The sequence below is a fragment of the Serratia sp. 3ACOL1 genome, from assembly GCF_003668775.1.
In the GTDB taxonomy this organism is placed as follows: Bacteria; Pseudomonadota; Gammaproteobacteria; order Enterobacterales; family Enterobacteriaceae; genus Chania; species Chania fonticola.
Genome location: NZ_CP033055.1, coordinates 1,384,117 through 1,845,489, shown reverse-complemented (window position 1 = coordinate 1,845,489; position 461,373 = coordinate 1,384,117). Strand labels below are relative to the sequence as shown.

Sequence of the window (461,373 nt, the reverse complement as noted above, 5' to 3'; positions counted from 1 at the left end):
TTGCAACATATCTATATTCTTCCATGCAGTAAGCAATTGAACCGGCAGTGTAAACCAATTCATCCTCGCTGCCAGCTATCTAACGACGATTCAGTGAAAAATATCGTCGTTTGCAGGGACGGTTATGGCGGCTAATGTGCAGCGATTGGGGCCGTCGCGTCAAGCGGTAGCGGCATTAACCACTGCCATTGGGTAAACAGGTCCGTTACCGGTGCCAGAGTATGCTGCACACACAGCAGGCCAACCAGGGTCAGCACCACCGTGTAAGGCAATGCCATCCAGACCATGCGGCCATAAGACAGACGTACCAACGGCGCCAGGGCAGAGGTCAGCAGGAACAGGAAAGCAGCCTGCCCGTTGGGTGTAGCCACCGAAGGCAGATTGGTACCGGTGTTAATCGCTACCGCCAACAGTTCGAACTGTTGCAGTGAAATTGCTCCGTCCGCCAGTGCCGCCCGCGCTTCATTAATGTAAACCGTACCGACAAAAACGTTATCAGAAACGGAAGAGAGCAGACCGTTGAACAGATAAAACAGGGAAAGCTGTGAGCTCGGCGGTGCTTGTAGCACATAGTGGATCACCGGAGTAAACAGCTGCTGTTCAATGATCACCGCCACGACGGTGAAGAACACCGTCAGCAGCGCGGTAAAGGGCAGGGCTTCTTGGAAAGCCTTACCGATCGCATGCTCATCGGTTACGCCGCACAGCGAGGTTGCCAAAATGATCACCGAGAGGCCAATCAGGCCCACTTCCGCCAGGTGGAAGGCCAAGGCAATCACCAACCAGAGGCCGATTAACGCCTGTACCACCAACTTCATTTTTTCCTGGCGGCTACGCTTGGCCGTTGCCTGGCGATCGAACTCTTTTAGTACGCTACGCACCTGGTCCGGCAGTTTGGTGCCGTAACCAAATACCGCAAAACGTTCAACCAGCAGGCATACCAACAGACCGCAAACGAACACCGGTAGTGTGACAGGGGTCATGCGCAGGAAAAATTCGCCAAAGCCCCACCCGGCGCTTTTGGCGATGATCAGGTTCTGCGGCTCGCCCACCATGGTCATCACGCCCCCGAGAGCAGTGCCGACGCCCGCATGCATCAGCAGGCTGCGCAGAAAGCCACGGAACTGTTCCAGCGTCTGTTTATGGTCGGCATCTTCCAGGTGACTATCGTCACTAATATCGATTTTCTGATTGGAGGCGACGTTATGGTAGATCGAATAAAACCCCGTGCCGACGCTGATCACCACCGCGACCACGGTCAGGGCATCCAGGAAGGCAGAGAGCAGTGCAGCGGCAACGCAGAAGGACAACGATAGCAGCATCTTTGAGCGGATGTTCAGCAGCAGTTTGGTAAACACAAACAGCAGCAATTGCTTCATAAAGTAGATGCCTGCCACCATAAACACCAGCAGCAATAACACCTCAAGATTACTGGCAATTTCCGCGCTGACGTGTGCGGGGCTGGTCATGCCGATCAACACTGCCTCAATGGCCAGTAGCCCACCGGGCTGCAACGGGTAGCATTTCAGCGCCATCGCCAGCGTAAAGATAAACTCGATAACCAGTAACCAGCCCGCTACGAAAGGGCTGACCAGGAAAAATACCAAGGGATTGATCACCAGAAAACTGATGATGGCCAGTTTGTACCAATCGGGGGACGCCCCGAGAAAGTTCTTTACCAATGCCGAGCGTATTGTCATATCCATGCTTGTTTTTGTGAAACCTTAAAGTGAGTTGGCTCGTCATACCCTAACAACGGCAGTGGGGCTGATGCAAACAACGAAGCCCTAATAGCCTGAAATTTCGGCGAAGTGGTTTTTTTCATCTTTTTGCCAGCTTATGCACACTTTCGTTTATTGTTTTTGGCTCGCGCTATGTGATGCCCCGGCGATCTGGTATGATCTGCCGATTACAATTACTGATTATCGTCGTTACGGAACATCAAACACATGGTTATAAAGGCGCAGAGTCCTGCCGGTTTCGCGGAAGAGTATATTATTGAAAGTATTTGGAATAACCGCTTCCCTCCCGGCTCTATTTTGCCCGCGGAACGTGAGCTTTCAGAACTGATTGGCGTCACGCGCACCACATTACGTGAGGTTCTACAGCGACTGGCCCGTGACGGCTGGCTGACTATTCAGCACGGCAAGCCGACCAAGGTGAATAATTTTTGGGAAACCTCCGGCCTTAATATTCTGGAAACCCTGGCCCGGCTCGATCACAACAGCGTACCGCAGTTGATCGATAATCTGCTGTCAGTGCGGACCAATATTGCCTCGATCTTTATCCGTGCGGCGGTGCGTAACCACCCGGAGCAGGCGCAGGAAGTGTTGGCGAAAGCGGCGCTGGTTGACGATCAGGCGGATGCCTTCAACCAGCTCGACTATGAAATTTTCCGTGGCTTGGCCTTTGCCTCGGGCAACCCGATTTACGGCCTGATCCTCAATGGCTTGAAAGGGCTGTATACCCGCGTTGGCCGTTATTACTTCTCCAACCCGGAAGCGCGCAAACTCGCACTGACCTTCTACAACAAGCTGTCTAGCCTGTGTCATGAGAAGATGTACGATCAGGTGATGGATTGCGTGCGTAACTACGGTAAAGAGAGTGGGGCTATTTGGCAGAGCATGCAGGGCACTATGCCAAGCGATCTGACCGAAGCGCGTCGTTAATTCGCGTTATTCCCGTAATCAGATAGTTGAAGGGGCGCTGCATGCGCCCCTTTGTCATATTGCCGCTTTATAACGCGTTGGGTCTTGGTGGGCAGCGGTCCAGCAACTCAACGCTGCCATCTTCGTTTTGCTGCTCCAGAATAATGTCGAACCCCCATAGACGATGCAGATGTTTCATCACCTCACGGCGACTTTTATCCAATGGAGCCCGGTCCTGCGGAATGTAGCGCAGCGTTAATGAACGATCGCCACGCAGATCCACATTCCAGATCTGAATATTGGGTTCGTGGTTACTCAGGTTGTACTGAGCCGACAGCTCCTGACGTATCGCCCGATAGCCCGCTTCGTTGTGGATCGCTGAAATCTCCAGGTAATTGTTGCGATCGTCATCCAGCACGGTAAACAAGCGGAAATCACGCATCACCTTCGGTGACAGGAACTGGCTGATAAAGCTCTCATCCTTGAAGTCACGCATGGCGAAGTGCAGGGTATCCAACCAGTCTTTGCCAGCGATATCCGGGAACCAGTAGCGATCTTCTTCGGTCGGCGACTGGCAGATCCGTTTGATGTCCTGGAACATGGCAAAGCCCAGCGCGTATGGGTTGATGCCGCTGTAGTATTGGCTGTTGTACGGTGGTTGGTAGACCACATTGGTATGGCTGTGCAAGAACTCGAGCATAAAGCGATCCGTCACGCGCCCTTCGTCATACAGGTGGTTAAGGATGCTGTAGTGCCAGAAGGTGGCCCAGCCCTCGTTCATCACCTGCGTCTGTTTTTGCGGGTAGAAATACTGGCTTACTTTACGCACGATGCGCAGCACTTCGCGCTGCCAGGATTCCAGCAACGGGGCGTTTTTCTCCATAAAATAGAGAATGTTTTCCTGCGGCTCCCGTGGAAAACGCACGGCCTGTTCCGGCAGGGCTTCGCGATCGACTCGCGGCAGGGTTTTCCACAGCGAGTTGACCTGGCTTTGCAGATACTCCTCACGGCTCTTTTGGCGGGCTTTTTCTTCCACCAGCGAGATTTTTTGTGGCCGTTTGTAGCGATCGACCCCGTAATTCATCAGCGCATGGCAGGAGTCCAGCAGCTTTTCTACTTCTTCCACGCCATAGCGTTCCTCACATTCACTGATGTAATGGCGGGCAAACAGCAGATAATCGACAATCGAACTGGCGTCGGTCCAACTGCGGAATAGATAGTTATTTTTGAAAAACGAGTTGTGCCCATAGCAGGCATGAGCCATAACCAGTGCTTGCATGGTGATGGTGTTTTCTTCCATCAGATAGGCAATACACGGGTTGGAGTTGATCACGATCTCATAGGCCAACCCCTGCTGACCATGCTTATAGCGCTGCTCGGTTTCGATGAATTTTTTACCGAATGACCAGTGGGTATAGTTGATCGGCATCCCGACGCTGGAATAGGCATCCATCATCTGCTCGGAGGTAATGACCTCGATCTGATGCGGATAGGTGTCGAGCCGGTAATGTTTGGCAACCCGGTCGATCTGTTCCAGATACACCTGCAACAGGTCGAATGTCCAGTCCGGTCCATCGCTCAGACGTTTATCTTCCTTAACCTTTTTCTGTGTCGAAGTAGTCATCAGCGCACCCTCGTTATGAACGGCGTCGGCTCTTTTGGCAGACCCTTTAACAATGATAGTCCAAGTCGTAATAAATCGTTTGAAATCATCCGTGCTGAGCACTGATAACCACTTGGGGTAGCTATGCTTAAACCCGCTTTGCGGCCTGTGGCGGTACTCAACCTGGCATTCGGACCGTGAGGCAGAGGAAACTGATGCGCAATGCTCGTAGTTGGAATTATTCACCTGAAATATTTAATTAAACAGATTTATATTCCAGATTGTGAAGGTTGTTATTCCATATGGCGTTGGTTGTTTTCGCTGATGTTTTTGGCGGATGAACAGCCTGATTTTTCGTCAAAATGCGCTTTAACAGCATCTTATCGTTATTTCTTGACCCGTATTGCCAAAGACTGGCGCATCAACGATAAAATAATTGTGAATATTGTCACGATTAATAAACGAGTTGTTGAGTAGTTTTTTCCACTGAGTTAATTTCCTGTTATTGGTAGATTGTGCTTTATCGATCCTTGGGCTGGAGTCAGCGATGAGAGTGGTTATTTTAGGTAGCGGAGTGGTAGGGGTTGCCAGTGCATGGTACTTGGCAAAAGCGGGCCATGAGGTGACGGTGATCGATCGTCAACCCGGGCCAGCCTTGGAAACCAGTGCGGCCAATGCCGGGCAAATATCTCCGGGTTACGCCGCACCTTGGGCAGCACCTGGGGTACCGTTGAAGGCGATTAAATGGATGTTCCAGCGTCACGCGCCGTTGGCAGTCCGCCTAGACGGCAGCAGTTTCCAACTGCGCTGGATGTGGCAGATGCTGAAAAACTGCGATACCGCCCACTATATGACCAATAAAGGCCGTATGGTGCGTCTGGCGGAATACAGCCGCGACTGCATTAAAGCTCTGCGTCAGGAAACCGGCATCCAGTACGAAGGCCGTCAAGGCGGCACGCTGCAACTGTTCCGCACCCAGCAGCAGTTTGACAGCGCGGCCAAGGACATTGCCGTGCTGGAGGACGCCGGAGTGCCTTACAAACTGCTGGAGGCCAGCCAGTTGGCGACGGTTGAACCGGCGTTGTCGCAGGTTGCCCATAAGCTGACCGGCGGTTTACAGTTGCCGAATGATGAAACCGGGGACTGCCAACTGTTCACCCAGCAGTTGGCCAAGCTGGCTCAGCAGGCCGGCGTCAACTTCCTGTTTAACCGCAACGTTGAACGCTTGCTGGTGGAAGGAGATAAAATTAGCGGCGTGCAGTGTGATGGTGAAATCATTACTGCCGATAGCTATGTTGTGGCGTTCGGCGCCTATTCTACCGCGCTACTGCGCGATCTGGTGTCCATTCCGGTTTATCCGTTGAAAGGTTATTCATTAACCATTCCGATCGCCGATGAAGCGGCCGCGCCATTCTCTACCGTGCTGGACGAAACCTATAAAATTGCCATTACTCGCTTTGATAAGCGCATCCGCGTGGGCGGTATGGCGGAGATTGTTGGCTTCAATACCCAGTTGGAGCAGAAGCGGCGTGAAACGCTGGAAATGGTGGTACGCGATCTGTATCCGAACGGTGGGCGGGTTGAAGAGGCCTCATTCTGGACGGGGCTGCGCCCGATGACGCCAGATGGCACGCCAATCGTGGGGCGCACACCGCTGAAAAATCTCTATTTAAATACCGGCCATGGCACTTTGGGTTGGACGATGGCCTGCGGCTCCGGGCAGTTGCTTGCCGACTTGATCTCTGGGGTCACTCCGGCCATTGCTTCAGACGATCTGGCGGTGGCGCGTTACCGCGCAGACTTTCGGCAGGGACCTGTTGTTCCCTTGAATGACGTGCACCCGGCACGCTGAAACCCAATCTGATAGGAGAGCCCATGCCTCGCCCGATTACCGCTATGCTGCATTTGGCCGCGTTGACCAATAACCTGCAGGTAGTTCGTCGTTTTGCTCCTACGGCTAAAATCTGGGCCGTTGTTAAGGCCAATGCCTATGGCCATGGTTTGCAGCACGTCTGGCGCAGCCTAGGCGAGAATAGTGATGGTTTTGCCTTGCTCGATCTTAACGAGGCAGTGTTACTACGCGAATCTGGCTGGCAGGGGCCGATTCTGTTGCTGGAGGGCTTTTTCCAGCCCGCAGACCTGATGCTGATCGATCGTTACCGGTTAACCACGGCGGTGAACAGCGACTGGCAACTACAGGCGATTGCCGAAGCGCGTTTACAGGCGCCGCTGGATATTTATCTCAAGTTGAACAGTGGTATGAACCGCCTAGGGTTTGCCCCGGAGCGGTTGCACAGCGCTTGGCTAGCCGCAAAGGAGCTGCGTAATATTGGTTCGATAACGCTAATGAGCCACTTCGCCACCGCCGACGGTGCTGAAGGCGTAACGGAGCAAATGGCCGTGATTGAACGCGCGACTGCTGCGATTGATCTGCCTCGTTGTCTGGCCAACTCGGCGGCCACCCTGTGGCACCCACAGACGCAGGGGAATGGGTGAGGCCGGGGGTTATACTTTATGGCGCATCACCCAGCGGCCACTGGCAGGACATCGCCGCTACCGGTTTGCAACCGGCGATGACGCTGAGCAGCAAGATCATTGGCATCCAACAGCTGCAAGCGGGAGACCGGGTAGGGTATGGCTGGCGCTATGCCGCTCGTGGGCCGCAGCGTATCGGCGTCGTAGCCTGTGGTTATGCGGACGGCTATCCTCGCCATGCGCCCACCGGGACTCCAGTCTGGGTGGACGGTGTGCTGACGCACACGGTAGGTTCGGTTTCCATGGATATGATGACGGTGGATTTGACGCCGTGCCCGCAGGCAACCATTGGTACTGATGTCGAACTGTGGGGAAGGAAACTGCCGGTCGATGATGTGGCTGCCGCAGCCGGAACCTTGGGTTACGAACTGCTGACAGCCTTGGCGGCACGGGTGCCTATTGTTGTAGAAGAATAGACTCAGCCGATCTTCTTCAACTGTCCTTTGATTTGCTTGCTGCGCTGCCGCGCGTGTAGCGCCAGCAGGCAACCTACCAGCATCACCAACGCCAGCGACATTTTCGGTTGCAGTGGTAACGCCATCGCGATCAGGCCCAGCGCGGCCCCCCCGGCCATCTGAATAAAACCTACCAGTGCTGAAGCCACACCAGCTTCGTTAGAGTAAGGCTCCAACGCATAGCTGGTTGACGGCCCCATGACAAAAGCCAATCCGGCGCAGGCGCAGGCCACGGGCAGGATATACGCCAACCAATGGCTTTGTGCAGCGTCACCCAGTAGTGCCACGCCCAACACTAACGCGAGACATCCTAACCCCATCAGTATGCCGCCGGTCGCCAGGCAGAAAGGGCGGCCAATCTTGTGAATGATACGGTTGGCGACAAAGCTGACCAGCATGATCCAGAAACCGTTGGCACCAAATACCAAAGAGAACTGCAGCGGTGATAGCCCGGCAGTGCCCATCAGCACGTTAGGTGCCAATGAAACATAAGTTAGCGCCATCCCCATCGCCCCTGCATTGACCACCGCAAAGGAGATAAAACGGCGATCGCCAAGAATGCGCAGATACTGTCGTACCGGCAGCCCTTTGACGGCCACGGTAGTAGCGGGGCGGGTTTCCGGCAGGAAGAAGATGACCAGCAATAACACCACCGCGGCATAACCGACCAGGAACCAGAATGGGGCGCGCCAGCCGAAGGCTTCTGCCAGCAAGCCACCGAGCAGCGGGGCCAGTGCAGGAATGATATTCAGCGTGCCGTTGAGAAAACCGAAAGCGCGTGCGGCGTCATCGCCATTCATCCGATCGCGCACGCCACTGAATGCTACAACGGCGGTACAGCAAACGGCCACGCCTTGCATCAGGCGCGAAGCGACAAAGATATCCGCCGTTGTCGCCAGGGCGGCCATGGCTGCGCCCACCATATAAATCAGGATCCCGGCGATAGCCACCGGCTTACGACCGTAGTTATCCACCAGCGGACCGGCGATCACCTGGCCAAGACCCAACACCAGAATAAACAGCGAAATGGTGGATTGGATCAAGGCTTCGCTGCTGTTAAGGCCCAGGGCAATGGCAGGAATGGTGGGCAGATAGAGATCGATTCCCAGAGGACCAAGCAACACCAGGCTGAGCAGGAGAAAGAGAAATTTTTGCATAACAAAAATGGCACATCCGAATGACAAAGAGGACTAGAGTAGAGATCCCAACCGCAAATGGGAAGCGATAACGTATTGATGACAGACAGGAAACCGTTTGCGCTTGATTTCCCCTGGCGCGATCATTTTACCGCGGGTTGGCGGTAATAAAGCGCTGAAATGGTATCTGCAACGTAGCGCGCCTGGTGTTTGGCATCATCCAGCGCCCGGTGTGGTGTGCCTTCAAACGGACGCTGTTTCTTGGGATTGAAACCATGCAACTCAGCCAGCGTAATGATAGTGCGGGCGTCTTGGGTATCCCAGAACTTCCAGGGGCAAGGCATTGCCAACTGGTGGTAGGCATGCTCCAGGATCGAGCAGTCAAACTCTTTGCCATTGCCCCAGACTTTCACCGTGTCGGTGCTGTGCATGTGAATAAAACGGCTCAGGTTGGTTAATACCCGCTTGAGACTTTCGCTGCCTCCGAAGGCCTGTTTACGAGCTTCGTCTGACTGTTTTGCCCACCACGCCACGGTATCCAGACTGATTGTTCGGCCCGGTTGTTCCTGCTGGCTGTTCACTGCCGCTTCAAATTCTGCCCCTAACTCACCAGTCTTGGGGTTAAAAAACACGCCGGCAACCACCAGGATCACCGCACTCGGGGTAATATCCAGCGTTTCAATATCTAGCATCAAATGGTTCATGGGGTCTCCAGGCTGAACAAGCTCGTGATGGTACTGCATACAGTCTGGCAGAATATCCAGTTACTTTGAAATAGGCGAAAACGGTCTGTTCACGGTATGATGACTTTAGTCATGTTGCAGAGTTGGTAGCTAGCGTTGAGAACACTTATTTTTATTCTATGTATGATCGGCTATCTGCTGGTATTAGGCTATTTTGGCGTTTACGTTACCGATAAAATCTGCGAAAACGCGCAAAACTTAAGTAAAATCTGCCGCATGGTGGATATCTCTGAACCTCACATCCCGCAGTCACCCGTCACCCCAGATAGTCGCGGGTGACTAATAGCGTCAATATCGCCGTTATCCCGATTAACACGGCCCATTGGCGCCAGCCAAAGCGCGCCAACCATTCCTGTTGCACCTTGTTAGTGTTGAATTGCCTAACGGTTAGAGTACCAGCCAGTAACATTGTCATGACGATCCAAACCAGGCTCAGGCTGGCGGTGGAGAACTCAGTGTGCAAAATATTGGCGTAATACAGGCGCATGGTCATAAAGTAGATTAGCAATACCCAACCGAACCCTCTTCGTTTCTTCAGGATCTGGCTGAGCAGAAAAGCGATAAACAGGCTATGAGCCATGGAGATTAACGGTGATTCAAAGGGGTGGCGAACGCAAGTGTTATATACCGCCAGATAGAGATTAAAGACCAGTAATGCATACACCGTATAAACATACCAGCCATAGACCACTTTCAGTCTTCTGGAGGGGGCTGAGATGGGATTTGCTGTTTGAGTCATGCACTCTCCTTGAGTTATCCAGATTTATAGCATTTAACAGCTAAATGAAAACTAAACGGCTCAGGAGCATAAGCTGCTGAGAAAAAGGTTTTTCCATGATGACGTACCAATCATAAGCCCATAAACGCGCCTGAAACGCCCATCAGCAGAGTGCATTTTGCTACTTGAATTCATTAATAGTAAAGATAATAATTATCATTGTTATTAGTGTTTCATGTTCAACAACATCAGAGCACCGTGACTTCTTTACGCCAAACTGGCCAGCGTTGCCAGCGCGGTAAGTTTTCGGTGCAATTTCAATGGATCCCATGGGGAATACAGGTATGCCTGCGTTTTTTCCTGCCAGTCGTTCTTATCTTTACTGCTCGTTAGCGATTTTCCTGCCACTGACCTCATTTGCTGAAGATACCCTCGTGGTAACGGCCAAACCCGCCGATACGGCGGAAACGGCAACGCATGGCTATGAGGCCAGCACCAGCCAGGGGGCCACTAAAACGGATCGGCCCCTGATACTCACTGCGCAATCCGTCTCCGTAGTAACACGCCAACAGATGAGCGACCAAGGGGCTTTGACGGTTAACGATGCGCTGAAATATACCCCAGGCGTATTCACTAACTTCTCTGGTGGCGCGACGCGTTACGATACTATCGCTCTGCGCGGTTTCCACGGTGGCGACGTCAATAACACCTTCCTGAACGGCCTACGACTGCTTAGCGACGGCGGCAGTTATAACGCTTTGCAGATCGACCCTTGGTTCCTGGAACGCATTGACGTGATTAAGGGCCCGTCCTCCGTGATGTATGGGCAAAGCATCCCTGGTGGGTTGGTGGCGATGACTAGCAAACGGCCGCAGTTTGCCAGTGAAAACCACGTCAATGTGATGGCCGGTAACAACAATACCAAAGGCGGTGCATTTGATTCGACGGGGGCGCTGAACGATCAGTGGGCATACCGTTTGACCGGCATTACCCGCACCAGTGACACCATGTATGACCATCAGCGTGAAGAGCGCTATGCGATTTCGCCTTCGTTGCTGTGGCAACCGGATGAAAATACCTCATTATTGTTGCAGGCCAATCTGCAAAAAGATCCTTCCGGTGGTTATCATAGCGCGGTGCCGTCAGACGGCAGCATTTATACCACCAGTGGGGACAAGCTGGGCCGGGTTTTTTTTGACGGCGAAAGCAGCCGCAATGTGTTCAAACGTTGGCAGCAAATCTACAGTTATGACTTCTCGCATAGTTTTAACGACGTCTGGTCATTCCGACAAAATGCCAGCTACACCCACTCCAACGTGGAGCTGGAGCAGGTTTACCAGATTGGCTGGAACGCCGATCGTAGCGAGTTGAACCGTTGGTACAGCGGCTCCAATACGTCGTTGGATGCTTATGCCGTGGATAACCAACTGGCGGCGGAGTTTGCGACTGGCGCGTTGGAACACAAGGTGATGCTGGGGCTGGATTATCAACGTTTTACCAATAACCTGTGGGAAGAGTCTGGTTCGGCCACGCCGTTGAACCCGTTCACCGGCGTTTCCGGTGGGCCAGATATCACTATTCTCAGTCACACCGACTCTAAACGGCGTTATGAGCAGACCGGCGTCTATCTGCAGGACGAAGTCAGCCTCTACAACTGGTATCTCAATCTTTCCGGGCGCGTTGACCGTTTGGAAACCAAGAATACCGTGCTGAATACCGATTCTACCGATGCCCGTACTGACGACCACTTTACGGGCCGAGCCTCTTTGCTGTACCACTTTGACAGCGGTTTCTCGCCGTATATGAGTTACAGCTCCGCGGTGACGCCCGCGGTCCTAGCCGATAAAGAGGGGCATCTGCTTAAACCAACCACCAGCGAGCAATATGAGGCCGGGCTGAAGTATCAGCCTCCAGGCAGCAGCTCGATCTACAGTATTGCCCTCTACGATTTGACGCAGAATGACGTAGCCAACCGCGTGGTGAAGGACAGCTACTATGTGCCTGCCGGTAAGGTACATTCACAAGGGATTGAACTGGAGGCCCGTAGCCAGGTGAGCGAGCGCCTGAATGTTATTGCCGGTTACAGCTACAACAAAGTGAAATTCAAAGACGCCGTTGACGGTAACGATGGCAATACGCCATACCTGGCGCCTAATCAGATGGCTTCTTTATGGGGGCAGTACAAGGCTGGGCTTGGTATCAATCTGGGGGCTGGCGTGCGTTATATTGGCAAACAGTGGGCGGATAATGAGAATACTCTGCGTATTCCTTCGGTCACGCTGCTGGATGCTTCGGTGCGCATGGATCTGGACAGCGTAAAACCGTCGTTAAAAGGGGCTTATGTGCAGCTGAACGCCAATAACCTGACGGACCGGGAATATGTTGCTGGCTGCTATGGCACTGGCTACTGCTATTGGGGAGCGGGGCGTTCAGTTATCGCTACCGTGGGGTATGACTTTTAACGGCTAAACCGTACTCATCCTGCTGAACGTGAGCGGGATGAGGCGCTAAAACAGCGAAAACAACAGTACTACGGGCAGGCTGAGTGGCCAGGTCAGGCCGATGATCAGCGCGCTAAGCAGGCGGATGGGGAGGGTATCGCGGCTGACCAGAAAAGTGACAATCATCGAAACCAACAGGCCAATAAAATAAACGTATTGAGTGACTTCCCACAGCGATAACATGAAAACCATCCCGGTAATTTTTACCGCTCATTCTAGGCGGCTCCCCACAAGTAATCAATGTGTTAATGCGGTGTAAAAGGGCGGAAAGGTCGGCTTGTCGCACGGCTGAAAGAGCGCCTTATCGAAATTAATTATAAATAGCCCTTGCTAATAACTCTGGGTTATGAGTAAATAGCGTCATCGGTTTGAAGTACAGACCTTATGAAAGCAGTTTTAGTAAAGTAGTTCTCAGTATTAGCGATATCCGACAGATACCTCTTCTTCCGCGAATTTCCTTCTAGTGCCCCCATAAGTTTCCACTGAATTGCAGACCTCATTCGCCATTATGGCGGCCTAAAAAACAATGAAGGAAGTATCTATGTCTAATAAAATGACTGGTTTAGTAAAATGGTTTGACGCTGGTAAAGGTTTTGGTTTCATTTCTCCTGCTGATGGCAGCAAAGACGTGTTCGTACACTTCTCTGCAATCCAGGGTAATGATTACAAGACGCTTGATGAAGGCCAGCAGGTTGAATTCAGCATCGAAAATGGCGCCAAAGGCCCATCAGCAGTTAACGTTACAGCAATGTAATGTGACTGGGTAGTGTGGTTGAAACTTGCAATAGCGATGATGGTGTAGACCGGAGCAGACAAGCGATATCGACACTACCAAATCAATCCCGGCCTGGTGCCGGGGTTGCATATATCCTCCTAGCCATGAGGGTAGACAGAAAAGCCAATTTCACCAAAGTTTGCTTTTCTGTTGTGAAAAGGCCGTGCTTAGGCTGTGCAATGCTGGAGTGTTCGATGGACGCTTGCACCGCATCATGACAGCCGGGAAAGCGACCGGCACTACTTTTAACCCTGGCGTTTACGCCGGGGTTTTTTACATCCATTTTCCCCGCTCGAAAAATATTTTCTGATTACTGCATCCAATATTCTCGTTCACTACGTATATGGCTATGTGAGGACATCTTCCCACATCACCCTTCGAGGATATGACCATGAAAAAGCTTCTCTGTACTGCCCTGTGTTCATCACTGTTGTTCAGTAGCGTCTCAATGGCTGCCATGATGTCCGATACGGTAATGGTAGGCGGTGCCGCCATGTACCCCAGCAAAAATATTGTCGAGAATGCCCTCAACTCCAAAGATCACACCACGCTGGTTGCTGCGGTGAAGGCCGCAGGTTTGGTTGATACTCTGCAAGGCGCTGGCCCGTTTACGGTGTTTGCTCCGACCAATGAAGCCTTTGCCAAACTGCCTGCCGGAACGGTCGATACCTTGCTCAAACCTGAAAATAAGGCGGCACTGACCGGAGTGCTGACCTACCATGTGGTTGCTGGCCGCTATGATATGAAACAGCTGGAGAAGAAAATCAAGGAAGGGCACGGCACGGCCGAGCTGAAAACGGTCAATGGCCAACCTTTGTGGATTATGAATAATGGCCCCCACAATATTCAGCTCAAAGATGGCCAAGGTCATATTGCCAACATCAGCACCTATGATGTCTATCAGAAAAATGGCGTGATCAACGTTATCGACAGCGTTCTGTTGCCAAAATAAATCCCGTCTATACTAGGTGCAGGCTGCCAAAAGGCTGCCCGCACCTTGATAGGACAGGACATGACCAAAGCACTTCCTGAACAACATGTCGAATTGATGCAAGCCGTTGCGCTTGGCGACCGCAACGCGTTTGAACAGCTTTATCGACAGACGTCGCCCCGCTTGTTTGCCGTTGCTCTGCGTTTACTGCGTCGCCAATCCTGGGCTGAAGAGGTGCTGCATGAAAGCTTTATCAGCGTGTGGAATCGCGCTGCCAGCTATGACCCCAATCTCAGCTCCCCATTGACCTGGCTGACGCACATTGTGCGCAATAAGGCTATTGATTGGCTGCGCGGTGCTGGTGGCCGGGCGGGGCAAACGGAAGAGGAGTGGCTGGATGACTTGGGGGCGAGCGCGGAAGAACCTGTCAGTCAGTTGCTGCTGGGTGAGGAGGCTGGAAAACTGGCCGAGTGCCTGAACCATCTGAACGTTGAACAACGGCAGAGCATTGTGTTGGCTTACTACCAAGGTATGTCTCATGGCGAGGTTTCGGCACATTTGCAACAACCGCTTGGCACGATCAAAAGCTGGATCCGCCGGGCACTGGATCATTTGAAAAACTGTGTGGGCCTATGAAAAGCAAAGGTGAGTATGACTCGGCTTTAGCCGCAGAATATGCCTTGGGCACGTTGCGCGGGCCTGCGCGGTTGAACTTTGAACAGCGTATCCAGCGGGATCCGACGCTGGCCGCCTTGGTTGCACGTTGGCAAACGCTGCTGGCTCCGTTGGATCTGGCATTGACCCCGGTATTGCCACCGGAACGCGTGTGGAAAAAGATCCAACTCAGTTTGCCCATTGAGGCAGTGCCACGGCGTAAACGCTGGGACTACCTTGGCTGGGTGCTAGCTGCTGGTTTGGCCGCGTTGTTGCTGGTGCCGCGCTTTATCACCCAGCCGCAGGATTTTGCTCCGGCAGTGGTGCTCAATGCGGGTCAGCAGGGCAGTGGGCAATGGATCGTCAGCATGGACAGTGGCAAACGCCATCTGAGACTGACCCCGCTTAACCCGCAAACGCTAGCCGTAGCCAATAGCCTGCAACTGTGGGCGATCTCGCCGGGTGAAAAGCCGCGCTCCTTAGGTTTGGTTGCTGCAGAGAAGCCGACCGAGCTGGCAGTGAACTCGATGACGTTGGCGCAGGGCATGACCATTGCCATCAGCCTGGAGCCAGCGGGTGGCTCACCTACAGGGCTTCCTACCGGTCCGGTGCTGTACAGCGGACAGTTAACTTCACTGTGATCTGATTGATATTCTTGTCGATGATTTTTTCCTGACGGTGAAGATAATCCTATTTACGACCATACTAAAGTTATCAACAATCGTGACAGGTGACTTTATGATATGGATCGAGCAAGGGTTGTACTTGAGAGTGGTGCAGATGGACAATGCGCCCAAGCCTTATCCGTTGGATAGCGGATTCAGCCCGCATACGGCCTATCGTGCGCTAGGAATGTACAATCCTTCGGAAACCGCCGATGCTTATTTCATCCTCTCGAACGACCGGGATGAGATCTGGTTTATCTGCAACCGCCATCTTAGGACGGTGGGCCTGTTGCCCGATATCCGCGATTTTAGATATTTGTTGTGACTCGGCAACAATCCTCGCAAGCAACCTAGCCATTAAGTGATACGCCACATCTGCCAGCAATAAGTTGAGTTATCCAATGCAAAAAATCTCGCTTAGGTGGGATTTTTTCATTGCTAATGCTCAATTCACTATCGGCAGAGAGCGAGTTGTGACATGGCTGGTACAACCCCTTCGAATATCCCGAATCCTTCCTCCTTGAGATACTGTTCATCCAAACAGGTATTTGGATTCGTTCAGGGGTATATCAAATGCAGACAAGTATACAAAGTGCTGGCAGTCGCTCTCTTCATTGGAGATTTACCAAGGATCACAAGCTGCGGGGCTTGGAGAATCGCCAGCCTGCCGAGTGTGAGGTATTTCTATCATGAGCCTGGCAGGGTTAATCCAGTTTTCCAAAGGCCATTGGCCGCTACTGATGATCTTAGGCTTCGCTGCCCTGTTGTTTGGCATGAGTCAACGTATTGATGCGTTGAATGCCGACATAGGGCAGTACCAGAAAGATAACCAGGAGTTGTACAGTGCATTGAATGGAAGAGATGAAACCATCACTGCGCTGAAAGGTGCCGCGGATGCCGATCGTCGTGCTACCGAACAACAGCTCAAGATTGAACAGCAAAAGAGAGTAAAGGCCGATGCCGAAAATAGAACGCTACGCAAAGCGCTGGAGGATAACGACTGCGCTCATCAGCGGTTGCCTGCTGATGCTCTCGATATCCTGCGCGGAGCAACCAAAACCGGTGCCACCGGCTCCGCAACTGATCTACGTATACCCGCCAGCGGTACTGCTACAAAAGTGTGAGAAGACACCGTTTATCGGGGAGACTTTCGGGGATGCCGTCATAGCTTTACAGGTTAGCCAGAGTGAGCTTGATATCTGCGCTTCAAGGATCGAAGCGTTGATCGAATGGCAGTGTTGTTGAATTTATAGCGGTTGCGGCTGGCTGGCGAGTATGTAGCACCCTATGAGCTAAAACGGCCAGCTAACTTTCGTTGCTGGCCGTTTTCTATTAAATCACGCCGTTTGCTTGTGGAAGAGTTCCCTGAACACCGGATAGATATCATCCGGCTCGCGGATATGCTGCATGGCAAAGTTTTCAAACGTCGCCTGCAGATGCTCATATTCACGCCACAGCGTCTGGTGAGCACGGCGGGTAATTTCGATATAGCTGTAGTAACGCACCATCGGCAGAATGTTTTTTGACAACAGTTCATGGCACAGTGGCGAATCATCAGCCCAGTTATCCCCGTCCGAAGCCTGAGCGGCATAGATATTCCACTGTGCAGGATCGTAACGCTCTTCGACCACTTCGTTCATCAGCTTCAGGGCGCTGGAAACGATGGTGCCGCCGGTTTCCTGTGAGTAGAAGAACTCCTGCTCATCCACTTCTTTAGCTTGGGTATGGTGACGTATATAGACCACCTCAACGTTCTTATAAGTTCTGCTGAGGAACAGATACAGCAGAATATAAAAGCGTTTGGCCATGTCTTTGGTTGCCTGATCCATTGAGCCAGAGACGTCCATCAGGCAGAACATAACCGCCTGGCTGGAGGGTTCAGGCCGACGTTCGTAGTTCTTGTAGCGCAGGTCGAAGGTGTCGATAAACGGCACGCTGTCGATTTTCTTGCGCAACTCGGCAATCTCCTTACGCATGCGTTCTTCTTCCAGCAGTTGCACCGGTTCGGTGTTTTCCAACTGGGCAAGGCTGTCTTCAAGCTCATGCAAAGCGCGCCGCTTACCAGCGGTCATGGCAGTTCGACGCGCCAGTGAGTTTTGCAGCGAACGCACCACGCTGATATTGGCCGGTACGCCATTGGCGGTGTAGCCAGCACGATGGGTTTTGTATTCGGTCAGTTGCTTGTACTGATTTTTCTTCAGGTTAGGCAGCGCCAGATCCTCGAACAACAGGTCGAGATACTCATCTTTGGAGATCTGGAAGACAAATTCATCCTGGCCATCCCCATCCTGGCTGGCATTGCCCTGGCCGCCACCACCACCGCCGCCGCCTTGTGGGCGTTCAACGCGGTCATTTTGTACGAAGTGATCGTTACCGGGATGAACGCGATGGCGTTTACCGCCGCGCCCTTGATGGAACATTGGTTCGTTGATATCGCCACCGGGGATCGACACCGATTCCCCGCTGTCCACGTCGGTGACCGAACGCTTGTTGATGGCTTCGGCAATCGACTGTTTGATTTGCGACTTATAGCGACGCAAGAAGCGCTGGCGGTTCACCATGCTCTTGTTTTTGCCATTCAGCCGTCGGTCAATGAAATACGCCATACATCCCCCAAACAACGTTGCCAACTTTCTCTACCTTGGGTCTTTCAGGCTGTAGCCGCCAGGCTACAACCCGAAATTCCCAGGTATAGGCTATCTATGACGTCAGCGGTCGTCGGTTTATGAAGATTTTCTCACCCGCAGATACCATTCGCACAGAAGGCGAACCTGCTTGCGGGTGTAGCCTTTCTCCATCATCCGGTCGACGAAGTCATCGTGTTTTTTCTGCTCATCCGTTGAGGTTTTAGCATTAAAGGAAATGACTGGCAGCAGTTCTTCAGTGTTCGAGAACATTTTCTTCTCGATAACCGTACGCAGCTTCTCGTAACTGGTCCAGTTCGGGTTCCGACCACTGTTATTGGCACGGGCACGCAGGACAAAGTTGACGATTTCGTTGCGGAAATCTTTCGGGTTGCTGATACCCGCTGGCTTCTCGATTTTCTCCAGTTCAGCATTCAATGACTCACGGTCAAACAGCTGTCCGGTATCTGGATCACGGTACTCCTGATCCTGGATCCAGAAGTCTGCATAGGTCACGTAGCGGTCAAAAATGTTCTGACCGTATTCCGAGTAGGATTCCAGATAGGCGGTCTGGATCTCTTTGCCGATAAACTCGGCGTATTTCGGGATCAGGTAGCCTTTCAGGTGCTCCAGGTATTTCTCCGCCAGATCCTGCGGGAACTGCTCACGCTCTATCTGCTGTTCCAGGATATAGAACAGGTGTACCGGGTTAGCCGCGACTTCGGCATGGTCAAAGTTGAACACCCGAGACAGAATTTTGAAGGCGAAACGGGTCGAAAGACCGTTCATACCTTCATCCACCCCGGCATAGTCACGATACTCCTGATACGACTTGGCCTTCGGATCGGTGTCTTTCAGGCTTTCACCATCGTAGACACGCATCTTCGAGTAGATGCTGGAATTGTCTGGCTCTTTCATACGCGACAGCACGGTAAAGCGAGCCAGCGTTTCCAACGTGCCAGGGGCGCAAGGCGCATGGGTCAGTTCGCTGTTATCCAGCAGTTTGTCGTAGATTTTAATCTCTTCCGACACCCGCAGGCAGTAAGGCACCTTGACGATGTAAACACGGTCGAGGAAGGCCTCGTTATTTTTGTTGTTGCGGAAGGTCACCCACTCCGATTCGTTAGAGTGCGCCAGGATAATACCGCTGAACGGCAGGGCAGAAATCCCCTCGGTACCGTTGTAGTTACCTTCCTGGGTGGCGGTCAACAGAGGATGTAACACCTTGATTGGCGCTTTGAACATCTCCACGAACTCCATGATCCCCTGGTTGGCGCGGCACAGTGCGCCGGAGTAGCCATAGGCATCCGGATCGTTCTGCGCATGGTTTTCCAACTTGCGGATATCCACTTTACCCACCAACGCAGAAATATCCTGGTTGTTCTCGTCGCCCGGTTCGGTTTTGGCGATGGCAATTTGTTCAAGTATTGAAGGACGAACCTTCACCACTTTGAATTTGGTGATGTCCCCGCCGAACTCATGCAGGCGTTTAGCGGCCCACGGCGACATAATGGTGCCAAGATAGCGCGTCGGGATGTTGTATTCTTTTTCCAGAATAGTGGCATCCTCCTGCGGGTTGAACAGGCACAGCGGATGGTCATTGACCGGGCTGCGCTCGCCGTTGGCGCTCAGGGTGTAAATCGGCACGCGCTGCATCAAGGCTTTCAGCCGTTCTGCCAGCGAGGATTTACCGCCACCCACCGGGCCCAACAGATAAAGGATTTGTTTCTTCTCTTCGAGGCCCTGGGCAGCGTGTTTCAGGTAAGAAACTATCTGTTCGATAGCTTCTTCCATGCCGTAGAACTCCTCGAATGCCGGATAGCGTGCGATCACGCGGTTGGAGAACAGGCGAGACATACGCGACTCAAGCGCGGTATCGACCATAACTGGTTCACCGATAGCCATGAGTAGGCGTTCTGCCGCATTGGCATAGGCACTGCGATCTTGCCGGCAGATGGAAAGAAATTCCTGCAGTGTGAACTCTTCGTCCTTGGCAGCTTCGTAGCGCTGGCGATAGTGGTCAAATATGTTCATGGCGATGCCCGTCCTTTCGTTATTAGCACAGGTTAAAAAAGGAGCTGGTGTTGGTATTCTGGCTCCCGAAAGCATGAAGCTATGACTGAGTACAGCAACCCGTATGCCAACTTGGTGCGCTTATTCTCGCGAGTTGCGCTGTATTGCCACTGGGCTCAGCCTAAATTCACCTTCTGATTTTAAGCTTAGTTGCATACTGGAAAATTTCCTGCAAGAGAAAGGGTCTTTTTTAAGTCATTTCAATGACTCAGTTATGGCGAGGGGCGGCAAATGCCTTGTCTGGCGCGGGTTGCGGCAAAAAACGTCATCTTTTTGCCATCAATAATTCATCTTTGGGTTCTAAGTTATTCGATCTTGGTTGTTTTCTATTGTAAAGATCCGGCAGGCTCGTCGGTTTTCACATAAACTATAGCGGTTAATTACATCTTGTTATCTATGGAAAAAGCCAGTGAAGATATCTAAACTCAAAACGCTAGCAATTATCGCTTCCGCAATGGTTTGTGCGCACAGTGCTCAGGCAGGAAGCTGGTCACTCGGTGCTTCAGCGCTGGTCAGCCCCGATCCTTATCGTGGTTATCAGGATCGTGTCTATCCCGTTCCTATCATCAATTACGATGGCGATGATTTTTACTTCCATACTCTGTTGGCCGGTTACAACCTGTGGAAAGATCAGCAAAATCAGCTGAGCCTGATCGCCTATTACTCACCGTTGCACTATAAGCCTGGCGACAGTGACGACGACCGCATGAAGCAGTTGGACAAGCGCCGTAGCACCATGATGGCCGGTGTGGCCTTTACACATAAGGCTGAGTGGGGAACGATCCGTACGGCCTTCTCTGGCGATACGCTGAACAACAGTAACGGCCTGGTGGGCGATATCGCCTATCTCTATAAGTTCCAGGTGGACTCCTGGAGCTTTGCTCCTGGTATCGGGGTAAACTGGAACAGCTCAAACCAAAACCAATACTACTATGGCATCAATGGTGATGAGTCCCGCCGTAGTACCTTCGACACCTATAAGCCAAGCGATAGCTGGTCGCCATACGTCGAATTGAGCACCAACTATAATATCAACGCTAACTGGAATGCCTTTTTCACGGGGCGTTATACGCGCCTGGACAGCGAAGTTAAAGACAGCCCAATGGTTGATAAATCTTATACCGGCATGCTGTGGACGGGTGTGACTTACACCTTCTAAACGTACGGTGCATTATCTTGGTGCAGTGAGTGCATCGAAAAGGGGCGGAAACGCTCCTTTTGCACATCTGTGGTGCGGTGGATGATCAAGAGAAGAGGGGCGAAATGTTTCGCCCCAGTTTGATCAGCTATTTTTAATGCTGCGGATTTTCATCGCCAAGCGGGCAGGTTGCTCCCCTGAGGCGATCAGCGGCTTGCTTACGCGCCCGGTTTCCACACAGACCATGGTTTTGTAACCGTCGTTTGGCATGTCGGCCATGCTGCAGGAAAGCTCGACACCTGGGTTCCAGGCGATCACATCACTCATATAGTGATGATTGACCTCGATGGTGCGTTGCAACATCGGGTCCTTGATCAGGCTGCAAGGCGTGGCCTGGGTGTAGACGCGATCGGTTTGCCCGGTAAACTCCAGCTCGCCAACCTGACGTGCCTCGATCCCCTTCGCCACCTTATCGATATAATGCTCGCCCAAACCGGCAACTTTCACCTTGTCGATGTCGCCGATCTGGAAATAGCTGTGCAGAGCAGCGGTAGCCTGGTAGTCACCGTGTGATTCCAGCTCCATCTCGCACTCTTCACCCAGCTTGAAGCGGGCGATCAGGGTGAAAGCATGTGGCCACAATTTGCGGGTTTGTTCGTTGTCTTGCAGCGTGAAGGTCAGGATCACGCCGTTTTCATCTTCATCGTGCGCGGTAAGCTGCCACGGCTGATTACGGGCAAAGCCGTGGGATGGGCTACCTGCCGGGCCAAACCACGGCCAGCAGATCGGTACGCCGCCGCGGATCGCCACGCCGTTTTTGAAAGGCGTATTGTTGCTCAGCCAAAGCACCGGTTTATCACCGCTTGGCTGCCAGGCTAGCAGATGGGCCCCTTGCAGAGCAACGGCCGCACGGACTTTCGGGTGAGAAACCACCACCACTGGCAGTTCGTCCAGTTGGCGTTGGCTGATAAAAGGGGTGATTTGTTCGCTAACGGGTAGGGTGAAGATTTTTTCGTTCATGTTGTTGCCTTCTTTTCGCCGCAAAAACAAACATACCCTATGGATTTCAAGTTACAGCTAGGCGACAAGCTTACTCATCCCCAGGAGCTTACTATTGTAAGTGACTGGGGTGTGTAAGCGCAGGTAACAACGCTGTGGCTTGAAAGACGACGGGTATAAAAAGGGCGACACTAGTGTCGCCCTTGATAATCAACTGCACATCAAGCCATTACTTGGAGATGTGAGCGATCAGGTCCAGCACTTTGTTTGAGTAGCCAGTTTCGTTATCGTACCAAGAAACCAGTTTCACAAAGGTGTCGCTCAGCGCGATACCGGCTTTAGCATCGAACACAGAAGTCAGTTTCTCGCCGTTGAAATCGGTAGAAACCACTTCGTCTTCGGTGTAGCCCAGCACGCCTTTCAGCTCGCCTTCTGAAGCGGCTTTGATAGCAGCACAGATTTCTTTGTAAGAAGCTGGTTTAGCCAGACGAGCAGTCAGGTCAACCACAGACACGTTCGGAGTAGGAACGCGGAACGCCATACCGGTCAGTTTGCCGTTCAGTTCTGGGATGACTTTACCTACTGCTTTAGCAGCACCGGTAGAAGAAGGGATGATGTTCTGGGATGCGCCGCGGCCGCCGCGCCAGTCTTTGTGAGACGGGCCATCAACGGTTTTCTGAGTTGCGGTAGTCGCATGCACGGTGGTCATCAGAGCTTCAACGATGCCGAACTTGTCGTTGATTACTTTAGCCAGTGGTGCCAGGCAGTTGGTGGTACAAGAAGCGTTGGAAACGATTTCTTGGCCAGCGTAAGACTTGTGGTTCACGCCCATAACGAACATAGGGGTGTCATCTTTAGATGGGCCAGTCAGAACAACTTTCTTAGCACCTGCAGCGATGTGTTTACGTGCAGTTTCGTCAGTCAGGAACAGGCCAGTTGCTTCAGCAACGACGTCAACGTTGACTTCGTTCCACTTCAGGTTAGCCGGATCTCTTTCTGAGGTACAACGGATGGTTTTGCCGTTAACAACCAGGTGGCCGTCTTTAACTTCTACTGTACCGTCGAAACGGCCGTGAGTAGAGTCATACTTCAGCATGTAAGCCATGTACTCTGCGTCTAACAGGTCGTTGATTGCAACGATTTCGATGTCAGAACGTTCCTGAGCAGCACGGAAAACAATGCGACCGATACGGCCAAAACCGTTGATACCTACTTTGATAGTCATATATTCCACCAGCTATTTGTTAGTGAATAAAAGGTTGGTTGTAAAATTACAAAAACCTTACCGAGCGTCAAGCGGAATCGTGTCAATTCTTGCTGCAAGTCAAACCAGAGGCCCGGTTTTGCACACAAATCGCACATTCCATTTACGTTTGTCCTCCCATCGATATGGGGGCAAACCGCCAAGTATAAAGTCAGTACGTGCAAGATATGTGATCAAAGTCACATATGGCGGCAGCGTAACCTTTATGCCGTACAGTTTAGGCTAAAAAGGCCTGCAGCGTTGTTAATTTTTTGTTATTATTACTCATTGTTTTCGTTGACATTATCCACATTGCGGGAATAGCACAAATGGCTAAAGAGACAACCCCTAAGACACCGCTCACGGAACTGAATGAAATCCAACGTTATGTGACGCAAGAGCGTGGCACCGAAGCCCCCTATAGCGGTAAATTACTGCATAACCAGCGTGAGGGCGTGTACCATTGCCTGTGCTGTAACGCGCCACTGTTCTTCTCCGCCAGCAAGTTTGATTCTGGCTGCGGCTGGCCCAGCTTCTATCAACCTGTTTCGGACGATGCTATTCGTTATCTTGATGATAATTCACATAATATGCATCGAGTCGAGATCCGCTGTGGCAGCTGCGATGCGCATTTGGGACACGTGTTTCCCGATGGTCCGCAGCCGACTGGCGAACGCTACTGTGTCAACTCCGCGTCACTGAATTTCACCGACGACGAAAATGGCGAGCAGACGGCAGGTTAAGCTGTAACTAAACCAACAAAATCGATTCAGCTAATTATTCATCCCCGGGTGAGGACATGCTCTGATGGAAGTAAAAGATCTGATTGCGGCCATGACGCCGGAAATCTACCAGCGGCTGGTGCTGGCAGTAGAACTGGGCAAGTGGCCAGATGGTGTGGCACTGACGCCAGAGCAGAAAGAACACAGCTTGCAGGCGGTGATGCTGTGGCAGTCGATGAACAATGCGGACCCACAACATATGAGCATTGGCACCGACGGGCAAATCGTGATGAAAAGCAAACAGGAGCTGAAGCAGCAGTTTATGGCCGAGCCGTTGGCCAAGCTGAAGCCGCAGTAACCTGTTGCTGGCAGGGCGATGTTGCCATCGCCCTGAAGGTTTTACTGCTTCTGCGGGCTCAAGCCTAAGCTTTCGGCTAGCTGATGGGCCAGGCGGTTGTTATCGTCCGCACCATACTCCCAGAACATCGCCCCTCCCAATCCTTTGCTCTTGATGTACTCGGTCTTGATGGCTACCGAGCGTGGGTTTTCATAGCTTATCGCGAACAGTGGTTTGCCTTCGGTTGACTTCATCATCAGATAGGGCACCTTGGCCTCGTTATCCCAATGCGCGGTGAAGCGCCGCTGTGGGTCTTTCAGCATCTTGTTCACGATATCGTTGTATTTGATGTAGCTGTCTTTATCCAAATCCACACCCAGCGATTTAAAGACGTCTTTTTCACGTGCGGTGAAATAGGGCTGGGTGACAGGGTGCTTGGCCGCATCAGCTACATCCCAATCAATACCCGGCTCGGTGGCGCGTTTAGGTACCCGGCCATAGAAACCGATCCCCAGATTGAGCTGAGCAGGCTTCAGCCCGGCGGCCAGATAGTTGTTGACCACGTAGTCGGCGCTGTACTTGTCGGCGGCGGCCACGGTTGGCCATTGTTTGGAGTCATAGAGATTGGAGTTGAAATACTGGGTACCGTACGCCATGTCGTAGGTCATCAGATTGATGTAGTCCAGATAGGGCGCGATAGCCTTAACGTCTACCCATTCCTGCGGACTTTTGACGTTGGCGCCTACGGCGATGGTCAGCAGTTTTTCTTTGCCTAGCTCCTGATGCAGTTCGCTCAGTAGGGTGGTGAAATTGGCTTTGTCGGCCGGTTGGCTTTCCACTAATCCCCAGGCACCGTTAACCGGATATTCCCAATCCAGATCGATACCATCGAGCTGATACTTGGCAATCACCTCCTGCACCGAACGGATAAACACCGCCCGGCTTTCCGGTGTGGCTGCCGCGCCGGAGAACCCACGGGCTCCCCAGCCGCCAACGGACAGCAAAACCTTCAGCGCCGGATTTTGTTGGCGCAATACGGGTAAGCGCTTTAAGTCTGCTTCGACTTTTGGGGAGAGATAGATTTGGTGCAGGCGGGAGGGATCTTTCAGTGCCGGGTTAGTTTCCTCTTTTTCAGCGTTATAAATCAGGCCAAAAGAGTAGTTGAGGTGGGTGATCTGGCTGACGTCCAACTGGTTGATATCACCGCCAGGCCCGGCGGTCACGTCGCCACCGCCGTTAAAGTAGCCGACAGAAAGATAAGGTGCGGCGTGCGCGATGCTCGCGCCAGCCATACCGAGTTGCACCGCTACCAGCAAGGGCAGCAGTTTACGGGTTAAAGCCATGTTGTCTCCTTTGGTCAGCAAGGCCGACCTGAACCGCCTATGGCGGTATCAATAAAGCCGGGCTCGGCAGGCCCCGGATGCGTATAACTTATTGATGCCAATGCATCATCAGCCATAACAGCAAAAGAGACGGGAGGGAACAAGGTGAGCGCGCAGAAGAATGGTGGGAATGTGAGCAGCGTCGAAAATAAAGCGGTTGGTGGGGAATATGGGGCGCTAAGGTCAAGCAGCCCCAAAAACCGTTAGCGCTGAATAAACTGTGACAGTGTAACTAACTGTGCGCCAGCCGACTGCATTTCTGCCAATGCCTGCTCGCTGTCATCGGGGCTTAAATTGACACCGCGGCAGCCATCGGTGATGACTTGAGTCTGATAACCCAAACGCAAGGCATCTAACACGCTGAACTTGACGCAATAATCGGTGGCCAGCCCCATCACGGCGAGATGAGTGATGCCGCGCTCCTTCAGCCAGCCATCGAGCGCCGTTTGCGCCCGATGCCCGTTATCAAAGAAAGCACTATAGCTATCGATATCCGAGTTCTCGCCCTTACGGAATATCGCCGCGATGTGCTGCTTATCAAGCTGTGGATGAAGCTCTGCGCCAGGACTGTCCTGAACGCAGTGCACTGGCCACCAAACCTGAGGCAGGCCTTCCAGTTCCCCAAGCGTACCAATCTGTGCGTTGGAGTTAATCGCAAAACTGCGATGATCCGCCGGGTGCCAGTCCTGGCTGGCGATCACCGCTTCATTACGGGCCAGGCTGGCTGCGATAGCCTGATTGGCGACGTCAATGGTGGCATCACCTTCTGCCACGCCTAAAGCGCCGCCGGGGCAAAAGTCGTTTTGTAAATCAATCAGCAACAGAGCAGTTTTCATCTGAGTTCCCACTTCGGGTTAGCCCGCAGCGCTTAATTCGCCACGCAGGTCTTGTTGCATCAGGCTGCGGATTTCTTCTGGGGTTAACGGCTGGCTCAACAGGTAATGCAGCTTGGTCAGCGCGGCCTCCACCGTCATATCAAAACCGCTGATGACGCCAGCATGAGCCAGGGCATTACCGGTCGCATAGCCTTCCATATTGACCCGGCCAGAGATACATTGTGTCAGGTTGACCACTACGATGCCACGCTCGGAAGCATCACGCAATTCATCCACCAATTCGGCCTTTTGCGGCGCGTTACCGACGCCGTAAGAGCGCAGGATCAGAGCTTTGACCGGTTGCAGCAGGAAGTTACGCACCACGGCACCGGAAATCCCCGGATAAATCGTCACCACGCCGATGGGCTGTGGCGTGATGTTATGCACGATCAATTCCCCATTGCACACTGGAGAGGCGATGCCGGTCTGGCGGCGTATGTGGATACCTGCTTCCAGTAAGGGCGGGAGATTAGGGGAGGCGAAGGCATCAAAGCCGTCGGCATGTGCCTTGGTCGTGCGGTTGCCACGAAACAGCTTGTTGTTGAAGAACAGGCTGACCTCGTTTACTGGATGATTGGCGGCCAGATAGAGGGCATTCAACAGATTGGTTTGGCCGTCGGAGCGCAATTCTGCCAGCGGGATTTGCGATCCGGTGACGATCACCGGCTTATCCAGGTTCTCCAGCATGAAGGACAGGGCTGAAGCGGTAAACGCCATGGTGTCGGTGCCGTGCAGAATAACAAAGCCGTCATAGCGGGTGTAATTCTGTTTGATGTCGTCGGCGATATGCTGCCAGTCTTCGGGGGTCATATCCGAAGAGTCGATCAACGGGGCATATTCATGAATGGTGAAATCCGGCATTTCTGGCCGATGGAACTCGGGCATCAGCGCCAACTGGCGCTGAAGGTGGCCGGAAACCGGGATGTAGCCCTGTTCGGAACGCTGCATACCGATAGTGCCGCCGGTATAGGCGACGTAAATGGATTTCTTTTGCATGGCTTTGATCTTGTGGCTGTCAGATAGGCTGAATTATAGGGAGATGGCAGGAGAAAAAAAGCCCGGCGGGTGCCGGGCTAGAGATTTATTTGTTAACGGACCTCTCCGCAAGTCAGGCATATGGCATAACGATGTTGCGGATCGTTCAGGTTATTAAACAGGCCAGGCTGTTCTTTCACCGCCAGCGCCACCGATGCCAACGGGGCTGGCAGCATTGACTGGATCGCCGCAGGCAGCATGGCGTGGATAGAGACGCCAAACTGGCTGAGCAGCATATCCGTCATGCTAGGGGCATCGATAAACCAGTTGAGTTGCCACTGTGGCAGCTTGGCCAGCTCTGCCGCTTTCTTCACGGCGTCGTCAAAGTCACCCAGTTGGTCGATCAGGCCATTTTTCTTGGCGTCGCTACCGATCCAGACATGACCCTGAGCAATGTGATCGACCTGCTCTGGCGTCATTTTCCGGGCGGTTGCCACCAGGTTGATGAAGTTCTTGTAACCGTTCTCGATGTTCAACTGCATCATCTGCGAGAACTCTGGAGGCAGTGCTTTCGTCACTGCCAGATCGGCTAGTGGTGATGTCGCGACGCCGTCGGTATGTACGCCAACGCTATCCAGCGTGTTCTCATAAGTGTTGATCACGCCGAAGATACCGATGGAGCCGGTGAGGGTGCTCGGACTGGCGATAATGTAATCTGCCGGGGTCGACACCCAGTAACCGCCAGACGCGGCCATTCCACCCATGGAAACCACCACCGGTTTACCTGCGGCGCGAACCGCGGCCAGCTCGGAGCGGATCACTTCTGAAGCGCTGACGCTACCGCCAGGGCTATTGACGCGCAGGATAACGGCTTTGATTTTCGGATCCAGACGTGCCTGACGCAGTTGTGAGGCCGTGGTATCGCCACCGACCGATCCTGGCGTCTGTGGGCCATCCATGATCGCGCCATTGACGAAGATAACGGCGATCTCACCGCCCTGATCCGGTGACGGCTGCGGCTGGTAATCGTAGATGCTGACCGCATTGAAGTCATTGCTCTGCTTGTCCCAACCGAAGGTTTTTACCAACTGTGTTTCTATCGCAGTGCGAGAGGCCAGTTCATCGACCAGTTTGCTGTTCAGGGCAAACTGTGCGGTATCACCACCCGCTGCCTTTAAGCCACTGAGAATATCTGCTGCGCCTGGGAACAACTGATCTGGCGTGAGTTGACGGTTAGCCGCCACCGTATCCAGATAGTTTTGCCACAGCCCGCCGACCCAACGGCTATCGGCTTCCCGCGCTGCCGGTGACATATCGTCACGGATCAGCGGCTCTACGGCAGATTTATAGGTGCCCACACGGAAAATATTGGTGGTGACCTTCAGCTTCTCCAACAGGGATTTGTAGTAAAGGTTGTTGGTGGCGAAACCATGCAGATCGACGGCACCCTGAGGTGACAAATAGATCTTGTTGGCATAGCTGGCCAGATAGTATTGCGTTTGGTTATAGCTGTCGCCGATGGCATAGATCGGTTTACCGCTGTCGCGGAATTCGCGCAGTGCCTTACCGATATATTGCAGGGAAGGCTGATCCGCCCCGGCAAAATCATTCAGCTGTAATACCATACCGGTGATGTTTTTATCATCTTTGGCCTTGCGAATGGTATCCACCAGGTCAAACAGTGAGTTTTCCTGTAGGCGGTTGCTAGAAGCACCCAGCAGTTCGCGGCCCCACTGACGAACCCGGTTGTTCACCGAAGGTTGATCAACCACCACGCCGCTGAGATCGACCAGCAGTGCGCCATGCGGTGCTACTGCCGAAGAATTGCCTTGGAGTGAAAGATAAATACCGACCCCAACCAGGATCAAGAAAATCAGGAACAAGTTCAGGATAAGTTCCCTGACAAAATTCAGCAGACGCCATGTCCATCTGAAAATACCTGCAATAATTCGCCCCAATGTGCGCATGTGCTCTCCAACAAGAGTCTAGAATGTTCCGCTATCCTAATGAGCGGCCGAAGAAAAGTCAGCTTTAAATCTCCCCATGCAGCTTGAATGGCAATGGGTATAGACAGTATTACAGAGGCTGTAACTCTATGTAGAGCTATGTTAACGTGATTTAAATGCAAATTGTTATCAGGAGTTAATGATGGATGCACTGGATCTTTTACTCAATCGCCGTTCTGCGTCACGCCTGACTGCCCCGGCACCTGCAGGTGAAGTGCGTCAGAATATCATCAATGCCGGGCTGCGCGCGCCGGATCACGGGACGTTACAGCCGTGGCGTTTTATCCTGATCGAGGATCAGGGTCTACAGCGTTTCAGTGAATTACTACAAGCGGCCGCCAAACACGATGAGCTGGATGAGAGTGCGGTAGAAAAGGCCAAACAGGCACCTTTTCGTGCGCCTCTGATTATCACGGTGGTTGCCCATTGCAGTGAAAATCCGAAAGTGCCGCGCTGGGAGCAGGTTGTCTCTGCCGGTTGCGCAGTGCAGGCGATGCAAATGGCCGCTTTGGCGCAAGGCTTTAATGGTATCTGGCGCAGCGGTGCCTGGACAGAGCATCCATTGGTGCGCGAAGCCTTCGCCTGCCGCGAGCAGGACGAGATCGTCGGTTTCCTCTATTTAGGCACGCCGCAGTTAAAAGGTTCCACTAAAGTGGTCGCTCCCGACAGTACGCCTTTCGTCCGCTACTTCTGATCCGCTATGCGGGAACCCGCTCGATAATGCGCGATAACCCGCATTTTTGTACTGTTTCTGAGCAGGTCGCACGCATAATGCCAACCTGCTCTTATCAATCCCCTCGGCAAGCGCTACCCTATATCCCATTGTGATATCCTTACGTTCGTTTGTTACCCAGAGGGAGTGGACTATGACATCGCCGGCCATTCGTTTGACCCAGTACAGCCACGGCGCTGGCTGCGGCTGTAAAATCTCACCCAAAGTGCTTGAAACGATCCTGCACAGCGAGCAGGAAAAGTTTATCGATCCCCATCTGCTGGTGGGCAATGAAACGCGTGATGATGCCGCGGTGTATGACATCGGTAACGGCGTGGGCATTATCAGCACCACCGATTTCTTTATGCCGATCGTCGACGATCCGTTTGATTTTGGCCGTATTGCGGCAGCCAACGCCATCAGCGACGTGTATGCCATGGGCGGTAAGCCAATCATGGCCATCGCCATTCTCGGCTGGCCGATTGCCAAACTTCCCGCAGAAGTTGCCCAGCAGGTGATTGACGGTGGCCGCTATGCTTGCCAGCAGGCGGGGATTGCATTGGCGGGTGGCCATTCTATTGATGCCCCAGAGCCGATTTTTGGCTTGGCTGTGACCGGCATCGTCAAAACCGAGCTGGTGAAGAAAAACAGTGCGGCGCAGGCAGGCACCAAGCTATTCCTGACCAAACCACTGGGCATTGGCGTGCTGACCACGGCAGAGAAGAAAAGCAAACTGCTGGCCGAACACCAAGGCTTGGCTACAGAGGTCATGTGCCAGTTGAACAAGCCTGGGGCGGACTTTGCCGAAGTGGCTGGCGTTACGGCGATGACCGATGTCACCGGCTTTGGCCTGCTTGGCCACCTTAGCGAGATGTGCCAGGGTTCCGATCTGCAGGCAACCGTATGGTTCGAATGCGTACCGAAATTGCCGGATGTTGAACGTTATATCAGCGAAGGCTGCGTACCGGGTGGTACCGGGCGTAACTTTGAAAGCTATGGTCACCTGGTTGGCGCCATGAGCGATCTGCAACGTCAATTACTGTGCGATCCGCAAACCTCCGGCGGTTTGCTGCTGGCGGTATTGCCGGAAGCCGAAGCCGAAGTGCAGGCGATAGCGGCACGTCATGGCATCACGCTGAACGCGATTGGTGAATTGCAGGCCGCACAGGCGGGCAAACCACTGATCGAGGTTGTCTAGTGTCAACGATACAGACTCGACAGGATACGCAAGACTACCAGCGCCTTTTTCTTCAGGATGTGCCGCTGATTGACGTGCGCGCGCCGATAGAGTTTACGCAGGGGGCATTCCCCTGTTCAGTTAACCTGCAGCTGATGAGCGACAGTGAACGTCAGGCGGTGGGCACCTGCTACAAGCAGCATGGTCAACAAGCTGCGATCGCTCTTGGGCACAGCCTGGTCAACGGTAAACTGCGTGAGAAGCGCACGCAGGCCTGGATCGAACAGTGTACCCGGCAGCCAGAAGGTTATATCTACTGTTTCCGCGGTGGTCTTCGTTCGCAATTGGTACAACAGTGGCTGCGAGAGGCCGGTGTTGACTATCCACGCGTGGTAGGCGGCTACAAGGCGCTGCGCAATTTTTTGCTCGGTGTGCTTGAGGACGCCGCTGCGTTGCCTATGCTGATCGTTGGCGGTAACACCGGCTGTGGCAAGACGCTACTGATTAATGAGTTGGCGGCCGGTATCGATCTGGAAGGGATCGCCCATCATCGCGGCTCCTCCTTTGGCCGTACGCTGGTAAAACAGCCTACCCAGATAGATTTCGAAAATCATCTGGCCATACGCATGCTGAAAAAGCAGCATGCTGGTTGCCGGCATTGGGTGTTGGAAGATGAAAGCCGGATTATCGGTTCTACCAATCTGCCTTTAAGCTTGTTCAATGGTATGCAGCAGGCTGCCCTGGTGGTGATTGACGATCCGTTTGATGTGCGTGTGGCACGCCTGCAAGATGAGTACATCGACCGGATGCGCATTGCCTTTGAGCAAGCCTATGGCGAACAAGACGGCTGGCGGCAATATGATGAATATCTGCACCATGGCCTGTTTGCCATCCGCCGCCGCCTGGGGCTGGAACTGTTCCAGCAATTGACGCTGCGTCTCGAATCGGCGCTGCAGGTACAACGGCTCACTGGCCAAAGCGAAGCGCATCAACAATGGCTGGTGCCGCTGCTGCAACACTATTACGACCCGATGTATCGCTACCAATTAGAGAAGAAAACCCAACGTGTGATCTTTCGCGGTAATTACGCGCAAGTCAGAGAGTTCCTGATGACGTATAGCCAGAATAACGGTGAATAATGCGACTGTTTATAGCCGAAAAACCGAGTTTGGCCCGCGCCATTGCTGATGTATTACCCAAGCCCCATCGTCGGGGTGACGGCTTTATTGCCTGTGGCAGCAACGATGTGGTGACCTGGTGCGTTGGGCACCTGTTAGAACAGGCCCAGCCGGATGCTTACGACAGCCGTTACGCGCGCTGGTCGTTGGCGGACTTACCGATAATCCCGCAGAAGTGGCTGTTGCAGCCGCGCCCTTCGGTCAGCAAGCAGTTGAACGCGATCAAAAAGCTGCTGGCAGAGGCTGACGAAGTGATCCACGCGGGTGACCCGGATCGGGAAGGGCAGTTGCTGGTGGATGAGGTGCTGGATTATCTGGCGCTGACGCAGGAAAAGCGCCAGAACGTGCGGCGTTGCCTGATTAACGATCTTAACCCACAGGCGGTGGAGCGTGCGGTACAGCGCCTGCGTGATAACCGTGACTTTATCCCGCTGTGCGTTTCCGCGTTAGCGCGTGCGCGTGCAGACTGGCTTTACGGCATCAACATGACCCGGGCCTATACGCTGCTAGGGCGTAACGCGGGCTACGACGGAGTGCTGTCTGTGGGGCGGGTACAGACGCCGGTATTGGGGCTGGTTGTGCGGCGCGATGAAGAGATCGAAAACTTCGTCTCGAAAGACTTCTTTGAGGTGAAAGCGCATATTGTCACGCCGAAGGAAGAACGCTTTGTCGCCCTGTGGCAGCCGAGTGAATCCTGCGAACCTTACCAAGATGAGGAAGGGCGTTTATTGCACCGGCCGTTGGCCGAACACGTGGTTAAACGCATCGAGGGCGCACCGGCGCTGGTCACCTCGTATAATGATAAACGGGAATCAGATACCGCTCCGCTGCCGTTCTCCCTTTCCACGCTGCAAATTGAGGCGTCGAAACGCTTTAACCTCAGCGCCCAGCAGGTGTTGGACGTTTGCCAACGGCTGTATGAAACCCACAAGCTGATCACTTATCCGCGTTCTGACTGCCGTTATCTGCCAGAGGAACACTTTGCCGGACGCCATGCGGTGTTGAACGCCATCAGCGTACATCAGCCGGATCTCTATCCACAGCCGATTATCGATAGCGAGCGCCGTAACCGCTGTTGGGACGATAAAAAGGTCGATGCTCACCACGCGATTATTCCTACGGCACGTGCCAGCAAGGCCAGCCTGAGCCAGGATGAACTGAACGTTTATGGTTTGGTGGCACGCCAGTATCTGATGCAGTTTTGCCCGGATGCGATGTTCCGCAAGTGCGTTATCGAGCTGGATATCGCCGGCGGCAAGTTTATCGCCAAGGCGCGTTTCCTGGCGGAAGCGGGCTGGCGCACCCTGCTGGGTAGTAAAGAGCGTGATGAGGAAAACGAAGGTGCACCGCTGCCCGTTGTCGCCAAAGACGATGAGTTGTTGTGCGAGCGTGGCGAAGTGGTAGAACGCCAGACTCAACCGCCGCGGCCCTTTACCGATGCCAGCCTATTGTCGGCCATGACCGGGATCGCGCGTTTTGTGCAGGATAAAGCGCTAAAGAAAATCCTGCGAGCGACCGATGGTTTAGGAACAGAGGCAACGCGCGCAGGCATTATCGAACTGCTCTTCAAGCGGGCGTTTCTCTACAAGAAAGGGCGCTATATTCATTCCAGCGAAACCGGGCGGGCACTGATCCATTCATTGCCGGACCTGGCGGCACGCCCTGATATGACGGCGCAGTGGGAGTCTACGTTGACACAAATCAGCGAAAAATCCTGCCGTTATCAGGACTTTATGCAACCGCTGGAGGGCACACTGCAACAGCTGATCTATCAGGCTAAGCAGAGCCGGGCCAGTATAGCGTTTCGTGGCTTGTCGCCTGCACCGTCAGCCGGGGCGAAAAAGCGTAAAAAAAGTGCCGGTAAGGCACGGGAGAAAAGTGAATGAGCCGCATACCCTTGTTGATTGGTTGTTTGGCACTGTTTTCCACCAGCGTATTGGCCAATCGCGGTAACGTCGATGTCGTCGTGCCGGTTTCCCCTGAAATATGGGGCACCGCACGTACCACGACAACGCCGCCGCCTTGCAACCGTTGCTGCATTTATCAGAATCAAAACTATTCTGAAGGTGCGTTGCTGAAAGTGGGCGACGAGATGATGCAGTGCGCGCGTGACCCTAACGTCACGGGCACCAATCCGTTAATCTGGATCCGCCTCAAGCGGTGATTGCAACTGCCTGACTTCTGTACTCACCGTAACCGTGCCACAAATTGATTTCACTTCCTGACAACGGCACCGCTGCAGCTCCCTCTCCCTGTGGGTTGGGATGAGAGGGGACTGAACGTGCTACATATCTACCCTTGTGCTCACCGTAGCCGTGCCACAAATTGATTTCACTTCCTGACAACGGCACTATTACAGCTCCCTCTCCCTGTGGGAGAGGGTTGGGGTGAGGGGGATAGTAAGCGGATATAGCTTTCCAGCAGTGGGATATCGGCGGGGGCTAGCGGGTAATCTCTGGCCTGCTCGGGTGTAACCCAAGCAAATGCGCTATGGCAATGTAGCCGTAACTCCCCGCTGAAGGAGTTAACTTGCCAGGCATGTAGCCGAATGATCCTCTCGCTTTGTTGCCACTGATTGCTGGCCACAAAACTCCCCACTTTAGCGATAATGCCCAACTCTTCCTTCAGTTCACGAGCGAGCGCCTGGGGCTGGCTCTCAACCATTTCGACCTTACCGCCGGGAAACTCCCATAGGCCAGCCTGATCGCTGCTGCTATCGCGTTGGGCGAGCAGGATCTTGCCATCTTGTTCGATAATGGCGGCAACGACATCAATGATTTTCATAGCATGGATTCAATGTTGCCCCGACATGCATCGGGGCAGGGAGATTACAGTGCGAACTCGGCCCAGACGGGAGCATGATCTGAAGGCTTCTCCATGGCACGGATCTGATAATCAATGCCGGTGGCGGTACAGCGCGCAGCCAATGAGGTGTTAGCCAGCAGCAGATCGATGCGTAGGCCACGGTTTTCATCAAAACCGCGTGAACGATAGTCAAACCATGAGAACTCATCGTTACGTTCAGGGTTGGCATGACGGTAAGTATCTACCAGACCCCAGTCCAGCAGGCGGCCCATCCACTCACGCTCTTCCGGCAGGAAGGAGCATTTGCCGGTGCGCAACCAACGTTTGCGGCTCTCTTCACCAATACCGATGTCCAGATCGCTTGGGCTGATGTTCATATCGCCCATGATCAACACCTGCGACTCTGCCGGCAGTTGTTGCAGATAATTTTGCAGATCTTGATAAAAGCGGGTTTTCGCTGGGAATTTGATAGGGTGGTCGCGGCTTTCTCCTTGCGGGAAGTAACCATTAATCACCGTCAACGTGCCTTGTGGCGTCGCCAGATCGGCCATGATGATACGACGCTGCGCATCTTCTTCATCAGTAGGAAAACCGCGGCGTACGGCAAGAGGTTCATCTTTAGTCAGCAACGCCACGCCGTAATGGCCTTTCTGCCCATGATAGAACACGTGATAGCCGTGTTGGCTAACCTCTTCCAACGGGAACATATCGTCGTGAACTTTGGTTTCCTGCAGGCCGATCACATCCGGCTGATGCTGCTCGATAATTGCTGCCAGTTGATGCGGACGTGCACGCAGTCCATTGATATTAAAAGAAACAAACTTCATGAGCGCTGCCGTTTTTATCCGAAAAAATGTGTTCAGATAGTAGCAGAGTTTGGCCGAAAATGTAACGCGGACCAGCGGCGGTTTGCCGCTGGTAGCCAGGGATTATTTCGCCCAGCGGTCGTAATTCTGCGGCTGATAGTCATCAAACAGCTGGATTAAGGCTGCCGGAGAGTCGCTGATATGCAGGGTCTTGAGATAATCATGTCGCATAAAACCTTGATCGGCGACGTGCTGTAAAAACTGGCTTAGCGGGTGGTAAAAACCGTTAACATCCAGCAGCCCGACCGGCTTGCTGTGGTAACCGATCTGCCCCCAGGTCCAGATTTCGAACAGCTCCTCCAGCGTACCGATGCCGCCAGGCAGGGCAATAAAACCGTCGGCCAGTTCGGCCATCCGCGCCTTACGGGTGTGCATGTCGGGGACGATTTCCAGCTCGGTCAGGCCATGGTGCGCCGTTTCGGCCTCGACCAGCCGCTGGGGAATGATGCCTACTGCTTCACCACCAGCCTCTAGTACCGCGTCTGCTACCACACCCATTAACCCTTTTTTACCACCGCCATACACCAGACGCCGCCCTTGGGTGGCAAGCAGATGACCTAGTTGGCGGGCATGTTCGACATAGGCTGGATTATTGCCCTCGCTGGCACCACAAAAGATACAAATGTTGTTACGCATGACTTTCCCTTGCTGCTTTTAACGAAGCCAGTGGTATAGCGAATTGCGGGATTTAGTTCAAGGGGAATTGGTGTTGCGATGGTGGTGAGGAGGAGGACTTCGTACAGGCGTCACTAGTTGTCTGAGTAATAGTGTTTTAGACCGCGACACCCAAGCTTGAGGCTGGTGGGAGTCATTGCAGGTTAGCCGACCGTTGAGCGCATGGATGCGCGATTGCGAGCCCCCAGGGACGGGTTTACGGCGTGTCGGCGTTCTGCATGACTCCCACCCGTAGCACAATAAGGAGCAGCTATTTCGTTCGGTGGTACATGATGATTTGACGAAAATATTTAGTCTGTGAGGGGGATACAAGGATGGTGGCGGGGAGGATGACTTCGTAAAGATGAGGCTAGTTGTCTGAGTCATAGTGTTTTATACCGCGACACCTAAGCTTGAGACAGGTGGGAGTCAATGCAGGTTAGCCGACCGTTGAGCGCATGGATGCGCGATTGCGAGCCCCCAAGGACGGGTTTACGGCGTGTCGGCGTTCTGCATGACTTCCACCTGTAGCACAATAAGGAGCAGCTATTTGGTTCGGTGGTACATGATGATTTGACGGAAATATTTAGTCTGTGAAGGGTATGCAAGGATGATGGTGGGGAGGATGACCGCGCAAGCGCGTTGTCCACTGCGTGGACTCGAACCTTGGTCGAAGTTTCTCATCCTTCCCAGCTCAATGCTGCATGGGAATGAGATGACAATTTAAAAGTTTGGGAGGTCTATAAGAAGATGGTGGTGGGGAGGATGACCGCGCAAGCGCGTTGTCCACTGCGTGGACTCGAACCTTGGTCGAAGCTTCTCATCCTTCCCTGCTCAGTATTACATGGGAATGAGATGATAATTTAAAAGTTTGGGAGGTCTATAAGAAGATGGTGGTGGGGAGGATGACCGCGCAAGCGCGTTGTCCACTGCGTGGACTCGAACCTTGGTCGAAGCTTCTCATCCTTCCCTGCTCAGTGCTGTATGGGAATGAGATGATCATTTAAAAGTTCGGGAGGTCTATAAGAAGATGGTGGTGGGGGAAGGATTCGAACCTTCGAAGTCTGTGACGGCAGATTTACAGTCTGCTCCCTTTGGCCGCTCGGGAACCCCACCATGGTATTCATGGTTGCTAATTTTGAACAGAAAGTTGGCAAAGTCTTTCTGGTAGTACTGACTTATCCATCTCTTTGGCCACAGTTACGGTGGTGGTGAGAAGGATTACCGCGCAAGCGCGTTGTCCACTGTGTGGACTCGAACCTTGGTCGAAGCTTCTCCTCCTTCCCTTCAGTGCAAAATGAAACTCTGAACAACATTTCATTACAGTGGTCGAGGAGAAGATGGTGGTGGGGGAAGGATTCGAACCTTCGAAGTCTGTGACGGCAGATTTACAGTCTGCTCCCTTTGGCCGCTCGGGAACCCCACCATGATGCTCATGGTTCACTACTATTTTACTGGGAATCGGCTAGATCCCTCGGTACTACATAATTGCTAGCGAAACGTCTGTCTCGGTAAGCGGGGCGCATCATATCAAATGAAGCGCTTGTGTAAAGCATTGAAATGCAGAAAATGAATTGTTTGTCGCTTTTTTATTCTCAGCGGTGCTTCCGTGAACGAAAGACACCGCTTTGTTAACCAATTACAGGATCACCGTGCGGTTACCGTAGACGAACACGCGTTGAGCCAGCACACGATACAGTGCGCGGCTAAGCACGTTTTTCTCCACGTCACGCCCGGCACGCATCATATCTTCTGCCGAATAGGTGTGATCGACATGAATAACGTCCTGCATAATGATTGGGCCTTCATCCAGGCTGTCGTTCACGTAGTGCGCCGTTGCCCCGATGATCTTCACGCCACGCTCATAAGCCTGGTGATAAGGGCGTGCACCGATAAAGGCTGGCAGGAACGAATGGTGAATATTGATTACCTGGTTCGGGTAATGCTGAACGAAAGCCGGGGTCAGCACGCGCATATACTTGGCCAAGACTACGTAATCAGGCTGGTATTGGTCGATCTGCGCGATCATCTGTTGATCATGCTGCTCACGCGTCAGCCCTTCGTGGCTGACCAGATGGAACGGAATGTCAAAACGTTCAACCAGCGTCTGCAACGTGGTGTGGTTGCCAATGACGGCGGCAATCTCAACATCCAAGCCGCCATAGGCGCTTTTCATCAGCAGATCGCCCAGACAGTGGGCTTCTTTGGTGACTAGCACCACAATACGGCGGCGGCCTGCGCTGTGCAGTTCGCGCTCTGAACCCTCTGGTAACGCGCCGTCCAGATCGGCCAACAGCGTCGTATCATTGAAGATCCCTTCCAGCTCGGTACGCATAAAGAAACGACCGGTGAGGTGATCGACAAACTCATTGTTCTGCACAATGTTCAATTCGTGCTTGTAACAAATGTTGGTGATCTTGGCGATCAGCCCTTTGGCATCGGGGCAGATGGTGCGTAAAATTTTTCTCTGTACGTTTTGCTGTGGCATGAGTGTGTCGATTCCGTCTGATTCTGAACCCGCAGGCTTATTGCCCGCAGCACTTTTTATATTTTTTGCCTGAACCGCAGGGGCAAACGGCATTTCTGCCCGGTTGAGGTTTGGTTCCGTCGATATAGTACCAGCGTTGTTCAAGGCGAAGGAAGCGGGAACGCTCATGCATGGCACTCTCGCTTTCTCCATCGCGCGAGCGGGCGATGAATTCCACGAACCCCTCATTGGCGCTATTGCCAGCGGTTTCCGCAACCACCGTCAGCCCAAGCCATTCGGTATTGCCAAAGCTGCTGCTGATGGCGCTGCGCCACTCTTCAGGGTTGCAGTCTGGGTGCCAGGTCGCAATAAGATAATCCACATCCCGTTTTACATAGGCGGAATATCTCGAACGCATTAAAATGCCCGGCGACATAGCGTATTGAGTACCTGTTATATAGGGCGCACAGCAAGCGCTGTAGTCCTGCCCGCTGCCGCAGGGGCATAGCTCAGTCAAAATAACGCCTCTCAGTGGTTAGCTCGCGTGATGTAAAGCCGCAGCTAAAATGAATTTAACGCATATGTTACCTAACATCATTCGTTGATGACAATGTACCCTGCGATTGGGTTGAGTGAATTCACCGAGCAAAGGATAGGCGAAGCATGCGGAAAGTTAAAATCGGGTTGGCATTAGGGGCCGGTGCCGCCAAGGGGTGGGCGCATATCGGCGTGATTAACGCACTGCGTAAGTTGGGTATCGAAGCAGATATTGTTGCAGGATGTTCCGTGGGGGCACTGGTTGGGGCGGCGTTTGCCAGCCATCGTTTGCCAGCGATGGAAAAGTGGGTGCGCTCATTCAGCTACTGGGACGTGATCAGGCTGATGGATCTCTCCTGGCAGCGCGGTGGATTATTACGCGGCGAACGCGTGTTTAACGTCGTTGGCCAAATACTGAAAATTAACGACTTTACCGACTGCTCACTGAAATTCGGTGCGGTGACCACCAACCTCAGTACCGGCCGTGAGCTGTGGATGACCAAAGGGGATATCCACCAGGCCATTCGTGCTTCTTGCAGCATGCCGGGCTTGTTGGCACCGGTCTGGTTTGACGGATATTGGTTGGTGGATGGCGCCTTGGTCAACCCGGTTCCTATTTCATTGGCCAGGGCGATGGGGGCAGACATAGTGATTGCCGTGGATTTGCAACATGATGCGCACCTGATGCAGCAGGATCTGTTTTCGGTACGCAATGACGCTGGCGAGCAGAGTGAAACAAGCATTAGCGATGCCAATAACTGGCGCGACCGCTTGCGGGAACGCATGAATAAAATGATGCTGAAGAAAACCACCTTCACCCCCACGGCGATGGAGATCATGAGCACTTCGATTCAGATGCTGGAGAATCGGGTGAAGCGAACCCGTATGGCCAGTGATCCGCCGGACGTGCTGATCCAGCCGTATTGCCCACAGATATCTACCCTGGATTTTCATCGCGCCAGCGAGGCGATAGAGGCGGGCAGGTTGGCAGTCGAAAAACAGATAGATGTTTTGGCACCATTGATAAAAAATAAATGATTACCATTTGTTAGGGTGGAATGATGCTATTGGGCGTGTTTTCGACAGGCACAAGTGCTCATTATGAGCCACTATTACAACATCAAAAGGGAAGAGGCTGGGTCGATGGCATTACCACTGATAAGCAAGCGCATCTTAATCGTTGAGGACGAACAGGTTTTCCGTTCTGTGCTTGTGGGTTATCTTGCATCCTTGGGAGCACAAACCAGCGAGGCGGCCAATGGCCTTGTGGCGTTGAGTGCGGTTGAAGAGTTCGCTCCCGATCTGATCCTGTGCGATCTCGCCATGCCGGAAATGGACGGCATCGAGTTTGTTGAGCATCTGCGCTTGCAAGGGATAAAGATCCCGGTATTGGTGATCTCGGCGACCGATAAGATGGCGGATATCGCCAAGGTGCTACGGCTCGGCGTACAGGATGTACTGCTGAAACCGTTGAGCGATCTCAATCGGCTGCGTGAAGCGGTACTGGCTTGTCTCTATCCTAATATGTTTACTTCGCAGGCGATCGAAGAGGCCGAGCTGTTCCAGGATTGGCAGGCATTAAGCCAAAACCCCTCCGAGGCCGTGAGATTACTCAAGCAGTTACAACCCCCCGTGCAGCAGTCTATTGCCGGTTGCCGTATCAATTATCGGCAATTAACCACCAGCGAAAATCCGGGGTTGGTGCTGGATATCGCGGCGCTATCGGATAAAGACCTGGCGTTTTATTGCCTGGATGTCACCCGTGCGGGAGATAATGGCGTGATGGCTGCCTTGCTATTGCGTGCGTTATTCAACGGCTTACTACAAGATCATTTAGCCAATCAACAGCATCGCTTGCCGCAAATGTCCGCATTGTTAAAACAAGTTAACCAATTATTGCGCCAAGGCAAGTTGGAAGGCCAATTTCCGCTGTTGGTGGGTTATTATCATGCCGAATATAAGAATCTGGTGCTGGCCTCTGCTGGTTTGCATGCCAATGTAAATACAGGGGATAACCTGATTCAATTAAGTAATGGCGTACCCTTGGGAACGCTTGGCACCACTTACATGAATCAAATAAGCCAACGCTGTGATGCCTGGCAGTGCCAGGTCTGGGGTAGCGGCGGCCGGTTACGTCTGATGCTGAGTGCTGAATAAATCATCAATGGAATGCCCGCCATTGCCTCTGCCTATTCTCCATTAACGTCGTTTCTATGGGGGAGTTGTCTTAATTTATTGCTATTTGAGCTTGGGGTAATACTCAGCGGATTTAAGCTGGTATACTTTGCGGGTTTTTCGTATGGCCGAGTAAGTGCGCAATTTGAGAGCGAAAATAGAGCTACTTAGGTAGATCGTCAGGACCTCTGTAGCCATTTGCGGGTGACAAGCCCGTTTGTGAGCTCATTGACCCATAGCGTGTCGAGACGAAAAGACCACCCAATACGGGTAAAGAATTGTTGGTTTGGCTGCAACCTAGGGTGGCAGACAAACAGAAGTAGCTTGATAACTTTTTGTTAAATTTGAAAATTAGGACTTCCCGATGAAAGTAACCGTTTTCGGTATTGGCTATGTTGGCCTGGTGCAGGCTGCCGTGTTGGCTGACGTGGGTCATGATGTCATGTGTATCGACATCGATGAACAGAAGGTCGAAAACCTCAAAAAAGGCAATATTCCGATCTTTGAACCGGGCCTGACTTCGTTGGTACAGCAAAACTATGAAGCCGGTCGCCTACATTTCACTACCGATGCGAAAGCCGGTGTTGCTCATGGCGCGATCCAGTTTATCGCCGTGGGAACGCCACCGGACGAAGATGGTTCTGCCGATCTGAAATATGTCACCGCCGTGGCACGTACCATCGCCGAACATATGACAGACCGCAAAGTGGTGATCGATAAGTCAACCGTACCGGTAGGTACCGCTGATAAAGTTCGTGAAGTGATGACCGAAACGCTGCGTAAGCGCGGCAGCGACTTGGCGTTTGATGTCGTCTCCAACCCGGAGTTCCTCAAGGAAGGGGCTGCTGTTGCCGACTGCATGCGCCCTGAGCGTATCGTGCTGGGCACCGATAACAAAGACGTTATCGAGCCGCTGCGTGAGCTGTATGAGCCGTTCAACCGCAATCACGACCGCATGATCCTGATGGATATCCGCAGCGCAGAGCTGACCAAATATGCCGCCAACTGCATGCTGGCAACCAAAATCAGCTTTATGAACGAAATCTCCAATCTGGCAGAGATGCTGGGTGCGGACATTGAAAAAGTGCGTCAGGGGATCGGTTCGGATTCACGTATTGGCTATCACTTCATCTATCCAGGCTGTGGCTACGGCGGCTCCTGCTTCCCGAAAGACGTTCAGGCGCTAATCCGTACCGCAGAGCATATCGGTTATCAACCGAAACTGTTGCAGGCGGTAGAGCAGGTGAACAACCAGCAGAAATATAAGCTGACCCAGTTCATCAAGCATCATTTTGCTAATGATGTAAAAGGGAAAACCTTCGCGCTGTGGGGCCTGGCGTTTAAACCTAATACCGACGATATGCGTGAAGCTTCCAGTCGCGTGTTGATGGAGACCTTGTGGGAATTAGGCGCCAGCGTGCAAGCCTATGACCCGGAAGCCATGGCAGAAGCGCAGCGTATCTATGGGCAACGTGCCGATCTGAAACTGATGGGTACCAAAGAAGCGGCGTTACAGGGAGCCGATGCGTTGGTGATCTGTACCGAGTGGCAGAATTTCCGCGCTCCGGATTTTGATGCGATTAAGGCAGCCTTGAAGCAACCCGTCATTTTTGATGGCCGTAACCTGTATGATCCAGAACGTCTGCAAGCTCGCGGCTTTACTTATTATGGTATTGGTCGTGGCGCATCGATTAAGCCGGTCATCTAAGAGGTGAGCATGAAATTCCTGGTTACAGGCGCTGCAGGGTTTATTGGTTATCACGTAGCGGAGCGTCTGCTAGCTATGGGGCATCAGGTTGTCGGTATCGACAACCTGAATGATTATTACGCTGTCAGCCTGAAACAGGCACGGCTCGACATGCTGGCTAATCAGCCAGCATTTCAGTTTATCAAACTGGATTTGGCCGATCGCAATGGAATTGCCGAGCTGTTTGCTGAACATCAGTTTGAGCGGGTCATTCACCTCGGCGCCCAGGCCGGAGTGCGTTATTCGCTGGATCACCCCTTGGCCTATGCGGATTCCAACCTGATTGGCCATTTGAACATTCTTGAAGGGTGTCGGCATAATAAGGTTGGGCATTTGCTGTACGCGTCTTCCAGCTCGGTTTATGGCCTGAATCGCAAGCTACCGTTTTCTACGGATGACTCGGTCGATCACCCAATATCCCTGTATGCTGCGACGAAGAAAGCCAATGAGCTTATGTCGCACAGTTATTCGCATTTATATGGTCTTCCAACCACCGGCCTGCGATTTTTCACCGTATATGGCCCTTGGGGGCGTCCTGACATGGCGCTGTTTAAATTCACCAAGGCGATATTGGCCGGTGAGAGCATTGATGTATATAACCACGGTGAGATGCATCGTGACTTTACTTACATTGATGATATTGCTGAGGCGGTCGTGCGCTTGCAGGCCATTGTTCCTCAACCCAATGCCAATTGGACGGTGGAACAAGGGTCTCCAGCCAGCAGTTCTGCGCCTTACCATGTCTATAATATCGGCAATAGTAGCCCTATTAAGTTAATGGAATATATTCATGCTCTGGAGGCTGCGTTAGGTATCACGGCGCACAAAAATATGCTGCCGATGCAGCCTGGTGACGTTTTGGATACCAGCGCGGATACCGAGGAGCTGTACCAGACTATCGCGTTTAAACCTGAGACCAGCGTGGATGAAGGAGTTAAACGGTTTGTTGATTGGTATCGGGCGTTTTATAACGTTCAGTAACCGAGCGATAGACAGGTAAAATAAAGGGGCTTCGGCCCCTTTTTCTTTTCCAGTACATGAGACTTTTGCTAGTCAACCGGGATAACGCGCGTGAAGGGCTGGGTGATTACCGTGGGTGCAAAGCAAAAAGGCTCCCATAGGGAGCCTTTTTAAGGTAACTAAAATGCTATTACAGCAGGAAATCGTCCAGAGATTTGCCTTGCTCTTCGATAGCTTTTTTAATCACGGCTGGAGTACGGCCCTGGCCAGTCCAGGTTTTCATTTCGCCGTTTTCGTCTTTATAGTGGTATTTAGCTGGGCGTGCAGCACGCTTTGCTTTACCAGCGGCTTTGGTAGCAGCCATAGTTTGCAGCAGTTCGTTTGGATCAATACCGTCTGCAATCAGCATTTCGCGGTATTGTTGCAGTTTACGAGTGCGCTCTTCAATTTCTGCTTGAGCCTGGCTGTCTTCTTCGCGGCGTTCGTTAACAACAACTTCCAGCTTCTCCAGCATCTCTTCCAGTGTTTCCAGGCTGCATTCTCTTGCCTGTGCACGTAGAGTACGGATGTTGTTCAAAATCTTCAATGCTTCGCTCATTGTTCTAGCTCTCAAATTATATTGGTGGGGGGGCGTGACGATAATAATAGAGTGCTCCTTTCTTTTCTGCAATAGCCAAATTGAAAGAGTGACTAAATTTATCTTTAAAAAACCGATATTGAGAACTGTCCGACTAATAACATAGGGGAATCAGGCTTTAATCCCACCCGGTTTTTATGCCAAATTGTCCAGCCGGAAGGCATAATCGCTGAGCTTAAAGTCATTTTGGCCCGCTTGACATAATTATGCCCTATAACAGTATCGGGAAGGATTTGTGTCCATAATCACTTCCCCAAAAGGACTAGTACTGTAAAGAATGGGGGTATAGCGGTAAACAGTCTGTCAAGAGCGAGTAAGTTGTTAAGCGTTCCAATTAACCGGGTAGCCATCGCTCAAAACACATTTAATTGCATTGCTGTCGGGAGGGGCGGGGCAGGCTGTTTGCTCACTGGCAGGACATATCCGTTTGAGCATTAATGAATTTAGTTAATCATTAACAATAATTAATTGTGCTTGATAAACCACAGTAATCTGTAAATAGATGTAAAAGTGTCCGCTGCGCATGTAAAATGTTTCACATGAAACTTGGCTTATGGCTATTTTCTTAGGCCAAGATAATGTCAGCCCGCTTGCTGAGTCTGGCCACGGTCTATGCTACAATGTCAACCTGCACCTTCCGACAGTATATACCCGTCGTCTCTCAGGCCGCAGCGTTGTTAACCGCAACAAACTCATCAACCGGGGCGAATATATTTGCCCTTAGTGGCAAGGGCGCAGTGTAACGCACCAGCAAGACCAGAGGATGAGTCAGCAGGGGGGCTACGCTACAACCAGAAAGTCTTAGGGTATATATTTTAAACCATTGGAGTCGCAGCCACATGGCTCAACTTTATTTTTATTATTCCGCTATGAATGCGGGGAAATCGACGGCACTGTTACAATCTTCATATAATTATCAAGAACGTGGTATGCGCACGCTGGTGTTCACCGCGGAGATCGACCACCGCTTCGGCGTGGGCAAAGTGAGTTCGCGGATTGGGTTGTCGTCGCAGGCACAGCTTTATAATAACGCCACTCAACTGTACGCCATGATTAATCAGGAGCATCAGCAGCAACCCGTACATTGCGTGCTGGTAGATGAGAGCCAGTTTCTGACCAAAGAGCAGGTTGAAGAACTCTGCGATGTGGTGGACCAACTGGATATTCCGGTGCTGTGTTATGGCTTACGCACGGATTTTCTTGGGGAACTGTTTGTTGGCAGCCATCATCTGCTGGCCTGGGCAGACAAGCTGGTCGAATTGAAGACCATTTGCCATTGCGGACGTAAAGCCAATATGGTGCTGCGCCTGGGGGATGATGGCAAGGCGATGCATATGGGGGAGCAGGTGGTGATCGGGGGTAACGAAAGCTATGTTTCTGTATGCCGCAAGCACTACAAGGAGGCGATCAAGGCTCCAGAGTGATATTGCGCCAGAAGCGCCGCAGAAGGCTTATGCGGCGTTTTTTGATGCCACCCTGTAGGTAAGCCGGTATTGCTGTGCAAATAGCGTGGTGCTCATTGGGTGCAATTTATCTCACGCATAAAAAAACCCGCCTTTCGGCGGGTTTTGACCATTCAGAGAACGGTTATTTCTTGGACTTTTTTTCCGCTTTAGCTGCAACCGGTGCTGCAACTACCGCCTCTTCTTCAGTCGCTTCGCTGAATTCGCGACCATAGAAGGTATCCATCAAGATTTGCTTGAGTTCGGCAATCAGCGGATAACGTGGGTTAGCACCGGTACATTGGTCATCAAACGCATCTTCAGACAGTTTGTCGACCTTGGCCAGGAAGTCGGCTTCTTGCACGCCAGCTTCGCGGATCGAGGTTGGGATACCCAGATCTGCCTTGATTTCATCCAGCCATTTCAGCAATTTTTCGATCTTCTGTGCAGTGCGGTCACCGGCAGCGCTCAGACCGAGGTGGTCTGCGATCTCTGCGTAGCGACGACGTGCCTGAGGACGGTCATACTGGCTGAAGGCGGTCTGCTTGGTCGGGTTGTCGTTGGCGTTATAACGGATAACGTTAGAGATCAACATGGCGTTAGCCAGACCGTGCGGGATGTGGAACTCAGAACCCAGTTTGTGGGCCATTGAGTGACAGACACCCAGGAAGGCGTTGGCAAACGCGATACCGGCGATGGTAGCGGCGTTGTGCACACGCTCACGAGCAACCGGGTTTTTCGCCCCTTCATGGTAGCTGGCTGGCAGATATTCTTTCAGTAGTTTCAGCGCTTGCAGCGCCTGGCCATCTGAATATTCGTTGGCCAGTACGGAAACGTAAGCTTCCAGGGCGTGAGTGACCGCATCCAGGCCGCCGAAGGCGCACAGGGATTTAGGCATGTTCATCACCAGGTTGGCATCGACAATCGCCATATCTGGGGTCAGAGCATAGTCAGCCAGCGGGTATTTCTGGCCGGTGGCATCATCGGTCACTACCGCAAACGGCGTGACTTCTGAACCGGTACCTGAAGTGGTGGTGACGGCGATCATTTTCGCTTTCACGCCCATTTTCGGGAACTTGTAGATACGCTTACGGATGTCCATGAAGCGCAGCGCCAGATCTTCGAAGTGGGTTTCAGGATGTTCATACAGCACCCACATGATTTTCGCGGCGTCCATCGGTGAACCACCACCCAGCGCGATGATCACGTCTGGTTTGAAGGAGTTCATCTGCTCGGCACCTTTACGTACGATGCTCAGCGTTGGGTCAGCTTCAACCTCAAAGAATACTTCAGTTTCAATACCGTGCGATTTCAGAACTTTGGTGATCTGATCGGCATAACCGTTATTGAACAGGTAGCGGTCGGTAACGATGAAGGCGCGTTTTGCCCCGTCGGTAGCCACTTCTTCCAGCGCGATTGGCAGTGAGCCACGGCGGAAGTAGATTGATTTAGGAAGTTTGTGCCACAACATGTTTTCTGCTCGCTTCGCTACAGTTTTCTTGTTGATCAAATGTTTTGGACCGACGTTTTCAGAGATGGAGTTACCACCCCAGGAACCGCAGCCCAACGTCAGTGACGGAGCGAGTTTAAAGTTGTACAGGTCACCGATACCCCCCTGAGAAGCCGGGGTGTTGATCAGAATACGTGCGGTTTTCATTTTGTCGCCAAAATACTCTACACGTGCAGTCTGGTTATCTTGATCGGTGTACAGGCAAGAGGTGTGACCGATACCGCCCATGGCGACCAGTTTCTCGGCTTTGCTGACGGCGTCTTCAAAGTCTTTGGCACGGTACATCGCCAGGGTAGGTGACAGTTTTTCGTGAGCAAACGGCTCAGACTCGTCAACCAGTTTCACTTCACCGATCAGGATTTTAGTGTTGGCTGGCACTTTGATACCGGCCATTTCAGCGATTTTTGGTGCAGACTGGCCAACGATAGCGGCGTTCAGACCACCGTTTTTCAGGATGATGTCCTGAACGGCTTTCAGCTCTTTGCCCTGCAGCATGTAGCCACCGTGGGAAGCGAAGCGTGCGCGCACTGCATCGTATGCGGAATCTACTACGATCACGGACTGTTCAGACGCACAGATCACACCGCTGTCGAAGGTTTTTGACATCAGGATAGAAGCGACTACGCGTTTGATGTCGGCAGTTTCGTCAACCACCACAGGAGTGTTACCAGCACCAACGCCGATTGCAGGTTTACCTGAGCTGTAAGCCGCTTTAACCATGCCTGGGCCACCGGTTGCCAGGATCAGGTTAATGTCTGGGTGATGCATCAACTGGTTGGACAGGTCAACCGTTGGCTGGTCGATCCAACCGATGATGTCTTTCGGTGCGCCAGCAGCAATGGCAGCCTGCAGCACGATATCTGCGGCTTTGTTGGTGGCGTTCTTGGCACGTGGGTGCGGGGAGAAAATGATGCCGTTACGGGTCTTCAGGCTGATCAGCGCTTTGAAGATTGCGGTAGAAGTCGGGTTGGTGGTTGGCACGATACCGCACAGCAGACCAATTGGCTCAGCTATAGTAATGGTACCGAAAGTTTCATCTTCAGAGAGGATCCCGCAGGTCTTTTCGTCTTTATAGGCGTTATAGATGTATTCGGAAGCGAAGTGGTTTTTGATGACTTTGTCTTCAACGATACCCATGCCTGATTCTTCAACGGCTAGTTTAGCCAGAGGAATACGGGCATCTGCGGCGGCGAGGGCAGCGGCGCGGAAGATCTTATCAACTTGCTCTTGTGAGAAGTTGGCATATTCGCGCTGGGCTTTTTTGACACGTGCAACTAGCTCGTTCAATTCAGCGACATTCGTTACAGCCATGATGCTCTCCTGATAAATGTTAAACTCTTTCAGTAAATAAGCCGTTCGAGGAACTAGTATAGACATCTGTCAGGAAGGCGTCTGTTAGATAATGAGACTTTTCCCGCAGTTAGCGACCCATACTGCTGATTTACTTAAAGAGCTTTACCAAGTGCAAGTTGGTAGTAGGCAAGCGAGACAGAAATCGGTATCCATACCTCGTACTCCCTTTTGACTACGACTAAGAGCTTAACTATTCCTGAGTAGATATTTTGTGATGTACATCATAAAAATCGCAAGCTGACACCTTTCAGCTTGCTTTTGTTGAGAGTAATTATCAACAAGGTGTTTGGCCATGCCGTGATGATACTGAATAACAGCAGGCAGCACACAAAGCATTAACAATAGCGAATTGTTTTGTAACATTCTGTTGGGGTAGGGAAAAATGCTGGTCGGGTGGATGGATTAGCTGGCGCAATTCTATTACATTAGCGCGCATCGGCAGTGTCTCTTTTTACAGCTATTTATGCGGAGTTTTTCGTGGGCCAATCTCTGTTGGATTTTTCCGGCTACATCAAGTTCTTTGTCGGCCTGTTTGCGCTGGTCAACCCGGTAGGTATTCTGCCGGTGTTTATCAGCATGACCAGCTACCAGGCCGAGGTCGGGCGTAACAAAACCAACCTGACGGCTAACCTGTCGGTGGCGATTATTTTGTGGACCTCGCTGTTCCTGGGTGAGGGCATATTGCGTATGTTTGGTATCTCTATCGATTCTTTCCGTATTGCCGGCGGCATTCTGGTGGTGACCATCGCCATGTCGATGATCAGCGGCAAGCTGGGTGAAGACAAACAGAACAAGCAGGAAAAGTCAGAGAGCGCGATCCGTGAAAGCATCGGCGTCGTTCCCTTGGCGCTGCCGCTGATGGCCGGGCCGGGTGCCATCAGTTCCACCATTGTCTGGAGCTCTCGTTACCACAGCTGGCAGAACCTGTTAGGTTTTACCGTGGCGATCGCTTTGTTCGCTTTCTGTTGTTGGCTATTGTTCCGGGCAGCTCCGCTGCTGGTGCGTCTGCTGGGGCAAACTGGCATCAACGTCATTACCCGTATCATGGGGTTATTGTTGATGGCGCTGGGGATCGAATTTATTGTCACCGGCATTAAAGCCATTTTCCCTGGATTGTTATAACCTTAATAAAGCCGCGGATAATCCTGTTTGCGGCTTAAGTTATTTTTAATTTTTCAAATTATCTCAGTTGATGCATTATTAAAGTGCATAACCTGCCTGCTTTTCATTCTATTGCCCAACCCTGTGGCACAAATCTCACTTTATCGGTTGATAAAGCACCAAGATGTTATTTTCTCCACTTTTAAAATCCGCGTGATGGGGGTTTTTGTCTCCCAATGGGTAAAATTGTTGTTAATTTAATCACATCATTCTGTAGGGCTTGTCTCCGTTTCACACAGGTGTTATTAGTGATTAACCACGCATAGGCAGGTGTTTATTCTCTGAACGGCATTTTTGTTAACTGAATGTTTCTTTTGAGTGGTTTTTTCATCTGGGATGAAAAGGTTAAAAATTAATCCTAAATTTATTCAATAAAATCATAAGATTAATCCATTTATGGGCCAGTGGGAAGGCTAGGTGTCTGTAGGGCTATGGGATAATAAAAGAGAAATGCTTAACATTTCTGTAAAAAATATTGGCTATGAATTTTTGCTTCTGCTAATTTCCGAGCAACTTGTCACAAGGAAAAATCTTATCTTTGACGCGCCAGGTAGGAATGATTTTTGCTGGTATCCGTATATTTAGCCCGCTTGATAACTATTTCACAATTATCGCTTAGCCGTGAAAAGGAGCCTGTAGTATGCCGCAAACCACGAAGCATCAACCGTTGGCCGTTATCATCGCCGCTGTGTTGGGGATGATCGCCAGCCAAAACCTGCAGGCCGTAGAGGTACCGGCCGGTGTGCAATTGGTACCACTTCAGCGCATGGTGATCAACAACGGTTCAGAAGTCGCTTCGTTGGATCCGCATAAGGTCGAAGGAACGCCTGAAAGCAATATTATCCTCAACCTGCTGGAAGGGTTGGTCAGCACCGATGCCAATGGTCATCTGGCTCCTGCGGTGGCGGAAAGCTGGGAAAATACCGATTACCAGACTTGGACCTTCCACCTGCGTCCAGGGGCGGTATGGAGTGATGGCTCTCCGGTGACCGCGCAGGATTTCGTTTACAGCTGGCAGCGGCTGGCGGATCCCAAGACCGGTTCCCCTTATGCCAGCTACTTGCAATACGCCCGAATTGAGAATATTGACGCTATTCTTGCCGGTAAAAAACCGCCTGAATCACTTGGCGTCAGCGCCATTGATGATAAAACGTTGAAGGTGACGCTCAGCGAGCCGGTGCCCTATTTTGTCAGTATGCTGTCCCATACCTCAATGAAACCGGTGAAACAGTCCGTGGTTGAGAAATTTGGCGATAAGTGGACACTGCCACAGAACTACGTGGGCAACGCGGCATATCGCTTATCCGAGTGGGTCGTCAACGAACGTATCGTGCTCGAACGCAGCCCGAGCTACTGGAATAACAGCAAGACGGTGATCGAGCAGGCCACGTTCCTGCCGTTGTCCTCCGAGGTCAGCGATATTAACCGCTACCGCAGCGGTGAAATCGATATTACCAACAGTGCCATCCCGCCGAATCTGTATGCCAAAATTAAGCGCGAGATCCCGGAACAACTGCACGTTAACCCTTACCTGTGCACCTTCTATTATGAGATCAACAATCAGCGTGCGCCGTTCACCGACGAGCGCGTACGTGCGGCAGTCAAATTGACGCTGGATCGCGATATTATTGCCAACAAGATCATGGGCCAGGGCCAAATTCCAGCCTACAGCTTTACGCCAACCTTTACCGAGGGAGGCAACTTCAGCCAGCCGGAATGGGCTGGGTGGACTCAGGAAAAACGCAACGAAGAAGCGAAGAAACTGCTGGCACAGGCCGGGTTCGCCGCTGAAAAACCGCTCAAGTTTACCCTGCTGTACAACACCTCCGATCAAAATAAGCAGCAGGCTATTGCCGCCGCCTCTATGTGGAAGAAGAACCTCGGCGCACAGGTCACATTGCAAAATCAGGAATGGAAAACCTCGCTGCAGAGCCGTCATGAAGGGCAGTTTGATGTGGCCCGTGCCACCTGGTGCGGCGATTACAATGAGCCGAGTGCGTTTCTGAATATGCTGCTTTCCAACAGCAGCAATAACACCTTCTTCTATAAAAGCCCGGCCTTCGATGCTCTTATTGCCAGCACCTTGAAAGCATCGGACGCTACTGCACGCAGTGCCATTTATCAGCAGGCAGAGACCTTGCTGGACAAAGATTCTGCGCTGATCCCGGTCTATTATCGGGTCAGTGCACGCCTGGTCAAACCTACGGTTGGCGGTTTCACCGGCAAAGACCCGCAAGACTATATCGATCTGAAAAACTTTTACATCATCAAACAGTAATCAAGGGTATTACCGGCGGTGATAGCGGCCGGTAATACACAGGAAAGGCTGCGCCGTTTCGTTCCACGGCGTCCAGCCATAGCAACCCCCGGTTAACGGGCAACGCAGCTCCCACGACGGAGTTGTGATAATAAAAACTGGAGTTTATACACATGACCAACATCACGAAGAAGTCCCTGCTGGCAGCAGGCATTATTGCGGCGCTAGGCTTGACGGCGGCAGGAACTGCTTTTGCGGCCGATGTGCCAGCGGGCGTTCAACTGGCAGACAAGCAGGAAATCGTTAAGAACAACGGTTCCGAAGTACAATCCCTTGACCCGCACAAGATCGAAGGCGTGCCTGAAAACAACGTCACTCGCGATCTGATTGAAGGTCTGGCGAATAACAGCCTGGACGGTTCTGTGGTGCCGGGTGTCGCAGAAAGCTGGGATAACAAAGATTTTAAAGTGTGGACCTTCCACCTGCGCAAAGACGCCAAATGGTCGAACGGTGAGCCGGTAACGGCACAAGATTTCGTGTATAGCTGGCAGCGTTTGGTCGATCCGAAAACCGCCTCTCCTTATGCCAGCTATCTGCAGTATGCCCACGTGGAAAACGTGGATGACATCATCGCGGGTAAAAAAGACAAATCGACGCTGGGCGTGAAGGCCATCGACGATCATACCTTCCAGGTGACGCTGACCGAACCGGTGCCGTATCTGGTAGAAATGACTCCGCACTACGCCATGAAGCCGGTGAATAAAGAAGCGGTAGAGAAGTTTGGTGAGAAGTGGACCCTGCCACAGAACTACGTCAGCAACGGCGCCTACAAGCTGAAAGACTGGGTGGTTAACGAACGTATCGTGCTGGAACGTAACCCGCAATACTGGGACAACGCCAAAACCATCATTAATAAAGTCACCTTCCTGCCGATCGCTTCAGAAGTCACTGACGTCAACCGCTACCGCACCGGTGAAATCGACATGACCTATAACAACATGCCGATCGAACTGTTCCAGAAGCTGAAAAAAGAGATCCCGAACGAAGTGCACGTCGATCCTTACCTGTGTACTTATTACTATGAAATCAACAACCAGAAAGCACCGTTCACCGATGCTCGCGTACGTGAAGCGCTGAAGCTGGGGATGGATCGCGACATTATCGTCAACAAGGTGAAGAACCAGGGCGATCTGCCAGCTTACAGCTTTACTCCTCCTTACACCGACGGTGCCAAGTTGACCCCGCCAGAGTGGTTTGGCTGGACGCAGGAAAAGCGTAACGAAGAAGCCAAGAAACTGCTGGCCGAAGCCGGTTATGGCCCAGGTAAACCGCTGACCTTCTCGCTGCTGTACAACACTTCCGATCTGCACAAGAAGTTGGCCATTGCCGCTGCGTCTATCTGGAAGAAAAACCTGGGTGTGGACGTGAAGCTGGTGAACCAGGAGTGGAAAACCTTCCTGGATACCCGCCATCAGGGCACCTATGACGTGTCACGTGCTGGTTGGTGTGCGGACTACAACGAACCAAGCTCCTTCCTGAACATGATGCTGTCTGACAGCAGCAGTAACACCCCGCACTATAAGAGTGCAGAATTCGACAAGCTGATGGGCAACGTGCTGACGGCGAAAACCAAAGAAGAGCGTGCAGATCTGTATCAGAAAGCCGAAGTCCAGCTGGATAAAGACTCTGCTATCGTTCCGCTTTATTACTATGTGAATGCTCGCCTGGTGAAACCTTACGTGGGTGGTTACTCAGGCAAAGATCCACTGGATAACGTTTACGACAAAAACCTGTACATCATCAAACATTGATGCGGCAAGGGCTGGCGGCACAGGTCGCCGGCCCATTTCAAGACAATAAGCCGTTATCAGGCTGAAGCACAGGGCTAGGGCAATGCTTAAATTTATCTTTCGTCGCCTGCTAGAGGCGATCCCGACACTATTTATACTCATCACCATCTCTTTCTTTATGATGCGCCTCGCACCCGGCAGCCCGTTTACCGGTGAGCGCGCGCTGCCACCCGAAGTGTTGGCCAACATTGAAGCCAAATATCACCTTAACGATCCGATCTGGAAACAGTACGGGCACTATTTGGTGCAGCTGTCGCAGGGCGATTTTGGCCCTTCATTCAAATACAAAGATTATTCGGTTAATGACCTGGTCAAGGCCTCGTTCCCCGTTTCAGCCAAACTGGGTTTTGCCGCTTTTGTTCTGGCGGTGGTGCTGGGAGTGAGCGCAGGGGTTATTGCCGCGTTGAATCAGAACACCAAGTGGGACTATACGGTGATGGGGTTCGCCATGACCGGTGTGGTGATCCCCAGCTTTGTTGTCGCCCCCTTACTGGTGCTGATTTTCGCCATTACCTTGAAATGGTTGCCCGGTGGAGGCTGGAACGGTGGGGCGCTGAAGTTCATGATCCTGCCGATGGTGGCGCTGTCTTTGGCCTATATCGCCAGCATCGCGCGTATTACCCGTGGCTCGATGATTGAGGTGCTGCACTCCAACTTTATCCGTACCGCCCGTGCCAAAGGTTTGCCGATGCGCCGCATCATTCTGCGCCACGCATTAAAACCTGCGTTGCTGCCGGTGCTGTCGTATATGGGGCCAGCGTTTGTTGGGATTATCACCGGTTCGATGGTGATTGAGACTATTTACGGCCTGCCAGGAATTGGCCAGCTGTTCGTTAACGGTGCATTGAACCGTGACTATTCGCTGGTGTTGAGCCTGACCATTCTGGTTGGCGGCTTGACCATCCTGTTTAACGCGATCGTCGACGTGCTGTATGCCGTGATCGATCCGAAAATCCGTTACTAAGCTGGAGCACGCAAGATGTTGACGAAAAAGAACAGCGAAGCTCTGGAAAACTTCAGCGAACAGCTGGAAGTTGAAGGGCGCAGTCTGTGGCAGGACGCTCGCCGCCGCTTTATGCACAACCGTGCGGCGGTGACCAGCCTGTTTGTATTAGCGCTGATCACCCTGTTTGTGATCTGTGCCCCCTGGCTGTCGCAGTTTGCTTATGATGACACCGATTGGGCAATGATGTCCGCCGCGCCTAACCTGGAGTCCGGGCACTATTTCGGTACCGACTCCTCAGGGCGTGACTTGCTGGTACGCGTGGCCATTGGTGGGCGAATCTCGCTGATGGTGGGGGTCGCTGCGGCGCTGGTGGCCGTGGTCTTGGGTACTTTGTACGGTTCACTTTCTGGCTATCTGGGCGGCAAGACCGACTCGGTGATGATGCGTTTGCTGGAGATTCTGAACTCCTTCCCGTTCATGTTCTTTGTGATCCTGCTGGTGACCTTCTTTGGGCAAAACATCCTGCTGATCTTTGTAGCGATCGGCATGGTGTCGTGGCTGGATATGGCACGTATTGTGCGCGGGCAGACGCTCAGCCTCAAACGTAAAGAGTTTATCGAAGCGGCGCTGGTGTGCGGCGTATCGACTCGCAATATCGTCCTGCGGCATATCGTGCCGAACGTACTGGGCGTGGTGGTGGTATACGCCTCGCTGCTGGTGCCGAGCATGATCCTGTTTGAATCCTTCCTCAGCTTCCTGGGGCTGGGCACTCAGGAGCCGCTGAGCAGTTGGGGCGCATTGTTGAGCGATGGTGCCAACTCGATGGAAGTATCACCGTGGTTGCTGCTGTTCCCAGCCTGTTTCCTGGTTATCACTCTGTTTTGTTTCAACTTTATCGGCGATGGCCTGCGTGATGCCCTCGACCCGAAAGATCGTTAAGGAGTGCAACCATGAGCATTAATTCTCAACCACAAACCGGGCTGCTGCTGGACGTCAAAGATCTGCGTGTGACGTTCGGTACGCCAGACGGCGATGTTACCGCGGTGAACGATCTCAACTTCGATCTGCGCGCGGGTGAAACCTTGGGCATCGTCGGGGAGTCAGGTTCCGGCAAGTCACAGACGGCATTTGCGTTGATGGGCCTGCTGGCCAGCAATGGCCGCATCGGTGGTTCGGCAAAATTCAACGGCCGTGAAATTCTCAACCTGCCAGAAAGCCAGCTCAACAAGCTGCGGGCCGAAGAGATCTCGATGATCTTCCAAGACCCGATGACCTCATTGAACCCTTATATGCGGGTTGGCGAGCAGTTGATGGAAGTGCTGATGCTGCATAAAAAAATGAGCAAAAGCGAAGCGTTTGAAGAGTCGGTCCGCATGCTGGATGCGGTCAAAATGCCGGAAGCCCGTAAGCGTATGCGTATGTATCCGCATGAGTTTTCCGGCGGGATGCGCCAACGCGTGATGATCGCCATGGCGTTGCTGTGTCGGCCAAAGCTGCTGATTGCCGATGAGCCAACCACCGCGCTGGACGTTACCGTGCAGGCACAGATCATGACGCTGCTTAACGAACTGAAGCGTGAGTTCAATACGGCGATCATTATGATCACCCATGATTTGGGCGTGGTTGCCGGGATCTGTAACAAGGTCTTGGTGATGTACGCAGGCCGCACCATGGAATACGGCAGCGCCCGCGATGTGTTTTATCATCCGAGCCACCCATATTCTATCGGGCTGCTCAATGCGGTGCCGCGTCTGGATGCCGAAGGTGAAGCGTTGATGACCATCCCTGGTAACCCGCCGAACCTGCTGCGTTTGCCAAAGGGCTGTCAGTTCCAACCGCGTTGTCCGTATGCGATGGAACAGTGCGCGAGTGCTCCGCCATTGGAGCAGTTTGGTGAGGGGCGCCTGCGCGCCTGTTTCAAGCCGGTGGAGGCGTTGGTATGACCGCAACCGATAAAAGAGTGCTGCTGGAAGTCGCAGACCTGAAAGTTCACTTTGATATTCATGATGACAAGCAGTGGTTCTGGCAGGCACCGAAAACGCTGAAGGCAGTGGACGGTGTCACCGTGCGCCTGTTTGAAGGCGAAACGCTAGGGGTAGTAGGGGAGTCAGGCTGCGGTAAATCCACCTTCGCACGGGCAATTATCGGCCTGGTGAAGGCGACCAGTGGCCGCGTTGCCTGGTTGGGCAAAGATCTGCTGGGCATGAGCGATGCCGATTGGCGCAAGACGCGCAGCGATATTCAGATGATTTTCCAGGATCCGCTGGCTTCGTTGAACCCGCGAATGACCATCGGTGAGATCATCGCCGAACCGCTGCGTACCTACAATCCGAAAATGCCGCGCCAGGAAGTGAAGGATAAGGTCAAAGCGATGATGTTGAAGGTGGGCCTGTTGCCGAACCTGATCAACCGTTATCCGCATGAATTCTCCGGCGGGCAGTGTCAGCGTATTGGCATCGCCCGTGCCTTGATTCTCGAGCCGAAACTGGTGATTTGTGATGAGCCGGTCTCCGCCTTGGACGTGTCTATCCAGGCGCAGGTGGTGAATCTGTTGCAGCAGTTGCAGCGTGAGATGGGGTTATCGCTAATCTTTATCGCCCACGATCTGGCGGTGGTTAAACATATTTCCGATCGGGTGCTGGTGATGTATCTGGGCCATGCGGTGGAGTTGGGAACCTATGATGAGGTCTATCATAACCCGCAGCATCCGTATACCAAGGCGCTGATGTCGGCGGTTCCGGTGCCGGATCCTGACAAGGAGAAGGAAAAGCAGATCCAACTGCTGGAAGGGGAACTGCCATCGCCGATCAATCCGCCTTCGGGCTGTGTGTTCCGCACCCGCTGCCCGATTGCCGGGCCAGAATGCGCTAAAACCCGCCCATTGCTGGAAGGCAGCTTCCGTCATGCGGTATCGTGCCTGAAAGTCGATCCGTTGTAATGGGCTGATTAATAATAAAAAACCTGCCATTAGGCAGGTTTTTTTATACCGTTAACCGGCTTATTCTTTCCACAAAATGTGGCACAGCTTGTTATCTTTCTCGCGGCAGATCAGCACGCGGGCAAAGACATCGTTGATAGGCTCGCCATCGCTGTCCGCCAGGCCGATCACCACCTCGGCAAAGAAGTCCGGATTCAGATCGTAATCCACGTGTTCCTGCCAGTCCTCTGCCGGATCGTACAGCTCGGCACCACCGCGCTCTTCAAACTGTAAATTGAACAGCAGAATATCCGCGGGATCCAGATTGTCGCCAGCCAGCTCAAGGAAGATGTCGTAGGCTTGTTCCAGCGTTTCATCTTCGGTAAGGCGATTATTCAAGTCCATATAAAAATCCTGATAACAAATGATTTGAGGTTATTAAACCATGCTCGTTGCCGCTTTTACAGCAACGGGCTGAAAAAGTAAAACAGGCGTTCGACCAGGCGGTGCCAGTACGGGCGCTTCAACCATTGCTTGGCGTCCAACAGCTGCGAGCGGGCGATGTAATCATCTTGCACACAGGCCAGATCGGCACCAAAGCCGCTGTCGTCAATCACCAGGGTGATCTCAAAGTTCAGCCACAGGCTGCGCATATCCAGATTGACCGTGCCGACCAGGCTGAGCTGGCCATCGACCAACACGCTCTTGGTGTGCAACAGTCCGCCTTCAAACTGATAAATCTTCACGCCCGCTTCCAGCAGCTCCGAGAAGAAGGCACGGCTGGCCCAGCGCACCATCATTGAGTCGTTGTCGCGCGGAACGATAATGCTGACGTCAACGCCACGCAGCGCTGCCGTGCAGATGGCGTGCAGCAGATCGTCGCTCGGCACCAGATAGGGGGTGGTCATGATCAACTGCTCACGCGCGGAATAGACCGCCGTCAACAGCGCCTGATGGATCATCTCTTCCGGGAATCCCGGGCCGGAGGCAATAACCTGGATGGTATGGCCGCTTTCCTGTTCAAACGGCATGATATTCACGTCTGGCGGCGGTGGTAGAATGCGCTTGCCGGTTTCGATCTCCCAGTCACAGGCGTAAACGATACCCATCGTGGTTGCCACTGGGCCTTCCATACGTGCCATCAGGTCGATCCATTGACCCACCCCGGCATCCTGCTTGAAGAAGCGCGGATCGACCATATTCATACTGCCGGTGTAGGCGATGTAATTGTCGATCAGCACCACTTTGCGATGTTGCCTCAGGTCCATACGCCGCAGGAATACGCGGAACAGGTTCACCTTGAGTGACTCAACCACTTCAATACCGGCGTTACGCATCATGCTGGGATAAGGGCTGCGGAAGAACTGTACGCTGCCAGCCGAGTCCAGCATCAAACGGCAATGTACGCCACGGCGTGCGGCGGCCATCAATGATTCGGCGACCTGATCGACCAACCCACCGGGCTGCCAGATATAAAACACCATCTCGATATTATGGCGTGCCAGTTCGATATCCCGCACCAGGGCATTCATCGTTGAATCGGTGGTCGTCAGCAACTGTAGCTGGTTGCCTTTGACGCCATCAATGCCCTGGCGGTGATGGCAAAGCTGGAACAGTGGGCGGGCCACTTCACTGTACTCGGTAGCAAAAATCCGGCTGCTTCCTTTAAGCTCATTCAACCAGCGAGCGGTTGAGGGCCACATGGCCTTGGCTCTCTCTGCGCGGCGTTTGCCGAGGTGCAGTTCACCAAAGGATAAATAAGCAACGATACCGACCAAGGGCAGAATATAGATCACCAGCAGCCAGGCCATGGCCGAAGGCACGGTGCGTCGTTTCATCAGAATACGCAATGTGACCCCGGCGATAAGCAGCCAGTAGCCAAACACCAAGAGCCAACTAATTACGGTATAAAAGGTTGTCATAAAGGCAAAAATTTCCGTTCGTAAGCCACCAATAATGAGTGTACGCACAGAACAACAAAGGTGAAACCTTTTCTCGGTAGTTAAGTTACATAAAAATGATTGACTAAAGGGACTTGCTGAAAATAAAAACCGTACTTTTTGTCGCCTGTGAGAGGGCGACGGCGGTGAACGCACGACTTGGATCGCGCGTTGAAAGGTCTATAATGCCCGCGGTTGGCATTGATGGGTAACGTAAAATGAGACGCAGTAGAAATGAAGTGGGCCGCTGGAGGATGTTACGGCAGAGCCAGCGGCGCAGGCACCGTTGGCTGGAGCGCCAATCGTGCAGCAATCGGCATATCATTCGTGTTCGCCGTCGTTTGGACGATCAACACCGCAGAGCCTTATTGTTCGTTGTGGCTTACGAGTGGTAAAACAAGAACAGCCCGTTATGGGCTGTTCTGCTATTTACTGGACCTGGGTTATTTACCCAGATAGGCGTTCAACATCCACACCTGTTTTTCCTGCTCTTTGATGTAATCGCTCATCAGAGAAGAGGTACCCTCATCACCGGCCTCTGCGGCCAGCGTCAGCAGTTCGCGCTGCTGTTGCAACAAAATGGCGTAACCTTCCAGCAAGCCGCGCAGGGTGCCTTTATCGTCGGTGACATTGGTGTCTTCCTTGATATCCGCCGTTTTCAGATAGTCACTGAAGGCGTGGCGAGGCTGTGAACCCAGAGTCAGAATACGCTCTGCCAGTTCATCTACCTTGGTCAGCAGGTCATTGTAGGTTTCTTCAAACTTGACGTGCAGTTCAAAGAAGTGCGGGCCGGAAATATTCCAATGGTAGCCCCGCACGTTCATATACAACACTTGGTAGTTAGCCAGTAGGGCGTTCAGTGCTTCAGAGAGTTTTGCTGATTGTTTGGTGTCCAGGCCGATATGAGTCTTGGTCGCTTTCTTTGCCGTTGCCATAATAATCTTCTCCTGATTCTTTGTTTCGATTATCTAGATTGATATCCATACAAAACAGGTTAACCGGATCTATCATAAGGTTAAAGTTGCTACTAAGCATCAATTCAATCGTTCAAACCAATTTACCCGTGCTTACATTCATCAATTGGCTAATTGGGTTGGGGCGCTGCATGTGCGCCCACTTAACTTCATCGATTAAATTACACCTGCGCCCTTTTGCGCAAGGCAAATTTTAGCACACCGGCGCTCAGGCTGGTGAGCAATGCGGCGGCGATCAGCACGGCAATAAAGGCCTGATCGAAGGCTCCTCTAGCCAACTGAATCAGCCTTTCTGCGCTGTCCGCGCCCATATTTCCGGCTAATCGTAACGCCTCATCAATGCTGTCATAAGCGAGATCGCCTACGGGCAGATTGGCAGGCAATACCAGGCTGTGGCTATAAACCGCCGTCATCAACCCCCCAGCAGCGTGACGCCTAACACGCCACCCAACTCCCATGAGACGTCTTCAATAGCGGCGACCATGCCCGCCTTGTCTTCGGGGGCGTTGAGCATAATGGCCGTTGAGGCAGCGGTGATGGCACCACCAAGGCCAAAGCCCACCACAAACAGGCAGACCAACTGCATAATGACGTTGCCTTGATACCACAGGGCGACACCCGCGATGCCTAAGGCGGTGAGAATAAATCCGCCCACCAGCATGTAGCGTTCGCCATAACGAGGTAGCAAAGCTCCGGCCAACGGGCCAGCCAGAGCAGAGGCTACCGGAATGGGTAAAATAAACAATGCGGCCAGCAGCGGCGTCATGCCGAGCACCAACTGTAAGCGCTGGCTTAACACCAGTTCGACCCCGATCAGCGCGATCATTGAAACGATCGCCACACCGACACCACTGGCAAACAGGCGATTGCGGAACAGTGAGAAATCGATCATGGGGTATTGCGCCCGCTGCTGACGGCGGACAAACAGGGTCAGGAACAGCGTACCGAGCGCCGCCGCAATGGCGAAGTCACTCAGGGAGAACGCGGGTTTGCTCAGCTCTTTCAGCGCATAGATCGACGCCACCAGGCCGAACATGATCTGTAGCGAGCTGATAAAGTCGCAGGGGCGTTGACTGTCTCCACCACAACGAGGGATCAGATAGACCGCCAGCGGCAGAACCAGCATCACCACCGGCACGTTGATCAGAAATACCGAGCCCCACCAGAAATAGGACAGCAGAACGCCGCCTACCACCGGGCCAAGCGCGGCGGCACCAGAGGCCACGGCGGCCCAGATGCCAATCGCCAGCGCACGCTCACGCTCATCGGTAAAGACGTGGCGCACGATGGATAGCGTGGCCGGCATCATCATCGCGGCCCCGATGGCCAGGAAAGCGCGTGACGCAATCAGCAGCTCGGCACTGGGGGAGAACGCGGCGCACAGTGAGGCCAAGGCAAAGACCGGCAAACCGGCGATAAACATTTTCTTGTGGCCAAGACGGTCGCTTAACATGCCAGCGCCGGGAAGTAGGCCAGCAACCACCAACGGGTAGGCGTTAACGATCCACAGTTTTTGTGAGGCTGTGGCATCCAATGCCTGGGTCAGGCGCGGCAACGCGGTGTAAAGCACCGTCATATCGGTAATGATTAAAAATAGCGCACTGGAGATCATTGCCAGGATCAGCCAGCGGTTTTGGGCGTGCATAAAGAGTATCCTAGTAAACCGATGACGCGGCTGCGTCACCTTACGGTAACCACCCGGAAGCACCGGTGGTATACTGCTATAATATAAATCCATACGTACGTATTGAAAAGGGGCTTTCTCAATGGGGCGTCAACGGAGTATCGATCGTGACAAGGTGCTGGATACCGCAGAAGAGATTGTGGCGACCCAAGGTGCGGCAGGGTTAACCATCGATTCGGTGGCCAAAGCCATGGGGATCTCCAAGGGGGGAGTGCAATATTGCTTTGGTAGCAAAGATGCGCTCATCGATGCGATGTTTGACCGTTGGGGCAAGGTTTATGAGCAGGTTTTTGACGATATCGCGGGCAGCGATCCGGACCCGTTAACCATCGTCCAGGCGCATATGCAGGCTACCCGCAGTTCCGATCAGGCTTCCAGCGCCAAGGCAGCCGGGTTGATGGCGACGTTAATTCAGACGCCAGAACACCTGGACAGTACGCGAGAATGGTATCGCAGCCGCATAGCAGGTTTGGATCTGACCACCGAGGCGGGGAGAAAGGCGCGATTGGCCTTCCTGGCCACCGAGGGAGCCTTCATGCTGCGGTTCTTCGGCTTTATGGATATCACTCAGCAGGAATGGGAAGCGATGTTTGCCGATCTGCAAAAGTGGGTTCTTACCGATACGGCTCGCAATGGTTGACCTATCACACTGATAGATGGCGATCGCTCCGCGCGGCGAGTATGTTTAGCGAATAAAGATATTCCCTCGAAGAACCCACTTTTAGCCAGCCACCTCCGTGCTGGCTTTTTTTTGCTTAAAATACCTGTTTAAACGGTTTCACCGTGACTTCGCCGTATACGCCAGCGTCCACGTACGGGTCTTGTGCTGCCCAGGATTTTGCCACCTCTAGCGAAGGGAACTCGGCGATCACGGTAGAACCGGTAAATCCAGCCTGGCCTGGATCGTTGCTATCGATAGCCGGGTTAGGGCCAGCGACCACCAACCGGCCTTCATCACGCAGTGCCTGCAGGCGAGCCAGATGGGCGGGGCGAACGGCCATGCGCTGTTCCAGCGTGCCAGGTACGTCTTGTGCGTAGATCAGATAAAGCATATTTCACCTTTAAAATCATTGCCATACAACGGTAATCACAAAGTAGCGCAAAACCTGTGACAAGGGAATGCCAATCCAGATAAAAATTCACTACCGTGCTGAGGATAGCTGCGTGAGCTGCGATTGACGAGTGAGGGAACACATTGGTTAACAATACGTATGCAAAGCTCAATAAAAGGCTAATTAAAAGTTAATATCCCTATGAGTTTGCTGGTTTTAGCGCCTAATGATGCCGATTAAAGCGATAGTTTGTCTTTCGTTATTGAATATGATTGCTATTTGCATTTAAACTTGGCGCACCAGAGGAAACAGAATCATTATGCCGCTAAACAAAATGTTCCTTATTCGCCGAATTTCCGTGCCAATTGTCCTCTCCGTTGGTTTGCACAGTGCCCTGGTGGCCGCCTTGCTCTACGCTTCCGTCAACGAAGTGTTGGAGCTGCCGAAACAGGAAGATGCCCCTATCAGCGTTATGATGGTGAATATGACCGCGCTGGCAGAACCGCCACCGCCGGCAGCGGCGGAACTGGAACCCCAGGTAGAACCTGAGCCTGAGCCAGAACCGATCCCGGAGCCCGAGCCGCCACCGCCGGTACCGGTAGCCATTCCTAAACCGGAGCCGGAGAAACCCAAGCCGAAGCCAAAACCGAAGCCGAAGGTAGAGAAGCCGGTCAAGCGTGAAGTGAAGAAAACCGAACCGCGTGAACCTTCGCCGTTCGACAATCAATCCGAAGCCAAGCCGATCGACAAGGCACCGGTTAAACAGGCACCATCAGCACCCGCGCCGGGAACTTCCCGTGAGTTGGGGCCAAAAGCCTTGAGCATCGGCAAGCCGATGTATCCACCGCGCGCCCGGGCATTGCAGATTGAAGGCAATGTCAAAGTTCAGTTCGATGTCGATAGCGATGGGCGGGTTACAAACGTGCGTATTCTGTCTGCGGAACCACGTAATATGTTCGAACGTGAAGTGAAGCAGGCAATGCGTAAATGGCGCTATGAAGCCAAAGCCGCGCAAAACCTGACGAAGACCATCGTCTTCAAAATGGAAGGCTCGACGGTTGAGTAAGCAATAAAAAAGGTCGCATTTGCGACCTTTTTGCTATCTGGCGTAGGCTTACTCGCCAACGCGGAAGTTCATCTTGCCGTCTGGCAGGGCGCGAGGGCTGCCGCCATCATCTACCGCTACATAGGTAAAGACCGCTTCCGTGGCACGGTAGCGCTGGCCAATCGGGGCAGAAGACACCTTCTTGACCCAAACTTCCACATTGATGGTAATCGAGCTGCGGCCACTACGGATACAGTTGGCATAGCAGCACACCACGTCACCCACGGCCACCGGCTTGAGAAAGGTCATGCCGTCTACCCGCACGGTCACCACGCGCCCTTCGGCTATCTCTTTGGCCAGGATCGCGCCGCCGATGTCCATTTGTGACATCAGCCAGCCGCCAAAAATATCGCCGTTGGCATTGGTATCTGCCGGCATGGCCAGCGTGCGCAGTACCAGTTCACCGCTAGGCAAAGGTCGTTGCTCGGTCATTATTTCTTCTGCTCTTCTGGCATATGACGGTAAATATAGATACCGCTCAACAGGGTGAAGACCAGCGTCAGCACGGTCAGGCCAAATACCTTGAAGTTAACCCAAACGTCCTGCGGCATCCAGAATGCCACATAGATATTGGCCAAGCCGCAGGCCAGGAAGAACAGGGCCCAGGCAATGTTAAGGTGGTTCCAGACGCTGTCCGGCAGGGTCAGCTCTTTACCCAGCATGCGTTGGATCAGCGGCTTTTTCAGTATCAGTTGGCTGATCAGCAACGCCAGAGCGAACAGGGTGTAGATGGCCGTGACCTTCCATTTGATAAACAGGTCGTTATGGAACACCAGGGTCAAGGTACCGAATACGGCGACCATGGCAAAGGTGATCAGCGTCATCTTCTCTACCTTGCGATATTTCAGCCAGGTAAAGACCAGTGCCAGGGCGGTAGCGACGATCAAGGCACCTGAGGCGACGTAGATATCGTAAAGCTTATAAAAGGCAAAAAAGACAATCAGGGGTAGAAAATCAAGAAACTGCTTCATAAATCAATCCATCATAGGTTCATCGGGCGACTATACCGGATTTGGCGCGTTCTGTGTATCGCACTAAAGGGCAGATTATCGGTGTTCGTCCGGTAGATTGCTGCTGTAAACGCCAGAATTTGCATAAACTTACGATTGTTACCCTCGGTTATTTGCAAGCGCTGGGTGTACCACGCATATTAAGCATAATAATAGCCGCATAATTTACCATGGAAAATAGCTATGCAGTGGAAGTCTCTGCGGGCGTGGACGCCCGGTTTGACGCATTTGTTAGGATATGAACGCAGTTGGTTGAAGCCGGATATTCGAGCGGGGTTATCGGTCGCAGCAGTAGCTTTGCCGGTGGCGATCGCCTATGCCGAATTGGCCGGTGTCAGCCCGGTGGTCGGGCTTTACTCCTGTATTTTGCCGATGATCGCCTATGCCATTTTTGGCTCGTCGCGGCAGTTGATTGTTGGGCCGGATGCGGCAACCTGTGCGGTTATCGCCGCCGTGGTGACTCCGCTTGCTGCAGGAAGTATGGAGCTGCACTGGCAGCTCACCATCATGATGACCGCCATGACGGGAGCTTGGTGTTTGCTGGCCAGCCGCTTCCGGCTCGGAGCCTTGGCAGACCTACTTTCCCGCCCAATCCTCAGCGGATTGCTAAATGGCGTGGCGGTGACCATCATCGTCGATCAGATCGGTAAAGTGCTGGGGTTCGGTACGCCACCGGCGCAGCTGATTGAACGTATTTATGCCTTGCCCGGCAACATTCTGCACAGCGATTGGCCGACGATGGGCATTTCATTGCTTACGCTGACAATGCTGGTGGGGGTTAAAAAGCTGCGGCCTAATTGGCCTGCGCCGTTGTTTGCCATCGTGCTGGTCGCCTTTATCACCTGGGCGGGTAATTTGCAGCAGCACGGTATTATTACCGTAGGGGGCTTCAGCGGCATGCTGCCTATCGTCCAGTGGCCGGATTTTCAGCCGGGCTTACTGCGTGACATGGTGATACCGGCGCTCAACCTGGCGGTGGTCAGCTTTGTCAGCATGATGCTTACGGCGCGCAGCTTCGCGGCGAAAAATGGCTACGAAGTTAATGCCGATGCGGAGTTCCGTGCGCTTGGGCTGGTAAATATTGTTTCCGCTCTGTCGCAAGGTTTTGCCATCAGCGGAGCCGATTCGCGTACGGCGGTAAACGATGCCAATGGCGGCAAAAGCCAGCTGGTATCAATTATTGCCGCCATCGTGATTGGCATTGTGCTGCTGTTCCTGACTTCGCCGCTGCAATTTATTCCGGTGGCCGGATTAGGCGTGGTGCTGATGTACGCCGCCTGGTCGTTGATCGACATTCGCGGCATCTGGATCCTGCGCAAGCGCAATGCCCAGGCGTTCAGGCTGGCGGCCTTCACCTTCGTCAGTGTGCTGCTGGTGGGGGTGATCAGCGGCATTGGCTTGGCGGTATTGCTTGGCCTGATGCAGTTTCTCCGCACCGTGTTCCGCCCAACGGAGCAACTGCTGGGAGTCAATGAGGAAGGCATGATCCACTCAATGGGCAACAACAACGGGGTGAAGGCGGTGCAGGGCGTGATGATGTACCGCTTTAATTCCCCGCTGACCTATTTTAACGTGGCCTACTTCAAACGGCGCATCCTCAATCTGGTCGACAGCACGCCGTTCCAGCCACGTTGGGTGGTGGTGGATGCGGTGGCCAGTTTTACCCATGCTGATATCAGCGTGCTGGCGGCCATTGATGAGCTAAAACGTGATTTGTTACAGCGTAACGTAAAGCTGGTGCTGGCCGGACGGCGCACCGAGTTAACGCGCTGGTTCCGTATCAATCAGGTGGGGCGCGATAAGGATCTGATCCTGGTACCCGACCTCTATCTGGCACTCAAGCTGATACAAAGTAAGGAACAGGCCGAACCGGGCACGGCACAGTAAATAAAAAGGGCACGCTAAAAGCGTGCCCTTAAACGTCAACTGACCCTGTTTATCTTTTATCTAAGGACACGCCAGCAGCTGGCGCGGTTTCCCGCAGTAACATATATAGACGGAACAGATAAATCAGCAGCAGGGCAGAAACCAGGTTGCTTAATGCAGTCAGCACTATGCTGGCAACGTGTGGTGTCAACACCGACAAATGGCTGACCATAAACAGCACCAGCAGTTTGGCCGCCAACCACAGCATCATCGCCGGTACGATCACCCGCGCGTTGGCAAAGGCCAGCTTGCAGCTTAGCTTCAGTGAGGCAAACATGCCTTTCCCATCGGCCACGGAAATCACCGGGGCTAGCGAGAACGAGATCGCCATGATCACACCGGGCACGACGAACAGCGTCAGGCCAAGCTGGGTCAGCAAGGTGCAGACAAACAGCAGCAACAGTAAACGCGGCAATAGCGGGGCAGATATCCCGATAGCCCGCAGTGCACTGGTACGCTGGCCTTCAGAAACCAGACGGATCAGCGTCAACATACCCCCTACCAGCAGCACGTTACCCACTAAAGCGGAAATCGTGGCGGCGGCGGAGACTTTCAACAGCACCATCTGCTGTTCAGGCGTCATTTGCTGAATGATTTCCTGGATCCCCATGCCGGCACCGGCGTTGGAGGCCAAATCACTTTCCGTCGCGGTCAGGATCTTCAACTGCTCGATATCGGGGCTAAACGCCTGATTAAGCAGCACAGAAATGAATGCGGTCAGCAATGCCAACAGCACAATGCTGGCAACCTGATTACGGAAAAAGTTAAAACTGTCACGGTACAACGTGTTGGCCGTAATTGGCATGCTTGGCATGCAGACTCCTTGGCGTCGGGAACATAGTTAAATCAGTGGGCGATTGTACCTTGTTCCGCTCCGCTGTGGCACCCCGCGAATGGCACTGTGCTGATTTCTTGGGCGATTATGGTCTCTGACAATGATAATGGCAGGGGAACCGGCAAGGGCGGCAGGCCGTAGCGCTCACGGGCCCGATCGCAGGCTTCATTGCGCAGGCCGTTTTCCCCGGATTGATCGAATTCGCGGCAGGGGCTAGGGCGATTGGGATAGATCGAACAGGATACCGCCTGACCAATTTCACCCACCAGCGAGGTGCAGCGTGGGGACTTGCTGTTGGTTCCCTGCATACAGCGCAGAAAGGGGCTCAAGGGTTCAGTTAAGGATATAGGTACCACGCCGCCGCCATCTTCCGCTTCGGCCCAATAGAATGATACTCGGAAATAACCGCAGCAGGCGCCGCAGCTGGTGCAGGGATTTTGAATTTCGCTCATCTTGATTGCCACCGACTCCTTACCGGCCCAACCAAAACCAACAGGAATGATGAAATTACGCAGAGGCATTTTTTTTAGCAACTTTTTTTGGTAACAGAAATGTAAACATGCATAAAATTTGCAACAAAAGGCGTTTATTGATTCAGATCAATTATCGATTTATTAACACCTTAGGTGGCTTTGTTTTTGGTGGGAATTTAAATTTTTACACTTAAGATGTGATCTCGATGGGATCATAAATACCTGTTAATAGGTATATTCATCGGGACTGTAAACCACACAAATGGAATGGATAATGAAAAAGACAACTCTGGTGGTGTTAGGGGCTCTGATGGCTCCTATGGTAGCAAGCGCGCATCAAGCGGGTGATTTCCTGTTCCGTGCAGGGACTGCAACAGTGCGTCCTAATGCAGGTTCGGACAACGTTTTAGGCCAAGGATCGTTCAACGCCAATAACAACACCCAGTTGGGTCTGACTTTTGGCTATATGGTGACGGACAATATCGGCGTCGAGTTACTGGCTGCAACGCCGTTCCGCCATAAAGTTTCTCTGGGTGGCCCAGCGGTCAACGGGGATATTGCAACAGTTCGTCAACTGCCACCAACGCTGATGGCGCAGTACTACTTTGGTGACAAGCAGGACAAGCTGCGTCCATACCTGGGTATTGGTGTGAACTACACCATGTTCTTCGACGAGAAATTCAACGACAACGGGAAGGATGCAGGTTTAAGCAACCTGGACCTGAAAAATTCCTGGGGTGTTGCCGGGCAGGCAGGTCTGGATTACAACCTGGATGAGCACTGGATGCTGAACATGTCGGTCTGGTGGATGAATATCGAGACCAAGGTTCGCTTTGACGCCGGTGACCAACATCAGAGCGTTGATACGCGTCTGGATCCATTTGTATTTATGTTTGGTGCGGGCTACCGCTTCTAAGCTACGCTGCAATAAGGAGGCGCTGTTCGGCGCCTCCCTCTTTAGTTATTTAATGCGCATATCATTTTCGACCGATTTAACACCCGCCACGCCGCGAGTCACCTGAACGGCGCGATTGGCATCGGCGCTAGAGCTGACGAAACCGCTTAACTGAACCTTGCCTTTAAAGGTCTCGACGCTGATTTCGGTTGATTTTATGGTTTTATCCGCCAGCAGTGCTGACTTCACCTTGGTAGTGACGACCGTATCGTCGATATAGCCGCCAGTCCCTTCTGATTTTGCCGTTGGAGCACAGGCAGAAACTGCCATAGCCAAAATAGCCGCCATGCACAGCGCCGAAAGGGTTTTAAATAGCTTCATAAATGACTCTCCTTGCATATGTTATTGTTGAAATTAAAGGCTGATTTCAATCAGCTAACGAAATCGTATGCACTGAACCACTGAATATTTAGCGGCAAATATGATTGTGGGGCAGGTTGCTGGTTTGTTCAAATTGTTTGCGAAAATATCTTTGGCAAGATTGAGGGTAAACAAAGTGTTATCACCGGATACTTTCGTAGTATCCGGTGATTGAGAGCGGGGAGATTAAACGCGGGTAGCGGCTTTCATTTCACGGACAAACTTGCCTAGCTTTGCCAACATTTCTGCTGGTTGAGCCAGATTCTGTTCGATGATTTTAACAATTGCCGAACCGGAGATTGCCCCGGTGGCCCCGGCTTGCAACGCATCCTTGACCTGTGATGGTTCAGAGATGCCAAAGCCTTGCAGCGGTGGCGCCGCATGATACTCGCGCAGCTTATTGACCAGGTGGTGCAGCGGTAACTGTGCCCGGCTTTCCGTTCCGGTTACTCCGGCGCGTGACAGCAGGTAGGTGTAACCCCGGCCGTGGGACGAGATTTCACGCAGTAAATCTTCATCCGCATTTGGCGGGCAAATATAGATTGGCGCAATACCGTGGCGAGTTGCCGCCGCGCGGAAAGGCGCGGACTCTTCGAAAGGTACGTCCGCGATCAACACGGAATCTACACCGGCCTGCGCACAGCGCTGATAAAATGCGTCAATACCGCCGTGGAACACCAAGTTGGCGTACATCAGCAGGCCAATCGGAATATCAGGGTGCTTCTGACGGATCGCCGCCAGCATTTCGAAACAGTGCGTTGGCGTAACCCCAGAAGCGAAAGCACGCAGAGCTGCACTTTGAATGGTTGGGCCATCGGCCAGCGGATCCGAGAAGGGGATCCCCAACTCCAAGGCATCTGCACCGTTCTCCACCAGCGTATCAATGATCTGTAACGATAGCGTCGGGTTTGGGTCGCCGAGGGTGACAAACGGCACAAAGGCGCCTTCTTTATTATTTTCCAACCGTTTGAACAGTTGCTGATAACGTTCCATCAGATTTCTCCCCGTGCTTTCAGAATGTCGTGAACGGTAAATATGTCTTTGTCGCCGCGGCCGGACAGGTTAACCACCAGGATCTGTTCTTTCTGCGGCTCTTCACGGATCATTTTCAACGCGTGTGCGAGGGCATGGGAAGACTCCAACGCCGGGATAATCCCTTCGTGGCGGGAAAGCTCCTTGAAAGCCTCCAGCGCTTCATCATCGGTGATCGACACGTATTCTGCACGGCCGATGCTGTTGAGATAGGCGTGCTGCGGGCCAACGGAAGGGAAGTCCAAACCGGCGGAAATCGAGTAAGACTCCTCGATCTGGCCTTCAGAGGTTTGCATCATCGGTGATTTCATACCGAAGTAGATCCCTACCTTGCCATGTTTCAGCGGCGCACCATGCTGGCCGGTTTCGATCCCCAGGCCAGCGGGTTCAACGCCGATCAGGCCAACGCTGGTATCATCGATAAAGTCGGCAAACATGCCGATGGCGTTGGAACCGCCGCCAACGCAGGCCAATACGGCATCCGGCAGACGGCCTTCACGCTCCAGCACCTGAGCTTTGGTTTCTTCGCCGATCATGCGTTGGAATTCACGCACGATGGTCGGGAACGGGTGCGGGCCTGCGGCAGTGCCCAGCATGTAGTGGGCCTTTTCGTAAGAGCCAGACCAGTCGCGCAGCGCTTCGTTACAGGCATCTTTCAGCGTGGAAGAGCCGCTGTGCACCGGGATCACTTCTGCTCCCATCAGGCGCATACGAAATACGTTAGGTGACTGGCGTTCGATGTCCTTGGCGCCCATGTAGATACGGCATTTCAGACCGAGCAGGGCGCAGGCCAGCGCAGAGGCCACACCGTGTTGGCCTGCGCCGGTTTCCGCGATGATCTCGGTTTTGCCCATGCGTTTGGCAAGCAGCGCCTGGCCCAATACCTGGTTGGTCTTATGGGCACCGCCGTGCAGCAGATCTTCACGCTTCAGGTAGAGCTTGGTTTTGCTACCGGCAGTCAGGTTTTTGCACAGCGTCAGTGCCGTCGGGCGACCCGCGTAGTTTTTCAGCAGATCGATAAACTCTGCCTGGAACTCTGGGTCACGCTGGGCGCTGACGAAGGCTTCTTCCAGTTGTTTCAGGGCTGGCATCAAAATTTGCGGCACGTACTGACCGCCAAATTCGCCGAAGTAAGGGTTAAGCAGCGTCATTATTTTTCCCGTTATTATCCGTTAAATGAGGTTCGCAATCAGTAGGCGCGCAGGGTTTGGAACACCGCCGCCAGACGCTCGGCATCTTTGATGCCGGGTTGGCTCTCTACGCCAGAGTTGAAATCGAGGCCCGCACAGCCCAGTTGGGCCGCATCTACGCAGTTGTCTGCACTCAGGCCGCCAGCCAGCATCACGTTGTCCAGCGTTTGGCCCTGCAACACTGACCAGTCAAAGCGAACTCCGGTACCGCCAGCGCCGTTATCCAGCAGGTAACGATCGACCTGTTGCAGATCGCGAGCGGGTAGGCTGTCTTTTACGCTCAAGGCTTTCCAGATCTGACAGGTGGCTGGCAGCTCGGCGCGCAGGGCGTTGATATAAGCCTGGTCTTCCGCGCCGTGCAGTTGCACCGCATGCAGACCAAGGAGCTCGGCAGTTTGCGCTACCGTAGCGATCGGCGCATCACAGAAAACACCCACATATTTCAACGGCGCTCCGGCGATCACTTCCCTGGCGTGGGCAATGTCCACGTTACGCGGGGAACGGCCAACGAAGATCAGACCGCCGTAGTTGGCACCTGCCTGATAAGCGGCTGCGGCATCTTGCGGCCGGGTCAGGCCGCAGACCTTGTTGTCGCCCAGGATCACGCGGCGTACCGCGCTGCGCAGGTTGGTTTCCGACATCAAGGCGCTGCCGATCAGAAAACCGTTGGCATAGCGACTGAGTTCACGGATCTGGCGATAGTTATTGATGCCGGACTCGCTGATCACCGTCACGCCATGTGGCACTTTAGGAGCCAGGATACGGGTGCGATCCAGATCGATAGACAGATCGCGCAGATCGCGGTTGTTGATGCCAATCACTTTGGCTTCGAGCTGTACCGCGCGCTGTAATTCCTCTTCGCTGATCACCTCGGTCAGCACGCCCATATTCAGGCTGTGTGCCACCGCGGCAAGTTGGCGGTACTGTTCGTCATCGAGCACTGACAGCATCAACAGAATGGCGTCGGCCTGGTAGTGACGTGCCAGATAGATTTGGTAAGGGTCGATCATAAAGTCCTTACACAGTACCGGCTGGCTCACGGTTTTACTCACCAGCGGCAGAAAATCGAAGCTGCCCTGGAAGTATTGCTCATCGGTCAGCACCGAGATCGCCGAGGCGAAATCCTTATACACCGAGGCGATTTCCACCGGGTCAAAATTCTCGCGGATCAGCCCCTTGGAAGGAGAGGCTTTCTTGCATTCGAGAATAAATGCTGTTCTGGCGCCTTGTAGCGCATGATAAAAGCTACGCTCGCTTGGCACGATTTCGTTTTGAAAGCTGGCTAATGGCTGTTGTTGCTTACGTGCCGCGACCCACTGCGCCTTGTCACGAACAATCTTGTTGAGCACGGTTTCCTGCATCATTTATCCTCTTGCTGCCAAAGCAGTGACACGCTGGTAAGCCTGCCCACTGTGGATCATTTCCAATGCCTGCTGCGCGTTCTGGCGCAGGTCTTCCTGTCCGAATAGTTTCAGCAACAGTGCGACGTTGGCGGCGACCGCCGCGGCGTGCGCTGGCTCGCCTTTACCTTGTAACAACCTTGCCAGAATGTCACGATTTTCTTCCGGCGACCCGCCCAGCAGAGAGCCCAGCGGGTAGCTGTCCAACCCAAAAGATTTAGGCGTCAGCTGATAACTTTCAATTTCGCCGTCATTCAGCTCGGCTACGTGAGTGGTGGTGTGGATCGCCACTTCATCCATGCCGCCACCGTGCACGACGGCGGCGCGCTGATAACCCAATACGCGCAGGGTTTTGGCGATTGGCAACACCAGCTCCGGACTATAGACCCCAATCAACGCCAACGGTGGGCGAGCCGGGTTAATCAACGGCCCGAGTACGTTGAACACCGTGCGGGTCTTCAACTGTTGGCGTACCGGCATCGCATGGCGAAAACCGGTGTGATACTGCGGTGCAAACAGGAAACACACGCCCAGTTCATCCAATGCCTTGCGAGATTCTTCCGCGGGCAGATCCAGGCGGATCCCGAAGGCGGCCAACAGATCGGATGAACCGGAACGGCTGGAGACGCTGCGGTTGCCGTGCTTAGCCACCTTGACCCCACAGGCCGCGGCGACAAAGGCGCTGGCCGTGGAGATATTGATGCTGTTGGTGCCGTCACCGCCGGTGCCGACGATATCCGCGAAGGCATAGTCCGGGCGTGGGAACGGTAAAGCATCGGCCAAGAGCGCCTTGGCTGCTCCGGCGATTTCTTCCGGGTGCTCACCGCGGATCTTCATGCTGATCAAGGCCGCCGCCAGTTGGCTAGGTTCCAGCTCACCGCGCACGATAGCGCTGAATAACTGCTGGCTTTCTTCCTGGCTCATCGACTCCGAGCGATACAGTTTTTCAAGAATAGGTTGCATAGTCGGTTCCCCTTGATTATTTCGCCAGCGCCCAGGCCAACGTCTGCTCAAGCAAACGCGCGCCTTGGGTGGTCAGAATGGATTCTGGATGGAATTGGAAACCACATACGCGGTGTTCATCGTGACGCACTGCCATCACCATGTCGCCGAAGCGAGCATTGACGGTCAGTCCTTCAGGGATATTGCTGCCGACCAGCGAGTGATAGCGGGCGACCGGCAGCGGGTTGGCCATACCGGCAAACATCCCCTGGTTATCGTGAGTAATGGAAGACGCCTTGCCGTGCAAGATCTCACCGGCCTGGCCAACGTGGCCGCCATAGGCTTCCACAATCGCCTGATGGCCGAGACAGATACCGATGATTGGCATCTGGCCGCGCAGGCGTTGCAACAGCTCGGGCATACAGCCGGCGTCGGCTGGAGTACCTGGGCCTGGGGACAGCATCAAAATAGGCTGCTCCATCTGTTGCAGACGCGCGATGATGATCTCGGCGGCAATCTGGTTACGGTAAATTACGACCTGATGGCCGCTGGCACGCAGTTGATCGACCAGGTTGTAAGTAAAGGAGTCGACGTTGTCGAGCAGTAAGATATCGGCCATTAGAAAATCTCCTTGGCCTGGTGCGCGCTGGCGATGGCACGCAGCACGGCACGTGCCTTGTTACGGGTTTCATCGGCTTCTGCCTGCGGAACGGAATCCAGCACCACACCGGCACCGGCCTGCACGGTGGCAACACCGTCCTCAACATACGCGGAACGAATGACAATACAGGTATCGAGATCGCCGTGAGCGGTAAAGTAACCCACTGCGCCGCCGTAGCTGCCACGACGGGTGCCTTCAGAGGCGGCAATCAGTTGCATGGCGCGCACTTTAGGTGCACCGCTCAACGTGCCCATATTCATACAGGCCTGATAGGCATGCAGCACGTCGAGATCGCTACGCAGCTTGCCGACCACGCGGGAAACCAGGTGCATCACGAATGAGTAACGGTCTACCTTGGTCAGGTCGGCCACATAGCGGCTGCCAGCTTCACAGATGCGGGCCAGATCGTTGCGGGCCAGATCGACCAGCATCAGGTGTTCCGCCAGCTCTTTATGGTCGGTACGCATTTCCAGTTCGATGCGGCTGTCGAGATCCAGATCCAGCGAACCGTCGGCGCGGCGTCCGCGAGGACGAGTACCGGCGATCGGATAGATTTCGATCTGGCGGCTGGTAGCTTCATATTTCAGCGCGCTTTCCGGCGAGGCACCGAACAGCGTGAACTCGTTGTCCTGCATAAAGAACATGTAAGGGCTTGGATTGTTTTCCTTCAGCGTCTGGTAAGCCGCCAGCGGGTTAGGGCAAGGCAGAGAGAAGCGACGAGAAGGCACCACCTGGAAAATCTCACCGTGGCGGATGGCTTGCTGCAACTGGCTGACTACCGCGCCGTACTCTTCATCGCTCTGATTGCAGCTTAACTGCATGTCTTCCAGTTTCTGATGAGGAATGGCGATCGGAGTTTGCTGCAATTGCACCTGAAGCTGTTCGAGACGCTGCTGCAAACGCAGGGTTTCAGCGTTGTCACCGTTAAATACGCTGGCTTGTAAACGAGCTACGCCGCGTTGGTGATCCAGCACCAGCAGCGTTTCCGCCAGATAGAAACAGAAGTCCGGGCAACGTTGGTCTTGGCGCAGCTCTGGCAGGTCTTCAAAACCAGCAACCAGGTCATAGGCAAACAGGCCGCCGAGCAACATCGCTTCACGTTCATCGGCAGGAGCATCGACCAGCGTAAGCATCGTGCGCAATGCATCAAACACCGACAGTGAACGCAGGCGGGCATCTTCGTCTTGTACCGTATCAATTGCCGGGAAGGTCAGCTCACGGCCATTAGGGCGAACCTGGATTTGTACGTCGGTAGGCAAGGCTTCATCCAACAGTGGCAGCAGGGCTGCGCCGTTAGCAGTCAGCGCCTGAAGGCTGACTTTACGGCCCAAGGCGGTAATGCGCAGGGCACTGTCGACAATCAGCAGGCTTTTCAGGTTTTGCTTGCTGTTGATTTCCGCCGAGTCCAGCAACAGGGTGGCAGGGCGAGCGCCGCACAGCTGATGAAAAATCGCCGTCGGATCGCTGCGGTAACCGGCCTGTGCCGTGAGTAGTTTGAGCTGTGGTTTGATGTTCATCTTCGGTAGTTCCAGTCAAATCTTGTCCATTAAAAAGCCCGCTGTAATGAGCGGGCCTAGGGAATCTGCAGTGTCAGATGACAGGTATGCGTGATTACTCGACCCTTGAATGGGAAGTACGCCACCAGCGAAGAAGAGAAGTGTGCTTAGTCATCATGTTGCTCTCTGTATTTTCATCCAACACGGTCATTGCCGTGAACTTGTGTACTAGTTAACTGGAACGAAGGGGCAATGTCAACTCTCTTTTTGCACAATATGTTAGCGGCTAATGTGAAATCGTTAATCTGGCGGGAGCGCCATCGGCAGAATAGATTTCCGTCCGGCCAACCATAACGGGTATGATAGAAAGCCAAGCCATAGCAGGATATCCCTTTTGACAGACAGCAGCCCACAATCCTCCGCTTTTACCCTGTACGATCTCCACAGCCACACCACCGCTTCGGACGGTTACTTAACGCCGACACAATTGGTGCGGCGAGCCGTTGAGATGCGCGTTGGCGTGCTGGCTATTACCGATCACGACACCACCAATGGATTGGCAGAGGCCGCGGCCGCGATAGCCGATCTTGCCTTGCCCTTGCAGCTGGTTAACGGCGTCGAGATTTCTACGCTGTGGGAAAACCATGAGATCCACATTGTTGGGCTGGGGCTCGGTATCACCCATCCGGCGCTGTTACAACTGCTGGTCGAACAGACCGAGCGCCGTAATCTACGTGCGCAAGAAATCGGCGTTCGGTTAGCGAAAGCACGTATTCCCGATGCCTATGCCGGAGCACAACAGTTGGCGGGGGATGGGGCGGTTACCAGAGGGCATTTTGCCCGTTTTCTGGTGCAGCAGGGCATGGCCGACAACATGGCGCAGGTGTTCAAGAAGTATCTCGCCAAAGGGAAAATCGGCTATGTTCCGCCACAGTGGTGTACAATAGAACAAGCCATTGATGTCATTCATCAATCCGGTGGCCAAGCGGTGATGGCGCATCCGGGCCGTTACGATCTGACGGCAAAATGGCTGAAACGCCTGCTGGCCTATTTTGCCGAACATGGCGGCGATGCGATGGAGGTGGCGCAGTGTCAGCAAGCCCCCCATGAGCGTACGGTGTTGGCTAAATATGCGCAGGACTATCAATTATTGGCGTCTCAGGGTTCGGATTTCCATCAGCCCTGTTCGTGGATTGAGTTGGGGCGCAAACTGTGGTTACCCGGCGGTGTTGAACCGGTGTGGCGAGATTGGCCACAGCCCCAAGAGAGCAACGTAAATTGATTTAACGCGGGCGTTGTCGTCCGCGTGCATCATTTTCAGGAGTTACAGATGAGCCAGCTATTTTATATTCACCCGGACAATCCGCAGCCGCGCCTGGTCAATCAGGCCGTAGAGGTGCTGCGCAAGGGCGGTGTGATCGTCTATCCAACAGACTCTGGCTACGCGCTGGGCTGCAAACTTGAAGAGAAGACGGCCTTGGAGCGTATCTGCCGTATTCGCCAGTTGGACGGCAACCACAACTTTACGCTGATGTGCCGCGATCTGTCCGAGCTGTCGACCTATGCCTATGTGGACAATTCGTCGTTTCGCCTGATCAAGAACAATACGCCGGGCAATTACACCTTCATCCTGAAAGCGACCAAAGAAGTCCCTCGCCGCCTGATGAATGACAAGCGTAAAACCATCGGCCTGCGTGTGCCATCCAACCCGATTGCGCTGGCATTGCTGGAAGTGCTCAATGAGCCGATGATGTCGACCACGCTGATGCTGCCAGGTAATGACTTTGCCGAATCCGATCCGGAAGAGATCAGCGAACACCTTGGTAAGCAGGTGGATCTGGTGATCCACGGCGGTTTCCTGGGCCAGCAGCCAACCACGGTTATCGACCTGACCGAATCCTCCCCGGAAGTGATCCGTGAAGGGGCGGGCGATCCAGCGCCTTTCCGCTAAACTGCCGGACGAAGTCAGTGCCAAGGAGGGATAAAGCCTGTATAATAAGCGGTTGGTTTTGACCAAGTGCTAATCTTTGCGGCCTCCTCTTCTTGGTGAGAGTGGCGGCAAAGTCCCCCGACGCCTGTGAAGGCGACATTAGAGGTTGCTCAATGAGCGAAAAGTTACAGAAAGTATTAGCGAATGCTGGCCATGGCTCGCGTCGTGAAATAGAAACCATGATTGAGGCAGGTCGCATCAGCGTCGACGGCAAGATCGCCAAACTGGGCGACCGCGTTGAAGTGGTCGCCGGGATGAAAATTCGTCTGGACGGTCATGTTGTCTCGATCAAAGAATCCGAAGAAGCGGTTTGCCGCGTGCTGGCTTATTACAAGCCGGAAGGCGAACTCTGTACCCGTAGCGATCCAGAAGGTCGCCCAACGGTCTTCGATCGCCTGCCAAAACTGCGTGGCTCTCGCTGGGTAGCGGTAGGGCGTTTGGACGTGAATACCTCAGGCTTGCTGCTGTTTACCACTGACGGTGAACTGGCTAACCGCCTGATGCACCCAAGCCGCGAAGTTGAACGCGAATACGCCGTGCGCGTGTTCGGCCAGATCGACGACGAAAAGCTCAAGCAACTGAGCAAAGGTGTCCAACTGGAAGATGGCCCAGCGGCATTCCGCACCATCACCTTCCAGGGTGGCGAAGGGATCAACCAGTGGTACAACGTCACGTTGACCGAAGGCCGTAACCGTGAGGTGCGTCGCCTGTGGGAAGCCGTTGGCGTGCAGGTAAGCCGTTTGATCCGCGTACGTTACGGCGATATCGATCTGCCAAAAGGCCTGCCTCGTGGCGGCTATACCGAGCTGGATCTCAAGGCGATCAACTATTTGCGTGAGCTGGTGGAACTGCAACCGGAAACCGTCAGCAAACTGCCGGTGGAACGCGATCGCCGCCGTGTGAAAGCCAACCAGATCCGCCGTGCGGTAAAACGTCACAGCCAGGTTGCTCCCGGCAGCCGTCGTGGCGCACCAGGCAGCAGCAAACCGGGTAAACCGGCCAAGTCTTCCAAGCGTAGCTAAATTTATCACCGTGGCCTTGCCTTCTGGCTTGGCCACGGGTTATTCAGTTACCAGTCAATGCCCTGCTGAGCCTTGATCCCCGCTTCAAACGCGTGCTTCACCGGCCGCATCTCCGTTACGGTATCCGCCAGCTCCAGCAAATCGCGATGACAGCCACGCCCCGTGATAATCACCGTCTGGTGCGCAGGACGCTGCTCAAGCGCCTCCAGCAGCTCTGCCAGCTCTAAATAGCCGTAGCTCACCATATAGGTCAACTCGTCCATCAGCACCATATCCAGGCTGCTGTCGGCCAACATCCGCTTACCGTGTTGCCAGACGGCCTGACAGGCGGCGGTATCACTTTCCCGATCCTGAGTTTCCCAGGTAAAGCCGGTTGCCATCACCTGAAATTCCACGCCGTGCTGTTGCAGCAGGTTTTTCTCGCCGTTGGGCCATTGGCCTTTGATAAACTGGATCACTCCAGCCTTCATACCGTGGCCGACGGCGCGGGTGACGGTACCAAATGCAGCGGTGGTCTTGCCTTTACCATTGCCGGTAAAGACCAGCAATAGACCACGGGTTTCCTGCGCGGCGGCAATGCGGGCATCCACCTGTTCTTTCAGCCGTTGCTGGCGTTGCTGGTGACGATCTTCAGCCATGTTAAAAGCTTCCTTATTCGGCGGCGCCGGGTTTACGGTTAGGCTGAGCATCGAAGCTCTTGCCGGTTTTACGGCGGCTGTCATCGCCCATCAAATACAGATAGAGCGGCATGATATCGGCCGGTGTTTTCAGCTTGTTTTTATCTTCCTGTGGGAATGCAGATGCACGCATTTTGGTGCGAGTTCCGCCAGGATTGATGCAATTTACCCGCAAGTTACGGTTTTTATACTCATCGGCCAATACCTGCATCATCCCTTCGGTAGCAAACTTGGAAACGGCATAGGCTCCCCAGCCGGCACGGCCGGTACGGCCAACGCTGGAACTGGTGAACACCAACGATCCTGCATTGGATTTCAGCAGCAACGGCAGCAGCGCCTGGGTAAGCATGAAGGTGGCATTCACGTTGACCTGCATCACTTCGTTCCACATGGTCATCGAAAGTTCAGCCATTGGGGCTATGTCGCCCAACAGGCCGGCGTTTTGCAATACGCCGTCCAGACGTGGCACCTTGGTGGCCAAGTCGGCCGCCAGGGTTTGGCACTGTTCTGGCGTGGTGTGTAACAAATCCAGCGTAACGATATGCGTCGGGGCGCTGGAGATGGCGGCAATTTCGGCCTGAACGGCCTGCAGTTTGCTTTCCGTGCGGCCAAGCAGCACTAGCTGTGCGCCGTAGCGAGCGTAAGTCAGCGCCGCTTCACGACCAATGCCGTCGCCCGCACCGGTCACCAGAATAATTCGTTGTTCGAGCAGATCCTGCTTAGGTTGGTAATGCACAATAGTTCCTCGCGCCTGGTTGGCGGCTCCCGCGCTATGGCTGGAAGCTTGGGTGGATTGCGGATCGCTGGCAGGAGCAGGGTTGCTCAACCACAATGGCGATCCGCTGCGAATTTTTGTCAGTCATTTAATGAATAATGTCTGTTATATGCCTGAAATGGATCGCATTTTCAATGAGTAACCTACAGAAACGGCATTCTTTTGTAACAAAAACGGTACAATAGCGGCTTGGTTACCGCTGCGGGCAACCCCATAGCACGGAGGTGCGCCGCATGCTCATTCAATCTGAATTTTCATTTAGGCGCGACAGCCGTGGTGCCATTTGCTAAAAAGTACGTAGGGGTGCTGCATGCTGCGCCCGCTCAACTAACAAACTGTAAATAAAGGCGGTATCTGTGGAGTTTATATCTGTTTATGGCCTTTTCCTGGCCAAAGTTGCCACGGTGGTGATTGCTATTGCCGCGTTGGTGTTGCTGGCGGTGAGCCTCGGGCAGCGCAAGAGCCAGCAGAAAGGGGAACTGCAGCTTACCGACCTGGGTGAGCAATATCGTGAAATGCAACGGGAAATGCGCCTTGCCCGCATGGGAGCGGCAGAGCAGAAGGCCTGGAGCAAGCAGTTTAAAAAGCAGAACAAGGCCGACGACAAGCTGAAAAAACAGCGTGCCAAGGCCGGTGCGGTTGAGGCAGTCAAACCTTGCCTGTATGTACTGGACTTCAAGGGAAGTATGGATGCCCATGAGGTCAGCTCACTGCGTGAAGAAATCTCTGCCGTGTTGGCGGTAGCGACGGCCAAAGACGAGGTGTTGCTGCGTTTGGAGAGCCCAGGTGGGGTGGTGCACGGTTATGGTCTGGCCGCCTCGCAGTTGGAGCGCCTGCGCAAGGGCGGTATCCGCCTGACGGTGGCGGTGGATAAGGTCGCGGCTAGCGGCGGTTACATGATGGCCTGCGTTGCCGACCGCATTGTGGCAGCCCCGTTTGCCATCATTGGGTCGATCGGCGTGGTTGCGCAGATCCCCAACTTCCATCGTTTGCTGCAAAAGAGCAACATCGATGTGGAATTGCACACCGCTGGCCAGTTCAAACGCACCTTGACCCTGTTTGGTGAGAATACCGAACAAGGGCGGGAAAAATTCCGTGAAGATCTGAACGAAACCCACGAGTTGTTCAAACAGTTTGTTCATCAGCAACGTCCTTCATTGGCTATCGAAGAGGTCGCGACCGGTGAGCATTGGTATGGCACTCAGGCGAAAGATAAAGGGCTGGTTGACGCGGTCGGCACCAGTGACGATCTGCTGATTGCCGAGATGGAAAATCATGAGGTGGTAGGGGTGCGCTATGCTCGCCGTAAACGCCTGATCGACCGCTTTACCGGCAGTGCGGCAGAGAGCGCCGATCGTCTGCTGTTGCGCTGGTGGCAACGCGGCGAGAAACCATTGTTGTAAGCTGTTAAACCGGTGATTACACGGGGCCAGATGGCCCCGTTTTTAATGGTTAATCCACCAGATGATATTTCTCGGAAAGCACATGGGCCAGGTGCTTAAACATATTAAATACGGCGGTGGTTTTTGCCGTTGGCAGCCCCTCGGGATCTAAAAAGAACTCGCCGCGGAAAACCAACACGCTGCCTTTCTGCTCAACGTCGGTGGCCACCATGCCGTGCATATAATCTTCGTGTTGGCGGATGATGTTATTTGCTTCAGTAAGCAGATCTGCTCGTTCGATGGGTTGAGTGTTGTTACGCATTTATTTCTCCTGCAAGCGAAAATTCTGAACGTATTCTAGCGCGGGTTCGCGTTTGTCCGCAAACCAGCTAAGGTTTAATTGCCGTCTGGACGGCCAGTGATTTGACCGTCCGAGGTGAAATGAGGTTTTCCACGCTAATTAAGTTGCGTCGCGTTTGTTATCAGGTAGAGTGTGGGATTTTGCGGCTTCCGGTGGAAGGATTTGTTTACGCTCAACGCAGGTCATAGCTGGCCTGGCCTCTGGGGTTCGGCGTGAACAGGTTAGGCTGGCTAAATGCGTTCAGGTTGACCAGTTAGGCAACCATTAGAAAAAAACAGGTTGATCTCTTGCCAGAGTACCGCAATATAAATAAGAGATACGAATTGCCGCGGTACGGCGAGACAAATGGCTTCTTTTTAGAAGTATTAAATTCAGGTAAAGGTAATTATGGGCAAAGCTCTCGTAATAGTTGAGTCCCCGGCAAAAGCCAAAACTATTAATAAATATTTAGGTAATGACTACGTGGTGAAGTCCAGCGTCGGTCATATCCGTGATTTGCCGACCAGTGGCTCAGCTAGCAAAAAGAGCGCTGAGTCAACCGAAGACAAAACCAAAGACAAAGCCAAAAAGAAAGTCAAGAAAGATGAAAAGACCGCGCTGGTCAATCGCATGGGCGTCGATCCTTACCACGGGTGGGAAGCGCAATATGAGATTTTACCCGGTAAGGAAAAAGTGGTCGCCGAGTTAAAGTCGTTAGCCGAAAATGCTGACCACATTTACCTCGCAACCGACCTTGACCGCGAAGGGGAAGCCATCGCCTGGCACCTGCGGGAAGTGATCGGTGGAGACGACAAGCGCTTTAGCCGCGTGGTGTTTAACGAAATCACCAAAAACGCGATCCAGCAGGCGTTCCAAGCGCCAGGCGAGCTGAATATCGATCGTGTCAACGCACAGCAGGCGCGTCGCTTTATGGACCGCGTGGTGGGTTACATGGTTTCGCCACTGCTGTGGAAAAAAATTGCTCGTGGCCTGTCCGCTGGCAGGGTGCAGTCCGTTGCGGTACGGCTGGTGGTGGAGCGTGAGCGCGACATCAAAGCGTTCGTACCCGAAGAGTACTGGGAACTGCATGCCGATCTGCTGGCGAAAGGCGAAATCGCGCTGCAGATGGAAGTCACCCATGCCCACGATAAGCCGTTCAAACCGGTTAACCGTGAGCAGACTCATGCCGCGCTTAACCTGCTGGAAAAAGCCCGTTATACGGTGCTGGATCGTGAAGACAAGCCAACCAGCAGCAAACCGGGTGCACCGTTCATCACCTCCACGCTGCAACAGGCTGCCAGTACCCGCCTGAGCTTCGGCGTGAAGAAAACCATGATGATGGCGCAGCGTCTGTATGAAGCCGGTCATATCACCTACATGCGTACCGACTCCACCAACCTGAGTCAGGATGCGATCAACATGGTGCGTGGTTATATCGGTGACAACTTCGGCGACAAATACCTGCCGAAGGCGCCTAACCAATACAGCAGCAAAGAAAACTCCCAGGAAGCGCACGAAGCGATCCGTCCTTCCGATGTCAGCGTATTGGCTGAACAACTGAAAGATATGGAAGCGGATGCGCAGAAACTGTATCAGCTGATCTGGCGTCAGTTTGTCGCCTGTCAGATGACACCAGCGCAATACGACTCCACCACGCTGACGGTGAAAGCCGACGACTTCCTGCTGCGTGCCAAAGGCCGTACGCTGCGTTTCGATGGCTGGACCAAGGTGATGCCTGCGCTGCGTAAGGGCGATGAAGATCGCACTCTGCCGTTTGTGGAAGTGGGCAGCGAGCTGGATCTGCAAAAGCTGATCCCGAGCCAGCACTTTACCAAGCCACCGGCACGTTACAGTGAAGCTTCACTGGTTAAAGAGTTGGAAAAACGCGGAATTGGCCGTCCATCTACCTACGCCTCGATCATCTCGACCATTCAGGATCGTGGTTATGTGCGGGTAGAGAGCCGCCGGTTCTACGCGGAAAAAATGGGTGAGATTGTCACCGATCGCCTGGAAGAAAACTTCCGTGAGCTGATGAATTACGACTTCACCGCACGCATGGAAAATGGCCTGGACCAGGTCGCCAACAATCAGGCGGAATGGAAAGCAGTGCTGGACGAATTCTTTGCCGAATTCAGCGAGCAGTTGGAAACCGCCGAGAAAGACCCTGAAGAGGGCGGTATGCGCCCGAACCAGATGGTGATGACCAGCATTGACTGCCCGACCTGTGGCCGCAAGATGGGCATCCGCACCGCCAGTACCGGCGTGTTCCTTGGTTGTTCCGGTTATGCGTTGACGCCGAAAGAGCGCTGCAAAACCACCATCAACCTGGTGCCGGAAGCGGAAGTGCTGAACATCCTGGAAGGGGATGATGCAGAAACCAACGCCCTGCGTGCCCGCAAGCGCTGCCAGAAGTGCGGCACCGCGATGGACAGCTACCTGATCGACAACCAGCGCAAGCTGCACGTGTGTGGTAACAACCCGGCCTGTGATGGCTACGAAATCGAACAGGGCGAATTCCGCCTGAAAGGTTACGACGGCCCGATCGTTGAGTGTGAGAAATGTGGTTCCGAAATGCACCTGAAAATGGGGCGCTTTGGTAAGTACATGGGCTGCACCAACGAAAACTGCAAGAACACCCGTAAGATCCTGCGCAGCGGTGAAGTTGCGCCGCCGAAAGAGGATCCGGTCCCGCTGCCTGAGTTACCGTGCGAGAAATCGGACGCCTACTTTGTGTTGCGTGATGGGGCGGCAGGCGTGTTCCTGGCGGCCAACACCTTCCCTAAATCGCGCGAAACCCGTGCGCCGTTAGTGGAAGAGTTGCTGCGCTTCAAAGATCGTTTGCCGGAGAAATTGAGCTATCTGGCCGATGCGCCGGTGGCCGATCCGGAAGGCAACAAGACGATGGTGCGCTTCAGCCGTAAAACCAAGCAGCAGTATGTCTCATCAGAGAAAGACGGTAAGGCCACCGGCTGGTCCGCATTCTTTGTTGATGGCAAATGGGTTGAAGGCAAGAAGTAACCCGGCTGCAAGGCAGCACCAAAAAAACCAGCTCACTGAGCTGGTTTTTTATTGGCGAAAATCGGCTGGCGGATCTATTCTTCTCTGCTTTTTCTTATTTTTATCGGCAAGGCTCGGCGTTGATAATCATGCGAAAAGATCGTTATCATCTTGTGAAGCGGCTCTATACTTGGTAGCGCGACATGATATAATGGTTATATAAAAATGTTTTTTATGATTAAAGCTTATTAGCAACGGCGTTTTCATCAGCATCTGGGCGAAATCACTGTGTTTAAGGCTTGTGAGAATTAAGCATACCGGGGCAACACCGAGATACCTGGCTGCGGCAGGCCGCAGTGTTTTAACCTAGGATGGTATTCAAATATGAAATTGCAGCAGCTTCGTTACATCGTAGAAGTGGTGAATCATAACCTCAACGTCTCTTCCACGGCTGAAGGTCTCTATACCTCGCAACCGGGTATCAGCAAGCAGGTGAGGATGCTGGAGGATGAGCTAGGCATCCAGATTTTCGCCCGTAGCGGCAAGCACCTTACCCAGGTGACGCCTGCTGGCCAGGAAATTATCCGCATTGCTCGCGAAGTACTGTCCAAAGTAGAGGCCATCAAGGCCGTTGCCGGGGAACATACATACCCGGACAAAGGTTCGCTGTATGTGGCAACCACCCATACCCAGGCACGCTATGCCTTGCCCAATGTGATTAAAGGCTTTATCGAGCGTTATCCGCGCGTGTCGCTGCATATGCATCAGGGCTCGCCAACGCAAATTGCCGAAGCGGTTTCCAAAGGCTCTGCAGACTTTGCCATCGCTACCGAAGCGCTGCACCTGTATGACGATTTAATCATGCTGCCGTGCTACCACTGGAACCGGGCGGTAGTAGTGAAACCCGATCATCCTTTAGCGGGCAAGAGCCACATCACCATTGAAGAACTGGCAGAGTATCCTATCGTCACCTATACCTTCGGCTTTACGGGGCGCTCGGAGCTGGATACGGCGTTTAACCGGGCGGGGTTGACGCCGCGTATCGTGTTTACCGCCACCGATGCTGACGTGATCAAGACTTATGTACGCCTGGGGCTGGGTGTTGGCGTGATCGCCAGCATGGCGGTCGATCCGGTACAGGATCCGGATTTGGTGATGGTGGATGCCCGCGATATCTTCACCTATAGCACCACCAAGATCGGTTTCCGCCGCAGTACCTTCCTGCGCAGCTATATGTACGACTTTATCCAGCGTTTCGCACCGCATCTGACGCGCGACGTGGTCGATACCGCCGTGGCTTTACGCACCAATGATGAGATCGAAGCCATGTTCAAGGACATCAAACTGCCGACCAAATAGGCCGTTACCTTGAACCGCATTAAATCATTTAAACCGCCGAAGGGCGGTTTTTCACTATCTGATACCTGCTAACTCATTGACCTACCTGTAGCTTCCCGCCTTTGATTACTCTTGCCTATCGTTATGATCAATACGTGTTGTTATCAAAACGTTACATGGCGTTTGTGTTATCTTTAAATAACACCTCAGAAATCACCCTGGTTTGACATAATAAAAAATGGAGGAGCTATGTCGTCCGATCTTCGTAAAACGAGTATGGATAAGCTGGTAGCACTGGGTAGTGAGTATCACTATTACAGTTTGCCACTGGCGGCCAGACAGTTAGGGGATATTGACCGGCTGCCGAAATCGATGAAAGTGTTACTGGAAAACCTGTTGCGCCATGTGGATGGTGATACGGTACAGGTTGACGATCTGAAGGCGATCGTAGGTTGGTTGCAAACCGGCCATGCCGATCGCGAAATTGCTTATCGCCCGGCGCGGGTGCTGATGCAGGACTTCACCGGCGTACCTGCCGTGGTGGATTTGGCGGCAATGCGTGAGGCCGTTCTGCGCCTGGGCGGGAAAGTCGATCAGGTGAATCCGCTGTCACCGGTCGATCTGGTCATTGACCACTCTGTCACTGTCGATGAGTTTGGCGACGATGACGCCTTTGGCGAAAACGTGCGTATCGAAATGGAGCGTAACCACGAACGCTACACCTTCCTGCGGTGGGGGCAAAAGGCCTTCAACCGCTTCCGCGTGGTGCCACCCGGCACCGGCATCTGCCATCAGGTAAACCTGGAGTATCTGGGGCAAACCGTTTGGCATACCGAAGAGAATGGCCAACGCATTGCTTACCCCGATACCCTGGTGGGGACCGACTCCCACACCACCATGATTAACGGCCTTGGTATCCTCGGTTGGGGCGTTGGCGGTATTGAGGCCGAAGCTGCCATGCTGGGCCAGCCGGTCTCCATGCTGATCCCGGATGTGGTGGGTTTTAAACTCAGCGGTAAGTTATCCGAGGGGATTACGGCCACCGACCTGGTGCTGACCGTCACCCAAATGCTGCGTAAGCACGGCGTCGTCGGCAAGTTTGTTGAGTTTTATGGTGATGGGCTGGCCGATTTGCCGTTGGCGGACCGGGCAACCATTGCCAACATGTCGCCAGAGTTCGGGGCAACCTGTGGTTTCTTCCCGGTGGATGACGTGACATTGGGCTACCTGCAGTTAAGTGGCCGTAGCGCTGAGCAGATCGCATTGGTGGAAGCCTATGCCAAGGTTCAGGGGATGTGGCGTAATCCAGGCGATGAACCGGTGTTTACCAGCACGCTGTCGCTGGATATGTCAACGGTTGAGGCTAGCCTGGCAGGGCCGAAACGCCCGCAGGATCGCGTCGCGCTTCCGCAGGTGCCAACCGCATTCACCGCCGCGACCGAGCTGGAAATTGGCGGTCAGAAAGATAAGCAGGAAGTGAAAAGCTTCACGCTGGGAGGCAAAAGCTTGGAGCTAAATACCGGCGCGGTGGTGATCGCAGCCATTACCTCCTGTACCAACACCTCCAACCCGAGCGTGATGATGGCCGCTGGCCTGTTGGCCAAAAAAGCCGTTGAAAAGGGCTTGAAAACCAAGCCGTGGGTGAAAACTTCACTGGCACCGGGTTCCAAAGTGGTGACCGAATACTTCGACCGCGCCAAACTGACGCCGTACCTGGAGCAATTGGGCTTTAACCTGGTTGGCTACGGCTGTACGACCTGTATTGGTAACTCTGGCCCGTTGCCCGAGCCGATTGAGCAGGCGATCAAGGAAGGGGATCTTACCGTAGGCGCTGTGCTGTCCGGTAACCGTAACTTTGAAGGGCGTATCCACCCGCTGGTAAAAACCAACTGGCTGGCTTCGCCGCCACTGGTGGTTGCCTATGCGCTGGCAGGTAACATGAAGGTTGATCTGACCAAAGATGCGTTGGGCGTAGGTCGCGACGGGAAACCGGTTTATCTGAAGGATATCTGGCCTACCAGCCAGGAGATTGCCCAAGCCGTGGCCGAGGTCAGCACCGAAATGTTCCATAAGGAATATGGTGCCGTGTTTGATGGCGACGCCAGTTGGCAAGCGATCCAGGTGACCGGTTCCGCGACCTACGAATGGCAAGCTGACTCTACCTACATTCGCCATCCGCCATTCTTCAGTACCATGAAAGCGCAACCGGATCCGGTGCAGGACATTCACGGCGCACGTATTCTGGCAATCCTGGCAGACTCGGTGACCACTGACCATATCTCGCCTGCGGGCAACATCAAGCGTGACAGCCCAGCGGGGCGCTACCTGAGTGAACGTGGTGTCGAGGTGAAAGAGTTCAACTCTTACGGTTCGCGCCGCGGTAACCACGAAGTGATGATGCGGGGCACCTTCGCCAACATCCGTATCCGTAACGAAATGGTTCCGGGTGTGGAGGGGGGCTATACCCGCCATCTGCCTTCGCAGAATCAGATGGCGATCTATGATGCTGCCATGCAGTATCAGCAGGAGCAGGTGCCACTGGCGGTAATCGCTGGTAAAGAGTATGGCTCCGGCTCCAGCCGCGACTGGGCAGCCAAAGGCCCGCGTTTATTGGGGGTGCGAGTGGTGATCGCCGAATCCTTTGAGCGCATTCACCGTTCCAACCTGATTGGTATGGGTATCTTGCCGCTGGAATTCCCGCAGGGTATAACGCGCAAAACGCTGGGTTTGACGGGGGAGGAACTGATCGACGTGAGTGGTTTGCAGGCGTTGCAACCCGGCCAGACGGTGCCGGTCAATATCACCTATGCCGATGGCCGGCAGGTGGTGGTGAACACCCGTTGCCGCATTGATACCGGCAATGAGCTGACTTATTACCAGAACGACGGCATCCTGCACTACGTTATCCGTAAAATGCTGTAGAGAGAACAAGGGCGCCAAAAGGCGCCCTTGTTGTTATTTTTTGTCCAGCAAGTGGCCCATTTTAGCGGCCTTGGTGGCCAGATAACGCTCGTTCTTCGGGTTACGGCCAACGATCAACGGTACGCGCTCGGAGATATTAATGCCCGCTTCGCTCAGGATCTCGACCTTCTTCGGGTTATTGGTCAGCAGGCGCACCGCATCTACCCCCAGCAGTTTGAACATATCGGCGCACAGGGTGAAGTCTCGCTCATCGGCGGCAAAGCCTAGCTGATGGTTGGCTTCCACCGTATCCGCCCCTTTATCCTGCAAGGCATAGGCGCGTATCTTGTTCAACAGACCGATATTACGGCCTTCCTGGCGGTGATACAGCAGAATGCCACGGCCTTCCTCGGCGATCTGTTCCAACGCGGCTTCCAGTTGAAAACCGCAGTCACAGCGCAGGCTGAACAGCGCATCACCGGTCAGACATTCGGAATGAACCCGTGAGAGGACCGGTGTTTCACCGGTAATATCGCCGAAAACCAGTGCCAGATGATCCTGCCCGGTGGCCAGTTCTTCGAACCCCACCATCAGAAAATCACCCCATGGTGTTGGCAGTTTGGCTTCCGCCACACGTTTAAGCTGCATGTCACTCTCCAAAAACACTACCTGTCAAATCGCTGCGTGCATCCTACGACTGGAACAGGGGACTGACCAGCATTAAAACAGACGGCGACGATCGCTATTTCATTCTTTACCGGCTATTTTGCCATAACTTGTGGCCGAGCGGTGCTCAGCAAAGCAGCATACGGCGTTTTACCGCTCCTATTGTTGCAATAGGTCATTTATCTATCTAATTTCTCTTGTTTTGCTGAGTTCGCAAGATTGTTACACTGCGGGTTAACCACAGCGGAAGGATAATGGGATGTTAAAGATAGCAAAACGCACGGTGGGCGGAGCGATAGTGCTGATGTTGTTGCCGCTGGCGGTCTGGCTTTTTGGCTGGCACTGGCAACCCGGCGGTAATGACGGCCTGTTAAAAGCGCTGTTCTGGGTGACGGAAACTGTCACTGCGCCCTGGGGTATTTTCACCAGCCTGATCCTGTCGGCCTGGTTTCTGTGGTGTCTGCGTTTTCGGCTGAAACCGGCGGTGGGGCTGTTCATCCTGTTGTCTGCGGCAGTCGGAATTGGTCAGGCGGTCAAATCCGCCATCAAAGAGCAGGTGCAGGCACCTCGACCGTTTGTCATATGGCTGGAGTCGACCCATCAGATTGATGAAAAATACTTCTACTCGTTGGACAGAAAGCAGCGTAGCGCCTTGGTCAAAGAGCAGTTGCAGGGCCAGGCGCTGGTGCCTGAATGGTTGAGCAAACACTGGCAGTTTGAGACCGGCTTTTCGTTCCCTTCAGGCCACACGATGTTTGCCGCTACGTGGGCATTGCTGGGGGTCGGGTTACTGTGGCCACGGAGGCACTTTAAAACCGTAGCGGTACTGATGGTTTGGGCATTTGGCGTGATGGCGAGCCGCCTGATGCTCGGCATGCATTGGCCGCGGGATCTGGCGATGGCGATTGTCATAAGCTGGCTGCTGGTTACCCTGGCCAGTTGGCTGACTCAGCGTTGGTTTGGGCCACTCACCATTCCGCCGCAGGAGCAGCAGGAAATCGGCGAGCGGGAACGCGATAAGTGATTTCGCACGGAAGGTGATGAAAATTTTTCGTGACGTTGTCACATTTTAGCGGCTCCAACCCGGGGCCGCATCAACGCTGGTTTTTACCCTGCATTGCAATCTGTTCTTTCGCCCCCATATCTTATCAAACCCGTGATTTTGAGAAGCTTTCTCATTAATTTGCTCGGGCGCTGCATTTCTTGCTGAATATCCCAGCAGATCTACGGTTTTATCGTCTGCCAGGGTTTCCCTGCTACGATGGGAAATGCTAACTTAAGTCATAGGGACGCCACTTAGCGGCAATTACCCGTGGGCGGCAAACCCTGTATTGGGTTCCGGTTTGTGGCCTTGGGGGTAGAGTTCATCCGATTCACTCGGCATTGCGGGAAAGAATGTGAAATATTTACTGATTTTTTTACTGGTTCTGGTGATTTTCGTGGCTTCAGTCACGCTGGGCGCGCATAACGACCAGGTGGTGACGTTTAACTATTTGGTTGCTCAGGGCGAATATCCTGTATCTACCCTGTTGGCCACCCTGTTTGGTGCTGGCTTTGTGTTGGGGTGGATTATTTGTGGGTTATTTTATCTGCGCACACGTATCGCTCTTGGGCGTGCAGAGCGGAAAATCAAAAGGCTGGAACTGCAGCTCGAAGCACCTGTCGAGCCGGCACCGTTGCCCGCAGTCAGCAAGGAATAATCTGTTATGTTAGAGCTGCTGTTTCTGTTGCTGCCTGTAGCTGCCGCGTACGGTTGGTACATGGGGCGCAGAAGTGCTCAGCAGGATAAACAACAGGAAGCCAACCGCCTGTCGCGTGAATACGTGGCTGGGGTTAACTTCCTGCTTTCCAACCAACAGGATAAAGCGGTCGATCTGTTTCTCGACATGTTGAAAGAGGACAGCAATACCGTTGAAGCCCATCTGACGTTGGGCAATCTGTTCCGTTCTCGTGGTGAGGTCGATCGCGCCATCCGCATCCATCAGGCCTTGATGGAAAGCGCTTCTCTAACCTTCGAACAGCGTCTGCTGGCGATACAGCAACTGGGGCGTGACTATATGGCCGCCGGGTTGTATGACCGCGCCGAGGACATGTTCAGCCAGTTAATCAATGAAGAAGACTTCCGTGTTTCCGCGCTGCAGCAATTACTGGTGATCCACCAGGCCACCAGCGACTGGCAGAAAGCCATCGAAGTGGCAGAAAAGCTGGTCAAACTGGGTAAGGAAAAGCAGCGCGTCGAGATCGCGCATTTTTACTGTGAGCTGGCCCTGCAGGCGATGGGCAGCGACGATCTGGACAAGGCGATGGGTCTGCTCAAGCGCGCGGCCTCGGCGGATAAACAGTGCGCTCGCGTGTCGATCATGGTTGGGCGTATCTTCATGGCGCAAGAGGAGTATGCCAAGGCGGTAGAAACCCTGACGCGGGTATTGGATCAAGATAAAGAGCTGGTCAGCGAAGCGTTACCGATGCTGCAGGAATGCTACCAGCATTTGCCTCAACAACAGCAAGACTGGGCAGACTTCCTCAAACGTTGTGTGGCGGAGAATACCGGTGCCACGGCGGAATTGATGCTGGCGGAAGTGATCGAGCAGCGGGAAGGGAGCGATGTGGTGCAGGTGTACATCAATCGCCAGTTGCAGCGCCATCCGACCATGCGCGTGTTTTATCGCCTGATGGATTATCATCTGGCAGATGCAGAAGACGGGCGCGCCAAAGAAAGCCTGCTGTTGCTACGGGATATGGTGGGCGAGCAGATCCGTACCAAACCGCGCTACCGCTGCCACAAATGCGGTTTTACCGCCCATTCACTTTACTGGCATTGTCCTTCGTGCCGGGCCTGGTCTTCGGTTAAACCGATACGCGGGCTGGACGGGCAATAAAAGAGCTTGTTAACTAGGGGCGCTGCAAATGCGGCGCCCGCTTAGATTGTCCGGGGTTACTTTTTCTTGCCGCTTTTCGCGCCGCCTTTCAGCAGTTGGCGCAGCTTCTTCAGCTCTTTCTGGCTAAGAGGTTGTTCAACCTCCTCTTCGGTACCCTGATTATCGATATCGTCATGATGCAGCGGAGCCGCTTTCTTGCTGGCTTTGGCCGGGACTTCGAAGCTATGCTCCAGCCGTTGGCACACCTCTGCACTCAATGAAAGCTGGTTCTCCAAGGCCATTGCCTTGATTTGCTCTTTCAGTGCCAGAGGGATCTTGATGGTAAGTGTCGATATCTCGCTCATTTTGCTGCCTTTTACGCGGGAGGTTACCATCAAGCTAAGTCAGCCATGCAGATCTGTCTAGTGTGTAATAAAAATTTAATAATTTTGTAACATAAGTAGGCTACATAAACGCGCCACGCTTTCCTCATTTTTCTGGTCGAGCTACTATGAGCCATGACTGAACCCGATCTCAATTTACTTATCGCCCTTGATGCGCTGCTTGCTGAAGTTAGCGTGGCTGGTGCTGCGCGTCGTCTTGGCCTCAGCGCTTCGGCCATGAGCCGCACGCTCACCCGGTTACGCACCGTTACCGAAGATCCCTTGTTGGTGCGCGCCGGCCGCCACATGGTGCTGACGCCTTATGCCGAAGAGCTCCGGGAACGTACGCAAAATGCCGTATTTGCGGCGCGTTCGGTGCTGCGCCCTTCGGCCACAGAATTGAACCTCGCCACGCTGGAACGAACCTTTATCATTCGTGCCAATGAGGGGTTTGTGGAGGCATTTGGAGCTTCACTGATTGCGGCAGCGGCGAAGGCAGCGCCTTTGGTGCGCCTGCGCTTTTCACCCAAACCAGAGAAAACCTCAAAGCATCTGCGTGAAGGTCTGGTCGATCTTGAGATTGGCGTCTTGGGGACCATGGGGCCGGAAATACGCTTGCAGGCGCTGTTCAGGGATCGCTTCGTTGGGGTGGTAAGAGCGGGGCATCTGCTGACGCGGGAACCAGAGGTGACTGCCAGCCAGTATGCCGCGTTGGGCCATGTTGTCGCTTCCCGGCGGGAGCGCACCGACGGGCCGGTAGACGAAGCATTGGCTGAACTAGGTTTGCGGCGCAACATTGCCGCCGTGGTGCCGAGTTTCCCGGCAGCCTTGGCCGTAGCTCAGGAGTCCGATCTGGTGGCGTTGGTGCCTGCCTCATTCTTGATCAATCAACCGGTGGCCAATATTGATGGGGGCGTAGGGACACTCTGGGCTTTTGAACTGCCGGTAACCACCAGGGCGATTACGATATCGCAGCTGTGGCATCCCCGCTCAGAGGCGGATCCGGCTCATCGCTGGTTGCGGCAATTGGTACTGAATGTCTGCCGCAAGTTGGTACCAGAATAAAAACATGTGGGCTGTGGTGCAGTAGGGGATGGGCGCCGAATGCAGCGCCCGTTCAGATAATCTAGAGGGGGGTTCGAACTTATTTATAGATGACCGCGTTGCCGTGCAGCATGTTGTTGCCACCGGCGGCGACAATGCGGTAGCTGCTAGCGCCTTGGGCTTCGGCTTTGGCCGCCAGCTTGGCTTCCAGGCTGCTCAGGGTGGTAACGCCACCGGCAGAAACTACGCCAACTTCGGTCAGGCTCTGTGCCTGTTGCTGGCTGACCGGCTCAGCGGCAACGCTGGCAAATGAGGTTAGGGCCAGAACGGTAGCTGCTGCAAAATATTTGATGCCTTTCATGAGTATCTCCAATTTGGTTTTCAGGGTGAAAGTGTTTCCGCTTTCGATGTGTTGAATGATAAAGCATTTATAAACCGATGAAATCGGATAGGCTTGAGCATGTTAATCAAATTATTTGATTAAGAATTTACGCTTCTTTACCGCGTTTTACTCACCCTGGGTTAAGGGCGCAGGGTGTTATTGACAGTCGATGACCAACGCTGCGTTAACATTACGTAACGGCAACGGGTTGCGTGACTGGGATTTCCTCTGTCTGGCATGTAGAATGCGGCGGTCAGTTTTGCTGGCGGCTCACTCATCATGTCCATTTCACACAAGGTAGAAGCTATGAAGTCTGAAAATAACTCAAATAACAATGACTTAAAATCATCGCCCATCATCGTGGCATTGGATTACGCCGACCGTTCCGCCGCATTGGCCTTTGCTGACCGCATCGATCCGCAAGATTGCCGGCTAAAAGTGGGTAAAGAGATGTTCACCCTGTTCGGGCCTGAGATTGTGCGCGATCTGCATCAGCGTGGATTTGAGGTGTTTCTCGATTTGAAATTCCACGATATTCCTAACACCACGGCGCATGCCGTAGCCGCTGCGGCGGAGTTGGGCGTATGGATGGTGAACGTACATGCCAGCGGTGGTGCTCGCATGATGAACGCTGCCAAAGAGGCGCTGCTACCTTATGGCGCGGATGCACCGCTATTGATTGCCGTCACCGTTCTCACCAGCATGGAGGCGGAAGATCTGCGCGCCATTGGTATCGAACTCAGCCCGGCAGAACAGGCGGAAAGATTGGCTCGCCTGACGCGCGACTGTGGCCTGGACGGCGTGGTCTGTTCTGCACAGGAAGCTTCACGCCTGAAAGCTGCCTGTGGCAACCAATTCCAACTGGTTACCCCAGGTATTCGCCCGGAAGGCAGTGCTGCAGGCGATCAGCGCCGCGTGATGACGCCGGTGCAGGCTTTGGCCGCCGGAGTTGATTATATGGTGATCGGCCGCCCAATTACGCAATCCGCCGATCCAGCGGCAGCGCTCAGCGCTATTCGAGCCTCACTGGTTTAAGGAGCCCAACATGAATGATGATAATAGCCGCCTGGTGTACTCCACCGACAGCGGGCGTATCAAGCAGGAAGAAGCCAAGCCAGAGCGCGCCAAAGGCGATGGCATCGTGCGTATTCAACGCCAGACCAGCGGCAGAAAAGGCAAGGGGGTTTGCCTGATCACCGGTGTCGATCTGGATGATGCGGCACTGGATAAACTGGCTGCCGAACTGAAAAAGAAATGCGGCTGTGGTGGTTCGGTGAAGGATGGTGTGATCGAGATCCAGGGCGACAAACGCGACCTGCTAAAGCAATTGCTGGAAGCCAAGGGCATGAAGGTTAAGCTGGCAGGCGGTTGAGCAGCTGAATGAAATATGCCGCAGTGTGTCACTGCGGCTGCATTCATCGAAATGATAATCGTAAAAATAGACCTGAAAGATTTTTTTCAATTAGACGTCAAAGCGTGAACGCTTTTGTCAGCCTATCGGCAGAGGTATCAGCAAGCCGTGGCTTATTTACTCACCTGGTGACCGATGATGCCACCAACGGCGGCACCGCCGACGGTCCCCAACGCGCTGCCGTTAGTCAGCACCGCACCGCCTACCGCACCTGCACCAGCACCAATCGCCGTGTTGCGGTCACGTTTAGACATATTCGAACAGGCACTCAGCGACAGAGCCAGGGTAATCACCACTGCGGCAGTGGCCAAACGTTGATTAATGATCATAATGAGTTCTCCTTAGCATCGGCTATATGGAACTACTTTGCTGGCATAGTACAGCTTAAGTATAGGCAGTAATCAGCAAACTGGCCTGAGACTGTCTTCCAGACAACCTTGAAATAAAAAATGGCATTTATTGCACAAAACAGGGCAATTAAAAAATCAGGGCGGTTTTTTCGCCTTGTTTCAGTATAAATCTCTGACGAGGGATAAATAGGGAAATAGTCTTAATTTAGCCCGGGTCGGCAGGCGATTATTCCGAATCAGCCGCCACACATCTTGGTATATCCAGCAGAACTCTACGTGGTCTTTAGCGATCTATCCCATACCGGCTTGTAGCTCACCTGCTGACAATAGTCGCAGACCAAGCCACAAGGACAAGATCATGCTCAACGAACTAAAACAACAGGTGCTGGAAGCCAACCTTCAACTTCCGCGCCATCATCTGGTGACCTTTACCTGGGGCAATGTCAGCGCCGTAGACCGCCAGCAGGGGCTGATGGTGATCAAACCTTCCGGCGTTGAGTATGATGCCATGACCTGTGAGGATATGGTGGTGGTGGAACTGGAGAGCGGCAAGGTGGTGGAGGGGAGTAAAAAGCCTTCTTCCGATACGGATACCCACCGGGTGCTGTACCTGAACTTTGCTGCCGCGGGTGGGATCGTTCACACCCACTCGCGCCATGCCACCATTTGGGCACAGGCCGGATTAGCCATCCCCGCCTGGGGAACGACACATGCAGACTACTTCTATGGCGATATTCCCTGTACTAGGCTAATGCGGGACGAAGAGATCAACGGCCGTTATGAATGGGAAACCGGGCAGGTGATCGTCGAAACCTTCAGAGAGCGCGGGTTGGATGCTGCCCAGATACCTGCGGTGCTGGTGCATTCCCACGGTCCATTTGCCTGGGGCAAAGATGCTGACAGCGCGGTGCATAATGCCGTCGTGTTGGAAGAGTTGGCTTATATGGGGATCTTCTCGCGCCAGTTAGCGCCTGGGTTGGGCAATATGCAGCAGACCCTGCTGGACAAGCACTATCTACGCAAGCACGGTGCGCATGCCTATTACGGGCAGTAACCTCACCACGGGGCCGAACGGCCCCGCAGCCGTTATTCGTTAACCAGATCCAACTTGATACCTTGGCGTTTGAGCAATTGCTGGTAGTCGTTGGCGATGCGTGAATCGGTGATCACCCGCCCAATCTGGCTCATTGGCTCCAATGGATTAGGTTGGATCTGGCCAAATTTTGACGAGTCGGTCAGCACAATGTTCTCTACGCCTTTAGCTAACACCGCATTGACCACGTCGGCACGCATCATATCGCGGCCGGTGAAGCCAGTTTCCGCGTGATAGCCATCCACCCCGATAAACGCCTTGCTGAAGTGCACCTGCTGGATACACATGCGGGTTAACGGGCCAACCACGGTTTCACTCTTCTTCTGATACATGCCGCCGAGTACGATCACATCGCAGTCGGTCTCTTTAAGCAGATGGGCGATGTAATGGCTGACGGTGATCAGCGTGACGCGCTTGCGCTCGGCCAGATAGCGGGCCAGTAAGGCGTTGGCACTACCGCTCTCGATAAAGATGGTTTCGCCATCGTTGACCAACGATGCAGCATATTGTGCCAGCTTCTGCTTAAGCGTGAAGTTGGACATCATGCGGGCATCAACGTCGTCGCTTTCCAGCGCAACGGCAGAACCGTGAACGCGTTTCAGATAGCTGCGCTTTTCCAACAGATTGAGATCCTGGCGGATCGTCACCTCAGAAACACCAGAGGCGCGCGCCAACTCGCCAACGCTGATGCGCCTGCGGTCATTCACCAACTGCAAAATGGTTTGTTGTCTTGAATTCATAGCGGCCTGATAGGCGGCCACCAAAGGGTGACCGCAACGATTCACTGATTAAAGAGTATGTTCGGTACGCGCGATAATGTCATCCTGCGCATCTGGGGATAATGCGGTAAAGAAGGCAGAATATCCAGCTACGCGTACCACTAAATCGCGATATTGGTCAGGATGTTGCTTCGCGGCCAGCAGCGTTTCCCGTGACACAATATTATACTGCACGTGCCAGCCATGGTAAGCCTCGAAGAAAGTGCGCAGCATCAGCATCAGTTTTTCGCGATCACGCGGGTTCTCCAGCGTTGACGGGTTCAGCTTCTGGTTCAGCAACACGCCACCCAGAATCGATTCGGTGGGCAGTTTGCTCAGCGAGTTGAACACCGCCGTTGGGCCAAGATGGTCGGTGCCGGAGGCCGGGCTAGCCCCTTCCGCCAATGGCGTATGTGCTTTACGGCCGTCTGGAGTAGCCATGGTGGCAGCACCAAACGGGACGTTGGCCGAAATGGAGGAAGTGCCCGCATAGTAGGTACCACCGATCGGGCCACGGCCAAAGCGGGTGTTGTGATACTGCTTCAGTTCGTCGATATAGGTCTGGTAGGCACGTACCAGCAGTTGATCGACATCATCCACATCGTTGCCGTATTTTGGCGCCGCGTTGATCAAGCGTTGGCGCAGCTGCTCGCCGTCCAGCCCAGCAAAGTCGTTAGCAAGAGCCTGAGCCAGCTGTTGCTGACCAATAATCCCCTGATCGAACACCAGCTTGCGTACCGCTTCCAGGCTGTTACCCAGGTTGGCGATCCCAACCTGCAGGCCGGACACCCAGTCATATTTCGCACCGCCTTGTTTGACGCTCTTTCCGTGCTCGATGCAATCATCTACCAAGGCCGAGCAAACAATGTCGTGGGCATTTTCTTCCAGTACGGTATCGACTACGCACTCAATCTCAATCGATTTGCGGGTGTAATAGCGGATCTGCGTATCCCAGGCCTCCAGCACCTGGTCAAACTGACTAAAGTTGCCCTGAGACAGCCCCAGCTCCTGCGGTAGGAAAATCTTGCCGGAGGTGGCGTCGCGCCCTTGCTCCAGTGCTGCCAACATCACGCGGGCAAAGTTGATAAAGCTCATCCCGGTACAGCGATAGCCCCATTTGCCACCAACGGCGGTTTCGATACAGCCGATAGCGGCATAATCGTAGGCATCCTGCGGTTCGACACCCAGCTTGATAAACTCGGGGATCACGATCTCATCGTTGTTAAACGCCGGCATGCCAAAACCGCAGCGGATCACCTGCACGCAGGCGTCAAGGAAATCATTACTGATCCCGGCGTGATAGCGCACGCTGAGGTTGGGCTGCGTAGAACGCAGACGGCCACAGGATTCCAGAATGGTGTAAGAGAGTGGGTTGACGGCGTCACAAGGTTGGCCATTGACCAGCTTCTGGCCGCCGATGGTAACGTTCTGATACAGCGGGCTACCGGCGGAAGCTTTGGAGTGCGAGCCGGAACGGATCTTGTTCACTTCCAGCAGTTTCAACCAGCAGCTGTGCAGCATTTCGATGGCTTTTTCGCGTGGCAGGCTTTGCTCCAACTCCACATCACGGCGATACCAAGGATACAGATATTGGTCGAGGCGGCCAAAGGATACGGAGTGGCCGTTGGACTCGATCTGCAGGAACAGCTGAATGAAGTAACACAGTTGCAGCGCCTGCCAGAAGGTCTGTGGTGGTTGATGAGCGATCAGTTCGCAGTTGGCTGCCATGGTTAACAGCTCTTCACGCCGCCAGATGCGTTGCTCTTCCTGGGCCATTTCACGGGCCAACTGGGCAAAGCGCAGGATATGCTCGCTGAGAGCGTCTAGCGAGATGTCGATAGCCTTGAGGAACTGTTCCTTATGCAGGTCGTCCCAGTCCGTCAGGTGCAAGCGTTCACGGCGCTCAGACACTTTCTCACGCAGGCCATCCAGACCTTTTTCCAGCAACAGCGGGAAGTTGACCGCCAGGTGCGCATCGCCAGACGTCATGTTGCCTTCCGCCTTGATGATACCGGTAGCCAGCAGGGCTTTTTGCTCATCGGTGAACATGCCGTAGCAGCGATCCTGCACGGTCTGACCACGCCACCATGGGCACAGGGTATGCAATACCTTTTTATCCTGTTCGCTGACGGAGAAGCCAGCGCCGGGGCGATCGGCCAACTCGTCAATTTCGCTTTCGATCCAACTGACGGTGTATTCCGGGAAGATTGGCGCGGCACGTAGCTGGCTAGCCTGGTTACCGATAATCAGCTCATCATTCTTGATCCAGATGCTCCGTTTGGCCAGATGGTTGGCCAACGCCATGGCACGCCTTACCGGCAGCGGTTTATCCTGATGCTGCTGGTAAGTTTCGGTGTAGTGCTGGGCGCGTTCGGTACAGACCGGTGGCTTGACGATATGGATCAGCGCGTTCTTGTGCGCTAGCGTGCGTTCGGTCAGGGTAGTCAGATCCAGCGTTGTCATGGTGTTATCCTCGCAAAATGGCGGTCAGACCTTTGACGCTGGCGTAATCTTCGGCATAGGCCAGCAGTTCGGGGTCGTCTAGTGGGGTACGGGAAGCGTAATAAGGTGCGCCGAGCAGATGGTATTTATTCATCCCCAGCGTGTGGTACGGTAAAAAATGGATCTCTTTGACGCCGATCTCATCGGCGGCAAAGTCGGTAATGGCGCGGATCGAGTCACGATCGGCGTTAAATTCGGGGATTAACGGCACCCGCACGGTGATCTGAGTGCCAGCGGCGGCCAAGCGGCGGAAGTTATCCATCACCCGTTTGGCGGAGCCTTCGGTCCATTCCTTGAAGCGAACTGGGTCGACGTGTTTCAGATCCGCCAGCATCAGGTCTAGCCAGGGCAGAGATGGCTCGATATGGGACCAAGGCGTATGCAGGCAAGATTCTACGGCGGTATGGATACCGGCCTCGCGCCCGCGTTTGAGCAGTTCAGCCGCAACCTCTGGCTGCATGAACGGTTCACCGCCGGACAGCGTCAGGCCTCCGCCGGTACGCAGATAGTAAGGCTTATCGCGCATCACTTCGGCCATTACCGCATCAAGGTCGAGCGCCGTGCCGCAGACGCTCAGCGCGCCGGTTGGGCAACAGCCGTTTAATGCGTCATAATCGGCGGCAGTCAGTAACGAACGTTGCAGGGTTAGGGTGTTGTCGTCAACGCGGGTTATAGCGTGCGGGCAACTCTCACTGCACAGGGTACAGGCCGCCAGACACAGGCGCTCATCAAATAGCAGCTCCTGCTGACGCGAACGGCTTTCCGGGTTCTGACACCAGCGGCAGCCAAGTGAGCAGCCCTTAAGGAACACCACGCTGCGGATGCCTGGGCCGTCATGTGTTGAGTAGCGCTGTAGATTGAAAAGCATTCGTCACCTGTGAAGTCTAAAATCTTCTTACGTAAATTAAATAGGTTTCGAATGAAAGTTGATTTGATTTTAATCAAATGATGGCGGCTTTTTTCGCTTATTATGTTTAGAGTTTGAATCTGCCCACAAAAGAATCAGGAGAAGGTTATGGAACTGTATCTCGATACTGCCGACGTCAGCGCAGTGAAACGTTTGGCGCGCGTCTTGCCGCTGCACGGCGTGACCACCAACCCAAGCATTGTTGCCAAAGAAGGCAAGCCGATCTGGGAGGTTCTGCCGGCCTTGCGTGATGCGTTAGGCGGTACCGGCAAGCTGTTTGCTCAGGTGATGGCCAACGACGCGGAACGTATGGTTGCCGAAGCCGTCCTGCTGAGTCAACGGGTGCCGGGCCTGGTAGTGAAGATCCCCACCACTGCAGAAGGGCTGGCGGCAATCAAGAAGCTGAAATCCATGTCGATCCCTACCTTGGGTACTGCCGTTTACGGCGCTGGTCAGGGGCTGCTGGCGGCGTTGGCCGGGGCAGAGTATGTGGCACCTTACGTTAACCGTCTGGACGCGCAGGGCGGCGACGGCGTTGAAATGGTGCACGAGTTACAACAGCTGTTATCGCTGCATGCTCCTCACGCCAAGGTGCTGGCGGCCAGCTTCAAAACGCCACGTCAGGCGTTGGAGTGTCTGTTGGCAGGCTGTCAGTCGATTACTTTACCGGTGGATGTGGCAGAGCAGTTTATTTCTACCCCGGCGGTTCAGGCGGCGGTAGAGAAGTTTGAACAGGATTGGCAGGGAGCTTTCGGCACGACGCTGATAAGCTAAAATGCATTGAAAAGGGCGGCACCTGTCCGCCCTTGTAGGTATTCGATGAGCCAGTTTCACCGGCTAATCCTGTAGAGTGCCCGTTCAGTTAGATACGCCCGGTTTCCTCACGCAGTACAATCGTGCTTTCACGTACCGTAGGCGTTTTGGAACTCAACGCGCGGCGCACCACGAAGAAGGCCGAAACCAGCATCGTCACCGCAACCAGCATAAAGAAGGCGCACAAGGCGGCGTTAATCTGATTGGCAAACACGATGGTCTGCATATCCGCAATGGATTTGGCCGGGGCGATAACCGTGTTCGATTCAATCCCGGCAGAGAATTTCTTCGCCTGAGCCAGGAAGCCGATGCTCGGTTTCTCATGGAAAATCTTCTGCCAGCCCGCCGTCATTGAGGTGATAAACAGCCAGATGGTCGGCAGAATGGTCACCCATGCGTAACGCTGTTTCTTCATTTTGAACAGCACCACGGTGCCCAGGATCAGCGCCATTGAGGCCAGCATTTGGTTACCAATACCGAACAGCGGCCACAGCGTATTGATCCCACCTAACGGATCCACTACGCCTTGATAAACGAAGAAGCCCCAACCGGCCACGGCCACGGTGGTGCCAGCCAGGTTGCCGAACCAGGAGCGGTTGTTCGCCAGCCGTGGAATGGCTACGCCAACCAGATCCTGCACCATAAAGCGACAGGCGCGGGTGCCCGCATCCACCGCAGTGAGGATAAACAGGGCTTCAAACAGGATGGCAAAGTGATACCAGAAGGCCATCATCGCCCGGCTGTTAAACACCTCGCTGATGATATGAGCCATGCCAACGGCAAAGGTTGGCGCGCCACCGGCTCTGGACAGCACCGACTTCTCGCCTACATCATGGGCAATCTGCGTCAGCGTTTCCGGGGTGACCATAAAGCCCCAGCTGTTAATTGCCTGTGAAGCACTTTCCACCGTGGTGCCGATCAGCGCCGCCGGTGAGTTCATGGCAAAGTAGACGCCTGGGTCGATCACCGAAGCGCAAATCAGCGCCATGATGGCCACGAAGGATTCCATCAGCATGCCGCCGTAGCCGATAAAGCGGATATGGCTCTCACGCTCAACCAGTTTCGGCGTGGTGCCACTGGAGACCAGGGCGTGGAACCCGGAGATTGCGCCACAGGCAATGGTAATAAACAGGAACGGGAACAGTGAACCGGCAAATACTGGGCCGCTGCCATCGATAAAGCGTGACACCGCCGGCATTCTCATTTCCGGCATCGCGAACACAATGCCCACCGCCAGCCCCACGATCACACCGATTTTCAGGAAGGTAGAAAGATAGTCACGCGGAGCCAGCAGCAACCACACCGGCAACACCGAGGCGACAAAACCATAAATCACCAGCACCCAGGTCAGGGTGGTGCCGTGCAGGGTAAAGAACGGCCCCCAGTATGGGTGCATGGCGATGTTGCCACCGTAGATGATCGCCATCATCATCAGCACAAAGCCGATCAGCGAAACCTCGGCAATCTTGCCCGGGCGGATAAAACGCATGTAAACGCCCATAAACAGCGCAATCGGGATGGTGGCAGCAATGGTGAACAGACCCCAAGGGCTGTCTGCCAGTGCTTTAACGACTACCAACGCCAGCGCCGAGAGGATGATGATCATCACCCCAAGTGCACCCAGCATGGTTACCACACCGGCAAAGGCGCCCAACTCCTGCTTGGCCATTTCCCCCAGCGAACGCCCGTCGCGGCGGGTGGAGATAAACAGGATCAGGAAATCTTGCACCGCACCGGCCAGCATCACCCCAACCAATATCCAGATGGTGCCAGGCAGGAAGCCCATCTGCGCCGCCAGGATCGGCCCTACCAGCGGGCCAGCACCGGCAATGGCGGCAAAGTGGTGACCAAACAGCACCCATTTGTTGGTGGGAACATAGTCCAGGCCATCGTTATGGCGCTCCGCTGGCGTTAACCGACGGTCATCGAGTTCAAAGACGTTCTTGGCAATAAACCGGCTATAGAAGCGGTAAGCAATGCTGTAGCAGGCGACGGAAGCCACCACCAGCCAGACAGCGTTGACGTGCTCCCCACGGCTCAAAGCCAGCATGCCGAAAGCGAAGGCACCGACCAGCGCCACCGCGAGCCAGATTATGGCTGACTTGACGTTTTTCATGTTCCGCAACTCCTTGTTGTGCAGAGGTAGAAAGGTGATTTTTTTAGTTTGTGAGTACTTCAAAAAGTTAACGACTCATTAAACGTAGGAGGTTTAAACGCGGACGGTGGCTGGTCGGATCAGAAATGTGAGCTCAGTTGGAGTTTGCTGAGAGAAGCGTGCCATGCGGGCGCAGAATAGGTTGGTGCGGGCATAAAAAAAGGCGATACCGAAGTATCGCCTTGATCGAACACGGATAACGTTAGGCCACCGGTCTGGCGATTACGCTGCGGGTTTCCATACGCACTTCGGCAATGTTCACCTGCAAACTATCGCTCTGGCGATAAATGACCTCGCCTTTCACCTGTACGGTGCCGGTCTCTTGGCTACACACCATCTCGTCGCGAACCGCGTGGATGAACGGGGCAGGGATAAAGGCCATCGCGCCGTTGTTCAGCAGGCGTACGCGCAGGCCACCACGGGTTACGTCGATGATCTCGGCGTTGAAGCGCTCATCGGTTCCGGCCTTATCCTTGAGGAAACGGGCATACAACCAGTCACCAACGTCGCGCTCAGCCATGCGGTTCAAACGGCGACGTTCGGCCAACTGTACGGTGACGTCGTCCTGCGGTTTTTCCGCCGACTGCTCGCTAATAATGGCTTTCAGCAGACGATGGTTGACCATATCGCCATACTTACGGATCGGAGAGGTCCAGGTGGCGTACGCCTCCAGCCCCAGACCGAAGTGCGGGCCAGGCGTGGTGCTGATCTCGGCAAAGGTCTGGAAGCGGCGGATACGGCTGTCCAGGAACTGGGTTGGCTGCGAGTCGAGGTGACGGCGCAGTTCGCAGAATCCTTCCAGGGTCAGCAGCTTTTCGGCATCGGCTTCAACGCCGTTGGCCTGCAATACGGTGACCGCTTGCTCAACCAGGGCCGGATCAAAGCCGTTATGTACGTTATAGATGCCAAAGCCCAGACGATCGCGCAGCACCAGGGCGGCGCAGACGTTGGCGGCGATCATGCATTCTTCAACAATACGGTTGGCGGTGCGACGCTGTTCGGTAACGATGTCCAGCACTTCGCCTTTTTCGCCGAGGACAAAGCGGTAGTCCGGGCGATCCTTGAATACCAGCGCATGCTGATGGCGCCAGGCGCTGCGTGCATCGCAAACCTGTTTAAGCAATGTGATCTGCTGTGCGATGCTCTCGCTCGGTGGCTGCCAGCCAGCGACGCCGTCCAGCCAGTCAGATACCTCGTCATAAACCAGTTTGGCTTTGGACTCGATTTCGGCGGCGAAGAAATGGATATCGTTGCCCAGCGCACCGTCTGCGGCGATAGTCACGCGGCAAGCCAGTACCGAGCGGCGTTCATTCGGGCGCAGCGAGCACAGGTTGTCGGACAGATCGCGCGGCAACATCGGAATATTGAAGCCCGGCAGGTAGTTGGTGAACGCGCGCTTGCGGGCGATTTCATCCAGATTGCTGCCTTGCTCGACGTAGGCGGTAGGATCGGCAATGGCGATGGTCAACAACAGCGAGCCGTCACCGTTGTCTTGCACGTGCAGCGCATCGTCCATATCTTCGGTGCTGGCGCTATCGATGGTGACGAAGTCCAGCGCGGTCAGGTCCTCACGGATCAGAGCGGTCTCTTGTTCGGAGATCGCGACCATGTCTGGCGCTTCTTTTTCAAGATTATGACGAGCCAGCGTGACCCACCACGGCGCGAAGTGATCTTCACCGTCGGTGATGAACTGAGTCAGATCGGCATTGAAAGTGCGATCGCCTTTCAGCGGATGACGGCGCATTTCTGCGACGGCCCAGTCACCGGTCTGGAAGTTATGGGTGACTTCACGCGCCGGACGGCATGGGATCGCGTCTTTCAGCAACGGATGATCGGGGATAATCGACAGGCGATCGTCTTTTTTCTGCACCCGGCCAACAAAGCGCGACAGGAAAGGCTCAACCAGGGTTTCCGGTTCAGCGATTTCGCGCTCTTTTTCGGTATGCAGGGTGGCGACGATACGATCCCCATGCATGACTTTTTTCATGTACGGCGGCGGAATGAAGTAACTTTTCTGCCCGTCGACTTCTAAAAAGCCAAAACCTTTCTCAGTCCCTTTTACTACGCCTTCAACACGCGGGGTTTGAGAGTGAAGTTGCTGTTTAAGCTGCGCCAGCAGCGGGTTATCTTGAAACATATCGTCCAGTGAATGGGTTGTGAGTGGCAAGATTTGCGGCTGACAGTTTTACGCGAATCACTCCTTGCGGGCAAGCCAAACGTCACGCTTTTCCGACGATGGCTCGCGATAATTATGCAGTCCGCAAGAAAAAGCCGTAGTGCAAAGGCCCTGGGTGTTACCTTCATCAGACTACTAAGGGTAAGGGGGGAGCATGAGAGTACAAGAATCAATCCAATCAGGGCTCGGTAAGTTAACCACCGCTGTTGATGTTCTTTCCGGTCTTAATCTCAAGGGTAAGACGGCGCTAATTACAGGCGGGCACTCAGGCTTGGGTTTGGAAGCGACAAAAGCACTTTCTTCCGCAGGTGTGCACGTTTTTGTAGCTGCTCGCAACATCGAGAACGCAGCAAAAGCGCTAAATGAGCTTGCCAATATTACACTATTGCCACTCGAGCTTTCAGACCTTCTATCGGTTAGAAATCTGGCCTCTATCATTGCTGCTAACGGCTATGCCTTTGACTATGTCATTTGCAATGCAGGTATTATGGCCTGTCCAGAACGTCGAGTCGGCCCGGGGTGGGAATGCCAGTTTGCAACCAACCACGTTGGACACTATGTTCTGGTAAATCTCATTTGGAATAACATACGTCCCGGCGGCAGGGTGGTTTGCGTTTCATCCGCTGGCCATCATAATTCACCCATCCGATGGGACGATATTCAGTTTACTAAAGGTTACGACAAATGGCTCGCATATGGTCAGTCAAAAACGGCCAATATTCTATTTGCGCTTCAACTGAATAATTATGGTAAAAGTAGGGATATTCACGCTTTCTCACTGCACCCAGGTAAAATATTCACTCCACTGCAGCGTCACCTGACAAATGAGGAAATGATCGGGGAAGGTTGGCTAGATTTGGAGGGTAACCCCATCGATCCCAGTTTTAAGTCCCCAGCCCAAGGGGCTGCCACTGAGGTATGGGCTGCCACAAGTCCTTTGCTGGACGGTCTCGGAGGACTTTACTGTGAGGATTGTGATGTAGCCGGTATGGCATCTGATTATGATGAGCCATTTGTGGGCGTTTGCGAATATGCGATTGATCCTGCAGAGGCATTAAAATTATGGTCCTTCACGGCCAAGCTTACCGGCGTGAATGCATTCCCTGAGCGTTAGCTATTGTTTCATTTAAAAGTGAACATTTTCAGTCTCAACCATCTGATGAAGTAGGGTTGAGACTGAGTATCTAGAGCTTTTCTTAGTAGACTAAACAATACGCAATGTAGGTGTCTGAGCGCAGCGGCGGATGGCGACGGGAACCGATTTGGAAGTCGGCGTGCCAGTGCCATCACCAAAACTGGCCAGCGGCACCAGCGGGTTGGTTTCTGGATAGTAGGCCGCCAGATTACCGCGTGGGATATCGTAGCTAACCAGCTTGAAGCCGTTGACCTTTCTGGTTATGCCATCGTTCCATAAGGTTTCGATTTCCACCAACTCCCCATCCTGCAGGCCAAGATCGGCCAAATCTTCCGGATGAATAAACAGCACCTCTCGCTGGCCGTAAACGCCACGATAGCGATCGTCCAGTCCATAGATGGTGGTGTTGTACTGATCGTGTGAACGCAGGGTTTGCAGCACGAACGGCGCTTTTTGTGCCCCGATTTGCGGGAACAACGTATCGGGTAGCGGAGCGGCACTGAACTCGGCTTTGCCGCTCTGAGTGGCAAAGCGCAATTCGGCAGCGGCGTTGCCTAGATAGAATCCTCCAGGTTGCTCACAGCGCTGGTTAAAATCATCAAAGCCGGGAATGGTGGCCTGAATATGCTGGCGGATCAGTGAATAATCGTCGGCCAGCTCCAACCAGTCCAACTGTTGGTTGCCCAGTACCGCGTCGGCAATGTCGCAGACAATCGCGGTTTCAGAACGCTGGGTATCTGCCAGCGGTTTGCCGATGCCTTCGGAGGCGTGCACCATGCTGAAGGAATCTTCCACCGTGATGTATTGCGGGCCGCTGGCCTGCATATCCAGTTCGGTACGCCCCAGCGTCGGCAGGATCAGTGCGTCTTTGCCGGTGATCAGATGGCTGCGGTTCAGCTTGGTGCTGATATGCACCGTCAAGTCACAGCGGCGCAGGGCTTGAGCGGTACGCTCGGTATCCGGAGCTGCTGCTGCCAGATTACCTCCCAGCGCAATCAGCACCTTGACCTCACCGCGCAGCATCGCTTCAATGGCTTCGACCGTATTGTGGCCCATCTCGCGACGGGGGCTAAAGCCAAAGTGTTGCTCCAGGCTATCCAGCAGCGCCTTGGGCGCTTTCTCATCAATGCCCATGGTGCGGTTGCCTTGCACGTTGCTGTGGCCGCGTACCGGGCACAGGCCCGCGCCTGGCTTGCCTAACTGGCCGAACAACAGCTGCAGGTTGGTGATCTCGCGCACCGTCGGTACGGAATGCTTATGCTGCGTGACGCCCATCGCCCAGGTGCAGATAACACGCTCTGCGCCTTGGTAAATCGTAGCCGCAAGGCGCAGTTGGGTTTCACTCAACCCGGATCGCGTGGTGATCTGTTGCCATGAGGTGGCATCCACCTGAGCCAGATAATCTTCGATGCCAACACAATGCCGATCGATAAACGGCTGGTCGAACAACCCAGGCTCGTTGGCGGCTAACCGCTGGCGGTGGGTTTCCAGTAGCGCCTTCACCATGCCGCGCACCGCCGCCATATCGCCACCCAGGTTGGGCTGGAAGTAGGCCGAGCTGATGGGGGAGGACTTGGGTGTCAGCATCTGGATCGGGTTTTGCGGATCGGCAAACCGTTCCAACCCGCGTTCGCGTAGGGTATTGAAACTGACGATGCGCGCGCCGCGGCTGGCCGCGTGTTTCAGGCTGTGCAGCATGCGTGGATGGTTGGTGCCGGGGTTCTGGCCAAACACAAAAATCGCATCGGCATGCTCGAAGTCATCCATACGGATGGTGCCTTTGCCGACGCCGATGCTCTGCTTGAGGCCAACGCCACTGGCTTCGTGGCACATATTGGAACAATCCGGGAAGTTGCTGGTGCCCAGCATCCGACCAAACAGCTGATAAAGGTAGGAGGCTTCATTGCTGGCACGCCCTGAGGTGTACAGCTCAATCTGGTTGGGGTTATCCATTGCCTGGATATGGCTGGCGATCAGTTTTAGGGCATCCGGCCAGGTGATGGGCTGATAGCGATCGGTCTTGGCGTCGTAGCGCATCGGGTGCGTCAACCGGCCTTGATACTCCAGAAAGTAGTCGCTCTGCTCGCGCAGGGTGCTGACGCTGTGGGCAGCAAAGAATGCCGGTTCAACCGCATTGCGTGTCGCCTCCCAACTGACCGCTTTGGCCCCATTCTCGCAGAAGCTGAAGGTGCTGTGGTTGTCATCGCCCCAGGCACAGCCGGGGCAGTCAAAACCGCGCGCTTTGTTAACGCGCATCAGGTTGCGCAGATTTTTCAGCGCCTGTTTGCTGTCGAACACATAGCGGGTGGTGGCTTCCAATGAGCCCCAGCCGCCCGCCGCGCCGCGATAAGGCTTGATTGACGGTTTAAATTTCATGATTTTCTTCGCAGGTGATCAATGTAGCTAAAAGGTAAATGCCTTTTTAAGCATTTTGAGTATTTATGTGGCAAGTCTAGGGGCGTGAGGCCTTGGCGTCTAATCGAATAGAGCAATGATGGGATAGACGACACTTATCGCAACTGCCAGCAAGGCCGTAGCAAATGATATACTTCACGCAGAAATCATTTTCCGGGCCAATACATGGATATTAAGCAACTGATCTACCTGTGTAATCTTGAGCGGGAACGCCACTTTGGCCGTGCCGCTGAGGCCAGCTTTGTCAGCCAGCCGACCCTATCCATGCGGCTGAAAAACCTGGAAAAAGAGCTCGGGGTCTCGTTGATCAACCGTGGCAACAACTTTGAAGGCTTCACTGCCGAAGGCGAGAGGGTCTTGGCTTGGGCGCGGGAAATTGTTTCCGTTTACCAGGGGCTGAAGCTGGAAGTGGAGTCGCTTAAACACGGGCTGAACGGGACGTTGCGTATCGGCACCGTGCCCCAGTGCAGCATTTCGTTAGCGCAGATGTTAAAGGCGGTCAGCGAGCGTTACCCGCAGTTAGACTATCGCGTAGCGGTATTGAGCGCCGATCAGTTGCTGGAAGCGCTAACTGCGCACACGGTGGATATCGGCATTGGTTTCTTTGAGCTGCCAACGCTGAAGGAGCTGCATTTTCAGTCGCAGTCTTTGGCTGACAGCGGTATCGACCTGGTATTTCATCCGCAGCATTTCCCCGAGCTGGTGGGGGAAAGTCCACTAACGCTGGCAACCGTGGCGGAGTTGCCATTATGCCTGGCAGAGCCGACGCGTTACTTCCGTCGTTATCTGGATCAACAGTTTCGTGAGGCGGGCTTGACGCTGCATACCCGGATGGAAACCACCTCGATCTTCCAACTGTTACAGGGGATTTTTGTCGGCTTGGGATGCGGGTTGTTCCCCGGCGGTAACTTGCAGATGGAAATGATGCCGCAACTGCAACGGCGCAGCGTTGCCATTGCGCCGATGTCTCGTCATGCCGCCTTGGTAATTGCTGAGCCAGCAAGGGCCACGCCGCTGGCACAGCACTTTTTTGATGCGGCTCAGGCATGGTTATTGCGCTAAATCGGCTGCCACCGTATCGCCAAGACTGTAACGCAGCCGGTTTTCCCAGGCGTACAGCGCGCTGGTTAAAATCACGTCCAATGCCTGCGACCGATCCAGCCCGCTGTTGAGCAGCGGTTGCACGCTTTGTGCCGTAAATTTCTCAGGCGTTCGCGTCAGTTCGGCCGTCACGCCTATCACGGCAGCGGTTACCGGATCGTCGGCCACCTCAAGCGCGTTATCAATCCCAGCCACTAATGCCAGTGCCAACTCCCGATCGGCAATGTTATGGGCTAGCGTGGCGGCACAGTAATGGCTGCCATTAATGCGTGATGTCACCAGGGCAACCAAAGCCTTCAGGCGCGGAGATAGCCCATCAGCGTGGTGGGTAATGCTGTTAAATACCGCATTGCGCTCATGTAGAGCTGGCGCGTCGTGGGCCAACAGCAGGTAATAAGACTCGCTGCGGGCGTCCGGGTGGCTTTGGTCCAGAATGTCGAGCTGCCGAGCTTGGGCCTGCTCGACAACGATCTCCGGCAGGCGAGTTTGCCATGACCGTTCCGTACAGGAAAATCCCGCCGGTTCGGCATCTTCGATTTGGGGAAAACCGGGTAACACCACGGCGGGTCTGCCTGCCAGCGCGGCAATACCGGCTACCACCCGTGCCTGATAGCTAACGAAACCGATGATTTGCGAAAAGGTCACAATATCTTGCGTGCTCAGGCCAACTTCGCCGAGCTGTTGTACGGCCTTAGAGCAAATCAGAGTAGGTTGGCTGGCTAGTTGGCGGGCGTATTGGGTGATTTGTGCCAGGCGGACATTACTTTCCCGTGAAGCATCTGGGCTGTCCAGAGGGGCGAGGCGAGCGGCGTAATGGCTACAAAGCGATTGCACGCCAGTGACCTGTGCCACCGTCAAGGCCGTCGACAGGCGATCGTAAGGTGACAATGTCACTTCACGCGAAACGTTGACTCGATCGGGGAACAGTATCGGATAGCAGGCCGAAGATGCAGTAAAAACGTCAATGCGATGGCTGAGGGCGGCATTCAATCCCTCGTCGCTAAACGTGCCCAGGCCTAACAGAAAACGCTCTCGCAAGCTTGCAGCGGCAGGCTCGAGTGGCGAACTGTCGCCAGAACTACGCTGGGTTTCGTGGTACCACTGGAAAGGGGTTAGGCGATGTTCCATCGGATAAAATCCTTCATCAATACAACAAGCCACCGTTACAGTTGGCAACGGCGGCAGGGTAAAAAACCACGGAGCAGGCGTCAGTCATGGCTGCATAGACCATGACCATAAATAGCGAAACCGGCGGCAAGGATAAGCATCAGTTGCGAGAAGCGTTTGTGGTGGGCGTTGTTCATCAGCGCGATATCCTGTTGTTTGTAAGGCTCAACGTAGGGGATATCCTCACCGATTCGATTGGCGAGATAAAATAATGTTAAGTGCTAATTAATAACTGGATGGAATAAAATATGCTTTCATATTGCAAGAATGTGATATGCATTTGCTGCTAGTGGGGAAGAAGCCACTAGCAGCTTACAAGCAAGTGGCTATAGTCTTAATTACCGAAGATGGGATTGTTACTCGTATTATTTGAGCTGCCACCATTGGGGAACATGGTTGATGAATTTGTCCCAGGTGCCCAACAAGTACCGTTAGCATCAATATAAGAACCTTTGTCTGAGCCTCTTTGATCGATGACGTTAGTAGATTCGCGCATGCCGTCTAATTTCATGCTGCCGCAGATTAAAGTGATTTCTTCTGTACTGAGGTTTCTCATTACTGTCTCCTTATCAATTTAACATCCATCAATTTTGATTGAATCATATACTTCGCTAAATTTCACCTTTCTTAAGATGTCTCCTTTTAGCATGGTGATATCTTGGTTTAAAATCTTGCTAAGCTCCGCTGAAGACGGAGGTTCCCGACCCAGCTTTTTCAAACCGCAGATTGCGTAGAGCTTACTTTCTGGGGTTGACGTGCTGGATATTGCTAGACGCATAAAGATATCACCGCCATTATCTTGTTGTAATATAGCAAGATATAGCTTTTCAGCTTCGCTGATAGAGCCAATGAACCCATTGTTGCCGAGAGAGAACGTACTTTGCATACTTAGTTCACTCTCTGTGTGGGGTGGCGCTTTGGCGAATGATGTTCCGCTAAAAAATAGCGACAATATAATTAGGATACCGCCTAGTCTTACTTTATCTGCAATCATATAGCGTCCAACACGAATTGTTTGGATTTATTAAGAATTAAAAACCGGAGTTACATTGATATTATGAATGGATAATCCCGGCATGTGGTTAAAGATAAAGCCCAATCCTTTGGCTGTTTTATGCACCTTATCATTGCTTAAAAAGACTGTCAATTATCCTCATGGAAGTGTCAGGTTATTTATTGGGCATTGAGCACTAATTAGTAACTGGATGGAACATCAGTTATCGCTATCTCCCTTCACTCTGAGCCTTCTCCTTTAAAAAGAGAGGGCCCAGAGTGGTGATTAGATATAGGTGCAAATATGAAGCACGTTAGGTCCCTTTTTCTTACGGGGAAGGGGCGTAATCTAGCCCGCAAAGATAGTTATCTAAAACCTGCCGCCGTCACGTCGCCAGGCATCGGCAGTGAGCGCTTCGCCAAAGTGGCTGGCGATCAGCCGCTTGGTGAGGTCGTGCAGCGGTGCGGCCAGCACTTCGGCGGTGCTGCCGCGCTCCACGATTTCCCCTTCATGCATCACCATCACCTGGTCGCTGATATGCTTCATCATCCCCAGATGCTGAGTCACATAAATGTAGGCGATGCCGTGCTTTTCCTGGAGCTCCAGCATCAGGTTGATGATCTGCGAACGCATCGACATATCCAGCGAAGCCAGCGCCTCGTCGGCAACAATCACCTTGGGTTGCAGGATCAACGCCCGTGCCAGCGCGACACGTTGTTTCTGCCCAGAGGCCAGCATATGCGGGTAATAATAAGCGTGGTCTGGCAACATCCCCACCTGGCGAAGGGTCTGGTTGATGCGCACCTCGCGCTCTGCGGCTTCCAGATCGGTATTCAAACGTAGCGGTGCATCAAGCAACTGACCGATGCGCTGACGTGGGTTGAGCGAGGTGCTCGGATCCTGGAAAATCATGCGGATACGCTGGCTACGGTAGCGGTAATCGCCATAGACCAGCGGATGGTCGTCAATCAGTACTTCACCCGAGGAGGGTTCCACCATACCGGAAAGCATTTTCGCCAAGGTTGACTTACCCGAGCCGTTTTCACCGATGATCGCCAGCGTCTGGCCCTCACGCAGGGTAAAACTGACTGACTTGACCGCCTCCACATGCTGGCGGCGGAACAGCCCGGTGCGATAGCGGTAGGTTTTGGTCAGGTTGCGCACTTCCAACAGCGTTTCCATGTTATTGCTCCTCCATGTTCAGCGGGAAGTGGCAGGCGAACAGGTGATTCTTCACCGGGCGCAGGCGTGGGGTTTCAATACATTGCTTTTGCGCATACGGGCAGCGCGGCCCCAGGCGACAGCCGATTGGCAGATGCTCCAATGAGGGGATCGCTCCCGGCAGCGTATTCAGACGGCTCTTATGCGGCAGTGAACGGCCAAAGTCCGGCATAGCGCGGATCAGCGCCTGGGTATAAGGATGATGAGGGGCGGCAAGCAGGTCTTCACATTGCGCACTCTCCACCGTCTGGCCGCAGTACAGCACGTTAACCCGGTCGGCCCACTTGCTCATCATCTGCAAATCGTGGCTGATCAGCAGGATGGTGGTGTTATTGTTTTGGTTCAGACGCGCCAGCAGACGGAAGATCTGCGCCTGCGTGGTGGGTTCCATGGCGTTGGTTGGCTCATCGGCGATCAGCAATCTTGGCTGATTGGCCAACGCAATGGCGATCATCACTTTCTGGCATTCCCCTTCGGTGAGTTCGTAAGGGAAGCTGCCCATGATATCGAGATGGTCCTTGATACCGACGCGGTGCAACAGCTCAATCGCCCGCCGTTTGCGCCAGTTAAAGCGCTGCCACCAACGGCCCTTGTAAGTCCAGCCGGGAATGGCCTGAGCCAACTGGCGGCCAATGCTTTCGGAAGGATCAAGGCAGGACTGCGGCTCCTGGAAGATCATCGAAACGTTGTGGCCCACCAGTTTGCGCCGTTCACGCGGGCTGAGCTGCAACAGGTCGATATCGTCAAAGCGGAAGCGGTCGGCGGTGACGCGCCAGTTATCTTTGGTCACGCCGCATATGGCTTTGGCGATCAGGCTTTTTCCTGAGCCGGATTCGCCTACCAGGCCGCGCACTTCACCTTCTGTCAGCGTCATACTGACGCGATCGACGGCCTTCACCGGCCCTTCGGCGGTCATAAATTCAATCGTCAGATTGCGGATATCGAGTAACGGCATTATTCCACTCCCGCATTGATCGCGCGGCGTATTCCGTCGCCCAACAGGTTAACCAGCAATACGCTGATCAGAATAGCGGCACCGGGCAGCATCACGGTCCAAGGTGCGACATACACCAACTCCAACGAGTCGCCTAACATGGCTCCCCATTCCGGGGAAGGCAACTGCGCCCCCAGATCGAGGAAGCCCAACGCCGCGATGTCGAGAATGGCCATCGACAACGCGCGGGTGAATTCGGTGATCAGTACGGCGGCAATGTTCGGCACCACGGCGTACCACAGGATCTGCATCGTCGAAGCTCCATCCAGACGGGCTGCGACCACATACTCTTTTTCCAGCTCATCGTGCACTGCGCTGTAGATGGTACGCACCATCCGTGGCAACAGTGCCAGCCAAACGGCCAGCATGGCGTGTTCCAGTTTCGGCCCAAGGAAGGCCACCACGATAATCGCCAGCAGCAGTGACGGGATGGAGAGCAGGGTATCGAGAATATGGTTGAGCATCGCAGACAGCAGACCATGGGTGACCCCGGCAAATACCCCCAGGATCACGCCACATAGGGCGGCGGCGATGGTCACAATCAGTGCCGAACCATAGGTGGCGGCGGTGCCGGTCAGCAAACGGCTAAGGATATCGCGGCCCAGATCGTCGGTGCCCAGGAAGAACGACACGTTGCCGTAGCGTGACCAGGACGGTGGTAGCAACTGATATCCCAGGAATTGCTGATCGAGGGCGTAAGGTGCCAGCAGGCTGCCGAACAGGGAAAGCAGCAGCAGGCCGATCACCCCATAAAAACCAATCATCGCCAAAGTGTCGCCATAGAAAATCCGCCAGGTATAGAGCAGCGGGCTAGGCATTTTCTTTTCGCGGTATACGTTATCGAAGGGCATACCATTCCTTATGTTTCAGCGGGTTGGTCGCCGCGCCCAGAATGTCGGCCAGCACGTTAATAGTGATCACCAGCGTGCCGATCACCATCACGCCTGCGGAGATGGCCGCGTAGTCCTGTTGGCGGATGGCATTGATCAGCCAGCGCCCCAACCCTGGCCAACTGAACACCACCTCGGTGATCATGGCCAGCGTGAGCATGGTTGAAAATTGCAGACCGAGTTTTGGAATGATCGGCGGTAACGCGTTGTGCAACACGTGACGGCGGATAATGGTGAAGCGTGACAGGCCGCGTGTAGCGGCAGCCTTGATGTAGTTCTGGCTGAGGACATCGTCGGTGCTGATGCGCATCAAGCGGATCACCTCGGTGATTGGGGCCACCGCCAGAGCGGTAATCGGCAGCACCATATGGCGCAGCGCACTGGCAATCATCTCATTGCGATAAGGCGAATCAGACAGCCAGGCGTCAACCAGCGCCAGACCGGTGACCTGCTTGACCTGATACAGCAGATCGAAACGGCCTGACACCGGCAACCAGCCAAGATGCAGTGAAAAATAGAGCATCAGCAGCAGCGCCAGCCAGAACACCGGAATGGAAAAGCCCAGCAGGGCAAAGGTACTGATGGCGGTATCCTGCCACTTGCCGCGCATCACACCGGCAATAATGCCCAGCGGAATGCCGATAAACAGGGCCAGCGTGAAGGCTAAAATGCACAGTTCCATGGTGGCCGGGAACACTTCGCGCAGCTGTTCGCTGATCGCCTGGCCGTTGATGCTGGAAACGCCAAAGTCCCAGTGCAGCAGGCTGACGAAATAGAACTGGTAGGCATCCAGCAAGGCGGCACCGTTTAACGGCGCGCGCGGGGTAAAGTAGCTCAGGCTGAAGCTGACCAGCGTCAGGAAGAACAGCGTGATCAGCAGCAACAGAATGCGGCGTAAGGTAAAGATAATCACTTTTTCGCGGCCTCCGCCGGTTCACGGTACACCCCGGCAAATGATGAGTTGCCGAACGGGCTCAACACCAGTCCTTTAATATCATAACGGTAGGCCTGCAAACGCAAAGAGGAGGCCAGCGGCAATACCGGCAACTGCTGTTCGAGGATCTTCTGCGCCTGCTGATAATGCTCGATACGCTGTGATAACTGCTGTGACAACAAGGCATCCTGCAACTGTTCATCAAAAGCGGGATCACACCAGTGAGCATAGTTGGTTTGCGAACGGATTGCCGCACAGCTCAGCAGCGGGCGGAAGAAGCTATCCGGATCGTTACTGTCGGTTGACCAACCGGTGAGCGTCAGATCGTGGTTCATCTCCATCAGCCGGGCTTCCTGGAAGCGGCCCTCTACCGGCACGATGGTGACATTAATGCCGACCTGAGCCAAATCTGCCTGTAACAGCTCCGCCGTTTTCAACGGGCTAGGGTTATAGGATTGTGATGCGGTAGGCACCCACAGTTTCAGATCCAGTGGTCCCACACCAGCTTCGCGTAGCATCTCTCTCGCCTTGGCCGGATCGTATTCGGTAACGTGGGCATCATTATCATAGGCCCAGGAGGCGCGCGGTAGGATCGAGGCGGCGGTCTCTGCGGTGCCGTAATAGATCGACTGCATCAGGCGTTGGTTGTTAATAGCTAACGCAATGGCCTGGCGCACCTTCAGGTTATCCAGCGGCGGCTTGCGGGTGTTGAAGGCCAGATAGGCGATATTCATCCCAGGGCGCAGCGTCAGGCGTAAACGCGGATCGTCACGCAGGATCGAAAGCTGGCTGGCAGCGGGGTAGGCCAATACGTCGCACTCGCCGGTCAGCAATTTGGACAAGCGGCCCGTACCCCCGGCCCCCATGTCGATCACCACCTGCGGCATGCGTGGTTTCCCTTTCCAGTAAACGTCATTGCGTGCCAGACGGATATATTGTCCGGAACGGTATTCGTTCAACAAGAATGGGCCGGTGCCGACCGGTTCACGATCGATCATTTCCTGGGTGCCATCCAGCGTCAGATTGTCGGCATATTCTGCCGATAGCACCGGCGCATAATGGGTTGCCAGATGCCATAGGAAGGACGCATCCGGTGCCTGCAAGCGGAACTCGACGGTGTATTGGTCCAGCTTTTTCACGCTTTGCACAGAGTCGGCAAACTGCAAACTATCGAAGTACGGATATTCACCGCCGTTGACATTGTGGAACGGATGCTTCTGGTCAAACACCCGCTGAAAGCTGAACACCACATCGTCGGCGTTCATTTTGCGGGTGGGTTGGAACCAGGCGGTGGTCTGGAAAGGCACATCCCGGCGCAGGTGGAAACGGTAGGTAGCGCCGTTGTCCAGCACTTCCCAGCTTTCCGCCAGTTCCGGGATCAGGCGGTAAGTGTAGGGGTCGACATCCAGTAGCCGATCGTAAAGCTGGGCGGCGAGGGTATCGACCGTCAGACCGCTGCTGGCCATCTGCGGATTGAAGGTGTTCAGTATGCCGCTGACGCAATAGACAAAGCCGCTCTGGCGGATGTCTGCTGGCGGTGGTGCTGCGCTGGGCACAGCCGGTGTCGCGGCCAGGGCAGACGTTGCCAGGCAGCCGAGCGACATTATCCAAAGAGGTAAACCACGCATAGACGCTTCATGGGTTATTAAGCAATAACGTTAGTGTATCGCACTCTGACCAACAGCCCAATTCCTTGAGCAAAATGACTGAAATTTCGGCGGTTTGGTTAAGCTTGCCGCTGTTTTTTGGCGTGTCGGCCTCAGCCCGAAATCCGTGCCGGTGGATAATTACCCAAGCTTAGTGTGGTAATGAGAAAAATTCTCAACAAAGTGCTTTACAGATGATACTGAGAACCATTATCATCATTTGGCAGTTCACGGAAGGCCACACCTTGTGGCCCTTTGTGGAAGGCACGACATTGCTCACATTGCTTCCAGTGTTTACTTAGCCAGCTCGGGTGCTGGCTTTTTTTTTGCCTCTATTTCAGGTGAACGGCAAAACCGGAGCGGCCAGGGGCAATGTCTTCTCGCAGCGTTAACTGTGGGATCGCATAATCGCCAAAGTTTTGCTGACGGAATGGCAAAGGCTCGGTACTGGCCAGCGTATCCAGTCGTTCCCCCAGCGCCGCACAAAGCTCTGGGAATTTCGCCTCGTCGAAGCGATCGGTGCGGTACGCCACAAACGGTGGCAGTACGTCAAAGCCGGGGTAATACAGAATGCCATGGTGGATAGGGAAGAGAATATCCGCTATCGGGCCGTTGATACCGCGCGGGCTGTAATGAGACTCCCAACCGCCAGCGGTAACCAGCAACATAGCCCGTTTCCCTGCCAGCGTACCTTCGCCATAACGATCCCCCAATGCGTATCGGAATGCTCGCCAACGCCGTACGCGAAGCCATAGGCATACACGCGTTCTACCCAACCTTTGAGGATGGCTGGCATGGAGAACCACCACAGTGGAAACTGGAGGATCACGGTATCCGCCCAGAGTAACTTCTCTTGTTCCAGCGCAATATCTGCACTTTGCGTTCCTCGTTCCAGAGCGATCCGGGAATCCAGTACCGGGTTGAAGCGGTTGGCTCGATCCCGATCCATACGGTCTTCGCCATCCAAAGAGGCTTTCCATTTCATGGCGTACAGATCGGAAACCTGTACCTGATGCCCAGCGTCCTGCAGATGTTTGACCGCAAAGTTTTTTAGTGAGCCATTAAGCGATTGGGCTTCCGGGTGAGCGTAGACCAGCAAAATATTCATCATTAAGTTCCATTGCTGTAAAGAGAGCAACAGAGTAGGTTAGCGCCAGGTATAGTTAAAATTGATTTAGATGATTACAGGTATTTGCATGAGTAATTTCGGCAGGCTGGATCTCAATCTCCTGGTGACGTTGGATGTGTTACTGATGGAATTGAACGTTACGCGCGCGGCGGAGCGGTTGTCGCTGTCGCAACCTTCGGTAAGCGCTCATCTGGCCAAGCTGAGAGCGTTTTTCGACGATCCGCTGCTGCTGCCGGGCCCTAGAGGTATGCGGCCAACGGCCAGAGCAGAGGCTTTACGTGAACCTTTGCGGCAGGCGCTGGAAGTGCTGGAACACACCGTTTCACCCATCAGCCCGTTTGAGGCGGCCAGTGCGAATATCACCTGGCGCGTTGCCGCATCCGATTATGGCGAATCCACGGTGCTGTTGCCCGCATTGGCACGGCTTCGTCAGGCCGCTCCCAACAGCCGGTTGGCAGTATTGGAACTGGCACCAACTAGGATTGCCCGGCAGGCGGAGATGGGGGAGATCGATCTGGCCTTTCACACTCAGGACTGCGCACCATCAGGGATGCGTCAACGCGTGTTATTCAAGGAGAAGTATGTGTTGGTGGGCCGCATTGGTCACCCCGCGTTGACGGCTCGCCCGACGCTGGCGCAATTTAGCCAACTGGAGCACGTGGTGGTTTCGCCAAACGGCGGGGGATTTAGCGGCATCACAGATCACACGCTGGAGCAGGTTGGGCTTTCGCGGCGGGTAGTCCTTTCCGTCCCGCATTTTCTGTTTGTGAAATCGGTGATCGCTAAGACGGATCTGGTGGCGATGCTACCCGAACGCTTGGTACGCGACAGCCCTGAAGTACAGATTGCCGAGCCACCAGTGGAGATCCCGGGTTATGAGCTGGCAATGCTGTGGGATGAGCGTTCGCATCGCGATCCCGCCCATCAATGGTTACGTGAATTCATCGCCCAGTCGGTTTAACTTCCCTCTGGGTCGCTACCTTGCAGCAACGCATGCTTTTTCAACATGCCGCGTAGCTGATGATAGGTCAGCCCCAGCAAATCGGCAGCTTTGCGCTGATTGAAGCGGCCCTGTTTCAATGCCATCTCCAGCAGGGTTTTCTCCTGCTGATGCTGCCAGCTTTTAAAATCCAGCGGCAACGCAGGTAAATTACTGGCCGGCGCGGTTACCTCATCATCAAGCGGCTCTGAACGCTTGGCAAAGGGGTTAATGATGATCTCATCCAGCTCATCCTGGTCTGAACCATGGCGGTAAACGGAGCGCTCCACCACGTTTTTCAGCTCACGTACGTTACCCGGCCAGGAGTAGCCGAGCAGCGTCGCTCGCGCATGTTCACTGAAGCCGGGGAACAACGGCAGTGACAGCTCGCGGCACATCTGAATGGCGAAATGCTCGGCCAATAGCATGATGTCTTGCTGGCGTTGGCGCAGCGGCGGCAGTTGCACCACGTCGAAGGCCAGGCGGTCCAGCAGATCGGCGCGGAATTTACCGGCGGCCGCTAGCGCGGGCAGATCGTCATTGGTGGCGCACACCAGCCGGACATCCACCCGCAGCGGTTGGCTGCCACCCACGCGCTCCAGATGGCCATATTCAATCACCCGCAGCAGCTTTTCTTGCACCAGCATTGGCGCGGTTGCCAATTCATCCAGAAACAGGGTGCCGCCATCGGCACGTTCAAAGCGGCCAAGGTGGCGTTTTTGTGCGCCGGTAAACGCGCCAGCCTCATGGCCAAACAGCTCCGAGTCCAGCAGGTTCTCATTCAGTGCCGCACAGTTGAGGGAGATAAACGGCCCTTGCCAACGGTTGGAAAGATAGTGCAACCGGTGGGCAATCAGCTCCTTACCGGTGCCGCGCTCACCGATCACCAGCACCGGTTTATTGAGCTTGGCCAACTGTGAAACTTGCTCCAGCACCTCCACAAAGGCGTTGGCCTCGCCCAACAGGTTCTCTAACGGTTCGCTCATGATGAAATTCGCCAATGTTTGGTGAAAACACTCACTCTACAGCAAGCGTGGCGAGAGTCAAAAACAAATAATCTTTGTATTTCAATGAAATAAAAGTTGGCACGCTTCTTGATTAACTCTTGGGGCAAGTTGTATAACTTAACTCGGCGCTTCAGACGCCTTCAGAACCAAGAGGAAGTAAATTATGGGTATCTTTTCTCGTTTTGCCGACATCGTGAACGCCAACATCAATACTCTGCTCGATAAAGCAGAAGACCCGCAAAAGCTGGTGCGTTTGATGATCCAGGAAATGGAAGACACGCTGGTTGAAGTGCGCTCCACCTCAGCGCGTGCCCTGGCGGAGAAAAAACAGCTGCTGCGCCGCATTGAGCAGGGTGAAAACCAGATCAATGACTGGCAGGACAAAGCCGAACTGGCGCTGCGTAAAGATAAAGAAGACCTGGCCCGTGCGGCGTTGATCGAAAAACAGAAAGTGGCCGACCTACTAGCTACGCTGAGCCAGGAAGTGGCTACAGTAGAAGAGACGCTGGCCCGCATGAAGAGTGAAATTGGCGAGCTGGAAAACAAGCTGACCGAAACCCGTGCACGCCAGCAGGCATTAACCCTGCGCCATCAGGCGGCTTCTTCTTCACGGGATGTGCGTCGCCAGCTGGACAGCGGTAAACTGGATGAGGCGATGGCGCGTTTTGAACAGTTTGAGCGCCGTATCGACCATATGGAAGCCGAAGCGGAAAGCGTCAGCATTGGCAAAAAGAAAAGCCTGCATCAGGAGTTTGCCGAACTGCAGGCGGACGATGCCATCAGTGAGCAACTGGCGGCAATGAAAGCCAAGATGAACCGCCCGGAATAATGCTTAAGCGGCCACCCAGCGTGGCCGCCACACTACGGCCAATAAGAAGGAATTGAAATGAGTGCTCTATTACTTGCCATCCCGTTGACAATCTTTGTGTTGTTTGTCGCACCGATTTGGCTTTGGTTGCATTACAGCAATCGGCAACAGAGCGGCGTTCAACTGAGTCATCAGGAGATGCAACGTCTGACGCAGCTGGCGGAGCAGGCCTCACGCATGCGCGATCGTATTCAGGCGTTGGAAGACATTCTTGATGCGGAACACCCGAATTGGAGGCAGTCGTAATGCGTAGAGACCAGGACAGAGGAAAGTTTGGCGATCGTCGCGATCGTTCTTACTACACCGACGACAGCGGTTCATACAAGGGCAACACGTTAGGCAGTAAAAAACTGTACCGTGTACCTGAAGAAGGCATGCTGAAGGGCGTTTGCGCTGGCCTTGCCCACTATTTTGACGTGCCCGTGCGTTTGATCCGGGTGATTGCCGTGCTGTCGCTGTTCTTCGGGCTGTTTTTCATTACGGTGGTCGCCTATATCGCCTTGGTCTTCGTGCTTGAGGAGGCTCCAGCCAGCCGTTATCAGGATGAACATCAGGCCACACCGCGCCAGTTGCTTGATAAGCTGGAATACGAATTGAGCAGCGGGGAGCAGCAGTTGCGCAAGGTTGAGCGCTACGTCACGTCTGACACCTTTGGCGTGCAGAGCCGCTTTCGCCAACTGTAACCTCTCTTAACGATGCACGGGCCTGCGTACGCCGCAGGTCAGGCATTGCACCGACTTTTTCCCCAACATTTGCCGGAGGGCAGCAACCATGAGTAAAACCTATGCGATTAATGCCCCAAAAACCGCTTCACCAAAATGGGGAGTAGGTGCATTGTTGAAGACCTTGTCGAAAGTCATCATCATAGCGCTAATGAGTTATGGCCCGGCGGGGGCAACCGCGTGGTTGCTGAAAACCGTCAGCCGCAAACCGCTGCGTTACATGTTGGCCCTGTTGCTGGAACCGCTGTTTCGCAAAGGGCTGAACAAGGCGTTCGGGCGCTATGCCAAGGAGAACAATGAAACGACTGCAAAATGAGTTAACTTCGCTGGTCAATCGCGGGATGGATCGTCATCTGCGGCTGGCAGTCACCGGCTTGAGCCGCAGCGGTAAGACGGCGTTTATCACCGGATTGGTCAATCAATTACTCCATGTTCACAGCGGCGCGCGTATGCCGCTGTTTTCCCCTGTGCGGGAAGAAAGGCTGTTGGGGGTGAAACGCATTCCTCAACGCGACCTCGGTATCCAACGTTTCACCTACGACGAAGGCCTGGCGCAGCTGTATGGCAATCCGCCAAGCTGGCCAACGCCAACCCGTGGCGTCAGCGAAATCCGCTTGGCGCTGCGCTACCGTTCCAATGATTCACTGCTACGCCATTTTAAAGAAACCTCCACGCTGTATCTGGAGATCGTCGACTATCCGGGCGAATGGCTGCTGGATTTGCCGATGCTGGAACAGGACTACCTGGCCTGGTCACGTCAGATGGCTGGGTTGTTGCAGGGCGACCGCGCGCGCTGGGCTGAGCCTTGGCTAGCATTGTGCAAAGATCTCGATCCGTTGGCCCCGGCGGATGAAAACAAGCTGGCGGCGATCGCCCAGGCTTATACCGACTACCTGCTGCGCTGTAAGGCTGAAGGGCTGCACTTTATCCAACCTGGGCGCTTTGTGCTGCCTGGCGATATGGCCGGAGCGCCTGCGCTGCAGTTCTTCCCGTGGCCGAACGTCGATGCGGCAGGGGAATCGCGCCTGGCTCAGGCGGACAAACATACCAATGCAGGCATGTTGCGCGCCCGTTTTAACTATTACTGCCAGTCGATCGTCAAGGCGTTTTATAAAGAGCACTTTGTGCGTTTCGATCGCCAGATCGTGCTGGTGGACTGCCTGCAACCGCTCAACAGCGGGCCGCAGGCGTTTAATGATATGCGTTTGGCGCTGACCCAGTTAATGCAAAGCTTCCACTACGGCAAGCGCACGCTGTTCCGCCGCCTGTTTTCGCCGACCATCGACAAACTGATGTTTGCGGCAACCAAGGCGGACCATATCACCGCCGATCAGCACGCCAATCTGGTTTCGCTGTTACAGCAACTGGTGCAGGAAGCCTGGCAGAACGCCGCGTTTGAAGGCATCAGCATGGACTGCGTCGGCCTGGCTTCGGTACAGGCGACCGAAAGCGGCATTGTCGATCATCATGGGCAGCCGATACCGGCATTGAAAGGCCACCGTCTGGACGATGGCGCACCGCTGACGGTCTTCCCTGGCGAAGTGCCTGCGCGCCTGCCAGGCCCGGCGTTCTGGCAGCAACAAGGGTTCCATTTTGACCAGTTCCGCCCACGCATGATGAGCGTTGACAGTCCGCTGCCGCATATCCGTCTGGACGCGGTGATGGAGTTTTTATTGGGAGATAAATTACGATGAGCGAGCCGTTAAAACCGCGTATCGATTTTGCCGAGCCGTTGCAGCCGCCACAGGAACCGGTGTTGCGCGCAGGCTTGGAATTTGACGAACAGCAAGCCGAGAAATTCTATCCGGCAGCGCCAGAGATGGAACAGGAAGAAGAGGAAGGGCGCGCGGAAGGTATCGTTAACGCCGCGTTGAAACCCAAGCGCAGCCTGTGGCGTAAAATGGTTAACGCCGGGCTGATGCTGTTTGGCGTCAGCGTGGTGGCTCAAGGTGTCCAGTGGGTACATACCTCCTGGGTGCAACAGGATTGGATCGCGCTGGGTGGCGGGATCGCCGGTGGGCTGATCGTCTTCGCCGGTATTGGTTCGGTGGTGGGGGAATGGCGCAGGCTATACCGCCTACGCCAACGTGCAGAAGAGCGTGACGAAGCTCGGGAACTGCTGCACAGTCACGGCCTGGGGAGAGGGCGCGAGTTTTGTGAAAAGCTGGCGCGTCAGGCCGGGTTGGATCAAGGGCACCCCGCATTACAACGCTGGCAGGCTTCATTACATGAAACCCAGAACGACCGCGAAGTGGTTGCGCTGTATGCCAAGCTGGTGCAGCCGGTGCTGGATAATCAGGCGCGGCGCGAAATCAGCCGCTCGGCGGCAGAGTCGACGCTGATGATCGCCGTCAGTCCGTTGGCCTTGGTGGACATGGCCTTTATCGCCTGGCGCAATATCCGCCTGATTAACCGCATTGCGACCCTATATGGCATCGAACTGGGCTATTTCAGCCGCATCCGTCTGTTCCGCCTGGTGTTGCTGAATATCGCCTTTGCCGGCGCTTCCGAACTGGTGCGGGAAGTGGGCATGGATTGGATGTCGCAGGATATTGCGGCGCGGTTGTCTGCGCGGGCCGCGCAGGGGATAGGGGCGGGTTTGTTGACGGCGCGATTGGGCATCAAGGCGATGGAACTGTGCCGCCCGTTACCTTGGTTAGAAGGTGATAAGCCGAAACTGGGTGATTTCCGTGGTCAATTGATTAACCAGTTGAAAGACACCATGAAAAAAGGTCAAAGCAAAGTCTGACTTCTCCAGGCTGCGTCAATCAGACGCAGCCTTATGGCTGCACCGCCAAAAACCCCCTTCTTTTTGTACACCTCTGCAATACCCATTAATTGTTAATGATAAGTTAATAAAGTGTTTGTTTTGCGGTCTTGGTCACGAAAAATCCCACGGACAGCGGCAAAGAAGACGGTATATTTGACCAACAATTAATCTGAATATCTGACTGCGCCAGCGGAAGATCCGCGATATTAGCTCGCCGCTTTAGCACCAAGACATCAATCCCAAGGACAGGAGGTAATGAACATGCCGCACCGTGAGCCGAACTTAGAGACCTTACAACCCTATGCCGACGAAAGCCAAACCCTCCGTCGACATATTCATCAGTACCCTGAACTGGGATTCGAGGAACGACAAACCGCCGATCTGGTAGCGAGAAAGCTTGAGGAGTGGGGGTATCAGGTGACAAGAGGGCTCGGTATCACCGGCCTGGTTGGGACGTTGAAAAGAGGCAACAGCCCCCGCACGTTAGGTATTCGGGCAGATATGGATGCCTTGCCGATCCTGGAAAATACGCAACTCCCTTACAGCAGCCAGCACGAAGGCATCATGCATGCCTGCGGGCATGACGGCCACACCGCGATGCTGCTTGGCGCGGCACATTATCTGGCCGACCACGCCTGTTTCGATGGCACCTTGCACCTCATTTTTCAACCCGCAGAAGAGGGGTTGGCCGGTGCCCAGAAGATGATCGACGACGGCCTGTTTAAACGCTTCCCCTGTGATGCCGTTTTTGCCATGCACAACATGCCGGGCTTCCCGCAGGGGCAATTTGTTTTTGGCGAGGGGGCGTTTATGGCCTCCAGTGATACGGTCACCATCACCATTCACGGCAAAGGGGGTCATGGTGCGATGCCGAAGGGCACCGTTGATGCCGTGGTCGTCGGGGCCAGTATTGTGATGGCATTGCAGACGATCGTCGCGCGTAATCTGGGCGCGCAAGAGCCGGGTGTGATCACCGTAGGTTCATTCCAGTCCGGTATGGCCAGTAATGTTATCGCCGACTCAGCGGTATTAAAGTTAAGCGTGCGCGCGTTGGATCCGCAAATCAGGGAGTTGTTGGAAGAGCGCATCAAGACGTTAGTGGCGGCCCAGGCGGCCTCATACGGTGCCAGGATCGATATTGATTATGATCACACCTATCCCGTGTTGGTCAACCAACCGGAGATGACCCGCTTTGCCAAGCAGGTGGCGCAAAATTTAATGGGTGATAGCCATCCCCAGCAGGTGATTGATATCCCGGAACCGTTGATGGGCAGCGAAGACTTTGCCTTTATGCTGAACCAGTGCCCGGGCAGTTATTTATTATTAGGTAACGGCCAGGGTGAAAATAGCTGCATGGTACACAACCCCGGCTATGATTTTAATGATGAAATCATACTCAGAGGGATCGCCTATTGGTCTGCGTTGACGCAGGAATTCCTGAAGGAATAAACCTCGGTCTTTAATAAGTTAGTGATACTCCTGAATTTGTCAGGGTCGAAAATGTTCGATCCTGGCATAACATCGATTATCTGTACGGGCGAAGCATGCGGCGCCCCTACAAATGAAATTAAGGACAGGCCATGGATAGCGTCAAGGAAAGAAAGTCCCCGGCTAGGGCCATTGTGGCTACCACGTTAGGCAATGGCTTAGAGTTTTTTGATCTGGTGCTTTACGCATTTTTTGCGACCTATATAGCAAAAGCTTATTTCCCCGCGACAGACCCTTTGGTGAGCATGACGATGACCTTCCTGATCTTTGGGATGGGTTATCTTGCCAGGCCGCTGGGGGCACTGGTCATCGGCCATTATGCCGATAAAAAAGGGCGCAAGCCCGCCATGACGCTGACGTTCCTGCTGATGGGGCTCAGTACCCTGACGATTGGTATCACCCCGTCATATGAAAGCATCGGGACTGCGGCCCCGATCATTATTACCCTGGCCAGGTTGATGCAAGGCTTCTCCGCCGGCGGTGAGTTAGGCGCATCAACGACCCTGCTGGTGGAGTATGCTAAACCCCATAATCGCGGGTTTTACGGGGGATGGCAGGTAGCGAGCCAAGGTGCGGGCAACGTATTTGCCGCCATGACGTTGGTGATCCTGGTAAATTGCATGCCAGAGGCGAGTGTGGAAGCCTGGGGCTGGCGTATCCCGTTCCTGTTTGGCATCGTGATTGTTCCGGTGGGGCTGTATATTCGCTTTAAGCTGGAAGAAACCGCCACTCACACCTTACCAACGGCCACCGAAAGCGTTAGCAAAATACCCTTGCTGGAAGTGATAACTACCTATTATAAAGAAACCTTGGCGGGAATTTTGCTGACGATGGGGGGAACCATCCCACATATGATCATCATGTTTTATATTCCCAACTACGCCATCAGTATATTAAAACTGGATACCAGCTATAGCATGTTAATCGGTGCCATCGCCGGTTTGATTACGCTGATTGGTGGGCCGCTAGCGGGAATGTGGTCAGATAAAGTGGGCAGGGTCCGGTTGATTGCCTGGGCGAGAATAGCAATAGTTGTGCTGATTTATCCGGCCTTTTATTTACTCAGCACCCACCCCAGTATTGAAATGTTGTTTGCGGTTATGATTGTGCTGAGCATTATCAATATTATCGGTGCTTCGCCGTCCATCACCATTTTGCCGGAAATATTCCCAAGGCGGGTAAGAACCACCGGGTTATCGCTGGTTTATAGCGTTGCCGTGGGGATCTTTGGCGGTTTCTCATTATCGGTGGCTTCCTATCTGATCAAGCTAACCGGTAATACCACGGCCCCGGCGTTTTACGTGATTGCCGGTTGTGTTTTATCGCTGTTCGCCTTCCTGTACATCAAGGAAACCAGCCAGGCACCGCTCAATTAATTACCCCTCACTCCAACCCTCTCATATAGTGAGAGGGCTTGCTCTTTTGGGTAATTCTGGTCGCTTCGTCACCCATGAGCTTGCGGCTAAGCACGTCTTCTATCAGAGATTCTTAAGCGTCATTACCACTTATAACCCATGTTCACGCTGTAATCGGGATCCTGATTGGTGGAGTAGGGATCGGACTGGCGCAGGCGATCGGTTTTTTTCACAGGGCGATTAAGCGTCGAATACGATTTGTCGCGTGGGCGGCTGCAGCTGGGATGGTCGCATTCAAGATTGGCACTGAAGCCGGTTTTATCTTCTGATTCTGACCAGACCACTGGCGCCTTGGCGGTTTTTTCCGCGGGCCCAGGTACGGCTTTGGGGGCGGGGGCGGCTTTAATGCTGGGCTCCGGCGCCTTATAGGATAGGTCCAGCGCTTGAGTTGGGGCGCTCAACAACAGCGTGGTGCAGCAAAATGCTGCCAGTGAATGCTTTCTAAGCATGGTCATCTCTCTTTCTTTATAGTTACGCAGCGCAACTATAAAATACTCAGACGAGAATTACTATCATTTGTAACCGGAGAGGGCTCTTTTCTCAGTTTGTAACCACAGATTGACGAAAGAACATCCCCCTGTGACCGCATGATAATCCGCTGCCAAAATAATGCTGAATATGATAACTCTCTAGAAATAAGCTAAAATTACGCCGATGGTGTTATTGGCTGGCGTTTAAAACCGCTAATAGCAGTGATAAACTGGAGCTCTGTCAACTTTTGCTGACAGATCGCTTCTTCCTTCCGGGGGAGAGGTTATCATCATCACCAGACATCCCCGCACCTGCAGAGATAAGGCCAATACTGATGCGTTTGGAAGTATTTTGCGAAGACCGTCTCGGTCTCACTCGAGAATTACTCGATCTTTTGGTATCGCGCGGTATCGACCTGCGCGGCATCGAAATTGATCCTATCGGCCGTATTTACCTCAATTTTTCCCAGCTGGATTTTGATACCTTCCGCGCGCTGATGGCGGAGATCCGGCGCATCAGCGGTGTGACCGATGTGCGCACCGTTAACTTTATGCCTTCCGAACGTGAACACCGTGCGTTACGTGCGTTGCTGGAGTCGATGCCGGAACCGGTGTTTTCCATCGATATGAAAGGCAAGGTGGAACTGACTAACCCGGCGGCTCAGACGCTGTTCAACTTCAGCGAAGACAAGATCCGCAATCAAACGGCGAGCCAACTGATTGGCGGCTATAACTTCAGCCGCTGGCTGGAGAGTGAAGACACTAAGCCGCATTCCGAGCGGGTGGTGATCCGCAGCCAGGATTTCCTGATGGATATCACCCCGATCTATCTGGAAGATGAGCAACAGCAGAATGCTCCCGTGGGCGCCGTGGTAATGCTCAAATCCACTGCCCGCATGGGCCGCCAGCTGCAGAACCTGTCGGTGAATGACGATACCGAGTTTGACCATATTGTCGCCGTCAGCCCGAAAATGCGCCACGTGCTGGAGCAGGCGCGTAAACTGGCCATGCTGGATGCCCCATTGCTGATTGTGGGCGATACCGGCACGGGGAAAGATATTCTGGCGCGGGCCTGCCACCTGCGCAGCCCACGTGGCAAACAGCCGTTCCTGGCGCTGAACTGTGCCGCCTTGCCGGACGATGTGGTAGAGAGCGAACTGTTTGGCCATGCGCCGGGTGCTTATCCGAATGCGTTGGAAGGTAAGAAGGGCTTCTTTGAGCAGGCCAACGGTGGCTCGGTATTGCTGGATGAGATTGGCGAGATGTCGCCACGCATGCAAACCAAACTGCTGCGTTTCCTCAACGACGGTACGTTCCGCCGGGTAGGGGAAGAGCATGAGGTGCATGTGGACGTGCGGGTGATCTGCGCCACGCAGAAAAACCTGACCGAACTGGTGCAGCGCGGTGAATTCCGTGAAGATCTCTATTACCGTTTGAACGTGCTGACCATCACCATCCCGCCGCTGCGCGAACGCCCGCAGGATATCATGCCACTCACCGAGCTGTTTGTGGCGCGCTTTGCCGATGAACAAGGGGTCGCCAGGCCGAAACTGGCCAACGATCTCAGTAGCTTCCTGTGCAAGTACGGCTGGCCTGGCAACGTGCGACAGCTGAAGAACGCCATCTATCGTGCCCTGACCCAAACGGACGGCTACGAGCTGCGCCCGCAAGATATCATTCTGCCGGATTTTGAGGTGGAGATAGCGTTAGGGGATGAAGTGATGGAAGGCTCGCTGGATGATATCAGCAAGCGTTTTGAACGCTCGGTACTGACTCGTCTTTATCGCACTTATCCCAGCACCCGCAAACTGGCCAAGCGTTTGGGCGTCTCGCATACGGCAATTGCCAATAAGCTGCGGGAATACGGGCTGAGCAATCGCAAGCTCACCGACGACAGCGAAGAATAACAGTCCCTCATTTTCAGGCATAAAAAAGCCCGGCTTAAAAACCGGGCTTTTTGCTATCTACGGGCTTATTTCAGCGCGGCAAGCGCTGCATCATAGTCTGGCTCGGTGGTAATTTCGTTTACCAGCTCGCTATACAGCACGTTGTCCTGGCCATCCAGCACCACCACGGCGCGCGCGGTCAGACCGGCCAATGGACCTTCGGCGATCTCTACACCATACGCCTGCTTGAAATCACCGCCGCGCAGGGTAGACAGGGTAACCACGTTGTTCAGGCCTTCTGCACCGCAGAAGCGTGACTGGGCGAACGGCAGGTCGGAAGAAATGCACAGGACCATGGTGTTATCCAGGCCACTCGCCAACTGGTTGAATTTACGCACCGATGCGGCACAGACGCCGGTATCAATGCTTGGGAAGATGTTCAGGACTTTGCGTTTACCCACGAAGCTGCTCAGTGCAACGTCTGACAGGTCTTTGGCAACCAGGGTAAAGCTTTTTGCCTGCTCGCCCTGCTGTGGCAGTTTGCCTGCTACAGTGACAGGGTTGCCTTGAAAATGTACGGTCTGAGTCATTGCTCGGTTCCTTTCAACGATGTTTATACAAAGATGTGAAGCCGATTAACACCGGGTTCACAATCTCGAAGCAGTTTAAGGCAACAATCGCACCTTGGATAGATAAAGTTTATAAACTGCAGGTATAGTGGACTGACTTTATGTGCTTTTTTCGCTCGGGAGCCGTTATGAGAAGCATGCGTTTTTACCCTGAAGCCTGGCCATTGCACACCGCCTTTGTGATCGCACGCGGTAGCCGGACCGAAGCCAAAGTCGTGGTGGTAGAGATTGAACAGCAGGGGATGCGCGGTGTCGGTGAATGCACCCCTTATCCGCGCTACGGCGAGAGCGAAACCTCAGTGATGGAGCAGTTGGCCGAAGTGTCCACGGCCATCGCGCAAGGGGTGACTCGGCAGGAGTTGCAACACCTGATGCCCGCGGGGGCGGCTCGTAACGCGGTCGATTCGGCACTGTGGGATTTGGAATGCCGCCTTGCAGGCAAAGATCTGTGGCAATTGAGCGGCGTTACCGCACCGGAACGGGTAGTGATGGCGCAAACGCTCAGCATCGGCTCGCCGGAAGCGATGGCGTTTGCCGCTAAAGAGCTGGAACAACAGGGCGCGACGCTGCTGAAAATCAAGCTCGACGATCACCTGATCAGCGAAAGGCTGGTGGCGATCCGCACGGCGGTGCCGCAGATGACGTTGATCGTCGATGCCAATGAATCCTGGCAGGCGGAAGGCTTGGCATCGCGTTGCCAACTGCTGGCGGATTTAGGCGTGGCGATGCTGGAGCAACCTTTACCGGCCAGCGACGACAGCGCCCTGGAAAACTTCATCCATCCATTACCGATTTGCGCCGACGAGAGTTGCCACACCAGCGGCGATCTGCCTCGGTTGGCGGGGCGCTATCAGATGGTCAACATTAAACTGGATAAAACCGGCGGGCTTACCGAAGGGTTACAGCTTGCCGCACAGGCACGCGCGCAGGGCTTCGAGATCATGCTCGGCTGTATGCTCTGCACCTCAAGAGCCATTACTGCAGCGCTGCCGTTGGTGCCTGGCGCACGTTTTGTGGATCTGGATGGCCCAACCTGGCTGGCAAAAGACGTAGTGCCAGGTTTGGCCTTTGAGTGCGGTGCTATTGAGCTTTCACGCTAGTCGGCGTAGGTCAGCAACTCGACCATGGCGGCAAGGTAGTTTTCGCTGGCCGCGTCGGCTGAAATAGGCGGGAACTCGGCGGTGATGCAGGGCAAGGACAAGTCTGCACACCAACTGCCGAATGAACCCGGCGTTTCATAGCCGACGCTGGTCACCAGCGGCAGGGCAAACTTATGCGCCAGCCAAACCCCCAGCGCGGAGCTTTCCGGATCTTCGATACAGGCCAATGGTTCATGGAAGGACACCACCCAGCGTGGCTTCAGGCGATGGATCAAATGGCACAATCCCTGGGTTTCTGGTTCGGAACCGGGCCTGCCGCCGGTAGAGAGCCGCACGTCACGAGCCTCCGCTGCACTGTTCCAACGGTAGACCGTATCGCCAGAGCGCCAGTTGGCCGCCGGGAAATTGCGGTTCAGATCGACGCCGTTGGCATTGGATCTCAATCCAAGCTGGCAACCATCCGGATTGACCGCCAGGATCACATGATGACGCAGTTGGGCGGGGGCGATACTGCGTAATGCGCAGGATAACGTCACCACCGCGGCAGTTTCGTCACCGTGGGTGCCTGCAATCACCAGCCCGGTTTCCGGGCCACTTTTGGCCGCCGGGAAATACAGCAGCGGGGCGCCTAACATCGATTTACCGTAAGTTTCACCTGCAACTGCCAGCTGGCCACGCTCACTGCGCGGTCTGTGTTGGGTCATGGGGTTTCCCTTTAAGCCAAAGTCAGAAATAATTGCGATGTTATTGAGTGTATTACGCTTTCGCTCATCTTTCCCAGTCTGTTAAGCGAATAAAGTGATGTCTATTGTTATACTATCGGCAGAGTGCTAACGACAAAGAGGATTTATCATGCCAGTTGCCAGAATAGTCGCGCGTTACAGCGAAAACGAAAAAGACACCATCACCCTACTGTGCGGCGTGGATGCAGAAAACCAGATCCGCCAGGGTGAGTGGTTTGGCGTAGTGAAAAATGACGATGGGCGTGGGGATGAATCCAACTATCCGTTCACCCTGCACGTGGATCATCAGAAAGGGGAGTTCTTCCTCGACTATGGTTTTGACGACGCCGAATCACGCCAGTTGCAAAAGACCGATATCCAGCTCAACCCGCTGGTAGAGAAAGGCTATTTCACCATCTTCGATGAAGAAGAAGGGGAAGAGTTCAGCTATAAGATCGCCAGTATTCATCTTTACGACTGATCCTGCCTAAGCAAACAGCCCGCATTGCCGATAATGGCTGCGGGCTTTTTTTTGGATCAAACATCCACTTTTTACATTCTTGTTACGCGTGGCTATAGGTGGCGGGTATCTTTGTGCTATATGATAAAAAATTCATGGGGTTAACTGGGGCATATCTAACATGACGAGAAGAAAAACTCTGGCGAGTTTTCGTTTAACGCTTTGCGCGGTCACCATCAGCGCGGGTATTAGTGGTGCTATGGCAGCTCAGGTTCCCCCAGGTACCGCTCTGGCGGAGAAACAGGAGATCGTGCGGCACATCAAAGATGAGCCGGCGTCGCTCGATCCGATTAAAGCCGTGGGCCTGCCAGAAGCGCAGGTGGCACGCGATCTGTTTGAAGGGCTGGTGAATCAGGACGCGCATGGCAAAGTGATCCCCGGTGTCGCCACGCGCTGGCAGACCTCGGATAACCAGACCTATATCTTCACGCTACGCAAAGATGCCCGCTGGTCCAACGGTGACCCTGTCACGGCGAAAGACTTCGTGTATAGCTGGCAACGGCTGGTCGATCCGAAAAGCCTGTCGCCGTTTGCCTGGTTTGCTCAGCTAGCCGGGATCCAGAATGCCGAAGAGATTATCGCCGGTAAGCTGCCCATCGATAAGCTGGGCGTAGTGGCGGTGGATGACCACACGTTAAAAGTACAACTGAACAAACCGGTGCCCTATTTTGTCAGCCTGACGGCGAATTTCAGCCTGTTCCCGGTTCCTAAAGCCGTGGTTGAGCAATACGGCAATGACTGGACCAAAGTGGGCAATCTGGTAGGCAACGGCGCATTCAAACTGCAAGAGCGAGTGGTTAACGAGAAACTGGTACTGGTGCCGAACAACCATTATTGGGATCATAAACACACGGTGTTGACCAAGGTGACCTTTGTACCGATCAACCAGGAATCTAACGCCACCAAGCGTTATCAGGCTGGTGATATCGATATTACCGAATCCTTCCCGAAAAACATGTACCAAAAGCTGTTGAAGGATATCCCGGACCAGGTCTACACACCGGACCAACTCGGCACTTATTACTACGCGTTCAATACCCAGCGTGCGCCAACTAATGATGTTCGGGTGCGTAAAGCCTTGTCTTACGCTATCGATCGCAAGATCATTGCCGAGAAAGTGCTGGGCACCGGCGAGAAACCGGCCTACCACTTCACGCCGGATGTCACTGCGGGCTTTAAGCCGGAAACCAGCCTGCTGCAGCAACAGTCTCAGGAAGAGTTGAACGAGCAAGCCAAGGCGCTGATGCAGGCAGCGGGTTATGGCCCGAACCATCCTCTGAAATTGACCCTGCTGTATAACACTTCAGAGAGCCACCAAAAGATTGCCATTGCCGTGGCGTCAATGTGGAAGCAAACATTGGGCGTTGACGTTAAACTGCAAAATCAGGAGTGGAAAACCTATATCGACAGCCGTAACACCGGCAATTTCGACGTGGTTCGCGCCTCCTGGGTGGGGGATTACAACGAGGCCTCGACCTTCCTGTCGCTGCTGACCTCTTCACACAGCGGGAATATCGCCAAATTTAACAGCCCGCAATACGACCGCCTGTTGGCCGATGCCAGTCGCGAGACTAATCCAACGGCGTTAACCGCCGACTATAACAAGGCCGAGCAGATGATTGCGGCCGAGGCCCCGATCGCCCCGATCTATCAATATACCAACGGGCGTCTGATCAAACCTTGGGTGAAGGGCTACCCAATCACTAACCCAGAAGATGTCGCCTACAGCCAGGAAATGTATATTCTGAAACATTGATGTTCAGAGTCCTGACGCCTGCCCAAGCCCTCGCCAACACGGGGGCTTTTTACTTTCAGATCCCGTTACGGCGTTGCCACTTTGATCCCTAAGGCAATAACGCTAGACTCTGTATCAACGGCAAAATAATGAGGGTTTTGAATGGATGTCATTGAGGGGCGCGAACTGCAGGTGCCCGACGCGGTCTATGCCTATCAACTCGACGGCAAGGGTGGCACCACGCCAATTGAGGATGACGATAAGATCACCAGCGAGGAGCCATGTTGGCTGCATCTGGACTATGCCCATCCGGCCAGCGCCGAGTGGATTGCCAACACGCCGCTGCTGCCAGATCTGGTAAGACAAGCGCTGGCGGGGGAAAGCACCCGGCCACGCGTTACTCGATTGGGCGACGGCACGCTGATCACGCTACGCGGCATCAATTTCAATACGGACTCACGGCCCGATCAACTGGTGACGTTCCGCGTCTATATCACCGATAAAATGATTATCTCCACCCGCCATCGCAAGGTCTACTCGATCGATGAGGTGGTTAATGAATTGCGCAATGGCCAGGGGCCGATTAATAGCGGTAACTGGCTGGTAGAAATCGCTGATGCGCTGACCGACCACACCAGTGAATTCATCGAAGATCTGCACGACAAGATCATCGATCTGGAAGATGCGTTATTGGAACAGCAAACCCCGGAACGTGGGCAGTTGGCGCTGATCCGCAAACAGTTGATTGTATTACGCCGCTACATGGCCCCGCAGCGCGATGTGTTTTCGCGTTTAGCGAGTGACCGCCTGCCGTGGATGAATGACGATGAACGCCGCCGCATGCAGGACATTGCCGATCGCCTGGGGCGCGGATTAGATGACCTGGATGGCAGCATTGCCCGCACGGCGATCCTGTCGGATGAAATCACCACCGTGATGGCTGACGCCATGAACCGCCGTACTTACACCATGTCGCTGATGGCGATGGTCTTCCTGCCAACCACTTTCTTGACCGGGCTGTTCGGGGTCAACCTGGGGGGGATCCCAGGCAGCGGCAGCCCACTGGCGTTTGCCTCTTTCTGCTTCATGTTGGTGGCATTGGTCGGGGGGGTTGCCTGGTGGCTGAGACGGAGCCGCTGGCTATAACGACAAATAGTGGCGAAAACGCGAGTAAAGTTGAGCAGTATCAACATTTGCCTACGCGAACTACGGCATTCTTGCTCTTGCAGGTGAATGCAACGTCAAGCGATGGGCGTTGCGCTCCATAATTGTTTTATTTACTTATTTTTAGAATTATTGCATAGCACATTTAATTCAATACGATGCCGGTTTAATCACCGGCATTTTTTTATGCTTTTTTCTCTTTGGCGAATCCCAAACAACCGGCTCACTCCGTAGGGGCGCTGCATGCTGCGCCCAGTTAGCGACATGCCGTCTAAGATCGCCCAATTAACAACACGCCGCCTTGATTAGGCTAAGCCGCGCTTTCGTCCCAGAAACTGGCCTCTATCTTGTGGCCATCCAGATCGCGGACGAAACAGCCGTAATAGGCGGCACCGTAATGTGGCCGTGAGCCCGGAGCACCGTCTCCTTGTGCCCCAGCGGCGACCGCCTGCTGATAAAACTCATCAACCTGCTGCTTGCTGGTGGCGAAGAAGCCAACATGCACACCGTTTGCGGTGCCTGCGGGTTTGCCGTCTATCGGTAGTTGCAACCAAAATTCGGGATAGTCACGACCATAGCCGATAGCGCCAGGGTGTTCCAGCACGCGTCGGCAGCCTAACGCACCGAGAACCTGGTCGTAAAACTGTGCGGCGGCATCGAAATTGTTGGTTCCCAGCGAGACGTGGGAAAGGCAGGGGGTGATATTCATCGTTGGTCTCCTTTGACTGTATAAATAAACAGTATAAGGTAAAAACCGCACTGTCAGGCACTTTATGCGTGAATTGTGAACAGGATCTAAAATTAAGCGGGGAAAAAACCTCCGCCTGCGGGCACAGGCGGAGAGAGGGACTATTTGATTTCCAGCACGTTCAGGCGTTCAAACGCGGGTGAGCCGTTGTCATCCGAGTCTTCCGGCTGCCAACCCACCGGTTGCAGTGGAATATCTTCACGGTCAAACGCCAAATCGCCACCATCGACCACTTCGCTGCCGTGGTGAATGCCTTTGAAGTCAAACAGTTCGGTATCGCACAGATGTGAAGGCACCACGTTCTGCATGGCGCTGAACATGGTTTCGATGCGGCCTGGGTAGCGTTTGTCCCAGTCGCGCAGCATATCGCCAATCACCTGGCGTTGCAGGTTTGGCTGTGAGCCACACAGGTTGCACGGGATAATCGGGAATTCTTTCGCTACCGAGAAACGCTCGATGTCTTTCTCGCGGCAATAGGCCAGCGGGCGGATCACCACGTGTTTACCATCGTCGCTCATCAACTTGGGTGGCATACCTTTCAGCTTGCCGCCGTAGAACATGTTGAGGAACAGCGTTTGCAGGATATCGTCACGGTGGTGGCCAAGGGCAATCTTGGTGGCACCCAGCTCGGTGGCGGTACGGTAAAGGATACCGCGGCGCAGGCGTGAGCACAGGGAGCAGGTGGTTTTGCCTTCCGGGATCTTATCCTTCACGATGCTGTAGGTGTTTTCTTCAACGATCTTATATTCCACCCCCAGGCTTTCCAGATAGGCTGGCAGGATGTGCTCGGGGAAGCCGGGCTGTTTCTGATCGAGATTCACCGCGACCAGTGAGAAGTTCACCGGAGCGCTTTTTTGCAGATTGCGCAGGATCTCCAGCATGGTGTAGCTGTCTTTCCCGCCGGACAGGCAAACCATGATGCGATCGCCTTCCTCAATCATGTTGTAGGCGGCGATAGCTTCACCCACGTTGCGGCGCAGGCGTTTTTGCAGTTTGTTGAGGTTGTACTGCTCTTTTTGGCTAATTGTTTGATTTTCTGACATTTAAATCGTGCTCGTTCTCATTTGGGTGCGCTACGGCGGTATGACACTTTTAGCGGGCAAGTTTAGCATTCTCTGGGAGGATTTGGTCATTATTCGTTTGAGCTGTGGTAATGTCAGGTCAAGTTTCATAGCCATTCAGGGATAGGCTGTGGTTGGCAACGCAACAGATTTAAAGGATCTCCTCGCAAAGACGAGACCTGATTTTACCATTCAAAACTTACGTGACTTCACTGACTGGGCTGAACAGAGGGTGTTGGCTGGTGATCCTTCTAGCAATTTGCTGATATTGGCTTCGCTAGGGCTGGACAAGGATTTAATCAGGGAAGAGGTACAAACTTATTTTGCAGCATACCTCAAAGATATCGGTAAGCCCTATCCAGATAGCTTGGAGGCCACGGTCTACTATTTTCGACGATGCTTTAAGATTTTGGCCTGGTCTGAGGATGAAAACGTCGTTTGGGGCACGTTAATCGACACGTTCGATCGCTGGTATGAATTTGATAGCGCAATGTTAAATCGAGTTGTTAACTATTGGAATGGGGTCCGAAGCGATTTCGTTGATTGCTTTGATGAGGAGTATGGTTATTTACATGTTATGTTCCCAAGACACTTCGACATTCCACGTCAAAAACAGTGTGATTACATAAGGGAAACCGCAAAGCGCTTTTTCTGGCTCTTAGAGTGCGACTACACTTGCTCACTGATATTAAAAAACAGCTCGTAAGTATTCAGGTGTGGCCACGATCATTTGGATGGGCGCAGCATGCAGCGCCTTACATAGTGAACCAGAGCAAAAAAGGGCGCGAAACCGCGCCCTCAACAGAGTTACTCCGAACCTGCCTTCTCAGACTTTCCAGCCAGCAAGCTAAGGAAATCGTATTTCTCTTTCAGCTCTTTTTCTGCTGCTTCATACAACGCGGCGGCAACTTCAGGCTGCTGCGTGTTAAGGCGGCGGAAACGCTGTTCCTTATTCAAGGTCGCCGTCAGCTCACTGTTCGGTGGCCGGGAGTCCAGCGCCAACGCGGCTTTGCCTTCCGCAGTACGACGCGGATCGAAGCGATACAGCGGCCAGAAGCCGGTCGCGGTTAGCTGCCGCATCTGGTCGTGGCTGAGCGCCAGATCGTAACCGTGTTCCTCACAAGGGCTGTAGGCGATGATCAGGGAGGGGCCGGGGTAGGCTTCTGCCTCCTGAATCGCTTTCACCGTCTGGTTAAGCTGCGCGCCCAACGAGATCTGCGCAACATACACATGGCCGTACATCATCATGCTGACGCCAAGATCTTTACGGGCCTTGCGCTTGCCGTGCTCACCAAACTTGGTCACGGCCCCTAGCGGAGTGGCCTTGGATTGCTGCCCGCCGGTATTGGAGTAGCACTGCGTATCCAGCACCAGCACGTTGACGTTTTCCGTCAGGCTCAGCACATGATCCAGACCGCCGAAGCCGATATCGTAGGCCCAGCCGTCACCGCCGATCAGCCAGATAGACTTATCTACCAGATAGTCGGCATCGGTAGCTAGCTGACGGGCGTCGTTACCTGCCACGTTAGCCAACAGGCTACGTAATTCGGCGATCTGCTGGCGGCGCGGGCCGGTGGCGATCTCTTCTGCCTGCAATGAGGCTACCAACTGGGCAGGTAATTGCGGTGCCAACGTGTCGAGCAGACGCAATACGCGGCGGCGGTGCTGATCCACCGTCAGGCGGAAGCCCAGACCAAATTCGGCATTATCCTCAAACAGCGAGTTTGCCCAGGCTGGTCCACGGCCGTCGGCGTTGGTGGTGTAAGGCGTGGTGGGTAGGTTACCGCCATAGATCGAAGAACAGCCGGTGGCGTTGGCGATCAGCAATCGGTCGCCATACAGCTGGGTCAGCAGCTTGATATACGGCGTTTCGCCACAGCCGGAACAGGCACCCGAATATTCAAACAGCGGAGAGATCAGCTGCGAGGTGCGGATATCGATGCGTTCCAATTGCGAAGCGTCGATCTCTGGCAGTTGCAGGAAGAAGTCATAATGGGCCTTTTCCTCTGCCAGATGATCGAGGCGGGATGCCATATTGATCGCCTTGATTTCCGGATTCTGGCGATCTTTCGCCGGGCAAACCTCTACGCACAGGTTACAGCCGGTACAGTCCTCTGGGGCGACCTGCAATACGTATTTCTGGCCGCGCATATCACGGGATTTTACATCCAGTGATTGCAGTGTGGCAGGGGCGTACTCCATGGCTTCTGGCGGAACCACCTTGGCACGAATGGCTGAATGCGGACAGGCGGCGACGCAGTGGTTGCACTGAGTACACAGGTCCGGCTGCCAGATCGGTACTTCCTCGGCGATATTGCGTTTTTCCCATTGGGTGGTGCCCACAGGCCAGGTGCCATCCGGTGGGAATGCAGAAACCGGCAGGGTATCGCCCAGCCCGGCCAGCATCACGGCAGTAACGGTTTTGACAAAATACGGTGCGGCGTCGGAAACCACCGGAGGACGTATCGGGCTGTTGCTGTCGAGTGGGCGCAGCGGGATTTCCGTCAGCTCACTCAGCGTTGCCCCCAAGGCCTGCCAGTTTCGTTCGACCACCTCTTGGCCCTTGTTGCTGTAGCTGCGGGCAATCGCTCCCTGTAGCTCCTGCAACGCCACTTCACCCGGCAGGATCTTTGTCAGATGGAAGAAGGCCATCTGCATGACGGTATTGATACGGGCACCCAAATGACATTCGCGCGCCAGCTTGGCCGCATTGATGATATACAGTTTTGCCTGGCGCTGATGCAGGATCGCCTGGACCTCCTGCGGCAGGCGTGACCAGACTTCATCCGCGCTATAAGGTGTGTTGAGCAGGAAAATGCCGCCAGGTTTTAGCCGTTCCACCATTTGATACTTGTCGATAAACTGCCATTGGTGGCAACCGACAAAGTCGGCGCGGTCGATAAGGTACGCCGAATTGATCGGCTTATCGCTAACCCGCAGGTGTGAGACGGTCAGGCCGCCGGCCTTTTTCGAGTCGTAGACAAAGTAGCCTTGGGCAAACATCGGCGTGCTGTTGCCGATGATTTTGATGTTGTTCTTGGTGGCAGAGACCGAACCATCGCTACCCAAACCGTAGAACAGGGCTTCCAGCGAGGCCCGCTGAGGGAGCGTTTCTTCGTGGAGCGGTAGTGAAAGACCGGTAATATCGTCGAAAATGCCCACGGTAAAGCGTGGGCGAGGCTTATCCAGCATCAACTCGCGGAAAATGGCCAGCGCACAGTCCGGGCCAAACTCCTTGGAAGACAGCCCATAGCGCCCGCCAATCACCATCGGCATGCTGGCGCGTTCGCCACGGCTAAAGGCTTCCGCCAGCGCGGTCATCACATCCAGGTATAAAGGCTCGGCCAGAGCACCCGGCTCTTTGGTGCGGTCAAGCACCGCAATTTTTTGTGCGCTTTCCGGCAGTACGGCGAGCAGATGTTTGGCGGAGAAAGGACGGTAAAGCCGGACTTTAACAACGCCCACTTTTTCACCGCGCGTCAGCAGGTGGTCGATCGCTTCTTCACAGGTGCCGATGGCGGACCCCATCAGGATCACCACGCGTTCGGCCTGCGGGTGGCCGTAATACTCAAACGGTTGATAGCTGCGGCCGGTGATGGCAGCAAACTTGTCCATCGCCTGCTGCACATGCTGGTAAGTATTGTCGTACCACGGATTGGTCGCTTCCCGCGATTGGAAGTAGGTATCCGGGTTGGCTGACGTACCGCGTATGACGGGATGGTCCGGTGAGAGAGCCCGGCTGCGGTGGGCGTCGATGGCGTCCTGCGGCATCATCTGCTGTAGCGTTTCGTCACTCAGCGGGGCGATCTTGTTGATTTCATGCGAGGTGCGGAAACCATCGAAGAAATGAATGAACGGCAGGCGGCTGTTTAGCGTGGCCGTCTGGGCGATCAACGCGAAATCCTGCGCTTCTTGCACGTTGCTGGCGCACAGCATGGCGCAACCGGTCTGGCGTACGGCCATCACGTCGGAGTGATCGCCAAAGATGGATAATGCATGGGTTGCGACGGTGCGAGCGGCAACGTGGAGGACGAATGGCGTCAGCTCCCCGGCCAACTTATACAGAGAAGGGATCATCAACAGCAATCCCTGGGACGAGGTGAAGGAGGTGGAAAGCGCGCCGGTTTGCAATGCGCCGTGCACGGTAGCAATAGCTCCGCCTTCGGACTGCATCTCCACCACGTTGGGTACGTCGCCCCAAATGTTTTTCCTGCCGTCACTGGACCAGGCAGCGGTTTGTTCCGCCATGGTCGAACTCGGGGTAATTGGGTAAATGGCAATCACTTCACTGGTGCGATAAGCCACGGAAGCGACAGCGTTATTACCATCTGTAGTAATCATCTGCAGTACCTTTCTGTGCTCACAAAGCTGCAAAAGTCAGCTTCTTATAATCATCAGCAAAGTCTAACAGAGGGGGTTATTTGTGCTTTATCGCATTTGTGTGGCGCACAAAATCCGGATGTAAGGTGATATTTCGTTAAAAAATAATTACTATTTGCAGCGTAATGGTAAAGCGTTGCCGCGATGTAACGCTAATTTAATCTCCGTGTCTCATATTGATGTGACGCGAAACAGAAAGAAGAAGTTGAAAATGACCGCATTTATCTATTTAGCTATGGCGATTATCGCCGAAGTGATCGCCACCACCTTGCTGAAAGCCTCCGAAGGGTTTACCCGCTTGTGGCCATCGGTGTTTGTCGTGTTGGGTTACGCGGTAGCATTTTGGGGGCTTTCGATGGTGGTAAAAACCATGCCGCTGGGGATTGTCTATGCCATCTGGTCCGGGTTGGGGATCGTGCTGGTGTCTATTGCCGCGGTGTTTATTTATCAGCAGAAGCTGGATTTGCCTGCGGTGGTTGGTATGGGGCTGATTATTGCTGGGGTGCTGGTGATCAATCTGCTCTCCAAGTCGGCAGGGCACTGATCGGGAGCTAAAATGCTTTCAGGTCAAAAAAAAGCCAAATTAATGGCTAATCATATTTCTATTATTAAGCTAACAAGCTAGATTACTAAAGTTGTCTTTCCGGTTGCCGCTTGTTGATGAGATGAATAGGCGGCAACTTGAAGCTCAACGGGTGGACATCAAAGATAACCAAACGGGCCCATCGTTCCAGTGGCTCGGGTTATCAGCAATGGCAAAATTACACAGCATCGTTTCGGTTCAGGGGTACGAATAATGATCTCAGCAAAATGGCTGCTTGCCGGCGCCATACTCTCTTTGGCTGCCTGCAGCAGTAATAACAACCAAGAACCACAGCAGATCGCCACCAGTGCCAATATTGGTGCGATACCTACCAGCGAAAGCTGTGCCAGCGTGGGCGGAGTAACCACCATTGCCCATTCGCTCAACGGCGATACGCTCAGAATGTGTCAGATGCCGAACGGCAAACAGTGCGAAGAGTCGGCGCTGGGCCGTGGAGCCTGTGCCCGGTAAGGCCATTTTATCCCGGTCGTAAGGTGCTACAGGTTGGCAACCATTGTTACCTACATCACCGTACCAGCTCCCTCTCCCTTTGGGAGAGGGTTGGGGTGAAGGGGATAATTAGTTAACCCAGTCTTTCAGGGTATATACCAGTTGGTGATCGCTGCCGCTCAGGGTCAACTGTTGGCCATTGAGTGAGACTTTTGCACCGTTAGCCAGCAGCGTCCCGATGGCTTGATCCCATTGGTTACGTTGTGGATCCGCGCACATCATGCGGGTAGTGGCGAGGTTTTTCACCGTCAGCACGCCGTTTTCTAACTGGCCCTGGCCGAAGAAACGGTTGCACATAGACCCGGAAATATTCATTTTCTCGCCGAACTCAATGCTCGGGCCGCTGCCTTGTTTCGCCTCAACTGCCACACCATCCACGCTTTGCAACACAAAGTTATGATGCAGCAGATCGCTTTCTACTACGGTTTGTTGTTTGGTTTGCGCGGAACCACAACCAGCCAATAGCGCACAGGCCATTGCTAAAGGGATCAGTTTTTTCATTATTGTTTCCAGAAGATAAACGGGCGCAGCATGCAGCGCCCCTACGAAAAGGTTGAGAGAGTTAGGGACGTAAAGTACGCCCCAAAGCATCAGGCATTAAGCTGATTGGGGCAGGCTTCACCCCGTGCAAGCTGTTCAATATTTTTCAACGTGGTTTGCGAGATACTGGTCAACGCCTCTTCCGTCAGGAACGCCTGGTGGCCGGTAAACAGCACGTTATGGCAGGCGGACAGGCGGCGGAAAACGTCGTCCTGGATCACATCGTTGGATTTGTCTTCAAAGAACAGGTCGCGTTCGTTCTCGTATACGTCCATCCCCAGCGCACCAATCTTTTGCTGTTTGAGGGCATCGATGGCGGCGGAGGAGTCGATCAAGGCACCGCGGCTGGTGTTAATTACCATCACGCCGTCCTTCATCATCGAAAACGCGTCCGCATTCAGCAGGTGATGGTTTTCCGGCGTTAATGGGCAGTGCAGGGTGATCACGTCCGCCTGGGCATACAGCGTTTTAAGATCGACATATTCGGCACCCAGCTCTAACGCCTGCGCGCTTGGGTAGGGGTCGTAGGCCAAGAGCTTCATGCCAAAGCCTTTCAGAATACGCATGGTGGCTACGCCGATCTTACCGGTGCCAATCACCCCGGCGGTGCGGTTATGCATATTGAAGCCGATCAGCCCTTCCAGCGAGAAGTTGGCATCGCGGGTGCGTTGATAGGCACGATGAATGCGGCGGTTCAGGCACATCATCATGCCCACGGCGTGTTCGGCTACGGCTTCAGGTGAATAAGCCGGAACGCGCACCACCTTGATACCCAGCTCTTTCGCCGCATCCAGATCGACGTTATTGAACCCGGCACAACGCAGGGCGAGGATCTCGACCCCAAGCGCAGCCAGCTCTTCCAGCACTTCCCTGCTACCGTCGTCATTGACGAAGATGCACACGGCCTTACAGCCGATAGCCGTTTTGGCGGTTTTCTTGCTTAGCAGAAAGTCGAAAAACTCCAGCTCATAACCAAACTGCTGATTTACCAATTCAAGATACTTACGGTCATACTGTTTGGTGCTGTAAATCGCCATTTTCATCGTGGTTTCTCCCGCGTGATTATGTGATCAAATTAACATATTTTGCCAAATACGACAATGGTTTAGCGCCCTGTGGCGGCGCAGGTCTTTTAGGGTTTTATGCTGATAATCAGTGTATTAGCCATTTTCTATATTCACTGGGTAAATATCAAAATTGCGAAACCTGCTCTATAAATGATGAGATGGGTTCACCTTCACCTGCCAGGGGATCCGTGTCATCATTGCGCCTGGCTAATCGATGTTTATCAGGAACTAAACCTGCGCTTAATGACAAAGAGATTAAAAGTATTCGTAGCGATCGTGGTGGGTATCGCCCTGTTGCTCTTAACGCTATGGCAAACCCTGCCGCGTTGGTTGCCGCGAGCGATCGCTCCTTGGTTGCCGCAGGGTAGCCAACTGGTTTTACAAGGGCCGTTGCGCTGGCATCAGGGATCTTTGTATCTTGATGGGCTGAAGTTCAGCGCCCAAGGCTGTGCCATAGCCAATGTCAGTGAACTGCAACTCTCTTACCAGATGGGCAATTGGCATTTAAAGAGCGAACGAGCGGACGTCGATACCGCCTGCCTGTCAAAATTGCCCGCCGCCGAGGGTGACAGCGCGCCGTTAACGCTAGACCAACTGCAAGCGATGCTGCCGCCGTTTGACCTGAACATCAATCTTCTCACTCTCACCCCATGGCAAGCCTATGCCGGCAAATTGCAGCTGTCATCTGTGGCCACTGGCCAACGGCTGCATTATCAAGGCAAGAATGTCACCGCCGAGGCACAGTTGGATGAACATCAGCAACTGACGTTAAGCAAGCTTAGCATCACGCCACCCAACAGCACGGTTCCTGTTCAACTGACAGGCAAAGTCACCATACCGCTGGATATGGACAGTTTACCAACCCAAGGGGCGTTGCAAGGTGAGATACAAACTGCCTATCTGGAAAAACCCTTGTTGCTGGATTTGCATTGGCAACAGCAGCAGGGGGTGTTGACCCTGACGGAAAAGGGCAGCGACCAACCGTTGGCTACTCTCCCCTGGGCATTAACGCCAAAACAGATCAGCATCGAAAAAGGGGAATGGCGCTGGCCTTACCTGGAGCAACCGCTCAGTGGTGGATTGAATGTGGCGTTGCATGACTGGAGCCGGGGGTTTGACGAAACCCAAATTACCGCACGTTTGAACGTGATCACCGCCGGGCACAACGGCAAGGGCAACGCGGTGCTGACGTTGGGGCCGGGTAGCCTGAGCCTGACCAACAGCGATCTGGGATTCCAGCTTACCGGGCAGGCAAACCTGGCCAATCTCTCGCTTACGGCGTCAATCCCCGGCATTATCAGCGGCTCGATCCTTAACCCAACGCTGGTGCTACAGCCGGGATCATTACTGCGCGCCTGGGGCAGCCCGGCACCGGATATGAAGCTGGAAGAGGCTCGGCTGCCGCTGGCTGGGGTAAGAGTCACCGCTCTTGGGGTCACTGGCCGTTTGCAGGCGATTATCAGTGCCAGCGAAAGTTACTGGGGGCGCTTCAAGCTGCATCTGGACGGTCAGGCACAAGATTTCTGGCCAGACCATGGTCAGTGGCAATGGCGTTCTTGGGGGAACGGCAAGTTACCGCCACTACAAGCTGCATGGGATGTCGCAGGCAGTGGGCGTTGGCAGGACACCAGCATCACCCTGGATCGTCTTTCTACCGGTTTTGATCGCTTGAAATACGGCATGGTCACAGTCGCGACACCACGCATGACGCTAAGCCAGCCGATCAAGTGGCAGCGGGATATCAAAGCACCGAGCCTTACCGGCGGTGTGCAACTGGTGGCTGACAAAACCAGTTTTGGTGCAGGCAGTTATTTGCCGGCTTCGGTGCTGGATTTGCAGTTGCAAGGTACGGGGCCAGACAGTTTTCAATGGCAAGGCGCGTTGCAGGCCGAGCAGATTGGGCCAATCAAGTTGCGTGGCCGCTGGGATGGCGAACGCCTGCGTGGTGAAGGCTGGTGGCCAAAACAGTCGTTAACGGTATTCCAACCGCTGATTTCACCCGATCTGAACATCAAACTGCGCGCGGGTGAGTTCTATGCACAGTCGGCATTCTCAGCGGCACGAGTGCAGGGGTTTGAAGCTGGTGGCCACTGGGTGGTACGCAACGGTGGCATGTGGCTGCAAGACGGCGAATTGAGCGGGCTGGATTTTGTCTTGCCCTATCGGTTTAAGAACCACCTGTGGCAGCTTGGGGCCAAACGCCCGATCATGCTGCGCATCAAGTCTATCAAGACGCTGTTTGAGATGCAGAATATTACCGCCGATCTCCAAGGTACCTATCCGTACAGCGAGGCGTATCCGTTGACGTTGAGCAATATCGGTGTAGATATGCTGAACGGTCATATCAGCCTTTCGGCATTACGTATGCCGCAGCATGATGCGGCGGTGCTCAAACTGGATCAAATCGACCTCAGCGCGCTGTTTACCGCGCTCAAGCCAAAGCAGTTCGCCATGTCTGGCCGCATCAACGGTGAGTTACCTCTGTTCCTCAACCACCCCAAATGGCTGGTGCAAAACGGCTGGATCGCCAATGCGGGGGTTATGACGTTGCGGCTGGATAAAGATATGGCCGATGCCATTGGCAGCAATAACCTGGCCACCGGTGCTGCCATCGACTGGCTACGCTACATGGAAATCAACCGCTCAAAGGCGCGGGTCGATCTCGATAACCTGGGCGAACTGACGCTAAAGGCGCATATCGATGGCGTAAATCCGCAGAAAAATGCCAAGCGTGAGGTTATCCTTAACTATAGCCATCAGGAAAACGTGTTTCAGCTGTGGCGCAGCCTGCGCTTTGGCGACAATTTACAAGAGTGGCTGGAGCAGGCGCTCTCTAAACCCGAGGAACAACAATGAAGAACGCGACAGGGCCATTGCTGGCAGCCGTGTTGGGCGCATCCTTGCTGAGCGGTTGTGTACCGCGCATTGAGGTGGCGACGCCTAAAGATCCCATCACCATCAATATGAACGTCAAAATTGAGCATGAGATCCATATCAAAGTGGATAAGGACGTTGAGAACCTGCTGAAAGACCAAAGCGGTCTGTTCTAGGAGCCAGCATGAAAAAGCATTATCTGTGGTTGATTGCCGCCGGTTGGTTATTCAGCGGGATGGCTCAGGCGTTGACGCTGGATGAAGCCAAGCAGCAGGGGCGGGTAGGCGAAACGCTCAGTGGTTATATCGCTCCGGTGAAGCAGGATGCGGAGACTCAGGCGTTGGTGAAAAAAATCAATGCCGGGCGCGCCGAGAAATATCAGCAGGTGGCCGCCAGCAATCATATCGCCATCGATGAAGTCGCGCGGATGGCCGGGCAGAAGCTGGTGACACGAGCGCCAGCAGGGGAATATGTCCGTGGCATTAACGGTCAGTGGTTGCAGAAATAAAAAAGCGCGCCTTAGGCGCGCAACGGAATTTAAACGACTTATTGTTCTGAGGGTAAAACGGATTTTGCAGGTGTGTTTCACTTCCCAGAGCGCAATCTCTGCGCCCTGGTATCGCTATTTAAGCGGCGATCACTTCGGCCAGTAACGCTTTGGCATCGGCCTGGGCTTTGGTCGCAACGTCTGGACCGTAGGCAATCCCTTCGGCAAAGACGAACTCAACCTCGGTAATACCGATAAAGCCCAGGAACAGACGCAGGTAAGGTTCTACCAGGTCGGTTGGGGTGCCTTTATGGATGCCGCCACGGCTGGTCAGAATGATGGCGCGTTTGTTTTTCACCAAGCCTTCCGGGCCGTTCTCGGTGTAACGGAAGGTGACGCCGGCACGGGCAATCAGGTCAAAATAATTCTTCAACTGAGTTGGGATGTTGAAGTTGTACATCGGCGCGGCGATAACGATAGTATCGTTGGCTTGCAGCTCGGCAATCAGTTCGTCTGACAGGGCCAGTGCTTCTTTCTGGCGTGGGGTCAGCGGGGCATCTGAAGGGCGCATTGCGCCAACCAGTTCGCCATCCAGCACAGGGATCGGTTGTGCAGCCAGGTCACGTACGGTGATGGTATCGTTGCTGTGAGTATTGGCCCACTGCTCAACGAAGAAATCAGCCAGTTGGTTAGATTGAGAATAAGTAGCCAGGATGCTGGATTTTAGAACCAATACTTTGCTCATCGAAAATTCCTTTCATGTTGACTGTGACATCAGGGCTGGTTGCCCGTTGCATGAGGTACACTCTATTCACATTGTTCCAACAGGGATAGCGGAATATTTCGAGATCTACGTTCGATTTTATTGAACAAGAAAATCCAGGCTAAACGGATGGATTATGGGGAGAAATGCCATTGTGGTATCCTGCTGCGCTAAGTCAAAAAATCGATAAACCTAATTTAATAAACGCAGTTATTGGCACCTACACGTCAGCTATAACATCAAACCTAGTCCCTGACGTTAACCAGTAGCTGCGAAGAAACAAGGAACACCGAACGTGAAATCTACGCTCGCGGCATTGTCATCCCAACTGGGTGACTTGATGCTCCGTGATCAGCAGCGCCTGCAACGCCGGTTGCAAGGTGCGCGCAAAGTCAAAAGCCCCGAAGCTCAACAGGCGGTTGCCACAGAAATAGCGGGTGATATCGAGCAAGCCTTGCAGAAGGTGCGCTCCCGCGCGGCCTCGTGCCCGAAAATCACTTACCCTGAAAGCCTGCCTGTCAGCCAGAAGAAACAGGACATTCTTGCCGCCATCCGCGATCATCAAGTGGTGATCGTGGCGGGTGAAACCGGCTCCGGCAAGACCACGCAGCTACCGAAAATCTGCCTGGAGTTAGGGCGCGGCGTCAAAGGCCTGATTGGCCACACGCAACCGCGCCGCCTGGCTGCACGCACCGTTGCCAACCGCATTGCCGATGAGCTGGAAACCCCGCTGGGTGGCAGCGTCGGCTACAAGGTGCGCTTCAACGATCAGGTGGGTGAAAATACCCTGGTCAAACTGATGACCGACGGGATCTTGCTGGCCGAAATCCAGCAGGATCGCCTGCTGATGCAGTACGACACCTTGATCATCGATGAGGCGCACGAGCGCAGTCTGAACATCGATTTCATCCTGGGTTACCTGCGGGAGCTGTTACCAAAACGCCCGGATCTGAAGGTGATCATCACCTCGGCCACCATTGATCCGCAGCGCTTTTCTCGCCACTTCAACAATGCGCCGATCATTGAGGTTTCTGGCCGTACCTATCCAGTGGAGGTGCGTTATCGGCCGGTGGTGGACGACGCCGACGATACCGAACGCGATCAGCTTCAGGCCATCTTCGACGCGGTGGACGAATTGGGGCGTGAAGGGCCAGGCGATATCCTGATCTTTATGAGCGGTGAGCGTGAAATCCGTGACACCGCCGATGCGCTGACCAAGCTCAACCTGCCGCACACCGAGGTGCTGCCGCTGTATGCCCGCCTGTCCAACAGTGAACAGAATCGGGTGTTCCAGTCGCACCACGGCCGCCGCATCGTGCTGGCGACCAACGTGGCAGAAACCTCGCTGACCGTGCCGGGTATTAAATACGTTATCGACCCAGGTACGGCGCGTATCAGCCGCTACAGCTTCCGTACCAAAGTGCAGCGTTTGCCGATCGAGCCGGTTTCGCAGGCTTCTGCCAACCAGCGTAAGGGCCGCTGTGGGCGTGTTTCGGACGGTATCTGTATCCGCCTGTTCTCGGAGCAGGATTTCCTGTCTCGCCCGGCGTTTACCGACCCGGAAATTCTGCGAACCAACCTGGCCTCGGTCATTTTGCAGATGACCTCGCTGGGATTGGGTGATATTGCCGCCTTCCCGTTTGTCGAAGCACCGGATAACCGCAATATTCAGGACGGCGTGCGCCTGTTGGAAGAGTTGGGGGCGATCAAAACTGCGGAAAACGGCCACTATCAACTGACCCCACAGGGCCGTCAGTTGGCGCAGTTGCCGATCGACCCACGTTTGGCTCGAATGGTGCTGGAAGCCCAGAAGAGTGGCAGCGTGCGTGAGATGATGATCATCACCTCGGCGTTGTCGATCCAGGATCCGCGTGAGCGGCCAATGGATAAGCAACAGGCCTCCGATGAAAAACACCGCCGCTTCGCCGACAAAGACTCCGATTTTATGGCGTTCGTCAACCTGTGGGATTACCTGAAAGAGCAGCAGAAGGAAAACTCTTCCAGCCAGTTCCGCCGCCTGTGCCGCAACGATTTCCTCAACTATCTGCGGGTACGTGAATGGCAGGATATCTATACCCAACTGCGCCAGGTAGTGAAAGAGCTGGGCCTGCCGGTCAACAGCGTGCCTTCGGATTATCGTAGTGTGCATACCGCGCTGCTGAGCGGCCTGCTTTCGCACATTGGCCAGAAGGATGCGGATAAGCAAGAGTTTACCGGTGCGCGCAACGCCCGTTTCTCCATCTTCCCTGGCTCCGGGCTGTTCAAGAAGCCGCCGAAATGGACGATGGTGGCAGAACTGGTGGAAACCAGCCGCCTGTGGGGCCGTATAGCCGCGCGTATCGAACCAGAATGGATTGAGCCGATGGCTCAGCACCTGGTCAAGCATCATTACAGCGAACCGCACTGGTCCAAATCCCAGGGCGCGGTGATGGCCAGCGAAAAGGTCACGCTGTTTGGGTTGCCGATCGTCGCGGCTCGCCCGGTGAATTACAGCACCATCGATCCGCTGCTGTGCCGTGAACTGTTTATCCGCCATGCGCTGGTGGAGGGTGACTGGCAAACGCGGCACCCGTTCTTCGCCGCCAACCTGAAGCTGCGTGCCGAAGTGGAAGAGCTGGAACACAAATCGCGCCGCCGCGACATTCTGGTGGATGACGAGACGCTGTTCAGTTTCTACGATCAGCGTATTCCGAGCGACGTGGTGTCCGGGCGTCATTTTGACCAGTGGTGGAAAACCGCCGGGAAGCAGAACGCTGAGCTGCTCAACTTCGAAAAAGAGATGTTGATCAAGGACGGAGCCAATAAGGTCAGCGCGCTGGATTATCCGAACTACTGGTATCAGGGCAACCTCAAGTTGCGTCTGACCTACCAGTTTGAGCCGGGCACCGACGCCGATGGCGTGACAGTGCACATCCCGTTACCGATCCTCAATCAGGTGGAAGAGGCCGGTTTTGAGTGGCAAATCCCCGGTATCCGCCGTGAACTGGTGATCGCGCTGATCAAATCGTTGCCTAAGCCGATGCGCCGCAATTTTGTGCCAGCACCGAACTACGCTGAAGCTTTCCTTGGCCGGGCAACGCCGTTGGAAATGCCGCTGCTGGACTCGCTGGAACGCGAGTTACGTCGCATGACCGGCGTGACGGTGTCACGTGAGGATTGGCAGTGGGATCAGGTGCCCGATCATCTGAAAATGACCTTCCGCGTGGTGGGTGAGAAACACAAAACCCTGCGCGAAGGCAAAGATCTGGCCGCGTTGCGGGCCCAGCTCAAAGATAAGGTGCAAGAGACGCTGTCGGCCGTGGCTGATGATGGCCTGGAACAGAGCAATCTGCATATCTGGAGCTTTGGCAAACTGCCTGAGTTTTATGAGCAGAAGCGTGGCGGTTACTCGGTCAAGGCTTACCCGGCGCTGGTGGACGAAAAAGACAGCGTAGCCATCCGCCTGTTTGACAGCGAACAGGAGCAGCAGCAGGCCATGTGGCAAGGTACGCGCCGTTTGTTGCTGTTGAACATCCCTTCGCCGATCAAATATCTGCATGAGAAGTTGCCGAACAAGGCCAAGCTTGGGCTGTATTTCAACCCGTATGGCAAGGTACTGGATCTGATCGACGACTGTATCTCCTGCGGCATCGACAAGCTGATTGCCGAACACGGCGGGCCGGTGTGGGCGGAAGAGAACTTTGCCCGGCTGCAAGAGTTGGTACGGGCCGAGCTGAATGAAACCGTGGTAGGCGTGGCCAAGCAGGTGGAACAGATCCTGACGACGGTGTTCAATATCAACAAACGCCTGAAAGGGCGCGTTGATATCTCGTTGGCGTTGGCGCTGTCCGACATCAAGGCCCAGCTTAATGGCCTGGTTTACCGCGGTTTTGTCACCAATAATGGTTGGAGCCGCCTGCCGGACACCTTGCGTTATCTGCAAGCGATAGAGCGCCGTCTGGAGAAGCTGGCGATCGATCCGCACCGCGATCGCGCTCAGATGATCCGGGTGGAGCAGGTCCAACAGGCGTGGCAGCAGTGGCTGAACAAGCTGCCGCCAAAACGCCTGCAGGATGAAGAGGTGAAGGCGGTACGCTGGATGATCGAGGAGCTGCGCGTCAGCCTGTTCGCGCAGCAGTTGGGTACGCCTTACCCGATTTCTGAGAAGCGTATCTTGCAGACCATCGATCAGCTTTCTGCGTAACCTTTAAGCCTTGCTGAACAGGCGAGGCTTAACAAGCTACATCCCAGCAGCGTTAACGGCAGGTGCTGGCCCATGGCGGCCAGTGCCAGGCCGCCAGCGATCAGCAGATAATAGAGTAACCCCAATACCGCTCCGGCAGCACCCAGCCGGTTGCGGTAATGCTTCAGGGCCTGACTGAGAATATTGGGAATGGCCAAGCCAAAGGCCACGGTCACCGCCATACAGGGCAACAGGATCATCAGACTTGCCTGCCAATGCCATGCAGCAACAGCGGCCAACAGGGCTAACAGACTGGCCATTTGGATCTGCCGGTAAGCGCATAATCCTTTTTGCAGAAGGTAGCGGTTTGCCGCTGCGCCGCACAGGCTGCCAAAGGCCAAAACAATCCCCGAATAACCAAACTGCTCGCTGGTCAGCCCCAAGGTCTGAAAAATAAACGGGGCTAGACTGAAGTAGCTGAACGCCATGATGTTAAAACTGGCAACCAGCAACGCCGAGCACCAGATTTGCCTATCGCGCAGCATCTCCTGCAAACAGGGGAGTAAAGCGATACCGGCGGTTTGCTGGCGGGTTTCTGGCAGCGCTCGCCAGCACCAGATCAGCAGCAACAGCGCCAATCCGGCTTGCGCGGAGAAAATGGCCATGCGACCGCCCCAAAACACCAGCATTCCGCCGCTAAACATCCCCAACACCGGGCTTATCGACAATGCCATGCCAATTATCGCAAACATCTTGCCTAACGCCTGCCCCTGATAGACATCGCGCAGCATGGTCTGTGTCACCACAGAACCAACGGCGGCACCAAAGGCGATAACGGCGCGTGAGACGATGAGCAACGTGAAAGAGTTGCTCAGCAACGCCAGCAAGGCTCCGGCCGTATACAGCAGCAAACCGGCGAGCATGGCGGTTCTACGGCCATATTTGTCGCTGATCGTTCCCCAAAACGCCACGCCGAAAGCGAAGGCGAAAAAATAGACCGACAGGGTGTGGCTGGCCTGCGTGGCATCGATCTGGTAATCAAAGCGGATAGCGGTTAACGCCGGGCTATAGAGCGTTTCCAGGATTTGTGGTGCCATGATCATCACGATGATCAGTAGCAGAGGTAGATTTTTGACGGACATGACATTCTCCCTAAAAAGTATCGCCAGTATAGGGAGATGGTGATTGTTCGATTACAATCATCGGGACAAAAAACAATGAGAATAGGACTGTGGCATGGCGCTGATTCTGCAACATCAGGTTTTTGATCCGGATAGTTACTCCGCTCCGGTGGTGGGAATTAGTGCCGAGCTGGCGGATCATGATTCTGGCGAACATCAGCATCAACGGGCCCAGATCCTCTATGCACCACGTGGCTGTATGACGGTGACATTAGCCGAACGCTGGCTGATCCTGCCGCCAACGCGCATTATCTGGATACCGAGCGGGGTGCGACACCGCGTGCAACTGCGCGGGCAGGTGGCTTACCGTTCGCTTTATTTTGCGGATGCCGCGATGCTGGCAATGCCGCACAGTGCGGTGTTGGCCGCCAATCCGTTACTGGCCGCGGTGATAGAACGCATCGCACATTGGCCGTTTGACTATGCGCAGCAGAACCCCCAGGCGGAAGATTTATTACGAGTCCTGCGCAATGAACTGAGCGTGGCGGAGCAGGAAAATACCAGTTTGCTGCTACCGAGCGATCCGCGAGTTGCGGCCTGGGTTGACGGCTTAAACGGCGTTGATCAACTACCCGGGCTGGTGGTATTGGCCAAGGCGATCAATCTGCATCCTAAAACGCTAACGCGAATTTTCCTGCGGGAAACCGGGCTGAGCTATCAGCAGTGGTGCCAGCAATGGCGTTTGATGCACGCCATTGAGTTACTGGCGCAATTGCCTTCCGTAAGTGCGGTTGCGCAGCGGCTGGCCTTCTCTAGCGACAGCGCGTTTATCGCCTTTTTCCGCCAGTATACCGGCACCACGCCAAAGCGGTTTATGGCGGGTGGGGAATGGGGTTTTTAAATACGGCTCTGTATTTAAGGTTGGCTGGACACGCAGTTTTAGAACCAAAAATTTAAATCCTAACGAAAAACATGCAGAAATAATAATTTTCAAAAGTAATTATTTCAAAATCACATTTTATTGCATGGATTTAGGAACTTTTATGAGATAACTCACGATTATTGTAACCATTTGAACGTAATATCAAGCTAGGTAGATAACAAAAAAATACTCAAATATGAATTGAAGGTTTTTTCAAGGCAATGGAGTTGTGAAATTGGAAAAGAGAATAAGGAAAACGCAGCATTCTGAATGGGTTATAAGAAATGCCTTGTATTGGATAACAACCCACTCACGATGGAAAATCGATGAAGGCGAGTTTGATTGGGTTATCACGTTCGATACCTTTACTGATGAGTGCCAATTTGAGTTCGCACGGCTGCTGAACGACTATCAACTTCGTGAGATACTGTATAAACAAACTGGCCACGTCAGAGCTTCTATCATCGATAGAGTGTTGAGCAACATTGACGCGAGGCTTGGTGAATGAAGCTTATGCCGTTTAACTTTGACAGGTTAAGTAATGGCGATGTTTTCATCAGTAACCTGGCTGGTTTTCACCATTTCATCGCTGAAAAAGACTTTCCAGTGTTGATAAAAAGCTCTATTACCAACGATAAATTTGCTAATGAGGTTTTAGAAAGCCAATTATTCCTCACTGAAGAGAATAATCAATCCCTTACGGCCTCTGCCCTGAGTTCTGGCTTTGCTAAACGACTGATGAGCGACCTGGCCGTAAACCCGATCTTTATGATTGTTCCAACATTAAGATGCGACCACACCTGCAAGTATTGTCAGGTCAGTCGTACTGCGGTAGGGGCTAAAGGGTATGATCTTGACGCAAACTTGATTCCGCTGATCGTCAAACAAATAAAAAGGCTGGCTTCACCCCCTTACAAAATTGAAATACAGGGTGGGGAGCCGTTTCTTCGTTTTGATCTCATACAGTTAATCTATGAGCAGTGTGAACAGACCTTGGGAGACGAAGCTTTTGAAATAGTCATTGCCACGAGCTTGTCTCTACTGGATGTATCGATTATCTCATGGGCTAAGCAGCGCAATATCTCGTTTTCGGTTTCTCTCGATGGTGAGGAAGGTGTTCATAACAAAAGCCGGATTCTTGCCGGAAATGTTTCTTATGCAAAAGCGTCAGATGGAATTCTCAGAATTAAAACCGAGTTAGGTAAAGAGCGAGTATCTACAGTCACTACCGTGACAAAGGAGTTGATCAAAAATCCTTCTTCAATCATCGATGCTCACTTGTCACTAGATTTGACCGATATTTTTGTAAGGCCAGTGAGTCCATATGGATTTGCACATCATGACAACTTTTCGTTTTCAATGAGTGAATATTATACGTTCTACAAGACACTCATCGATCAGATTGTCGAGCATAACAAAAAGGGAATTCCGCTTGTTGAACATTCAGCTGCAATACATCTAAAACGGATTTTTAATCCAGGATTCAGCGGTTATGCCGATCTGAAGTCACCCTGTGGTGTGGTTCTGAATTGCATACTGTTTAACTATGATGGCCATGTCTATGGAAGCGATGAGAGTCGCATGCTGCAGAAAGTTAATCAGGCTGTTGATTTCAGCGCAGGGCGAGTCGCGGACATGTCATTTTCGAAAAGTGATTACTACCGCGCGGTATTAGCATCGTCATTCAACTTTGCACAACCCGGTTGTGACACCTGCGCCTACCAACCTTTTTGTGGTGCGGACCCATGCCAGAACATCAGTGTACAGGGGGAACCCAATGGGGATCGAAGCAGGTCCACGTTTTGTCATTATCATAAAGGCATGTTCCGTTTTTTGATGAACGCCCTAGCGGAAAATGGGGATATCGCACACGTATTGAAGGGATGGGTGTATGCCTGAAGTTATCAGGAACGATATTTTTAGCTATCAAAGTGAAGGGATGGTGACGCCAGGCTTCTACCGATTATGCAAGGCCAAGCCAGAAAACCCCCAGTTTTACCTGCCAAACTTGCTGGTAACTACCGAGAGCTTGGCAGGCCAACATGAGCCTTTTTACTCAGCTTGTATTACCAACAAAAACCTTTTTCAATCAATTGAAAACGGTGATATTGCGATCGTTAACAACGATAATATGCTACGTGTCATTTTATCGCGAAAAGCCAATCACAATACGGTTTTGGTTACTGAGCGCTGCAATAACCAGTGTTTGTTTTGTTCACAGCCCCCTAAGCGGGTAAACGATGACTGGTTACTGACTCAATCTGCATTGGCTATTGCCGCTTTCAATCATGATGGTGTAATCGGGATCAGTGGCGGGGAGCCTTTATTATATGGTGATGAATTCTTGGCTTTCCTCGATTTTATTATCGAGAACGCCCCTGAAACGTCATTGCATGTGTTAACTAACGGTCGGAAGCTTTCCGATAGCCATTTCGCCAAACAGATTAAGCAAAGATGTGAAAGTTTAAATATCACTTTTGGTATCCCTTTATATTCATCTCGCCAAGGTGTTCATGATCATCTTGTTGGTAGTCGCGGAGCCTTTGATGAAACCGTTCGCGGATTAATTAATGCTGGTAATTTGGGTGTGAATATCGAATTGCGATTTATACCTACCAAATCGAATTATCGTGATTTACCTCATGTCGTTGAATATGCTGGACGTGTATTTTCAAATATCAACCAGTTCTCAATTATGGGGCTGGAGTCAGTGGGGTGGGCAAGAAGTAATTGGAATGGATTGTTTACGTCGCCTGAGGTTTATTCAAGCTATCTGAAGGAGTCTGTTGAGACGGCATCCCGATCGGGGCTCAATGTGGTTATTTTTAACTATCCTTTATGCCATTTACCTAGTGAATTATGGCGTTACGCTGTCCAGTCAATTTCCGATTGGAAAAATTTTTATCCACAAGAGTGCGAGGCATGCAGAAAAAAGTCACTTTGTGCCGGTTATTTTAGCTCGTCCAAAGGGCGTTTCCATCAATTACCGAGACCTATATAATGAAAAAAATCAACTTTGCAGCATTGCTTCCGGGTTTTTTGGCATTAAATAATTCTGTATGGGCAAATGATTCAGCGACTGAGATCGGGAATATTTCAAATATGTCTCTCAACGAGCATGATTTGGTTCTGGCCCCATTGAATACAGGTGTTCCATTTTATATCGCGGGCCACCGTAGCCATAGTTCGCATCGAAGTCATAGTTCGCACCGTTCTTCTTCTGGTGGCGGTTACAGTACGCCTTACTATCCGAAGGCTGTGAGCAAGCCAGCACCTAGCACGAGTTCGGGTTCAAGTTCATCTGTGCGTTCGTTCAGTTCTAGTAATGAAGTGTCTACAACGAGATCTGCTACAGTGACCGGTTCAAATTCTGGGATGGGGAAATTAACGGCGGATAAAGAAAAAAGGCGCAGATTGATTATGAGGGTCCAGTTCGCCTTATTCGATAAAGGTTACTACGATGGTGTCATCGACGGTGTTATGGGGCCTTCAACGCGAAGCGCCTTGAGTTCATACCGTATCGATTATCATCTTCCAGCATCCGAGACGTTGGATAGTCAATTACTTAACTCTCTCGGCATTTTAGCGCGTTAGTCTTGATTGGGTTCATCGCAGGCGGCTCGCCTGCGAGATATCAAGATCGTGGCAAATTGATAGGATCGATATTGAGAGCTTATAACAATGGCTTTGTGTGAGCGCTGTTGCTGTGCACGAAGCCTGGTTCAAGGGGAATACGGTATAATCTTACATGAACAACGATTTGCAATGCTGTTAGTGTGATATATATCACAAAAATTACATCATTATTAAATTATTTAAATGCGATCACAATCACATTTATTCTATTGACAAATTTATAATTTTAAAATAATTGTGGTTTTTTTGTGAACCAGATCTTCAATTGCAATGTATTTCACATTAAAAGTGATTTCAATCACAAAATGGCATCGGATTGCGTTTCCCATTATTACTCCATAAGCTGCAAAGCAATTCCCAATCCTCTTGGAATAACGATAGGAAAAACACATGAATGGATTGATAGATTACTTCCCGGAAAATGCATTTACCGTTCACCAGCATGATTGCGACTGGCAGCAGGCTATTGATTTATCGATGAGCTGTCTGCTGCAAAATAATATCGTTGAGCCACGCTATGTGGCGGCTATAAAACACAGCACGCAAAATAATGGCGCATATTATATTCTTACGCCGGAAGTGGCTATGCCCCATGCACGTCCGGAAGAAGGGGCTTTGGGCACGGCATTAACCCTAACGGTATTGCCGCAGGGGGTATATTTCAATGATGACAATCCGCAGGTGAAAGTGTTAATTGGCCTGGCGGCGAAAGATGCCGACAGTCATATCAATGCCATCCAGTTATTGAGTGAAATGTTCTGCGATGACCAGGCAATTGAACAGCTTACTCAGGCAACTAAAGTATCAGAAATAAAAGAAATCATTCAGCGCTTCTGATTTTACACACTCAAGGATCAATATAATGGCCAATAAAACAATGCGAGCCAGAGTGCAAGCTTTTGGCGGGTTCCTGACGGCTATGGTAATCCCTAATATCGGCGCATTTATTGCGTGGGGATTTATTACGGCACTGTTTATTCCCACCGGTTGGATGCCTAACGCCCACTTTGGGCAACTGGTCGGGCCGATGATCACCTATTTGCTGCCGCTGATGATCGGTTCCACCGGTGGCTACCTGATCGCGGAAAAACGTGGCGCGGTGATGGGGGGATTGGCACCATCGGCGTGATTGTAGGAGCTGATATTCCCATGTTCATCGGTGCAATGGTAATGGGTCCGCTGGGCGGGGTGATCATCAAATATATCGACACCAAGCTGGATAAGCGTATCCCCGCTGGCTTTGAGATGGTGGTCAATAACTTCTCTCTGGGGATTGTCGGCATGTTCTTGTGCCTGTTTGCCTACGAGGTGATTGGCCCAGCGGTACAGCAGGCTAACCATTTGGTACGTGCTGGCATTGAATCTCTGGTAGCCACGGGATACCTACCGCTGCTGTCGATTATCAACGAACCGGCGAAGGTGCTATTCCTGAATAACGCCATCGATCAGGGGGTGTATTACCCGCTGGGCATGCAGGATACGGCGGTGAATGGTCGTTCGGTGTTCTTTATGGTGGCCTCTAACCCTGGGCCAGGGCTTGGTATCCTGCTGGCTTTTTCGCTATTTGGCCAAGGTATGAGCAAAAAGTCGGCACCGGGCGCGATGATTATCCACTTCCTTGGGGGTATTCATGAACTCTACTTCCCATATGTGTTGATGAAGCCGCTGATGATCATTGCCATGATTGCCGGCGGCATGGCGGGGATCTACGTGTTTGATCTGATGGGTGCAGGTTTGGTTGCCGGGCCAAGCCCGGGTTCAATCTTTGCCTATCTGGCTCTGACGCCGCGTGGTGGCTTTGCTGGTACCTTGGCGGGCGTCGCCGCCGGGACACTGGTTTCGTTCCTGATTGCAACACTGATCCTGAAAACCGAGAAAAAACAGGCGACCGAAGACGGTTTTGATGACTCACAGCGGCAGGTGAAAGCCTTGAAAGCTGCGGGCAAAGGGCAAACACAACCGATCCGCCACATCGCATTTGTTTGTGATGCAGGCATGGGTTCCAGCGCGATGGGAGCAACCACCTTCCGTAAACGTTTGGAGAAAGCCGGGGTGCCGATCAGCGTGAAGCACTACGCCATTGAAAATATTCCGCCGGAAGCCGACCTGATTGTGACGCACTCTAGCCTGGAAGGGCGAGCCGAACGGGTGAGCGATAAACCCAAAGTATTGATCAGCAATTATCTCGGTGACAGCAATCTCGATCGTTTGTTGGAACAACTGGTTGCCACAAACTCAGAAAAGGAAGCCGTATGAAAACCCAAGCCGCCGCTATTTATGGCCAAAACGACGTTCGCCTGCGTGAGTTTGAATTACCGCCACTAGGTGATGATGAACTGTTGGTTAAGGTCATTTCCGACAGTGTGTGCCTGTCTACCTGGAAGGCCGCCAAATTGGGGGCTAACCACAAGCGGGTACCTGATGACGTTGCCGAGCATCCGGCGATCACTGGCCATGAATGTGCCGGGATCATTGAGCAGGTGGGCAAAAACCTACAGCAACGCTACCGGGCTGGGCAACGTTTTGTGCTGCAACCGGCGATGGGATTGCCGAGTGGTTATTCGGCGGGTTATAGCTACGAGTTTTTCGGCGGCAATGCCACCTATATGATTATTCCACAGCAGGCTGTGGAGCTAGGTTGTGTATTACCGTATGAAGGCAGCTATTTTGCGGCGGCCTCTTTGGCAGAACCGATGTGCTGCATCATAGGTGCCTACCATGCCAATTACCATACGACGCAATATGTCTATGAGCATCGCATGGGGATCAAACCCGGCGGCAACGTGGCGTTATTGGCCAGTGCCGGGCCGATGGGCATTGGTGCGATCGATTATGCCATCAACGGCAACATCCGCCCTGCGCGGGTAGTGGTCGTGGATATCGACGAGGCGCGTTTGGCGCGAGCCAGATTGCTATTGCCGGAAAGCGTAGCGAGTGAAAAAGGCGTTGAACTGGTGTATTTCAACAGCAGCAAGGTTGCCGACCCGGTGGCTGCCTTACGCGACCTGACGCAGGGCCACGGCTTTGACGATGTTTTCGTTTATGCTGCGGTGGCCGATGTGCTGGTGCTGGGGGATGATCTGCTGGCTGAAGACGGTTGCCTGAATTTCTTTGCGGGCCCAACCGACAGTGAATTCAAAGTGCCGTTTAACTTTTACAACGTGCATTATGCATCCACACATGTCGTGGGCACTTCGGGGGGCTCGACGGGAGATATGTTGGAGGCGCTGCAACTGACCGCTGAAGGCCGCATTAATCCTTCGGTGATGATCACCCATATAGGTGGGCTGGATGCCGTGCCGGAAACCATCATCAATCTACCTTCGATCCCCGGCGGGAAAAAGCTGATCTATAACTTTGCCACCATGCCGTTAACCGCGATTGCCGATTTCCCAGAGCTCGGGAAAACAGACCCATTCTATGCCCGCCTGGCGGAACTGGTGGCTGAAAGCCACGGCGTGTGGAACGAACAGGCCGAGCGTTTCCTGCTGCAACATTTTGGCGTGGAAACAGGAGTATAACTGCCGATGAAATCGCTGGCTTATGACATTGTACGCACCACTCAACAGGCTGCATTGGCTGCCTGGCCGCTGCTGGGCTGTGGTGATAAAAATCAAATTGATGGGGTGGCCGTCGCGGCCATGCGTCAGCAACTGAGCGGTATGGCCATGCAGGGGCAGATTGTGATCGGTGAAGGCGAAATCGATCAGGCTCCCATGCTGTATATCGGTGAGCGGTTGGGGAGCGGGAATGGCCCGGCAGTGGACATTGCTGTTGATCCTATCGAAGGCACGCGGATGGTGGCCATGGGCCAATATAATGCGCTGGCCGTGATCGCCTTTGCCCCACACAATGCTTTGTTGCATGCCCCAGACATGTATATGCGCAAGATGGTGGTGGGGCCAGGAGCTAAAGGGGCTATCGATTTGCGGTTGCCTCTGGAGCAAAATCTGCGGCAAGTAGCGCAGGCATTGGGTAAGCCATTGCATCAACTACGAATGATCACGCTGGATAAACCGCGCCATGGACTGATCCGCCAACAGGCGCAGGAGTTGGGGGTTAAGATTTTTGCCATTCCTGACGGTGACGTGGCCGCCAGCCTGATGACCTGCCTACCAGGTGGTGAAGCCGACATCATGTATACCTTGGGGGGCGCGCCGGAAGGGGTCATATCGGCCTGTGCGGTGCGTCTGCTGGGCGGAGATATGCAAGCCGAGCTGATCGATTTCTGCCAGGCGAAAGGCGATACGCCAGAGCACAGAATACTGGCGCAGGAAGAACGGCGGCGCTGCAGCAACATGGGAATTGAGATTAACACCATTTTGCCGCTCAATGCTCTGATCGCCAGTGATGAGGTGATTTTTTCGGCAACCGGGATAACCAAAGGTGACATTATCGGCGGAATAAAACAAAAAGAGGGGTACTTGAGCACAGAAACCCTTATGATTAATGGTACCGACGGATCGTGTAATAGAATTCATACATTACACTTGCATTGATGGTATCGCAGGACGAATGAAAACGTTGACAGAAGATGAAATAATTGAACAACTGGACGAGCAGGAACAATTGCTTAGTTGGTTACAGAAGGCAAATGAGATTTTATTTTCTGCTGTCAAAACCTATTTGCCACAGGTGTTTGTCAATAACGATCCCGACATACTCGAATATGCGGTAAAGCCATTGTTGGCAAAATCCGGCCCATTGGACAATATGGATGTCTCCCTACGCTTATTGTACGCATTAGGGAAAATCAAAAAAACCGTTTATGCCGATATCATCTGTCTTTCACAATTTAGCCAGCATGTGCAGGCGGAAAATAGCTCGCTGAGCTTTCATGATGAAATGACCTTTGATTTTATTGCCAACCTTAACGCCATTACGGAAAACGAACAGCTTTTCAGTGCGATAAGAAAGATGAAGTTTTCCAGCTTTGAGGTTTTTAATACCGAGCGCTACGGCAACATGATTAAAACCGGATTAACGCTGGCGGTGACTTCGCTGTTAAAGGAACTGACCAATGAAAATAGCGCTAACTGTTAATGGGCTGACGATCGATGCCTTCTTTACCGATGAGGAGGTCGAGCTGGTGCACTTACCTTTGCTGCGCCTGTTGGCCCAAAAGCAGCAGCAAAAGGGAGGGCGCCTGGTGGTATTCCTGGCGGCACCTCCCGGCAGTGGTAAATCGACGCTGACGGCCTTCTGGCAGCATTTATCGGCACAGCATGATGAATTACCGGCATTGCAAACTCTGCCGATGGACGGCTTTCACCGTCCTAACTCCTGGCTTGATGCACAAGGGTTGCGCAGCAAGAAAGGAATGCCAGAAACCTTTGATCGTCAGCAGCTCGAGTTAGCGTTGGCTTCACTCGATCAACCACGGCCATTCTGGCCTACCTACGATCGCGTATTGCACGATCCGGTGCCCAACGCGATCGAGGTGACCGCACCGGTAACGATCGTAGAAGGTAACTGGTTGTTACTTGATGATCCAGGTTGGCGCGATCTGGCACGCCACAGCGACTTAACGCTATTTATTCAGGCACCAGCACAGCAACTGCGGGCAAGGCTGATCGAGCGTAAAATGCGTGGTGGTTCATCACTGGAGCAGGCCAGCACCTTTTATCAGCAAACCGATGGGCCAAACGTTGATAGGGTATTGCAGCACAGTTTGCCCGCCACCATTACCCTCCAGTGGGATAACGGTGGCCTGCGCTGTTCGGAGGAGTCACTTACCGGCGGCTAAGAGATCCAATGCATCGCGAATGCCGGTAACTGACAGCGCGCGGTTATCGGCACGGTAGCGGTCTTGTGCTGCGGGTGCAGAACTTTGGATAGCGATAAGTCGCCAGCCTTCGGCGGTCTTCAAGATCAATGGGGAGCCGCTGTCACCGGGTAAGGTGTCGCACTGGTGTGATAACACGCCTTGTTGCGCCCAACCGGTGACTTTACAATTTTGATGGCTGTACAGATCGTCCAGATGATCTTCTGGATAACCGGCCTGAGTGACCAGGCGCTTTGCCAGCTTTAAGGTTTGCGTTAACGCTTTTCCGTCACCTTGCCATAATGGCAACGGTTTAATCGCCAGCGGTTTGTTATCTTTTAGCCTGATCAACGCAAAATCATACGCTGCCGCCGCCGGTGGCACGATCCAGCCGTCACCATCCGCCTTCAACTTTTTACCTAATGACTTATCGACCAGCGTTTCGATATTTTCCGTCTGGTATTGCCAGCCTTTGCTACCGGAAATAAAGCGCAGCGCCACGGCCTTATCAAGATTGCCGGGAGGGGCCAGTACGCAGTGGCCAGCGGTGAGCGCCAGATGGGGAGAGATCAGCGTAGCGGTACACAGGTTGCCACTGGCGGTTTCTACCTGACCAATGGCCTGCCACGGCCAACCGCTGGTTTCGGTGACTTTAATACGGTCGTCTTTGCCAAAAAACAGACGGGTTTGATCGGCCGCAGACGCCTCGGAAGGGCTATCAGCATGCGCAGAATGGGATAAAGCCAAAGGAAATGAGCACAACAACAGTAAAACAGAGATGCGCATAGGTTTCTTGCCTGACAAATTCGGATCATCCATAGACACACTGAATGCTAACTATAGACTGATTTAGCCGCTGTGTAGATGGTCGGTGATTGATTTTCCGATAATTTCCTGAGAAAAATCGGAGATTACAGATAAAAAAAACTGGCGATAAGCCCGCAAACGATCAGGGTGCCAAGGATGATTTCGAACCGATAGCGACGCAGCATAGACAACCCCCCGATGAAAAAACACCCGGCGAACCGGGTGTTGGACAACACTTACCAGAACAGGTGAGGGGTGCCTCACGCCGGTTGACTATCAGGCAGCCGGAGTTGCTGCTTTTTTGCTGGATTTTTTGTGATGCTTTTTAGCTGCTTGAGCTTTCTGGGCCGGGGCTTTTTTGCCGCTGGCTTTGTGGTGCTTTTTGGCTGCCTGAGCTTTTTGCTCGGTGGTTTTCTTCGCGTGATGTTTTTTCACGTGAGTAGTTTTAGCCGGTGCTGTCTGAGTCGTGGCAGCTGGTGCAGCAGCAGGCGCGGCGGCAACAGCTGCGAACGCGATAGATGACAAGCCCATTGCAGCGGCAACAACCAGAGCTAATACTTTTTTCATCGGTAGATCCTCAAATGTCTGTTGGTTTGTAACCCCACTGCGGGGCCGTTGAAATAATCTTATGCAAACCGAAGAATACTTTCCGTGAGTGATTGGTTTCGGCGTGTAACCTAATGTACGAGTGCAGAACTTGTGGAACGGTAGGCTAGGCGAGCTTTATTGGTCTGCCCTATCACTCTTTAGTTACAACATACATTATGAGTATTGTAATCCACCAACCTGCAACTCCGGTGCTCTGGGGAAGGGGGTGCACTATGGAACATCGCTGGCTATTAAGGGCTAATTAAGTGACATAGCCAATTTGACACCAGTTTGATGAATATCTTATTTTGCGTAGTGGTACGCATATAAATGAGAATGATTTCCATTCATATTGACGAGCGAAAAGAGGCGCCATAAGGTGGATAAGGCCGTATTTAAATACGGTTGATATCACTGAAATCCGTCTATTATTTGAAAAGGAAATTTAATGATGGCTCGATATGAAGATACAACACAGTACGAACGCGATGTTTTGACTTCAATGGGGTATTACTGGAATGGTGATGGCTGGCAGCGTGGGTTTGATCTGTCAGATGGTAACATGGTGGTTGAAGCGTGGTCTGGTAATCGCTTACCGGAGAGGCAAAAAGAACTCAGTAACATTACGCATCTGTGGGATCAGAAGATTTCTGATATCAATAAACCGATAAGCGCTTTTGATCCGGAAGATGATGATGTTGTCCCATTCAGTAATGAAGCCAAAGAAAGTTACCGCCAAGACTCTGATAAGGCTATTGAGTTTGCCGCGAGCAAGGTCAAAGATCTTGATAATCAAATTAAGGAAATGCAACAGGATATTGATGAGTTAAACGGCCAGTTAGCGAAAAATAATCAGACTATAATAGAAAAAGCGAACCTTAACGCCATTATCAGTAAGCTTAAAGTAAGTAAAGAACGCCTAACCGTTCTGCGTTATGAAGCCAGTAAAAGGAGAGTACAACAAGAATACTTGAAACGGAATAATGAAGATTGGTTCTATTCGAGAGAGAAGCCTACTCCGTGGGTTAGGGAACAGCAATCCTTAAACAGAAAGGAAATGGGAAAAACGCTGGAACAGGTGAAAACTATTCAAGCGGATATCGATGCGGCAAAACAAAGGTTAGAGCAACTGGAACATGAACAGCGTCAAAAAGAAAATGAAGTCAATCGGCTCAAAGATTTAGATCTTACTACCGAAGCGGGTCTGTTACGTACTGTAAATGATGCGCGTCAAAACGAACAAACCGCCCAAAATGCGCTGAATGATGCGAATGGTCGTATTAATCAGGCCGCTAATGATAAAGCGATTGCTGAAAATAGTGCCCGTGACTATGAGTCTAAAGCGGCTCAGGCCGAAGCTAAAAGGAAAAAACATGATGATTTGCTGTAAATGGAACACCGAGGTTGATTACGGAAAACAGGCGTGGTGGGCCGAGTTTAATGGCGCGATGGATTTGATCTCAAATTTGACGAGAGAACGTGATACTGCAATAAATCAGATGAATGCCGCGAGAGAATCGGCAAATCGCGCGGCAAACCGCCTTGAACAGGCAAAAAAGGATAAAGCCAACGCGGAGAACGTACTCAATAACGCCAGAAAAACGCTGGCGGATGTACAAAACCAGCAACAGGCTAACACCAAAGCTAAACAAGAGGCAGAAACCAAGGCCGAAGAAGACCGTGTTAAGGATGCTTTGAAAACTACTGCAAACTTCTACAAGGAAGTCACTGAAAAATTTGGCGAACAATCAGCCAAAATTGCAAAGGAACTGGCTGATGCTGCCAAGGGAAAAAAACTCAGAAATGCAGATGAGGCGTTAAAAGCATTTGAGAAGTATAAGGATGTGCTAAATAAAAAGTTTAGTGTCAAAGATCGTGAGGCGGTTGCTAAGGCTCTAGAATCGGTTAATCGTGATCAATTAGCACGTAACTTGGCAAAGTTTAGTAAGGCGTTTTATCTTACCGCTAAAGGACTGGATGGATATGACTTACTCATTGAATTTAAGAAGGGATATAATACTGATAACTGGCGTCCTTTCTTTTTGAAGGTTGAGACTATTGAGGTTGGTATTGCAGCATCCATATTAACCGCCTTTGCGTATAGTATCATACTTGGCACGCCGATTGGAATCTTAGGGTATGCTATAATCATGACGTTGGTCGGTGTTTTTGTTGACGATAAATTTGTTAGTAAAATAAACAATGCATTAAATATTTAAGTTAAATAACAATAAAAAGGTCGCTTATGTGACCTTTTTAATAGCCAGTAGATACATGATATATATCACACTAATGGGCATGGCGAAAATAAAGCAAAAAAGATAATATAGTGCATATAAGCCACTCTTGCCACTAGTGTCTTTAAACAAACCTCGGTGCCAAAATTCTTTTCTTGTGAATCTCAAGGCTAAGGTTTCAACGCCTATCTTACAGAATGGATAGAGGAGCGTACTTGGTATACTTACTGCAAGTAGTAATTGCATCTTGTCGTTTTCTGGGTTTTTATTCCAGTCATATATGACCAAGACTAGAAAGAAAATGGCCCAGCCTATGTTTTTTAAATAGTAACTCCATGTCATAATTACTCCTCCTTAGTATTGGCCGCCTAACTCACCACTGATACAGTGTATCATCGGAGTTCTAATCAATCATTAACGGTTCGGATACTAAAGAGGAATTACGCCTTTCCGACCCTAACTAGAGGATTACTCTAACGTGATCCTATCCCCCGTCGCCGGGCTAATCGTATTAGGCAACCACAATTGCCCCCAAGGGCCGGTGCAATGGCAGCCCATCACTTTCTCGGGTTTGATTTGTTTGAGAAAACGCTGTACCTGCAATAATCGCAGCGGTGAGGCATATCTCAGGTGAAAGCCGCCAATCAGCGCGTGGATCTTATCGATACCGGTGATCTTCTGGCAGTGCCGCACAATATTGATTATTCCGCGGTGGCCGCAGCCAGTGATGATAATCAAACCTCGATCGGATTTATAAATCAGCACTCCTTCATCGGCGATGTAATCAGGGGACTGTTGGGCATTTTCAATAATGCCGTAGGCTTTTGGGGCTGCTACCTCGATTTCACCAGACCAGATGAATCGCTCACTGATTTGCACCGGGGTTCGGGTCAGCTCCATGGCGTGGTGCGAGTAATCCACTTCCGGCGATAATCGTTTGATTTTCTTTACGCGGCCCAGAAGATTAACGGCGGCATAGCGCACGTCTTGCACACCGGGGTGGCAAATTATTCTGCTGTTATCGGGCAACCAGGGTACGCCACCACTGTGATCGTAATGGCCATGAGAGAGCACGGTAGCGGTCAGGTTGTCGAGGCTGATCCCCATTTGAGCAGCATTTTTTAAAAAACTGCCGTCCGGCCCGGTATCAAAAAGTACGCTGTCCGATTGATCCTGCACTAACAGGCTCAATCCAGCTTTGGCGATTAACGCTTTATCCGCCCCGGCAGCCAGGCGATTTTCAAGTAACACATTGATGGTTAGGGTCATGTGGACTCAGTTTTGCAAATCCGTACGTTAAGATATATCAGCAACACCTTAACGTACGGAGGGGGCGGAGATTACAGGTAACGGCTTTCCAGATGCCGGCGGAAATAGCTTGGGTCTAACGTCTTACCCGTAGCGTTAGTGATCAACGTATCGGTAGGGTAACGGCTGGCATGACGCCAGATATTTTGCTGTAACCAATGGAATAGCGCGGTTAAATTACCGGCAGCAATATCTTCGCTCAGTTTTGGCATTGCGCTGCGTGCACTGTCGAACAGTTGGGCCGCATACATCGCACCCAGGGTGTAAGTTGGGAAGTAACCAAAGGCACCGTCCGTCCAGTGGATGTCCTGCATACAACCGTTGCGATAATCGCCGACGGTATCCAAGCCAAGGTAGCTGTGCATCTTCTCATTCCACAGCGCCGGAATATCTTCTACCTCGATCTCGCCCTCAATCAACGCACGCTCGATTTCATAGCGCAATATCACATGGGCAGGGTAGCTGACCTCGTCGGCATCGACGCGGATCAGGCCAGGCTTCACCCGTTGATTAAGGCGAATAAAGTTGCTTTCTTCCAGGGCCGGTTGTTCACCAAACTGATTGACGATCAGCGGCCGCAGAACTTTCAGGAAGTCACTCCCGCGAGCCAGCTGCATTTCAAAGAACAGGCTTTGTGATTCGTGGATCGCCGTCGACCGAGCTTGCGCCACGGGCTGGCCCAGCCACTCACGCGGCAGGTTCTGTTCGTAACGAGCGTGGCCGGTTTCATGCACGATGCCAAGCAGCGCGGTAAGGAACTCTTTCTCGTTGTAGCGAGTGGTGATACGCACGTCTTCCGGCACGCCGCCGCAGAACGGATGAGCACTAACGTCAACCCGGCCGCCGTCGAAGTCAAAGCCGAGCAGCTTCATCACGCTCAGGCTCAGCTTACGCTGGGTGTCGACATCGAACGGACCTTGCGGGATCAGGCAAGGCTCCTGCTGCTGTTTGGCGACCACCTTTTGCAATAGGTCGGGCAACCAGGTTTTCAGATCGCCAAAGATACGGTCCAGATCGCTGCTGCGCATGCCAGGTTCATACAGATTGAGCAACGCATCATAACGGCTGACACCCGCCGCCTGTGCGCGGATCTGCGCTTCTTCACGGCTCAGTTTGACCACCTGACGTAGGTTATCGCTAAAGCCTTCCCAGTCATTGGCCGGACGTTGTACTCGCCAGGCATGTTCGCAGCGCGCACCTGCAAGGGATTTGGCTTCGACCAGCGCTTCTGGCACCAGCACGGCATTATCATATTGGCGGCGCATTTCGAGCAGGTTGGCACGGTCAAATTCATCTAGCGCTTCTTGTTGCGCGCGGTCGAGCAGTTCACCCGTTTTCTGTGCCGTCAGGATTTGATGCTTCAACACGCTCAATTCCGCCAGGGCTTCGGAACGCGCCTTATTGCCACCTGGCGGCATCATGGTTTGCATATCCCAGCCGCTGATGGCCGAGAGGTGGTCAAAACGCGAAAGGCGGGTGAATAGGGCGCGAAGTTGGCCGTAGGCCGTAGAGGATGATGCAGATGTCATTTGTTCAACTCCATAGTGGATCCGTTGAGCCAACGGGGCCGGATCGTTATGCCGGCTCTGTTTTGGTATCTAAAGGGGGTTTAATCGGCCAGCAGAAGCGGAAACTGGCACCGCCCAAAGAGCTCGCCTCTACAAAGACCTGGCCTTGATAAGCCACTGCGATGGAATGCACGATCGCCAATCCAAGCCCGCAGCCGCCGGTAGCGCGATCGCGGCTGGGATCGAGGCGGACGAAGGGTTCGAATACCCGTTCGCGTTCTTCTGGGGGAATGCCTGGGCCATCGTCTTCCACCTGCAGGCATGCGGCGTCACCGTCAAACCACAGGCCGACGCGTAAACGCCGTTCGCTATAGCGCAGGCCATTGTTGACCAGGTTGTCTAACACGCGTTCCATCAGCCGCAGATCGACACCGCCAAAGTCACCGACATGTGGGATGTTCAGCTCAATGTCGCGCTCTGGGTGGATCAACTGGATATCGGCCACCTTATCCTGTAGCCAGCCGGGCAAATCGATAGGCTCAATATTCAAGGCTACCTGAGGACGATCCAGACGCGCATAGGTCAATAGCTCGTCGATCAGGGACTCTAGCTGGCCGATATCCCGATTCAACGCCTGTTGCTCGCCGTCGGTCAGGTTATCGCTCATGGCCAACCGGTAGCGCAGGCGTACCAGCGGAGTCCTCAGCTCATGGGCAATACCGTCAATCAGCTGTTTTTTACTGACGATCAGCGTGTTGACGTTATCGGCCATCTGATTAAAGGCGACGCCAAGCCGGTAAAGGCTCGAGGTGGGTACAAAGTGTGTACGTTCATCGAGATGTCCGGCCCCAAGACGTTGGGCGGCATTTTCCAGTTTCAGCAAGTCTTGCCAATGCGGGCGCATCCACAGGAATACCGGCAGGGCCAGCGACAAGCCGATAAAAATCAGCAGCACCAAATCCAGAATGCGCATCTGGTGCAGATAAAACAGATAAGGGATGGGGCCAACGACCAGCACGTAGTGGCTACGGGGAATGCGCTGCATAAAGGTGTAGCGATCGTCCAGCGCAATAATCTCTCCCATGTGCAGACGCTTGGTGAGATCTTCATTCAGGTTCTGCTTACCGAGCGGCTCGATATGCAGTTTGAACGACAGGTTTAAATCCAGGGTGGCGATGGTTTTGTTCCAGTCCTTTAGCGGGATCTCCCGCAGCTCGCTGCGCATCAGATACAGCGAACTCTTCATCAGGTCGTCCATTGATTGGCGCCCGGCACGTTCGGCGGTGACCTTGTAAACCAGGCCAACCAGCATCGCCATCACCAGAAAGCAGACGAACAGCAGTAAAAAGAACTGTACGAACAGTTTTCTCATTGTTGCACCGATGCCCAGGCGTTGGGGGCAAACAGATAACCTTTGTTGCGCACGGTCTTGATGCGAAACGGCTCCAGGGCATTGTCATACAGCTTGCGGCGCAGGCGTGAGATGGCCACATCGATGCTGCGGTCCATACCGTCGTAGCTGACGCCACGCAGGTTTTGCAGCAACGCTTCACGGGCCATGATCTGCCCGGCATGGGTCGCCAACTCCCACAGCAGATCGAAATCCGAGGTGGAAAGGGTGACGATCTCTTCCCCCAGTGTCACCTGGCGGTTGACCGGATCGATGCACAGCAAACCAAAATGCACGGCATTATGTTGGGTGATGTTCTGGGTTTGTTCTTCTTTTGGCTGGTTGCTACCGTGTTGGCGCAGGTGTAAACGCAGGCGAGCCAGCAGCACAGCAGGCGGCGTGGTCTTGAGGATGTAGTCATGCGCACCCATTTCCAATGACAGGATGTGATTCATATCGCTGTCCAGTGAGGTGAGCAGCACGATCGGGCCAGGATAAACCGGGCGCAGATCGCGGCATAGCGTCATGCCGTCCTTGCCGGGCAGCATGATATCCAACAGCACCAGATCTGGCTGTTCCCGCTCAATACAGGCCTGTGCCGTATCGCCACGGGGTTCGATGATGACGTCAATGTCATGTTTGCCCAGATAGGCGGCAATCAGTTTGCCCACTTCAGGATCGTCTTCTACAAAAACAATTTTAGTCATAATAGGGTGGTTTTATAGGAAAAACGGCATCCAGCATAGCGCGCTGCTCGGTGTTGCGCCATGCCCATTATTCAGCGCAGCGGTCGCCCGCCATCCACGCCGTGAGTGCGCCCGGTGACGTAGCGGCTGCCCATCAGATAATCCACCAGATTGACCACTTCACTTTCCCCTGGGGCGATCTGCATCAGGGATTTGGTCAGCGCCTGCTGGCGATAGGCTTCATCGTCACCGGTGTTGAACATAATCAGTGCGGGTGCGATGGCATTGACTTTGACGTCGGGGGCCAGTTTACGGGCAAAGGAACGGGTCATATTGTCCAGCGCGGCCTTGCTGGCTGCATAGGCAATGTGCTTGTCGCTGCCTTTCTCCACCACATAATCCGTCAGGTGGATGATATCGGCACCGGCTTGCCCTTGGCCAAGCAGGCAGGGTTCGAGCAGTTGGTTTAACAGGTAGGGCGTGTAAACGTGGATCTGAAGCATCGAAGCCATTACCTGTTCAGGCGGAGTCTCGGACGATTCTGCCAACCAGGCACTGGCGTTATGGATCACGGCACGCAGCTTTGGAGCAACCTGTTTTACCTGATCGGCAAAACGATAAATCCCTTCGTGGGCAGAGAAATCGCCCTGCAGGCAGATCGCGCCAAGGTCTTGGAGTTCTGCTAATGCCGGGTATTCACTGCGATAGGCAATAATGACCGGAACGCCTCGCTGTAAGAACGACTTGGCCAGAGCCAGCCCAATTCTACGGGCACCGCCGGTGATCAGCACAGGGGCCGAGTTGTGAGAGACCATCGAGTAAAGCTCCTGAGCAAACTGGTAAACATTAAGGTAATTATGCCATTATACGTCAGAAAGCGGATAACGCTTGCCACCGATGACATTTCAGCACTGGCCACCAGAAGGGTAACGAAGATGAACAACGATCATCTTGCATTCGTCGCGCGCAGTGAGAGAGTCTGTTTTGACTACACCCATTTTTTATCTGCCTCCTGCAAGAAGCAGTGGCGCTTTATCGATGCAATCTATGGCGTGATGCCCATTTTTGGCATGGTCGTGAAATCGCGCGAGGCAGACTCACGCTCACGTCAGGATCAGTTGAAAGAGTTGGCGTTACAGGTGGTTTCGACACAGGTCAGCGATGAGGTCAACATTGTTCGCCTGATCGATCTGGCCCGGCAGCAGCAGTTGGTGGTGTTTGATATTCAACTGCCGTATCCGCTGGCGGCGGAGCAGTTGGTCGCTATTGAGAAAGAGTGCGGCGAATCGGTGATAGTGACGCAGGTGGGTGAGCGGATCACCATTAACGCCCAACCGGTGGCTGGCAATTAACCGGGTGAGGCAGACATTCAGCACCGGCTCAAAACGTAGGGGCGCTGCATGCTGCGCCCGCCTGAATAATCAGTAGGTTAGCTGTATGCAGTGCCCCCTATGGCCAATCCAGCAATCCGTTAATGGTCGATCAATGCAACATAAACCATCCGGCCGGCAGGGTTGCGGCCAACAGCAGCATAACGGTGCTTTTCTCTAGTCGGTTGAGCAATTTCACATCCTGATGTCCACTGCGGGCATACATAAACACCAGCAAGCCAGGTGCATACAGCAGCACCGACATCAACAGGTGCATCAGACCTGAAGCATAGAGTAGCCATAGCCCATACAGGCAGGCACCGCTGGCGGCGAAAATCAGCCGCTTGTCTTGCCGCTGACGGGCCACCTTGAACAGGAAGGCTCCCACCAGGAAATACGGCACCAGGATCATCTCGGAAGCGATGGTCAGCAGCGAGTTGTAGTTGCTGCCGGTCAGCCAGATAATCACCAGCGCAATTTGCACCGCACCATTGGTCAACCACAAAGAGGCTGACGGGGCGTGGTTCTGGTTTTGCTTGCGGAAAATTTTGGGGAATGCGCCGTGTTGAGCCGCCAGCAGAGGCACTTCGGCCGCCATGATGGTCCAGCTGAGGTAGGCCCCGCACACCGAAACGATCAGGCCAGTGGCGATGATCACATCACCCCAAGGGCCGATCAGGTCAACCATCAACACCGCCATTGACGGGTTACGCATTTCAGCTAACTCACTGCGTGGCACCACGCCGAGCGACAGCAGGGTGATCACCAGATACACCGCCAAAGCGGAAATCACGGCCAGCATGGTGGCGCGGCCAACGTCCTTTTTCTGCCGGGCACGGGCGGAAACTACCACAGCACCTTCAACACCGATAAACACCCACAGGGTGATCAACATGGTGTCTTTAACCTGCTGCCAGACTGGTGTACCAAGAGCAACGCCGTGGAAATCCAGGGTGAAGGTCTCCATGCGGAACGCGATAGCGGCCAGCACGGCAAACAGGCCGAGGGGCAGCAATTTGGCGAGGGTGGCCACCAGATTGATGCTGGCCGCCGTTTGCACGCCACGCAATACCAAGGCATGGACGATCCACAGCAACAAGGATTCGGCGATCAGCGCCTGCCAGGTATTGCCATCACCCAGGATCACCGTGCCGCTGCGGTCAGTAAACAGGCTCAGTGCGGCAAACACGATCACCAGATAAGAAACGTTGGCGATCACCGCACACAGCCAGTAACCCCACGCAGAGCAAAAGCCCACCAGTTCGCCAAAGCCTTCTTTGGCGTAGGTGAAGATGCCACCGTCCAGGTCGGGGCGTAGGCGTGTCAGCAGCAACATGGCAAAGGCCAGGAACAGAATACCGACGCCGGTGATGGCCCAACCAATCAGCAAGGCCGCCGGGCTGGCAACCTCGGCCATATTCTGCGGCAGGCTAAAGACACCTGCGCCCAGCATTGAGCTGAGCACCAAGGCGGTTAACGCGGTAAGACCAAGTTTTCTTTCCAATGATGGATCCCGAGACAGAATAAACAACTATGCGTTCCGTGCAGGCCAGCCATAACGTCATGGCAATTACCGCAAGGGCAGGCAATGGAGCTAAAAATTGGCGCAAATTCTAAGGGGAGATGCTTGCGGATGCAATGATTGGTTATGCGCGATGGATAAAAACTTATTCAGCAGCGGCATAAAAAAAGGCTGCACGGTGGCAGCCCTTCGATCAAGGTGACAGCAGGGATTATTTGAACAGATCGGCGCTGACGGTCAGGTTGCCGCCGCTCTTGTTCTGCCACTGGCGGGTCACATGGTAGTACTTGGCTCCTTTCTCTGCGGCACGTTTGGCCACTTCGGTAGAGACGTCGGTCATGCTGTTGAAGTGGCCGGTAAAGGTCACGGAATCAAACGGCACCATCTGCGCGGCGGTAACGTTATTCACTTCCTGGATCTTGGTGCCGTTCGGCAGGGTTACAGTGTAACGCTGGCCGGTAGAGGTCTGAGTTTCGAAGAAGCGGCCAACGTCGCGGGCTGGTGAGCCGGAAGAGGCAACGCCAGGGATCTCGACTTTGGCGGCTTCTGCACCACCAGCAGCCAGCATGGCTTTACCGGCTTCAGAATCGGCAGGCACGGCATCCGGGCTCTGCACCATACGTTTCGGCGCATCGGCTTTATAGATATAAGCGGTGATGAACTGGTTGCCGCCCTGGTTGGCATCCACCTGACGCACAATAAAGAACGAGGCAGCGCCTTTCTTCTGTGCGGCTTTGGAGATGGCGTCGTTGATGTCTGGCTGGCTGCGGTAGAAGCCGCTGACGGTCACGGTATCGTAAGGTTCAAGCAGGAAGGCTTCGTCCTTCGGCAGCTCTTTCACACCGTTAATCACGCGGTACTTGGTCTCTTTGCTGACTTCTGGGGCATCTTTATGATAGACGTCTGCGGTGACGCGCCAGTTGCCGCCATTGTTACTGTTGTTGATGTCCTGGATATAGAAGGCGTCGGCCCCCATTTTATCTGCACGGCGGGATACGGCATCGGCAGCTTCGTTGATGGCAATAAAACGGCCGGTAATGGTGATGCGATCAAACGGCTTGATGGCCGCTGCTTTCTCAGGAGTTAACTCTTGCGCGGCATGCACAGACAGCGCAGTAAGTGATAACAAGGCTGATGCGATGATCGTGGTCTTCAGCTTCATAAAAAATCCTTTCGCCAAGCGCAGTAACGTTTATAACGTGCTGAACAGTTTAGGTGTAATTCAGCCGCAGATTATGCCATGTAACCTTGGCAGGTGTCTCAGCATTTTATGTGATGCGATGCGACAAAGCCGAGCCACAGTAGGTAAGCCACATAGGGCCAACGGGTTATAAGTTTCAATAATAAAGCGTTTAATCTCATTAATGTTAATTATTCACAATTTTATAACTTTTATGCTCGCTTTCCGCGGCTGACAGGAAATGGCCTAGGTCTGGTTCTGCACAATAGTGCGTTGAAAAGGGCCTTCCAGGCAGTTTTTGCATCCAGATTTGAGATTTGTCATAGCCTTAGCTGCATTTTTATGTAAAAACTGACGGGTAAACGTAAGCAATTATGGATCATCGATCACATTTTCAGTAGGTTATAGGTGGCACCTTAATTTGCTGACAGGCAAGGCTGATAAAAAACTTGCCAGCCGGTGCTATCGCTATGGGTAAGACGATAATAAACATCATCAGAACAGGTGAGAAGGGAACATTATGCGTATTGGTGTACCAAGAGAACGGTTGGCCAATGAAGCCCGAGTTGCAGCAACGCCGAAAACGGTAGAACAACTGCTGAAACTGGGCTTTACCGTCGCGATCGAAAGCGCGGCGGGAAAACTGGCAAGCTTTGAAGATGCAGCTTATCAAGCCGCAGGGGCGACAATTACCGATACAGCCGATGTGTGGCAATCGGATCTGATCCTGAAGGTTAACGCACCTCTTGAGGAAGAAATTGCGTTAATGCGTGAAGGCAGTACGTTAGTCAGCTTTATCTGGCCTGCACAAAACCCAGAATTGATGGCGAAGCTGGCGGCCCGCAACGTGACCGCTATGGCCATGGATTCTGTGCCACGTATTTCACGTGCGCAGTCCCTGGATGCGCTGAGCTCAATGGCCAATATCGCAGGCTATCGCGCTATCGTTGAGGCAGCGCACGAGTTCGGGCGTTTCTTCACCGGCCAGATCACCGCCGCCGGTAAAGTTCCGCCGGCCAAAGTGATGATCATCGGTGCTGGGGTTGCTGGCTTGGCCGCTATCGGTGCGGCTGGTAGCCTGGGGGCGATCGTTCGCGCCTTCGACACCCGCCCGGAAGTGAAAGAGCAAGTGCAGAGTATGGGCGCAGAATTCCTCGAGCTGGACTTTGAGGAAGAAGCAGGCAGCGGCGATGGCTATGCCAAAGTGATGTCTGAAGCCTTTATCAAAGCGGAAATGGCGTTGTTTGCCGCTCAGGCAGAGGAAGTGGACATTATCGTGACCACCGCGCTGATCCCTGGCCGCCCGGCACCAAAGCTTATTACCAAAGAGATGGTGGCTTCCATGAAGCCGGGCAGCGTGATTGTCGATCTGGCCGCGCAAACCGGTGGCAACTGTGAGCTGACCGTGGCCGATCAGGTAACCGTCACCGAAAACGGCGTGAAGATTATCGGTTATACCGATCTGCCAAGCCGCTTGCCGACGCAGTCCTCACAGCTTTACGGCACCAACCTGGTGAACCTGCTGAAGCTGTTGTCGAAAGAGAAAAACGGCGAAATCGATATCGACTTCGAAGACACCGTGATCCGCGGCGTGACCGTGGTTCGCGATGGCGAAGTCACCTGGCCAGCACCGCCAATCCAGGTATCTGCCCAGCCGAAGCAGGCTGCTGCTGCACCAATCGAGAAAGTTGAAAAGAAACCAACCTCACCGATGGTGAAATACGGCCTGATCGCGCTGGCGATCATCCTGTTCGGCTGGTTTGCCAATTCGGCACCGAAAGAGTTCCTGTCTCACTTTACCGTGTTTGCGCTGGCCTGCGTGGTGGGTTACTACGTGGTTTGGAACGTCAGCCATGCATTGCATACCCCGTTGATGTCGGTCACTAACGCGATCTCAGGGATTATCGTGGTCGGTGCGTTGTTGCAGATTGGTCATGGCGGCTGGGTGAGTTTCCTCTCCTTTGTCGCGGTATTGATCGCCAGCATCAACATTTTTGGTGGATTCACCGTCACTCAGCGCATGCTGAAGATGTTCCGCAAAAACTAAGGGGTAGCAAAAATGTCTGGTGGATTAGTTACAGCTGCATACATTGTTGCCGCTATTCTGTTTATTTTCAGCCTGGCCGGTCTTTCGCGCCATGAGACGTCCAAGCAGGGCAACCTGTTCGGCGTAGCTGGGATGGCGATCGCGCTGATCGCCACCATCCTCGGGCCGGATTCCGGTAACGTGGGCTGGATCATTATCGCGATGATCATCGGTGGTTCCATCGGCGTGTATCTGGCCAAGAAGGTCGAAATGACCGAAATGCCAGAGCTGGTGGCGGTACTGCACAGCTTCGTGGGTTTGGCTGCGGTGCTGGTCGGCTTCAACAGCTACCTGGATCACGGTACGGTGGCCATGGAACCAGTGATGGAAAATATCCATCTTACCGAAGTGTTCCTCGGCATCTTTATCGGTGCGGTGACCTTTACCGGTTCTATCGTGGCCTTTGGCAAACTGCGCGGCATCATCTCTTCCAAGCCGCTGATGTTGCCTAACCGTCACAAGCTGAACCTGGCTGCCCTGGTGGTTTCCTTCCTGCTGATGGTGCTGTTCGTGCGTACCAACAGCGTTGGTTGGGAAGTGTTCGCACTGTTGATTATGACCGTGATTGCTCTTGGCTTCGGCTGGCATCTGGTGGCGTCAATCGGTGGGGCAGACATGCCGGTGGTGGTGTCGATGCTGAACTCCTACTCCGGTTGGGCAGCGGCGGCGGCAGGCTTTATGCTGAGCAACGACCTGCTGATCGTGACCGGTGCGCTGGTCGGTTCTTCCGGTGCGATCCTGTCGTACATCATGTGTAAAGCGATGAACCGTTCGTTTATCAGCGTGATTGCTGGTGGTTTTGGTACCGATGGTTCCTCAACCGGCGACGCAGAAGAAATGGGCGAATACCGCGAAACCACGGCGGAAGAAGTGGCTGAACAGCTGCGTAACTCCACCTCAGTGATCATCACCCCAGGCTACGGTATGGCGGTGGCACAGGCGCAATATCCGGTTGCGGAAATCACCGAGAAGCTGCGTGCGCGCGGTATCAAGGTGCGCTTTGGTATTCACCCTGTGGCGGGCCGTTTACCGGGCCACATGAACGTGCTGCTGGCGGAAGCCCGTGTGCCGTACGATGTGGTGCTGGAAATGGACGAAATCAACGATGACTTCCCGGACACCGATACCGTCCTGGTCATTGGTGCCAACGACACGGTGAACCCGGCGGCGTTGGAAGATCCACGCAGCCCTATCGCCGGCATGCCGGTGCTGGAAGTGTGGAAAGCGCAAAACGTTATCGCGTTCAAACGCTCGATGAATACCGGTTATGCTGGTGTGCAGAACCCGCTGTTCTTTAAAGAGAACACCCAGATGCTGTTTGGCGATGCCAAGGCCAGCGTGGAAGCGATCCTGCGCGCGCTGTAATATCACTGTTGGAAAAGCACAATGCCAGCCACTTCACAGTGGCTGGCATTTTTTTTAGCTAGAGCTCTCACGGGCGCCGCATGCTGCGCCCATTTACTCAACCCGCTATTGGCCGTAATAGGCGTTCTTGCCGTGCTTACGTAGGTAATGCTTATCCAACAGCACCTGCTGCATGTTGCCAATCCCCGGCGTCAACTGGCGTGAAAAAATCCCCATATAGGCAATCTCTTCCAGCACGACTGCGTTGTGAACCGCGTCATGTGCATCCTTGCCCCAGGCAAACGGCCCGTGGGCGTTGACCAGCACCGCCGGAATGGCGCTTGGGCTGATGCCGCGCTGGCGGAAGGTTTCAATAATCACCTTGCCGGTATCCAGTTCATAGTCGTGCTCGATTTCATCTGCGGTCATCAAACGGGTGCAAGGGATCGCGCCGTAGAAATAGTCGGCATGGGTGGTGCCCCAGGCCGGGATATCCAACCCGGCCTGTGCCCAGATGGTGGCATGGCGTGAATGGGTGTGCACGATGCCGCCGATGTCGGCAAACTCGCGGTACAGGGCCAGATGGGTAGCGGTATCCGAAGAGGGTTTCTTACTGCCCTCAATGCGTTGGCCATCAGCCAGATTGACCACCACCATATCCTCCACCTGCATATGCGCATATTCCACGCCGGAAGGTTTGATCACCACCAACCCGCGTTCACGGTCAACGGCGCTGACGTTACCCCAGGTAAAGGTCACCAGCTTGTGGCGCGGGAGGTCGAGGTTGGCCTCCAATACCTGCTGTTTAAGCTGTGGCAGAGTTAACATGTCATTCCTCCTTGCTGCATTTTCTGTTCAATCCAACGGCGGGCTTGCACGATCTCGGCAACCGGTTCGTCGGCCTTTTCGGTCCACATCTCAATCAGAAATGCACCGCGATAGTTGAGCTGTTTCAGCGTGTGGAACAGGGCGACAAAATCCACACAGCCTTCACCGAATGGCACATCGCGGAACTGGCCCGGTGACGTCTCAGTGACCGGGAAGGTGTCTTTGAGATGAATGGCCGCGATGCGGTCAATACCGAGATGCAATTCTTCCGCTACGTCGTTACCCCAGGCGCTGAGGTTGCCAACGTCTGGATATACCGTGAACCATGGGGAAGCCAGCAGGGCATCCCAACTTTTCCACTTGCTGATGGAACTCATGAATTCGGTATCCATAATTTCGACCGCCAGCATCACCTGCGCGGCAGCGGCACGTTCCACCGCCCATTGCATACCCTCGGCAAAGCGGGCGAGGGTTCCTTCATCCTGCTGTTCGTAATACACGTCATAACCCGCCAACTGAATGGTGCGGATGCCAACGTCTTTGGCCAACTGGATCGCCTGTTCCATGATCAGATAAGCCTGTTGCCGCGTGGCCTCATCATGGCTGCCGAAAGGAAAGCGGCGATGGCCGGAAAGGCACATGGAGGGAATGCTGATGCCGGTTTCCAACATGGCGCTGACCAGCGAAAGCCGCTGCTCTTTGCTCCAGCTCAGTCGTGCCAACCGTTCATCACTTTCATCGACCGACATCTCGACAAAATCAAAGCCGCAGGCCTTGGCCAATGCCAGCCGCTCCGGCCAGCTCAGGTGTTTCGGCAGCGCTTTTTCGTAAATTCCCAACGGATGCTGGCGCATATCAAGATCTCCAAATGTCATCAATGGCGGTATGGAACTGACGTGCGGCCACCACCGGATCGGCAGCCTCGGCCAGCGCACGCCCGGCAATAAACGCCGTCACGGCGATGTCTTTAAACAGCGGCAAATCGGCCGGGACGATCCCGCCGGTAACCGAAAGCTCAATCCCCAGATCGGACAGCGCCTTCATGGTGTCCAGATCCTGTTGGCCCCAGGTTTGCCCGCTGGCCTGTGCATCGCGGCCCCGGTGGTAAATCGCCTGTTTGATACCCAGATCGCGCCAGGCTTTGGCATCTTCCAACGTCCAGCGGCCAAACAGTTCGATCTGGATTTCGCCCCGGTAGCGTTCGGCCACCTCCAACGCGCTAGCCATGGTGGCCAAGGGGGCTGCGCATATCACTGTCATCCAGTTGGCTCCCTGCGAAAAAGCCTGTTCGGCCAGGGTAGCTCCGGCATCGGCCACCTTCAGATCGGCGACCAGCGTATGTTGCGGGCAACGTTCACGCAGGGCGCTCACTGCCTGGATCCCGGCGCTGATGCATAAAATGGTCCCCGCTTCGATGATGTCGACGTACGGATGCAGACGGTCGACCGTTTGCAGAGCGGCATCCAGCCGGGTGTGATCGAGCGCCAACTGCAGGCGCGGTTTGATGGTCATAAAGCCTCCTGAAAGTCGCCGTGTTGCAGCGTTTGTAGCGTGGCAACCAGCGCCTGATAACGTTGGTATTTACGGTGGTAAGCATCCTGAGCGGCGGGATCTGGCAGAACGGTTTCGATGCGTGGAGCCAATGTCCGCTGCGCGGCGGCAAAGTCGCTGAAAGCGCCGGTGCCCACCATGGCAGCCATTGCTGCACCTAAACAGCCGGTTTCCTCCACCTGCGGGAGCTCAACCGGTAAGCCGCTGACGTCGGCAAACATTTGCATCCAGGGAGTCGATTTAGCAGGCCCCCCGGTGACGCGCAGCGCCTTGGTCTGGGGGAAACGTTGCCGCATACGGTTCAGATGGGTCATATGGCAGAACACCACGCCCTCGAAAATCGCCTGTACCAGGTGTTCTCGTTGATGGAAGGCCTGCATACCGTAGAAGCTGGCACTCAATCCCAGCCCGGCGTTGGAGCCATAAAGGAAGGGGGCAAACAGCAACTGGCTGCCAGCCTTGGGTAGGTCAGCCACCCAACGGTTGAGCTGCGCGTAGTCTTGCAAGCCCCATTGCTGGCAAAACCACTCCAGATTGGCTGCGGAGGTAGGGCTGGCTTCGTGGACGATGTATTTGCCTTGCTCGGCATGGCGGCCATAAACGAACGGATAGCCGGAGTCGGAAGCGATCGTTGCGGTGATCCCGCTGGTGACCGACCAGGTGCCCATCACTGCGTTGAGTCGGGTTTCATCCTGCAGCCCGGCACAGAGTGCGGTGGATACCACGTCAAACAAACCGCCTACCACCGGGGTGCCGACTTGCAAGCCGCTCAACGCCGCGGCTTCAGCACTAACGCGCCCGGCGATCTCGGCAGAACCGACAATCGGCGGTAGGGCTGACATGATCTCGCCGATGCCAAGCAGCTGTGCCAGCGCCGGGTCATAACAGCCGCGCTCCATCTGATACAGATTGGATTCGGAGATATTGGTTTCTTCACAGGCCAGTTCGCCTGTCAGGCAGTAACGCAGGTAGTCATGCCCCATCAGCACGCTGCCGATCTGGGCGTAACGCTCGGGTTGATGCTGCTTGATCCAGCGCAGCAGCGAAACCGGATGGCCGGTCCATAGGGTTTGACGAGTTTGCTCGTACAGGTCTTGCGGCATGCCTGCTTGTTGCCAGGCCATCACCTGAGCCAGTGCCCGCTGATCGGAAGACAGAATGGCGTTACCCAGCGGTTGCCCCTGTTTATCCAACAGGAACACGCCTTTACCCTGGGCCGAAATCCCCAGCCCCTGAACGGCTGCCGCGGCGATACCGTTGTGTTCCAACACCTCACGGATCACGCTGGCGGCGGTTTGCCATAGCGCGGGCATATCCCGCTCCGCCCAGCCAGGCTGTGGGGCAACGATTGCCAGATTACGGCGGGCAATGCCCAGTTCTTTACCCTCGGCGTCATACAATCCGGCCTTGATAAAGGTGCCGCCGCAATCGAGCCCTAGCCAGTATTTCATTGCTCGCTCCCGGCGACCTGGTCGCATTTGTTGGGTAACATCAGCGCCAGCAGTGCGGCGATCGCCAGTGAGGCAGCCAGGCTATAAACGCCAACGTCCTTGTTGAACAGAGTGATCAGCACGCCGACCATATAGGGGCCGCAGAAGCCACCGAGGTTGCCCAAGGCATTGATCACGCCGCGTGCGCCACCGGCCACTTCGGCGTTGAATAATTTGGGGGGAATAGTCCAGAACACACCGGCCGCCGCCTGAATAAACACGCCGCAGCCGACTAACGCGGCATAAGACCACCAGATGTGATCTTTCAGCAGCACGGAAAGCGCCATGCAAATAGCAAAGCAGGCCAGCGGCAGGGCAACGAAGACTTTGCGTTTACCGGTACGATCGGACAAGGTGGAAACGATCAGCATGCCGAAAATGGCACCAATGTAAGGCAGCACGGCAAGCCAGCCTACCTGTTCCATATTGCCGTTGGTCAGGCCCTTCAGAATGGTGGGCAGCCACAGGGTGTAGCCGTAGATCCCGGTTTGGTAGAAGAAGTTAACCAGGATCAGTTGCCACATGATCCGGTCGCCCAGCACGCGCCGCAGCGAAGCATTGCGCACCGTTTTGCCTTTGATCAGCAGTTGTTCGTCATGCAGGGTTTTGATCAGGTAGTCTTTTTCTGCCTGCGAAATCCACTTCGCTTCCTGCGGGCGGTTGCTGATGGTGAAGCACCACAACGCCATTACCACCAGTGACAGGCCACCTTCCACCAGGAACAGCATGCGCCAGTCCCAGGCGGTGATGATCCAGCCGGATAGCGGGGCGGTGAGGATACCGGCGATCGGCACGAACATGATCACGATAGCGTTGGCACGGCCCCGTTCCTTGTCCGGGAACCAGTTGCTGATCATGGTCAGCACTACCGGCAGCATACCGCCCTCGGAAACACCCAAGGCAAAACGTAGGAACAGCAGTTGGTATTGATTGGTCACCAAACCGGTCAGCACCGAGATCACCGCCCAGGCCAGCAGCGACCAGCCAATAAACTTCTTGCCGTTACCGTTAACCGCCAGCTTGCCGCCGGGCACTTGCAGGAACAGATAACCGATAAAGAAGATGCCGCCCGCCAATCCGGCCATTGAGGCGGTGATCCCCAATTCGGCGTCCATGCCACCAGGCATGGCGAAGGCGATATTAACGCGGTCCATATAAGAAATAATGCAGGTAATCAGAATAGGCGGCACAATTCTCAGCCAGCGTAATCTGGGTATGGCCTGACTTTGGCTAACAGCAACAGAAGCAGTATTCATGTTATTGATACCTTCGCATAAGTAGGGGGCTCGGAATAAATCCGTATTATTGTTTACCGTTTCATGGGTATTATTTGATGTTCTATCTTATTGATGTTGTGATTAGGCCACTGCTTAACGCTAGGGCGTTGATACCATCCTTGATAATAGCAATCCTTTGTTCGACACTCTCTTGTGCCGAGGTGGACAGTAATTTGATACCGGCATATTTTAATTCTGCCAGCGGAGCCTGATTAAATAATTGCCGCGCACTGTCCAGCGTCATTAATGATTCATGGCAAACATAATGGCTGCCATCGAATGGGGCAAAGGGCGCATGAGTATCCTCCCATTCGCCATAAGCACCTTGGCTGGCGGTGCCGGAGAACATCAGGGCGCTTAATAACCCTGCCTGTTGGCACTGTTTCACCTGTTGCAAAGGCAGATGGTTATTATGCCCTTCAATAGCAGAACGGCCCCAGTTGATGGCCAGGGTTAGCGTATCGCCAAAGTGGCGGTTAATCGCCTGCGCCGCGATGATCTCATCTTCCAGCGTCAGGAAACCCTTGCGTGGCATGGGCCCGGTCAGCGCATCGCAGTGCTCAATTACCAAATCGCATTCCCAGTGCCAACCGGCAATGTCTTCCAATGAGGCAATGAAGGCCTGCCGCGCCGCCGCACTGTCTTTTTCCTGCCGGTTGGGGGCCGATTGAAGCTCCAGGGCTACCACCTGTTGGCGACCGGCGCGATCGTTGGTTCGCTTAACGTTGTCATGTATTGAACGGATATAATCCACCGCTGCCTGGCGCTCTTCCTCATTACGGGCGGCGAGGCCAAAATCCCGCCCGCTGCCGCGTCGTTGCATAGTCCCCATTACCGCGGTAAGCACCAGTTGCCAGTGGTTGGGGATCTGCTTAAGCAAGAAATCGTCACCATAAGGATGCAGATCGTCCAGACAAGGTTGCTCCAGCCCACGGATCAGCGGCAGTTCAGCCAGCCGATCCCAGAATTGAACTTCCTTTTCACGTTCGAGCTGATGAAATGAAGGTGCACAAGGATAAGCACCAATAATAAAGCCCGGCGTTGTGTTTTCCATATTTTTCACCTGATATTATCGCAATCAATGAAACGGCTAAATTCACGTTATGAGACAGTCTTTATTTCATCGTGCTGGAAAGTAATGTTATCGGTATTTTCACCACCACCTTTCTGATATCGCAGGGCGTTTGATTAATACAGGCAGGGCGATGGATATCTTGCGGATAAAATACCGCAAAATTACCGGGCTGCATGGTTAACCAGGATTCGTCTTCCACATCCTGATAGAAAATAATGTCGCGCTGCGCTAATAATTCCTGATGAATAACGTTGTTTCCTCTGTCCGCCGCAACGCCTATTAATTCAGTACCACTTACCAGGAACTGCACGTCGATATTTTTACGGTGTACTTCAGGGCGCAACTCATCTTTATGTTGCGTGTGAAGATCCAGAACCTGTATCACATAACCGGTTTCAGGATCCTCATAACGCCCGGCAGACAGGGCGGTAAAGTCGGTGTTCTGCAAATAGGCCACGGCTTTGGCAATCGCCGGGGGATAGTGTTCTGCTGCCGTATGGGCAATATGGCCGAAGATCATAACTGCTCCTTAAAGTGTCTGAATGCGGGCCCAGACGCGATCGTCTACCGGGATGCCATCGCGTTGATTTTCGGCGCGGACGTGCGGGAAGCGGTGGCCCGGCAAGCGAATGGCGACTTCTGGGTTATCACGCTCGGCGCTGGTAACGTAATCCATAATGCGCTGCAGTTTTTCATCACGGGTTTTGCCGTCGATCAGGCGGTCGATCTCAATGGCGATAAACACCTGCGAAATGCCGTATTCATCGCGGTTATCTTCGGTAACCTCGGCGACCGATGAACCACCGGAGAGCAGGGTGGCGATCATATCCAGCACTATCGACAGCGCAGAACCTTTCCAATAACCCATCGGCAAGATACGCCGATTTTCTTCGATGGTGGCCGGATCGCGCGTCAGGTTGCCGTCGTTATCAAAACCGCCGTCCACCGCCAGTTTTTTGCCCGCCAGGCGATTCATTTCCAGCGCGCCGTAGGAGAACATCGACATCGACATATCTACCATGGTGATGGGATTACTCGGCACGGCGACAATCAGCGGGTTAGTGCCGATACGGCACTCTTTAGCCCCCCAAGGTGGCATGACGGCGATCGAGTTGGTCCAGCAAATGCCGATATAGCCTTTTTCTGCCGCTTGCCAGCCGTAACCTCCACCACGCATCCAGTGGTTGGCATTACGCAACGCCACCAGGCCAATCCCGTGTTGATCTGCCAACTGCATGGCGCAATCCATCATCTTGCGGGCGGTCAGGTTGCCAATGCCCTGATGGGCATCCCACTGTTCGATTGCGCCTAACGACAGCAGCTTGCTCGGTTCGGCGTCAGGCACGATATCACCCGCGTCCAACTGCTGAATAAAGCGTGGGAAGCGGTTGACCCCGTGGGAATAGACGCCGCTTTCGGTGGTATCGGCGAACAGGGTGGCACACTCATCTGCCGTGGGTTCCGCCAGGCCCCGTGCCAGCAACACGCGTTTGAATTGCTGTTTTAACTCGGTATAGCTCACTCTCATACTGCTTCTCCCTTATGGTGAACTGCATGTTTTGTGTTCTTTGAATTTCAATATGCGAAATTGCATTTCAAATAAATGCTATACCCCTGTTGGGACGAAGTCAAAGCCGGAGTATAGGAAATTATCGCGTAAAAACAGTTGGTTAAATTAACCTGACGATTATGTGATCGACAACACAGTTTGAGGGGTTTGGCGTGCTACAGACGTAACAAAGCAGGGAGAGGCAAACTCCCCCCTTACTTGATTTTTGTCGGCTAAGCGAAGAAATGCGCGCAGCAATCTCCCCTCACCCTAACCCTCTCCCAAAGGGAGAGGGGACTAAACGTGCTACATTTTGGCACCTGTACCTGACAGCGGCTCTGGACTTGCTCCCTCTCTCCCAAACCCGTATTGATGTGATCTCCAACCTCTACAGTGGGGGTTGGGGTGAGGGGCAACGGTAACCTTAATTGGCAAACCTCTCTTACCCAACATCATTGAGAGGGGACTAAACGTGCTACATTTTGGCACCTGTACCTGACAGCGGCTCTGGACTTGCTCCCTCTCCCCCAAACCCGTATTGATGTGATCTCCAACCTCTACAGTGGGCTGTCTCTTATACACAACTCGGCATCTTACTGTTTTTTATGGGAATTATTTCAAGCGCATCAATAGGGCGCTCGGAAAAATTCTCTTTAAAATCAGCCTGCTATGTTTCTCAAATTACGGCCATTTGACCGCAACTTGAGATGTGTATAAGAGACAGACAGTGGGAGGGGTTGGTGTGAGGGGCAACGGTAACCTTAATTGGCAAACCTCACTTACCCAACATCATTGAGAGGGGACTAAACGTGCTACATTTTGGCACCTGTACCTGACAGCGGCTCTGGACTTGCTCCCTCTCCCCAAACCCGTATTGATGTGATCTCCAACCTCTACAGTGGGAGAGGGTTGGGGTGAGGGGCAACGGTAACCTTAATTGGCAAACATCCCTTACCCAACATCATTGAAATGCCGCTTTTACCCGTGGGTATTCAGGACAATGCGGTACAACGATGTGGTGGCGGTAATGTAGAGTTCATTGCCTTCCGGCCCGCCGAAGGTGCAGTTGGAAACACACTCCAGTACGGGAATTTTGCCAACTTGCTCCCCGCGCGGATTAAAGATAATCACGCCGTCGGCACAGCTGCAAAACAGGTTACCGGCGCTATCCAGGCAGAAGCCGTCCGGGATCCCCGGTGTGACCTGAGCAAAATGCCTGCCAGCCATTAACTCCCGTCCTTCCACCTGATAGACCCGCAACTCGCGACGCCCAAGGGTAGGGAAGTCAATAATCGACATATCGGCCACGTACAGCTGGCTTTCATCTGGCGAGAAGGCCAGGCCGTTGGGCCGTTGCAGATCGCTGGCGGCAATGTTCAACGAGCCATCACGGGGATCGAAGCAATACAGATAACAGCCGATCACCTGGCTTTCCGACTTGTAGCCCTCTTCATCGCCGATGATGCCGTAAGGCGGATCGGTAAACCATAATGTGCCGTCGGAACGCACCACGATGTCGTTCGGTGAGTTGAAGCGCTTGCCATCCACCCGGTCGACCAGCAGTTGGACACTGCCGTCGTGCTCGGTGCGGCTGATACCCCGCCGCCCGTGTTCACAGCTGATGACGCGCCCCTCGGCGTCTCGGGCATTACCGTTGGCATAGTTGGATGCGGCACGCCATATGCTGAGCTCGCCATTGCGTTCCCAGCGGAACATGCGGTTGCCTTTCACATCACTGAATACCACGGCGTCCTGCTGTGGTAGCCATACCGGGCCTTCGGCCCAGATGGCGGGGGAACACAAACGTTCCAGTCGTTGTTCGATCATCTCAGCCTCCCGATTACTTCACGCCCCAAATCGTTTTGTAATGGCCCTGATAGTCATTTTGCGGGTCATACAGGTTATTCGGGCCACCGTCATTGGCGATGTTCTCGCGGGTGACCAGATGGGCCGGAGTCACGTAACCGGAAGGAGCCTGCTTGGCGAAGGCACGGTTAAACTCATCCAGCAACTGCCAGCCGTGCAGCTTCAGCGGCTCGGGCACGGTGGCAGACTGGCTGTCACCGGAACGAATGCGTTGGTAGGCAGAAATGGAGCCGTCACCGGCCGAGATATTAAACGGCGCATTGCTGCCGCCTTTGCCGGCTGTTTTCAGCGCCGGGGCCATAAAATCGAAATACAGATCGTTGATCGCCAGTGCGTACTGGAACTTGTCGCCGTATTTCTGCAACAGGCTGAAGGTCATGGCTGGCATGCGGCTGGCGGTATCTGCCAGCGGGGTGTCGATAAACTCCACCAGCTTACAGCCGCTGCATTTAGCCACTTCCTCTTTCATCACGTTGGCTTTGTCCAGGGCGATTTGGTACAGCGAATCGGTAAAGATCAGCACGTTGGCCTGCCCACCGGATTTCACGACCGCGTATTGTGCGGCGATGCGCGCTACCTCATTGGAATCGGAGGTCACGTTATAGAACACATCGTATTTGGCGATAGGGCCAGGCTCCGGCACTGCATGCCAGGCTGTCAGAACGATCCCCTGAGCCACCGCCTTTTTCAGCGGGATTTTAGCCACGTTAGGGTTCCAGCCGCCGATCACGATCCCGTCTGGCTTTTGGGCAATGGCCTGATTCAGCGATGACAGTTGGTCTTTCACCGAACCGCCACCGTCCAGCGTTTCCAACTGCCAGCCCGCCACCTTGGCCGCTTCGCTCAGACCTTGTTGCACACCCTGCACGCCGCCGTTCTTCATGTCGGAGGCAATAAAGATGATTTTCTTGTTCGCCTGCAGCAGCGGCCCGCTGGTGGGGCCATCCCATTGGGTACTGCTGGCAGTGGCTTTGGCTACCGCTGCGGTGGCCTGATCGAGATAGGCATCTGCCCAGGCCGGTGAGGTGGCCAACAGCAGAGTGGTGATCCCGGGCAAAATCCAACAATGTTTCATGGCTGTGCTCCTGATTAAGGATTGATCGCTTTTTGGTTGTTGTTGTCGGCAGATGCCGCCTGACTGCGTTGTACTGCTTTCTGATTGAGTAACCGACGGCGTTGGGCATAACCGGCCAATGTGATTGACAGCAGCAGCGTTGCGCCGTTGAATAACGGTTCGACCCAGAACTCTCCACCAAACTGTTGGATCCCCGCGATGCCGATCGCCAGAATGGCAATGCCGACCACGGTGCCCCAGACGTTCACCCGCCCTGGGCGAATGGTGGTACTGCCGAGAAATGCGCCCACCAGGGCGGGTAACAGGTAATCCATCCCGACGCTGGCCTGGCCTACGCCCTGTTCGGCAGCGATCAGCACGCCGCTGAAACCGGTGAGCACGCTTGAGGCGATAAAGGCGCCAATGGTGAAGCGATTGACCGAAATACCATTAAGCCGCGCCGCAGCCGGATTGCCGCCTACCGCGTACATGCAGCGGCCCAGCGGAGTATGTTCGGTGATCAGCCACAGGATGACGGCGACGATCAGCACGTAGAAGGCCACAATCGGGATCCCGGCAATTTCGGTGTGATGCAGGGCGATAAAGGCATCGGGCAGGTCGCCGACAATCTGCCGCCCGCCGGAGTGCCACAGCGCCACCGCATACAGCACGGTGCCGGAACCCAGGGTTGCCACGAAGCTGTCGATATCCGCCAGCGCTACCAAAATGCCGTTAAGCAGGCCATAAAGCGCGGAAACGACCAGCACGGTCAACACCGCCATCTGCCAGGAGAAGCCATATTCCACCTGTAAGGTGATCGCCAAGATGTGCCACAGCACGATACCGAAACCGACGTTCAGGTCGATCTTGCCGACGATCATCGGAATGGTGGCCGCCAGCGCCAGCAGGGCGATCTTGGCCTTGCTGGAGAGGATCGCCTGTACCGTCAGCATCGAGGCGAACGACGGCGTGGTAAGCGAAAAGACGATCACCAGCGCAATACACAGCAGCAGCAGGCCATAGCGGGTGATGATTTGCATCAGCCACGGCCCGAAGCCGTCCTGCCCCAGGCTGACACGCTGTTCCAGCGCCGTTGATTTGACGGACGTTTTATTCGACATGGTATTCCTCCACAACGGCTTCCCCGGTGCTGGCCGAGGCCAGCTCCAATAAATTGGCGAACGAGACCTGCTGGTTCTTCAACTCGCCCACCACTTTTCCCCGGTTAAACACCAGGGCGCGGTTACAGATATGCGCGATCTCTTCAAAATCGTTGGAGATCACCAATACCGCCACGCCGGCTGCCAGGGATTTATTTAACAGATGATAGATTTCGGCGCGGGCGCCCACGTCGACCCCGGCAGTAGGGTCTTCCAGGATCAGTAACGGTGCCGCAAGGTGCATCCAGCGGGCCATCACCACTTTTTGCTGATTGCCGCCGGACAGGGCGCTGATATCGATATTGACGTCCTTGGGGCGTACGTCGAACAGTTGCACCTTCCACCAGCTGGCACCGATTTCGGCGCGGCGGCTATAGCGCGAGAACAGCTTATGGCCGCTGGCACAGGGGTTGATAAACAGGTTTTCCCGCACGCTCATCGACATCACCAGGCTTTCGCCGGTACGATCGCCTGCGACCAGAGACACGCCACAAGCCATCGCCTGTTGTGGGGTACTGGCGGCGTAAGGTTTATCGCGGAACTGGATTTCGCCGCTGTCTCGCTGGCGCAGGCCAAACAGCAGGCGGCCAATCTCTTCCTGGCCAGCACCGCGCAGCCCGGCAAGAGCGAGCATCTCACCCGGTTGTAAATCGAAGCTGACTGGGCCGATATCCCCGACGCTGACGTTATGCAGTTGCAACACCGGCGGCTGGTGCTGCGGCAGCGGTTCACGCTGATCTTCCGCCATCGCTTCACCCACGATCATCTGCACCAGATCGCGCAGGGAATAATCGGCAGTGTTGCCCCCGGCAACGTAGCGCCCGTCACGCATCACGCAAACCCGATCGGCTATTTCAATCACTTCATCCAGACGATGGGTGACGTAAATCATGCCGACCTTTTTGGCGCGCAGCCGGTTGATCACCGCAAACAGGTGGCGTACGTCGTTGGCGGGTAGGGAAGCGGTAGGTTCATCCAACACCAGCAGTTCGGCATTCACCGCCACCGCTCTGGCAATGGCCAGCAACGACTTCTCCGTGCGGGAAAGTTCAAATACGCGCGCGTCTGGGTCCAGGGCAATCCCAACATCCTGTAGGGCTTCCAGCGCACGGCGGCGAATGGCACGCCAGTCGATCAGCCCGAAACGGCGGGGAAACCCCATCACCAGCGCCATATTCTCCGCTACCGTCATCCATTCAATCAGGCCCAGATCCTGATGGATAAAGGCAATCGGCTGGCGGCTATCACTTTTAATCGCCGCCGCCGAGGCAATGCTGTTACCTTGAAAGTGGATATCGCCGCCATCGCGCGGATACACTCCTGCCAGGACTTTGATCAACGTGGATTTACCCGCGCCGTTTTCTCCTAGCAGCGCCAGCACTTCTCCGGGCATCACCTGCAGGCTGACGTCGTTAACCGCGATGTTGCCGCCAAAACGCTTGACGATATGGCTGAGCGTAAGAATGGGTTGATCCGCATTGCCTTGAGTCATGTGATGCGCCCCTGTGTCGGTTCGCGCCATCAGCGCGATGCCAATAAATGAACTACTGCTGTTTAAATCAACCTTAAATTTCAACATGCGAAATCAGATTTCAAAAATGATATGCCTAACGTCGAGCTAAAGCAAAGCCGGGACGGTTTTAATTCTCTTTAATAAACAATGGATTATTTTTAATTTTGTCAATTTGTGACGTACAACTCACTTATAAGGTTGCCGGAATGTTGCGGGTTTTAACCTCGCTACTGAAAATGATACGGCGTTCCAACTTCACCTGATGCGGTCCTTGGAGTAACATTCTCCCCCAGTAGGTCCGCTTCTTACGCCGTGGCAACGGCTGGCGGCTCAACAATGGAGAGACTTCGCTATGAGCCTGAAAGCTGTTGACGAAAAAGATGACAAAAAAGACAAACCCCTGGGCAGCCAAAGCCTGTTTCGTGGTTTGCAGCTAATTGAAATACTGAGCAATTTCCCTAATGGTTGCCCACTGGCGCACCTGTCCGAGCTGGCAGAGATGAACAAAAGCACCGTGCACCGCCTGTTACAAGGGCTGCATACCAGTGGCTATGTCACGCAGGCGCCTTCCCCAGGCAGTTACCGCCTGACCACCAAATTCATTTCTATTGGTCAAAAGGCGCTTTCTTCATTGAACATCATCCACGTGGCTGCCCCTCATTTGGAGCAGTTGAACCTGGAAGTGGGGGAAACGGTCAACTTCTCCAGCCGGGAAGACGATCACGTGATCCTGATCTACAAGCTGGAGCCGACCACCGGCATGATGCGTACCCGCGCTTACATCGGCCAGCATATGCCGTTGTACTGTTCGGCGATGGGCAAAATTTTCATGGCCTATGGCAAGAGCGACTATCCGGATCACTATTGGCAAACCCACCAACAGGAGATCCAGGTGCTGACGCGTAACACCATTACCGAATTGCCGAAGATGTATGAGGAGTTGGCGGATATCCGCAAGCAGGGCGTGGCGATGGATCGCGAAGAAAACGAGCTGGGCGTGTCCTGTATTGCTGCCCCGGTGTTCGATATTCAGCAACGGGTGCCTTATTCCGTTTCGGTTTCGTTGCCTACGGCCAAGCTGCAACAGGTTGGCGTGCAGTCGTTGATGAAACCGTTGCTGGAGACCACGCGGCGCATCTCTCAGGAATTGGGGTTTGTGACGCAGGGGTGATTTTGCTTAACAAGGCAGATCCCTGACGGAGTTTGTGCTTAATTTAACAAGATTTGCGCAACATTTGTGCAATCTAACACATCAGATCACAAAAAAGGGACACAATGAGTTATCTTATGTCCCGATTTCATCCCTTTAACGGATCCTAGACCCATATGATTATCAAACCTAAGGTTCGCGGTTTTATCTGTACCACCACTCATCCGGTCGGTTGTGAAGCCAATGTTCGTCGTCAGATTGCCTACACCAAAGCGCAGGGCAAGATTGCCAATGGCCCTAAACGTGTGCTGGTGATCGGTGCATCTACCGGTTATGGTCTGGCTTCCCGTATTGCCACCGCCTTTGGCAGCGACGCTGCGACCATCGGCGTATTCTTCGAGAAAGCGGGCAGCGAAGGCAAAACCGCTACCGCTGGCTGGTACAACTCGGCCGCTTTCGATAAAGCCGCTAAAGAAGCTGGCCTGTACGCGAAAAGCGTCAATGGAGATGCCTTCTCCAACGAATGCCGCGCCAAGGTGATTGAGCTGATCAAAGCCGACCTGGGCCAGATCGATTTGGTGGTTTACTCGCTGGCTTCGCCGGTGCGTAAAATGCCAGATACCGGCGAAGTAGTGCGTTCCGCGCTGAAGCCAATCGGTGAGGTTTACACCACCACCGCTATCGATACCAACAAAGACCAAATCATCACCGCCACTGTTGAACCGGCGAGCGAAGAAGAGATCCAGAACACCATCACCGTGATGGGCGGCCAGGATTGGGAACTGTGGATGTCGGCGCTGGAAGAAGCGGGCGTGCTGGCCGAAGGTGCCAAGTCCGTTGCCTACTCCTACATCGGTACCGATCTGACTTGGCCAATCTACTGGCACGGTACTTTGGGCCGCGCCAAAGAAGATTTGGATCGCGCAGCTACCGCCATCCGTGGCGATCTGGCTGCCAAGGGCGGCACCGCACACGTTGCCGTGCTGAAATCCGTGGTCACCCAGGCTTCTTCTGCCATTCCGGTAATGCCGCTGTATATCTCCATGGCCTTCAAGATCATGAAAGAGAAGGGCATTCACGAAGGCTGCATGGAACAGGTTTCCCGTTTGATGCACACCCGTCTGTATGGCGAAGAGATGCCGCTGGACGATCATGCCCGTATCCGTATGGATGACTGGGAACTGCGTGATGATGTGCAGCAGGCTTGCCGCGATCTGTGGCCGTCAATCACTTCCGAAAACCTGAGCGAGCTGACCGATTACACTGGCTACAAGCAAGAGTTCCTGCGCCTGTTCGGCTTTGGTCTGGAAGAAGTGGATTATGACGCGGACGTTAATCCAGACGTGCGTTTCGATGTGGTAGAGCTTTAATTTCCTACCCCAGAATGTCAAACAGGGCCCAATTGGGCCCTGTTTGTTTTATAACGTACCGAAATCAATCCTCATCGTCGTGCTCGTCGTCTTCATCCATCACGATCGGGCAGTCGAAGTCATCCGGCTTGAGCACCAGCAGGTCACATTTCAGATGGTCGATCACCTGTTCCGCGGTATTGCCGATAAACGCGGCAGAAATACCGGTGCGGCCCAAGCTACCTAACACCACTACGCCCGCTTGCAAATGCTCGGCCAAGTCCGGGATCACTTCCTCCGGCAGGCCTTTCTCCACGTGGGTGAATTCTTCGTTGATGTGGAATTTTTGCCTTAACGCCTTCATGGCGATCAGGTGCTGCCCGCGGATCGCATCGTTATAGATGCTGGGGTCAAAATCGGGCAGTTCGATGGCGATATTGATCGGGGTAACCGGGTAGGCACCTACCAGGTGCACTTCGGTTTGATCGACGTTTTGCGCCAGTTCGAGCGTTTCTTTCACCAGCCGGATATTGAGTGGGTCATGATAAGGCTCTTCGCTGGATAGATTAACCGCCACCAGCGCTTTCCCCCCTTCAGGCCAGGGTTGGTCTTTCACCATCCACACCGGGCAAGGGCATTTGCGCAGCAGATGCCAGTCTGTCGGGGTGAAGATCATTGATTCCAGCCTGTCGTGCTGATGGGCCATTTTCAACAATAAATCGTGCTTGCCGCTCAGCACTTCCTGAATGATCGCCTCATAGGGGCGATTGTGCCATACCACTTTGATTTCAATGGGGACACCGTCTTCAAGATAGAAGCGGCATTGCTCTTTAATCCACGCCGCCCGTTGGCTGATCACCCCTTGCCGCATCGCCGTTCTTTCGTCAGGGGAAAGCAGGGTGGTCATTTCGTAAGAGAAATCATAGATAGGAAGGAAGGCCTTAATCCGCCCGCCGTTCCGCTTGATCAGGTAAACAGCCCGGCGCAGCGCCGGTTGATCGTCCTGATTGGGGTCAATAGCCACCAGTAGATTCTGATACTTCGCCATAGGGCCTCCTTACAGCTGTAGATCAACAGTCTGTTCACATACAGAGTAACCCAACATTGAAAAACAGAACAGCGGCAGAGAGGGGCTAGGCCAACAATTTCAGCGAATCATTGGCCCAGTAGGGGATCAGGCGCTTACGGAGACGTTGATGCGTGCGACACCTGCCAGTTGTGACAGGGCATCTGCGTTTTCGATGGTGATATATTTGCCTTTCACGCTGAGGATTTCACTTTTCTGGAAACGCCCCAACAGGCGGCTGATGGTTTCCACCGTCAGGCCCAGATAGTTGCCGATATCGCCACGGGTCATGGTCAAACGGAACTCACGCGGTGAGAAGCCACGTTCGGCAAAGCGGTGTGACAGGTTATACACGAAAGCGGCCAGGCGCTCTTCGGCGTTCTTCTTCGACAGCAGCAGGATCATATCCTGGTCGCCTTTGATCTCACCACTCATCAAACGCATGATTTGCTGGCGCAGATTAGGCATTTTGCCTGAGAGGTCGTCCAGCGTTTCAAACGGGATTTCACAGACCATGGAGGTTTCCAGCGCCTGAGCAAAGCTTGGATGCTTCAGGCCACCAATGGCGTCAAAGCCCACCAGATCGCCCGCCAGATGGAAGCCGGTAATTTGTTCATCACCCTGTTCGGTGATGGTGTAGCTTTTGATGGTCCCGGAGCGGATGGCGTACAGTGATTTCAGTTCGTCACCGGCTTTAAACAGCGTTTGGCCTTTCTGGATCGGCTTTTTCCTCTCGATGATGTTGTCGAGTTGGTCCAGCTCATGCGTATTCAGCGTAAAAGGAATACACAATTGGCTGATGCTACAGTCTTGGCAATGGATCGCACAACCACCAGACTGGATACGACGAATCACGCGTTTTTCCGGGATCATAGATTAAGCTCACGCAATAATTGATATGAGTCAATTTTAACATCTTTTGCGGCAGGTGATAAGTACAGCAAGAACAACAATAGCGACATTTTGTGTGATTTTTAAACAGAGCTGTTACTCATCATTCCGTAGCATACTGATGTTTAGTGATTTATTGACTTCGGAAAAGCCTGGCTGATATTGACTAAAACCATATGAAAAACGAATAAATCTCGCATTATCATCGGCTTTCTGCGATTAGTCTTATCGATTGTAGGGGCATTAATGGGCGGATAGCTTTCATCCGTGATGGTAACGTAGGATAACGAGTAAATATTTCTACACAAATCTGTGCGGTGAATGAGCCCGCCAGTGATGACGGTACTGTGCAGGAGCGAATGGGCGCAGCATGCTGCGCCCAGCTTTAAAATCAGGCGCTATTTTTAGCCAAAGCGTCATTAGCCGGAACATAGCGCGGGACGTTGTTATGTCCTGGCTGGTCGACTTTGACGATCAGCGTCAACACCGCCGCCACCAGATACAAACCGGTATACACCCACACTACGCCTTCGATATCAAAGAAGGGCAGCACAATAGAAGCGATGGCCGGGGCCGCGAAGTTGCTCAGGCCAGCGGAAAGGTTATAGATAGAGATGGCAGCGCCTTTGTGGTTGGGTTCCAGCACCGGGAACACTGCGGTCATGGGGACGAAGGCCGCAACGGTGATCCCAAGCATCACCGCAGGCACCAGCGCGATCCAGAAATTATGGCCAAAATGCACCGGCAGGTAGTAAAACGCCAGGCTGGAGATGGCGCAACCGATGCAGCCAAACCAGCGTACCTGGCGCAGCCAACCGATTTTCTCCCCCAGAATGCCCCACATAATGTTGGTGAAGATGGTGACAAAGAAGAACACCGCCCAAATTTGCAGCCACTCGGACATGCTAAAGCCCAGCCGGCCTACATATAGCATCGGCATAATCACCGCAAAGCCAAACAGCGACAGCGTGTTGATGATGCGGATCAGGCAGGAGAGGAAGATATTGCGGTTGGTGAACAGGATCGTCACCGCACGGGAAAGCTCTTTGAGTTTCTCCTGCGGTGACAGATCGGCCTTGGGGCTGACGTCACCCACGTTGCGCAGCAGGAACATTGCCATCAAGCCACCGGCAGCCACCCAGGCAATGGCAAACCACAGGGTGCCGGTTTCGCCCATCAACGGAATGGTAAAGCTGGGCAGATAGCTGCCGACACAGCCGATGCCGATCGAGTACATCGCCCAGAACCAGCCCATCGCGGAAGAGAGCTGCTGTTTAGGGACGTTCTGCACCACCAACATCACAAACGAATAGATAAACAGCGGATAGGCCAGGCCACGAATGCCGTAAAACAGCAACATCAATGGGTAGTTACGCATCCCCAGGCCAAACAGCATAAACAGCACGTGCATCACCAGCCACAGGATAAAGCCGATGCGCATGGCTTTTTGTGGCGTGATGATTTCGGCCACCACGCCTGAGCTCCAGGCCGCCAGCGCCGCTGCCAGGCCATACACGGTAAACACCAGCGCCGACTGTGCCGGAGTGAATCCCATATCGGTGATGTGTTTAGACAGAAAAGCCATCTCAAAGCCGTCGCCGCTCATGAAAATGGCGATGGCGATGTAGCCCCAGAACAGGTTCATTGGCAGGCCGAACCAGTGTTTATGTGTTTGTGGCATAACAAACTCCAGGATAGGTGTAAGGGTACAGTCTTATTATTTTTTACCGCGCCAGGATCATGCCCGGCGCAGGGCCAATTGTTGTTGATAGAGCTGACGGTAGGTGGCCAGACGTTCCGCGAGTAAAGGTTGGCGTTCGCCGTCCGGCAGGAAGCGCCGATCGATGGCGGGTTTGTGGCAAACCTGCTCCACCGTTCCACCCGCTGCCAGCCATCCCAACCGCGCCGCGCCCAAAGCGCCACCGGCTTCGCCACCGAGATGGGTGACCACCGGCAGATCGAGCACGTCGGCCATCAGTTGCGCCCAATGTTCGCTACGAGCGCCGCCGCCAATCAGTGAGCATTGTTCCAGTCGGGTCCCCGCCTGCGAAAGCACCTCAAGGCCGTCCGCCATGCCGAAGGCAACGCCTTCCAGTAGCGCATAGCCCATTGCCGCACGCTGATGGCTGTGGGTCAGGCCGTGGAACGCACCGGTCGCCAGCGGATCGTTATGCGGCGTCCGTTCACCGGACAGGTAGGGCAGAAAGACCGGGGCCAGGCGCTGTTCCGCCAGGTTCATCTGGGCAATTTCGGCCAACAGCGTGGGTTCATTGCTGCCCACCAGTTGGCAGAACCAGCGCAGGGCACTGGCGGCGGTAAGCATCACGCTCATCTGATGCCAGCGCTCAGGCAAGGCATGGCAAAATGCATGGACAGCGGATTGTGGATTGGGGCGGAAGCGATCGTTAACGGCAAACAGCACGCCGGACGTTCCCAGCGAGATAAACGCATCGCCTGGATTAACCGCGCCGATGCCCACCGCGCTGGCTGCGTTATCTCCACCGCCACCGGCGATGATAATATTGTCAGCAAGGCCCCAGGAGCGGGCAATATCGCCTTTCAACTGGCCGGAGACTTCGTTGCCTTCTACCAGACGCGGCATTTGATCGCGGTTGAGGCCACAGGCAGCGAGCAAGGAATCTGACCAGTCCCGCTTGCCCACGTCGAGCCACAGCGTGCCAGCCGCGTCCGACATATCCGAAACCTTGTCGCCACTCATCATCCAGCGCAGGAAGTCCTTGGGCAGCAGCACGGTGGATATTTGCGCAAAGATGTCCGGTTCATGCCTGGCAACCCACAACAGCTTGGGCGCGGTGAATCCCGGCATCGCCAGGTTACCGGCAATGTCATGCAACTCCGGTGCGTTCTGCGTCAACTGTTTGCACTGTTCGGCGCTGCGAGTGTCATTCCATAAAATCGCCGGGCGCAAAACCTGATTATCACGGTTGAGCAGCACCGCACCGTGCATCTGGCCGGAAAGCCCCAGCGAGCGGATTTGCGGCCACTGTTGCGGAATCTTGGCGCGCAAACGGCTCACCACCGCCTGCGTTGCCCGCCACCAATCGGCCGGATCCTGCTCGGCCCAGTGAGGATGCGGGCGTTGTACTTCCAGCGGTTCACCGGCGCTGGCGATCAAGGTGCCGTGGTCATCAATCACCACGGCTTTGATTTCTGAGGTGCCTAAATCGAGTCCTAGATACATGGTTCGCTCCCTTTATTGCGCCAGCCAGTGGTTAACCCGCTCGATGGATTGGCGCAGCAGCTGGCTAAAGGCACTGCTGTGGGCCAAGGTGCTGAACAATTTCTCATCTGAGGCAAATACCGCCACCGGATCCGCCGCTGCGAACATCTGGTGCACGGCTGCTGCGTCCAGAATGCCGTCCTGGTATTCATAAGGCAGTTGGCCTTGGTGCCAGCGCTGCATAAAGACAAAGAACAGGGCAGGCAGCATGGCCGTGGCTTTCGGCTCCTGGCCGCGCTGATAACACTCTTGCAGCGTTGGGGTAATGAAACCGGGGATTTTGGAAAAACCGTCGGCGGCGACGCGCTGGTTGGTATCGCGAATATAGGGGTTGCTAAAGCGTTCCAGAACCACGTCACGGTAGGCGGCCAAGTCGAGCGGGCTAGGCGTCAGGGAAGGGATCACGTCCTGGGTCACATAGTCATAAGCCAACTGGTGGATGGCTGGGGTGCCGGTGCTTTCATGAATATAGCTTTGGCCAATCAGCGTACCGGCCCAGGCAATGCAGCTATGGCTGGCGTTGAGGATGCGGATCTTGGCTTCTTCATAGGGCAGCACTGATTCAACCATCTCGACGCCGACGTTTTCCAACGCTGGCCGCCCGTTGATGAAATCATCTTCGATCACCCATTGGATAAAGGCTTCCCCCATAACTGGCGCACGGTCCTGGAAGCCGGTGGCTTCGGCAACGCGCTCGGCAACTTCCGGCGCTGGCCGTGGCGTGATGCGGTCAACCATGGTGTTGGGGCAGCGGGTGTGGCTATCGATCCAGGCGATCAGCTCCGGTTCTTTACGCAGTTGCAGGAACTGCATCAGGCCGTGACGGAAGCGTTCACCGTTATGGCGCAGGTTATCGCAGTTCAATAACGTGACAGGGTCACCATTAAGCTGCTTTCTGCGTGCCAACAGTTGGGCCATGGTGCCGTAAATGGTGCGGCAGGCGCCCAGCAGATCGGCCTGAATATCGGCGTTAGCGCGATCCAGGTTGAACTGATTATCCAGATAATAGCCGCCTTCGGTGACGGTGAAGGAAATGACGCGGGTTTCTGGCTTGGCCCCCTGCGCGGTCAACGCGGCCAGTTCGTTATCCCAGGGAATGACCTTGCTGATGGAGGTAATGGTTTCATACTGACGTACGCCCTGTGGGGTGACGGTCTCCAGCACGTATTGGCCTTGTTGCTCAGCCAGCGTATTCAGTAACGGCGTGGCGTCATCGCGAATGTTGGCAAGCGCAATCGACCAGCGGCTATCGCCCGTTGCAATCAGCCGATGCAGATACCACGCCTGATGAGCACGATGGAAAGATCCGGCGCCGATATGCAGCCAAATGGCCTGAGAAGAGTTCACTGGTTTGCTCATAACGTTCTCCACTAAAGGTTATTTTAGGGCATCCGCCCTTTTATTGGGCATTTGCTCTGTTAATGGCGATAGAGTAAATAAACTTTTGCCCTTTAAATGGGCTTTAGCTCACAAATGTGCAAATCGACCTCTGCGGGCAGGTGGAATGCCGGTAAAATGGGGCCATCAGGGGTAGCGGGTGAAACAACATGGTCAAACACGATAAGAAGCTGGATCAGGCGGCACGCGCCGCCTGGATGTATTACGTGGCCGGACAGACTCAGAATGAAATTGCCGAAGCGTTGGGCGTATCGCGCCAGGTTGCGCAGCGGCTGGTGGCATTGGCGATCGACAGCGGTCTGATCAGCGTCAACATTTCCCACCCGGTAGGGCGCTGCATGGAATTATCGGCCCGTCTTAGCGCACGCTATGGCTTAACGCTGTGTCAGGTGGTGCCTAGCCAGGGAATGGAGAGCGCCGGAATAAACCGCGCGGTGGCGGTGGCCGGGGCTGAAGTGATGGCGCAGTTTTTGCGCAGTGAACAGCCATTGAACATTGGGGTTGGTTCAGGCCGTAGCCTGAAGGCGGCGATTGATGAACTGCCAGAATTGGAGCGGCCACAGCATAGCTGCGTCTCACTGATTGGTGCGATCGCGGCTGATGGCTCCTGTACCCGGTATGATGTACCGCTGTGGATGGCAGAGAAAACCCAGGGCCGCTACTTTATCCTGCCCGCACCGCTGTTTGCCGATAGCGAACAGGACCGCGCCTTGTGGTGCAACCACCGCATTTACCGCACGGTGAACGACAAAGCCAGCCAGGCCGATGTGACCTTTATCGGCATTGGCACCATCGAATATCACTGCCCGCTGCACAAGGATGGATTTATCACCGCAGAAGATGTTGATCGGCTGTGCGAATCTAACGCGGTGGCAGAAATGCTGGGCCATTTTATCGATCCACAGGGCCAGCGGGTGGCCAGCGAACTCGATCGACGGCTGACCAGCGTCAATCTGCACCAACGGCCGGAAAAACCGGTGATTGCGCTGGCCGGTGGTGCAGAAAAGCATCAGGCCATTCGTGCCGCCTTGCTAGGCCGCTGGATCAACGGCCTGGTGACTGATGAGGAGAGCGCGTTGGCGCTACTGGCCGATTAAATCAGATCCTGGGGCAGGAAACCTTCATGTTTCAGCAGCCATTGTTTGCGCTGCACCCCTCCGGCGTAACCGGTCAGCGCACCCTGTGAGCCGATCACTCGGTGGCAGGGCACCACGATACTGATTGGGTTAGTGCCGTTAGCCATGCCAACTGCGCGCGAAGCGGTTGGCCTGCCAATGCGCTTGGCCAATTCCCCGTAGGTGATGATCTCCCCACAGGGAATTTGCCGCAGTTGTTGCCAGACGGTGCGCTGGAACTCGGTGCCCGCAGTCATCACCGGCACAGTGTCGATGGCTGCCAACTCGCCAGCAAAATAGCGTTGCATCACTTCCGTCAGGCCGCCTGGGTTGGCTTGTTCCTGAATGACGAAAGGAGAGGCTCGATAATGGCTGTTGAGCAGCTTCATCAGGCGAGCCTCATGATCGGTCCAGTCCAGCGCGCGCATCCGTCCTTGCTCATCTCCGATCAACACCAGTTCACCGACCGGCGTCGGCATACGATCAATAAAAAAGGTCAGCATGTTGTTCACTCCTTGCGTTTGATAGGGCGATTATTACATGAAAGAGCCGGATGTGATGGCGGATTTCGGACATGCTGATGGGGCGGGGGCTAAAGGAAAAAACAGGGTACACCCAAGTAGGTATACCCCGAGAGGCGAAACGCCAAAATGTTAATAAAACCACAAAGTCATTTTCGGTGGCTAATTGTATGACATAATTCCGTCGATTAGGATTAATTGTAAATTAACGTAATTCGTTGTAGAGAAGGGTCATTAAACACCGATTCACGAATGGGCTTGCCCATTAATTCCGAACCCATATTATCCAATGGCATTTTGATAAATTCATTGGTATTGAAGGCGGTTTCACGATAGCAACTGGATATATATTGACCATCACTGCGCGCGATTTCACAGGTTGGGGCGCTGATTTTTCCGGAAAACTGGATGCTCCCTGAGATGGTGTTGTGGCTAACTTCTTGTTTTGAATGGGCTGAAAGTGGCAAGGCTGCCAGTATGGCCAAAGCCGTAATAATAGATTTCATAAGCTATTCCTATTAGCATAAAGTAAAACCATCCATTAACAAAAAAGTCGATTATTGTCTAAAAAATAAACTTCCATTGTCTGATGATTTAATTTCCAACGTTACTATAATGTATTGAGTAAATAATAATAACAGCAATCGTTCGTTAATTGAATTTAATAGTAGGGATGGGCAGGCAGTAAAACCATGATTTAGATCATAGTGGGGGAATTTAGGGGGCGATGTAAGAATGATTACTTTTAATGCTGCTTATAATAACGGGTGTGACTTTAAATAGCGATATTAATGTTAAGGCCGCATAGTCATCGTTATTCTGCGGCCCTTAACCTTACTCTTTAGAGTTACAGCATCCCTGCACTGCCACAGATACGGATCTTTTCTGCTACCACTTCTTTCATTGCCAATTTGCCCGGGACGATGTATTTACGCGGATCGTTGGCCTCCGGATGTTGGGAGAAATAGCTCTTCACCGCATCGGCAAAAGCGATTTTGAGTTCGGTAGCCACGTTGACCTTACACACCCCCAGCGAGATGGCTCGCTTGACCATCGCTTCCGGGATACCGGAGGCACCGTGCAGCACCAACGGGATCTCCAACTGTTCGCGGATCAGCGCCAGCCGGTCAAAATCCAGCTTGGGCTCCCCGTGGTACAGCCCATGAGCCGAACCTATGGCGACGGCGAGGGAGTCGATCCCGGTAGCCGCGACAAACTCGCGGGCGGCTTTTGGGTCGGTATAAAAGCCGTCTGCGGCATCGACAATCAGATCGTCTTCCTGGCCACCCAGGCGGCCCAGCTCCGCTTCTACGCTAGCCCCATAGCGATGGCATAACGCGACGGCCTGCGCAACCAGCGCGATGTTCTGCTCAAAAGGCAGGTGCGAGCCATCGATCATCACCGAGCGGATCCCGGCTCTGACCTTGGTAGCGATATCCTCGAGTTCTTCGTGATGGTCCAGATGCAACGCCAGCGGCAGGTCATGGCGCTGGGCTGCCGAGCGGCAAATTCCCACCAGATAGTCGGTACCCGCATAGCTAAAGGTGCCTGGGGTCCCGGCCATGATCACAGGGGATTGCAGTTCGGCGGCGGTTTCTGCCACGACCTGCACCGTTTCAAGATTGTGTACGTTGAACGCTGGCACGGCATAGCCCTGCCTTTGTGCTTTCAACAGCATTTCACGGTTGGATATCAGGTACATAACGGCTCCTTACAGCTCGGTAGCAGAGTAGGGATAAATGGTCACGCCTTTTACCACGCGGTTGACTTCCCCGGTTGGGCAAGGGTTATCCGGCGTCAGGCCGCGCGCCAGCGAGGTTTCAAACGCCAGCATTTGGGCGAACAGCAGATAGGGGAATAACAGCCAGATATCGTCGTCGGCATGATGTAAATCGGACTGGCCCGTTTTCTCCGTTGGCGAGTTACCAAGGCCAACCAGCTGCTTGGCCAAACCGTCGCGCTGGAGTTCGTCCCACAGATCCTGCTCATAACGCTCGGTATAGCGGTTGCTGGAGAGCATCAGCAGCACCAACGTCTGTGGATCGACCATAAATTTAGGGCCGTGACGCAGGCCCAGCGGCGAGTCGTAGCGGGTGACGATTTGCCCGGCGGTCAGTTCCAGCATTTTCAGCGAGGCTTCCTCCGCCAGGCCGGTGAAACAGCTACTGCCGAGCACGATGTAACGGCTAAAGCCGCTGCTGGCCAGGGTTTTTACTTGTGATTGCAGCGTTTCACGCAGTTGTCTACAGCGCTCGATCATCTGCGCCAGCGGTTGCTGGGCTGCATCCAGGGAATAGGGGCCTAACAGCAGCGCAGTGCTCAGCATCATGCAACTGAAGCTGGAGGTCATGGCAAAACTCTGGTCGTTTGAGCCCTGTGGCATCACCAGGGCACAAACGTTCTTACGGCCGTGCGCGTAGTTGGCCAACTGGCTGTCCGGGTTGCACACCAGCATCAGGTGATAGCACTGGGGGAGCAGTTGATCTGCCAGCGCTACCGAAGCGACGCTTTCCGGGCTGTTGCCGGAACGGGCGAAAGAGACCAGCAGCGTCGGGCGTGATGGGTCGAGAAACTGCTGCGGATTGGCGACGATATCGGTGGTGCCATAGGCCGCAACATCCCGGCCGGTTTTCTCCCTCAGCCATGGGGCCAAGGCCCGACCCGCAAAGGCTGAGCTGCCAGCACCGCACAGCACAATCTGCAGACGCGGATTTTGCAGCAGCGGCGTCAGGAAAGCGGAGCATTGCTCCTGTTGGGCGGCCAACTGCTGATGCAAGGCAGCCCAAAGGTCCGGCTGCTGCCAAATCTCACGGGCGGTATGCAGTGCATGATGTTGCTCCAGCCAGTCCGCATCGTAAGAAAAATAACCTGTCATGATGGTAACTCCTTAAAAAATAAAACGGTTAATACCTAATAAATGCCTGTTGATGCGGTGCTGAGCCAGGTTAGGGTCTGGTGCTGTGAGTTGCCCCTCACCCTAACCCTCTCCCAAAGGGAGAGGGGATCGAACCGTGCCACCGGCCAACTCCTGCGCTCGCCACTAATTAGCTTCTGTACCTGGCTATTTCTCCGTACCCACTCCTTTGATTCCGGAGTTGCTATGTACCTGACTGCTGCTCCGTACCAGCTCCCTTGAGGGCGAGGGGATCGAACCGTGCCACCGGCCAACTCCTGCGCTCGCCACTAATTAGCTTCTGTACCTGGCTATTTCTCCGTACCCACTCTTTTGATTCCGGAGTTGCTATGTACCTGACTGCTGCTCCGAACCAGCTCCCTCTCCCTTGAGGGAGAGGGTTGGGGTGAGGGGGCGATCACGGATGTCTAATACGCCTGAAGCTGAGCACCATTCCGTTCATGCCGCAGCCTCTATACCTGAGTGCTGCTCCGTACCAGCTCCCTCTCCCTGTGGGAGAGGGTTGGGGTGAGGGGCTGATTCATTGGTCGGCGATAATCACCTGGACCCCCAGATTTTGCAGCGCATGCAGGTAATTGGTCGGAATGCGGCTGTCGGTCACCAATCGGTGGATCTGGCCGATCTCGCGGATCATGCAGAAGCTGCTGCGGCCAAACTTGCTGGCGTCAACCACCGCAATCACTTCGCGGGCCACTTCGCACATGGCGCGGTTGAGCTGGGCCTCACCGGGATCTGGCGTGGTGATACCACCCACCAAATCAAAGCCATCAACGCCGAGGAAAAATTTATCAAAGCGATATTGGCGAATGTGCTGCTCGGCAGCGGGGCCATACAGCGACCAAGACTTGCGCCGCACGCTGCCGCCGACCACCATCAAATCCACCTGCTCGTTACTGGCCAATTCAAAGGCGATATTCAGGGCGTTGGTCATCACCACCAGGTCTTTCTTACCTGCTAACTGGGTAGCCATCTGGCTAGTGGTGGAGCCCGAGTCGAGAATGATCGCGTCACCGTCGTTCACCAACGCGGCGGCGGCACAGGCAATGGCGAATTTCACATCGCGGTTGATGCGCCCCTTGTCCTGTAGCGGGCGATCGAAGGCGAACTGTTTATTGAGCATCGCGCCGCCGTAGGCCCGTACCGCACAACCACTTTTTTCCAGATGGCGCAGATCGCTGCGAATGGTGACGGTAGAGACGGCAAACTGGCTGCTCAACTGTTCCACGCGCACCGTGCCCTCACGGCATAGCTGGTCGATAATTAATTCCCGCCGTTTTACGGTATTGATCATGAATAGCTGACTCCTGATTTACCCGTAGCAAACCCCGGCCGTGGCATAGGGGCCACAGCAACCGTTACAGGCGTATTTTCAGTCTTTCGTTGCAAATTACAGCAAACGAAACCACGCAACGCAATCGAAAAATTTAAATATAATCTTATATTTCAACCAGTTATTTCATCGCCGTCTTTCGGTTGGTCATCAACTGAAAGCCGCGTGTAAATAAACTGAAAACCGGTAATGCCTTATTTATTCGGCTAATATCTCCGTGACCACGCCAATTAATTCCGCCGAGGATGAAAGCTACCCACGGTGATTAATGCGGGTGAGCTTTCCTTAATTTTTTTATTGCCAGCTTTGGCGCAACAGTGCCGCACCGCGTACGCCGCTGCTGTCGCCATACACTGGGGGATAAACCATCGCCGGTTCCGTCCCTGGCAGTAGCCAGCGGCTCATGGCGGTAGGCAACTGTGCATAGAGTTCGCTCACGTTAGAAAGCCCGCCCCCTAACACGAAAGCGTCCACATCCAGCAACAGTTGCAGGCTGGCCAACGCGCTGGCCAGGATATCGATGTAGATCCCCATCAGGTGCTGCGCTAAAGGATCGCCCTGACGGTAACTGGCGATCAGCGCCGGAACGTTGGCCGCACTATGGCCAAAGTGTTGGCTCAGGGCCAGCAGACCGCTGCCGGAGACATAACGCTCAAAGCAACCGGTTAGGCCGCAATTGCAGACAAACAGCGGCAGATCGTAACGCTGCGCCAATTGGGCCGAGATAGGCGTATGCCCCCATTCACCAGCCAGCCCATTGCGACCCTTGTGGAGCCGTTTGTTCATCACCAGCCCGCCGCCAGCGCCGGTACCGATGATGGCACCAAACACCACCTCCAACCGTTCGGTCTGGGGCGTGCTGGCCTCCGAAAGTGCAAAACAGCGGCAATCGTTTTCAATCTCTACCGGTCGCGATAGCTCCTGGGTCAGATCGTCTGCCAGACAGTGGCCCGTCAGGCAGGGCACGTTTACCGCCAACTGCTTGCGGCTGCGTGGGTCGGTGATCCCCGGCAAGCCAATGCCGATGCTGCCTTGGGTGTGCAGGCTGCGATCGGCCTGGCTGACCAGTTGCGCGATGCAGGCGAGAAACTCGCGGTAGTCGCCGGTGGGCGTACTGACGCGCTGGCACAGCACCTGATTCAACTGAGCGTCGTAGGCGGCCATTTCGATTTTGGTGCCGCCAATATCAAAACCGTAACGCATAGCATGAGTAGCCACGGTTTACTCCTCGCCCAAGGTGATGACGGCGTTTTCCCGGCGGGCGCGTTCGGCGGCAAAGACCATCAGGTGACTCTGCAAAGTTTCCTGCGGGCCAGACAACACTTGCGAAGGATCGTTGGCGCGCACGGCAGAGATAAAGTGCTGCATCAGATAATAATCGCCGCCGCCGTGGCCAGACATGGTGTGCAGGTCTTCGGCCTCATCCACGTCATACAGCGTTTCGCGGTCGTCAAGGAAGGAGGTGATGCGGATATAGCGGCCATCGCCCTCCAGGCATCCCTGGCTGCCAAAAATGCGCGTTTTGCGATCTTCCATTTTGGTAAAGGCGGTCATGGTAAAGGCGGCGGTGCGGCCACCGCTAAACTGCATATTCACCACCTGATGATCCACCACGTTGTTATCACAGCGGTAGACACAGCGGCCATAAGGGCCGTTGCGCAGCGCGGCGACCAGATGCTCCTGGTCGACTTCCGGCGTCAGCACCCGCAGGAAGCCCGGCGTTGCCTTGTGATTTTCGCCAAGGTAGATACGTTTGGCGGAATAGGGGCATTCGGCCTCAACGCCGCAGTCCAGGCAGTTATCCGCTGCGCCCTGTGGTTGGTTTTCCTGGCGGAAGTGGCGTAATCCACCAAATGAGCTGACCTGCTCGCAAGGGGTATCCATCACGTAACGGATCCAGTCGATATCGTGACAGGATTTTTGCAACAGCATAAAGGCCGCCTGCTGATCGTTGCGCCAGTTGCCACGCACGAAAGAGTGGGCCTGATGCCAATAGCCCACCGGTTCCAGATGTTGCAGGCTAACGATGTCGCCAATGACCTTATCGCGCAGCAGTTGTTTGAGTTTCTGGGTGTAACGGGTATAGCGCAGCACGTGCCCGACGGAGAAGATGATTCCCTGGCGTTCCACTTCTTCCACGATGGTGCAGCACTCACTCGCGTCCGGCGACAGTGGCTTTTCCAGCAGCATGTGATAGCCCTGTTTGGCGAAGGCCAGAGCCGGTGCCAGATGCAGGGTATCTTGGGTGCAAATCATCACCGCATCGGCCAGCTTGCCCGCCGCTACGGCCTGCTGCCAGTCGGTAAACACGTTTTCGGGGGAAATGCCGTGCTGGGCTACAAACTGCTGGCGATAGGTATCGCGCGGTTCAGCGACTGCCACCACTTGCATCAATTCTGGATGGGCAAGCGCATAGCGGGAATAAATTTCCCCACGAGCACCGGCACCAATCACCAACACGCGCACCGGGCGTCCGGTATAGTCATTAGATTGAGCTGACGACATTGCAAAGTACTCCCAAATTATCCCAGTGACTGGGTAGAGTTATTATTCAGGTTGTCACCGCTGGCCTGATCGAACAGGTGGGCGCGGGCCAAATCAAACGTCAAATGGATCTGTTCGCCGATGCTCGGTTCCCAGTCTGGCTGAGACGCAATCCGCAGCACGAAGCGTAATCCGGCCAGTTCGCAGTGCAGCAACTCTTCGTTGCCCATGCGCTCAATGGTGGCAATACGGGCCGGGAAACAGTTTTGGGTACCGGCAGCGCACAGGCGCAGCGCTTCAGGGCGAATACCCAGGCAAACGCGCTGGTGCGGATAGTTTTCCAACTGCTTTTCCAGCGCGGGCGGCAGAGTCAGCAGATAGCGATCGTCGATACGCAGTTGTGTTCCCTGAGCATTACGCAGCAAGTCCAGATCGTGCAGGTTCATCGACGGGCTGCCGATAAACTCGGCGACAAAACGGTTGGCGGGGTGGTGATACAGGTTGATCGGCTTGTCCACCTGCATGATGGTGCCCCGATTCATTACGCAGATGCGGTCGCCCATGGTCATCGCCTCGACCTGATCGTGCGTCACGTACACCATGGTGGCGGCGGCGCCTTCCTGTTTCAGTCGGTTGTGCAATTCGATGAGCTGCACGCGCATGGAAACACGTAGCTTGGCATCCAGGTTGGAGAGCGGTTCGTCGAACAGGAATACCTTCGGTTTACGCACGATGGCACGTCCAACCGCCACGCGCTGGCACTGGCCGCCGGAGAGCTGGCCGGGTTTGCGATGTAGCAGGTTGGTGATTTCCAGCTTCTCGGCAGCATCCTGCACCCGCCGGTCGATCTCGGCCTTACTCTCTTTACCAATCAGCCCAAAGGCCATGTTCTTGTAGACGGTCATATGCGGATAGAGCGCATAGTTCTGAAACACCATAGCGATGCCACGATCTTTGGGCATGGTGTCGTTAACGCAGCGGTCATGGATCATGATTTGGCCTTCACTGACGCTTTCCAGCCCGGCGATCATGCGCAGCAGGGTGGATTTGGCGCAGCCGGACGGGCCGACAAACACCATAAACTCACCGTCCTTGATATCCAGATCCACGCCATGCAACGCCCGGAAACCGTTGGGATAGACCTTTTTCACACTGTTTAATTGAATACCGGCCATGTCTGTTTACCTTATTGTTCGCGGTTAGCCTTTAACGCCAGCGCTGGCGATGCCCTGGATGAAATAGCGTTGGAAAAGAATGAACAGCATCAGCATCGGGATCACCGCCATCAGCGCCCCCGCCATCAGCAGCGGGTATTCCACTCCGGCACGGCTGGACAGCGAAGCCAGGCCCACCGGCAGCGTCAATTTCTCGGTCGTGGTGTTGACGATCAGTGGCCACATCAGGTTATTCCAGCTCCACAAACCGTTAATGATGATGCAGGCGATGATGCCGGGGCGGATCAGCGGCAGCATGATGCGCCAGAAAATGGCGAAGTAGCTGTAACCGTCGATCAGCGCTGCTTCCTCCATTTCCTTAGGTACTGCCAGGAAGAACTGCCGCAGCAGGAAGGTGGCGTAAATGCTGAAGATCCCCGGCAGCACCAGGCCGGTAATGCTGTTAACCAGCCCCATTTTCTGCACTACCAGGAACTGCGGGATTAGAAATGCCTGGCCGGGCACCATCAGGATCGAGATGCACACCAGGAATACCGCGTCACGGCCACGAAAGTGCAGGCGGGAGAAGCCATACGCGGCCATGGTGGCGATCACCATTTGCAGCGTCACGGTGGAGAAAGTGGCCAGCAGCGAGTTGATATAAAAATCCGCAAAAGGGATCTCGCGCATGATTTTGCCATAGGCCTGCAAGCTCGGGTTTTCCGGCAGCAGGGTCAGCGGGATCTGAATGCTTTCGGCCTGGGTTTTCAGCGAGGTCACCAACATCCAGATAAAAGGCACCACCGAGGCCAGCGCCGCCAGCGTCATAAACAGATAGACCAGGGCTCGTTTGCTTATCGTCATCAATGGCTCCTCAGCTCACTCTCAGGCGTTTGCCAATCGCCATCTGTACCAGTGTGATCACCAGCGTCACGGCGAACAGCACCACGGTAATGGCAGAGGCGTAGCCTTTCTCTTGCAGATAGAAGGCGTATTTGTAGAACAGGTTGGTGATGGTCATCACGTCACCTTCCACCAGGGCGCGGTCGAACATCAGGAACACCACGTCAAAGATTTGCAGGATCTCGATAAAGCTCATCACCGACACAAAGAACAGCGTCGGCACCATCATCGGCAGCGTGATAAAGAAGAAACGGCGCAGGGTGCTGATACCGTCGATATCGGCGGCTTCATACAGCTGGCGGGGGATACTTTGCAAACCGGCCAGCAGGATGATGATTTTCAGCGCCAGCGACGACCAGATAATGATGATGGACACGCTGATGCGTACCACGTCCGGATCGGAGAGCCAGGCGACCGGCGCAATGTGCAGCAGGTTTAGCCCTTGGTTAATCAGGCCAAAATCTTTGTTGAACAGCCACTGCCACACCATTGCCACTGCGGCAGGCATGGTCACCGCCGGTAGGAACAGCAGGGTGCGCAACAGCGCTTTGCCGCGAATGTTCTGGTTCAGCCCAATCGCCAGCAGCAACGACAGCAGCAAGATCACCGGTACGCACACCACCACATAAAACAGGGTGTTGAAGGCGGCGGTATAGAAGTCATCGTCCTCAAACAGGTTGATGTAGTTGTCAAAGCTGATGGTCGTCCAGCTCATAAACTGGTTGAGGTCGGTAAAGCTGTAAAAAATGTTCTGTAAAAACGGGATGAAGTAAAACACCGTCAGGCCGATCACCAGCGGCAGGATCATCACCCAGCCCCAGAAGCGTTCGGCTCGCTCCAGGCGGCTTAATGCGGCACGAGGTTTGCTCTTTGCCTGTTTTATGTTGGCCGTAGCCGTTTCTGCCAGCGACATGTCGCCATTCCTCACCTTTGACTGCTCAGTGTTTCCGCTGCGACCTGCCTTCGGGTAGGCAGGCCGTAGCGCGGGGAATTACTGCTCCATGATGCGTTCGATCTTCTTGATCGATTTATCCATTTCCGTACGGGCATCCGCGCCCATAAAGATTTTCTTCAGGCTGCCGATCCACATGTTTTGCCACTTAGGCGTGTTGGTGCCTGCGGTTGGATAGGCCTCGGTCACCTCCAGCGTTTGGATGTACGGAGTAACGTCAACCTTTTTGACTTCCTCCGCCCAGGCTTTAGCCGCGATCTTGTTGGCCGGGATCACTACCTTCGCCAGGGTGGCTTGCGAGGCTTCGCTGCTCATAAACTCGATGTACTTCCAGGCTTCCTGCTTGTGGTCGCTCTTGGCGGACATGGCATAGGCCAGGCTGTGAGCCACGCCAGACTGGCGCTCGATCTTCGGCATCATCACCACGCCGATGTGTTCGTTGATCAGCGGGTTGTTGGCGAACGGTGCGGCCAGCCAGGAACCGGCATACACCATGGCGGCACGGTTGGACTGGAAGATGTTTTCGGTCTTCACTTCGCTCATCTGCTGGGCGGTCGGCATCAGGCCGTCTTTCATCATCCCTTGTAGCTGCTGGTAGACCCAGATGGCGTTGTCGTTGGCGATATCGGTCGGTTGGCCATCTTTTGGCACGATATGATTGCCTTTCTGGAACAGCAGGTTCATATAGCTGTCCTGGCCGTCGATGCTGAGATCCATCACCAGCGGGAAGGCGCTGCCCTTCAGGCCGGTTTGCAATTCGGCGGCCTTTTTCTTCATGTCGTCCCAGGTCCAGTCGCTGGTGGGATAGCTGACGCCGGCCTGATCGAACAGTTTTTTGTTGTACCACACGGCAATGGAATCAACGTCGCGCGGGATGGCCATTTGTTGGCCGTCGTATTGATAAGCCTTAACGGAGCTGGCAACGATATTATCCAGATTGACCGTGCCGTCTTTTAAATAATCGCCCAGCGGTTGCATAATGCCGTTTTTGGCATATTGCACAAAATAGGGCATGTTAATCCAGAATATATCCGGCGCGACACCACCGGCGGCGGCAGAATCTAATTTAACAAAGTATTGTGCAGCGGGGGTTAATTCTATTTCCACTTTGATATTCGGGTTGGCCTGTTCAAATCGTTTGGCAATTTCCTGTTCGGCAGGTAATTGGTTTCGATCCCAAACTGCATAACGTAATGTTATCTGATCGGCGGCATATAACATGGTCGGCAACAATAAAGCGGCTGCAACAGCGGAATGCAACAGAAAACGTCCGGCGTTTTTTCTAGGTGACATTGCTTTACCCTCGGTGTCGGCGAATACATTTTTTGTGAACGTGATTTCTTTCTATCCCTTAACTTTCAATGTGTCAATGCGGCCATTTTGCCCAAAAATGGGGCATGTATCTTTCACTGTTGTTAACAACGAAAGGTCAAAGCCACCAACCGAAAGCCTTTTTTGTTGATGAATTGTTAATGTCGAAGGGCGAAAATCCGTTGTCGGGCGGCAGTTATGGCTTGCTGGGGTCATAGGATTAACTGATAACCCTTGCACCATAATGGGGATTAAAAACGTTTTTATTGTGCAGGCCGCGGCATCTTTCATTTTTGTGATGCAAATAAACAAAAAAATTAATTTTTTGCTGGGTGAGAGGGCGTTCGCTGGCTTTTTTTGTTGGCCTATATTGCCTGTGGTGAAAAAACGCGCTAGCCTGAAATTAATTCAATCCTACCGTAAAATAAAACAGGGCAGCTATTATGCGTCTCGCGCTACTATTTACCCATTGCCTGGAGAAGATATTTCATCGCCAAGCCGCACCGCAAGTGGAACAGCAAAACCAATTCAGCTGTCTGAATAATGAGACACTCTCATGGCAAGGCGTGTATTGTCTGTACCGCGAGGATAATGAAACCCGTCGGGAATTACGTTATCAACTTGAGGGGGAATTGGCCGATGATATCAGCGTGCGCCACGTGCAGTCGGTGCCCAGCCACTTTCCCTGTTATGCCGAGGCCGATGAGAACTATCTGACGACCGAGCCTGGCCTATTTCCCGACCCGCTGATGCCCATTCAGGATCGGCGTTTTTTTGCCGCCTGCCGTTATTACGCTAGCCTGTGGCTGACCTTTACGCCGCCAGCGCAGGGTATTGCCGGTGGCGACTATCCGCTAACGCTGCGGTTGTTCGATCAAGAGACGGGGGAAGAGCTGGCCGCAACCAGCATGACGCTGCATGTAGTGCCCGCCGCCTTGCCAAAGCAGAGGTTGCTGCATACTGAATGGTTACATACCGACTGTTTGGCGGACTATTATCAGATTGCGGTGTTCAGCCCGCAATACTGGCAGGCAGTGCGCAACCTGGTGCGTAACGCGGTGGCAAATGGCGTGAATATGTTGCTAACGCCAATCTTTACGCCGCCGCTGGATACCGCCATCGGTGGCGAACGCACCACCGTGCAGTTGGTAGGGGTGAAACGCACCGTTGCAGGTTACCAATTTGATTTTGAACGGTTGGCTCAGTGGGTAGCGCTGGCGCAGGAGGAGGGGATCGAACACTTCGAAATTGCCCACCTGTTTACCCAATGGGGCGCAGCGCATGCGCCCAAAATTATGGTTGAGGTCGCGGGGGAAATGCAGCCGCTATTTGGTTGGCATACCGATGCCCACGGCAGCGAATATCAGCAGTTTCTGCAGGCATTGATGCCAGCGTTGACCGGTTGGTTCCGGGCCCGAGATCTGCAACGGCAGGTGTGGTTCCACATCTCGGATGAACCCAAACTGGAGAATATTGCCGCTTACCAACGTGCCAGCGATTCACTGCGGCCGTTGCTGGAGGGGTTCCGCACCTTCGATGCGCTGTCAGACTTTGACTTCTATCAGCGCGGGTTGGTGGAAACCCCGGTGGTAGCCACCGATCATATCGAGCCGTTCCTCGAGCATCAAACCCAGCAGCTGTGGGCCTATTACTGCTGCGTGCAAAGAACCGAGGTGGCCAACCGCTTCTTTGCTCAGCCTTCGGCCCGCAACCGCATTCTGGGTATCCAGCTTTACCTCTATAACATCAGCGGTTTCCTCCACTGGGGCTACAACTTCTATAACAGCAGCCATTCCCGGGAGAAACTGAATCCCTATGCGGTAACCGACAGCGGCAACGCCTTCCCCTCTGGCGATCCTTTTGTGGTTTATCCCGGGCCGGATTTCATGCCGATAGAATCGCTGCGCTTGCGGGTGTTCCATCAGGGGTTGCAAGACCTGCGGGCGTTGCAGTTGTTGGAGAGCCTGACCGATCGCGCCACGGTGGAGCAGTTGATCGATCAAGCGCTGGGGATGCGCATTACCTTCAAACGTTATCCTCACCAGGCCTCTGCCTTACTGCGGCTGCGGGAACAGGTCAACGCCCGTATAGAGGCGGCTCTGTAAACCAGAGGGATAGAGGGGCGAGCATTCTCGCCCCTGACGCCTGATTTCATCTTTTCGTCATCAAACGGTTATGTTCAGGTCATGACGCTGGCTTAAGTTTTCAGCGACTAGGCCAGGAGATGACCCGATGTTTACTTTGGATAGCCTGCTGCAAGATGTCTTCCCACAGCGTTCTCCCCCAGCCTGGCAGCGAAGCCTGCTAAGAACCTTACTGCGTGAAAGAGAATTCAGACAGTTTGCCGCCGAATATCCGCACCTGAAAGGGTTGGATCTGATCGAGCAGGTGGTGGACTACTTTCATTTGAGTTGTGAACTGGTGGATGGGGATCTGGAAAACATTCCCAGCCAAGGCCCAGTGGTGTTGGTTGCCAACCATCCCATTGGTTCGCTGGATGGCTTGGTGCTGTTGCGGACCGTTGCGGCGGTACGGCCAGACGTCAAGGTAGTGGCCAACCAGCTACTGAGCTGTATCGAACCCTTACGTAATCTGTTTGTACCGGTTGATAACCTGGGCAACCGCACCAACCGCCAGCAGATCGCAGCCATGCAGGCCCAGTTGGATAATCAGGGGGTGCTGATCCTGTTCCCGGCGGGGGAAGTGTCCCGCATGAGCCCCAAAGGGATACGCGATGGCCACTGGCATACCGGATTTCTGCGGTTGGCTGCCAAGGCGCGGGCACCGATCGTACCCATCCATATCAGCGCCCGAAACAGCGGCCTGTTCTATTTGACCTCGCTGATTTATCGCCCGTTATCCACCTTGCTGTTGGTGCGCGAGATGTTCAAACAGCAGGGTGGACGGATCAAAATCCGCATCGGCGGGCGCATTCCGTTTGCCCATTGGCATGATGGCCATACTCAAGCACGCGATCTCGCCGAGCGTTTCCGTCGCCATGTCTATCGGCTTGGTCAGGGGAGGCCGGGACTGTTTACCAGCGAATCGGCCATCGCCTTGGCGGAAGATCGCCTCGAGTTGAAAAAAGCGTTGGCGGTCTGCGAAAGACTGGGTGTTACGCCAGATGGCAAAACCATTTTCCTTTATCGCCGCCAGGGGGAGGCCAGAGCACCGATCCTGCGGGAGCTTGGCCGCCTGCGTGAGATCGCTTTCCGTGCCGTGGGCGAAGGCTCGGGGCGGCGGCGCGATTTGGACAGCTATGACGACGACTATTATCACCTGGTGCTGTGGGATGAGGAGGAGCTGGAAATCGTCGGTGCCTATCGCTTTATTCCTACGGCACCGCAGTTGGCCAGCAAGGGACTGGCAGGCATCTACAGCAACAGCCTGTTCCATTACGATCACGATATGACGCCGATCCTTGACCAGGGGATTGAGTTAGGCCGCAGCTTTATTCAACCGGCCTATTGGGGGAAGCGCGGTCTGGATTACCTGTGGCTCGGCATTGGCGCCTATCTGGCCAAATATCCACAGTATCGCTACCTGTTCGGCCCGGTATCCATTTCAGGCGGTATGCCGGTTGCCGCCCGCGATTTGTTGATTGCCTTCTATCGTCTCTATTTCTCTCCAGACCATGCTATGGCACAGTCACGGCAACCTTATCCGGCCTCCTTGCCGCAGGTATTGGCCCAGTTCGCTGGTGATGATTATCAGCAAGACTTGCTGCGCCTGAAAAGCCTGTTGAGCAACCTCGGCTGTTCGATCCCGACCTTGTACAAGCAATACACCGAGCTGTGTGAACCTGGCGGCGTGCAGTTTATCGACTTCGGTACCGATCCGGCGTTCAACCACTGTATCGATGGTTTGGTGTTGGTGGATCTGACGCGGCTGAAGCCTGCCCGCTATCAGCGCTATATTGCCGCCCATCTTTAGTTCGGTTAATCCTGTAAGGGCGTTGCATGCTGCGCCCATTCATAACATCAATGGGTCATGGCACACCGGCTCCGTTTTGACCGAAAGTGCGGCCACGCCAGATTCTCCCATGGGATATTGGTAGCCGGTGAGAGGATCGCCTAGAATTAGCGCTTTCTCGCGCCGGAGTGCCCTATGTATCACCCTTATACCCCAACCTTGTTGTCTGCCGATGAGCCTGCGGCCGTGAGCGTTGAGCTGCCACAGGCGACTTCTCCTTTCTTACTGCTGTGCGATCACGCAGGGCAGGCCATCCCAAAACGTTTGGGCGATCTTGGGCTGGCCAGCGGCGATATCGATCGGCATATCGGCTGGGATATCGGTGCGCTGGCAGTTTCCCGCCTGCTGGCCCAACAGTTGGATGCAACATTAATCCATCAGCACTACTCGCGTTTGGTGATCGATTGTAACCGTACGCCGGGGATTGCCAGTTCGATCCCACCGTTATCGGAAGTTACGCCAATTCCTGGCAATCAAGGGATCAGCGCGGCCGAAGCGGGAGCCCGTGAACAGGAAATTTTTCAGCCTTACCACCAGGCCATCAATCACACGCTGGCAGCTCGCCGCGCCAATAACCAACCCAGCGCGGTGATCGCTATGCACAGCTTTACGCCGGTGTTTAAAGGCGATGCGCGGCCGTGGCAGGTTGGGCTACTGTTTAACCGCCATCCACAATTTGCCCTGCTGTTGGCGGAGTTGCTGCGTGCAGAAGGGGATTTACAGGTCGGTATCAACGAGCCTTATGCGATGACTGATGCGACCGACTACACGCTGCCGGTGCATGCGGAACGCCATGAATTACCTTATGTTGGCATTGAGATCCGCCAGGATTTAATCGGGGATAGTGCGGGCCAGGCAGCATGGGCAGCCCGTTTTGCCCGGCTATTGCCATTATTATGGCAACGCTGGGAAATTTGACTTTAGTATTGATGGCGGTGATGATTGCGTAAGGAAAGCGTTAGCGTCGATGGACAATGCTGGGAGTGACGGGTGGAACATATTGATAACGGACGGTTTATCAAGCAGGAGCGTTTTGAAGTTCTGGCAATCTTGCGCGACATCTATAAGCAAAGAACGCCGCTGCGTGTCGTCAATCAACAACATGAATTCATTGGCCAATTATTGAGCGTTGGCGCTGATAACATCGTCTTTGATTGCGATGCTCCAGAGCAGATCCCAGGTGGGAAATTCAGCATTGTGATTGAAAACCATGATGCAAAAATCGAATTCTCCGTCGACCAGGCGCAGCTGACCGAGCATAACGACATGCCGGTTTACGAGGCGTGCCTGCCGAAACAGCTGGTTTATATCCAGCGTCGCCGCCAGTTACGTATCACCACGCCTTATTGGCGTGAATTCTTCTGTAACGGTGAACACAGCGATGGCACCCCTTATCAACTGCGAATTCACGATCTTTCGCCGGGTGGCGTTGGTTTGCGTATTGATGGCGCGGTACCCGACTATATGCAGCCGGGGCTGGTGTTTAATAAGGCGCAGTTGGATTTGGGAGATTACGGCAAGTTCAAGGTGAATATGGAACTGATCGCCGTGAATCAAGATCATGATATTGATGAAGACCAAACGCATCACTTCATGCGCCTGTCCTGCCGTTTTCTCAAGATGGGGATGCTGACCGAACGCAAAATTCAAAGCGCGGTGTTTGCTTTTGAATTGGATTTCAACAAGAAGAAAAAACGCTAAACCCCTCACCCCAACCCTCTCCCACAGGGAGAGGGAGCTAATAGCTCCTGCTAATTTGGAAGTAAAGAGGTACTCTCAGCAACCTCACTCGCCCCATCTACAAAGGTGAGTCAGTCGATGTTCAAGGCGAATAACTCTACTTTCAGCCTAACTCGATCGGTTCCCTCTCCCTGTGGGAGAGGGTTAGGGTGAGGGGCATCACATCACTTCAGCGCCCGCAGGTGGCCGATCTCCTGCCAACCGTGACGCGCTGCATCTTCCAATACCGCACACACCTCATGGATCGCCGTCGGCACTGCCTTGCTGAAAGGTTCCCCCTGCAGTAAATGGGCAATTAACAGCGCGGTGAACATGTCACCCGTCCCCTTCACCGGCGAATCGATTTTGGCATGGGTGAAGCTTTGCGCCTCGTCGGCGGTGACCAGCAACAGGCCAACTTCTTGAGCACTGTTGGCTACGCCAGGTGCGCTGGTGACCAGTACCCACTGCGTATTGCCTTTGAGTAGCGCCCGCGCAGCCTGTTCGGTTTGCTCACGCGTGCTCAACGCCATGCCGCACAGCTGCTCCAGTTCAAAACCGTTCGGCGTCAGGCCATGGGCCAGATTGAGGTATGGCGAGCGATAACGCTCAACCAGACGTTTGTCGACGTAAACCCCTTCGCCATAGTCTCCCATCACCGGATCGATATAGATCTTGATACCCGGGTTGAGGGCAATCACCCGCGGCAGCCAGTCGGCCAGAATATGGCACTGCGCAACGTCACCCAGGTAACCGATAATGATGGCCCGCGCGCGGCACACGACTTCACGGGCGATCAGATCTTCCAGAAAACCACTAAACCATTCGCTGGAGATCGCTCCCCCGTGCGGCGCGCCGTAATAGGGCGGGCAACCAAACAACACGCTCGGTACCTGCAACACCTCCAGGTTTTTCTTCAACAACGTGCGGTAGGCAATGCCATTCCCCACGCTACCGTAGACCACCTGCGACTGAATGGTGATCACATCAATGGGTGGTGGCCGCAGTTTAGAGCCTTGTTGCATGTGGACTTCCTTGGTTCATTGTTATTCAAGCGCAACGGTCGGCAGAGGTAACTCGCCGAGGTAGAGAAGTTTAACCTATTGAAGGGGATGGCTACAGTAGGTCGCGGGAGAGTTTGATGATTTTTCGTTGGATCGCTTGCGATTTTTCCTGCGGCTAATCGTGATGCGAATCACAAAGCTTGCCGTTGCCGGTTGCCTGGCGATCGCGTCCGCGGTATTACTTGCGCCGTAGCCTAATCAGCTACTCAATCATTTTTATGATGGCGTGTTACTGCGCAAGCAGGCAAGACCAAAATAGAAATGCACTTCTTCTGTTGAAGGGGAGCATTTTCATTTTGGTCTTTTTTTTTGCTTTTTTGCCGGGGAAAACCTATGGATTATAACAAGTTGGGCTTGGACATATTGGCACTGGTCGGGGGGAAGGATAACGTCAGTAAGCTGACGCACTGCGCCACCCGCCTGCGGATGGAGTTTAACGACGATAGTCGGGTAGATGCGAAGGCGATCGAAGCATTGCCCGGTGTGATCAGCGTGGTCGAGCGCGGTGGCCAGTTCCAGATTGTGGTGGGCAACAACGTGCAACAGACTTTCCGCGCGTTGCAAAAAGCGATCGGCCAACCGCTGGGCAAACCGGGCGGACAGCAAAAGAACAAGGCCAAGGGCGGTGTCTTTACGCAGATTATCAGCGTGATTTCGACCACCTTTACGCCGGTGATCCCGGCTATTACCGGTGCGGGGATGATCAAGGCGCTGCTGGCGATCCTCAAGTTAACTGGGGCGATCAGCGCGGCCAGCCCAACTTACCATCTGCTGGATACCATCGCCGATGCCGCCTTCTTTTTCCTGCCGGTGCTGCTGGCCTATGGCGCCTCGATCAAGTTTGAATGTAACCCTATTCTGGCCATGACCATCGCGGGAGCCTTGCTGCACCCTAATCTTGCCCAGATGCTGGCCGCCGGATCGCCAATCGATTTTATTGGCATCCCGGTGCGGTTGGCCGATTATGCCGGTTCGGTGCTGCCGATCATCTTCACGGTATGGTTGATGTCCTATATCGAGCGCTTTGCCGAGAAAGTCTCGCCGACCATGATTAAATTCTTCACCAAGCCGATGATCATCCTGCTGGTTACCACGCCGCTAGCCTTGGTGGCGGTAGGGCCGTTCGGCATTTTCCTCAACGATCTGGTGGCCAGCGGCGCGGCGATTATCGATGGCAAGGCCAGTTGGCTGATCCCGATGTTGATGGGCGGGCTGCAACCGTTCCTGGTGATCACCGGCACCGCGTGGGCGATGACGCCTATTGCTACCGGCCAGTTGAGTAAAAACGGTTTTGAAATGATTAATGGCCCCGGCATGTTGGCTTCCAACATCGCCCAGGGCGCGGCAACCCTGTGCGTAGCGTTCCGCACCAAGAACAAAAACCTGCGTCAATTGGCCTCATCCGCCGGTTTCACCGCGCTGTTGGGGATCACCGAACCTTCACTTTACGGCGTCACTCTGAAACTGCGTAAACCGCTGATCGCGGCCATGATCGGTGGCGGCTGTGCCGGTGTCTACGCGGGTGTCAGCGGTTTGGTGCGCTATGCCTTTGTTTCGCCAGGATTAGCGGCATTACCGGCCTTTATCGGCGAAAACCCGATGAATATCGTGCACGCCCTCATCACCTGCGTCATCGCCATCGTCGTGACCTTTGCCTTGACCTGGATCCTGGGCTTTGAGGATCCGGTTGATGAAGAAGAGGCAACAGCCACAGACAGCGCACCGTCTGGTGACGACGCATTGCTACACAGCCCGTTGGCAGGCCAACTGGTGGCGTTGGAACAGGTGAATGACGACGTATTCTCGCAAGGGTTGCTGGGTAAGGGTGTGGCGATAGTGCCTGAGCAAGGCGTGCTGCGTGCACCTGTGGACGGGGAAATCGTGACCTTCCTGCCTTCAAAGCATGCCGTGGGCATTAAGGCCGATAACGGTATGGAAGTGCTGATGCATATCGGCATCGATACCGTCAATCTTAACGGTGAGCATTTCAGCTCTCAACTGCAGGTGGGCGATCGGGTGAAAACCGGTGATGAGCTGGTGCGCTTTGATATTGCTGCGATTACCGCGCTGGGTTACGACATTATCACCCCAGTGCTGGTGGTCAACAGTGAGCAGTATCCGCACCTGAGCTGTCGGCAACCTGGCCCGGTGAACTTTGGTGAGCAAATTGTCGCGCTGAATACTGAGGAGCAAAACGCATGATTTACCAACAGCTGAACGATTTTCCACCAGGCTTCCTGTGGGGGGCCTCAACCTCGGCTTATCAGGTTGAGGGGGCATGGGACGAAGACGGCAAAAGTCCTTCCATTGTGGATATGCTCGATCATCCCACCGACACGGCAGATTTTAAGGTGGCCAGCGATCATTACCACCGTTTTCGTGAGGACGTTAAGCTGTTCGCCGAATTAGGGCTGAAGGCGTACCGTTTCTCCGTAGCCTGGACGCGCATTTTGCCCAACGGCACGGGCGAGGTGAATCAGCCTGGTCTGGCGTTCTATCGTGACCTGATCGATGAACTGCTCAAGCACGGCATTGAACCGGTGGTCACGCTCTACCATTTCGATCTGCCCTATGTGCTGGAACAACAGGGCGGTTGGAGCAACCGGCAGACCATCGATGCCTTTGTCGAGTATGCGGACGTGCTGTTCACTGCCTTTGGCGATAAGGTCAAATATTGGCTGACCATCAACGAGCAGAACACCATGATCCTGCACCCTGGGGCCATCGGTGTGCCGAAGGGCGGCGAACTGCCTACCAAGCCGGTACTTTATCAACAAAGCCACCATATGCTGGTGGCCCAGGCGCGGGTTATGGCTTTGTGCCATCAGCGCTGCCCCAAGGGAAAAATCGGCCCGGCGATCAATACCACTGCCATGTATCAGGAAACCTGCCATCCGTTGGATGCCATCGCGGCCCATAACTGGGAAACGCTGCGCTGCTGGAGCTTTCTGGATGTTGCAGTACATGGTCGTTACAATGCGTTGGCCTGGCGATATTTGCAGGATCGCGGCCTTGCCCCGGTGATTGAAGATGGAGATGCGGAGCTACTGCTGCAAGGGCGGCCGGATTATGTGGCGATTAACTACTATTCCACCGCCACCATCGCTGCCAGCCGTGGGGATGCCTCGGATATCACGGCTCGTGCGGGGGACCAGCAAATCATGCTGGGCGAACCGGGCGTGTATCGGGCAGCGGAAAATCCGTATGTCGACAAAACGCGTTATGGTTGGGTGATCGACCCCGTGGGCCTGCGGCTGACGCTGCGCAAGGTTTATGAACGTTATCATCTGCCGATTTTAATTACTGAAAATGGCATCGGCGCGCCGGACCAGCTATTGTCTGGGGATATCATCAATGATGATTACCGCATCGATTTTATGCGTGCGCATATCGAACAGATGCAGTTGGCGATTAACGATGGTGTCGATCTGCTGGGTTACTGCCCGTGGGCGGCGATCGATCTGGTCAGCACGCATCAGGGCTACGCCAAGCGCTACGGTTTTATCTATGTCAACCGTGGCGAACAGGATCTGCACGATCTGCGGCGTATCAAGAAGAACAGTTTCGCCTGGTATCAGCGCCTGATTGCCTCGAACGGCCAACAACGTGGATAACACAGTTTAATGATGAAAGTCGTCAAGGTGCTCAATAACAGCCTGGTGCTGTCCACCGACAACGATAACCGCGAAGTTATCGTGATGGGCAAGGGCATCGGGTTTAACAGCAAAGTGGGAGATGTGCTGGCTGCGGCCAGCATAGAAAAAGTCTATGTGGTGCAGAATGGTCAAACCGGCCACGACCATCTACGCCTGATAGAAGCCACGCCGGAGCAGCATATTGAGCTGGTGCAGATGATCCTCAGGCTGGCCAACAGCCAGCTTGGCGGCCGGGTCAACGAACAGATCTTTTTTACCCTGGTGGATCATCTCAGTTTTGCGATTGAGCGCTGCCGTAAAGGCATCATCATTCAGAACCGGCTGTTGCATGAGGTAAAACGCTTTTATCCGCAGGAATTTGCCGTGGCGTTACAGGCGCTGGCGCAGATCAACGAGCGTTTGGATATCCTGTTGCCAGAGGCAGAGGCGGGGAATATTGCCTTTCATCTGGTCAATGGCCAGACCGACGTACAGAGTATGGAGCACACGCTGCTGGCGGTGAAGATGCTGAAGGATATCTTCAACATCATCAAATACCATTTCCGCATTGATATCGCCACGGACTCGCTCAACTACTCGCGTTTCCTGCTACATATGCAGTTTTTCATTCAACGCATGATCGATAACAAACAGGTGAAGTCGAAAGACGATTTCCTGTTCTCGCAGGCGACGAAAGAGTATCCCGATGCCTATCGTTGCGCACTGGTGATCCGTGACTATGTGAAAAATCTGCTGCAAATGGAGATGTCCAACGACGAGCTGCTGTACTTGGTCATCCACCTGACGCGGATTGTCGATCGGGACGATTAGGCCCGGTCTACAGCGCGTTCACCGTTTCTGCCACCAACTGGCGCAACCGGGTAATCAGCGGTGACTGGCGGTGTTCACGCAGCGCCAGATACAGCGGGGCGCTCAGTTGAGCCTCCTCGGCAATGTTGCGAAAAACGATCCCGTCGCCGCCTAGACGCCGCATGGATGCCGGTACGATTGACAATCCCAGGCCAGCACCGACCAGATTCAGCGTGGCGGGCAGGCGTGGTGCCTCTTGCACAATGCGCGGGCTGAAACCGGCTCGGTGGCAGGCGGCCAGAATGGCATCATACAAACCTTGGCCCGCCGGGCGGCGATACAGGATCAGCGGTTCGTGGATCAGTTCGGTCAGGGGGACCTTTTCGCTGCTGTCTATCGCCAAACGATGGCCAACAGGCAAGGCGATAAGCATGGGTTCAAGCAGTACAGGTTCGATCAACAACCCTGGTATCCCGCTCACCGGCGAGCGTACGAAAGCCACATCCAGGCGTTCATCTACCAAGGCTTCCATTAGTTCTCCGCTGCCAGCCTCTTCCAGCAATGTGGTGATCCCGGGCAGAATATCGCGGTAACGGCGTAACAGATTGGGCACGAACGGATGCAGCGCCGCCGAACTGGTAAAACCGATCGCCAAATGACCTTGCTCACCCCGTGCCGCGCGATGGACCGCTTCGGTCAACTTCTCGGCTCTTGTCAGTAAAGCTCTTGCCTCGTTAAACAGCACGCTTCCTGCCTCTGTGGTGCGTACTCCACGCGGTAATCGTTGTAACAATTTTACGCCCAGTTCTTCCTCCAACCCTTGCAGCAAACGGGTCAGCGGCGGTTGCTGAATGTGCAACCGAACCGCGGCACGGGTGATATTTCCTTCTTCAACCACGGTAACGAACGCCCGCAGGCGGCGTAGCTCAATCATTTTCATACCTTATAGGTATCGAAACTGGTTTAGAAATGCATTAGACATCATGACATGGCCGCGCGCATCATGCGAGATAACAACTTGGGTGATGTGGGAAATGCAATGTCTGACTCTAACGCGGTACAGGATCATGAAGTCAATCAGCCACCGAGCAATGGTCAACTGTTTTCAGGTTTTCTTATGCTTGGTTTGATTGGTTTTGGCGGAGTGCTGCCGCTGGCGCGCAGCATGTTGGTGGAACAACGCCGTTGGTTAACCGCTGAGCAGTTCACCGAACTGTTGGGATTGTGCCAGTTCCTGCCGGGTGGCAACGTCATTAACCTTTCCGTGGCGGTGGGGATGGAGTTTCGCGGGCTGCGTGGTGCGCTATGTGCTTTGCTGGGGCTGATTTGCGCCCCAACGGCAATTGTGGTTGGCCTGGGCGTGATTTATGCCCGCTACCAAGACGATGCCCATGTGCAACACGTGTTCGCCGGGTTGGCCGCAGCGGCGGCGGGTTTGTTGCTCTCTACCGCGTTGAAAATGTTGTTGCCACTATGGGGGAAATGGTTGCCGTTAGCGATTGTCGCCATTGCTTTGGCGGCGATTGCCTGGTTACGCCTGCCATTGCTGCCTACCATGCTGGTGCTGGCCCCGCTAAGTATTCTGCTGGCCTGGAGGAAACCTTCATGATGGCGGTGTTAATCTCGTTGGCGATTATTTTTACCGAGCTTTCGCTGATGGCGTTCGGCGGCGGCTATACCATCCTGCCGGAAATGCAGCGCCAGGTAGTGGAGGTGCATCAATGGATGAGCGCCCAGGAATTTAGCGCGCTGTTCGCCATGGCACAGGCGGCACCGGGGCCGAATATGATGATCGTGCCGCTGATTGGTTGGCACGTCGCGGGCTGGGCCGGGCTGTTGGTTTCCTCCGTGGCCAAGTTTGGTCCGTCGTCCATCGTCACCATTCTGGTGATGGGCGCGTGGCGGCGTTTCAAAGATAAACCCTGGCGGCGTATCGTGCAGGTTGGGCTGGTGCCGGTCACGGTCGGGCTGGTTGCCGCCAGCGGCGTGCTGATTGCCCAGGCTTCAGCGACCAATTGGCGGTTGGCGATATTAATTGTGTTAGCGACGCTGCTGAGTATGAATAAACGTATTCATCCATTATGGATCTTGGCGGGCGGGGCGGTGCTGGGATTAGTGATGGGGTAACCACTTAATTATCTAGAGGGCGCAGCATGCTGCGCCCTTGGTCATTAATCTCAAGCCACCCGTTTTGGCAGGTGGCTTTTTCATCAAGGCAACTGACGATAATCCTCGTCGGATACCGGCTCCAACCACTCGTTGGAGGAACCTTCGGCCGGAACCGCCACGGCAATATGCGCAAACCAGCTATCCTGGGCTGCACCATGCCAGTGTTTGGCTCCTGCCGGGATATTGACCACGTCTCCGGCGGTAAGTTGGCGAGCCGGTTTATTCCACTCCTGATACCAGCCGCGTCCCCCGGTGACCAGGAGGATCTGGCCGCCCTGATGGTGAATATGCCAGTTATTCCGACAACCTGGTTCAAACACTACATTGCCAATGGCTACCCCTTCGGTGGTCAACATGTTCAGGTAGCTGGTGCCGGTGAAATATTGCGCATAGGCGTCGTTTTTTGGCCCTTTGGGGAAAATACCGTTACCGTCAAATTTCTCGTTCATTTTGTCTCCGCCGTCAAATTACGCCTGCTTTCAGGAAGCAACCAAAAAGGAGGACCGATGTGCTTATGGTCGACAGGAGGAAGTGTATTGCTGGGGAGCTTCAATGATAAGGTAGCGAAATAGGCATACCCCTATGCAAAAAATTCACTAATCGTGACAGTGTTCTGTCAGGGACTTAAGGGCAAATTGTGGTGAGAAGAACGATGAAGCAGGCGTTTAAAAACGGCGTATTGGCGTTACTGTTGTCCTGCGTGGCAGGGCCCGCCTGGAGTGAGCAAACCCTGGTTTTCGTTCGCCACGGCGAGAAGCCAGACAACAATAGTGGTCAGTTGACCTGCAAAGGCTTTAACCGCGCCTTGGCACTGCCGGAGGTCTTGATCTCCCGCTTCGGTAAGCCGGAGGCCATTTATGCCGCTGGCCCCAAGAAAAATAAGCTGGGCAGCTCCATGCGGGCATTGACCACCATCACCCCAACGGCCATTCGGCTTTCGCTGCCGGTGAATATTCAGTATCACGCCGATGACATCGCTGATTTGCAGACGGCTCTGCTGGACGATCGTTTCCGCAATGCCGTGGTGTATGTTTCTTGGGAACATCACAACCTGGTGCAGGTGGTAAAAAATATTATCACCGCCGAAGGGGGCGATCCCCAACTGGCGGCCAAATGGCCGGGGAGTGATTTTGACGGTATCTATGTTCTGACGATTGACCATGATGCTCCCGTAAACAAGATCCGCTTCGAACGTCAAACCGAAGGGCTTAACGACGTCGCGGATACTTGCCCAAGCGGAATGAAGTGACAATATCAGTGCAGAAATTCAGTCACTAGGGGCACGGTACGGTGCTCCTATCCATTCAGCAATATTACCCCTTTGATTTTTCGCTATTTCTCAAGGTATAGGCTGGGTGGCACGCCAAGTACCCGACGGAATAGTGCAGTGAAGGCACTTGAACTCCCATAGCCAAGGTCCAGCGCAACGCGAGTAACCGATTCCCCATTGTTGAGGCGGGTGATAGCCGCCAGCAAACAGGCTTGTTGGCGCCACTCGCTAAAGCTCACCCCAGTTTGAGCTCGGAACACTCTGGTGAAAGTGCGCCGACTCATGCCTGCTTCAGCAGCCATTTTGTTGATATCGATAGAAAGCGAGGGATTTTCAATCAGTTGACGGCACAGTCTGGCTAAACGAGGCTCGTCGGGCAACGGAGTATTTAGCAACAGCGACGGCATAGTGGTAATTTCATCAAGCAACAGAGACATAATCTTGCCTTCTCTATTATTCAGGTCATAGAGCGCTGGCAAATCCACTGCCTGTACCAACAGGTTCTGTAGCAGGGGGGACACTCCAATGACCCGACAGTCATCGGGTAGTCCTGCGGCGCGGGCAGCGTCCGGGGTAAAAAATGCGTTCAACATGGTGACAGGGCCACGCATATGCATCTCATGGTCGATGCCAGCAGGTATCCAGCATGCCCGCTGTGGTGGAACAACCAAGTTTTCACGCGCCGTGAACACGCTGATCGTCCCGGAGGCTGCATAGGCAAACTGGCTGCGACGATGTGTATGGGAGGGAAAAGTCGAAGACGCCGGGTAGTCATTTGCGGTGACTACGGCAATTCGTGGGATGTCTTCGTAGGGGTCGAGTAACGTATTACGCATGGCCCAAACTCTATAATAATTGACTCAATATTGAAAGCGAGCTGGTACTGCGGATCCTACAATGGCCACGGTAACGAAATCATCTGGCACATTCAGTTTATTAGGAGTCGATATGTCCAACACGTTTCACCGAGTAGGTAGTGGTCCGCATCCTGTCCTCGTTCTTCACGGGTGGTTTGGCGATTGCCATGCTTTCACGCCAATGGAGGACGCCCTTAGCCGCGACGAATTTACCTATATCTTTATGAACTACCGTGGATACGGGAGCATGAGCTCCGCAACTGGCACTTATAGCATGGATGAAATTGCGATGGATACCTTATCCCTTGCAGATGAGCTTGGATTCGACACGTTTAGCTTGATAGGCCACTCGATGGGCGGAATGGCAATTGAACGTGTAGCGACTCTGGCCCCTGAGCGCGTGCGTATGTTAATTCCTGTCGCACCGGTTCCTTGCTGCGGTGTGGCTTTCGACCCTGTAGGGCAAGCATTGTTTAATGGCGCAGCTGATAGCATCGAGAATAGAAGGGCCATCATCAATCGTAGTACTGGACAGCGCCTTTCACGATCGTGGATCGACTGGAAAGCTGAGTATTCCATGGAGCATTCGTCCAGAGCCGCTTTTGCCGCTTACTTGAATGCATGGAGTAACACCGATTTCAGCGCGGAGGTACAGGGTTTACCACACAGGGTTAAGGTGCTGATCGGGGAGTATGATCCGACATTCAATATGGATCTGATGCGTTCTACCTACCTTGCATGGTATCCAAGGGCTGAACTGGAAATACTTGAGAATGCAGGCCATTACCCAATGAATGAAGTACCGCTTGCCCTGGCAACGAGAATAGAGAGCTTCCTGCGACAGGCCTGAATTTTGAGCGCAGCTAAAAAGCCTTCGGGGATGACAAGGTTTTAGACCATGGCCATCGATTTATTTTTCTCTGCTTACTTTGATTGTTGCTAATAAAATTAGTATATCGCTTTAACGGTTTTCATTATAGGAATGATGAATAGGCATTTACTGTCGAATAAAAATAACTTGACCTTGATGAAATAATTTAGAATGATAGTCATTATCAACTTCCGGATGGTTATTCTGTGATGACATCATTTGAGAAATGAGTTGGTAGGTTATATCACAAACCTTAGCACCTTCAGGCATTTTTACAATGCCTGAACAATCTCTCTTATTTTTATGATTTATTGAAATCAATATTGTAATTTTAAAAAAAGTTCATTGCTTACATTTTAGGGGGGTTAATGAAAAACATTCTATTTGTCTTTTTTTGTGTTTTTCTTGGGGTGGCCATAGGTTCTATTGCGAGATGCTTTAACGCGTCTCCGTTATTTCAGTCCTTGGCTATTTCTACTGGCATAGCAATCGTGATGTTTATTTATTATCAAGTAACAGGAGTTTTTAAATGAAAGTCTTAAGCTTTGATGAAATTAATTTGGTTTCAGGTGCAGGAAATGTAAACTGGGAACTACGAATCCTACTGCAATGGGCTGTAATCTTTCGTGATAGGGTGCAATCATTGAGGTGGTTTACATCACACCTCAATGATTTTTGTGGATTATCTTAAGTGGGCAACGGTATCCCTACGCTTATCTTTAATACCGTTACTGAACCCCACGTTTCCATCGATATAGATTGAACATCCCCGGCTTGGAAAACATCACCAGGTTGCCCAGCAGGATCAGGCACAGGCCAATCACCGCATTCAGATGCCACTGGTAACCCTCATACAGAGTGGAGATCGTCAGCGCCACCAACGGGAACAGCAAGGTGCTATAGGCGGCGGCCCCTGAGCCGATGCGGCCTAACAGGGTGAAATAGGCGGCAAAGGCGATCACTGAGCCAAAGATCGCCAGATAGAACAACGATCCCAGATAGCGAGTGGTGAATTCGAGCTGCAATGAAGCGCCCTGTGCCAGTGCGATGGCAAACATCAGCAGTGCGCCGTAGCTCATGGCGTAGGTATTGGTGGAAAGCATATCCAGCCCACGGCGTTGGTGGCGAGTGCTGAGCATATTCCCCAGAGAAAAACCGTAGGTACCCAGAGCGCTCAACCCGATCCCTTTAAGCAATTCTGGCGCCATCTGGGTCGCCATCAGATCCTGCCAAAACAGCGCCACGATGCCGGTCATGCCTAACAGTGCCGCAGGCAGCAGATTCGGGCTAGGGCGTTGGCGGAAGAAAATCATGCTGTTAACCGCGTTGAACAACACCGCCATCGAGAAAATCACCGATTCCAGCCCGCTGCTGATATAGGCCGCCGCCAGGTAGAAACAGTAAAAGTTAAAGCCAAACACACAGCAGCCCTGCAACATGCAGAACAGGTGGTCCCGCAGGCTAATGGCCCGCAGACGGCGTAGCGCCAGCATGGCCAGCCACATCACGGCGGCAGCCAGCAGGAAGCGGTAACCGATCGAAACGGGGATCGCTACCGTGCCTTGTTGCAGGGTAATCGCAATCCAGGTGGTGCCCCAAATCAGCACCACGGCAAGATACAACAGCGTATTCATAAATTCTCCTGTGAATGATGACGGGAGTATTCATCTTTTAGCGCCGTAACGCTTTCAGCCTTTTGCGGCCAATTGCATATTCTTGCGCTTTTTTGTTAAAAGCGCCCGGTGACAACTGGTATCCCGCGCCATCACTCTTTAAACTGAAACGGCTTGGATCACAGGAATAGGGCAGCTATGGCATACCTGGCATTTGAAACACTGCACCAACATAAAGCCCGGTTGCACAACAGCGTGCAACTGGGCTCTGGCGTGCAACTGGCGGCCTGGTCCAACTGCAACGACCGTATCACCCAGGAAAGTGCCGATCACCACACTCTCAGCCTGTACGTGGCGGATGGTTATGAGTGCTATCAGAAGGTGCCAGGGGGGTGGCAGAACGGCGGCGGCCCGGATCGCTTTTGCATCATGCCGCGTCATTACGAATCCACCTGGGATGTCCGCAGCAATCTCTCCTTTGTTCATCTGTATTGTACCGACCAGCATTTGCGCCATTTGGTGGAGCAGACTTGGGATCGCAGCCCGGCGTCCATCAACATAGAGCCGCTGTCGTTTGCGGAAGATCCGCAGATCACGTTGCTGTATCGCCAGTTTTTACTTAATCACAATTGGCAAGACAGCGCCAACCAGCTGGCACTGAGCAGCGCCTCCACGCTGTTGATGTCGCATATGCTTCAGCGTTACACCCAGTTGCAATGGCGGCTGCCTAGCGTGCGTGGTGGGTTGGCACCGGCCGTGCTGAAGCGGGTGCAGGAGTTTATCTATCACCATCTCGATCAACCATTGGTGCTGGCAGACTTGGCTGCTCAGGCGGAATTGAGTGAGTTTCATTTTGCCCGCATGTTTAAACACAGCACCGGGCAGGCACCGCATCAGTACGTGATGCAGGTGCGTTTACAACAGGCGGAGAAATTACTGCGCAACACGCTGATGCCGCTAACCCAGATTGCGCTGGATTGCGGCTTTAGCTCGGCCAGCCATTTCAGCCACCGTTTCAAGGCATTCTATGGCCATACGCCGATATGGCTGCGGCAGCAAAGCCGTTAATTCCTGAGGAGAAAGGATATGGAACAACCATTTTGTGGTGTTGAGGTACTTTTTGTCGCGGGTTTTGGCCCGATCACCCAAAACACCAGCCAAAGTGCCGCGTTTTATCAGCAAGCGCTGGGGTTGCCGCTAAAGCCAATGGAAGGGAATGAGGACTATCTGCTGACCGAGCACGATGCCTTGAACGGCGTGAAGCACTTTGCGCTGTGGCCTTTGGCGCAGGCTGCCCAATCCTGCTTTGGTCAGGATCAATGGCCACAAGATTTACCGGTGCCGCAGGCGTGGATGGAATTTGACGTGGCAGATATGGCGAAGGCCACCCAAACGCTGCTGGATCAGGGCTATCAACTGCTGGTAGCCAATCGTCTGGAGCCGTGGGGTCAGAGCGTCACCCGTCTGCTAAGCCCGGAAGGTTTGCTGGTCGGCGTGACTTTAACGCCCTGGATGCGGGCATAACACCGAACAACCAGGCAACTTATTGTTATATAGAGAATCAAGGGCAGCGGATTTCCTCCGCTGCCCTTGGCTATATTTAACCTCGAGAAGAGCCGATCACTTTACGGATGTCATCACCACATTCCAGAATATTATGATGATGGCAGCCCAGCGGGATCACCTTCAGATGTTCGCAGGCTGCTTTCAGACCGTTGTCAGGGACGGCAATCAACGGCTTCATCGCTTCCTCCGGTAAAGCAGGGTTTGCCAACATCGCTTTAAACAGCGTGACCTGGGTAGTTTGCAGTTTGCGGCTGAGTTTCGCGCATGAAAGCTGATCCTCTACTTCTGCCACCGCCAGAGCACGCTCGGCGGCCTCTCCGGTAATCCCCATCGCGGGCAGCAGAGTGGCAAGCGAAACTTCCTTCGCCGTCTGCTGATAAAAACTATCAAGCAGATAGAGCGACACATCCTCAATACCACGAGCTTCCAATCTGGCCGCAATTTCCAGAGCGATGAGTCCTCCCAACGACCACCCCAATATCTGTATCGGCCCCGCAAGTAAGCCGTTTGCGATCATTTCCTCCAGATAAAGATCGGCCAATACTGTCAGAGACGAAATAACCGGGCGGTGATAAAGATTATAATTATCAACGCCAAAGCTATTCATTCGATCCTGCAAATGTTGTGCGAAGGGATGGAATACTTCTGCACCAACCAGAGCAGGGTGGATCATCCACAAAGCAGGCAGGCCACTAACCGTCGACGTTAGAGGTGTCACCAAACTTACCTTATGAGCGGCAAGAAGGTTTTTCAGCGTACGGCACTGAAACAGCCTGACAACAGGTATGGTCGTTTTCAGCAATTCAGACAGTTTTATGCATACCGAGATCGCGATAATCGACGTTCCCCCCAAACTGAAGAAGTCGTCTGTCATGCCTACCCGATCGCGTTTCAGGGACTTTTGCCACAACGAGCAAAGCTGTTGTTCGAGTTCATTACCCGGAGCAACATAGCCGCTCTGTTCACTTTTCTGCGGAGCAGGCAGCGCTTTGCGATCCAGCTTACCGCTTGAGTTATACGGTAGAGCCTCTAGTGCGATTAACGCCGTCGGGATCATATAAAGTGGCAAACGCTGGCTGAGGAACTCCAGCAGTTCAGCTTCAATAAGCGGTTCATCACAAACGTAGTAGAGGGCTAATCGCTCCTGATCATGATCTTTCCATACGATCGCGCAGCACGATTTGATGAGGCCAAACGCCAGAGCACTATTCTCAACTTCCCCCAGTTCTATGCGATAACCATTAATCTTGACTTGAAAATCCATACGCCCCATAAATTCAAGATTTCCATCTGGCAGGTAGCGTCCGGCATCTCCGGTGCGATACAGCTTCTCGCCCAGTTCAGGATGGTAGATAAATCTCTCCTGGGTAATCGATTCATTGCGGAAATAGCCTCGAGCAACCCCCGCACCACCAATATACTGCTCACCCGGCAGGCAGGGTGGAAGCACGCGCATGTGACGATCCAGCACGTAAAAACGCTGATGTTCCATAGCCTTACCGTAGGGTACGCTGGGGCTAAGAATGGGTGTATCCGGAATATCATAGAGGATCGACCAGATAGAGCTTTCCGTTGCACCACCGGCACTGACCACTCGACAATCACTGCTCCATTGCCGGATACGTGTCGGTAGCTGTTTGGATATGACTTCCCCAACCAGCACTGCGGTACGCAACATCGGCCAGCCTTTCTCCCCAACCTGCTCGGACTCCAGATATTCAACCAGTAATGTCATCACCGAAGGTGCAGAGTTCCAGAACGTCACCCCATGATTAACCATCAATTGGTGCCAGGAATCGGGGCGATAACGTTCTGACTCCGACGGCATCACCATGGTCCCGCCTACCGATAGAATGCCAAAAATATCGAACACCGAGATATCAAAACTCAGCGCACTGAGCGCCAACCCACGATCTCGCCGGTCAAGGCCAAGTTGGCGGACGGTATCGATGATGCTGTTTACCGCACCACGATGTTCAATAGCTACCCCTTTAGGAATGCCGGTCGAGCCCGAAGTAAAGATGACATAGGCCAGCTCATGAGGCGCGGAGAATACCGGCTCCCCTGGCTGTGCCGGGGGCAACTCTGCCACCACGCCATGGATATCAATCAGCAATAGCCTTGCCTGCTCGACGTTGTGCCAGGGCTCGCTGCTGAGGATCACTCGGGTTTGTGATTGAGCGATAATCTCCAGCCGTCTACGCTCTGGCCAGGAACCATCTAGCGGCAGGTAAGCCTTACCTGCCATGACGATCGCCAGCACCGCGATAATCTGTGCTCTTCCTTTGTCGACCATCACCGCAATGGTTTCGGTATTCATATCCATGTTCTGACGTAGCTGTAACGACAGAGTCAATGCGGCCTGATAGAGCTCGCCATAACTCAGCTCTCCCAAGCTGTCGATAATTGCTACTGCCTGGGATTGCTGCAGTGCTTGCTGGATAAAATCATGATGGATCGCACGTTCAAAATCATAAGCTGGCGAACAGCCTTGCCAGGCTTCACGCTGGTGGGTTACCTCTGTTGTGGAGACCAGCGCCAGTTGATTAATTCGCAGGTTACTCTGCCCAACGATCTGTTCAAGGATCGTCAAATAATACTGTGACAGGCAGGCCATAGTTTCCGGTGAAAACAGTGCCGTGGCGTAGTTGAATACGGCCTGGGTACATTCGCCATCTTTTTGAATACTCAGTGTCAGATCAAACTTGGCCGCTTGATACTGTTCCATCAGGTTTTGTGGTATCAGCCAATCTAGCTGCTGCGGATTTTGCGTGGGATCCTCCAGCACAAATAGCACCTGGAATAACGGATGACGAGAGAGGTCGCGCTGCACCTGGAGTATATCAATCAGCTGTTCCAGCGGCAGGCTTTGGTATTTCTGTGCTTCCAGTGAAATGTTAAAGACTTCATGCACATAGTCAGACAACAGCATGCTGTCATCGATTTGTGTACGTAACGGTAGCGTGTTGACAAAGAAGCCGATCACCGAGCGGGTCTCCGCCGTTGGTCGGTTGGCAACCGGTGTCCCCACCAGGATATCCTGCTGACCACTAAAGCAACTTAGCAATAGATTGAATGCCGACAGGAAAAGGGCAAAAGGAGTCACCCCTTTATGCTGCACAAAGCGTTCCACCTGCGCTGCCAGGGTAGCGGGCAATATAACGCGGTGATTGGCGCCTCGATGATCGAACAGAGTGGGGCGCACATAATCAAGCGGCATTTCCAGCACTTGCCAATCCTGAAGTTGCTGTAGCCAGAAAGTTTTCAACCGCTCGACCTTTTCAGATCCCAGATACGTCTGCTGCCAGCAGGCATAATCACCATACTGCAAGGTCATTTCAGGCAACGCCAGTTGCCGCCCGGTTAGATAGGCCTCATACAAGGTCCGCAATTCTTGCAGGAACAGGTTCTGTGACCAGCCATCGAAAGCCAGGTGATGCACCACAATCAGGCTGTAACGCTCTGTGGAGTTATCTTGCCGGTGGACCTGATAAATGCTGGCCCTAATCGGAATTTCTTCCTCAAGCCGGAATGGCCGGTCGATATCTTGCAGCAACTGTCGCTGCCAATTGTCCTCATTCAATGTCAAACATGCCACCTGGAGTTCATCATCCGATAACTGTGAGGCGGCCGTTAAAGCCTGTTGCTGGCAAATAGTGCTACGCAATACGTGATGACGGGCAACGATAGTCTGTAGACTCTGACAGTATGCCATCTGGTCAATCGCTTCACTGAGGCGGAACAACATCGGTATGTGGTAAAGGTTACTGCCGCCATTCATATTTTCGATAAACCAGAGTTGCATCTGTGAGGAGGATAACGGATAGGTATCACGGTGCAATGCAGGTATGGACAGGGGTTTTTCCTGATCAGGCTTGTTATTCAGGTATTGGCAAAGCTCCCTGATCGTCGGATGTTGTCCCAATTCGCTCAGGGTGACATCACGTTGCAGTCGGCGACTGATTTGATAACAGGCCTGGATCGCCAGGATCGAGTTTCCTCCCAGCGAGAAAAAGTTATCTTCTACGCTGACACGTTGGAGATTTAACAACCCGCTCCAAACCTCGCAGCACTCACTTTCCCAACCACTTTCAGCCGAGACAAAATCGCGTTGCTCATACTGCGGTTCTGGTAACGCCTTCCTGGCAATTTTACCGTTCTCCGTCAGCGGCATACTATCGAGCTGAACAAACGCTTTGGGCATCATGTATGGTGGCAACTGGCTGCGCAGGTATTGGCGCAATGCAGAGACGTCCACCGGCTCGCTGGCAACCCAATAAACAGCCAGATAGGGTTGAGGGTGCTTGAGCAGTATCACGCAGCAGGCCGTCAGAGTTGGATATGACAATGCAATATTTTCAATTTCACCCAACTCGATGCGGTAACCGTTGATTTTGACCTGTTGATCAATTCGCCCCATAAATTCAATATTTCCGTCACTCAGGAAACGGCCAGCATCACCTGTGCGATAAACCCGTTCCTGCAATTGCTCGTGCCAGAAGAAACTATTTGCGGTTCTCTCTTTATCGCCGTAATAACCGCGCGCCAACCCTTCACCCGCGATGTAGATTTCGCCTTTCACCCCCTCAGAAACTGGGCGTAACCAGGTATCCAAAATATAGAAACGCTGATGTGGCAGCGGCTTGCCATAAGGGATACTGACTGAAAGCACTGGCTCATGCGGCACTTCATAAAGGATCGAGAAAATAGCAGATTCTGTGGCGCCACCTGCACTGCAGAATCGACTGTTCGGCGCCCATTGGCGGCAACGCTCTGGTAGCGAGGTAGCAATCCAATCTCCTCCGACCATCACGGCACGTAATGCTGGCACGGGTCCAGAGACCACACCGATATTGTTGACGTAGTCCAACAACAGCTCCATCAACGCCGGAGCGCTAAGCCAAAGGGTAACGCGATGGGTGATTATCAACCGGTACCAGGCTTCTGGATTGCTTCGATCGCACTCGGTGGGCATAACGACCGCGCCACCTGCTGAAAGCACACTAAAAATGTCATAAATGGCGAGGTCAAAACTCAGCACGCTAAGCGCGATACTGCGATCGTTTCTATCAACGGAAAAGTAACGATTCGTCCCTTCAATCATGTTGACGACGCTGCGGTGTTCGATCGCTACCCCCTTCGGCATGCCAGTGGAACCAGAGGTGAAGATGATATAGGCCAGACTATCCGCATCCACATCAACCGGGGATAAAAGCTGTTCAGGCTTAGGTAGCCTTGGTGCCAAGCCAGCGCTATCGAGCGCTACAACGTTAATCTCTGGCGTTTCCCAGGCTTCATTGCTCAGCAGGGTATTGATGCCCGCCTGTGCCATCACGCCCAGGCGTCGTTGCCGTGGCCAGCTTTTATCCATGGGTAAAAAGGCTTTACCACACATCAGAGCCGCCAAAATAGCAATAGGCTGCTGACGCCCCTTGTCCGCCAGTATACCGATGGCTCCCCCCTGTATTTCCCCTTGCAGACGCAATTGGGTCGCGAGAGTTAGCGCTGTAAGGTACAGCTCACCGTAGGTCATTTCCCCCCATTGATCGATGACGGCTACGGCATGCGGATGTTGCCTGGCATTCAGCATAAAGTCATGATGCAACGTACGCTCGAATGAATACTCAAACTGCTGTTCAAGGCGGGAAGAGATTAGCTGCTGTCTATCTACTTGATAGGAAAGACTGATGTCTTTTAGTTGATGATGACGTTTTTCCACCATCTGCTGCAGAATAGAAACAAAGTAGTTGGCCAGTTGACTGGTTGATGATTTTTTAAACAATGCGGTGGCAAAGTTGAATCGTGCGCACATCTGATTTTCACTTGGCATCAGGGTCAGTGTTAAATCAAATTTAGCCGTTTGCTCATAGCCGCTCAGATCCACCACGCAGAAACAGGACGAGTCATCAGTGCTCTTGACGCCTTCCTCCAGCGCAAACATCACCTGAAACAGCGGATGGCGCGAAAAATCACGTTGCAGTGCCAGACTGTCAACCAGTTGTTCCAGCGAGAGACTCTGATGCAGCTGTACTTGCAACGTGTTGGTGGCTACCTGCTGGATAAATGCAGAGACCGAAATCTCGTTATCCACACGATTGCGCAGCGGTAAGGTGTTAACAAAGAAACCGATCAAATCTTCCAGTTCAGGCTGGCCACGATTCGCCAGAGGCGTCCCAACCATGACATCATCCTGGCCGGTGAAACGAGCCAACAGCAATGTGAATGCGCTCAACATGACGGCATGCAAACTGACTCCCTCTTCGCGGGCCAGCAGGCCGAGTGATGCAACCAAGTGTGCTGGCAGCATGACATCGCAGTTATCTCCACGGGTATCAAACGTGGCAGGGCGGACATAGTCGGGTGGAATGTCCAATTGCTGACAATCCGCTAATGCCTGGTGCCAAAATGCCAAGTCATCCGCTTTGCCCGCTTCTTCTCCCTGTTGATGCTGCCAGAGGGCATAATCGATATACTGCAGGGCAAGTTCTGCCGGTTGCTGTTCTGTGCGCAGTAGGAAGTGAGTGTAAAACTCAGCAAGCTCCTTCATCAGCACATCCATCGACCAACCGTCAAAGGCGATGTGGTGGAATACCAACAGGCTTGCTGTGTGAGTTTTCCCCGTTTCATCCTGATACTGATAGATTGCGGCGCGCAGTGGAATTTCACATGTTAAATCAATAGGTTGATTTAATTCCTTTTGCAGGTAAAAAGAGAATTTATCAGCCGTCACAACGTGGATCGGTACGGGCAGTACCCGGTCAGTGACAATTTGACAGGCTTCCCCTCTCTGATCCTGTTGTATCAGGCTGCGCAATACCTGATGACGAGCCACTATCGCCTGCAGGCTTTTAATAAAGGCACCACAATCCACTTCGGCAGCGAGCTGCAGCAGGATCGGCGACAAGTAATGCGTGGCCCCCGTTGACAGTTGCTCCATAAACCACAGGCGGGACTGCTGGAAAGACAGCGGCGCGGTTTGGCATCCTGTCGCCAGGATCACGTTGTCGCACATGTCATGCTCTTGTTGAGCAATATAGTGGCTGAGCGCGGCGATCGTCGGGTGCTGGTTCAGTATCAGCGCTGAGACTTTGACACCAAGTTGCTTATTGATTTCATGGCAGAGTTTAATCGCCAAAATAGAGTTACCGCCCAAGCGGTAAAAGTGGTCATCTATGCCCGCATTGCTGTTTAGTAAGCCATTCACTAGAACTAATAATTGGCTCTCTAACGGATTGGTTGGTGCCCGGAAAGGCGTATTCTGCTCAATGAGCTTGGGCTCGGGTAATGCGCGATAATCTACCTTTTGACTTACCGTGAGCGGGATCGACGGTATCGCCATCATCGCGCCAGGTACCATATAATGTGGCAATTGAGCATCAAGCTGCTGGCCGATCTCTTTAGGCGTCAGGTCGCAGCCCGGAGCCAACACATACCAGGCCAAGAGTTGCGGTGATGGATGTTTACGCGCAACGACCACTGCTTCTGTTATGCCTGACAGATCGCGCATAACCGATTCGATTTCGCCCAACTCAATGCGATAACCGTGGATTTTCACCTGTTGATCTTTACGGCCACAGTATTCCAGGCTGCCATCGGCTAATCGGCGCACCCGATCTCCAGTACGATAAACACGACCATATTCTGCAGAATGGTTAAACGGGTTATCAATAAACGCGCTGGCAGTCAGCTCAGGCTGCCCCAGATAACCGCGAGCCAGGCCAATACCTGAAAGATAAAGCTCTCCTTCCACGCCCAATGGCAACAGGTTGAAATGTTCATCCATCACGTAACACTGCATATTAGCGATCGCCTTGCCAATATTACGTGCACCATTGTTTCGATACAGGTTGATACTGGCGCTGACCGATGCCTCAGTAGGGCCATACAGATTGGAAACCCGTAAACCACTTGCCAGATAGTGATCAAGCACGTCCTGTGAAGTGGCTTCGCCGCCTACGCCCAGATAGTACAGCGAGGCTGGAAATACCGGCTTGGTACTGAGCAGTGCGGGAGGGAGGAAACAGAAGTTGATCTGCCATGCAGCCATTTGCTCGATAAGTGATGCCAGGTCCAGACGCTGATTTTCATTGGCGATACACAGACAGTGTCCATTACCTAGCGCTATAAAGACCTCGAACACGTGCGCATCAAAGGCTAATGAGGAAAATTGTAGACAGTTCAGAATATTACGATCGCCAGCAAGTATTCGCTGAGTATGACGCAGGATCATATTGGCGACACCACGGTGTTCACACAGCACCCCTTTGGGCCGCCCTGTGGTACCGGATGTATAAATCACATAAGCCAACTGCCGGTTATCAAGATCCGGCAACGCAATATTCTCAGCAAAAGGAGTCGGCTCTGGCCTATCAATCAGCAGACAGTGACTGTCGGGTGAATTTTGCAAAATGTTATCCTGCAGCGCTCCCTGAGTCAGTACTAACGGACTATTTACGTCCTGTAAAATATAGGCCAGTCGTTGCGCGGGGGCGTTAGGATCCAACGGAACATAGGCTGCCCCTGCCTTCATAATGGCCAGTATGGCAACCACGGCATCCATACCCCGGTGTAAATAGAGCGGGATCAGGGTATCGGCGGGCATTTCCTGACCGCAAATGCGCCGGTATTCCATACGTAGTTGCTGAGCCAATCGAGTACTGCGATGCTCAAGTTCACCATAGCTGATTTGTTCACTGTCATTTTTGAGAGCAATACGTTCCGGATAAATATTGGCGGTTTTCTCAAACCCGCTGAGCAATGTGTTTTGGGAGCCTGAAGGCGGAACGTCATGACTGTTGAATCGATCCCACAGGCTTAGTTCTTGCTGGGGTGTCAGATGTGAGAAGGTAGAAATTGGTCGCTTGGGTTCATTCAATGTTGAGCGTAACAAATAAAGATATTGTTCCGCCATTTCATGCATTTGAGTTTCATCGAACAAATCTGGTCTATATCTCAGCCTGAAATCAAATGTCTTCTCTGATTGCTGATACTCCAGCAACAGCTCAGAACCCGCCAAGTCAATATTAAAACGGTGATTGACACTCATCCGGCAGCCTTTGAAGTTTAGCGGTGAGTCTTTGAGGTAGGCTTGAGTAAAATTAACGTTTAACTGCTTGATCTGGCTCTGAGTTAATATCTCGTCGATGGGCAGCTTAGTGTGTCGCAACTTCCCTGAAGCTTTAAGCGCTTTGGTGTAGTCAAGAGTAGCCAGATACTGGCTGGCAAAAGTGTCCTGTGGTGACAGCCGGAGTGGGAAGACGGCTGTGTTTACCTGGGCACCATAATAGAGTTCATCTCCTCCTTCAGCAGCAACGGGATAACCAATATATACCCTTTTCTGTTCAGACTGACGGGCAATTAATAGTGCCCATAACGTCTTGAAAATCAAGAATGGATTTGCATGCTTCACCCCGGCTTTCAGATTATTCCATTCGTCAAGCGGCAAGCTGAATCTTACTTCACCTGATGTACAAGATGTATTTGATTGACCATGAATGTAGGGTAGGTCGATACGAGGAGGGCAGTCCGCCAATAACTCTCTCCAAAAAGACGGAGAGTTGAGCTCATGTTTCAATCGTGATACATCAGTTGCATACTGTTGATAGAGTTGTTGCAGGTGTATCGGGGTATGGGCATTTGGCGATACCAGCGGCCCTTGATTATAGTAGCGGGATAAAGTGTCGTAAAACTCTTGACCAGATAAGCCGTCGATCAGTATATGGTGTAGTATACCGATGAAATTGTAGCGCTGTGAGCCCAGTTCAATTAAATAAAAACGACAAAGAGGCCCTTCCATGAGGTTAAAAGGAGTGTTGACCAAAGTGGCTATATCGCATGAGGCATCATGTATTTCAAGCGTTATTTCCTTTTCATACTTGACCCACTGAAGTTGCTCATTTTTATCACTTAAAACATGCTGAAATAAAACGTTGTCGCGTACCAGTCCTTCTACAGCAGATCGCAACCTGTTAATATCAAGCGGCCCTTCAATTGACTGATCCACTACTAGATTGTACTCAGATGATTGAGGCTTAAGAACATACTCATTCCAGAACATTCTGGTATACGGCGAGATCAAAATCAACTCCATTGGTTCCTTCCTCTTTTTGAAGTCAATACTTACATGTAGGTATTGGTAAACACTAAGCCAAGAAAATATTCATTGTGCATAAAATGCAAATGCGACCCCGGCATTTAATTAAAAATGGTTAGGTGACTGACAGTTCGGCCTAATATTCCCCCTATAAATAAAAGAAAAAATCACGTTCCTGGATAATAAATAACCGGAGGCATTCATTGAATTAAGTTGAATCGTATGCCTATTTAAATCAGATGAATAGGCAGCGTCATTCCTAATGAGGTAATATTAACCTTTCTTATCATTTCTCTTGATGTTTTTAGTTTAAAACTTTAGCAATACAAATGCAAACATCAATCATGGTGGTTAATAGAGGGTTTTAAAATAATTTACCATTGATTTTATTGTATAATTTTAATGTCAACAGTTACTTTGAGTGTTGATCGATGAATTTTATTGTGATGATGCTTTGTGACTCTACAATTTTAAATATAGTAAATGAAGGTTACCAATTGTCTTTTCTAATGTTTATTGTATGCGCATTCATCATGTGAATATTTATTAGAATATTCTCGGGTATAATTCTTAAGTTTTTTCCTAAGCCATGGTGATGATTACTCATGGAGAGAGCATTCATTTTCAATGAAAGTATCGATGACTTTTCATGAAAATTAATGGGGTGTGAGAAGAAAGTTGTCTCACGAGATAAAAGATTAATCTTACCGCAGCAGCGGACGTACGTTGATTACCGCAGCGATCACATTGTGGAGTACAGTATATATAGAAAATCCATTAGCCTGCTGAAGCGAAAAGGTATTCATCTCAATAAGTCATTGCCAGCAAGCCTGTCGCCGTTGGTGATATTAATTGGAGGGGGCTATATCTGGAGAAACAACAACAAGCTGGCATAAGGGAAATATCGACCTCAATGGCGAGTTGATGTCATTCAGTACAAAAAATATCGTAACGTACAATATTTTCCATTTACCAATGGAGCTTATAAAGGACGAGTGTGCCGAAATGTAGGGGGCGCAGTATACTGCGCCATCTAGACAGGAAATACGGTTATGGCAGGGGGAAGGCGGTCGGGTTTTGGCTCATGACATCGATGAAAACGTCCTTGAATGACGCCCAGAACTGCATAATGCCAGCCAGGTTGAAGGACATGCCCATCAGCCCCATCACAAACCAGCAGCTAGTGAACAGCCCCAGGCTGCTGAACACAAACGCCATGCCGTTACGGCTGGCCTTACGGCACACCACATTCAGTTGGCTGGCCAGAAACATCATCACTGCGCTCAGCAATTCCCAGCGCATCATAATAAAGCCAGTGGCTATGGTACTCATCGGAGGTGATCCTTTGCTACAAATGCCGCAGCCGGCTCCAGGTATCAGACCTTGGGGCAGAATGCGCATTGGATAGACGGTGGTTTAGGTTGTTAGTGTGATCTGCGTCACATTGTAGCATTGGAATAATTGGCGTCTCAATAGTCGTTATGGCCTGTCTGACAAATCACAGCAACATTCCAATATGTTGAAACATTTATGCCAAATCATTAGCAACCTTTTAATGTGGCGCCAGGGCTATTAACGCTATGCTTGCCGGCTTTTCGCACCCTTTTTAGCAATCAGTCAGGCAGGTAAGACCCCACGCATGGCCCAATTAAAAGATCCTTTCCGTGACCATCCCGCCGAAGAAACGTTGTTCATTCGCCGTGCCTGCGTGGCGATGGTGCTGGTCGTCGCCTGTTTTGGCTTGCTGGTTTTCAACCTGTATCAGTTGCAGATCAAACAGCATGCGTTTTACCAGACGCGCTCCAATCAAAACGACATCAAGATGCTGCCCATTGCCCCTCATCGTGGCCTGATCTTCGATCGCAACGGCATCCCGCTGGTGCGCAATATACAGCTGTATCAGATTGAAGTGACTCCCAGCAAGATTGCCGATATGGCAACGCTACTGCAAAACTTGACCCCCATTGTTGATCTGACGCCGGATGACATCGCCGCCTTCCGTGATGATATGCACCACAATAGTCGCTATAAGCCCGTTACCCTCAAGACCGGGCTTAGTGAAACCGAGGTGGCTCGTTTTGCGGTAAACCAGTATCGCTTTGACGGTGTGACCATCGAGACCTACCAGCAGCGGCAATATCCTTACGGGGCACAGTTGGCGCACGTGGTGGGGTATGTCTCGCGAATTAATGATAACGACGTCAAAAAGCTCGAGCAGCAGGGTCAGGCGCAAAACTATGCGGCCGACCACAATATTGGCAAACAGGGGTTGGAAGCCTATTACGAGAAACAGCTACACGGTACCACTGGTTATCAGGAAGTGGAGGTGGATAACCACGGGCGTATCGTTCGCCTGCTGAAGGAACAACCGCCCCAGGCGGGCAAAGATATCTATCTGACGCTCGATCTGCACCTGCAACAGTACATCGAAGGTTTGCTCAAAGGGCAACGGGCGGCGGCGGTGGTCGCCGATCCGCGCGACGGAGGCATTCTGGCGATGGTCTCCAGCCCTAGCTACGATCCCAACCCGTTCGTCAGAGGTATTGGCTATCAGGCCTACAAGTCGCTGCTCAGCAACCCGGATTTACCTCTGATTAACCGTGTGACGCAGGGGTTATACCCGCCTGCTTCAACGGTAAAACCTTATATGGCGGTATCGGCACTGTTTGCCGGTGTCATCACCCCAACCACTACTTTCTTTGGAGCACCCACCTGGACTTTGCCGGGAACGCAACGCCGCTATCGCGACTGGTTGAAAACCGGGCACGGCCTGCTGAACGTCACCAAGGCGATCGAGGAGTCGGCCGATACCTTCTTCTATCAGGTTGCCTATGAGATGGGGATCGACCGGATCCATCAGTGGCTCAGCCAGTTTGGCTATGGCAAGGCGACGGGGATCGATCTGAACGAGGAATATCGCGGCGTGCTGCCGAGCCGGGAATGGAAGCAGCGAGTACATAAAAAAGGCTGGTACCAAGGTGATACCATCTCGGTGGGTATTGGCCAGGGGTATTGGGTCGCTACGCCGATCCAGATGGTGAAAGCGCTGACCACGCTGATCAACAGCGGCAGGGTGAAAACGCCGCATCTGCTGTATTCGATGAAACAGGGCCGGGAAGTCGAACGCTACCAGCCACCAGAGCAGGCTGTGCAGATTGGCGAGCCCAAATCGCCATATTGGGGGATCGTACGCAACGGTATGTATGGCATGGCGAACCTGCCTAACGGCACCGGGTATAAGCTGTTCCATACCGCGCCCTACCAGATAGCGGCCAAATCGGGGACTTCACAGGTTTTCAGCCTGAAAGAAAACCAGACTTACAATGCCAAAATGATCCCGGTACGCCTGCGTGACCACATTTTCTACACCCTGTTTGCGCCGTATAAAAACCCGCGGGTGGCGATGGCGCTAATTCTGGAAAACGGCGGTGGGGATGGCGTAGTTGCAGGGCCGACGGCCAGGGCAATCCTGGACCACATTTTCGACCCGGCCAATGCGCCAGCGCCGGGGGATAATGACGGTAGCCAGACGTTGCAGGGAGACAGTGACGATGTGCAACATTAAAAGCGATTTTCTCACTACAATAATAAAATCAATAAGTTATTTATAACTGGTTGTTAAGGTGGCAAGGGGGGAGGGAATACGGGCTTTGCCTATCTATGCTGCCACATTGTCGCCACTTGGCATCCATATGACACCGGCAGAGGCGAACTACTACATCTGGGTAACGCATCAGGGTGATTGAGGAGGGACGCTATCAGCAGAATACTTACCTCATGGCTAGCTAGATTGGCCATGCATGCACTGAGTGCATGAATTTGCATGATGATCTGGTGTGATTTTTGCCCCCGAAGCCTCGGCCTGGCGCGGATCGCGCAACTGCATGAAAAGCGACACATGAAGCGGGCAGGCGAGGCGGGGATAGCATTGCGCCCAACGACTACAAATGAGGTTATGTCCATACGTCTAGTATCGAGCATAAGAAACAACTGTTAGTAGTAATTTGTATACAACAAACCTAAAAACGTATAGCCCATTTTGGGGAAAACGCCATTTACATTGACCTGTTTATATAAGATTAATCACTAAAATTAGCGTAAACATTCCTAATGATTAGTTCGCCTTAAAAAAATATCAATAAATATCAGTGTGATAAAAACCACTATCAGGCTAAAGTTTTCAAAATCACTAAAATTAAAAATTAAAATCCATTTATTGTTAGATTTTTGGTTTATTATTCTTTAGTTATTCTTATTTTACTTTTTTTTTAGAGGTAAATTTCATTTTCTATTGAGTGTTTAAAAAACTATTGAATTGTTTCGCTAATCATATAATCTCAAACCACAATAATTTTTAACATTTTCTTATCATTAACTAAACATTCACTTCTACATGTAGAACGTCAAAACTAATGAGCCAAACTAATATAAATGTATCTGAAAGCAAGAAAGAAACGGGGCTAATACACCACATAACACTTGTGATAGGTTTAGTGTGTGTAGGTATTGGACAAACTCTACTTTATACGATCCTTGGTCCTGCAAGTAGAGAAATTGGTCTAACAGAGTTTAATGTAGGTTTGATTGTAACGATTGCAGCTTTAGTCATAACTTTGTGCTCTGGTGTGTGGGGGAAGTTGATAGGAGCGTTTGGTAGCAGGAATTCATATTTAGCAGGAATGATTTTTTATACCATTGGAACATTACTTTTAGCGTTCGTGCTGAAATTTAGTTTAAATCATTATCTTAGTGTTGCTGGAGCATTTCTTTCCCTGCTAATAATAAGATGCATTACAGGTGCTCTAACTGCGGGGATTCATCCCTCGGCTATGACCTATATTGCAGAAAACACAAATCGGACCAATCGAGGTGCTGGAATGGCACTAATTGCTTCAGCATATGGCATTGGCTCTGTAGTTGGTCCACTATTAGGATCATCATTAGGTACATTTTCATTACTACTGCCAATTTATGTTGCAGCTGCAATTTCTTGTATTGGGACTGTTTTAGGCTTCATTGTCCTTGTGCCAAGTGAGTCTACACCTTCGATGATGAAAGAGAACAATACAAGCATTAAATTAACTGATGCAAGAGTACTGCCAATTTTCATTGGTGTAGCATGTATATACATTGCATTTTCCGCATTCCAACAAACAATATCATTTTACATACAAGATTTATTCTCTTTAGACCCAAAAGAAACAGTTGCTAAAACAGGGGTTACAGTATCAATAATGGCTATCGTTATGGTTATTGTTCAATTAGGATATATTCAGGTATTTAAACCATCTGTGAAGTCTCTTTTATTGCCTGGTTGTGTTTCATGCATTTTGGGTTTTAGCGGCATAATGTTTTCGAACAGCTCTATTGTTATAGTTAACATATCTGCCGGAATGCTAGGTATGGGATTTGGAATGATGATTCCATCAATACAGTCAGCAGCATCGTTGGCGGTAAATCATGACGAGCAAAGTGGCGTTGCTGGTTTCCTTTTCGGTGCATCCGCTTTTGGCTATGTTTTAGGTCCATCAGTAGGCACATTAATTTATAGTTTTTCTCATGATTTTCTGTTTGTTTTCGCTATTATCTCAATTGTTTTGTCAACGTATTTTACTGCAAAAGTTGTTTACCAAAAAAAACAAATAAAAGTATCAGGTGAATTCAATACCTTATGTACCTCAAGGTGTTGTCAGTAGGTGTGTTAATGCACTAGTTAATATCAATACTCATCATAAAGGACAGATCAAATGCAAACAAATCGCATTGTGAGTAGAGCAGCAGAAACCAAGCCAGCTCGTATGGCTGCGGAAACCAAGCCAGCCCGTATGGCAGCGGAAACCAAGCCAGCTCGCATGGCAGCGGAAACCAAGCCAGCCCGCATGGCAGCGGAAACCAAGCCAGCCCGCATGGCAGCGGAAACCAAGCCAGCTCGCATGGCAGCGGAAACCAAGCCAGCTCGCATGGCAGCGGAAACCAAGCCAGCTCGCATGGCAGCGGAAACCAAGCCAGCTCGCATGGCAGCGGAAACCAAGCCAGCTCGCATGGCAGCGGAAACCAAGCCAGCTCGCATGGCAGCGGAAACCAAGCCAGCCCGCATGGCAGCGGAAACCAAGCCAGCCCGCATGGCAGCGGAAACCAAGCCAGCCCGCATGGCAGCGGAAACCAAGCCAGCCCGCATGGCAGCGGAAACCAAGCCAGCCCGCATGGCAGCGGAAACCAAGCCAGCCCGCATGGCAGCGGAAACCAAGCCAGCCCGCATGGCAGCGGAAACCAAGCCAGCCCGCATGGCTGCGGAAACCAAGCCAGCCCGCATGGCAGCAGAAACCAAGCCAGCTCGTATGGTTTCCGAAGCTCGTTTTAATATGGCGTTTGCATAATCTATAAAACTATCACAAGGCTCTTAAACATCGAGGGCCTTTAATAAGGACTAATTATGTCAAAAAAAAGTGAATTCCTAACTAATGGCGTTACAAAACTGGCTTTTTCATTTGATGCCCTAGAGCCTATAAGGAAATTATATTTAGACATCATGCAAGACTCTTTGGAAGCTAAAGTGGATATTGGCATAAAAGCGCATGAGGATTATAGCGAAGAGTTTAATTCAGTTAGCATGAGATGGTATTTCGCCAAGTCGCCAGAGGCAATTAAAATTTTCCGTGATGTCCTTGATGGTTGTGAGCTAGCACTAAGTCGTGATATCATTGGAAATGATCGCGGCAATATGCGAGTGGTACAGGCTAATATTATTGAAACGGTTGGTAGTTATCCTACAGGAAGATGGCATTCTGATTTTTACCATGAAAAGTTAGGTGTTAATGAGAGCGGGACTCTTTTAACGCCTCTTTTCCCATTCCAACCATACTTTGGCGGTTTAGAAACAACATCAGCCCACCGTGATGACTATGATAATTATGATGAGCTTTCAATAGTACATCAATATAAAGAAGGTGAGGCTATTCTTTTTGATGGAACAGCAACAATACATAGAACGCAATCATATAAAGCATATCCAAACGATAAAAGAATTCTTGTATGTTGGCAATTTGGATGTACATATGAAGAATTACAACCTATTTTAACAACGATAGGTGAAAATAATGGGGATCCTATGTTCTTTCATGAGCATGAATATGTTTAATTGTCAATTAAGCCCCCGCGAATGCGGGGCTTAGCTATCCCCATGGTTAAGAAATTTTTTCCTCTAATGTTATTTATTCATTTGGCAACTCATCATCCGGTTCAATCAGATGAAACATGCTGCCTGCTGCGAATTGGTGCGCCTCCTTCCTGTCCTGCACAGACCAATAGGTAAATAGGTATCCGGTTCCACTCCCCGGCGGGTGTATTTAGCTGGTGAGCACTGTAGGCATATCGGTTCACCAAGTTGATTTTTACGTAGTTCTAGGAACGCATTGCCGAACACCAAGTAATTCAGCGCATAGCGGCTGAACTCCTGTTGGTTGAACAGGGGGGGCAGAATAAAGGTAGATGCCAGAATATTGCGCTTCACAAACTATCGCCATTGAGTCAAATGATGTTACCTAAGTGACTGTTTTTAATGGCTGTAAAATTAAAGCAACATTAAACGCGTTTGTTTTTACTTTCTTACAAACTGCAACCTTCTGGCAATCTGACTCAGGTTAGACTTAGCGGATAAATAATCAGTTTAAAAACGTAGGCTTAACAGTGGCTCCTCCAACCAAGAAAAACGGTAAAAACTACTCGACGGCGCGTTTTGGCTGGATTTGCGCAGGCATCTTGGTCTGCTTTTTTCTATTGATGTTCCGGGTCGGCTATTTACAGTTGCTGGAACACCAACAGTTGGCCGATCAGGCTGACCAGCGTTCTATTCGTACCCAGGTGGTGCCCACCAACCGAGCGATGATCACCGACCGTAACGATGCGGCGCTGGCGGTCAGCGTCTCTTCCAAAGATATCGTGTTGGATCCCAAACATATCCTCGATACCCAAACCGATACCAGCACCGAGCGCTGGCAGAGTTTGGCCAACGTGCTGAAGATGCCGCTTGCTGATGTTCAGCACCTGATCCAGGCCAACGCTCGTAAGCGCTTTGTCTATCTGGCACGCAAAGTGGAGGATGACAATGCGGCCTATATCAGCAAGCTGCACCTGACCGGCGTTAGCACCGAGCAGGACTTCAGCCGTTTCTATCCCATGGGGCAAGACGCCGCCGGGCTGATTGGCATTGTGGGGCAGGATAATCAGGGGTTGGAAGGGATTGAGCTGGGTTTCAATCCGTTGTTGCAGGGTAAAAACGGCCTGCGTGTCTATCAGAAGGACGGAAGCGGTGCGGTCATCGGCGTGATTAAAAGCGTTGACCCAGTGCCGCCACCGAACGTGACGTTAAGCATTGACAAATTTATTCAGTACGTGCTGTTTTCCCAGATCCGCGATGGGGTGATCGCCAACCAGGCCGACTCCGGCTGTGCGGTGCTGGTGAAGGTGAATACCGGTGAGATCCTCGGCATGGCCAGCTATCCCTCTTTCAACCCCAACAACTACGCCAATACGCCGGTGAAAGACATACATAATGTCTGCAGCAGCGACAGCTTTGAACCTGGCTCGACGGTTAAACCGGTGGTAGTGATGGTGGGATTGGATCACAAGCTGATCCGGCCAGATACCGTGCTGGATACTACGCCTTATACGGTGAACGGCCATCTGATCAAAGACGTGGGCCATTGGTCGAAACTGACCATTACCGGCGTGCTGCAAAAATCCAGCGATATTGCGGTTTCGCATATTGCGTTGGCGCTGCCTGCCACGGTGTTGCCTGCCGTTTATCGCAGTTTTGGCCTTGGGCGGCCAACCGATCTAGGAATTGGTAACGAAAGTAGTGGCTATCTTCCCGCTCACCGCGCGCGCTGGGCCGATATTGAACGAGCCACCTTCTCCTTTGGCTACGGTTTACGCGTCACGCCGCTGCAGATGGTGCGTGAATATGCCACCATCGGTTCATTCGGTGTTTATCGTCCGCTTTCCATCACTAAAGTCACTCCGCCGGTCATGGGGCAGCAAGTCATTTCCGCCGAGGTGGTAAAAACCGTGGTGCACATGATGGAGAGCGATGCGTTGCCTGGGGGGAGCGGCCTCAGTGCCGCAGTGCCTGGCTATCGTTTGGCGATCAAGACGGGTACTGCTGAGAAGATGGGGCCAAACGGCAAGTACGATGGTGGTTATATCAACTACACCGCAGGAGTGGCACCGGCCAGCGATCCGCAGGTGGCCCTGGTGGTGATGGTCAATAACCCCAAGGCAGGCAAACATTTTGGTGGCTCGGTGGCGGGGCCGGTATTTGGCAAGATTATGGCCCAGGTGCTGGAGCATATGAATATCTTGCCGGATGCCCAGCCGTTGAAGGTGGTGGCGGTAGCCAAGGGCTGAGGGGCAATTACTTCTCAACCACCCGCAGATCGATTCTGCGGTTTTTCGCGCGATTGGCTTCGCTATCGTTAGGCACCAAGGGGTAAGCCGAGCCGTAGCCTTCGGCGCTGATACGGCTTTCCCCAATCCCCATTTTTACCAATGCCATGCGTACCGCATCGGCGCGATCCTGCGATAAACGCCGGTCCATCTGTTCATTGGCCGACTTATCGGTATACCCCCCAGCTGGATCTCCACATCCGGGTAAGCACGCAGAATATCGACGATATTCCTAAGCTGTTCTTGTGACGCAGGGGTTAACTCGGTGCGGTTGGTGTCGAACTGCATGCGATCCAGCGTAAACCAACGTTTTTCGCTAGTGGGGGCGTTGCTCTCAATATAGGTGATCAACAGGTTCTCGACGCTGCGCTGTGACAGCAGGAGCTGCTTGCCATCGGCCAACCGGCGGTAGGTCACATCGCTCTGACCGCTGGCCTGCATGGGTTGTAACACGCTAAAACCGCGCAGTGAGAACAGCAGCGATACCAATAGCAGCGCCAGCATTAGCCACGGCCAGATACGGCGTTTGGGGGGCGCTAGCGATCCGGTGCGGGAAACGGCCGGATCGGCTGGGATAAGAGCAGGTAGCTGGTTGAGCACCGCCGTTGGCTGGGCAGCGACAATCTGCGGCAACTGGCACTCAAGCCAGCCTTTTAACGATGGTGATTGTAGGGAGCGTTGGCGCAGATATTGGCCCAACAGGCCAAATACCACCGCGGAAGCCACGGAAAACAGCCGCTCGGCGACCTGTTTTTCCAGCACATAAAAGCTCACAAACAGCTGGGTGAGGCGCTTCACTTTGTGGCCAAGCACCATCGTCAGCAATGCTGGGCTGAATTTGCCCAGAGCTTCATCCAGAAAGCGCAATTCGAAGGGGGAAGTGCGCTCGACCAACTGGCGAAAACGGAGGGAGTTGTCATTGCGATGCAGGTAATCGCGGGTCTTTTGCAGGATCAAGGCCCCCATACCGTTAAGGCACAGCGCGATCTTTTCTTTAGCCGTTACCAGCTTTTGTTCCAACACCGTCAGCACCTGGGGCGAGATCGCCGCCATCTGCTGGTTAATGACATTTCCCATCTGGTACATCCGAACCTCCATTTCATCTGCGCGTATTCTGCACCGCAGAGTATGGTCAGTTCAACTTATTAAACTACGAAACTATCATGGATAAGTCTGATATTTCAGCCTGATTACGGTGTTTTGCATAGTCTGGCCGATTCTGCTGCTGAATCTGGGCTCTAGCTCTGTCTGGCAGAGTAACAGACTGGCCTGATATGCCGAAGAGATTATTGATTAAAAAATGAGTAGAGAAACGGAAAGGAAGGTGGCGCCTCCCGAAACCCTGGCTTGCCAAAGGTGATGTTCGCTTGAAAGTGGCTCTTTTGGGGACGAAATTTGAATTTCGGCGGTGCATTATTGTTTGAAAACGCTTCCTGTTTAAAAATTATGCGACAACGCAATGCAGGACATGATGCAAAACCTTCCGGCATTTATCGATCACCGAGATAAATCAGAGAGGGTGAAAGTTTAATGGTGGCCACTATTTATAAATAGGGTGAAAGGTAAAAATAATTAAAATTAGGTTATTTCTTGAATTAACCTAAATCAAAATCCGCTGTTATTTTGAATGGTCCTAACCGACGGGATTGTTCTTGCAAAAATAAATTCCGTTTAATTAATAAAAAAATGACATATCCGACCAGCCAAAATGTCGTTATGGGTTTTTATTCTGCATCTTGGCTTAATAATTAGAATAATGTTCTATTTTATTTGTTGATGGTGTTTTTTACTGAGGTTTTATTGATTGTTTTAAACATTTCGCGATAACATTCTCGTTAAGCAATGCAGACAATTCCCTATTGCAATTTTATTGCGTTATAGGTTCCGCCATTATTGTCATATTGTATCTGCGTATTATGTCGCTTTCACACGAAGCTGCTTCAATGGATTTGACGATGGGAGTCAGAAAGGATGAATCTCGGTGTGGACATTATTGAGATTGCACGGGTAAACACCGCGTTAATGCGAAGTGGCGATAGGCTGTCACAACGTTTGTTAACCCCGCTAGAGCAGCAGGCACTGGGGGATTTGGCCGAAAACGTCGAACGACTGGCTGGCTTCTGGGCGGCCAAAGAAGCGGCAGCGAAAGCGCTAGGTACCGGGTTCCGCCTGGGGATCCTATTCCACGACATCGAAATAAGACACGATGAGTTGGGCTGTCCTTATTACTTCTTCAGCGGTGAATTTGCCAGATTGATGCAGGAGAAAAAATTGACCCAGGCCACGCTGAGCATTTCTCATTGTCAGTCACATGCCATTGCCGCAGCAGCATTGGGCTAATTATAAAAGAAGGGAATATCTATGTCTCACTATCCCGATATCGGGGGTAAAAATGTGGTTATCACCGGCGCCAGTGGTGATATTGGCTTGGCCATTTGTGAGAAGTATCTCGAACAGCAGGCTAAGGTTTTCGCTATTTACCATCACGATAATAGCGGTCTGGAAAAATTAAAATCCGCCCATCCGCAGGGTGAAAATCTGCATATCCTGCAGTGCAATGTTGCCGATGTCAGCGAGGTGTCCAGCCTGGCCGATGAGCTTGAGAAACAGGCTCATGAAGTGCATGTATTGATTAATAATGCCGGGATCTACAAAGACAACGTATTTTCCGCGCTGACGTATGAAGAGTTTGATCAGGTTATCAAGGTTAATCTGTATGGCACCTTTACCATGACCAAACGGCTGCTGCCATTATTGCGTCACGCCCGCAATTCAACGGTGGTGAATATATCTTCGATATCCGGCATCACCTCCAGCTTTGGCCAGAGCAATTACAGCGCCGCCAAGGCCGGCATTATTGGCCTTACCCGCACCTTGGCCAGCGAAATGGCCTCGAAGGGGATCCGCGTCAATGCCGTGGCACCGGGGATGATTGAATCCAGAATGGTGAAAAAGGTGCCGCGCCAGATAGTGCGCAACGTAATGTCCGCTATCCCGTTGAAACGTCTTGGTCGTGTCGACGAGATCGCCAACGTGGTGGCTTTCTTAAGTTCAGACGCATCCAGCTATATCGTTGGTCAGACCTTGGTGGCCGATGGCGGCCTGGTGATGCGTTAACCGACAGGAATGTTGTATGGCGAATTATAACAAGAGCTTAGTCCAGCCCAATCTGCTGCTGAAAATGGGGTCCTGGCGTGCACCGATATTTATGGTCGACCGCATCGTGGACTTTTCACCGGGAGAAAGAGGATCGATTACCGTGATTAAGCACGTCACCTTTAATGAATCCTATATTCCGGGGCATTTTCCAGACAATCCGGTAATGCCTGGCGTGATGATCGCCGAGATCTTCGGCCAGTCTAGTGAATACCTGAGTCTGCTGAACGATTTTTGCCAGTTGCATGAACGAGAAACCCAGCAACCTTTGAAGAAATTTGATGAGGTATCACGGGCGCTGCAGACGCCAGAGGGCACGGCACGAGTGATAGGCGAGCGGGCGCGCGTGTTAGGCGTGCTGGCCTCTCAGGACGTCAAGTACAAAAGCATGGTCGCGCCGGGCGACACCATTGAAGTCAATAGCCGCCTGGCGTTCGCCGATATGAACGGGTTCCACCACTACGAAGTGGAGGCGCGGGTTGGCCGGAATGTGGCGTGCGTCGGGCGGATTGTCAATTTTCGCACCGATCGCATTCTGGCTGAAGGCAAAGGTATGTACGTTTAACTAACAGGGAGTAATGCCGCTATGAGTAACATCGCGCTTATTGAAAGGATTGAACAGCGCAAGTCTGTGCTGGAGAAAATCAAAACGGGGCTAATAGAACGCCTGAACCTCTATCAGAAAGTCAGTCAGATTGACGATGACACGCCGCTGTTTGGTAGTGGGTTGAAGCTGGATTCGGTGGATGCCACCGAGGTCGTCGTGTTGCTCGATGAAATCTTCGGCATCCGTGTGACAGAAGGTGACGATCCTTCCTACATGCGTAGCGTCAACACCCTGACTTCGTTTGTTATTGCCAAGCAGGGGGAAACCACCAACGGATCAGCAACAGGAGCGGACAAGGAATGACCAAACTCACTGACATTCATCGGCAGCACGGGGCGGTAATGGGGGAGCGTAACGGCGCTGCCATTCCCCTGAGTTATTTTGCAGCGGAAGAGGAGCACAAGGCGGTACGTCAACACATTCTGCTGTCCGACTACTCCCATTTTGGCATCGCGGCCATCAACGGTGACAGCGCCTGGTCGTTGCTCAACCAGCTGGTTTCCGGCGATGTTTCATCGATCCGGGATGAGCAAGCCATGTACAGCCTGATCCTCGATGACGCAGGCAATATCATTACCGACCTGTATATCGCCTGTGATGACGAACGTTTTCTGTTGCTGTCGGAGTGGGTCAGCGGTGAAACGCTGTGCGAGATGCTGCGTGCCAAGCTGGCAGGCAATGAAGACGAGTTTGAGGATATCGACTCGATTGAATCGCTGACGCCAGAGTGGGGCATGTTGCACTTCGAAGGGCCGTACGCCTGGGAACTGCTTGCTGAAGTTTATGGGATGGATGTGATTGGCCTGCCATACCAGGAACATATGCACGTTGAGGACGATCTGATCCTGCTGCGCAGCGGCAAACACGGCGAGTACTCTTACAAACTGATGGGGCCACAGGATCTGCTGGCCGATGTTTGGACCCAGATGCTGGAGGCTGGTGAAAAGTACGACATGCGTACCGGTGGGCTGAATTACCAGCGGAAAGTGCGCCTGGAAAACCCTTGCTGGGAACCTGGCATGTTCAATGCCTACACCGGCTGCCCGATCGCATTGCAAATGCAGTGGGCAGTGCGTTACGACAAAGACGCTTTCACCGGCCTGGCAAGTTTGAGCGAACGCGTAGAGCAGGGCATCAGCCACCGTATCGTGGGGATCAGCATTGCCGGGAAACCGGACGCCATCCCGCAGCGCGGCGACAAAGTGATGTTTGACGGTAACTGCATCGGTGAAGTGATCGTCTGCGATTACTCGGCAGATCTGCAAGCCTGTCTGGGCCGTTTGTTCCTGACCGATGCCTGGGCTTGGGCAGACATTGATGGCTACCACGTGGTGACGGCTAATGGCCCGGTGGCGGTGACTACGTCGGCGGTGCCTTTCGCCCGTAACTACAGCTTCCTGATTAATCCTTCTGAACACAGTTATGTCGACAGCTCGCGCCCACGCGATTTGTTGCAGCAGCTTGAATGGCAAAAACTGAGGGAAGAGAACGAGTAAACCGAACACCCCCTAAAGCATCACGTTATTTTGCGCCATGGCAGCATGGCGCACTCACATTCGATTTCTGGTTTGCTGACACGGAAGACACTATGACAGTCACGCGTAAACGAGTGGTGATCACCGGTATGGGTCACCTCTCTTCCATTGCCACTAACGTTGCCGAGTTCAAACAGGCACTGCTGAATAAAACCTGTGGGATCAAACCCAGTAAAAAGTACCTGGAATGGTTCGAGGATGCCAACGCCTCCGAGGTATTACAGCCTCTGAGTTGGCCGGATCTCCCTGCTGATATCGTTGCCTCATTGGATAATGCTTCCTTGTGGGCCTATAAGGTTGGCCATGAGGCTTTGCAGCAAGGGCAGTTACCACGCGGAGAACTACGGGATAAAACCGGGCTGATCATCGGCGTTTCCTCTGCCGGTACCGAGCCATTTATGCCGCTGATCGAACGTCAGACGGAGCGCTTCTCGTTGAAGAAGGCCATGGTCTCCGGCAGTTTTTCTTCCTGTAGCGCCATTGTCTCTTCACTGCTGGGGCTGAAAGGGGGCTTTGAACTGGTCGCTACCGCCTGTACGGCCAGTACTAACGCGATGGGGATTGGTTATGACCTGATCCAGAACGGCAAGAATGCCACGGTGCTGGTGATTGGTACCGAGCCTGTCTATCTGCCGACCTTTGCCGGGTTTTACGCGCTCCATGCCATGAAACGTACACCGTCCAGCCCGTTCTCCGGTGCCCCAGGGATGTCGGTTGGCGAAGGTGCTGGCGCTTTGTTGCTGGAGGAATATGAACATGCCGTCGCTCGTGGCGCGACGATCTATGGCGAGATGGTCTCTTACGCCACCTCTTGCGATGCCTATCACGAGACTGCCCCAGACCCACGGGCCGAAGGGGCGGTACAGGTGATGCGCCATGCGATGCAGAACGCAGAGATTGGGCCGCAGGATATTGATTATATCAACGCCCACGGTACCGGCACGGACGCTAACGATCGCTGCGAAACGCTGGCCATGAAGAAGGTCTTCCCGAATATCATGGCTATCCCGGTGAGTTCAACCAAGGCTTATGTGGGGCACAATATCGGCGCCGCCGGGATCATCGAGCTGACCGCCTGCTTCCTGACCTTGCCGGAAAACAAGATCCTGCCAACGCTCAACTTCACTACGCCGCGCGCAAACTGCGATCTCAACTACGTGCCCAACGAGTTCCAGGAAGCCGAAGTCAAGATGTTCATGAAGAACAACTATGCCTTTGGCGGTAACAACTGCTGTGTGATTGCCAGCGTCAAGCCTGAGCAAAGTCCGGTAACGCATTACCAACCCAAACGCGTCGCGATCACCGGCATGGGGGCGGTCAGCTCGGTGGGCCACACCTTGCAAAGCATGCTGGAAACAATGTGGGCGCAGAAGCCACTGACACAACTGTTCTCACCGGCGGTCGATGACGATACCCGTCAGGGATTTCGTCAATTACTCAATGTCATGCTGAAAAACCAGGGTGTGGCTAACTACATGAGTAACCGCTTCGGCGCACAGGATGTGGAATATGAGCTGAACAAACCGGGCGGGGTGCATCAGGTGCAAGGGTTGGATGCCCGTAAGACACTACGCCGCTTTGATCCGCGTAAAGCCAATACCATCAGTACCTTTGCCTTACTGGCTCTTACCCAAGCCATGAATGACGCCGGGCGTAAGATCAAACGGGACGGCCAGACGATCGGCATGATCCTTGGCATGTCCAAAGGGCCGCATTCGACGGTGGATCGTTACCTGCAAAGCCTGTTCCCAGACCCTACCAAAGTGCGGACCTCCGAATTTCCAGGTGCGCTGATGAATGCCATTTCGACCTTCTGTTCCATTTCCGAAGGGATCAAAGGCTATAACACCTCGCTGGCCACAGGTATCAATGCCGGATTGGGCGCATTGACTTACGGCTACGAGTTGGTCCGCCAGGATCTGCAACCGCAGATGATTGTAGGGGGGGCGGATGAAAATATGAACACCTTCGTTATCTGCCTGCAGGCGCTGAATAGCGATCTGCTACTGACTCGCGACCCGGCTGATTTCCAGATCTACAGCAAGGACGCCAAAGGCTATATCCCAGGTGAAGGTGCGGGCATGCTGCTGATTGAAGATTTACAGCATGCGCAGGATCGTGGCGCCCACATTCACGCCGAGATTGTCGGCTATGGCAAATCCAGCGATGGCTGCTACTTCGCCAAGGATGATATGCCAGCCCGGATCGAGTCCATGGCGGTGGCCATTCGTCAGGCATTGCACGAAGCCGACATGGAGCCGGAAGAGGTGGATCTGATCTGTGGCACCAGTGATGGTACTGCCGCCCGTGATGCCGTTGAGATTGGGGCGATCCGTAGCGCGTTCGGTGAGGCTCGCCGTAACCTGCCGTTTGTTAACTACAACGCCTGGTTTGGTCTGGTGGAGTCCTGCGTCGGTATCCTCAATATCGCGGTGGTCACGGAGATTATGAAGCGGGGTGAAATCCTGCCGATCCCTTACACCGAAAACTTCTGTGCGGAGGATATCGCCTTTGTCACCCAACCCCTGAAGAAAACCGTCCGTAACGCTCTGGTGCTCGGCGCAACGGAAGGCGGCAATCACTATGCCGTGGTGCTGAGGAGTATGGCGTGATTCAGAATGTCGTCCTGAGTGGTTGGGGCGTCACCAGTGCTTATGCGCCGGATTTTCCGGCGCTGATCAAGGGCCTGAGCGAAAACAGGTTAGCCAGCACACAGCCCTGGTTCGCCACCGAAAGCGAATGGCAGGATCTGCGTTTGAGTTGTAATCCGCACCATGTTGCTGACCCTCAGCCGGCCGGTACGACGTTTACCCGCCTGCAGCCGGTTATCAATCAGGCGCTTGCCGGAGCTGGGATGACAACGGATCAATTGCAGGGAAAGCGGGTTCGGGTTTATCTGGTAGGCCATGGTGAACGGCCCGACATTGCTGATTTTATGGGGTATCAGGAGCGTAACGACCAGGAAGAGCTGCGGTTATTTCCAAAAATCAAACGGCTGCATGCCAAGAGTTACGGTCAGGATCGGCTGGCGCGACAGCTGACGCAGAACTATCAGCTCAGTTGGCCACCGGTTTCACTTTATTGCGCCAGCAACTCTTCTTTAGCGGCGGTCCATTTGGCCCACTCGGCCATTGCTGCCAATGAGGTTGATTTGGTGCTGGTCGTTGGCTGGTTTGAAACGCTGACGCAGGACATTGTCTTCCTGGGTGGTCAGGACATGCTGGGGGAAGAGGGGGCACAACCGTTTAGCAGCCATAACAGCTGCATTCTACCCACCAACGGTGTCGTGGCGATGATCGTTGAAAGCGAGCAACACGCTCGTCAGCGCAACTTTACTTCGCCTGTCAATTTGCGCAGCTCAGTGTTTTGCCAGAGCAGCGGTGCCAGGGGGAGCAGTTCCTTCACGGCGGATTTTCGCACCATCGCCCAGACGTTTGAGCGGGCACTGCTGGAAGCCGGGCTCACCGCGCAAGATATCGCCTGCGTTTTCCCTCATGCCAATGGGGTGATAGCCAGCGACAAGGCAGAAGCCATGGCGCTGCAAAAAGTCTGGGGGAAATGCGGGGTTCCGGTGGTCAGTTACAAGGGGCAGGTCGGTTACATGGAGAGCTGCTGTGGTTTGCTGGATCTGATGCTGGCGGCGGATGCGCTACAACAACGTCGTCTGCTGGCGCTGACCACGCGTTACCCGATTAACGACAGTCTGCAAATTCATGTTCATGCCGATAGCCCGCCGTTGGCACTGGAACGGCAGCACATCCTCAAGTCTGGCATCGGGCTCGATGGTTCGGCTATCGCCATGGTGATCTCCGCTAACAGTGAGGATGTAGATGAACACGGCTAAACAAGTGATACCGGCGGCAGCCATCAATCTGGTGGGGTTTTCCCTGCTGGAACCCTGCACGCCGATGCAACGGTTTTTTCCTAGCTGGTACAACGTGTGGGAAGCCTGGTTGCATAAAAAAGCCAATGCCAATGCGGGCAGCGACCAGTGGTTGTTCCGTCGTTTCGGCATTGACAGTGAAATACTGCCTGAAGAGGCGCTGCGTAAGGCCAATTATCGTGGCTGGTTGAACGATATGAGTGCGGCCTGTGCTCAGGCGGTGGCTCAGTTGGGGAGTAAGGGGGAGTTTCGCCTGCGCAATGAGCGTAATGCGTTGATTTATTGTGATTCCTGGGGAGAAGCATCGGTATTTGAAGGGGTCAACAGCTGGCGAGACTCGTTGAGCGTCGATATTCTGCCCAAAGGTATCGTGCGGGATTACGGCATCAAGGATTTCACCTGCAAATTGCGCGGTGAGCGTACCGGCTTGGTGAGTGCGTTGCGGATGGCGCAGGACTGCCTGAACAGTAATATGGCCGATAACGTCATCATCTGCGGCCAATTCCGTAGCTTCCCAGTGTTGGTTTTCTCTGAGGCCGAACACTTTCCTTCATCCAGAGAACTGGGGCCGATCCCCGCCAACAGTCAGTTCAGCGTTGAGCGTGTCGGTTGCCTGATCCTCAAAAAGCAACCAGGCCAGGGCGTTGCTCTGCATTTGAGTGATTATCAAGCCTTGTCGGGTTCTACCCAGCGGCGCGCGCTGCAGATGGTAGACCACTGTAAGCGGTATCTGGCTACGGATACCCAGGCCGTGTTGGGCGTAACACCACCGGCACTGTCATTTCGTGCCGTACAGCGGCAAGCGTTTGAACAGTTGCCTGCCGGTCTGGCTTGCGTCTCGCTCAGTGAACTCTATGGCGACAGCGGCTGCATGAATCCGGCGTTGGCCTGGCAGTATCTACTGCAAAGCAATATCACCGGGCACAGCTTGTTGAGTGTGCTCGACGGTGAGGGAGGAGCCTGGTTGCTGGAGAACTGGGTACCGCAAGCCTGTCACTTACCGTCAAATCATCGGGGAACATCATGACCACCCTACATATTGCACAACCTCTGCCTGTGGTGTCGATGCAACAGGCAGGCAAACGCTTTGGTAAAGGGCCGGGTGCCATTGTGGCACTGGGTTCGATTACCACCGAAATCCATGACGGCGAATTTATCGCGTTATGTGGGCCATCCGGCAGTGGTAAAAGCACGCTGCTCAATCTGATGGGCGGTATCGATTATCCCACCAGTGGCCATGTCTATTTGCTGGGTAACGACCTTTCCACGCTCAGTGACCAACAAACCGCTCGCCTGCGTGCTGATGCCATCGGCTTCGTATTCCAGTTCTTTAACCTGCTGCCGGTACTGAGCGTGTTCGATAACGTTTATTACCCACTGATGCTTAACGGCTTCAGCCGCCGCGTGGCGAAGGACCAGGTGATGGACATGATCGAAAAAGTGGGGTTGGCGGCGCACTACAAACGCACGCCCGGCGAGCTTTCCGGCGGGCAGCAGCAGCGCGTGGCGATCGCCCGTGCGCTGGTGAAACGCCCACGTTTGATCGTTGCCGATGAACCCACCGGCAATCTGGATACCCGTACCGGGCAGGAGATCGTCGATCTGCTGCTTACCATGAATCAGGAACTGAAAACCACGTTTGTTATTTCCACCCATTCATTGACGCTGCGCGATCGGGCCAAACGGGTGTTGGAAATCAGGGATGGGGAGTTGGAAAATGATTTTGTTATCGCTTAAGCGTTACGCTGTCACTTTATTGGTGTTGGTCAGTGGGCTGTCGCAGGCCACTGGTTTGCAGGAAACGCAGGATAACCCCAGCTTACAGGCGATCCTGGCGGTTAATTCCCAAGCGCCAATGAGTACGTTGACCCGTGCGGCCAGCCAATTGCAAGCTTTGTATCAACAGCACCCGGATCGCCACATTGCCAAAATGTTTTATGGCTACGCACAACTGTTTATGGCCACGGATTTTCTGGCCAAGAAGAATTATATGCGTGCGGCAGAAACCTCAAAACTGGGTTTTTTCTACATAGATGAAGCGGCGGAAAGCGAAGGGAGCGACTGGCAGATGCGCTTTCTGCGTGTGCGGATGGATGCTTTTGTTCCAGCTACCCATGGCCGTTGCGTCGTGGCATTGAAAGACCTGGACTATTTGCAGCAGAACCCGGCGATGCCCGCTGATTTAAAACCGATGATCACGCTGATGTCCGCGCATGCGCTGGCCAGTTGCCAACGTGTGGCCGATGCCAAGGCGGCCTGGGCGGCGTTGGCACTGCAGGGCGCAGAGGGGAAACGTCTGTCCGAGCAAAGTACGGCACCTGAATGGACGCCTGCTGAACTCAAAGTCATCATCCAGCCGCTGACGGAGGTGCCGCTATGATGAATATCCTGTTCTGGGTTGCCAACATAATTATCATTTACGCCTTGTTGGTGGTGATCGTGACGGCGATCCGTAAACCTACCGATATCCGTTACACCTTCCTCAATCTGTTTCGCCAGCGCCGTCGTTCCGGGGTGACGCTACTGGCGATCACCCTGGGAGGAGTGGCGGTGTTTATCTTTGGCGGGTTTGTCGATTACTCGTTCTGGGCGCTGCGTGAACAAACTATCCGTACCAACCTGGGGCATATTCAACTTTATCAGCAAGGTTACCTCAGCAGCGGGGCCAACAATTCGCTGCAGTACACCATCGATAATTACGATGAGGTGAAACAGCTCCTGCAGGCCGATCCGGTGATTGCCCCGAAGATCGCCACCATTACCGGGCAACTGGCGTTTACCGGCATCATTTCCCAGTATGACAAGGGGGCTTCCACCTTCTTTACCGGCGTGGGGATCGAACCTCTAACCTCGTTGGTACTGGGCTCGCTGGATAAAATCATTTCTGGTAGCGACCTGTCGCGGGTTGAGCAGCAGGACATCACCATGGGTTCAGGTATCGCCAATGCCTTGTCGGCGGGCTATGGCGACTGGGTCGACATGTTGGTGGTCAACCCGCAAGGTGGGCAAAACGCCATGTCTTCTCAGGTGCGCGGCGTCTTCCAGTCCGGCATCAAAGAATACGACGATACGGCGATCAAGATGCCGCTGCAAACGGCCCAGCGTCTGTTGCAGACCCAGGATGTCAGTAAAATCATCATCATGCTGCAGGACACCAACCAAACCGAAAAAGTGTTAGCGCGGATCAACCAGCTTATTGACCAGCATCAGCTCAAGCTGGAAGCGCGCTCATGGGATGAGTTGGCCATTTTCTATCATCAGGTGGTGAACCTGTTTGAAGGGATCTTCCTGTTTATCAAATCCATCGTCAGCGTCATCGTGGTGTTCATGATTGGCAACACGTTGATGATGAACGTCATTGAGCGTACCCGCGAAATCGCTACGCTGCGCGCACTCGGTCTTAACCAAGCCTATATTGGCCGCTTGTTTGTGTTGGAAGGGATCATCATTGGCATTATTGGCTCGGCGCTGAGCGTCAGCTTCGGCATTCTTATCGCTGCACTGATCAATATCAACGGCATACCGATGCCGCCTTCGCCTGGTTATACCCAGGGCTATCTGGCCTTTGTGCTGTGGGATCAGGGCTTCAATCTGTTCTGGTTCTCCTGCGCGTTGCCGCTGGTGACGGCATTGATAGCGTCCATTATCCCGGCACGCCGGGCATCGAAACTGGTTATAGCGCAAGCGTTCCGCTTTGTTTAACCCCTCAGGGAGAGAAGAGACATGTCAAAGGGACAAACCGTACTCATTACCGGCGCAGGCCGTGGCATTGGTATGGCGATCGCCGAAAAACTGGCGCAAGAGGGCTATGACCTGATCCTCAACTACCGCAAGGATCAGGGGAAAAGTGCGGCCAATCTGCAACGCTTTGTCGCAGCAGAAACCCGCGTGAAGGTGACTTTGGCCAAAGCGGATATCGCCGAACCGCGCGATATCAGTGAAATGATGAAAAAGCTCAGACAGCAGGGGATCGAACGTATCGATCATCTGGTGCTGAATGCCGCCGCTGCGCCGTTCAAAGCCTTTATGGACATGACGCGCAGCGACTGGAAGCTGTTGCTCAATACCAACCTGATCGGCAACACCGCCTGCGTACAGGAAGTGGTACCGATGATGCCCCAGGGCAGTACTATCTGCGTGATTTCCAGTCTAGGCAGCCAGCGCGTATTGGAGAAATACCCGCTCGGCATCGCTAAATCGGCACTGGAAAATCTGGTGAGCTACCTGGAGGTGGAACTGTATGACCGCAATATCCGGGTCAACGGCATCTGCGCCGGGGTGGTGAATACCGATATGCTGCCGTATCTGGACGAGCTGTGGTCAGCAATGTTCGAACGTTGGAATAACGCACCGCGCCGCTGGAAGGTGGAGCCGGAAGAAGTGGCCAACATTACCGCGTTTCTGGTCTCTGAGCAGTCGAGCGCCATACGTGGCTCCACCCTTATTGCCGATCTTGGCATGATGCTGGATATATAGCCCCATAAACAAGGACCGTTCCCATGAAATATCAATTAGCTGGATGCCTGGTGTTACTGGGCATGTCGGGTGTGGCTCAGGCGGCAGATCTGTTGGATCGTCATCAACTGAATAGCCTGACCCAGGAAGATCAGCAGGCCCGTGAGATTATCCGTCGTGCCGATCGCGTGAGGGCACCCGATCGGCCTTTCCGCTATACGCTGACACTGCTGGAACATAAGGGAGGGCGTGATGTCACGGAAAACCAGCAGGTGCTGGATATTTCCATGCGCTTCTATAAACCCTCGGAGCAGGTAGAGAAAGGGGATGCGCGTGCATTGGTGCGCTTTATCTCCCCGATACGCGACAAAGGCAAAGCCTTACTCTCCGATCTGGACAAAATGTGGTATTACGCTCCAGACCTGCGGCGCCCGATCCCCATATCCCGCCAGCAACGTCTGGTGGGGCAGATTTCCAACGGTGACGTGGTTGCCGCAGACTTTGATTACTCCTATATCTCCCGGCTGGTGGGTGAAGAGGCCTGTGGCCAGACGATCTGCTACAAACTTTCGTTACAGCGCCGTTGGCCCTATGTCACTTATCCAGCGATCAGTTACTGGGTGGAAAAAGACACCGGTTTCCCTAGCCGGGCCGACTTCCTTTCCGCCGACGGTGTGCCGATCAAGCGCTCGTACTATCGCGATTATCAACAGGTGTTAGGTCAGATGCGGCCCACCACCATCGTGGTGGAAGACGCGCTGCGCAAGGATAACTACACCACCATGCGTTACAGCGACATCCGGTTGGAATCGTTGCCGGAAAGTAACTTCCAGAAAGAGTATCTGCTGAGGTTGAACGGTTGATGGCGAGCAGGCGATCCCCGATTAGCGGGGTTCTGCTGCTGGTGGGCGCCTATAGTAGCAGCAGCTGGGCGGTTGACTGTCTTATCCAACGCGGTTACGCGGGTATGGAGGGGATATCGTCCCATACCTCGGACTCATTATGGCAGTTTGACGACCCGGCATTTCGTAACAACGCTATTGCCAATCTGTACCTTTCCGGCGTGGCCCGCTGTACGTTGACCGAGACCCTTAGCGTCAAGGCGCAGGCCAGTGGTGAGTATGCTCTCCAGGCACGTCAGCCGGGAGCCCTGGAAGATCAGCGTCGCCAGGGGCTGGGCATACTCAACGAAGCCACTGCCAGTTGGGCGGTCAGCGACAGTGGGTATATTGATGCCGGTAAGGTACGTAAAACCAGTGGTTATCTGTTCTCGGTTGCGCCGCTCGACCTGCTGCGCAATATCAGCGGCAGTATGCGTAGCGTACGGGTATTTGGCTTGGGGGAGCGCGGGCGCAATTTCTATGATGAAGGGGCGTATGGCATCAGCAGCTCATGGTACCGCAACGAAGGGACCTTCACGTTAGCGGCCTTTCCGCGCCTCAAGCGCAACCACCAGCGTCAGGAAGCCGCCTCGGAATGGGACGCGATCCTGCGCACCAACAGTACCGACAGATACTATGCCAGTTATACCGCGACAGGTCTGAAGGCCTTCAACCCGACTTTTTCGCTACTGGCTGGCGATCGGAAAACCGTGGCGCTAGGCACTAGTGGCAACCTGACGGATATGCTGATCCTCAGCGTTGAGGGGTCGATTTCCCATGGGCAGACCTGGCGTCACCTGGACATGGCTTCCGCACGTGCCATGCGCCAACTTGCCAATGTGCAGGAGCCGTACAAGGTGCGCGCCAATGGTGCGCAAGCGGATATCGGTGTTGGCCTGCGTTACACCACTGGCGATCAAAGTGAATACGGCGCGGAATATTATGGTCAGAGCCAGGGCTACAGCCGCAGTGAGTGGCAGGAAAACGTCGACACCATTCGCTTCGTCAATGGGGGTTACGGTCAGTCATTGCCACCGCTACCGCCATCGTTCATGGCGGATATCCGTAACGGCTATCAGCAGTACTCCCGCATGATGGCGGCAGAAACCGATAACGTCGGGCGGGGCGGCGACCTGCTCGGCAAACACTACCTCACCCTCTATACGCGTACCAATAAAGAGCAGGTCGGCAGTATCGATTGGTCGGTCTCCGGCATGGTCAACCTGGTGGATGGCAGCAACGTGCTGAATCTGCACCTGAGCACGCCGCTCAAAAACGACATTGAGGCTTATAGCGGCGTTGCCGCCAGCTTCGGCAGTAAAGAGAGTGAGTTTGGCACCTTCGGAGAAAAAGGAAATATCTATGCAGGTATGCGAATCAATTGGTAATACACCGGCCGCAACTAACGTCGCGGACGGTTGGATGATGATTTTCCCAGGACAAGGATCCCCGGCGATCGGCATGGGCAGCGATGTTTGTGATGTTTCACCGGGCACCAAGGCGGTGTGGGAGTGTGCCAGCGATGTTTCCGGGCTGGATGTCCGCAAGCTTTGCCAGAAAGGGCCGATGACACGCCTGACCAAAACCCTTTATCAGCAGTTGGCCGTCACCACCGTTAACGCCGCCATGCTGACGTTGTTACGCGAACGGACCCCCGTGTTGGAAACCGGTTACGCCGGGCATAGCGCAGGTGAATATAGCGCGCTATATGCCGCCGGGGTGATGGATCTGGAGACGTTGTTCCGCGCGATCACGCTACGTGCGACCATCATGCAAAACCTGGCCGAACAGCGCAAAGGGGCGATGTATGTGGTCAAGCCCTACGGTCATGATGCGCTGCGCGAGCAAATCGACAATCTTGGGCTGGGAACCGTACTCAACGTGTGCTGTGACAACGGGCACCAACAGCAAGTGGTAGGAGGGGAACTGACCGCGGTTAAAACCCTGGTTAATCATCTGGCGCGCCACGGGGTAAATACCATCAAGTTGGGCGTCAATGGCGCCTGGCATACGCCGTTGATGCAGGATGGGGTGGCACAGATGCGCCAGGCATTAGCCGACCTGCCATTCTCTTCGCCGGTTTGCCCGCTGATCATGAACAGCAGTGGCAAGGCGGAATATAGCGTGGCGCAGATCAAAGAAAATCTGGCATTACACCTTATCCATACCGTGCGCTGGCGTGAAAGTATGGATCGGTGGGCCCAGATGGGACATCGCCGCTACCTGGAGATCAGCAACAAGAAAATCCTCAGCCACCTGTTGGCGGAGCACTACGGGGCTGACGAGGATTACCATATCCAACACTATTACCATCTCGTTGGCAGCAGTGTTAAGCATGCGGGATAAGGGCGATATGATGCCAACATTGACTACTTTCAGCCAAAGATACATGCGAGGAGCCGTGATCCCCGTGGTATTGGTCTCGGCTATTCTGACCTCGTCACTGATCCGCAACGTCATTGACATTACTCTGCTGGAGATGATTACCGGGTTGGGGGCAATCTGTCTGTCGATTGTCTGGAGTATGATGCGCGATGGTCAAGGTTACTGGGCGTACAGCGTATTTACCTTGCGGGTGTTTAAAAACCCGCAAGCGATCGCGGGGCAGTATAAAGAGCGTAAAACAGCAGGGATGGCGAAATTGCTGTACCAGCCTGGCTGGGCTTCTTTGGTCATACTGTGCCTCGCGGCAGCACTGAGCGGGCTGATATGGCTATGCGGCCCAGACTGGCATTATCCCTTGATTGGGCTGCTTGGTGTCTTGGTGCTGCCAGCATTGATGGTGGTTCAGCTAGGTAAATCAACGCCGTTCAATATCCTGCTGGCCTTGAAGTCCTATAGTGAGCCCGAAACCTATCGCCCTCGGCAGCGAAACTTGCCAAGATTGGTGGCCGAAGATTTGCTATTGAATCTGTTAACCAATTTCGCCCTGGTCTTGCCGATTGCCCGTAAGCCTGCATTTAGCCTGGCTCCCGGCTATGCCGATCCTGCCTTCATCGTCGCGTTTATGATCCTGATGGGGGCGGTGACGCTGTTTATGCTGGCGTTTGCCGGGCGGACGCGGCGCTATGTGCTGTTTGGGGAGTTACTCAATGGCACGCTGGATGCCAACTCTGCGCCTGCTGCTCCTTGGGCGTTCACCGGCAAGCTGACGCGTTGGCAGCGTGGTCTGCTCTGGTTGCTGGCTTTGCAGCTGTGGGCTATTGCGATCTGCCTGGTGTTTGCGGCATTGCAGATCACTCCGCAATTTATCCCGCTATACCTTTGTGCATTGTTGCCGCTACTGGTCGTTTACTGCCTGGAGCGCTATCAGACCTTGTATAGCAACTACAATGACGCGCTGGAAATGCACAAACGCCATCAGGTGTATGCCAATAACGATGCCAAAACGATGAAGTAATTCATAGGGGGCGCCTGGCGCCCCCCATGTGACTAGAGAAGTCTGCGGTTATTGGATATTGAAGAAGCCAACGCGCAACAGCACTTCAGCGACCACAATCAACCCGCTGCCCAAGGCAAGCAACCGCTTGTTGATACGTTGGGAACGCAAGCAGAGTGCCAGTGCGCACACGCCAGCGATCAATATGACCCACGAGGCTAAACGCAGGCTGGCCAACTGAGCAAAGGCGTCCAACGGTTGATGAGGGAAAGTGACAACGTCACTATTCCACACCGAGGTCAGATACTCCGCATACACGGGTTGTACCAGCAGGCGGCACAGCGTGATGGCAATCAGCAAGGCCACTGCCGTCACCGCCAGCTTTCTCATCAGTTGCGAGGGCAGTTCGGGGCGGATCGCGAGCGACCACAGGCTGGCAACCGCGCCCAGGCTGAGTACCGAACCAAAGAACATCAGGTAGGTGTTGAAATGCATCCATGTCACTACAGAGCTGTGAACATAGATAGCACTCATACAGAAGACGTCGACGATCCCCAGTAGCGAGGCAATCAGCAGTAAACCGATCGGCAGCCGTTTTGAGATCAGGGCAATCAGTGTCCCCAGCCCTAAAAACGCCAGATAAAGGCTGGCAAAGATGATTTCACGGCTCAGCCAGGAGCTTTCCACATGCCGCAAGGCGTGGAACGCATTTAGCGGATACCCCAGGTGGGCAGTTGACACCATCAGACCCAGTGCCCCGAAGATAAAGGCGAGCAGCATGAAAGGTTGCGCGTAACGACGCTTTTCCTGACTGCCCAGCCCTTGCTTGGCCAGCACCAGGCTAAAGGTGGTGAACAAGGTGATACCGACGGAAGCCTGCACCAGCAGGGTGAAAATGATAAGAGGCCATTCATGCATGATTATTTACTCCCCTGTTCTGCACCTTGATGCGGTTTGACGACCAGATTAGGGTGAGTAATGGCCGAGTCAGGCAGGCCCTGCACATCACAAAGGTCACCATATTTCGCCCGCAGTTCATCAATAGGGCCAAACTTGATGGCCCCCAACGGACAGGTTGCCACGCAGATGGGCTGTTCCCCAGCGGCTTGTAAATCGATGCAAAAATCGCACTTTGACATCTGGCCGGTAGTCTCGTTGAGCTGTGGTGCGCCGTACGGGCACGACCAGGCACAATAGCCGCAACCGATGCACTTATCGGTGTCGACGCGCACGATGCCATCACCGGGGCGCTTATGCATCGCGGTGGTTGGGCAGTTCACCGTACAGATCGGATCCTTGCAGTGGTTACAGGATATCGACAGGGTATAGGCGTATACGTTGTTATGGAAACCGCCCTGGCCGGTGGAGACAAAACCGCCGCCTTTGACCTCATAAATGCGGCGAAAGCGCCGCCCAACCTCCAGATTATTCTTGTCTTTACAGGCGACTTGGCAGGCTTTGCAGCCGGAACAGCGAGAGGAGTCAATATAGAACCCAAGCTGGCGATCGCTGACAGGGGCATACTCGATAAATTTACTCATGCTTTGGCAACCTCCACAAGCATCGTTTGGTGAGAGTTACCTTTCGCCAACGCGGTGATCCGCGCAGAGCTAAGCACGTTGGCACAGCCGCCATGATCGACGCCGTTGGCGTCAGGCTGCCACCAAGATCCCGCTTGCAATGCCACCACGCCAGGCATAATACGTTGGGTAACCTCTGCCGGAACCAGCGTCACGCCGCGGTCGTTGTGAATACGAACGTAATCTCCTTGCGCAATGTGCCGGTGGCTGGCATCTGCCGGGTTGATCCATAGCTTCTGCGTCTGCACCTCCTGTAACCACGGGTTGGTATATTGGGTGGAGTTAGCCCGATTCTTGCCTTTCCAGGTGATCAACTGCAGCGGGTATTTAGCCGCCAGTGGGTCTTCCGGTCCCTCATGCGCGGGAACGTAATGGGACAACGCCGGAATTTCCGGATGGTGCATGTCATACAGACGTTTGGAGAAAATCTCGATTTTTCCTGACGGCGTCGGGAACGGGTGGTTTTGTGGGTCACGAATGTTATCGGCAAAGGCAATATGCGGCTTGCCTTTGAACAGGTGGCGGCGCTGCACCAACAGCTCATCAAACGTCGGCAAATGTTCATCTGGCATGGCCTTGCGGGAGTTTTCCCAGATCTGCATGATCCACTCTTTCTCGCTACGCCCCAGGCTGAATTCCTGCTCCACGCCCAGCTTCTTGGCCACTTCACGGATCCAGTCGTAATCGGAACGGCGTTCAAATTCAGGTTCGATCAGCTTTTCAGACAGGATTAAATAGTTTGCCGTGCCCCAGGTTTCGCCAATGTTCCAACGTTCCATAAAGCTGGTTTCGGGCAATAACACATCGGCATATTTTGCGCTGGGCGTCAGGTAGAGATCGCTTTGCACAATAAATTCGATCTTGGACTCATCGGCCAACACCTTGACGGCCTGGTTTATATCCGGGTTTTGGTTGGCCAGATAGTTACCCGCCAAGGAAAATAGCAGGCGGATATTGCTATTGAGCTGGTCGCCACCGGTCAAGCCATCTGCGGGCGTGACCTTGCTGGCATCATCCGCCGCCTGCACCCAGTTCATTATGGAGATTTTTTCTTTTACCGGGTTGTCTGGCATTTCTGGGCCAGTGGTAAATTTACGGTTACCAATGCCGCCATAGCCGCCAGCCCAACCGCCTTTAATACCCACGTTGCCGGTGATGGTTGCCAACAGCGTTGAACCTCTGGCGGTGCGCTCGCCACAGTTATGCCGTTGCGGCCCCCAGCCTTGGATCAGCGCTGCCGGTTTGGCCGTGGCGTAATCACGCGCCAACTGACGAATGGTTTGCGCCGGGACATGGGTAATAGCCTCAGCCCACTCTGGGGTTTTCTTGATGCCGTCTTTAGCCCCCATCAGATAAGCGACCAGTGATTCGTTGGCTGGCACACCTTCCGGCATCGAACCCTCATCAAAGCCCAAGGTATAGCGGGTGATAAACGCCTGATCATGCAGGTTTTCACTGATGATGACGTACATCATCGCATCCATCAGTGCGTTGTCCGTGGCGGGCCGCAACGGGATCCACTGATCCGCCAACGAAGACGAGGTGTCTGAGTAACGTGGATCAACTACGATAAAGCGGGTGCCGTTCTGCTTCATCTGCTGAAAATAGTGGTTGGTATGGCCAAATATGGTTTCCGTAGGGTTATGTCCCCACAGGATCACCAGTGGCGTCTCGCTCAGGGTATCCAAGGTGTTGCCACTGGCCGCGGCCCCGTAGGTATACGGGGTGGCCGCACCGGTGTTACCCATACTGACCGAGTGATAATACTCAAGGTAGCCGCCGGTCAGGCTGAGCAGACGGCGAGCCATTTTATCGCCTGAGAACGCGCCGCCGGTAACTGCGGTATTGTTATGCACAAAGCGCGAAGCAGGGCCGTATTTCTCGGTGATCCGTTTTAGGTTATCGACAATTAACGTGGTCGCCTCATCCCAGGTGATACGGACAAACTTACCTTCGCCGCGTTTACCGACGCGCTTCATCGGATATTTAAGCCGATCGGGATGATAGACGAATTTACGGTAACCGCGGCCACGCACGCAGGCGCGCATGATCGGCATTTCCGGATCAAACTCGGCATCGGGCAGGGTGGTGATACGGGTAACAATGCCGTCTTGCACATGGGCACGGATGTCGCATTTACCGCCGCAGTCAAAGCTACTACAAGTCGGAACGATCCGTTCTGGTGGAACAGTTCCAGCAGGTGTGTCGTTTTTGGTGCCCCCATTGGCATAGGCAAATCGGACTCCAACCAACGGGGCTGCGGCTAGTGCGCTGCTCACTTTAACGAAGTGACGGCGGCTAATCCCTGGCGGGGAGTCGTTATTATATTTATCGGTCATGATATTTGCTCAAAAGAAAAAATAGTATCGGCGGTTAGCCACTCTCGCTTCATTGCGAAATATCAAAGAGAGCTACTTATTTAGGGGTAATTTAATAAACTTACGGCTGTAATGATAAGCTTACTCATTTGCGCTTGGTGTTTTTAGGTGTTATATGACAGGTGCCAGCGTTCAAGTGAGAATATTCTTGGTTTATTATCTTGAAAATTAAAAAGCTCACGTCATGAGTGATGGCTGCAGCCAAATACAGTGCTATTCATTCACTTTATGAATGTAATGGAAAGCGTAAATTGACTGCAAAATCCTATTCCCCGTTATGTAACCCACTAACGTGCAGCTATATAGCATGGTTTTCACCACGCTGAGAAAATCTGACGGCTCTCGCATTGGTGAGAGAAATTTATGGGATTGTGACAAACAAACTCATATACTGTGTTGACTTAGGCTAAATCGAGGGACTGAAGGCTTATGAGATACGATCCGGTTTCGCAAACTTTTGTTGAAGATGACTACCGCCTGCAAGATCACCTTGATTTTAAGCGGCAACACGCGGATATCAACTATCAAAAGCTTCACGCTCAGCTCAACGAAATGAAAGATGAGAATATGTATGCCTTACTCACGGTAGAGGAGGCACAGTATTTCTTAAAAACCTTATGCGATCCCAATGCCAACCAGTCGTGGAAGGACGCGATGTTTTCCTGTACCGACCCGATGTCGTCTTTTGCTGGCAATATCGCCGAGTCACTGTCCGTGGGCAGGATCGTGATGGAGCTGAGAGGGTTTGGCGTCACGGCAACCGAATACGTGGGGAGAAATGGCAATCGCTACATCCGGTTGTCGGGATACCCTGGCATCAGAAGGTATTTAAATGCTACCCGCTACCTGATTGATAACCAGAGAATATTAGATATAGGCATCGGAACCAGAGGTATTGAGAATGGCATTATTGGTGGGGCAAGATTCTGTATTGTGTTTGCCGCAGCTTATCGAGCCGTTGAGCTGTTGCTAAAAGATGAGTATGGTTTGACCGATTTCTTTGTAAATTTAACCATGGATATGGCTAAATTGGCGGTATCTGTGGGGATTGCTTGGGGAGCAAAAACGATAGCTACCAGTCTTATGATTACTGGAGGCAGTGTTATTGCTATAGCTGGTGGTATATTTTTACTTGGGCTTGGTATTAGTTATGGTTTATACCGGTTGGATAGCGAATTAAAAATAAGTGAAAGAATTATTAAGCATCTGAAATCATATAAAGAGCATAATGCCCCGTATCATCCAGATCAATTTTTTAACACTTGGGGGAGATATAGCCGTGGTTAAAATAAATAGACCGCTAGTTGGATTATTTGGAGTCTTTGTTTTTTTACTATCATGCTGGCTTAGCTGGATTTCGCTAAGTGGGTATTTGTCTTTTTTTAAATTAAGCGATGTCATTATTTTCTCTTGGAAAGTAGGTGTGTTCATATTCGGAACCCCTTTGCTGTTCTACTTTTCATATTTGGCGGTTTTGTGCGTAATAAAAAACAAGGTTCCAGCCATGAATAACAAACTCGCTAATTCATTAACTTTATTCGCTGTATTTGGCGCTATAATAAGCTTATTTTCCTCCATATACATTGGGCATAATCTCAAAGAGAGAGGGTATAAAGTATGCTCAAAAGCGTCTTGGGTAGCGCCTAATGAATACGTAAGAGATCTAAAGCTCTGTCCGTAGTGAAATTGTTATTTCTTCAGTAGTTAAAGGGACTTAGTCATGGATGATATTGGTTTTTAACGCAAGGGGAAAACATGGATGACGTAACTAGAGGGCTATATGGTTTTTTTGCAGCCTTTCTTTTACTCTTTGCTTTTTTAGGGTGCTGGATACCTTTAAGTGGATTTATAGAATTTTTCACATTAAATGATGTCGTGAACTACTCTTGGAAGTCTGGGTTCATGATATTTGTAGTTCCTTTCATTTTGTATTTTGTATATTTGATAGTTTGTAGTGTGGTAAAAAACGAGTTTGTAAAAATGAATACTAAACTAGGTAATACCTTGGGCATTCTTCCAGTGCTTGGCATTGTATTTGGCATGCTCTCATCTACATATATAGATCAAAACCTAATAAATAACGATTATAAGGTTTGCCCAAGTAAATCGCTGATGCTCCCTAATAAGTATGTAAAAGACATAAAACTATGCGGACAATAATAAACCAGACACTCCAATAAAGAGTGCCTGGTCTTTAGGATCAGTATACCCTGTCATCCCAGATGCTATAACCCGAAGTGCCCGCGCTCTTATGGCTCCAGCTAATGGACTTATACTTTACCTGCACCTTTTCAAACGGCATTTTGTCACCCTCATCGATGGAATGGGGGTAGATACAGGTGATGTCGACAAGGGTTGCTTCGGTCAATTTAACTTCGTAGTAAAGCTCTAACTGGCCAGCGGGATTGACGCGGTAAAAGTAAAAAATGATGTCTATCGGTTCATTTTCCGTTATTGCCACACCTAGTAAAGGAGATGACTTATCGATTGGTTTAATAAAATGTACCGGGTGGTGGGAGACGTTCTGTTCGCGGCTGATGCTATGATTTAAGCCTAATACCTGCACCTGATTTTCATGGCCAGCCTGGCACCGGTTGCCAATAGAGTCCAGCGATGAGCATCCGGCGGAGATTAGGCCCTGTCTCTTGCCGTTAATACTTGCGTAAATCAAATTAGACATATCGCTTCCTTATGTAGTCCATACCTTCATTAAAAACACGATCAGTGTCGCTATGGCGGCACTGAGGGCACCGTAAGTTGGAGCGTAAACCGAAAATGTTCACCGCTTGAATCCGTAAATTTCACCTCGGTAATAATGCAGATTACCTATAAATAACTGGGGTTGTCTATAAAAACGCATGTGTAGCAGTTTCTATTATTCAAAATTAAAATGTCAGTCCATTGTTTCATTATAAAAATATATGTTATTGACGCTTTTATCTGTGCCTGATTAGTGCAGGTTAAATTGCGAAAACAGAAGTCGCTATTTACTTGAAGGCGGCAGGGGATGCCTGACGCGAATGGATCACAAATCCCGGTGGACAGAGGCTGCGAAAAAGCGACAATAAGCGGGTTAACTTAATCAAAGGACATGAAGTAATGCATACACTTGACGCTATTGAGCAACGCCGCGCGACCAAACAGTTTGATACCCAGCATGTGATGACGCTGGATGAGAAGAAGGCGCTACTCAATATTGCCCTGCAAAACACCCCTAGTGCTTTCAACCTGCAACATTGGCGCCCGCTGCTGATTGAAGATCGTGCCCAGCGTGAACATATCCGCGAAGTGGCTTGGGGCCAGGCGCAGGTAACCGATGCCTCTATGCTGGTCGTACTGTGTGGCGATCTGTCCAGCTGGGAATCCCAGGTGAAAAACATCTGGCGTGAAGCGGCAGAGCCGGTGCAACAGTTTATGTTGCCTGCTGTTGACCAATATTACCGCGGCAAGGCCCAGGTACAGCGTGATGAAGTGATGCGCAGCAGCGGTCTGTTTGCTCAGACGTTGATGCTGGCGGCCAAGGCTCAAGGTTATGACTCTTGCCCAATGGACGGCTTTGATTTTGACGCCGTGGGCAAGATCATCAATAAGCCAGAGCACTACCAGATTGCGCTGATGGTGGCGATTGGCAAAGGTATCAGCCAGCCTTACCCACGCATTGGTAAACTGCCGGTTGATGAGATTGTACAGATTGACCGTTTTTAATTGAATTGCCTCTCTCCCCGTTGGGAGAGAGGTTCTTATAGTTGTTGACTGCTGAATTTACATGTTCGACCGTAGGGGCGCTGCATGTGAACTGACCCCCAAATGTTGGACAAACATCTGACATTTGGAGGAGCAGTTCTGATGAAGTATTCACTTCAGTTCAAACTTGACGCGGTCCGGCACTATCTTGCCGGACTCGGCAGTCAAAAACAGACCGCCAAGACGTTTTCTATTGCCCATGTTCAACTTCGCAGATGGATTGCCGCTTATCAGCATCATGGGGAACAAGGGCTGCGGGTAGGACGCAAGCCACATTACACGCCTGACTTCAGGCTCTCTGTCGTTGAGTTCGCGCTTTCAAATCCACTCTCTTCAGCGACGATCGCCGCCAAATTCGATATTCCCTGTTACCTTACTGTGGAGCGTTGGATTAAACTCTATCAGGAGAACGGGGCTGAAGCCCTCAACCTGAATAAGCGAAGTCGCCAAATGCGTCAGCATCCCAAAACCCCCATGCCGATAAATCGCCTGATGAGTTGACACCCGAAGAGATGCGGGAGGAAATCGAGTTTTTACGTGCACAGAATGCTTACATAAAAAAGTTGAGAGCCTTGATGCAACAGAAAGAAGCCCAGACTCGTCGAAAAGGGCAAAAATAATCAGTGCATTGAGGTCAGAACACCGTTTGGATGCTTTGCTGTGGGCCGGAAAACTGCCGCGCAGTACGTATTACTATTGTTGTAAAAGCCATCAAGCACCGGATAAGTATGGTGAAACCAAGCAGCAAATAATGGCTGTTTTTAACGAGCATAAAGGCCGTTACGGCTATCGCCGGGTGACCAGTGTTCTTCGAAAGATGGGGGCTGTGCTAAATCATAAAACCGTGCAAAAACTGATGGTTGAACTGCAATTGAAATCGCCCGTTCGCCGTAAAAAGTACCGTTCGTACAAGGGACATGTCGGTAAAGTGGCCCCGAATACCTTGCAGCGCGATTTTACCGCGCAAGGGCCTAACCAAAAGTGGGTGACCGATATCACGGAGTTCCGGGTCGCGGATGAAAAGCTGTATTTATCGCCGGTACTCGACTTGTTTAACGGTGAAATCATTGCCTATGAGATGTCCCGTAAACCGGTGTTCAGCCTGGTAAAAACGATGTTGAACAAGGCGCTGAGTACGCTAAAAACGGAAGAAAAGCCGTTGCTGCACAGTGACCAAGGTTGGCACTATCAGATGGCGGCTTATCAGCATCAGTTGCAGGAAAATGGGATAGAACAGAGCATGTCTCGCAAGGGGAACTGCCTGGATAATGCGGTAATGGAAAACTTCTTTGGCCATCTGAAAGCTGAACTGTATTATTTACACCGCTTTGAGAGTGTGGAACAGCTGTCTGAAGAGATAGACATGTACATAGATTACTACAATAACCGACGTATCAAGCAGAAGCTCAAAGGCCTGAGCCCTGTGGAATACAGAACGCAGGCCTTGATGGTTGCTTAATTTTAAACCGTCCAACTTCTTGGGGTCAGTTCACATGCTGCGCCCGTTTAACGTGTGCCGGGCATGCTCAGCAGCTCGGGGGTGAAAGTCCCCTGTCCAGCCTGATGGTGGCGAAGGACTAGTGAAGCGCAAGGGCGTCGTCGTGAGGCGGGGTCTGAAGGAAGCGTGGAGCAAAACCATGACCTGACGAACAGAAATCAGATATGAGGCCTACCCGGCTGGCGGAGCAAGCGTTTGATTGCAAAGGCCATAACCATCAAGAGTCGGGGGGGTAGATCTGGCAGGTGTGTGGTGAAAGCGGCTGAGCTTACCCCGGGAGGCCTGTCCGGCGTTCTGCATTCAGAACTCAGCTGTTCATCAAACTGGGCCTGCTAGAACTGTAAGCAGGCGGCGATAAACATAACCGAACCGCCGTATACGGACCCGTATGTACGGTGGTGTGGGAGGAGGCTGATCGTGAGGTCAGCCCCTATCCCGATCCATCTCTTGAATAATCCGACCCAACTTTTCACGCTGCTGTTCACTGAGCGCTTGCGCACCGCCGTGGCCCGCATTCTCAGTGATTAATTGATATAACCCCACCAGCCAATCGTAGATATACAGCGCCGTGTTATTGATCGGTTCGACAGGTAATGCGGTCATGCGTAGCTCGGCGCTCTGGCTGGGTTTGGTAAAGATCTTATGGCCGCGGTTAATGCGGCTTTCTGGCCGTTGCGCCTGCGGACGCAGCTGGAAGCCAAGCCAGGCGACAAAATCCCCCAGCACCGTCAAGGTACAGGCGATCTGCCGCTCGACGTGATTTTCTCTGTTGTGGCCCGCGTGTCCCGGTTCGGCCAGGGCATTCCCTAGGCGTTGCCAGATATCCAGCCGGAAACTGGCGGTGATCAACTCATCGGCCAGCGTGGTTAAGGTGGCTGTTTCCACCGCCAGCAGGTCGATTAACGCACGATGTTCAGCCAGATTACGCAGTTGGGTGATCCATAGCTGTTGCACCTGCAAAACCACGTTAGCGCCAGACTCCAGCGGAGATACCACTGCAGGTTGCTCGTCAAACAGATCTAACGCGATTGCCAAGGGATCGTCGTTATTCGGGCGATCTTGCTGCTGTTGGCAAAAGAGTGGCAGAAGGGCATTGCGGTCTGGCAACAGGTGCTCCAGCAGTTCACCATGCAACGTCGTGCGGTCTTGCAACGCTTTTACCGTAGCCTTGCCGAGGGGCGCTTTATCCTCGGTTGCCACGTTGAGCCAGCGGCCAAGCAGGTTGTGCCGTAACTCTTGCTCATGACGATCGAAACGTTGTTGCAGTCGGTTTTGGCGGGCGGCAACATTCACCGAAGTGAGCAGGTAGTCGGTCATACGCCGGACTTCATCTTCATTCATCGCCAGCAGCGTTCCCCAAACCTCGCCGGGATGGCCAACGTAACGTTGTACGGCTTGGTCAAAATGGGCCGACGAACGCCGATCGTACGGGGTAAATGCCCAGATCAACTCGGGATGACCACGGCTATCTGCTTCCTGATGTTGTTGTACCCAATGATCCAGCGCCTGGCCGACCATAGTTGTTTCTTCACGGCAGGCCGCCGCATGGCAGACGATCAAGGCTTGCATAGCTTGTTGGTCGCTATAACGTTGCAGCAACGTGAGGCTTTTGGCCTGTTGCAGACTCTCGTCGTCTGCCGTATAGGCAGGCAGATCCAGATAATCGGTTGACGCAAAGCCGCTATGGGCCGGGTGGATCTGTAAAGGGATCAGCAACTCTGCGGCCAATAACCTCAGTTCTGCCAAGGGCATCGTCATCACGCCGTTATCGAGTTTGAGCTGAACCTTGTCATCGGTCTCTTCCAGGTTTGCTGGCGTCAGGATGCCGTAGCTGGGCTGCTGATTTTCATCCGTCAGCAGGCTGAGCGGAGCCAGCACGCTTGCTGCGCCCCCCAACTGATCCAGCCGGTAAGCCAGACGGCGATAACATGCGGTTAATGCCGGTTCTTTCCCCCACAGCGGAGCAAACAGATCCGCCCGGTCATCAATGGACAGATAAGGAGCGATAGCCAAGGCGTTTGGCCAGTATTCGCTGTCCCAGCACTGTTGTAAACGAGGGTTGTCTGTACGCAAGCTATCCCAGAGGGTGACGATATCATCGGCACCGATACCCGGCACCGCCTGAGGTTGGCAGCGTATTGTCAACGAGGCGATAAGTTCTTCGAACTCTGTTTTTTCTATTGCCTGTTGCGTATGACTGCTACGCGCCAGCATGCACACTAACTCCGCCGCCGTCAGCAGCTGAAGCTGCACCGGATAATCAGGATCTTGTTGAGGTACGTCGTGGCTAAAGCGGATCGCTATCCCTACGGCGGAGTGCCCTGGGCGGATATGCGTCAGGTAATCAAGCGTTTTACCGGCGAAGGTGGTCGCCAGACAGCCCGCTTCTGCCGAGGCCAGTGAGGCGATCAGATAATCTTTTGCCGCTTGCGAACGGCCATAAAAGCCCAGCGCTCCCCGTTGGGTGGCGGCAACCGCCAACCGCTGAAGCCGGATGCGACATCGGCGCAGGTTAAGCATTAAGGTAGGCGCTTCCATTGCAAAATGGGGCGTCTGCAGGCGGGTATTATCCGCCCAGGCCAGTGCCTGAGCGATACCTTGATTTAATAACGGCCAGCGCTGGGTAAGCGGGGAGATTGGGGGAATGGCTGACTTCATGCAAAAACGCTCCCGCTGTCGATCCAATAGTGGGTAGCCCCGGTGGCACTGTCGATCAGCGTATTCAATTTGAGTTGCAGATGTTCGGTGGGCACCAGGGTACCGTCTTCCAGTTCGGCGCTGGTGATGCTCCAGCGAGCGGGAGAGCCCGGCTGCGGAGCAATTTTAACCCGTAACAGGTTATCGCCAGCCAGGTTACGCGCCAGCTGCGGATCGATAATCGTCAAGGTAAACAGCGGCGCGGCGGGCCAGTGTTCGTTATCTAACTGACGGAATCCCAGGCACAACGCACCGTTGAGGGCAAAGCTGACGCTGCTGTCCAAGCCGCCATCTGGGGTATCCAGATCGAGATCGGCATAGAAAACCTGATTGGCAGGCAGGCGGTTGTCTGCATCCAGGCGCCCCAGATAACGCACCGTTGAATAAGGGCGGAAATCGGCCGCTTTGAAGTAAACACCCGGTAAGCGCAACTCCAATGCTAACAGACACAGCATCGCACCCACCGCCGCAGTGGATTTGGGATTGTCGATCCGCCCTTGCTGGCTGAAAGGATACCAGCCGCTGGTGTGATAACCATCCAGCGAAACGATGCGGTTGATCGGTACCGGCTGTAGCTGCCGGAACAGGGCCTGAATGCCGGGGAAACGAGAAGGGCGGCCAGTGAGCAACAGCACGTCGCAGTTGTGCAGGGCGATCACCTCGGTCAGCAACCGCAGATTGCGGGTAAGCGCCATGCGCGGTGAAAGGAATTCGGCGTGCAAGTCGCTCAGCCGCAGGATTAGCGGCGTCTGCAAAACGTCGAACAGTTCTACCTCTGCCGGTAAACCGCGTTGCACCGCCGTATTGATATATTTCAATACGTTATCGGTCGGTTTTTGCGTCAACAGTTCGCCCAGCACGGCGTCGATCTCGCTGCGAGTTTGCACCGGAGTGAAGCTTTCATAGCGTTCCAGGATCGCCTGAGCGAGCGGGATGAAAAGTTGCAGTGTCACTTGTTGCTGCAATACTGGGCTCTCTTCCTGGCCAAACAGTTCGGTCATCAGTGCTGCCGGTTCTGACACGCCGACGCGTTTGAATTCGGCCTGTAGGGCGGGCAGCAGATACAGGCGGATCACCTCCAGCAGAATGTCATCGCCCGCCACCTTGAAGCCTTCACGGAATAACAGATGCGGGGTCACCTTGACGTTGTTGCCAGCCGTCTCTTCCAGACGGTACTGGGTGATTGCCAGATCGGTGGTGCCGCCGCCGATATCCACTGAGGCAATACGCAACGTTTTCCCCGGCTCAGCGGAGTCCGGACGTGCCATGGCGCTAAAGAACGCCTCAGCCTGGCCCGCGAAGTTGACCTGGATTTCGTTATACAGATAGACCATCTGGCCGCAGGTGGCCTCATCCCACTCCATCTGTACGGCGGGGACCGGCACCGAGCTGGCTATGCCGATCAAATCTTCATCTGCCGAATGCCACCCTATGCCTTGCCACACTAGCGCGATCGCCTCATGCATCCGCAGGCGGAAGATTTCACGTTCCGGTACCGGCATAGCGGAAGGCAGGGTCAGGATGATATTACGCAAACGGCGAGGTGCTGCCCCGTCACGCAAAGAGAGGCGTTGGGCAACACTGTTGATTTGCATCAGAGCCTGGGCCAACAGCTCGCTAAGCATTAAAGCCATCAGCGAACTGCGGCTGTAGTTTGGGGTGAAAACCGGCAGACGCTCTTCCGGTGGCAGGCTGGATAACGGCTGCCCTTGGTCATTGATCAACTGAGCCAATGGTGTCGCGATAGCAGGCGGCTCATGCAGGCTATGCTCTGCCGTACGGTTGAAACGCCAGCCGGGGGCATAACTCTCCTCATCCCACAGATAGCGCCGTGGGCTGGACAAGCCGGTAGATGCCGTATCGCCTTGCCGCTGCAGAGCCAAGCGGCAGGCTTCATGGCCCACCCGGGTCATCGAGGGCCAGAGAAACGCATCGTCGCGGCCACTTTCAAACGAGTAATTTGCCTTGCCAAAGTTGGCGGGGGCGAACTCAGTGCGGCTGGAAAACAGCCCTTGGTGCAGATAATGCGGTTCGCTGAGATCGCGCAGTTGTAGTTCATAGCTGTGTTTCAAGCCGTTGCGTTCCGCCGGGTGATCTTCTACCAGGATGCCGCAGGTATGGGAGTTGCCGACATCGAGGATCAAATCCACATTCACTGCGGGTTGCTGCACATCGCTGCCTAGGGTGATATTCGGCACGTTTAGCTGGCTGGCCAGCAGTTCCAGCAGGTTCAGGTAGTGTGCCTGATATTCAAATTCACGCAGCGAAGCGTTGATGTTGCGTTCCGGGCGCTGTTCCAGGGCGATAGCCTGCTGGGTAAAGACTTCGCGTAGCCAGCCGTCCACCCAGGTGGCATCCAGGAAATCACCCAAATCCTGGCTATGGTGCGCTAGCGCAAAGCTCAGCCCGGTGGCGATGTCCTGCTGAGTAGGAGCCAACTGTTGGTTTTCATGCCCTGCTGGATAGACTTGGGTATCAAATGCCAGCGTGATGCGCAGCGTGTGGCCTTGCCGATCCGGCTGATCCAAACGTCTGATTTGTATACGCGCCCAGTTGTCCGGCCCGCTGAGAAAACTGTTTGGCGGGTTGAAGCGCAAGAACGGCAGCGGTAACCAAACGCGATCTAGCAGCCGCAATGACTGCTCCAAAGGAAAGCTGAATTCTGGGCGTACCATTTCGGCCGGTTCACCTGGGGCTACCGGTAGGAAATAGCGATCCTTGGCCTGATGATAGTTCAGCCGCAGCAGTGGGCCGTTGGCAGTCTGGCGGACAAATTTGCCTGGGCGCTCGGCATCCAATACCGGCGTAAGGGAGAAGTCCAGAAATTGGATCCCGCTGTTGGGTATCAGCGTAACGCGCTGCGGATATGCGATGGGGGTCGCCAACATTATTTACTCTCGCGCTTGATCGTCATAGGGAATACCGTTTCGTTGTTGCCGTAACGCCCGGTGCATTCTGCGGCGGTGCCAGCTTCACCTTGCTTACACACCAGTTCCGGCATTTGATAACGGGAGCCGTCGCTGCAACGGGCCTTGGTACGGCTGTTGATCACCAGATTGCCGGACTGCATCAGACCGGCGTTGACCTCGACCCGACAGGTGACTTTGTCACCTTGAACGATCCTGGCGGTGCCCTTGCCACGGTTAAACTGATACAGCAGGCTCGGCGGTTTACCGGTCAGCGGATCCTTGATCGCCAAGGTGACGCGCCATTTACCGTTGAGGAAGGCGGTAGAACCGATCTTTACCGCTTCGGCGGGTAACGTCAGCGCCAGTTTATCGACCACTACCGGCGTGATGACCGGCGGAGGCTGCACCTCTGCATAGCCTAATGGCAATTGTAGAGCGGCGGGAGTAATAACCGGCTTGGGTTGTACCTTGACCGGCTCAACCGTTTTTATTGCTTCCTGAGGGGTTGGCTTCGGGAGCAACAACCAGATCGCGGCGGCCAGAATGAAAGTTGCAGGTAGGAGCAGCAGCCACCAGGCGTGGTGAGACTTGTCATCCGCGACGGGTGGCAGAGGTGCAGGCGGTTGCGGTTCAGCAACGGGTTCAATAATGGGTGGGGCGATGGGGGGCGCTGGGCGATCTTTCGGGCGCAGGCAATCTAAAGGCGCGGTGCGGATCTTGCCATCGGCTTTCACGCAGCCCCAGAAGGTGATCACCGGTTTGCCATCCACCAGGAAAACGGCGTTCTGATCTGGGAACTGCATGGCCTTGCTGAGCAGCGTCGCAAACATTTGCAGGTTGGCTTTACCGCTGTGGCGAGCGCGTAGACTGATGGCTTCTGCGGTGATCTGGAAATGTTCCAACAGCGGCAAGGCGGCTGACCGCGCATCGTCATCGGCCGCATGCCAGGAGATCGCCCGTCCAGCGATTGGCGCATACCAGTCAATGCGGTCGCCTTGCGCGTTGAGGATCGGGATCGCCAGGCAATCCGCTACGGCTGGCTGTTGCTGAAGGCGCAACGCCTCACGTAACTGCGACGCCAACGCATAAACAGGTTGCCCATTTTCGCCCAATGTAAGAACGTCATCTAGATTGCCACTGCGTAAAAAGGGTTTTGCCACACCGGATGCCTTGCTTGTTAGCGATACCCTATGGATTTCAAGCTGCAGCTAGGCAACAAACTTACTCATCCCCAGGAGCTTACTTTTGGTAAGTGACTGGGGTGGGCAAGTGCAGTTAACACCGCTGCAGCTTGAAAGACGACGGGTAAAACGGCTAGTTTAAGTGGCTATAGCCTAATCAAACGGCTGAAAACAGGGGCAAAGTGGCATCTGTTTTGTGCATCACATTGCCAGCGGTAGCGAACGATATTATCCTGCAACTTGCTGTTTTGCTTTTCCGAGAAAGACCTTGAGTTTAATTGGAGTGGATGTAGCGATGAAAACGCCAGAGATACCTGCGAATGAAGTACAGCGATTGAAGGCTCTGCGTTCCCTCCATCTGTTGGATACTCTGCCAGAAGAGCGCTTCGATCGGGTGACACGCATGGCCCGCCGGCTGTTCGGCGTACCCATTGCCTTGGTGAGTCTGGTCGACGAAAACCGCCAATGGTTCAAGTCCAACTGTGGGCTGGGAGCGGCTACGGAAACGCCAAGAGATATCTCGTTGTGTGGTCACGCCATCTTGGGTAACGATATTTTGTGCATTCCCGATACGCTGCAGGACGATCGCTTTGCGGATAATCCTCTGGTCAAAGACTCACCACACATCCGTTTCTACGCTGGTTGTCCACTGAGCTACTCCGGCGATCTCAAGATGGGTACCCTGTGCCTGATCGACGATAAACCCCGGCAGTTTGATGCCGAAGATGCGGTGGCGCTGCGCGATCTGGCCTCGATGGTAGAAGATGAGCTACGTGCCTTTCAGGCATCAACGTCTGACGAACTGACGCAAATATCCAATCGCCGTGGCTTTATCTCCCTGGCAGGTCATATGCTGCATCATTGTCAGATGAAAGGGGTCAAGGCCAGCCTGATATTTATCGACCTCGACAAATTCAAATTGATTAACGACACCTACGGCCATGGGGACGGTGATCAGGCGTTAATCTATTTTTCCGAGCTGATGAAACAGGTGTTTGGCTACTTTGACGTGATAGCTCGGTTGGGCGGTGACGAGTTTGTCGCGCTGATGGGCAACCGGACCAAAAGCGAAGCCGAACAGGGGATTTTAGCCCTGCAACGCTACGTGGATGAACATAATGCCTCTCAGATCACCCCTTACCAACTGGCGTTCTCCTACGGCATCGTCGAGTTTGATCCCGCCACGCCCCACAGCCTGGAAACCTTGCTGGCAGAGGGGGACGCCACCATGTACCGGATCAAGAAATCCAAGTGTATGCGGAGTTAATCGGCAAGTTATTCGCCCCATCAGACTCATGTTGAATCGATGGCTAATTCGGTAGGGTAGTACTGAGCATGCGTTACGTTACTATTAAGTGTGAGACAGTCGATTGAAAACAAAACAGTCAAATATCCCCAAATCAATTTATAGACCCATGCATTGCGACGAGTTTGACCTCTGGGCGGACCTCTCTTTAAATGACTATATTGAAGACCTGATGACCAATCATCGGTACAGTCGTAAAAAAGCCCAGGAAGAAGCGTCTAAATCATTTAAAACAGCCTTGCCGGCGGGTATTAATACTCAAAATAACCATTTTAGAACTTATGAACATGACACTCAGGCTGCGGGATATCTATGGTTCAGCTTGGAAGATAACTCGGCTTTTTTGTCAGATATAATGCTTATCCCAGAATTTCAGGGTAAGGGGATGGGCAGGGATTTTATCCGTGCGTTCCTGAATGAGCTGACTCGCCAGGGTGCGTATGAGGTAGAACTAAGAGTGTCACCGGACAATCAAAGGGCTTTAAAATTATATAAAGAGTTTGGTTTTCGGATAACGGGTTTTGATATGAGTCTTTTGCTGGAACCCGAGTTATCGGCAATCCGTTAATCATAATGTTCGGGGACAATGGTTTACTTCTGATTGCCTACTTACATCGCCTGTTAGATTCAGGAGAAATGACTATTAATCCCGGCTCCCTTACCGTGCTGCAGTTACCTCAAATCATCTCTGGGAAGATCGGCGGTATTTCAATCAGTTGCTTTTCTTGCGAGTTGGCATCGATCAGCGCAAACGCCGCCTGCAGCATCTTGTTGACGTCCTGCTTCACCATCACGATGTCATGGCCTAACAGCAGTACGAAAGGGTCCCAGTCAAAACAGCCCATCACCGGCTGTTTATCACCGCGATAGCCAGACGCCACCAACCAGCGCATCACGCCTTCAAGCGAGATCGTCGAGTTGACGAACAGCCCGGTTTGCAGATCGCCGCCTTGAGCAATAAACGTCTTCATCGCCAGTTCGGCCTTGTCTGGGGAATAGCCGCAGGCCAATAGGTTCTCTTCGATGACCTCAACGCCTAACTGCCGATGGGCATCTCTGAAGCCGCGCAGGCGTTCCGTGGTGTTATGGTCAACCCCGCGTCCCCCCACGAAGATCAGCGGCTTGAGGTAGCCCAGCCGTTTTTCACAGTTGGCCAGAATTCGTAACGTCAGCTCTTTGGCCCCGGCATAGTTATCGGTGATCACCGAAGGGGCGAGGGTGCCTGGCAGATCGAGATTTAGCGTTGAAATACCGGAGGCGGCGCAGATCTCGGTGATATTGTCAGGGGCGGTAGCACCGGTAGAGATGATCCAGTCAACCTGATAGGAAAGCATGGTGCGCGCCGCTTCGATTTCCAGTTCAGGATCGCGGCTGGTGCAGGTGATCACCGGGAACAGGCCGCGTTCACGGGCCATCGATTCGAACAGCTCGACGATCGAACCAAAATAGCGGTTGTCATATTTGGGGACGATCATGCCGATCATCGTCGATTTGCGGCGGCGCAGTAGGCTGGCCTGCTGGTTGACGGTATAGCCTTGTTCTTCGGCTAGACGCAGGATTTTTTCTGCCAGTTGGGCGCCGATGCGGCGTTTTTTCCAACTGCCATTGAGCACGGCGCTGACCGCGCTTGAGGAGGCTCCGGCCAGTTCGGCCAGATCGTAAATCGTCGTTTTTTTTGCTTTGAACCCAGTCACAAATTTCGCTCCCCAATTTTCTATATCTTGACAGTAAAAATAAAAAGTAGCAATTATGCTCAATCGATTGAGCGGTTTGAGCAAAGGGTGTGACAGGGGGCGTAAACTTCCCCTCACCCCAACCCTCTCCCACAGGGAGAGGGGGCTGGCACGGCGTTGAGGTCAGGTGCGGTGGAACGTTTCCAACCCTTGCAAATATAAAGCTGGGGTCAGGAACAGCTGTACGCTTTAGCCCTTGCGAATTAGATGCTTAAGTCAGGCTCGGGAGCTAATCCGTGGCACGCTCGGTTCCCACAGGGAGAGTGGGCGGTACGGCGTTAAGGTCAGGTGCGGTGGTGCGTTTCCAATCCTTGCAAATATAAAGCTGAGGTCAGGAACCGCTGCACGCTTTAGCCCTCGCGAATTCGGTGCTGAAATCAAGCACGGGAGCTAATCCGTGGCACGCTTGGTTCCCACAGGGAGAGGGGCTGGTACGGCGTTGAGGTCAGGTGCGGTGGTGCGTTTCCAACCCTTGCAAATATAAAGCTGGGGTCAGGAACAGTTGCACGCTTTAGCCCTTGCGAATTCGGTGCTGAAATCAGGCACGGGAGCTAATCCGTGGCACGCTCGGTTCCCTCTCCCTTTGGGAGAGGGTTAGGGTGAGGGGCAATATCGACAGCCAAATTCTTAACGCGATGAATTAACACGCGGTTACTTCGTCGTGACGATTTGATCTCTTGTTTAATAAAGGAACCCAACCATGACAGATTTCACCCAATTGAATTTCTCTCTCAAAGGTAAGGTCGCGGCGATCACCGGTGCGGCCTCGGGTATCGGCCTGGAGTGCGCGCGTATTTTCCTGCAGGCCGGGGCTAAAGTGGTGCTGATCGACCGTGACCAGGAAAAGCTGCAGCGCCTGACCGATGAACTAGGTGAAAATGCATATCCACTGGTCATCGATTTGCTCAACCCGCAGCAGGTTTCTGGCATGCTGTCCGGCATTCTGGCTGCTGCCGGACGCCTCGATATTTTTCACGCCAATGCCGGCGCCTATATTGGCGGCCCGGTGGCGGAAGGGGATCCGGACGTTTGGGATCGCGTACTTAATCTTAATATTAACGCCGCGTTCCGCTCGGTGCAGGCGGTACTGCCACATCTGATCGAGCAAAAGTCTGGCGATATTCTGTTTACAAGCTCGATTGCCGGGGTCGTTCCGGTGATCTGGGAGCCGATTTATACCGCCTCAAAATTTGCCGTTCAGGCGTTTGTGCACTCCACGCGACGCCAGGTGGCGCAGTATGGCGTGCGGGTTGGTGCCGTGTTGCCAGGGCCGGTGGTTACCGCGCTGCTGGACGATTGGCCCAAAGCCAAGATGGATGAGGCTCTGGCCAACGGCAGCCTGATGCAGCCAAGGGAAGTAGCCGAAGCGGTGTTGTTTATGGTAACGCGCTCGAAGCATGTCACCGTACGTGACCTGGTGATCCTGCCAAATAGCGTCGATCTCTGATAGGTGAAAATGATGAACAATCAACAACAGGTCGTTATCGGTGTCGATGTGGGTTCAGGCAGCGCACGGGCAGGGGTTTTTGATCTCTCCGGTACTATGTTGGCGCATGCCAGCCAAGAGATTACCCTGTTCCGCGGCCCTGAAAATTATGTTGAACAATCCAGCCGTGAGATATGGCAAGCGGTGTGTGCCAGCATCAAGCAGGCGGTTGCTGCATCCGGCATTTCCCCAAGTAACGTGGCAGGCATCGGCTTTGATGCCACCTGCTCCCTGGTGGTACTCGATGCAGACGGCAACCCCCTGGCAGTCGGGCCATCTGAAGATCCGGACCGCAACATTATCGTGTGGATGGACCATCGGGCAACGGAGCAGGCCGAGCGGATCAACGCTACCGGGCATCCGGTACTTAACTACGTTGGCGGAAAAATCTCCCCAGAAATGGAAACGCCCAAGCTGCTTTGGTTGAAGGAGAATCGTCGTGCGGTCTACGATAGTGCCTGGCAGTTCTTCGATCTAGCGGATTTCCTGACCTGGCGCGCCACAGGGGATCTGGCTCGTTCCGTCTGCACGGTGACCTGCAAATGGACCTATCTGGCCCATGAGAAACGTTGGGACCCGGACTATTTCCGTACCATCGGCCTTGAAGAGTTGGCAGACGAAGCGTTCCGCCGCATTGGGGAACACATCAAAGAACCTGGTACGCCTTGTGGCAATGGCCTGACGGCAGAAGCGGCCAAAGAAATGGGATTAGTAGCGGGCACGCCTGCCGCCGTGGGCTTGATTGATGCCCATGCTGGCGGGATTGGTACCGTCGGTGTTGGCGGTGGCGGTGGCGTCACCAATAACCTGGCTTACGTGTTTGGCACGTCGTCCTGCACGATGACCACCACGCAAAACCCGGCGTTTGTCCCAGGCGTTTGGGGGCCATATTACTCTGCAATGGTGCCGGGATTTTGGTTGAATGAAGGTGGGCAGAGCGCGGCGGGGGCGGCGATCAAGCAGTTGGTCTCGTTCCACCCCGCGGCACCAGAGGCTGCGGAGCAGGCTAAGGCATTGGGTATTTCACTGCCAACCTTGTTGGCCGATTTGGCGCTGGGCAAAATGGTTTCTGCGTCGGAAGCAGCAAAACTCGCCAATGGCCTGCATGTGGTTCCCGAGTTCCTTGGCAACCGCGCCCCGTTTGCCGACCCTCATTCTCGCGCCGTGGTTGCCGGGTTGGGTATGGAAAGCAACCTCGATAACCTGGTGGCCCTGTATGTTGCCGGAATTTGCGGGATTGGCTATGGGCTCAGGCAAATCCTCGATGCCCAGTCCCAGATGGGCGTCACCGTTGAGCAGATCGTGATTAGCGGCGGGGCTGGTCGTCACCCGTTGGTGCGGCAGTTGCTGGCGGATAGCTGTGGCTGCGCCGTGCTGACAACCAAGGCGGAAGAGCCGGTATTGCTGGGATCGGCGATCCTGGGTGCTGTGGCGGGGAAGGTTGCCACCTCGGTGGAGCAGGCGATGGCGCAGTTTTCCGAGTTGGATAGCCAATACCAACCGAATGCGGATTTCCGCCAGTTGCACGCCAATCGCTATGAGGCCTATAAGCTGTTGCAAAGTGCGGCCAAACGGATCCGTGAGGAGCTGCAATAAGTCTGGAAACTCGAGGGGCGCAGCATGCTGTGCCCCTACGTATTATCTTCTGCCGCTTCCTTCAGTAACCATTCGCTAAATATTTCCATCGCCGGGGTCATTGCCTTCGATTTTAAATGGGTTAACCAGTAACTGCCCATGTTGATTTCGGTAGCAAAAGGGCACACCAGCTGTGCGGTGGCGAGTTCCCGGGCAAACATTTTCGCTGGGGCTAATGCCACACCACCGGAATGGATAGCGCTCTCGATCATCAGACGGGATGAATCAAAGATGGCGCCATTAACTCTCACCGCCTGCAGGCCAGCGGCAGCAAACCAGTTTTCCCACTCTTCAGCACGGTAAGAACGTAGTAAATCCTCTTGCAGCAGATCGGCTGGGGTAACGAGCCGCTTAGCCGTAGCGGGCGTACACAGCACGGTCAGCGGAGCCTCAAACAGCATTTCGTTATGGGTTGATGGCCATAGACCCGTACCAAATCGGATGGCGAAATCCAGCCCTTCGGCGGCCAGATTGACGACGTTATTGTTGGTACGCAGCCGCAGCTCGACAAAAGGATGTTCTTGCCTAAACCGATCAAGACGCGGCAACAGCCAGCCCACGGCAAAGGTGCCGACGGCGGCGACGGTGAGCACTTCCTGGAATTGTCCCCCTTCAAACTGCCGAAAGGCTTTTTCAATATGGCCAAAGGCGTCGGTTAACACGGCAAACAGCGCCCGCGATTCCTCCGTCATTTCTAAACCACGGGGTAAGCGTTTAAACAGCACCATACCCAGGCGCTCTTCAAGCAGCCGAACCTGTTGGCTAACGGCGGCTTGGGTAACATAGAGCTCCAGCGCTGCCCGTGTGAAACTCAAATGTCTGGCAGAGGCTTCAAAAGCACGTAGGGCATTCAGGGGAAGATTAGAGCGCATAGGTGTTATCCAAAAGATTTTCTTTATGCTAGAGAAAATTCTTGTCGCTTGTCAATAACGGTCTAAAAGAGGATATTTCCTGCCATCTGAAGGACGACCTACTGCGTTAATCCATTTTATGTGAGGCAAAACATGGTTAAAAATACATTACGTCAAACCACCCTGATGGTGGCTACGGTTATGCCGTTGCTGTTCGGTAGCGCACCGTTATGGGCGCAACCCGCTAATGCCAAGGCGAATATTCAGCAGCAACTGTCTGAACTGGAGAAAAGCTCCGGTGGACGCCTGGGTGTGGCGCTGATCGATACCGCCGATAATTCGCAGATCCTGTATCGCGGGGATGAACGTTTTCCCATGTGCAGCACCAGCAAGGTGATGGCAGTGTCGGCGTTGTTAAAACAGAGCGAGACGGATAAAAATCTTTTGGCTAAGCGGATGGAGATCAAGCAATCCGATCTGGTCAACTACAACCCGATCGCCGAAAAACACCTGGATACCGGGATGACCCTGGCCGAGTTCAGCGCCGCCACCATCCAGTACAGTGACAACACGGCGATGAACAAGATCCTTGAGCATCTTGGCGGCCCGGCAAAAGTGACAGAATTTGCGCGTACTATTGGCGATAAAACCTTCCGCCTCGATCGTACCGAACCCACTTTAAATACCGCCATTCCAGGTGATAAGCGTGATACCACCTCACCGCTGGCGATGGCAAAAAGCCTGCAAAACCTGACCTTGGGCAAAGCGCTGGGTGAACCACAGCGTGCTCAACTGGTTGAATGGATGAAGGGGAATACTACCGGCGGAGCAAGCATTCGCGCAGGTCTGCCAACTACATGGGTGGTTGGGGATAAAACCGGCAGCGGTGATTACGGTACCACTAACGATATCGCCGTAATTTGGCCAGCGAACCACGCACCGTTGGTATTAGTAACCTATTTCACGCAGCCACAGCAGAATGCCGAAGCTCGCAAAGACGTGTTGGCTGCGGCCGCCAAGATTGTCACCGAAGGTCTTTGAATCGAGGATGTTCTGCCAGGCGCAGCATGCAACGTCCCTACGTTTTAAGCCCGGTGAAGGGGGCGGGTTATACAGCGCTCCTTGTAAATCCGGTGAGGGAATGTCAGCATAAAAAAGGCCGGAAAATCCGGCCTTTTCTGATCACGCTTGGCGATTAATAATCAATGGCATCGCGGATAATCGGGCAGGTCATACAGTGACCACCGCCACGGCCACGGCCCAGCTCACTACCGACAATCTCAATGACCTCAACCCCTTCTTTGCGCAGTTGGGTATTGGTTTTGGTATTACGGTCGTAAGCCAGCACCACCCCAGGAGAGAGCGCCACCATGTTGTTGCCGCTGTCCCACTGTTGGCGTTCAGTGTCGTAGTCGTTGCCTTCGGTTTCCACCACCCGCAGTTTTTTCAGGTTCAGTGCTCCGGCAATGGCTTCAACAAAGGTGCCTTTATCGCGGCTCAGCTTCATGCCGGTTGGGCCATCATCCGGGCGCAGTGAGAAGGTTTTGATCTGATTGACGATAGCCGGGTAGAGCGTCACCACATCACGGTCGCAGAAGGTAAATACCGTATCCAGGTGCATGGCGGCACGCAGTTTCGGCATGGCGGCAATCATCACCCGTTCAACGCCGGAATGTTTGTTGGCAAACAGCGCAGCGGCCAGTTGGGTGATCGCCTGATGCGAAGTACGCTCACTCATCCCAATCAGCACCGTTTTGTTGCCGATCGGCATCACGTCCCCACCTTCGAGCGTGGCGGTACCGTGGTGCACCGTTGGGTCCCCCCACCAGACGTTCACATTGGCTTCGCCAAAGTCTGGGTGGAACTTGTAGATCGCCGTGGTCAGAATGGTTTCTTCGTGACGGGCAGGCCAATACAGTGGGTTCAAGGTCACGCCGCCGTAGATCCAGCAGGTGGTATCACGGGTATATAAGGTATTCGGCAGCGGTGGCAGCAGATATTCGGTAATGCCTACCGCTTCACGGATCAGCTTCAGCTCTTCGTGGTCGGCATAACCTTCTTTAGCCAGCTCGGTAGTGGAAAGGCCACCGATCAGTACCTCCGCCAACGCCCGGGGTGCCAGGCCATCCAGGAAGCTGCGGGTTTCATTCAAGATCCCCAGCGACACTTCATTAGGCACAATCTGCTGATCCAGGATCCACTTTCTGGCTTCAGGCAACGCCAGGGTTTCGGCCAGCAGGTTGTGCATTTCAACCACGTCTACGCCGTGTTCACGCATCTTGGTCATGAAGTCAAAATGGTCACGCTTGGCGCGCTCAACCCACAGCACGTCATCAAACAACAGTTCATCACAATTACTCGGCGTCAGCCGGTTATGCGCCTTGCCAGGGGCGCAGACCATGACTTTATGCAATTTCCCTACTTCTGAATGAACACCAAACTTGGACTGCGTCTTTTTTTTAGTCGACATAATGTCTTGCCTCGATCAGATTGTGATAACGCCAGTGGCAATGCTGTAGATTGCAGCCACGGCGGCGACCATAACGATTACAAAGAGCCCCATCTCGGCCGGGGTGAACACTTTTGCGTGCTGTTCACGTTTGGCCATAATGTATAGCAGCGTGCCTGGGCCATAGATGATGGCGGAGAGCAGCAGATATTTCATACCACCGGCGTACAGCATCAGCAGTGCGTAGAAGGTGGCTATCAGCGCGAAGATCAGATCCTTTTTATGATCGCGTTTATCGGTTTCGTAGGTTTCGCCGGTCATGGCCAGCTTCAGCCCATAGGCACCTACCAACAGATAAGGGATCAGCGTCAGGGAGCTGGTCAGTTCGAGCGCCAGTTGGAAGGCGTAATCACTAAACAGCGTCAGGATTAAGAACACTTGAATGGTGATGTTGGTCAGCCAGACGGCGGAAGAGGGCACCGCATTGCTGTTTTCGGTGGCGAACACCTTCGGCATACTCTTGCTTTTCGCGGCGGAAAACAGCACTTCTGCCGCCAGCAAAGACCAGGAGAGATAAGCGCCCAGTACCGAAACAATCAGGCCCACGCTGATGAAGATCGCCCCCCAGCGCCCAACAATAGCTTCCAACACGCCCGCCATCGAAGGTTGGCGCAACGCCGCCAGATCGGGACGGAGCAGCACGCCGTAAGACAGCATGGTGATCAGTACCAACAGGCACAGCACCCCGATGAACCCCAACACCGTGGCAATCCCCACGTGGCTGCGTTCTTTGGCATAGCGGGAATAGACGCTGGCGCCTTCAATCCCCAGGAATACGAATACCGTTACCAGCATGGTGCTACGCACTTGGCTGAACAGGGATTCGGGTTCCGCGGTCGGGACGATAGCGGCAGCGGCATGACCTACATAGCCGTAGTCGTTAAGGTGAGAGAGATCGCCCACGCTTGCCAAAGAGGCTGCTGAGGCTGCGGTCTCTGGTGTTCCCCAGAAGTTGAGTGCAAACACGTCACTTTTGAAGGCAAAGATCAGCACAATGATAAAGATAAGGATCGGCAGGATTTTGGCGATGGTGGCAATGGTGTTGATCGCCGCAGCGCTTTTAACCCCGCGCAGTACCAGAATGTGGAATCCCCAAAGAATGACCGAGGCAAACAACACCGCGGGAATAGTATTGCCGTCGCCAAATATCGGGAAGAAGGCCCCCAGGGTGGATTTGATCAGCACAAAGTAAGAGACGTTACCAATACAGGTCCCGGCCCAGAAGCCAAGTGCAGCGGCAAAGCCCAGATAATCACCGAATCCGGCTTTGGCATAGATAAACACGCCGGAATCGAGATCGGGTTTACGTTGCGCCAGCGTTTGAAACACAAAGGCCAGCATTAACATCCCGCCGCCCGCAATACACCAGGCGATAATGGCACCAAACCCTCCCGTAGCGCGCCCAAAGGTGGCCGGTAAAGAAAATATACCGGCCCCTATCATGGAGCCCACTACCAGTGCGGTGAGAGACCATAGGGACAATTTATTCGTTGATGAGCTCGTCATGGTTTTCCTTACTGACACCGAGTCAAATAAAGTATTGCGTAATTAAAGGATAACGTTACCAACCGACTTACGATTAAATCATAGTCATAACCGGCAAATTTTCCTGTCGCAAATAACTTTTTTCTTCAACATCAGCACAGTTGGTTCCGAGTTTGGGGGAAATACTGTTGCCTGACGGAATAAAAAACCAAATGCAAGAATATTCTTGATTAACAATCCTTTAAAGATAATGAAATTAATGATAATGCTTTATTTTGGCGGATTTTAACTTGTAGATACAATTAGATTTATTATTTTTTAAATTAAATCAACTGGATAGTAAAAGGTAACGGGTTGTTGCTGGCTAGGGAAGCCAATGTGCTTTAAGCATAAAAATGCAGGTTGTATAAAAATAGTTAATCTATCAAAACCTGTCCATCGACTTCTAGGAAAAATCCTATGATATCGATGGTCATTCGGATAATGGTTAAAGATGCGCGTTGTGCAGTGGGTGTTAATGTACTAAGATTATTTTTATAAAAAACAGTAGGGTGTGTTACATCAACCCGGTGATGGATGGAAAACCATGATCAACAGTGTCAGCCAGCAGGCATTAAAGAGTTTAAGTTGTTTTGCCGCCGTCACCTTCTTCTCGACCAGTCAAATGTGCGCTTTCGAGTGTTTCCTCCATGCGAATACCATGGGGGTATTGTACTTTGTGTCTATTATCGCCAAGCCGTTGTTTTTTATCATTATCGGCTATATGGATGAGGTGGAGAAACTTACCAGGCAGGAGATCATGGTGAAAATCAAATCCATTATCCTGATCATGATTTTCTGGAACATTGTTTCATCCTTGATTAAAACCCAATACATTCATCAGGGATATATTCTACAAAACGGCATATTATTGAATATGGGGATCATCTATTTAATTTACCCCATTATTCTTAAGGGTATTAAGCATTTGAAAATCACTGCGGGCGTGTTTGCCGGGCTGGTTGTCATTATTGCCCTGTTGGATATTTTCAGCCCGCTCGATACCCAAGATGACCCGCTGTTTATCTCCAGCTATTCGTTTATTTGGGTCTGGGGCGGCTACTACATAATTGGTCATGTGCTGGGGGAAGCGCCGGGTCGCAGGTTCACCAAAAAAACCAGTGTGCTGTGGGCCGCCAGGCTGCTGGTGATCCCCATCGGTATCTCCATGTATTTCTACGAACTTTACCTATCAACCCATACCCAGATCAGCGTCGCCGGCTGGTTTGTGTTGGAGCACCTGCACCTGTTGGCTATGAGCCTGGCGCTGTTTATCCTGTTTGATAATATCGCCATCAAGAGCCGATTGCTTACCCGCGTCGTGGAGTTTATTAGCCCGGCGATGGTGGGCGTCTATATCGTTCACTACAGCGTGTTCTATTTCATTACTACGCTGTATGACTTCAATGACGCCACGCTTAAATTTACCTTGCTGGTCCTGGTTTTTGTTGCCTCGGTATTGATTTCACGGTTGTTGCTACTCAACCGCTTTACGGCTCGGATTATCTCCTTCTGACGGGGCGGCCACCGGGATATGGCGAATATTAAAACCGGTAATGCCTAGTGCCAGAGTGATCAGCGGGGCGGCAATATTAAAGATGGCAAACGGCATGTAGGCCATGGTCGAGACCCCCAGTACCGCAGCCATATAAGCCCCGCAAGAGTTCCATGGGATCAGCGGGGAGGTGACAATCCCAGCATCCGAAACGATGCGCGACAGATTCTCTGGCGCCAGCCCTCGCTTGGCAAATTCGGCACGGTACAGCCGGGTGGGGAGCAGCAGCGCAATATACTGATCGCCCGCGGCAATATTCAGCCCAATCGCGGTAGCAACCACCGAGGTAAACAGCTTGCCCACGGTTCTGGCCCGCAGCAGCAGCGGCGTAACCAGTTTGTTCAACAGGCCGAAGTCATCCACCATAATGCCAAACGTCACCGCGCCAATAATCAGCCAGATCGTAAACAACATGCTGTCCATACCGCCGCGTGACAGCAGGGCGTCAATCTGCTCAATACCTGAGTTCTCCTGAAAACCAGTCGCCATCGCCAGCCAGGCCGCCTTGATGGCCAACAGCGGGCTGGCAAGATCGGGCTCGACAACAAAGCGTTCGATCACCTGCGGTTGCATAAAGGACGTCATGATCCCCGCCATCAAGGCTGAGCATATGATGGCCAACGGGGCTGGTACCTTGGCGACCGATAATGCCAATAGGAAAAGCAGCGGCAACAGGTTCCAAGGTGTGATGTGGAACAGTTCGTTAAAGCGGGTCAGTTCGTTGTTGGTGATGGTGGCATCAAAGGCGCTGTGCTGATTTAGCCCTAACAGGATAAAAGCGAGCAGGGCAATGACCGCCGCCGGAATGGTGGTCCAAAGCTGGGCGCGAATATGTTTATACAATTCGACGCCGTTGAGCTGAGCGGCCAATACGGTACTTTCAGACAGCGGCGAGATCTTGTCACCCACGTAAGCCCCGGAAATCACGGCTCCAGCCGTAATTTCTGGTGATATTCCCAGCATATTGGCCAGCCCAACCAACCCGACTCCCAAGGTGCCCGCCGTGGTCCAGGAACTGCCAATACTTAAAGAAACGCCAACGCAGACCAAAAAGGCTATCGGATAGAACCAGTTGGGGGTGATCAATATAATGCCGTAATACACCATGGTAGGAATGGTGCCGGACATGTTCCAGGTGCCAATCAGCGCCCCGACGGAAAACAGAATAAAAATGGCCCCGGAGATGGTGGCAATGCCTTTGCGGCCGGACTCGGAAACCTCCTCCCAGCTATGGCCATTCTTCAAGATGACCATAGCGGTGATCATGGTGCTGAGGATGATGGCCACCTGCAGAGGGCCGTTGACGGCTTCAAGTCCAAACAGAGCAACGGAAGATCCGACCAGCAAAATCAACGTGACTATCGGGAGTAGAGCATCCAGATAGCTTGGGGCTTTAACAGGGCGGGGAGTTTTAGCTGATTTGCTCATGGGCACGGCTCCACAGACAGTTAAGACAGGAGAGTTCAGGCAACGGCGATACCTGCGGTAGCTACTGCGGTAAGTATAGCCATGGGCGGCATAGGGCAATGATTATTTTCACTATTGCGGGTCAGAGTTGAAGCTCTGTAAACGTGCCACGATCTGCCGATCCAGTGGCAGACAGCGGAAATCGGTCATGATCTGCAGCTCTGCCGCCGAATTGAGGGTGGTAAGGTAGCTTTTTCGGAACTCGGTTGGCGTCATGCGGCAATATTTGTTAAAGGCAAAAATCAGCTGCTTGTGGCCGCTGAAACCGCAGGTGTAGCTGATGTCGGTGATCGGGATAGTCGTGTCTTTCAGCAGCAGTTTGGCCTTATTAATTCTGATCATGGTCAGATATTCTTTAAAGTTGTAGCCGCTGATCTTTTTGAAGATACGGGAAAAGTGGTGGTAGCTGACGCCAGCGTGCTCGGCAATGGTGGCCAGGTTGAGCTCATCGTCAAAATGCTGGTTGATAAACTCAATGCCGTATTTGACCAACTGTTGGTCTTTTTTCCTGACGCCAACCTGCTGTTGGTCTGCCTGGTTTGGCGCTGCGGCGGCAAGCGAGCCCAACAGGTGATAAACCAGGGCAATGCGGGTAAACGAGGGCTGTGCCGTGACCAGGTTATCGAGCAGGGCGATCACGGCGTTGCTAATCTGCTGCTCTGATGCGTGCTCGCCCTGATTAAACATCAGCGGGGCCGGGTGGGTCTCATCAAACAGATGGGGGGAGAACTGGATGGTCAGCAGTTGACTGTTTGGGGCGCGAGCCTCAAGGGAGTGGATTTCGTCCGGGTTGATATACAGCATGCTGCCCGCACTGGCCACCGAGGTGGCATGGCCTAGGGTCACGGAAAACTCGCCGGACAAGATGCAGATCAGCTCCGGGGCCGAGTGCCAATGGGGCTCGCAGTAGTAAACCTCGGCGGCGAAGACGTTGAGCTTTTCGGCGTCAAACGAGATCAGCTCATAGCCGCTGCCTTCATGGATCGCTGCTTGCGCCTGCCGATGGGATTGCGGCTTGGGTTGTCGCGTAACAGAGAAAGGAAACATCGGCTTATTTATCCCCTGAGGTTGGTGATGAAAATACGGGTGTGGGATCTGTCTCCCTCACCCTACCCCTCTCCCCAAGGAGAGGGGACAGCCCGTGCCACCTGTAAGCTCAGCATCAATCTGATCTCAGGTGAATGCGACAATCTGGCCTAACTACATCGCCATACCGCTCCCTAAGAAAAGGGGACTGTCCGTACTACAACTTTATACCTGTGCCTAAATTTAAAATGCCATAAATTGAATTACGTACTTATTCACATCACCGTACCAGTTCCCTCTCCCTGTGGGAGAGGGTTGGGGTGAGGGGTCACACGGCGGCAGGTTCCGCTAATGCAGCCTCCAACTCCTGCTGAGTAATAGCAATAGCCAGGAACTCCGTCAGGGCGATAAACAGGCCGCAGAACAGATCCGGAGCAATCGCGATGAGCTTTTCGCGCATCAGCGCCTCCGGCAAGCCGTTTTTGCTGACCAATAGCTTCACCACTCGGTCAAAAGCCGGCGGGGTAGCAATCAGTTGCTGCAACGAATTATCCACCTTTAGCGGTAAATAATAGGGCTTGGCGCACAGCTTGACCACCGTGCTCAGCGCGATATCCCGCGAAGAACGCGCCACGTGAAGCTGGTACTCGCCAGGATCGACCACCCAAGCGGCCATGCCTGGATGGAAACAGGCAAAATCCGGCCATTCCAGCGTCATGGTCACCGTTTTGCTTTCGCCCGCCTCAAGGTGCACTTTGGCGAAGGCTTTCAACGCCAGCACTTCACGTGCCAGATCTCCCTGTGGTGCAGTCAGGTAAAGCTGTACGATCTCTTTACCGGCCCGATCGCCACGGTTGGTCACCTCAACGCTGACGGTTAAGGGTTGCCCCTCCTCAAGTTCGGTGACCGAGGTCGCCAACTTGGCATAGCTAAATTCGCTATAGCTCAGGCCAAAACCGAATGGGAACTGCGGCGTCAACTTACGTCGGTCGTAGTAGCGATAACCTACATACAATCCTTCGCTGTAGTGATGGCGCAGGTTTTCCCCTGGGTAATCGAGCCAGGCCGGAGTTTCTTCCAGAGTATTGGGCACCGTGACCGTTAGCTTGCCACAGGGGTTGGCCCGGCCAAACAGAATATCCGCCACAGCGCGTCCCATACCCTGGCCCGCAAAGAAGGTCTCCAGCAGGGCTTTGCAGTCTGATAGCCAAGGCATCACTACCGCATCGCTGTTAGCCAATACGACCACCACATTGGGCTGTCGTTTGGCTACCGCGCGGATCAGCGCTTCATGGCTAGGCAAGATATTCAAATCCTGGCGATCGCCATTTTCGCCATCTTCGCCAATGGCAGTGCTGACGAACACCACGGCAACGTCTGCCTTGCTGGCTAGCTCAACCGCATGTGCCTGCGCTTGCGGATCTACGTGATTATCATCCGGGGTGCCGATGGCATAATCGATCTGGAAGTCGTTACCGGCCACCTCGAAAATTTCGTCCAGCGGACGATCGAGCATGTAAGGCACGGTGGTAGCACAACCCGAGCCCTGGATCACCGGCTCCTGCGCCGGTTTGCCCAATACGGCGATGGTGGTTTTCTTGCCGGCTTGCAGCGGCAGGATATTGCCTTCATTTTTCAATAACACTATCGATTCGGCAGCCAATTGCTGTGCTAACCGGTGATGTTGCGGGTAATCGGCTTTGGTGCCCGGCTTGCGGTGGCGCTGCACCTTGTCGATCAGGGTTAACATCCGCAAACAGGCAGTATCGAGAACCTCTGTAGGGATTTCACCGCGTTCGATCGCCTGCAACAGTTCCTGTTTATCACGCTGGGTTTCCGGCATGGCCAGATCGTTACCCGCCAGCAAGGAAGCGGGGCGATCCTTGATGCCATACCAGTCGGACATCACCAGCCCGTTATAGCGCCACTCATTGCGCAGTACCTCGGTCAGCAGCCAATGGTGTTGCGACGTTTGCACACCATTGAGCCGGTTATAGGACGACATCACCGTCCAGGGGTTGGATTTGTCGATTGCTCGCTTGAATCCCGAGAGGTAAATCTCGCGCAGCGCCCGTTCTTCCACCACCGAGTCCATCTCGGTGCGGCGGTATTCTGAATTGTTGGCAGCAAAGTGCTTCAGGCTGGCCCCCACGCCACCGTCCTGCAGCCCGTTGATCAAGGCTGCGGCCACGTCACCGCTGACCACCGGATCTTCCGAGTAATATTCATAGCCACGGCCTGCCAAAGGCGTGCGGCGAATATTGATCCCCGGACCAAGCAGAATGCCGACGCCCAACTCCTGGCACTCTTTGGCCAACGCCTCGCCCATTTGGTACACCAGATCCACGTCCCAGCTACAGGCCAGGGTGGAACCATTCGGGAAACAGGTGGCCGGTTTGGATTTGCTGAACAGCGCCTCAGAGCCGCCTTTTTGTTCTTCCTGCTCTACCTCGCCTGCGCTTTGGCCAATCACGGCGAGGAAATCGCTAATGTGCCAATTTTCCCCCTGTTCGATCTGGCTGGTGCTGTAACGGACACCGTAGGTGCCATCCGTCATCACAATGTCGCTAATACCATGCTGCGGGAAGCTGGCCGTGCGCCACAAACCGCTACCGCTGAGTAACGCCACTTTCTCTTCGGCAGTCATGGTGGCAATGATGGCGTGGAAATCTTTTTTCATAGGATACCTGCTGGTTACTGCGCGCTAGCTTTGCGCAATTCAATGTCTTTGATGATATTCCGGTAGGTGTGCTCATCCAGCTTGTAGAAGAAGATAAACAGCATCCCCAGGGCAAACATCAGGCCAGGGAACAGCGTCATCATCATATTGATGCCGTTGAGCGCGTTGTCGCTGATATGCTCGGACGAATAGTCAAAGTAATCGAGCATCAGGCCAGCACAGCCGCCGCCAATCGCCATGGCAATTTTGGTGATGAAGTTAAAGAAGCCGTAAATTGCCCCTTCGGTACGTACGCCGTGTTTCCATTCGGCATACTCAACGGTATCGGCAATCATCGACCACATCGCGACAAAGCCCATCCCCAAGGTAATGCTGTACAGGCACACGCCGGTCATAATCAGGTAGGCGTTATCTCCCGCCAGGAAGTATTGGAACAGTAAACCGACAATCCCGATCAGCAGCCCCAACAGAACCATCTTCTTTTTGCCCATCAGGCTGATGATCTTTTCTGAGATCACCGTACCCGCCACATAGGCCGCAGATTGGATCATGAAGAACTTGGCGGTAAAGCTTTCATCCCCCAGGGTGTATTTGATGAAGTAGATCGCAATGGCCATCCACACCGTATAGGCGATATAGAAAAACACCGTGAACAGGGAAAGATGGATTAACGGCAGGTTGCCGGAAACGGCGGTGATCATCTCTTTTAGCGTGGGGGCCTTTTGATCTGGCAGGCTTTTCACCCGCTCTTTGGTCATGCCAAAGCAGGCCAGGAAGAAGAAGGTGGCCAACAGGCTAAAGCAGCTGACGGCAAACACATAGCCCATCTTCTGATCGGTGAACTGTGAAATCAGCACGTCGGCAGTGGTCGAGACAATCAGGTAACCGACGATGGCCAATACAAAGCGGTAAACCGACAGCGAAGCCCGCGAGCCTTCGTGCTGGGTCAGCATATTGGTCATGGCTGAATAGGGCGTATTGACCGCCGTGTAGGCCAGGCAATAGAGGGTGTAGGTGATCAGCGCGTAATAAAATTTATAGTCACTGTCGAAGGTGCTGAAACACAGGACCGTCAAGATCCCCAAGGGCACCGCGCCGTACAGCAGGTAAGGGCGCAGCTTGCCGTGCCGGGTTTGGGTTTTATCGATAAAGTAACCGACAAAGATATTAAACACGGCATCCAGCACCCGGGCGATCACAAAAATCAGGCTCGCCTGTACCGCGCTGATGCCGTAAATATTGGTATAAAAAAACAGTAAGAACAGGGAGACAAAACCAAACGAAAGGTTGGAGGCCAGATCGCCGAAGCCATAGCCAATCTTTTCCCGTACGCCGACCTTCACATAGCTGTCTGAGACGATTTCTGTTGTTTTCATTTTACTTACTCACTCAGGTTGATTCGCCTTGAGTATACCGAGAGCGCCAAGGGTGGCTTGCCAGCCGTTGTTTATACAGTTCCTATTTTTTGCTCGCCCCCGGCTTTGTCGCGGAGTTGTGAGAAAGCTCACAGGTATTGCTAAATTCGACCGTAGGGGCGCTGCATGCTGCGCCCGATTCTGACATATGGCGTTTGATGCACTTATAAACTGCATACCCTGCGTCTTCCGCCATGTCATGGTTTGTCATACGCTGACTGACAAGTTAATTCAGGAATCAGCCAACCATGAAATCCACCGTACCCAATGTCTTGCCCGCACCCCAATCGGCCCTGCGTGGCGGGCTAATCAGCCTGGCCTTGCCAACGCTGCTCTCCTCTCTGGGTAGCAGCATCACCAACGTCAGTCTACCCACATTAGCGCAGGTGTTCGGCGCTTCGTTTCAAGATGTCCAATGGGTGGTGATCGCTTATCTGTTGGCAATCACCACGCTAATTGTGGGCGTCGGACGGTTGGGGGATATCATCAGCCGTCGCACGCTGTTACTGGCCGGTCTCGGCCTGTTTATGCTCGCCTCGCTGGGTTGTGCTGTCGCTCCTACCATCTGGTGGCTGATTGCGGCCCGTGCTGCGCAAGGGCTAGGGGGCGCAGTGATGATGGCCATCACTCTGGCGCTAGTTGGCGAAACCATCAGCAAGGATAAGGTCGGACGGGCGATGGGGTTGCTCGGCACCTTATCCGCAGTGGGGACTGCGCTTGGCCCTACGCTGGGTGGCGTCTTGATTGCCGGGTTTGGCTGGCAGTCAATTTTCCTGATCAACCTGCCGCTGGGGGGCGTCGCGCTGTTTTGCGTTTATCGCTATCTCCCACAAACCGCTCCGCAGCAGGTAACGAAACAGGCGCGTTTTGACTTCGTCGGAATGGCCTTGCTCGGTTTGACGCTGGCGCTATTTTCGCTGGCCATGACGTTGGGGCACGGCCATTTCGGCTCGCTCAATAGCCTGCTGCTGTTGGGAACAGCCGTTGCGGCCAGCGCGTTCGTCTGGGTTGAGAGAAAAGTGGCGAGCCCGCTGGTCCAACTGGCCCTACTGCGTCAGCCAATCCTGAGCAGCGGCCTGCTAACCAACATGCTGGTGAGTACGGTGATCATGACATCCTTCGTGGTGGGGCCGTTCTATCTTGCTCATGGGCTAGGATTAGCGCCACAGCAGGTTGGCTTGGTAATGTCCGCCGGGCCGCTGATCGCCGCATTGGCGGGGGTGCCATCGGGATATCTGGTCGACCGCTTCGGGGCACTGCAGATGATTAGCTTGGGATTACTGGGAGTTTGCCTGGGGGCATTAGTTTTGTCGATGATGTCACCCACGCAGGGCGTTGTGGGCTATATCTTGCCGATCTGCCTGATCACCGCAGGCTATGCCTTGTTCCAGGCGGCCAACAACACGGCGGTGATCAAACAGGTTGGCATCGAGCGGCGTGGGGTCGCTTCTGGTCTGTTAAATCTGGCGCGCAACCTTGGCTTTATCATCGGGGCTTCCGCCATGGGGGCATATTCGCCTTAGCCTCGGCAACTAGCGATATACGGTTAGGGAGCACGGCAGGTTTACACCTGACCTATCTGGTGGCCGCCGTTTTAGCGGGGCTGGGGTTGTTGATGGCGCTGTGGAGCCAGTTTTATCGCAGGGAGCAGCCAGCCACACAAGAGTGACGTTGTCACAGATACGACTGCCACCAACATCTCTTTCACAATGGTTCGCGGCCGCGCTACGATAATGTATCTGGCCCAGCGTAATTTTAAGAGAGAAATGATGAACCAACCTATTGCCACCGTGGCCTTGGAAAAGGCCTATCGCTTGCTTAATCACGGCCCAACGGTGTTGGTATCCGCCAGCCACGACGGTGTCAATGACGTGATGGCCGCCGCCTGGGCCTGTGCGCTGGACTTCTCGCCGCCGAAGCTGACGGTAGTGCTGGACAAGATGACCAAAACCCGTGAGCTGATCGAGCAGAGTGGGTGCTTTGTGATCCAGGTACCCACTGCGGCTCAACTACAGCTGACCTATGAGGTCGGTAACCGCAGCCTGCATACCGAACCCGACAAACTGGCAAACTGTGGCGTCGAGCTATTCAGCTTTGACGATCGGCCACTGCCTTTTGTGGCCGGATGCTCCGCCTGGCTGGCGTGTCGGCTGATCCCGGAGCCCCATAATCAGCAGGCCCACGATCTGTTTATTGGTGAAGTGACCGGGGCCTGGTCCGATACGCGGGTATTTAAAGATGGCCACTGGCATTTTGACTCAGCCGAACCTGCACTACGAAGCTTGCACTATATTGCCGGTGGGCAGTTCTACGCCATCGGTGAATCGCTGATGGCCAAGGTGAAGTGATCCGATCATCAGATTGCCTCCGGGAGACCTCGGCCTTTAGGCCGGGGAGGAAAGGAGGCGATTTTCAAGCTAACTTCTTTTTGTCTTTTCACTATAACTCCTGTAATTTTGTACATATGAAACGCGCCTACAAATATCGGTTTTATCCAACACAGGATCAGATTGAGTTTTTAGCTCACACCTTCGGCTGTGTGCGTTTTGTCTACAATTCAGTTCTCCGCTGGCGAACTGATGCGTACCGCGAACGACAGGAGAAGATCGGCTACATTCAGGCTAATGCCCGACTAACCGCCCTAAAAAAAGAGCCTGAATTTACCTGGCTGAATGATGTTTCCTGCGTCCCGTTACAGCAGACTCTTCGCCACCAACAGGCCGCCTTTTCTAACTTCTTTGCGGGGCGTGCCAGGTACCCAACATTCAAAAGCAAACACCACAAACAATCTGCTGAATTTACGGCGAGTGCCTTTAAATACCGTAACGGCACGCTGTACATGGCTAAAAGCACAACGCCACTCCATGTTCGCTGGAGTCGTGAACTCCCCTCGACACCTTCAACCGTCACAATTTCCAAAGACGCATCAGGTCGATATTTCGTGTCCTGCTTGTGCGAATTTGAACCAAAATCACTGCCTGTTACCGCAAAAATGACGGGCATTGATATGGGTTTAAAAGATTTGTTCGTCACTGATAGCGGATTTAAAACCGGCAATCCCCGCCACACGGCGAAGTACGCGAAACGTTTAGCGTTGTTACAGCGCCGATTGAGCAAGAAGCAAAAAGGTTCAAGGAACCGTGCTAAAGCAAGATTAAAAGTCGCAAAGCTCCACGCTAAAATTGCTGATTGCCGAATGGACAGCCTGCACAAGTTGTCCCGCAAACTGATAAACGAGAACCAAGTTGTTTGCGTTGAATCCCTGAAAGTGAAAAACATGCTCCGTAATCCCAAACTGTCGAAAGCGATATCCGATGCCGGATGGGGTGAGTTTGTACGACAGCTACAGTACAAGGCGAAAGGGTCTGGACGTTCTGTCGTTGCCATAGATCAGTTTTTCCCGTCCTCAAAACGCTGTAGCTGTTGCGGCTTCACCATGGAAAAAATGCCACTTGATGTTCGTCACTGGCACTGCCCTGAGTGCGGTGCTGAGCATGATCGAGATATCAACGCGGCGCGTAATATCAAAGCTGCCGGGCTGGCAGTGTTAGCCCACGGAGAGCCTGTAAGTCCTGAATCGCAGCACGCGGCTTAGGTTCGGCTCTGTGAAGTGGGAACCCTCGCCCTTTAGGGCGGGGAGCAGTCAATTGGCGAATCGGCGCGATCCCGCCACGCAGAGGATAATCCCCAACGTGGTGGCCAACATCAGCAGGCTGACGGGTTCATGCAGTAAGCCTGCTGCCAGCGCCAGGCCAAAAAAGGGCTGCAGCAATTGCAGTTGGCCGACGCTGGCAATACCGCCCTGGGCCAGGCCCCGGTACCAAAAGATAAACCCGATCAGCATGCTGAACAGCGAAACGTAGGCCAGACTTATCCAGGCTGGCAGGGGAATAGCCTCCAAGGATGAGGGTATCAGCAGCAATGAGGTCGCCAGCATCACGGGTAATGCCAACAGCAGAGCCCAACAGATCACCTGCCAACCTCCCAGCTCACGCGACAGTTTAGTCCCTTCGGCATAGCCTAACCCGCAAACCACCACCGCAGCCAGCATTAAGGAATCCCCGGTCAGCGAAGCGGACACTCCCTGAGCAAACGCAAAACTCATCACCAACAGGCTGCCGATAATGGAAAAGAGCCAGAAAACGGGACGAGGGCGCTCACCACCCCGTAGCACGCCAAATATCGCGGTGGCCAAGGGCAGCAGGCCGAGAAAGACGATGGAATGGGCCGAAGTCACATGCTGCAACGCCAACGCGGTCAACAGTGGGAAGCCCACCACCGCGCCCAATGCAACGATCATCAGGGAGAATACCTGATCGCCTCGTGGCCGCTGTTGTTTAAACAGCCCTAACAGCAGGAACGCGAACAGACCCGCGATAGAAGCACGAGCGACGGTAAGAAATAGAGGATCAAAACTGAGCACGGCGACTCTGGTGGCGGGGAGTGAACCACTGAAGATCACCATGCCCAAAAAGCCATTGAGCCAGCCGCTGGAGTTATTTTGCTCGATCTTCACCTGCATGGGACACCCTTATTTTCGACGCTGGAGGATTGTGGATCGGCATGTTATGCCGCAAAATCATGACAATCAAAAAATTGTCATGGATACAAGTTGCTATGGCACGAGCCCGTTACAAATCGCTGGTCGATAGTTTTGCCGCTGATATTCGCGCAGGGCGTCTTATACCAGGGACCCGTTTACCCACCCATCGCCAGCTTGCCGCCCAGGAACGTATGTCGTTGGTCACTGCCTCACGGGTGTATGCGGAACTTGAAGCGATGGGATTAGTCAGCGGGGAAGCGGGTCGGGGGACCTTTGTCCGGGAGATTTCGCTGCCGCCGGGCTTGGGCATCGATCAGCAGGCCGTCGCCACGGACATGCTCGATCTGAACTTCAATTACCCAACGCTATCGTCACAAAGTGAACTGCTGAGGGCAGCTTTACGTCAGTTGGCTTCCTCCGGCGATCTGGACGCATTGCTACGCTATCAACCCCATGCAGGTCGGCCACACGAGCGGGCGGTCGTAGCCAGACATCTGAACCACCGTGGCTTAAACCTGGCGGCAGAGAACGTTTTGCTGGTAAATGGCGCTCAACAAGGGTTAGCCATCACCGTGATGGGGCTGTTGCAACCGGGCGACGTGGTCGCGGTTGATGCCTTGACCTATCCGGGTTTTAAAATCCTGGCCGAGAGCTACCATCTTGAGTTGGTCGCCATTCCCGCGTTGAGCGATGGCCCTGATTTGGCGGAACTTGAACGGTTATGCCAGCGCCGCCCGGTGCGAGCCGTTTACTGCATGCCAACGCTGCATAATCCGCTTGGCTGGGTGATGAGCGAGCCACTGAGGCACCGGTTGGTGGCGCTGGCTCGCGAACATGGGCTGCTAATCATCGAGGATGCCGCGTACGCCTATCTGGCAGAGCAACCGCCACTGCCGTTAGCGACTCTCGCCCCAGAATCCACGGTATATATTTCCGGTTTTTCCAAGAATGTCGCGACCGGGTTGCGTGTTGGCATAGTGGCTGCACCGGAAAAATGGATCCCCGCATTGGAACGAGCCATCAGGGCAACCACCTGGAATACCCCGGCGATCATGACCGCGATCCTGTGTGAGTGGATCGAAGACGGCACCGTTATGCGGCTAGAAGACGAAAAACGCCAAGATGCCCGGTTACGTCAGTCAATAGCCAGGGAAGCACTGAGCGAGCTGAACTATATCGGCCACCCTGATTCTTATTTTCTGTGGGTGCCCTTGCCAGAGGAGGTCAGGGCGGATCGCATCGCCGCAGCCCTGCTAAAAGAGCGTATTTCGCTCTCTACCGCAGAACCTTTTGCTACCTCGGTTCATGTACCACATGCCCTGCGTTTGGCGTTGGGTTCGCTGCCGCTGCCAACCCTGCGTGAGGCATTAACAACGGTTAAGCGGGTCATACAGTTGCACTGTTATCTTTAAGAGGGGCCGTGGGCGCAGCATGAGTGCACATCGCTTTGTCATCCATCTGATCGCATGGCGTTTTTCCCAAATTCCATGCGGCCCCTCTATTCATAGCCTAAATATCTGATAACTTAATCCCACGCGTTATTTTATGGATAATTGATCCCCAGGGAGACAACGGTGCGTCATTTCGAATTCAAAGATGATAAATCAAACAAATTTTGGCAAATCGAGCAGTCGGACAGTGATTTAAACCTGCGCTGGGGCAAGATTGGTACGCAAGGGCAAAGCCAGACCAAGAGTTTTGATAACGAAGCCAAGGCCTCGGCTGCCATGACCAAGCTGGTGAAGGAAAAAACCGGCAAAGGCTACGTTGAAATTGCCGTTGATGAAAACGCCACCATTGGCGCCACAGCGCCAAAACCGAAGGTTGAACCAGCTGAAAAACCCCGCGCTGAGCCAATAAGCGATACCCCAGCAGAAAGTGCGCCTCCGATCTCTGCTGCCACCATACTCTCGCAATCCGTTATCTCTTCGGACATCGACAAACCTGCTGGCGAAACACCACCGTGGTTAGCCAATGGTGACCCGATTTCCTTACCGAAGAATTTAAGCGTTCAGGCATTGGCCAACCGAGCCCATCCGGGCGAAAAACCAGAGCTAAACGATAAGCAGAGCTGGATCAAGCTTCGCAACCACCTCTATAAAAGTGACGATTTTCAGACTGACTTTGACTCCTCGTCTGCGGAGTTGCGCCAGACTTATGTTGCAAGCTGGCAACGGTTGGCCGATCAACAGATGGATGGCACCATTGAGTCAGATGCGGTGTTGTTTGCCCTGGCATGCAATGCCGGTAGCAACCGTTATTACGGCGACAACAAGACAGATATTACCGACTTTTTAGTGGCCAGAAAGGGATTGCCGTACGCGATTGATGTGCTGCTACTGGCTCAAGGGATCTGTGTTGAATCAAACTGGGATAGCGATGCGCAAAAGCACAGTTACTACCTCAATACAGATATCGCAGATCCGCTAAGCGGCTCGTGGATGTCCCCTTATAGCTGCGCTGAGCTGCATTTCCGTAAGTTCCTGGCTTGTGCCGATGAGGCCGAATGGCAGATTTGCGTGGATAAACTGCTCGCGGGCTTGCCGCAGCTGCATGTTAGCCGCCAGCCGTTGATTGCCTTGTTACTGCCTGAACGCCCAGATATCGCGAACCGGTTAGCCGGTGAGTTGCTCCAACAGGGGGATAGTGACGTCACGCCATGGCTACAGTTGGTCGCCACCGACGAGGCTGTCCTGAAGTCGTTAGGCGTAATGAGCCGTTCTACCTATCGCCACGCTGCATTCCTTAACTGTGAATTTAGTATCGCTACGCTGATTGCAGAGCGCGGCGTTAACGCAGTGCCAATCCTGGCCTACCAGCCGGAAATCACCCTTACCGGTGATGCTCTCGCCTGTATTGGTACACCGGCGGCAATTACCGCACTGGCGCAGGTCTCCGGTCAGGGTAAAGCGTTTCTGGCGCGGTTTATCGACGCTGCACACCGCTGGCCGCTGGCATCGATCCCGGCGCTTGCCGAGCTGTTGGCCTCTAACAACAAAGATAGCGGCATGTTGAGCGCCTGCTTAAGCAATCTGCTGCTGGCCAATCCTGAACAAGTGGCCCAGTTACTGCCCTGGATGAGCGGGGCAGCGCAAACTCAAGTGCAAGATTTGATTGCCCGCGTATCTGGCCCGGTTGAATTAGCCGATGAGGCTGATTTACCCCTGGTGCTGGTCAGCCCGCCTTGGCTACAGAAAAAGAAAAAACGCGAAGCGGCAGTCCTGGCACTTGAGCCACAGGTGCTGGCTCCGGTACTCGATTTAACCGATGAAGAGAAAAAACGGTGGTTAGCGCTGAATGGCTGGGAAGAAAAACGCTATCAGGCTGCCGCAAAAAATATGAACACGCTGGCCAATGAGCTGGGTTTCCAGATTTATCAATCAGGTAACAGAAAGAGCCAGAACGAAACGGCAGCCATTGCCATTAGAAACAGGGATACCCAGGGCCTGATCGACGCCTGGAAGGCTCAGCTTGAACAAACCAGTTGGTCAAACTTTAGTATGCGCTTTACCTCGCTGTTGCCCGATGAGATGGCACTGGCCTTATGGAACAGTTTGTCTACTCACCAATGCAGCGGTGAGGAGTATATGGTGGCCAAATTTGGTGAAGCAGCGCTACCTGGCCTGATCAACGCGGTACGCTCTCGCCCAACAGAATTGACCAATGTCTGGGGCCACGTGGGCGCCAGCGAATTGGCCCCGCTGATTGCCCGTGCCTACCTCAAGCTGAAAACGCTGCGTAGCGAAGCCCAACAGTGGTTGTGTAAATATCCGCAACACAGCGCTATCGGCCTGATCCCTGCGGCATTGGGCAAAAAAGGTGAAGCCAAAGATTGCGCTACCTCAGCGTTACGGATGCTGGCCACGCAGGGTCACGAAGCGCTGATTATGCAGACCGGTGAGGCTTACGGCAATCCAGAGGTAACCGACGCACTGCGCGCTATGCTGGATGAAGATCCGCTCGATCGCTTCCCGAGTAAAATCAGCAAATCTCCTGACTTTTATCAACCCGCTGGCTGGCGTCGTCCGTTACTGAAAGCGAGTAAAAAAGCCTTGCCGGACAGCGCGCTGGAACATTTAGGCACCATGCTGCGCTTCCCGGTAAGTGAAGGGTTGTATGAAGGGATCTATCAAGTAAAACAGGCTTGCGATCCAGACTCATTGGCGGACTTTGCCTGGGATATGTTCTCAGCATGGTTATTTGCTGCGGCACCGTCCAAAGAGGGCTGGGCATTTATGTCTTTGGGCCTGTTTGGTACCGATGACACCGCACGCAAGCTCACTCCGTTTATTCGTGCCTGGCCGGGAGAGGCTCAGCATCAGCGGGCGGTTAACGGCCTGGAAGTGTTGAATCAGATCGGATCCGACGTGGCGCTGATGCTGCTGAACGGTATCGCGCAGAAGGTCAAGTTTAAAGGCTTACAGGATCGGGCACGGGAAAAGATTGCGGCCATTGCCGAAGCCCGCGAGTTAACCATTGAGGAGTTGGAAGACCGTTTAGCTCCGGATTTAGGGCTGGATGAAAACGGCTCGCTGCGGTTGGATTTCGGCGAACGCCAGTTTACCGTCAGCTTCGATGAAACACTCAAACCGTTCGTGCGCGATATGGATGGCACCCGCCTGAAAGATCTGCCGAAGCCGAAAAAGACCGACAATCAGGAACTGGCCAACGAAGCGGTAAACATCTTCAAGCTGTTGAAAAAAGATGCCCGCACCGTCGCCGCTCAGCAAGTTGTGCGCCTGGAAATTGCCATGTGCCAGCGCCGCCGTTGGACCCCTGAACTGTTCGAACTGTTCTTGGTGCGCCATCCTCTGGTACGCCACTTGGTGCAACGCCTGGCTTGGGGCGTGTATCTGGTGGACGATGATTCTACTCATGGCGGCAAATTGGTGGACTGTTTCCGCGTTGCCGAAGACGGCAGCCTGACCACCGCAGAAGATGACGAATACACCTTGCCGCAGGGCGATAACGTGCGCATTGGTATTCCGCACGCGTTGGAGTTGCCTGAGCACCAGGCGGCAGGCTTCGGCCAACTGTTTGCCGATTATGAACTGTTGCAACCGTTCGTGCAGTTGGGCCGCGATACCTACAGCCTGACCGAACAAGAGCGTGAAAGCCGTGAGCTGCTGCGCTGGAAAGGGGCCGTAGTCCCCACTGGCCGTATTCTTGGGCTGGCTAACAAAGGTTGGCGCCGTGGCGATGCCCAGGACGGCGGCGCGATCATGGACTTTATCAAACCTATCGATCGTCGGTTAGGGTTTAGCCTGTCGTTTGACCCCTGCATTATTGTGGGCATGGTCGATGAATACCCTGAACAGACGCTGGAGACGGTGGTGATCGACGACGGCCAGTATTACTGGCAGCGAACCGAAGAGCGCAAACCGTTCACTATTGTGGATGACATCGTTATCAGCGAACTGATCCGCGATATGGAAGCCCTGCGCGCCTAAGCTTGCCTTGATCCCGACGCATGTCGGGATCGTACCGCCTACCAAGAGAATCCATCCCTATGTCTGAACAACAAAAAATGCAGCGGCCACCAGCGGAAATACAATACGCAGAACAACTTGCCCTGTTGGCAGAATTGGATAACCAGCCGCGCCCGCCGGGCTGGGCACTGAGCCTGAATGCCGCCCGGCGCTTTATTCTGGGTGACGAAAAGTTGGGCATTGAGCGCAAAATTGTCGCCGACGTGGCCTCGATTGAACGGATGCTGGTCACGCTAGCGACTGGCCGCGGCCTGATGTTGGTCGGTGAGCCTGGCACCGCCAAATCCATGCTGTCTGAACTGCTGGCGACCGCCATCTCCGGCACCTCCAGCCTGACGATCCAGGGCGGGGCATCGATTACCGAAGATCAGATCAAGTATTCATGGAACTATGCCATGCTGATCAACGAAGGGCCTTCGCTGAAAGCGCTGGTTCCGGCACCGCTTTATCAGGGCATGCGCGACGGCAAAATCGTGCGTTTTGAAGAGATCACTCGTGCACCATTAGAGGTGCAGGACTGCCTGCTGGGTATGTTGTCCGATCGGGTGATGACCATCCCCGAGCTGAATGATGACCATAACCTGCTGTATGCGCAGGAAGGGTTCAACATTATCGGCACCGCCAACACCCGTGACCGCGGGGTGAACGAAATGAGTGCCGCACTGAAGCGTCGCTTTGATTTTGAAACCGTATTTCCGATCATGGATTTCCAACAGGAACTGGATTTGGTGGCTACCGCGTCTAACCGGCTGTTGGAAAAGAGCGCCATTCCTCACACCGTCCCCGTTGAGGTGCTGGAGTTACTGGTCACGACCTTCCGCGATCTGCGCGGCGGTGAGAAATCAGCGGGTAAAGGCGGCGACAGTGCCATGGATCGGTTAACCGCCGTGATGTCGACCGCCGAGGCGGTGAACGTGGCCCATGCGGTGGGAGTGCGGGCATGGTTTCTTGAACAGCGAAGCGGTGAGCCCGCCGACCTGGTGGAGTGTATCGCCGGGACGGTGGTCAAAGACAATGCGGACGATCGGGCAAAACTCAGGCGCTATTTTGAGCAGAAGGTCGCGAAAAAGCCCGGTAACCACTGGCGGGCCTATTACCAAGCCAGACACCGTTTGCCTTAAAGGCGCTGCGTAATGAATAAATCACCGGAAATCATCGGTATCCGCCATCACAGCCCGGCCTGTGCCCGGTTGGTAGCGGCGAGAATTAACACGCTAAAACCGCGCTACGTGCTGATAGAAGGGCCGATGGACTTCAACTCCCGGCTCGATGAGCTATTTTTGCCCCATAAGCTGCCGCTGGCTATCTATAGCTATGGCGTGCCGCAACAGCCTGGGCAGGGCGTGCGCAGAGGTTCCTGGTCACCGTTTGCCGAGCATTCTCCAGAGTGGCAGGCGCTGCAACAAGCGCGGGCGATCAAGGCGGAAATACGCTTTATGGATCTGCCGGCCTGGCATGCTGCGTTTGCCGATATTGCTAACCGCTACGCCGATTTAGCCGATGCCGAACAGCAGCAACGGGCAGAGGATTTTGAACAGGCACTGAGCCTGGAGCTGGGCATTCAGGGGCGCGACGCGCTTTGGGATCGGTTATTTGAAGATCGGTGCGATGTGCAGGAGTTGGAGCAACGTCTAAGCCACTATTTCGAACGGCTGCGCGGAGAGGTTCCCGGTTCGCAGGGCAACCAGGATCGTGAAGCCATGATGGCCCGTTGGATCCGCTGGGCCATGGATCAACAGGACGGGACCGTGTTAGTGGTGTGTGGCGGCTATCACGCACCCGCCTTGATGAAGCTGTGGCAAAACCTCCCCAGTGAAGAACATGAGCCTGAACTGCCCGCTATAAGCCAATGTTTTGACGATTGGCAAGGCGACACTCAATACACCACCGGCTCTTATTTGGTGCCCTACAGCTATAAGCGGCTGGATGCTTTCACCGGCTATGCCTCGGGCATGCCGTCACCGGCGTTCCAGCAGTGGGTGTGGGAATTTGGCCTGGAGCAGGCCGGGCTATACGCTTTCCAGCGCATACTTGAACGGCTGCGCAAGCTTAACCTACCGGCGTCTACCGCCGATATGGGCGCGGTTTATCTACGGGTTCAGGCACTTGCGCGGCTGCGCGGCCACCAGTTGCCGTTACGCAACGACTGGCTGGATGCCATGGCCGGTTCGCTGGTGAAAGAGGCGATGGATGTCCCGCTGCCGTGGACCTATCGCGGTCCTTTACGGCCAGGAACCGAGCCTATCCTGGTGCAGATGATGGCAGTTTTAGCTGGGGAGTCTCACGGTAAATTGGCGGCCAATACGCCACGTCCGCCGTTGTTGATTTCGCTGGAGCTCGAACTTGAACGGTTGGCGATTACGATCCCCTCGGAGGTCAAACTCGACCTGCTTAAACCTGAGGATCGCCAGCGCAGCAGAGCCCTACATCAGTTATTGCTATTGGCGATCCCGGGCATCCACTGCCTGAAGGGCGTTGGGCAAGCCATGTCTGGCGAAATGAGCGAACACTGGCAGCTTCGTGCGCCGCTTGAGCAAGTTGCTGCGCTGATTGAGGCAGCTTCCTACGGCGCTACGCTGGCCGATGCGGCACTGGCCAAGCTGGAAGAAGCCTTGCTGGAGTTGCACGGTAGCCAGGGGATGGTGGTGGCGCTGGTTAAATTACTGAATCAGGCGGCGTTGGCCGGTCTGGCGGATTTCAGTAGCCGAGTCGTAGAACAGCTCACTGCGGCGGTGAGCCAGGAAGGGAACTTTGAAGACCTGGGCTTGGCGCTGGAAGCGGCCCACATGCTCTATCGCCACGGTGAAAGCGTAGGTATGCAAGGATCGCCGATCTTGTTGACGGTGATCCAGATAACCTTCGACCGCGCGCTGTGGCTATGTGAAAGCTATGGCAGCGTGAACCCCGCCGACAGCCATCGGCACATTGCGGCATTTCAGGCGATCCGCTTGGTGACGCGGGATCTGCTCGCGCTGCCTGATGCCGACCGCAATACATTATTTCCCGCGCTGGAAGCCGATCGCGCGCTCACCGTTTGGCAAAGAAAAGCCGCGTCTACCGATGCCGATCCGCTTAGCCGTGGTGCGGCATTAGGCGCATTACTCAGCCTGAATGACACCCTGTCTGATATCGCATCACTGAACGCACAGCCGTTAGCGCTGCTGGCCACCCTGGCAGCCAATAAAATGGGCGATGCGCTCAGCGGATTGATTGCGTTGGCGCGCCACCAGTTGACCCAGGATTTAACCTTTGTTGACGGCCTGAACCAGTTGGTTACCGCACTGGACGACGAAGACTTCCTGCTGGCCTTACCCGCGATGCGCGGTGCATTTGCCTGGCTGCCACCCAGGGAGCGTGGTGAGTTTGCCCGCCAGATACTGGAGCTCCATCAGGCGAGCCATCTACCGGTTTCGTCATTAAATCGTGAAATTACTGCCGCAACGCCGCAGGAGATTGCCGCTATGCAACAGGCCGAAAAGCGGGCACTGGAAATCCTTGGCCACTGGGGGCTGGCGTAATGGCAAATCAATTAACTCCAGAGTTACAACGCTGGCGCTTGCTGTTAGGCGAAGCCGCCGAAGCCTCGTTGGGTGAATTAGACGATCACTATCGCTCAGTTGATAGCGCCCTGGAATGGCTGTATGGCCGGGATCCGGAACGTTTGGCCCGCGGTGAGCGCGGAGCCAGCCTGGGTAAATCCAACCTGACCACGCCTGAGTGGATTAATGAGATCCACCAGTTGTTCCCCAAAGAGGTGATCGAACGGCTGGAAGTGGACGCGGTTGAGCGCTACGGCATTGACGATGTGGTCACCAATCTTGACGTGCTGGAACGTATTGAACCCTCGGAAGCGTTACTGAAAGCGGTGTTACATACCAAACACTTGATGAACCCGCAGGTGTTGGCCGCCGCACGCCGGTTGGTGGCGGAAGTGGTACGGCGGATCATGGAACGCCTGGCGCGTGAAGTGCGTCAGTCATTTTCCGGCAGCCGCGACCGGCGCCGTCCCTCGCACGTCAAGGTGGCGCGTAACTTTGATTTTAAACGCACCGTTGCCGAAAACCTGCACCGTTGGAGCCCGCAGCACGGCAAGCTGTTTATCGAAACCCCGGCGTTTATGAACCGGGTTAAACGCCATAGTGAACGTTGGGACATCATCCTGCTGGTAGACCAGAGTGGTTCCATGGTGGATTCGGTGATCCATGCCGCCGTGATGGCGGCCTGCCTGTGGAATTTACCAGGCATGCAAACGCGGTTGGTCGCTTTTGATACCGCAGTAGTGGACTTGACCGCAGACGTCAGCGATCCGGTTGAACTGCTGATGAAGGTGCAGCTCGGTGGCGGCACTAATATCGCCAAGGCGGTGGGCTATGCCCAGTCCTGCATCACCAATCCCCAGCGCACGATCGTGGTATTGCTGAGCGATTTCTTTGAGGGCGGTAGCGAAGGTGAACTGGTCCGGCGGGTGCGTACCTGCATTCAGGCCGGAGCCAAAGTGCTGGGGCTGGCAGCGTTAGATCATCAGGCCAACCCACAATACGATCGTGACATGGCTAACCGGCTGGTCGCGGTCGGCGCACAAATTGGCGCCATGACGCCCGGCGAACTGGCGGCCTGGCTGGCAGAAAAGGTACAAGGATGACTCAACGTTCCGATTTACTCGAACTCACGCCGGAAGCCCTGATGGCGTTAAGCAACGCGGGCTTCGTCAAGCGCGCACAGAAAGAGGTCGCCGAAGGAAAACTACCTGAACTGACAGAGCGTGACGATGGCTGTATTGATGCCAAGTTTGGAGACGGCAACCAAGTCACTTTTCCGCCAGGAAAAACCTTGCGGGATGCGACCTGTAGCTGCCCGGCCAGCAGCATGTGCCGCCATCGGGTCACGCTGGTCCTGGCCTATCAGGCGTTACATGCTACCGGGTTGCCCCCAGAAGCTGACGATGCTCAGCCGCAAGAATCTGCACCGGCTTGGTCACCGGCCAGATTTAGTGAACAACTTAGTGATGTCCCGCTCTCGGTCATTAGCCGGGCTAAAAAGCTGATCCAGGGCAGCGTAGTGGTGCAATTGAGCAAAGGCAGCGGGGCGCAAGCCACTCCGTCAGCGCGTTTACCGATGTGTGACGTGCGATTTTTCTCCCGCAACAGCCTGGCCCATGCGCGCTGTGACTGTATTCAGGAGACGATTTGCGAACATATTGTGATGGCGGTCTGGGGTTTTGAGCAGGCCGAGATCAGCCAGCCAGACTTTGAGCAGTTAACGCTGCAAATCCGTTTGCCCGACGGCGAACAGGCGCAGGCAAACGCCTTATTTGACCAGCCAGAGGCGGTGTTATTACAAACGTCGTTGGATAAATTGCTGCTCAAGCTGTGGGCGGACGGCAGCAGCCAACCAGAGACGGCCATCAAACCGCTGATGGCGGAAGTGAGTCGCCATGCCCAGCAGCTTCAGTGGCGCTGGGTTAGTGAAAGCCTGGCGGATATTCAGCAAGGGATGGCCGATCAACATAATCGTTCAAGCCGCTATCATCCGGTCGAATTTTTGCAGCGCATCAGCGGGCTTTCCGCCCGGTTAGTTGCGGCCAGGTGCATGGACCAACAGGCGCAGCAGCAAGCCTTACCGCGGCTTCCGGCGGCTGAAATTCTTGGCCTGGGTGTCAAAGGTGAGATCCAACTGGAACATCTGAAACTGGTATCACTCGGCGCGCGTTATTGGGCCGACGAGCAGCAGGAAGGGGTGGCTCTGATCTACACCGACCCGGACTCCCAGGCGCTGATGGTCATTGAACGTCAGTGGCCTAAAAATAGCGATCCACAAGGCGTGGCGACGCCGATAGGCAGCCGCAGGATTGCTGGCCACCCGGTAAAAAAAATGGCGGCCTGCCAGGTGATCACCAATGCCGCCAAGCGCCGGGCAAACGGGGCGTTAGACATTGCCAGCGGTAAGCAATATACCAGCGTGTTGCCGCTCTCTTCCCGGGCGTGGGAGCTGTTGGGGGAACCGCTCAGGCAGCCTGATGCGGCAGCGCTGAAACGTCATCTCCAGCAGGCATTGCCGGATTTTGTACGCCCCAGACAGCCGATCGAACAGCTGCATATCTTACCGGTTAGCGAGGTGCTCGACTGGTGCTGGGACCCGGCCTTGCAGTGCCTGCAGATTGATATCTTAAGCGGAGAGGATCGTGATGACAATTTAGTGACGGTGTCACTAAATTACGATAGTGCCGCCCCTCAGGCTACCGAGGTATTGGCAAGGGCAATGCTCACGCCAGCAACTCCAGCACGGTTGATTTCAGGCAGGGTGAAGATCGAGTCAGGCAAGTTGTTTATCGAGCCATTGGCCGTAGCCAGTGACACCCAGATATTCTCGCTGTGCGCCGATGAGGCTGAGCCTTTCCCAATGGAGCGCCAGGCCGATCTGCAACAGCGTTCAGGTATGCAGCAAGCGTTGGCAGACACCCAAACGTTGCTGGCTCAGTGGTTACAGCAGGGGATCCGGCATCAAGGAGGGCGTGGGATTGAGCGGGTGGAAATGTTGGCCGAGGCGCTAAATGGCTACGGCCTGGTGCAACTATCTGAATGGTTAAACGAGTTACCCGAGCGTATTCGTTCCAATAACCACACGGAATTAGTCCAGCGGTTGATGACGATTTATCAAACACTGCGCCTGGTGAAAGACCGGCAGAGTAATTGACTTTGACAGCGCCATGACAGTTCGACTAAGCTTGCCCCACTCATTTGGGGAGTAGCCTTCCTTCATCATGAAGGAGGATGTGTCAACATACTCAGCACGTTGCTGTGGCACATCCGTCGATCAGATTGGCGAGACCATAGGGGTAATATTTCTTTTGGATTGGACGAGGAATATTACACCATGGTTTGCAACGTCCAGTCGGTATTTCCATAATGACCCTTTTTTCTGCTTTACTCTCAAATTACCTCACCAAAAAACCGGGCAAATTGAGGGCTAAAGGATGACGCTGTCATTTTTCCAGCTCGCGATATCCTTAGTCATCATCTTGATTGCCTCTGAAATTTTCACCAATGCTCTGGAACACCTTGGCGAAAGGTTGAAGATCTCTGAGGGGGTAACCGGATCGCTTTTTGCCGCCATTGGTACCGCCTTACCTGAAACCATGGTACCCATTTTGGCCCTGGTTGCCGGCACGTCGGCGGCTAATGTTAACGAAGAGATTGGCGTGGGGGCGATATTGGGCGCGCCGCTGATGCTCTCTACGCTGTCGATCTTTTTGATGGCGCTGGCCGTGGTAAGACGGCGGGGTATTAACGGATCTATCACCCCTGAGCCCACGGGGTTTATACGGGATACGCGTTTCTTCCTGATGGCTTTTGTATTGGCCGCAATCGCCTTGTTCATTCCCGTGGAGATGAAAATCGCCAGGATGGGCGTCAGCGTGTTGTTGGTCTTGCTTTACGTCACCTATATTGTAAAAACCTTACACGCGTCGAAAAAACTGGTGGCGGAGGGGAATGGAACCGCGGCAGATAACGTCATGTTCTTATCCCGAGTGGGATTGCCCACCACGCTATTTACCATCATCCTGCAAACCTTAATTGGTTTGGGCGTATTGGTGGCGGGGGCTTTAGGTTTTATAGATGGTGTGGCCGCAGTATCGGAAAAACTTGGCATTTCTGTGTTGTTACTGTCATTGATTATCATTCCTATAGCTACCGAATTGCCAGAGAAGGTGAACAGCATTCTATGGATACGCAAAGGGAAGGATACTCTGGCATTAGGTAATATTACCGGCGCAATGGTTTTCCAAGGCACCATATTACCCGCTATCGGGATATTATTGACGCCATGGCAACCCCGGCATGAAGTGCTGATCGGGGTGTTTATTACGCTTTCATCGGCATTCTGGCTGTGGATCAACGCCAGAAACAAAAATCTGAAAGTGTGGATGCTATTTATTAATGGGGCTTTCTATTTCACTTATATTATCGCCTCAATCTCATTTAGCGGCTAAAAATCAACCCTCCTGAAATGCTACTGCAGCGGCCCGCTCACGTTGACGTCGGAGCCGCTGCGATCAACGTGACTCCGCTCCAATTTGGCTGCCCATAGCCTGCCGTAAAAAATACTTGACCTTCCAAACGTGACAAGCCGGATAAAGGCAGCCTGCCAAACCTACTGTCGACCATCGTCGCGAAAGGTAAACCGATGCAAGTCAAAGCTATAACCCTGCTCACTGCGGCGATAAGCGCCGCGTTCATGATCTCCGGATGCGAAGAGGCGGTGCCCTCCGGCGCAGCTCCCAAACCGCCTAGCGTTCCGGTGGCCGAAGTTGTCGTGCGCCCGATAACGCCTTTTGTGGAATTTACTGGCTCGCTTACTGCGGTCAAGCGGGTTGAACTCCGCCCACGAGTCGCTGGCTATCTCCATGAGGTTAGCGTGCCCGAAGGGCGCTTGGTTAATCAGGGCGACCGGCTGTTTCTCATTGATCCTCGGGAGTTCGTAGCCGCTGTGAACGTTGCCAAAGCACGCCTACGCGAGGCTGAAGCGGCCTCGTTACTCGCCAAGGCGGAATATGCACGCGCCGAGAAGCTGTTCGCCCAAAAGGTCGTCGCTCGGGCGTTTCTTGATACCGCCACAGCTGCAGTAAACGCGGGCAAAGCTCAGGTTGATGCCGCCAAAGCCGCGCTGGATGCTGCGCAACTGGATTTGAGTTTCACCCGCGTCACCGCGCCCATCAGCGGACGTGTCGGCCAAACCCTGGTCACCGAAGGTAACTATGTTGCCAGTGGTGTGACGCCGTTGACTACCATCGTCTCGATCAATCCGCTGCATGTCTATTTTGATGTCGACGAACGTACTTATTTACGTTCGCTCGCCGCTGGCCGAACCAATGCAACCCCAGAGTCGGCAAAGGCGACCAAAGTCATGGTGGCGCTGATCGCCGACAAGACCTACTCGCGGTCCGGCCATGTCGATTTCCTCGCCAACGCTGCCGATCGCGGTACGGGAACGGTGCGGGTACGCGCGGTGGTGGACAATGCGGATGGGCAATTAACTCCCGGGCTGTTCGCCAAGGTCAAAATGGAGACTGGCACTCCACAGCCCAAGGTACTGATTTCTGACCTGTCGATTGGCACCGACCAGGGCAGCCGCTATGTGCTGGTCGTTGGCAAAGGCGATACAACAGAATACCGGCCGGTCGAACTTGGCCCGATGGCCGATGGAATGCGGGTAATCGAACAAGGTCTGCAAGCGGGTGAGCGCATCGTCGTCAAGGGATTGGTTCGCCCTGGGATGCAGATTACGCCACAGTCCGCGGCGATTGACGGTACGCCTATTGCGCTGCCGCAAACCTCAGGAGGCGCGCAATGAGCTTTCCACGTTTCTTCATCGATCGGCCGATCTTTGCCATCGTGCTCTCGGTGCTGATGGTGTTGGCTGGCACCGTTGCCTTCTTCCAATTACCGCTCAGCGAGTATCCGGCCGTGACGCCACCAACCGTGCAGGTGACGGCCTCCTACCCGGGCGCCAACCCCAAGGTGATCGCTGAAACGGTGGCAGCGCCGCTCGAACAAGCGATCACCGGGGTAGAGGGCATGTTGTACATGTCGTCGCAATCGGCCACCGATGGCCGGATGATCCTGACCGTGACTTTCGCCCAGGGAACCAATGCCGATATGGCACAGGTTCAGGTGCAAAACCGGGTCGCCCGTGCGTTGCCGCGTTTACCTGAAGAAGTGCAACGCCAGGGCGTGGTTACGCAGAAAACCTCGCCAGATATTCTGATGGTGGTGCACCTGCTATCGCCCGATAAGCGCTACGATCCGCTGTATATTTCCAATTACGCCTACCTGCAGGTGCGCGACGAGCTGTCCCGTATTCCGGGGATCAGCGATGTACTGGTCTGGGGAGCGGGTGAATACAGCATGCGGCTGTGGCTCGATCCAAACCTGATCGCGGCACGTGGGCTGACGGCTGGCGACGTGATAGCCGCGGTACGCGAGCAGAACGTACAGGTGGCGGCGGGTTCGGTCGGCCAGGCTCCCAATTCTACCGCCGCCTTCCAAGTGACGGTGAACACCCTCGGGCGATTGACTGACGAAGAACAGTTCGGCGATATCATCATTCGCACTGGCGCGGATGGCCAGGTGACGCGCCTACGGGATGTCGCCCGCATCGAGATGGGCGCTGATGCCTACGCTTTACGCAGCCTGCTTGACGGTGAGCCCGCCGTGGCGCTGCAAATCATTCAAAGCCCGGGAGCCAACGCGCTGGACGTTTCGCAGGCGGTACGGGCCACCATGCAGCTGCTTGAAGGCAACTTCCCGGCCGGACTCAGTTCGCGCATCGCCTATGATCCGACGGTGTTTGTCCGGGCCTCGCTGGAATCGGTAGCTACCACGCTGTTGGAGGCCATCTTCCTGGTGGTGATCGTGGTGGTGCTGTTCCTGCGCAACTGGCGGGCTTCGCTGATCCCGCTGATGGCTGTGCCGGTATCACTTATCGGCACCTTCGCCGTGATGCATCTGATGGGGTTCTCGCTCAACACCTTGTCGCTGTTTGGTTTGGTGCTATCGATTGGTATCGTGGTTGACGATGCGATCGTGGTGGTGGAGAACGTCGAGCGGCATATCGAAAATGGTGAAGATCCTCCGCAAGCCGCCAGGAAGGCGATGGATGAGGTTACCGGGCCGATTATCGCCATCACCTCGGTGCTCGCCGCGGTGTTCATTCCAACCGCCTTCCTCAGCGGTTTACAAGGCGAGTTTTATCAACAGTTTGCGCTCACCATTGCCATCTCGACCCTTCTGTCGGCGGTGAATTCGCTCACCCTCAGCCCGGCGCTTGCCGGGCTCCTGTTGCGGCCACGTAAGGTGGGGATCACTCACGATCCTCGTAGCCTGCGTGGTCGTGTTGAACGGAGGTTTGAGCGGTTGGTCCGGCCTTTCCAACGCGCACCTGACGCCTATGGCAACACGGTCCGCAAGGTTGTGCGGGTCAGCGGCCTGGCCCTGGTGGTTTACGCTGGGCTGCTTGCGCTCACCTTCTTCGGCTTCAAGGCCGTACCGCCGGGCTTTGTCCCCATGCAGGATAAATATTATCTGGTTGGCATTGCCCAGCTTCCCAACTCGGCATCGCTGGATCGCACCGAGGCCGTGGTTAAGCAGATGTCGAAGATCGCACTGGAGGAACCCGGTGTTGAAAGCGTCGTGGCATTCCCGGGGCTTTCAATCAACGGTTTCGTTAACGTGCCAAATGCCGCAGTGATGTTCGTGATGCTTGACCCATTCAAAGATCGCACGACAGACGACCTCAGCGCGATGGCGATCGCCGGGCGCTTACAGGCCAAATTCGCCAGCATCCCCGACGGTTTCCTTGGCGTATTCCCGCCGCCACCGGTGCCAGGGCTGGGCGCTACCGGCGGTTTCAAAATGCAGGTTGAAGATCGTGGGGGGGCCGGGCTGGATGCGCTGGTTAAGCAAACTCAGCTCCTGATGCAGAAAGCCAGTGGCACGGGGCAGGTGGCCGGGCTGCTCACCAGCCTTGACGTCAATGCACCGCAGCTCGACGTCAGTATCGACCGCACCCAGGCGATGAGCCAAGGCGTTCGTCTGGCGGACGTCTTTGAGGCACTCCAGGTGTATCTCGGCTCGCTGTATGTCAACGACTTCAACCGCTTCGGCCGCACCTACAAAGTCACGGCTCAGGCCGATGCGGATCACCGCATGCAAGCTGAAGCCATTGGTCGGCTGCAAGTGCGCAATGCGGCCGGGGAGATGCTGCCGCTGTCCGCGTTTGTCACCGTTACGCCAAGTTCCGGCCCGGATCGCGTGATGCATTACAACGGTTACCCCTCGGCGGATATTTCCGGCGGTGCCATGCCGGGTGTGAGTTCCGGACAGGCGGTGGCGCTGATGGAACAACTGGCGCAGGAAGTACTACCTGAAGGCATGAGCTTCGAATGGACCGATCTCACCTACCAGCAAAAGCTGGCCGGAGATTCGGCGCTGTTTATCTTCCCACTCTGTGTACTGCTCGCTTATCTGATCCTCGCCGCGCAGTACAACAGTTGGCTGCTGCCCCTGGCGGTATTGCTGATCGTACCGATGTGTCTGCTGAGTGCGATCGTGGGCGTCTGGTTGGTGGGGGGAGACAACAACGTGTTCGTTCAGATTGGGCTGATCGTGTTGGTGGGGCTGGCTGCCAAGAATGCCATTCTGATTGTTGAGTTTGCACGCAGCCTCGAATCCCAGGGTTCGAGCGCACTTGAGGCGGTTATCGAGGCTTGTCGACTGCGGTTACGGCCGATCCTGATGACCTCCCTGGCCTTTATTGCTGGCGTGGTTCCACTGGTGTTGGCCAGCGGCGCAGGGGCGGAAATGCGCCACTCCATGGGCATTGCGGTATTTGCTGGCATGCTCGGCGTGACGCTGTTTGGCTTGTTCCTGACCCCGGTCTTTTACGTGGTGATGCGTGGTCTTGCCGCCCGCGTCGAGCATTATCGCTCTGCATCAAAACAACGCATCAAGGGGAGCCAGCCATGAGAGATCGCTATCAAGCTGTGCTACTTCCTCTGAGTGCGCTGTTGCTGCTGGCTGGATGCTCGGCGGTGGGGCCTGACTATGCACCGCCATCGTCGCCGCTGCCAATCAGCTTTGGTGAGCCAACTGCCGAGCTCGGTACGGGGGCCGTCGAGGTTGAGTGGTGGCGTACTTTCGACGATCCGGCGTTAACGGCCTTGATCCAGCAGGCATTGGCCGCGAACCATGATATTGGCATCGCGGCCATGCGGTTGGAAGAGGCCAAGGCCATGCTGCGAGAGGATCGCCAGAGGTTCCTGCCCAGCGGAGGCCCCGCGCTTAGTTATGAGAACCGCCGTTGGGGAGAAGTGGAAATTTCACCTGACCAACCGCGTCAACGCGAAAGCTATCGCGGAGCCATCGATGCCGCTTGGGAACTCGATCTGTTTGGGCGCGTGCGGCGTTCGGTGGAAGCTGCACAGGCACAAACTGGCTCACGCGAGGCGTTACTGCGTGAAGTGCAGGTGAGCGTCATTGCTACGGTGGCGGCTACCTGGTTCGAATTGCGTGGTCTCGAGGCCGAAATTGCCGCTGTAACCGACATCAGCCAAAGCCAGCGTGAAAGTCTCAAGCTGGTTGAGCAGCAGGTCAACGCCGGTTCCGCCAGTGAGTTTGACCGACTGCGTGCCGAGGCGCTGTTACGTAATGTTGAGGTGGCCATGCCTGAGTTGGAACGCCGCCGGGCGGCAAGCATCAACGCACTGGCCATCCTCCTCGGCACAGTCCCTCAGTCGTTCAGGCCGCCAGCAATTGTGCCGTTGGATGATTCGTTGGCCGTGCGAACTATTGCCGTGGGCGATCCCGTATCGCTCCTCTCGCGGCGTGCCGACATCGCGGCGGCGGAACGCGACCTTGCTGCGGCTACCGCCCAGATTGGCGTCGAGACGGCCGCGCTCTATCCCGAGATCCAGGTGCAGGGATCGCTCGGCTTTGTGGCTGGGAGTCTTGATTCGCTGAACGGTGCCGAGGCACTGTCGGGTTTTATCGTGCCGGTTATTCGCTGGTCGCTGCTGGATATTGGCCGCACGCGCGCCCGGATCGCCGCCAGTGAAGCCCGCAGCAAACAGGCCTTGATCGTCTATGACCAGGCCGTATTGCGCGCCTTGCAGGAAACGGACGATGCCTTTAAAGCCTATGGCGCTGCAGGCAGTACGCTTGAGCTGCGCCTGTTGGAGTCTGCGGCCAATCGCGAAGCTGCTCGTCTGCTCCAGGTGCGGTTTGCCGAAGTTGACGGTCTCTATCTGGAGGTGCTCGATGCAGAACGTGCTGACTTTGCCAGCCAGCGCGCGCTGGCCGTCGCACGGACTAATCATCAGCTTGCCATTGTCAGCATCTATAAGGCGTTGGGCGGCGGTTGGGAAGTCTGTACCCAGACGGAACGCAGTTGTAATGGTGCCAGCGGCATAGCCAATTCCCCCCCACAGAACTGATTGCTAACAGGCCTTGACCTTCCCCTGGTGGGAAGGTTTAAGCTTTTTGTTACCGAAACTTCCCAGGAGTAGAGCCATGGCTTCCGTTTCCCTCCCATCAGGTTCCAATCAAGCGGCTCGTCTGAGCCTGCCGGTCGAAGGAATGACCTGTGCATCGTGCGTTGGCCGTGTCGAGCGCGCACTAAAAGCCGTTCCCGGCGTGCAAACGGCCATGGTCAATCTTGCCACTGAGCGGGCAGATGTCACCTTTAGCGGCGTGGCCGATCCACAAGCAGCAGTTAGTGCTATCGAGAGCGCCGGTTACGCCGTCCGTGAAGAGACTACCGAACTGGCGATAGAAGAGATGACCTGCGCATCCTGCGTCGGAAGAGTTGAGAAGGCGCTGACACAACTTCCAGGCGTCCTCTCTGCCAGCGTCAACCTGGCGACCGAGCGTGCGCGGGTACGGCACCTCGCCGGGGTTATCTCCACCGCTGACCTTGAAGCGGCGGTTGTGCAGGCGGGTTACAAGGCCCGCCGTTTGTCTGCCGAAACGCCGAATGTAAACGATCAGGATACTGAACGCCGCGAAAACGAAGCGCGCGGCTTACGCCGCTCTTTGCTGATAGCGGGCATTCTCACTTTGCCGGTCTTTATCCTTGAGATGGGCTCGCACCTAATTCCTCCTATGCACCATTGGGTGCAGGGCGTGTTGGGTGAACAGACGAGCTGGTATATACAGTTTGTGCTCGCCACCCTGGTGCTGTTCGGCCCGGGCCTGCGCTTTTTCCGCAAGGGCATCCCGGCGTTGTTGCGCGGGGCTCCCGATATGAACTCGCTGGTGTCGGTGGGTACGGCAGCGGCCTACGGCTATTCGGTGGTGGCGACATTCATTCCCGAGGTGCTGCCTAAGGGAACCGCTAACGTTTACTTCGAAGCCGCCGCGGTCATCGTGACCTTGATCCTGCTTGGGCGCACATTGGAAGCTCGCGCCAAGGGGCGAACGTCGCAGGCCATCAAACGACTGGTCGGGCTTCAGGCCAAGACCGCGCGCGTTGAACGCAACGGCGATACCGTTGAGATCCCGCTCGATCAGGTGACCACCGGTGATGTGGTGTTCGTTCGTCCAGGGGAGAAGATCCCTGTCGATGGCGAAGTCGTCGAGGGGGCATCTTATGTGGATGAGAGCATGATCACCGGCGAGCCGTTACCCGTATCGAAGGGCGTAGGCGCTGCCGTTGTGGGTGGCACCATCAACAAGACCGGTGCTTTCAGCTTCCGCGTCACCAAGGTTGGGGCCAATACCGTGCTGGCGCAGATCATCCGCCTGGTTGAGGAAGCGCAAGGCTCCAAGCTACCGATCCAGGCGCTGGTCGATAAGGTGACCATGTGGTTCGTCCCGGCAGTGATGGCTGCCGCCGCGCTGACGTTCCTGGTCTGGCTGATCTTCGGCCCGGATCCGGCGCTGACCTTTGCGTTGGTGAATGCGGTGGCGGTGCTGATTATCGCTTGCCCATGCGCCATGGGGCTGGCTACGCCGACATCAATTATGGTCGGTACCGGGCGCGCCGCTGAACTTGGCGTGTTGTTCCGTAAAGGGGAAGCCTTGCAGGCGCTGCGTGACGTGAGCGTTATCGCCCTCGACAAGACCGGCACCTTGACCAAAGGACGCCCAGAACTCACCGATCTCGTTCCCGCTAAAGGTTTTGAGTACAGCGAAGTGCTGGCTCTGGTTGCGGCGGTTGAAACCCGCTCTGAGCACCCGATCGCCGAAGCGATTGTGCTGGCCGCCAAACAGCAGGGCATCATGCTGGCCACCATTGAAGGCTTCGACGCCGTGCCGGGTTTTGGTGTAACGGCCAAAGTTGATGGCAGGGTGGTCTCCGTCGGTGCAGACCGGTTCATGACGCAGCTTGGCCTCGATGTAGCAAGCTTCAAGTCTGCCGCCCAGCGCCTGGGCGAACAGGGTAAGAGTCCGCTCTATGCCGCTATTGACGGTCGCCTAGCGGCGGTGATTGCGGTTGCCGATCCGATCAAGGAAACCACGCCTGAGGCTATTAAGGCGCTGCACGCGTTGGGCCTCAAAGTGGCGATGATCACCGGCGACAATGCGGCAACAGCGGCGGCGATCGCCAAACAGCTCGGTATTGATGAAGTTGCGGCAGAGGTGTTGCCCGACGGCAAGGTTGCAGCGCTGAAAAAGTTCCGGGTCAATGGCGCGCGAGTGGCCTTTGTGGGGGACGGTATCAACGACGCCCCGGCGCTGGCGGAAGCGGACGTTGGGCTGGCTATCGGTACCGGTACGGATGTGGCTATCGAGGTGGCCGACGTGGTGCTGATGTCTGGCGACCTGCGCGGGGTGCCGAACGCTATCGCACTCAGCCAGGCTACGATCCGCAATATCAAACAGAACCTGTTCTGGGCCTTTGCCTACAACGCGGTGCTGATCCCGGTGGCGGCGGGCGCGCTTTATCCATTGAACGGCACTTTGCTTTCGCCGATCTTCGCGGCGGCGGCGATGGCGCTCTCCAGCGTCTTTGTACTCGGCAACGCGCTGCGGCTTAAGCGCTTCCAGGCTCCGATGACGGTTGAGGCCTCTAGCAGAACGGCGGAAAGCGGGGCGGAGATTATCCCCATCACCGCAAGTAAATGACCGATGTCGGGCCATGGTGATACCCCTCACCCTAACCCTCTCCCACAGGGAGAGGGGACCGTTCGAGCTCGCTATCAATGGCAGAAGATCACCTGGCCTACACGTGAAAATATTCCCATATCTGTTCCCTGTGCTTGGGAGCAGGATAGAGAGCCAGAAATGGCTCACCACACCTGACCGCAGCTCCGTATCAGCTCCCTCTCCTTGGGGAGAGGGTTGGGGTGAGGGAGACCAGCGAGCTTAACCAGTAACAATAACGCTAACTGTAGCCCTATGAAGGAGTGAACGATGAATATCGGTCAAGCAGCCAAATCCTCCGGCGTTTCAGCCAAAATGATCCGCTACTACGAACAGATCGGTTTGATCCCCAAGGCCATACGCTCGGATGCGGGCTACCGCCATTACAGCTCTTCGGACGTACATAGCCTGCGCTTTATCCGCCGCTCACGCGACCTTGGGTTTTCTGTTGAGCAGATCTCGGCGCTGTTGGTGCTGTGGAACGATCGGGACCGCGCCAGCGCCGACGTCAAAGAAATGGCGCTTTCCCACGTCGCGCGGCTAAAAGCCAAGATCGCCGAACTGCAGGCGATGGCAGAAACCCTCGAGTTCCTGGCCGATCACTGCCATGGTAATGACCGCCCAGACTGCCCGATCCTGGCTGATTTAGCCGAACCAACCACAGCGACGACAGTGCCAAATAAGGCACCAAAGTTCGGTGTTGCATCCGGTGTGCTAAAACGCGGGGAAAAGGGGTTTGCCGTTGTAACGAAAGAGAAAATTTTGTAGAAAAACCTTTGACCTTGCCACGCTGGCAAACCTCATAGTGATCTGACACCAACCCGATGGAGATTAATATGCATCATTTCACTGTTCCCAATATGACCTGCGGCGGCTGCGCTAAATCCGTCACCAAGGCGCTACTGAGCGTTGACCCACAGGCCCGTATCGAAACCAACCCGGCGGCAGGTGAGGTAAAGGTCGACAGCACTTTGGCAGCAAGCGAGTTACTTGCGGTACTTGGCAAAGCGGGTTACCCGGCCCGACATATCTGAATAGCAAAGGAGATCCTGGTATGAAACCTGTCAAAATGGTCATCGCCGCACTCGCGTTGGCAACGCTTTCTTTCTCTGTCATGGCGGCCACGCTGGTTGATGTTGCGCCTGCCAATCAACAGAAAATCGGCGTGATTAGCGCCTGTTCAAGCAGCAACAGCCTGAGCAGCCTCCAGCGTGAACTGGAGAATAAGGCTAAAGCAGCCGGGGCAAGTGCCTATCGCATTATCAGCGCTTCCGGCAACAACCGTATGTGCGGTACGGCCGAGATTTACCACTGATTGTTGTCACTAGAGAAGCCGCTTGATGCGGCTTCTCTATCCTGCCTTTTTATTCCACGCTGACTAATCGCAACTATTTTCTTATAGTTAACACGCTTTCTAACGCACCGCTTTGTAAAAACCTGTTCGTCACAGGTGTCACAACCACACTACGGTTGACGGGTAGGATCTTGATCCCTTCACCCAGAAATACGGGAATGGTTGTGATATATAATTGGTCTAACTCCCCAGCATCGGCGAAAAATGCAGCGGACTTACCCCCTCCAACGACCCAAACATCCTTACCTTTTGCCGCCAGTTTTGCATGCCTGGCAATATCATTAGCATTCCCACTAACTTTACTTATACCTGTGCCTTGCGGTATTGCCAGATCCTGACTTGTCAAAATGAACGCCGGAATATCTTTATAAGGCCAGTCGCCATGGGCATTTTCCATTATCCAGCTGTAGGTTTTGCCTCCCATAATCACCGCGCCAATACTCTGGTAGAAATCATCATAAGGTGTAGCATCATCGCCTAAAATAAAATTAGTCAGCCAGTCAAGCTCATGATCCTGGGTGGCAATGTAGCCATCCATAGATGCTGCAACATAATAAATTAACTTCGACATTCTATATCCTTGATTTGCTAAGCGGGCGCAGCATGCAGCGCCCCTACGTTTTGAGCCTGTTGGGTGTTGTCAGCAGTCTTGCGACTTGCGCTTCTTCGGCGAACTTCACCACTTTTTCATCAGGCGTATTAGGATGCAGGCAGGGCTGGATTCTGGGCAACCTCTTGCCTCAACGCCTCAAATGGGCACTGGCTGAATAAGTGGAGGATCGCTACTGGAGTCAAAGGGTTGAGTGCCAGCGAACGGTTAAACTGGAACAGGCTGCTGGCAGTGTCGTACAAATTGGTTTCAGAAGCCGGAAATTGAGAATAACCAAAGGTGCGGAACGGCGGCGTTTTATCGCGCACTTGAGGACACCTAACCGCGAGTTGTTCCACCCAACGAGAAAAGATTGACCAATCTATGATGTTATCTTCCGCCAGTGCTGCCATACCGGCAAAGCACTCCTCGGTAAACACGTAGGGATGCAGCGCCAGCTTTTGCCATACGAGTCGGGCGCCTGTGCTCGGATTTGGATTAAGGAAAAACTGCCGGTTATGAGCCAGCCTGCTCAGGACAAACAGATCCATCGATTGGCTAAGCTGGGTCAATATATGGCTGGATATGGCGCGTTCCGCCATTTCACCTCTGACCCAGACATTGACGTCGTCCAGTAGCTCCATCATCAACGCTTCATCTTCATGATAGCGAGAAACCAGCCGGCACCTGACCAAATGAGAAGGATCTTTGGTCAGTGACTGCAACAGGGCCTGAGAAGGATTAACCAGCCGGAAAATCATATTTTCACGCACGGTTTCATCCGGATGATAAATAGCAATATTTGCCCAGCACGCTGGCCAGCCTGGGTTGTTATCCAGCTTATCGAGGATCGGGCCAATCGGATCCATAAAATAGTCGGAGTAAACTTTGTTCGCAGCACAGTCTTGATCCGCTATCGATGCCATAGGCCGGCTGACAAGCCCCTCAATCAGCGCAGGAAAGCCTGAGGTTAACGCCTCCCATGCCAAAGTTTCGCTGACATACTCCCAAGGCTGCCAACGCCAGACCAACTCTGGCCATATCATGCAGGGGACAATAAATGGCTGCTTGCTTTGCTGCGCCACCTGGATTTTCAGTTCCAGCGAAAGCGCAGGCAGCATATCAAGCAAGGTCTGCGTGGTGGTGTCCTTCGAGTTAGCGACGGCTTTTAAAAAACGATCCGGGAACGCCGCCCAGCCGTGTTCAATCAGCAGGGCCGAAAAATTAGGCGTATTGAGGAGCTTACTGACGGTGTTACTGCGGGCTTGGCTTAAGTCTGAGATGTCCATGGATCGCTGCTTTTGATTATTCCTTCAGTGGGGGAATACTATCCGATTCGCGGTACGCTGGATAGGCTGCACCAGCCGCGGGAAGATGACTAAACTGAGTGCTAGGTTACATTGTGCCTGGAGAATTTTGATGGATGCCTCTTTACAGATTGACCAACTTATCGCAGCGCTGACCGACTGGCGTGGGAAGACCTTGGCGGAGATCCGTAAGTGCATTGTTGCGGCTGATTCGGAAATCATTGAGGAATGGAAGTGGAGAGGGAGCCCGGTGTGGTCACATCACGGCATTATCGCGGTCGCTAATGCCCATAAAGCAAAGGTAAAGCTAACCTTTTACCACGGCGCCAGCCTGGTAGATGCCGATAAGCTGTTTAACGCTGGCCTGGATGGTAACGCGTGGCGGGCGATTGATTTCTTTGCAGAGGATACGGTGGATTCAAAAGCCTTAACGGCTCTGGTGCAGGAGGCGGTTGAGTTTAATCTGCGTAAGAAGGTGAGGTAACCCAAATTCGTGATGCCATTGAGGCAAAAGACATTCATTGTGTAGCCAAAACGCGCGGAATTGATTTTTATCAACAGTATAAAGAATGTACTACTGTTAATAGATGTTATCAGTGATAGAAGAAGCTTGGCATGGCTAAACCCTCGTTCTCCCGTTTGATGGCCATGTGCCTGCTGGGCATTACCGGGCCGATCGTTACTGAGAGAAAAGCGTACAGGACAACTACGCGGTATCTGCCAAGGGGAGAGGGCTCTCAAAAAATCACCACGCATATTAAAAGAGGTCATTTAAATGCTCAATAAGTCAGTGGCTATTGTATGTTTGTTAACAGTGGTGCCCGCATGTGTCGCAGGTGAAATAAATTTATACTCTATTAACACCGGCTCCTTTGTGTATCATATGATAAACAATGAGGGACAATACACGGAGAACTTTGATAACAAATTTTTCTCCGTAGAACGAAAGTTTTCTGAGGATTCAAAATATAGTATTTTGGTTGGCACAATGAAAAACAGTTTCAATGACCGCTGTATCGCACTGGGTTTGAGAAGAGACTGGATGTCTAATGACTCTGGATGGGTTTTTAAGGGTGTTTACGGATATGTTGGTGAGTTCTTTTTTGATGCTTTCAGTCAGTGTGGTAATGACGGCTCATATAAAAAGTTCAAGGATACTACCGGCGTGGGTTTCTCTCCCTATATCTATCATGCAGTTCAATACAACTTTACCAGCTACTTTGGAGTGGAAAGTGGTATTATTCTTCCCTCGATATTTGTCGTTAGCGCACAATGGAGTTTCAGGTAGTTTTCAGAGGCAGGCTTTGCATGTATGCAAACTCGTGCTCTGTGCCAAGAGCCAGGCATCACACGGCAAACCGAACCTTCAAAAAGGGATAATCTCGTGACCATACGCATTAGGCTCACTGTCGCAATAACATTGCTTACTGCGACACTGCCCGTATTAGCTAAAATGCCAGAAAACTTTGTCTATACCAGCTCCGGCGATCTTGAAGCGGCGTCAGTCATTATGGCGCGTAGCGACATTGGTGGTGCGCAGATCGTTTACAATTGGCGCTCACTCGAACCCGAGAAGAACAAATACAACTTTTCGCAGATTGAGCAGGATCTGGCTCGTCTCAAGGGAGCCAAGAAAAAACTTTTCATCCAGATCCAGGATCGGTTTTTCGAACAGAATGCCCGATACGTTCCTGATTATCTGATGAATGATGCCAGGTACGGTGGTGGGATATCGCCACAATTTGACAATCCTGGCGAAGGAAAGCCGATTGGCTCGGGTTGGGTGGCACAGCAGTGGGATCCTGCTGTACGCCAACGTTATCAGGCTCTGTTGGCAGCGCTTGCAGAGCGTTTCGATGGCCGAGTCTATGGTGTGAACTTACCCGAAACAGCCATTGACCTTGACGAGAAAAGGCCACCCAAGGGATTTACCTGCGATAACTATTTCGCAGGCGAAATGGATAATCTCACCTTTGCGCGCAAGGTGTTCACCAAGTCACATGTGGTGCAATATGTAAATTTCTGGCCGTGCGAATGGAACAACGACCACAATTACATGGGGCGACTATTTGAGTTCGCCAGTGCCAATAATATTGGGCTTGGCGGTCCAGATATTGTTCCCAACCGCAAAGCGCAAATGAAGAACTCATATCCGTTCTTCAACAAATACAAAAATAAGCTGGCACTCGTTGCCATGGCTGTGCAGGAGCCGACCTTGACCTACAGAAACCCCAATACGGGCAAGCCATTTAGCAAGGATGAGTTTGTACAATTCGCAGAAGACTATCTCGGTGCAGATATCATTTTCTGGAGCACGACGTCCCCCTGGTTGGCGAAGAAATAAACCCTCATCGGAATCACAGCGTAGGGGCGCTGCATGCTGCGCCCGTCAGAATAATCAATGGGTTATTAAGATTACCAGTACATCGCAAATAAGCGTGGGCAAAGTTTTTCCAGTGTTCCCTCATCATCTTCCCAGGCTGTACCCGTTGGTTCACTCGGGAACTTAATGGTTTTAAAGGAGGTTTGCTCAAATAACGCTTTTTCGTATTCAGGATGGAGCTCTTCAATGATTCGGCCTACCAGGTACGAGTAGCCTTCATGTTGTCCTTCCTCTTCGCCATCCACAATATCGGCCAGTGAGTCAGGATTTTTCAGTGCGGCTTCATACACGCTTTGGCCACGCGAGATCAGCCAGTCTCTGAAATCCATAAACCCATCATCGGAACATCCGCCACCCATGATGTAGGCCGCAGCCCATAAATCCCATCTGTAGGCTTGATTATGCAGTTCCGTGAAGCGCTTTTTAAATGCAATGAGCTCTTCTGGCGAAAGCTGACGCAGTGCGCTATCCAGCGCCTGCATATTCTCTGCTAGATCTTCAATCATTGCTGTTCTGGCCTGATCAATGAGTTGCCAGAAGACTTCATCATTCATTCGTTATCTTCCTTATAACGTGCCCCGCAGATTGCGGTGGTTTGGGACGAGTGGGGGATGATATCAGCGCAACCATCAAAATCCACGGCTTAAGATTTCCCCGACTTGGCGGGCGGCTGGGGAGGGACTCGCTTTGAGGCTAAGCATCACGTGCAAATGAAGCGATTGTGAAACCTTCGTAAACAATAAATTTGTGATAGCTCATTGTTTTCAACCTTGACGCTTGATTTTCCATGCATTAATGGCAATCTTGACTCATTAGTAACATTGCTGGATTGGAAGCCGCATGCAGGGTGCTGTGATCTGAGGGCGGTAGCGTGTGCGATTAAGAGATATGCGTTACGGTTGTGGCTAATGTATGACCTTTTCGACCAGTGCCAGAGCAAAAAACAGGCCATGAGTTCAGTAAAAACACCCGAATTTTTAACACCAATGGAGAAGGCATTTATGGACGAAGATATAGAGTATAACGTCGTGTGGGATGAGGAAGAGGCTGAGTTCCTTAATGAACTGGCAGTGGTCATACTTAAAGACAAATATTCTTTGTGGCCTGACTTGTTAGCCAAAATCAGCGAGGATCCTGCTAGTTTTGAAAATGAAGAGATTGATACATACGGCATTTTTGAAATCATCGAGGATGAGGGCGGCGAACTGAGAAATGGCAACCTGATGGAAATTTTTCTCCGTGTTCTCTCGGGAGAAGACCTCATTGCATATGTCGATTGGAAGTGTGAAGACGAAGAAGGCCAACTAGCACGGTTTGCAGCTAAGCGAGTTAGATCGTTAACAAAGAATGAGGATTTAGCGGCAGCGTTGGAAGCTCAGCTTTTACACTCGACACAATATGATGAAATAGAGAAAGCCTGTGAAGAGGGAGATCGTTATCTTGATGAGATCTTTGAGAGAGTTCAGCAGGCGCTAAATGAGCAGGGTTTTGAGATCGCCAATCTTAATACTGGGACAGATTCATATAATGTGTTTGTTGCTACGATGGAAGGTTACGAGCGGATTGCTAATATCGACAACTCATTACTGACGGTGCAAAATTTTCTTAGCTAATGGCTAACACTAAAACAAGTTAACTTCTGATTTTAAGTAATTACCACCAATAAATTCAGATATTAATTCTACATTGATATTTATTTAAGGACAGTAAATGAAGTGTGCTTTAATTTATGATTTTGATGGAACCCTAGCTGAAGGTGATTGTGCGCAACATGGGCTTATGCCTGCACTAGGTATTAACATGACTGACTTCTGGGACGAAGTTAAACAACGCGCAAAGAGTGATGATGGTGATGAAATTCTATCTTACCTAGGGTTGCTTGCCGAAAAAACAAACGCACTCAATTCTGATGAATTGAGCGAAAGTAACTTAATCAAACATGGAGGGGCCATACCTTTATTCTCTGGAGTGGACACCTGGTTCGACAGAATTAATAATTATGCAAAAAAACATGGATTGGAACTTAATCATTATATAATCTCCAGCGGGTTGGATGCAATGATTAGAGGAACAGTTATTGGAGATAAATTTCGTAAAATTTACGCTTGCAAATATCATTACTCTCCCGACGGCAAAAAAGCGACATGGGCAGCGCAAGCAATAAATTACACGACAAAAACTCAGTTTTTGTTCAGGATAAACAAGGGAATAGACAACTCGTGGGATAATGCTGCTGTAAATAAGTTTATAGAGCCAGAATTACGCGAGATTCCTTTTCAGAACATGATATTTTTCGGCGACGGTGATACGGATATTCCATCTATGAAAATGGTCAGATACCAAGGTGGTTTCTCCTTAGCAGTATTCGATCAGAAAAAGTGGAAGAGTGTCGCTACACAAGAAAAGGTAGAAAAATTGATAGCTGAAGAGAGAGCCAATTATGTGGTGCCAGCCATATATGATGAGGGTAGTCAACTCGATGTGACAGTTAAAGGATTACTGCAATTATTCAAAAGAAAAAATCAATCTTTCGGATAATTCTCTAACATATTTTTTATAACTATAATCTGGGTGATTAAGATGACTACAGAAAATGCTATAGATTTAGCTCGTAAAAAAGAAAGTTAACTGATTGAAAAATTAGAAGAAGCTTATATACTCTCTTTTCAAGGATAGGATGAACCGAAGTAGTTCACCATTAAACCTATCGCCTATCGAGCGTGTGCTAAACTGATGTAATGGAAATCAAGATAGAATTCAGAAACTAGCAGGTGCAGTATCGGCATACACTTCCTTAGACAAAGAATCACTTCCGCGAGAAAATCCAAATAAAATGGCTCTCCGCCGACATATTACACTACTTTTAGATACTGCAAAAAATAAACCTACTATCATAGAAACTATTTTCTCAAGAACTTTTCCTAGTAGCTGGTCAGGATCACTTTCCAATATTCTTGAAAGAAGGAGTGAATATGCGAAAAGTGACTCTTGTTGCTTACGATGAGCAGTGGCCTGACCTATTTGAAACCGAAAGCTCTCTGTTGCAGTTAGCACTTGGGAAGGTGATCTCGCGGATTCACCACGTTGGCAGCACGTCGGTACCGGGTTTGGCTGCTAAACCAGTCATAGATATATTGCTGGAGGTTGTGAGTCTGAATGAGTTGGATAGCTTAAAAGCTGCAATGGAACGAGCCGGATATACTGCGCGTGGTGAAAATGGTATCCCAAATCGCCGGTATTTTACCAAGGGCGGGGATCAACGTAGTCACCAAGTCCATGCTTTCGCTTTAGGCGATGCGCAAATCGTAAAGCATCTGGCATTCCGTGATTACTTGATAAAAAACAAGAAAGCAGCAGAACAGTATGCCGAGGTAAAACGTGCTGCGTTGCTAGCAAGTGAAAACGATAATCATCGCTATAGCGCCTTTAAGGCGGACTTCATTGAACATCATCTTCGTCTGGCGCTAATGGACCAAGCACAATAGAAAGAGCAGCCCACCAGAATGTTATGTCTAATCGTTTTAAATACTGAAGGTTTCAGATGTTATCTGAATTTAGCCATGAGTCGTTAAACGAGTAGGTCGATAGCTGTCAGGAATTCCCGGGTTTTTACCGATGGTCAGTTCTTCACTCACCATCCTTCCGACCGTTGCCGCGCAGGTTACGCCCGGGTGCATGACCGCCACGTAAATGCCCGTTATATCATCAATAAACCCCATGACAGGATGTCCGTCCTGCGGTATAGGACGTTGTCCTACCGACTGCTTGAGAAGATAGGCCGATGCCGTTCCTTGTAGCCTGCTTTTTATCGCCGTGAGGTTTTCAGATGCCACGGCTTCAGCATCACCCGTAACCGGATAATCCTCGGCCGCCAGAAGATCCCCGTTAAATGCATGGCGAACTTCAATGTCATCGCCGGATATTAGGGTATTCACAACGTGCTTTGTCACGCGGTAACGGAGGAGAATGGCTGGCGAAGCCACGATCGGGAGCGAAATCCCTATCATGCTCAGCAACGAAGTTATACCCGTCCCGCAGGCCAGAATGACACAATCCGCGTCTAATATGCCTTCCGCTGTTTCGATGCCAATTATTCTATTTCCCTCTTTCCTAAATCCGGTGACGAGCGTCTGTGTTCTCAACTCCGCGCCAAGACAGCAGGCCTTATCCAGCAGGGTTCGGGTGGCCTCTGCCGGATCCATTGCGCCATCCTGACCGGCATAATGCGCCCGTGAAGGTGGGGCATTCATCGCTGGTTCCAGCCGGGATATATCAGACTGCTGAAGCATTTTCGACTCATCTTGTTCGCAAGGCGAATCGGCCCCGTAACTTAGCGCACCAACCCAACGTATACAAAGCTCCGGAATTTCTTTTTCTAACCTGTGCCAGTCTTCCGCCGACGCTCGGCGAAGAAGTGCATCCGGGGCATCGTCACTCACAGTGGTGTGGATCCAGCCAAAAGCGCTGCCGGTGGCACCAGAAGCTGGTTGCGCTCGATCGATAATGGTTACTTTTATTCCGCGGCTGGCCAAATGATAAGCGATTGAGGCCCCTATAATCCCCGCGCCCACAATAATCATACTTTTTTTAGTGGAACACATACCGTTTCCTCGCATAAAAGGGCCCAGGCATTAGCAAAATCCGCCGTAACCCCTCGACATTAGTTTTGTGGCCATTCTTGCTTCAGTAGCGCGTAAATCAGTTCATCGCCCCATTGACCATCAAAGCGATCGTTCTGTCGTAAATGTGCTTCTTTGCGCATACCCAAGCGTTCGACCACGCCGATAGAACCGCGATTGGCTGCATCAAGCCGGGCAAAAATGCGGTGGAAACCCACTTCGGTGAATCCACGTTCCAGCACAGAACGTACAGCTTCTGCCGCATAGCCTTTACCGGCATAAACCGGGTTGAAGATATAACCGATTTCTCCTTGTAGCGCCGCGCTGCTGGCCAGTTTGATCAACACTTCACCAATGAGTTCGCCGCTATCCTGCAATGTGACGGCACAATAAAAAGTGTCACCATCTTCACTGAAACGTGAGGTTACGGCCTTTGCCAACCGGTTTTCCATTTGTGCCTGCTCTGGCGGTGGAGCATACAAGTAGCGGTAGACTTCAGGCAGGCGATGGTAAGCCGCATAGGCGAGGAGATCGTCAGGGGTAAAACGGCGAAGACGCAAACGCTCGGTGGAGAATGGCAGGGTAATCGAATGCAAGAAATTATCCTTTTCTAATGTGTTGTTATGGTGAAGGGATCAATACTACCAATGACCCGTTAACGTTCCAGCATAGAAAGAATATGATTTTTGGTAAGCGGAGCCAGTTGCACCGGCTGGTTGCTAGAAGGTTCAAACCATATCACTTCTTCGATTTCTGCCGCGGGCAGAAAGTGGGTCTCTTCAGTGCTGACTCTGAACATGTCAGCAATCAGCATATGTCCAGGCTCATTGGCTGCGAGATCCGTAAACCGCCCTAGTGGGATCATCTCATCAGGGTTGAAGGAGGCATTCAGTTCCTCTTTCAATTCACGTGCAAGTGCCACCTCCGGCCGCTCACCGGATTCAATTTTTCCACCCGGTTGCATAAACCACTCCGTGTTGCGTTTTCTGACCAGAAGGACCCGGCCAGCCTGATCGGTGATGACGGCCGCAGCTATATGAATTTGCTTACTCTCTGACATTCTGAATCCCGTTGTTTGGTAGAAAAGCACCCCGCGCGAAGGCATCAAATGTACCAGAGTGGGGAGGGTGATTCCTAGCCTAGTCAGGCAAAGCAGATCCTCTAACCTGTGCTACGCTCTGGTCTACAAAATCTTGAAGTGGAACTACATGATGACTACACCTGCTGCCAGCTTTCAGTCCAGTTCATTTGTGATTGCAGTTCGCGATCTCAAAACAAGCTCTGCGTATTTTAGCGATGTCCTGGGATTTGACTTGGCATGGCCGGAGGGGATGGGCTGGCAACTAGCCACCAGGGGATGCGTGCGTATCATGTTAGGTCATTCACCGGATGCTATGTCACCCGCAGATACGGGCGATCACAACTATTTTGCCTATCTGTATGTCGATGATGCCCAGGCTATTTATGAAGAGTTTGTAAGCAAGGGGGCGGTCATACTGGCTCCCCCTGTTGATAAACCGCATGGCATGCGTGAATTTACCTTAGGGACTCCCGAGGGTCACAGAATGATGGTTGGCCAGGATCTCGATTAGCCTGTGTTTACCCGCTGTGATCCTAGGAAGAAACAGGGCGTTTTATACTTAATCTGACACTTTCTGCCTTGGGTTGTATAAGATCTGACCGTCCACTCAGTGCCAGGAGCGGACGTTACTCATAGCTCAAGCAAACCGCTCCCTTAGCCCTTAATGAAGAATGGAGGGATTGGTATTAATAGGTGAATATCGGAAGGTCTCTAACAGGGAAAGGGCCGTTTTTAGGGGATAACTATATTGCCACCTAGTCACCATAAGAATATGCACAGAGAGAGCATATTTCACAACAGCTCTCTCAGTTTTATGCAAAGTAATAAAACTTGGGAATATTTAAACGCATTTGAACGTCAGGCGAGCAACGCCATTAACAAGTAAGTGTGTATCAATATCAGTTTTGACTTCACTCATGGATTTATTTTGTACCCTACAAAAATCAGAAGCCTTTTTAGTTGCAGTGCCAATAGCTCCTTGTATACGACCTGCAGCAGGAGCTGCTTCTACCTCAGTGAGATAGTCCCCATTATCCAGTTTTTTGACATCAGACTGATATGTCAAACCCAGGCCTTGAAACTGTGTTTTATCATTTTGCACAGCGCAACCGCTTAAAAAAGCACCAATTAAAATAGTGGTAGCAATTATTGATGTTTTCATGTGAAGAGTAATCCTTATGTATTTGGTTAGCCTCTATTCTACAAGCTGGAATGAAACATTAATTAAACCAATTGCTATTTATAGATTTGCATAAGGTTATCGTATTGAATATTTGGAGAAATAAATCACACTAACCGACAAACAAGAACGTCAGGTGATCTGCTCCACATGATTCAAGACACATCGATGTAAGTATGCATTCCTAACTTCCGCTCCTCGCTCTTAGCCTACATGGTTTTCCCCAGTGGCTGGAAACGAACTTTGCAAGCACTACGTTGAATTAATCAACGGAGTGCAGGTCACAACACCACGATAGATACTTTCACTTTCAGAACGGGCAGGCATTACTGGCTTTGATCAACTCTTCACTAATAGGGTGAACAAAATGCAACTCACTGGCATGCAGCATCAGCCGCGGTGTCCGTTCGGTGCCTGGCAGCAGGAGACCGCCATACAGATCGCAGCCCAAAATAGGGTGTCCCAACTGCTGGCAGTGAATACGCAATTGATGGGTGCGCCCGGTCTCCGGGGTTAGTTCTACACGCGTCAAAGGCAATAAAGTCCCGTCTTCCAACTCGTGATAAAAGCGTTCAACAACACGATAGTGGGAGCGAGCGGGTTTGCCGTGGATTGAGCAAATCGACATTAGTGGGAACAGCGCCGGGTCCTTGGCAATCGCAGCGTCTATCACACCGTTGTTGTCGTTCAGGTGTCCGCAGAGCAGTGCACTGTAAACTTTGGTCACGGTGCGCTGGCTGAACTGCTGGCAGAGGGCGGCGTTGATAGCCTTATTGCGTGCAACCACCATCAGCCCGGAAGTACCGAAATCAAGGCGATGGGCGAGGGTGCAGCCGGGGAATATCTTTACCAGCCGATGATGTACCGAATCGAGATTTTGCGGATTCTTCCCCGAAAGGCTGAGCAGTCCGGCGGGCTTATTGATAAGCACCAGGTGATCGTCCTGATAGAGGATCTCTATCTCGTCATGGCACGGCGGGGCAATAAAAGTATCGAAAATCGTAGACATCAGGCTGCCGGATGGAGAGTGGATGTGGATAATAGCGAATTTTAAGCTGGCTGGCGAATCTGGCCGTTAGCCTGATGGAACAACGGTAATTTTTGATGAAAGTGATACTTGTTCGACACGCGCAAACGGAATGGAATCAGCGCGGTATTATTCAGGGGCATATGGATAGTCCTGTGACTAAACGAGGTGTGCTCGAGACATCAGCGTTACTTGAAGCGTTAACGGAGGCAGCTTACCCTACAGACTGTGTCTACGCATCGCCACTTGGTCGTGCCTGGCATATGGGTCAGGCACTAGCGGATCGTTTTCTCTGCCCGTTGGTTGCGGAACCCGGGCTGAAAGAGCAGGCATTCGGTCACTATGAAGGGATGACACGGGAGCAAATACAATCTGACTATCCCAGTGAAGCAGAGTCGCTATTTGCGCGAGATGCGCAGTTTTGTCCCCCTGGCGGCGAGTCGCTGACGCAGGCTTCTCAGCGAGTTATCAATTTCTTGCACAACCAACAAGCGGTGTCTCCACACCAGACAATATGCATTGTATCTCATGGCCAAGTCAGTCAGGGCGTTCTAGCCTTGCTCAAAGAGGGAAGAATCGACAATTTTCCCCGTTATGCTCAACCGAACGCGAGCTACTCTGTTTTAGACCTGGTTGGGGATAAATGCGTCTCTCTGCGATGGGGGATCGCGACACATTTACTTAAGCTGTTGTGATTCGTCATCATCAATCATTAAGACCGGGAAAGGGCACCCGGTCACGATGTCGATACTCCGTAAATTATCGCCACAGCTAAATGTGCAACTGACCATTAATCAGCGTGCAGCTCTGCCCACCAATCCAAGGCTCATCGTCAATAAAACGAACGCTAACCCGGCCATCGCGATGTAGTTGGGTGCCTTGTCGAACCTGATACTCCTGTGCCGTCGAGCCACCGTCGGGGAAGTTATTGGCCTTCAACAAACGGGCCAGGCACGCATTGGCACTGCCAGTCACTGGGTCCTCAACCAACTTGTCCCATTCAACCAGAAACGCTCGCATTTCATAATCTGCTGGCTCACCTGATGAATAGGCACCATAAATCACCACACCATCAACATCATGATCAGTTTGCAGCTTCTTAATCATGGCTTGATTCGGCGTCATCGTTAGGCAGGATTGAGCGCTTGGCATACGTACCATAAGCCAGCGAATGCCCATGTCGGCAATCACCGGCATCGTATCGGCTTCAATAACCGCAGGCTGAAAGGCGGCCATTAGCTGTTCTCTTTCCTCAGCAGTAAGCGTTCGAAGCGTTACCGCAGGTGCGGCAAACGCCAGCGTTCCTTCAGGTGAGATATTGACCGCAACCAGACCAACCCCGCACTCTTGCATCACCACACCCGGCTGTTTGGTCACCAGCCCAGCCTCCAGTAATGCATGGGCCGTACCCAAAGTCGGATGTCCGGCAAAGGGCAACTCTTTTTCGGGGGTAAAAATGCGCACCTGATAATCGGCTAGCGGATTAGTCGGTTTGAAAACAAACGTCGTTTCCGAAAGATTGGTCCAGCGAGCTAGTGAAAGCATCTGCATTTCATTCAAGCCCTCTGCCTCCAGGATCACCGCCAAGGGATTACCCTGCAATGGCGAAGTGGTAAATACATCCACCTGTTTATAGGCGCGTGGTTTCACATCATCTTTTCTGAGCATTTGCCGTCATCCGCTAGATACAAGGCTTGATGATAGCGCTATTAAATGACGCACATCAATTGCTAATACCTTAAAATGGTTGGCCTTTGTGATACGTTGGCACTCATTGAGATAGCCACGGCAACAACAGAGATGTGTGAACAGTTCGACTCCCCGGAAATTAACAAAGGAATACTACATGCAGAGTTTATTTTCGTTAACAGCAGGCGCCAGTGTGCGTTGGCACGATTTGCCAGGCCAGGGTATCCCGATTGTGTTTATTCACGGGCTTGGGTGCGCTTCCTCTTATGAGTATCCACGTATTGTGGCAGATCCGGCATTTAGGGGACGACGCGCCATACTGATTGATCTTCCTGGATATGGTTTTAGCGATAAACCTCGTGATTTTGATTACAGCATTGCTCATCAGGCAGACGTTGTGATCGAAGTGATTAATGCATTGAAGCTGTCACATTGCCATCTCTATGGTCACAGCATGGGGGGCAGTATTGCGATTGAAGTGGCAGAACAATTGGGTAAACGGATAGGTAAACTGGTGGTTTCGGAACCTAACTTTCATGCCGGTGGCGGCGTATACAGCCGCCTACTGGTGGAGAGACCAGAAGCTGAATTTATCTCGCAAGTGTACGACGAAATGCTGGCAGACCACACATCCCCCTGGAAAGGTTCGGCCCAAAATGCGGCCCCCTGGGCAATGTGGCGGGGAGCCAAAAGCCTGATTGATGGAGCTTCACCGTCATGGATGGAGACCTTCCTCAATCTGTCCTGTTCACGCGCACTGATTTTTGGCGAACAATCCTTACCGGACAGTGATTTTGAGTATGTCAGCCATCAGGGCATATCGGTAGCAACGGTGCCACAAGCAGGGCACTCTATGTCCTGGGAAAATCCGTCGGCACTGGCCGTGGTGTTACAGGAGGAATTTAACGATTGATTTAACGCCAATGGTCATCATCCAAGCCAATAGAAAAACTTTCAACAGATGCTAAATTTTACCGTTTGCCGCCGATCATCAAGTTCTACAAACTAAGCGCGTCTGATAGAACCTTTAGCCCTCAATGATGGAAAATAGCAATGTTGAAGAAATCCCTATCCTGTGTGCTGTTGCTCGCCACCTCATGTTCAGTGTTTGCCGCACCGCAAACGGAAAAACAAATAGCCGACATTGTGAATCGCACCGTTGCGCCATTGATCAAAGAGCAGGGCATTCCCGGCATGGCGGTGGCGGTGATTTATCAGGGCCAACCTTACTACTTCACCTGGGGATTGGCAGACGTTGCCGGCAAGCAACCCGTCACGCAGCAGACCTTATTCGAGCTCGGTTCGGTCAGTAAAACGTTCACAGGAGTGCTGGGCGGTGATGCCATTGCTCGCGGTGAAATCAACCTTGGCGATCCGGCGAGCAAGTACTGGCCAGCGCTGTCGGGCAAGCAATGGCAAGGGATCACTTTGCTGCACCTGGCCACCTATACTGCCGGTGGCTTACCGCTGCAGATACCGGACAATGTTACCGATGAAGCATCGCTGCAGAATTACTATCAAACCTGGCAACCGCAGTGGGCTCCGGGCACCAAGCGCCTTTACTCGAACGCCAGTATTGGTCTGTTTGGCGCACTGATGGTCAAACCGTCAGGCATGAGTTTTGAACAGGCGATGTCCAAACGCGTATTCCAACCGTTGAAGTTATCGCAAACCTGGATAAACGTGCCACAGCAGGAAGATAAGCACTACGCCTGGGGCTATCGCGATGGGAAGGCGGTTCGCGTTTCTCCGGGCATGTTTGATGCCGAAGCCTATGGCGTGAAGTCATCGATAGAGGATATGGCAAGCTGGGTGCAGGCCAACATGGCGCCTGCCAACGTGAAGGATGCCTCGCTGCAGAAGGGGATTACGCTTGCCCAGTCGCGCTACTGGCATGCCGGTGATATGTATCAAGGCCTGGGTTGGGAAATGCTGAACTGGCCGGTTAAAGAGAAAACCGTGGTCGAGGGTAGCGATAATAAAAACGCACTGGCAGCGTTGAGCGTCACAAAAATCACTCCGCCAGCGCCACCATCGAGCGCCTCTTGGGTACATAAAACCGGCTCGACCGGTGGGTTTGGCAGCTACGCGGCTTTCATTCCTCAACAGGATCTCGGCATCGTGATGCTGGCTAACAAAAATTATCCTAACCCTGTGCGGGTTGAGGCGGCTTACCGCATTCTTGAAGCGTTACAGAAGTAATTGGCTCAGGGGGCATATTGCCCCCTAAATCTCTCAACTACCCCAGCGGCTTTTCAGGTAATTGACGGCCTGCTGGGTCTGTGGTTGATTAAGATAGTCCTCTCTGAACAGGATCGTACCTTTAATTTGCGATACGGACTCGTTCAAATCCAGCTGCTTTTGTAGCTCCAGTACGCCACCGTTGACCATCCAATCTGGTTCGTTCTTTGACGGGATCCCAACTTTATACAGTGCAACACCGATATAAAGACGCGTATTGGTGGAAGCCACGACATTAGCCCACCATTTGGCGAGCACATCATAACGGGCCGCGTCACGCGCGAAGGGCCAATACAGCTGTGGGGCAATGTAATCCAGCAACCCAAGCTGTACCCAGCTACGGGTGTCGGCATAAGATTCATCATATGCCGCTGCACCTCGCGTATTGGAACCTGCCACATCGTGCGAGTGGTTACGCCATACGCCAGAAGGGCTGACACCAAATTCAACGTCGGGTTTCAACTTCTTGATAGTACGAGAAACTTGCCCAACCAATTGTTTAGTATTGTCTCGCCGCCAGTCCGCTTTGGAGCCAAAATGTTGACCATACTTTTTGAAGGTCTGGTTGTCGTTAAGCACGGATCCAGGGGACTCAGCATAGAAGTAATCATCAAACTGCACACCGTCAATATCATAGTTGGCAACCACCTCCGCCACGATGCTGGTGATCCAGTCCCGCACCTCCGGGATACCAGGATCGAGCACAAATCTATCGCCTGCGGTGCGGATCCAGTCAGGGTGCAGCACATAGACGCTGGCTGGTTGCTGCGACAATGTGCGGTTCAGTTTATCAATGGTTACTGGTTTGGTGTTAACGGATACCCGGTAGGGGTTAAACCAGGCATGAACTTTCATACCGCGCTTGTGCGCTTCATCCAGCATAAACTGCAGCGGATCATAGCCTGGGTTGTCGCCAATATTCCCCGTCAGCACATCTGACCATGGCAAAATTTTTGATGCCCAGAGGGCGGTGCCATCAGGCTTAACCTGGAAAAAAACGGTGTTGATACCCAGCGTCTTCAGTTTATCCAGCTTGCCTTGCAATGCTTCCTGCTGTTGTTGAATGCGGATGGCTGGGCTGCTGGCGTTGAGCGATGTCACTGGTGGCCAATCGAGGCGGGAAACGGTTGCCAGCCAAACGCCGCGCACCGGTTCCTGGCTTTGCCGTGATTTATCCGGGTGTGGCTGTTTTGCCACCGAAGGCAACGGAGTGACTAAGGATTTCGCAGGCTCGTTGGTGCAACTGGCTAGTAAAAGCACACCGGCGAGAAGTACGCCCAGTTGTTTAACTTTGGTAAAGCGATGAGAACAGGCGATGATTCGCTCCGGCTTCTATTGATTACTCACTGGGGATATCCCCAACACAATCCTATCATTCTCTTATTATTAGAATTTTAGTCAATACCGGTAGGGCAGATTGATCGGACGCCGGCCTATTGTCGTGACCTGCTGCATCGATCCCTCTCAAGGAGTTGGAGTACGGCCGTTAATCTGCCGTTTAAATCCGTTACACTATGATGTCTTCTATACCAAGGATTTCACCGTTGCCGTGACTAACCTGTCCGATAAAGGTCTCGATCTCAGTAAGTTATGTTTACAAGCGTCCTCTGCTAACAAAATAGCTCCTTCAATTTAACTAAAGAAACTTTTATGAACAAACGCCTATTTGCTGTTTTTCCCGCCATTATTCTGTCCGGCTGTGCTGCCACATGGGAACCGTTAGGTACGCCAACACTGTCCCTGCAAGAGGCGAATAGCCTTTGCGATACTGAGTCATTAGCTCAGTACCCGGTTAAAAATGAGGTTGCTACCAGAAGCGTTGAAAAGCAGGTTTCATTGAAATGCAATAAAGATGACGATGGATGTAACAGCAGTGGTTATAAATATGAAAATAAACTAGGCGTTGAAAGCTACCCCTTGGACGTTAATATAAATAGCCGGAAAGCCGCATTTACTGCCTGCATGGCAAAACAGGGTTGGAGAAACACAAGCTGGCTATAAATAACAGGCCGCGTTTCTGAAGTCTGCATTTTTGATGCAAAGAGCTGTGCTCCAGGCTGATACAACGCCCGGAGCACAAAATGGGATTTTGCGAGTAACGAAATCTTTGGTGGGGACCGAAAATGCCACAATTTATTTAGTACACTCCTCTTCTGTATCAACTCTATCGCAGATCACCTCTACACCAGAAAACGACACCTTACCAGCTCCCTCTCCCTGTGGGAGAGGGTTGGGGTGAGGGGCCAGTAAAGCCAGTGTCTCAAGCCGTGCCGGGGTCAAAGGCACTCTTGGCTGCGGTATGGGCCAGTCAAACAGGTGTCGAGCCGCCGTGGCGCAGATTTTCCCCTGGCAGGCCCCCATACCGCAGCGGCTATGCAGTTTGGCGGCTGTCCAGCCCGTTGCGGCGTCAATCTCCCCCAGCGTTACATCCTCACAGCGGCACAGAAAGGTGTCGGCAGCGCCGAGGGTTTTCAGCGTTGGGTTTAGCACAAAGGTCTGGCTGACTGCGGCGGCAAAACGCTGCCATACGCTACGTTTTGCCAGCAATGCCTTAGCTCGCACGATGTTACCGCTGGCGGCATACCCTGCAATCGCGCCTTCCGCCAAGGCCAGTTCACTTCCCCCCACACCGGTACATTCACCCGCCGCATACAGGTTGGCCACGCTAGTTTGTTGTAAAGCATCAACGGCAATGGCCGCATTCTCTATTCTGCACCCCAATAGCATGGCTAATTCGATATTTGCCACCAGCCCGAATCCACAGGCAAGTCGATCGCAGGCGATCGTACGAACCTGATCCCCTTGTTGGACGCGAACTGCAGTCAGCCGCTGCTCGCCTAGCGCTTCCACTACATAGCTATTGGGACGATAGCGGCGGTTAATTAAGCGTAATGACTGCCGTACTTTCGCTGGCCAATGCCACAACCCACTGGCGAATCTCGCCAGGCGTTTCATCGGGGCTTGTTCGGCCAGCAGTATGACCTTGCCACCCGCTTTGGTGACGCTATCGGCAACCGCCAGTAGCAACGGTCCGGTGCCTGCAATGATAATCCGCTCGCCTTGCAGCGATAAGCCATTTTTGATCTGCGCCTGTAAGCCGCCAGCTCCTGTCACGCCCGGTAGCGTCCAGCCAGGGAAGGGCAGTAACAGCTCGCGCGCGCCGCAACATAAGATTAAGCGTTGATAGTCGATCGTCCCGCAACCCTGGGCATTTTCATACAGGAGTTGCTGCGGCCCGCTTTGTGCCACGACTTTAGTCGCACTGAGCAGGGTGAAGTTATCCAACGCGTCAACGGCTTGCCGATAGCGTAGGGCGATCGCGGGTAAGGTGACCGCTGGCCCATCACGCCAGATTTGCCCACCAGGCCGAGGGTTATCATCAAGCATGACTATGCGTTGACGGCTTTCGCCTGCGGCCAGTGCTGCTGCCAATCCGGCAGGGCCAGCCCCAATGATCAATACTTCGCATTGCAGGTTATTCATTTCTGCCCGCTCCTTTCGATACTCATCTCGGGTTGGCACAAGGTTTGGCACGCCAACTGCTGTATGCCATTGATGATGACTCGGCATTCCTGGCACACGCCCATGCCACAAAACGGCGCTCGTGGTTGCTGGCTGACGGAGATCCGGCAATGATCGTCTCCGCTTAAGCTGAGTGCGGCGGCCACGGTGATACCTTCCTGTACCTGATGAGGCTGCCCGGCAATGGTTAAGGCAATCAGTTTCATTGGTTGGCCTCGGCTGTGGAGAACATACGTGCGGCTTGATAAGGGGTGTCATCAATTGCTGTGCGCTGCTGTTGGATTTGTGTGGCGATCAATGCGGCGCTGCCCATTGCCGTGGTGACGCCCAGCCCTTCATGGCCGAGGGCCAACCACAACCATGGATAAGTCGGGTGGGGACCCAGCAGAGGTAACCCGTCCGCCGATGCTGCCCGAAACCCCGCCCAGCAGCGGATGAGGTTCATGGTTGCCAATGTGGGCAGGAACTCAGCGGCACGCTTGAGCATGGTGGCGAGCAATGGCATATCGATTGCTGGATTGAGCGAATCAAACTGGCGTGAGGAACCGATCAGCAACTGACCGGTTGGCCGAGCCTGCACGTTAAAGGCCACCGAGGTCCCATCAGAGGCATGCGCACTTGCCCCATAGCCCAACTCAACCAATTGGTGCCGAACCCGTTGCGGGTAACGATCGGTGATCGCCAGTTGGCCTTTTTTCGCTCTGAGTAAAGGGGCCGGTAATAGCTTGTCGGCGTGTAATCCACAGGCTAACGTTATCACCGGTGCACTAAGCCGTTCCCCGTTGGCCAGTATCACCGTCTGTTGCTCCAAGGCGACCACTTCACCGTAAACCCGCCGTACCGCATTCCCCGCGTCTTCAACCAACCAGCGTGCAGCATTAGGGGAATAAATAATGCCATCCCCCGGCACGCGCAATCCTCCGGCCAATCCGCCCCGCAACATGGGTTCAAGCTGTGCGACTTGTTGTGAGTCCACGAGTTCACTGTTGACCCCAAGTGCTGCCATCCGCTGCTGCTTCACTTCGGCAATCGCCATTTCTTGCGGTTTTTCCGCCAACCACAGCGTACCGCAGCCGCGCCAGGCACAGTTATCCGGCATACGGTCCACCACGCTGCGCCACAAATGCAGGGAATAGGCACTTAGTGCCAGCTCTGCTGGGTTGTCATCCATACAAACCAAATGGCCCATGCCCGCAGCGGTAGCGCCAGGGCGGCGATCGTCAACCAGTAACACTCGTAACCCTTGTTGTGCTAGCTGCCACGCGCAGGCAGCACCGATAATGCCCGCGCCAATGACAATCACATCGGCGGTTGCCATTAACGTATCCCCCAGGCGAAAGCGTCACGTTCATCCAGCAAGAGTTGGCTATCGGCGCAGATAAAAGCCTCCCCGCGAATGAACGGCGTCACGCGGTTGCCTTCACTAGGCTGGTAATATCCGCTGAATTCACTGCCGATCACGCTGGCCTGTCGCCATACTTCACCTGGCTGCAGTTTTCCGTCTGCTGCCAGGCAGGCGAGTTTGGCGCTGGTCCCGGTACCGCAGGGCGAGCGATCGTAAGCCTTGCCGGGGCATAACACGAAATTGCGGCTATCGGCCCGTTCATCGGCGGCGAAAAGCTCAATATGATCGATGATCCCTCCGTCTTCACCGTAGATCCCCGCGTTTTCGAGCGCCTGCCGTACCGCCCAGCTAAAGGCCGTTAGTGCTTCCAGATTGTGGGTGTCGATCGCCAAATGATGATCGCTGATGAGAAAGAACCAGTTGCCGCCCCAGGCGATATCGCCGGTTACCTCGCCATAGCCGTCAACGGTCACGGCTACCTGCTGGCGGTAGCGATAGACGGGGACATTCTCAATGGTTACGCTGCCATCGGCGTGTAGCGTGGCGTTCACCGTGCCGACCGGGGTTTCGATCAAGTGTTCGCCAGCGCTGATGCGCCCCAGGTAAGCCAGGGATGTGATTAGCCCAATCGTGCCGTGGCCGCACATGCCCAGATAACCGGCGTTATTGAAAAAGATCACCCCGGCCGCGGCTTGCGGTGAGCAGGGCTGGCACAGTAACGCCCCCACCAAGACATCGTTGCCCCGGGGTTCCAGAATGATGGCGCTGCGCCAGTCATCATAGCGTTGTGCGAAAAGCGCCTTTCGCTCGGCCATGCTGCCACTGCCCAGGTCGGGAAAACCGTCGATAATCAGCCGGGTGGGTTCACCGCCGGTATGGGAATCGATCGCTCGTAATGTGATGAAGGGGGATACAGGTATCATCGGAGTCTCTCAAGGTTAATTAATTGTTACCAATTACCTAAGACTGACCGAAAGCCACCCTCGCGGCTTGACCTGTTTCGGCAAAGGCCATGCCGAAATCAGCACAGTGCCAAATTGCCTGAGCGAACCCATCATTCAAGGGATAATAAAAAGTATTTATTTATCAGAATATTAATTATTTTTCAGCGTCAAGATCTCGCTCGACAGCCTGAAATCGGCCGAAGGCATGACAAAAGTATGCGGTGATCCGCATATTGGAAACAACGCGCTTGATAAGTTACAGAAAAGTTAATACTGATCCAGGTGAGTTAAAAACAGCCAATTATGGCCACTTGCTGAAAAGGGTATTGCTATGCGATTAACCTCAAGCTTTCAGGCTCCTCCGCTCACTCCCTGCAATGTTGAGCAGCAACCTCAAGAATGCTTTGCTGTCGAACACCTCACCCAGTTCTGTGATGGCTTGGTGCAGCAGCGCCCTCATTCGTTACATAGCGTATTGAATTCACTGGCATTGATTGCGCCGTTGCTTAATGCCATTCCCAATGTGGTGTTTTTTATCAAGGATGCCCAGGCCCGCTATCTGCTGGCTAATCTCACCTTGGCCAAACGCTGTGGTTTTAAAACAGTGACGCCGCTATTGGGTAAAACCTCGGCAGACGTTTTCCCGACCCAGCTGGGTTCAGGCTATACCGAGCAAGATCTGCGGGTGTTACACCAAGGGGTGCAAATCCAGGATCAGCTTGAAATGCACCTATACAGCGGCCGCGAAACGGGCTGGTGCCTGACACAAAAGCTGGCGCTGTATGACCAGCAGGGCAAGATTATCGGCATGGCCGGGATCTCACATGATTTGCAGGAAGCGAAGGCTAACCACCCAGCCTATCAGCGATTGGCGGCACTGGATGTTTATATCCGTCAGCACTACGGCAGGCCGATCGCGATGGAAGAGTTGAGGGCGCTGACCGGCCTTTCCGTGGCGCAAATCGAGCGCTACTGTAAACGTATTTTCCACCTGACGCCGCGCCAGATGATCCACAAAGTCCGGTTAGAGAGGGCCACAGAACTGCTGGCCGGTGATATGCCGATTACCGATATCGCATTGCAATGCGGTTATACCGATCACAGTGCTTTCAGCCGCCAGTTCAAGGCCATGACCGGTGCTAGCCCCCGCGATTTTCGCGCCACATTAGTTCCCTAATCACCTGAAATTATGACTTTTATGATGCAACGGCGTCAGAGGCTCCGCTGCGCGCAATTCCCCCTCATTATGCCAATTTCGTCCTCGCATTCGGTGAAAACCGTCAAGCCGCTGCCGAGAATACCGGTCAATCTGTTATTGGATTTCACCAAAAATTAACCGTCAATTAACATTTAAAAGCAAAAGGGACCCATACGATGAGCAATAAAGCGATTAACTGGAGTGGGGTATTTCCGGCAGTCAGTACGCAATTTCGCAGCGATTTTTCTCTGGATCTGGATGCTACCCATGCGGTGATCAAAAACCTGGTCAAAGACGGTGTCTCTGGCCTGGTGGTGTGCGGCACCGTGGGTGAAAACACCTCGCTGACGATGCAGGAGAAACTGGCGGTGATCGAGGTGGCGAAAGACGCCGCACAAGGCAAAATACCGGTGATCGCCGGGATTGCCGAATTCACCACCGCCTTTGCACAGAATATGGCGCGCGAAGCGGAAAAAGCCGGTATTGACGGCGTGATGGTGATGCCTGCGCTGGTTTACTCATCCAAACCGCACGAAACCGCAACACACTTCCGCAGTGTGGCCACCGCCACCGATCTGCCGATCATGGTCTACAACAACCCGCCGATTTATAAAAACGATGTCACACCTGACATTCTCACCACGTTGGTCGACTGCGACAACATCGTCTGTTTCAAAGACTCTTCTGGCGATACCCGCCGCTTTATCGATTTACGCAATGCGGTAGGCGATCGTTTCGTGTTGTTCGCTGGGTTGGATGACGTGGTGCTGGAAAGCCTCGCCGTGGGAGCAGAAGGGTGGATCTCTGGCATGTCCAACGCGTTCCCACGTGAAGGGGAAACCTTGTTCCGGCTGGCGAAGCAAAAGCGTTTCGAAGAAGCACTGGCCCTGTATAGCTGGTTTATGCCGTTGCTGCATCTGGATGCCCGTCCAGACTTGGTGCAGTGCATCAAGCTCTGTGAAGAACTGGTCGGCCGTGGCAGCGCAGTGACCCGTCCACCGCGTTTGGCACTGCAGGGGGAAACGCTGCAAGAGGTGACGACGATTATCAAAACCGCTCTGGCCAACCGTCCGACGCTGCCAGATGTCGGCCTGTGATCTCTCAGGGAGGCCCGGCATTTAGCCGGGCAATAACAGGTAATCGAACAGGGGAAACCAATGCCAACTCACAACACATACGCCCTTAGCGGCAAACAGTTTATTGGCGGGCAGCGGATAGCTAGCGGTAACGCCGAACTCATCAGCCTGCGGGCCGATAATAACCAGCCAACAGGCTATCGTTTCCATCAGGCCAGCATTGCAGAGGTTGATGCCGCAGCACAGGCTGCTGCCCGAGCCTTTAGCGCCTATTGCCAAACCAGTGCCGAGCAGCGAGCGGATTTTCTTGCCGCCATCGCCGATGAACTGGATGCGTTAGGGGAGGAATTTTTTGCCTTTGCCACACAAGAGACCGCACTGCCTCTCCCACGTCTGATTGGTGAGCGCGCTAGAACCAGCGGGCAGATGCGACTGTTTGCCGAACTGCTGCGCAGTGGCCGCGTGCACGGGGCGAGAATTGATTGCGCATTACCAGAGCGTACACCGCTGCCAAGACCCGATTTACGCCAGTATCGCGTGGCCATCGGTCCTGTTGCGGTGTTTGGTGCCAGTAATTTCCCGCTGGCGTTCTCTACCGCCGGAGGTGATACCGCTGCCGCGCTGGCCGCCGGTTGCCCAGTGGTGTTCAAGGCACATAGTGGCCATATGATCACGGCGGAATTGACCGCACAGGCTATTGAACGTGCAGTGCAAAAACAGCGGATACCTGCCGGTGTCTTCAATATGGTGTTCGGCAGCAGCATCGGTGCCGATTTGGTGCAACATCCGGCGATCCAGGCGGTAGGGTTCACCGGCTCATTGCAAGGTGGCCGGGCATTATTTGATTTGGCGATGCAACGTCCACAACCCATCCCGGTGTTTGCCGAAATGTCGAGCATCAACCCGGTGGTGGTCTTGCCACAGGCGTTGGCTCAGCGTGGCGCGCACCTTGCAAAAGAGTTGGTTGCCTCTTTCACGCTCGGTTGCGGCCAATTCTGCACCAAACCGGGCCTGATTATCGGCCAGCGCAGCCCGGCCTTCAGCCAGCTGATCGCCGATTTACAAACTCAGGTTAATGCCTGCCCGCCTCAAACCATGCTGAATGCCGGTACGCGGGATCATTATCTGAGTGGCTTGCAGAGATGGGATCAACATCCTCAGCTACGGCATCTGGCCGGAAGCAGGGCAGAACAACCCCATCTTGCGGTAGCTCAGCTCTATCAGGCCGACATTAGTTTGTTGATTAACGCCGATCCGCTGTTGCAGGAAGAGGTCTTTGGCCCCGTGGCGATAGTTGTTGAAGTCGCAGACCGGGCGCAACTGCTTGCCGCACTGGAAAACCTGCAAGGGCAACTCACCGCCACGCTTCTGGCTGAACAGGAAGACCTTGGCGAGGCGAGTGAGTTGGCGCAATTACTGATCCACAAAGCGGGGCGTGTGCTGTTTAACGGCTACCCGACCGGTGTGGAAGTCTGCGAAGCCATGGTGCACGGCGGCCCTTATCCGGCGACCAGCGATCCCCGTGGTACCTCGGTCGGTACGCTGGCTATCGAGCGGTTTTTACGCCCGGTCTGCCTACAAAACTACCCAGCAGCGCTATTGCCCCCGCGCTGCAAGACAGCAATCCACTGAACCTGTTGCGCCTGGTCAACGGTGAATACACCCGCGCAGCCCTCCATTCACCTGTGGCAATGAAATAATTCGAAAGGTAATGCTATGACCATACAGGGAAAATTTAAAAAGCAGCTGACGCTAACCGATCTGACGTTTATCGGCCTGGGCGCGATTTTTGGTTCTGGCTGGCTGTTCGCCGCCAGCCATGTTGCTTCTATCGCGGGGCCCGCGGGGATCTATTCGTGGCTGATCGGCGGGCTCGCTGTACTGCTGTTGGGGATTGTTTATTGCGAGCTGGGTGCCGCACTTCCACGTGCCGGTGGCATCATTCGTTACCCGGTGTTTTCCCACGGGGAACTGATGGGCTATCTGTTGGGGTTCATCACACTGATTGCGTTCTCCAGCCTGATCTCGATCGAGGTTGTCGCCGCCCGGCAATATGCAGCAGCCTGGTTCCCCGCGCTCAGTCGGCCTGGCTCGGGCGATCCCACGTTGATCGGTTGGCTGACGCAATTTATCTTGTTGTGCCTGTTCTTTACGCTGAATTACTACAGCGTGAAAACGTTTGCCAAATCCAATAACCTGATCAGCATACTCAAGTTCATCGTGCCGGTGCTGGTGATCGTGGTGCTGTTTACCTTCTTCAAACCTGAAAACCTGCACAGTCAAGGCTTTGCGCCCTTTGGTTCCGCCGGGGTGGAAGCGGCGATTTCAGCCGGTGGGATCATCTTCGCCTATCTGGGGCTGACGCCAATTATCTCAGTGGCCAGCGAAGTCAAAAATCCGCAGCGAACCATCCCGATCGCACTGATCCTGTCAGTGGTGCTTTCCACCATAATCTATGTGCTGCTGCAACTGGCTTTCCTCGGCAGTATTCCAACCGAAATGCTGAGCGGCGGCTGGCAGGATATCAGCAAGCACTTTTCACTGCCGTACCGCGATATTGCCGTAACGCTGGGGATGGGGTGGTTGGCTTTTCTGGTGGTGAGCGACGCGATCGTTTCACCGAGCGGCACGGGCAATATCTATATGAATGCCACGCCGCGTGTAGTGTATGGTTGGGCGCGGGCGGGCACCTTCTTCAAAATTTTCACCCGCGTCGATGGTGAGTCTGGGATCCCGCGTCCGGCGCTGTGGCTGACTTTCGGGTTGGCTATCTTCTGGACGTTGCCTTTCCCGTCCTGGGAGAAGCTGATCGGGGTAGTTTCCGCCGCCTTGGTACTTAGCTATGCCATTGCCCCGGTTACCGCCGCCGGGCTACGCCGTAATGCACCGAATTTGCCGCGGCCGTTCTTTGTCTGGGGATTTAGCGTGTTAGGGCCGGTGTCATTCATCATTTCGGCATTGATCGTGTACTGGTCAGGCTGGAACACCGTCTCCTGGTTGCTTGGCCTGCAAATTCTGATGTTCTTTGTCTATATTCTGTTTAAAAACAAAGTACCGACTCACGCCGTCAGCCTGAAGCAGCAGATTTGGTCTTCGCTGTGGCTGATCGCTTTCTACGCCTTGATCATCGTAGCTTCCTATCTCGGCAGTTTTGGCGGTATCAATGCGATTGGTCACCCGTGGGACACCCTGTTGGTGGCGGGCATCGCGCTGCTGATTTATTACTGGGGAGCTTACACCTGTTTACCTCAGGCAAATTTTGTCGGGGACGAGGAAGAGTAATGCTAAAGGAGGAAACGACCATGACCAACACCGTTAATCTTACGTTGCCAGAGGCCTATCAACTGGCATACCGAGCCTTGCACAGTAATGGTTTCAGCGCCAGACATGCCGATGCGGTGGCAAAGAACGTCACCGCCGGTGAACGCGATGGCTGCCATTCCCATGGTTTATATCGTGTACTGGGCTGTGTCCGATCGCTACACGCTGGCAAAGTGATGGCAGATGCCGAACCGACGTTCACCGACAGCGCTCCAGCTATTTTACGTGTAGACGCTCACGGTGCGTTCTCGTTGGTCGCCTATCAAGCGGCGCTGCCCGCCTTTATCGCCAAGGTTCGTCACTGTGGTATTGCCGCACTGGCGATCAATCATTGCGTCCACTTCTCTGCGCTGTGGGCGGATATCGAGCCGCTTACCGAACAGGGATTGGTAGCGTTGGCTTGCACCCCAAGCCATGCCTGGGTAACGCCCGCCGGGGGGAGCCAGCCCTTGTTTGGCACCAACCCGATAGCCTTTGGTTGGCCACGTCAGGGACAAGCGCCGTTTGTGTTTGATATGGCGACCAGCGCAGCTGCACGCGGTGAGATTGAGCTGCATCGCCGGGCTAATAAGCCACTACCAGAAGGATGGGGAATCGATCGTCAAGGTAAACCTTCTACCGATGCTGCCAGCGTACTGCAAGGCGCAATGTTGACGTTTGGCGGCCATAAGGGCTCAGCATTGGCAGCTATGGTGGAGCTGATTGCCGGGCCGTTGATTGGTGATATGACCAGTAAAGAATCGTTAGCTTACGACCAATCAACAGGCTCTTCACCGTATGGCGGAGAACTGATTATTGCGATGGATCCCGAGCGTTTTCTGGGGGCGGATCAGGAAGAGCATTTCGCCAGAGCGGAAGGGCTTTTTAATGATATGGCAGAGCAAGGAGTCCGTATTCCTGGGGAGCGGCGTTTTAAGGCGCGTCAGCATAGTGAACAGTTTGGTGTGACATTACCGCTGACGTTATATAAAGAGATTGTGGCGTTGTGTCTGTAACCCCCTAGCAGGCTCATCGTTTACCGATGGGCCGATGTGTTTCCCGTTAAATACTCTCTTGTCGCTGTGATATAGATCTGCGCGCAACAATGTGTTAACAATATTGAAATAATTTATTTAGCGGTAATATCAAAAAGACCGCTTGGTAAACACATTTTTTAAGGGGAAGGGCATGAGACAACAACGCTGGTGGGGAGTCGTGGCGGCATTGCTGCTAATCGTGATCGCCTATGCTGACCGGGTAAATATCTCAGTCATGCTGGTTAACCCCGAATTTCTCAATCACTTTGGCCTGGCAGACAGTCGCGCCTATCAAGGCACGCTGATGACCGCCTTCCTGCTAGGTTATGGCCTTTCAGCCATGTTGTTGACCCCGTTTCTGGAAACGCTATTCGGTTATCGTAAAGGCTTGACCCTCAGCGTGGTTCTATGGGCGCTCTTTACCGCGGCTTCTCCGTTGGTCGGATCGTTCATCATTTTGCTGGTCGTACGGGCCTTCCTCGGTGTCAGTGAAGGGCCACTTTTCTCGCTGAAAACCATGTACATCAGTGACCATTTCGCCGCCAATGAGCGGGGAAAGCCCAATGCGGTATCTGCATTAGGCGTGTCATTAGGTTTGGTGATTGGTTTTCCGCTGGTGACTTTCCTGATGAGTCATCTCGGTTGGGCCCTTTCTTTTCATGTCCTAGCGTTAATCAATCTCCTGATCGGCCTGCTTTTGGTGCGCGTGTTTATCCATCCTAGAACAACCGGAGTAGCGCCGCGCAACAGTGAACCCATGATGCAACGTGTCTGCCATACCTTCATTCTGGCTTGGAAGACGCCAATGCTCGGCTGGATCATGCTGGTTGAGATAGCCACGCTAAGTTATCTTTGGGGTTCCAGCTCCTGGCTCCCAGCTTACTTGACCAATGAGCGCGGCTTTTCCATCAACCAAATGGGCTGGCTAGCATCGCTACCCTTTATTATCAGTATCTTCTCCAAGTATCTTGGCGGGGTGATCCTGGATCGTGTCAGACCACAACAGATGCCATTGATTTTTGCCTTTGGTGGTACGGCAACGGCTATCTGCATGCTAGGCGTGATGCTGAGCTCGCAAAGTGGCTGGCTGGCCGTGTTCCTGTTATCGGCCAATGCTTGTTGGGGAGCTCAAGGTGCAGCAATTCCCACCCTGATCCAGCACCATGCCAAAGCAGAAAGCGTTGGTTCTGCTTATGGGCTGATCAACGGCGTGGGGAATATCTTTTCGGCATTCATTCCATTACTGATGGGCCTGGTGATGATGTCGTTTGGCACCGTCTCTTCAGGCTTTTCCGTGCTGGTGGCATCGCAGGTTCTGACTATGTTCGCTGGTGGGATGCTGTTTATTCGCATGCAAGGAAACCGGCAATTCACCACGGCGTGGTGAGCGCGAAGGGCTTGGATTGCTAGTCGATCTGCAATTCGGCAGCGAGCAACTCCAGCATGGCATCCACTTTTGGCTGCAGTTGTCGCCCAATGGGCCACACCAGATTGAGCGGCAGGCCATCAGTTGTCAGTTCCGGTAGGATTTGCACCAATTCACCACGTGCAATTTCATCGCAGACCAGCCACGTTGCCAACTGTGCGATGCCGCATCCAGCCTTGACCGCGGCAACCTGAGCCTCGCCGTTGCCGACAATAATGCGGCCTTCCATCGTGCGCCGCTCAATCATTCCTGCATCATGCGCGATCAGCCACGGGCCCGTGGTTCCATCGGCCTTACCATAGAGCACGGCATCATGGCGAGACAGTTCGGCGGATGATGTCGGTGTGCCATTGCGAGCCAGGTAATCGGGCGAGGCGCAGAAAATGAGGCGTTCACAGCCCAGGTAGCGATGGCCAACTGAGCTAGGCCAATGATCCGGGCCACCGATACGCACCGCCACGTCAATGGCTTCTTCAAGCAAATCAACGAAGCGATCGGTCAAAGAGACATGCGGGCGTAAGTGCGGGTGCTGCTGTGAGAACTGGAGCAGCAACGGCCAAACCCGAAGGCGGCCAAATGTCGCCGGAGCATCTAGCCGCAGACGACCCACTGGTTCGCTGTGCTGTGCGGCGAGCACGGCTTCAGCTTCTTCCAAGTCGACCAGTACTCGTACGCAAGTGCGGTAGAACGCTGCCCCTGCATCCGTCAGAGCCAAGCGGCGGGTGGTGCGCTCGAACAGCCGGGTCCCGAGACGATCTTCAAGGCGCGCCACACTTTTGCTGACGGCTGAGCTGGTCAGGTGCAATTGCTCTGCTGCTGCCGTGAAACTGCCTGCATCGGCCGTCGCCACAAAGGTTTCGATGCCCTTAAGTCTTTCCGATGGGATCATGCTGTTTTCGCCAATTAAGGAATTAAATTCAATAATACCGGTAAAATATATCAATAATAAGAATATATTTCTTAAATATACTAAGGGCAACAGAAAATCCCCATGTAGGAGCCTTTTTGATGTCTTGTATTACCGCACCGGGTACCGCCATTTCGGCGAGTCGTAGCCGCCTTTCCATCGTCATTCTTGCGGTGGCGGCTTTTGTCATCGTCACGACCGAATACCTGATCGTCGGACTATTGCCAGCACTGGCACGCGACTTGGATATTTCAATTTCGGCTGCCGGCCAGTTCGTCACCCTGTTCGCCTTCACGGTCATGTTGTTCGGCCCTGTGCTGACTGCGCTGTTGTCACACATTGAACGTAAGCGCCTGTTCATTGCGATTCTGATGATCTTTAGCCTCTCAAATGCTCTGGCCGCAATCGCGCCGAACGTTTGGGTGCTTGCGATTGCCAGGTTCATTCCAGCGCTGGTGCTGCCCGTGTTCTGGGGGACGGCCAGCGAGACGGCCGGACAGATTGCCGGGCCGCATCGTGCCGGTCGAGCAGTATCGCAGGTGTATCTGGGGATCTCAGCCGCCTTACTGTTTGGCATTCCACTGGGTACGCTAGCGTCGGACCTCATCGGCTGGCGTGGCACCTTCTGGATACTGGCAGGGCTGTCGCTGGTTATGACATTTGCCCTGGCGATCTTCATGCCGACCCTGGCACGCCCCGAACGGTTGAGACTGGCAGAGCAGACACGCATCCTCAAAGACCCGTATTTTGTCGGTAACGTTGTGTTATCGGTCGTTGTGTTCACCGCAATGTTTACGGCTTACACTTATCTAGCCGACATGCTGGAGCGCATCGCCGGTGTGGCTCCGGCGCAAGTCGGTTGGTGGCTCATGGGCTTCGGTGCTATCGGCCTGGTCGGTAACTGGCTTGGCGGGCGCTTTGTGGACCGCAGCCCCCTTGGCGCTACCGCCATATTCTCGTTATTGCTGGGCATAGGCATGATGGCCAGCGTACCAGCGGCAGACTCGCTCATTCTGTTGTGGTTGGCTCTTGCGCTTTGGGGTATCGCCTATACTGCACTGTTTCCAATCTGTCAGGTAAGGGTGATGAAGTCCGCTTCACACGCTCAGGCGCTAGCCGGAACGTTGAACGTCTCTGCTGCCAATGCTGGTACGGGCCTTGGCGCCATTATCGGTGGCCTGGTGATCCCACAATGGGGATTGGAAAACATCGGTTACGTCGCCACAGGTATCGCGATAACAGCGATTTTGCTGGCGGCTTGGCTTGTACGCTTTCGGCGGCAAAGAGCGGAATAGCGAGCAAAAAACGGACAATTAGGTATCAGAAATCGTATTTTGTACATATGATACTTTCATGTATCAAAAAGGATTTAATAGTGACCATCATTGAAAACCTAAAGATAAAGTATCCAGGGGCCATTGCATGGCCATTTGGCGATTCCGCCGAAATGGCAGACGAGCTAGCAGACCTGGTTATTAAAGGGGTAAAAACCGCAACCTGCTGTTCGCTTTCATCTTTCAAAAATGAAGAAGAATCACCAACGATCGGCGGCTACAGCATTATCCTAAATGGCAAAGGTGATCCAGTCTGTGTCATTAGGACGATCGCTATGCGGATAATTCGTTTCTGTGATGTGACAGACGAACTTGCGAAAAAAGAAGGCGAGGGAGATCTCAGCCTCAGGTACTGGAGGCAAGGGCATAAACAGTTCTTCCAAAGAGAAGGGAGTTACTGCGACACAATGGAGCTTGTAGCAGAAGAGTTTGAACTGGTCGAGTTGTTGTAATCTATGATCTCACGGTGCCGTAAATTAAATGGAATAGGGTCAATTTAAATGCAGCTGATTTATCCCAGTGATTACTTTAACCCTGCCAAGGCCGATGAAACCTTTGAGCAGGAGTTTACCTGTGCCAGACAGAATGGATTAACCTGTGTGCTGCTGTCCTCTGAACACGCCTCGATGGGAAAGTACAAGTTCTCTCACAGCTTTGAGCCAGATGTCCCCGTGATATGGCGTGGATGGATGCTAAGCCCGGAGGAATATCAACAACTGCATAGAGCCGTTTCGCTAAGCGGCGGGCAACTGCTTGAATCATTTGATGATTACATTCGGTGTCATTACATCACCGGCTGGTACGACATTTGCCAAAAGTATACACCGGAAACCGTATTGGTCAGTGCAGATGCTGATTTCGGTATGCTGACCGATCAGCTTAAGTGGCCGTGTTACTTTGTTAAGGATTATGTTAAATCACTGACAACCTCCAGAGGCTCTGTTGCCGCAAATGCCGATGAGATCCGCGAAGTGTTGAAATCCATTGAGCACTTCCGTGGGAAGATTGAAGGAGGAGTCAGCCTTAGACGTTTTGAAAATTTTATCCCCGAGAGTGAGCGCAGATATTTTTCATTGAATGGCAAGGTTTTCTCTGCTGACGGAATTATTCCAGAGGTGGTTATTGAAATCGCGCAGCTCATCGATGCTCCATTTTTCTCCATCGATATGATTGAAAATGATGCGGGTCAGCTCCGGCTTATAGAGATCGGAGATGGGCAGGTATCCGACATCAAGGAATGGCCAGTTGAGCGTTTTGTCCGGATATTTATGGCGTCATAGGAGCCCAAATAGACGGGCTTCAGGGGCGCGCAAACGCCCCGATTTAACTTACTCAAATAACCTACGGTGTAGCGCAATAACCGCACCATCAGCAACGTCGCTTGGCAGCAGGAAGCAAAGATTATCATTGGATGCGCCATGGAAAATCATGCGCACGGCATACTCATCCAGATCCACAAATGTATCCCGGCATACGCCCGTGCCACGATGGAGTTGATTGCCAATCAGCGTGACCAAGGCCAGCCCGGTTTCAATATCGACCCTGCAATGAGAAGAGAGTGCTGTAAGCAACGCGGTGGTCAGGGTGTGATCTTCTCCTGAAGTAGATCCCGTGGAATTCAGGGCTAGCGCTATGCAGCTCTCGGAGGTAGTAACCAGATCCACATCAACCTGATGTGCTGCCAGAATCGCGAACATTTCGGCAAAGAATAGGTATGCCGGTTGCGCATGCAGGCTGCGCAATCTCAGCAACGTCTGTTTGCGACGAACGGCAATGGCGCGATAAAGTGGCGGATCCTCTGTCTCGCGGCGAACCAGCGTTCCACCGGCAGCGGTATTTTTGCTGGAGCCCACAAAGACCGGGATATTTTTCCGCATTGCGGGTAACAGGGTCGCCGGATGGAGCACTTTCGCACCAAAAGCAGCCATGTCGCTGGCTTCGGAAAAGGAGATATGGTCGATACGCTGGGCCTGCGCCACAATGCGCGGATCGGTGGTGTAGATCCCGGCCACATCAGTCCAGATATCGACACGTGAGGCCTGCAATGCTTCCCCTAGCAGGGAGGCGGTATAGTCGCTGCCACCTCGGCCAAGCGTGGTGGTATGCCCTGAGTCATCACTGCCGATAAAACCTTGGGTGATAACAATCGCCTGCTCAATACGCGGCCGCAGATGGGCTTCAGCCTGATCTTCCACCAGGCTGATATTGGGTTCGGCACAACCGTAAAGGTTGTTGGTTCGAATGACTTTACGGGCATCAAACCATTCAGCTTGCGCCTCACGTTCACGAAGCACTTCAGCAAATAACAGGCTCGACATCAGTTCGCCATGGCTGACCAGTTCATCACTCAGCGCAGTGGAAGGCGTTGCCAATGCCGTCTCGGCAAGACGGACAATATTTTCAAGGAGTTGATCGATTTCTTTGCTGATGACCAGCGGCGCTTTCAGGCGGGAAATAATGTTGTACTGGATAGTGCGAAGGGTATCAATTTTATCCATACGATCACGACTTTCCAGCCCTTCAGAAAGTTCAACCAATAGATTTGTGACCCCTGCGGAGGCAGACAAAACGACCAGACGGACGTGGTCATCAGCAAGAACAATACCGGCACTGCGATTCATCGAGTCAAAGTCAGCAACGCTGGTGCCGCCAAATTTGGCAACGACGAATTGTGGATAAATGCGTGTCATAACAATCTCATATCAGGGCGCCATAAAAAATGGCAAGAAAATTTTCATTCTCGGCATAAGGGAAGCACGCTTCTCCTTACGAAATGTCCGCCCGCGAACATTTCTGATGACAACCCAGGAAAACCTCCTGTTGTCGATAACGTGTATTGCCTCTTACGCGTTACCGGTGTGATGCGCATTAATTCTTTATTTACGGATAGTAAAAATAAGCGCGCCATAGTAAGTGATTTATCTTAATGGATCGACATTTTTATTTTATTTGGCAATAAATCAGTGAAAAAGAATGCCTTACAGACCAGAACCTAACATTCTTAACGGTAAAATCGTGTAACAAAAGAATAAAACCATATCAAAACGATGGTTTTCATGACGTTGTATCCAATCTGGACATTCGTAACGCTTTGCGCGACATTGGTAACAAAAATTAATGCATCGATAATTGTAAGTTATTGTTATAACTAAGCTTTAAAGGGGGTGCTGCATGCTAAAACAAATGATTGAGTACACCATTAAAATAATATATATTGGCCGCGTTTTTACAGGCAATCCCCTTAACCTTTTACTCAACCCGGCGTTAATAATACCCGAGGTTGTGGGAGTGATATGATGACGGATAAAGTCCGTATTGATACTTTAAGTGCTAGTTCATTACCACAAAGCAATGATACCTTTTTAGCAAGACAGGCCGAGTTTGAGTCTAACGTCAGAAGCTATCCACGAAAACTGCCATTGGCAATTGCCAAAGCACAGGGCGTTTGGATTACTGATGTTGAAAATAATCAATATCTTGATTGTCTTGCAGGCGCCGGGACTCTGGCGCTGGGTCATAATCATCCTGACGTGCTTCAAAGCATTCAAAGTGTCATCAGCAGCGGCTTACCGTTACATACGCTGGACCTTACCACACCTCTGAAAGATGAATTTTCCTCTTATTTAATCTCTTTATTACCGGGCCAGGGCAAAGAATATTGCCTGCAATTCACAGGTCCGTCTGGCGCTGATGCGGTTGAAGCCGCGCTCAAACTGGCCAAAAAAGTAACTGGCCGTTCAAGCATCATCAGTTTCTCCGGCGGCTACCACGGTATGACGCACGGCGCGCTCTCCGTAACCGGTAACCTGTCACCAAAAGAAGCGGTCAGCAACATGATGCCGGAAGTGCAGTTTATGCCTTATCCGAATCAGTACCGCTGCCCGCTGGGTATCGGTGGCGACGCAGGCGTAAAAGCGCTGACGTACTACTTCGATAACTTGATCAACGACGTGGAAAGCGGCGTACGCAAACCAGCGGCGGTGATCCTCGAAGCGGTGCAGGGCGAGGGTGGTGTGAACCCAGCTCCGGCCGAGTGGCTACAGCGCATCCGTAAAGTTACGCAGGACCATGGCATTCTGCTGATCATCGACGAAGTCCAGGCTGGTTTCGCACGCACCGGTAAGCTGTTCGCATTTGAACACGCAGGTATCGAGCCAGACATCATCGTTATGTCTAAAGCTGTCGGTGGCGGTCTGCCGTTGGCCGTACTGGGCATCAAAAAACAGTTTGACGCATGGGCGCCAGGCCACCATACCGGAACATTCCGCGGTAACCAACTGGCAATGGCCACCGGTCTGACCACGCTTAAGCACCTTAAAGATAACGCCATTGCGGATAAAGTTGCCGCCCAGGGCGAGTGGCTGAAAGGCAAACTGGCCGAACTGCAAAAACGTTATCCGGTTATCGGTCACGTACGCGGCCTGGGCCTGATGATCGGCATTGAGATCGTGAAGCCTAACGAAGCACAGGATCACATGGGATGCTACCCGGCGGATGGTGAACTTTCGGCATTGCTGCAGAAAAAATGCTTCGAATCCGGTCTGATTCTGGAGCGTGGCGGCCGTCATGGTTGTGTACTGCGCCTGTTGCCGTCACTGCTGATCACCGACGCTGAGCTGGAAATTTTCCTCGATAAATTTGAAAACGCCTTGCTGGCCACTGGCATGGAGCCGGTTTAATCGGAGTTAACGATCGTGTCTGATAACAACCCAATTCTGTCCGGTTCGGCGCAAAGTATCGCCGCCTATCAGGATGCCATTGAGCAGAGCAGCAAAGCCGTTATCGAATGGCTAAAGCAGCCAGAAATGTATCAGGGGAAAACCGTCGACCAGCTGCGCGAGCGCATCCAGTTGAACTTTACCTCTCAGGGCTTGGGTAACCAGGCCGCCATTGAGCGTGCAGTTGAGTATTTCCTCAAGGACAGCCTCTCTGTACATCATGCACAATGTGTGGCGCATCTGCACTGCCCGAGCCTGGTGATTAGCCAGGCTGCAGAAGTGCTGATCAATGCTACTAACCAGAGCATGGACTCCTGGGATCAAAGCCCATCAGCGACCATCATTGAGATCAAACTCATTGAGTGGCTGCGTGAGCAGATAGGATACAGCGCCGGTGATGCCGGCGTGTTCACCAGTGGCGGCACCCAGAGTAACCTTATGGGGCTGATGCTGGCGCGTGATGCTTTCTTCGCGCGTCAGGGGCACTCCGTTCAGCAGCATGGTTTAACGGGTGATCTGAGCAAAATCAAAGTGTTCTGCTCCGAAAGCGCACACTTCTCCGTGCAAAAAAACATGGCGTTGATGGGGCTGGGCTACCAGTCAGTCACCCAGGTGAAAACTGATGCGTTCTCGCGTATGGATCTCGCTGACCTGAAAACCAAACTGGCGCAGGCAAAAGCCAACGGTGAGCAGGTGATGGCGATTGTTGCCACCGCCGGTACGACCGATGCGGGTGCGATTGATCCGTTAGAGGATATCACCACACTGGCCGCGCAGGAAAATATCTGGGTTCACGTTGATGCCGCATGGGGCGGAGCGCTGCTGCTTTCTGAGAAGTATCGCCACTACCTGAACGGCCTGGAATCCGCTGACTCCGTGACACTGGATTTCCACAAGCAGTTCTTCCAGACCATCAGCTGTGGTGCATTCCTGCTGAAAGACGCACGCCATTACGAACTGATGCGTTATCAGGCGGCATACCTGAACTCTGATTTTGACGAAGAGCAGGGCGTACCGAATCTGGTGTCAAAATCACTGCAAACCACACGTCGTTTTGATGCTCTGAAACTGTGGATGGGCCTTGAAGCGTTGGGTAAAAAGCAGTACGCCGAAATCATTGACAATGGCGTTACGTTGTCACAGAAAGTGGCTGAGTATGTCTCTGCACAGCCGCATCTGGAACTGGTTATGCAGCCACAGTTAGCAAGCGTACTATTCCGTTTCTTTCCGAAAAGCGACGATCGCGCGTTTATCGCGCTGTTGAACCAGCGCATCGGCGATGTTCTGTTGGCATCAGGTAGCGCCAACGTTGGGGTAACGGAAGCAGATGGCGTAACATGTCTGAAGCTAACGCTGCTGAACCCAACGGTTTGTCTGGAGGACGTAAAAGTCCTGCTGGCAAGCGTGAAAGAAACGGCTGAAAAATTGCTCAACGCGTAATCCTTTAGTAGCCGAATCTGCGTCGAGTTGCTAGTCAATTCGGCGCAGCTAGGTGAAATCTGGTGGGTAATGATAGCCATTAGTTCTCAGATTTCACATAGCGCGATCAAAAAAGGAGGGCGTTTTGAACGATATTGCACAGCTTTTGCCAGTAATCCAATCACTGGAGGTTAAACTCCATCAGTCGGCAACGCGCAACGATGCCAATCTCGTCGGAGAATTGCTGCATGACGATTTTGAAGAGATCGGCTGTTCCGGGCTGCACTATGACAGACAGCAAACCATTGCGGCGCTAAAGTTGGAAAGCGGCCAGCCAGAGATTTTTGCCGAAGCGTTCAAACTGGTCAAGATTGCCGATGGTGCCGTATTGTTGAGGTATAAAAGTTTTCAACGTGATGCGGATGGCAGCATAGTTCGCCGTGCGGAGCGTTCTTCGATCTGGTTGCAATCGTCACAAGATAGCGGAGGCCATTGGCAGATGCGTTTTCACCAAGGAACACAGATCGAGGATTGAAGCCGACTGTGTATCAACTCGAACTCATGAACAAACTTTTAGAAAACCAAGCAGGCAAAGAGTGAAGGTGAGGTGAGATAAGCCTAGCGGGATACCCGGTGCGTAATTGCCCATTCTATTTAACATAATATACATTATGCGCACCAAGGTAACTATACGTGGAATCTGGCTATCTGGTACTGTCATTGGTCTTCATTGGCCATAGTCAAAAATTCACTTGGCCAGCCAACCCCATGCTCTTACCTGACTTTTCAGTACCAAATCTCATCCAAGGCAATCATACAACCGACAAAGCTTGTTCTTCATTTGCAGTTGGCCGGCAAGGATCGAACAAAATCGAGAGCTGAGTCTACCAGTTTCCGGCGTAGTAAATTATCCCAAAAAGTTGACGGTCCTGCTCGCACCCATCCCTGGATTTTACGACCACGCGAAATCATTGGAACAATGTCTGGTTGTTCCAAGCCTGGTCAGCATCCCATCATCACAAGCCGCAAAGATAAGCTTGCCATCAAGAAGCCAAGCCACCAAACATAGCTTTCTCGGTCAAGCCAGATAGAGCTTCAAGATCTTCACGTAAGATTTCCTCCAGTCCTTGATCGCGTGCCACGAAATTTCCTTGTTCTTTGTATCATCACTGAACTACCAATATGATGATCGGGCGGGATTTCGTTTTCGCAATCTTCACGTTAACACTATGGCCAAACAGATACCTAAAACCAACCTGTTGATAATTTTTACCTCATCAACAGGTCAAAACCCCCTGCTTTATTGATCGCGCTACGTGAAATCTGAAATGGTATGGCTACACTAACCGTGTAGATTTCGCCAAAATGTATGTTTGTGATGACTCGTCCACAGGAGTTACAACCTCGACCCTGAGAAAACATTCGGGAACGGCGTTACCGTCCCCCTGTACTCAACGCATTTTTTTAGCGTGTCAGATCAATAGATCCTACAGTGACCATCATGAATATTGATTGAACTCATTTACCCGATAATGCCGATTTGGTAGTCTCGACGTATCTCTTTGATCATCGGCAGGATTGTAGCGTTGGAAATCTTTTTTTAACCCACTGAAAAATATCTCATAAATATTTTTCATACATAAACATCCATGGTCCGTTCAGTACGGATCCGGTTTTGTATGGGTTAAAAAAGGTACGCTATGAAAGTTTCATGGACCGTCACGCCCGTGGGATATCAGCGCATTGCGAAACGCTGCCCTTCATGCAGCGTAAAACGGGATTTCACGCCCTCGGGGCTATTCGGGTAAATGCGCAAAAGAAGGTGCTTGATATCTGGAGTATCTATAAGTGTACGCACTGCGATTACACCTGGAATATCTCCCTGTTTTCACGCCTGCACGTCAGCAAAATTAATCCTGAACTTTATCAGCGGTTGATAGCGAACGATATCGTTATGGTTCAACATTTTGCCTATGATAAAGAGACGCTGAAGCGAAATAACGCCGAGCTATCGGGGCGGCCTGATTTTCGCATTCAGGAGCGGTGGTCGGTCAGCATATCTCGTCGCAATCGGGTCAGGGTTAGCGTCAGGATTTCTCTTTCTTTTCAGGTCAGCCTGCTATCGATTTTGCAAAAGCAACTCATGCTGAGCACAGGCGAAATCAAGAGACGGATTGAGTCAGGGAAAATAAGTGGCGTCACGATGAAAATGCTTAAATCGCGAAAGCTGAAGGCAGCGGAATATAAGTTTCAGCTGTCTGCGGAAACGCTGTACGCCAAACGCAGGATCGTTCTGACGCGTAGTTAAAAGCAAGAAGCTCACCTTGAGGTCAACTACGTCAGTATGACAATAGCTCAAAAGAAGGAAAGACCCAAGGTGAGCTTCCCATTACCTGTGACATAAGATAAATGCAGAGTAACCTCGGGCTGGCCCGCACCGTGGCACGCCATCAGCAGCAGTACCGGAAGAAGCCCCGCCATTAGGAACAATGTCTGCTACCAATTACCGTAGGGATAGGTTTTCCCTTTGATAAAATCCTCAGTATTTTCCCCATATTCATAGCCGTTAGAAAACCGTGTTATCCCTTTGCAAAGCTCTAATTTATCCCCAGACACGGTCTTTAAGACTGATGGCGTCACGCGATAATTAGGCTGACTACCGATACCTCGTAGCCAGACTGCAATCTTACCTTCCGGAGCAAGACCAATTTGTATATTGTCGTAATACCCGATATTACCCTGATAATCCTTATACACGCTGGGTTTGCGCATTTTATCCACAACGGCGTCAGACAAGGTCAGGCGAGTTTCATATACTCTTTTATCAATCACCGAGTCCCAGCAAAAAAGAATATGCCTGGGGGGATGTTTAACGTGATTCCAGTGCCCTCCAGGTGCGCGATCGCTATCATTCCAATTACCGATCACTTTATCCAGGTCTGGTGTGCTGTCCAGCGTATTAAACCGGTAATCAGTACCGTTAGCATCAAGGATTGCGACAAACGTTACCAGTGCGGGTAGCGCCTTGGGCGTGAAAAAATTAAATTTCCACTCGGTGGGCACATCGTTTTGGACTGAAGCCTCGGGCTGGCCCGCACCATGGCACGCCATCAACACCAGTACCGGTAGAAGCCCCGCCAGACGGGTTAGGAACAATGTCTGCTACCAATTACCATACGGATACGCCTTCCCTTTAATAAATTCAATTATGTCTTTGTCATATCCATAAGAAAAATCACTCTTGGTTATCCCTTTGCAAAGCTCTAATTTATCCCCGGATACGGTCTTTAAGACTGATGGCGTCACGCGAAAATTTGGCTGACTACCGATACCTCGTAGCCAGACTGCAATCTTACCTTCCGGAGCAAGACCAATTTGTATATTGTCGTAATACCCGATATTACCCTGATAATCCTTATACACGCTGGGTTTGCGCATTTTATCCACAACGGCGTCAGGCAAGGTCAGGCGAGTTTCATACACCTTTTCATCTATCAGCGAGTCCCAACAAAAAAGGATATGCCTGGGGGGCTGCTTAACGTGATTCCAGTGCCCGTTGAGCGCGCGTGCGCGGTCGTTCCACTCGCCAACAACGTCATAGAGCGCCTTCGTGCTGTCGAGAGTATTAAACCGATAATCCGTACCGCCAGCATCAAGGATAGCGACAAAAGTCACTACCGCAGGCAGCGCTTGAGGCGTGAAAAAATTAAATTTCCACTCGGTGGGCACATCGTTTCGGACAGAAGCCTCGGGCTGGCCCGCACCGTGGCACGCCGTCAGCAGCAGTACCGGAAGAAGCCCCGCCAGACGGGTTATTTTCATATTTTATTTCCATCCATATTGTATACCGTTCTCTGCCAGCTTTCGTCAGGACGGTTAGTAAAGGTTACTAGCTTCGCCGGTTTGACTGCCCCAGCGATCATTCCCTCACCGTCTCTGACCACGCTGTTCCAGTTGGCTGAACAATGGATATATTTCTCCGCCAGCATTTCAACTTCCTGACTAGTGAATCCGGGAGCCGATGCCCCATTCCGTACTGCGCGGCCCATCACAATCGCTTTTTCACACAAATTGTTGAGTTCTGAACTAAGCCTTAATTCTGTATTCGTATTACGAATAGGATCGAATAGCACACCCGCATCCTGCGCCGCATCGATCATTACCCGCAGCACCACCCTCGACCAGTCGTTGCGCGTCGGGCGCTCAATGACCGCTGCCGCCCCGCTGCGTTTTTGCGGCCTGCCGTAGCGATCGGCTGGCATCCGCTCGTCGTGCCAGGTATCAATGTTAATATCCAATGCCTGCAACAAAGAGGCAATCGCTGGCCAGGTATCCATCGCACTGAGCTGCTCACAGGCCTGTTGATAAACCCGCGTTTTCGTATCAGGTGTGGAAAAGGGTACGGTTTCAAACTGCGGACGGGTAATGAAATAGGCTTCGTACTCGTCAGGGTTGTAACCGCCACCAATGTCAGAGTGCGCACCTGGCAAAGCCAGTTCCGGCCACGCAGGCTTCACACTGTTCAATGCAAAGTTAAACCGGCATTCGTGCTGTGCGGTGATATGAAAAACCTTCTCGGCCACTCCCGGACGCAGCACAATATTCACCTCACCCGTATCGGCGCTGTGCGGATTGAACCCGTTGACCGGCGTACCGATGCCAGCCACCGTATCAAATATCCCCAGAAACCGGGTTTTACCGCCGGGCGTACCTGAGAACTCAATACTTCCCAGACCGGCCTTGATGGCAGCGATAATCGCCTGATCCTGACTGAATACCCGGTTGGCAAAATGCCGAGCCGCCGCGGCTCCCCGGCTGAAACCGAAAATATCAAACTGTAATTCCCTGACGATGTCGATATCGGTTCCGGATGGATTGGTTAAATAGTCTTTGATGGCGGCAACCAGTGCCCTCACTGCCTTGTCGGTTTTACTCACCACACCGGATTTACCCCGGCCGGTGCCCATCCCGTAAGCACTGTCACCTTCCCCGCTTTCCGTACCAATCCCCTCTATATAAATTGCGTTCTGTCCCTGCTCACTATCAACGGGGAGGTTGGTAGAGTACAGTGTATTGAGCCAGTGCACATTGGTGTAATATCCGAGATGACTACCTGCCGCGAAGCCGCTGTGTCCGCTTTTTAGCTGAACGCACTGGAAATAAGCTGATTGAGCATCGGCATTGTTCATCCCAAAATGCTCTCCGGAGCAGGCATCAAGGCTGGCGGCGGTATTATCCGCATTATTGCCGGTGCCGTCGAAAAACACCCCGATGGTCAGGGTAATTTCCCGCTTCTGCCTTTCCTTTTTGGCCGCTTGCGCGTGCTGCTCAGGCTCTGCTGCCTGTTTCTTCACACTCTGAGCATACTGCGCTGGCTCCGCTGCCTGTCCGCTATTCATCAGCATTGAGCTCGGAGATATGGATGGAGCAACCGAGAGCGGTTGACTGCTCGCAACTAGACGATGGCTACCAGCCGGGCAACCACAAGCCACAAGGTGGCCGTCAAGTGCCGTTGGTACTCCATAAAAACTTAAGTTTGCTTCCCCTTCGGCAATAACCCCGATTTTCCCGCAAGCCGGACACGAAACCTTATGCCCTTTCAGCGCGACGGGAATACCATCACACGTGTAACGATTTCCCAGAACGCCCTCCAGTACCCGCCCCCCTGTTGTGGTGGTATCGCCCTGGCAAATGACCGATATTCCCTGGTAGTTCATTCCTCTGCTCATATCCTGCGAGCCTCTTTGTCAGCCTCTTCCATGACATTACTCCATGTTTTATTAAGGGTTGTATCCGGAACCAGACTAAACTCTCTACGACAAACTGTCAAAAATTGACCAATTTGAAGAAGCCAGTGGACACCAGCATGTTAAACGTCAACATCACGAAATCGATGCCAATGCGTATCATCGGCCTGTCTCACACGGGTTCTTACAGAGAGAGCAATCGGGCTTTCACTGGAGCTATACCAGTTGGCGAATTGTGTTCGCGCTGAAAAGCCAAGTATTAATGTTCAGAAATATTGAAGTGGCATTCAGCACTGGAATGCCACGGAGTGAGCCCTAGCGATACCGGCTAGCTACCTCAGCGCCAGTTCGGATCCTTCATTACCGAATAGCGACCACTGCCAAGGAAGGCGATGGCCAGCCCGGCAAAGAAATACACCGCCATATCTTCTGCTCCCCACGCCCCTACCTTCGTCAGCATCAGCGCCTTGCCGGGATCGATCAGCAGATAAGCCGCCAGCATGGTAAATGAAAACACCAACGCCGCCGGGCGGGTAAAAATCCCCAAAATAATCAACAGTGGAGCCACTAACTCGCCGAGGAAAACGCCGTAACCGATAAATCCTGGTAGCCCATGTTGAGTCAGCAATCCCTGGATATAATCGATACCGCCGATCAGTTTATGCCACCCATGGAATATCATCATAATGCTGAACGCCAAGCGCAGGATCAGCTTGCCCAGATCTGGACGATCCATGACACGATTAAACCAATTCACCATGTTGCACCTATTGAAAGTTAATGAGAATCATAATCAATCTAATCCTAAGTTGTATTTTTACAACGGAATTCGTACTAAACCTTGATCTAACACATTAAAGAACCTTTCATAAAAACCGACACCACCTGCATGCCTGCCTCCTTAGAGCGCGGCGTTATAGTAAGCACGTAAAGAATTATCTTTCTATCTATAGGAGCTAAATGTTAATAATTGGCATTTTATGCTGTTGTGCGTTTTTTTACAGCAAAACATCTTTCCCTCAGGGGAATTATATATCATTAAATACTTTATTAATGCTTAAGCTTGCGGAATATGGTCTCTCATACCATATTTATTACACTCCGAAGAATGTGGTGGATTAAGTGAAATAAAAAAACTTAACCACGTACTTTAACCCGTAACATTCTAAACGAGCTTTTATTTTAATGAGATACCACGCGCCTGCGCAATGCTGGCACGCTATGTGTATTTCATTTTATTTAGCATAGCAATTCACCGCTAATATAATTAGCCCGGGAAGTAAACATTGTGAATCTCACGTAACTGTTCGCCACCAGCGGTGGCCTTGCTTGCGTGTGGTACACGCTATTCTTTAAAATTCAAAAGGTTAACATGAGTTAAATTACCGTTATTGTTTTTACAATAGCGTACTTTTTAGTGCGCCTAAAGAACAAGAAATCATGAACATCCACGTTACTGGAGGCTCAGGGATTAATACGCCCTATTAATCCATAGCAATAAATAAAACGACTAATGCAACCTGTTTTATTGATTTTTCCCGGTGGCAATAATAACGCCACCATAATAAAAACCTATACAGGCAGCACCTTATGAGCGATGAACAACTAGCATCCGATGCGGCACTACAGCAATTTATCGATCTTTCCCGTTTATTAACCGGTTTTGACCGTTTTGAGTTACTCGGTACTGGCCAAGCAGCCTTTTATTATGACTGGGTACAAACGCACGCGGCAGAAGGTTTTGCCACATTGTTGGCGACCTACGGCGAACTTCCGGCAGATGCTGCACAGCACTCGTCCTTTGTAGAAACTCAACTGCTGGGTTCTGAAAAGTTGTCAACGTTGGTGAGCAGCATTATCAAACTGTGGTACCTGGGCCAGTGGTATTCGCCAGACAACCCGAATGATACCCAGATCCCCAGTGCTAACAGCTATCAACAGGGCTTGGTGTGGGATGCGATCCATGCCCATCCACAGGGTGCCAAACAACAAGGCTTTGGTGCCTGGTCTGAACCACCGGTAACCTCCTCTACGGTGGTGAAACTATGAATATCATCACTCCTGAACAAGCAGAGACAACCGAGTACGACGTGGTGATCGTAGGGGGTGGGATCTCCGGCGCCATCGTTGCCAAAACCCTGACGCAAGCGGGAAAACGCTGCCTGATTGTCGAGGCCGGTACCGGCGTGGGGACGGATTACCAAGGCTATCTGGATTACCTCAACACCTTTTATACCGCCACCATCAAAATCCCCAATGCTCCCTACCCTGATAATCCCAATGCCCGCGAGCCGCTGGAAACCGATGTTACCAAAACACCGAACGACCAAGGTTACTTTGTCCAGCGAGGGCCGCTGCCATTCAGTTCGACCTACACCCGCTATCTGGGGGGTACCACCCTGCACTGGCTCGGAACCTCGCTGCGCATGCTACCAGAGGATTTTCGCCTGAAGTCGTTGTATGGCGTGGGCATTGATTGGCCAATCGATTATCAGGAACTGGAACCGTGGTACCGCAAGGCAGAGTTGGAGCTCGGGGTTTCCGCCAATGTGGAAGAACAATCCTATCTTGGTGTCACCTTCCCACCGGGTTATGTCTACCCCATGCACGGGCTGCCTGCAAGTTGGAGTGACAAACAGCTGGCCAGCCGCATTGATGGCATGCAGGTGGAAGATGACGGCAAATCTTACACCCTGAAAGTGCGCGGAACGCCCGCCTCACGCAATAGCGTTCCCAATAGTGCTTACGATCAGGGCCGGGGCTATACCCCAAAAGGTGCCGTGGGTAACGACAAAGTGGGCCTCCGCTGCATGGGTAACTCCAGTTGCGTGCCTATCTGCCCTATTCAGGCCAAATATAATGCACTGAAAACGCTGAACACCGCCAACCACGAAAAGCTCGATATCGTGTTGCAGAGCGTGGCATTCCAATTGGATATCGACCCACATAGTAAGGCGATCAACGGCGTTCAGTTAAAACACTATCGCTATCCGGGAGATAATTCCTACAGCCTGCATACGGTGCGGGGCAAACGCTATGTGCTCGCCGCCCACGCTGTCGCCAACGCGGTGCTATTACTGGCCTCCGGTGCCTGTAAAGGCAACGATCTGGTTGGCCGCCATTTGATGGATCACCCGGAGTTGCTGACATGGGGGCTTACCAACAAAACGCCATTGTGGCCGCTACGTGGCCCATTAGCGACCTCGGGCATCGAGGATCTGCGCGGTGGCAGCTTCCGTAAACACCACGCACCGTATCGGTTCGAAATGGGCAACGACGGTTGGCTGTGGCCAGCTCAGGCGCCGTCGAAAGATGTGATCACTCTGGTAGACGACGAGCAACTGCACGGTAAAGAGTTACGTGAAAGGCTCAAAGACCAGGTTTCACGTCAATTCCGCTTTGGCATCCTGGTGGAACAGCTGCCGGAGTACGATAACCGCGTCACCATCGATCCGAATTATCTAGACATAATGGGTAACTACCGCCCGGTCATTCACTACGATTTATCGCCCTATACCCGAGCCGGTTTCGCCAGCGCCTACGATATGTCGATGAAAATCTTCGACCAGGCCGATATCAAAAACTACTCGTCCTACTCAAAAGAAGATGCCGGAGCCTTCGTCTGCCCAGACGGCAGAACCCTCACCTTTAACGGTGCCGGGCATTTTGCCGGAACCCACTGCATGGGTGGTTCACCAGAAAGCTCAGTGGTGAATAAGGAGCAGCGCACCTGGGAGCACCCCAACCTCTATCTGGTGGGCTGCGGCAACATGATCAACATGGGTACCTCAAACCCAACGTTAACCATGTCGGCGCTCACCTGTTGGGCTGCGCATAACATCCTGCAGGATCTGAACGGGGGGCATCATGCGGCAGATTGATTGGCAGCAAGCCACCGCCCAACCCTATGATGCGGTGATCGTAGGCTCAGGATTTGCCGGTTGCATCATGGCCAAGCAGCTGACCCGCGCTGGCCGCCGGGTGCTGATCGTCGAAGCCGGGACGGGCAACGACAGCTTTGGCCAGCACCTGGATCATGTACAAACCTTTATGCAGGCCGTGGCAAAAACGCCTAACGCGCCCTATCCCGATTCACCCAACGCACCACAGCCAGAAGTGACTGACGTTGAACCCATCACGGCCGGTAAACCTTTGCACAAAGGGTATTTCGTGCAGATGGGCCCCTATCCCTTTGAAAGTAACTATACCCGCCGGCTGGGTGGCACGTCGCTGCACTGGTTCGGCAGCTGTCCACGGATGCTGCCAGAGGATTTTGCCATGGCCACGCTGTTTGGGCGTGGCGTGGATTGGCCGCTGAGCTATGAAGAGTTACTGCCCTATTATCAACGCGCTGAACTGGAAATTGGGGTTTCCGCCGACGTACAGGATCAGCAATACCACGGCATCTATTTTGCACCAGGCTATCAGTACCCGATGCAAAAAATCCCGCAAAGCTATCTGGATCGCTGGATGATCGCCGGATTGGCCGATGCCGAATTACCCGGTACGGCAGACAAAGCCCAGATCCGCTCTATCCCGCAAGGCAGAAACAGTGTGCCTAATGCAGGTTATACCCCGCGTGGTGCGGTGGGTAATCCGGCCGTGGGTCGTCGCTGTATGGGCAACTCCAGCTGTATTCCTATCTGCCCGATCCAGGCTCGTTACAACGCGTTAAAAACCCTGGTGGAAACGGATGCCGATTTGCTGATCCAGGCGGTTGCCTCTCGTCTGCATATCTCGCCAGAGACGGGGCACATCAGCGCGTTGGACTGCAAGGTGTGGAAGAATGACAGCAGCCATGACTTTGAGCCAATCACCTTACACAGCGAGCTGTTTATTCTGGCCGCCAATGCTATCGAAAATGCCGTGTTATTACAGGCATCACAGGCCTGTCAGTCCAGCGGAGAACTGGGGCGCAACCTGATGGATCACCCCGCCATTCTGTCTTGGGGATTAGCGCCGGAAGCGATAGGTGCATTTCGTGGACCGGGTTTGACGTCAACGCTGGTGAACTACCGGGGTGGCGAATTCCGCCGCGACCGCGCCGCATTTGTGCTGGAGATCGGCAACTGGGGCTGGAGCTGGCCACGCAACGAACCAGTGGACAGCACGCTGGATATGATCGATGACGAGCGATTATATGGCAAGGAGTTACGCCAGCGGCTTGGGCAAGTACTACCCCGGCAAATCCGCCTGGACATGATGACCGAACAGCTGCCGGATGCCGCCAATCGCGTCACTATCGACGATCGCTGGCGTGATCCGCTCGGCAATTACCGGCCAGTGATCCACTACAACGTGGACGACTACAGCCAGGGCGGCATGGTGTTTGGCCGCGAAGTGGCCAGCAGCCTGTTTAGCCAACTGGGCATCAAGGATTTCACTCACTACCGATCAGACAACCCCGGTTATTTCACCTGGCAAAGTAACGGTTACATCTGGGCGGGCGTTGGCCATATTGCAGGCACCCACAGGATGGGAACGCGGCCAGAGAATTCGGTAGTCAACCGGCACCAGCAAAGCTGGGATCACCCCAACCTTTACGTTATTGGCTGCGGCAGCATGCCAACGCTGGGCACCTCAAACCCCACGCTCACCATGACGGCCCTGACCTTCGCCACTGCCGACCATATACTCGGACGGAAACATTGATATGAACATGACCGCAAAAGCCAAAACCTTCCAGCTTGCTGAAACCTCGTTTGCCCAACTCGGCTATGTGCAGTTTGCCGACGAAAAAAGCCTGGCGCAGGATCTGACCGAACTGCGCAATCTGCTGCAGAGCGCCATGCAGCTGGAACATGCCACCATTCCCCCCTATCTGACGATGCTCTATACCCTGGATGACGACGTTGACTGGCGCATCATCGAAACCCTGCGTTCGGTGGTGGTGGAGGAAATGCTGCACTTCACCCTGACGGCCAACCTGCTCAACGCCATCGGCGGGACACCCGCGGTCGATTCGCCCGACTTCCTGCCCCGTTATCCCGCACGTCTGCCTTACGATATTGATGATATTGAAGTGAATCTGTACGGCTTCTCCAAAAACGGTATCTTCCAGGGCATGGTGATCGAGCATCCGAAAGATGTCCGCCCGCGCGCCATCGCCAATGAAGTCCCCAGCGATATGACCATCGGGGAGTTTTATCTTTACGTTGAATCGCGGCTGCGGGCAGCGGTGGAAACCCATGGAGAACGGGCGATTTTCTGCGGCGATCCGCAGCGCCAGATCCCACCGGATGTTTTCTACTACGGCGGCGGGGGCAACGTACTGAAAGTAAGCGATCTGAAATCCGCGGTAGCCGCCATGAAACTGATTACCGATCAGGGTGAAGGCACAGAAAACGATATCTGGGTGGTGGATGAAGATGAGTTGGCCCACTATTTCCGTTTTAGCCAGATCTACAATGAACGGCTGTATCAAAAAGGCGATACCGTGGCCAGTGGCCCTACCGGCGACCCATTCCCGGTGCCGTGGAACAAAAGCGTGCTGATCGACAGCAATGCCAAGGTCAGCGATTATCCACCCGGAGAGGTTCGTGACGCCATCACCCGGTTTAACCAGCGTTATTGTCAGCTACTCGGCGATCTGCAAACTGCATTTACCGGTGCCCCAGACAAGTTGATGGCCGCCGTGGTGGCGATGTGCGCGCTGCGGGATGATTTTCGCGCCATAACCGCCAACCCGTTCCCCGGTAAGGAGTTATTCCACTGCGCCCCCACGTTTGAGTACACCGTGGCTAACCACCAGCCGCTGGGTAAACAGGTGTTGATGGCTGCTCCGGCCACCGCAGCCGTAACCATAACCGACAGTGCTGATGCCAGTGCCAGTGCCAGTGCCAGCAATGAGGCCACTCTGGATCAACTGCAGCAAGCCTATTCCAGCGGTAACTTGCAGTTGGCACTCTCCTGCATGAGTGACGAGGTGATCTGGGATATCTCCGGCCCCAGCGAATGCCCCTATCTGGGTGTGTTCTACGGCCACGAAGGGTTTACCCGTTTTTGGACGCTGCTTGGTGCAACGGTGAATTTTGGCAGCGCGGGCGTCGAGAAATCCTTCTTCAGCGGCGATCAGGCAATGTCCTACGGGGGCGAACAAGGCACGACCAAATGCGGCCGCGTACCCTATCGCTACGACTGGGCGATCCGTTATCAATTCAATGAACAGCATCAAATCACCCTGATGCGTCAGTACTTCAACCCACTGAACATTCTTTCGGCGCTGAAGGCCGCGCCTTATCCGGTACCGGCGGCTTGCCCACACTCGGCCAAACCTCAATCCCAACAACAGTAGGAACCACGCACATGTCTAATCAGCAAAATGATTTACCCAGCATCCCGACGCCGTTCACCATGCCGTTCTACTACGCCTCATTGACCAACGTTGGCGTGTATTATCTGGTGCCGTTGAGCCGCGTGGAACCTTACTTGCAGGGAACCGGGCTTAGCCCAGCGCGGTTTGGCGACAAGGCGATGGTGAGCTTTAACTTCCAGTTGTATGCCGGGCAGTTTGCCTCTGGCCTCAATACCCCACCGGAACAATGGGGCAGCAGCGGTGCGGCGATCACCCAAGAGCTGGAGCTCAACATTGTCGCCTATCCCGAGCACCGTAAAGACCAACTGGCCCCTATTGGCTATCAGGAGTTTATCCAGGACGGCGATCAAACCAAGCTGTACGGTAACCATCGCGTCTGGGTACCTTGCGATGCCCCCATCGCCATCGCCGCCGGTGAGCAGCTGTTTGGCGAGCCTAAATTCCAGACCACTTTCAAGGTCAATTTGGCCTCACAAAATCCGGTGCGGACCAACTCTCCGGTCTATCAGCCCGAGTGGGTGGAAACCTGGGGCTTCCGGGTGGATGATCCAAAGGATGCCAAGACCGCGATCTTCACCTGCATCGTCAACACCTTGGGCATTAAGGCGATCCCGGGCAACATATCGCCAATTACCGAATACGGCGTTCACGACGGCAAACTGATCGGTTGCCGCTGGAACATCCTGCAGGCGATGGATACCTATTTCCTCAACGGCGGCCACGCTGAGGCAGTAAAACTGGTGCTGGGGACCAGCAGCCACCCCATGCGTAAAGATCTGGAGCAGTTGATCGGAGGTTGCGCCCCAGTGGCGGTACAAACCCTCAACTCAGCCCCGGCGGCCATTCAAAGCCGCGCCTATTACCCATAGCCGTTTGCCCCGCCGCCGGTTCGGGGCGGGGATGATTTTTCGCATGCCACGTTCCGGGAGCCAACTATGAGTGAAGTCGACAATATCTATTTTTCCCGCTTTGCCCAGATCAAGGGGCAGTCTTTTGACTATATCGTGATTGGTGGCGGTGCCTATGGCACCAGCTTTACCCACCGGGTGCTGCAACATAATCCCCAGGCCCGCATTCTGGTGCTGGAGAAAGGCGATTACCTGATCCCCGACCATATCCAGAACATTCCACCGGCCTACATCAAACTCAACACCAGCGTGGGTATCCGGCCATGGACCTACCATGGCTCTGCCGATATGAAACTCAGTCTCAACTTTATGCCGCAGATCCCTTATGTTGGTGGCCGCGCGCTGTTTTGGAACGCCTGGACCCCGCAACCCGATAGCAGCGAAATGCCGGACTGGCCAGCGCAGGCGATCGAGCGTCTGGATAATCAGTGGTATCCCACAGGCGAATTTATGGGGAGGCGCTACTCCCTGGACATCCCCGGCAATCGCAACCAGTCACTGAATCGCTTTATGGGTGAACGCCTGTTCTCGCAATTGGCCAATATCAGCGGAGCCAAGCCGCAACCCAGCCCGAGCGCGTTGGACTCCGCCATGGCAACTGGCCAGGGAGTGGCACCAGAGGACTGGGCCAAGTTCTCGCCCATTTCGGTACTGGTGAATGATGTGCAGGCTTACGCCTCACTCAAGGTAGTGGTCAATGCCGAAGTGGAGCAACTGATTGCAGAAGGTGACGTTGTCACCGAAATCATCACTAAAGAAGGGTCACTAAGCGTCGGCAATGCCAAAGTGATTTTGGCCTGCAACACGCTGGAAGCCGGATTTATCCTCACCAAGTCTTTCCCTGACGATAAACTGGTAGGAAAAAACCTGTGCGGTCATATCCGCTCCTGGCTGGCCGCCCGTATCCCCGCCAACAGCCTGCCGGCTTTGACCAACCAGTTGCAAACCGTGGCCTATTACCTGCCCGGCATCGATAAAACCACCAACCGCCTGATGCACACCCACATCAGCGTGGTCCATAACCCGCAACCCGCAGAAAGCTACGACGTGCTGTACCGCATTCTGCCAGATGCTTCTTCACCAGAAGCCGTTGCCACCTATCAGGACCCTGACTACGTGGTGATCATGCTGCATTCCATGGGAGAGTTCCTGGGGGAACGTTCGGCAAACTCGTGGAATTACGTCACGACCAACCCGCAGGGCGAGGCCGAGGTGTATATCCAGATGAAGGAAACCGACCGTCAATTCTGGGATGCGATGGATAAAACCACCTATGACGTGATGTACGCTCTTGCCGGAGATGCTCCTCTTGAGTACCAGCACAATAACCAGGACGGCAGCTTCACCTGGGAATCTTCACCGCCAGACAATATTCGCAATCAGGGGTTGGTGCACGAAGCTGGCACTTTATGGATGGGCGACGATCCGGCCACCTCGGTCACCGCCCTCAACGGTCAGATGCACCGTTACCCGAACATTTATGGCCTGGGCAGCATGTTGTTCCCCCGCCCAGGCTCATGGAACCCAACGCTGACCGGCGTAGCCCAGTCTTTCGCCCTGGCCGATGAACTCAGTGGCCCACATCAGGATCAAAATCAATGAAGCGACGTAAACTGAAAATTGATGTGCAGAAAGTCCCCAAATCGTACCGCGCCTATCTGGAACTGTTGGCCAGCAAGGGGGAAGTGGTGGCGATACCTGACGAGGTGGATTGGTATCTGGAGATCGGCGCCATTCTGCGCCACGCCTGCGAAACGGAAAGCCCGATGCCGCTGTTTAGCAAGGTGAAGGGCGCCCCCGGTTTCCGGGCGGCAGAAATGGGCCCGACGGTCAGCCGCGTACCAGGCAAACGCTGGCAGCGTCTAGCGCTGATGCTAGGCTTGCCGGACGATGCTCAGTTACTGGAGATCCAGGATGCCTTTCTGGATGCCATCGGTCAGGAGCCGCATCCGCCAGTGATGGTCGACCCGGCCACCGCCCCGTGCAAGCAAAACAAATGGGTTGGCGATCAGGTGGATATGACCAAAATCCCGGCTCCTATCCTGCACGACGGCGACGGCGGCCGCTATTTCCAGACGGCCGGAGCCATCATGGTACGTACCCCGCCAGGTGAGCCTGTACCGGAGGACGCTTACACGGTAGATAAGGACGCCTGGACCAATTGGTCATTCAGCCGGGCGATGATCGCCGGTTCACGGCCGCAGAATAACCCAACGCCAAAACCGCCTCACGCCAGTTCGGTCGGCGTACCACACGGTAATGGCCCGCATTATTCGAAGAACAATATTGTCGGCCTGTGGCTGCCTTTCCAGCATAACGGCATGATCTACAATATGTGGACGGCCCAGGGGAAAGACTGCCCGTTTGTGATCGCCCTTGGGGTGCCCCCGGCGGTCACCATGCTGCTTTCTGCGGCTCCGCCAGCTTGGCATGACGAATACAACTATGCTTCAGCGTTCCTTGGCCACGGCATCGAGATGGTGAAAGCGGAAACCTGCGATGTGCTGGTGCCTGCCGAATGTGAAATCATCATCGAAGGCTACGTCAGCGCGGATAAATCCGTGGCAGAAGGCCCGTTTGGCGAGTTCCCTGGCTACCTTTCCAACCAGTCCAGCCTGAAACCACTGGCGAAAATTACCTGTGTCACCTTCCGTGATGAGGCTATCTTGCCGATCTGCATTCCGGGGGTTCCGATCGACTCTACGCTGATGCTCGGCTGCTTCTGTTTATCTGCCACCGCCAGAGTGTATTTTGAAAAGTCCGGTCTGCCGGTCATCGACTGTTTCAGCCCGTTGGAGGCCTCTTCCCATTGGCTGGTGATCCGGGTCCGTGACGACTGGCATAAAATCACCGGCATGACGGTCAAAGCCTTTATCGACAAGATTGCCGAAGTGTTCTGGACCAACCATATCGGTAAAACCACCGCCAAGCTGATCATCGTGGGCGAAGATATTCCCCCTGATGACAGCAACAAAGTGACCTGGGCATTAGCGACACGTAATAATCCGGTGCAGGGCGTGTTTCACTATCCGCAATATGACTCCGACGGTACCGGGTTACAGATTTACCTGGATGTAGCCACCAAACTACGCGGGCGCGGCGGCTTGGTGGCCTACAGTTGCCTGCAGATCCAACAGCAGGTTAACCAGCCGTTGGAGCAGGTATTGAGCTTTGCCACCAATTATCCGCTGCCGTTGCAGGAGAAAATCAAAAGCAAATGGTCTGAATGGGGATTTGATCGCTAAAAAACCGTCCCCGCACCGTTTAGGTGGTGCGGGAACAACCCGGTTACCTGCCCTTATTATCACCCTCACCGTTGCTGAAAAACGCATCAATATTGAGATCGTGATTAACCACCTCACCATTGAGCGATCGCACCAGCAATTCACTACCCAACAGTTGCAGTGAGAGTACGGCATCGGGTTTGACGCGTTTGATCTTGTTCATATTCTGGCTTTCATTGACCAACGTGATGGTTTTGGTGTCTGCCCCACCCACCTCTTTGGCTGCCAATATGATGAAAGCGTTAACCGCGTCGCTTTCGGTCAAGGCAACAATATATTTCGCCTTTTCTGCCCCGGCTAATGCCAGCGTCGCAACGGCAGAAGGATCGCCTTCAACCACATCTGCATGACTAGGATAGTGTTGTTTATTACCAGGCTCACAAACAATGGTCACGTTACCGCCGCTTTCAATCAATCCCTGATAGACATTTTGTGCCAATGAAGAGGTACCAACAATAATATAATGATTTTTGCGAACCATGTGAGAGAACCGCCCTTTGATAATACGTTGAAGATTTTGGCTGATTAGCACGCCAGCAACCGATGCCAGAGAAGCGGCAAAAACCGTAATGCCAAAGATAATCACCGTGAGTGTGAACATCCGCGCAGCAGTGGTATGCGGAATGATATCGCCAAAGCCGACCGTAGACATGCAGACCACGGCAAAATAAAACGCCGTAGGCAGGTCGGTCACCGCGGGGGTGAATTGATCGCCAATGTACAGCGTTCCTAACATACTGTAGACAATCAATGAGGCTATGCTGGTGACGGCAAAAAAACTGGTACTCGCCAGCTTACGTTGGTCGAAACGGCGCCAGTAGATGATCATCCCCAATAGGGTGACCAGTGAATACCCTGCCAACACAGTGATTTGCTTATAGATAGCGATATCAACGATGACGATACAACTGAGCAGCAGTAACGAGAAAAACCAGGCAATACGCGTCCTTAACAGCAACATACCCGCCATAAAGAGCAGCACGGTGCCAATCATAAAGCGTGGAATATCCATGGCATCAAGAAAGCCCAGAGCCTGTTGCCAGGTGCTGAAATTTTCCACAAAATCATGAGAGTGCTGCAACCCGTGCCACAGGATCGGGCTGAGTACCAAATACCCATTATGCGCAACCATCAACGCCAGGATAAACGTTGGTGGTACGTATTTTTCTATTGTTCTCACGATTTTCATAACTTTCATCATTTCAACACCATGACTTGGCCGATGACCTATTTATAGTGGACTGTAGCTGAATGTGATGCAGGGATCATTCGCCAAGTTGCGCCAGCCAGACGGTTCGCCCACCACAGTCGGGATCTTCGGCCACCATACTGACCACCTGGAACCCCTGCTCTTGCAATAATTGCCGGTATTCCTCCGGTGCCAGGCTGGAATGATAAAGGGCTTCGCCTTCGAACGTGCCGATAGCTTCGCCATTGCTGGTGCCGCTGGTAAACATTAATGCAGCCTTGCTCTGAGCATGTCGCCGGAAAATGTTAAACATCTGGCGCTGATCTTCGCGCGTCAGATGGAAAAAACTGTCCCAGGCAATTAGCCCATCAAATTTGTCTGCTAACGCCAGGGTTCTCATATCGGCCACAGCCCAGCGTTGTTCCGGAAAGCGTTGGAGGCAACGGTCGATCATCGGCTGCGAACTGTCCACCCCCGTCACCTGAAAACCCTGGCGGATAAAATAGTCGGCGATCGGCATGCCGTTGCCGCAGCCAATATCCAGGATCCGCCCGTTGTTGGGTAACAGGTTCAGGAACCGCTCCAACCAGGGTTGCTCAAACAGAGTGGTTGACCGTTTCTGCTCAAACGCCCCGGCATGCCGTTGATAGATGCCGATGATGTTATCGGCCATTGAGTTATTCATCCGTGTTCCCCCATCAAGATGAATGTTCTTCTTCATCAACCAGACTTTTTTCCCGGTGTTTCATAAACACCACCTCTTGCGGGCTGGACAGGTTGACATTATGGGCGCGCAGGAGCTTCAAAATATTGAACAGCAGATCGCTCTTGGTGGCGCCGACCATACGTGGGCTGGCAACGTAACCGGTCACGCTGAGGATAATCCCGTCTGGTCCGAGCTGGCTGAAGCGAACGTATGGGGCAGGCGTTTCCAGAATGGATTCGTGTTCATGGTAGGCACTCAGCAACACGTTGCGTACCTGCTCTGGGTCGATATCGGTGGGGAAAGTCAGCGCGACGGTGACTACCCCTTGGGCATTCCCCATGGTGGCGTTACGCACGTTCTGCGAGATTAGCTGAGAGTTAGGCACAATCATGGTCGAGCGATCGCTCAGTTGGATCTCGGTGGCACGTACATTGATTCGCCGTACATCCCCTTCAACCCCGCCGATACCGATCATATCCCCGACTTTAACCGGGCGCTCCGTTAACAGGATCAGGCCAGAGATAAAGTTTTTCACGATTTCCTGCAGGCCAAAACCGATACCTACCGATAGCGCACTCACGATCCAGGCCAGGTTATTCCATTGGATACCCAACGTCGCCAGCGTGATCAGGATCAGCAGCACATAACCGACGTTGCTGAACAAGGTCACCAGCGAGGCGCGGATACCGATATCACTGATGGTTTTTGGCAGCAGCTCATGGCTTAGCCAACGTTGCGTGACCCGCAGCACATAGATACCGATCGCCAGGCAAACCACCGCATTGAGCAGGTTGCTTGGGACGATATTCAGCCGCTTCAGGCCTTCGCCGCTCAGGATGGCAACAATCTTTTGCAGCAAGGAGTTGGGCGTAGTGGTGCCAAAGGAGCCATTAATCAGAGCCACAATCATCAACAATATCAAAGAACATTTGGACAACGCCGTGAAGATGACGGTCAGTTGCTCAAGATGGCGATCTTTAAAGTGGAGCGATTTTTTCAGCGCCCGCCCGCTGGCAGTTTGGGGAGAAAAGATGGCCGTACAGAAATCGGTAGCAAAGATCACCAGGAAATAGAACGCCATCAGTACCAAAGCGGCCCAAATCAACTGATAGGTCAGGAAGCGAGCGAAAGCCACATAGCCAATCAACAGTGATAACAGGATCACGGTTGCCGATACCACAATAACGATATGGATTATCCCGGCAATTACCGAGCGTTTTTCCAGATGCATCCCCTGCTGCTCTAGCTTAAAGCGGATGCGGCGTGCCCGAACCGGTACTGCGAACAAGATTAATGCCATCAGTGCGGTAGCCAGGCCATTACCTAGCACCGTGCTGCCAAGACTGGCACCAATCACGTTATTAACCAGTTCCACGGTGCCAAAAGCCATGGCCAATCCGGCCAATAACGGCGACAGGAAACGCATGCCGCTCGCAATGGCATCATCCATCTGCGCCAGACGCCATGATGGACGGCTCAGCGAAAGGTACGCCCTGCCTAATCCCGCGATCAGCGCGCAGAAAATCCCCAACTGCATAAATCCATCGGCGAAATCCTGAACCTGGGACGTCAGCGGCTGAACACGAGTAAACGCAGAAATAAGCAGATTTAGCGCCAGTGTGGTGGCAAACAGCGTGATCAGCACCGTCATTAATGCCATAAAACTGCGGCGCAAGCGGCCATCGGGTAAATAGCGGATACAGACCCAGGCAAAAAACTGTTCCACGAAATAGCGCCCTAGAGACCAGCAAGCCGCAGCCAGGATCAGTAAAGCTATCGTCCCGTAGCGCCATTCCTCCTGCCAACTGGCATCCAGGGTTTGCTCCAACTGCTGCTTAAAGTCATTAAGACGAGCTAAATCCTCAACCTGTGAAGACGATTCTGGTAACCAGAATTGCGAACTAAGAATACTGCCGCTATTCAACGCCAGTTGGGATTTGAAGGCCACGCGGCGCAGATCGGTAATTTGTTGCCCTAAGTCGAGCGCCCCCGTTCTGATGGCTTGCGAACGTTTTAAGGCATCGTCCAACTGTTTTTTGGCATTATTGAGCGTATTGCGTTGCTGCACCACACTGGCGGTTTCGGTCATTACCCCAGGTTCGGGCTGCGGGCCAAGCACGTCTAACTGTGCCTGCAACTTCACCTGCATGGGTTGCAGATCGGTGGTCAGCTTTTCTGCGTCCGTGGCTAAGACCTGCGTGGCTTCAAACAGCTTGTTCAACTGACCATCAGAGCTCGCCTTTGAGACCTGCTGTTTAATCGTATCCAGCTGTTTTTGATAATTTTTCAGTGAAGCCGCGATTTCCTGCGGGCTGAGTTCAACCGCAGCAGCACTCTGCTGCGCTGCATTGGCTAACGGGGCCAGCGGTAAGCCGAACAACAAAAAGGTGAACAGGAAAATCTGTAATGACTTGATCATAACGGTGAATGCTCAGCATGGGGTTGGCGATAAACGCAACAGGCGAAACGATGAATATCACTGCGCCTGATCAACAATAAGCGGTGAGTATAATAACAAGCTATTCAGTGAAAAAGCGCATTAATCCTAGAAGGTTAGTAGAAATTTTAGCTAACGCCTCACTTGCCCTTATTTAACCCCCTACAGTGCCCTCTCCATGACCGTTAACTGCTCAAAAAGAAACCGCTGCATGGTCGTTTTCTGAACATAAAAATCATTATGTGATCGAATTTCGATAATTTTTTATTGTTTTACGATAACAAAAGGATTAAGGTCACTGCGACTTCCACTCAACGACTTGAGGTTTTTATGACATTAGAACGCCTTACCCGCTTCAGCCAACGTATGGCCACCATCACATTGTGCCTGTTACTCGCCATGTTGCTGTTTAATGCTTCCTATTGGTTATTCCCAAGCCTCGCCGCCAACGATGGCTACGGATTTCATGTTTCCATCTCAAACGATTTAATCAGCGCGCTGGGTGTTGATTTATACCGCTTCCCCTGGTGGCAAATTGCCGGTGGTATTATCTTATCGAGCGTACCACTGCTAGCACTGGCGCTTGGGTTGTATCATTTACGCAAGTTGTTCCAAACCTATGCTCAAGGTGCCTACTTTTCAGGCACTGCGGCGCACCATTTGGGGAAAATGGGTCAATACGTCGCCATTTGGACGATTTTAGAGTTAGTGTGCCAACCTGTTCTCAGCTATTGGATAACTATGCATGAGCCTGTTGGCCAACGGATGGTGACATTAGGTATCGATACAGGGAATATTGTTGCCCTGTTTCTCGCGGCCTGTATTGCCGTCATTGCACAAATCCTGAAACAGGCCAGCAAGTTGCATTGTGAAAATCAACAGTTCGTGTGAGGTTAACCCATTATGTCGATCATCGTCCGGCTAGACGTGTTGTTAGCCACACGCAAAGTCAAATCCAAAGACCTGGCCGCCGCCGCCGGCATCACCGAACAGAACCTCTCGCTGTTAAAGCAAGGCAAGGTGAAAGGGATACGTTTTGCTACGCTGGATGCTATCTGCCGCTATCTTGATTGCCAGCCTGGGGACGTGCTGGAACATATTCAGGACCCAGAAATCTACGCAGAAGATGAGTGATCGGCCCAAAACATAACCCATTGTTTCACCAAGCGGGCGCAGCATGCAGCGCCCCTACCTACTGAGCCGGTGGAGATCTGTTAGTCGTCTCACACTAACAGGTAGGCCAGTAGCAGAAACCGCAAATCCCCTTTATAATCCGTTCACCTATCAACCAAAAACTATGAAAAGGAGGTCCCCAATGCTGTCTTGTGAATTGTTTATACTTTCACATCACCTTGGCGATCGTCGCTGCTCAAGCATTACCGGTATCGTGCTCCGATAACCTAAGCTTGAGCGAAGTTTACACACATCAACGTTCTTCCCTCCGGCTTACCGGGTTATCGTCGGCAGTTTTTTGACGATAGGCATCTGCATGCCTGTAACCTTGAGTAAGCACCATGACGACATTACTTTCTGCACAATCTGTTGGTATTGATACCGCTTTCGGCCCGCTGCTGGCTGAGGTTTCCTTTAGCCTGAAAAAGGGCGACCGCATCGGTTTAATTGGCCATAACGGCTGTGGCAAAAGCACCCTGCTTAAAATTCTCAGCGGCGATCTGCCTGCCAGCACGGGCACCGTCACCCCATCACACCAATGCCTGATGGCTCGGGTGGAACAACACCTGCCCGAAGCCTTGTATCACTGTACCCTGTTGGAAGCAGTGCTCACAGGCCTGGCAGATGGCCAACACCAGCCTGAACGTTGGCAAGGTGAAGTGTTACTCGCCGAACTGGGATTCGACCGAGCGGCATGGGATCTGACGGCCGGCACCCTGAGCGGTGGCCAGCATACCCGCTTGTTGTTAGCCCGGGCGCTGATCCGCCAACCTGACTTGCTGCTGCTGGATGAACCCAGCAACCATCTGGATCTGCCGACGCTGCTGTGGCTGGAGCAATTCCTCAATGGCTGGAACGGTAGCTTCGTGCTGGTTTCCCACGACGGCCGGTTACTGGACAGCGTAACCAACTGTACCTGGATCCTGCGTGATAAAACGCTGCAGTATTTCCGTTTACCCTGTTCGCAGGCGCGCATCGCACTCCAAGAGCAAGACTTGGCCGATGAGCACCGCCATCAGGCTGAACAAAAGGAAATTGACCGCATAGAGAAAAGTGCCAAACGCCTGGCTGTCTGGGGTCACGTATATGACAACGAAGACCTCTCGCGTAAAGCCAAGCAGATGGAGAAACAGGTGGTTCGATTAAAGGACCAGCAAACCACCTTGAGCGCTGGCAACCAGTGGCGGCTCCGGCTCAGTGGTGAAGCGCTGCCTGCCGATCGACTGCTGGCTTTGGAGCAATTAGCCATTCGCCCTGCTCCTACGGCGCCGGTGCTGTTCAGTCTGGATCATCTCCAGGTAAAAAGTGGCGATCGCATCGCGCTAGTAGGCCGTAACGGCTGTGGCAAGTCTTCATTGCTGCATTTCCTTTGGCAGCAATACCAGCAAGCAAGCTGCCAAGGGGCTGTTTTTCACCCTCGCGTGCGTATTGGTTATTACGACCAAAGTCTGCAACAGCTCTACGATGAGGACTCGTTAAGCGATGCTCTGAGCCACTTCGCACCCCTGACCGAAGACCAACGGAAAATGGCGCTGATCGGTGCCGGTTTCCCCTACCTGCGCCATCAACAAAAAGTGTCTACGCTGAGTGGCGGCGAACGTTCGCGGTTACTGTTTGTTGCGCTTACTCTGGCCAACTACTCACTGTTGCTGCTAGACGAACCGACCAACCATCTGGATATGGAAGGTAAAGAAGAGCTGGCCGCAACATTGCAACAGTTTGCGGGAGCCGTGCTGCTGGTTACCCACGATCGGACGCTGATGGAGCAAAGCTGTAATCGCTACTGGCTGATAGACGATCGTCAACTGACCGAATGGCACGATCTTTTACCCGTCTACACCATCCTGGGTGGTGGCGGTCATTCTGAGCTGGTGATATCCCCTGAACGAGCTCCGCTCGCTGAACCTGCGATATCAACCAATGAAGATCACCTGCTGGCGACACTGGTTGCTCTGGAGCACAAGCTTGAGGAGGATATAACGCGTAAACCCAAGCATCAAAAGCCGCAGTTGCAGCAGCAATGGCGGCGCGAGATCGCGGAGATTAATGGCAAACTTGGGTTGATTTAACCCAACGATGGGCGCGACTAGCGTATGACCAAATTGAGTTCGGTCATCTGCTGGTCGCGCCCATCCATTAACTTTTTGTCCGGGCACATGGAGTGTTAACAAATCACGATCGGGCTGATCATCAACCGCATCTTGATGGCAGAACTCAGATAAATCGTTAGGCCCCCCCTCCACCTGCTTTTAACTAGGAATAAACTCGGAAAGCTCATTGTTATCCAAGAATAACCTCACCTCAATATGTTAAGATTATTCTTGATTTTGCTGTTGTGCATTATTTATTGCAATTAAGCAAGTGAGGAAAATATTTTTTATCGATAAATCCATATGAATTATTAATCAATTTCAGTATAAAACCCTCTAAGCTCATGGTATTTGATTACAAAAAAATAATCTTAACCATATGATTTTAAATCAATTTTAATTTTATTTTTTATGTTAACCCTGAGTGTGTATTTATCCATCACCTAAGGGTGTCTAATTAAAAAAACAGATCGATAAAATATTGTATATAACAGCGAAGTTTAATTCCTGTATTTAAAACTTTATGTTACGCTCTATCCTATAACAGTACCAACCTAATAATGGATAGCCACATACCCTTCCCTAGGAAGCCATACTTCATGGAGAACTGTACATTGACCAGCGTCAGAGAGTTTATATATAGAAAACATGACGGAGATATTAAAACCTTCGCACAACTGCACCGAACCAGTGTCTACAAAGTTAATGAGTGGATCCGCCAGGATGCGCACATTATTAACGGAAAAATCTGTATCCCCACCAGACATTCCGCTTGATCCTGTACTTCATCACGGGGCAGAATACTCTTAGTAAAAATCGCAGTCCTGCCCCTACTGACATAACCTAGTATCCCCCGCCCAGAACGTAGTTTTAGAACGCTACTGAGTAGTTTTTCTATCAGCCTGGTGAAGGCACATATCATTACCCAAAGACCCCCGCTCAACGGCAGCTTTTATCCCGTCGTGGCTTTTTTGGACTCAACAGATAATCGACCACTGCATCATCCACACAGCTGTCTACGCCCGTCAACGCCAGCGTATGCCCATCCCCTTCGCGGGTAATCAGCGGGCTTTTAAAACTCGAAGCCATTTCACGGGCGTTACGATATGGCGTAACCGGGTCATAGCGCTGGGTAATGAACAACAACGATGGGAGAGCGGTAGAAAGCACTGGAGCATGCGGTTCCACATGACCAGGGTATGGCCAGAAATCACAGGTCTCGAGTGGATACTCATGCAACGGTAAGTAATTGGGAAATGAGGCTGCGGTATTGATTTGTTGGCGCTGCCGGCGTAACAGCTGCTGGTCGGCATCAGGCTTCGCCATATCTGCACAGGTGATCACCATTCGCGCATCATCAGCGTCTGGGGTGTAGCTTTCGTCGATAAGATCGGTCACCGCATCATCGGCTTTGCCCTCATCAATTTTACGCAAGGCCGTGGCCAGCTCGGGCCAACGTTCCCGCCAGGGCAAAAGGTTACGCGTCAGTGTGATCACGTCATCGGCAGAGATTTCATAACCCGAAGGAGTAACGAAAGGAGCATCGTGCAATTTACGCAGCATCCTGTGGTACCGCTGGATCGCCCAGTTAGGTTCGCTGGTTAAAGGGCATGAGCCGTTTTTCTCGCAATCATCGGCAAAACGCAGGAAGCTTTGCTGAAAACCTCGCTCCTGATTGATACGTTGGTTAAAATCATCTTCTTTCAGGTTCACTACGCCATCGAGCACCAACGCGCGGATTTTCTTAGGGAAACGCTCAGCATACAACTCCGCGACCTTGGTACCGTAAGAATACGCCACGGCGGTCAACGCGGGTTCACCCAACGCCCGGCGAAGGATATCAAGATCGTTAACGGCTTCGTGGGTGCCCATATGTTGCACCACGTCGGTTCCGGTCTGCTTGATGCAGGCCGCCACCATATCCCGTGCCTGCTGCTCTGCACCGGGAAGATCGTTTTCATCGGGTGACGGTGTTTCCTCACTGGCTGTCAGTTGACAGGAAATCTTGGGTGTCGATTGCCCCACACCACGCGGATCATAGCCAATGATGTCGTAAGATTTTTGCAACCGCCAGGCGGGACCCTGTTCGGCAATTTTTGGATTGATCCCTGGCGAGCCAGGCCCATCCGCGATGATCACCACACTGCCTTTTTTTGGGCCTACCGCAGGTAACCGCGTGAGAGCCAGCCGAACGGTTTGTGCTGCATTCTGGCCACTCAGTGGCGCTTCGACATAGCCACATTGTAACCCGGCCGGAGGCGGCCCATCGCTGAACCAGTGCTGAAAGGCGGTGCTGTTGCAGGGTTGCCATTGAATGGTACCTGGTGCAGTGCCGGATGGTTTGACCAAAGGCTTGGCATAGGCCGGCAGTTGGACCGCAACGGCGAGCAAAAACAGAACACGAAACGCAGACATGACGAGTCCTTTCAGCAAACGGTTACTCGGTATTTTAACGCCGCTACATTAAACCGCCTACCAACGGATTATGGAAGGGCTATTAAGGTGTTTGGCAGGATCTGTATACCAACCGGCAGAAAATATTCATTGAAAAGAGCGCATGTGAAGGAGAGTAAAACCGGAACCGCCGCGAGTAGCGGCGGCTCCGAGGTTTCGAGAAGGCCAAGCCATTTTTAGCGACAGTAATGGCGTAGAACTGCGCCCTCAAAACCCTTTAGGACATCTCTATCAGAAACGATAGCCAGCACCAACGGTCCAGGTACCGACTTTAAAGTCACCCAGCTTTGAATACTCGTAGTGAGCATCAAGAGCAATATTAGGGGTTACGTTAAACTGTAAGCCAGCACCGTAAGCGACGCTGGTCTTGCTTTCGTCTGTGTTAGCAGAGTAACCCCGCATAGAGACATTGGATGACGCCTTGCCGTGACCAAAACCGATTAAACCATAGGCGCTGATATAGTCATTAAAGCGATAGGCTGGGCCTGCAGTCAGTGAGTAATATTTTAAATCACCATCGCCCACTTTGTTACTGCCATAATAGAAATCATACGACTGTGTGGTGTAGGTGAATGAAGTGATAAAGCCTAAATTGTTATCAATTTCATAGCGATACTTGAGGTTAAAACCCTTTGGGTTCTCATTCAGGTTGTTGCCATCAACCTTCACGTGGCTCTGAGCGTAACCTAAAGAAATGGTGCTTTCACCCGCAGCCTGAACGCCGAAAGACAACGCCATTGCGCCAGCCAGAAGTACTGATAAATATGTTTTTTTCATGTTGCTCTCTTAATCCATGAGTAAATAAAATTCGCTCTGCAATAAAATAATGTGCTATTTGAGCGAATTCGGAATTTAACCATGAAGTTTGTGGGATGTCTCGCTCAACTTCACATAAACATCAATTCCTCTACAGAAAAATTTATAGCAATAAGCAAATCAGATCATTTTTTAGGCAGTCTGAGCGTTATTTATATGGCCTGCTGGAAATCTCTTGTATGACCGTTCAGTTTGCCCCCTTTCACACCCTAGCAAATGCCAGCCGCAGAACAACCTTGTGACCTGTAATGTTTGATTTTTAAACGACCTATCACAGTCATAGGTTAATAAACTTAATACTATCAACTACGATTACCCTAAGGCCATAGAACGTTGTTGATCACGGCCTAGCTGATAGCCCATTGAGGGATATCATTTTACGTAAACTGATAAAGCCGTACGCCACAAGGCTAAGAAAGGTTGATTATGGCACGCACTACCCCCATCGAACGCTACCGCAATATCGGCATCTCGGCGCACATTGATGCCGGCAAAACCACGACGACCGAGCGGATTCTGTTTTACACCGGGGTCAGTCACAAGCTGGGCGAAGTCCACGACGGCGCCGCTACCATGGACTGGATGGCGCAGGAACAGGAGCGTGGGATCACCATTACCTCCGCCGCTACCACCTGCTTCTGGAACGGCATGGAGCATAATTATCCTCAGCACCGGATCAATATCATCGACACCCCCGGGCACGTCGATTTCACCATTGAGGTGGAACGTTCGATGCGCGTGCTGGACGGTGCCGTGATGGTGTACGACTCAGTCGGCGGCGTGCAACCGCAATCTGAAACCGTGTGGCGTCAGGCTAATAAGTACAAAGTGCCACGTTTGGCCTTCGTCAACAAAATGGACCGCACCGGCGCGGATTTTTTCCGCGTGCGCAATATGATGATCGAGCGCCTGAAAGCCAATCCGGTGCCGGTGGTGATCCCCATCGGTGCAGAAGACCATTTTGCTGGCGTGGTGGATTTGATCCGCATGCAGGCCATCTTCTGGGATGAGGCGACTCAGGGTATGACCTACCGCTTCGAGGCGATCCCCGCAGAAATGCTCGAGCATGCCCAAGAGTGGCGCGACAAGATGATTGAAGCTGCGGCGGAAGGCTCCGAAGCGCTGATGGACAAATACCTCAATCAGGTCGAATTAACCAATGAGGAGATCGTTCAGGGGTTACGCGCCCGCACCGTTGCCGGTGAGATCCAGCCAATGCTGTGCGGTTCGGCATTCCGCAACAAGGGTATCCAGCGCATGCTGGACGCGGTGATCGAACTTATGCCCTCTCCGCTGGATGTACCGCCGATGGAAGGCCATGACGAACGCGATAACATTATCACCCGCAAGGCCGATGATAATGAAAAATTCTCGGCGCTGGCATTCAAGCTGATGACCGACCCATTCGTTGGCCAGTTGACCTTCGTGCGCGTCTATTCCGGCATCGTGGCCAAAGGCGATAGTGTCTATAACCCGGTAAAAGGCAAAAAAGAGCGTATTGGCCGTATCGTGCAGATGCACGCCAACGACCGTAAAGAAGTCGATGAGTTGCACGCCGGGGATATTGCCGCCTGCGTGGGCCTGAAGGATGTGACCACCGGCGATACGCTATGCGATCCCAATGCCATTATCACGTTGGAACGCATGGTGTTTCCGGAGCCGGTTATCGCACAGGCCATCGAGCCAAAAACCAAGGCCGACCAGGAGAAAATGGGGATTGCGCTGCAACGCCTGACTTCGGAAGATCCTTCACTGCGTGTACGCACCGATGAAGACTCCGGCCAGACCATTATCTATGGCATGGGTGAATTGCACCTGGAGATCATAGTCGACCGGATGCGGCGCGAGTTTGGCGTTGAAACCAACACCGGCAAACCGCAGGTCTCTTACCGCGAAACCATCCGCCAGAAAGTGACCGACGTAGAAGGCAAATTTGTACGTCAGTCCGGCGGTAAAGGCCAATATGGCCACGTGGTGTTGACGGTGGAACCCAATGAACCTGGTAAAGGCTTTGAGTTCTTTGATGAGATCAAAGGCGGCGTGATCCCCGGTGAATATATTCCCGCGGTGAAAAAAGGCATTCTGGAGGCGCTGAATAATGGCGTGCTGGCGGGTTATCAGATGGTCGATGTCAAAGTGCATCTGACCTTCGGTTCCTACCACGATGTGGATTCCTCCGAGCAGGCATTCCGTATGGCGGCGATCTTTGGGTTCAAAGAGGCCTGTCGCCTGGCCAGCCCGGTGATCCTCGAGCCGATCATGGCGGTAGAGGTGGAAACTCCGGAGGATTACGCGGGTAACGTGATGGGCGATCTGTCGTCACGGCGCGGTATGGTGCAAGGGATGGAGGATATCCCCGGTGGCGGAGGCAAAGAGATCCATGCCAAGGTGCCGCTGTCTGAGATGTTCGGTTATTCCACCACCCTGCGCTCCATGTCGCAAGGCCGTGCCACCTATACCATGGAGTTCAGCCACTACGCAGAGGCTCCACGCAATGTGGCCGAAGAGATTATCCACCACAGTAAACGTTAATTGATAACGGCTACGGGGGAAACCCGTAGCCTCAGATTGATGGCAAAGTTGAATTTGCACTGGGCCAAGGGCGCAGCATGCAGCGCCCCTACGGTCAAACATGTGCGGCCTCTGCAAGTTCGGAGCTATTTTTTGCCCAACTGCATTGTTGCACCTGAGATAGCAGACACTCCCCAATTCACTTCGTAGGGGCGCTGCATGCTGCGCCCATTAACCCGCCTTGTTAGCGTGTCTCTTCCAACGCCATTACCATCGGTTCCAATTTAATACGCATGGCGTAAATCACTCCAATCATCAAACAGGCGATACCGCATAGCGTCAGCAGTGGTGGCCAGCTATGGCGCAGCATAAAGGTATAGGCCAATCCAGCCAGGATCTCAAACACGATCAGCGGCCCAAGCAGCACCGTCGGTAAACGCTGGCTCGCCTCATTCCAACACAACGTACCTAGCCAGGAACACAGCACGCCAATGGCGATCATTAACGGAATAAATACCTGCGGCCTGGGGCCGAACGGCAGCGCGAACTGCGGCTGTGTCAGCGCCAATTGTCCGCAAACCAGCAAATAGCCCACCAACGCCAAAGGTAAGGTCACAATCCCCTGTGCTGTGGCCCAGGTCGCGGACCGTTTGTCCGGGTTATCGCGTAACCAACGCGCGTTACGCAGAGGGAACCAGGTCCAACACGCCACCGCTAACAGTGCCAATCCCAAGCCGCTGGTATAACGCCAAACATCAATAGGCTCGCTATTGCCCTGCAGTTCCGCAACGTTGACCAGCACCAGCCCGAGGGCAATCACCAGTAAGGCCGGAGTCAATTTTCGCCATGAGAGACGGCCGTCGTGATGGCCATAAAACAGATTGGCAGCGACCGATATCACCACCGGTAACGTGCCGATAATCATGGTTGATACCGGCGCTCCGGTACGTTGGATCGCGCTGGCCAGGCACAGGTAATACAGTAGATTGCCGATCGCAGTCAGTTTTAACGCCTCTAGCCAATCTTTTGCCAGCAACTGACGCAGTCGGCGACGATCCAACCAGGCCAACGGCAGCACGACAAGCCCAAAAGCCAGATAGCGCCCGGTGGACTGCAACGCGGCTGGATAATCTGGCACCAATACCGGGCCAATAAAGATCAGGCCCCACATCAACCCGGCAATCAGGGCAAACATTACACCGACAAACATAGTGACTCCATCATCAACAGCCATTCTCAAGTGGCATCAGGATAGAGGGAAATGGGGGCAGAATATTGTACCAGGTTGCTGTTTTACGCCCGCTTTTGCGGCGGAAGTTAACACATCACCTGCTTTTGGTAGCGCGCAGGCGTGACACCGTAACGATTAACCAGCGCTTTGGTAAGATGTGCCTGATCGCTTAACCCCACAGCTACGGCCACCTGGGCCGCTGGCATTCCCCGCCCGAGCATCTGCTTGGCCTTTTCGAGCCGGATCGCCATCAGCATCTGATGTGGGGTGACATGGAATTGCGCTTTGAATTTACGCTGGAAATGATACGGGCTGAGCGAGACCAGCGCCGCCAGATCGCTCAACGTGATTGGGGAGGCAAAGTTATCCCGCAGATACTCCTTCACTATCGCCATGCGATGAGCGGCTTCATTCTGCTGCGGCTGAGCAATACGCACGTGAGGGCGGAAAATATCCACGACGGACAGCAGCAAGCTATCGAGCGCCAGCGTGTCCCGGGTTTGCCATAACGCCGCCAGCGTTTGCGAAAGCCGCTTGGCCGCCGCCGCATCATGGTGGATCACGTCGTTGAACCAACATCCCTTCTCACCGGAAATCCGCTCCAGCGCCGCAGGCTCCAGATAGATCATCCGATAGTTCCAACCGCCTGCCGTTTCCGCTTCGCCGGTATGCAGCTCGTCCGGATTCATCAGCACCAAGGCACCCGGAGCGGCTAAATGTTGTGCCCCACGGTAGCGAAAGCGCTCCGCCCCGGTTTCCACCGTGCCGATGCCAAACGCATCATGGGCGTGTGGCTCAAACGCATAGCGATCGATATGGGCCTGATAAAGCTCCACGCCCGGCAACTGCGGCAAATGCCGGAACTGGGCGCGATCTTTCTCAAACGGAAACTGTTCTGGCACACCTTGCAATTCCCTGGATCCTTTTATCTTTTAGGGTGGGTTTAAACCGGTACGCGACGGCTGATTTCGACCACCTGATCGCTGGGTAGATAATAATAATCGGTCACATGCATGCCGTTACGCACCATCAGTGCAAAGAGACTACGCTGCCACGCCGGCATCGCGCCACGGCCTTCACGTTTGACAATGGTTTCATGCCCCAGATAGTAGGTTACGTCATTAAGATTAAAGCCGCATTGCTGCGCTTCCAGATGACGTAACAGTTGAGGAATGTTTGGCCGCTCCATAAAACCATAATGAGCGACGCCACGCCAGAAGTCGGGTGCCAGTTCGGTCATGGTTAACCGTTCTTCGTTGGCCACTCGCGGTACGTTTTGCACTTCGATACTCAATGCCAGCAAGTCGGTATGCAGCGAACCATTGCGTTTGACGTGCCATTTCATTACCGGCGGCGTGCCTCCCTGGGAGCGAGTCAGGAAGATAGCCGTGCCCGGTACCCGTGGAATAGCCTTTTGTTCAATCTCCTTCATAAAGGTAGCCACCGGCACCACTTTCTCGTCCAGGGTTTGCGAAGCAGACACCACGCCACGGTGCCAAATCAGCATCACGGCATACACCGCAGCAGCCAGTAACAGCGGCATATAGCCGCCTTCCAACACCTTGCTCATGTTGGCAACCAGGAAACTGAGATCGACGACGAAGAAGCCTCCTGCCAGTATCAGGCTGGTTGCCAGGCTCCATTGCCACACTTCGCGCATGGCGACAAACAACAACCCCGTAGTCATGATCATGGTCAGGGAAACGGCGATCCCGTAAGCCGCCGCCAGATTATCGGAGGATTTGAAAAATACCGCCAGGAACACCGTTACCGCCATCAATAACCAGTTGATCGCGCCAATGTAGATCTGCCCGTAGCTCTCTTCGGTGGTTTGTTTAACCCGTAAACGCGGTAACCACCCCAGTTGGATGGCCTGACGCGTCATGGAAAACGCACCACTGATAATGGCCTGGCTGGCAATAATGGTGGCTAGCGTGGCCAAAATCACCAGAGGGATCTGCAGTACGGGTGGGCACAGGCGGAAGAAGATGTTTTGTGTCACATCTGCACCGGACAAGATCAAAGCCGCCTGCCCCGCATAGTTCAGTAGCAGGCTGGGGAACACGATACCAAACCAGGCCAGCCAGATAGGCTTTTTACCAAAGTGCCCCATATCGGCATATAGCGCTTCCGCACCGGTCACGCAGAGGAATACCCCGCCGAGCACCAGAAAGCTGACCATCCCGTTGGAGAACAGAAACTCAAAGCCATACACCGGGTTGATCGCCATCAACACCGCCGGATATTGGATAATGCCCCAAATCCCCAGCGCAGCAATCACCGCGAACCATAGCGCCATAATCGGCCCGAATACTTTACCGATGCGGGCCGTGCCCAGCGCCTGAATAGCAAACAGGCTCACCAGGATCACCACGGTTGCGGGCAGGATATAAGGCTTCGACTGAGGCAAGACGATGTTCAACCCTTCCAGCGCGGAAAGCACCGAAATCGCCGGGGTAATGGCCCCATCGCCGTAGATGAGTGCCGCGCCAAACAGCCCGGCAAATACCACCACCGGTCGAGTGCTCTTTTTGCTGACCAGCAACGACATCAGCGCCAGGATACCGCCTTCACCGTTGTTATCGATACGCATGGCAAAAGTGGCGTATTTTACCGAGGTGACGATCACCAAGGTCCAGAAAATCAGCGACAGCAACCCGAGGATCACCGCTGGTGTTGGTGCATCCCCAGACAGGAACAGCACGGTTTTCAGAGTATACAGCGGGCTGGTACCAATATCGCCAAATACCACGCCCAATGCACCACCTGCCATCAGTGTCAGGCTGCTCTTGTTACTACCTTCGGCGGACATTGCATCTTCCTTAACTGTTTGATCGGACAAGGTGAGTCTTACGTAACAAGGATAGTGCAAAACAACACAAACAGGTCTACTGACCCGCCTTCCTTGGCGGGCAACAAATTAAGGCAATGCCTCCAGCGCAGTAAACAGAACCTGGGCCGCCGGGGTCAAACCAGTCATATGCATGCAAGCGTGCACCATCCCAGGCAAACGCTGGCAATTCACGTTAACGCCAGCTTCTTGCAATCGCTGTGCATAGCGTTCACCTTCATCCCGCAGCGGATCGTATTCGCATACCAGGATCGTCGCTGGTGGTAAGCCTGCCAGCGTTGACGCATGCCAAGGAGAAGCATAAGGCTCCTGAGGGTCGGTATCCTGCCCAAGGTAGTTTGCCCAGCACCAACCCATGATCTCCTGCGTCAGGTAGTAACCCTCACCATATGCGGCAAAGCTTGGCATCGCCATCCCACTATCCAATGCAGGATAAAGCAGGTATTGATGTTCTACGGCTGGCCCTGACCGATCTCTGGCCATCAGAGCTGCCGCAGCCGCGAGGTTCCCACCCGCACTATCCCCGCCAAGCGCAATCCGCTGGGGATCAATGCCGATTTGCGCTGCTTGTTCCGAGGCCCAACATAGCACCTGATAAACGTCATGCAACGGCGTCGGGAAAGGATATTCCGGAGCCAGGCGATAGTCGACAGACAGGATCACTCGCCCAGTGGCATTGGCCAACGCGCGGCAAGGCCCATCGTAAACGTCAAGCGAGCCCAGACACCATCCGCCGCCGTGAGCGAACACCATCGCCGGAAGCGGCATATCCTCTGGCGCATTTAGGGGAATATAACCGCGCACGCTAATAGTTTGCCCGCCGCCAACCGGGATGTGGAATGCCATTATTTTTTTGACGGGCTGGGGTGCCCCCTGCAAGCGCTGTAACCCAACTGCCGTTTGCGCACGTAGTTCTTCCAGTGAGGATGGTGCGGGCGCATCCGCCTGTTGCTGCAAAAATAGCGCGATCTGCTTATCCAGCGGCATGGGCTTTACCCTCCTGTAAAAAAGGCAGGATCAGGGTGATAAATTCCTCGTGGCACTCCTCGGTAATGAAATGCCCGCAGCCAGGCACCACTTCCCCTTGGAGTTGATGAGCCTTGCCCTGCAAGGTAAGGAATGGCGCATCGCGGGTAGCATGTTCTGCGCCAATCGTCATCACCGGCATCGTTAGGGGTGTTTTAGCCCGCAACTGGTTTTGTCGAATGGTCTCAGGAATGGCCCGGTAATAATCAAAACCGGCCCGCAAGCTGCCAGGCACCGAGTAAGCCGCGATGTAGGTTTCCGCGGCGACGCGATCGCGCCGGTAAGACCAGCGGTTGAAAATGTATCCCAGATACTCAGCCTCTCGGCCGGTGGTCAGGGCTTCGGGCAGGTCGGTTAACTGGTTAAACATAAAATGCCACAGGAAGATGTTGTCCTCGGCGGGAACAAAGATCGGCGGTGCCTCTGCCAAACCGGGGATCACCGCTTCGGTCAGCACCAGCCTGCTCACCGCCTGAGGGTAATCGCTGGCCAGCGCATAACCCAACCACATGCCAATATCATGGCCGATCACCGCATAGCGCTGATGCCCCAGTTGCGCCATGACCTGATGGAGTTTTTCGGCAACGCTGCCGGTGTCATAACCGCCGAGGGGTTTGTCCGAATCCCCTATACCAGGAGGATCTACAGCAATAGCCTGAAAGCCCGCATTGGCTAGCGCCTGCATGACGTAACGCCAGGTGTACCAGGTTTGTGGCCAGCCAGGTATCAGCAGCACCGGTTGCCCACTACCGGCGATGGCGCAGTGAATACGCTGGCCGTTGATTTTAATATAGACGTGTTCGGCCTCGAGCCCATTGGATAATGGCCCGTGAGTCAGCATAGTCATAAGGTGCTCCAGAGGTTAGCGAATGCCCAGCAAGGCGTTGATTTGTTGTTGGTTGACCGGCGCACCGGCAAAGTCATCGAACACTTTATCCGTGACCGGAATAATATGATTGCGGATAAACGCGGCTCCTTCTTCGGCTCCGGTTTGTGGATGCTTCAGGCAGCATTCCCATTCGAGCGTGGCCCAACCGGCATAATCGTACTGCGTCAATTTGGAGAAGATGCCTTTAAAGTCCACTTGCCCATCCCCTAATGAACGGAACCGCCCTGCACGATCCGCCCAGGACTGATAGCCGCCGTAAATCCCCTGCCGACCACTTGGATTGAACTCTGCGTCCTTAACGTGAAACATGCGGATGTGATCTTTATAGATATCGATAAATTCCAGATAGTTGAGCTGCTGCAGCACGAAATGGCTGGGATCGAACAGCATTTGGCAGCGTGGATGAGCCGCAACGCGCTGATGGAACATTTCAAAGGTAATGCCATCATGCAGATCTTCGCTGGGGTGGATCTCATAACACAGGTTGATGCCCTGCTCATCACAGGCATCGAGCACGGGTAACCACCGTTTGGCCAGCTCATCGAAGGCCGTTTCAATCAGCCCTGCTGGCCGTTGCGGAAATGGAAACAGGTAGGGCCAAGCCAGCGAACCGGAGAAGGTACCCATTTCAGTCAGGCCTAGGCGTGTGGACGCTTTTGCCGCCAACAGCAGGTTTTCTTTGGCCCAAAGCGTTCGTCCTTGCGGATCGCCACGTAGTCCCTCCGGCACAAAACTGTCGCATAACGCATCATAGGCTGGATGCACCGCCATCAGTTGCCCGAAAATATGCGTGGTCAATTCGCTGATCACCAGGCCGTGCTGCGCCAGCATACCGGTGATGTCATCGCAATAGCTTTGGCTTTCCGCCGCCGTTTTCACATCAAACAAACGACTATCCCACGCGGGGATCTGCAACGCTTTAAAACCCGTCTCTTTTGCCCAGGCGGCAATCGCTGGCAGGCTATTGAACGGTGGAGCTGCATCACTAAATTGAGCAAGGTGCAAGCTGGGGCCTTTAATCGTTTTCATTGTCTTTCCTATTGTTTGTCGATTGACAAACAATAGGCTTAAATCGAATCATCGGCAAGCGGATTTTGAAATTCGTTGGCGTTATCCGCTATTTAAGCGATCCTGTAGTCCGCAGCAAAATCACCGGAGAAGATGACGATGGCAGGTAGACCCAGAGAGTTCGATCGTGAACAGGCCCTATTGCAAGCACGGGACTTATTTTGGCGACAGGGATTTGAAGGCACCTCGATGTCCGATCTGGTGGCCGAACTGGGCATTGCCTCGGCGCGGATCTACAAGGCCTTTGGTTCGAAAGAGCTACTGTTTCGTGAGGCGATAGCACATTACGAAGCCCACGAAGGCGGCTTTGCCGAGCGCGCTTTCGAAGAACAGGCCAGTGTGCGTGAAGCCATCAAACAGATGCTGCTCGACGCCGTTGCCCTCTACAGCCACGGTGAGTTTCCCCAAGGATGCATGGTGGTTTCATCTGCGGTCAGCGTCAGTGAAGATAATCAGGACGTCATGCGCTGGTTGATGGAACACCGCCAACAGCGCACCCAAGGCATTATCGACAGATTACAGGCTGCGATACTGGCTGATGAACTGCCTGCCAACACCGATGCAGAGAGCCTTGGCGATTTTTTTGCGGCGTTCCTGCATGGCTTGTCCGTTCAGGCTCGGGATGGTGTGAGCCGTGCCCGGCTGGAAAAAGCGGTGAAAGTCGCCCTTACTATGCTCGATCCTCCTCCGGTGTAAAGTCATACCCACACTTTTAATGTGACAAGGTTAAAAAATATTCAACGAACAGGTTGAGTATTGACGCTGACGTTCTATATTTAACCATATGGTTAAATTATCTTCCTCACCGCTGGACGCCATTTTCCACGCGCTGGCCGACCCGACAAGGCGAGCCATTCTGCGCACATTGGCCGAAGGCGAACACAGCATCGGTGAACTGGCTGCGCCGTTCGCGATGTCGTTTGCCGGAGCTTCCAAGCATATCAAAGCGCTGGAGCTTGCCGGGCTGGTGCAACGCACCGTGCAGGGAAGAAACCATATCTGCCGGCTCGCTCCTGAGCCAATGGTGCAGGCCATGCAGTGGCTGCAAACCTACGAACATTTCTGGAATGAGCGGCTGGACGCGCTAGAACAAGCGCTGTTGCAAGCCGACTCGCATCCTCCGACGGAGTGAACCCATGAACGACTACGGTATGATTATTGAAACCGGTACGCTGCGGATCCAGCGGCTGCTGCCCGGCCCGCTCAAACGCGTCTGGGCCTACCTGATCGAATCGGATAAACGCGCCAGCTGGCTGGCCGCCGGTGAGATGCCCATGCAGGTCGGGGCCAAGATCGAGCTACTGTTCTGCAACGCCGATTTGGCCGGTGAGGATGAAAAACCGCCGGCAAAATACAAATCCTGTGCCGGTAAAATCGCCCAGATGGGTCATATCACCTGCATTCTGCCACCGCGCCTGGTGAGCTTTACCTGGGCAGAAACAGGGGAAGCCCGCCCTTCTGAAGTCACTATAGAACTGACCGAGCAAGAGGATAAGGTGCTGTTGACCCTTACCCATCGCCGCCTGGCCAACCGCGATACCCTGCTCAGCGTTGCCAGCGGCTGGCATACCCATCTGGATCTGCTGGCCGATCGCCTGCTGGAGCGGACACCAAGCCCGTTCTGGGCCTCAATGAGCCGGTTGGAAGACGAGTACCGGGCCAAACTGTAAGCCTTCGGGATGAGGATTGCGGTTCTCATCCCCTTTACAGCTTAAAGCTGGAAGATGAGAATTTAAAACTCCCACTTGGTGACTGGAGTATAATGCGTGCACCAATCTGATGCCCTTGAAACATGGAGTTACGATGCGTCAACGTATTATTGTTTGCCCGTTAATTGAAAACGATAACGCCTATCTGCTATGCAAAATGGCGGCCCATAAAGGGGTGTTCCCTGGTCAATGGGCGTTATCCGGCGGCGGTACTGAACCAGGGGAAACCATCGAGGAGGCGTTGCGTCGCGAAGTAAGTGAAGAACTGGGTAGCGATCTGGTGCTGGACCGCATTCAACCCTGGACGTTTCGCGATGACGTGCGGGTGAAGACCTACGAAGACGGCAGTAAAGAGCAAATCTATATGATTTACCTGATTTTTGATTGCCACGCGGCCAACCGCACCATCACGCTTAATGACGAGTTTGAAGAATATGCCTGGGTGCGAAAGGAAGAACTAGCCAGCTACGATCTGAACGAAGCGACCCGATTCACGCTACGCCAACGTGGGCTGCTGGAGTAGTGATACCCCTCACCCTAACCCTCTCCCAAAGGGAGAGGGAACCGATCGAGTTCGTTGATCGTCTTGCGTAACACCTTGTCTTTCTTGTTTTTATTCCCTACTTTCCGAAGCAGCACAACCTCATCAAAAAAGCCGGACAGCTCCCTTGTCCAAAGGGAGAGGGAACCAATCGAGTTCGTTGATTGTCTTGCGTAACACCTTGTCTTTCTTGTTTTATTCCCTACTTTCAGAAGTAGCACAACCCCATCAAAAAAGCCGGGCAGCTCCCTCGTCCAAAGGGAGAGGGAACCGATCGAGTTCGTTGATTATCTTGCGTAAAACCTTACCTTTCTTGTTTTATTCCCTACTTTCCGAAGCAGCACAACCTCATCAAAAAAGCCGGGCAGCTCCCTCGCCCTACGGGAACCAATCGAGTTCGTTGATTGTCTTGCGTAACACCTTGCTTTCTTGTTTTTATTCCCTACTTTCCGAAGCAGCACAACCTCATCAAAAAAGCCGTGCAGCTCCCTCGCCCTACGGGAGAGGGTTGGGGTGAGGGGCAATCGAGGACGGATTAGCCTGAAATTGCCCCGGCTCTTCAAATCCCCCCTAACCCGATAAACAACCCGGCAATGGTTGCGCTCATTAGGTTAGAAAGCGTCGCAGCCAACAGGGCCCGGAATCCTAACTGGGCAATTTCCGAGGCCCTTTCCGGCACCACCGCACTGAATGCCCCCACTACCACGGCAATCGAACCAAAATTGGCAAAACCGCACAGTGCGAATGAGATCACCGCGATGGTTTTCGGATCGAGCAGCATCGCGCTCTCTTTCAGGTAAGGAGAGAAACTGAGATAGGCAACAAACTCGTTAATTGCCAGTTTCTGGCCAATCAGCCCCCCCGCCAGATCGGCATGTTCCCAGCTCACGCCCATGATGTAGGCTAATGGAGCAAACAGATAGCCCAGCAGACTTTGCAGGCTGACGCTTTCAACGCCAAACAGGCCGCCCACGCCGCCGATGATGCCGTTGACCAACGCGATCAGCGCAACGAAGGCCATCACTACCGTGGCAACACCCACTGCAATTTTCAGCCCCAACATCGCGCCGTTGGCCGCCGCTTCGATAATGCTGGCGGGCCGTTTATCACTGAATGACATTTCGCTGAACTCAACGCGGGAAGGCTCCGTCGCCGGGCTGAGCAAACGGGCAAACAGGATCCCCCCGGGATAGCCATCAGGGAAGCCGCCAACAGATACTCGATGGGAACGCCCAAACCGGCATAACCGACCAGCATCGAACCGGCAATCGAGGCCATACCGCTACAGATCACCGTGAACAGTTCATTGCGGTTCATGTGTTTAACAAACGGCTTCAACACCGCAGGCAACTCATTCTGCCCCAGGAAAATGGTAGTCACTGCGGCGAAGGACTCCACCTTGCTGATATTCATAAGCCGCTGGAAGACATAGCCAAGAATATTGATCACCCACTTCATTACCCCAAGGTAATATAAAATAGAAATCAACGAAGTGATAAAGATGATGGCGGGTAGCACGTGAAAAGCGAACACAAAACCTGCCCCATCGAAAAGCTCATTCATTTTCGGCCCGACCAGGCCGCCAAAAATAAATGCGCTCCCCGCATCGCTGTACGAAATCACGCGATTGACACCGCTGGCAATGGCGTTAATTAACCATTTACCTGCGGGAACATACAGCATAATAGCGCCAAGCAACACCTGCAGTAACAATGCCGCACCGACCGTGCGCAAGCTTATTTTTCTTTTATTGACGGAAAACACAAAGCCGATTAATAACAGGATCGACATACCTGCCAAACTGCGCAACAACTCCATAAGGCCCCCTTCTATTTTGTTTACTTCCTTCTTTACTCGGCAAACGGCAATAGCCTGCCGCCTGCCGAGGCAGAAGTGATTTATCAAGGACAAACGTAGAGTGCTAATTTAAGCGTTAAGCGCAATTTCGCTGATAATGACCCGCGATCTTGGCTGCCAATTCGGCATTATTAAACACCAGCTGAATATTGGCCTGCAGGCTGTCGCCGCCGGTCAATTCAGCGACTCTGGCTAGCAGGAATGGCGTACTATCCTTGCCGGAAACACCCTGCTCCACGGACTCTTGAACAGCCTGCTCAATGGCCTGGTTGATCTTCTCTTCAGGCATTGCGTACTGCTCTGGGATTGGGTTGGCAATCACCATCCCGCCCTGCAAGCCAGCAGCCCACTTGGCGGCCATTGCCCGCGCGATTTCCTGTGGCGTATCCAGACGCACGCTAACGGAATAAGGGCTGGTACGGCTGAAGAATGCGGGCAGGCTATCGGTACCATACCCCACCAAAGGCACGCCGTGGGTTTCCAGATATTCGGTGGTCAAACCAAGATCCAGAATCGATTTGGCACCGGCGCAAATCACCGCCACGTTGGTTTGTGCCAATTCCTGTAAATCGGCTGAAATATCAAACGTCTGCTGTGCGCCACGGTGCACGCCGCCAATCCCGCCGGTGGCGAATACGCTGATCCCGGCCAGTTCGGCAATGATCATGGTAGAAGCCACGGTGGTTGCGCCGTTTTTGCCACTGGCAATCACAAACGGCAAGTCGCGGCGGCTCACTTTGGCAACTCGGTGCCCTTCGCGGCCCAATGTTTCTATCTCATCATGGGATAGCCCCGCCTTCATCCGCCCATTGATCACCGCAATGGTCGCTGGCACCGCCCCGTTGGCACGGATCTTTTCCTCTACCTGTAAGGCAGTTTCAACGTTCTGCGGGTAAGGCATGCCATGGGAAATAATCGTCGATTCCAACGCCACCACCGGCCGATTTTCGGCCAGGGCAAGCGCCACTTCAGGAGCGATATCCAGATATTGATGGGTGATTAGGCTATTTTGCATGATTGTAATTCCAAAAGTTTTTGAACGCTGCCTTGTGACAGGTTCGGGTTATTGGTGAACTCAGAGGCCAGGGTCATTGCCGAACAGCCCTGGGCAAAACGAATACTGTAATCGAGTGGGAAATCCTCCAGCCAGCAACTCACCAGCCCCGCCATCATGGCATCCCCGGCGCCGGTGACGTTGACTACCTGAGTCGGCAGCGGTGCCGACCAACCGTGCTGGCCGTCCACCTCGCTGAAATAAACGCCGTGGCTACCCATACTCAGGGCCAAACGCTGCACGCCTTGCTGGTGGAACCATTGGGCCACCGCCGGTGCGTCGCTCGCCTGGGATATTTTCATCCCACTGAGGATTTCCGCCTCAATCCGATTCGGCTTCAACGTATGGATATGCGAGAGCCAGTTTTTGATTTTTGGCGCTTTAAAAGCAGAAACCGTATCGACAAATACCGGTACATTACCGGCATTGCTAAATAACCAGGCCAGCGCGTCTTCGGTCAGGTTGCAGTCCAGCACCAATACACCACTGTGCTGAATTAAATCCTTGGAATGGGATAACAGCGCCGGGGTCAATTTTTCCAGGATGCGCATGTCGTTGATAGCGACCAGCATTTCACCATTGCCATCCAGCAACGAAACGTAGGTCGAGGTGTTTTCACCATGCAATCGGTGGCAATTATCCACGTTAACACCTGCCAGTTTTGCCTGCTCCAGCAGCGTCGTGCCGTAGAAATCGTCGCCAACCACAGAAACCAGGTGGCATTCGGCCCCTAATAACGCAATATTCTGCGATATATTTCGCCCAACACCACCTGGGGTGCATTTTATTTTCCCAGGATTGGAGTCTTCATAAACCAACTGCGTATTGGCATAACCACAAACGTCCATATTTACCGAGCCAACGGTGACCACATAGCGGTGTTCGGAGAGAATATAGCCTTTACCTTTAATATAACCTTTATTCATCAAATTCATGATGTGTCCTGCCACACCAGAACGGCTAATACCTAGAATATCGGCGATTTCGTGTTGTTGAATCAACGGGTCCCGCCGAAGGAGTTGCAGTATCTGTTTTTCCCGGTTGGTCATAATTAACACTTGTTTGTTTTTGAACAGGTGTTTGTTTTAAATCGGAACCCGACAACAGTAAAGCGGTAACTATCGGAGTTGAGATTATGATCGTAACTTGTCGCAGCGCCGTTTTCAGCGATTAATTTGTGACGTTAATCATGTTAACCCAGATTTAAAACGTTTTTTCTTATGGTTTTTTGGCGGGGCAAAATTTTGTGCTGAAGATAAACTCATTAAAACAAGGGGATGGGTTTTAGTATTATTTAAACCAACACGTGTTGGTAACCTTGTTAATTACAAGGATTAATCTCACTGTGGTTAATTTCGGTTACATAGAAAAACGATCGGCCTCACACAATTCTCTTTCATAGCATCGATTATAACCATCCGAGAGCAGTCACCTGCCCTCGGAGAGCGTTAAACGGTAGTTACTTATCCTTCAGCCCGCGGTTGATCAGCATCGGTTCAATGCTCGGCTCCTGCCCACGCCATTTAACGTACAGCTTTTCCAGATCCTGACTGTTGCCCTGTGACAACACCTGCTCGCGGAAACGCTGGCCATTCTCTGCCGTTAATCCGCCGTTATCGCTGAACCATTGGAAGGCGTCATCTGCCAACATCTCCGTCCACAGATAGGCGTAATAACCGGCGGCATAGCCGTTGCCCCAGATATGCTGGAAATAGCTGGAGCGGTAGCGTGGTGGCACATAGCTGAGATCGATCTTGTCCTGGCGCAGCGATGCGGCCTCGAACTTGTCCACGTCCTGCTGCGGTTGATCGGCGCCCAGCATGTGCCAATGCATATCCAGCAGCGCGGCGGCCAACAGCTCGGTCATGGCGTAGCCCTTGTTGAACTTGTCGGCCTTGTTGATTTTATCGACCAACGCCTGCGGCATCGCTTCACCCGTTTGGTAATGCTTGGCAAAGTGGGCAAATACTTGCGGATCGCTGGCCCAGTGCTCGTTAAACTGCGACGGGAACTCGACAAAATCGCGGGCAGTGTTAGTGCCAGACAGGCTTGGGTATTGCTGATCGGCAAACATCCCGTGCAGCGCATGGCCAAACTCGTGGAACATGGTGATCACGTCATCATAGGACAGCAACGCCGGTTGGCCCGCTGCGGGTTTAGTGAAGTTGGAGACGTTGTAAATCACCGGCTTGGTACCGTTGAGTTTGGACTGCTCAACGAAGTTGCTCATCCAGGCGCCGCCGCCCTTGTTGTCACGCTTAAAGAAATCGGTGTAGAACAGCGCCAGAGACTGACCGTCTTTATCAAATACCTCGTATACCCGCACGTCCGGATGATAAACCGGGATATCTTTGCGCTCTTTAAAGCTGATGCCGTACAGCAAATTGGCGGCGTAGAATACGCCGTTATGCAGCACGTTGTTCATCTCAAAGTAAGGCTTGATCTGTGATTCATCCAGATCGTACTTCTCTTTACGCACCTGCTCGGCATAAAACTGCCAATCCCAGGCGGCCAGCTTAAAGCCGCCGTTTTGCCGATCGATCACTGCCTGAATGTCTTTGGCCTCACGCTCTGCCCGGGCCGTGGCGGCAGGCACGATATTACGCATAAACGCCAACGCCGCATCCGGGGTTTTCGCCATCTGATTTTGCAACTTCCAGGCGGCATAGTTCGGGAAGCCCAGCAGTTTGGCCTGCTCGGCCCGCACTTTAGCTAACCGCGCCAGGGTTTGGCGGGTATCGTTGGCGTCATTTTTCTCTGCGCGGTTGATCGAAGCGTCGAACAACTTTTGGCGAGTATCGCGATCTTGCAGGTTTTGCAAATCAGGCTGTTGCGTGGTGTTCTGCAACACCAACAGCCATTGCTTATCCAGCTTACGTTCACTGGCCGCCTGCGCTGCTGCTGCCAACTCGCCCTCTGAAAGCCCGGCCAGCAGGGTTTTATCACCAATCGCCAACGCGCCGTTTTTGCTGGCAGCCAGTAATTTATTGGTGAACTGGGTGCTCAGCGTCGCCGCTTCCTGGTTCAATGCTTTCAGTTGGGTTTTATCCGCGTCAGAAAGATTGGCCCCGGCCAGCACATAGTTCTTGTAGGTCACCTCTACCAGCCGCAGAGACTCGGGGTCCAAGTTGAGGCTATCACGCCGATCGTAAATCGCCTTGATGCGCGCAAACAGCTTGCTGTTCAGCATGATGGCATCATCTAATGCCGCCAGCTTCGGTGAGGTTTCTTCATCCAGCTTTTGCAGCGCGTCGCTGGTGTTGGCGGAGGTCATCGCCCCAAACACGCTCATGGTGCGCGTCAGCAGTGCGCCGCTTTTTTCCAGCGCCACAAAGGTATTATCAAACGTAGGTTCTGCCGGGTTATTGGCGATCTTTTCGACTTCTGCCAGTTTCTGCTGGATACCGGCGGCGATGGCCGGGGCATAATCGCTTTCGCTGATGACATCAAAGCGAGGAGCTTGGAAGGGTAACTGACTGGTGGCAAAGAACGGGTTTTCTCCCTGCTTATCCTGCTTAACTTCTCCGGCCACTTTCGCCTCCTTTGTCTGGGTGTTCGTTTCTGCCAGCGCGGGTGTGCTTAGCGCAACGCCAATCGCCAGTACCAGGGTTGATAAACGCATCAAATCGAAACTCCTCCATGTCTTAATCTAGGGACGCTGCGTCCACTTGGATAGAAGCTGCAAATTCAGCAACATAGCCTAGCTTAGGCCCAGATGGTCGTTTGAGCAAAAATAACTGGAAATTCCTCAACAGGCTCTGCGGGGGGAGAACAAAGAAAAAACGCGGCCAGGAGGCCGCGTTATCGTAAGCTGACTTATTTCGCTGTCATCAGAACTGATAAACCAAACCGACAGCAACCACGTCGTCGGTATTAATTCCGGCCGACTTGGTGAAGTCGTTTTCATCCAACAGGTTGATTTTATAATCCACATAGGTGGACATGTTTTTGTTAAGGTAATAGGTTGCGCCCAGGTCAACAAACTTGACCAGGTTTTCACTACCGTAAGTATTGCCGTTGGCAGCTTGCCCGAGGTTCTTGCCGTTGGTTTGGTTATAACCCACAAATGGGCGCAGGCCGAAATCAAACAGATAGTGTGCATAAGCCTCAAAACTTTGCGCTTTATTGGCGTAGCCATAAGCCTCACTGTCTGAACTGCCGAAGCGCGCTGCATTATAGGACTGGGTAAACATAACGGCCACATAGGTATTGCTGTCGTCATATTTCAGGCCGCCTGAATAACCTTCTGCATGGTCGCCACGCCCCATGATGCCGCTATATGCGCCACCGCCATTTTGCTCGCTGGTACGTTTGGAATTAAAGAAGGCACCCGCGGCACTAATGCCGTAGCCAATATCATAGTTCACCGACATACCATAACCATCACCGTTCTGACCCAGAACGTCGCGACCATTATTAGTTTCTTCCGCACTGCCGTTTTTACCCTGGTATTGCACAGCAAAATGCAGGCCATCGAACAGGCCAAAGAAGTCATTGTTACGATAGGTTGCCAGACCGTTTGAGCGTTGGAACATGAACTGGTCGGCCCCATAGGTGGAACCGTCAAATTCTGGCTGCATGTCGGTATAAGCCGCCACGTCATACAGGACACCATTGTTACGGCCATAGTCGAAGGAGCCATAATCAACAGCTTTCAACCCTGCGAAACCATAACGGGTGAAGGCATTGTTTTCGCTTTCCGGGGTGTTGACGTTGACCTGGTATTCCCACGTGCCATAGCCAGTGAGCCGATCGTTAATCTGCGTTTCACCACGCAGGCCCATACGTATGTAAGACTGGTCGCCATCAACGCTATTGTTATCAGAGAAATAGTGCAGGCCATCAACTAAACCGTACAAATCCAGTTTATTACCGTCTTTGTTGTAGATTTCAGCGGCGCCTGCGTTGCCAACCATCAGCAAAGCAGGCACCATCAGAGAGAGTACTCGAAGTTTCATCGTGATTATCCTCTATTATTATGTCGTGCTATAGCCACTGCTGTTACGAGCATGATTAGCTCGTGGGTCTATTACCGTTTTGATGGCGGTAATGATATTAATTTATACCGCCATGACCTGAATGCAAGGTCGGTAGGTTGTTTTTTGACTATGAATGAGTGTCTAAGACCGGGCTAAACTGGCGTAATGGATAAAAGAGGGTTATGTCAGGATAAAAAACATAATTGATGCAACAGGTTGGAATTTTGACAATTCATTGCCCATGCACCAATTAATATCACATTGACTTTATATGAGTTTATGCTACCTACTCCATGAGTGTAATAAAACGATTTCAAAACATTGCCAATCATTTCTTTAATAAAGAGATAAAATGAAATATCTGAGTTCCGTACCTTTCTCAACTACAAAACAAGTGTCATAAATCTGCTGTTTGGATCAGGCTGGTACGCTGCAAACGGTTCGCAATCCACAAAGCCATGCTTGTGGTAAAGATGATGACAGGCGGCAAATCCCGGTTGTGTCCCCGTTTCCAGGCTGAGACGCGAAATGCCCCGCGCGCGCGCGACTTGCAGGATGTGCAGCAAGAATTGATTCGCCACGCCACGACGTAAAAACGCCTCCGCCGTGCGCATTGATTTCAGCTCGCCATGCTTTGCATCCAACATTTTCAACGCGCCAATCCCGGCTAATTGATCCCCTTCCCATGCAGACCAAAATGTCACGGCAGGGTCACGAAGTTTTTGTACGTTTAACGCATGGCTGCTCTCTGGTGGGGATTGCTCCAGCATGCCAGAAATATGATAAGCCACTAATGTTTGCACGGCATGGTGGGTAAGATCGTCAATTTTAATGGTGAACATACTCGTTTCCAAAGGTTGGTTTTAATTGTTTGCACTATTAAACAGAGCGACCGATTATTCGTCCAATATCGATTTCTTATGGCGGCAACAACGCCGCCAGGCTAGATGATTGACGTAAGTGTCAGGCAGATAGTTAATTCGGTAAGGCACACCGGGGCCGCATTTTTTCACTTTCCGGCGGTGGTTCATACCATCACTTGATTTCCGTCAACAAGACCTTATCGCCACTCTGTTGTTATTGGGAAACCGAGGCTTTAAATCAAGGGACTTATGAACGCTATCGCTTGCAAGGCAGTACTGTTTGACCTGGACGGCACCCTGGTGGATTCAGGAGCCTGTATAGAGACATTGTGGGCTGAATGGGCCAACCGGCATCATCTGGATGTGGACTATGTCCTGGCCAATATTCACGGGCGCACCATCGAGGAAACGCTGCGGATCGTCTCCCCTTACTTTGACAATCCACAGTGCGTTGATGAAGTCAAAACGCTCGCCCTCGAGGCTCTCAGCCAGGTTAGTGCCATTACCGGTGCCGTTGAGCTGGTACGCCAGTTGCCGCCGCAATGTTGGGCAATTGTCACCTCCGGCGCCAAGAAAGTGTCGATGCAAAGCATGATCAGCGCAGGCATCCCACGGCCGCACATGATGATCACTTCGGAAGATATCGTGCACGGCAAACCCCATCCAGAACCCTATCTGATGGCGGCAGCCGGATTTGGCCTGCCGGTGCAGAAATGCGTGATTTTTGAGGATGCGATTTCTGGAGTGAACTCCGCCCTTGCCGCCGGTGGGCAAGTCATCGTCATTGGTAACGGCGTGCCGATTTCCTCCCCGCAAATCAAGGCCACCGTGGCCGACCTGAGTAGTTTTAAAGCCGAGTTTATCGACGGCATCATCCATTTATCCTGGTAATTACCACACGCTCGCGGACACACTATGCATCTAGATGGGCACACTTGCTGTGCCCGCTAATAATCACACCATTAACTTCTTTTTAACCTTCCTATGATGCGTTATGCTCAAAAATCCGACGTGGTGATTTTTGAAACGGGATTTCTGTTATGCATGCGTATTTACCGTGCTCCAGCCGGAGCCGTCCATGAGTTGGTTCTCCCGCGCTAGCGCGCTCCCCCTGCTGGTTGCCGGGGCATTCTTTATGGAGAACCTGGACGGCACGGTGATCGTTACCGCGATGCCGCAAATGGCGGCGGCCTTTGGCGTACAGCCGGTAGATATGAACATCGGGGTTTCGGCCTATATTCTTACCCTGACGGTGTTTATCCCCGCCAGCGGCTGGATTGCTAACCGCTTTGGTGCCCGCAATATTTTCACCGCCGCCATCGTTATTTTTACCCTGGCCTCGGTGCTATGCGCCCTCAGTACCACCTTGCCGCAGTTTACCGCGGCTCGTATCCTGCAAGGCTTTGGCGGTGCGCTGATGGTGCCGGTTGGCCGCCTGGTGGTGCTACGTAATACCGCCAAACCCGATCTGATCAACGCCATTGCCACTATCACCTGGCCGGGGTTAGCCGCCCCGGTCCTGGGGCCTCCGGTTGGCGGTTTCATCACCACCTACGCTTCCTGGCACTGGATTTTTATCCTCAACGTGCCGCTTGGCCTGTTGGCCCTGTTCTTCGCCTGGCGTTTGATCCCTCATGAACCCGCGCAGAAAGGCGTTCCCTTTGATGGATTAGGTTTTGCACTCACCGGAGTCGCCTGCTTTGGGCTGATGTTTGGGCTGGATCTGATCAACAGTCCGCAACTTTCCTGGCTGGTGCCTCTGTTATGTCTGGCTGCTAGCCTGGCGCTGGGAAGCCTGGCGATACGTCATGCCAAACGCCACGCCTATCCCTTAATGGATCTCTGGGCGATGCGGATAAAAAGTTACGCTGTCACTATTAAGGGCGGCACTGTGTTTCGCATCGCCATCGGTGCCGTGCCGTTCCTGCTGCCCTTGCTGTTCCAAATCGGCTTTGGGCTGAATGCCTTCGATGCGGGGTTGCTGGTACTGGCAGTGTTTGCCGGTAATCTGGTGATGAAGCCATTCACCTCACCCATCCTCTACCGGTTCCGCTTTCGTACCACGCTGGTGGTCAACGGCTTACTCAATGCCGCCACCATTTTTGCTTGCGCGCTGCTGACCCCGCAGACCCCGACCTGGCTGATCCTGGCGCTGCTGTTTGTCAGTGGTTTGACACGTTCGATGCAGTTCACTGCGCTGAATACGCTGGCGTTTTCCGAAGTGCCGCAACCACGCATGAGCGGTGCCAACACGCTGTTCAATATGGCACAGCAGATGGGTAGCGGTCTGGGTATCGCCATCGGCGCGCTGGCACTGCGGTTGGCGGAGATGCTGATGCCACAGCAACAGGGCGTGGTGCCGCTGGCCGACTTCCAATTGGCCTTTATCGTGATTGGCGTGATCGCCCTGGTGGCGGTGCTAGATAGCTTTACGCTGGGCGCAGAGGCGGGCAATGAAATTCGCCAGAGGAAAAGCACCTCTACGTCTGAAAAATCTATGGCAACCAAAGTAAGGAGTTAAACGATGCAATACCGTCAACTTGGCCGGTCCGGCCTTAAAGTTTCGGCACTAAGTTTAGGTACCATGACCTTTGGAGGACAAGGCAAGTTCGCCAAAACCGGCGCGACAGACGTTAACGAGGCGCGCAATCAAATCGCCATGTGCATTGACGCCGGGATCAACCTGTTCGATACCGCCGATGTGTATTCAGCAGGCCAATCGGAGGAGATCCTCGGCCAGGCATTGGGCAGTAAACGCCACGAAGTGCTGGTAGCCAGCAAGGCCCGTTTCCCCATGGGCAGCGGCCCTAACGATGCCGGTCTGTCACGCCACCACCTAATCCGCGCCTGCGAAGCCAGCCTGAAACGCCTGAATACCGACTATCTCGATCTCTATCAGCTACACGAGTGGGACGGCATCACCCCGGTAGAGGAAACGCTGCGGGCGCTGGAGGATCTGGTGAGCAGCGGCAAGGTGCGCTACACCGGTTTGTCCAACTTCTCCGGTTGGCACCTGATGAAACACCTGGGCAGCGCCGAACGACTGGGATTGGTGCGCCCGGTCAGCCAACAGATCCATTACAGCCTGCAGGCGCGCGAAGCGGAATATGAACTGCTGCCTGTTGCTCAGGATCAAGGGCTTGGGGTATTGGTCTGGAGCCCATTGGCCGGTGGCCTGCTCTCGGGCAAATACCGCCGTAATCAACCCACACCGGAAGGCACACGCCATCTGGCCAACTGGGGTGAGCCGCCGGTGCGTGATCAAGATGCGCTGTTTGATATTGTCGAAGTGCTGGTGGATATCGCCCACTCCCGTGGTATCTCTGCGGCACAAATCGCGCTGGCCTGGCTGTTGGCCCGCCCAACGATAACCTCGGTGGTCATAGGAGCCCGGAACGCGGAACAGCTCAAAGATAACCTGCACGCCGCCAACCTGATCCTCAACGAAGAAGAGCTGCAGCGCTTGGAAGAAGTGAGCCGTCCGCCGCTGATTTATCCGTACTGGCACCAGGCCTCAACCGCGCCAGATCGTCTCTCTGCGGCCGACCTTTTGCTCATCGCACCTCACCTGGTAAAAAAATAAGTCGCATCTGCCGCTAATCAACGTAATATCGATGATCCGCCCCGTTTTAACGGGAGCGGATTTTTGCCGTTTTAGGCCTGAAAAGCGAGGTAATAATAATGATGCACAGTGACCTTACTCAGTGCCGTGTGAATACCGATCGGTTGTTGATTGCCCCCTTTACCGCAGCAGACGCCGACGATGTTTACCAGGCGATCACTCCTACGCTAACGCGTTTTATGACCTTTGAACCAGAAGAGTCTCCCGAGGCATTTGCCAACGTCTGGGAAGGCTGGCTGCCGTTGATCCGTGAAGGTGAAGAAGTCATCTTTGTGGCACGGCTGCGTGACAGCAAGCAGTTCGTTGGCATGGGTGGCGTGCATAATCTGCACCAGCAAAAACCAGAACTCGGGATCTGGGTGAAAGAGAGCCTGCACGGTAACGGCTACGGCCGCGAAATCGTCCATGCCATGGCGAAATGGGCCAGCGAACGCTACCACCCGCCGTATTTCATTTACCCGGTCGCCGAGCAGAACACGCCAAGCCGCCGCATTGCCGAATCGCTGGGTGGCACCGTGCAGGGCCGCCGCGAGAATATCAAATACGACTGTGTGGTTTACCACGTGCCGGCCATCACCGGTTAAAATTGCAGGGTTAACGCAACCGCGTTAGAGTGGATGCAGGCTAAAAACAGTTAAGGAACAGCAGCATGATTATTTTTGTCACGGGCGCTACCTCCGGTTTTGGTGAAGCAATTGCCCGCAAATTTGTCGGTGAAGGCCATCAGGTGATTGCCACTGGCCGCCGTGTGGAGCGCCTGGAGGCGCTGCAGGCAGAATTAGGTGAGGCACTGCATATCGTGCGTTTGGATGTCCGCAACCGTGCGGCGATCCAGCAGGCCATCGAAGAGTTACCCGCAGCGCTGCGCAACGTCGACGTGCTGGTGAATAACGCCGGTCTGGCGTTAGGCCTGGAGCCTGCACACAAGGCTAATGCGGACGATTGGGAAACCATGATCGATACCAACACCAAAGGGTTGGTCAACATGACCCGCGCGCTGCTGCCAGCCATGGTGGAACGTAACATTGGCCATGTGATCAATATCGGCTCCACCGCCGCCAACTGGCCTTATGCCGGTGGTAACGTTTACGGCGCAACCAAGGCCTTCGTTAAACAGTTCAGCCTGGGTCTGCGCGCCGATCTGCACGGCACTCATATCCGCGTTACCGATATTGAGCCAGGCATGGTTGGTGGCACCGAGTTCTCCAACGTGCGTTTCAAAGGGGATGACGGCAAGGTAGATAAAACCTATCAAGGGGTAGATGCCCTGACGCCGGATGATGTTGCCGAAGCGGTATTCTGGGTGGCAACGCTGCCTTCCCGCGTCAATATAAATACCTTGGAAATGATGCCGGTCAGCCAGTCCTTTGCCGGGTTGAGCATTCATCGCGGTTAATGGTCTTACTCTGTGGCAGGGCATCAGCCCTGCCATTCAAGCGGGCACAGCATGCAGCGCCCCTACGTAGTGCGCCAGCCGGAAACGATAATCAGCATCCCCAGCAGTGCCACCCCAGCACCCAACCAATCCATAGTCGACAACTTCACACCATCTACCACTCGCAGCCAAAGCAGCGCCGTTGCCACATAGACGCCGCCATAGGCAGCATAGACTCTCCCACTGGCCGAAGGATGCAGCGTCAACAACCAGACAAACAGCATCAGGCTGAGGGCCGCAGGCAGCAACAGCCAGGCGCTGGCGTTTTTCTTTAGCCACAGATAAGGCAAGAAACAGCCAATGATTTCGGCCAGCGCGGTGGCAAAAAACAATAAAGTGGTTTTTAACATTACCGCTATTCTCTCAGTAAATTAAACGAACAAGGCGATGCGCTGGTGCAATATAACAGCACGGTGATATATTTAACCTATGCTACAGCCAGTGTTGCTGGTGGATGCAACACTCACTTATAAGGATGAAACGATGAAATTACTTTCCCTTCCGCGCCTGATGTTACCGGTTGCCATGTTATTGCTGGCCGGTGCCTGGCAAGCTCCTGCCTTCGCTGCCTCTTGCACCCAAGGCAGCACCTGCGTCACGGTTGACGGCAGCGGCGGCGCAGCCATGAGCAACGAACAGGCTCGCCAAAGCAAAGAGCAGTGGAACGAAACCAAGTCGCTGCGCAGTAAGGTCAATACCCGTGTCGAGAAGGAGTTTGACAAGGTTGACCGTGCTATTGATGACGAAGATCGTTGTGATAACAGCTACAACGTCAATGCCTATTGGGAATCGTCAACCCGTAAGTGTCTGGATCGCACCACTGGCCGTCCAGTCACGCAGTAATAGCGAGTAAGGGTAAACTATTCAACCTGATGCTGCTATCCTGACAAAGAACATTCGTCTCAAATAAGGATCCAATGATGAAAAAAGCGCTTGTAGTAGGTGTACTGCTGTTAGCCACCGCGCCGCTGGCCGCTTTTGCCTCATGTGAGAGCATAAAGGCGGATATTGCCCAGAAGATTGTCAATAACGGCGTACCGGAATCCGGCTTCAAGCTGGAGATCGTGCCTAACGATCAGGCGAACCTTGCCGGTGGACAGGTGGTCGGCCATTGTGGTCAAGACACGCAGAAAATCGTGTATACCCGCCTGATTAACGGCGACGACAGCGGCGACGCGGCGCAAACTGGCACCAGCCAGGATACCCAAGCCCCGCAGTAACCGGCTCCAGGGCGCAGTTCGTTACTGCGCCCCTCTTCTTTATTAAGCCTGTTTAACCTCTTCACCTTCGCCCTGTGGCCGATGACGCGCCGGGATCAGCATAGCCGCCCCCAAGGCAAACAGCGATATCAACGCCGAGACCAGGAATACCCAATGCATTGAGGCGGCGACATGCCCAATGAGATCCGCCAGCGCCTCTGGCCGCATGGTGTTGCGAACCTCTGGCTCCATCAACTGCTGCACCGGATCAACCGTGTGTGGCAGGCGCAGATGCAGGTTGATATTCAACGTGGCCCCCAGAATGGCGGTGCCGATTGCCGAGCCGACCATCCTGGTGAATACCGTGCAGGCGGTTGCGATACCGCGAATACTGTAATGTGCCGCATTCTGTACCGAGACCAGGAAGGTGGTATTGCACAACCCCATACCGACCCCGATGATAAACGCCGCAACCCGCCCCCACAGTAACCCACCCGAAGGCTGTAGCAGCAGCAGGATAAAGCCACCGGCCGCCAACAGCAGCGCGCCAAGCAGAGCTGTGGTGCGATAAGAAGTCAGCAACATCAAACGCCCGCTCAGCATACTGGCCAGCGGCCAGCCAATCGACATCAAGGCTAATGTGGTTCCGGCTTCCAGCGGAGTTCCGCCCTTCACGCCTTGGATAAAGGTTGGCAGGAAGGCGCTGATGCCCATCATGGCAGCACCGATCACCACTCCGCCAATATTGCCGGCCACAATTACGCGATTTTGCCACAGGGCCAGTGGGAACAACGGTTCAGGAGCACGGCGCTCCTGACGAATTAACAGGTTAAGCGCCACTAACGCCAACGCCAGCAACGGTATGACCCACCATCCCAGCATTTCCGCCTGCAAGAGTGAAAGCAGCAATGCAGCGACAAAGATCGTCAGCCAAGCCGTTCCCGCCAGATCCAGCGCATGTTTGCGCCCCTGTTTGAGGTCAGGCAAGTAGCGCCCCAGGAAATACATCGCCAGCAGGCCAATGGGCAGGTTGACCCAGAATACCAAAGCCCAAGACGTGTGCTGCACGATAAACGCGCCCAGTAGCGGGCCAAGAATGGCCGAAACACCCCAGACGCTAGAAAGATACCCCATCACTTTTGGCCGTTCGGTGGCGCTGTAAATATCACCGATCACGGTGGTAGCGATCGGCATGATCGCCCCGGCGCCCAGCCCTTGCAGCAGGCGGAAGGCAATCAGCCAATACATATTCGATGAGAAACCGCACAGGACCGACCCCAACAGGAACAGCGTGGCACCAAAGAAAAAGATCGGTTTCCGGCCGTATAAATCTGCCAAACGCCCGTAGATCGGGATGGTAATGGCCTGTGCAAGCAAATAGACCGAAAACACCCAGCCCAGCAACGAAAAACCACCCAGATCGCCAATAATCGTCGGCATCGCGGTGGCAACAATGGTCGCTTCAATGGCAGACATGAACATTGCCAGCATGCAGGCAATCAGGATCAACGGCCGATGGGCTACTTGGGCAGTGCTCGAAGAAGTGTTAGTGGTCATCAGTTTACCCTGTGTCCCTATGTCTTTTATTTTCCCCGGATTATAACAGCCAAGGCATATTCTGTAGTTTGTCTGGGGATGTTGTGCACCAAAATCCCGCAACAACGCACTAATCGAACAAATTGTGACAACGTCACCTATAAATAGTCACATAATTGAATAATAAGGTATTTCTTAGAAATGGCCTGAGAGCCTCGCCACGCCTGCTTCATCGTTAAAACCTATCCGAACGATAGCGTACACCAATGATGGTGATTGATTTTAATCAAGTTGCCAACCGCCCCAGCCCGTGACAATCCGATTGCCCCTTTTATTACCTCTTTATATGTAGGGTTTTTTGGCAGTCAACTCAATGGAGCGAGAACATGATTAAAAAAATTATTCTGGGATGTGCCGTTACCGCCGTCGTCGGCTATTTGGGGACCGTCGGCTATGTCTACCATTACGATCAACAGCGTAACCCCGTCGTTGCCAGCAATCAAATCGATACCCTGTTAACCCGCAATGGCTGCGACTATTGCCACTCCAACTCGGCTCAGCTTCCCTTCTATGCCGAGTTGCCGATCGCCAAACAAATTATGGCGCAGGATATCCTCAGTGGAAATCAGCATTTTAACCTCGATGCTACCCGCACTGCTCTGCAACAAAAAACCGCGGTACCTGAAGTCGATCTGGCCAAGCTGGAAGCCGTGCTGCAAAACCAGGAGATGCCACCGCCACTGTATAAGATGGTCCACTGGGCCGGAAACGTCAGCGACGGCGATCGTAATGAACTACTGAGCTGGGTCCGTCAACAACGCGAACAGTTCTACACTTTGCCAGAAACGCCAGCCGAACTACGTGGTGCCGCCTTACAGCCGGTGCCATCCTCGCTACCTACCGATCCTCAAAAAGTGGCGCTGGGCTTCCGGTTGTTCCACGATCCGCGCCTATCGAAAGATAACAGCATCTCATGTGCCCACTGCCATAAGCTGGGCGAAGGTGGCGTGGACGGTCGCGTCTCATCGTTGGGGGTTGGCGATCAGGTTGGGCCAATCAACGCACCGACGGTGTTTAATGCGGCCTTCAATATGGCGCAGTTCTGGGATGGTCGAGCGGCAGATTTACAGGCCCAGGCTGGTGGCCCGCCGATGAACCCGATCGAGATGGCCTCCGAATCCTGGGATGAAATCATCGCTAAACTGGATCAGGACGCCTTGCTGAAGGCCGATTTCCGGCGCGTCTATGCTAACGGCTTCACCGGCGATAACATTACCGACGCCATTGCCGAGTTCGAAAAGACGCTGATCACGCCAGATAGCCCGTTTGACCGTTACCTGAAAGGCGATAGAGACGCCCTGACGGCGCAGCAAAAACACGGCTATCAACTGTTCCAGCAAAACAAATGTGGCACCTGCCATACCGGGGTCAACCTTGGGGGCCAGTCCTATGAGGTAATGGGGCTGAAAGCAGATTACTTTACCGCTCGCGGTAACCCCACCGAGGCCGACCTTGGACGTTACAATGTCACTAAAAATGATAGCGATCGTCACCGCTTCAAAACCCCGACGCTACGAAACATCGCCCAAACTGCCCCTTACTTCCACGACGGCAGCGTGACTTCGCTGCATCAGGCGGTCAAGGATATGCTGACCTATCAGGTCGGCGTTACCCTACCAGAAAGCGATATCAAGGATCTGGTCGCGCTGCTGGAAGGCATGAGCGGTAAATATCAGCCTGCCACGCCCCCGGGCGGTTGATACGGTAGCCGCAACGCCAGGGTTCTGATAAAGATTCTCTGGTTTTCAGGTGGGTAGACAAGCACAATGCCCACCTGAACCTCTTATTCTTCATCATCTGCCGACACATGAATCAATTGGTCCCTCTGCACCACTATCGCGCCCTGCTGCGCCATCTGTTTATTGCCATCCTGCTCGGCATTTGTGCTGCGCTGGCCGTGTGGTTATTTCACCGTGCCATGTTCGGGCTTGAATGGTTGTTGCTGGATCACGATGAAGGCAGTTTGGTGGCCGCTGCCGCTGCACTGCCCGGATGGCGGAGAGCGTTGACGCCAGCATTGGGTGGATTGGCCGCTGGCTTTTTGTTGTGGATCTACCAGCGTTACCAACATCAAAAGCCCATCGCTCCAACAGATTATATGGAAGCGATTGAAGCTGGTGACGGACGATTGGCCGTTAACGCCAGCCTGATAAAATGCCTGGCCTCGCTGTTGGTGGTTTCCAGCGGTAGCACCATTGGCCGCGAGGGGGCGATGATCCTGCTGGGGGCGTTGGTAGGTTCGGTATTTGCCCAGAGCTTTACCCCGGCGAAAGAATGGAAATTGTGGGTGGCTTGCGCTGCCGCAGCTGGGATGGCTAGCGCCTATCATGCCCCGCTGGCGGGTAGCCTGTTTATCGCGGAGATCCTGTTTGGTTCGCTGATGCTGGCCTCGCTTGGCCCGGTAGTGATAGCCGCCGTGAGCGCGCTGCTGATGACCAATCTGCTGAACGGTGTCCAGGCTCCGCTCTACATCGTGGAGCCGCTTGCTGCTCCCTGGCCGGTGCAGTATCTGTTAATGGCCTTGGTGGGCATACTGGCAGGAGTTTGTGGCCCGCTGTTTCTGTGGGCGATGGCGGCCAGCGGCCGGGCATTTCGCTCGCTCAACCTCATACCGCCATTACAGCTGGCGCTTGGCGGGCTGATCGTCGGATTACTTTCCCTGTTGTATCCCGAAGTCTGGGGAAATGGCTATAGCGTGGTGCAGTCTCTACTCTCGGCACCACCAGGGATGCTGCTGGTCAGTGCGATCCTGATTTGCAAACTGTTAGCCCTGTTGGCCAGTAGTGGGTCAGGCGCACCTGGTGGCGTGTTCACGCCGACGTTATTCGTGGGGGCCGCGTTGGGCTCGGTAGTGGGCCAGATGTTTGGTCTGTGGCCAGAGCTGGGTAATGCAGTGCCCATTCTGCTGGCACTGACCGGTATGGCGACATTGCTGGCTGCCACCACTCATGCGCCCATTATGGCGGCATTAATGGTGTTTGAGATGACCGGGGAATACACCCTGCTGCCAGGCATTCTGTTGGCTTGCGTTATCGCCACTACCATTGCTCGCGGGCTACGCCCACAGTCGGTTTATCACAATGCGTAACGGTCAACCAGCTGCGAAACGTCCAGATATTGTGCCAGCTCACGTTGTTCCGCACGCGGCAGATATGGGATCTCACCCAGCAATGGAGCCGGAATACGCTGCTGCATCGCATCGATAGTTTCTGCATAGTGGGCTAAACCGGGGTTGATTCGATTAGCCACCCAGCCTAGCAATGGTAAGCCATCGTTAATAATTGCCTGTGCGGTCAATAGCGCATGGCTGACACAGCCCAGTTTGATCCCGACCACCAGGATAACCGGCAGTTGTTCCTGTACCACCCACTCGGCATAAGGACGGAGATCGTTCATCAATACCCGCCAGCCGCCGCTGCCCTCTACCACTACCGTGTCGGCCTTGGCGGCGAGATGATGCAAACCACGGCTCATCAGTCCGTAATCAATATCCTGAGTTGCATGGGCATGGAACACCTCATCCAGACAGGTGATCGGATTGATTTCGTCATAGGACAGCGGCAGTGAGGAAGAGGCCTGTAAAACTAAAGCGTCTCGATTGCGGATGCCTTCACTGGTTTCCTGGCAGCGTGCCGCAATGGGCTTATAACCCGCCACTGAGCGACCTTGCGCGGCGAAAGCCTGTAATAAACCACGGGAAACCACAGTCTTACCTACGTCGGTATCCGTGCCTGTAACAAATAAACGCTTTAACATGAATAGATTGCCTTGAAATGCCTCGTTAACCTAAAAAATCGCCGTAAATCACGACGAGAGTCGTCCTACGGGAAAAGTCTAGGGGATGCAACTCAACGGGGGCTTGAGGTAGCTCAATCTTTTGGCGGTAAATAATAAGAAACTCTGATAAGGGGTATCAAGGTCAATGGAACGAAAGCGCACACATTTTTTGTGGCACCAAGTGCCTCGTACCGGCATGACTCGGGGTTCTAACTACCGTTGTTTTAATCGTCGTGGAACCTGACTCCTATTTTCTTTTTGTCCACCCTAGTGGGGAGGTGTTCTGGATGAATGACTTTCCCGATGGGGGTATAGCGGTAGGAAGACTCAAATGATGCATAGAACAACACTAACGTTTGCGTACCGTACAACATGAGATCGCCTGCATGAATGGTCCCTGGCCGTACAGGGCTTGAAGGCAACTTATGAGGAAGGTCGGCAAATATCTCATTACCATTCAACTCTTCCATGCCAAGTTGCAATGGTAAAGTATTAACAAATGCTTTAGCCGCTGGATTGTCGTGAAGTTTGACCTCAAATTGTTGGTCATCAATATTCATTTTAACCGTCATCGGGCTCTCCTTTAGGGACGGGTTAATGTTCATGTCGGCATGACCTGCAAAAGTACAAGCCAGCAGCAGACCCGGTATTAAGGTGCTCTGATATTTCATACGATAAACCCAGAAAAGAGTAGCCACACCCGTCAGGATGCGGCTTTGGACATTATTTGAGGTTAGCCTTAAAGAACGACGTCAGCTTGGCAAAAGGGATCATGTCGCTACGGTCATACAGATCGACATGGCCTGCCCCTGGCACTATGTACAACTCCTTTGGCTGTCCGGCACGTTTGTAAGCATCTTCACTAAATTCTTTCGAATGCGCCCGATCGCCGGTGATGAACAGCATCGCGCGTGGCGAGATCGTTTCAATATCGTTGAACGGATAGAAGTTCATGAACTTCCCAATGCTGCTCAACATCGGTTTGGTTGTCAGCTCTTCTTTCTCACCCTGTGGTGTATAACTTCCTCGCGGTGTGCGATAGAAATCGAAGAATTCTCGTTGAATTGCCGGCGTTGAATCATCAAGCTGGTTAACGGTACCTGGGATATAAGCAATGTCTCCGCCATTAAACTCAACAGCTCGTTGTTCTATTGCAGATTTAATGAATGCTTTACGCTGTTCAGGCGTAACGGAATGATGAAGCCCTTGGCGGAAAGCAGCCCCCATGTCATACATACTAACCGTGGCCACGGCCTTCATTCTCGGGTCAATTTTTGCAGCACTGATAACGAAGCTCCCGCTACCGCAAATACCCAGCACGCCAATTTTCTCCGGATTAACGTAAGGTTGAGTATTCAGGTAATCGACTGCGGCACTGAAATCATCCGCATAAATTTCCGGAGAAATAAGATGGCCGGGTTTTCCTTCACTTTCTCCCCAGAAGGAAAGATCAATTGCCAACGTCACAAACCCTTGTTCTGCCAGTTTCTGGGCATACAGATTTGAGCTTTGTTCTTTTACCGCCCCCATCGGATGGCCAATGACAATCGCCGGGTTTTGCGCATTCTGATCCATCCCTTTCGGTATAAACAGATTGCCGACCACATTCATCTGATACTGGTTTTTAAAGGTCACCTTTTGCTGGGTGACCTTATCGCTTTTGTAAAAATTATCGGCTCCGTTAGACATATCGGCGCCAACTGCCGCAAATGAACTGATTAACAGCCCTAACAGCATGGTAAATTTTCTCATCAGAGAATTCCTCATTGGGTTTGGTGGATATCTTTACGTGACGTCAATAACGCCAGGGCGGCTGCTATCACTAACAAAATGCCGCTGATGGTGAAGGTGCTTTGATAACCGCTATGGTCAAATGCTAACCCGCCGATTGTGGAGCCCAATGCGATGGACAGTTGTACTATGGCAACCATCAGGCCACCGCCAGCTTCCGCATCCTCCGGCAATGTTCTGGCGATCCACGTCCACCAACCTGTGGGCGCAGCTGTGGCGATTAAGCCCCATAAACCAAGCAGTGTTGCAACGATCCAGATACTGTGACCAAAGGCGATCAGTGATCCGGCAATAGCGGCCATTAGCAAAGGGATGGCAATAAGTGTGGGGTAAAAACCTGATGCCAGAAATGCGCTAATCACCAGGGTTCCCATAAAGCCAGCAACTCCGATTGTCAGTAAAATAAGCGACAACGTGGTGATATCTACCTGCGTTACCCTCTCAAGGAACGGACGTAGATAAGTAAACAAAGCAAATTGGCCCATAAAGAACAATCCGCAGGCCGCAAGCCCCATAGCCACAAGCGGGTTAGCCAAAAGACGAAAAACACCGGTACGCTTATCGCTTTTATCAGCCGTCATTGCAGGCAGGCTGAACCACTGCCAGATAAAAACAATCACCCCAATCGGAACAAGGCAAAAGAATGCGCCTCGCCAACCGATGACCGAGCCCAGATAACTACCCAGTGGTGCGGCTATAACGGTTGCCAACGCGTTACCCCCGTTAAAAATGGCCAGCGCACTTGGAACCTGGTGTTGCGGAACCAGGCGAAGAGCAGTAGCGGCTGATAAAGACCAGAACCCACCAATAGCAATACCAATCAGGGCACGGCCAACCATATAAATAAGATAACTGGGCGCTAGCGCGATAATAGCCCCGGAAAACGCCATCAACGCAGTCATGCTCAACAGTAATGTCTTGCGATTGAGACCTCCGGCCAGTGTAGAAATGGAGAGACTCGTCAGTACCGCAAACACGCCGGAAATAGCGATCCCCTGCCCAACCAGCCCTTCGCTGACGCCTAGATCTCCCGATATGGGCGTCAGCAGACTGACAGGCATAAATTCCGAAGCAATGAGCGCAAAGACGCACAACGTCATGGCGAAAACTCCGCTCCAGTACGCGCGTTCTTTGTGAAGTGATAGATCGTTCGACAATATGGGCATAAATTGCTGCTCCCGAATAATCCCCGGCAGTTTTCAGGTAAACCGCGGTCGAACGCTATTCGCAGGAATAACGTCAGGAAAGTAAAAATGAAAAGAGCAACAGCGTTTATCTGCCATCGCTTAATAATCTGTTGCTGGAAATTTTACACTCAGGGCGCATCATTACTAGCTAATGAATGCTTAATAGGTTTATAACTGTAGCTTATTAATGAAACGGGCCATACCTGATGAAACGCAACCTGAACGACCTGCTCTATTTTGTCACGGTCGCACGTGAAAGCAGCTTTACCCGTGCTGCAGCTCAGCTGGGCGTAACGCAGCCTGCACTCAGCCAGGCAATTTCCGCACTTGAAGAACGTATGCAAATTCGCCTGCTGACGCGTACCACCCGTAGCGTATCACCAACTTCCGCCGGGGAGCGTTTGCTACTGGCTATAGGTAATCGCATCGATGAGATTGAAGCTGAACTGGATATGCTGACCGAGCTGCGCGATAAGCCTGCAGGTACAGTCCGCATAACCTGCGGGCCAAATGTTTTACACAGTACCCTGCTGCCAAAGCTGACCCCGCTGTTGCATGAGTACCCGGATATTAATATCGAGTTCGACGCGAACCATGGTTTTCGCGATATCGTGGCAGATCGTTTTGATGCGGGCGTTCGACTGGGTGACACCATTGATAAAGACATGATAGCGGTACCCATCGGACCCAAATTACGTATGGCCGCAGTGGCATCTCCGGGCTATTTTTCACGTTATCCTGTACCCAACACCCCCATGAGTTGACGCAACACAGGTGCATAAATCAACGAATGGTCAGGTCTGGGGGGTTGTATATCTGGGATTTTGATCAGGATGAGGGGGATCTTAATGTTCGCGTCAGCGGACAGCTCATTTTCAATACCTCTGAACATATTGTTGCTGCGGCGCTTGCAGGACACGGGATTGCTTTTTTGCCAGAGGAAGAATTTGGAACACATATTAAAGAAGGTCATCTGGTGCGTGTGCTGGAGCAATGGTGCAAGCCCTTCCCCGGCTACTACCTGTATTATCCCAGTCGTAAACAGCCTTCTCCAGCATTCTCACTGGTCCTTGAAGCTCTTAGGATCGGTCGAAAACGCAAACCCGCCAACGAGAGACTGGAAGTGTAGTTTTGGGAGCCAATTCCCGTGCAGTTAACGCCACAGCGTGAAAGAAGACAGCTAAATCAACCTTGTAGCAACTTCACCAACAAAGAACCGTTATACATGGCTTCTTTCACCAGTGCGGCTCCCGGCATGGTGCCTTGGTTGAAGAACTGGGTGGATTCAACCTGAACATGCTCGCTGTAAGCAGGCAAGGATTGCTGACGAATGCAGGAAGCAATCGCCGGATGCAGGATTTCTGCGGCACGGTTCAACGGTGAACCTACCAGGATTTTTTCCGGGTTGAACAGGTTGACCATGATCGCCACGATGCGCCCGACGCTGTGCCCGACGCCAAGAATAATATCTTTGGCTAACTGATCGCCAGCCAAAGCCGCATCGCACAGCGATTCCACGGTCAATGGTGCGCCATGCAGCATGGAGGACATCGAACCTCCCAGACGTTGCTGGGCAATTTCCAACATGTTTTCAATGCTGGCGACCGTTTCCAGGCAACCATGGTTGCCGCAATAGCAGCGTTTACCATATGGATCGACCTGTGTGTGACCTATCTCCACCACGCTGCTGCTGCCCGCATGCAGTACGCGTCCATTGGTGATCACCCCTGCGCCGACGTTATGATCGATGACGACCTGAATGACGTTATGGCTGCCACGGGATGCGCCATACAGCGCCTCTGCCATCGTCCAGGCACAGATATCATGCTGAACATAAACCGGTAGGCCTGTCAGTGTCTCTAGCGCTGGTCCCAACGCCATTTCGTTGACGTCATAAAACGGCATGCGGTGAACAATACCCGCGGCGGTATCAATCATGCCGGGTAGCGTAATGGCGATGGCGGTTAAACGTTCCAGTTTGCTTTGGTGGCGGATAAAGAACTGCTCTACTTCACTAACGATGCGCTGTAATAAAGGCTCGGGATGTTCGGCTTTTAACGGCAGCAGTTCTTCAACCACCATCTTGCTACTGAGATCGCGCAGCGCCAGGGTAATGGTGCCTCGGCTGATGCGTGCAGAGAGGTAATGCCAGGCTTCGGTGTCCAGCACCAGGCCAACGGCCGGTCGGCCACGGCTGCCCACTTCCTGATATTCGGTTTCTTTAACCAGATGCGCTTCGAGCAGTTCACGTACTATCTTGGTAATACTGGCAGGCGCCAGCTGTGCCCGTTTGGATAATTCGATGCGCGAAATCGGTCCCAGCCGATCTATCAGCCGGTAAACTGCCCCTGCATTGGTTTGCTTGATCTGATCAATATGCCCAGGCTGCCCATCCGCAATCACACACCCGCTCCTGCTATTTTTCGCGCTTCTAAATAAAGATTAGGGGCTATGGTGGGGCTTTTGGAATACAGCGTCAACTATTTGATTCGTTATGTGATTAACAGCACAAATTCACCGAGCTTTCCGCTAAAAACGCCTCTTATTTACACAGCTTTGGGCTCGAGCATCAGCGCCATTAACGCCTTGGCCGCTGCCGATAACGGCCTGCTGCGATGATGTACCAACCAGACCTCGGTCATCGCCTCCGGCTCGGCTAACGGGAGATAGGTCACCCCATCGATCTTCACCCGGCCAAAGGACATCGGCAAAATGGAAATCCCTAACCCGGCTGCGACCAGGCCGATAATGGTCATCGCTTCCCCCACTTCTTGCGTGATGTAAGGCGCGATCCCGGCATTGGCCAGCAATGCCAGAATTTCGTCGTACAGCGCGGTGCCCACTTCACGGGAAAAGAACACAAAGGGTTCCTGGGCTAAATCGCTGAAACGCAGCGTGCCCGGTACCTTTTGGGTTAGCGGATGGCCATTCGGCACCACGGCAAGCAAGGGCTCGCGTAATAACAACTGATGCTGCAGCGCGTCCGGCAAGCGGGTATTGCGCATCACGCCAAGATCAAGGTCACCGTTGAGCAGCGGCTCAAGCTGTTGCTTGGTGTTCACCTCGCGCATTTTGATATGCACATCCGGTGATAACAGGCGAAAAGCTCGCAAACTACGGGAAACTACGCTGATAAACGGAGCCGAAGAGGTAAAGCCAATCGTCAGTTCACCCAGTTCGCCACGCTCCAGGCGCGCCGCCTTCTCTGCTGCCCGGTTGACCTGGGCAAGCACCTGATAGGCTTCTTTCAAGAACATCTCACCCGCCTGGGTCAGGCTGACGTTACGGTTATTGCGCGCAAGCAAACGCGCACCCACCATATCCTCGAGTGCCTGGATTTGTTGGCTAAGGGGCGGCTGGGAAATCCGTAGCCGTTCTGCAGCCCGGCCAAAATGCAACTCTTCGGCGACGGCGACAAAGTAACGCAAATGTCTGAGCTCGATATTCATACTTTAAACATCTTAATTAGGATGATTAATATATTAGACAAAAAACTGACAGCTCCCTATGATTTTGTGATTCAAGACGTATTTTTCATCTCCCGAACCCGGTAAGGAACCGCTGTGACAACCGCTTCGCGTTCTGCGGCCAGTATGCCAAAAACGCTGCCAGCCCCTGACAGTGCCCCAACAACCAAACGCACCACGCTGAATAAACTCCCCTACATCGAACGCGGTACACCGCAGTTTATGCGTGTGACCTTGGCGCTGTTCTCTGCCGGGCTGGCTACCTTTGCGCTGCTGTACTGTGTGCAACCGATCTTGCCGGTGCTTTCGCAAGATTTTGGCATCTCCCCAGCGGAGAGCAGCCTTTCCCTTTCCTTCTCCACTGGGATGTTGGCCATCGGCCTGATGTTTACCGGCCCGCTGTCAGATGCTATCGGCCGTAAGTCGGTGATGGTGGTGGCCCTGCTGTTGGCGGCGATCTGTACGCTGATTTGTGCCTTCATGACCAGTTGGCACGGCATCTTGGTGATGCGAGCGCTGATTGGGCTTTCTCTGAGCGGGGTTGCGGCAGTCGGTATGACCTATCTGAGCGAAGAGATCCACCCGAGCTTCGTGGCCTTTTCTATGGGCCTTTATATCAGCGGCAACTCGATCGGTGGGATGAGTGGGCGCCTGGTGACCGGGGTGCTCACCGATTTCTTCTCCTGGCGGATCTCGCTGGCGGTGATTGGAGTGTTCGCCCTGGCGGCGGCTTGCATGTTCTGGCGCATTCTGCCTGCCTCCAAGCACTTCCGTGCCAGTTCATTACGGCCAAGGACGTTGCTGATTAACTTTAAGCTGCATTGGCACGATAAGGGGCTGCCGCTGCTGTTTGCCGAAGGTTTCCTGCTGATGGGCAGCTTTGTGACAATGTTCAACTACATTGGCTACCGCCTGCTGAGCGATCCTTATCATCTTAGCCAGGCAATTGTAGGCCTGTTGTCGGTGGTGTATCTCACCGGTTCTTACAGTTCCCCCAAAGCGGGTGCCCTGACCTCAAAATATGGCCGCGGCCCGGTGCTGCTGGCGTCCATTATCATTATGCTGATCGGGATACTGATCACCGCCCTGGCCCCTGTCACCGTGATCTTTATTGGCATGATGCTGTTCACCGCCGGTTTCTTTGCCGCCCATTCGGTTGCCAGCAGTTGGATTGGCCGCCGCGCACGCCGGGCCAAAGGCCAGGCTTCTTCGCTCTATCTGTTTTGTTATTACGTGGGTTCCAGCGTTGCCGGTACGCTGGGCGGCGTGTTCTGGCATAACTTTGGCTGGAGCGGCGTAGTTGCCTTTATCAGCGTGATGCTGTTGCTGGCCCTGCTGGTTGGCCACTACCTGAAGAAATTGCCGGAAGCCGCGCGTATTTAACCTCTAGACCCTTTCCGCTCTGGGAAGGGTCACCCTTACCTCCCTAGTTAGCTTGCACCACTCGTTGTTAATAACGATGATGAGGCCGAAGTTGCCACCCTGGTTACACTGCCCTACAATGTATGTTGTAACTAAAATGCGAGGTAATGATGGATAAGTACAGCCTGATCGGCAGAATGAATGCGCGTTTTAGCGAGCTGGAACAGGCATTGGCGCAACTCCACCAGCAAATCCAGCCGTTGCGGTTGCTGGCAGCAAGGGTGTTCAGCCTGCCAGAAATCGAGAAAGGTAAGGAGCATAGCGCCATCGAACAGATAAGCGTGGAGCAACATGTGGGCCAGGCTGCCCGTGACCTTGCCCTGGAACACTACCAACGGCTGTTTATCCACCACAACCGCCAGCATATCAGCAGCAAGGCGGCGGTAAGATTGCCCGGTGTCATTTGCCTTGAGACCGAACGAGCCGAGTATCTGGTGCTACAACAGCAGATCGCCCTGATCAACCGGCTGAAGGCGGAGCTGGAACAGATCATTACCGTAGAGTCTGGCCTGGCCCCCGAGCAACGTTTTGAGTTTGTGCACACCCACCTGCACGGTTTGATCACCCTCAGCGCCTATCGCTCCATCACCCTGCTCACCAACCCGGACTCGGTACGTTTTGGCTGGGCCAACAAGCACATCATCAAGAAGGTGAAACGCGACGATATCCTGGCGCAATTAGAGAAAAGCCAGAAAGCCGGGCGCGCCGTTCCGCCCTACAACCGCGAACAGTGGGCCGAGTTGGTGGGCCGTGAAATTGACGACGTCAGCCGCCTGCCGCAGAACGCCATGCTGAAAATCAAACGGCCGGTAAAGGTGCAGCCAATCGCGCGCGTCTGGTATCAACCACAGCAAAAACAGGTACAGCACCCCTGCCCGCTGCCGCTGATTGCCCTGTGCCAACCAGAGATGGGCGCACAGGTACCGAAGATCGGTGAACTGCTCAATTACGACGTGACGGCGGTAAAACACAAATATAAGCCGGAGGCTAAGCCGCTGCGCCTGCTGGTGAAACGCCTGCATCTGTATACCGACATTGAGGAATAATTAACGGGCGTAAAATCAGTTTATCGGGGTATTTGGTTGAACGGGCACAGCATGTGTGCCCTACATGGCGAATCGAGCAGTGAAAGAATTACTCGTCGTTAAGCTTGTAAACACGCAGACGATGGCCATCAGGATCGGCCGCAACAAAGGTGTAGCCGAAGTCGAGCTCGACCGGAGATTGCACGATAGTTAACCCTTTATCCCGCCACTGTTGATAGAGTGCATCGACCTGTTGTGGTTGTTCACACATAAAGCAGATCTCTGTGCCGCCACCGGTCGTCGCTGGCGCAGGCTCTACGGTATGTTTTGACCACATGCCCAGTTTGAAACCGTTATTGAAGATAAATAAGGCAAAGGTGGGAGACTGCTCGACAGGTTCAGTGCCCAACAGTTGGCGATAAAATTCGGCGCTTTTTTCTGGGCTGTCGACATAAATCATGGTCATGCTTGGGGTAGTCATCACGTTATCCTCTGAATGGGAACCGGCTGGCTCCTGATAACGTCACTCTAGTGCACCCTACTGTCAGTTTATGGCAGCAGGATCATTGGGCAATACCCTCACTTTCACGCCACAGCTTCATCAATGCCCGGCGGCCGCGCGGGTAACGGTGCTCCAACAGCGTTAACCGGCCAATACGGTCAAGGCGGAAATGGCGTATCGAACCGCGCAGTTCGCACCAGGCCATCAGGATCTGCACCTGTTCAAAGTAGCCCATGGCAAACGGCCACAAGATACGCTCACTGCCATTACCGGCATAATCCCGATACTCCACCTTGATTTTACGCTCCAAACGGATGGCTTCACGGATCGTCACCAGGGTCTCATCCGCCACATAGGCGGTAGGCACCGGGCCGATCAGCAGCGTATTGGCATCCAGCTCTTCACGCAGTTCCGCAGGCAACACGGCGGCAATTTTTGCCAACGCATTGGTCGCCGCGCCGGCAAGCTGGCTGTCACCCCGGCGTTCCACCCAGCGCATACCCAGAACCAGCGCCTCGATTTCAGTTTGCGAGAACATCAGCGGCGGCAGCATAAATCCCGGCCGTAATACATAACCGATCCCCACTTCGCCAACAATATCCGCCCCCTGTTGCTGCAAGGTGGCAATATCACGGTATAAAGTGCGCATACTGATCCCCAGCTCTTCGGCCAGGGAATGCCCGGCGACCGGGTAACGATGGCGGCGCAGGATCTGCATCAGATCGAGCAGGCGTTGAGTGCGGGACATGGGTTACTCTCGTTGCAGCAGTTGTTGAATAAAGTCGGCAAAGGCACGGGCCTTGGCCGAGATGAAGTGCCCACTGGGAAACACCGCCCACATCGCCAACGGCGGTAGCTGCCATTGCGGCAAGACGGCAACCACCTTACCCTCACGTAATTCGCTACGAAACAGCCCTTCACAGGCTACCGTCGCACCAAAGCCAGCCACCACCATTTCACGTAAGCATTCGGTAGCACTCACGCGCACCCGGCCCTGTAATCGGACCTGTTGCTGCTGTTGTTCATGGGTGAACAGCCACTCCTCAGCGCCACCAGCACGGTGATGGATCACCATATCATGCTGTAGCAACTCCCGTGGCATTTGGGGCATCCCTGCCCTGGCAAAATACGACGGTGCCCCGATGACTCGTTGTGTTGCTGAGCCCAATTTGCGGGCGGTAAAGCCGGAGTCAGATAAATCACCAATCCGCAAAGCGATATCGATCCCCTCAGCGATCAACCCTAACTCACCTTCATCAAGCAGCAGATCCATTGCCAACTCCGGGTTGTCGTGTAGAAACCGAGTCAAGTCCGGCAATTCAATCATACGGGAAAACACCGCAGACGAAGCGACCCGCAGCCGGCCGGTCAACACCTCGGCCACGCCTGACACGGCTGATTCGGTTTCCGCGACCTCATGCAAGATGTGCTTGGCCCGTAGATAGAGCTGTTGCCCCGCTTCCGTCGGCCGTAAACCGTGAGTGGAGCGAAGCAGCAAGCGCGTATTCAGCTGTTGTTCCAACCGGACAATCGCCTTGGATACCGCCGGTTGACCAACGTTAAGCCGCCGGGCCGCAACGGAAAACGATCCCGCCTCAAATACGCTGATATAGGTAGCATAGTCGCCTAGCTTGTCCATCCTGCCATTCCCCGTTGGAATAACCATTAGTGATCACCGCACTCTACCCCCATACAACGACAATAGGCAAACTGGTTGCTGTCCATTCGCTATCTTAAGGAACAACATGAAACTTCAGGATCAGCTCGACGCGTTCAAGGCCGCTTTTGAAGCAGGCCAACTGCCCTTCAAGCTTGCGCCCTCGGATCATGAACTCTTGCGTCAGGGTATCGACGAGCTTATCAGTACAGAAATGGCCAACAACGCCTTGTCGGTCGGAGATCGAGCCCCTGAGTTTACGTTGCCGGATACCCAGGGTAACCCAGTCTCTTCCCGGCAATTGCTGGCGCAAGGACCGCTGGTCATCAGTTTTTATCGGGGAGGATGGTGCCCATACTGCAATATGGATCTCCAGGCACTGCAGGCCGTTCTGCCTGAGTTGCGTGACCGTGCCAACCTGGTGGCCATCTCGCCACAGTTGCCGGTTAACGGCCTACAAATGCAGCAAGCGCATGGCTTAACGTTTCCTTTGCTGACGGATAGCGGCAATAGCCTGGCAGCACAGTTTGGTTTACGTTTCGCGTTGGCGGATGATCTTGTCGAGCTGTACACCAACAGCTTAGGTATCGACCTGACCAAGCTTAACGACGAAAGTGGTTGGACATTGCCGATGCCTGCCCGCTTCGTTATCGCGCCTGGCGGTGACATCATTTATGCCGAAGTTAACCCGGATTATACCCAACGTGCGGATCCGTGGGCGTTGGTTTCATTGCTGAAAGGTTGAGCCGCGCTGCCAGGCGCTATCACCGCACCTGGCCTTTGGCGTTATTTCCTCATGCTGCCGACCATCTCCCCTGGCCGTACCCATTCGTCAAACTGCTGCTCGGTCAGATAGCCCAACTTCAGCGCCGAGGCTTTCAGGGTTAATCCTTCCTTGTGGGCCTTTTTGGCGATTTCCGCCGCCTTGTCATAACCGATATGGGTATTCAAGGCGGTAACCAACATCAGCGACTCGTTAAGCAACTGGCCGATGCGTTCGCGGTTCGGTTCAATCCCCACAGCGCAGTGCTCATTGAAGCCGCTCATGCCGTCTGCCAGCAAACGAATAGATTGCAGATAGTTGTGAATAACCAGCGGGCGGAATACGTTCAGCTCAAAGTTACCGGACGCGCCGCCAATGTTCACCGCCACGTCGTTGCCCATCACCTGTGCACAGAGCATGGTCATTGCTTCACACTGCGTTGGGTTGACCTTCCCCGGCATGATTGAGCTGCCTGGTTCGTTTTCAGGGATAGAAATTTCACCGATGCCACAGCGTGGGCCAGAGGCCAGCCAGCGCACATCGTTGGCGATCTTCATCAACGAGGCGGCCAAGCCCTTCAAGGCACCGTGGCCATGCACCAGCGCATCGCAGGTTGCCAGGGCTTCGAACTTGTTCGGCGCGGTGACAAAAGGCTGACCGGTCAGTTCTACCAAAGCCTTCGCCACCCGTACCGCGTATTCGGGATGAGTATTCAGCCCAGTCCCTACGGCCGTGCCCCCCAAGGCCAGCTCACTGAGATGCGGGATGCTGGCTTCGATATGTTTGAGGTTATATTCCAACATCGCCGCCCAGCCGGAGATTTCCTGGCCCAGCGTCAGTGGCGTAGCATCTTGAAGATGGGTGCGACCGATTTTAACGATATCGTGGAAAGCTTCCGCCTTGGCATGCAGCGTGCGGTGCAGCGCCTTCAGCTCTGGGATCAGATGCTCGCGCACCGCGATAACCGCCGCCACATGCATTGCGGTAGGGAAAACGTCGTTGGAGCTCTGGCTTTTGTTGACGTCGTCGTTGGGGTGGACCCGCCGCGCTTCACCACGTTCGCCCCCCAGCAACTCGCTGGCACGGTTGGCCAGCACTTCGTTCATGTTCATATTGGTCTGGGTGCCGGAACCGGTTTGCCAGATCGACAATGGGAATTCATTGGGGTGCTTGTCCGCCAGCACTTCATCGGCAGCCAGGATAATCGCCTTGCCCCGCTCTGCAGGCAGCAATCCCAGATCCATATTGACGCTGGCTGCCGCACGCTTGGTCATCGCTAACGCATGGATCAGCGACGGAGGCATTTTTTCTGATGAGATACGGAAATGTTCCAACGAACGCTGAGTCTGAGCACCCCATAGCTGATCGGCGGGTACTTCGATGGGGCCCATTGAGTCTTTTTCAATCCGAACACCTGCCATCACGGTCTCCTTAGCACAATTCCTAGAAATGAAAGGGTATGCCAACGAGTGACAACCCGTTGGCGAGCCACCTCAGTATAGCCAGATAATAACTATTCGCATTAACGCCCAGACTAAAGAGCATTTTTAGCCATCTTGGCTTGCATGCGCCTGCGCCACATTGTTTACTTAGCGCAATTTTCTTGAGAAAGCAGGGATACGATCATGCAAAAAATGACTAATGCCATCCAAAACTACGCCTGGGGCAGCGTTGATGCGTTAACCAAGCTGTATGGCATTGCCAACCCGACGGGCAAACCAATGGCCGAACTGTGGATGGGTGCCCACCCTAAAAGCAGCTCACAGGTCACGGATCAGGCGGGGAACCTGCGTTCTCTGCGTGAGGTGATTGATGCCGACCAGCCTAAACAGCTGGGGGCCGAAGTGGCACAACGCTTTGGTGAACTGCCGTTCCTGTTTAAGGTGCTGTGTGCCGACCAGCCACTCTCCATCCAGGTCCACCCAAGCAAGAGTGCCGCAGAGGTGGGCTTTGCCAAAGAAAATGCCGCCGGTATTCCGTTTGACGCCGCTGAGCGCAACTATAAGGATCCGAATCACAAGCCGGAGCTGGTGTTTGCCCTGACGCCGTTCCTGGCGATGAATGGCTTCCGCGAACTGAACGATATCGTTGCGCTGTTACAACCTCTTTCCGGCGCACATCACGATATCGCCGCCTTCCTGCAGCAGCCGGATACCGCCCACCTGGCGACCTTGTTTGCCAGCCTGCTGGGGATGAGCGGTGAGCAAAAAACGCTGGCGCTTGGCGTGCTGAAAGCCGCTTTGAACAACCAGCAGGGTGAGCCTTGGGACACCATCCGCTTTATCGCGCGTTTCTATGCCGACGACAGCGGCCTGTTCTCTCCGCTGCTGTTGAACGTGGTCAAACTGGCACCGGGTGAAGCCATGTTCCTGTATGCCGAGACCCCACATGCCTATCTGAACGGCGTCGCGCTGGAAGTGATGGCAAACTCTGATAACGTGCTACGCGCGGGTCTGACGCCAAAATTCATCGATATTCCTGAACTGTTGGCCAACCTGCAGTTCCGCCCACAACCGGCATCTGGCCTGCTGACTCAGCCAGAGCAACGTGGCAAAGAACTGTTCTTCCCGATCCCCGTTGAGGACTTTGCCTTCTCGTTACACGATCTCGATGCCACACCGCAGCCACTGGCGCAAAACAGCGCGGCAATTGTGTTCTGCGTAGAAGGTGAAGCAACGCTGGAGAAACAGGGCCAACAGGTCATCTTGCAGCCAGGTGAATCGTGCTTTATTGCTGCCTTTGAATCCCCGGTTACCGTCACCGGGAGCGGCCGTATCGCCCGCGTTTATAATCAGTTGTCCTAATTGACGGTAAAATATAGGTAAATAAGTTGCTAAGATGATTAGTTTACCTACACAATAAAACGCCTACGGGCGTTTTTTTGCAGACCCAATTGGTCGCCCTGCCCTCTACCGGCTTAACAAAGGAAGAACAGAACTATGAAAAAATCGTTAGTCGCTGTCAGCGTCATTGTGGTGCTCGGCGCAGCATGGACTGGGGCCTCTTGGTACACCGGCAAGCTTATCGAGCAACGGATGGGGGAAATGGTAGACACAGCCAATAGCCAGTTGAAAACCCTACTGCCTAAGGCTGGGGTCAAGATGAGCTATGAAAACTACCAACGCGGGATTTTCAGCAGCCAAGCCCGTTTTGTGCTGCGTGCCGATGGTAGCATCACCACCGACGATGCCCTGCTGAAGTCCGGCGAAGAAGTGGCCTTCATTGAAACCGTCGATCACGGCCCATTCCCGCTGGCCCAGTTGAAAAAATTCAACCTGATCCCAAGCATGGCTTCGGTACATACCGAGCTGGAAAACACGCCAAAAGTCAAAACCCTGTTTGAAATCACCAAAGGCAAGTCACTGTTCAGCGCCGATTCACGCATTGCTTACAGCGGCGATGTCGCCAGCTCCATCGATGTGATCCCGGTGGAATACCAGAAAGACAAGTCCTCACTGAAATTCAGCGGTGCAAAAATTGACGCGGATATCGGCAAGGATATGCAAACCGCTGTCCTGGACGCCAGCAGTGATAGCCTGGTGATCAGTGGCCCGAATCAGTCCGGCCAGAACGAACAGATGACGATGCAAGGGCTTACGCTCAAAAGCAACACGCATCTGGGCCAATACAGTCTGAGCCTGGGTCAGCAAGCGCTGGGCATGAAGCAACTGACCATGGCTATCGACGGTAAAGATGCCATGACGATGGAAGGCTTCAACCTGGCCAGCCAGTTCGGCGAGAAAGGCAACAGCCTCGCAGGTCAGCTGGACTACACCATGGCAGCGTTGAAAATTCAGGGCACCGATTTTGGCGCGGGTAAGCTGCTGCTGAAAATCGACAACCTGGACGGTAAAGGGCTGAAAGAGTTTGCCGATCGTTACAACCAGCAGGCCATGGCCTTGCTGCAACAGGCAGAAACGCTGTCACCAGAAGCCTACCAACAACAAACGGCTGAGATGCTGGTGCAAAACCTGCCGCTGTTGCTGAAAGGCAACCCAACTATCAGCATCGCACCGCTGAGCTGGAAAAATGCCAAGGGTGAAAGCGCCTTTACCCTTAACCTCGATCTGCTGGATCCTTCAAAGGCTGGCGCTGCGGCCGAATCACCGGACCAACAGCTTGCCCGTTCGGTCAAGAAAATCGACGCGCAGTTGACTGTTCCGGTCGCTATGGCGCAGGAAACAATGGCTCAAGCGGCACAGCTGCAAGGTGCCAGTGCACAACAAGCACAGCAGCAGGCCGAGCAGCAGGTGAAAAGCCTGGCGGCAATGGGCGAGATGTTCAAGATCACCACGCTGAAAGATAACGTGATAAGCAGCAGCTTCAAGTATGCCGATAACCAGATTGAGCTGAACGGCAGCAAAATGTCGCTGCCGGAGTTCGTGGGTATGTTCGGGATGCTGGGCGGCGCTTCCGCACCAGAAGAAGATAGTGCTCCAGAGCCCGATCAGCAGGATGCCGCTCCGGCACCTGAGCAGCCAACTCTGCAAGGGCAATAAAAACCTTCTAGGGCCAGACGATATCTGGCCCTTTATTTTTAACCATAAACCGCATCGCGGATCTGCACGGGATATAAACCGCTCATACCCTCAATTGCGGTGTTGGTCAGCGCTACCACGCTCAACTGCGCGACCGGATCATAAAACCAGCTGTGCCCATATACGCCGCCCCACTGCATAGTGCCATTATTCTGCGGCGTTGCTGCCAATGCGGCATCCACCAGCACCGCGCCACCAAAACCAAAGCCCCAACCCGGCCCCTGAATTTCTGCCTGCGCTCCTACATGGGGTTGTCGCATCAATGCGGCGGTTTCTGCCTGCAAAACTCCGTCGCTACCATTACGCAACGTCTCCACCAGGCGCAGCACATCGTCAGCGTCGCCAACCATTCCCGCGCCAGCCGAAGGATAAGCGTGGCGGTCAAGCGCTCGCGAAGGCGCAAACTCCACGTCAAAACCAAACTCCTCAGGAAGCCTTAGCAGAAAGCCGTCATACATCGCTGCCGGTTGCGGTTCAGTATTGTAATAGGCCGTAGCCAGCTTATCGGCGTTCAACGCATAAAAACCGGTATTCCCCAGCCCTAGCGGTTGACCAGCCCAGCGCTCGAATAGCTGTGGCAAAGGCACACCAGCCACCTGCTCTAGCACCGCACCCAATACGTCAATGGCCAGTGAATAGCTGAATTCGCTCCCCGGCTCTGTCTGCAACGGGGCCTGCGACAACCGACGCAGATTTTGCTCCAGCGTTAACGAGGACATCTCCAGGCCATCGTGGATCCCTAACCGCTGATAGATCCCGCCCTCTGGTTGCTTGAAACGGTAGTCCAGCCCGGCGGTGTGGGTTAACAGGTGGCGAATAGCGATCGCTGGCCGACGTCCATCGGGCAACGCCGGAGTAAACCACGGTAGCCAACGGCTCACGGCATCATCCAGACTCAGCAATTGCTGTTCTATCATGCGCATCGCTACCAGCGTGATGTAGGGTTTAGAGACCGAAGATAGCCGGAATTGGCTGTTACGCTGCATGGGTTGCCGCTGCTCGCGATCGGCATAGCCGCTGGCACCGGCGTAAATCACCGCCCCCTGTTGAGCCACCAGCACCACGCTACCTACGATCCGCCCTTCGGCGATCGCCTGCTGATTAACTGCCTCTATCCGTTGTTTCAATGCCTGAGCCATAACTGTGATCCTCTTAAGGTAATCAGGCCAGTCTACGGTTTCGATCATTAAATAAAATAGGCTAAAATTTAATGAATCATTAAGTTGGAATTATTAATAGATGAGCTCACTGCTGCAATTACTGCCATTTTTCGACGCCGTTGCCAAATTGGGCAGCTTTACCCAGGCGGCCAATCATCTGGGCGTCACACCGCCTGCGGTTTCACAAAATATCCGCGCGCTAGAGGCCCTTTTGGGAGTACGCCTGTTCAACCGCACTAGCCGTTCAGTCAGACTAAGCGATGAAGGGCTGGCATTTTATGAAAAAATCGCCCCCGCTATGGGCCAGATTGAGATCGCGGCAGAAAATGCCAGCAGCCAACGTGGTGAGCCAAGCGGATTATTACGTATTACCTTGCCGCAGTTGGCCGCGTCGATGCTGGTCATGCCCTATCTGCCGGAGTTCCATGCGCGCTATCCTGAGCTTAAGCTGGAGCTGTTTACCGACGATCGTTTTGCCGATCTGGTGCTGGATAATTTTGATGCGGGCATCCGCATGCAGCGCATGTTGCAAAAAGACATGGTGGCCGTCCCTATCGACAATGGCCAACAACATGTGATCGTGGCTTCTCCGGGCTATCTGGCACAACAGGGTCAGCCCGAAACGCCGCAGGAGTTACAGCAGCATGACTGCATGCGCTACCGCTTTCCCGGCAGTGGCAAACTGGAACCCTGGTATTTCAGCAACGGTACTGAGCATTTGACGCTGGAGGTCAACGAGCGGCTGATCTTCAATGAAAACCAGCTGCTTAAAGACGCGGCGATAGCGGGATTAGGGCTCACCCAACGCTTTCGGGCTGCCGTACACCAAGAGTTGCAGAGCGGGCAACTGCGAGAGGTTCTGCAGGATTTTAGCAACGTCGCGCCGGGGTTCTTTATCTACTTTCCGGCGGGCCGCCATATGCCGCTCAAGCTGCGCGCCTTTATCGATTTTATGCGGGAAAAACGCGAGCAGCAGATCAAGCCGATCCGCGCTTGAGCTTCTGGGTATTGAAGGCCTGGGAGGGATCTTTCACTTTTTGCTTTCAGCGTGGCATCAGAATGCGATTCACTCATGGCATTGCTGATTAAGTATCCAGGCAGAAATTGCACTTAGGGAACCCGGCGAGTATGCCTGTTGTCCGGCCAGCAGAAATCCCCCTTGCTTCCACCAAGGCCACTGAGAGGATAGCTGGTAGTCAAACCATTCGCTCCGTAAAAGCCCATGGGTAGCATCAGCGACCAGTCTGATGCAGCGAGGTGTTTTGGCCGGTAGTTCTTCGCTCCAGACAGCAATCGTTTCGTGAGGATCGACATTCCGATCGTCCGCCCCCATCAGGATCATTACCGGCGTTTGCATCGCTGAAATAGCTTTCCTTGCATCGGCCTGTGAGTTTCGACGCTCAAAGTCCTCCCGGGTACAACGAGAAAGACAGGGAGATGCGGCTGCTTCCTGCGTAAACTGCCTGTCAAAAGCGGTGGCTTCTCGTGCTTGCGCCTTCACGATATTCTCAGCTGACTGGCCCTCAGATTTTAGACGTTGCCCCGTATAATAAATCCCCTGAGCTCGCCAATTTATCGCCGCCCCCACCAGAATAACAAAGTCGGTTTTTACCTGTTGGCTGGCCTTTGGCACGACCCAACCCGCCTGAGAAAAGCCAAGAAAGCCTATATCGCTGTGGTTAAACTCCGGTTCCTGTTTCAGTTTTCTCAGAGCAGATGCCGCTTCATCTGCACGATCTGACAGGGTTTGTGCCAGCCAGTTACCACTGCTTGCCCCAACGCCGGGTTTATCCCATGAATAAACCGCGATCCCTTGGGCAACCAGGAACTTCACCAACGGAATATAGCCGCCTTCAGACCAGCGGTCTTGAGCGCCATCGCCATGAACCAGCACGACAAGCGGTGGGGATATCTTCCCAGGAGGGAGGATTAATGTGCCTTCCAGAATGTCCTGATGATGCTCAAAGTTGATAGTTCGTTGGTGCGCATCATCGGAAAGTTCAAATTCAGATAACCGAATCAGCGAAAAAACGACCAGGAAGCTCACCATGCAGAAACCAAATATCCCATATCTGTTCATAGCTGCTCCCAAATTAAATCTCATATCGTGTCGGTTATATCAAAAATTGCGCTTTAATTTAATCAAGCATCAGAGCAAGGCTGTTTAGAGACACCTGAGAATTTATAATACTGGGACAACGGCAAGATTGGAGATATGCTGCGGATCAGGCCGATCCGCGCTTGATCAGCTCTGGGGACAGGATCACATTCTGCGGTGCTAATGAATCATCGCCAATACGTTGTAACAACCGCAGAGCAGCACTGCGTCCAACTTCTCGAGCCGAGCTGGAGATAAAGGTCAGCGGGGGTTCGGTCAGTTCGGCCTCCGGCACATCGCCAAAACCGATCAGCGCCACCTGTTGACCATAAAAACTGTCCATCCCTTCCGAGCCAATACTACGGCCACTGCGCACAATACCAAAATAGGCACCCAACGCCACCGAGGCCTTATGGCACACCAACGCACTGATATTGGGATACTGACGCAACAGGTTTTCAGCAGCTTCAGCCGCTGCCCGTTGATGGCAATCGCATTCGACGATCCACTCTGAGCGGAATGGCAGGCCGTATTGCACCAGGGTGGCACAGAATCCCCCCAGGCGTTCGGCGCGGGTGAGTGAATCGCCTTGTCCACCAAGGTAGGCGATCTGGCTATGCCCCCGTTTGATCAGAAATTCGGTGGCCATTTTCGCGGCCTGCATATTATCGGGCCGCACCACGTCTACACCTTCCAGCCCATTGGAGCGCGCGGCACACACCAGCGGCACCCCTTGAGCTTCGGCTTTCTCTTTCAGCCCTTTCGCGGTACGTACCCCACCCGCCAGCACCATGCCGTCAACGCCGTGCTCCAGAAGCATATCAAAACAGCGCATCAGCCCTTTGCCTTCGCGCCCGCTTTGGGTCAGAAACAGCACTTTGCCATTGGCTTCCAGTACCTCACTCACCCCGGCGGTCATCTCGGCATAAAACGGTTCGCAGATATCACGCAGGATCAGCCCTACCACCCCCGATTCGCCACCGCGCAGCGTCGCGGCCTGACGGTTGCGAACATAGCCAAGCTGCTCGATCGCCTGATTCACACGGGTCATGGTGGTGGGAGAAATACGCCCTTTACCGCTCAGCACCAGGGAAACGGTGGTCACGGATACGCCTGCCAACTGCGCGACGTCAGTGATAGTGATCTTTTTGATGGTAATAACCTCTGCAATGCCCTATCAGGGCGAGTTTCACCCTGATAGCAAATGGTATACCGAATCTCTCAATGCAGTAAAACGATTTACCCGCATAAGTATTGTCACCGCAAAGCACCGTTCATAATTGTGATTAGGGACGCATTTTTACTAGGTAAAACGTTTTATCTTATTTTTACCTAATCGGGTACACACAACATTGCATGCTTTTTCGCCAGGAGTCGTCGGTTATGCCAGCGTCTAAAAAACAAAAAATTACGCTTTGGGAGTTTTTCCAAAGCCTGGGCAAGACATTTATGCTGCCCGTCGCACTGCTTTCATTCTGCGGCATCATGCTGGGGATCGGTAGCTCACTAAGCAGCCGTGACGTGATCACCTTGCTGCCTTTCATTGGTCATCCGGCTTTCCAACTGCTGTTCACCTGGATGAGCAAGATCGGTTCCTTTGCCTTCAGCTTCCTGCCGGTGATGTTCGCCATTGCCATTCCTTTGGGCATGGCGCGTGAGAACAAAGGCGTGGCCGCCTTCTCTGGTTTTGTCGGCTTTACCGTGCTGAACCTGGCGACCAACTTCTACCTGACCACGTCAGGCGTGCTGCCTACCGTCGATCCACTGGTGCTGAAAGCCAATAACATCCAGAACATCCTGGGCATTCAGTCTATCGATACCGGTATCCTCGGTGCGGTGATCGTCGGGATCATCGTTTATCTGCTGCACGAGCGTTTCAACACCATCCGCCTGCCGGATGCGCTGGCGTTCTTCGGCGGTACCCGCTTCGTCCCAATCGTCACCACCGTGGTACTGGGCCTGTGCGGCCTGATTATCCCGCTGATCTGGCCTTGGTTCGCTGCCGGTATTAACGGGTTGGGCCGTATGATTAACGGCGCAGGCATGTTTGGGCCGATGATTTTCGGCTCCGGCGAACGTCTGTTGCTGCCGTTCGGGCTGCACCATATTCTGGTGGCACTGATCCGCTTTACCGAAGCGGGCGGTACGCTGGACGTTTGTGGCCGTGAAGTCAGCGGTGCATTGACCATCTTCCAGGCGCAGCTCTCTTGCCCAACCACCCACGGCTTTGCCGAAAGCGCTACCCGCTTCCTGTCCCAGGGTAAAATGCCTGCCTTCCTCGGCGGCTTGCCGGGTGCAGCGTTAGCCATGTACCACTGTGCCAAACCGGAGAACCGTCACAAGATCAAAGGGCTGCTGATTTCCGGTGTCGTGGCTTGTGTCGTCGGCGGTACCACCGAACCGATCGAATTCCTGTTCCTGTTTGTGGCTCCGTTCCTGTACCTGATCCACGCGATCCTGACCGGTCTGGGCTTCACCGTGATGGCCTTACTGGGCGTCACTATCGGTAACACCGACGGCAACATTATCGACTTCGTGGTGTTTGGTATCCTGCACGGCACCGCAACCAAGTGGTACCTGGTGCCGTTGGTGGCCGCCATCTGGTTCGTTGCCTACTATGCGATCTTCCGCTTCGCCATCCAGCGCTGGAACATTAAAACGCCGGGCCGTGAGACAGAAACCACCGCGACACAGAGCGCCCCTGTCGGTGCCGTGGGTAAATCCGGTTATAACGTGCCAGCTATCCTGGCAGCGTTGGGCGGTAAAGAAAATATCGTTTCGCTGGATAACTGCATTACCCGCCTGCGTATGTCGGTTAACGATATGAGCAAGGTGGATGACGCGGTGCTGAAAGCCAACCGGGCTATTGGCGTGGTGCACCTTAATGACCATAACCTGCAAGTGGTCATTGGCCCGCAGGTGCAATCGGTGAAAGATGAGTTAGAATCACTGATGGCCAACGCATAACCTTCCCCCCGGGCGCA

The 461,373-nt window shown here is 53.4% G+C and carries 390 protein-coding genes, 2 tRNA genes, 11 pseudogenes, 1 riboswitch and 1 other annotated feature (1 of these 405 only partly in view); of the genes and pseudogenes, 214 read left to right on the top strand and 189 right to left on the bottom strand.

The window, feature by feature from the left end:
- Positions 1 to 9 carry the beginning of a disulfide bond formation protein DsbB gene (gene dsbB / locus D9980_RS08490; protein WP_021181182.1) on the bottom strand. The gene continues 522 nt to the left of window position 1, outside the view, so the window shows 9 of its 531 coding nt (coding positions 1-9); it begins with the start codon at positions 7 to 9; its stop codon lies beyond the left edge, outside the window.
- Between the two features lie 122 nt (positions 10 to 131).
- Positions 132 to 1,706, bottom strand: coding sequence for a sodium/proton antiporter NhaB (nhaB, locus tag D9980_RS08485; protein WP_121607012.1), 1,575 nt, complete (start codon positions 1,704 to 1,706; stop codon positions 132 to 134).
- A 243-nt stretch (positions 1,707 to 1,949) separates the two neighbouring features.
- On the opposite strand from nhaB, the gene fadR reads away from it, so the two are divergent.
- Complete coding sequence (fadR, locus tag D9980_RS08480; RefSeq protein ID WP_021181184.1) at positions 1,950 to 2,669, top strand: fatty acid metabolism transcriptional regulator FadR; 720 nt, start codon at positions 1,950 to 1,952, stop codon at positions 2,667 to 2,669.
- Between the two features lie 67 nt (positions 2,670 to 2,736).
- Here the strand turns inward: fadR and D9980_RS08475 are convergent, their stop codons facing one another.
- Positions 2,737 to 4,272, bottom strand: coding sequence for a SpoVR family protein (locus tag D9980_RS08475; RefSeq protein ID WP_024528759.1), 1,536 nt, complete (start codon positions 4,270 to 4,272; stop codon positions 2,737 to 2,739).
- Positions 4,273 to 4,473: 201 nt separating this feature from the next.
- On the opposite strand from D9980_RS08475, the gene D9980_RS08470 reads away from it, so the two are divergent.
- The 3 genes and pseudogenes from D9980_RS08470 (at position 4,474) to dadX (ending at position 7,202) form a co-directional block, all read left to right on the top strand.
- On the top strand, positions 4,474 to 4,728 hold the full coding sequence (locus D9980_RS08470) for a hypothetical protein (RefSeq protein ID WP_121607011.1): 255 nt from the start codon (positions 4,474 to 4,476) through the stop codon (positions 4,726 to 4,728).
- A 70-nt stretch (positions 4,729 to 4,798) separates the two neighbouring features.
- Positions 4,799 to 6,103, top strand: coding sequence for a D-amino acid dehydrogenase (locus tag D9980_RS08465; RefSeq protein ID WP_121607010.1), 1,305 nt, complete (start codon positions 4,799 to 4,801; stop codon positions 6,101 to 6,103).
- 23 nt (positions 6,104 to 6,126) lie between these two features.
- A pseudogene (dadX, locus tag D9980_RS08460) lies at positions 6,127 to 7,202 on the top strand (catabolic alanine racemase DadX).
- A gap of 2 nt (positions 7,203 to 7,204) precedes the next feature.
- Here the strand turns inward: dadX and D9980_RS08455 are convergent.
- The 3 genes from D9980_RS08455 to D9980_RS08440 form a co-directional block, all read right to left on the bottom strand.
- Positions 7,205 to 8,398, bottom strand: a complete 1,194-nt coding sequence (locus D9980_RS08455; RefSeq protein ID WP_024485406.1) for a multidrug effflux MFS transporter — start codon at positions 8,396 to 8,398, stop codon at positions 7,205 to 7,207.
- Between the two features lie 122 nt (positions 8,399 to 8,520).
- Entirely contained in the window at positions 8,521 to 9,081 is a 561-nt protein-coding gene (locus D9980_RS08450) for a 3'-5' exonuclease (RefSeq protein ID WP_121607009.1), read from the bottom strand.
- A 295-nt stretch (positions 9,082 to 9,376) separates the two neighbouring features.
- A complete protein-coding gene (locus tag D9980_RS08440) occupies positions 9,377 to 9,859 on the bottom strand; it encodes a hypothetical protein (RefSeq protein ID WP_121607008.1) in 483 nt (160 codons plus the stop codon).
- Positions 9,860 to 10,182: 323 nt separating this feature from the next.
- On the opposite strand from D9980_RS08440, the gene D9980_RS08435 reads away from it, so the two are divergent.
- The gene (locus tag D9980_RS08435) at positions 10,183 to 12,300 is read left to right on the top strand and encodes a TonB-dependent siderophore receptor (protein ID WP_121607007.1); all 2,118 of its coding nucleotides are present in this window, start codon (positions 10,183 to 10,185) and stop codon (positions 12,298 to 12,300) included.
- Between the two features lie 45 nt (positions 12,301 to 12,345).
- On the opposite strand, the gene D9980_RS08430 is transcribed toward D9980_RS08435, so the two are convergent.
- A complete protein-coding gene (locus D9980_RS08430) occupies positions 12,346 to 12,522 on the bottom strand; it encodes a GhoT/OrtT family toxin (protein ID WP_021181193.1) in 177 nt (58 codons plus the stop codon).
- 358 nt (positions 12,523 to 12,880) lie between these two features.
- Between D9980_RS08430 and cspA the strand changes: the two genes are divergently transcribed.
- The 6 genes from cspA (at position 12,881) to D9980_RS08400 (ending at position 16,488) form a co-directional block, all read left to right on the top strand.
- Positions 12,881 to 13,093 (top strand): RNA chaperone/antiterminator CspA, encoded by a 213-nt coding sequence (cspA, locus tag D9980_RS08425; protein WP_024485401.1) that lies wholly within the window; start codon positions 12,881 to 12,883, stop codon positions 13,091 to 13,093.
- A 412-nt stretch (positions 13,094 to 13,505) separates the two neighbouring features.
- The gene (locus tag D9980_RS08420) at positions 13,506 to 14,066 is read left to right on the top strand and encodes a fasciclin domain-containing protein (RefSeq protein ID WP_021181194.1); all 561 of its coding nucleotides are present in this window, start codon (positions 13,506 to 13,508) and stop codon (positions 14,064 to 14,066) included.
- Positions 14,067 to 14,126: 60 nt separating this feature from the next.
- Positions 14,127 to 14,681, top strand: a complete 555-nt coding sequence (locus D9980_RS08415) for a sigma-70 family RNA polymerase sigma factor (RefSeq protein WP_121607006.1) — start codon at positions 14,127 to 14,129, stop codon at positions 14,679 to 14,681.
- Entirely contained in the window at positions 14,678 to 15,340 is a 663-nt protein-coding gene (locus D9980_RS08410; protein ID WP_121607005.1) for an anti-sigma factor domain-containing protein, read from the top strand. Before D9980_RS08415 ends, D9980_RS08410 begins: the two co-directional genes overlap by 4 nt.
- Positions 15,341 to 15,437: 97 nt before the next feature.
- Entirely contained in the window at positions 15,438 to 15,689 is a 252-nt protein-coding gene (locus D9980_RS08405; protein WP_121607004.1) for a hypothetical protein, read from the top strand.
- A gap of 364 nt (positions 15,690 to 16,053) precedes the next feature.
- Positions 16,054 to 16,488 carry a DUF2570 family protein gene (locus D9980_RS08400; protein WP_121607003.1) on the top strand — a complete coding sequence of 145 codons (435 nt, stop codon included), beginning with the start codon at positions 16,054 to 16,056 and terminating at the stop codon, positions 16,486 to 16,488.
- 213 nt (positions 16,489 to 16,701) lie between these two features.
- On the opposite strand, the gene D9980_RS08390 is transcribed toward D9980_RS08400, so the two are convergent.
- A complete protein-coding gene (locus D9980_RS08390) occupies positions 16,702 to 17,970 on the bottom strand; it encodes a YeaH/YhbH family protein (protein ID WP_024485395.1) in 1,269 nt (422 codons plus the stop codon).
- Between the two features lie 117 nt (positions 17,971 to 18,087).
- Complete coding sequence (gene yeaG / locus D9980_RS08385) at positions 18,088 to 20,022, bottom strand: protein kinase YeaG (protein ID WP_021806619.1); 1,935 nt, start codon at positions 20,020 to 20,022, stop codon at positions 18,088 to 18,090.
- 493 nt (positions 20,023 to 20,515) lie between these two features.
- On the opposite strand from yeaG, the gene D9980_RS08380 reads away from it, so the two are divergent.
- Positions 20,516 to 21,220, top strand: a complete 705-nt coding sequence (locus D9980_RS08380) for a MipA/OmpV family protein (protein WP_121608981.1) — start codon at positions 20,516 to 20,518, stop codon at positions 21,218 to 21,220.
- A gap of 123 nt (positions 21,221 to 21,343) precedes the next feature.
- Here the strand turns inward: D9980_RS08380 and D9980_RS08375 are convergent, their stop codons facing one another.
- The gene (locus D9980_RS08375) at positions 21,344 to 22,219 is read right to left on the bottom strand and encodes a D-hexose-6-phosphate mutarotase (RefSeq protein WP_121607001.1); all 876 of its coding nucleotides are present in this window, start codon (positions 22,217 to 22,219) and stop codon (positions 21,344 to 21,346) included.
- A 208-nt stretch (positions 22,220 to 22,427) separates the two neighbouring features.
- Entirely contained in the window at positions 22,428 to 23,423 is a 996-nt protein-coding gene (gene gapA / locus D9980_RS08370; RefSeq protein ID WP_021181204.1) for a glyceraldehyde-3-phosphate dehydrogenase, read from the bottom strand.
- 347 nt (positions 23,424 to 23,770) lie between these two features.
- Between gapA and msrB the strand changes: the two genes are divergently transcribed.
- The gene (msrB, locus tag D9980_RS08365; protein WP_121607000.1) at positions 23,771 to 24,184 is read left to right on the top strand and encodes a peptide-methionine (R)-S-oxide reductase MsrB; all 414 of its coding nucleotides are present in this window, start codon (positions 23,771 to 23,773) and stop codon (positions 24,182 to 24,184) included.
- Between the two features lie 64 nt (positions 24,185 to 24,248).
- A complete protein-coding gene (locus D9980_RS08360; protein WP_021181206.1) occupies positions 24,249 to 24,521 on the top strand; it encodes a YeaC family protein in 273 nt (90 codons plus the stop codon).
- Between the two features lie 41 nt (positions 24,522 to 24,562).
- Here the strand turns inward: D9980_RS08360 and D9980_RS08355 are convergent, their stop codons facing one another.
- The 4 genes from D9980_RS08355 to sppA all read right to left on the bottom strand — a co-directional run bounded on the left by D9980_RS08355 (position 24,563) and on the right by sppA (position 29,699).
- Positions 24,563 to 25,843 carry a glycoside hydrolase family 18 protein gene (locus D9980_RS08355; RefSeq protein WP_121606999.1) on the bottom strand — a complete coding sequence of 427 codons (1,281 nt, stop codon included), beginning with the start codon at positions 25,841 to 25,843 and terminating at the stop codon, positions 24,563 to 24,565.
- A gap of 242 nt (positions 25,844 to 26,085) precedes the next feature.
- Entirely contained in the window at positions 26,086 to 26,718 is a 633-nt protein-coding gene (gene pncA, locus D9980_RS08350) for a bifunctional nicotinamidase/pyrazinamidase (protein WP_024485388.1), read from the bottom strand.
- An 18-nt stretch (positions 26,719 to 26,736) separates the two neighbouring features.
- A complete protein-coding gene (ansA, locus tag D9980_RS08345) occupies positions 26,737 to 27,753 on the bottom strand; it encodes an asparaginase (RefSeq protein WP_024528777.1) in 1,017 nt (338 codons plus the stop codon).
- A gap of 92 nt (positions 27,754 to 27,845) precedes the next feature.
- A complete protein-coding gene (gene sppA, locus D9980_RS08340; RefSeq protein ID WP_024485386.1) occupies positions 27,846 to 29,699 on the bottom strand; it encodes a signal peptide peptidase SppA in 1,854 nt (617 codons plus the stop codon).
- Between the two features lie 181 nt (positions 29,700 to 29,880).
- Between sppA and D9980_RS08335 the strand changes: the two genes are divergently transcribed.
- The 5 genes from D9980_RS08335 (at position 29,881) to D9980_RS08315 (ending at position 34,969) form a co-directional block, all read left to right on the top strand.
- Positions 29,881 to 30,432, top strand: coding sequence for an NAD(P)H nitroreductase (locus tag D9980_RS08335; protein WP_121606998.1), 552 nt, complete (start codon positions 29,881 to 29,883; stop codon positions 30,430 to 30,432).
- Between the two features lie 172 nt (positions 30,433 to 30,604).
- On the top strand, positions 30,605 to 31,648 hold the full coding sequence (gene selD / locus D9980_RS08330) for a selenide, water dikinase SelD (protein ID WP_021806611.1): 1,044 nt from the start codon (positions 30,605 to 30,607) through the stop codon (positions 31,646 to 31,648).
- Positions 31,648 to 32,766, top strand: coding sequence for a tRNA 2-selenouridine(34) synthase MnmH (mnmH, locus tag D9980_RS08325; RefSeq protein WP_121606997.1), 1,119 nt, complete (start codon positions 31,648 to 31,650; stop codon positions 32,764 to 32,766). The genes selD and mnmH overlap by 1 nt, the downstream gene beginning before the upstream one ends.
- A complete protein-coding gene (locus D9980_RS08320; RefSeq protein WP_024486969.1) occupies positions 32,766 to 34,691 on the top strand; it encodes a DNA topoisomerase III in 1,926 nt (641 codons plus the stop codon). Before mnmH ends, D9980_RS08320 begins: the two co-directional genes overlap by 1 nt.
- Positions 34,688 to 34,969, top strand: a complete 282-nt coding sequence (locus tag D9980_RS08315) for a DUF1496 domain-containing protein (protein ID WP_024486970.1) — start codon at positions 34,688 to 34,690, stop codon at positions 34,967 to 34,969. Before D9980_RS08320 ends, D9980_RS08315 begins: the two co-directional genes overlap by 4 nt.
- Before the next feature lie 167 nt (positions 34,970 to 35,136).
- Here D9980_RS08315 and D9980_RS08310 read toward each other — a convergent pair whose 3' ends face one another.
- From D9980_RS08310 to D9980_RS08280, 7 genes are all read right to left on the bottom strand, one after another.
- A complete protein-coding gene (locus D9980_RS08310; protein WP_121606996.1) occupies positions 35,137 to 35,589 on the bottom strand; it encodes a pyrimidine (deoxy)nucleoside triphosphate diphosphatase in 453 nt (150 codons plus the stop codon).
- Positions 35,590 to 35,633: 44 nt separating this feature from the next.
- Positions 35,634 to 36,437, bottom strand: coding sequence for an exodeoxyribonuclease III (gene xthA, locus D9980_RS08305; RefSeq protein WP_046808298.1), 804 nt, complete (start codon positions 36,435 to 36,437; stop codon positions 35,634 to 35,636).
- 102 nt (positions 36,438 to 36,539) lie between these two features.
- Positions 36,540 to 37,112, bottom strand: coding sequence for a TIGR00730 family Rossman fold protein (locus D9980_RS08300; RefSeq protein WP_121606995.1), 573 nt, complete (start codon positions 37,110 to 37,112; stop codon positions 36,540 to 36,542).
- 1,049 nt (positions 37,113 to 38,161) lie between these two features.
- Positions 38,162 to 38,246 (bottom strand) — tRNA-Tyr (locus tag D9980_RS08295).
- 225 nt (positions 38,247 to 38,471) lie between these two features.
- Positions 38,472 to 38,556: transfer RNA gene (locus tag D9980_RS08290), tRNA-Tyr, on the bottom strand.
- Between the two features lie 213 nt (positions 38,557 to 38,769).
- Positions 38,770 to 39,618, bottom strand: coding sequence for a formyltetrahydrofolate deformylase (gene purU, locus D9980_RS08285; protein WP_021181219.1), 849 nt, complete (start codon positions 39,616 to 39,618; stop codon positions 38,770 to 38,772).
- A gap of 37 nt (positions 39,619 to 39,655) precedes the next feature.
- A complete protein-coding gene (locus D9980_RS08280) occupies positions 39,656 to 40,114 on the bottom strand; it encodes a YchJ family protein (RefSeq protein WP_024486671.1) in 459 nt (152 codons plus the stop codon).
- Between the two features lie 146 nt (positions 40,115 to 40,260).
- Here D9980_RS08280 and rssA point away from each other — a divergent pair, with 146 nt between their 5' ends.
- The 4 genes from rssA (at position 40,261) to D9980_RS08260 (ending at position 45,037) form a co-directional block, all read left to right on the top strand.
- Positions 40,261 to 41,172 (top strand): patatin-like phospholipase RssA, encoded by a 912-nt coding sequence (gene rssA / locus D9980_RS08275; protein ID WP_024486672.1) that lies wholly within the window; start codon positions 40,261 to 40,263, stop codon positions 41,170 to 41,172.
- A 105-nt stretch (positions 41,173 to 41,277) separates the two neighbouring features.
- Complete coding sequence (gene rssB / locus D9980_RS08270) at positions 41,278 to 42,291, top strand: two-component system response regulator RssB (protein ID WP_037376114.1); 1,014 nt, start codon at positions 41,278 to 41,280, stop codon at positions 42,289 to 42,291.
- Positions 42,292 to 42,673: 382 nt separating this feature from the next.
- Complete coding sequence (locus D9980_RS08265; protein ID WP_121606994.1) at positions 42,674 to 44,017, top strand: UDP-glucose/GDP-mannose dehydrogenase family protein; 1,344 nt, start codon at positions 42,674 to 42,676, stop codon at positions 44,015 to 44,017.
- Positions 44,018 to 44,026: 9 nt separating this feature from the next.
- Entirely contained in the window at positions 44,027 to 45,037 is a 1,011-nt protein-coding gene (locus tag D9980_RS08260; protein ID WP_121606993.1) for an NAD-dependent epimerase, read from the top strand.
- 169 nt (positions 45,038 to 45,206) lie between these two features.
- Here D9980_RS08260 and hns read toward each other — a convergent pair whose 3' ends face one another.
- On the bottom strand, positions 45,207 to 45,614 hold the full coding sequence (gene hns, locus D9980_RS08255; protein WP_024486694.1) for a histone-like nucleoid-structuring protein H-NS: 408 nt from the start codon (positions 45,612 to 45,614) through the stop codon (positions 45,207 to 45,209).
- An 878-nt stretch (positions 45,615 to 46,492) separates the two neighbouring features.
- On the opposite strand from hns, the gene D9980_RS08250 reads away from it, so the two are divergent.
- Positions 46,493 to 47,077 (top strand): thymidine kinase, encoded by a 585-nt coding sequence (locus D9980_RS08250; protein WP_121606992.1) that lies wholly within the window; start codon positions 46,493 to 46,495, stop codon positions 47,075 to 47,077.
- Positions 47,078 to 47,240: 163 nt separating this feature from the next.
- Here D9980_RS08250 and adhE read toward each other — a convergent pair whose 3' ends face one another.
- The gene (gene adhE, locus D9980_RS08245; RefSeq protein WP_121606991.1) at positions 47,241 to 49,916 is read right to left on the bottom strand and encodes a bifunctional acetaldehyde-CoA/alcohol dehydrogenase; all 2,676 of its coding nucleotides are present in this window, start codon (positions 49,914 to 49,916) and stop codon (positions 47,241 to 47,243) included.
- 519 nt (positions 49,917 to 50,435) lie between these two features.
- Here adhE and D9980_RS08240 point away from each other — a divergent pair.
- From D9980_RS08240 to oppF, 7 genes are all read left to right on the top strand, one after another.
- A complete protein-coding gene (locus tag D9980_RS08240) occupies positions 50,436 to 51,080 on the top strand; it encodes a YchE family NAAT transporter (RefSeq protein ID WP_021181228.1) in 645 nt (214 codons plus the stop codon).
- 679 nt (positions 51,081 to 51,759) lie between these two features.
- Entirely contained in the window at positions 51,760 to 53,397 is a 1,638-nt protein-coding gene (locus D9980_RS08235; protein ID WP_121606990.1) for an ABC transporter substrate-binding protein, read from the top strand.
- Positions 53,398 to 53,549: 152 nt separating this feature from the next.
- Complete coding sequence (gene oppA, locus D9980_RS08230) at positions 53,550 to 55,187, top strand: oligopeptide ABC transporter substrate-binding protein OppA (protein WP_024486728.1); 1,638 nt, start codon at positions 53,550 to 53,552, stop codon at positions 55,185 to 55,187.
- 82 nt (positions 55,188 to 55,269) lie between these two features.
- Positions 55,270 to 56,190: an oligopeptide ABC transporter permease OppB gene (oppB, locus tag D9980_RS08225; protein WP_021181231.1), complete on the top strand. Its 921-nt coding sequence runs from the start codon at positions 55,270 to 55,272 to the stop codon at positions 56,188 to 56,190.
- Positions 56,191 to 56,205: 15 nt separating this feature from the next.
- Positions 56,206 to 57,111, top strand: coding sequence for an oligopeptide ABC transporter permease OppC (gene oppC / locus D9980_RS08220; RefSeq protein WP_021181232.1), 906 nt, complete (start codon positions 56,206 to 56,208; stop codon positions 57,109 to 57,111).
- An 11-nt stretch (positions 57,112 to 57,122) separates the two neighbouring features.
- A complete protein-coding gene (locus D9980_RS08215) occupies positions 57,123 to 58,115 on the top strand; it encodes an ABC transporter ATP-binding protein (protein WP_121606989.1) in 993 nt (330 codons plus the stop codon).
- A complete protein-coding gene (oppF, locus tag D9980_RS08210; RefSeq protein WP_021181234.1) occupies positions 58,112 to 59,110 on the top strand; it encodes a murein tripeptide/oligopeptide ABC transporter ATP binding protein OppF in 999 nt (332 codons plus the stop codon). Before D9980_RS08215 ends, oppF begins: the two co-directional genes overlap by 4 nt.
- A 60-nt stretch (positions 59,111 to 59,170) precedes the next feature.
- Here oppF and D9980_RS08205 read toward each other — a convergent pair whose 3' ends face one another.
- On the bottom strand, positions 59,171 to 59,494 hold the full coding sequence (locus tag D9980_RS08205) for an HI1450 family dsDNA-mimic protein (protein ID WP_021181235.1): 324 nt from the start codon (positions 59,492 to 59,494) through the stop codon (positions 59,171 to 59,173).
- Between the two features lie 56 nt (positions 59,495 to 59,550).
- Positions 59,551 to 61,011 carry a cardiolipin synthase gene (gene cls, locus D9980_RS08200; RefSeq protein WP_024487022.1) on the bottom strand — a complete coding sequence of 487 codons (1,461 nt, stop codon included), beginning with the start codon at positions 61,009 to 61,011 and terminating at the stop codon, positions 59,551 to 59,553.
- 236 nt (positions 61,012 to 61,247) lie between these two features.
- Here cls and D9980_RS08195 point away from each other — a divergent pair, with 236 nt between their 5' ends.
- Positions 61,248 to 61,424 (top strand): YciY family protein, encoded by a 177-nt coding sequence (locus tag D9980_RS08195; protein WP_004945296.1) that lies wholly within the window; start codon positions 61,248 to 61,250, stop codon positions 61,422 to 61,424.
- 48 nt (positions 61,425 to 61,472) lie between these two features.
- On the opposite strand, the gene D9980_RS08190 is transcribed toward D9980_RS08195, so the two are convergent.
- A complete protein-coding gene (locus D9980_RS08190; RefSeq protein ID WP_021181236.1) occupies positions 61,473 to 61,964 on the bottom strand; it encodes a Dps family protein in 492 nt (163 codons plus the stop codon).
- Between the two features lie 200 nt (positions 61,965 to 62,164).
- Positions 62,165 to 63,648: pseudogene (locus tag D9980_RS08185) on the bottom strand (MFS transporter).
- A 121-nt stretch (positions 63,649 to 63,769) separates the two neighbouring features.
- Here D9980_RS08185 and D9980_RS08180 point away from each other — a divergent pair.
- Positions 63,770 to 64,327 (top strand): TetR/AcrR family transcriptional regulator, encoded by a 558-nt coding sequence (locus tag D9980_RS08180; RefSeq protein WP_065685693.1) that lies wholly within the window; start codon positions 63,770 to 63,772, stop codon positions 64,325 to 64,327.
- A 115-nt stretch (positions 64,328 to 64,442) separates the two neighbouring features.
- Here D9980_RS08180 and D9980_RS08175 read toward each other — a convergent pair whose 3' ends face one another.
- Complete coding sequence (locus tag D9980_RS08175; RefSeq protein WP_024486857.1) at positions 64,443 to 64,739, bottom strand: YciI family protein; 297 nt, start codon at positions 64,737 to 64,739, stop codon at positions 64,443 to 64,445.
- A 319-nt stretch (positions 64,740 to 65,058) separates the two neighbouring features.
- Here D9980_RS08175 and tonB point away from each other — a divergent pair, with 319 nt between their 5' ends.
- On the top strand, positions 65,059 to 65,805 hold the full coding sequence (gene tonB, locus D9980_RS08170) for a TonB system transport protein TonB (protein WP_121606988.1): 747 nt from the start codon (positions 65,059 to 65,061) through the stop codon (positions 65,803 to 65,805).
- 48 nt (positions 65,806 to 65,853) lie between these two features.
- Here tonB and yciA read toward each other — a convergent pair whose 3' ends face one another.
- On the bottom strand, positions 65,854 to 66,276 hold the full coding sequence (gene yciA / locus D9980_RS08165) for an acyl-CoA thioester hydrolase YciA (RefSeq protein WP_021181241.1): 423 nt from the start codon (positions 66,274 to 66,276) through the stop codon (positions 65,854 to 65,856).
- On the bottom strand, positions 66,276 to 66,815 hold the full coding sequence (locus tag D9980_RS08160) for a septation protein A (protein WP_024486859.1): 540 nt from the start codon (positions 66,813 to 66,815) through the stop codon (positions 66,276 to 66,278). Before D9980_RS08160 ends, yciA begins: the two co-directional genes overlap by 1 nt.
- 222 nt (positions 66,816 to 67,037) lie before the next feature.
- Here D9980_RS08160 and D9980_RS08155 point away from each other — a divergent pair, with 222 nt between their 5' ends.
- The gene (locus D9980_RS08155; protein WP_121606987.1) at positions 67,038 to 68,741 is read left to right on the top strand and encodes a SulP family inorganic anion transporter; all 1,704 of its coding nucleotides are present in this window, start codon (positions 67,038 to 67,040) and stop codon (positions 68,739 to 68,741) included.
- A 49-nt stretch (positions 68,742 to 68,790) separates the two neighbouring features.
- On the opposite strand, the gene D9980_RS08150 is transcribed toward D9980_RS08155, so the two are convergent.
- Together D9980_RS08150 and D9980_RS08145 are read right to left on the bottom strand one after the other, a co-directional pair.
- The gene (locus tag D9980_RS08150; protein WP_121608980.1) at positions 68,791 to 69,585 is read right to left on the bottom strand and encodes a YciC family protein; all 795 of its coding nucleotides are present in this window, start codon (positions 69,583 to 69,585) and stop codon (positions 68,791 to 68,793) included.
- Between the two features lie 41 nt (positions 69,586 to 69,626).
- The gene (locus D9980_RS08145) at positions 69,627 to 70,067 is read right to left on the bottom strand and encodes a YkgJ family cysteine cluster protein (protein ID WP_024529249.1); all 441 of its coding nucleotides are present in this window, start codon (positions 70,065 to 70,067) and stop codon (positions 69,627 to 69,629) included.
- A gap of 295 nt (positions 70,068 to 70,362) precedes the next feature.
- On the opposite strand from D9980_RS08145, the gene ompW reads away from it, so the two are divergent.
- A complete protein-coding gene (gene ompW / locus D9980_RS08140) occupies positions 70,363 to 71,004 on the top strand; it encodes an outer membrane protein OmpW (RefSeq protein WP_121606986.1) in 642 nt (213 codons plus the stop codon).
- A gap of 45 nt (positions 71,005 to 71,049) precedes the next feature.
- Here the strand turns inward: ompW and D9980_RS08135 are convergent, their stop codons facing one another.
- The 7 genes from D9980_RS08135 to D9980_RS08105 form a co-directional block, all read right to left on the bottom strand.
- Positions 71,050 to 71,364: a BON domain-containing protein gene (locus D9980_RS08135; RefSeq protein WP_024486834.1), complete on the bottom strand. Its 315-nt coding sequence runs from the start codon at positions 71,362 to 71,364 to the stop codon at positions 71,050 to 71,052.
- Between the two features lie 225 nt (positions 71,365 to 71,589).
- Positions 71,590 to 72,396: a tryptophan synthase subunit alpha gene (gene trpA / locus D9980_RS08130; protein ID WP_121606985.1), complete on the bottom strand. Its 807-nt coding sequence runs from the start codon at positions 72,394 to 72,396 to the stop codon at positions 71,590 to 71,592.
- Positions 72,396 to 73,586: a tryptophan synthase subunit beta gene (gene trpB / locus D9980_RS08125; RefSeq protein ID WP_024486835.1), complete on the bottom strand. Its 1,191-nt coding sequence runs from the start codon at positions 73,584 to 73,586 to the stop codon at positions 72,396 to 72,398. Before trpB ends, trpA begins: the two co-directional genes overlap by 1 nt.
- Positions 73,587 to 73,624: 38 nt before the next feature.
- Positions 73,625 to 74,986: a bifunctional indole-3-glycerol-phosphate synthase TrpC/phosphoribosylanthranilate isomerase TrpF gene (trpCF, locus tag D9980_RS08120; protein ID WP_202913991.1), complete on the bottom strand. Its 1,362-nt coding sequence runs from the start codon at positions 74,984 to 74,986 to the stop codon at positions 73,625 to 73,627.
- A 3-nt stretch (positions 74,987 to 74,989) separates the two neighbouring features.
- A complete protein-coding gene (trpD, locus tag D9980_RS08115; RefSeq protein ID WP_121606983.1) occupies positions 74,990 to 75,988 on the bottom strand; it encodes an anthranilate phosphoribosyltransferase in 999 nt (332 codons plus the stop codon).
- 16 nt (positions 75,989 to 76,004) lie between these two features.
- Positions 76,005 to 76,586, bottom strand: a complete 582-nt coding sequence (locus tag D9980_RS08110; protein WP_021806581.1) for a gamma-glutamyl-gamma-aminobutyrate hydrolase family protein — start codon at positions 76,584 to 76,586, stop codon at positions 76,005 to 76,007.
- Complete coding sequence (locus D9980_RS08105) at positions 76,586 to 78,145, bottom strand: anthranilate synthase component 1 (RefSeq protein ID WP_121606982.1); 1,560 nt, start codon at positions 78,143 to 78,145, stop codon at positions 76,586 to 76,588. Before D9980_RS08105 ends, D9980_RS08110 begins: the two co-directional genes overlap by 1 nt.
- A 28-nt stretch (positions 78,146 to 78,173) precedes the next feature.
- Positions 78,174 to 78,278, bottom strand: a sequence feature (Trp leader region).
- Positions 78,279 to 78,518: 240 nt separating this feature from the next.
- Between D9980_RS08105 and D9980_RS08100 the strand changes: the two genes are divergently transcribed.
- The 3 genes from D9980_RS08100 to rluB all read left to right on the top strand — a co-directional run bounded on the left by D9980_RS08100 (position 78,519) and on the right by rluB (position 81,136).
- Positions 78,519 to 79,406, top strand: coding sequence for a PHP domain-containing protein (locus D9980_RS08100; RefSeq protein WP_121606981.1), 888 nt, complete (start codon positions 78,519 to 78,521; stop codon positions 79,404 to 79,406).
- A 48-nt stretch (positions 79,407 to 79,454) separates the two neighbouring features.
- Positions 79,455 to 80,075: an L-threonylcarbamoyladenylate synthase gene (locus D9980_RS08095; protein ID WP_021181255.1), complete on the top strand. Its 621-nt coding sequence runs from the start codon at positions 79,455 to 79,457 to the stop codon at positions 80,073 to 80,075.
- A 152-nt stretch (positions 80,076 to 80,227) separates the two neighbouring features.
- Complete coding sequence (rluB, locus tag D9980_RS08090; protein WP_024486388.1) at positions 80,228 to 81,136, top strand: 23S rRNA pseudouridine(2605) synthase RluB; 909 nt, start codon at positions 80,228 to 80,230, stop codon at positions 81,134 to 81,136.
- 47 nt (positions 81,137 to 81,183) lie between these two features.
- Here rluB and cobO read toward each other — a convergent pair whose 3' ends face one another.
- Together cobO and D9980_RS08080 are read right to left on the bottom strand one after the other, a co-directional pair.
- Positions 81,184 to 81,774 (bottom strand): cob(I)yrinic acid a,c-diamide adenosyltransferase, encoded by a 591-nt coding sequence (gene cobO / locus D9980_RS08085; RefSeq protein WP_024486387.1) that lies wholly within the window; start codon positions 81,772 to 81,774, stop codon positions 81,184 to 81,186.
- A 13-nt stretch (positions 81,775 to 81,787) separates the two neighbouring features.
- On the bottom strand, positions 81,788 to 82,549 hold the full coding sequence (locus tag D9980_RS08080) for a YciK family oxidoreductase (RefSeq protein WP_121606980.1): 762 nt from the start codon (positions 82,547 to 82,549) through the stop codon (positions 81,788 to 81,790).
- Positions 82,550 to 82,944: 395 nt separating this feature from the next.
- Between D9980_RS08080 and sohB the strand changes: the two genes are divergently transcribed.
- A complete protein-coding gene (sohB, locus tag D9980_RS08075) occupies positions 82,945 to 83,991 on the top strand; it encodes a protease SohB (protein ID WP_121606979.1) in 1,047 nt (348 codons plus the stop codon).
- Positions 83,992 to 84,040: 49 nt separating this feature from the next.
- On the opposite strand, the gene D9980_RS08070 is transcribed toward sohB, so the two are convergent.
- A complete protein-coding gene (locus tag D9980_RS08070) occupies positions 84,041 to 84,292 on the bottom strand; it encodes a YciN family protein (RefSeq protein WP_021181261.1) in 252 nt (83 codons plus the stop codon).
- A gap of 426 nt (positions 84,293 to 84,718) precedes the next feature.
- Between D9980_RS08070 and topA the strand changes: the two genes are divergently transcribed.
- The 3 genes from topA (at position 84,719) to acnA (ending at position 91,567) form a co-directional block, all read left to right on the top strand.
- Positions 84,719 to 87,328 carry a type I DNA topoisomerase gene (gene topA, locus D9980_RS08065; RefSeq protein WP_121606978.1) on the top strand — a complete coding sequence of 870 codons (2,610 nt, stop codon included), beginning with the start codon at positions 84,719 to 84,721 and terminating at the stop codon, positions 87,326 to 87,328.
- A 363-nt stretch (positions 87,329 to 87,691) separates the two neighbouring features.
- Positions 87,692 to 88,666: an HTH-type transcriptional regulator CysB gene (gene cysB, locus D9980_RS08060; protein ID WP_021181263.1), complete on the top strand. Its 975-nt coding sequence runs from the start codon at positions 87,692 to 87,694 to the stop codon at positions 88,664 to 88,666.
- Positions 88,667 to 88,894: 228 nt separating this feature from the next.
- Positions 88,895 to 91,567, top strand: coding sequence for an aconitate hydratase AcnA (gene acnA / locus D9980_RS08055; protein ID WP_121606977.1), 2,673 nt, complete (start codon positions 88,895 to 88,897; stop codon positions 91,565 to 91,567).
- A 33-nt stretch (positions 91,568 to 91,600) separates the two neighbouring features.
- Here the strand turns inward: acnA and ribA are convergent, their stop codons facing one another.
- On the bottom strand, positions 91,601 to 92,194 hold the full coding sequence (gene ribA / locus D9980_RS08050) for a GTP cyclohydrolase II (protein WP_024486958.1): 594 nt from the start codon (positions 92,192 to 92,194) through the stop codon (positions 91,601 to 91,603).
- Positions 92,195 to 92,471: 277 nt separating this feature from the next.
- Here ribA and pgpB point away from each other — a divergent pair, with 277 nt between their 5' ends.
- The 3 genes from pgpB (at position 92,472) to lapB (ending at position 95,091) form a co-directional block, all read left to right on the top strand.
- Positions 92,472 to 93,236: a phosphatidylglycerophosphatase B gene (gene pgpB, locus D9980_RS08045; protein WP_121606976.1), complete on the top strand. Its 765-nt coding sequence runs from the start codon at positions 92,472 to 92,474 to the stop codon at positions 93,234 to 93,236.
- Between the two features lie 373 nt (positions 93,237 to 93,609).
- Positions 93,610 to 93,912: a LapA family protein gene (locus tag D9980_RS08040; RefSeq protein ID WP_024486501.1), complete on the top strand. Its 303-nt coding sequence runs from the start codon at positions 93,610 to 93,612 to the stop codon at positions 93,910 to 93,912.
- 6 nt (positions 93,913 to 93,918) lie between these two features.
- Positions 93,919 to 95,091 (top strand): lipopolysaccharide assembly protein LapB, encoded by a 1,173-nt coding sequence (gene lapB, locus D9980_RS08035; RefSeq protein WP_121606975.1) that lies wholly within the window; start codon positions 93,919 to 93,921, stop codon positions 95,089 to 95,091.
- 56 nt (positions 95,092 to 95,147) lie between these two features.
- Here the strand turns inward: lapB and D9980_RS08030 are convergent, their stop codons facing one another.
- Positions 95,148 to 95,435 (bottom strand): Arc family DNA-binding protein, encoded by a 288-nt coding sequence (locus tag D9980_RS08030; RefSeq protein WP_024487006.1) that lies wholly within the window; start codon positions 95,433 to 95,435, stop codon positions 95,148 to 95,150.
- 153 nt (positions 95,436 to 95,588) lie between these two features.
- Between D9980_RS08030 and D9980_RS08025 the strand changes: the two genes are divergently transcribed.
- Positions 95,589 to 96,518: a LysR family transcriptional regulator gene (locus D9980_RS08025; RefSeq protein WP_121606974.1), complete on the top strand. Its 930-nt coding sequence runs from the start codon at positions 95,589 to 95,591 to the stop codon at positions 96,516 to 96,518.
- Positions 96,519 to 96,597: 79 nt separating this feature from the next.
- Here the strand turns inward: D9980_RS08025 and D9980_RS08020 are convergent, their stop codons facing one another.
- On the bottom strand, positions 96,598 to 96,858 hold the full coding sequence (locus D9980_RS08020) for a YdgH/BhsA/McbA-like domain containing protein (protein ID WP_024487004.1): 261 nt from the start codon (positions 96,856 to 96,858) through the stop codon (positions 96,598 to 96,600).
- Between the two features lie 327 nt (positions 96,859 to 97,185).
- On the opposite strand from D9980_RS08020, the gene pyrF reads away from it, so the two are divergent.
- Together pyrF and yciH are read left to right on the top strand one after the other, a co-directional pair.
- Positions 97,186 to 97,914 (top strand): orotidine-5'-phosphate decarboxylase, encoded by a 729-nt coding sequence (gene pyrF / locus D9980_RS08015; protein ID WP_202727405.1) that lies wholly within the window; start codon positions 97,186 to 97,188, stop codon positions 97,912 to 97,914.
- Between the two features lie 10 nt (positions 97,915 to 97,924).
- Positions 97,925 to 98,251: a stress response translation initiation inhibitor YciH gene (gene yciH / locus D9980_RS08010; protein ID WP_024529279.1), complete on the top strand. Its 327-nt coding sequence runs from the start codon at positions 97,925 to 97,927 to the stop codon at positions 98,249 to 98,251.
- A 152-nt stretch (positions 98,252 to 98,403) separates the two neighbouring features.
- Here yciH and osmB read toward each other — a convergent pair whose 3' ends face one another.
- A complete protein-coding gene (osmB, locus tag D9980_RS08005; RefSeq protein WP_037375983.1) occupies positions 98,404 to 98,622 on the bottom strand; it encodes an osmotically-inducible lipoprotein OsmB in 219 nt (72 codons plus the stop codon).
- Between the two features lie 376 nt (positions 98,623 to 98,998).
- Between osmB and araD (D9980_RS08000) the strand changes: the two genes are divergently transcribed.
- Positions 98,999 to 99,694: an L-ribulose-5-phosphate 4-epimerase gene (gene araD / locus D9980_RS08000; RefSeq protein WP_121606972.1), complete on the top strand. Its 696-nt coding sequence runs from the start codon at positions 98,999 to 99,001 to the stop codon at positions 99,692 to 99,694.
- Between the two features lie 32 nt (positions 99,695 to 99,726).
- Here the strand turns inward: araD (D9980_RS08000) and D9980_RS07995 are convergent, their stop codons facing one another.
- The 3 genes from D9980_RS07995 to D9980_RS07985 are packed head-to-tail and all read right to left on the bottom strand — an operon-like array spanning position 99,727 to position 103,861.
- Positions 99,727 to 100,473, bottom strand: coding sequence for a DNA-binding transcriptional regulator YciT (locus D9980_RS07995; protein ID WP_024486514.1), 747 nt, complete (start codon positions 100,471 to 100,473; stop codon positions 99,727 to 99,729).
- A 48-nt stretch (positions 100,474 to 100,521) separates the two neighbouring features.
- Entirely contained in the window at positions 100,522 to 102,954 is a 2,433-nt protein-coding gene (locus D9980_RS07990; protein ID WP_121606971.1) for a formate C-acetyltransferase/glycerol dehydratase family glycyl radical enzyme, read from the bottom strand.
- 4 nt (positions 102,955 to 102,958) lie between these two features.
- Positions 102,959 to 103,861, bottom strand: a complete 903-nt coding sequence (locus tag D9980_RS07985; RefSeq protein ID WP_121606970.1) for a glycyl-radical enzyme activating protein — start codon at positions 103,859 to 103,861, stop codon at positions 102,959 to 102,961.
- Between the two features lie 147 nt (positions 103,862 to 104,008).
- Between D9980_RS07985 and fsa the strand changes: the two genes are divergently transcribed.
- Entirely contained in the window at positions 104,009 to 104,674 is a 666-nt protein-coding gene (gene fsa / locus D9980_RS07980) for a fructose-6-phosphate aldolase (RefSeq protein ID WP_021806558.1), read from the top strand.
- Between the two features lie 88 nt (positions 104,675 to 104,762).
- Here fsa and D9980_RS07975 read toward each other — a convergent pair whose 3' ends face one another.
- Both D9980_RS07975 and D9980_RS07970 read right to left on the bottom strand, forming a co-directional pair.
- The gene (locus tag D9980_RS07975; protein ID WP_024486517.1) at positions 104,763 to 106,829 is read right to left on the bottom strand and encodes a carbon starvation CstA family protein; all 2,067 of its coding nucleotides are present in this window, start codon (positions 106,827 to 106,829) and stop codon (positions 104,763 to 104,765) included.
- A 241-nt stretch (positions 106,830 to 107,070) separates the two neighbouring features.
- Positions 107,071 to 109,005 (bottom strand): exoribonuclease II, encoded by a 1,935-nt coding sequence (locus D9980_RS07970; protein ID WP_121608979.1) that lies wholly within the window; start codon positions 109,003 to 109,005, stop codon positions 107,071 to 107,073.
- A 193-nt stretch (positions 109,006 to 109,198) separates the two neighbouring features.
- Between D9980_RS07970 and D9980_RS07965 the strand changes: the two genes are divergently transcribed.
- Positions 109,199 to 110,158, top strand: coding sequence for an oxidoreductase (locus D9980_RS07965; protein ID WP_121606969.1), 960 nt, complete (start codon positions 109,199 to 109,201; stop codon positions 110,156 to 110,158).
- A gap of 90 nt (positions 110,159 to 110,248) precedes the next feature.
- Here the strand turns inward: D9980_RS07965 and D9980_RS07960 are convergent, their stop codons facing one another.
- Positions 110,249 to 112,555 carry an FdhF/YdeP family oxidoreductase gene (locus D9980_RS07960; RefSeq protein ID WP_121606968.1) on the bottom strand — a complete coding sequence of 769 codons (2,307 nt, stop codon included), beginning with the start codon at positions 112,553 to 112,555 and terminating at the stop codon, positions 110,249 to 110,251.
- A gap of 204 nt (positions 112,556 to 112,759) precedes the next feature.
- Between D9980_RS07960 and D9980_RS07955 the strand changes: the two genes are divergently transcribed.
- Complete coding sequence (locus tag D9980_RS07955; RefSeq protein ID WP_046808284.1) at positions 112,760 to 113,656, top strand: LysR family transcriptional regulator; 897 nt, start codon at positions 112,760 to 112,762, stop codon at positions 113,654 to 113,656.
- On the opposite strand, the gene D9980_RS07950 is transcribed toward D9980_RS07955, so the two are convergent.
- Positions 113,645 to 114,823 (bottom strand): peroxidase-related enzyme, encoded by a 1,179-nt coding sequence (locus D9980_RS07950; RefSeq protein ID WP_121606967.1) that lies wholly within the window; start codon positions 114,821 to 114,823, stop codon positions 113,645 to 113,647. The genes D9980_RS07955 and D9980_RS07950 overlap by 12 nt on opposite strands.
- A gap of 101 nt (positions 114,824 to 114,924) precedes the next feature.
- On the opposite strand from D9980_RS07950, the gene D9980_RS26645 reads away from it, so the two are divergent.
- Complete coding sequence (locus D9980_RS26645; RefSeq protein WP_162304243.1) at positions 114,925 to 115,074, top strand: hypothetical protein; 150 nt, start codon at positions 114,925 to 114,927, stop codon at positions 115,072 to 115,074.
- A 122-nt stretch (positions 115,075 to 115,196) separates the two neighbouring features.
- Here the strand turns inward: D9980_RS26645 and D9980_RS07945 are convergent, their stop codons facing one another.
- From D9980_RS07945 to D9980_RS07910, 8 genes and pseudogenes are all read right to left on the bottom strand, one after another.
- A complete protein-coding gene (locus D9980_RS07945) occupies positions 115,197 to 115,418 on the bottom strand; it encodes a hypothetical protein (protein WP_121606966.1) in 222 nt (73 codons plus the stop codon).
- 18 nt (positions 115,419 to 115,436) lie between these two features.
- On the bottom strand, positions 115,437 to 115,856 hold the full coding sequence (gene mchS3, locus D9980_RS07940; RefSeq protein WP_121606965.1) for an MchS3 family protein: 420 nt from the start codon (positions 115,854 to 115,856) through the stop codon (positions 115,437 to 115,439).
- A gap of 369 nt (positions 115,857 to 116,225) precedes the next feature.
- Positions 116,226 to 117,038, bottom strand: a complete 813-nt coding sequence (sapF, locus tag D9980_RS07935) for a putrescine export ABC transporter ATP-binding protein SapF (protein WP_046808282.1) — start codon at positions 117,036 to 117,038, stop codon at positions 116,226 to 116,228.
- A gap of 1 nt (position 117,039) precedes the next feature.
- Positions 117,040 to 118,032, bottom strand: a complete 993-nt coding sequence (sapD, locus tag D9980_RS07930) for a putrescine export ABC transporter ATP-binding protein SapD (RefSeq protein ID WP_021806551.1) — start codon at positions 118,030 to 118,032, stop codon at positions 117,040 to 117,042.
- Entirely contained in the window at positions 118,032 to 118,922 is an 891-nt protein-coding gene (sapC, locus tag D9980_RS07925; RefSeq protein ID WP_024486758.1) for a putrescine export ABC transporter permease SapC, read from the bottom strand. The genes sapD and sapC overlap by 1 nt, the downstream gene beginning before the upstream one ends.
- Positions 118,909 to 119,874 carry a putrescine export ABC transporter permease SapB gene (gene sapB / locus D9980_RS07920; protein WP_121606964.1) on the bottom strand — a complete coding sequence of 322 codons (966 nt, stop codon included), beginning with the start codon at positions 119,872 to 119,874 and terminating at the stop codon, positions 118,909 to 118,911. The genes sapC and sapB overlap by 14 nt, the downstream gene beginning before the upstream one ends.
- Entirely contained in the window at positions 119,871 to 121,523 is a 1,653-nt protein-coding gene (gene sapA, locus D9980_RS07915; protein WP_039996266.1) for an ABC transporter substrate-binding protein SapA, read from the bottom strand. Before sapA ends, sapB begins: the two co-directional genes overlap by 4 nt.
- Before the next feature lie 350 nt (positions 121,524 to 121,873).
- Positions 121,874 to 122,649: pseudogene (locus tag D9980_RS07910) on the bottom strand (NAD(P)H-dependent oxidoreductase).
- Between the two features lie 88 nt (positions 122,650 to 122,737).
- Between D9980_RS07910 and D9980_RS07905 the strand changes: the two are divergent.
- A complete protein-coding gene (locus D9980_RS07905; RefSeq protein WP_121606963.1) occupies positions 122,738 to 123,631 on the top strand; it encodes a LysR family transcriptional regulator in 894 nt (297 codons plus the stop codon).
- Here the strand turns inward: D9980_RS07905 and pspF are convergent.
- Entirely contained in the window at positions 123,628 to 124,635 is a 1,008-nt protein-coding gene (pspF, locus tag D9980_RS07900; RefSeq protein WP_121606962.1) for a phage shock protein operon transcriptional activator, read from the bottom strand. The genes D9980_RS07905 and pspF overlap by 4 nt on opposite strands.
- 184 nt (positions 124,636 to 124,819) lie before the next feature.
- On the opposite strand from pspF, the gene pspA reads away from it, so the two are divergent.
- The 8 genes from pspA (at position 124,820) to D9980_RS07860 (ending at position 131,880) form a co-directional block, all read left to right on the top strand.
- Complete coding sequence (pspA, locus tag D9980_RS07895) at positions 124,820 to 125,485, top strand: phage shock protein PspA (protein WP_021182065.1); 666 nt, start codon at positions 124,820 to 124,822, stop codon at positions 125,483 to 125,485.
- A 57-nt stretch (positions 125,486 to 125,542) separates the two neighbouring features.
- Entirely contained in the window at positions 125,543 to 125,770 is a 228-nt protein-coding gene (gene pspB, locus D9980_RS07890; protein WP_021182064.1) for an envelope stress response membrane protein PspB, read from the top strand.
- A gap of 128 nt (positions 125,771 to 125,898) precedes the next feature.
- The gene (gene pspC, locus D9980_RS07885; protein ID WP_046808503.1) at positions 125,899 to 126,207 is read left to right on the top strand and encodes an envelope stress response membrane protein PspC; all 309 of its coding nucleotides are present in this window, start codon (positions 125,899 to 125,901) and stop codon (positions 126,205 to 126,207) included.
- Between the two features lie 88 nt (positions 126,208 to 126,295).
- Positions 126,296 to 126,562 carry a phage shock protein PspD gene (pspD, locus tag D9980_RS07880; protein WP_202913979.1) on the top strand — a complete coding sequence of 89 codons (267 nt, stop codon included), beginning with the start codon at positions 126,296 to 126,298 and terminating at the stop codon, positions 126,560 to 126,562.
- Positions 126,543 to 127,940: a YcjX family protein gene (locus D9980_RS07875; protein WP_021806545.1), complete on the top strand. Its 1,398-nt coding sequence runs from the start codon at positions 126,543 to 126,545 to the stop codon at positions 127,938 to 127,940. Before pspD ends, D9980_RS07875 begins: the two co-directional genes overlap by 20 nt.
- On the top strand, positions 127,937 to 128,995 hold the full coding sequence (locus D9980_RS07870; protein ID WP_121606960.1) for a YcjF family protein: 1,059 nt from the start codon (positions 127,937 to 127,939) through the stop codon (positions 128,993 to 128,995). Before D9980_RS07875 ends, D9980_RS07870 begins: the two co-directional genes overlap by 4 nt.
- A 276-nt stretch (positions 128,996 to 129,271) precedes the next feature.
- The gene (locus D9980_RS07865; RefSeq protein WP_370454300.1) at positions 129,272 to 130,465 is read left to right on the top strand and encodes a M20 aminoacylase family protein; all 1,194 of its coding nucleotides are present in this window, start codon (positions 129,272 to 129,274) and stop codon (positions 130,463 to 130,465) included.
- Between the two features lie 131 nt (positions 130,466 to 130,596).
- Positions 130,597 to 131,880 (top strand): MFS transporter, encoded by a 1,284-nt coding sequence (locus tag D9980_RS07860; protein WP_024486017.1) that lies wholly within the window; start codon positions 130,597 to 130,599, stop codon positions 131,878 to 131,880.
- Between the two features lie 122 nt (positions 131,881 to 132,002).
- Here D9980_RS07860 and D9980_RS07855 read toward each other — a convergent pair whose 3' ends face one another.
- A complete protein-coding gene (locus D9980_RS07855; RefSeq protein WP_024486018.1) occupies positions 132,003 to 132,368 on the bottom strand; it encodes a hypothetical protein in 366 nt (121 codons plus the stop codon).
- 356 nt (positions 132,369 to 132,724) lie between these two features.
- Between D9980_RS07855 and tyrR the strand changes: the two genes are divergently transcribed.
- Positions 132,725 to 134,296, top strand: coding sequence for a transcriptional regulator TyrR (tyrR, locus tag D9980_RS07850; protein ID WP_024486019.1), 1,572 nt, complete (start codon positions 132,725 to 132,727; stop codon positions 134,294 to 134,296).
- A 65-nt stretch (positions 134,297 to 134,361) separates the two neighbouring features.
- Here the strand turns inward: tyrR and tpx are convergent, their stop codons facing one another.
- Entirely contained in the window at positions 134,362 to 134,865 is a 504-nt protein-coding gene (tpx, locus tag D9980_RS07845) for a thiol peroxidase (protein ID WP_021806539.1), read from the bottom strand.
- 167 nt (positions 134,866 to 135,032) lie between these two features.
- Between tpx and ycjG the strand changes: the two genes are divergently transcribed.
- A complete protein-coding gene (gene ycjG / locus D9980_RS07840; protein WP_024486020.1) occupies positions 135,033 to 136,004 on the top strand; it encodes an L-Ala-D/L-Glu epimerase in 972 nt (323 codons plus the stop codon).
- On the opposite strand, the gene mpaA is transcribed toward ycjG, so the two are convergent.
- The gene (gene mpaA / locus D9980_RS07835) at positions 136,001 to 136,708 is read right to left on the bottom strand and encodes a murein tripeptide amidase MpaA (RefSeq protein WP_024486021.1); all 708 of its coding nucleotides are present in this window, start codon (positions 136,706 to 136,708) and stop codon (positions 136,001 to 136,003) included. The two genes, ycjG and mpaA, sit on opposite strands and share 4 nt — an antisense overlap.
- 148 nt (positions 136,709 to 136,856) lie before the next feature.
- Between mpaA and D9980_RS07830 the strand changes: the two genes are divergently transcribed.
- From D9980_RS07830 to zntB, 3 genes are all read left to right on the top strand, one after another.
- Positions 136,857 to 137,207: a hypothetical protein gene (locus D9980_RS07830; protein ID WP_024486022.1), complete on the top strand. Its 351-nt coding sequence runs from the start codon at positions 136,857 to 136,859 to the stop codon at positions 137,205 to 137,207.
- A gap of 160 nt (positions 137,208 to 137,367) precedes the next feature.
- Complete coding sequence (locus D9980_RS07825) at positions 137,368 to 139,002, top strand: ABC transporter substrate-binding protein (protein WP_162304242.1); 1,635 nt, start codon at positions 137,368 to 137,370, stop codon at positions 139,000 to 139,002.
- 141 nt (positions 139,003 to 139,143) lie between these two features.
- Positions 139,144 to 140,127, top strand: coding sequence for a zinc transporter ZntB (gene zntB / locus D9980_RS07820; protein WP_121606958.1), 984 nt, complete (start codon positions 139,144 to 139,146; stop codon positions 140,125 to 140,127).
- A gap of 328 nt (positions 140,128 to 140,455) precedes the next feature.
- Here the strand turns inward: zntB and D9980_RS07815 are convergent, their stop codons facing one another.
- Both D9980_RS07815 and ttcA read right to left on the bottom strand, forming a co-directional pair.
- On the bottom strand, positions 140,456 to 140,854 hold the full coding sequence (locus D9980_RS07815; protein WP_121606957.1) for a VOC family protein: 399 nt from the start codon (positions 140,852 to 140,854) through the stop codon (positions 140,456 to 140,458).
- Positions 140,855 to 140,994: 140 nt separating this feature from the next.
- Positions 140,995 to 141,936 carry a tRNA 2-thiocytidine(32) synthetase TtcA gene (gene ttcA, locus D9980_RS07810; RefSeq protein ID WP_024486026.1) on the bottom strand — a complete coding sequence of 314 codons (942 nt, stop codon included), beginning with the start codon at positions 141,934 to 141,936 and terminating at the stop codon, positions 140,995 to 140,997.
- A 148-nt stretch (positions 141,937 to 142,084) separates the two neighbouring features.
- Between ttcA and D9980_RS07805 the strand changes: the two genes are divergently transcribed.
- Positions 142,085 to 142,660, top strand: a complete 576-nt coding sequence (locus D9980_RS07805; RefSeq protein WP_121606956.1) for a hypothetical protein — start codon at positions 142,085 to 142,087, stop codon at positions 142,658 to 142,660.
- 101 nt (positions 142,661 to 142,761) lie between these two features.
- Here D9980_RS07805 and nifJ read toward each other — a convergent pair whose 3' ends face one another.
- The gene (gene nifJ / locus D9980_RS07800; protein ID WP_121606955.1) at positions 142,762 to 146,295 is read right to left on the bottom strand and encodes a pyruvate:ferredoxin (flavodoxin) oxidoreductase; all 3,534 of its coding nucleotides are present in this window, start codon (positions 146,293 to 146,295) and stop codon (positions 142,762 to 142,764) included.
- Positions 146,296 to 146,545: 250 nt separating this feature from the next.
- On the opposite strand from nifJ, the gene D9980_RS07795 reads away from it, so the two are divergent.
- Entirely contained in the window at positions 146,546 to 146,878 is a 333-nt protein-coding gene (locus D9980_RS07795) for an SMR family transporter (protein WP_021806525.1), read from the top strand.
- 252 nt (positions 146,879 to 147,130) lie between these two features.
- A complete protein-coding gene (locus tag D9980_RS07790) occupies positions 147,131 to 147,388 on the top strand; it encodes a DUF333 domain-containing protein (protein WP_121606954.1) in 258 nt (85 codons plus the stop codon).
- A 108-nt stretch (positions 147,389 to 147,496) separates the two neighbouring features.
- Here D9980_RS07790 and hslJ read toward each other — a convergent pair whose 3' ends face one another.
- Positions 147,497 to 147,928 (bottom strand): heat shock protein HslJ, encoded by a 432-nt coding sequence (hslJ, locus tag D9980_RS07785; protein ID WP_121606953.1) that lies wholly within the window; start codon positions 147,926 to 147,928, stop codon positions 147,497 to 147,499.
- An 89-nt stretch (positions 147,929 to 148,017) separates the two neighbouring features.
- Positions 148,018 to 149,010, bottom strand: coding sequence for a 2-hydroxyacid dehydrogenase (locus tag D9980_RS07780; RefSeq protein ID WP_024486550.1), 993 nt, complete (start codon positions 149,008 to 149,010; stop codon positions 148,018 to 148,020).
- Between the two features lie 267 nt (positions 149,011 to 149,277).
- On the opposite strand from D9980_RS07780, the gene D9980_RS07775 reads away from it, so the two are divergent.
- The 3 genes from D9980_RS07775 to D9980_RS07765 are packed head-to-tail and all read left to right on the top strand — an operon-like array spanning position 149,278 to position 152,416.
- Positions 149,278 to 151,890, top strand: coding sequence for a YdbH family protein (locus D9980_RS07775; protein WP_121606952.1), 2,613 nt, complete (start codon positions 149,278 to 149,280; stop codon positions 151,888 to 151,890).
- Positions 151,887 to 152,084 carry a YnbE family lipoprotein gene (locus D9980_RS07770; RefSeq protein WP_024486548.1) on the top strand — a complete coding sequence of 66 codons (198 nt, stop codon included), beginning with the start codon at positions 151,887 to 151,889 and terminating at the stop codon, positions 152,082 to 152,084. The genes D9980_RS07775 and D9980_RS07770 overlap by 4 nt, the downstream gene beginning before the upstream one ends.
- 8 nt (positions 152,085 to 152,092) lie before the next feature.
- Positions 152,093 to 152,416, top strand: a complete 324-nt coding sequence (locus D9980_RS07765; protein ID WP_024486547.1) for a YdbL family protein — start codon at positions 152,093 to 152,095, stop codon at positions 152,414 to 152,416.
- 118 nt (positions 152,417 to 152,534) lie between these two features.
- Here D9980_RS07765 and azoR read toward each other — a convergent pair whose 3' ends face one another.
- On the bottom strand, positions 152,535 to 153,140 hold the full coding sequence (gene azoR, locus D9980_RS07760) for an FMN-dependent NADH-azoreductase (protein WP_024486546.1): 606 nt from the start codon (positions 153,138 to 153,140) through the stop codon (positions 152,535 to 152,537).
- 313 nt (positions 153,141 to 153,453) lie between these two features.
- Between azoR and hrpA the strand changes: the two genes are divergently transcribed.
- The gene (gene hrpA / locus D9980_RS07755) at positions 153,454 to 157,341 is read left to right on the top strand and encodes an ATP-dependent RNA helicase HrpA (RefSeq protein ID WP_121606951.1); all 3,888 of its coding nucleotides are present in this window, start codon (positions 153,454 to 153,456) and stop codon (positions 157,339 to 157,341) included.
- On the opposite strand, the gene D9980_RS07750 is transcribed toward hrpA, so the two are convergent.
- A complete protein-coding gene (locus D9980_RS07750; RefSeq protein WP_121606950.1) occupies positions 157,326 to 158,462 on the bottom strand; it encodes an MFS transporter in 1,137 nt (378 codons plus the stop codon). The two genes, hrpA and D9980_RS07750, sit on opposite strands and share 16 nt — an antisense overlap.
- Positions 158,463 to 158,556: 94 nt before the next feature.
- Here D9980_RS07750 and D9980_RS07745 point away from each other — a divergent pair, with 94 nt between their 5' ends.
- The 11 genes and pseudogenes from D9980_RS07745 (at position 158,557) to D9980_RS07695 (ending at position 168,745) form a co-directional block, all read left to right on the top strand.
- Positions 158,557 to 159,342 carry a helix-turn-helix transcriptional regulator gene (locus tag D9980_RS07745; protein ID WP_121606949.1) on the top strand — a complete coding sequence of 262 codons (786 nt, stop codon included), beginning with the start codon at positions 158,557 to 158,559 and terminating at the stop codon, positions 159,340 to 159,342.
- A gap of 250 nt (positions 159,343 to 159,592) precedes the next feature.
- Positions 159,593 to 159,871 carry a His-Xaa-Ser system protein HxsD gene (gene hxsD / locus D9980_RS07740; protein WP_238393693.1) on the top strand — a complete coding sequence of 93 codons (279 nt, stop codon included), beginning with the start codon at positions 159,593 to 159,595 and terminating at the stop codon, positions 159,869 to 159,871.
- Complete coding sequence (gene hxsB / locus D9980_RS07735) at positions 159,868 to 161,262, top strand: His-Xaa-Ser system radical SAM maturase HxsB (protein ID WP_121606948.1); 1,395 nt, start codon at positions 159,868 to 159,870, stop codon at positions 161,260 to 161,262. Before hxsD ends, hxsB begins: the two co-directional genes overlap by 4 nt.
- Positions 161,255 to 162,364: a His-Xaa-Ser system radical SAM maturase HxsC gene (gene hxsC, locus D9980_RS07730; RefSeq protein WP_121606947.1), complete on the top strand. Its 1,110-nt coding sequence runs from the start codon at positions 161,255 to 161,257 to the stop codon at positions 162,362 to 162,364. The genes hxsB and hxsC overlap by 8 nt, the downstream gene beginning before the upstream one ends.
- On the top strand, positions 162,364 to 162,957 hold the full coding sequence (gene hxsA, locus D9980_RS07725; protein WP_121606946.1) for a His-Xaa-Ser repeat protein HxsA: 594 nt from the start codon (positions 162,364 to 162,366) through the stop codon (positions 162,955 to 162,957). Before hxsC ends, hxsA begins: the two co-directional genes overlap by 1 nt.
- Before the next feature lie 432 nt (positions 162,958 to 163,389).
- A complete protein-coding gene (locus D9980_RS07720; RefSeq protein ID WP_024486536.1) occupies positions 163,390 to 163,836 on the top strand; it encodes a PTS sugar transporter subunit IIA in 447 nt (148 codons plus the stop codon).
- A gap of 25 nt (positions 163,837 to 163,861) precedes the next feature.
- Positions 163,862 to 165,255 (top strand): annotated as a pseudogene (locus D9980_RS07715) (PTS mannitol transporter subunit IICB).
- Complete coding sequence (locus tag D9980_RS07710; RefSeq protein WP_121606945.1) at positions 165,252 to 166,520, top strand: zinc-binding dehydrogenase; 1,269 nt, start codon at positions 165,252 to 165,254, stop codon at positions 166,518 to 166,520. The pseudogene D9980_RS07715 and the gene D9980_RS07710 overlap by 4 nt, the downstream one beginning before the upstream one ends.
- 6 nt (positions 166,521 to 166,526) lie before the next feature.
- Positions 166,527 to 167,498 (top strand): class II fructose-bisphosphatase, encoded by a 972-nt coding sequence (gene glpX / locus D9980_RS07705; protein WP_121606944.1) that lies wholly within the window; start codon positions 166,527 to 166,529, stop codon positions 167,496 to 167,498.
- Positions 167,499 to 167,514: 16 nt separating this feature from the next.
- Entirely contained in the window at positions 167,515 to 168,042 is a 528-nt protein-coding gene (locus D9980_RS07700) for an MltR family transcriptional regulator (RefSeq protein WP_024487034.1), read from the top strand.
- Positions 168,020 to 168,745 carry a nucleoside/nucleotide kinase family protein gene (locus D9980_RS07695; protein ID WP_121606943.1) on the top strand — a complete coding sequence of 242 codons (726 nt, stop codon included), beginning with the start codon at positions 168,020 to 168,022 and terminating at the stop codon, positions 168,743 to 168,745. Before D9980_RS07700 ends, D9980_RS07695 begins: the two co-directional genes overlap by 23 nt.
- Here D9980_RS07695 and D9980_RS07690 read toward each other — a convergent pair.
- Both D9980_RS07690 and asr read right to left on the bottom strand, forming a co-directional pair.
- Positions 168,728 to 169,549 carry a serine protease gene (locus D9980_RS07690; RefSeq protein WP_065685760.1) on the bottom strand — a complete coding sequence of 274 codons (822 nt, stop codon included), beginning with the start codon at positions 169,547 to 169,549 and terminating at the stop codon, positions 168,728 to 168,730. The genes D9980_RS07695 and D9980_RS07690 overlap by 18 nt on opposite strands.
- A 297-nt stretch (positions 169,550 to 169,846) precedes the next feature.
- On the bottom strand, positions 169,847 to 170,137 hold the full coding sequence (asr, locus tag D9980_RS07685; protein WP_121606942.1) for an acid resistance repetitive basic protein Asr: 291 nt from the start codon (positions 170,135 to 170,137) through the stop codon (positions 169,847 to 169,849).
- 469 nt (positions 170,138 to 170,606) lie between these two features.
- On the opposite strand from asr, the gene D9980_RS26965 reads away from it, so the two are divergent.
- Positions 170,607 to 171,548: a hypothetical protein gene (locus D9980_RS26965; protein ID WP_238393692.1), complete on the top strand. Its 942-nt coding sequence runs from the start codon at positions 170,607 to 170,609 to the stop codon at positions 171,546 to 171,548.
- Entirely contained in the window at positions 171,532 to 172,377 is an 846-nt protein-coding gene (locus D9980_RS07680) for a colicin-like pore-forming protein (protein WP_238393691.1), read from the top strand. The genes D9980_RS26965 and D9980_RS07680 overlap by 17 nt, the downstream gene beginning before the upstream one ends.
- Before the next feature lie 24 nt (positions 172,378 to 172,401).
- On the opposite strand, the gene D9980_RS27255 is transcribed toward D9980_RS07680, so the two are convergent.
- The 6 genes from D9980_RS27255 to folM form a co-directional block, all read right to left on the bottom strand.
- Complete coding sequence (locus tag D9980_RS27255) at positions 172,402 to 172,641, bottom strand: colicin E1 family microcin immunity protein (RefSeq protein ID WP_370454333.1); 240 nt, start codon at positions 172,639 to 172,641, stop codon at positions 172,402 to 172,404.
- A 222-nt stretch (positions 172,642 to 172,863) separates the two neighbouring features.
- On the bottom strand, positions 172,864 to 173,664 hold the full coding sequence (locus D9980_RS07670; RefSeq protein WP_121606939.1) for an MBL fold metallo-hydrolase: 801 nt from the start codon (positions 173,662 to 173,664) through the stop codon (positions 172,864 to 172,866).
- Between the two features lie 71 nt (positions 173,665 to 173,735).
- Positions 173,736 to 175,232, bottom strand: coding sequence for a carboxypeptidase M32 (locus D9980_RS07665; RefSeq protein WP_121606938.1), 1,497 nt, complete (start codon positions 175,230 to 175,232; stop codon positions 173,736 to 173,738).
- Between the two features lie 46 nt (positions 175,233 to 175,278).
- The gene (gene rstB / locus D9980_RS07660) at positions 175,279 to 176,583 is read right to left on the bottom strand and encodes a two-component system sensor histidine kinase RstB (protein ID WP_021806503.1); all 1,305 of its coding nucleotides are present in this window, start codon (positions 176,581 to 176,583) and stop codon (positions 175,279 to 175,281) included.
- Positions 176,580 to 177,308, bottom strand: coding sequence for a two-component system response regulator RstA (rstA, locus tag D9980_RS07655; protein ID WP_046808275.1), 729 nt, complete (start codon positions 177,306 to 177,308; stop codon positions 176,580 to 176,582). Before rstA ends, rstB begins: the two co-directional genes overlap by 4 nt.
- Positions 177,309 to 177,379: 71 nt before the next feature.
- The gene (folM, locus tag D9980_RS07650; RefSeq protein WP_121606937.1) at positions 177,380 to 178,102 is read right to left on the bottom strand and encodes a dihydromonapterin reductase; all 723 of its coding nucleotides are present in this window, start codon (positions 178,100 to 178,102) and stop codon (positions 177,380 to 177,382) included.
- A gap of 120 nt (positions 178,103 to 178,222) precedes the next feature.
- Here folM and D9980_RS07645 point away from each other — a divergent pair, with 120 nt between their 5' ends.
- Positions 178,223 to 178,639, top strand: coding sequence for a hypothetical protein (locus tag D9980_RS07645; protein ID WP_121606936.1), 417 nt, complete (start codon positions 178,223 to 178,225; stop codon positions 178,637 to 178,639).
- 130 nt (positions 178,640 to 178,769) lie between these two features.
- Here the strand turns inward: D9980_RS07645 and D9980_RS07640 are convergent, their stop codons facing one another.
- Both D9980_RS07640 and ydgH read right to left on the bottom strand, forming a co-directional pair.
- Positions 178,770 to 180,161 carry an amino acid permease gene (locus D9980_RS07640; protein ID WP_024486778.1) on the bottom strand — a complete coding sequence of 464 codons (1,392 nt, stop codon included), beginning with the start codon at positions 180,159 to 180,161 and terminating at the stop codon, positions 178,770 to 178,772.
- 229 nt (positions 180,162 to 180,390) lie between these two features.
- On the bottom strand, positions 180,391 to 181,341 hold the full coding sequence (ydgH, locus tag D9980_RS07635) for a DUF1471 family protein YdgH (protein WP_024486777.1): 951 nt from the start codon (positions 181,339 to 181,341) through the stop codon (positions 180,391 to 180,393).
- Positions 181,342 to 181,879: 538 nt separating this feature from the next.
- Here ydgH and pntA point away from each other — a divergent pair.
- Both pntA and pntB read left to right on the top strand, forming a co-directional pair.
- Positions 181,880 to 183,406, top strand: coding sequence for a Re/Si-specific NAD(P)(+) transhydrogenase subunit alpha (pntA, locus tag D9980_RS07630; RefSeq protein WP_121606935.1), 1,527 nt, complete (start codon positions 181,880 to 181,882; stop codon positions 183,404 to 183,406).
- A 12-nt stretch (positions 183,407 to 183,418) separates the two neighbouring features.
- The gene (gene pntB / locus D9980_RS07625; protein ID WP_021177867.1) at positions 183,419 to 184,810 is read left to right on the top strand and encodes a Re/Si-specific NAD(P)(+) transhydrogenase subunit beta; all 1,392 of its coding nucleotides are present in this window, start codon (positions 183,419 to 183,421) and stop codon (positions 184,808 to 184,810) included.
- Positions 184,811 to 184,915: 105 nt separating this feature from the next.
- Here pntB and araD (D9980_RS07620) read toward each other — a convergent pair whose 3' ends face one another.
- From araD (D9980_RS07620) to D9980_RS07565, 12 genes are all read right to left on the bottom strand, one after another.
- The gene (gene araD / locus D9980_RS07620; protein WP_021177868.1) at positions 184,916 to 185,617 is read right to left on the bottom strand and encodes an L-ribulose-5-phosphate 4-epimerase; all 702 of its coding nucleotides are present in this window, start codon (positions 185,615 to 185,617) and stop codon (positions 184,916 to 184,918) included.
- Positions 185,611 to 186,471 (bottom strand): L-ribulose-5-phosphate 3-epimerase, encoded by an 861-nt coding sequence (locus D9980_RS07615; RefSeq protein ID WP_121606934.1) that lies wholly within the window; start codon positions 186,469 to 186,471, stop codon positions 185,611 to 185,613. The genes araD (D9980_RS07620) and D9980_RS07615 overlap by 7 nt, the downstream gene beginning before the upstream one ends.
- A gap of 1 nt (position 186,472) precedes the next feature.
- Positions 186,473 to 187,129 carry a 3-keto-L-gulonate-6-phosphate decarboxylase UlaD gene (ulaD, locus tag D9980_RS07610; protein ID WP_121606933.1) on the bottom strand — a complete coding sequence of 219 codons (657 nt, stop codon included), beginning with the start codon at positions 187,127 to 187,129 and terminating at the stop codon, positions 186,473 to 186,475.
- The gene (locus tag D9980_RS07605; RefSeq protein ID WP_121606932.1) at positions 187,126 to 188,619 is read right to left on the bottom strand and encodes an FGGY-family carbohydrate kinase; all 1,494 of its coding nucleotides are present in this window, start codon (positions 188,617 to 188,619) and stop codon (positions 187,126 to 187,128) included. Before D9980_RS07605 ends, ulaD begins: the two co-directional genes overlap by 4 nt.
- A complete protein-coding gene (locus tag D9980_RS07600) occupies positions 188,616 to 189,914 on the bottom strand; it encodes an MFS transporter (RefSeq protein ID WP_121606931.1) in 1,299 nt (432 codons plus the stop codon). The genes D9980_RS07605 and D9980_RS07600 overlap by 4 nt, the downstream gene beginning before the upstream one ends.
- Before the next feature lie 82 nt (positions 189,915 to 189,996).
- The gene (locus D9980_RS07595; protein ID WP_121606930.1) at positions 189,997 to 190,989 is read right to left on the bottom strand and encodes a DUF4862 family protein; all 993 of its coding nucleotides are present in this window, start codon (positions 190,987 to 190,989) and stop codon (positions 189,997 to 189,999) included.
- A 61-nt stretch (positions 190,990 to 191,050) separates the two neighbouring features.
- A complete protein-coding gene (locus D9980_RS07590) occupies positions 191,051 to 191,530 on the bottom strand; it encodes a YhcH/YjgK/YiaL family protein (RefSeq protein WP_121606929.1) in 480 nt (159 codons plus the stop codon).
- A gap of 9 nt (positions 191,531 to 191,539) precedes the next feature.
- Positions 191,540 to 192,538: a 3-dehydro-L-gulonate 2-dehydrogenase gene (gene yiaK, locus D9980_RS07585; RefSeq protein ID WP_121606928.1), complete on the bottom strand. Its 999-nt coding sequence runs from the start codon at positions 192,536 to 192,538 to the stop codon at positions 191,540 to 191,542.
- A gap of 999 nt (positions 192,539 to 193,537) precedes the next feature.
- A complete protein-coding gene (locus tag D9980_RS07580; RefSeq protein ID WP_121606927.1) occupies positions 193,538 to 194,386 on the bottom strand; it encodes an SMP-30/gluconolactonase/LRE family protein in 849 nt (282 codons plus the stop codon).
- 13 nt (positions 194,387 to 194,399) lie between these two features.
- The gene (locus tag D9980_RS07575) at positions 194,400 to 195,500 is read right to left on the bottom strand and encodes a substrate-binding domain-containing protein (RefSeq protein WP_121606926.1); all 1,101 of its coding nucleotides are present in this window, start codon (positions 195,498 to 195,500) and stop codon (positions 194,400 to 194,402) included.
- A gap of 14 nt (positions 195,501 to 195,514) precedes the next feature.
- Positions 195,515 to 196,600 (bottom strand): ABC transporter permease, encoded by a 1,086-nt coding sequence (locus tag D9980_RS07570; protein WP_024486032.1) that lies wholly within the window; start codon positions 196,598 to 196,600, stop codon positions 195,515 to 195,517.
- Positions 196,590 to 198,131, bottom strand: a complete 1,542-nt coding sequence (locus tag D9980_RS07565) for a sugar ABC transporter ATP-binding protein (protein ID WP_121608976.1) — start codon at positions 198,129 to 198,131, stop codon at positions 196,590 to 196,592. The genes D9980_RS07570 and D9980_RS07565 overlap by 11 nt, the downstream gene beginning before the upstream one ends.
- A 373-nt stretch (positions 198,132 to 198,504) precedes the next feature.
- Between D9980_RS07565 and D9980_RS07560 the strand changes: the two genes are divergently transcribed.
- The gene (locus tag D9980_RS07560) at positions 198,505 to 199,323 is read left to right on the top strand and encodes an IclR family transcriptional regulator (RefSeq protein ID WP_024530145.1); all 819 of its coding nucleotides are present in this window, start codon (positions 198,505 to 198,507) and stop codon (positions 199,321 to 199,323) included.
- 155 nt (positions 199,324 to 199,478) lie between these two features.
- Positions 199,479 to 200,672, top strand: a complete 1,194-nt coding sequence (gene fabV, locus D9980_RS07555) for an enoyl-ACP reductase FabV (protein WP_024486034.1) — start codon at positions 199,479 to 199,481, stop codon at positions 200,670 to 200,672.
- A 64-nt stretch (positions 200,673 to 200,736) separates the two neighbouring features.
- Here the strand turns inward: fabV and uspE are convergent, their stop codons facing one another.
- From uspE to dalD, 5 genes are all read right to left on the bottom strand, one after another.
- A complete protein-coding gene (uspE, locus tag D9980_RS07550) occupies positions 200,737 to 201,699 on the bottom strand; it encodes a universal stress protein UspE (protein ID WP_121606925.1) in 963 nt (320 codons plus the stop codon).
- 126 nt (positions 201,700 to 201,825) lie between these two features.
- Entirely contained in the window at positions 201,826 to 202,590 is a 765-nt protein-coding gene (locus D9980_RS07545; protein WP_024486036.1) for an FNR family transcription factor, read from the bottom strand.
- A gap of 409 nt (positions 202,591 to 202,999) precedes the next feature.
- Entirely contained in the window at positions 203,000 to 204,289 is a 1,290-nt protein-coding gene (locus D9980_RS07540) for an MFS transporter (protein ID WP_121606924.1), read from the bottom strand.
- Positions 204,290 to 204,346: 57 nt separating this feature from the next.
- Positions 204,347 to 205,810, bottom strand: coding sequence for a xylulokinase (gene xylB, locus D9980_RS07535; protein ID WP_121606923.1), 1,464 nt, complete (start codon positions 205,808 to 205,810; stop codon positions 204,347 to 204,349).
- 12 nt (positions 205,811 to 205,822) lie between these two features.
- The gene (gene dalD / locus D9980_RS07530) at positions 205,823 to 207,208 is read right to left on the bottom strand and encodes a D-arabinitol 4-dehydrogenase (protein WP_121606922.1); all 1,386 of its coding nucleotides are present in this window, start codon (positions 207,206 to 207,208) and stop codon (positions 205,823 to 205,825) included.
- A 188-nt stretch (positions 207,209 to 207,396) separates the two neighbouring features.
- Between dalD and D9980_RS07525 the strand changes: the two genes are divergently transcribed.
- Positions 207,397 to 208,344: a sugar-binding transcriptional regulator gene (locus D9980_RS07525; RefSeq protein ID WP_021177886.1), complete on the top strand. Its 948-nt coding sequence runs from the start codon at positions 207,397 to 207,399 to the stop codon at positions 208,342 to 208,344.
- Here D9980_RS07525 and ogt read toward each other — a convergent pair.
- From ogt to D9980_RS07470, 11 genes are all read right to left on the bottom strand, one after another.
- Positions 208,341 to 208,865 (bottom strand): methylated-DNA--[protein]-cysteine S-methyltransferase, encoded by a 525-nt coding sequence (gene ogt, locus D9980_RS07520; protein ID WP_071683477.1) that lies wholly within the window; start codon positions 208,863 to 208,865, stop codon positions 208,341 to 208,343. The two genes, D9980_RS07525 and ogt, sit on opposite strands and share 4 nt — an antisense overlap.
- A gap of 212 nt (positions 208,866 to 209,077) precedes the next feature.
- A complete protein-coding gene (locus tag D9980_RS07515; protein WP_121606921.1) occupies positions 209,078 to 209,389 on the bottom strand; it encodes a hypothetical protein in 312 nt (103 codons plus the stop codon).
- A gap of 341 nt (positions 209,390 to 209,730) precedes the next feature.
- Complete coding sequence (locus D9980_RS07510) at positions 209,731 to 210,585, bottom strand: tagatose bisphosphate family class II aldolase (RefSeq protein WP_024486999.1); 855 nt, start codon at positions 210,583 to 210,585, stop codon at positions 209,731 to 209,733.
- A 9-nt stretch (positions 210,586 to 210,594) separates the two neighbouring features.
- Positions 210,595 to 211,758, bottom strand: a complete 1,164-nt coding sequence (locus D9980_RS07505; protein WP_121606920.1) for an SIS domain-containing protein — start codon at positions 211,756 to 211,758, stop codon at positions 210,595 to 210,597.
- Positions 211,759 to 212,317: 559 nt separating this feature from the next.
- Positions 212,318 to 213,088: a transcriptional repressor AgaR gene (gene agaR, locus D9980_RS07500; protein WP_121606919.1), complete on the bottom strand. Its 771-nt coding sequence runs from the start codon at positions 213,086 to 213,088 to the stop codon at positions 212,318 to 212,320.
- A gap of 333 nt (positions 213,089 to 213,421) precedes the next feature.
- Positions 213,422 to 214,330: an ROK family protein gene (locus D9980_RS07495; RefSeq protein WP_121606918.1), complete on the bottom strand. Its 909-nt coding sequence runs from the start codon at positions 214,328 to 214,330 to the stop codon at positions 213,422 to 213,424.
- Between the two features lie 18 nt (positions 214,331 to 214,348).
- Positions 214,349 to 215,632 (bottom strand): Gfo/Idh/MocA family protein, encoded by a 1,284-nt coding sequence (locus D9980_RS07490; protein WP_121606917.1) that lies wholly within the window; start codon positions 215,630 to 215,632, stop codon positions 214,349 to 214,351.
- Between the two features lie 17 nt (positions 215,633 to 215,649).
- Positions 215,650 to 216,786 carry an ABC transporter ATP-binding protein gene (locus tag D9980_RS07485; RefSeq protein WP_024486605.1) on the bottom strand — a complete coding sequence of 379 codons (1,137 nt, stop codon included), beginning with the start codon at positions 216,784 to 216,786 and terminating at the stop codon, positions 215,650 to 215,652.
- Between the two features lie 24 nt (positions 216,787 to 216,810).
- A complete protein-coding gene (locus D9980_RS07480; RefSeq protein WP_021806473.1) occupies positions 216,811 to 217,629 on the bottom strand; it encodes a carbohydrate ABC transporter permease in 819 nt (272 codons plus the stop codon).
- Between the two features lie 10 nt (positions 217,630 to 217,639).
- On the bottom strand, positions 217,640 to 218,581 hold the full coding sequence (locus D9980_RS07475; RefSeq protein WP_098931052.1) for a carbohydrate ABC transporter permease: 942 nt from the start codon (positions 218,579 to 218,581) through the stop codon (positions 217,640 to 217,642).
- Between the two features lie 78 nt (positions 218,582 to 218,659).
- Entirely contained in the window at positions 218,660 to 219,913 is a 1,254-nt protein-coding gene (locus D9980_RS07470; RefSeq protein ID WP_024486603.1) for a sugar ABC transporter substrate-binding protein, read from the bottom strand.
- 461 nt (positions 219,914 to 220,374) lie between these two features.
- Here D9980_RS07470 and D9980_RS07465 point away from each other — a divergent pair, with 461 nt between their 5' ends.
- The 4 genes from D9980_RS07465 (at position 220,375) to D9980_RS07450 (ending at position 225,604) form a co-directional block, all read left to right on the top strand.
- Positions 220,375 to 222,036, top strand: coding sequence for a DUF4091 domain-containing protein (locus tag D9980_RS07465; protein ID WP_121606916.1), 1,662 nt, complete (start codon positions 220,375 to 220,377; stop codon positions 222,034 to 222,036).
- A 127-nt stretch (positions 222,037 to 222,163) separates the two neighbouring features.
- Complete coding sequence (locus tag D9980_RS07460) at positions 222,164 to 223,864, top strand: lysophospholipid acyltransferase family protein (RefSeq protein ID WP_121606915.1); 1,701 nt, start codon at positions 222,164 to 222,166, stop codon at positions 223,862 to 223,864.
- A 174-nt stretch (positions 223,865 to 224,038) separates the two neighbouring features.
- Positions 224,039 to 224,821, top strand: a complete 783-nt coding sequence (locus D9980_RS07455; protein ID WP_121606914.1) for an N-formylglutamate amidohydrolase — start codon at positions 224,039 to 224,041, stop codon at positions 224,819 to 224,821.
- A 72-nt stretch (positions 224,822 to 224,893) separates the two neighbouring features.
- Entirely contained in the window at positions 224,894 to 225,604 is a 711-nt protein-coding gene (locus D9980_RS07450) for a flagellar brake protein (protein WP_046808268.1), read from the top strand.
- A 203-nt stretch (positions 225,605 to 225,807) separates the two neighbouring features.
- Here the strand turns inward: D9980_RS07450 and D9980_RS07445 are convergent, their stop codons facing one another.
- Positions 225,808 to 226,647 carry a PfkB family carbohydrate kinase gene (locus D9980_RS07445; protein ID WP_121606913.1) on the bottom strand — a complete coding sequence of 280 codons (840 nt, stop codon included), beginning with the start codon at positions 226,645 to 226,647 and terminating at the stop codon, positions 225,808 to 225,810.
- A gap of 372 nt (positions 226,648 to 227,019) precedes the next feature.
- Here D9980_RS07445 and D9980_RS07440 point away from each other — a divergent pair, with 372 nt between their 5' ends.
- Genes D9980_RS07440 through licT form a run of 3 tightly spaced genes read left to right on the top strand, consistent with a single transcriptional unit; the run spans position 227,020 to position 231,152 of the window.
- On the top strand, positions 227,020 to 228,888 hold the full coding sequence (locus tag D9980_RS07440; protein WP_121606912.1) for a beta-glucoside-specific PTS transporter subunit IIABC: 1,869 nt from the start codon (positions 227,020 to 227,022) through the stop codon (positions 228,886 to 228,888).
- Positions 228,885 to 230,300, top strand: coding sequence for a glycoside hydrolase family 1 protein (locus tag D9980_RS07435; RefSeq protein WP_024486611.1), 1,416 nt, complete (start codon positions 228,885 to 228,887; stop codon positions 230,298 to 230,300). Before D9980_RS07440 ends, D9980_RS07435 begins: the two co-directional genes overlap by 4 nt.
- A gap of 12 nt (positions 230,301 to 230,312) precedes the next feature.
- The gene (gene licT, locus D9980_RS07430; RefSeq protein ID WP_024486610.1) at positions 230,313 to 231,152 is read left to right on the top strand and encodes a BglG family transcription antiterminator LicT; all 840 of its coding nucleotides are present in this window, start codon (positions 230,313 to 230,315) and stop codon (positions 231,150 to 231,152) included.
- A 7-nt stretch (positions 231,153 to 231,159) separates the two neighbouring features.
- On the opposite strand, the gene D9980_RS07425 is transcribed toward licT, so the two are convergent.
- Entirely contained in the window at positions 231,160 to 232,071 is a 912-nt protein-coding gene (locus D9980_RS07425; protein ID WP_121606911.1) for a LysR family transcriptional regulator, read from the bottom strand.
- Positions 232,072 to 232,170: 99 nt separating this feature from the next.
- Here D9980_RS07425 and D9980_RS07420 point away from each other — a divergent pair, with 99 nt between their 5' ends.
- Both D9980_RS07420 and D9980_RS07415 read left to right on the top strand, forming a co-directional pair.
- Positions 232,171 to 232,740: a chromate transporter gene (locus tag D9980_RS07420; protein ID WP_121606910.1), complete on the top strand. Its 570-nt coding sequence runs from the start codon at positions 232,171 to 232,173 to the stop codon at positions 232,738 to 232,740.
- Positions 232,737 to 233,258: a chromate transporter gene (locus D9980_RS07415; protein ID WP_121606909.1), complete on the top strand. Its 522-nt coding sequence runs from the start codon at positions 232,737 to 232,739 to the stop codon at positions 233,256 to 233,258. The genes D9980_RS07420 and D9980_RS07415 overlap by 4 nt, the downstream gene beginning before the upstream one ends.
- 83 nt (positions 233,259 to 233,341) lie before the next feature.
- On the opposite strand, the gene D9980_RS07410 is transcribed toward D9980_RS07415, so the two are convergent.
- Entirely contained in the window at positions 233,342 to 233,749 is a 408-nt protein-coding gene (locus D9980_RS07410; RefSeq protein WP_024486661.1) for a cupin domain-containing protein, read from the bottom strand.
- Between the two features lie 203 nt (positions 233,750 to 233,952).
- Here D9980_RS07410 and D9980_RS07405 point away from each other — a divergent pair, with 203 nt between their 5' ends.
- Positions 233,953 to 234,549: a histidine phosphatase family protein gene (locus D9980_RS07405; RefSeq protein ID WP_121606908.1), complete on the top strand. Its 597-nt coding sequence runs from the start codon at positions 233,953 to 233,955 to the stop codon at positions 234,547 to 234,549.
- 83 nt (positions 234,550 to 234,632) lie between these two features.
- On the opposite strand, the gene D9980_RS07400 is transcribed toward D9980_RS07405, so the two are convergent.
- Positions 234,633 to 235,406: a helix-turn-helix domain-containing protein gene (locus tag D9980_RS07400; RefSeq protein ID WP_121606907.1), complete on the bottom strand. Its 774-nt coding sequence runs from the start codon at positions 235,404 to 235,406 to the stop codon at positions 234,633 to 234,635.
- Between the two features lie 112 nt (positions 235,407 to 235,518).
- Between D9980_RS07400 and D9980_RS07395 the strand changes: the two genes are divergently transcribed.
- The gene (locus tag D9980_RS07395) at positions 235,519 to 236,277 is read left to right on the top strand and encodes an alpha/beta fold hydrolase (RefSeq protein WP_121606906.1); all 759 of its coding nucleotides are present in this window, start codon (positions 235,519 to 235,521) and stop codon (positions 236,275 to 236,277) included.
- Between the two features lie 749 nt (positions 236,278 to 237,026).
- Here the strand turns inward: D9980_RS07395 and D9980_RS07390 are convergent.
- On the bottom strand, positions 237,027 to 237,932 hold the full coding sequence (locus tag D9980_RS07390; RefSeq protein ID WP_121606905.1) for a DMT family transporter: 906 nt from the start codon (positions 237,930 to 237,932) through the stop codon (positions 237,027 to 237,029).
- Between the two features lie 177 nt (positions 237,933 to 238,109).
- Here D9980_RS07390 and D9980_RS07385 point away from each other — a divergent pair, with 177 nt between their 5' ends.
- Both D9980_RS07385 and D9980_RS07380 read left to right on the top strand, forming a co-directional pair.
- Positions 238,110 to 238,979 carry a helix-turn-helix domain-containing protein gene (locus tag D9980_RS07385; RefSeq protein WP_121606904.1) on the top strand — a complete coding sequence of 290 codons (870 nt, stop codon included), beginning with the start codon at positions 238,110 to 238,112 and terminating at the stop codon, positions 238,977 to 238,979.
- A gap of 18 nt (positions 238,980 to 238,997) precedes the next feature.
- On the top strand, positions 238,998 to 239,435 hold the full coding sequence (locus D9980_RS07380) for a glyoxalase (RefSeq protein WP_121606903.1): 438 nt from the start codon (positions 238,998 to 239,000) through the stop codon (positions 239,433 to 239,435).
- A gap of 76 nt (positions 239,436 to 239,511) precedes the next feature.
- Here D9980_RS07380 and D9980_RS07375 read toward each other — a convergent pair whose 3' ends face one another.
- On the bottom strand, positions 239,512 to 249,567 hold the full coding sequence (locus tag D9980_RS07375; protein ID WP_121606902.1) for a non-ribosomal peptide synthetase: 10,056 nt from the start codon (positions 249,565 to 249,567) through the stop codon (positions 239,512 to 239,514).
- Positions 249,568 to 250,272: 705 nt separating this feature from the next.
- Here D9980_RS07375 and D9980_RS26960 point away from each other — a divergent pair.
- Positions 250,273 to 250,466: pseudogene (locus D9980_RS26960) on the top strand (Tn3 family transposase); the annotation flags it as partial.
- 154 nt (positions 250,467 to 250,620) lie between these two features.
- Here D9980_RS26960 and D9980_RS07365 read toward each other — a convergent pair.
- Positions 250,621 to 250,902, bottom strand: a complete 282-nt coding sequence (locus tag D9980_RS07365) for a YjcB family protein (protein WP_024487094.1) — start codon at positions 250,900 to 250,902, stop codon at positions 250,621 to 250,623.
- Between the two features lie 307 nt (positions 250,903 to 251,209).
- Here D9980_RS07365 and mrdA point away from each other — a divergent pair, with 307 nt between their 5' ends.
- The 4 genes from mrdA (at position 251,210) to D9980_RS07345 (ending at position 256,708) form a co-directional block, all read left to right on the top strand.
- Complete coding sequence (gene mrdA / locus D9980_RS07360; protein ID WP_121606901.1) at positions 251,210 to 253,135, top strand: penicillin-binding protein 2; 1,926 nt, start codon at positions 251,210 to 251,212, stop codon at positions 253,133 to 253,135.
- 847 nt (positions 253,136 to 253,982) lie between these two features.
- The gene (locus D9980_RS07355; RefSeq protein ID WP_121606900.1) at positions 253,983 to 255,266 is read left to right on the top strand and encodes an MFS transporter; all 1,284 of its coding nucleotides are present in this window, start codon (positions 253,983 to 253,985) and stop codon (positions 255,264 to 255,266) included.
- Between the two features lie 51 nt (positions 255,267 to 255,317).
- Complete coding sequence (locus D9980_RS07350) at positions 255,318 to 255,947, top strand: hypothetical protein (protein ID WP_121606899.1); 630 nt, start codon at positions 255,318 to 255,320, stop codon at positions 255,945 to 255,947.
- Between the two features lie 56 nt (positions 255,948 to 256,003).
- Positions 256,004 to 256,708 carry a hypothetical protein gene (locus tag D9980_RS07345; RefSeq protein ID WP_121606898.1) on the top strand — a complete coding sequence of 235 codons (705 nt, stop codon included), beginning with the start codon at positions 256,004 to 256,006 and terminating at the stop codon, positions 256,706 to 256,708.
- A 94-nt stretch (positions 256,709 to 256,802) separates the two neighbouring features.
- Here the strand turns inward: D9980_RS07345 and D9980_RS26955 are convergent.
- A pseudogene (locus tag D9980_RS26955) lies at positions 256,803 to 257,083 on the bottom strand (Presumed portal vertex protein); the annotation flags it as partial.
- Between the two features lie 173 nt (positions 257,084 to 257,256).
- On the opposite strand from D9980_RS26955, the gene D9980_RS07335 reads away from it, so the two are divergent.
- Positions 257,257 to 258,975, top strand: coding sequence for a penicillin-binding transpeptidase domain-containing protein (locus D9980_RS07335; protein ID WP_121606897.1), 1,719 nt, complete (start codon positions 257,257 to 257,259; stop codon positions 258,973 to 258,975).
- A 7-nt stretch (positions 258,976 to 258,982) separates the two neighbouring features.
- Here D9980_RS07335 and D9980_RS07330 read toward each other — a convergent pair whose 3' ends face one another.
- Complete coding sequence (locus tag D9980_RS07330; protein ID WP_121606896.1) at positions 258,983 to 259,165, bottom strand: OmpA family protein; 183 nt, start codon at positions 259,163 to 259,165, stop codon at positions 258,983 to 258,985.
- The gene (locus D9980_RS07325; RefSeq protein ID WP_121606895.1) at positions 259,111 to 260,100 is read right to left on the bottom strand and encodes a hypothetical protein; all 990 of its coding nucleotides are present in this window, start codon (positions 260,098 to 260,100) and stop codon (positions 259,111 to 259,113) included. Before D9980_RS07325 ends, D9980_RS07330 begins: the two co-directional genes overlap by 55 nt.
- An 885-nt stretch (positions 260,101 to 260,985) precedes the next feature.
- Here D9980_RS07325 and acpS point away from each other — a divergent pair.
- The 16 genes from acpS (at position 260,986) to D9980_RS07245 (ending at position 276,931) form a co-directional block, all read left to right on the top strand.
- Positions 260,986 to 261,354, top strand: a complete 369-nt coding sequence (gene acpS, locus D9980_RS07320; RefSeq protein WP_121606894.1) for a holo-ACP synthase — start codon at positions 260,986 to 260,988, stop codon at positions 261,352 to 261,354.
- Between the two features lie 21 nt (positions 261,355 to 261,375).
- Entirely contained in the window at positions 261,376 to 262,131 is a 756-nt protein-coding gene (locus tag D9980_RS07315; protein WP_024486292.1) for an SDR family NAD(P)-dependent oxidoreductase, read from the top strand.
- A 16-nt stretch (positions 262,132 to 262,147) separates the two neighbouring features.
- Complete coding sequence (locus D9980_RS07310) at positions 262,148 to 262,735, top strand: 3-hydroxyacyl-ACP dehydratase FabZ family protein (protein ID WP_121606893.1); 588 nt, start codon at positions 262,148 to 262,150, stop codon at positions 262,733 to 262,735.
- Positions 262,736 to 262,756: 21 nt separating this feature from the next.
- Complete coding sequence (locus D9980_RS07305) at positions 262,757 to 263,080, top strand: acyl carrier protein (protein ID WP_121606892.1); 324 nt, start codon at positions 262,757 to 262,759, stop codon at positions 263,078 to 263,080.
- Positions 263,077 to 264,273: an aminomethyltransferase family protein gene (locus D9980_RS07300; protein ID WP_121606891.1), complete on the top strand. Its 1,197-nt coding sequence runs from the start codon at positions 263,077 to 263,079 to the stop codon at positions 264,271 to 264,273. Before D9980_RS07305 ends, D9980_RS07300 begins: the two co-directional genes overlap by 4 nt.
- A gap of 92 nt (positions 264,274 to 264,365) precedes the next feature.
- Positions 264,366 to 266,924: a beta-ketoacyl-[acyl-carrier-protein] synthase family protein gene (locus tag D9980_RS07295; RefSeq protein ID WP_121606890.1), complete on the top strand. Its 2,559-nt coding sequence runs from the start codon at positions 264,366 to 264,368 to the stop codon at positions 266,922 to 266,924.
- Positions 266,921 to 268,156 carry a beta-ketoacyl synthase N-terminal-like domain-containing protein gene (locus D9980_RS07290; RefSeq protein ID WP_121606889.1) on the top strand — a complete coding sequence of 412 codons (1,236 nt, stop codon included), beginning with the start codon at positions 266,921 to 266,923 and terminating at the stop codon, positions 268,154 to 268,156. Before D9980_RS07295 ends, D9980_RS07290 begins: the two co-directional genes overlap by 4 nt.
- The gene (locus D9980_RS07285; protein ID WP_121606888.1) at positions 268,143 to 269,222 is read left to right on the top strand and encodes a hypothetical protein; all 1,080 of its coding nucleotides are present in this window, start codon (positions 268,143 to 268,145) and stop codon (positions 269,220 to 269,222) included. The genes D9980_RS07290 and D9980_RS07285 overlap by 14 nt, the downstream gene beginning before the upstream one ends.
- Positions 269,219 to 269,932 carry an ABC transporter ATP-binding protein gene (locus D9980_RS07280; protein ID WP_121606887.1) on the top strand — a complete coding sequence of 238 codons (714 nt, stop codon included), beginning with the start codon at positions 269,219 to 269,221 and terminating at the stop codon, positions 269,930 to 269,932. The genes D9980_RS07285 and D9980_RS07280 overlap by 4 nt, the downstream gene beginning before the upstream one ends.
- Positions 269,913 to 270,575, top strand: coding sequence for a hypothetical protein (locus D9980_RS07275; protein WP_121606886.1), 663 nt, complete (start codon positions 269,913 to 269,915; stop codon positions 270,573 to 270,575). The genes D9980_RS07280 and D9980_RS07275 overlap by 20 nt, the downstream gene beginning before the upstream one ends.
- Complete coding sequence (locus D9980_RS07270) at positions 270,572 to 271,897, top strand: FtsX-like permease family protein (protein WP_121606885.1); 1,326 nt, start codon at positions 270,572 to 270,574, stop codon at positions 271,895 to 271,897. Before D9980_RS07275 ends, D9980_RS07270 begins: the two co-directional genes overlap by 4 nt.
- Before the next feature lie 21 nt (positions 271,898 to 271,918).
- Positions 271,919 to 272,671 carry an SDR family oxidoreductase gene (locus tag D9980_RS07265; protein ID WP_121606884.1) on the top strand — a complete coding sequence of 251 codons (753 nt, stop codon included), beginning with the start codon at positions 271,919 to 271,921 and terminating at the stop codon, positions 272,669 to 272,671.
- A 23-nt stretch (positions 272,672 to 272,694) separates the two neighbouring features.
- Positions 272,695 to 273,513, top strand: coding sequence for an outer membrane lipoprotein-sorting protein (locus D9980_RS07260; protein WP_121606883.1), 819 nt, complete (start codon positions 272,695 to 272,697; stop codon positions 273,511 to 273,513).
- The gene (locus tag D9980_RS07255) at positions 273,513 to 274,919 is read left to right on the top strand and encodes a hypothetical protein (RefSeq protein WP_121606882.1); all 1,407 of its coding nucleotides are present in this window, start codon (positions 273,513 to 273,515) and stop codon (positions 274,917 to 274,919) included. Before D9980_RS07260 ends, D9980_RS07255 begins: the two co-directional genes overlap by 1 nt.
- Complete coding sequence (locus D9980_RS07250; protein WP_121606881.1) at positions 274,894 to 275,877, top strand: ACP S-malonyltransferase; 984 nt, start codon at positions 274,894 to 274,896, stop codon at positions 275,875 to 275,877. The genes D9980_RS07255 and D9980_RS07250 overlap by 26 nt, the downstream gene beginning before the upstream one ends.
- A 7-nt stretch (positions 275,878 to 275,884) precedes the next feature.
- The gene (locus D9980_RS07245) at positions 275,885 to 276,931 is read left to right on the top strand and encodes a hypothetical protein (RefSeq protein ID WP_162304241.1); all 1,047 of its coding nucleotides are present in this window, start codon (positions 275,885 to 275,887) and stop codon (positions 276,929 to 276,931) included.
- 48 nt (positions 276,932 to 276,979) lie between these two features.
- On the opposite strand, the gene D9980_RS07240 is transcribed toward D9980_RS07245, so the two are convergent.
- From D9980_RS07240 to D9980_RS07230, 3 genes are read right to left on the bottom strand one after another with little or no spacing between them, the layout of a single operon-like run.
- Positions 276,980 to 277,828 carry a DmsC/YnfH family molybdoenzyme membrane anchor subunit gene (locus tag D9980_RS07240; protein WP_121606879.1) on the bottom strand — a complete coding sequence of 283 codons (849 nt, stop codon included), beginning with the start codon at positions 277,826 to 277,828 and terminating at the stop codon, positions 276,980 to 276,982.
- A gap of 2 nt (positions 277,829 to 277,830) precedes the next feature.
- A complete protein-coding gene (locus tag D9980_RS07235) occupies positions 277,831 to 278,451 on the bottom strand; it encodes a DMSO/selenate family reductase complex B subunit (protein ID WP_065685822.1) in 621 nt (206 codons plus the stop codon).
- Positions 278,448 to 280,829 carry a DMSO/selenate family reductase complex A subunit gene (locus D9980_RS07230; RefSeq protein ID WP_121606878.1) on the bottom strand — a complete coding sequence of 794 codons (2,382 nt, stop codon included), beginning with the start codon at positions 280,827 to 280,829 and terminating at the stop codon, positions 278,448 to 278,450. Before D9980_RS07230 ends, D9980_RS07235 begins: the two co-directional genes overlap by 4 nt.
- A 468-nt stretch (positions 280,830 to 281,297) precedes the next feature.
- Between D9980_RS07230 and D9980_RS07225 the strand changes: the two genes are divergently transcribed.
- The 3 genes from D9980_RS07225 (at position 281,298) to D9980_RS07215 (ending at position 283,028) form a co-directional block, all read left to right on the top strand.
- The gene (locus D9980_RS07225) at positions 281,298 to 282,155 is read left to right on the top strand and encodes a hypothetical protein (protein ID WP_121606877.1); all 858 of its coding nucleotides are present in this window, start codon (positions 281,298 to 281,300) and stop codon (positions 282,153 to 282,155) included.
- Complete coding sequence (locus D9980_RS07220) at positions 282,148 to 282,549, top strand: DUF1240 domain-containing protein (protein ID WP_121606876.1); 402 nt, start codon at positions 282,148 to 282,150, stop codon at positions 282,547 to 282,549. The genes D9980_RS07225 and D9980_RS07220 overlap by 8 nt, the downstream gene beginning before the upstream one ends.
- A gap of 74 nt (positions 282,550 to 282,623) precedes the next feature.
- Positions 282,624 to 283,028 (top strand): DUF1240 domain-containing protein, encoded by a 405-nt coding sequence (locus tag D9980_RS07215; RefSeq protein ID WP_121606875.1) that lies wholly within the window; start codon positions 282,624 to 282,626, stop codon positions 283,026 to 283,028.
- 40 nt (positions 283,029 to 283,068) lie between these two features.
- Here the strand turns inward: D9980_RS07215 and D9980_RS07210 are convergent, their stop codons facing one another.
- The gene (locus tag D9980_RS07210) at positions 283,069 to 283,548 is read right to left on the bottom strand and encodes an Hcp family type VI secretion system effector (RefSeq protein ID WP_046808260.1); all 480 of its coding nucleotides are present in this window, start codon (positions 283,546 to 283,548) and stop codon (positions 283,069 to 283,071) included.
- Positions 283,549 to 283,967: 419 nt separating this feature from the next.
- Between D9980_RS07210 and D9980_RS07205 the strand changes: the two genes are divergently transcribed.
- Positions 283,968 to 284,573 carry a nitroreductase family protein gene (locus tag D9980_RS07205; RefSeq protein WP_024486460.1) on the top strand — a complete coding sequence of 202 codons (606 nt, stop codon included), beginning with the start codon at positions 283,968 to 283,970 and terminating at the stop codon, positions 284,571 to 284,573.
- Positions 284,574 to 284,711: 138 nt separating this feature from the next.
- Positions 284,712 to 286,071 (top strand): annotated as a pseudogene (locus tag D9980_RS07200) (IS3 family transposase).
- Positions 286,072 to 286,533: 462 nt separating this feature from the next.
- On the opposite strand, the gene D9980_RS07195 reads toward D9980_RS07200, so the two are convergent.
- The 3 genes from D9980_RS07195 to D9980_RS07185 are packed head-to-tail and all read right to left on the bottom strand — an operon-like array spanning position 286,534 to position 292,876.
- Positions 286,534 to 288,768 carry a virulence factor SrfC family protein gene (locus D9980_RS07195; protein ID WP_121606874.1) on the bottom strand — a complete coding sequence of 745 codons (2,235 nt, stop codon included), beginning with the start codon at positions 288,766 to 288,768 and terminating at the stop codon, positions 286,534 to 286,536.
- Positions 288,765 to 291,695, bottom strand: coding sequence for a virulence factor SrfB (locus D9980_RS07190; protein ID WP_121606873.1), 2,931 nt, complete (start codon positions 291,693 to 291,695; stop codon positions 288,765 to 288,767). The genes D9980_RS07195 and D9980_RS07190 overlap by 4 nt, the downstream gene beginning before the upstream one ends.
- Positions 291,695 to 292,876, bottom strand: coding sequence for an SrfA family protein (locus tag D9980_RS07185; RefSeq protein ID WP_121606872.1), 1,182 nt, complete (start codon positions 292,874 to 292,876; stop codon positions 291,695 to 291,697). The genes D9980_RS07190 and D9980_RS07185 overlap by 1 nt, the downstream gene beginning before the upstream one ends.
- Positions 292,877 to 293,192: 316 nt before the next feature.
- Here D9980_RS07185 and D9980_RS07180 point away from each other — a divergent pair, with 316 nt between their 5' ends.
- Both D9980_RS07180 and D9980_RS07175 read left to right on the top strand, forming a co-directional pair.
- Positions 293,193 to 294,164 (top strand): sensor domain-containing diguanylate cyclase, encoded by a 972-nt coding sequence (locus D9980_RS07180; RefSeq protein WP_121606871.1) that lies wholly within the window; start codon positions 293,193 to 293,195, stop codon positions 294,162 to 294,164.
- A 103-nt stretch (positions 294,165 to 294,267) separates the two neighbouring features.
- Entirely contained in the window at positions 294,268 to 294,771 is a 504-nt protein-coding gene (locus D9980_RS07175) for an N-acetyltransferase (protein ID WP_121606870.1), read from the top strand.
- A gap of 109 nt (positions 294,772 to 294,880) precedes the next feature.
- Here D9980_RS07175 and D9980_RS07170 read toward each other — a convergent pair whose 3' ends face one another.
- Positions 294,881 to 295,897: a LacI family DNA-binding transcriptional regulator gene (locus D9980_RS07170; RefSeq protein ID WP_121606869.1), complete on the bottom strand. Its 1,017-nt coding sequence runs from the start codon at positions 295,895 to 295,897 to the stop codon at positions 294,881 to 294,883.
- A gap of 739 nt (positions 295,898 to 296,636) precedes the next feature.
- Here D9980_RS07170 and D9980_RS07165 point away from each other — a divergent pair.
- Positions 296,637 to 297,383: an SDR family oxidoreductase gene (locus D9980_RS07165; protein ID WP_162304240.1), complete on the top strand. Its 747-nt coding sequence runs from the start codon at positions 296,637 to 296,639 to the stop codon at positions 297,381 to 297,383.
- Between the two features lie 12 nt (positions 297,384 to 297,395).
- Positions 297,396 to 299,018 (top strand): FGGY-family carbohydrate kinase, encoded by a 1,623-nt coding sequence (locus tag D9980_RS07160; protein WP_121606868.1) that lies wholly within the window; start codon positions 297,396 to 297,398, stop codon positions 299,016 to 299,018.
- Between the two features lie 35 nt (positions 299,019 to 299,053).
- Here D9980_RS07160 and D9980_RS07155 read toward each other — a convergent pair whose 3' ends face one another.
- The gene (locus tag D9980_RS07155; RefSeq protein ID WP_121606867.1) at positions 299,054 to 299,929 is read right to left on the bottom strand and encodes a LysR family transcriptional regulator; all 876 of its coding nucleotides are present in this window, start codon (positions 299,927 to 299,929) and stop codon (positions 299,054 to 299,056) included.
- Positions 299,930 to 300,061: 132 nt separating this feature from the next.
- Between D9980_RS07155 and D9980_RS07150 the strand changes: the two genes are divergently transcribed.
- Positions 300,062 to 300,949 (top strand): class A beta-lactamase FONA-10, encoded by an 888-nt coding sequence (locus tag D9980_RS07150; protein ID WP_121606866.1) that lies wholly within the window; start codon positions 300,062 to 300,064, stop codon positions 300,947 to 300,949.
- Positions 300,950 to 301,103: 154 nt separating this feature from the next.
- On the opposite strand, the gene arcA is transcribed toward D9980_RS07150, so the two are convergent.
- Both arcA and D9980_RS07140 read right to left on the bottom strand, forming a co-directional pair.
- On the bottom strand, positions 301,104 to 302,378 hold the full coding sequence (arcA, locus tag D9980_RS07145) for an arginine deiminase (protein ID WP_046808254.1): 1,275 nt from the start codon (positions 302,376 to 302,378) through the stop codon (positions 301,104 to 301,106).
- Between the two features lie 15 nt (positions 302,379 to 302,393).
- The gene (locus D9980_RS07140) at positions 302,394 to 303,923 is read right to left on the bottom strand and encodes an amino acid permease (RefSeq protein ID WP_121606865.1); all 1,530 of its coding nucleotides are present in this window, start codon (positions 303,921 to 303,923) and stop codon (positions 302,394 to 302,396) included.
- Positions 303,924 to 304,488: 565 nt separating this feature from the next.
- On the opposite strand from D9980_RS07140, the gene D9980_RS07135 reads away from it, so the two are divergent.
- On the top strand, positions 304,489 to 305,457 hold the full coding sequence (locus D9980_RS07135; protein WP_121606864.1) for an acyltransferase family protein: 969 nt from the start codon (positions 304,489 to 304,491) through the stop codon (positions 305,455 to 305,457).
- On the opposite strand, the gene D9980_RS07130 is transcribed toward D9980_RS07135, so the two are convergent.
- The 4 genes from D9980_RS07130 to D9980_RS07115 form a co-directional block, all read right to left on the bottom strand.
- Complete coding sequence (locus D9980_RS07130) at positions 305,419 to 306,924, bottom strand: Na+/H+ antiporter NhaC family protein (RefSeq protein ID WP_121606863.1); 1,506 nt, start codon at positions 306,922 to 306,924, stop codon at positions 305,419 to 305,421. The two genes, D9980_RS07135 and D9980_RS07130, sit on opposite strands and share 39 nt — an antisense overlap.
- Positions 306,925 to 307,035: 111 nt before the next feature.
- Positions 307,036 to 308,010, bottom strand: coding sequence for an AraC family transcriptional regulator (locus D9980_RS07125; RefSeq protein WP_121606862.1), 975 nt, complete (start codon positions 308,008 to 308,010; stop codon positions 307,036 to 307,038).
- A 307-nt stretch (positions 308,011 to 308,317) separates the two neighbouring features.
- Positions 308,318 to 310,669, bottom strand: a complete 2,352-nt coding sequence (locus tag D9980_RS07120; protein ID WP_121606861.1) for a beta-glucosidase — start codon at positions 310,667 to 310,669, stop codon at positions 308,318 to 308,320.
- Positions 310,670 to 310,683: 14 nt separating this feature from the next.
- On the bottom strand, positions 310,684 to 312,045 hold the full coding sequence (locus D9980_RS07115) for an MFS transporter (protein ID WP_121606860.1): 1,362 nt from the start codon (positions 312,043 to 312,045) through the stop codon (positions 310,684 to 310,686).
- 287 nt (positions 312,046 to 312,332) lie between these two features.
- Between D9980_RS07115 and D9980_RS07110 the strand changes: the two genes are divergently transcribed.
- The 3 genes from D9980_RS07110 (at position 312,333) to D9980_RS07100 (ending at position 315,679) form a co-directional block, all read left to right on the top strand.
- Positions 312,333 to 313,607, top strand: coding sequence for an MFS transporter (locus tag D9980_RS07110; protein WP_370454298.1), 1,275 nt, complete (start codon positions 312,333 to 312,335; stop codon positions 313,605 to 313,607).
- Between the two features lie 246 nt (positions 313,608 to 313,853).
- Positions 313,854 to 314,432: a flavin reductase family protein gene (locus D9980_RS07105; RefSeq protein ID WP_121606859.1), complete on the top strand. Its 579-nt coding sequence runs from the start codon at positions 313,854 to 313,856 to the stop codon at positions 314,430 to 314,432.
- A 116-nt stretch (positions 314,433 to 314,548) separates the two neighbouring features.
- Positions 314,549 to 315,679, top strand: a complete 1,131-nt coding sequence (locus D9980_RS07100) for an RNA-guided endonuclease TnpB family protein (protein WP_121608974.1) — start codon at positions 314,549 to 314,551, stop codon at positions 315,677 to 315,679.
- A gap of 48 nt (positions 315,680 to 315,727) precedes the next feature.
- Here the strand turns inward: D9980_RS07100 and D9980_RS07095 are convergent, their stop codons facing one another.
- Complete coding sequence (locus D9980_RS07095; protein ID WP_121606858.1) at positions 315,728 to 316,606, bottom strand: DMT family transporter; 879 nt, start codon at positions 316,604 to 316,606, stop codon at positions 315,728 to 315,730.
- 95 nt (positions 316,607 to 316,701) lie between these two features.
- On the opposite strand from D9980_RS07095, the gene D9980_RS07090 reads away from it, so the two are divergent.
- The 14 genes from D9980_RS07090 to D9980_RS07025 all read left to right on the top strand — a co-directional run bounded on the left by D9980_RS07090 (position 316,702) and on the right by D9980_RS07025 (position 340,071).
- The gene (locus tag D9980_RS07090) at positions 316,702 to 318,039 is read left to right on the top strand and encodes a PLP-dependent aminotransferase family protein (protein ID WP_121606857.1); all 1,338 of its coding nucleotides are present in this window, start codon (positions 316,702 to 316,704) and stop codon (positions 318,037 to 318,039) included.
- A gap of 162 nt (positions 318,040 to 318,201) precedes the next feature.
- The gene (locus tag D9980_RS07085) at positions 318,202 to 322,077 is read left to right on the top strand and encodes a DUF4132 domain-containing protein (protein WP_121606856.1); all 3,876 of its coding nucleotides are present in this window, start codon (positions 318,202 to 318,204) and stop codon (positions 322,075 to 322,077) included.
- Between the two features lie 59 nt (positions 322,078 to 322,136).
- Entirely contained in the window at positions 322,137 to 323,237 is a 1,101-nt protein-coding gene (locus D9980_RS07080) for an AAA family ATPase (RefSeq protein ID WP_021177950.1), read from the top strand.
- Positions 323,238 to 323,249: 12 nt separating this feature from the next.
- Entirely contained in the window at positions 323,250 to 325,634 is a 2,385-nt protein-coding gene (locus tag D9980_RS07075) for a DUF5682 family protein (protein ID WP_121606855.1), read from the top strand.
- Positions 325,634 to 326,758: a VWA domain-containing protein gene (locus D9980_RS07070; RefSeq protein WP_121606854.1), complete on the top strand. Its 1,125-nt coding sequence runs from the start codon at positions 325,634 to 325,636 to the stop codon at positions 326,756 to 326,758. Before D9980_RS07075 ends, D9980_RS07070 begins: the two co-directional genes overlap by 1 nt.
- Positions 326,755 to 328,809, top strand: a complete 2,055-nt coding sequence (locus D9980_RS07065; RefSeq protein ID WP_121606853.1) for an SWIM zinc finger family protein — start codon at positions 326,755 to 326,757, stop codon at positions 328,807 to 328,809. Before D9980_RS07070 ends, D9980_RS07065 begins: the two co-directional genes overlap by 4 nt.
- A gap of 33 nt (positions 328,810 to 328,842) precedes the next feature.
- Positions 328,843 to 328,939: riboswitch (yybP-ykoY riboswitch) on the top strand.
- Positions 328,940 to 329,089: 150 nt separating this feature from the next.
- A complete protein-coding gene (locus D9980_RS07060) occupies positions 329,090 to 330,106 on the top strand; it encodes a sodium:calcium antiporter (RefSeq protein WP_121606852.1) in 1,017 nt (338 codons plus the stop codon).
- A gap of 245 nt (positions 330,107 to 330,351) precedes the next feature.
- Positions 330,352 to 331,467: an efflux RND transporter periplasmic adaptor subunit gene (locus tag D9980_RS07055; protein ID WP_305000457.1), complete on the top strand. Its 1,116-nt coding sequence runs from the start codon at positions 330,352 to 330,354 to the stop codon at positions 331,465 to 331,467.
- Entirely contained in the window at positions 331,464 to 334,640 is a 3,177-nt protein-coding gene (locus D9980_RS07050; protein WP_121606850.1) for an efflux RND transporter permease subunit, read from the top strand. The genes D9980_RS07055 and D9980_RS07050 overlap by 4 nt, the downstream gene beginning before the upstream one ends.
- On the top strand, positions 334,637 to 336,106 hold the full coding sequence (locus D9980_RS07045) for an efflux transporter outer membrane subunit (RefSeq protein WP_121606849.1): 1,470 nt from the start codon (positions 334,637 to 334,639) through the stop codon (positions 336,104 to 336,106). The genes D9980_RS07050 and D9980_RS07045 overlap by 4 nt, the downstream gene beginning before the upstream one ends.
- Before the next feature lie 76 nt (positions 336,107 to 336,182).
- Positions 336,183 to 338,738, top strand: a complete 2,556-nt coding sequence (locus D9980_RS07040) for a heavy metal translocating P-type ATPase (protein ID WP_121606848.1) — start codon at positions 336,183 to 336,185, stop codon at positions 338,736 to 338,738.
- Between the two features lie 288 nt (positions 338,739 to 339,026).
- On the top strand, positions 339,027 to 339,524 hold the full coding sequence (cueR, locus tag D9980_RS07035) for a Cu(I)-responsive transcriptional regulator (RefSeq protein WP_121606847.1): 498 nt from the start codon (positions 339,027 to 339,029) through the stop codon (positions 339,522 to 339,524).
- A 68-nt stretch (positions 339,525 to 339,592) separates the two neighbouring features.
- Positions 339,593 to 339,790, top strand: coding sequence for a heavy-metal-associated domain-containing protein (locus tag D9980_RS07030; protein WP_024486782.1), 198 nt, complete (start codon positions 339,593 to 339,595; stop codon positions 339,788 to 339,790).
- A 20-nt stretch (positions 339,791 to 339,810) separates the two neighbouring features.
- Entirely contained in the window at positions 339,811 to 340,071 is a 261-nt protein-coding gene (locus D9980_RS07025; protein ID WP_121606846.1) for a YdgH/BhsA/McbA-like domain containing protein, read from the top strand.
- Positions 340,072 to 340,144: 73 nt separating this feature from the next.
- On the opposite strand, the gene D9980_RS07020 is transcribed toward D9980_RS07025, so the two are convergent.
- Both D9980_RS07020 and D9980_RS07015 read right to left on the bottom strand, forming a co-directional pair.
- Positions 340,145 to 340,681, bottom strand: a complete 537-nt coding sequence (locus D9980_RS07020; protein ID WP_121606845.1) for a dihydrofolate reductase family protein — start codon at positions 340,679 to 340,681, stop codon at positions 340,145 to 340,147.
- A 128-nt stretch (positions 340,682 to 340,809) separates the two neighbouring features.
- Complete coding sequence (locus tag D9980_RS07015) at positions 340,810 to 341,988, bottom strand: hypothetical protein (RefSeq protein ID WP_121606844.1); 1,179 nt, start codon at positions 341,986 to 341,988, stop codon at positions 340,810 to 340,812.
- Positions 341,989 to 342,118: 130 nt separating this feature from the next.
- Between D9980_RS07015 and D9980_RS07010 the strand changes: the two genes are divergently transcribed.
- From D9980_RS07010 to D9980_RS07000, 3 genes are all read left to right on the top strand, one after another.
- Positions 342,119 to 342,490 (top strand): DUF1801 domain-containing protein, encoded by a 372-nt coding sequence (locus tag D9980_RS07010; RefSeq protein WP_065684937.1) that lies wholly within the window; start codon positions 342,119 to 342,121, stop codon positions 342,488 to 342,490.
- A gap of 291 nt (positions 342,491 to 342,781) precedes the next feature.
- Complete coding sequence (locus tag D9980_RS07005; RefSeq protein ID WP_237733968.1) at positions 342,782 to 343,294, top strand: hypothetical protein; 513 nt, start codon at positions 342,782 to 342,784, stop codon at positions 343,292 to 343,294.
- Between the two features lie 165 nt (positions 343,295 to 343,459).
- Entirely contained in the window at positions 343,460 to 344,350 is an 891-nt protein-coding gene (locus D9980_RS07000; RefSeq protein ID WP_370454331.1) for a hypothetical protein, read from the top strand.
- A 71-nt stretch (positions 344,351 to 344,421) separates the two neighbouring features.
- Here D9980_RS07000 and D9980_RS06995 read toward each other — a convergent pair whose 3' ends face one another.
- Complete coding sequence (locus D9980_RS06995; protein WP_121606843.1) at positions 344,422 to 344,943, bottom strand: DUF4240 domain-containing protein; 522 nt, start codon at positions 344,941 to 344,943, stop codon at positions 344,422 to 344,424.
- A 354-nt stretch (positions 344,944 to 345,297) separates the two neighbouring features.
- Here D9980_RS06995 and D9980_RS06990 point away from each other — a divergent pair, with 354 nt between their 5' ends.
- The 3 genes from D9980_RS06990 to D9980_RS06980 all read left to right on the top strand — a co-directional run bounded on the left by D9980_RS06990 (position 345,298) and on the right by D9980_RS06980 (position 347,874).
- Complete coding sequence (locus tag D9980_RS06990) at positions 345,298 to 346,002, top strand: cytoplasmic protein (RefSeq protein WP_121606842.1); 705 nt, start codon at positions 345,298 to 345,300, stop codon at positions 346,000 to 346,002.
- 97 nt (positions 346,003 to 346,099) lie between these two features.
- Positions 346,100 to 346,927, top strand: coding sequence for a haloacid dehalogenase-like hydrolase (locus tag D9980_RS06985; RefSeq protein ID WP_121606841.1), 828 nt, complete (start codon positions 346,100 to 346,102; stop codon positions 346,925 to 346,927).
- 434 nt (positions 346,928 to 347,361) lie between these two features.
- Positions 347,362 to 347,874, top strand: a complete 513-nt coding sequence (locus tag D9980_RS06980; protein WP_121606840.1) for a GrpB family protein — start codon at positions 347,362 to 347,364, stop codon at positions 347,872 to 347,874.
- Between the two features lie 69 nt (positions 347,875 to 347,943).
- Here the strand turns inward: D9980_RS06980 and D9980_RS06975 are convergent, their stop codons facing one another.
- From D9980_RS06975 to D9980_RS06965, 3 genes are read right to left on the bottom strand one after another with little or no spacing between them, the layout of a single operon-like run.
- The gene (locus tag D9980_RS06975) at positions 347,944 to 348,990 is read right to left on the bottom strand and encodes an FAD-binding oxidoreductase (protein WP_121606839.1); all 1,047 of its coding nucleotides are present in this window, start codon (positions 348,988 to 348,990) and stop codon (positions 347,944 to 347,946) included.
- A gap of 59 nt (positions 348,991 to 349,049) precedes the next feature.
- A complete protein-coding gene (locus D9980_RS06970; protein WP_121606838.1) occupies positions 349,050 to 349,604 on the bottom strand; it encodes a GNAT family N-acetyltransferase in 555 nt (184 codons plus the stop codon).
- A gap of 59 nt (positions 349,605 to 349,663) precedes the next feature.
- Positions 349,664 to 350,068, bottom strand: coding sequence for an NUDIX domain-containing protein (locus D9980_RS06965; RefSeq protein ID WP_121606837.1), 405 nt, complete (start codon positions 350,066 to 350,068; stop codon positions 349,664 to 349,666).
- 148 nt (positions 350,069 to 350,216) lie between these two features.
- Here D9980_RS06965 and D9980_RS06960 point away from each other — a divergent pair, with 148 nt between their 5' ends.
- Entirely contained in the window at positions 350,217 to 350,600 is a 384-nt protein-coding gene (locus tag D9980_RS06960) for a VOC family protein (protein WP_121606836.1), read from the top strand.
- Positions 350,601 to 350,930: 330 nt separating this feature from the next.
- Here the strand turns inward: D9980_RS06960 and D9980_RS06955 are convergent, their stop codons facing one another.
- Complete coding sequence (locus tag D9980_RS06955) at positions 350,931 to 351,251, bottom strand: hypothetical protein (protein WP_071683541.1); 321 nt, start codon at positions 351,249 to 351,251, stop codon at positions 350,931 to 350,933.
- Positions 351,252 to 351,579: 328 nt separating this feature from the next.
- On the bottom strand, positions 351,580 to 352,278 hold the full coding sequence (locus D9980_RS06950) for an RluA family pseudouridine synthase (protein ID WP_121606835.1): 699 nt from the start codon (positions 352,276 to 352,278) through the stop codon (positions 351,580 to 351,582).
- 95 nt (positions 352,279 to 352,373) lie between these two features.
- Between D9980_RS06950 and D9980_RS06945 the strand changes: the two genes are divergently transcribed.
- Positions 352,374 to 352,991 (top strand): histidine phosphatase family protein, encoded by a 618-nt coding sequence (locus D9980_RS06945; RefSeq protein ID WP_121606834.1) that lies wholly within the window; start codon positions 352,374 to 352,376, stop codon positions 352,989 to 352,991.
- A gap of 76 nt (positions 352,992 to 353,067) precedes the next feature.
- Here D9980_RS06945 and D9980_RS06940 read toward each other — a convergent pair whose 3' ends face one another.
- Complete coding sequence (locus tag D9980_RS06940; protein ID WP_121606833.1) at positions 353,068 to 353,964, bottom strand: PhzF family phenazine biosynthesis protein; 897 nt, start codon at positions 353,962 to 353,964, stop codon at positions 353,068 to 353,070.
- A 178-nt stretch (positions 353,965 to 354,142) separates the two neighbouring features.
- Between D9980_RS06940 and D9980_RS06935 the strand changes: the two genes are divergently transcribed.
- The gene (locus D9980_RS06935; protein WP_121606832.1) at positions 354,143 to 354,898 is read left to right on the top strand and encodes an alpha/beta fold hydrolase; all 756 of its coding nucleotides are present in this window, start codon (positions 354,143 to 354,145) and stop codon (positions 354,896 to 354,898) included.
- Positions 354,899 to 355,038: 140 nt separating this feature from the next.
- The gene (gene blaSFDC, locus D9980_RS06930) at positions 355,039 to 356,187 is read left to right on the top strand and encodes an SFDC family class C beta-lactamase (RefSeq protein ID WP_121606831.1); all 1,149 of its coding nucleotides are present in this window, start codon (positions 355,039 to 355,041) and stop codon (positions 356,185 to 356,187) included.
- A gap of 33 nt (positions 356,188 to 356,220) precedes the next feature.
- On the opposite strand, the gene D9980_RS06925 is transcribed toward blaSFDC, so the two are convergent.
- Positions 356,221 to 357,546, bottom strand: coding sequence for a glycoside hydrolase family 10 protein (locus D9980_RS06925; RefSeq protein WP_370454330.1), 1,326 nt, complete (start codon positions 357,544 to 357,546; stop codon positions 356,221 to 356,223).
- A 121-nt stretch (positions 357,547 to 357,667) separates the two neighbouring features.
- Here D9980_RS06925 and D9980_RS27250 point away from each other — a divergent pair, with 121 nt between their 5' ends.
- Positions 357,668 to 357,862: a DUF4354 family protein gene (locus tag D9980_RS27250; protein ID WP_261144930.1), complete on the top strand. Its 195-nt coding sequence runs from the start codon at positions 357,668 to 357,670 to the stop codon at positions 357,860 to 357,862.
- A gap of 14 nt (positions 357,863 to 357,876) precedes the next feature.
- On the top strand, positions 357,877 to 358,227 hold the full coding sequence (locus D9980_RS06915) for a hypothetical protein (RefSeq protein ID WP_121606828.1): 351 nt from the start codon (positions 357,877 to 357,879) through the stop codon (positions 358,225 to 358,227).
- A 132-nt stretch (positions 358,228 to 358,359) separates the two neighbouring features.
- On the opposite strand, the gene D9980_RS06910 is transcribed toward D9980_RS06915, so the two are convergent.
- From D9980_RS06910 to D9980_RS06895, 4 genes are read right to left on the bottom strand one after another with little or no spacing between them, the layout of a single operon-like run.
- Positions 358,360 to 359,709 (bottom strand): FAD/NAD(P)-binding oxidoreductase, encoded by a 1,350-nt coding sequence (locus D9980_RS06910; RefSeq protein WP_121606827.1) that lies wholly within the window; start codon positions 359,707 to 359,709, stop codon positions 358,360 to 358,362.
- A complete protein-coding gene (locus D9980_RS06905; RefSeq protein ID WP_121606826.1) occupies positions 359,706 to 359,954 on the bottom strand; it encodes a (2Fe-2S)-binding protein in 249 nt (82 codons plus the stop codon). Before D9980_RS06905 ends, D9980_RS06910 begins: the two co-directional genes overlap by 4 nt.
- Positions 359,951 to 361,066: an FAD-binding oxidoreductase gene (locus tag D9980_RS06900; RefSeq protein ID WP_121606825.1), complete on the bottom strand. Its 1,116-nt coding sequence runs from the start codon at positions 361,064 to 361,066 to the stop codon at positions 359,951 to 359,953. Before D9980_RS06900 ends, D9980_RS06905 begins: the two co-directional genes overlap by 4 nt.
- Positions 361,066 to 362,016, bottom strand: a complete 951-nt coding sequence (locus D9980_RS06895; protein WP_121606824.1) for a 4-hydroxyproline epimerase — start codon at positions 362,014 to 362,016, stop codon at positions 361,066 to 361,068. The genes D9980_RS06900 and D9980_RS06895 overlap by 1 nt, the downstream gene beginning before the upstream one ends.
- A 352-nt stretch (positions 362,017 to 362,368) precedes the next feature.
- Between D9980_RS06895 and D9980_RS06890 the strand changes: the two genes are divergently transcribed.
- From D9980_RS06890 to D9980_RS06865, 6 genes and pseudogenes are all read left to right on the top strand, one after another.
- Positions 362,369 to 363,214: an AraC family transcriptional regulator gene (locus tag D9980_RS06890; RefSeq protein ID WP_121606823.1), complete on the top strand. Its 846-nt coding sequence runs from the start codon at positions 362,369 to 362,371 to the stop codon at positions 363,212 to 363,214.
- A 197-nt stretch (positions 363,215 to 363,411) separates the two neighbouring features.
- On the top strand, positions 363,412 to 364,332 hold the full coding sequence (locus D9980_RS06885) for a dihydrodipicolinate synthase family protein (protein ID WP_121606822.1): 921 nt from the start codon (positions 363,412 to 363,414) through the stop codon (positions 364,330 to 364,332).
- Positions 364,333 to 364,392: 60 nt separating this feature from the next.
- A pseudogene (locus D9980_RS06880) lies at positions 364,393 to 366,011 on the top strand (aldehyde dehydrogenase (NADP(+))).
- Between the two features lie 16 nt (positions 366,012 to 366,027).
- Entirely contained in the window at positions 366,028 to 367,593 is a 1,566-nt protein-coding gene (locus D9980_RS06875; RefSeq protein WP_121606821.1) for an APC family permease, read from the top strand.
- A 20-nt stretch (positions 367,594 to 367,613) separates the two neighbouring features.
- A complete protein-coding gene (locus D9980_RS06870) occupies positions 367,614 to 368,627 on the top strand; it encodes an Ldh family oxidoreductase (protein WP_121608971.1) in 1,014 nt (337 codons plus the stop codon).
- Positions 368,628 to 368,799: 172 nt separating this feature from the next.
- On the top strand, positions 368,800 to 370,035 hold the full coding sequence (locus D9980_RS06865; protein ID WP_121606820.1) for an MFS transporter: 1,236 nt from the start codon (positions 368,800 to 368,802) through the stop codon (positions 370,033 to 370,035).
- 19 nt (positions 370,036 to 370,054) lie between these two features.
- Here the strand turns inward: D9980_RS06865 and D9980_RS06860 are convergent, their stop codons facing one another.
- Positions 370,055 to 370,963, bottom strand: a complete 909-nt coding sequence (locus D9980_RS06860; protein WP_121608970.1) for a LysR family transcriptional regulator — start codon at positions 370,961 to 370,963, stop codon at positions 370,055 to 370,057.
- A gap of 119 nt (positions 370,964 to 371,082) precedes the next feature.
- Here D9980_RS06860 and D9980_RS06855 point away from each other — a divergent pair, with 119 nt between their 5' ends.
- From D9980_RS06855 to D9980_RS06845, 3 genes are all read left to right on the top strand, one after another.
- On the top strand, positions 371,083 to 372,276 hold the full coding sequence (locus tag D9980_RS06855) for an MFS transporter (protein ID WP_121606819.1): 1,194 nt from the start codon (positions 371,083 to 371,085) through the stop codon (positions 372,274 to 372,276).
- Positions 372,277 to 372,356: 80 nt separating this feature from the next.
- Positions 372,357 to 372,767 carry an ASCH domain-containing protein gene (locus tag D9980_RS06850; RefSeq protein WP_121606818.1) on the top strand — a complete coding sequence of 137 codons (411 nt, stop codon included), beginning with the start codon at positions 372,357 to 372,359 and terminating at the stop codon, positions 372,765 to 372,767.
- 48 nt (positions 372,768 to 372,815) lie between these two features.
- On the top strand, positions 372,816 to 373,595 hold the full coding sequence (locus D9980_RS06845; RefSeq protein ID WP_121606817.1) for an ATP-grasp domain-containing protein: 780 nt from the start codon (positions 372,816 to 372,818) through the stop codon (positions 373,593 to 373,595).
- Between the two features lie 48 nt (positions 373,596 to 373,643).
- Here the strand turns inward: D9980_RS06845 and lysC are convergent, their stop codons facing one another.
- Positions 373,644 to 375,005, bottom strand: a complete 1,362-nt coding sequence (lysC, locus tag D9980_RS06840) for a lysine-sensitive aspartokinase 3 (RefSeq protein ID WP_121606816.1) — start codon at positions 375,003 to 375,005, stop codon at positions 373,644 to 373,646.
- Positions 375,006 to 375,608: 603 nt separating this feature from the next.
- On the opposite strand from lysC, the gene D9980_RS06835 reads away from it, so the two are divergent.
- The 4 genes and pseudogenes from D9980_RS06835 to D9980_RS06815 all read left to right on the top strand — a co-directional run bounded on the left by D9980_RS06835 (position 375,609) and on the right by D9980_RS06815 (position 380,760).
- A complete protein-coding gene (locus tag D9980_RS06835; protein WP_121606815.1) occupies positions 375,609 to 376,994 on the top strand; it encodes a diaminobutyrate--2-oxoglutarate transaminase in 1,386 nt (461 codons plus the stop codon).
- A 15-nt stretch (positions 376,995 to 377,009) separates the two neighbouring features.
- Positions 377,010 to 378,473: an aspartate aminotransferase family protein gene (locus D9980_RS06830; RefSeq protein ID WP_121606814.1), complete on the top strand. Its 1,464-nt coding sequence runs from the start codon at positions 377,010 to 377,012 to the stop codon at positions 378,471 to 378,473.
- A 124-nt stretch (positions 378,474 to 378,597) separates the two neighbouring features.
- Complete coding sequence (locus D9980_RS06825) at positions 378,598 to 378,987, top strand: DUF4440 domain-containing protein (protein ID WP_121606813.1); 390 nt, start codon at positions 378,598 to 378,600, stop codon at positions 378,985 to 378,987.
- A 1,165-nt stretch (positions 378,988 to 380,152) separates the two neighbouring features.
- Positions 380,153 to 380,760: pseudogene (locus tag D9980_RS06815) on the top strand (DUF1062 domain-containing protein).
- Between the two features lie 188 nt (positions 380,761 to 380,948).
- Here D9980_RS06815 and D9980_RS06810 read toward each other — a convergent pair.
- The 4 genes from D9980_RS06810 to D9980_RS06795 all read right to left on the bottom strand — a co-directional run bounded on the left by D9980_RS06810 (position 380,949) and on the right by D9980_RS06795 (position 384,959).
- Positions 380,949 to 381,608 (bottom strand): DUF2931 family protein, encoded by a 660-nt coding sequence (locus D9980_RS06810; protein ID WP_121606812.1) that lies wholly within the window; start codon positions 381,606 to 381,608, stop codon positions 380,949 to 380,951.
- A gap of 6 nt (positions 381,609 to 381,614) precedes the next feature.
- Positions 381,615 to 382,274: a DUF2931 family protein gene (locus D9980_RS06805; protein WP_121606811.1), complete on the bottom strand. Its 660-nt coding sequence runs from the start codon at positions 382,272 to 382,274 to the stop codon at positions 381,615 to 381,617.
- On the bottom strand, positions 382,271 to 384,169 hold the full coding sequence (locus D9980_RS06800) for a PAAR domain-containing protein (RefSeq protein WP_202913978.1): 1,899 nt from the start codon (positions 384,167 to 384,169) through the stop codon (positions 382,271 to 382,273). Before D9980_RS06800 ends, D9980_RS06805 begins: the two co-directional genes overlap by 4 nt.
- 367 nt (positions 384,170 to 384,536) lie before the next feature.
- Positions 384,537 to 384,959, bottom strand: coding sequence for a DoxX family protein (locus D9980_RS06795; protein ID WP_065685023.1), 423 nt, complete (start codon positions 384,957 to 384,959; stop codon positions 384,537 to 384,539).
- An 830-nt stretch (positions 384,960 to 385,789) separates the two neighbouring features.
- Between D9980_RS06795 and D9980_RS06790 the strand changes: the two genes are divergently transcribed.
- The 7 genes from D9980_RS06790 to D9980_RS06760 all read left to right on the top strand — a co-directional run bounded on the left by D9980_RS06790 (position 385,790) and on the right by D9980_RS06760 (position 395,667).
- Positions 385,790 to 386,248, top strand: coding sequence for a hypothetical protein (locus D9980_RS06790; protein WP_121606809.1), 459 nt, complete (start codon positions 385,790 to 385,792; stop codon positions 386,246 to 386,248).
- Complete coding sequence (locus tag D9980_RS06785) at positions 386,245 to 388,080, top strand: GMC family oxidoreductase (protein ID WP_121606808.1); 1,836 nt, start codon at positions 386,245 to 386,247, stop codon at positions 388,078 to 388,080. The genes D9980_RS06790 and D9980_RS06785 overlap by 4 nt, the downstream gene beginning before the upstream one ends.
- On the top strand, positions 388,067 to 389,851 hold the full coding sequence (locus tag D9980_RS06780) for a GMC family oxidoreductase (protein ID WP_121606807.1): 1,785 nt from the start codon (positions 388,067 to 388,069) through the stop codon (positions 389,849 to 389,851). Before D9980_RS06785 ends, D9980_RS06780 begins: the two co-directional genes overlap by 14 nt.
- A gap of 1 nt (position 389,852) precedes the next feature.
- Positions 389,853 to 391,493 (top strand): ferritin-like protein, encoded by a 1,641-nt coding sequence (locus tag D9980_RS06775; protein ID WP_121606806.1) that lies wholly within the window; start codon positions 389,853 to 389,855, stop codon positions 391,491 to 391,493.
- Between the two features lie 11 nt (positions 391,494 to 391,504).
- On the top strand, positions 391,505 to 392,383 hold the full coding sequence (locus D9980_RS06770; RefSeq protein ID WP_121606805.1) for a hypothetical protein: 879 nt from the start codon (positions 391,505 to 391,507) through the stop codon (positions 392,381 to 392,383).
- Positions 392,384 to 392,449: 66 nt separating this feature from the next.
- The gene (locus tag D9980_RS06765; protein ID WP_121606804.1) at positions 392,450 to 394,024 is read left to right on the top strand and encodes a GMC oxidoreductase; all 1,575 of its coding nucleotides are present in this window, start codon (positions 392,450 to 392,452) and stop codon (positions 394,022 to 394,024) included.
- A complete protein-coding gene (locus tag D9980_RS06760) occupies positions 394,021 to 395,667 on the top strand; it encodes a UbiD family decarboxylase (RefSeq protein WP_121606803.1) in 1,647 nt (548 codons plus the stop codon). Before D9980_RS06765 ends, D9980_RS06760 begins: the two co-directional genes overlap by 4 nt.
- Positions 395,668 to 395,710: 43 nt before the next feature.
- Here D9980_RS06760 and kch read toward each other — a convergent pair whose 3' ends face one another.
- The 3 genes from kch to D9980_RS06745 form a co-directional block, all read right to left on the bottom strand.
- Positions 395,711 to 396,895, bottom strand: coding sequence for a voltage-gated potassium channel protein (kch, locus tag D9980_RS06755; protein WP_121608969.1), 1,185 nt, complete (start codon positions 396,893 to 396,895; stop codon positions 395,711 to 395,713).
- A 76-nt stretch (positions 396,896 to 396,971) separates the two neighbouring features.
- The gene (locus D9980_RS06750; RefSeq protein ID WP_121606802.1) at positions 396,972 to 397,580 is read right to left on the bottom strand and encodes a class I SAM-dependent methyltransferase; all 609 of its coding nucleotides are present in this window, start codon (positions 397,578 to 397,580) and stop codon (positions 396,972 to 396,974) included.
- 13 nt (positions 397,581 to 397,593) lie between these two features.
- Positions 397,594 to 400,020 (bottom strand): DUF3772 domain-containing protein, encoded by a 2,427-nt coding sequence (locus D9980_RS06745; RefSeq protein WP_121606801.1) that lies wholly within the window; start codon positions 400,018 to 400,020, stop codon positions 397,594 to 397,596.
- Positions 400,021 to 400,368: 348 nt separating this feature from the next.
- Here D9980_RS06745 and D9980_RS06740 point away from each other — a divergent pair, with 348 nt between their 5' ends.
- The 3 genes from D9980_RS06740 (at position 400,369) to D9980_RS06730 (ending at position 403,280) form a co-directional block, all read left to right on the top strand.
- A complete protein-coding gene (locus D9980_RS06740; protein WP_121606800.1) occupies positions 400,369 to 400,929 on the top strand; it encodes a DUF2975 domain-containing protein in 561 nt (186 codons plus the stop codon).
- 12 nt (positions 400,930 to 400,941) lie between these two features.
- Positions 400,942 to 401,172 carry a helix-turn-helix transcriptional regulator gene (locus tag D9980_RS06735; RefSeq protein ID WP_021804454.1) on the top strand — a complete coding sequence of 77 codons (231 nt, stop codon included), beginning with the start codon at positions 400,942 to 400,944 and terminating at the stop codon, positions 401,170 to 401,172.
- A 380-nt stretch (positions 401,173 to 401,552) separates the two neighbouring features.
- Entirely contained in the window at positions 401,553 to 403,280 is a 1,728-nt protein-coding gene (locus D9980_RS06730) for an ABC-F family ATP-binding cassette domain-containing protein (RefSeq protein ID WP_121606799.1), read from the top strand.
- Between the two features lie 960 nt (positions 403,281 to 404,240).
- On the opposite strand, the gene D9980_RS06720 is transcribed toward D9980_RS06730, so the two are convergent.
- Both D9980_RS06720 and D9980_RS06715 read right to left on the bottom strand, forming a co-directional pair.
- Complete coding sequence (locus D9980_RS06720; protein WP_121606797.1) at positions 404,241 to 405,716, bottom strand: alpha/beta hydrolase; 1,476 nt, start codon at positions 405,714 to 405,716, stop codon at positions 404,241 to 404,243.
- Positions 405,717 to 405,986: 270 nt separating this feature from the next.
- Positions 405,987 to 406,532: an Ail/Lom family outer membrane beta-barrel protein gene (locus D9980_RS06715; protein ID WP_121606796.1), complete on the bottom strand. Its 546-nt coding sequence runs from the start codon at positions 406,530 to 406,532 to the stop codon at positions 405,987 to 405,989.
- A 465-nt stretch (positions 406,533 to 406,997) separates the two neighbouring features.
- Here D9980_RS06715 and fusA point away from each other — a divergent pair, with 465 nt between their 5' ends.
- Positions 406,998 to 409,103, top strand: a complete 2,106-nt coding sequence (gene fusA / locus D9980_RS06710) for an elongation factor G (protein WP_121606795.1) — start codon at positions 406,998 to 407,000, stop codon at positions 409,101 to 409,103.
- A gap of 223 nt (positions 409,104 to 409,326) precedes the next feature.
- Here fusA and D9980_RS06705 read toward each other — a convergent pair whose 3' ends face one another.
- From D9980_RS06705 to D9980_RS06680, 6 genes are all read right to left on the bottom strand, one after another.
- Positions 409,327 to 410,292 (bottom strand): DMT family transporter, encoded by a 966-nt coding sequence (locus tag D9980_RS06705; protein ID WP_121606794.1) that lies wholly within the window; start codon positions 410,290 to 410,292, stop codon positions 409,327 to 409,329.
- A 107-nt stretch (positions 410,293 to 410,399) separates the two neighbouring features.
- The gene (locus D9980_RS06700) at positions 410,400 to 411,224 is read right to left on the bottom strand and encodes an AraC family transcriptional regulator (RefSeq protein ID WP_121606793.1); all 825 of its coding nucleotides are present in this window, start codon (positions 411,222 to 411,224) and stop codon (positions 410,400 to 410,402) included.
- Positions 411,225 to 411,256: 32 nt separating this feature from the next.
- Entirely contained in the window at positions 411,257 to 413,125 is a 1,869-nt protein-coding gene (locus D9980_RS06695) for a potassium transporter Kup (RefSeq protein WP_121606792.1), read from the bottom strand.
- Positions 413,126 to 413,233: 108 nt separating this feature from the next.
- The gene (locus D9980_RS06690) at positions 413,234 to 414,151 is read right to left on the bottom strand and encodes an alpha/beta hydrolase (RefSeq protein ID WP_121606791.1); all 918 of its coding nucleotides are present in this window, start codon (positions 414,149 to 414,151) and stop codon (positions 413,234 to 413,236) included.
- Positions 414,138 to 415,037, bottom strand: a complete 900-nt coding sequence (locus tag D9980_RS06685) for an alpha/beta fold hydrolase (protein WP_121606790.1) — start codon at positions 415,035 to 415,037, stop codon at positions 414,138 to 414,140. Before D9980_RS06685 ends, D9980_RS06690 begins: the two co-directional genes overlap by 14 nt.
- 15 nt (positions 415,038 to 415,052) lie before the next feature.
- On the bottom strand, positions 415,053 to 416,108 hold the full coding sequence (locus D9980_RS06680; protein WP_121606789.1) for a sugar phosphate isomerase/epimerase: 1,056 nt from the start codon (positions 416,106 to 416,108) through the stop codon (positions 415,053 to 415,055).
- A gap of 138 nt (positions 416,109 to 416,246) precedes the next feature.
- Here D9980_RS06680 and D9980_RS06675 point away from each other — a divergent pair, with 138 nt between their 5' ends.
- From D9980_RS06675 to nudI, 4 genes are all read left to right on the top strand, one after another.
- Positions 416,247 to 416,843, top strand: coding sequence for a TetR/AcrR family transcriptional regulator (locus D9980_RS06675; RefSeq protein WP_121606788.1), 597 nt, complete (start codon positions 416,247 to 416,249; stop codon positions 416,841 to 416,843).
- Positions 416,844 to 416,931: 88 nt separating this feature from the next.
- A complete protein-coding gene (locus tag D9980_RS06670) occupies positions 416,932 to 417,279 on the top strand; it encodes a helix-turn-helix transcriptional regulator (RefSeq protein WP_121606787.1) in 348 nt (115 codons plus the stop codon).
- A 4-nt stretch (positions 417,280 to 417,283) separates the two neighbouring features.
- Positions 417,284 to 417,817, top strand: coding sequence for an SRPBCC family protein (locus tag D9980_RS06665; protein ID WP_024531294.1), 534 nt, complete (start codon positions 417,284 to 417,286; stop codon positions 417,815 to 417,817).
- Between the two features lie 133 nt (positions 417,818 to 417,950).
- Positions 417,951 to 418,379, top strand: a complete 429-nt coding sequence (nudI, locus tag D9980_RS06660; protein ID WP_065686180.1) for a nucleoside triphosphatase NudI — start codon at positions 417,951 to 417,953, stop codon at positions 418,377 to 418,379.
- A 577-nt stretch (positions 418,380 to 418,956) separates the two neighbouring features.
- Here nudI and D9980_RS06655 read toward each other — a convergent pair.
- The 6 genes and pseudogenes from D9980_RS06655 to D9980_RS06630 form a co-directional block, all read right to left on the bottom strand.
- A pseudogene (locus D9980_RS06655) lies at positions 418,957 to 420,215 on the bottom strand (NupC/NupG family nucleoside CNT transporter).
- Positions 420,216 to 420,330: 115 nt separating this feature from the next.
- Positions 420,331 to 421,269: a pseudouridine-5'-phosphate glycosidase gene (locus tag D9980_RS06650; RefSeq protein WP_121606786.1), complete on the bottom strand. Its 939-nt coding sequence runs from the start codon at positions 421,267 to 421,269 to the stop codon at positions 420,331 to 420,333.
- On the bottom strand, positions 421,254 to 422,357 hold the full coding sequence (locus D9980_RS06645; RefSeq protein ID WP_121606785.1) for a PfkB family carbohydrate kinase: 1,104 nt from the start codon (positions 422,355 to 422,357) through the stop codon (positions 421,254 to 421,256). Before D9980_RS06645 ends, D9980_RS06650 begins: the two co-directional genes overlap by 16 nt.
- A gap of 410 nt (positions 422,358 to 422,767) precedes the next feature.
- A complete protein-coding gene (gene dcp / locus D9980_RS06640) occupies positions 422,768 to 424,930 on the bottom strand; it encodes a peptidyl-dipeptidase Dcp (protein WP_121606784.1) in 2,163 nt (720 codons plus the stop codon).
- A 208-nt stretch (positions 424,931 to 425,138) separates the two neighbouring features.
- On the bottom strand, positions 425,139 to 426,266 hold the full coding sequence (gene ompC, locus D9980_RS06635; RefSeq protein ID WP_121606783.1) for a porin OmpC: 1,128 nt from the start codon (positions 426,264 to 426,266) through the stop codon (positions 425,139 to 425,141).
- Between the two features lie 404 nt (positions 426,267 to 426,670).
- A complete protein-coding gene (locus D9980_RS06630; RefSeq protein WP_121606782.1) occupies positions 426,671 to 427,129 on the bottom strand; it encodes a GNAT family N-acetyltransferase in 459 nt (152 codons plus the stop codon).
- A gap of 270 nt (positions 427,130 to 427,399) precedes the next feature.
- On the opposite strand from D9980_RS06630, the gene D9980_RS06625 reads away from it, so the two are divergent.
- From D9980_RS06625 to ydfG, 5 genes are all read left to right on the top strand, one after another.
- Positions 427,400 to 428,041 (top strand): HAD-IA family hydrolase, encoded by a 642-nt coding sequence (locus D9980_RS06625; protein WP_121606781.1) that lies wholly within the window; start codon positions 427,400 to 427,402, stop codon positions 428,039 to 428,041.
- Positions 428,042 to 428,228: 187 nt separating this feature from the next.
- Positions 428,229 to 429,671 (top strand): MFS transporter, encoded by a 1,443-nt coding sequence (locus D9980_RS06620; protein WP_121606780.1) that lies wholly within the window; start codon positions 428,229 to 428,231, stop codon positions 429,669 to 429,671.
- Between the two features lie 3 nt (positions 429,672 to 429,674).
- Positions 429,675 to 430,733, top strand: a complete 1,059-nt coding sequence (locus D9980_RS06615; protein ID WP_121606779.1) for an aldo/keto reductase — start codon at positions 429,675 to 429,677, stop codon at positions 430,731 to 430,733.
- A gap of 98 nt (positions 430,734 to 430,831) precedes the next feature.
- Positions 430,832 to 431,356, top strand: coding sequence for a GNAT family N-acetyltransferase (locus D9980_RS06610; protein WP_021804471.1), 525 nt, complete (start codon positions 430,832 to 430,834; stop codon positions 431,354 to 431,356).
- A gap of 65 nt (positions 431,357 to 431,421) precedes the next feature.
- Positions 431,422 to 432,168, top strand: coding sequence for a bifunctional NADP-dependent 3-hydroxy acid dehydrogenase/3-hydroxypropionate dehydrogenase YdfG (gene ydfG, locus D9980_RS06605; protein WP_024486635.1), 747 nt, complete (start codon positions 431,422 to 431,424; stop codon positions 432,166 to 432,168).
- Between the two features lie 62 nt (positions 432,169 to 432,230).
- Here ydfG and D9980_RS06600 read toward each other — a convergent pair whose 3' ends face one another.
- Entirely contained in the window at positions 432,231 to 432,557 is a 327-nt protein-coding gene (locus D9980_RS06600; RefSeq protein ID WP_024486636.1) for a YnfA family protein, read from the bottom strand.
- 133 nt (positions 432,558 to 432,690) lie between these two features.
- Between D9980_RS06600 and D9980_RS06595 the strand changes: the two genes are divergently transcribed.
- On the top strand, positions 432,691 to 433,050 hold the full coding sequence (locus D9980_RS06595) for a DUF1283 family protein (protein WP_024486637.1): 360 nt from the start codon (positions 432,691 to 432,693) through the stop codon (positions 433,048 to 433,050).
- A 77-nt stretch (positions 433,051 to 433,127) separates the two neighbouring features.
- Positions 433,128 to 433,427 carry a DUF1161 domain-containing protein gene (locus tag D9980_RS06590; protein WP_021804475.1) on the top strand — a complete coding sequence of 100 codons (300 nt, stop codon included), beginning with the start codon at positions 433,128 to 433,130 and terminating at the stop codon, positions 433,425 to 433,427.
- 42 nt (positions 433,428 to 433,469) lie between these two features.
- On the opposite strand, the gene D9980_RS06585 is transcribed toward D9980_RS06590, so the two are convergent.
- On the bottom strand, positions 433,470 to 434,963 hold the full coding sequence (locus tag D9980_RS06585; RefSeq protein ID WP_121606778.1) for an MDR family MFS transporter: 1,494 nt from the start codon (positions 434,961 to 434,963) through the stop codon (positions 433,470 to 433,472).
- 368 nt (positions 434,964 to 435,331) lie between these two features.
- On the opposite strand from D9980_RS06585, the gene D9980_RS06580 reads away from it, so the two are divergent.
- Positions 435,332 to 436,702, top strand: coding sequence for a cytochrome-c peroxidase (locus tag D9980_RS06580; RefSeq protein WP_370454329.1), 1,371 nt, complete (start codon positions 435,332 to 435,334; stop codon positions 436,700 to 436,702).
- 107 nt (positions 436,703 to 436,809) lie between these two features.
- Positions 436,810 to 438,090, top strand: a complete 1,281-nt coding sequence (clcB, locus tag D9980_RS06575; protein ID WP_121606776.1) for a voltage-gated ClC-type chloride channel ClcB — start codon at positions 436,810 to 436,812, stop codon at positions 438,088 to 438,090.
- Here clcB and bioD read toward each other — a convergent pair.
- The 4 genes from bioD to D9980_RS06555 form a co-directional block, all read right to left on the bottom strand.
- Positions 438,078 to 438,758 (bottom strand): dethiobiotin synthase, encoded by a 681-nt coding sequence (bioD, locus tag D9980_RS06570; RefSeq protein ID WP_065686166.1) that lies wholly within the window; start codon positions 438,756 to 438,758, stop codon positions 438,078 to 438,080. The genes clcB and bioD overlap by 13 nt on opposite strands.
- Before the next feature lie 245 nt (positions 438,759 to 439,003).
- Positions 439,004 to 439,450 carry a cyclophilin-like fold protein gene (locus tag D9980_RS06565; protein WP_202913977.1) on the bottom strand — a complete coding sequence of 149 codons (447 nt, stop codon included), beginning with the start codon at positions 439,448 to 439,450 and terminating at the stop codon, positions 439,004 to 439,006.
- 52 nt (positions 439,451 to 439,502) lie between these two features.
- Entirely contained in the window at positions 439,503 to 440,531 is a 1,029-nt protein-coding gene (locus tag D9980_RS06560) for an alpha/beta hydrolase (RefSeq protein ID WP_121606774.1), read from the bottom strand.
- An 11-nt stretch (positions 440,532 to 440,542) separates the two neighbouring features.
- Entirely contained in the window at positions 440,543 to 441,670 is a 1,128-nt protein-coding gene (locus D9980_RS06555) for an MFS transporter (protein ID WP_370454297.1), read from the bottom strand.
- A gap of 293 nt (positions 441,671 to 441,963) precedes the next feature.
- On the opposite strand from D9980_RS06555, the pseudogene D9980_RS06550 reads away from it, so the two are divergent.
- Positions 441,964 to 442,886, top strand: a pseudogene (locus D9980_RS06550) (LysR family transcriptional regulator).
- 56 nt (positions 442,887 to 442,942) lie between these two features.
- Here the strand turns inward: D9980_RS06550 and D9980_RS06545 are convergent.
- Together D9980_RS06545 and D9980_RS06540 are read right to left on the bottom strand one after the other, a co-directional pair.
- Positions 442,943 to 444,160, bottom strand: coding sequence for an ROK family transcriptional regulator (locus D9980_RS06545; protein WP_024486678.1), 1,218 nt, complete (start codon positions 444,158 to 444,160; stop codon positions 442,943 to 442,945).
- A gap of 143 nt (positions 444,161 to 444,303) precedes the next feature.
- Positions 444,304 to 445,206 carry a LysR family transcriptional regulator gene (locus D9980_RS06540; protein WP_121606772.1) on the bottom strand — a complete coding sequence of 301 codons (903 nt, stop codon included), beginning with the start codon at positions 445,204 to 445,206 and terminating at the stop codon, positions 444,304 to 444,306.
- Between the two features lie 144 nt (positions 445,207 to 445,350).
- Here D9980_RS06540 and D9980_RS06535 point away from each other — a divergent pair, with 144 nt between their 5' ends.
- Together D9980_RS06535 and tus are read left to right on the top strand one after the other, a co-directional pair.
- Positions 445,351 to 446,607, top strand: a complete 1,257-nt coding sequence (locus D9980_RS06535; protein ID WP_202727424.1) for an MFS transporter — start codon at positions 445,351 to 445,353, stop codon at positions 446,605 to 446,607.
- Between the two features lie 149 nt (positions 446,608 to 446,756).
- On the top strand, positions 446,757 to 447,692 hold the full coding sequence (gene tus / locus D9980_RS06530; protein WP_121608968.1) for a DNA replication terminus site-binding protein: 936 nt from the start codon (positions 446,757 to 446,759) through the stop codon (positions 447,690 to 447,692).
- Positions 447,693 to 447,780: 88 nt separating this feature from the next.
- Here tus and D9980_RS06525 read toward each other — a convergent pair whose 3' ends face one another.
- The 3 genes from D9980_RS06525 to D9980_RS06515 all read right to left on the bottom strand — a co-directional run bounded on the left by D9980_RS06525 (position 447,781) and on the right by D9980_RS06515 (position 449,812).
- Entirely contained in the window at positions 447,781 to 448,152 is a 372-nt protein-coding gene (locus D9980_RS06525) for a VOC family protein (protein ID WP_121606770.1), read from the bottom strand.
- A gap of 82 nt (positions 448,153 to 448,234) precedes the next feature.
- Entirely contained in the window at positions 448,235 to 448,921 is a 687-nt protein-coding gene (locus tag D9980_RS06520) for a YafY family protein (RefSeq protein ID WP_121606769.1), read from the bottom strand.
- Positions 448,922 to 448,924: 3 nt separating this feature from the next.
- The gene (locus D9980_RS06515) at positions 448,925 to 449,812 is read right to left on the bottom strand and encodes a LysR family transcriptional regulator (protein WP_121606768.1); all 888 of its coding nucleotides are present in this window, start codon (positions 449,810 to 449,812) and stop codon (positions 448,925 to 448,927) included.
- A 106-nt stretch (positions 449,813 to 449,918) separates the two neighbouring features.
- On the opposite strand from D9980_RS06515, the gene D9980_RS06510 reads away from it, so the two are divergent.
- Positions 449,919 to 450,575: a peroxiredoxin-like family protein gene (locus tag D9980_RS06510; RefSeq protein ID WP_121606767.1), complete on the top strand. Its 657-nt coding sequence runs from the start codon at positions 449,919 to 449,921 to the stop codon at positions 450,573 to 450,575.
- A 41-nt stretch (positions 450,576 to 450,616) separates the two neighbouring features.
- Here D9980_RS06510 and fumC read toward each other — a convergent pair whose 3' ends face one another.
- Positions 450,617 to 452,014: a class II fumarate hydratase gene (gene fumC / locus D9980_RS06505; protein WP_121606766.1), complete on the bottom strand. Its 1,398-nt coding sequence runs from the start codon at positions 452,012 to 452,014 to the stop codon at positions 450,617 to 450,619.
- 204 nt (positions 452,015 to 452,218) lie between these two features.
- Between fumC and manA the strand changes: the two genes are divergently transcribed.
- Both manA and D9980_RS06495 read left to right on the top strand, forming a co-directional pair.
- Positions 452,219 to 453,397: a mannose-6-phosphate isomerase gene (gene manA, locus D9980_RS06500; RefSeq protein WP_121606765.1), complete on the top strand. Its 1,179-nt coding sequence runs from the start codon at positions 452,219 to 452,221 to the stop codon at positions 453,395 to 453,397.
- 135 nt (positions 453,398 to 453,532) lie between these two features.
- Positions 453,533 to 455,092: a YdgA family protein gene (locus D9980_RS06495; RefSeq protein ID WP_121606764.1), complete on the top strand. Its 1,560-nt coding sequence runs from the start codon at positions 453,533 to 453,535 to the stop codon at positions 455,090 to 455,092.
- 38 nt (positions 455,093 to 455,130) lie between these two features.
- Here the strand turns inward: D9980_RS06495 and D9980_RS06490 are convergent, their stop codons facing one another.
- On the bottom strand, positions 455,131 to 456,270 hold the full coding sequence (locus D9980_RS06490; protein ID WP_370454296.1) for a serine hydrolase domain-containing protein: 1,140 nt from the start codon (positions 456,268 to 456,270) through the stop codon (positions 455,131 to 455,133).
- 100 nt (positions 456,271 to 456,370) lie between these two features.
- On the opposite strand from D9980_RS06490, the gene D9980_RS06485 reads away from it, so the two are divergent.
- On the top strand, positions 456,371 to 457,288 hold the full coding sequence (locus D9980_RS06485; protein ID WP_121606763.1) for a LysR family transcriptional regulator: 918 nt from the start codon (positions 456,371 to 456,373) through the stop codon (positions 457,286 to 457,288).
- Positions 457,289 to 457,357: 69 nt separating this feature from the next.
- On the opposite strand, the gene D9980_RS06480 is transcribed toward D9980_RS06485, so the two are convergent.
- Together D9980_RS06480 and D9980_RS06475 are read right to left on the bottom strand one after the other, a co-directional pair.
- Positions 457,358 to 458,371 carry a S9 family peptidase gene (locus tag D9980_RS06480; RefSeq protein ID WP_121606762.1) on the bottom strand — a complete coding sequence of 338 codons (1,014 nt, stop codon included), beginning with the start codon at positions 458,369 to 458,371 and terminating at the stop codon, positions 457,358 to 457,360.
- A 145-nt stretch (positions 458,372 to 458,516) separates the two neighbouring features.
- Positions 458,517 to 459,548, bottom strand: a complete 1,032-nt coding sequence (locus D9980_RS06475) for a Mal regulon transcriptional regulator MalI (protein ID WP_121606761.1) — start codon at positions 459,546 to 459,548, stop codon at positions 458,517 to 458,519.
- Positions 459,549 to 459,772: 224 nt separating this feature from the next.
- Here D9980_RS06475 and malX point away from each other — a divergent pair, with 224 nt between their 5' ends.
- On the top strand, positions 459,773 to 461,356 hold the full coding sequence (gene malX / locus D9980_RS06470; protein WP_121606760.1) for a maltose/glucose-specific PTS transporter subunit IIBC: 1,584 nt from the start codon (positions 459,773 to 459,775) through the stop codon (positions 461,354 to 461,356).
- Positions 461,357 to 461,373: the final 17 nt, after the last annotated feature.

Bases quoted from the DNA above. Each gene is read 5' to 3' on its own strand.
- sapA (WP_039996266.1), bottom strand. From the start codon at position 121,523: ATGCGTGGTTTACCTCTTTGGATAATGTCGCTCGGCTGCCTGGCAACG.
- acnA (WP_121606977.1), top strand. From the start codon at position 88,895: ATGTCGTCCGATCTTCGTAAAACGAGTATGGATAAGCTGGTAGCACTG.
- D9980_RS07285 (WP_121606888.1), top strand. From the start codon at position 268,143: ATGAACACGGCTAAACAAGTGATACCGGCGGCAGCCATCAATCTGGTG.
- D9980_RS07470 (WP_024486603.1), bottom strand. From the start codon at position 219,913: ATGTCACCTAGAAAAAACGCCGGACGTTTTCTGTTGCATTCCGCTGTT.
- D9980_RS07765 (WP_024486547.1), top strand. From the start codon at position 152,093: ATGAAAAAGCATTATCTGTGGTTGATTGCCGCCGGTTGGTTATTCAGC.
- D9980_RS07295 (WP_121606890.1), top strand. From the start codon at position 264,366: ATGACAGTCACGCGTAAACGAGTGGTGATCACCGGTATGGGTCACCTC.
- ompW (WP_121606986.1), top strand. From the start codon at position 70,363: ATGAAAAAGACAACTCTGGTGGTGTTAGGGGCTCTGATGGCTCCTATG.
- D9980_RS07415 (WP_121606909.1), top strand. From the start codon at position 232,737: ATGATGGCGGTGTTAATCTCGTTGGCGATTATTTTTACCGAGCTTTCG.
- fumC (WP_121606766.1), bottom strand. From the start codon at position 452,014: ATGGCAGGTGTTCGGATTGAAAAAGACTCAATGGGCCCCATCGAAGTA.
- fadR (WP_021181184.1), top strand. From the start codon at position 1,950: ATGGTTATAAAGGCGCAGAGTCCTGCCGGTTTCGCGGAAGAGTATATT.
- D9980_RS06555 (WP_370454297.1), bottom strand. From the start codon at position 441,670: ATGACGTTGTGCGTCTTTGCGCTCATTGCTTCGGAATTTATGCCTGTC.
- D9980_RS06595 (WP_024486637.1), top strand. From the start codon at position 432,691: ATGAAATTACTTTCCCTTCCGCGCCTGATGTTACCGGTTGCCATGTTA.
- D9980_RS07575 (WP_121606926.1), bottom strand. From the start codon at position 195,500: ATGAAACATTGTTGGATTTTGCCCGGGATCACCACTCTGCTGTTGGCC.
- D9980_RS07570 (WP_024486032.1), bottom strand. From the start codon at position 196,600: ATGTCGAATAAAACGTCCGTCAAATCAACGGCGCTGGAACAGCGTGTC.
- D9980_RS07510 (WP_024486999.1), bottom strand. From the start codon at position 210,585: ATGTACCTGATATCCAACCGTGAAATGCTGTTGAAAGCACAAAGGCAG.
- D9980_RS08450 (WP_121607009.1), bottom strand. From the start codon at position 9,081: ATGAACCATTTGATGCTAGATATTGAAACGCTGGATATTACCCCGAGT.
- trpA (WP_121606985.1), bottom strand. From the start codon at position 72,396: ATGGAACGTTATCAGCAACTGTTCAAACGGTTGGAAAATAATAAAGAA.
- asr (WP_121606942.1), bottom strand. From the start codon at position 170,137: ATGAAAAAAGTATTAGCTCTGGTTGTTGCCGCTGCAATGGGCTTGTCA.
- D9980_RS07090 (WP_121606857.1), top strand. From the start codon at position 316,702: ATGGCACGAGCCCGTTACAAATCGCTGGTCGATAGTTTTGCCGCTGAT.
- D9980_RS06585 (WP_121606778.1), bottom strand. From the start codon at position 434,963: ATGACCACTAACACTTCTTCGAGCACTGCCCAAGTAGCCCATCGGCCG.
- D9980_RS08375 (WP_121607001.1), bottom strand. From the start codon at position 22,219: ATGAACGAAAAAATCTTCACCCTACCCGTTAGCGAACAAATCACCCCT.
- pyrF (WP_202727405.1), top strand. From the start codon at position 97,186: ATGAAGTCTGAAAATAACTCAAATAACAATGACTTAAAATCATCGCCC.
- D9980_RS08400 (WP_121607003.1), top strand. From the start codon at position 16,054: ATGAGCCTGGCAGGGTTAATCCAGTTTTCCAAAGGCCATTGGCCGCTA.
- D9980_RS08155 (WP_121606987.1), top strand. From the start codon at position 67,038: ATGCAGTGGAAGTCTCTGCGGGCGTGGACGCCCGGTTTGACGCATTTG.
- D9980_RS08145 (WP_024529249.1), bottom strand. From the start codon at position 70,067: ATGAGCGAAATTCAAAATCCCTGCACCAGCTGCGGCGCCTGCTGCGGT.
- D9980_RS08415 (WP_121607006.1), top strand. From the start codon at position 14,127: ATGACCAAAGCACTTCCTGAACAACATGTCGAATTGATGCAAGCCGTT.
- acpS (WP_121606894.1), top strand. From the start codon at position 260,986: ATGAATCTCGGTGTGGACATTATTGAGATTGCACGGGTAAACACCGCG.
- zntB (WP_121606958.1), top strand. From the start codon at position 139,144: ATGGATGTCATTGAGGGGCGCGAACTGCAGGTGCCCGACGCGGTCTAT.
- D9980_RS06975 (WP_121606839.1), bottom strand. From the start codon at position 348,990: ATGTGTTCCACTAAAAAAAGTATGATTATTGTGGGCGCGGGGATTATA.
- uspE (WP_121606925.1), bottom strand. From the start codon at position 201,699: ATGGCGAAGTATCAGAATCTACTGGTGGCTATTGACCCCAATCAGGAC.
- hns (WP_024486694.1), bottom strand. From the start codon at position 45,614: ATGAGCGAAGCATTGAAGATTTTGAACAACATCCGTACTCTACGTGCA.
- D9980_RS07425 (WP_121606911.1), bottom strand. From the start codon at position 232,071: ATGAAAATGATTGAGCTACGCCGCCTGCGGGCGTTCGTTACCGTGGTT.
- D9980_RS07490 (WP_121606917.1), bottom strand. From the start codon at position 215,632: ATGTCGTCAGCTCAATCTAATGACTATACCGGACGCCCGGTGCGCGTG.
- D9980_RS07160 (WP_121606868.1), top strand. From the start codon at position 297,396: ATGAACAATCAACAACAGGTCGTTATCGGTGTCGATGTGGGTTCAGGC.
- cls (WP_024487022.1), bottom strand. From the start codon at position 61,011: ATGACAACCTTTTATACCGTAATTAGTTGGCTCTTGGTGTTTGGCTAC.
- sapC (WP_024486758.1), bottom strand. From the start codon at position 118,922: ATGCCCTTCGATAACGTATACCGCGAAAAGAAAATGCCTAGCCCGCTG.
- D9980_RS06895 (WP_121606824.1), bottom strand. From the start codon at position 362,016: ATGATACCTGTATCCCCCTTCATCACATTACGAGCGATCGATTCCCAT.
- ydgH (WP_024486777.1), bottom strand. From the start codon at position 181,341: ATGAAGCTGAAGACCACGATCATCGCATCAGCCTTGTTATCACTTACT.
- D9980_RS08215 (WP_121606989.1), top strand. From the start codon at position 57,123: ATGAGCATTAATTCTCAACCACAAACCGGGCTGCTGCTGGACGTCAAA.
- D9980_RS06910 (WP_121606827.1), bottom strand. From the start codon at position 359,709: ATGAATAACCTGCAATGCGAAGTATTGATCATTGGGGCTGGCCCTGCC.
- D9980_RS07150 (WP_121606866.1), top strand. From the start codon at position 300,062: ATGGTTAAAAATACATTACGTCAAACCACCCTGATGGTGGCTACGGTT.
- mrdA (WP_121606901.1), top strand. From the start codon at position 251,210: ATGGCCCAATTAAAAGATCCTTTCCGTGACCATCCCGCCGAAGAAACG.
- D9980_RS07280 (WP_121606887.1), top strand. From the start codon at position 269,219: ATGACCACCCTACATATTGCACAACCTCTGCCTGTGGTGTCGATGCAA.
- D9980_RS08440 (WP_121607008.1), bottom strand. From the start codon at position 9,859: ATGACTCAAACAGCAAATCCCATCTCAGCCCCCTCCAGAAGACTGAAA.
- D9980_RS06695 (WP_121606792.1), bottom strand. From the start codon at position 413,125: ATGTCCGCCGAAGGTAGTAACAAGAGCAGCCTGACACTGATGGCAGGT.
- D9980_RS07505 (WP_121606920.1), bottom strand. From the start codon at position 211,758: ATGACAGGTTATTTTTCTTACGATGCGGACTGGCTGGAGCAACATCAT.
- D9980_RS08475 (WP_024528759.1), bottom strand. From the start codon at position 4,272: ATGACTACTTCGACACAGAAAAAGGTTAAGGAAGATAAACGTCTGAGC.
- trpB (WP_024486835.1), bottom strand. From the start codon at position 73,586: ATGACGCTGCTTAACCCTTACTTCGGCGAATTTGGCGGTCAGTACGTG.
- D9980_RS06865 (WP_121606820.1), top strand. From the start codon at position 368,800: ATGAGACAACAACGCTGGTGGGGAGTCGTGGCGGCATTGCTGCTAATC.
- D9980_RS07300 (WP_121606891.1), top strand. From the start codon at position 263,077: ATGACCAAACTCACTGACATTCATCGGCAGCACGGGGCGGTAATGGGG.
- D9980_RS07345 (WP_121606898.1), top strand. From the start codon at position 256,004: ATGTCAAAAAAAAGTGAATTCCTAACTAATGGCGTTACAAAACTGGCT.
- D9980_RS06495 (WP_121606764.1), top strand. From the start codon at position 453,533: ATGAAAAAATCGTTAGTCGCTGTCAGCGTCATTGTGGTGCTCGGCGCA.
- D9980_RS06515 (WP_121606768.1), bottom strand. From the start codon at position 449,812: ATGGACAAGCTAGGCGACTATGCTACCTATATCAGCGTATTTGAGGCG.
- D9980_RS06990 (WP_121606842.1), top strand. From the start codon at position 345,298: ATGTATGACCTTTTCGACCAGTGCCAGAGCAAAAAACAGGCCATGAGT.
- D9980_RS08300 (WP_121606995.1), bottom strand. From the start codon at position 37,112: ATGCGTAACAACATTTGTATCTTTTGTGGTGCCAGCGAGGGCAATAAT.
- pspF (WP_121606962.1), bottom strand. From the start codon at position 124,635: ATGAGCGAACCGTTAGAGAACCTGTTGGGCGAGGCCAACGCCTTTGTG.
- D9980_RS07965 (WP_121606969.1), top strand. From the start codon at position 109,199: ATGAGAGTACAAGAATCAATCCAATCAGGGCTCGGTAAGTTAACCACC.
- D9980_RS06480 (WP_121606762.1), bottom strand. From the start codon at position 458,371: ATGAACAGATATGGGATATTTGGTTTCTGCATGGTGAGCTTCCTGGTC.
- pspB (WP_021182064.1), top strand. From the start codon at position 125,543: ATGAGTGCTCTATTACTTGCCATCCCGTTGACAATCTTTGTGTTGTTT.
- D9980_RS06805 (WP_121606811.1), bottom strand. From the start codon at position 382,274: ATGAAAATAACCCGTCTGGCGGGGCTTCTTCCGGTACTGCTGCTGACG.
- topA (WP_121606978.1), top strand. From the start codon at position 84,719: ATGGGCAAAGCTCTCGTAATAGTTGAGTCCCCGGCAAAAGCCAAAACT.
- D9980_RS06890 (WP_121606823.1), top strand. From the start codon at position 362,369: ATGCGATTAACCTCAAGCTTTCAGGCTCCTCCGCTCACTCCCTGCAAT.
- D9980_RS07405 (WP_121606908.1), top strand. From the start codon at position 233,953: ATGAAGCAGGCGTTTAAAAACGGCGTATTGGCGTTACTGTTGTCCTGC.
- D9980_RS07240 (WP_121606879.1), bottom strand. From the start codon at position 277,828: ATGCATGAATGGCCTCTTATCATTTTCACCCTGCTGGTGCAGGCTTCC.
- D9980_RS06985 (WP_121606841.1), top strand. From the start codon at position 346,100: ATGAAGTGTGCTTTAATTTATGATTTTGATGGAACCCTAGCTGAAGGT.
- D9980_RS07955 (WP_046808284.1), top strand. From the start codon at position 112,760: ATGGATATTAAGCAACTGATCTACCTGTGTAATCTTGAGCGGGAACGC.
- fusA (WP_121606795.1), top strand. From the start codon at position 406,998: ATGGCACGCACTACCCCCATCGAACGCTACCGCAATATCGGCATCTCG.
- xthA (WP_046808298.1), bottom strand. From the start codon at position 36,437: ATGAAGTTTGTTTCTTTTAATATCAATGGACTGCGTGCACGTCCGCAT.
- tyrR (WP_024486019.1), top strand. From the start codon at position 132,725: ATGCGTTTGGAAGTATTTTGCGAAGACCGTCTCGGTCTCACTCGAGAA.
- D9980_RS08360 (WP_021181206.1), top strand. From the start codon at position 24,249: ATGGAAGTAAAAGATCTGATTGCGGCCATGACGCCGGAAATCTACCAG.
- D9980_RS07870 (WP_121606960.1), top strand. From the start codon at position 127,937: ATGAGCGAGCCGTTAAAACCGCGTATCGATTTTGCCGAGCCGTTGCAG.
- D9980_RS07270 (WP_121606885.1), top strand. From the start codon at position 270,572: ATGATGAATATCCTGTTCTGGGTTGCCAACATAATTATCATTTACGCC.
- D9980_RS07260 (WP_121606883.1), top strand. From the start codon at position 272,695: ATGAAATATCAATTAGCTGGATGCCTGGTGTTACTGGGCATGTCGGGT.
- D9980_RS06995 (WP_121606843.1), bottom strand. From the start codon at position 344,943: ATGAATGATGAAGTCTTCTGGCAACTCATTGATCAGGCCAGAACAGCA.
- D9980_RS06770 (WP_121606805.1), top strand. From the start codon at position 391,505: ATGTCTAATCAGCAAAATGATTTACCCAGCATCCCGACGCCGTTCACC.
- yciH (WP_024529279.1), top strand. From the start codon at position 97,925: ATGAATGATGATAATAGCCGCCTGGTGTACTCCACCGACAGCGGGCGT.
- D9980_RS08190 (WP_021181236.1), bottom strand. From the start codon at position 61,964: ATGGCAACGGCAAAGAAAGCGACCAAGACTCATATCGGCCTGGACACC.
- D9980_RS08380 (WP_121608981.1), top strand. From the start codon at position 20,516: ATGGTTTGTGCGCACAGTGCTCAGGCAGGAAGCTGGTCACTCGGTGCT.
- D9980_RS07025 (WP_121606846.1), top strand. From the start codon at position 339,811: ATGAAACCTGTCAAAATGGTCATCGCCGCACTCGCGTTGGCAACGCTT.
- D9980_RS06760 (WP_121606803.1), top strand. From the start codon at position 394,021: ATGAAGCGACGTAAACTGAAAATTGATGTGCAGAAAGTCCCCAAATCG.
- D9980_RS08470 (WP_121607011.1), top strand. From the start codon at position 4,474: ATGCTCGTAGTTGGAATTATTCACCTGAAATATTTAATTAAACAGATT.
- D9980_RS07560 (WP_024530145.1), top strand. From the start codon at position 198,505: ATGAGCCTGAAAGCTGTTGACGAAAAAGATGACAAAAAAGACAAACCC.
- D9980_RS07590 (WP_121606929.1), bottom strand. From the start codon at position 191,530: ATGATCTTCGGCCATATTGCCCATACGGCAGCAGAACACTATCCCCCG.
- D9980_RS06600 (WP_024486636.1), bottom strand. From the start codon at position 432,557: ATGTTAAAAACCACTTTATTGTTTTTTGCCACCGCGCTGGCCGAAATC.
- D9980_RS08410 (WP_121607005.1), top strand. From the start codon at position 14,678: ATGAAAAGCAAAGGTGAGTATGACTCGGCTTTAGCCGCAGAATATGCC.
- D9980_RS08315 (WP_024486970.1), top strand. From the start codon at position 34,688: ATGAGCCGCATACCCTTGTTGATTGGTTGTTTGGCACTGTTTTCCACC.
- D9980_RS06525 (WP_121606770.1), bottom strand. From the start codon at position 448,152: ATGACTACCCCAAGCATGACCATGATTTATGTCGACAGCCCAGAAAAA.
- xylB (WP_121606923.1), bottom strand. From the start codon at position 205,810: ATGTATCTAGGACTCGATTTAGGCACCTCAGAAATCAAAGCCGTGGTG.
- D9980_RS07365 (WP_024487094.1), bottom strand. From the start codon at position 250,902: ATGAGTACCATAGCCACTGGCTTTATTATGATGCGCTGGGAATTGCTG.
- D9980_RS07030 (WP_024486782.1), top strand. From the start codon at position 339,593: ATGCATCATTTCACTGTTCCCAATATGACCTGCGGCGGCTGCGCTAAA.
- tpx (WP_021806539.1), bottom strand. From the start codon at position 134,865: ATGACTCAGACCGTACATTTTCAAGGCAACCCTGTCACTGTAGCAGGC.
- ulaD (WP_121606933.1), bottom strand. From the start codon at position 187,129: ATGACCATCAAACCGCGCCTGCAGTTGGCGCTCGATCACACCCGGCTG.
- D9980_RS07945 (WP_121606966.1), bottom strand. From the start codon at position 115,418: ATGAGAAACCTCAGTACAGAAGAAATCACTTTAATCTGCGGCAGCATG.
- D9980_RS07045 (WP_121606849.1), top strand. From the start codon at position 334,637: ATGAGAGATCGCTATCAAGCTGTGCTACTTCCTCTGAGTGCGCTGTTG.
- D9980_RS07215 (WP_121606875.1), top strand. From the start codon at position 282,624: ATGGATGACGTAACTAGAGGGCTATATGGTTTTTTTGCAGCCTTTCTT.
- D9980_RS06730 (WP_121606799.1), top strand. From the start codon at position 401,553: ATGACGACATTACTTTCTGCACAATCTGTTGGTATTGATACCGCTTTC.
- D9980_RS07750 (WP_121606950.1), bottom strand. From the start codon at position 158,462: ATGTCCGTCAAAAATCTACCTCTGCTACTGATCATCGTGATGATCATG.
- hxsA (WP_121606946.1), top strand. From the start codon at position 162,364: ATGAAAAAAATCAACTTTGCAGCATTGCTTCCGGGTTTTTTGGCATTA.
- D9980_RS07050 (WP_121606850.1), top strand. From the start codon at position 331,464: ATGAGCTTTCCACGTTTCTTCATCGATCGGCCGATCTTTGCCATCGTG.
- D9980_RS07350 (WP_121606899.1), top strand. From the start codon at position 255,318: ATGCAAACAAATCGCATTGTGAGTAGAGCAGCAGAAACCAAGCCAGCT.
- D9980_RS07475 (WP_098931052.1), bottom strand. From the start codon at position 218,581: ATGTCGCTGGCAGAAACGGCTACGGCCAACATAAAACAGGCAAAGAGC.
- pgpB (WP_121606976.1), top strand. From the start codon at position 92,472: ATGTTAAAGATAGCAAAACGCACGGTGGGCGGAGCGATAGTGCTGATG.
- oppB (WP_021181231.1), top strand. From the start codon at position 55,270: ATGCTTAAATTTATCTTTCGTCGCCTGCTAGAGGCGATCCCGACACTA.
- D9980_RS07700 (WP_024487034.1), top strand. From the start codon at position 167,515: ATGAAAACGTTGACAGAAGATGAAATAATTGAACAACTGGACGAGCAG.
- D9980_RS07825 (WP_162304242.1), top strand. From the start codon at position 137,368: ATGACGAGAAGAAAAACTCTGGCGAGTTTTCGTTTAACGCTTTGCGCG.
- D9980_RS07010 (WP_065684937.1), top strand. From the start codon at position 342,119: ATGGATGCCTCTTTACAGATTGACCAACTTATCGCAGCGCTGACCGAC.
- ydfG (WP_024486635.1), top strand. From the start codon at position 431,422: ATGATTATTTTTGTCACGGGCGCTACCTCCGGTTTTGGTGAAGCAATT.
- yciA (WP_021181241.1), bottom strand. From the start codon at position 66,276: ATGACCGAGCAACGACCTTTGCCTAGCGGTGAACTGGTACTGCGCACG.
- D9980_RS07580 (WP_121606927.1), bottom strand. From the start codon at position 194,386: ATGATCGAACAACGACTGGAACGTTTGTGTTCCCCCGCCATCTGGGCC.
- D9980_RS07325 (WP_121606895.1), bottom strand. From the start codon at position 260,100: ATGTACCAGATGGGAAATGTCATTAACCAGCAGATGGCGGCGATCTCG.
- D9980_RS07385 (WP_121606904.1), top strand. From the start codon at position 238,110: ATGGCATACCTGGCATTTGAAACACTGCACCAACATAAAGCCCGGTTG.
- D9980_RS07075 (WP_121606855.1), top strand. From the start codon at position 323,250: ATGAATAAATCACCGGAAATCATCGGTATCCGCCATCACAGCCCGGCC.
- sapD (WP_021806551.1), bottom strand. From the start codon at position 118,032: ATGCCGTTACTCGATATCCGCAATCTGACGATTGAATTTATGACCGCC.
- D9980_RS08335 (WP_121606998.1), top strand. From the start codon at position 29,881: ATGGATGCACTGGATCTTTTACTCAATCGCCGTTCTGCGTCACGCCTG.
- D9980_RS06935 (WP_121606832.1), top strand. From the start codon at position 354,143: ATGCAGAGTTTATTTTCGTTAACAGCAGGCGCCAGTGTGCGTTGGCAC.
- selD (WP_021806611.1), top strand. From the start codon at position 30,605: ATGACATCGCCGGCCATTCGTTTGACCCAGTACAGCCACGGCGCTGGC.
- D9980_RS08095 (WP_021181255.1), top strand. From the start codon at position 79,455: ATGAGCCAGCTATTTTATATTCACCCGGACAATCCGCAGCCGCGCCTG.
- D9980_RS07330 (WP_121606896.1), bottom strand. From the start codon at position 259,165: ATGGACCGGCGTTTATCGCAGGATCGCGCCGATGCGGTACGCATGGCA.
- D9980_RS07975 (WP_024486517.1), bottom strand. From the start codon at position 106,829: ATGAAAAACGTCAAGTCAGCCATAATCTGGCTCGCGGTGGCGCTGGTC.
- pntA (WP_121606935.1), top strand. From the start codon at position 181,880: ATGCGTATTGGTGTACCAAGAGAACGGTTGGCCAATGAAGCCCGAGTT.
- D9980_RS06520 (WP_121606769.1), bottom strand. From the start codon at position 448,921: ATGTCCCGCACTCAACGCCTGCTCGATCTGATGCAGATCCTGCGCCGC.
- D9980_RS08435 (WP_121607007.1), top strand. From the start codon at position 10,183: ATGCCTGCGTTTTTTCCTGCCAGTCGTTCTTATCTTTACTGCTCGTTA.
- arcA (WP_046808254.1), bottom strand. From the start codon at position 302,378: ATGTCGACTAAAAAAAAGACGCAGTCCAAGTTTGGTGTTCATTCAGAA.
- D9980_RS06860 (WP_121608970.1), bottom strand. From the start codon at position 370,963: ATGATCCCATCGGAAAGACTTAAGGGCATCGAAACCTTTGTGGCGACG.
- D9980_RS06915 (WP_121606828.1), top strand. From the start codon at position 357,877: ATGAACAAACGCCTATTTGCTGTTTTTCCCGCCATTATTCTGTCCGGC.
- kch (WP_121608969.1), bottom strand. From the start codon at position 396,895: ATGAAAATCGTGAGAACAATAGAAAAATACGTACCACCAACGTTTATC.
- D9980_RS07440 (WP_121606912.1), top strand. From the start codon at position 227,020: ATGGATTATAACAAGTTGGGCTTGGACATATTGGCACTGGTCGGGGGG.
- D9980_RS07455 (WP_121606914.1), top strand. From the start codon at position 224,039: ATGTATCACCCTTATACCCCAACCTTGTTGTCTGCCGATGAGCCTGCG.
- D9980_RS07790 (WP_121606954.1), top strand. From the start codon at position 147,131: ATGATCTCAGCAAAATGGCTGCTTGCCGGCGCCATACTCTCTTTGGCT.
- hxsC (WP_121606947.1), top strand. From the start codon at position 161,255: ATGCCTGAAGTTATCAGGAACGATATTTTTAGCTATCAAAGTGAAGGG.
- oppF (WP_021181234.1), top strand. From the start codon at position 58,112: ATGACCGCAACCGATAAAAGAGTGCTGCTGGAAGTCGCAGACCTGAAA.
- D9980_RS06615 (WP_121606779.1), top strand. From the start codon at position 429,675: ATGCAATACCGTCAACTTGGCCGGTCCGGCCTTAAAGTTTCGGCACTA.
- D9980_RS07865 (WP_370454300.1), top strand. From the start codon at position 129,272: ATGAACATGCCGCACCGTGAGCCGAACTTAGAGACCTTACAACCCTAT.
- D9980_RS06735 (WP_021804454.1), top strand. From the start codon at position 400,942: ATGTCGATCATCGTCCGGCTAGACGTGTTGTTAGCCACACGCAAAGTC.
- D9980_RS07040 (WP_121606848.1), top strand. From the start codon at position 336,183: ATGGCTTCCGTTTCCCTCCCATCAGGTTCCAATCAAGCGGCTCGTCTG.
- D9980_RS07230 (WP_121606878.1), bottom strand. From the start codon at position 280,829: ATGACCGATAAATATAATAACGACTCCCCGCCAGGGATTAGCCGCCGT.
- D9980_RS08310 (WP_121606996.1), bottom strand. From the start codon at position 35,589: ATGAAAATCATTGATGTCGTTGCCGCCATTATCGAACAAGATGGCAAG.
- D9980_RS06690 (WP_121606791.1), bottom strand. From the start codon at position 414,151: ATGCCGCTGGATAAGCAGATCGCGCTATTTTTGCAGCAACAGGCGGAT.
- D9980_RS06980 (WP_121606840.1), top strand. From the start codon at position 347,362: ATGCGAAAAGTGACTCTTGTTGCTTACGATGAGCAGTGGCCTGACCTA.
- D9980_RS07235 (WP_065685822.1), bottom strand. From the start codon at position 278,451: ATGAGTAAATTTATCGAGTATGCCCCTGTCAGCGATCGCCAGCTTGGG.
- pspC (WP_046808503.1), top strand. From the start codon at position 125,899: ATGCTGAAGGGCGTTTGCGCTGGCCTTGCCCACTATTTTGACGTGCCC.
- D9980_RS07565 (WP_121608976.1), bottom strand. From the start codon at position 198,131: ATGACTCAAGGCAATGCGGATCAACCCATTCTTACGCTCAGCCATATC.
- rstB (WP_021806503.1), bottom strand. From the start codon at position 176,583: ATGAGAAAACTGTTCGTACAGTTCTTTTTACTGCTGTTCGTCTGCTTT.
- D9980_RS06950 (WP_121606835.1), bottom strand. From the start codon at position 352,278: ATGTCTACGATTTTCGATACTTTTATTGCCCCGCCGTGCCATGACGAG.
- oppA (WP_024486728.1), top strand. From the start codon at position 53,550: ATGACCAACATCACGAAGAAGTCCCTGCTGGCAGCAGGCATTATTGCG.
- D9980_RS07195 (WP_121606874.1), bottom strand. From the start codon at position 288,768: ATGAAGTCAGCCATTCCCCCAATCTCCCCGCTTACCCAGCGCTGGCCG.
- D9980_RS07155 (WP_121606867.1), bottom strand. From the start codon at position 299,929: ATGCGCTCTAATCTTCCCCTGAATGCCCTACGTGCTTTTGAAGCCTCT.
- folM (WP_121606937.1), bottom strand. From the start codon at position 178,102: ATGGTCTCTCACAACTCGGCCCCTGTGCTGATCACCGGCGGTGCCCGT.
- D9980_RS06485 (WP_121606763.1), top strand. From the start codon at position 456,371: ATGAGCTCACTGCTGCAATTACTGCCATTTTTCGACGCCGTTGCCAAA.
- oppC (WP_021181232.1), top strand. From the start codon at position 56,206: ATGTTGACGAAAAAGAACAGCGAAGCTCTGGAAAACTTCAGCGAACAG.
- D9980_RS07060 (WP_121606852.1), top strand. From the start codon at position 329,090: ATGACGCTGTCATTTTTCCAGCTCGCGATATCCTTAGTCATCATCTTG.
- msrB (WP_121607000.1), top strand. From the start codon at position 23,771: ATGGCTAAAGAGACAACCCCTAAGACACCGCTCACGGAACTGAATGAA.
- D9980_RS07055 (WP_305000457.1), top strand. From the start codon at position 330,352: ATGATCTCCGGATGCGAAGAGGCGGTGCCCTCCGGCGCAGCTCCCAAA.
- D9980_RS06510 (WP_121606767.1), top strand. From the start codon at position 449,919: ATGAAACTTCAGGATCAGCTCGACGCGTTCAAGGCCGCTTTTGAAGCA.
- D9980_RS07120 (WP_121606861.1), bottom strand. From the start codon at position 310,669: ATGAAAAAAGATTTCCACGCCATCATTGCCACCATGACTGCCGAAGAG.
- rssA (WP_024486672.1), top strand. From the start codon at position 40,261: ATGCGGAAAGTTAAAATCGGGTTGGCATTAGGGGCCGGTGCCGCCAAG.
- D9980_RS07315 (WP_024486292.1), top strand. From the start codon at position 261,376: ATGTCTCACTATCCCGATATCGGGGGTAAAAATGTGGTTATCACCGGC.
- tus (WP_121608968.1), top strand. From the start codon at position 446,757: ATGGATAAGTACAGCCTGATCGGCAGAATGAATGCGCGTTTTAGCGAG.
- D9980_RS07410 (WP_024486661.1), bottom strand. From the start codon at position 233,749: ATGAACGAGAAATTTGACGGTAACGGTATTTTCCCCAAAGGGCCAAAA.
- hslJ (WP_121606953.1), bottom strand. From the start codon at position 147,928: ATGAAAAAACTGATCCCTTTAGCAATGGCCTGTGCGCTATTGGCTGGT.
- lapB (WP_121606975.1), top strand. From the start codon at position 93,919: ATGTTAGAGCTGCTGTTTCTGTTGCTGCCTGTAGCTGCCGCGTACGGT.
- D9980_RS06800 (WP_202913978.1), bottom strand. From the start codon at position 384,169: ATGAACTACCAGGGAATATCGGTCATTTGCCAGGGCGATACCACCACA.
- D9980_RS07070 (WP_121606854.1), top strand. From the start codon at position 325,634: ATGGCAAATCAATTAACTCCAGAGTTACAACGCTGGCGCTTGCTGTTA.
- ttcA (WP_024486026.1), bottom strand. From the start codon at position 141,936: ATGTCAGAAAATCAAACAATTAGCCAAAAAGAGCAGTACAACCTCAAC.
- nifJ (WP_121606955.1), bottom strand. From the start codon at position 146,295: ATGATTACTACAGATGGTAATAACGCTGTCGCTTCCGTGGCTTATCGC.
- D9980_RS07275 (WP_121606886.1), top strand. From the start codon at position 269,913: ATGATTTTGTTATCGCTTAAGCGTTACGCTGTCACTTTATTGGTGTTG.
- D9980_RS07180 (WP_121606871.1), top strand. From the start codon at position 293,193: ATGAAAACGCCAGAGATACCTGCGAATGAAGTACAGCGATTGAAGGCT.
- D9980_RS08025 (WP_121606974.1), top strand. From the start codon at position 95,589: ATGACTGAACCCGATCTCAATTTACTTATCGCCCTTGATGCGCTGCTT.
- D9980_RS07670 (WP_121606939.1), bottom strand. From the start codon at position 173,664: ATGACCCTAACCATCAATGTGTTACTTGAAAATCGCCTGGCTGCCGGG.
- D9980_RS07375 (WP_121606902.1), bottom strand. From the start codon at position 249,567: ATGGAGTTGATTTTGATCTCGCCGTATACCAGAATGTTCTGGAATGAG.
- araD (WP_021177868.1), bottom strand. From the start codon at position 185,617: ATGTTAACTCTGCCACAGCTTAAACAGCAGGTATTGGAGGCCAACCTC.
- ogt (WP_071683477.1), bottom strand. From the start codon at position 208,865: ATGCTGACCTTTTTTATTGATCGTATGCCGACGCCGGTCGGTGAACTG.
- fabV (WP_024486034.1), top strand. From the start codon at position 199,479: ATGATTATCAAACCTAAGGTTCGCGGTTTTATCTGTACCACCACTCAT.
- D9980_RS07165 (WP_162304240.1), top strand. From the start codon at position 296,637: ATGACAGATTTCACCCAATTGAATTTCTCTCTCAAAGGTAAGGTCGCG.
- D9980_RS07830 (WP_024486022.1), top strand. From the start codon at position 136,857: ATGCCAGTTGCCAGAATAGTCGCGCGTTACAGCGAAAACGAAAAAGAC.
- D9980_RS07995 (WP_024486514.1), bottom strand. From the start codon at position 100,473: ATGAATTCAAGACAACAAACCATTTTGCAGTTGGTGAATGACCGCAGG.
- D9980_RS06900 (WP_121606825.1), bottom strand. From the start codon at position 361,066: ATGGCAACCGCCGATGTGATTGTCATTGGCGCGGGCATTATCGGTGCT.
- cobO (WP_024486387.1), bottom strand. From the start codon at position 81,774: ATGGCTGAAGATCGTCACCAGCAACGCCAGCAACGGCTGAAAGAACAG.
- D9980_RS06790 (WP_121606809.1), top strand. From the start codon at position 385,790: ATGAGCGATGAACAACTAGCATCCGATGCGGCACTACAGCAATTTATC.
- pspA (WP_021182065.1), top strand. From the start codon at position 124,820: ATGGGTATCTTTTCTCGTTTTGCCGACATCGTGAACGCCAACATCAAT.
- D9980_RS07395 (WP_121606906.1), top strand. From the start codon at position 235,519: ATGTCCAACACGTTTCACCGAGTAGGTAGTGGTCCGCATCCTGTCCTC.
- D9980_RS06645 (WP_121606785.1), bottom strand. From the start codon at position 422,357: ATGACCAACCGGGAAAAACAGATACTGCAACTCCTTCGGCGGGACCCG.
- D9980_RS07380 (WP_121606903.1), top strand. From the start codon at position 238,998: ATGGAACAACCATTTTGTGGTGTTGAGGTACTTTTTGTCGCGGGTTTT.
- tonB (WP_121606988.1), top strand. From the start codon at position 65,059: ATGCCGCTAAACAAAATGTTCCTTATTCGCCGAATTTCCGTGCCAATT.
- D9980_RS07645 (WP_121606936.1), top strand. From the start codon at position 178,223: ATGAACAACGATCATCTTGCATTCGTCGCGCGCAGTGAGAGAGTCTGT.
- D9980_RS06955 (WP_071683541.1), bottom strand. From the start codon at position 351,251: ATGAAAACATCAATAATTGCTACCACTATTTTAATTGGTGCTTTTTTA.
- pntB (WP_021177867.1), top strand. From the start codon at position 183,419: ATGTCTGGTGGATTAGTTACAGCTGCATACATTGTTGCCGCTATTCTG.
- malX (WP_121606760.1), top strand. From the start codon at position 459,773: ATGCCAGCGTCTAAAAAACAAAAAATTACGCTTTGGGAGTTTTTCCAA.
- D9980_RS08175 (WP_024486857.1), bottom strand. From the start codon at position 64,739: ATGCTTTATCTGATCTACGCACAAGACGTACCTGGCACGCTGGAACAG.
- D9980_RS07690 (WP_065685760.1), bottom strand. From the start codon at position 169,549: ATGCGCATCTCTGTTTTACTGTTGTTGTGCTCATTTCCTTTGGCTTTA.
- D9980_RS07000 (WP_370454331.1), top strand. From the start codon at position 343,460: ATGCCAGAAAACTTTGTCTATACCAGCTCCGGCGATCTTGAAGCGGCG.
- D9980_RS08105 (WP_121606982.1), bottom strand. From the start codon at position 78,145: ATGAACATCAAACCACAGCTCAAACTACTCACGGCACAGGCCGGTTAC.
- D9980_RS08420 (WP_021181194.1), top strand. From the start codon at position 13,506: ATGAAAAAGCTTCTCTGTACTGCCCTGTGTTCATCACTGTTGTTCAGT.
- D9980_RS07525 (WP_021177886.1), top strand. From the start codon at position 207,397: ATGGTCAAACACGATAAGAAGCTGGATCAGGCGGCACGCGCCGCCTGG.
- D9980_RS06665 (WP_024531294.1), top strand. From the start codon at position 417,284: ATGAACGACTACGGTATGATTATTGAAACCGGTACGCTGCGGATCCAG.
- D9980_RS06750 (WP_121606802.1), bottom strand. From the start codon at position 397,580: ATGAATAACTCAATGGCCGATAACATCATCGGCATCTATCAACGGCAT.
- D9980_RS06685 (WP_121606790.1), bottom strand. From the start codon at position 415,037: ATGACTATGCTGACTCACGGGCCATTATCCAATGGGCTCGAGGCCGAA.
- D9980_RS07815 (WP_121606957.1), bottom strand. From the start codon at position 140,854: ATGAATATCACCCCCTGCCTTTCCCACGTCTCGCTGGGAACCAACAAT.
- D9980_RS07600 (WP_121606931.1), bottom strand. From the start codon at position 189,914: ATGAATACTGCTTCTGTTGCTGTTAGCCAAAGTCAGGCCATACCCAGA.
- hxsB (WP_121606948.1), top strand. From the start codon at position 159,868: ATGAAGCTTATGCCGTTTAACTTTGACAGGTTAAGTAATGGCGATGTT.
- D9980_RS08110 (WP_021806581.1), bottom strand. From the start codon at position 76,586: ATGGCCGATATCTTACTGCTCGACAACGTCGACTCCTTTACTTACAAC.
- D9980_RS06765 (WP_121606804.1), top strand. From the start codon at position 392,450: ATGAGTGAAGTCGACAATATCTATTTTTCCCGCTTTGCCCAGATCAAG.
- D9980_RS07065 (WP_121606853.1), top strand. From the start codon at position 326,755: ATGACTCAACGTTCCGATTTACTCGAACTCACGCCGGAAGCCCTGATG.
- pncA (WP_024485388.1), bottom strand. From the start codon at position 26,718: ATGAAAACTGCTCTGTTGCTGATTGATTTACAAAACGACTTTTGCCCC.
- D9980_RS06905 (WP_121606826.1), bottom strand. From the start codon at position 359,954: ATGAAACTGATTGCCTTAACCATTGCCGGGCAGCCTCATCAGGTACAG.
- D9980_RS07990 (WP_121606971.1), bottom strand. From the start codon at position 102,954: ATGACAACGCTGGATCTGACTACCCTGACCGAACGCACGCTAGCGCAC.
- D9980_RS07545 (WP_024486036.1), bottom strand. From the start codon at position 202,590: ATGATCCCGGAAAAACGCGTGATTCGTCGTATCCAGTCTGGTGGTTGT.
- D9980_RS08150 (WP_121608980.1), bottom strand. From the start codon at position 69,585: ATGCCAATTACGGCCAACACGTTGTACCGTGACAGTTTTAACTTTTTC.
- D9980_RS07125 (WP_121606862.1), bottom strand. From the start codon at position 308,010: ATGTTTCCTTTCTCTGTTACGCGACAACCCAAGCCGCAATCCCATCGG.
- D9980_RS07140 (WP_121606865.1), bottom strand. From the start codon at position 303,923: ATGACGAGCTCATCAACGAATAAATTGTCCCTATGGTCTCTCACCGCA.
- D9980_RS08135 (WP_024486834.1), bottom strand. From the start codon at position 71,364: ATGAAGCTATTTAAAACCCTTTCGGCGCTGTGCATGGCGGCTATTTTG.
- D9980_RS07390 (WP_121606905.1), bottom strand. From the start codon at position 237,932: ATGAATACGCTGTTGTATCTTGCCGTGGTGCTGATTTGGGGCACCACC.
- D9980_RS07100 (WP_121608974.1), top strand. From the start codon at position 314,549: ATGAAACGCGCCTACAAATATCGGTTTTATCCAACACAGGATCAGATT.
- pspD (WP_202913979.1), top strand. From the start codon at position 126,296: ATGAGTAAAACCTATGCGATTAATGCCCCAAAAACCGCTTCACCAAAA.
- D9980_RS07720 (WP_024486536.1), top strand. From the start codon at position 163,390: ATGAATGGATTGATAGATTACTTCCCGGAAAATGCATTTACCGTTCAC.
- D9980_RS06835 (WP_121606815.1), top strand. From the start codon at position 375,609: ATGATGACGGATAAAGTCCGTATTGATACTTTAAGTGCTAGTTCATTA.
- D9980_RS06855 (WP_121606819.1), top strand. From the start codon at position 371,083: ATGTCTTGTATTACCGCACCGGGTACCGCCATTTCGGCGAGTCGTAGC.
- D9980_RS07745 (WP_121606949.1), top strand. From the start codon at position 158,557: ATGGCGCTGATTCTGCAACATCAGGTTTTTGATCCGGATAGTTACTCC.
- rluB (WP_024486388.1), top strand. From the start codon at position 80,228: ATGAGCGAAAAGTTACAGAAAGTATTAGCGAATGCTGGCCATGGCTCG.
- D9980_RS07855 (WP_024486018.1), bottom strand. From the start codon at position 132,368: ATGCTTAGAAAGCATTCACTGGCAGCATTTTGCTGCACCACGCTGTTG.
- D9980_RS07135 (WP_121606864.1), top strand. From the start codon at position 304,489: ATGATCAACAGTGTCAGCCAGCAGGCATTAAAGAGTTTAAGTTGTTTT.
- D9980_RS07110 (WP_370454298.1), top strand. From the start codon at position 312,333: ATGAAATCCACCGTACCCAATGTCTTGCCCGCACCCCAATCGGCCCTG.
- mpaA (WP_024486021.1), bottom strand. From the start codon at position 136,708: ATGACCCAACACAGACCGCGCAGTGAGCGTGGCCAGCTGGCAGTTGCA.
- agaR (WP_121606919.1), bottom strand. From the start codon at position 213,088: ATGATCAATACCGTAAAACGGCGGGAATTAATTATCGACCAGCTATGC.
- D9980_RS08430 (WP_021181193.1), bottom strand. From the start codon at position 12,522: ATGTTATCGCTGTGGGAAGTCACTCAATACGTTTATTTTATTGGCCTG.
- D9980_RS07595 (WP_121606930.1), bottom strand. From the start codon at position 190,989: ATGGAAAACACAACGCCGGGCTTTATTATTGGTGCTTATCCTTGTGCA.
- D9980_RS06740 (WP_121606800.1), top strand. From the start codon at position 400,369: ATGACATTAGAACGCCTTACCCGCTTCAGCCAACGTATGGCCACCATC.
- D9980_RS06745 (WP_121606801.1), bottom strand. From the start codon at position 400,020: ATGATCAAGTCATTACAGATTTTCCTGTTCACCTTTTTGTTGTTCGGC.
- D9980_RS06945 (WP_121606834.1), top strand. From the start codon at position 352,374: ATGAAAGTGATACTTGTTCGACACGCGCAAACGGAATGGAATCAGCGC.
- D9980_RS07310 (WP_121606893.1), top strand. From the start codon at position 262,148: ATGGCGAATTATAACAAGAGCTTAGTCCAGCCCAATCTGCTGCTGAAA.
- bioD (WP_065686166.1), bottom strand. From the start codon at position 438,758: ATGTTAAAGCGTTTATTTGTTACAGGCACGGATACCGACGTAGGTAAG.
- D9980_RS06565 (WP_202913977.1), bottom strand. From the start codon at position 439,450: ATGAAATATCAGAGCACCTTAATACCGGGTCTGCTGCTGGCTTGTACT.
- D9980_RS07115 (WP_121606860.1), bottom strand. From the start codon at position 312,045: ATGAAAACAACAGAAATCGTCTCAGACAGCTATGTGAAGGTCGGCGTA.
- D9980_RS06610 (WP_021804471.1), top strand. From the start codon at position 430,832: ATGATGCACAGTGACCTTACTCAGTGCCGTGTGAATACCGATCGGTTG.
- D9980_RS26645 (WP_162304243.1), top strand. From the start codon at position 114,925: ATGACCATAAATAGCGAAACCGGCGGCAAGGATAAGCATCAGTTGCGA.
- D9980_RS07465 (WP_121606916.1), top strand. From the start codon at position 220,375: ATGCGTCTCGCGCTACTATTTACCCATTGCCTGGAGAAGATATTTCAT.
- D9980_RS06670 (WP_121606787.1), top strand. From the start codon at position 416,932: ATGGTTAAATTATCTTCCTCACCGCTGGACGCCATTTTCCACGCGCTG.
- D9980_RS07020 (WP_121606845.1), bottom strand. From the start codon at position 340,681: ATGTCGAAGTTAATTTATTATGTTGCAGCATCTATGGATGGCTACATT.
- D9980_RS06540 (WP_121606772.1), bottom strand. From the start codon at position 445,206: ATGAATATCGAGCTCAGACATTTGCGTTACTTTGTCGCCGTCGCCGAA.
- D9980_RS06675 (WP_121606788.1), top strand. From the start codon at position 416,247: ATGGCAGGTAGACCCAGAGAGTTCGATCGTGAACAGGCCCTATTGCAA.
- D9980_RS08265 (WP_121606994.1), top strand. From the start codon at position 42,674: ATGAAAGTAACCGTTTTCGGTATTGGCTATGTTGGCCTGGTGCAGGCT.
- D9980_RS07960 (WP_121606968.1), bottom strand. From the start codon at position 112,555: ATGAAATTTAAACCGTCAATCAAGCCTTATCGCGGCGCGGCGGGCGGC.
- D9980_RS07005 (WP_237733968.1), top strand. From the start codon at position 342,782: ATGCTCAATAAGTCAGTGGCTATTGTATGTTTGTTAACAGTGGTGCCC.
- D9980_RS07770 (WP_024486548.1), top strand. From the start codon at position 151,887: ATGAAGAACGCGACAGGGCCATTGCTGGCAGCCGTGTTGGGCGCATCC.
- D9980_RS06775 (WP_121606806.1), top strand. From the start codon at position 389,853: ATGAACATGACCGCAAAAGCCAAAACCTTCCAGCTTGCTGAAACCTCG.
- ycjG (WP_024486020.1), top strand. From the start codon at position 135,033: ATGAGAAGCATGCGTTTTTACCCTGAAGCCTGGCCATTGCACACCGCC.
- ompC (WP_121606783.1), bottom strand. From the start codon at position 426,266: ATGAAACTTCGAGTACTCTCTCTGATGGTGCCTGCTTTGCTGATGGTT.
- mchS3 (WP_121606965.1), bottom strand. From the start codon at position 115,856: ATGATTGCAGATAAAGTAAGACTAGGCGGTATCCTAATTATATTGTCG.
- ribA (WP_024486958.1), bottom strand. From the start codon at position 92,194: ATGCAGCTTAAACGTGTGGCGGAAGCCAAACTGCCAACACCATGGGGT.
- trpD (WP_121606983.1), bottom strand. From the start codon at position 75,988: ATGCAACCTATTCTTGAAAAACTGTATCGCTCGGAGTCGATGAGCCAG.
- D9980_RS07250 (WP_121606881.1), top strand. From the start codon at position 274,894: ATGCAGGTATGCGAATCAATTGGTAATACACCGGCCGCAACTAACGTC.
- licT (WP_024486610.1), top strand. From the start codon at position 230,313: ATGAAAGTCGTCAAGGTGCTCAATAACAGCCTGGTGCTGTCCACCGAC.
- D9980_RS07985 (WP_121606970.1), bottom strand. From the start codon at position 103,861: ATGCTTTTCAATCTACAGCGCTACTCAACACATGACGGCCCAGGCATC.
- nudI (WP_065686180.1), top strand. From the start codon at position 417,951: ATGCGTCAACGTATTATTGTTTGCCCGTTAATTGAAAACGATAACGCC.
- D9980_RS07205 (WP_024486460.1), top strand. From the start codon at position 283,968: ATGCATACACTTGACGCTATTGAGCAACGCCGCGCGACCAAACAGTTT.
- D9980_RS08390 (WP_024485395.1), bottom strand. From the start codon at position 17,970: ATGGCGTATTTCATTGACCGACGGCTGAATGGCAAAAACAAGAGCATG.
- D9980_RS06875 (WP_121606821.1), top strand. From the start codon at position 366,028: ATGACCATACAGGGAAAATTTAAAAAGCAGCTGACGCTAACCGATCTG.
- D9980_RS06590 (WP_021804475.1), top strand. From the start codon at position 433,128: ATGAAAAAAGCGCTTGTAGTAGGTGTACTGCTGTTAGCCACCGCGCCG.
- D9980_RS07105 (WP_121606859.1), top strand. From the start codon at position 313,854: ATGAACCAACCTATTGCCACCGTGGCCTTGGAAAAGGCCTATCGCTTG.
- D9980_RS07095 (WP_121606858.1), bottom strand. From the start codon at position 316,606: ATGCAGGTGAAGATCGAGCAAAATAACTCCAGCGGCTGGCTCAATGGC.
- yiaK (WP_121606928.1), bottom strand. From the start codon at position 192,538: ATGAGAGTGAGCTATACCGAGTTAAAACAGCAATTCAAACGCGTGTTG.
- D9980_RS07355 (WP_121606900.1), top strand. From the start codon at position 253,983: ATGAGCCAAACTAATATAAATGTATCTGAAAGCAAGAAAGAAACGGGG.
- D9980_RS07495 (WP_121606918.1), bottom strand. From the start codon at position 214,330: ATGCGTTACGGTTTTGATATTGGCGGCACCAAAATCGAAATGGCCGCC.
- D9980_RS08465 (WP_121607010.1), top strand. From the start codon at position 4,799: ATGAGAGTGGTTATTTTAGGTAGCGGAGTGGTAGGGGTTGCCAGTGCA.
- D9980_RS06560 (WP_121606774.1), bottom strand. From the start codon at position 440,531: ATGAGAAAATTTACCATGCTGTTAGGGCTGTTAATCAGTTCATTTGCG.
- D9980_RS06715 (WP_121606796.1), bottom strand. From the start codon at position 406,532: ATGAAAAAAACATATTTATCAGTACTTCTGGCTGGCGCAATGGCGTTG.
- D9980_RS06680 (WP_121606789.1), bottom strand. From the start codon at position 416,108: ATGAAAACGATTAAAGGCCCCAGCTTGCACCTTGCTCAATTTAGTGAT.
- dalD (WP_121606922.1), bottom strand. From the start codon at position 207,208: ATGAGCAAACCAGTGAACTCTTCTCAGGCCATTTGGCTGCATATCGGC.
- D9980_RS06705 (WP_121606794.1), bottom strand. From the start codon at position 410,292: ATGTTTGTCGGTGTAATGTTTGCCCTGATTGCCGGGTTGATGTGGGGC.
- D9980_RS06720 (WP_121606797.1), bottom strand. From the start codon at position 405,716: ATGTCTGCGTTTCGTGTTCTGTTTTTGCTCGCCGTTGCGGTCCAACTG.
- yeaG (WP_021806619.1), bottom strand. From the start codon at position 20,022: ATGAACATATTTGACCACTATCGCCAGCGCTACGAAGCTGCCAAGGAC.
- D9980_RS27255 (WP_370454333.1), bottom strand. From the start codon at position 172,641: ATGCAATTACTACTTGCAGTAAGTATACCAAGTACGCTCCTCTATCCA.
- D9980_RS08070 (WP_021181261.1), bottom strand. From the start codon at position 84,292: ATGCGTAACAACACTCAACCCATCGAACGAGCAGATCTGCTTACTGAA.
- D9980_RS07780 (WP_024486550.1), bottom strand. From the start codon at position 149,010: ATGAAAATGGCGATTTACAGCACCAAACAGTATGACCGTAAGTATCTT.
- D9980_RS08405 (WP_121607004.1), top strand. From the start codon at position 15,438: ATGATATGGATCGAGCAAGGGTTGTACTTGAGAGTGGTGCAGATGGAC.
- D9980_RS08320 (WP_024486969.1), top strand. From the start codon at position 32,766: ATGCGACTGTTTATAGCCGAAAAACCGAGTTTGGCCCGCGCCATTGCT.
- D9980_RS07080 (WP_021177950.1), top strand. From the start codon at position 322,137: ATGTCTGAACAACAAAAAATGCAGCGGCCACCAGCGGAAATACAATAC.
- D9980_RS08235 (WP_121606990.1), top strand. From the start codon at position 51,760: ATGCCGCAAACCACGAAGCATCAACCGTTGGCCGTTATCATCGCCGCT.
- D9980_RS07130 (WP_121606863.1), bottom strand. From the start codon at position 306,924: ATGAGCAAATCAGCTAAAACTCCCCGCCCTGTTAAAGCCCCAAGCTAT.
- D9980_RS06870 (WP_121608971.1), top strand. From the start codon at position 367,614: ATGACCAACACCGTTAATCTTACGTTGCCAGAGGCCTATCAACTGGCA.
- D9980_RS07710 (WP_121606945.1), top strand. From the start codon at position 165,252: ATGAAAACCCAAGCCGCCGCTATTTATGGCCAAAACGACGTTCGCCTG.
- D9980_RS07860 (WP_024486017.1), top strand. From the start codon at position 130,597: ATGGATAGCGTCAAGGAAAGAAAGTCCCCGGCTAGGGCCATTGTGGCT.
- glpX (WP_121606944.1), top strand. From the start codon at position 166,527: ATGAAATCGCTGGCTTATGACATTGTACGCACCACTCAACAGGCTGCA.
- dcp (WP_121606784.1), bottom strand. From the start codon at position 424,930: ATGCGTTTATCAACCCTGGTACTGGCGATTGGCGTTGCGCTAAGCACA.
- D9980_RS06885 (WP_121606822.1), top strand. From the start codon at position 363,412: ATGAGCAATAAAGCGATTAACTGGAGTGGGGTATTTCCGGCAGTCAGT.
- ansA (WP_024528777.1), bottom strand. From the start codon at position 27,753: ATGCAAAAGAAATCCATTTACGTCGCCTATACCGGCGGCACTATCGGT.
- D9980_RS07540 (WP_121606924.1), bottom strand. From the start codon at position 204,289: ATGCCACAAACACATAAACACTGGTTCGGCCTGCCAATGAACCTGTTC.
- D9980_RS07210 (WP_046808260.1), bottom strand. From the start codon at position 283,548: ATGTCTAATTTGATTTACGCAAGTATTAACGGCAAGAGACAGGGCCTA.
- D9980_RS08030 (WP_024487006.1), bottom strand. From the start codon at position 95,435: ATGAGCGAGATATCGACACTTACCATCAAGATCCCTCTGGCACTGAAA.
- purU (WP_021181219.1), bottom strand. From the start codon at position 39,618: ATGCCACAGCAAAACGTACAGAGAAAAATTTTACGCACCATCTGCCCC.
- D9980_RS06625 (WP_121606781.1), top strand. From the start codon at position 427,400: ATGAACGCTATCGCTTGCAAGGCAGTACTGTTTGACCTGGACGGCACC.
- D9980_RS06845 (WP_121606817.1), top strand. From the start codon at position 372,816: ATGCAGCTGATTTATCCCAGTGATTACTTTAACCCTGCCAAGGCCGAT.
- D9980_RS07400 (WP_121606907.1), bottom strand. From the start codon at position 235,406: ATGCGTAATACGTTACTCGACCCCTACGAAGACATCCCACGAATTGCC.
- sapF (WP_046808282.1), bottom strand. From the start codon at position 117,038: ATGGAAACGCTGTTGGAAGTGCGCAACCTGACCAAAACCTACCGCTAT.
- fsa (WP_021806558.1), top strand. From the start codon at position 104,009: ATGGAACTGTATCTCGATACTGCCGACGTCAGCGCAGTGAAACGTTTG.
- D9980_RS07615 (WP_121606934.1), bottom strand. From the start codon at position 186,471: ATGCGCCAGCATCCGTTGGGAATTTACGAAAAAGCGCTGCCGAAACAC.
- D9980_RS07905 (WP_121606963.1), top strand. From the start codon at position 122,738: ATGAGTAATTTCGGCAGGCTGGATCTCAATCTCCTGGTGACGTTGGAT.
- adhE (WP_121606991.1), bottom strand. From the start codon at position 49,916: ATGGCTGTAACGAATGTCGCTGAATTGAACGAGCTAGTTGCACGTGTC.
- D9980_RS26965 (WP_238393692.1), top strand. From the start codon at position 170,607: ATGATGGCTCGATATGAAGATACAACACAGTACGAACGCGATGTTTTG.
- D9980_RS07875 (WP_021806545.1), top strand. From the start codon at position 126,543: ATGAAACGACTGCAAAATGAGTTAACTTCGCTGGTCAATCGCGGGATG.
- D9980_RS08205 (WP_021181235.1), bottom strand. From the start codon at position 59,494: ATGGACTTGAATAATCGCCTTACCGAAGATGAAACGCTGGAACAAGCC.
- D9980_RS07225 (WP_121606877.1), top strand. From the start codon at position 281,298: ATGAGATACGATCCGGTTTCGCAAACTTTTGTTGAAGATGACTACCGC.
- lysC (WP_121606816.1), bottom strand. From the start codon at position 375,005: ATGACACGCATTTATCCACAATTCGTCGTTGCCAAATTTGGCGGCACC.
- D9980_RS07435 (WP_024486611.1), top strand. From the start codon at position 228,885: ATGATTTACCAACAGCTGAACGATTTTCCACCAGGCTTCCTGTGGGGG.
- D9980_RS06785 (WP_121606808.1), top strand. From the start codon at position 386,245: ATGAATATCATCACTCCTGAACAAGCAGAGACAACCGAGTACGACGTG.
- D9980_RS07190 (WP_121606873.1), bottom strand. From the start codon at position 291,695: ATGTTGGCGACCCCCATCGCATATCCGCAGCGCGTTACGCTGATACCC.
- rstA (WP_046808275.1), bottom strand. From the start codon at position 177,308: ATGACTAAAATTGTTTTTGTAGAAGACGATCCTGAAGTGGGCAAACTG.
- D9980_RS07460 (WP_121606915.1), top strand. From the start codon at position 222,164: ATGTTTACTTTGGATAGCCTGCTGCAAGATGTCTTCCCACAGCGTTCT.
- D9980_RS07245 (WP_162304241.1), top strand. From the start codon at position 275,885: ATGATGCCAACATTGACTACTTTCAGCCAAAGATACATGCGAGGAGCC.
- D9980_RS06490 (WP_370454296.1), bottom strand. From the start codon at position 456,270: ATGGCTCAGGCATTGAAACAACGGATAGAGGCAGTTAATCAGCAGGCG.
- araD (WP_121606972.1), top strand. From the start codon at position 98,999: ATGCTCAACGAACTAAAACAACAGGTGCTGGAAGCCAACCTTCAACTT.
- nhaB (WP_121607012.1), bottom strand. From the start codon at position 1,706: ATGGATATGACAATACGCTCGGCATTGGTAAAGAACTTTCTCGGGGCG.
- D9980_RS07680 (WP_238393691.1), top strand. From the start codon at position 171,532: ATGATGATTTGCTGTAAATGGAACACCGAGGTTGATTACGGAAAACAG.
- D9980_RS07305 (WP_121606892.1), top strand. From the start codon at position 262,757: ATGAGTAACATCGCGCTTATTGAAAGGATTGAACAGCGCAAGTCTGTG.
- D9980_RS07480 (WP_021806473.1), bottom strand. From the start codon at position 217,629: ATGACGATAAGCAAACGAGCCCTGGTCTATCTGTTTATGACGCTGGCG.
- azoR (WP_024486546.1), bottom strand. From the start codon at position 153,140: ATGAGCAAAGTATTGGTTCTAAAATCCAGCATCCTGGCTACTTATTCT.
- D9980_RS07445 (WP_121606913.1), bottom strand. From the start codon at position 226,647: ATGCAACAAGGCTCTAAACTGCGGCCACCACCCATTGATGTGATCACC.
- D9980_RS08020 (WP_024487004.1), bottom strand. From the start codon at position 96,858: ATGAAAGGCATCAAATATTTTGCAGCAGCTACCGTTCTGGCCCTAACC.
- clcB (WP_121606776.1), top strand. From the start codon at position 436,810: ATGAATCAATTGGTCCCTCTGCACCACTATCGCGCCCTGCTGCGCCAT.
- D9980_RS06780 (WP_121606807.1), top strand. From the start codon at position 388,067: ATGCGGCAGATTGATTGGCAGCAAGCCACCGCCCAACCCTATGATGCG.
- D9980_RS07970 (WP_121608979.1), bottom strand. From the start codon at position 109,005: ATGTTTCAAGATAACCCGCTGCTGGCGCAGCTTAAACAGCAACTTCAC.
- D9980_RS07265 (WP_121606884.1), top strand. From the start codon at position 271,919: ATGTCAAAGGGACAAACCGTACTCATTACCGGCGCAGGCCGTGGCATT.
- D9980_RS06650 (WP_121606786.1), bottom strand. From the start codon at position 421,269: ATGCAAAATAGCCTAATCACCCATCAATATCTGGATATCGCTCCTGAA.
- D9980_RS07950 (WP_121606967.1), bottom strand. From the start codon at position 114,823: ATGGAACATCGCCTAACCCCTTTCCAGTGGTACCACGAAACCCAGCGT.
- D9980_RS07420 (WP_121606910.1), top strand. From the start codon at position 232,171: ATGTCTGACTCTAACGCGGTACAGGATCATGAAGTCAATCAGCCACCG.
- cspA (WP_024485401.1), top strand. From the start codon at position 12,881: ATGTCTAATAAAATGACTGGTTTAGTAAAATGGTTTGACGCTGGTAAA.
- trpCF (WP_202913991.1), bottom strand. From the start codon at position 74,986: ATGCAGGAAACCGTGCTCAACAAGATTGTTCGTGACAAGGCGCAGTGG.
- cueR (WP_121606847.1), top strand. From the start codon at position 339,027: ATGAATATCGGTCAAGCAGCCAAATCCTCCGGCGTTTCAGCCAAAATG.
- D9980_RS08195 (WP_004945296.1), top strand. From the start codon at position 61,248: ATGAGACGCAGTAGAAATGAAGTGGGCCGCTGGAGGATGTTACGGCAG.
- cysB (WP_021181263.1), top strand. From the start codon at position 87,692: ATGAAATTGCAGCAGCTTCGTTACATCGTAGAAGTGGTGAATCATAAC.
- D9980_RS06940 (WP_121606833.1), bottom strand. From the start codon at position 353,964: ATGCTCAGAAAAGATGATGTGAAACCACGCGCCTATAAACAGGTGGAT.
- rssB (WP_037376114.1), top strand. From the start codon at position 41,278: ATGGCATTACCACTGATAAGCAAGCGCATCTTAATCGTTGAGGACGAA.
- D9980_RS06795 (WP_065685023.1), bottom strand. From the start codon at position 384,959: ATGGTGAATTGGTTTAATCGTGTCATGGATCGTCCAGATCTGGGCAAG.
- D9980_RS06620 (WP_121606780.1), top strand. From the start codon at position 428,229: ATGAGTTGGTTCTCCCGCGCTAGCGCGCTCCCCCTGCTGGTTGCCGGG.
- blaSFDC (WP_121606831.1), top strand. From the start codon at position 355,039: ATGTTGAAGAAATCCCTATCCTGTGTGCTGTTGCTCGCCACCTCATGT.
- D9980_RS07605 (WP_121606932.1), bottom strand. From the start codon at position 188,619: ATGAAATACTGGCTAGGGCTCGATTGCGGCGGCACCTTTATCAAGGCC.
- D9980_RS08455 (WP_024485406.1), bottom strand. From the start codon at position 8,398: ATGCAAAAATTTCTCTTTCTCCTGCTCAGCCTGGTGTTGCTTGGTCCT.
- gapA (WP_021181204.1), bottom strand. From the start codon at position 23,423: ATGACTATCAAAGTAGGTATCAACGGTTTTGGCCGTATCGGTCGCATT.
- D9980_RS06630 (WP_121606782.1), bottom strand. From the start codon at position 427,129: ATGTTCACCATTAAAATTGACGATCTTACCCACCATGCCGTGCAAACA.
- D9980_RS07515 (WP_121606921.1), bottom strand. From the start codon at position 209,389: ATGAAATCTATTATTACGGCTTTGGCCATACTGGCAGCCTTGCCACTT.
- D9980_RS07255 (WP_121606882.1), top strand. From the start codon at position 273,513: ATGGCGAGCAGGCGATCCCCGATTAGCGGGGTTCTGCTGCTGGTGGGC.
- D9980_RS06965 (WP_121606837.1), bottom strand. From the start codon at position 350,068: ATGTCAGAGAGTAAGCAAATTCATATAGCTGCGGCCGTCATCACCGAT.
- manA (WP_121606765.1), top strand. From the start codon at position 452,219: ATGCAAAAAATGACTAATGCCATCCAAAACTACGCCTGGGGCAGCGTT.
- D9980_RS07015 (WP_121606844.1), bottom strand. From the start codon at position 341,988: ATGGACATCTCAGACTTAAGCCAAGCCCGCAGTAACACCGTCAGTAAG.
- D9980_RS08355 (WP_121606999.1), bottom strand. From the start codon at position 25,843: ATGGCTTTAACCCGTAAACTGCTGCCCTTGCTGGTAGCGGTGCAACTC.
- D9980_RS07485 (WP_024486605.1), bottom strand. From the start codon at position 216,786: ATGGCCGGTATTCAATTAAACAGTGTGAAAAAGGTCTATCCCAACGGT.
- D9980_RS07695 (WP_121606943.1), top strand. From the start codon at position 168,020: ATGAAAATAGCGCTAACTGTTAATGGGCTGACGATCGATGCCTTCTTT.
- D9980_RS07775 (WP_121606952.1), top strand. From the start codon at position 149,278: ATGACAAAGAGATTAAAAGTATTCGTAGCGATCGTGGTGGGTATCGCC.
- D9980_RS08180 (WP_065685693.1), top strand. From the start codon at position 63,770: ATGGGGCGTCAACGGAGTATCGATCGTGACAAGGTGCTGGATACCGCA.
- D9980_RS07795 (WP_021806525.1), top strand. From the start codon at position 146,546: ATGACCGCATTTATCTATTTAGCTATGGCGATTATCGCCGAAGTGATC.
- D9980_RS06960 (WP_121606836.1), top strand. From the start codon at position 350,217: ATGATGACTACACCTGCTGCCAGCTTTCAGTCCAGTTCATTTGTGATT.
- D9980_RS08260 (WP_121606993.1), top strand. From the start codon at position 44,027: ATGAAATTCCTGGTTACAGGCGCTGCAGGGTTTATTGGTTATCACGTA.
- sppA (WP_024485386.1), bottom strand. From the start codon at position 29,699: ATGCGCACATTGGGGCGAATTATTGCAGGTATTTTCAGATGGACATGG.
- D9980_RS06535 (WP_202727424.1), top strand. From the start codon at position 445,351: ATGCCAAAAACGCTGCCAGCCCCTGACAGTGCCCCAACAACCAAACGC.
- D9980_RS08160 (WP_024486859.1), bottom strand. From the start codon at position 66,815: ATGAAGCAGTTTCTTGATTTTCTACCCCTGATTGTCTTTTTTGCCTTT.
- D9980_RS08250 (WP_121606992.1), top strand. From the start codon at position 46,493: ATGGCTCAACTTTATTTTTATTATTCCGCTATGAATGCGGGGAAATCG.
- D9980_RS07665 (WP_121606938.1), bottom strand. From the start codon at position 175,232: ATGACATCTGCATCATCCTCTACGGCCTACGGCCAACTTCGCGCCCTA.